The sequence below is a fragment of the Paraburkholderia unamae genome (genome assembly GCF_003096875.1).
Classification (GTDB): Bacteria; Pseudomonadota; Gammaproteobacteria; order Burkholderiales; family Burkholderiaceae; genus Paraburkholderia; species Paraburkholderia unamae.
Map to the genome: position 1 here is coordinate 54,606 of NZ_QEOB01000003.1, position 457,896 is coordinate 512,501.

Sequence of the window (457,896 nt, forward strand, 5' to 3'; positions counted from 1 at the left end):
GCCGAGCGAGAGCGATCTGTACCGATTCCTGGCCGAAGCAAACGGCGCGCTGGAGACAGTGTCATGAGCGAGCTTCGAAGCACCATGCCTGACGCGGCATCGTCCGCACCGCAGTATGCACTGGACGCATCGAGGCGTTCGTGGTGGACGCTGCTGCGGGGGGATCTTCGCTGCGTCCACGAACGTGATCCCGCTGCACGGAGCCATCTCGAAGTATGGACGATCTATCCAGGCATACACGCGATCACGGCGTACCGTATCGGCCACGCGCTGTGGTGTCGCGGCTGGCGCTATGCGCCGCGCTGGCTTTCGTATGTCGCACGGATGTTCACCCATATCGATATCCATCCGGGTGCAGTGATCGGCGAGCGTTTCTTCATCGATCACGGCGCGGGCGTCGTAATCGGTGAAACCGCAGAAATCGGCAACGATGTCACGCTCTATCACGGGGTCACGCTCGGCGGCACGAGCTGGCATCCGGGCAAGCGGCATCCGACGCTCGGTGACCACGTCGTCGTCGGCGCGGGAGCGAAGATTCTTGGTCCCATTGTGGTCGGGCACCACGCCCGCATCGCAGCCAACTCCGTCGTCATCGACCCGGTGCCAGAGGGGGTCACCGTGGTCGGCATACCAGGGCGCATCGTCGCACGGGCCACGAGGCCTGCTCCCTATGGTTTCGACCTGAACCACCATCTGATACCCGACCCGGTCGGCAAGGCTCTCGCCTGTCTGCTTGAGCGCGTGGCGCATCTTGAGCAGACCGCGCATACCGGCCCGTGCGCCGCAGCCAGCAAGTGCGGATGCTGCGACGAGTCCTGTGCGCAGGCCACGCGCTTTCCGTCATCGTCCGCTTCGTACATTGGGGAGTAGCCAACATGCAAGGATTCATCGAGCAGTTGGAGAGCCTCTCGTCCGCCGAGGATTTTCTCCAGTTTTTCCGCATTAGCTTCGACCAGAAAGTGGTGAACGTGAGCCGTCTGCATATTCTCAAGCGCTTCTTCCAGTACATCCGTCAACAGGATGCGCTGCCGCAGGACAACGAGGCGGCAATGTTTGCGCTCTATCACGGCCTGCTATTGAAGGCGTACAACGATTTCGTTATCTCCACGCCCGCCGAGGAAAAAGTGTTCAAGGTCTTTCAGGACGTGGACGGAAGGCAGCACGTCTCCCTCGACAACCTGCGCGCGTCGTTACCGGCCCGCGACGCCGCCTGATCTGGAGCCGCCATGCACATCGTCGTCTGCATCAAGCAGGTTCCGGATTCAGCGCAAATCCGGGTTCATCCTGTCACCAACACCATCATGCGCCAGGGCGTGCCGGCGATCGTCAACCCGTACGACCTGTTCTCGCTGGAGGAAGCGCTGCGGCTGAAGGACTGCTTCGGCGGCAAGGTCACCATGCTCTGCATGGGACCGCCACAGGCCGAAGATGCGCTGCGCAAGTGCATCAGTTACGGCGCTGACGACGCGGTGCTCGTCACCGACCGCGCGTTCGCTGGCGCCGACACACTCGCAACCTCCTACGCGCTTGCTGCCGCGATCCGGCAGATCGCAAAAGAGCAGGCCGTGGACATCGTGTTCACCGGCAAGCAGACCATCGACGGCGACACTGCGCAGGTCGGTCCCGGCATCGCGAAACGCATGGGGCTGCAACTGCTCACCTACGTGTCGCGGATCGTCGAACCTGATTTTGATGCGCGCACGATCGTCGTCGAGCGCCGCGCTGAAGGCGGCGTGCAGGTGCTGAAAACCGCACTGCCGTGCCTTGTAACGATGCTCGAGAACACCAACGAGTTGCGTTTCGCATCACTGCCCTCAATGATCCATGCAGCGGGTTATCCGGTGCGCAAATGGAACCGCGAACAGGCCGGCATCGAAGACATCAGCAAGATCGGGCTGAAAGGCTCGCCGACCGTGGTCAGCAAGGTGTTCGGCCCCACGCCCCGCAGCGAGAAAGCGGAAATGCTCGAACTCGATACCTCAAGCCTGCGCGACGTGTCGCTGAATCTGCTGCAAAAGATCTTTACCCGCCATCCGACGCTGGAAGCAGATCTGTTGATGAAGGAAACTCCATGAACTCGCCCGCCGTCCCCAACAACAAACAACCGGCTGCACCCGCAAAGCGCGCCGGCGGTCGCAACCTCGAACTGCCCGAACACCTGAAATCCTACAAAGGTGTCTGGGTCTTTCTGGAGCACGATCGCGGCCACGTGCACAGCGTATCGTGGGAACTGCTCGGTGAGGCGCGCAAGCTCGCCGACAAGCTTGGCGGCAACGTAGCGGTCGCCGTGCTGGGCGGCCCCGACGAGCCGCTTGAACGGTTCGCTGCCGAGGCGTTTGGCTTCGGTGCTGACAAGGCCTACGTGATGCACGACCCGGCACTGCTTGGCTATCGCAACGAGCCGTTCACGAAGGGGCTCACCGATCTCGTCAACAGGTATCAGCCAGAGATCCTGCTGCTCGGCGCGACCTCGATGGGGCGCGATCTCGCGGGCTCGGTCGCCACGACGCTCGCCACCGGTCTCACCGCAGACTGCACAGAGCTGAACATCGACCCGGCGTCGCGCGCGCTCGCAGCCACGCGGCCGACCTTCGGCGGTTCGCTGCTGTGCACGATCATGACGCTCGCCTATCGACCGCAGATGGCCACGGTACGTCCGCGTGTGATGGCGATGCCGAACGCGCAGGCCGATCGCAGCGGCGAGATCGTGCAGGAAACACTCGGCATGATCGAAACTGAGATCGTCACGAAGCTGCTCGACTTCATCGCGGACGCTAACAGCAACCGGATCAACCTGCCCTATGCCGACGTGATCGTCAGCGGCGGCAAAGGTTTGAAGAATCCGGAGAACTTTCGTCTAGTGTTCGAGCTAGCTCGCGTGCTGGGCGGCGAAGTCGGCGCTACGCGTCCATGCGTGCAGGCGGGCTGGGTAGACGCCGAGCGCCAGGTCGGCCAGACCGGCAAGACCGTGCGGCCGAAGCTCTACATCGCGGCCGGCATATCCGGCGCAATCCAGCACCGCGTCGGCATGGAAAGCTCGGACGTGATCGTCGCGATCAACACTGATCCGAACGCGCCGATCTTCGATTTTGCGCACTACGGTATCGTCGGCAATGCGCTACAGGTGCTGCCGGCGCTCACGCAGGCGTTCGCGGATCACCTGGCGCTGCGCGGCAAACAGGCCGCGTGAGGAGAACATGATGAAGAAACCCTCGCAGTTCGATGCAATTATCGTCGGCGCCGGGCCGTCCGGTAACGCCGCAGCTTACGTGATGGCCAGGGCCGGCCTGAAAGTGCTCCAGATTGAACGCGGCGAGTATCCAGGCAGCAAGAACGTGCAAGGTGCGATCCTTTACGCGAAAGCGCTTGAAGAAATCATTCCCGACTTTCGGGACGATGCTCCGCTCGAGCGCCACATCATCGAGCAGCGCATGTGGATGCTCGATGACACGTCGTTCGTGGGCACACACATGCGTAGCGATGACTACAACAAGCCACCGTACAACCGCTACACGATCATCCGTGCCCAGTTCGACAAGTGGTTCTCGGCCAAGGTGCGTGAAGCCGGCGCACTACTGATCTGCGAGACGACGGTCAACCATCTCATCATGGACGGCGACCAGGTGGTTGGCGTGCAATGCGATCGCGAGCAGGGCGACGTCTACGCAGACGTGGTGATCCTCGCAGACGGCGTGAACTCCACGCTTGCACGCAAGGCCGGATTCCACGGTGAAATCCAGGCCCACAACGTCGCGCTGGCCGTGAAGGAGATTCTCTTCATGCCAGAAGAGACGATTCGCCAGCGTTTCAACATTGGCGAAGAAGAAGGCGTCGTGATCGAAATGGTCGGCCGGATCACCGACGGGATGATGGGAACGGGATTCCTCTACACGAACAAGGAGTCGCTGACCATCGGCGTCGGCTGCATGCTGAGCGACTTCAAGAGGAATCCGAACCGGACGAGTCCCTACGTACTGCTCGAACAGATGAAACGCCACCCTTCCATCGCGCCGCTGATTGCCGGCGGGGAAATGAAAGAGTATTGCGCGCATTTGATACCCGAGGGCGGCTTCCACGCCATCCCGCAGGTATACGGCAACGGCTGGATGATCGTGGGCGACTCGGGCGGCTTCGTCAACGCCGCACATCGCGAGGGCTCCAATCTCGCGATGACGACCGGGCGACTCGCCGCCGAAACGGTGATCGACGCGAAAGCGGCCGGACGAGGCTACCGTGCAAATGCACTTTCGCCGTACAAGGCCGCGCTGGATGGCAGCTTCGTGATGAAGGATCTGCACAAATACCGCGACATGCCGGGGATTCTGCACCGCAATCCGCAGTTCTTCACGACCTACCCGGACCTCGTTGCGAACGCCGCCCGGACAATGATCACCGTCGACGGCGTCGACAAAACGACCAAGAAGCAGGAGGTCATCGCGAGCTTTCGCAAAGGTCGCTCGCTCACCGGCCTCATGGGCGACGCATACAAACTTTGGAGGGCATTTCGATGAACACCGTCGCTGTCAACGTCGAGGAAAAACTGTTCCAGAACCGCTACCGTGTGGACGCGGGGCGGCCGCATATCCGCATCAGGAACGCGGATGTCTGTACCAGCGAGTGCGGCGCGAAAAGCTGCACCTTTGTGTGCCCGGCATCGTGCTACAAGGCTGAAGGCAACGGCTCTGTCACGCTGATCACGGATGGGTGTCTCGAATGCGGCAGTTGCCGCATCCTGTGCGCCGAGCACAACAACATCGAATGGGAATACCCGCGCGGCGGGCACGGCATCCTGTTCAAATTTGGCTAAGGAAACGGCAATGAGCAAACCGCAACGACATGTCTTCGTTTGCACCCAGAACCGGCCTGCGCAGCATCCACGCGGCTCTTGTGGAGGTGGCAAGGGCTCGGTCGCCCTTGTTCAGGCTTTCTGGGCCGAGCAGCAAAAGCGCAACGCGTACGAAACTGTCGCGATCACATATTCCGGTTGCCTCGGCCCCTGCGACCAGGGGGCCAACGTGATCGTCTATCCGGAAGCGGTGCTCTATCGCAGCGTGACACCCGACGACGTGGCGGAGATCTTCACCTCGCATCTCGAAGGCGGCACGCCGGTCGCACGTCTCATCGCACCGGAGGCTGTGTGGTGAACCTGTTCACTGGCGTCGAGTCCACTGAACTGTTCGGTGGTGAAGTCCCGCCTGCCGTGAAGCGTCTCGTTGACGAGGCGCGCGGCATGGGGCCCGAGCGGGCGGGCGCCGCGCTATGGACGGCAGTGCTCACGTTTCCAAATTGCCTGCCTCCGTACTATCTGCTCTACAAGTTCCACGCGAGCCGAGGCGAACTGGAGCCGGCGAACGAGGTCGCCCGAAAGGGCCTCGCCGTCGCTGCGGCACAGGCGTCAATCGATCGTGACTGGCGCGCGGTTCAGCCCACAGACGCCGATTTCTCCATGCCTGGGCCCGCCCGCTTCTGGCTCTTTACGCTCAAGGCGCTGGCGTTCATCAGTGTGCGGCGCGGCGAGCGCGTGGTGGCTCGCCAACTTGTCGAGAAGCTCCGAGTACTCGATCCGGCCGACCGACTCGGTTTCGGCGTCGTGGAGGGATTGCTAACACAATCCAGGTCCCAGTAACCACGTAGCCGTCCGCTCGTCGTGCCCCAACGCCACCCGACCACCATGCCGACCATCAGCCATCCGCCACCGTCCGGAGTCGCTGCTGTCGATCGGGCGCTATGTGTGCTGTCCGCACTGGCAAACGGTAACGGCAGCCTGTCGCTCAAAGAGATCGCGAACAACACGGGCCTCCATAAGAGCACGATACTGCGTCTGATCGCCTCGCTCATCCACGCGCACGCCGTTGCGCAGCAACCCGATGGGCGTTACGTCCTGGGGCCTGCGGTTGCAAGGTTCCATGCAGCTTACATGCGGTCCTTTTCTCTTTCGCACTGGACCGTCGCTGCGCTGCACGAACTGGTCAGAACGACCGGTGAGAGCGCCGCGTTTTACGTCTGCCAGGGTGAATTCCGGCTATGTCTTCATCGAATCGCCTCGCCGCACGCGGTCAGGGACAGCATTGAAACGGGAGATCTGCTCCCCCTGGGCAGGGGCGCGGCAGGCCGGGTATTGCAGGCTTACATGCACACCGGCGACCCCGCGCTCGGGGAGCAGATCCGCAATGAACAGGTGCTATTGCTCGCCGGGGACCGCTCACCCGAACTCGCGGGCATCGCAGCGCCGGTATTTGGTCCCCTTGAAGACGTGCTGGGCGCAATTACCCTGATCGTTCCGTTACAGCGGGTACAACGCTCATGGATAGCGTCTGTCCGTGAAAGCGCCCAGGCGCTAAGCCAGCAATTGGGCGGACAGTTCCCACTGCCGGGGTCGCCGAACAACGACGAAAGCACAGCGATTTCCACTCTCTCCGATCGCCCCGCACCGCATACCAAGAGAATGTGCAGATGAATGGCGACAATATAGTCGACTGAGCCAAGCGCGAGTCCCGTATCAGGGTCAACGTGCGGCTTGTTGGCCTCCAACGTGCTCAGTGCGGCATCCGGCGCGGCAGGCAGTTCCTGAAGACTGCCTGTCGACACTCGTTGAGATTCCAGATGTGCTGACCGATCCAACCACTCGGGGCAATCCAGAAGCGACTGGTCGTGAACCTGTCGCTGAATGAACAGCCGCTCGACCAACTGCGTATCACTCAATTTCGCAAGACTCCCGCTCCGGCATGTAACCAACGGCTGCATATTGATGTTGGCGCACGGAGAGCCCCCAGCAGTGCAAAAAACCATGCGTGGCTGCCAGCAGAAAATTGATCCAGAGAAAGTGATGCAACTTGCTGGCGCCGCCAAACTGGAAGAGATATCCGGGCGCATGGGCTGGCAGGTCCGTTCGCTCTTCAAACTCGCGCCCGGCAGCTTCCGGTGGGGATTTCGCCCGCAAGATCGTGACGCTGGGTGGCCCAACTCGAGCACCCTCGGGCTAACAGAAGCATCGGGTTGTGCTGCCAGCATGGCGCGCTCTTGCAACGCTTGGGTGCTTTCATAGAACTGCTATATTTGTAGCAAGGCCTCACGTGAACCGGCAGCCACAGCGCGGGAGGGGCGATCAATCATGAGAAACCGCTCGTCGCTGGAGATCTGCGCACCGCTTGTCATTTCCTGGTCGCTGGCTCGTTCTGCCTGGCGACATTCATCATTGCAATCGCATGGATGACGATAGGCGTCTGTACGCTGGCCTACCGCTCCCTTGAGGACTTTCCGACCGACCGCATTCCGCGCAGCTGGTTGCGCGGTCGGCGACGCTCGCTTGTGCTTTTTTACCACCTCGCATGGTGGCCGTGGTACATGCGAGCGGAACTCCGGGATTTCGCGAGCCATGTCCGAAGCCATCTCGGCCGTCCATGGCCCTCCCGCAGTGGTCCAGAGTCGCCTGATCTGAGAGCCGAAGACACGGCTCAACGAAATAAAGGGCAATCGTAATGAACGCCCCGACGAGCAACCAGCAGCCGAGTAAAGTTTGCGATGCTGCGGTCGGTATTGCGATCATCGCCCTCGGTATTTATTGCCTCGCCGTGTGGCATCAGTGGCTGCCAGCTCTTCGCGGAGCCGGCACTGTCATTACAGCCTATTGCGGCGTCGTGGCTGTATGGCGTTTCTACGACACCGTAATCCGGATACAGCAGGGCTGGTCGTCGGCGTTGTGTCCGCTCGCCCTGGTGGTTGGAGGACTGGGCGCGTTTATCATGGCTTACCAGCATTGAATGAGGGCGCGATTCAAACAGCGAGTACACCTGTCGCTGCGGCACCAGACATTGCTACGGGATCGATCAGGGCTTGCGGCATAGCGCAAATCAGCACGGGCGTCACTACCCGCTCCTCCCGTGTCGCGGGCCCGGCGCAGTTCGATGCGTGCGGCCCAACGCCGGACATCCACCAGACGTGTCAACAGTTCATTCCCGACGACTGTTGCGCGCGGATATCATCGTCGTGCGCGGCTGATTTCCCGTCCGGCATAGACAGCCAGAAAAACCCCAACAAGCATCGCAGCCATTGCGAGCGATTCATCCAGTGAGTCGCCAGGTTGCGATGACTTCGCATAGATCCAGATGACGATTCCGATCGCCACGAGGAACATCCCCATAACCAGCCCCCAAACCGGTCCGGCGGAATGGGACTGCAATCTGTGAGACATCTTCATTGTCGTACTCCACAACACGCGCGTATTCACTACGTACACTTCACGAACCTCAACTCCCAACCAGCTGACGGCCACCTCGCCTACGACCATTGAGATTTCATGTCGCTGCCATGCCGCGCTCAATCGTCCAGGGCCTCGCGCTCAAGTCGATCACGCGAAAGGTGACGGACGTCCTTGCCCTTGACAACATAGATGACAAGCTCCGCCAGGTTTTTTGCATGGTCGCCAATCCGTTCGATGGCCGACGCAATGGACACATAGTCGAGCGCGGAAGAAATAACGCGAGGATTCCCGGCCATGTATGCCGGCAGCCTGCGCACGAATGCCCGGTACTGCTCATCGATTGCCTCATCGTCGCGCATGATCCTGGCAGCCTCGACCGTATCGAGTCGGGCAAATGCCGCGAGCGCGTCGTGGAAGATGGTTCCTGCCATCTGGCCAGATGTCCGGATTTCGGCGATATCCAGATTCCTACCCGCAGGATCATTCGAAATCTTCCTCGTCCGTTTTGCGATCTTGCGCGCTTCATCGCCTGCGCGCTCAAGATTGGTAATGCCTTTGGAGAAGGCCATAAGCCTCCGCAGGTCGGATGCGATGGGTTGGCGCCGCGCGATGATATTGTTGCACTCCGCATCGATCTCGATTTCCATCGAGTTGAGTCGATGCTCCTCATCAATCACCTTCTCGACCAGTCGCATGTCGAAGCGGCTGAGGGCGTTCATTGCATCGGTCAACTGTGACTCAACCAGTCCCCCCATCGCGAAAAACCTGGACGACAGGTGTTCAAGGTCAGCATCAAACTGGCTGGAAATATGCTTGTCTGGCATGAAAAACTCCCGCATTCCAGAAAGACGATAAACTGTTTGTACGGTTTGTCAAACGCGAAAAAAACCATGAAGCCAAAAGCTACCAGGAACGCAAACGCCAGACGGGCACATGCATCCCCTGACGGCGGTGGCCGCGAGGCCGCGGGCGGCGGGAAGTCAGTCGAGCCTGCGAGGACCGGGGGTGTGGCGTCCAGGCCACAGACCCGAACGGCAACGCCTGTTCAGGCGACGCCTGCGCGCGCTGTCCGGCACCACAAGGAGCATGTGAAACCGGAAAAGGTCGTACGCGACACCTTCACAATGCCAAGGGAGGATTACGAGCAGCTCGCGGTGCTCAAGCAGCGGTGCCTCGGCGCGGGCGTTGCCGTAAAAAAGAGCGAGCTTGTGCGTGCAGGACTGCTTCTGCTGGCATCTGTGCCAACGAAACACCTTCTTGCGGCCGTCAAGGCAGTCGAGCCGGTCAAGACGGGCCGGCCACCGAAAACCAAATGAGCCGTGTTCGACTCCCGACCATCGCACCGAGTCATTGCAACGATCAGGAACTGGCACGCGGACGTAGCAACCGGCTTGCCCGGGGCTGCGGAGAAAAAGCAGGAATGCTAACGGGCCCCGCTCCTGTGTGGGTACGCGCGCAACGCGCGACACGGATCGTGCCGTCGTTCCAGGTTGCAGTGGCATCGCCGTCGCTGATGCGGCTCGCGCACTCATGCGATCTTTCTGAGACGATAACCCACGCCGCGCACCGTCACGATCCTTTGCGCACCGATCTTCTGCCGCAGACGATGCACATGAACTTCGATCGCATTGCTGTCGATTTCGTCGTCCAGGCCGTACACCTTCCTCAGAAGGTCATGATGGGTAAAAACCCGCTCCGGTTCTTCGATAAGCGGCCCGAGCAGAGTGAACTCACGCGGTAGAAGGTCGAGCGCCGCTCCATGCAGGGTCGCCTCGTGGGAAACGTGGTTCAGCAAAAGACCATCGTGTGCGTACACTCCCGCCGCCTGCCCCGTACGACGACGCATCAGCACGCTGATACGTGCCGTGAGTTCATCGAGGTCAAAAGGCTTGATCAGGTAATCGTCCACGCCTGCGTTGAGCGCCCCAATACGGCTTTCTACTGCATCCAGGGCTGTCAGGATGATCACCGGGGCGCGCCCGCCGAGCCTGCGGTAATGGTTCAGCAGGTCGAGCCCTTCATCTCCTGGCAGACCCAGGCCCAGCATGATCAGGTCATACGTTGTTCCGTCGCAAAGGGACGACTCCGCTTCGCGCCGGTCGCGTGCCCAGTTGATCATATGGCCCGCGCACCGCATCGTTTCCACCACCGGCGCGGCAAGCATCCCGTCGTGTTCAACCAGCAGCAGGCGCGTGGTGCAGCCCTCCTGACACGCTATCATTGTCGGCGCGCATCGCATAACGCATGCTTAAGTTTCCCTTAAGCTCCTGCTACCGACAATCCGCCGGAATACTGAGCCCGGCCATCCATTCGAGCCACCATTGTGGTTCCTCGCGGAGAATGCCAGGAATGTGGGGGGCTCAAACTTCACGCGCAGGAGACCTGGACATGTCCAGCAGGAACAAACCCCGCTCCCTTCGTCAGCCCACCTCAAGGGCGCTCTCGAAAGCACTGCTCCTTCCGATGTCCCGTAGCAAAGCACCCAGTCTTGCGCTGCGCACGCGAATCGCGCACGAGCGGCGGCGCAACGGCGAGGCCGGCCGCGCACTGATCAGTCACATGTCCCAGATCGTCTTCATCACTGGCTACATCACCCGCACAGGATTCGGCAGGCTCGATGTCGACGATATTGATCGCATCGAGCGAACTCTCGACGAGGTACTTCTCAAGGCTGGCCGGACAGGCGAATGGAGACTACCGGATTCGTTGATCCGCGAACTGACGACGGTGGTGAACGAGTACGATCGGCAGCTCGCCACCACCCGCGTCGAGATCGTTGCGCGGGCGAGCGAGCACCTCGAAAGGCGCATGGTGCAGGCCGCGCGGCAGCCCGGTGGTGCGATGGATGGCGGCCCTGCCCATGCGGGGGCCGCGTGATGCCTGCCCGTTGAACATTCGCCGCCACTGCGCCGAGGTTCAGGCTGACGACAGGACACGGCCATACCGTTACCCGGCAAATGGTCCAATCCTCAATGGTTACGCGATGTCCGGCGCAGGTCGCGCCGTGTCCAGCCGCGGCGTGACGAACGCGCCAGCCGTGTGCCGGCTGAGTCACGCGATTGCGAGAGGTCATGCTTGCCTGCAACGTCAGGTTCGTCGCCGGTTTCGGGCAGCACGCCGACGCACGGGTCGTGCTCCAGAGGAAGAAATACAGTCTTTCGCCCAGCTAGCTCGAAAACGCCAGCCAGTTCAACCATGCTACGTCGTAGCACGTGCTGTGACCCGGACGACCACCGAACCGGACGCCGTTGTCCAGGAGAAATATCGAACCGGTCTGGGGCAGCGCCTCTGGCTGCCACGAGCCAGCATCGATGCTGGCTTCACCGGAATGAGGGAGGAGCCTGTGGCGCGTGGCTCGACCACGCTGATTGCCACTGGAGAACTCCCCGCTGGTCAGATTCTCTCCGGGACAAAATTCGATGACAAGGCATCGCGCCAGATAAGCCGCAAAGCCGACACGTCAGATTGCACCGGCTCCCGGCAGGGGCTAGCCAGCCGCCCCGGCGCCGTGCGGATTGCTGTCGTCATCCTTTTCAAGGTCGCGGACATCGAGTGCAAGCACACGGCCGACTTCGCGCGCGAACTCCTCCATGACCGCAAGACATTCCGGGCTTTCTGGGGAAAAGTCTTCAGGATTCCTCTTTCCCTGTGCCCGTCTGATTGCACGGATACTGGTCTCAAGCGCCCGTGCCTCCGCCCAGACGGGATTGTTTTCGGGAGAGTCTGGTTGCTCATGCGCCATGCATGTATTTTCGGCCGCCGGGGCACAAACTTTAACGGGCTGGTCCGTGACATTCAGGGCAATATCACGAACGGTCGAAAGCTCCTTACGCCCCTGATCCAGTCTGATTAGGCGCAGTCGAGCCAGCTGGAACGCGCGCTACCGGGTGGCAATCGCCCGCGTTTCGCCCGGCCCACGGCCCGACCCTACCGGAAGCGCGACCCGGGGGCGCTGGCTACGCGGAAACGAGCCCGGACGCCGCCACTTCATGACTGAACAGCAGCTTGATGATCTCGCGCGTCGGCACGCTGGTGATGAGCGTGGCCACCTTCCCGGGGCGAAACCACCGGCATCGCTGGATTTCATTGCCCGGCACAGGCCTCGCCGCATCGGGCAACAGCGTGAAAAAGACGTGATGGCGTTTGCTCAGGCCTCCGAACTGGAACAGATAGCCCAGTTCGCAGCCCTCGATTGTTGTCTCTTCACTGAGTTCCCGAATTGCCGCATCCACCGCAGACTCGCCCGGCCGGATCGTGCCGCCGGGCAGCGCCCATCTTGCCCTTCCGCGTTCGACGAGAAGGACTCTTCCGCGTTGCCAGCACACGACGGTGGCTCGTTCTTTCATGATTCCGGTTTTCACTGCAGGTGCAATATTTCTTAGACGAATCGAAACGTTACCGGGGAACGCCGGCGGAGTCACGCCCTCGCAGATAACGCCGGCAGAAAGCTGAGATATCGAGCATCCTATGCTGCCGGGAAGATAAGACCATGAGAACCCGCTCGCCGTTCGAAATCTGTGCGCCATTCGGCATTTTCGTCATTGCCTGCGCACTTTCCATTCCGACGCTCGTCATCGCGATGGCCTGGATGACGCTCGGCGTCTGCTGTCTGGGCTACCGGACACTTGCGGACTTCCCGACTGACGGCGTGCCGCACCGGTGGCGCCACGGGATGCGCGGCGGCTGCCTCCTTTTCTATCATCTTGCAGGGTGGCCGTGGTACATGCGTCATGACCTGCGTGCGTTCGCCAGGCACAGCCAGAGGTTCACTTCTGGCAAACGCTCGCGTAATCGCGGCGCGCGCGCTGATCACGATGCCAACGGGAAGCACCACTGAACATCGCAGGCCTGAAGTCCTGCGAAGGCCCTGCGCAGTCAGTCCGCTTCCTGCGGCCTGGGCCGGTAGCCGCGGTGGTGCTCCTGAAGCCAGCACTCGCACGTCACAACGTGAGACGCAAAGTCGGCGCCGCGCGCCTGCAGCAGCTTGACCCAGCAAAGCACGTGGGGCACGGGGACCGGATTGACGGGCTCGCGACAAAGCGTGCAGAGCAGGAACCGGGCCGCATCCTTGAGCGAACCCGTCACAAGGACGGGTGGCGCGATCTCATGCTGTGGCACGTATGGCATGTCCTGCATCTCCCGCGTCGCACAGTGCAATCAGAATGGAGCGCGGGCGTCACCGGAGCGATCGCAACGGCACGCGTCGTCCAGACGGTCCAGGAGACCAAGGACGTCCCTCGCCTGCTTTTCGACGTGCATGGGCAGCGTGGGCGTGGCCAGAATGGTCGTTACCCTGGCGCGCCAGTAGTTTAGACTGGCTACCGATCCGGGTTCTATGTCACGCGCCCTGTCTACCGCGTGTTCAAAATGGCTGACGACGCTTCTGATGTGCACCAGATCCTGCTCGGCAAAATCGTAGCTCATGGTGGATTCCCCTGATTTTAATTAGTAGTATTAATCATTATTCCCGCTTTTTCTGCCCCCCTGCAGATCGCGCAGCGAGACGGTCCGCCCGGGGGCGTCCTAGTGTCGCGACCGGGTCCGTTGCCACCATTCATGGTGATCAAGATTGCGCAGCAGATCGGCCCGGCGCCGTTCACGCCGACAGTGAGCCGCGACACCGGCTGCCGCGATGACGAGCGCGATTGCGCCCACACCCATACCCATACCCAGCCAAGATTGGTCCATGCCAGCCTCCCCGGTTAAGCCCTGCTCGCCGCTTCCCGGTGCGCAGAGCACGGTGCATCTATATCGTCCCGACGACAGTGCAACGATAGCCTGTCGCGCCTTAGCACGCTCTGGCAATCGCACGCAGGAAGGCATAGCCCCGCGGAGTGACGCGAGGCATGGGTATGCCCGTTTCGGGTGGCTCGATCGCGATCAGCTGCAGCTCGCGAAGCGCGCCCAGCTCTTCGCGGTTCGCTTCCATCCGCTCCGGCGCATCCTTCACCAGCATCAACGTGGCAAGTTCGTGGGGACTCAGCATGGCATTGCCTTGAGGTGGGGAAATGAAAGCGACATCCGGCGGCAAAAGCCCCCGGAAACGACGGGTCAGGTAGCGCAGTCCCGGCCGATGAGGCCTGTCAGGACGACGCGCGGCTGCGGGGAGAAGGACTTCGTCGTCGCCTGCTGACTGGCAGCACGTCTGCCGGAGCAGAGTCCACCACCTCGCGCGCGATATTCCGCGCGACAGTGGGCGCTTCTACAGCTACGGAAGAAGAACGCTCAGGAACCTCGCTTGCCGCGGTTGTCATGGCATCCGCGATCCACGCGCCACTGCCGATTGCCGTGATCGCAACCGACGCCTGCCGGGCCATCTCGACGCAGCCCGCAAAGGCGAGCCGGTTCAGCGTTGCCGAAGTCTGCAGCGCCATGTCGATCAGGGCGACGGCGTACGCGCCCAGCGGAACAGCAAGCGACGGCAGCGCCGCCGCCTGGTGCCAGGCAAACGGGTCCGCCGCCCTCGACGAGGCGATGTTTTCCCCGGTCTCCGGCGCCCCGGCAAGGACCACTCCATACATCGAGAGGTTCAACCGGGCGAGGTCACCGAAGGCGGTAGCCAGATGCATTGCCGGGAACGGGAATGCAGCCGTGCAGGCGGTAGTTGTGGCGAATGAATTCTGTTCAGAATGATTCACGAATTGGCTCCAGGTGCTCACCAACAGGCGTTGCCGCTGCCACTGCGGCGGTTCGACGGAATGCCCGGCTCCCGCAAACCCTCACCGGGAGCACGCCGCCGAACAATCTAGAGCATTTATTCTAACTTTGTTAAATCTGGATCATAAATCGATGTTGTTCAGGATTTTCCCCAATATGTGGGATTTAGCGTGCATGGTGAGGGGGTCGTTCCGGCTCGACGGACGGGCTGCAAGGGACGCCGACGCGTTCCAGCTGGGCTCAATGCCGGTCGTGGCAAAACAGGTCGTCGACGATCTTGCGTGCCGCACTGTATCCGCCCATGAGCGCGTCGGCCTCGTTCGCGAATGGACGACCGCCCGCTTCGCCGAAGCGCAGCGGAGAAAATACGGCAAGCGTGCTGGTTGCCTGAAAGATCCTTACGATGGCGACGTAACCCGGCCGTGCTGGCTCAAGTCTCTTCGGTCCGATACTGATATCGGACTCAACGGAGATCTCAAGCGTAAAGCCTTCGTAGTCGTAGCTTCGCGTCATGACTGTCTCCCCACCTTATTTGTCGCGTCGACACTCGCGGACACCCGACATGGCTTCGAGCCGTGAGCAGATCGCCGAGAATTCACTGGTACTCATCCGCGACAATGCGATCTGGACGTCATCGAGATCGGCGTCATCCTCGGACTGCTGCACGATGAACTGCTTGACTCGCACGCTACCCGAGCCAAGGGCCCGATGGACGGAGTCGAGCGTGACGCTACCATGTTCGACCAGCAGCTGTATGTTGCGCTGCTGACGCACGGAGATAAAGCGCCGCTCCAGCGGTTTCACGCCGACGAGAATGATCAGGATAATGAGCGTGGCGCCGATTGCGGCGGTGTACATGCCGCCACCCACTGCCAGCCCGATACCCGCGACCGACCAGAGGCTCGCAGCCGTCGTCAGACCGCGCACGACTTCGCCACGAAGCAGGATGGATCCGGCGCCCAGAAAGCCGATCCCGGAGACAACCTGGGCAGCAACCCGGGATGGGTCGAGCACGACGTTCTTTTCGCCAAGCACGTCAGCGAAGCCGAACGCCGAAACCAGCATCATCAGCGCGGCGCCAACGCAGACCAGCATGTGCGTACGCAGGCCAGCCGCCCAGTTCAGACGCTCACGCTCAAAACCGATCACGCTGCCGAGGAGGGCTGCCATGAGCAGGCGCGATAGCAGTTCAAGGTCGCTGATCAAGATCAAACTCCGTGATTATCGCCGGACAAGGTCCGCAGGCGTCGCATTGTGACATTTTTGTGCCATCTATTTCGCCGCAAGCAGCGCCAGGTGGATTAACGACTCGATGAGCGTTCCAGCGACAAGGCTTGCGGTCCTGTCGCAGTTAAGCCAAAGCTTCTCGAGTCAAACCAGGGGCCAGCCGCGCACCCTCGCCTGCGTACTCCTTTGGCCAGGCCCACCTCGAAAGCTGCGTCCGACGCTCATCTCGCTTCTATCGAAGCAGGATTTTCACCTGCAACCGAAAGTGCAACGGGCGCCATAATTTATGGTTAGGAATGCGATATATCTGGCCGTGTGGGTTCAGGAAACATATGATTTGCGGACAATTGGCCACTCCGAGGCATTCGCGGAGTGCCCTCCTGGACTCCCAGCGGCGCGACAATCATGGCGGCCGCCGAATTTTTTCGCGGTCTCGTGTCTACGGCCGTCGTCCAGGCAGGCGCCTTGACGCTGAATTTCGAGCTGCTAGACTGTCCGCAGGAGATGGCATTCTCCTTTAACCGCTCATTGTGAGCCGATGATGCCTACAACCCGCCAGACGAATGGCATGTATTCGCGTTCGTCGAGGTCAAAGCAAAACGGGGGCATCGAATATGTTTCAATCGGTTCTCGCAGTCGCCATCGGTGGAGCACTCGGCTCGTTGTTTCGCTGGTTCCTTGGAGTCCGTCTGAACGGATTGTATCCAGATCTCCCGTTAGGCACGCTCGCGGCAAACGTCATTGCCGGTTACATCATCGGCGTAGCCATCGCTTTTTTTGCGCGCTTACCCCAGATTCCGCCAGAATGGCGCCTGTTTGTCACGACTGGATTAATGGGCGGCCTGTCGACCTTTTCAACGTTTTCTGCGGAAGTCGCAACCGATCTTCAGCAAGGTCGGTTTGGCTGGGCGGCCGGCGAAATTGTCATTCATCTTTCGGCTTCTCTCGTCATGACCATACTGGGTTTCGCTACCGTCGGCGCAGTCTCCCGCCTCGCGATTGCTTGATCGTCGGCCTACTACGCGGGGGACACTTTCCGATCATGCGCTCAACATCGGAGTTCGGCCAACGGTACCCTCGTCACCCATCGGGCCATGGCACATGGACGTTGACGAGCCCAGCAATCAGCTTGAGGGTCTTCTCCGCAGCCTCTGACTCTTCGGCGTTGGCGAGTTGCCTGCGGATCGCATCGTGCTTGGTCGCATAGCGCCTGAGATCGTCTGCAAGCCTCGACAGTATCGCGGCTTCGCGCGCGAGAACGCCGCGCATCAGTCCGGTGTCGCCCAGACCGGCGACCAGGGCTGGAAGGTGAAGCATGCAGATCCCCGACAACGCATCCACTGCGTGTGCCGGATCCTGCGCGAGGCGCCCGGCAATCTCTGCAATCGTGGTATGCAAGGTATCCATACACAATCTGCACAACTCGCACTCGTGCGTATCGGGCAGCACGTCCTTTTGATCAAGGACATCCTGACTACCGCCCTGAGCCGCGCGTGCCGCGCGCTCGAGCGTGGCGGAAAGTGTCCCGAGAAGTGCAGGATAGCCAATCGCGACGCCCCGTGGTGACGCGAGCGCCGCGAGTTGCCTTGTGTGACTGACACACAGCCCTCTTGCCTGGGCATGACGGTCCTGCGACTGCGTGCTGACGCTCAATTCGTACTGGTAATGGCACAAAAAGTCGAAACTCACGGTCTGAATACGCTCGCAGATTTCGCATGGCTGAAGCTCCTGCAGCGAGCCTAGCTCGACGTAGATCGAAGGGGCGGCGCGGGACGCGCTCACTATCACGTGATCGGCTTCGAGGCGATTCCGGAAGTTCTGGATATCGAGAGCCACCGCGGCAAGTTTCGCGTCCGTTGGCACCTGCCTCGCAACGTCCAGGACACGCTCGCAAAAGCTGGCCAGAAATGCACGCCGCTTGCCTTCCAGAAGGAAGGCGACGAGGGCTTCTTCGAGGCCAGCCACGCCGCTATTGCACAGTGCGTCCCGATCACCTCGAGACTTTGCGGCAAGACCATCCTGCGCAGAAACCGAGAACGGTGGCGACGCGCGAGGTCCAAGCACACGTTGCAGTTGCTCATTCACATAGGCGAGCCCTTCCTCCCGTTGTGCCTGCGTCACTGTATCCTGCTTGTTCAACACCATGAACACGCGGCGATCGTATCTGGCAGCCAGACGTAATACGGCAAACTCCTCCTCAGACATCGGGCTGTCGTAGCTCGTCACCACGAGCATTGCATCGGCTTCAGGAAGGAACGATTCTGTCGTTCGCGTGTTCTCCGCAATGGCTGAGCCCAGTCCCGGTGTATCAACGAAATGGAAACCTCGACGCAACAGCTCGGCCGGCAGTTGCACCTCCGCGGTCTTCACGCCTCGGACGTTACCCGGGTTGGCCCGTTGCGTAATGAAATGTGGAAGCTCTTCGAGCGCAATTTCCGTTGAAAGGCGCCGTCCTTCGTAGTGGATGATGACCTTTTCGGTGCTGCCATAGACAACGGCTGTAATCACTGCCGTCAGCGGCAAAATCCCCGTGGGCAGCCGCTCAACGCCGATCAGAGCATTCATCAGTGAACTCTTCCCACGCCCGAAGCGCCCTACCACCGCGAGGTTGAACCGGTCCTCGGCGAGACGAACGAACAGATCCCGAATCTGCGCCTCGACCGGCTCACCCATCTCCCTTGTCGCATCCGACAAGGTACGCAGCATTCCCGCGAGCTCAAACTTTGCGTTTTCGTACTCACGAAGATCCATCGGACACCTCCGCTCGCCCATCTCAACAACAAAACTAATCCCTCAAAGCTGGCGCAATGCCTGCACGATCCTGTCAACATCGGGCTGCGAGCCCGCAGCAATGTACGCGACAAACTCGCGACCGACCGTCGAGGCCGTGAAGCCGAGGAGATTGATGCCGAGTCCCGCAATCATGCCTGGCAAGCCCGTAGCGAGTCCCGCGCGGTTGTCCCCGCAGACGCGGATCGCGTGGATATGCTCGGGCATATGGAAACCTGCGCGCGCTGCCGCCGCGACCTGATGATCTCCGCGAAGCGGCGTAATGAGCACTTGCCCGCGTCCTGAGCCAGTCGGACCGCGCCGCGCGACGACGAACTGTATATCGACGCCGGCGTCATCCAGCGCATCAAGCGCGTGCGCCAGTCCGCCTGGCTGATCGGCAATGTTGGCTTCCCAGATTTCGATGCGCTGAATGTCGAGTTCCATAGGCCTTGCCTCGCACGGTTTTGCGCGACCATCGCAAGTAAACAACTGGAAACGGGACCAACAGGCGTCTGCGTGTGTCCAGGGCGAGCACGATCGCTCTCGCCCCAGGCGAGCGTCGGTGTGTCGACGTGCCACGGGCACAAACAGGATGAAGGGAACTGGTGGTCGTGCCAGTGCTGCCTTCAATCAGGCCAGCAGGCATCATCAGCCCAGGGCGGGCGGTCAGGGAGAATGCCATCTCCACCAGTACGCCTCAATCTTATCGCCGGTTCCCACACGTCGCAACGTGTTTGCGGCTCCCTGCAAGCGTCAAACTTCCCCAGTTTGTTGCGTTGCCGAAGCGATTCGATATGCGATAGACTGAGTTCGCGGAGATGGCATTCTCCCTCAACCGTCGCGCTTCCCCTGTGCGGCTAATGATGCCTACGGACCCCTGCGGGGGGCGCCGTGGGCCGTCTACCGGAGCCACCCCCAGGTCACGTGAGCGAAACCAGAGCGTGACTGCCATGCCCTCTTCACAAGCCCCCCTGTCCGGAGACACCAACCATTTCGCCACACATCTCTTCGCTGCAGGCAAGCGCCCGTCAGAATCACCGGTCCATGCCGTTTCGGCTGCGGGGCCAGAATGCGTTGTCTGTGCGCAGCTTGCGGGAGCGGACGCGAGATACTTCGGACGTCTGATGCGCGATGCACGCGCACGAACGTTACTTGCGCAGACCGTGGCGACGAGCATGGGTTTCTGCACGGACCATGCGGCCGTCCTGGCATCCGCTCGCAAAACAGCACGCGCGCTTGACGCCCCCATTTGCGAGGCAGCCCGTCATCTCGGCTCATTGCTTGAGCGCGCGGCCCTGCAGGACGAGTTGCTTCAGGACATCCTGTTCAATGCCCGGGGGCGCTGTCCCGCGTGCGCGTATTTTCACCGTAGCGAAGGACGTGCATTGGCCCGCGTCTTAAAAGGGCTGGAAAATACCGGCAGGCATGCTCGCGTGCCGCCGCTGTGCTTTATCCACATCCAGCTTCTTGTCCAACGCACGGAACCACCCCTGCGAGGGCGTTTCATTCGCCAGTTACGCAACATGGCACGAACGGCAATCGAAGTACTCGACGCACCGTTGATCGCCAGTTCCACTGAATGCGTCATCGCCGTACGACATATTCTTTACCCACTGGCTCGCGACGCAACGCCCCGGTGGCAGACGCCTTGCGAGTGTCCGGTCTGCGAGGCGATTCACGCAGGGCGCACCCAATGGCTGACGTCTGCCGCGGAGAACGTGCGTCTTGAACAACCTGGCTGGATCACGCTCCCGACCTGCCGAAATCATCTGTTCCTCTGCCTCGCCCAGCCAGACAGGGAACTGCAACGCGCGGCGCTTCAGCGCTATCTCGAGACCGCGCTACCCGCTCGCCCAGTCACCCCCGCGTCGGGCTCCAGCTACGCTCCGAAACGGCGTCCGCGTAGCCGGCTCCGTTGGTTCAATGCGGCCGGCAGCGCAGCCCGCGCGAGTGCTACGTCGCACGCGCCTGAAGTCGTTCCGCGCGAATCGTGCCCTGGCTGTGACACCGAAGAGATTGCGGCGCGTAGAGCCATTGCCCGGTTGATCCGGGAAGTGTCCCGAGCGCAGGATGACGATCATGCTGCACGGCTCACTTCCGGGGTCTGCATCAAGCACTTCGCGGAGGCGCTTATCTACGCATCGGATCCGTTGATCGAACACCGGCTCAACACCGCCCTATGCCACACCCTGAGACGGGATCAGCATGCCCTGCCCCCACCTGGATTCCCGGGAAGCGCTGATATCCAAACAAAAGCACTACTCTCCGGCGACGCCTGAATGCCGTCTCGGAGTATTGCGACGACTGATCCACACGAATGCCGGAAGTGCCAGCAGCTGCGAAATGACGCAGAAGAAGACTGCGCCTGTAATCGACCTGTCGTAGATCCACCCAATCAATGCGCTACCGGCAAACCAGCAGACCCCATAGGCGGCTGTGAACACCCCGAACGGCGACGCTCGCCGCGACCGACTTACCATCGGTGCTACGGCTGCGGGAATGATGGACTCGTGAACCCCCATGCCCATGCCCCAAAGCGCGGCGCCAAGAACGACGTATTCCATGCGACCGGCAAGGAACACAAGTGGTGCGAAAGCCGCCGCAACGATGGTCAAAACGATCAGGACGCGAAACCCGTACCGGTCAAAGAGCCGCCCGAGAAGAAGCGACGCTCCCCCGCTGACCGCCATGGCGACCGCGTATAGCAGCGGAACCCAGTCCGCCGGAATCACGCGATGGATTGACCAGTGATACGCGATCAGCGGGTAGTCCGCAAAGCCGGCGGCTACGAGGCCCGCCCCGGCGAGGTACACCCAGTAGTCCACGGGATAGCGGTCAACGATCGCTTCTTCTGCCTCTCGTTGCTCCAGATCCTGCGGACGCGGAAAGGCGATACGTGCGAGCGCGACGAAGCATAGATTGATGGAGGCCGGGATCGCCAGGACGGCAAACGCAAAACGATAGTTTCCGTGTGCGGCCACAACGAGCGGCCCCACCATGGCACCAAACTGGTCGAATGCCTCATGAATCCCGAAGGCCCAACCATAGCCACCGATGCGCTTTGCTGCGCTGGCGAGCATCACGTCTCGCGGCGGATTGCGTATCGCTTTGCCCGTGCGCTCCAGCACGATCAGGATCGCGGCGAGTTGCCAGCTGTGAACAAGGGCAAGGAGCGGAACCGCGCTCATCTGTACAACGTAGCCCGTGATGGTTATCGGCCAGAACTGGCGTGACGCGTCAGCCAGTCTCCCCGACACCACCCGCAGCCCGTAACCCAGCAGTTCGCCAAACCCGACCACAACTCCGATGACCGTTGCGGACGCGCCCATTGTGGCAAGCCAGGGACCCAGTACGCTTCGCGCTCCCTCGTACGTGCAATCCGCGAAAAGACTGAGGACGCCCACGAGGAGGACAAACCTCATGGCGCGTCGTGCGGCGAAGGTTCCACCGGTGCCGTTCATGACAGTCTCCGCTAGCGACGGAAATCGCGCTGACTACCGTTCGTGGAAACGCAACTCGGGATGCATCTGGATATGTAGCAGAACGAGCCATCGACTCGGGCAGTTCTCTGCAATCGACGCGACGCGTGGAGGGATGCCGTCAAAGCCCAGAAACCGCTCGTGCGCTGCGGTTTCATAGGCCCTTTTCGCGTCCCGGCTGATCCATGTCATTGCCCCAGGCATGGTCACTGCTCCAAGAGCCATGAACCACCATCGCTGCATTCCGGGATAAATCGCGATCGCGAGAAACGAGAAAGCCCAAGCCAGCACTTCATTCGCAAGCAATGCATAGGTCACGAGCATCAGCTGCCCCTTTAACCGCTCCTGTTTTGCATCCCACGTCATGGCGTCTCCCTGAGGCCCGTAACGGATTTAACTCTCGACAACGGCCCCTTCGCAGGGAAGGAAGACAGCGCGCACGTTATGAAGGCCTTTGCCGTGAGCGCCCCAGAACGCTCTCACCTTGCTTTCAAGGTCGATCAGCTCGATGCAATGCGGGAATCGATGATGCGCGGCCTCAACGTGTTCATGGTGGACACGATCCCCGTTCAGATAACCGGCGTGCACCCGGTGAAGGACCGCCTGTTCGATACCTGCACGCCGTGCATGCTCCAGCAGGTGGCGTGCAAGACTCGGTCGCGTGAAGCGCTGCCAGAAGCGCTTTGGTTCGTGTGCGTGGGCACGTTCAGAGTGGTGGAAATACAGGCGAAGCGAAATCAGTTTGGACATGGTTTTCAGGGATGATCGAGTCACGACTGGGTTGACGATGCAGCGGCGGCCGCAGCACGGCGCGCGCGCCGAAGCGCCGGGATGTCAGAAAGACGCATTCCCGCAGGCAGAAGGGGGTGTTTGGCATGGCCAACGCGCTGGGCGCGATAGATGCCCGTATGTCCGGAAAAGAGATAGGCCACAACGCACGCGAGCGCTGCATAGACGGCGATGTCCGAACCGAACAGCTCGATGGCCATGATGGTCGATGCGATCGGCGTATTCGCCGCACCGGCAAACACGGCGACGAAGCCGAGGCCGGCAAGGACAGGGATCGGCAACGCCAGTACATGACCCAATGCGTTGCCAAGCGTCGCGCCGATGTAGAACAGGGGCGTAACCTCACCCCCCTTGAAACCGGACGCCAGTGTGACGGCGGTGAAGGCAAACTTTCCGGCGAAGTCGTAGACCGGCAGTGGCCCATTGAATGCCTGGACGATCGTAGGAATGCCGAGCCCCAGATATTGCGGAACGTTCAGGACCACGCCGGCCAGCGCGACGATCGCACCGCCCAGCAGAGGTCTCGCCGGAGCGTAGGCAATCTTGCGCTTGATCAGCGCGGACAGCGCGTGAGTCGAGTCGGCGAACAGCATGCCCACCACGCCAAAGGCAATACCCGCGACGATCACTGAAGCCGCGCCAAGTACCGTGACCGGCGGCACCACCGGAACGCTGTACACGGTGTGATGGATGCCCCAAACGCGGCAGACCTGATCCGCCACGACCGAAGAGGCGATACAGGCAAGCAGCGCGTCGTAACGAAGGCGGCCGATCGCGAGCACTTCCAGGCCAAACACCGCGCCGGCCAACGGCGTGCCGAAGACGGACGAAAAGCCCGCGGCAATGCCCCCCATGAGGAGAATCCGGCGCTCCTCCTTTTCGAGGCCGAAGAGCGCCGTCACCTGATCGGCCAACGCACCGCCCATCTGGACAGCTGTGCCTTCACGGCCCGCCGAGCCGCCAAAGAGATGGGTCACGACGGTCGCGATCAACACGAGGGGCGCCATGCGCTTGGGCACGATCTTTTTCGGGTCGTGCACCTCGTCGATCAGGAGGTTGTTGCCGCCTTCGACGGACTGCCCCACGCGATGATAGACCCAGCCCATGGCGAAGCCCGCCAATGGCAGAAGCCACAGCAGCCACGGATTGTCGAGGCGGATATCGGTTGCGCGATCAAGCGCGTAGAGGAAGACAGCGGATGCAGTGCCGGCAAGGGTGCCGAGAATGGAGGACAGGAGCAGCCAGCGCGCCATGTAAGGCACCATGGCCACCTGCTCGAGAGACTTCAGGTTTTTCATGTTTTCCAGGTTTGAAGCTTCATCAAACCCGGGCGACGGGGGCCCCGCACGGACGACCTACGACCTCCTTCACCCAGGAACTCGTAGGCATCATCAGCCGCTGACGCGGCGGTTACGGGAGGTATGCCATCTCCGAAAGCCGTGCGATTTTAAGGGACGACGTTTCCCGCTGCAACTGGGTTGTCGCAAAAAGGACGCACCACCCCACTACCGGCCGAGTCACCAGGCAGGCGGCGAACCCGGCCCCGTCAGGGCTTGGCGTGGCTGGCAGGACGAGCGCTACAGGAGCGTGAGGAAAAGGATCGCGATCAGCAACCCTCCGATCAAGGCAAGATAAAAATTCAGGTTGCCCGACTGCAGCGCGCGCAACTTCTCCGCGCACCGGTTCACAATCCGGACCGCAGGATCGAACAGGTGTCGCTCGAACAGGTCGGTCACACCTGCCGAAAACACCAGGCGCTTGATGAAGTACTCGCGCTGTTCGTGCTCGCGCGTAGTACTGATCGTGGGCTGGTACACAAAGCTGTAGAACGTGCGCATCGCGTTCGAGAATGTCAGTGCCGTGGTCATCGCGTCCCGATCATTCGTTGTCATGCCGCCAAACCAGACCGGAACGCGCCTGACTGCGCGACGCTTCGTAAGCCACAACAGCGCGAGCGGCAGGATTGCCAGCAGCGGCATCACAATAATCAGCTTCGACGGCGAGATAAAGGCGAACTTGTTGGTCAGGGGAACGAGCACCCAGCCAACGACCATGGCCTGCGGACTGTTGGCGTTGAAAAGCGCCTGCGCGTCTGCGGCCAGCGCGTTCAGCCAGAGGGGTGCGCCGACTGCCACTGCAAGGACGCAAAGGCCAAGGATGCCCACTGCCACGGCATTTGTGCGAGGCACGAGCGGCGTTACGTCGACGTCCGGCAACCCGAGCAACCCCAGACCGAAGACCTTGACGAACGTCGCCAGCGCGACAGCCGCTGCAAGTGCAAGTCCCGCGCCGGCAAGCACCAGCGCAAGCCGCCCGACAAACGACGAAAGGTGGAAGCCCTGGAAAACGGACTGGAATACATACCACTCGCTGACGAAGCCCGCCTGCGGCGGGACCGACGCGAGGCTCATCACGGCAAACACCGCCCCGAGCCCGAGCAGAAAGCCGCTGCGCTTCAGCCAGCCGCGCGGGATGATGTCGTAACTTCCGGAGGCCAGATAAATGCCGTCCGCGGTCAGAAAGAGCGCGCCTTTCGCCAGCGCGTGACCGGCGAGATGCAGCATCGCCACCGTCCAGGCCAGCCCGGCGAGGTCCGCAAGATGGTCGGCCCGAAAGAGCTGCGTCACGCCAAGCATGACCACGGCGATCGACGCATTCTCCGCAGACGAATAGCTCAACAGTGCGCGCCAGTCGTCCTGCTGGAACGCAAAGAGCACGGCGAGGATCGCGCTCACGACGCCGACCGCGATGGCGATCACGCCCAGGCCGAACGCCGTATCAGGCCCGACAGCCACGTTGAGCCACGTGTTCCACCCGCGGCTCAAGGCGAAATACGCGGCATTGAGCACGACACCCGAAAAGAGTGCGCCCGTCGCCCCGCTGCCACTTGAATACGCCCGCGGAAACCATTCATAGAAGGGTAACAAGCCAAGCTTCGCGCCGAACCCGACGAGAAGCGCGATGCCCGCAAACCATGACACGACATTGCTGGACGTCGTCGCATTCGCAACGAAATTCCCGAATCCGATGCCACCCGTGCCGTGGTCGAGCACAATGATCGCAAAAACGAGGGCGACCGCGCCCACCTCCAGAAGGGAAAGCATCAGCAACACCGGCTTTGCTTCATTTTCCTCAGCACGTTCCCCCGCAAGCATCAGCGCGCCTCCGAGGCTCATCACCTCCCACGCCACCAGCAGGGAGATCCCGTCCTGCAGGCCAATTACGCCGAGCGCACCGAGCAGGCTGAATGCCGCGCCCGCGTACCAGCGGCCCGAGCGCCCCGCAAGCGGAGACCCGAGCCAGCAGGCGAAGATGGCCGGCACAAGCCCGAAACCCAGCAACCACAGACCCGACGGTTCGACCGCGAATGAAACGGGCTGGGACGCCAGGGAGACGCCCAGCGCCGCTGGCGACGTGCCCAGTGGCAACGCTGCGAGACAGGCGAGCATCCCGAGCGCACAGCCTGCGCCAAGCAGCGCGCGGATCGCGCGATGCATGACCCGCAGTGGGGACAGGATGGCGGCCAGCACCCAGGCCGCAGCGGCAATGCCCAGCAACTGGTTAGCGTTCAATCCGGCCTCCCCTCATTCGCTGCTCCGCCCGCCCGACGATCATCAACAGCGCGTGAATCAACGCTGCGGGGTTGGGCGGGCAGCCTGGCAGATAGATATCGACGGGCACGACACCGTCAAGCCCGGTGCCCGATGCGTAGTTGCCGCCCGTCACGCCGCCCGAGACCGCGCAGGTGCCGGTTGCAATCACCCATCGTGGCGCGGGCATCGCTTCCCAGGTTTCGAGAAGCGGTCCGTGCATTGCCTTCGTGACGGGCCCTGTGACCAGCAGCACGTCGGCGAAGCGAGGCGATGGCGTGAAGAAAATCCCCAGCCTGTGCAGGTTATAGAAGGGATTGTTCAACGCCTGCAGCTCGGACTCGCAGCCGTTGCACGACCCCGCGTCGACGTGCCGGATATGCAGGCTGCGTCCAAACGCGCGACACCCATGTTCTACGACGTCACGAGAGATGCGCTCGCCAAATGCCGTGTCCCATTTGAGGTCGAGTCGCTCGCTGACACCCAGTGCCCAGTCCGTTGACGGAGTAAAGGCGGCAGCCGGGCAGACTTCCGTACAGCGCTGGCACACGATGCAGCGTCCCCAGTCAACCTCCGGTGTCACTGCCTCCTCCTGCGACCTGAAGCTGATCGCGTGAGTCACACAGGCCTGTGCACACTCGTCGCAGTTTGGCCTGCATTTTGACGGGTCGTAGCACGGCATGCCGAGCACGCCCTGCTGTCCGTCCTCGCCGCCCTTCAACGGCCAGTCGGTGCTCGCGCTACCTTCCTTGAGTCCAAACCAGGTCCAGAGTGACATGGCGTGCGTTCCTCAAAACGTCTGCATACGCTACCGGGCGCAGCCCGAGATCGTCAGCCCGAAGCTTGCCTCATTGATCGCGTAGTCCATCATGTTGCTGTCGTGCACGGTCGACGGAAACACACGCCAGTTTGCGAACGACGGCGACTTGATCTTCACGCGTAGCAGCCGCCCGTCGGTGCCAATATGCACGGCATACAGGACCGTCCCGCGCGGGGACTCCGCCCATCCGAGCCCCTCGGTGCCCGCCGGCGGTACGCATCCCGCAGATATTGGGCCTTGCGGCAAACCATCGGCGATGGCCTTGTCGACGAGTGCGATACTCGCGCGCAGTTCCGCGATGCGAACCCGCATCCGCGCCGCGGCATCCCCCTCCTGTGCCACGGCAACCTCCGGTTGCAGCGTGCGATAAGCTGCATACGGATGGTCGCGTCTCAGATCGCGATCCACACCGGAGGCCCGCTCAATCGGACCGGTCGCGCCCTGGTCGAAGGCGAGCTGCTGGCTCAAGGGTGCCGTGGAAATCAAACGGTCGAGATGACTGGTCGTTCTTTCAATCAGCCCGATGTATTCGTCAATCTGCGGTTTCAATACCCTCAGCCCTTCGCTGATGGGCTGGAGATCCAGCTCACGCCGCACGCCGCCGGGCCACACAAGGCTGCGCAGAAAGCGGCTGCCGCTGGCTCGGCCGTTGATCTGCTTGGCCCGCTCCTCAAGCAGCTTTCCCTGCGCTTCGCCGACCTTCAGGGTCGTTGTGTGGCACAGGTGCCCAAGGTAATGAAGATGGTTGTAGATGCGCTCAAGCTCGGCAGCAACAAGCCGGAACCATTGGGCCCTTGCGGGTACTTCGCAGTCCGCCGCATCCTCGATGGCTTCAACGAAGGCGATCGCGTGCGCCACGCTGTCAATGCCCACCACCCGTTCGGCGAGCAACGTGGCAGAGCCAGCATCCATGCCCTCGAACTGCTTCTCCATCCCGCGATGCTTGAGAAACAGGTTTGGGTGATAGTGCAGGATGCCTTCGCCAAGGTAGTAGAAGATGAACTGGGCGGACTCTACTACGTCCGCCCGCACCGGTCCGAAGGGAAGCAGCTGCACGTGCTTGCCCGATACCGCTGGCAGTAGCGGTGCTGGCAGCTTTCCGGCCATGCCGCCGTGTGCATTGCCGGGCTCCAGGGGACCGCTTTCGGTGCGCGGCAGGAACGCCGTCACCAGTCTCTCGGGTTCCGGGTGTCCCGAGAACGCGACACCGCTCATTTCCATGACTTCTCGCTCGTGCCAGCCAAGAAGTGGACTGATCGCAGCGAGGCTAGGCACGGCGTGCCCGCTCACCGGAACGCGCCAGCCAGCGAACGTTTCCTGACCCGGCAAGGTGGCGACGTATCGCAGTTCTGCGTCCAATGCGGGTGGGAACCACGCATACACGCCCTGAAAGCGGCCACCTGCGGCGACCAGCGCCTGCGCACGCCCCACAAGCTCGTCTATCGACAGCGTCACGTACTCGCAGTTCGTCATCGCGCGCCTCCCCCCAGATCTGCCGCGACGATACCGAAATAGCGCCACAGCTCCTGCGGCCACCAGATCCCGAGCACGAATACGGGTACAAGCGCCATCCACATTGGCAGCGTCATCCATAGGCTGACCTCGACGCCGTTGGCGACAGATGCGACGGCGGCATCCGGAGTCCGGTTGTCGAAATACATGGACCGAAAGTGATTCAGGAATCCGATGAAAATGACGATCAGGAGCAGCAGGAGCACGATAACTGCCCACGCATTAGGGGTTGCGAACCCCGCGCGCATCAACGCCAGCTCGCTCAGAAAAAGACCGAAGGGCGGCGCCCCCGTGATCGCGACCGCCCCTGCGATCCACAATGCGCCGCTCACCGGAAAGCGTGACCAAACGCCCCGTATGGCATCCATGTCCTTCGTCCCGTAGACACGCATCACGTTCCCTGCGCCGAAGAACATCAGCGACTTGTTCAGCGAATGGTTGAGCATGTGATACAGCACCGCGGCAATGGCAAGTGAGCCGCCGAACCCAAAGCCAAGTGCCAGCACACCCATATGCTCGACGCTCGAATACGCCATGAGCCGCTTTATGCCCTGCTGCCGCACGATGAAGAGCGCAGCGACGAACAGCGAGAAAGCGCCGAAGGCGACGAGAACAGTCCGCGGGAGCATCGATCCGCTCGCCGCATCCGTAATGGTCAGAAAGCGCGCGACGCCGAGCATCGCCGTGTTCAGCAGCGCCCCTGACAGCATGGCCGATACGGGCGCCGGCCCCTCGCTATGGGCGTCAGGCAACCACGTGTGCATGGGCGCGAGCCCCGCTTTTGTCCCGTAACCGACAAGCACCAGAAGAAAGCCCATCTGCGTAAGCGCCGGACTCATGCGCGGCGCGGCCCGACGCAAGGTATCCCACGTCATGTCATAGGTCGGGCCGAGGACAAGACTGCCCGCCCAGTAAAACAGCACTGTCCCGAGCAGCGCGAGGCTGATGCCAGCGGACACGACGATGATGTATTTCCACGCCGCCTCGATGGCTTCCTGCCCGCGCTCGAAGCCCACCAGAAACGTGCTCACCAGCGTCGTCAGTTCGATGGCGATCCAGTAGACGCCGATGTTGTTCATCAACGGGCCGCAGATCATCGTCGCGGCAAACAACGCGAACAATGCGTAGAAGCTGGGCAAGCGCCCCTCCTCCTCCTTGAGAAGACGCATGTAGCCGACAGCGTAGACGGAGGCCAGGAAATAGACGACGCAGGTACAAACGAGTGTCCACGCGCCGAGGCCGTCGAAGAGAACGTAACCATTGATGAACGTCCTCGATCCGTCAACATGGACGACCAGCCAAAACGACGCAATGAGACAAAGGACTGCGGCCGCGAGGTTGGCATACTCGGCCATTCTCACGTGCTGGCTGACGCCAGCCAGCAGGGCGGCCAGCACCGGTGCGAGGACGACGATCGCCAGCCATGCTTCGATCATGATCACCCCACCAGACGCCTGAGTTCATGGCTGCTCGTGCTGCCCACGTGCGCGACCAGGTAGCGCACAAGCACACCAAAGCTCACCACGATGACGAGAAGATCGAACAGGAGGACAAGTTCGATGAGAAGCGGCATACCCGGGACCAGAATCTGTGAGCCGAGAAAGATTCCGTTTTCGAGAACCAGCAGCCCAAGCACCTGGCTGATCGCTTCCTGCCGCACGGCAAGCATCAGAAAACCGATGAGTTTCATCGACAGCATCACCGTCAATGCAAGCACGACCACCGTGCCGCCCAGCCCCAGCGAGTTGCCCAGATGATTCGAGACGACGAAGGCAAAGAGCACGAGTAACGCACCGAGCACGAGACTCGAACTCGGCTGCAACGTGACGTGCAGCTCGCGTTCGACAGACAGGCGCGCAATAATCCTCCAGATCAGGTATGGCAGCACGAGACCTCTGAAGAGTGCCGTGAGCACGGCCACCAGATAGAGTTCGTGGTAGTTACCGAAATAGCCGACAGCGCCCGACAGGATCGCGATCAACCATGACTCCGCCATGAAGGCGAGCAGGTAGTCCTTGAGCCAGCGCGAGCCGAGCATGACGAACGCCAGCAGGAGGCTACCGATCGCCAGCAGGCTGAACAGGGACGCCGCCAGAGGATTCAGGTGGGCAAGTAGCATGGCGTCACCGCAACTGGTTTGCAGCGATCGCGAGTACGGCGAGCATGAAAGACGCCGCAAGCGGCTCCTGATAGCGGAAAAAGCGCAGTCGGGACTGGGCCGTTTCAACGAGGACGATCACGAGCGCCACGACGAGCATCCGAGCAAATAGCACTGCCGCCGCACCGATCGCACCGATCGCGGTACCGCGCTGCGAAAGCCCCCATGGCAGGGTGAGCACGTTGCAGAAGATCGTGAAAAGGATGAACTGCTTCATCATCGATGCCCACTTCAGGAGTGCCAGGAGTGGGCCGGAATATTCGAGGATACGTGCCTCCTCGATCATGTATACCTCGATATGCGTGCTCGAATGAATCGGCAGCCGGTCCGTTTCCACGAGCAGCAGCACGAAGAAAGCGAAGACGAGAAAGAGATGCGCCGGGCTCCAGTACACAGCGGGCTGCTGAACGAGCAGGTGATTCACCACGAACGGCAACATCGCCTTGGCGAGCAACGTAATACCTACGAGCACGAGAATCAACGTTGGCTCAGCCAGTATGCCGAGCATGACGGAACGACTCGAGCCGATGCCGCCATAGGCGCTGCCCGAGTCGAGGCCCGCCAGGACAATGGCGAAGGAACCCAGGGTGAGAATGAGGCCGCCACCCAGTATGTCGCCCATGTCGGAGAGTGGCAGCGGAAAATCGGTGAGAACCGGGATCAGGATCGGCACCGTCATCATGCATGTGAACGCCACGACCGGCGCGCACCAGAAGATCCACGACGCCGTCTCGGGCACAACAATCTGCTTGCGGAAAAGCTTGCGCAGGTCGCGATAGGGTTGGAAGATGCCCGGCCCCCGCCCACGCTGGATGCGCTCCTCCCACTGCAGGATCACGCCCTGCAGCAGCGGCGAGAGGGCGAGCACGGTCACCACCTGGGCGATCTGAAGCAGGATGTCGCGTGCGCTCATGGCCGTGCTCCTGCCCATGCGGGCGAGCAAAGGTCAACGCAGCAGGGGATTTGCCATGAACGCTCGCCGGTGCATCCCATGTTCTTCACTTTTTTCTGGCATCAATATGCCCGGGATGCTCGTGAATGCGAGCCGGCCAAAAATACCTACCGGCCCCGGCTACCGGGGACTGGTAGGCATCATTAGCCACATGGAGACGACGCGGCGGTTAAGGGAGGATGCCATCTCCGCAAACAACAGTATCGAGTATAGGAGACGCCTCGATACATGCAAGCCTGCAACCTTCTTCTAGTGCGGCCGCCGGTGGAAGAGAGAGAAATGCTTCCCGGCGCTTTCGTGTTCGTCATCGCCGACCAATCCAAATTCGACAGGCGAGCGGGTATAAAACACGTGCACGTGTTCGGTTTTCACCACATCCATCATCCGGTCGGCCTCGTCTTCCGTAACGGCAAGGATGACCTGGACAGGTTGATCGGTGAGGCTGAGCACGTGTGCGGCATGGTGCGCCCCCGCATGCCCCGTTCCCTCTGCGCAATTGATGACCGTCGCACCATGAATACCAAGTTGCTTCGCTTCATGAAGCAGCCAGTCCGCGACGGTTTGGTGGCCGTGGCGGCGATTCTTTTCGGTATAGAAAGTGAGCTGGTAGCCGTTCATGTCTGCCTCCTTCAACGACACCAGGATGCCGTCACGAAGTCGGCAGCCCCAGGGCGCAAGGCCCCACAACGAATTCTAGTGCATGACTAAGGGCGTCACGCATGCTGCGACGCCGCGAACGCGCGGCCGCCGACCCGGTGCGCGAGATCCGGTCAGGCACTCTCTCCAAGCGCCCTCATGAAGCGGATTGATACGCTCTGCACATCAGTGATTTCATCCAGCTGGTCGCGGGAAACGCGCATCTCCACCCATTGCAGCATGACGGAGCGCCCATAGGGCTGAAAATAAAATGCACTTCCACGATAGACCAGGCGCTGCGCGAAACCTGCGGGCAACCTGATACCGATTCCGCTGCCGTACACGTAGCACGCGACGCGATCGTCGATAAAAATTGCCGGATAGCCAAAGACGGCGCCTTCGCGAATCGCATCATCGAGTGTCCGTACGTGTGTCAACAATGCTTCAAATAGCTCCCGGTCATGAAGTAGCCTCGGCACGCCATCCACGATCTCCTCCCTCCCGGCTCACGGTGCACCAGCGATCAACGCCTGCGCTGGAACGCCGCGCGCCCAGCATACTGTGCGCGTTCGCCAAGCCTCGCCTCGATGGTCAAAAGCCTGTTGTACTTCGCGACGCGCTCCCCTCTCGCCGGCGCCCCGGCCTTGATCTGGCCGCAATTCAGCGCCACTGCCAGATCAGCAATGCTTGTGTCTTCTGTTTCCCCTGAACGATGGGCGACCATGCACGAATATCCTGCAGCGAGTGCCATACGCGCAGTGTTCAGGGTCTCGGTGACCGTTCCAACCTGATTGGGCTTGATGACGACGCAGTTGCAGCAACCCTGAGCGATTCCCTTTACGAGAAACGGACGGTTGCTCACGAACAGATCATCGCCCGCTATCTGCATCCGGTCGCCGAGCTCGCGCGTCAACTGGGCATAGCCGCCCCAGTCATTGTCCCTGAGTGGGTCCTCGACAGACACCAGCGGGTATTGCTCGCCCCATTCCCGGCATAGTCCCACCATCTCGTCTGCCGAATAGTCACGCCCCTCACGCGACAGCCGGTATCGACCGTCACGCCAAAGGCCGGTCGCGGCGAAGTCAATGGCCAGCGAGATGTCTTCCCCTGGCCTGTATCCAGCGCGCTCGATTGCCTGCATCACCAGGTCGAGCGCCGCACGATTGGACGAAAGCGCCGGCACAAATCCCCCCTCGTCGCCGACGTTCGTCGAGGTGTGACGTTCGACCAGCAGATCACGCAATGCGTGGTACGTTTCCACCCCAAACCGGAGTGCCTCCCTGAACGTCGGTGCGCCGACGGGCACCAGCATGAATTCCTGAAGGTCGGGCCCGTCGTTCCCATGGATGCCACCGTCCATCACCGTGAGCATTGGCGTGGGCAGAACCCGCGCCTCGTCCCCACCGAGATACCGGAAAAGCGGCAGGCGGCAGGCCTGCGCGGCAGCGCGCGCGCATGCGAGGGACGCGCCCAGTGTTGCATTGGCGCCAAGACGGGACTTGAAATCGGTCCCGTCGAGTTCGATCAACACGGCGTCGATACGCCACTGGTCATCGGCGAGCAGGCCCATCAGCGCGGGGCCAATCAGTTCGTTGACGTGCCTGACTGCGTTCAGGACGCCCTTGCCTCCATACCGCTGACGGTCGCCATCACGCAACTCGATGGCTTCCGATTCTCCGGTCGACGCGCCCGATGGCACCGTTGCGTGCGCGAGAGAATCGTCGTCGAGCACGACGGTAACCTGCACGGTCGGATTGCCCCGGGAATCCAGGACTTCTTCTCCGATGACGCGAGCGATCGACGCGGACGTTGCCATCTGCACTTTCTCCAGGTGCCAGCGACTGCCGTTGCCGGCCTAGCTATGACGGGATTGCCGGAACGCGGAGCGCCCTGCAAACCGCGCGTCGTCACCGAGCATTCTCTCGATGGCGAGCAGACGGTTGTACTTCGCCACCCTTTCTCCGCGCGCCGGGGCGCCGGACTTGATCTGGCCACAACCCAGCGCGACCGCGAGATCGGCAATACTCGTATCTTCCGTTTCACCGGACCGGTGCGAGACAAGGCAGGTATATCCAGCGGAGAATGCGAGCTGCGCGGTATCCAGCGTTTCCGTCACGGTGCCGATCTGGTTGAGCTTGATGAGGATGCTGTTGCAGCAGTGCTCATCGATGCCTCGCTGCAGGAACTTCCGGTTCGTCACGAACAGGTCATCGCCCACGATCTGGACGCGGCTACCCAGCTCACGCGTCAATGCGGCGAACCCTTCCCAGTCACTGTCCGCAAGGGGATCCTCAAGCGATATCAGCGGATAGCGGCCCACCCAGTCCGCCCAGTACGCGATCATTTCCGCGGACGTCAAGACCCTGTCATCCCGGTTTAGGTGATAGCGTCCATCCTCGTAGAACGAGCTTGCCGCCGGATCGATACCAATCGCGATATCCTCTCCGGCCCGGTACCCTGCGCGCTCTATCGCCCGCAGGATGAGTTCCACGGCAACCGCGTTCGAGGGCAACTGGGGAACATAGCCGCCTTCGTCACCCACATTCGTGGACGCGCCTCCCTCGGCCAGCACGGCGCCGAGCGCGTGGTACGTTTCCGCGCCATACCGCAGGGCCTCGCGAAACGTCGGCGCACCCAGCGGCACCAGCTTGTACTCCTGGACATCCGGGCCACGGTGCGCGTGTTTGCCGCCGTTCAGTACATTGAACATCGGGACAGGCAGCACGTGGGCGTTTGTTCCCCCTAGATACCGGAACAGCGGCAAGCCGCTCTCCACTGCCCCGACTTTCGCGCAGGCAAGTGAAGCGCCCAAAATCGCATTCGCACCGAGCACCGCTTTCGTCTCGGAGCCGTCCACCTCGATGAGCTTCTCGTCAATCAGTCGCTGATCGTCCGCTCTCATGCCCGTCAGCGCCCACGCGATCTCTTCGTTCACGTGTTTGACCGCGCGCAGTACGCCCTTGCCCCCATATCGCCCGGGATCCCTGTCACGAAGTTCGACCGCTTCAAACTCGCCCGTCGATGCCCCGGAAGGCACTGCCGCGCTGGCGCTGATTCCATTGCCCAGCGTGACGGTCACCTCGACCGTTGGATTGCCGCGCGAATCGAGGATTTCGTCGGCCTCTATCCTGTCAATCACTGCGTGGTTGCTCATCGCGGCTCCTGTCGACTCGGCACCTAAATACGGTAGCCGGGCTTACGCGTGGCCACCTCGCAATCAGAGGAAGACGGATTCAGGGATGCGCGTCGTGAAACGCCGCCACCGCGCCGCGGATTGCCTGATACGCCGCGTCGATATCCGCCCACCCCTCGAACTGCACCCACTTGCCCGGCTCGAGCTTCTTGTAGTTTTCAAAGAAAAACTGGATCTGGTTCAACGTGTACTCGCCAACGCCACCCAGGTCCGTGATGTTGCGGGTCGCCGGGCAGACACCGTCCGTCGGCACCGCGATCACCTTCTCGTCAGGGCCGGCCTGATCGGTCATGTTCAGTAGTCCCACCGGCCGACAGGGAATGAGCGACAGCCGCTCGAGCGGAAATGGCGCGATTACGATGATGTCCAGCGGATCGCCGTCCCGGGCAAGTGTCTGCGGAATGAAGCCATAATTGCCGGGGTAGCGCATACCGGCGCTCATGATCCGGTCAACCCTCAGGAGTCCGAGGTGTTTATCTGCCTCGTATTTCACCGGTTCGCTCTGGGCGGGAATCTCGATGATGGCATTGACTTCCAGCGGAACGTTATCGCCGGGTGGAATAGTGTTGAAATCCATCACTGGCCTCCCACCGTTCCCAGGGTCTCGTACTCGATCGGTGTGCGGGTATAGAAAAGGCGAATGCCGCCGGCCCGCAGTCGAGCCAGCATTCCATCTATCCTTTCGTCCTCGCCAATCAACGTCACAGCGACCGGTTGATCCGTGAGTTCGAAGAAACGCGCCGCGTGGTATCGGCCCTTCGCGTCCACGCCCTCTGCCACCTCGACGACCGTCGCGCCGACGATACCGGCCTCTTTGGCTTCATGGAGCAACCATTCAACCACGGTCATGTGTTTCACACGGTGGCTCTGGTTCGCAGCGTAGATAGTCAGCTGACTCCCCTTCATGGGCGCCTCCAAACGGACAAGCTGGCTGCCACATTGAGAGAAAACGAACGCGTGTGTGCACCACGCCTCGCAAGGCACGGAAAAGGAACAGATCGCATGAAATACCAGATTCGTAGATTGAACAAATCCGGGTAGCAGGACGCTTTGGCAATGCCCACGACCTCCTGACCCAGGGACCGTAGGCATCATTAGCCGGGCCAAGCCGGCGGTTTGAGGAGGAATGCCATCTCCTTTCGAACCAGTGTAACACGCATGTTTTGCACTCGCCACTGTCAGGCCCGTAGCACTTCCAAAGGCATGTTGTTCCCGAAACCAGGCTAAAGCACCATCTGCGCCAGTCAAAAACCGGATTGCGCAGCTTCCCGGCATTGTCTAGAGTTGAATCATGAATCTTACGGAGATGGCATTCTCCACCAACCGCCGGCTTGGCCCGGCTAATGATGCCTGCAGCCGTCCGGACGTCGGGCCGCGCTGTTGCGCATGTCTGTCTCCCCAAGCTCCAGGATGGCGCGGGCGAATCGCCTGGTCGCGCCACGGCAGGGGCCCGGTGTCCCGCAAGGCGAGCAAGGAGAGACGGATGATCGTCATCGACATCCCGGGGTTTCGTACCCTCAACCTCGAGCATCTTGTGCTTGACTTCAACGGCACGCTTGCCGCCGATGGGCGTTTGCTCGATGGCGTCGAGTCACGTCTGGCGGCGCTCGCCAATGAGCTCGATCTTCACGTGGTCACGGGCAATACCTACGGCGACGCGCGCGAGCATCTACGCAATTGTCCGGTGGAAATCGTCTGCCTGCCCGCTGCGGGACAGGCGCTCGCCAAAAGCGACTATGTTCGTCGCCTTGGCCCGGATCGCGTCGTGGCAATCGGTAATGGGCGCAACGACGCACTCATGCTCAAGCAGTCGGCGCTTGCGATCGCCGTGCTCGGCACCGAGGGACTCGCCATTGATGCAATGGACGTTGCCGATGTCGTGGTTCGTCACGCGGTCGACGGTCTGGGACTGCTGCTGCGCACGAAGCGGCTTGTGGCAACGCTGCGTAGCTAAGGGGGGACCGTTATGGACTACTACGGCATCGGCGGATCGTATATCGGTCTACCGTAGGTCAAGCGAACGCTGCACGGCGTCAAGATGCGCGCGAAGTCTCTCGATAAACGCGGCGTAATCTGTCTCGAACACCGGATCCAGCGCCCCGAAGCCGGACAGGCGCGCCGGCGACATCTCATCGATCGCAATCCCGACGAACTGCAACGTGACAGACAGCGCGTGCCTCGCATCAATCGGCTCCCCCTCGATGTCGATCCCCCACTGAAACGCCGCCCGGTCGACCTCTTTGTCGAAGTCTTCGAGGAAGCGCTGGACATGGTCGAGCTCGTCGCCAGCGGGACGACGCACATAGCTGATGTGAGCGCTGCTGCTCGCCTGGGCGCCACTCGTCTCCCGCACCTTTTCGAGGAGGTCCAGCAAACGCCAAAGATGCCCCCGCAGTGCACGTCTCGTGTTCCCGGATAGTGCCGCCATTTTCGAGCCTCCCTGCCCCCTTAGCGACAGTGTAGGACAACGCTCATGCCCGCAGGGGTGATCCGTTGCCAATTCGAGGCGGCGTCACTAGAATGAAGTTGCGGGAGATGGCATACCTCCTCAAACCGCCGGTTTTCGCCCGGCTGATGATGCCTACGGTTCCTGGTCGGGAGCTGTCGGGTCATCTCAATGCCCCTGTCCAGGTTTTGTTTTCCGTTTGGCTTACCGGACAGCGCCTCATGCCTGCCCCTTCCCATTGCGCTTCGCACTCGTCGCTGCCGTTGGCGTTGTCTGACGGCGAGATCGACTTTCTCTGGTGGTTTATCCAGGGCAGCATCATGGATGCGGCCGTGAGAGCGCGCCTCTATGCCCATTGGGGAATGTGCGCGCGGCATGCCCTTTCCTTTTTCTGCGTCGAGGCGGCCTTTCGCCCGCATCTGATCCACGGCAGCACAATTCTGTACAACGAACTGATGCGGCGTGCCGCGCACCTGCTTGCCGGGCATGGCGTGTACAGTCTGGCGCCGCCGGGCGTGACGCGGCATCGACTGCGTCCTTCTGGGCCATGTCATATGTGCACGCTGGGCTACGGCCCCGAATCTGCGGGGAACGCTCCGCAGGAACGCCTTGCTCAGGGTCGGGATCTCACCAATGCGCGCGCATTCGCAGTCGAGAATCGCGAAGGATGGCTGCCCTACGTCTGCGGTCAATGCGCCGGAGCCGGTGGCGACGACGTTCTTTGCCGCGCTCATCTGATTGAAGCAATGGAGCACGATGGTTCGACTGTGCTGCAGCACCACGGTGTGGCGGTATCCCACATTGCAGAGCATCTCGCGCGCTTCGAGCATTCCTTTCGTTGGGACAGCCGCGGAACAGATACCGCGGTGGATCGGGGTGCACTGATCGCTGCCATCGGGTGGTGCGCCGGCTGGAGCGAGATCCTGCAGACACTGGCGGCCACCTGAACAGAGAGACCACCATGCAGCGAAGCGACAGGACACACACATTCCCCGCGGCGTATGCCCGGCGCGTCGGAGATGTCTTCGTTCGCATCGATGCGTGTCTCACTGATGCGCTGCACTATCTCGATCCGGTCATGCAACGCTCGCCCTTTTCCTCCCGCGTCGCTGACGCCGTTCCGGTCCAGCACCAGGTGATGCTCAGTGAACTCGAGTTGATCCGCAAGGCCATGCAGACGATCACCGCTCGCCATGAGTTTTCCCTGCCCGCGCCGCACAGAAGCTCCATCGAATCCTGCAGGCTCCGTGTCAGTGAAGCGATGCTCGCGCTCGCCGAACTTGATCCACGCGCTGCGAATGGAGCCGAGGTCAGGGAAGGCTGTGTGTTGACCGAGGCGCAAGAGGAAGACGCCTGCCGACTCGTCGGTCATTTGATGACCTTGCTCGACGGGCTGGAAAATGCACTCGCGCAGGACTTCGATATGACGACACGGACGGGAGAGACGCTCGACGGTCCCGGGTCGCCCGGCCCACAACCCGTCCCGGTCAGTCGGCCCGCTCAACCGCTCGCAGGCGAGCTGGAAAGGATTACCGCGTCGCACGGGCTCGGTGACCTTCACCGCCGTTGCATCGACTTCGCACGACATCTGACGTCGCCGGACGTCGTCGTCGGGTTCTTCGGTGCCGTGAGTGCCGGAAAGTCGTCGTTGCTTAACAGCCTGATAGGCAACGCCCTGTTACCCGTCGCAGCGCTGCCAACCACTGCCGTACCGGTCGAGATCCGTTACGGGAAAGTGGAGCGCGGGATCGTTGAGTTTGCCGTGTCGAAGGCTGAGCTGATTGACCGCGCCCGCATAGCCGAATTTGTCGACGAGCATTCGAATGTCCGGAACTTCCGCGGCGTGACGCGGATCACGTTTGAAACGCCCGCGGCGCTGCTCTCCGGTGGCACTACCGTCATCGACACCCCTGGCATCTCCTGGGACAACGGGAAGGATTGGGACATTGCACAGCCAGGCGCAACTACCGCGCCATGGTGCGACATCGCAGTCGTACTCATCTCGGCCGCGGCCCCCCTCACCCTTCACGAGGCCGCCCTCGTTCGACAGCTTGCCGGCCATGGCGCACGGGTTGTTGTACTCGTTACGAAGGTCGACCTTGTCGGTGCTGAGGACCGTTGGCGCATCTACGAACACGTCGTTCGCGGGCTCTGGCAAAGCACACAGCTGGAAATTCCCGTCTATCTGGTCAGCACACGGGAAGAAGACCCACCATGGCGCCGTGCGTGGATCGATGGCCCGTTTGCCGAAGCACTGGCACAGTGTCGGTTGCAGCGAGCGGAAATACGTCGGCGTCAACTCGCGACACTACGGCGCGACGTGCTTGACGCTCTACAGACCCGGCTCAGGTTGCACGCGCCTACCGCCAGTACGAGAGCGCAGTTTGATGACGCATTGCGAACCCTTGCCGCGCGCCGCGATGCCGTTCACGCTGCAATCGGCTACGAGGCAGACCCCGCAAAAGCGATCGACCGGACAATCAACCGGCTCATCGACGAGGTTGCCCACAACGCCTCCTCGCTGTGGTCCGAAACTCACGAGCTGTCGTTCGACGCAACGCGGCTACTCGAACTCGCAACGAACGCGCGCGCCCTGTCGTTTGCCAGCGCGGCGATGCGAGCCGTCGAGATCCACCATGCGAGCGCTCGTATCGCGCTCCGCGGACTCGATGACGTGTCTGGGCTAACCGGCGCGGTCCCCGCGCTTCCGGTCTCTTTCGTTGCTCCGGCTTTCGCTCTTCAGGACGATTTGCCGACGACGTTGCTGGCGAGGTCATGGGGCCGAGTCTTCGGGCGGTGGGGCTTCTACCTCGGTGCGCGCGTTGCACTGCGCTCCAGTCCGTCGGTGCAAGTCGTGAGCCGGGCACTCGACACCTACCTCCACCTGCTCGAGACGTCGAAACAACGAAGCCTGACCTCGCTGGCTCAGGCGCTCGCGGACCACATCGAGCGGTTCGACCATGTCCGCGACCATGGTGGCGAAGGGGGGCGGCAGAACGTACAGCGCTTGAAGGATGATCTGACGATCCTTCGCGCTACCGAGCACGATGATCTTTCCGGCAAATAAAGCCGCCGTCGTCGAGACGCACCGGCTTTGCATGGGTAACTGCCCCGACGCCGGACAGCCTCGATCGGCGCGAGGATCGCCAGCGTGTCAAGACTCGTCGACCCCAGACAAGGTACCCTCGGACTTGGCGCTGTCGTCCGGCGCGGCCTGACCTGTGCCGAATATCTCCTGATAAAGATCCTGGCCGAAGCTTGTCTGCAGCGGCTCGTCCTCCACGAGCCTGAAAGTGCGGACGCCGTCGTCCCGGCGTTCGGCCCGCAGAAACGTCCCCGGATACGGATCGTCATCGTAGAGGCCCTTCGCCAGGGTAAACAGATGCGTCACGAGAACAACCTTTACGTGATGGGACAGCAGCGCATCCACGATCTGCCGACCAATCTCCGAGCCTTCCCGCTCGTTGGTCGACGCGAACGACTCGTTCGAAAGGAACAGGTCGTTTTCCACCAGATGATCGACCACCTCGCTCATGCGTTTCAGTTCCTCGTCGAATTTGCCGCCGTGCATCGTGGCGTCCTCTTCGCGCTTGTAGTGCGTGAAGATCGCCTGCGCCACATTCGCCTCAAATTCCGCGGCACCCACAAACATGCCAGCCTGTAACAGCATCTGGGCGATGCCAATACTGCGCAGAAACGTCGACTTGCCACCCTGGTTTGCGCCGGTCACCACGATGAGGTCTTTACCTGTTGCATCGACGTCGTTCGCAACGGGTGGCTGCTGCATACGCAATGCGAGACTGACGTCATACAGCTTCTGGAAACGGTGGTGACGCTCACCTGGTGGGTGCACCGCGGGAAAGCAGACCGGCATCCCGCGGCTTGAAAGCTCGTGACGCAGGTTGAGGCAGCCAAGATAAAAGCCAAGCTCGGCCCGGAGCATGAAGAAGAAACTCTTGATGTGATCGGCCGATTGCGCCAGCGCGTTCGCCACGTAATTGAGGCCTCTTGCCTCGAGCTCCGAGACAGCCCGCGCGCCGTTTTCATCCCGCTCCGCGATATGAAAAGTCCGGGATGGCGGCCCTTTTGCGAGCAGTCGCTTGAAAAGATTCAGGTCCTTTTCGTGAGGCTTGCGGAGCACGTAGTCTTCGCCCTTGTTCCCACGCCCGGGACGCGCGCTGATGAGGACGCCACTGCTGAACTTCAGCTCCTTCAGGCACCGCGTGATGCTGACGAAATAGTCGTCCGTCAACTCTTCCCTCACCATCGCATAAAAGCGCCGGAAGCCGGCCGACACGAACTTCCCGACGTTGTCGTCAGCGACCCGGCGAAGCTTGCCCAACACACCGAGCATCGCCTGAATCAGATCTCGCGCACTGTGCAGCACACTGCTGGGCGACGCTGACAAGGCCCAATAGAACGTCTTGCGTTCAACCTCAAGCGCTTCGACCGCCATGGCGTAAAGCTGTCTGACTGTCTCTTCGTGTTCGACACAGTCCCTGAGGACAGCCTGCCGGTAAAGGATGGCATCGAGATCACTGAGGCTCAGGGGAAGAACCTTTCTGACCGTGTCATATAGATAGTCGTCGTTTGCGGACATGGCCCTGTAAAGCGTGTTCAGCTCCAGGTCCTGGTTGAGGGTACGTTCGTTCCAGAAATCGTCGCGCCCCCATGGGAAGTCATTCGCTTCATGGAGCAGATAGGCTTTCATGATGCCAGGCGCTCCCTGATACGTTCATAGGTGAGACCATATTGCTCGGCGATGGACAGCGCGTATGCGCGGCCATCGGCCGGACGCCTGCGGACACGAAACGTACGGACCGAGGGTCGGTCGGGGTTGATCTCGCTTACCATGCTCACGGTCTGTGGGCCCAGTCGCGCGAGTTCTTCGATGAACGTCACACAGACGCAGAGCGCGTCTCGCTCCATGATCTCGCCGATGATTTGCCGGCAGAGAAACAGCGCGTCCGCGAGCGTCGTCGAGCTGAAAATCTCGTTCATGAGGATGATGCTGCTGGCAGTGGACGCTTTGAGGATGCCATGCATTCGCATGAGGTCATCCTGAAGCTTGCCGCGCATGTCCAGGGTGTTTTCCTCGCGTTCGAAGTGTGCAAAGAGCCGATCGTAGAGAAAGAGATGCGAGTCGCGCCCCGGGACAGGCAGGCCCAGCCTCGCCAGAAAGTGCAGCTGCCCGAAGGTTCGAGCGAATGTCGTTTTTCCTCCGTTGTTCGGCCCGGAGACCACAAATATCCGCTCGGGGCCGTCAAGACAGAAATCGTTGCAGACGACATACACCTTATCGGTGCAGAGCTTGTGGGCCAGCACGAGATCGAAAGTACCGTTGCAGCGAACGGCCTTTGATTCAGCCGATACGATCGGATAGCTGAACGTCAGTCCCGCATCGCGACACAACTGGATATAGCTGCGATACGCGATGTAGAACTGGATCTCCCGGTCGAAGGCGGCAATGGTTGGGTCGAGAAAATCTGCATGGTTGCCGCAGAACGCTTCGAGCAAAAGAAACGGTTGAGGATTGAGTTCGGCCACACAGTCCAGGATCTGGGCCTCTACGTGGTTCATCTCGGGCCAGTCTTTCTGCGCCACGCGATGGTCCCTGGCTTCACCTTGCTTGAAGCGCTCGAAGAGATGAAGAACGTACGTGCTGTAGTCCCCCTCCTCGTTGTAGTTCAGGACCGTGACAGCACTTCCGTGGAGATGAATGCTGTAGCGCACCCCGGCCAGCGCCGACCGTGTTTCGTCGATATCACGCGACAGGCTAATAAATGCTTCGGAATCCACATATTCCTTGAGCCAGACGCTAAACGCTTTCAATCCTCTGGACGGTGGCCGTGCATCTGTCAGCTGGCTGGAGAACGCTAACATTCCCTGACAGTAACGCGAAGCCGCTTCAAGGAACCACCATTGCTTCTGCGGCTTGTAGTAGAACTTCTGGACGTCTCCAAGACAGGCGCGCACTTTTCGCATGACGAGTGCGAACGCCTGCACGGGAAGCAGTACATCAGGATTGTCGAGGTCTCGCATGACCTCGTGCCGGTACCTGACTGCGCTCTCCCCGTTCAGTTCGGTGCGAAAAAACGGAGTGAGGTTGTATTCGTCGAGCCCGCGCGTCACATCGGTCACGAACTGGTCGAGATTGAGGTCGCCGAAGAAGTCCGGTTCGTCAACATCGCCGGACGGCGGGCCGTCTTTTGGCCTTTCAAAGAGAATGCTATGGAATCCCATCGATACCCCCACCGCTCGCGGGCTTCATCAGCGCGCACGGAATCCTTCGGCTCGATCGGCTAGCCGAAAAGGATGATCACGATCTGGGATCTGCCGCAGCGGCAGTCAGGCACGGAGGGCCTCGCGCGGTTCCCGCGCACGCCTGCAGCACCTGTTCCCAGGCCTGTAGGCATCATTAGCCCCGTTGGGGGCGGTTCTAGGGGAGGAATGCCATCTCCTATCGGCAGCTTACGCCGACGTCACCAGGCTTACAAGTGCGCCCTGCTCGACCGTCAAGCCGACAATGGACAGCGCAATTGCGTTGCGCAAGTTCTGCGCCCGAGACGCCTCCACGAACCGCGCAATGGGATCAACACCGAGGACTTCCCGCAACCCAAGAGCAATGCAGCCTCGAGATGAACTGCATCAACGAGAGGCTTAGGTGGCTCAAGTGAGCCTTTCCGGGAGAGCGGTTAGCCGCCGCCACACTGGAGTTCGGTATCCCGCTCCTTCGACCGCCTGTCGCTGGTCGCCGTGATGGGTAATCAGCAGTGCTTTGATTAGAAAGTGAATTTATACGGGGTCACTAGGCTGAGCCTTGAGCGGCTTAGGTGCACCTAACCGGAAAAATGCACGAAAATCAAAGGCACCCCAATTGGCGAGCACCGGCTCACTGGCCATCGCCTCGTCGTAATGCGAGGATGTGCGACGCCTCCCCCACGCCCCGAGCGCTCGGCCGGAGCGGATGCGGGCCTAACCGTCCCGGCTTAACCGCGCCGATTACGATCCGCAGACTCATCGCCGATGATCAACTTCGAAACTTCGAGTGCAATCGAGAATGGCAACTCAAGAGCAAGGCCGTTGCGCTCGATGACGTAAGCGACACGGTTTGACCACCAGACTAACCGATGGAGGGGGCCGAACAAGGTAAACACTTAGACTCTGCAGAGCATAAACGCTCACCTTGCCGCTACCCCCAGTTCGCGTTCGATCTGGCCGATTTGTTCGCCCAGATATTTGAAGAGGTATTGGGCGTGACAGCAGAAGCCGCTTGAAGGGCTCGCAACGATAGCGACGCGCCGCCCGCTCATGCTGGCGGACGGCACGTCTTTCACCCGTTATGCGACGGGATCGTTCTCGCCCACATATCGCCCGCCATCGACGATAAATTCGCACCCGGTGCTAAAGCGCGATTCGTCGCTCGCAAGGAACGCAACGAGGTTCGACACGTCCTGCGGCTGACCCGGCTCGCGAATCAGCTGGTTCGGACGGATCGGGCTGTTCAGCCCCGCCGTCAACTCGGTCACGATACGTCCGGGGTGAATCGAGTTCACGCGAATCTTGTGCGGCCCGAGTTCCAGCGCCGACGCCTTCGTCAAACCGCGCACCGCCCATTTCGCGGCCACATAGCCGACCGTGTTCGGCAGGCCGATCATCCCCGCAATCGACGAGACGTTGATGATGCTGCCACCGCCCGCAGCGATCAGCGACGGCGCGATCGTCTTCGTGCCGAGAAACGTGCCGTGCAGATTCACCTTCACCACGGCGTCGAAGTCCTCGAGGCTCGAATCGAGCGTGCTACCGAGCTTCTGGATACCCGCATTGTTGACAAGGATCGAAAGCGGCCCGAAGGCCGCTTCCGCCGCCTCGCGCGCCACCTGCCACGAGGCTTCGTCGATCACGTCCAGATGCACGTAGCGCGCGGCCTCGCCCAGTTCGGCGACCAGCGCCTCACCTTCGCGATCCAGCAGATCGCCGATCACGACGCGCCCGCCTTCGGCAACGAAGCGCCGCGCGTGCGATGCACCCAAGCCGCGGGCGCCGCCCGAAACGAATGCCACCTTTCCTTCAAACCGTCTGCTCATTGCGATTTACCCCGCCTCATGTTGATCGTCGATCGTTGATTCATTCATCCCCAGGCGCTCGCGCAGCGTCTGCGATTGCCCGATGCCCGCCGATGGGTCGCGCAGAATACCGGCGCGCGCCAGTAACGGCACCACTTCGTCCACGAAGGTTTCGAGGTCTTCGGTCAGCACATGCGGCATCAGCATGAAGCCGTCGGCCGCCTCGCCGCGAAACCACGCTTCGATATGCGCGGCGATATCGGCCGGTGTGCCCGAGACCGCCACATGTCCACGGCTGCCTGCGAGCAGTGCCAGCAGTTCGCGCACGGTCTGCGGACGGGCGCGTTCGATCACCCCGGCGATCACGCTGAAGCGGCTGCGAATACCCTCGAATTTCTCGATGTCGCCGAGTTCCGCAGGTAATGGCGCATCGAGCGCCACGCCCGACAGATCGATACCGAAGCCCGCCAGCCACGCGAGCGAAGCCTCGGGTGCGATCAACGCATCGAGTTCGCGTTTGCGGCGCAACGCCTCGTCCGCGGTTGTGCCGATCGACGGACTGAAGCCCGGAATCACTTTGATGCTGTCCGGATCGCGGCCATTCGAGCGCGCGCGCTCGCGAATGTCGGTGCGAAATTCACGCGCGGCTTCCAGCGTGTTCTGCGCGGTAAACACCACGTCGGCGTAGCGCGCAGCGAAGTCGCGTCCGTCCGGCGAGGAGCCGGCCTGAACCAGCAGTGGCCGCCCCTGAACCGGCGCTGGAATGCGTGCATTGCCGTGCTCGCCCGCGCGCCATAACGCATGGACTTCCTCGACGGTCTGCGCACCGCGTGCGTAACGCTGCGCGTGCGGTACCGGTTTGGTCTGCCCGTAGTTCGCGCTCGCGGCCGGTTCGCCGGTCGTGACGATATTCCAGGCCGCGCGTCCATTGCTTACGTGATCAAGCGTCGAGAACGTTCGCGCGATTTCTTCCGGACTGGAGAAGGTTACCGAACCGGTCGCGATGAGGCCGAGATGCGAGGTCGTCGCGGCCACGCCCGCCATCAGCGTGACGGCATCGAGTTCCCAGCGCGGACTGTGCTGCACGCCCGGATAGAACACGAAGAAATCAGCGACGAACATGGCGTCAAATTGACCACGCTCGGCGATCTGCGCAATTTCCTGGTAGTAGGCAATGTCGCGCAACCGGCCGGGCTGTGCACCCGGCAGTCGCCAGGCCGCCTCGTGATGCCCGGTGACTAGCGCATTGACGAACAGGATCAACTTGCGGTCGATACTCAAAGCGCCTCCTTCGTGCGAGCCAATCCCGGCGAGTCGAGTTGCAGGCGCGCACGCAGCGTCATGCGTTCCGGCGATATGCCACGTGCATGTCGCGCCAGCGCGGCGACAAAATCCGGCCACATGGCGGCATCCGCTGGCAGATGGACGAGCGCATCGCGTCCCGGAGTCGATGCGTCGTCTGGTACTGCGTGCCGGTAACTTAGCGGCGTGACGGCAACGGTGAATGGCCCGAACGTGACACGCTCGCTTGCGAGTGGCTGCACGTCGGCGTGCGGTTCATCGCCCGCTACTTCGTCCATCGCATAAAGCGGCAGGTGACCCTGCTGCGGACGCGGAATGTCGAGCGGCCCCGCCACCTGGTAGTGCGCGCCCTCGTGCTGCACGGCCTGCACGCGGGACGCATCGACGTACACCCCCGAGTCCTTGTCGCAGTGATGCACATCTGGCGCCCAACTGTCCCACAACGCATGCACCACCTGCAGGTACTCACGTCGTTGCGCTTCGTCGACCGTGCGGGCGAGATGCCAGCCTGCACGTCCATTGCTCGCGTGATCGAGTGCGGCGAGACGACGCGCCGCGGTGTACGGCGGCACCACCCGCGGATCGATTCCGGCGACCAGCCCGATGCGCGAAGTAATACCCGCCAGCGCACACAGCAACGTAAGCGGCTCGAACCCACCCTCTTCGGTTCCGACCACGAAGGCCGTCGCGCCCGCCGTTTCCGCCGCCAGCACGAGATCGCGAAGCGCGCCGAAGCGCGTCCCGCACGCATTGCGCGCGTACAGATGCCAGTCGCCCAGCGATGCTGCTCCGACGAGATCAGTTGGCAAGGAAACCTCCATCGCAAGGGATGATGGCGCCGTTCACGTAGTCCGATGCGGCCGACGCGAGAAACACCGCCAGCCCGGCGAGGTCATCGGGCGTGCCCCAGCGTCGTGCCGGAATGCGCTCGAGCGTTCTCTCGACGGCCGCTGCATCGCCTGCTAGTGCATCAGTGAGCGCGGTGCGCATGAAACCCGGCGCAATTGCGTTGACCTGCACGCCGAATGGCGCCCAGTCGCACGCGAGCGAACGCGTGAGCTGCGCGACGCCGCCCTTGCTGACGCCGTACGCCAGCGCGCCCGTCGATCCCGCAAAACTGCGGATCGACGCGAGGTTGATGATCTTGCCCGCGCGCCGTTCGATCATCGTGCGGCCGATGATCTGGCTCATCAGGAACGCCGCGGTCACGTTGAGCGCGAGCGTGGCATCCCAGTCTTCGATCGAATGCGTGTGCCCCGGTGCGCGAAACTGGTGCCCCGCATTGTTGACGAGAATGTCGATGCGGCCATCGAAGCGTTGCAGCACGTCGTGCGTGGCGCTGTGCAGCGCGTCGCGATCCGCAAGGTCGGCCTGCCGCGCAAAAACGGGCTGTCCTTCGGCGGACCACTTGGCGAGCACCGCATCGGGCACCGGCGCGATATCGATGACGCCGACCCGCGCACCCGCGCGAGCCAGCGCCCGCGCGATGCCCGCGCCGAGTCCGTCCGCGCCGCCTGTCACCAGCGCATGACGTCCGGTGAGATCAAACAGCGATGCGTGGCTCATCGTCAGTGCGCCGCCGGAATGTCGATGAACGTATCCACGTCCACCGCGTTACGCGTCAGGCGGTTGTCCTGGAGGAACGTCACCGATCGCTTGAGTTCGGCACGTGCGCTGGCATCGACGGGCGGCACGAATTCCGAGCGCGAGAACGCGACGAGCGTCTGTTGCGGGGTCAGACCGAACACCGGCGCGAGCTGCGTCGCGGCGGCCTGCGGATGCTGGCGCAGTTCGTCCGCACCGCGCTGGATGGCGCGCAGATAGGCCGTCACATACTTCGGGTGCTGCTTGAGCACGTCCGCCGACGCGATGATCGGATTCAGATTGCTCTTCAGGCCCGCTCCGGTGCGCAGCACGCGAATCTGATGGGTCGTATCGAGCCGGACGAAAACCGGATCCCAGACGAGCGCCGCGTCGATATCGCCTTTCAGAAGCGCCGTGCCCATGTCGTCCAGACCGAGGTTCACGAACTCGACGTCCGACAGCTTGAGCCCTGCACTTTGCAGGATCAGCACCAGCAGTTCGTGCACATTGCCGCCGCGCAGGGTCGCGACTTTCTTGCCCTTGAGTTCGTCGATCGACTTGATGGGCGAGTCGCTACGCACCACCAGCGCCTGCGCCGCGCCGCCCTTGTACGACAGCCCGATCATGCGATCGTCGATACCCGACGCACGGCCGACCAGTGCTGGCGTATCGCCGAGCGCAGCGATGTCGATATTGTGCGACGCCATCGCCTCGTTGACGGGTGGGCCGCCTGCGAACTGAACCCATTTCACCGATACGTCGCCGAGCCCTTCCTTCTTCAGTTCTTCCTCGACCCAGCCGTTCTGTTTGGCGACGAGGCTGGCCGAATACGGCACGAAGGGCATGAAGCCGAGTTTCAGCGTGTCGGCAGCGTGCGCGGCGTGGGCACCGATGCCGAGCAAGACGGCAACGGTTGCGGCGGCCAGGTTGAAGTAGCGTTTCATTGGTTCTCCGTTTCTGCGATTAGCGTCGTGTGGTTTTGAAGAGGTACGAATGAAGCGTTCGCGCGTGCGCTCAGGCAAGCGTTGCCGCATCCTGCGAGTGCGCGAAGAACTGCTCGTAGAGCGCGATCCGCTGCTGGCCGAACGCCGGATCGGCGCGGTTGCGCGGACGCGTAAGATCGACCCGCGCGATATGCCGCACACGCCCGGGTCGCGCGGAGAGCACGACGATGCGATCGCCGAGATACACCGCTTCTTCGATGTCGTGTGTGACGAGAATCGTGGTGATGCCCTCGCTCGCCTGCAGGCTCAGAAACTCGTCCTGCAACTGCATGCGAGTGATCGCGTCAAGCGCGCCAAACGGCTCGTCCATCAGCAGCACGCGCGGGCGTTGCGCGAGCGTGCGGGCAATCGCCACGCGCTGCGCCATGCCGCCCGATAGCTGCCCCGGCCAGGCGTCGCGAAACGCACTCAGCCCGACCAGCGCCAGCTTTTCTTCGGCGATCCGCCGGCGCTCCGCTTCCGGATGCCGATGCAACGCGAGTTCGACGTTCTGCTGCACGCTCATCCACGGCACGAGCCGGTGATCCTGAAACACGAAACCGCGATCGAGACCCGCCGCTTCGACCACCGCCGATCCGACCACCACGCGCCCTGCGTCGGCGCGCTCGAGCCCCGCGACGATGCGCAGCAGCGTGCTCTTGCCGCAACCGCTCGCGCCGAGTACGCACAACACCTCGCCGGCCGCGACCGTCAGGTCGATGCCCGCGAGCACCGGCACCGCGTCGCCGTCGGGGCGCGTAAATGTCTTGCTGACGTTCTCGATCGCAACCGGCACGCTGGCCGCCGCGCCTTCGCGTCTGACCCTTGCGGCCGGCGCGCGGAGCGCCTGTGCTTCTGCCTCTGCTCCTGCGTATGCGTTGCTCATGCTCACAATCCTGCGAAATGGGCGCGCCAGCGCACCAGACGTTTTTCGACGAGACGCAGCAGGTCGTCGGTCAGCTTGCCGAGCACACCGAGCACCAGCATCCCGCCGATGACGAGATCGGCCTGCGACATCGCGCGTCCATCCATGATGAGAAAGCCGATGCCGCTCGACGCCGCGATCAGTTCCGCCGCGACCACGCACATCCACGCCATCGCGAGACCCAGGCGCAGCCCACTGATGATCTGCGGCAGCGCGCCGGGAATCATCAGCCGGAAGATGAACAGGCGGCGCGGCAGTTCGAGCACTTTCGCGAGTTCGACATAACGCGCGTCGGTCTGGCGGATCGCATCGACGGTGCTGGTCAGGATCGGAAAGAACGCGCCGAGCACTATGATGAAAATCTTCGCGCCCTCGTCGATACCGAACCAGAGGATCGACAGCGGGATCCACGCGATGGGCGGCACTGGCTTGAGCACCTGCATCAGCGAATCGACCACGCGGTTGAACGGGCGGTACAGCCCCATCCCAACGCCGAGCGCGATGGCCACGACCGCCGCGAGCAGATAGCCCTCGAGCACGCGGATGCCGCTTGCACGCACGTCGCGCCACAGGTCGCCGTTGGTGGCGAGGTACTGGAGCGTACCCAGCACGTAGAGCGGCGACGGCAGCAGGGTCGCGGGAATGACGCCAAGCGACGAGCCCAGTTGCCACAGCAGCACGATGGCGAGCGGCAGCAGCCAGGCGGTCGCCTTGTGGCGCAAGGCGGGCAGACGCCACGCATGAGCGGATTTCAAGATACGGCTCCACGATGTTGCGCTTCGTGCGCGAGCCGGGCCTGCATGGCCGACACGAAACGGCAGAGATAACGCCGGGTATCCCGCGGATCGATGATGTCTTCCACGCCGAACGCCTGCGCGGTCGCCCACGGCGAGGCCAGTTCGCGCAGTTGCGCTTCCAGTTCCGTGCGGCGCTGCGCCGGATCGTCGGCGGCGGCGATCTCGCGCCGGAAGGCGACATCCACGCCGCCTTCGATCGGCAGCGAACCCCACTCCGCCGACGGCCACGCGAGCTTCAGACCGAGCCCGTTCTTCTCGGTGGTCGCCATGCCGCCCATGCCATAGCACTTGCGCACGACGACGGTGAGCTTCGGCACGCGTGCACGCACGGCGGCAGCGACCGCGTCCATTCCCGCGCGCAGCACGCCGTCGCGTTCGGCCTGCACACCCACCATGAAGCCAGGAATATCGACGAAGAAGACCAGCGGGATATGGAACGTGTCGCACAGCCCGATAAAGCGCGTCTGCTTGCGCGCGGCATGCACGTCGAGCGCCCCGCCGCCGCTTTGCGGGTTGTTGGCGATCACGCCGACCACATGCCCGCCGAGGCGTGCGAATGCGCAGATCACCGACGCGCCATGCGTCGGCTGAAGCTCGAAGAACGAATCGTCGTCGACCACCATCGACACGAGCAGCCGCATGTCGTACGGGCGGCGCCGGTCGGAGGGCACGATATCGAGCAGGAATTCCTCACGGCGTCCGGGTGGATCGTTGGGCGGCAGCACCGGCGGCGTTTGCCCCGCATGCTGCGGCAGATAGCTCAGAAAGCGCCGGATGAGTTCGAAGGCTTCTTCTTCGGTGTCGACGGCCTGATCGATGGTGCCGGCCGTATCCACTGCGACACGGCTGCCGCCCAGCGCCTCGCGCTCGGGCGTCTTGCCCAGCGAGCGTCCGACGACGGCCGGTCCGGTGCAGAACACCTGACTCTGGCCGCGCACCATCACCGAGAAATGCGACAGCACCGCGCGCCCTGCGGGACCGCCCGCGGCTGCGCCGAGCACGGCGCTCACCACCGGCACGCGATCCATCAGCGCCACCGAACGCTCGAAACCATGCACGCCCGGAAAGACCGTGTGACCGCGCTTAAGCGCGCCGGTCACCGAGCCGCCGCTGCCGTCGATCAGGTTGACGAGGGGAATCCGGTATTCATATGCGAGGTCTTCGACAAACCCGCCCTGACCGCCTTTGCGCCGGTCGCCCGCCCAGCTCACGCCGCCACGCACGGTGAAGTCTTCGCCGCCGATCGCGACGTTGCGTCCATCGATCTGCGCGAGCCCCATCACGTAAGGGGCAGGCATGACCTTGCGGCCGTCCGCATCGGCCTCGATCGATTGGCCCGTCAGTTTGCCGACCTCCTGGAACGAGTGCTCGTCCACCACGTGCGCGATGCGCTCGCGGATGGTCAGGCGCCCTGCCGCATGATGGCGCGCCACCGACGTCACCCCGCCCATCTGCTCGGCCCACGCATGGCGCCGTTGCAGTTCTTCCACTTCGCGATCGAGTCCGGCGTTCATGCCGTGCTCCGCGACGCGCGCACGATGCCCGCTTCGACCAGCCGCGCGTACTCTTCGGATGATTTTCCGAGCACGTCCTTGAGGATGCGTTCGCTGTCGCGCCCGGGCGCGCCGCCCGCATGACGGATCGCCCCTGGCGTGCCGGACAGTTGCGGCAAGGGCGCCGTCACCGTGACATCGCCGAGTGCGTCGTGCGGCACGCGTCGCAACATGCCGCGCACCTGGAAGTGCGGATCCGCGAAGATGTCGGCCATCGTGAAGACGCGCGACGCAGGCACTTCGTGTTCATGCAGCCGCGTTTCGAGTGCCGCAACCGGGAGAGACGCGCACCAGCGCGCGATTTCGTCGTCCAGCGCCGCCTGATTGCGGATGCGGGCGGCCGCGTTCGCGTAACGCGCGTCGGTAGCGAGATCGGCGCGGTCCATCGCATGGGCAAGCCGGCGGTAGACCGCATCCGCCATCGCCGCAATCGCGATGAAGCTGCCGTCGGCGCTTTCATAGAGGCTGTTGGGCACGCTGCCCGCCAGACGCGAGCCGCTGCGCGCCGGCACCGTGCCGTGTTGCGCGAACGCCGGCACGAACGGCTCCATCATGCTGAAGGCGCTTTCATACAGCGCGGCATCGACGCACTGCCCGCGCCCGGTCTGCTGCCGCGACAGCACGGCAAGCGTCGCACCGAACGCGGCATACAGCCCCGTCAGGTAGTCGGTCATCGACACGGCAACACGTGCGGGCGGGCGATCCGGATCGCCCGTCATGTGGCGGATGCCACTCATCGCTTCGCTGATCACGCCGTAACCCGCGCGCTCGCGATACGGACCGGTCTGTCCGTATCCGCTGATGCGCACCATGATGAGCCGCGGGTCGATCGCGCTTAGCTCGTCGTAGCCAAGGCCCCATTTCTCCAGACTGCCCGGCTTGAAGTTCTCCACGACGATGTCGCTTTTCAGCGCCAGTTCACGGGCGAGCGCGCGGCCTTCTGGCTGACGCAGATCGATCGTCACGAGCGACTTGTTGCGGAGGATGCTCGCGGCGTACAGCGAGGTTCCGTTGCAGTGTTCGCCCATCGTGCGCAGCGGGTCGCCCTCGGGCGGCTCGACCTTGATGACATGCGCGCCGAAATCGGCGAGCAGCCGGCCGCAGAATGGGCCGGCCACCGTCGAGCCGAGTTCCAGCACCTGCAGGCCGGCGAGCGGCAGGGGCATAGCGTGCGCCGCGTCGTGCGGCATCCGGTCGGTAGGGTCGCTCATCCGGGTCTCACAGTACGAAGTTGCGATAGCGCACGAACCATTCGAGTCCGCTACGCATGTTTTCCTTGCGCAGCGCTTCGGCCGCGTCTCCATCGCCGCGATGCAGCGCATCGAGCACCGCGCGATGCTCCTTGAGCGCCTGTTCGCCGCGCCCCGGCAAAATGATGATGCGGCGCGTGAGTACGCTGATCTTGTCGCCGATGCTGTCGAGCATGTCGCGCAAGGTGCGATGGCTGGCCGCTTCGATGATCTGCAGCCGGAAGCGCTGATAGGTTTCGGTGAAGGATTCGAAATCGCCTTCCTTCAGATAGCGCGGCATGGCTTCGTCGAACAGCTCGACGAGCGGCGCCCACGCGTCGGGTGTCGAGTTCTGCGCAGCGAGGCGCGCACACATGCCTTCCAGCGGCTCGCGCACGGTGAAGATCTCGACGATCTGGTCGAAGTCGAGCCGGCTCACCACCGCCCCCTTGTTCGGAATGCGGTCGATCAGCCCACGCAACGCAAGACCGACGAACGCTTCGCGCACCTGGGCGCGTGACACGCCGAATTCGTCGGCGATGTCCACCTCACGCAACAGCGCGCCCGGCGGCACGATCTGCCGGGCAATGCGTCTGCGCAGTTCGGTTTCGAGATCGGCCGGCCGTGCGGCACGGCGAGGCGCGCCAGCCTCGTCCGGCACCGTCGCGCGGGCCGTATCGCCGCCTGACGTGTCGAGCAGCGCGGCTGCCTTACTCATAGCGTTGCACCACGGTTTTGATGACCGACATTTCGTCCAGCGCGGCGAGGCCCTTTTCGCGGCCGTATCCGCTCTTGCCGACACCGCCGAACGGCAGTTCAACCCCGCCGCCCGCGCCATAGCAGTTGATGAAGACCTGACCGCTGCGCACCTGCCGCGCGACACGCGACTGACGCGAGCCGTCACGCGTCCAGACACCCGTAACGAGCCCATACGACGTCGCATTGGCGAGCGCGACGGCATCGTCTTCATCGTCAAAGGGCAGCGCGCACAGCACTGGCCCGAAGACTTCCTCGATCGCGATGGGGTGCGTGCGCGGCACGTTGCCAAGCAGCGTCGGCGCGTAGAAATAGCCCGCCTGCGGCGCGTCGCTCGCGATGCTGCTGGTAGCGATGCGCTCGACGCCTTCGCCAATTGCGGCGTCGACCAGCCCCGCCACGCGCTGCCATTGCCGGCGATTGATGAGCGGTCCGCACGCGTGATTGCCTTCGGGCACGCCGACCTTCAGTTCGCGAAAGGTCGCGGCGAGTCGCGCCAGCCATTCGTCATAGCGCGAGCGTGCGATCAGCACCCGGCTGCCGGCCGAACACGTCTGCCCGGCGTTCTGAACGATCGCGTTGACGATCGCCGGCAACGCAGCGTCGAAATCAGCGTCATCGAAGACAATTTGGGGCGACTTGCCGCCCAGTTCGAGCACGCAAGGCGTGTGATGCAACGCTGCCGCCTGCTGCACGAGCGTGCCGGCCTGCGGCGAACCCGTGAAGGTAATGAAGTCGATATCCGGATGGGCGCTCAATGCCGCCCCGGCTTCGCTGCCAAGCCCCGTCACGATGTTCAGCACGCCCGGCGGCAGTCCGGCGTCGATCAGCAGTTGCGCGATGCGCAGCACCGTCAGGCAGGCGTCTTCGGCTGGTTTGAGCACGGCCGCGTTGCCCGCAGCGAGCGCCGGCGCGATCGAGCGGCCGAACATCACCGCCGGGTAGTTCCACGGAATGATGTGCGCGGTCACGCCATGCGGTTCGCGCACAGCGATCGCCTGATGCCCCTGAAGAAACGGGATGACGTGGCCGGCGACCTTGTCGGCTGCGCCGCCATAGAACTCAAAGTAACGCACGGTGACGTCGATCTCCGCTCGCGCCTGACGCAACGGCTTGCCGGTATCGCGCGCCTCGATGGCCGCCAGTTCGTCGGCGTGTTCGAGGATGAGCGAAGCGGCACGCGCGAGCAGACGTCCACGCTCGAGCGCGCTGGTGTTCCGCCACACGCCAAGCGATGCGCGACGTGCCGCCGCAACGGCGCGATCGACGTCGGCGGCACTACCTCGTCCGATCGTCGAAAAGGTCTTGTCGTGGCTGGGATCGATTACGTCGATCGCCGTTTCGCTGTCCGGTGTACACCAGAGCCCATCTATCAGCAGGGTTTGCATGGTTTGCGCGCAGTGCAATGCACTGCCCATTGAAGTCTCAATGGCCGTAACAGTACGTTCCGGCATGCGTCGAACAAACCAATATCTACAGATAAGAAAACAACTTAAGCGAATAAGTTAAAGCAGGATCGCAGACAATCCTGTCTGCAATGACTTTCGATTCACTTGACGGCGACGTGACGGTGCGCGCAGCGGCGTCGGCATAAACAAACCTCTTTTCGTTCGTTGTGCGCGGCGAGCATGCACTCAATAATCGACCGCACTCTTCCGCCTCTTTCCTCTCGCGCAGCGTCGCCGGACTGGACGCCTGCGTCTGACAAAACTCCGCCTTGCATCGAGCATCCATATGTCGACCAGCACCGTGCAACACACGCAAGAAGAGTCTTTTGGGCCCGACGTGAAACGGCATGATGTGCCCGTACTGGACTCGCACCTCCACACCGTCGAACACGGCACGGGCGACCCGGTCGTGTTTCTGCATGGCAATCCGACGAGTTCCTATCTCTGGCGGAACATCTTTCGCGATCTGACCGGACGCGGACGTCTGCTTGCGCCCGACCTCATTGGCTACGGACGCTCCGGCAAACCCGACATCGACTACACACTCGACAACCAGCAGCGCTACGTCGACGCGTGGTTCGACGCGCTGGATCTGCGCAACGTCACGCTCGTGCTGCAGGACTACGGCGCGGCCTTCGGATTGAACTGGGCGAGCCGTCATCCGGATCGCGTGAAGGCGGTAGCCTTCTTCGAACCTGTCATCCGCAGTGTGGATTCGGCCGCGCTGCCCGCCGAGTTCATCGCCACGCGTGCGCGGTTGCGTCAGGTAGGCGTTGGCGAACGTTTCGTTCTGGAAGAGAACCGGTTCATGACGGAGCTGTTTCCGTGGTTCTTTCTGAAGCCGCTGGGAGCGGATGCACTCAAGGAATATCAGTCGGCCTTTCCGGCGCCCGATTCACGCAAGGCGGTGCTCGCGGGGCCGCGCAATCTTCCTGTCGACGGTGAGCCCGCAACCAGCGTTGTGTTTCTCGAACTCGCGATGGAATGGCTCGGCAGCAGCCCGACGCCGAAGCTACTGCTCACCTTCAACCCCGGCTTCCTGATGACCGATGCGCTCGTGCGCTGGAGCCGCGAGACGATCCGCAATCTCGAGATCGTGGAGGCAGGCGAAGGCATTCACTTCGTACAGGAAGAACGGCCTGAAGCGATTGCGCGGCTGGTGGGGGATTGGCTCGACCGGGTTTGGGCCGTAGAGGGCCTCTAACCAAGATTCAGTCTTATGCCCTGCAGAGGATAAGGCTGGATCTTGGTCAGATCCCATGGAGGTTTACTCCAAGCATTTCGACTTTCCGCAGTGCATCCGCGTCCGGGCTCCAGCTCGCGGGCTGCCGATCTTCGAATGCGATAAACGACAGGTTGCCAATCGATACTGCTCGCATTTACCGGCGACCTCCCCTTCGTTCTGTTAAATGCACTATTGCCCGTTAGCTGCCAGTGAGCCCGTGGGCAAAACAGGCCAGCAAACACAGCTAATGTCCGTTTTCAACCAAATCGGCTTACTTCGTCGTCGCCGTATTGGCCCACGTGCCCTGAAACCCTGAAATCAGCAAGACGGCCGACTCTAGTCGGCTATCCACAGGACGATCCGAATACCGGAATTTTGGGAGAGCGAAACGAAGTGCAGAAACTGTTTTTTTCGGACACCGAGGGGGGCGCTTTGTTTAACAGCGCAAGCGACCTAATCTCACCGCTTCTTGATGGCCCTGGAGAGCCAAGCTCTGGCAACACGGGAAAGCCTCGGCAGGTGCTCTCTATCCTCGCCTCGACGCTCCGTGATGATCCCGGTACACATATCGACGCATTCGTCACATATCGCCGCATCAGAGATCCCCCGAATGAGCAGGTTCGCAACATGCTGACTGTTGCCGCAAAAGTCGCAGAGCAATACGTCGTTGGCGCTTTTCATTGTGTACCCTTCACCACTTCATCGACCAATTCGGCCCCAAGCAACGTGACCGACAGCAGCGTGACCGCCTCGCCGGGACGCCACTCTGCCGTCCATCTATCCGATTGTGAACTGCCACCTTCGCTAACGCTCACGGAGCAGTCCAAAGTGTCTGTTCCATCGCCGCGCTCGATGCGCCGCTCGACGTGCACCGAACCTACTGCGATCCTTACGCGGTACTTTTTGCTTATACGCATCGCGGCGTTCTGGAACGCGTCGGAGCACTGAGAGCGAGCGGATTTCACTTGATCTCCGCCTGTGCGCGATCGCTGGATCTCGTATAACGCGCAAGCCACCGCGGCGACCATCGCGATCACCAGGCAGGCGCAGCGCGCTCTCGCCACAATTGGGCATCCAGTGTCCGTCACGTTCCCCGTCGTCCATTGAATTTGGCTAGCCGGCGCGGCTATGGCGCTACATCGGACACCGACATTGTCGTTTGATTTCGTGACCTCGCTGCGATCTCCGGAAGCTCGCAGCTGCGCGACTTTGGATCTGTTCCGATCGGCGGTCGCCGCGATAACTGCTTCGACATACTGATCGACTGTTCACGGGATGATTTTCGCGCAGAATTGGCGCAAGACCCAATCTCAATGACCTCGAACCAGCTCGACCCGCCCGAGGATACTGCTTTCAAGATTACTGGCCCACGGCAAGATAGCGCTGGCGATGAGCACGTCTTTTCCTATTCGTAGTCGGCAATCTGGTGTCTTCGCGACTCGCCAGCCCGAAGCTGTGGAGGGTTGAGAACGATGCCCCACGCCTGTAGCAAGCCATCAAAGCACGGCTCCGCGCCGCGCAGGCGCACGGCGGGCAGCGCGATGCCCGTTGTCCGATATTGCACGCGGTCCTTTACACTGGCGCCGCGGCGGACATCGCGCGCAAGCGCACCACATCGAACAGCGTACTGCACCGCGTCTGATGCAGATCGCGAACTCATAAGGCCCGACGCGACAATGTCGTTTACGGTCGCGCTGGGGCGTTCACGCAGCCACGCAACGATCGTTTCCGCCATTTTGTGCGTGCTCATTTTCGTGTTTCCATCGCTCGGCCTTCGATGAGAAACTGCTCCCGGTCTTGCCCTTTAATCCAGGTCGGCTCACGTCCCAAACCGCTCCATGTCGCACCGGACACAGGGTCGCGATACTTCGCACGTTTGCCCCCTGACTTGGGCCTGTGCTTGTCTTTCGATTGCACAAACACCTGCTCTGGGGTCAACGCGTATTCCCTGACTATTGCACGGACCTTCTCAATCGCATCGGCGACCTCCAGCCCTCTTGCCGCATCGATTTCCTGTTGCAGCGCTTCACGTTGCTTCAGCAGTTCACGGTAGCTTGCCACTCTGTTCTCCAATTCCTTGTCGTTCAACGCGGTCGCGCCATCACCGTTGCCCCATACCGCCACCGCAGTAGCGGATCGGGTGCCAGCGCAGGTACTTCTTCAGTGCATTGACTTCGACGCACGATTTTTATCGTTCGCCGCCGCGGCACTCGCCACGAGTGCGTGGACTTGCTTCCCGAACATCGCTTCCAATCGCTTTCTGGCGAGCGCCACGCAGTCCGCCTCGACGCCCTCGCCTGCCGCCATTCCAGCCTGAACAGATGCCCTTTCGGCTATACCGAGCACAGCGACAGCTTCATCCCGTGGCAGGCCGGCAGAGATCGCCTGATCGATGAACCGTTCGGCCCCTTCTCCGAACTTCGCGCGTAGGGTGTCCATGAGTTTCTCCGTCGTCAATTCACGCGACGCCAGGCGTCGGCTATCTCGCCGTATATGATCGGCACGAATTCGCTACCCTCGAAGGAGACTGGATGGTCGTTTTTCGGATAGTTCAGCCCCTCGGGGGCACGAAGCATGTCGAGAATACGCGAGCTGTGTTTTCCCGATACGGCCACCTCAGCGAGAACTTCCGATTCGATCTTGTGCAAAAGCGACCACGTCAAGATTCCAGCGGCGCGATGGCGCATCACAACAACAGGCACAACGTCCTTGACGGCCGCGTGCGCGGCAAACAGCACATCCATCATTTCTCCGACCGTTTCCGTGATGACTCGCTCCGGGGACCTCTTGCTGGGTGGCAAACAGACCAAGGCGCTCCGCCACATCCCAACCATGCGCTCTGCGCACACATCGGCATATCGGCCACGTACGCGTAATCTGTAGCCGCTATGGCCCGCGACCGGCGACGCGCCGCCTGCGCGACGCAGCCGCCCGCTCAGCGCGCGAGACGCCGGCCCGATTCGGCAACCCGGGCCGCCGGAGGGTGCACGAACCGACGGCCAAAGCGGGTCCGGACCGCCCAGCCCACCGACGTGTCGACACGCCGCCTCGTTCGCGAGTGTCCCCTGTGCGCCTTTGCCCCGCACGCGATGGACCCGCCCGCCTACTGAGGCGGACCGTCTTTGACCGCAATCTCCAGTATGCACACGTCGGGCGGATCACACCAGGGTTTACCCAAATCTGACAACAATCCCCTCCACGCTGGGCACTTAATCTTAAGCATTCGCTTACCTAGACTGTCCTCATGGTTACGAACAAGGTGTTCGGACCAGCACAAGACAAAATCTGGAGGTAAGTATCATGAAGAACCTTATTCAAGCCGTTGTTGTCGCCGCTGCCCTTGCTGCTCCGGTTGCTGTGTTCGCGCAGTCGAACCAGCCCGTCACTCGCGCGCAGGTGCGTGCCGAGCTCGTTCAACTCGAGAAGGTTGGCTACCACGTCGGGGACGGCGACCAGGCGCACTATCCTGACGCAATCCAGGCCGCCGAAGTCAAGGTTGCGCTCCAGAACAATGCAGTCGGCGGCGTTGCCGGTGGTTCTTCCGCGTCGGGTGCGGCTGTTGCCCTTCGCCCTGCCGACGACGGCATGAAGCCCGTCTACTTCGGTCAGTAACCCCGCCAACCCGGCGAGTAGCCGGGGGCTGCTATCGGGCGCGCGGTGAATCTGCGCGCTCCACCCACATTCAGGAAACGCGCCCGCTCGCACCGTTGCGAGCGGGTCCGTTCCACTTCGGGTACCTCCGCGGTCGTGAGCGCACTTGTGCCCGACGGCTTCGCCGGGATCCTGTCCAAGGTCCCGGCGCTTTCACCAGCGGCATGCAGCGCGTGAACGTGCGACCTGCTCAACCGCGTCCTTCATCAGCGAATTCGCCGGTGCCGAAGCTGTCGCTACGAGACCACCCGATCGCTCACCACGCGATGCTCACGTCGAACGACAAAAGCGCACCGCCTGACACCATCGGGTTACCACAAGCTTGCTGATCGCCCGTTTCGCGCGGTGTCGGAAGCGAACCGATCGTTGCTGCAACTCAAGCAATCGCAGCCAAACCCGTTGCCCTTCCCATGGCCATGATATCCTGGTCCCTGCAATACGAAGGAGCATTGGATGAACCCGATTTTCATGTCGCGTGCGGATGCGATTCGCACCGTGCTGCGCGCCCAGGATGCAGCGTCCGGGAAGAAGAGCGGGCGCGGTCGTATTCAAATCGGTCAGCGAGATAGCAACAAAGCTTGATCACCTGGACCGGCTACTTCTCGATGTCCGCGCCGGCCGCATCGACGAGTTCCGCATCGACACTGACCGCAGCCAACGGATTCTCATCAAGGATTGAGGTCGGCACAGCGCGTGACGTGCTCGAAGTACGCACAACAGAGCAGCTTGTCGATTGCCGTTTCCTCTAGCTCGATACCGAAGAGATCGCGAAGGATCTCGATGGTATAAACGGTCGACTCTACGACGGCAGTGGCGGTTGAAGTCATGTGGTCCATGCAACAGATTAACGGCCGCGGATCGCCAATCTTCATCCCTCCTTGTCGCGAAGCTTAAACGCCGCGCCTCTGCCGACACGAGATTTTCGCGCGGTATACTTACCTCCCCACACACGTCTTTCCACCGCAATGAAGCGCGTCTCTGTCCGCCAGTCTCCGATCCACGGCAAAGGAGTCTTCGCCTTGCGCGCGCTCGATGCGGGGGAGCGAATTTTCGAATACAAGGGGCTGGTGACAACGTGGCGCGAAGCTACTCGCCATTGCGCCCGACGCGAGCACGAAGGCCACACATTCCTCTTCGGCCTGTCAGACGGCCGCGTGATTGATGGCGCCCGCGGCGGTAACAGCGCACGTTGGCTGAACCACGCATGTGCCGCAAACTGCGAGGCAATTGAAGCGTCTGGCCGCGTCTTCATCCAGGCTCGACGCAGCATCAAGGCCGGCGAGGAGCTGTTTATCGACTACGCGCTTGAGGTTCCACCGGGCATGAGCGCTAAGAGCCTTCGCGAGTATCTGTGCCGCTGTGGGGCAAGGCGATGCCGAGGCACGATGTTGAACCCGCATATCTGACCGGCCGTACGATTGTGCAATGCGCGCAGTGCGATCATCGGTCAGCGCCCCACCTCCATCCCATCGACTTCTTACGGGCGGGGCAATAGCGCGAGGGAGGCAGGACCGAAGTCAGCCAGAAGCGGTCATCAAGCACTTTCGCGGAGCGGTCGCAGATCGTTGGCATAGAGGGGGCCCTTGATTTTCGTGCAGGTCTCCGGTTAGGCGCACCTATGCCCGGCGCGGGTCTGGCTTGTGGCCCTGTATAAATTTCGTTTTAAATCAAATCCCTGCCGACTACCCCTGCGGTTTCCCAATTGCGTGGATGGCGGTAACAGTCCAGCGGTTTGATTCGCACGCCGTGACGAAAGACCGAAACTGCAGACGCTGGCTGCATCAGCGACTCAGTGTTTTGGCCTTCAGCTCAGGCTCGGCGACTTGCGGTCGAAGCGTGCAGATCACTGTCGAGACTCGGAAGGATTCGGTGCGCATACCGAGCCACCGGAAAATTGAACGTCCCGCGCAGGTTGATTCCCTCCAGGCGTGTCGGCGCGATTCTTCTCAACTGTTCAGGCGCCAGTGGCTCGCCTGTGGCGGCCTGTATTTCTTCAAGAACGCGTTGCCTATGGTTGGTGTTCCACGCCATCAGGATATTTGAGAGTAGTGTCAGTGCGGACGAAACCGCTGAGAGTGATTCGTGACGGCGTACCAGTTCGACAGGTAGGCCTGATCGCCACCACGCGACCGATCCATCCCGCTGTTGCTAATATCCAACCGCGCTAGCACCGCGGCTACGATGCGATCACAGCCTTTTCCGCCAAATTCAAATAGTCCGGCGCCCGACTGCTCCAGGTCTTCCGCCAGTGACGCCCGCAACAGGACTCTCGCCCGAAAATGGCGGCTGCGCACGGTTGCTTCTGCAATGCCGAGCATCTGCGCAGTTTCCTCAATGCTCATTTCTTCCACAGTTCTGAGCACAAACACCGTTCGGAAGGCTATGGGAAGACTGTCCAGCTTGCGTTCGAGCAATCTGCGGAACTCAGCACGGCTGGCCTCCTGATCGGGTGCGCAGCACGAGTGAAAACAGGTCGCGTCCATATCTGCAAACATCAGATCTTCATCCAGGCAAACTGATAGTATCGGCATCCTGCCTTGCCGTCGCGCATCGCGGCGCAACCTGCCAAGACACTCATTGAGTACGAGGCGTGCGAGCCACGTGCCGAGCGCGGCATCGCCGCGAAACTGGCCCAACGTTCTGAAGGCCTGCAAATAGGCCTCCTGCAACGCGTCCTCCGCATCCGCATCGTTGCGCAGTGTGGCGCGCGCCAACCGGTAGAGTCGACGGTTGTGGTGTCGCATCAGCTCTTCGAAAGCGCGAAGATCTCCCGCTACGACGCGTCGCACAATTTGCAGGTCGATATCACGCGTCGTGCTGTTCTTCACATCAGACATTTCCATTCTCCGCATCGCCCATTCATTTCGGTTCCACGATCACTATCCCCCGCATCGCGGGATGAAACCTGCACGTGTAATAGTAGTGACCCGGTCTTGTGGCCGTGTATCGCCATGAGCCAGCCGGCGCAATGCTGCCAGAATCGAATCCTTTCGCTTTCTCGCTCACGTTGTGGGTGACCAGATCCCGGTTCACCCACATCACGGTATCACCGACATGGATCGTCACGCTCGGCGGCGCGAACTGCATCTGCTCAATCGTGATGACAGCGGGATCGGCAACGGCAAGTCCGGCAACGGCAATACACGCTGTCGCGGCCGCACCCCGCGCAGCCAGGGCTAACCGATTCATTGCGCAGCACCCAGCGCAGCCTGCACGCTCTTTGCGTGATCAAGATGCGCCACGAAAGCTGGCCGCACTTTCACCAGCAATGCCTTAAGCTCGGCGTTTTTCGCACCCGGGATCAATGTCTTGTCGAGGGCGTCGATAACCTGTTCGTGGTACACCACCTCATGGTCGATATAGGCGCGATCGAACTGCGCTCCCTGCAAGGTCTTGAGATGATCGACGTTCGTCTCTCCGCCCTGCTTCAGGCTTTCGCTGACCGGATTGTCCTGCGGTACAACACCGAGCTTATGGACGAGCGCAACGGCGGCCGCATTGACGCTCGTATGGTCCGACACCATGCGCTGGGCGAAGGTCCTGACGTCTTTCTTCTGCGCTTTCGATTCGGCAAGTCTGCCCGCATCAATATCCGCCTGATTCGCACTAACGACGATAGCGGCAATCTGGGAGTCGCTGGGTAACGTGTCCTGCGCGGGAGCGGCGCCACCCGCGCATGCAAGCAGGACGAACACGGCGAGCCTTGACGTCCGTGGCACATAGGTGAGTTTCATCTGACTCTCCTCAAGGGGCGGCCGCGTTCGCCCTGCGTCGGGCAACGGCCAGTTTGACAGCCTTCGCGACAATAGATGTCACGAGTGAGCACGCTGTTCCCGCCGCTCACCTGATCGGCCTCGTTTCTGCGCATAGGGTTAGTACGGGCGCCGATCTGGAATATGGCTCCCACGTTGATCGTTTAGCCGATATGGCGGCACCGATCGGCCCTGCTGTGGCATGTCTCAGGCATCGCGCCAGTCCGCCAGATCAAGCAGCCATGCGATGGCTGCCATCACTTCCTTGAAGGACTGAAATCGTGAACCGAGCCTTGTTATGCCTTGTTGCTTGCGCCCTGCCTTTCGCGGCGCTCGCGGAGACGCCAAAGATTTCGCATGGAATGGTCGTCGACGACGACGGGATGACGCTATATGCCTTCGACAAGGACACCGCACCTGGAAAAAGCGCCTGTGTCGGTGCCTGCACTTCGATGTGGCCCGCCGCGGTCGCGGATCCGTACGACAAGGCGAACGGCGATTGGGGCTTTATTGCGACCTCTGATGGAAAACATCAGTGGACCTACAAGGGCCGTCCGCTATATCGCTTCGCACAGGACAAACAGGCCGGTCAGGTGAATGGAGACGGATTCAAGGGTATGTGGCATACCGTGAAACCCTGAAGTAGCTCAGCGCGCGTTCGAGTCAGTGCAGCAGTACGATGCCAGCAGCAGTTTCGCGTTTCTCAATGACCGATATGTGCTGAATGCCGGGATGTTCGATGTCTCGCGCGACAACGTCGCGGCGCTCACCACGGTCAATGACGTCGAAAGCATGGTCTTCGACAGCCCAAGGACAACGTGAGCCGCGATATCGCTCGATGCGACGATCACGCGACAGTGGAATTTGATCACCAAATTTACCGCTTCGGATGCGAAGATCAACGACAACCCTCAAGGCGCGGCAGCGCGGCGATGGCGCCCTGGCGGCCGAAGTTGGCACGCGCTAAAGCCAGAGACGCGGTAGCCCCAATGAAGATGAATGCTGTAATCCTCGAATCCGAATTGACCTGCCCTCTGTGCGGCTTTGCCTGGAAAGAGGCCATGCCAACGGACGCTTGCAAGTTCTACCGGGAGTGCCCGTCCTGCCGTGCCCTCTTGCGCCCCAAGCCAGGTGACTGTTGCGTGTTCTGCTCCTACGGCTCTGTGGCCTGTCCGCCGATCCAGCTACAGCGATGCTGCTGCACTCCGCAAACCGACCGATGATGTTGACACGCGAGAAGCTCGACTCCGAGCGAATGGTATCGACGGGTGCGGAGGTGCGTATCCTCGCAAGCTCTCCCGGCTGAGAAAGCTCATCACGACGCGGTCAACGTATCACCGTCGACGTGGACGGGCTCGCCAGCGGCCAGCTCTGGCTGGGACGAATAGCTGAAGTTCCGGTAGCTGCCGTCGGCCATTCGCAACTGAACCTGATAGTTGGTGGTCTTGCGCACCTCATGTTCGATACCGTTACCCGAGAGGCCTCCACCAATGGCCGCCGCGATTGTGGCGAGCGTGCGGCCACGCCCCTGCCCGATCTGATTCCCGAGCATCCCTCCCGCGACGGCCCCGCCCACAGCACCGAGCCCGGTTGAAGGCTCAGGCGCCTGAACCGCATTGATTGCGACGATTGCGCCCGAGTCCGGATCGAGGGCCGGCTGCGTCGGCAGCGTGGACTCGGACGCACGTCGATAGACCGCGGCATTCGTATACCGGGGCACTGGCGCATCATGCTCATGACGGACGGGTTCGGGTCGTATCGACGTTCTGACGACAGGGGAGCAGCGACAAGCCCCGCATTAGGCACACGTGCGTGCCCGCGTGAGCATCGGCAGCGACTGCCTGCACGATCCGACGCCCATACCCGCCTTTATCGGACGCGCGAGGGTAGACTACCTCCCGGCAGTCGTACACTCGAATCGGCTCGCTCAACCCCTGCGAATTATGAGTAGCCAGTAGCCTGTGCCTTGAGCGCCTGACGACTGCGCGGGTCGTTTCCTGCGGGGTGACCGGAGCGCGCGCGGCAGCTGCGTGACCTGCCTGCCGCCGATCCAACCAATGCCTCCGGCCTCGCCCCCGGGACTATCGTAACCTGCGGTTGCTCGCATAGGCACTCGCTGAATACCCCGGACGGAATACGGCCCTGTCACACGATCGTTGCGCCACCGTCAGTAATCAGAGTCTGACCAGTCGCATAGGACTGCTGCATGAAATATAGGTAGCCTTGAGCAATTTCTTCCGCGTCGGCTACGTGTCCGACCGGCAGCCTGTCCGCCTCATGTTCGTACAGTTTCTCTCGCTGGCCATCTGGCATGTTTTGCCAGAGAGTCGTTTTCACGAGACCGGGCACGACTACGTTCACACGAATCGGCGCCAGTTCCACGGAAAGCGCGCGGGTGAGTCCTTCCATAGCCGCAAGCGCGCTAGCTACCACCGACCAGCCCGGGCCCGGCCGGTGACTCGCAGTTCCCGATGTGAATACGATTGAACCGCCAGGCCTGATGCCGGGGCTGCCGAATTTCGCAGCTGCGAATGCCCCCCAATATCGGACATCGAAGAAACGCCGAGCTTCCGCAAGCTCCAATTCCGCCAAATTTTTCAGTAAAAGCGGTTCGCCCGCGGTATAAACCAGGTGATCGTAACCGCCCAAGTCGTCAAAGAATTCCCGAATTGAGTCTGCGCTGGTCAGATCCATTGTCAGACCCACAGTGCCCGTCGGCAGCTTGGCTAGCGCACTTTTGACCCGTTCTGGCTGGCTCGATCCGATTACGACGTCGGCGCCCTCGCGAGCCGCGGCGTTGGCTACGGCGAATCCGATTCCCGAAGTTCCACCCAATACAACAACGCGCTTACCGTCCATCTTTTTCATCGACTTTCCTGAGTATATATATTGTTCGACGTCCAACTAGCCAAGTTTCCAGGGAACTCAATCATGGTGCCAACAAAAGCTACGATCGAAAAATTGATTGTGGTTATGTGGCATATCTCCCAAGGAGATAGTGTCGACGCATGCTGAATGGAATCGCCTCGGCCGATGGCGAATGTTCAGATCGAGGAACGCCGAAGTGTTCCAATTGACCTTACTGGCTGGCGAGATTCAAAAGCAGGCCCGTCATTGACCGCCCCAGCGGCTCAGCGGGTTTTTCCTGTGTGGGGCGTCGGATGAAAGAGGAGTAGCACGACGGTTGCGATCCCGAAGGCTGCCCCTGCATAGAACGTCGTGGCTGCGCCCTGGCGCTCCCACAACTGCCCGGCCACAACGCTCGAAACCAGCGTCACGATACCGCTAAGTAGATTGAAGAAACCAAACGCGGTACCGCGCAGATGAGCGGGCGCCGTGTCTGCGACCATCGTGGCAAGCAGACCTTGTGTCATCCCCATGTGCAAGCCCCAAAGCGCGACGCCCACGACGACCACGCTCCAGTTGGTGCCGTGTGCGAGCACGAGGTCGGCGCCAATCAGGACTATGAGACCACCTGCCAGCAGCCGCGTATGGCTCATCGTGTCCGCGAGTTTCCCACTGGGATATGCGGACAGTGCGTAGACGAAATTCATTGCCACCATGACCAGCGGAACGAGCGCAATCGGTACGCCGCTACCCATGGCGCGAAGAACCAGAAACGCCTCGCTGAAACGCGCGAGCGCGAAAATTGCGCCGATTGCGACGACCGACCAGTAGTCCGACCCAAGGCCCCTGAGATTTTCCCATCGCACAGGGTTAGTTCTTTTAGCACTTGCCTCGTGTTTGGGCTCCCTGATACCAAACGTCAACAGCGCAACCGCGAGCACGCCGGGAATGACTGCAAGCCAGAAGGCGAGCCGAAAGTTATCGGCCCACACCAGCATGATGAGAACGGCCAGCAGCGGTCCGAGGAACGCACCGACCGTATCGAGTGACTGACGCAGGCCGAAGGCGGCGCCGCGCAGGTGCTGCGGCGTGACATCCGCGACGAGCGCATCGCGAGGCGCGCCGCGGATACCCTTGCCGACACGGTCAATGACGCGTGCCGCCACCACGACTTCAACTTTCGGTGCGAGGGCAAAAAGCGGCTTGCTCAGTGCACCAAGCGAATACCCGGCTACAGCCAGCCATTTCCGGTTGCCGAGGTAATCACTCAACGTCCCAGAAAATACCTTGACGATGGGAGCCGTGGCCTCCGCGATGCCTTCAATGAATCCAATCGTGCCCGCGCCGGCGCCGAGGGTAGCCAGCAGAAACATGGGCAGCAGGCTGTGAATGATTTCGGATGAGATGTCCATGAAAAGACTCACACATCCGAGAACCCACACGCTGCGCGGAATCTGCCTGACGACACTGACTTGCGGTTCGCCTTGCATTCGATAGGGACGGCATCAAATAGCACGTTCGAGGAGCGCGGCCGCATACGCGGGCCAGGAAAAAGCCTAGGGTACGCCGCCGGCAAGGAGCGCAACCAGAAACACCAGTGACGAGAGCGCGAACAGGCTCACGCCGAAAATTACCAGGAAGTTATTCATTCCACCGCTGCTGACTATCGAACGCCGGGATCGTATCCGGGTGTAGCTTAGGGCTGGCTTAAAGCGTGCCAGCTTCGATCCCGGGCTCTCCGCTGCAACTCCGGCGACTCCGCTGCCCGGACACGCTCCTCCCTCGCAGGCCCCGGCCTCCCGCCGAATCGTCCCGGGAAATTCCTGACATGCTCCGAGGTAAAACCTATACCTCAGTACCCTATCCAGGGTAATATACCCCCCTACCGTATTTAGGGGCCCGCTGTGAGCCACACCATTCGCGACAAACAGAAACTGCTTAACCGGGTGCGCCGCATCAAGGGACAGGTCGAGGCCATCGAGCGCGCGCTTGAGGATGAACGCGGCTGCATGGATGTGCTGCAACTCATCACGAGCAGCCGCGGCGCGATGAACGGCCTGCTCGCCGTGGTGCTCGAGGACCATATCCGCACCCATCTCGTCGACGCGGAAGCCGACCACGATCATGGCAGCGGGAAAGAGCAGCTGATCGAAGTTGTCCACAGCTACTTCAAGTGAGAGAAACATGAGCAGGTTTGAGGACGCCGCTTTCGGGGCGGGACACGACCATATCTTTCTGGGCGCGGCCCATGAGGACAACGAGCGCAGGACGTGGATGGTGATTGCGCTGTGCAGCGCGATGATGGTGGCCGAGATCGTTGGCGGCAGCCTTTTTGGCTCACTGGCACTTGTCGCCGATGGCCTGCACATGTCGACGCACGCTGGCGCGATGCTCATTGCCGCGCTCGCGTACACGTACGCACGCAAGCATGCGAGCGACAGCCGTTTCGTATTCGGCACGGGCAAACTGGGGGATCTTGCAGGCTTTAGCAGCGCCATCGTGCTCGCCATGATCGCGCTGCTCATTGCGTACGAAGCCGTTTCACGCTTCCTTTCGCCGGTACCGATTCACTTCGGTGAAGCCATCCCAATTGCCGTGCTTGGCCTGCTCGTCAATCTTGCGAGCGTCTGGCTGCTGAGCGGCAATCACCACGGCCATAGCCATGGACATAGCCACGGTCATGGACATAGCCACGGCCATGATGACGAACACGGTCACGAGGACGAGGTGCATCACATCTTCGCTGGCGCTGGCGCATTTGCCTTGTCGGTCTTCGAAGACGGTGTACCGCCTGTCTTCCGCATCACGCCCGAAACGGCTTCCTCGAAACTGAGCGCCGATGCCGTTTCCGTCACGACGATCCGCCCGGACGGCACTCGGCAGACCTTCGCGTTCGCGGACCGCGGTGGCTACCTGGAATCGAAGGATGACATTCCCGAGCCGCACGCATTCCAGGCTGTTGTCCACCTGCCCGATGGCGAGCAGCAGTTTGCGTTCGAAGAGCATGACCACGACCACAACGACGCATCGGCAGCTGCGCACCGCGACCACAACATTCGATCGGCCTACGTTCACGTCATTGCGGACGCCGCCGTTTCCGTGCTGGCCATCATTGGCCTGCTGCTGGCCCGCGAGTTTGGCTGGGTCTGGATGGACCCGCTTGCGGGCATTATCGGTGCCCTCGTTATCGCAAACTGGTCGTGGGGTCTCATGCGCGACACGGGGGGCATTCTGCTCGACATGAACCCGGACCGCCGCATGGCCGAGAACGTGCGCCATCTCATTGAAGACAACGGGGACACTGTTCTTGACCTCCATGTGTGGCGTGTAGGCCCCGGGCACATGAGCGCGATCGTGTCGGTGGTCACCCGTGAGGCACTGCGCAGCCCCGGCTACTACCATGCCGCACTCAAGCGCTTCAAGGGACTGTCACACGTGACGGTTGAGGTAAACGCCCCCCGCGCCGCGGCCTGAGCCATGGCCGTCAAATCACCCTGCATCGATCTTTGCGCGTTCGATGGCAAGACCGGATTCTGTACCGGTTGCTACCGGACGCGCGAGGAAGCACGGGGCTGGAGGAAGATGACCGACCACCGGCGCCACCAGATCCTCAATGAAAGGTCCCGGCGACAGGCGAAGCTGGGACACGAAACGACGCAGGCGTCGAAACAGGACTGACGGGGCGAATACCTTATCGCGGCGCCATGATCCGCAGCACAGGATGCCCGTCGACGCCTTTCAACGGGAAGAACGACCGGTGCGTCGCCGCATCGACATCGACAACGTGCGCGTTCGGTCCCACATGTCCGTCGCCAATCTTCGACACGCGGAAGGCGTCGACACTGAACATCGAGACGACGCCGGCCTCGCCTGCCACAAAAGCCACGCGCAACGCGGGATCGTACGTAAGCACGTCAGGATCGCCGCCGACGTCGAACGCCGAGACAACCTTCATCGTGCGCATGTCGAGCACCAAGAGGCGATCGTTGTCCTCACACGCGATCAACGCAAGGCGTGACTCCGGGACAATCAGCAGGCCGTGATTGCCTTTCGCACCCGGCAGATCGATACGGGAAACAATCGTATTGCTGCCCGGATCGATCTCCACCAGCTGGCGTCGCGTCTGCACGTTGACGAAGATGTGGCGCGAAACCGGGTCGTATTGCGAATTGCCAACTTCTCCGTCGAGCGCAATCGTGGCAATCACGCGATTGCCCGGGACATCTATCACCGTCTCGGTCTCTCCCGTCTCATCTGAAACGTAGAGCCTGCGTAAGTCGGGCACGTACGCCATGCCGTCCGGATAGATGCCGCCAGGCGCCCGGGAGATGATTTTCAGCGTGCGCTCGTCTATCGCGACGACCTCATTCGTGCCGGTTGCCGACGCGTACACACGGGACAGTTCGGGCACGACCAGCACGCCATGCACTGACGCGACGCCGGGTATGCGCGCGACGACGCGGGACGCAACGGTATCGAACACCACCACTTCGCTGTCGCCCAGGTGCGCGATGAAGAGCAGGTGCCTGGCAGGGTCGTAGCTTTCATAGTCGAACCGCGTTGCTCGTCCGGGTAGCGGGACATCCTCCACGTGCTTCAGTGGCAAATTGCCGGTTTCCGCGTCGTCCGCACCATGTGCGCCGCAACCGGCACCGGTCCCGGCTGCAACCGCGATCGCGAAAAGCACGCCGATGAGTGCCGAGGCGAAGCGATGGCCTGCGCGTGCGCTCTTCACGATGGTCCCCCGTCCGCCTTGATATGACGGAAAGAGGCAAGCACCGCGAGATCGTAGGCGATCTTGAGTGCGCCACATGCGATCAGCGGCGCCCCAAGCCATCCCGCTCCAAGCAGGCCGCCGGCAATCGTTGGCGCGACGGCCGCCGCCAGGCTACGCGGCACCGCCGTAAAGCTGGCAGCGGCCGGCCGTTCAGGTGGCGTCACGACGGCCATCACGTAAGCACTGCGCGTCGGCACATCAAGCTGAGAGAGCGCGCTGCGCACAAGCAATAACACCAGGGTCAGCGACAGCGTTGGCGTGAAGGCGGCAGCAATCAGGCACACGCTCGACGGAATGTGAGTGAACACCATGGTGTTGAGCAGGCCGATCCTTCGCGCGATCGGGACCGCGGCCAGTTGCGACCCCGCGCTGAGCAGGCCTGACCAGAAAAAGAACTGGCCAGCAGCCGCGAGCGAGAGGCCAAAGCGCTGGATCAGCCACAGCGTGAGCAGCGAGTTCACGAGCAGCCCTCCCGCAAACGCATCTACGCTGAAGAGCATTGCGAGACGTGTGACAATTCCGCGAGACGGGCCGAGCGGTGTGCGGGCGGCCGTCGTGTGTGCCTCGCGTTTCGGCAACCTGAGGTACAGCAGGAAGACCATGAGGCCCGTTACCGCGTAGACGATAAACATTGCGCGCATGGCGAAGAGCGCGGACACGCCCGCATGCGCCGCAATCCAGTCCGGTAGTCCGGCCAGCAAAGCGCCCAGTGCAGCCGAGAATCCACCCACCAGGCTATAGCGGGCGAAGAGCGCGGTTCGGGCGTCGCCCTTCGCCGATTCTGCGAGGCGTGCGTGCTCAAGTGGCAGAAACAGGCTGACATCACCCGAACCCGGATTGAGCGTGCCGACAAACGCCACCACGAGCAGCGGCCAGAGTGATGACAGGAATCCAAACGCAACACCCGTTGCCGCCATCAGCGCCGCAGCGAAGAGCAGCAGCGCACGCTGCGGGTAATGGCTACCCAGCAGGCCGACGGCAATCGTCGCAACAGCCGATCCCAGCAGCGTGACAGTGCCGATCAGGCCAACCGTAAGCTTGCCGAAACCGAGCGAGAGCAGATACGCCGGCAGCAGCACGGCGACGAATCCGTCGCAGAGTCCGCGCAGGCTCCGTGCGGCGAGCAGCAGCCATACGCTATGGTCCACGTCCGCAGACGGAGGCAGGCTAGATACTGGCGCCCTGGCAGGAGTCATTGCAGCACCTGTGCTTTCGTGTCGGAGGCACGCCACGCACGTACAGACTCCGCGCAGGGATCAGGCCGACGAGCGTGACGGCATAGCCGCCTGAAGTCTCATCGCAGCGTTGTCCCAGTTGATGATGCTGAACAGCTGGCTGACATACTCATTGCGGCGGTTCTGATACTTCAGGTAGTAGGCATGCTCAAAGACGTCGATGACCAGGATCGGCTGGATGCCCCATGCCGTGAGCTTCTGGTGGTTCTCGCACTGGAGGATCATGAGCTTTCCGGACGCCGGGAGATAGCCGACGACACCCCAGCCTGAGGCTTCAGTCGCAACGGTCGCTGCAACGAGTTGCGCCTTGAACTTCTCGTAGGAGCCGAAGTGGCTGTCGATCACCTTTGCGAGCTCGCCCTTTGGCTCACCACCCTTGCCCGAAATGCTCGTCCAGTAAATAGTGTGCAGGATGTGGCTGGACAACTGGTAGGCAAGCTCCTTCTCGTGAAACTTCACCAGCGCGAAGTCGCCGGTCTCGCGTGCCCTGGCGAGCCCTTCCTCCGCCTTGTTCGCGGCGGCGGCGGCCGGCTTGTGATGGAAGTTGTAATGGAGCTCCACCGTTCGGGCATCAACGACTGGTTCGAGCGCATCGTAGGCAAACGGCAGTGGCGCCGCCGCATACTTGCCGTCCGCGCTGACAAGCCTGTCGACATCGCCAGGCGTACTGGAAGCGTGAACCATCTGCGCCTGGGCAAGCATGACTCCTGCGCCGACTGCGGCGGTGTCGTGCAGAAAGTTGCGACGCGTTTTCATTTGCATTCCTCACAGGTTTCCCGCACGCGGTTTATGTGGCGTGCAGGTGGAGAAGCGGATAGAGCGTGAGCCCGATCAGGGCGGCTGCGACGACGATCACAGGCTCCGGAAGCTTCCTGAAGCGCCACAGCAGCACCACGGTTGCGAGCGCGATCAGCGCGGTAGGCCAGTCGATGACCGAACGCCTCGCAATCACGATGACCGAACCGGCAATCGCACCAACGGCCGCGGCGGTAATGCCGTCGACAAACGCCTTGACGGCCGGAAGCCGCCCGTATTTCTTGAAGTACGGTGCGGGTAGCACGGTGAACAGATAGCACGGCAGAAACGTGCCGAGCGCGGCGACGCAGGCACCAGCCAGGCCTGCAACCAGATAGCCGATAAAGCCGACCGTGATGACGACCGGCCCCGGTGTGATCATCGCGACTGCCACGGCATCGACGAACTGTTTGTCGTTGAGCCAGTGGTGTTCGGTCACGACGCCGCCGTAGAGGAACGGCACGATCGCAAGGCCAGAGCCGAACACGAAGGCACCCGCCTTCGTGAAGAAAAGGCCAATCTGGCCAAGCAGTGGGAGATCCAGGCCGCTGAACACGCCTGCAAGTGTGGGCGCCTGGGTCACAGCCAGTGCGTTGAGACCGCCTTTACCGAGCCAGCGGGGCGGCGAGCGGCGCAGCCAGTTGACGACGCCACCCGCGATGAAAAGCCACGCAATTTCGGATTCCGTGGCGACCGTCACCGCCGCGAGAATCAGGTAGACGACCCAGAGCAGCTGGTCCGCGCCTAGCGTCTTCGTCGTCAGCTTGCAGGCGCTCATCGCGATGATGCCGACTACCGCCGCACCAACGCCGTAGAAAACCGCCTGCATCCACGAGAGTCCACCAAAATGCGTATAGGCCCAGCCCAGCGCGACGACCATCAGGAATGACGGCAGTACGAAAGCGAGGCCCGCGACCGTTGCGCCCAGAAGTCGGTAGTGCACGAAGCCGAGATAGATGCCAAGCTGCGCGGCGAGTGGACCGGGCATCATTTGCGCCAGTGCGAGCCCTTCGCGATAGTCCGCCTCGGCGATCCAGCCGCGCTGCTCAACCAGATCGCGACGCATGTAGCCAACGAGCGCAACCGGTCCGCCAAAACCGACCGTGCCGAGCTTCAGCATGTAGAGCGCGCCATCTGGCCGAGCGTATAGCCGGGCACATGCGCGGCCGTCGTGCTCATGAGCGCCTTCCCTTGTCGCTGCCTTTTTCGCTTGCCGCGAAGTGGGCATACATCGAGTCGAGCACCGGGCTCATGCCGTCGAGCACCTGGTCGTCGTCTGCCGCTCGCTCGCGGGTGCCGGCCATGACCGCTTCGAAACCGATGGCTTCTGGCACATTCGCACCGCCCACATCGAGCGCGTGAACCAGTGCGCCGAGCCGCAGTAGCGCCGGATCCGTGTCCAGCCCGAAACTCGCCAGCAGTACCTCGAACGTGACGCGTTCGCCGACATGGGTAAAGGCGGCGCCGTCGAAATCGAAGCCGAGCGCGTCCGGCGGGCAGGCGTCCGGCGAAGTCAACCAGATGAAGCGAGCGTCCCGGTCGATGAACCGGCGGATCAGCCATGCACTCGCCACACGGTCGACCCACATTCGCCGGCGGGTCGCCCACGTCCGCCCCTGATAGTCCCCGGCAGAGAGCGAACGGATTGCGCGGTCTGCCGGGTGTGGCTCGCCAGGGGAGAGAACCGTATCGACGTGCGCCACAAAATCCTGCCAGGCCGCCTCGGCACGCGTTGCCGCCTCGCCCGGAAAGAAGTCGATCGCAGCAATGGCTTCGTAGTCCTTGCGCAGGCGCCGCAACACCTTCGTCAGTTCGGCGGCCGACTGGCCTGAAACCGCCTTCCGGGCATCGGCGAGCGTGCGGATGAGGCCGTCGTACTCGTCGGCGCGGTCAAACAGCGCGCGGAATTCGCCTTCTTGCGACTCGTCCAGGCTGGGCGCGCGCAGCAGATGGGCTGTGCCACCGCTTTCACCAATGGCGCTCGAAAGCTCACGCAGCACGCCCTCGCCCGCTTCCGTGTACGGCAAGAGGTAGATGCCGTCGCGCAGGACGGCGCAGCCCCGCGCCTTGAGTGCGCGCCAGAAACGCATGCGGGCCGTCGCGTTCTCGGTGGGCAGGGTCAGTACAAGGACCGACCAGGTCGATAGTGATTTCATGTAGGATATGCTACGTTGATGTAGCACTCTCTACAAGTTAACTTTTTATCGACCAGAATCCCGTTTGAACCGGCGCATGCCTGGCCGGACGCCGCGCTGTTCTGCGCAATGTCGGTCCAGCGCCGAAGACCAGGAAAGGCGGTCACCATAAAACCGCCTGCGCGTGGACGGCCCGACGCGATTCCTGGCATCCCGTCCACGATCGCTGTGTTGCTGGCAGGTTCCCTGACCGGATCCAATGCGCGAGCCGGTTTGACCACATATGCGTCTTCAGCTACATCACATAGCGAACAAGATCAGCACTGTGGTGGAGTGATATGTGAACCACAGCAGTCGTCAGCAATGTGACGAGCGCGACCACCAACAGCACGGGCGAACCTCGTGTATCGCGGTCCCTGAGATGATGGGCTACGGAAAGAAACACGATCCATGCCGTGCCGAGGCTTAGACCGGCCAGAATGTCGGATAACCAGTGAACACCGAGGTACAGGCGGGAGATGGATATCAGTGCTATTACCGAACCACTTATCACGGCAATCCTGAACTGCGCGCGCTTTTGATGGCCGCGACAGACGAGGTACGTGAGGAAGCCATAGATGACAATGCTCAGTGTCGCGTGGCCGCTTGGAAAGGAAAAGCTTTCAATACCTTCGTAGATAGACACCGGTCGTGACCGTTGCACAGCAAATTTGATTAATTTCACTGATGCTTCAGCCATCGCGATTGCGACGATCCAGTACCCGGCCGTCCGCCATTCGCGCCGAACCAGGAGCACAGACAGCACGGCCAGAAAGACGGGAATCGTGACCGCAGCATCGCCAAGCTCCGAAGCTGCCACCATCACGTGGTCGACGAGCGGAGTGCGAAGCCCATGCAGCCCCTTGTGGAGCATCCGGTCGACGGCGACCAGGGGGTCCCCGCTGAGGATGTCTTCGAGAATCCCGAGAAACAGCCAGATGCCGCCAAGTACCAGCATGACGGCCACCGCCAACTTCGCAAAACCCGTACGGCGAAGCACAAATCGCCACCCCTCTTCGCCGCCAACCACAGCTCCAGGCTCCATATCGGAAAACCGTCGCAACAACTTGCAGAAAAACGCGCTCAGCGGCTTCATCGGGAACCTCCGGTGACCCGTGCTGGACACAACCTGCGGCACGCGTCGGTCGCCATGCCCCCCGCCTGCCCGCGTTGTGAGAAGGTCAGGCCCAAGTGTCCGCTGGATCGGGCGCTCGGGACGCCCCGACGCGATATCGGCAACTTTACCTGTAATCTGGACGCAACCTTACGTGCATAAGCACCGACGACGCGAGATCGAGAGGCAACCGGATTTTCGCAACCGCAGCACAAGACACAGTCTGCGGTAGCATCACCACTCTTCCAGCTGGCACGTGTTAATCGGATGTCCATGAAGGTACTCATTGTCGAAGACGACTCCGCGATCGCCGCGAACCTCTACGACTATCTCGAGGCCGGCGGCTATGAGGTCGACGTAGCGGCCAATGGCAACGCGGGGTTGCAGATGGCGCTCGCCGACTCCTGGGACGCCATCCTTCTCGATCTGTCACTGCCGGGCATGGACGGCCTCACGCTCTGTCGCAGGCTGCGGGAAGAGGCGGCCCGCGACACCCCCGTGCTGATGCTGACCGCGCGCGACGCGCTTGACGACAAGCTCGCGGGTTTCGTGCACGGCGCCGATGATTACCTGGTCAAGCCGTTCTCGTTGAAAGAAGTGGGCGCACGGCTGGGCGCCATGATCAAGCGCTATCGTGGCCAGGTCGCCACCATGGATCTTCGCTTCGCGGACGTGCGCCTCGACCTGTCGACGATGACGGTCGAACGCGCCGGACGCCCCGTCAAGCTTCCGCCCAAATGCCTTCACTTGCTGCGCGTCCTGATGCAGTCGCCCCACCGCACCTTCACCCGCGCCGAGCTCGAGGCCGAAGTCTGGGGGGAGGAACTGCCGGACAGCGACACGCTGCGCACACACGTCTATACCCTGCGCCGGGCGCTGTCCCGGCCCGCCGAAACGGACGTGATCGAAACGCTGCATGGCGTCGGGTACCGGCTCGCGACGAGTGGCGGCGATGCGAAATAGCCTGCGCTTCAAGGTCGCCCTGTTCTTTTCGGTGCTGACCATCGCGCTGCTGCTCGCCCAAGCGCTGGGCGTGCGGGCGCTGGCCGAAGCGCAGGAAGAGCGCCTGATCGCGGCGCTTATCCGCGACGACATGACAAACGTGCTCAAGGGCTACCAGGCCAATCCGGCATTGCTGCCGCCATTCGACGTACGAATGAACGGCTACGTTTCCGGCGCGGATCGCGAGTCCGTCGCGCTGCCCGCGACGGTCAGGAACCTGCCATTCGGCACGCACGAAATCATCATCGACGAACGGGAGATCCACGTCGCCATCGCGCCCATGGGAACAGCAGGCACGGCACGCCTGTACCGGGTCTACGACTTCAACATCTACGAAAAGCATTTCAAGGAAGTCATCAATGCGTTGATGGGCGGAACGGGCATATTTGCACTCCTTACGATATGGCTGTCCTTTGGCCTGTCCGGCCTGCTGGTGCGACAGGTTGCGGGGCTCGCCAGGCAGGTGAAGACGCTGCGGCTCGGAGAATCGGCGCCGATCCAGCCGGGCAAATACGATGAAACCGAACTCGCAGGGCTTGTGGAGGCCTTCAACGACTACCACCAGCGCATGGCCGGCATGATCGCGCGCGAGAAGGCGTTCACGGGGAACGTCAGCCATGAACTGCGCACGCCGCTCACGACCATCAAGACAAGCTGCGAGCTGCTCGAGCAGGATGCGGCAATCCGCGGCAAATCGCGCGCGCGTTTACAGCAGATCGAGCGAGCGGCAGACAACATGCGCGAACTCGCCAACGCGCTGCTCATGCTCGCGCGGGAAGACTCCGCGTGCGAAGTGGAGCCGGTGGCGATGGCGAAGATGATCGAAACCGCGCTGACACCGTTTGCCGACCGGCTCGCCCAAAAGGGGCTTCAGACGACCATCGACATAGACGGCGACCTTCATGTCATGGCGAACCGGCCGGCGCTTGCGATCGTGCTCTCCAACCTCGTCGACAATGCCGTGCGCCATACCGACCGCGGCGGCCTGCACTTTCGCTACGCCGAAGGCTGGCTGTCTATCGAGGACACGGGGCCGGGTATTCCGGCGCATGCGATCCCGCATGTCTTTGACCGGTTCTACCAGGCGGGATCGCCGGACGCCTCGCCCGCTGGTGTCGGGATCGGCCTGTCCATCGTCAGGAAGCTGTGCGAGCGCTACGGGTGGCCGATCGAGATCGGCAGCGAGCCCGGCCAGGGCACGCGCGTCTCGCTGCGTCTTCCGGCTGCGAGCCGGACCTGAGCGAGGCGCCACGGGAACCCAACGGGTTCTTGACGAAAACTTCACAAGCCGTGGCGTAGTCTTCGTCCCGAAAGCCGCCCACATGGGCGGCACAACGTCCAACGGGATGCCTGAATGCGCCGCGCGCTATGGATTGTCTTCATCGCCTTGACGGGGGTGGGCGGCTGTACGACCTATCATCCCCAGCCAATCGCCCCTGACCAGATTGCCCGGGAGTTCGGGCAGCGCTCGCTCGCAAACGACGAACTGCACGCATGGATCGTGCGCGAAACCGGCCACGAGATCACACCGTGGCCCCCCGCGCGCTGGAACCGCGAACTGCTCACCCTGGCGGCGTTCCACTACAGCCCCGCGCTCGACCTGGCCCGCGCCCAATGGGGCACCGCCAACGCCGGCATCGACGTCGCCAACGCGCTGCCCAACCCGGTCCTTCAGCTACCGTTCCAGTTCAACACACCCAATCCGGGGCCCGGAGCGCCCTTCACGTGGGGCCCTTCGCTCGATATCCCGATCGAGACCGCGCACAAGCGCGGCTATCGCGTCGATCAGGCGACGCACCTGGCGGAAGCGGCGCGGCTGAACATCGTCACCACGGCGTGGTCGGTCAGCGCGCAGGTCCGGGACGCCATGCTCGCCCTGTACGCCGCGAGTGCGCGCATCGTGATCCTCTCCGCGAAGGCGCAAGCCCAACGGCAAATCACGGTCATGAGCCGCCACCGCCTCGCAGCGGGCCAGTTCTCGCAGCCCGACGTCGACGCCGCCGTGCTTGCCGACACCCAGGCCCAGAGCGATCTGGCCGCCGCGCGAAGCGCCGAAGCGGACGCGCGCGCGCAACTGGCGGCCGCCATCGGCGTGCCGGTCGGCGCGCTCGACAGCGTGACGCTCGATCTGAGCGCTTTCGGCGCGGCAGCACCCACGCCGCCGGCGGCGGACGCACAGCGCACGGCGATCTTCCATCGCGCCGACCTGCGCGCCTCCCTTGCCGATTACGCCGCAGCCGAATCGGCGCTTCAACTCGAAGTCGCGAAACAGTACCCCGACATCCACCTCGGCCCCGGCTACACGTACGACACCGGCACCAACAAGATCGCCTTCGGCCTGGCCGGCATCACGTTGCCGATCTTCGACCAGAACCAGGGGGGCATCAAACAGGCCGAGGCCAAACGCAAGGAAGCGGCCGTGCGCACCGGCGCGCTCCAGGACCGGATCATAGGCGACCTGGCGCACGCCCTGACGCGCTACCGGTCGAGCACCGAAGCATTGCAGATCGCCGACGCCCACCTCGCGGCGGCCCGGCGGCAACGCGACAGCCAGGCGGCGGCGTTCTCCACCGGCAACGAAGACCGGCTGAGCTTCACACAGGCGAAAGCCGACTATCAGACGAGTGAAAACGCCCGGCTGGACGCCGAAGTCGCCGTCCAGCAGGCTGCCGGCGCACTCGAAGATGCGATGCAGTCGCCGCTCGACCACGACGCAGCGAGCCGCACCCTCAGTGAAAGCACGACACGATGAAACTCCGGCTGATCTTCTTTTGCGCCCTTTCACTGGCCCTCTGCGCAGGCACGGGCTGGTACATCATCAACCAGGCGTTTGACGACTCCGGGGCGTCGGCCGCCGCGGCGGCACAGCCCGCACCGCCGCCCGCCGTGCAGACGGTCAACGGCGAAACGGTCGTGGTCGTGAGCCCCGATGCGCAGCGCGCGGGGCACATCGAAGTCGCACCGCTTGCCGCCGTCAGGACCCAGCCCGGCATACACGCCGACGCCACGGTCGTCGATCTACAGCCGCTTTTCGATCTGCGCAACCGGCTCGCAAGCGCACGCGCGGACGTCGACACGTTCAGCGCTCAGGCGGCCGCCTCACGGGCACAGTACGACAGCAGCCGCACGCTCTTCGCCGACGACCGCAATATCTCGCAGAAAAGTCTCCAGGCCGCGCAGTCGGCAATGCAAGGCGACGCGGCAAAACTGCGGTCTGCGCGAATCGCGCTGGAGGGTCTTTCCGGCACGTTGCGCCAGCAGTTCGGCGCTCCACTCGCCAGCGCCGCGACGGCGCCCGCCTCGACGCTGTTCCAGCGTCTCCAGGCGGGCCAGTCGGTCGTGCTCCGTATCACGCTGCCTTCCAGCTTCGCCGCGCCGCCGCCCGTGCAAATCGCAATCGACGCACGCGACGGCCATACCGTGCCCGCTCAAAGGCTCTCCGCTTCGCCGCTCGCCGATCCCGCCGTACAGGGAACGCCGTGGCTCTATGTCGCCGATACCGCACTGCCCGCGAACCTGCGCACGAGTGCGCGCGTGCCGACATCGAGCGAGGCGGTATCCGGGCTGCTGATTCCCGGGCAGGCGGTGGTGTGGTACGGCGGTCAAACGTGGGCTTACGTGCGCACGGCGCCGGACCGCTTCACGCGGCGCTACGTGCCGGCGGGCAACGAGGGCGATCGCGGCTTCATGGTGACAGCCGGCGTGACAGCCGGCTTTCACGCCGGCGACCAGATCGTCACGCAGGGCGCACAACTGCTGCTCTCCGAAGAGACCAGGCCGCAGAGCATCGGCACCGCCTGCAAGGACCCGCCGGAGTGCGATGACTGATCCCGCGACCCGGCTGTGCAGACCGCGCCCAGAACAACCCCACGCAACGTCCCATGCTTGACGCGATCATCCGCTTTTCGCTGCGCTTTCGCGGCGTCATTTTCTCGCTGGCCATCATGACGGCCGGCTACGGCCTCTTCTCGATCACACGCGCGAAGCTCGATGTCTTTCCCGAATTCGCGCCGCCGATGAGCATCGTGCAGACGGCCGCGCCAGGCATGACCAGCGAGCAGGTAGAGACCCTCGTCACACAGCCGGTCGAAAACGCCCTCGGCGGCATGACCGGCCTGCGCTCGATCCGCTCGCGGTCCATGCAGGGCCTCTCCTCGGTCACGCTCGTTTTCGACGACCATGCCAACGTGATGCAGACACGGCAGCTCGTCACCGAGCGCATCAGCGCTCTCGCGGGTGCGCTTCCGGCAGGCGTTCCGGCTCCCCAGCTCCTGCCGCTCACCACGACGACGAGCGTCGTGCGCACCATCGGCCTGACGTCGAAGACGCGCTCGCTCGCGGACCTTTACGACATCGCGCAGTGGACCGTCAAACCGCAGTTGCTGAGTGCGCGCGGCGTGGCCGACGTGATCGTGTTCGGCGGCGATACGCGCCAGATGCAGATTCAGATCGACCCCGCGAAGCTGACCCGCCACGGCCTGTCGATCCAGGGTGTCGTGGCCGCGGCGCGCCAGGCCACGGGCGTGCGCGGCGCCGGATTCATCGAGACCCGCAATCAGCGCATTGCCGTCAACGCCGATGGCCAGATCGCCACACCGCAAAAACTCGCCGGAGTCGTGCTGCGTGCGAGCAACGGCGCGGCGGTTCGCCTTGGCGACGTCGCCAGCGTGACCTGGGGCGACGCACCCGCTGCGGGCGCGGCATCGATCATGGGCAGGCCCGGCGTGATGGTCGTGATGGAGAGCCAGTACGGGACCAACACGATGGCCGTGACGCGCGACATCGAAAGGACGCTTGCCGGGCTCGGGCCCGAACTTACCCGCCAGGGCGTGGACGTGAATCCAGACGTCTTCCGGCCAGCCAACTTCATCGAGGCTTCCGTCGGCCACCTGCGTATGGTGCTCATCGCCGGGGCCTTGCTGGTCATCGCCGTGCTGTTCCTGTTTCTGCTCAACGTGCGCACCGCCGTGATCTCCGCCGTTGCGATTCCCATGTCGCTGCTCGTCGCGATCATCGTGCTCACCGCGTTGGGCGTCAGTCTGAACACGATGACGCTGGGCGGGCTCGCCATTGCGCTGGGCGAAGTGGTCGACGACGCCATCATCGACGTCGAGAATATCTATCGCCGCCTGCGCGAAAACCGCACATTGGATGAGCCGCTGCCGGCGTTTCACGTCGTGCTGCGTGCCTCGCTCGAAGTCCGCAGCGCCGTGGTATTCGCCACCTTCATCGTGATGCTGATCTTTTTGCCCGTGCTCACGCTCACGGGTATCGGTGGACGCCTCTTCGCCCCGCTGGGCGTCGCCTATATCCTCGCTGTGCTCGCGTCGCTTGGCGTCGCCCTCACGCTTACGCCCGCGATGGCGCTCGCACTGCTGGCGAAGGGGCCCTTGCCGGAGCGGGAACCTCGCCTGATCGGCCGCCTCAAGATCCGCTACATCGCACTGCTCACGAAAGTCGAACAGCATGTGACGGCGATCATGACGATCATCGCGGTGATGTGCGCCGCCGCGCTCGCGTCGCTTCCCTTCATGAGCGGAAGCTTCATTCCGCAACTGCGCGAAGGGCACTACACCGTTCACATGGGGCTCGCGCCGGGCACCTCGCTCGCGGAATCGATGCGGGTCGGCACGCAGGTCTCGCAAGCGCTGATGCAGGTGCCGGGCGTGCGGCTCGTCGCGCAACGGGCGGGCCGCGCGAACGGCGTGGTCGACCCGACCGGCGTGCAGCTCTCCGAGTTCGAGGTCGACCTCAAGCCGATGGGGGCATCGGCCCAGCACTGGGCGCTATACCGGATCCGACAGGCGCTGGCGCGCTTTCCGGGCCTCTCCACCTCGGTCAACACGTTTCTCGAAGAGCGGATCGACGAAACCATTTCGGGTACGACAGCGCCCGTGGTTGTGAATGTCTTCGGCAGCAATCTCGACGTCATCGATCGAACGGCGCAGCAGATTGCCCAGTTGATCGGTACGATCCACGGCGTCGCCAGCGTGCGGGTGGATTCGCCACCTGGCATTCCCGAACTGGACGTGAAGCTCAATCCGGACGCACTGAGCCGCTGGAGCTTTCGCCCGGTCGAAGTGCTCGACGCGATCCAGGCTGCGTATGCCGGTGTAACCGTCACGCAAATCTACGAGGGCGGGCGCGCCTATGACGTCGCCGTCGTGCTCGACCCGGCACAGCGCAGATCGGTCAGCGACGTGGGCAAACTCATGCTAAGCAATGCAGATGGATTTTCCGTGCCGCTTTCCACGCTCGCGACGATCTGGCAGGTCGCCGGCCGCTACCAGATCACGCACGGCGGCGGCCAGCGCGTGCAGACGGTGTCGGTGAATCTCGGCAGCCGGGCGGTCAGTGACTTCGTGAAGGAAGCGCAGGCGCGTGTGAATCGCGAGATCAGGATGCCGACGGGTACGTACGCCGTTTTCAGCGGCGAGAGCGAAGAGCGCGCGCAGTCGCAGCGCGACCTGCTCGCGTACGGCGGGATGGCGCTGGTGGGCATCGCGTTGCTGCTATTCCTCGCGATGAAAAACCGGCGCGCCGTGTTGCTGGTTCTGATCAACCTGCCCTTCGCACTCGTGGGTGGCGTGCTGGGCGTGGTGCTCACCGGCGGGAACCTGTCGCTTGGCAGCATGGTGGGTTTCGTCACGCTGCTCGGCATCTCGCTGCGCAATTCGATCATGCTGATTAGCCATTACGAGCATCTGGTGCACATCGAAGGGTTGGCATGGACTACCGACACCGCTGTGCGCGGCGCGTCGGAACGGCTCGTGCCGATCCTCATGACCGCGTTGGTCACCGCGCTCGCGCTCGCGCCGCTCGCCGTGACGAGCGGCGCGCCAGGCAACGAAATCGAAGGGCCGATGGCCATTGTCATCCTTGGCGGCCTGCTCACATCGACCGCGCTGAACCTGATCGTCCTGCCAACGCTGGCCTTGCGCTACGGCCGCTTCGCGCGCGACGAAGCCGCAGAACCGGGGACCACGAATGCATGAGACGGACAAAAGGAGGTCACCGGGCGAGAAGAACCTGCACCTGCTGTTCGAATTGACTTTGGGCTTCAAGGCAGTCTTCGCGATTGCCGAAATTGCCGCTGGTGTCGCGACCTGGCTGGTCCCGCAACGGTACTTTCTGGCGCTTGTGCTGTGGGTCACCCGTGATGAGTTTGCCGAGGATCCACACGATCTCGTGGCAAACCTTCTCCTTCACACCGTGCAGCACCTGTCTGTCGATGCCCAGCGATTCGCCGCGCTCTATCTGCTTGGACACGGGGTGATAAGGCTCTGGCTAGTGGCCGGCCTGCTGCGCGAAAAACTCTGGTACTTCCCTTTCTCGATCGTTATCTTCGCGCTGTTCATCGCCTACCAGACCTACCGCTTCACGAACACCCATTCGGTCTGGCTACTGCTGGTGACGGCACTGGATGTCGTCGTCATCGTCCTCACGTGGCACGAGTCCCGGTATCTTCAAAACAGCCGCGAGATCGCTGTCCCGGGTTCGTGAGTCGGCGGGACCTGGAATATGCCTGCTATCGTCCACGTTTACTTCACGTACTGCGCGGTGCAGAAAGCGCTCATGCCGTCCAACCGGCAGAGGCGTTTGCGCGCCCAAAAAGCTGCGCGCGGTAATCGATCGACGCGTGGCATACGCGATACGTCGATGCAAAGGAGGCGACCATATATGCGACATACAGATTCACTATCCTCGCCGGCGTGATCACACTCGGGATGACATCACATGCAAGCTGGGCGGAACAAACCGTCAACGCGACACTGCTATCGAACTCGATCCAGCTTGGGACGCACAACGTGAAGACAGATCTCTCGGACGATGCTCTCCCCGTCAGTAAGGGAAAGGTGCTTGAGCGCAGGCTCAACAAGATTGGTGAAATCGAAGATATCGGTTTTGTCACGATAACGATTACAAGTTGACCAAAGCCTGATATCGATAGGACTGCTTATGCTGCCAACGAATAGAACAGCTCGGCAACAGTTTGTCGGGCGCCGTCACCTTTCATCTGCCCCTTGGCAATCATATGAGCCCTCGATACCACCGAGCAGGATGCGGGCGGACCGGAAACTCTTGAACCCGAGCATGGGGCGGATACGCCGCTTGATCGCTCGGTGGTCCTGTTCGATGATATTGTTCAGGTACCTCGCCTGCCGGATCTTGATGGGTGTTTCGCGTTCGGCGTTGATGGCTTCCAGCGCTGCCAGATTGGCGCCACTTTTGTAAATCGTGACCGTCTCGGGTTCGCCATTCTGGGCGATCGATTCTTCGAAATACCGCCGCGCCGCAGTCTTATCCCGATGGGCCCGCAACAGAAAGTCGATAGTGTTGCCGGCCTTGTCGACTGCGCGATACAGATATTTCCATTGGCCGTTCACCTTGATGTAGGTCTCGTCGACGCGCCAGCTCTTGCCGACGGGGCGCTTGTGGCGGCGAAACGCCTTTTCCAGCACCGGCAGCAGCTTGAGGGCCCAGCGATGCACGGTTGAATGATCTACCGAAACGCCTCGCTCCGCCATCATTTGCTCCAGGTTGCGCAGGCTCAGCGGGTAAGTCACATACCACCGAACGCAGGTCAGGATCACGTCAAGCGGGTAGTGCAGGCGTTTGAGCACGCGTGCCACGGCCGGATTCAGCGTCTTCATCGAGCTTTCAGTAGTTCATCTTATGCCAACATCATAGCCGACCGGCTTATTGCAACAGAACCGATTCAACTTCCTGTGTTCGATGCGACGGTGTAGCTTCTACATCGACAATTATTCCTGCGTGTAAGTCGATTAAATAATTCGTCGAATACGCAAAGAACGCTGGCCCACCGGGCGCAGCCGTGTAACGAGCGGCGGGATCAGTCAGCGAGATTCGCTTCGCTGTTGCGATGAATTCGTCGTCGTCCGAGATCGTCGGGTTATTCTGCTCCAGCGCCGTTAAGTACTCCTGTACCGCCCTGCTCGGGCCGTTGCCATGGCGCCAATCAATCACCTCCGTGCCCGGCACCCCGCTTGCGCGATTTGCATCCGCCTTGACTACACTTGCGTCAACAGCGAAGCCTTCACCCTGAACAAGGCCTTCGTCCATGCAGCGACGCAAGACCGATTCGAAGACATGCCGTAGGGCTGCGCTGACACGGAATCGGCCATGTCGATTCTTTGAGAACGTCGAGTGATCGGGTACAGCATCTTCCAGACCCAGACCGCAGAACCAACGAAAGGCGCGGTTAAGATGAACCTCTTCGCACAGACGGCGCTCGGAGCGAATGCCGAAGCAGTAGCCCACAATCAGCATGCGGATCATGAGCTCCGGGTCAATCGAAGGCCGTCCGGTATGGCTGTAGTGCGGAGCGAGATGTTCGCGAAGTCCGCTGAGGTCGAAGTACCGATCAATGCCACCCAAGAGGTGCGTGCGTGGTACGTGATCAGCAAGGTTGAACGAATAGAAGAGCTGGTTCTGCACGCCACCTTGATGACCCATCATGACGTATCCCCCGTCGATCGATGTCTTCCAGGATAGCGAACAATCCCAGCGGCGGGCGAGTTTTTCAACAGAATCGGTCGAAATGCGCCTCTCGCCTTATCCGCGACCGCTCATGAAATGACTTTCGGCCTTACCGCCCCGAACTACTCCTGCGCCCCCCAGATCAAGGGCCGGGCACGACGTTGCAGCGCACTCGCCAGCGCCACGGGTATGGCTGTTCGAGATGGGGATTCAGCAGGTCTCTGATTAGAAAGAAAATTTATAGAGCGCCGAAAGACGAAGCCTCTCCAGGCCTAGCGAGGACTAACCGGAAAATTGCTCGAAAATCAAAGCGCCCCCTACCGCATGACATTGAGTTAGCTAGCTCGACGCCAGATAGCGTTGCGGCGATTCGCCCGTGACCTGCCGGAACATGACGATGAACGCGCTCGCGCTGCGATAGCCGAGATCTTTCGCCACCTGCGCCACCGAATGCCCGAGCGTGAGACGCGTGATCGCTTCCGCCACGCGCATCTGCTGACGCCAGGCCACGAAGGTCAGCCCGGTCTCCGCGTGCAGGCGGCGAGCGAGCGTGCGCCCGCTCGCGCCGAACTGCTCGCCCCAGAAGTCGAGCGAGAGATCGCTGCCGGGTTCGTTCATCATGTGCTCGCAGAGCTTGAGCAGGCGCTCGTCGCGCGGCAGGGGCACGCCGGGCTCCGCGAGGCAGGGCGTTTCCGCCAGCACCTTCAGCAGCAAGGGCGCGGCGAGCCCCGCGCGGCTCGTGGCGGTATAGCTGTCCGCGCCCTCCACCAGCGTGAGCGCGAGCTCGCGCAACAAGGCCGACACGCCGATCACGGCCGGGTCGTCCCACGGCCACGGAAACACATCGGGTTCCAGATAGACGCTGCAGAGCGCCGTGTCGCCGACCGCGTGCAGTTCGTGATCGACATCCGACGGCAGCCACACCGCGCGCGACTGCGGCACGGTCCACGTCCGCGCGGGCGTGAGCACGCGAATCACGCCTTTGACCGCGAACACCAGTTGACCATGACGATGCTGATGCCACGTCACGCGTTCGCCGTGACGGTAGTTCACGAGCGTCGCGGCGACCTCGCGCGGCAGCGGCGCGCGGGCCATCGGGTAGCGCTTGAGCAAAAACGACTTCATCGGACGAGCGCACGGGCGCGGAAGAAAGTGGCCCATGATAGTGGGATTTGACCAAAAATTGTCAAAAATTCGATATCACCTGTCCGCCTTTAATTCGCATAAGCCGGTAATCTCCTTACCCATCAAGGCTTCGGGCGGAACCCCGTTCGAAATCAATAATGCTTCTCATTCGTTCGATTGACCGCGTGCCTGACTGCGTCATCGACTAAACGGTCGACTCCGCAGTCAACACCCGCACGGACGATTTTTCCGCCACTTATGCCCCTGATTGCTTCATTGATCCGCAGTTCGCGCTGGCTTCTGCCGCTCGCCCTGCTCGTGAGTCTCGTGAGCGGCTTCGCCAACGCGGCGCTCGTCGCGCTCATCAACCAGGCGCTGCAGGCGTCGGGGCCGCAACTTCTGCAACTGGGCGTGCGCTTCGCCCTGCTCGCGGCGCTGGTGCTCGCCACGCGCGTCGGTTCCCAGACGCTGTTCATGTATCTCGGCCAGCGCGTAAAAGCGCGCCTGCGCATGCAGACGATCGGCCGCATCGCCGCCGCATCGTTCCGCGATCTGGAGCGCTGCGGCGCGGCGCGCGCGCTGGGCGCGCTGACCCAGGACCTCGACACCATCGTCGTGTTCTTCGTAAGCCTGCCGTCCATTGCGATGCAGGGCGCGGTGATCGCCGGCTGCCTCGCGTATCTGGGTATGCTGTCGCTGCCGATTCTCGGCGTCGCGCTCGTGGTGCTCGGCGTGGGCACGTTCGGCACGCATCTCGTCGGCTCGCGCGCGCTGCGCCATCTGCGCGCCTCGCGCGAACGCGAGGACGAACTGTTGCGCCAGTTTCGCGCGCTGTTCGACGGCGCCAAGGAACTGAAGCTGCATCGCGCGCGCGCCGATGCGTTCGTCGGCGGCCATCTCGCACCGCATGTGGAAGCGGTGCGCGCGCAACGCACGCGCGGCTACGTGCTGCATGCGCTCGCGGCAAGCTGGGGCAATCTGCTGCTGTTCGGCTTCGTCGGCCTGACGATCTTCGTGCTCGCCCGTCTGTTCGACGCCGACGCACATGTGATGTCGGGTTACGCGCTCGTCTTTCTTTATCTGATCATGCCCGTGGAAGGGCTGCTGGCGGCGTTGCCCGCGATCAGCTCGGCGCGCGTGGCGTTCGAGCGCATCGGCAAGCTCGAAGCCGCGCTGCCGCCCGAGCAAGTCCGGCTTGCCGATGTCGATCGGCCCGCGCCCGCCACGCAGCCCGCGTTCTCACGCATCGTGCTCGAAGGCGTCGAGCATCGTTACGCGCACGAAAACGAAGACGGTTTCTTCACGCTCGGCCCGATCGATCTGACCTTTCGTACGGGCGAACTCGTGTTCCTCGTCGGCGGCAACGGCAGCGGCAAGACCACGCTCGCGAAACTGCTCGTCGGTCTGTATGCGCCCGAACGCGGCCGCCTGCTCGTCGACGGCGTGGCCGTGGACGACGCGACGCGCGCCGCCTATCGACAGCATTTTTCGGTGGTGTTCAGCGACTTCCATCTGTTCGATTCGCTGCTCGGTTTGAGCGCCGGGCGCGAAAGCGCGGCGCGCGCGCTGCTCGTCGCGCTGCAACTCGACCACAAGGTGCGGATCGAAGACGGCGCGTTTTCCACGCTCGCGCTTTCGCAGGGGCAGCGCAAACGCCTCGCGCTGCTGGTCGCGTTTCTGGAAGACCGACCGTTCTACGTGTTCGACGAATGGGCCGCCGATCAGGACCCGGCCTTCAAGGACGTGTTCTATCGCACGCTGCTGCCGGAGCTCAAAGCGAAGGGCAAAACCGTGCTCGTCATCACGCACGACGACCGGTATTTCGATCTCGCCGATCGCCTCATCAAGCTCGACAGCGGGCTGATCGGCGCGATGCGTTCCGGCCTCGCGGACGATCACGACAGCGACAAAAACAGCGGCAATGACATGGCGAGCGCCGCATGAACGCGATCCTGCAAGAAGACGCACACAAGGAAGCAGACAAAAAGGCGGCCTTCACCCTCGAAGGCGTCGCGTACGCCGCCGGTGGCCGCACGTTGCTGCATCCGCTCGACCTGGCGATCGAGCACGCACGCGTGACCGGACTCGTGGGCCACAACGGCTCGGGCAAATCGACGCTAGTCAAACTGCTGGCCCGCCAGCTCGATCCCGCGGCGGGCGCGATCCGTTACGCGGGCCGCCCACTCGCGCACTGGAGCGCGCGCGAGTTCGCGCGTCAGGTCACATATCTGCCGCAGCAGACGCCGCTCACCGACGGCATGACCGTACGCGAACTCGTCGCGCTCGGGCGCTATCCGTGGCACGGCGCGCTGGGCCGTTTCGGCGACGACGACCACGCGCGGGTCGACCATGCCATGCGCGCCGCCGACGTGCTCGCGTACGCCGATCGCCCCGTCGATGTGCTCTCGGGCGGCGAGCGCCAGCGCGCGTGGCTCGCGATGCTGGTCGCGCAGGACTGCCGCTGCATGCTGCTCGACGAACCGACTGCCGCGCTCGACGTGGGCCATCAGCTCGCGGTGCTCGACCTCGTCCGCACGCTCTGCGCCTCGGGCGCGATGAGCGCGGTCGTCGTGCTGCACGACGTGAACATGGCCGCGCGCTTTTGCCACCGCATCGTCGCGCTGCGCGAGGGGCGTCTGCTGATGTGCGAGCGCGCCACCGACATCATCGATCCGCAGCGGCTCGAATCGATCTACGGCGTGCCGATGAGCGTGAGCGTCGATCCGGCGAGCGGACGCCGCCTGGGGTTTCCGGCATGAGCGCGACGACCGCGAATCCGCATCGTCGCCGCGTGCTGACCGCGCTCGCCGCGCTGGCGTCCCCGTCAGGCTTCGCCGCGACGCTGCCCCGATCACCGAGCCCGCAACGCTCGCCGCAGCGCATCGTGGTCCTCAACTGGGAGCTGACGGAAACGCTGCTCGCGCTCGGCCGCGCGCCGGTGGGCATTCCGCTGCCGGACTGGTACACGAGCGGGATCGTCGCGCCGCCGCTGCCGCCGGGCGTCGCCGACGTCGGTCTGCTCTATCAGCCGAATTTCGACGTGCTGCTCGCGCTCGCGCCCGACCTGCTGATCGTCACGCCCGCCCACGCCGCGTTGATGACGCCGCTGCAACGCATCGCGCCGACGCTCACGCTGGGCGCGTACATGAGCGCCGCGCGACCGTTCGAGGCGCTCTGCACCGAAACGTCGACGATGGCGCGCGTGCTCGACGCGCCGGCGCGCGCCACGGCGTTGATCGCCGCCACGCAGCACACATTCTCCGCAGCCGCCGACGCGATCCAGGACACGCCGCGCCATGCCGCACGTGCGGTGATCGTCGCCGAAGCGCTCGACGAGCGGCACTTTCGCGTCTACGGCGCGGGCAGTCTGTTCGACGCGGTGCTCGCGCGTATCGGCTTGCGTAATGCCGCGAATCCACGCGACGCGGCGGGGCGCACGCATAGCGCGCCGTGGCAGACCAACGTGACGGGATCGGTCACCGTTGCGCTGCAACGCCTGTTCGACGCGCCGCACGCGGACATCCTGCTGGTCGGTCCGCTGCACGCCGACCTGCGCGCCGCGCTGAACGCGAGCCCGCTGTGGCACGCGCTGCCCGCCGTCCGCGAACGCCGCGTGACCGTGCTGCCGGTGATCGCCGCGTTCGGCGGTCTCGTCTCGATGCAGCGCTTCGCCGCCGCCATGCCCGTGGCGCGGGCCACGCTCGACAACGGCGGAGGCGGCCTTGCGTAACCTCGCGCGTCCGCCCCTGCTTCAGCGCGCCGCGCCGCCGCGCGACTGGCGTCTGCCGCTGGTCGGCGCGCTGTTCGCGCTCGCCGCGTGCCTCGCCGTCGCCGACCTGCATCGCGCGCTCGCGGGCGCGCCGTTCTGGAGCGCGCTCACGATGCCCGCGTCGGTCGGTGCGCAGGACGTGGGCGCGGTGCTGGTCCATTACAGCCTGCTGCCGCGTATCGCGATGACCCTGCTCTGTGGCGCGGCGCTCGGCCTCGCGGGCACGCTGATGCAGCAGGTGCTGCGCAATCCGCTTGCCGAACCGATGACGCTCGGTGTGTTCCCCGGCGCCTATCTCGCGCTCTCGATCGCGACGATCTGGATGCCCGGCTGGCTCGTGCTGGGCCGCGACACGCTGGCGCTCGCGGGCGGCGCGGTCGCGATGCTCGCCGTGTTCGCGCTGGCGAGGGCGCAAGGCATGTCGCCGCTCGGGGTGATCCTCGGCGGCATGGTGGTGAACCTGTACTGCGGCGCGATCAGTCTCGCGATCTCCGTGGTGCATTTCGACCGGCTCGCCGGTTTGCAGATCTGGGGCGGCGGCGCGCTCGACCAGAGCGGCTGGCAAGCGGCGCTGCATCTGGCCGTGCGGCTCGGGTTCTGCCTGCTCGGGGCGGCGCTGCTCTACCGTCCGCTGAGTCTCTTCGATGCGGGCGACGCGACGGTGCGCAATCTCGGCGTGGCGGTCGGTTGGATGCGCGGCGCGGCCCTGTTCTTCGCCGTGGCGCTGACCGCGTTCGTCGTCGCCGAAGTCGGCGTGATCGGCTTTATCGGGCTGGCCGCGCCGCTGCTGGCGCGTCTGGCGGGCGCACGGCGTTTGCGCGACCGGATCGTCTGGGCGCCGCTCACCGGCGCGGCCCTGCTCTGGCTCACCGATGAAATCGTGCGCTTCGCCGCGCAAGCGGAGTGGTTTTCGGCCCATCTGATCGCGACCGGCAGCGTGACCGCAATCGTCGGTGTGCCTTTGCTCATCGCGCTGCTGCCGCGTCTGCGCACGCGGCCCGATTCCACTGCGACGCCCGACGCGCGCCACGATCCGCGTGCGCCGCGATCTCTGCCGCTGCTCTGGGCCGTACTGCTGCCGCTCGTCTGCGTGCTCTCGCTGATGGTCTCGCGCGGCGCCGATGGCTGGGGTCTCGCGACCCGCGCGCATATCGACTCCCTGCTGTTCTGGCGCGTGCCCCATCTCGTCGCGGCGCTGGCGACGGGCAGCCTGCTCGCAACCGCGGGCACGCTGCTGCAACGCATGACCGCGAATCCGATGGCGAGCCCCGACCTGCTCGGCGTGGGATCGGGCGGCATGTTCGGCATGGTCGCCGTGCTGTTCCTGAGCCAGCGCCTCGTGCCCGCCGCGCTGTTCGCGGGCTGCGTGGCCGGTGCGTTCGCGACGCTGATGCTGCTGCTCTGGTTCGGCCGGCGCGCGCGCTTCGCGCCCGAGCGTCTGTTGCTGGTCGGCATTTCGATCAGCGCGCTGTTTCAGGCGGTGGTCGGCGCGCTTATGTCGAGCGGCGATCCGCGCGCGGGCGTGCTCGTAGATCTGCTGATCGGCTCCACGTATTACGTCGCGCCCGGCATCGCCTGGAGCATGGCCGCGCTGGCGCTGCTCGCGCTCGCCGTCGCGCCGCTCACCGCGCGCTGGCTCGGCACGCTCGCGCTGGGCGCGGACGCCGCCGCGAGCCTCGGCGTGCCGGTGGCCCGAGCGCGCTTCGCGTTGCTGCTGCTCGCCGCGCTCGCGACGGCGGCCGCCACCGTGGTCGTCGGGCCGCTGTCGTTCGTCGGGCTGATCGCGCCGCATATCGCGCGCTTTTCCGGCGCGCGGCGGCCCATGCCGCAGCTCTATCTGGCGGCGACGCTCGGCGCGCTGCTGATGGTCACGGCCGACTGGCTCGGCAGGCAAATCGCGTTTCCGCAGGAGGTGGCGGCGGGCCTCGTCGCCACGCTGCTCGGCGGACCGTGGCTCGTGGCGCGGGTGTTATTGCGCGGCGCACGTCGTTGATCGCGCGGTTTCAGGTAGCGAAGCAAATAGCACATCAAGCAGCACAGCAAGGGCAAACGGGGCCCTCACAACCCCGTCCATAACGATCGTCCCTCGCATTTTTTTACAGCCCGCCTTGCGCGGGAGGAAGCCGTTCGGCCTTTTTCAACAGTGGGATGATTGACGATGACAACGAGAATAGACCACCGTGGCGCGCGTCGCGCGCCGGCTTCGGGATGGTGGAGGCTGGCGCCGCACCGCGTCACGCGCGCCGCGCCGCGCTTTGCGCTCACCATGACGCCACTCGCCTTCGCGGCGCTGAGCCTCGCCTCGCCGTGGGCGCGCGCGCAAACCGCGCCTGCCGCGAACGGTGAGGTACTGCCCGCTGTGACGGTATCGGGCGCGAACGACGCCGACGCGACCACCGAAGGCAGCGGCAGCTACGCCGCGAAGAAGGTCACGATCGGCGGCAAGGTCGCGCAGTCGATCAAGGAAACGCCGAACTCGGTTTCGGTGCTCACGCGCCAGCAGATGGACGACCAGAACGTGACGACCATCCAGGATGCGCTGCGCTACGTCACCGGCGTGAGTTCGATCGATTACGGCGACGGCACCGCGTATTTCCGCGCGCGCGGCTCGCAGCTCGGCATTGAATTCGACGGCGTGCCGACCTTGAGCGGCCTGCAATATCAGCTTCAATTCGATCTGGCGATGTACGACCGCGTGGAGATCTTGCGCGGCCCGGGCGGTTCGATCGACGGCATGGGCGAGCCGGGCGGCGTGGTCAATCTCGTGCGCAAGCGCCCGCAGGATCAGTTCCATCTGGCCACGGAAACGCAGGTCGATTCGTTCGGCAGCGTGCGCCAGATGATCGACGTGACCGGCCCGCTGAACAAGGACGGCACGGTGCGCGCTCGCGCGGTGCTGGTGGGCGGCGACGGCACGCAGTCCATCGACCGCACGCGCAGCAAGGAAGTGATGGCCTACGGCGCGCTCGACTGGGACCTCACGCCGCGCACGACGCTCTCGCTCTCGGGCGGCTATCAGGTCTCGCCGATTTCGGGCATCGACTACGGCGCGGGCGGCGTGCTCAACAGCACGCGCACCGCCCTCACCGGCCGCGTGCCGAGTTCGTTCACGCAGAACTTCAGCCCGAGCTGGAACTACGCGTACACCTCGCTGCAGGAAGGCAACGCAAACCTCGTGCATCGCTTCGAAAACGACTGGCAATCATCTACGACGCTGTTTTATCGCCACGAACTCTCGAAGGCGTATTACGCGTACTCCGGTCCCGGCGCGACCGCAGACGGACTCGCGCGTTTCGGCGATCAGCGCCAGCGCACCAGCTACGACTGGTTCGGCGCGGACAGCAACGTATCGGGCCCGATCCGCCTGTTCGGGCAGACGCACACGCTGACCATCGGCGCCAATTACTCGGTGATGACGTCGAGCGCGCAGTCGGGTTATCTGGCGCTCACCGGTCCGTATGGCGGCGCGTTCAGTCTTTACGATCCGAACGCCGTGCCCGCCGTGGACGTGCCCTACACCTTCGGCACCAACCATCGCACCGTGCAGTACGGCGTCTATGCGCAGGCGCGCATCAAGCTCGCCGACCCGCTCACGCTCGTGCTCGGCGGCCGCGAAGCCTTCCTGCAGGACCGCACGCAATCGACGCTGCCGAGCGTCACCGACTGGACCACGAACGCGCAGATCAATCACCGCTTCCTGCCGTCCGCGGGGCTGCTGTGGGATATCGTGCCGTCGCTCACGGCCTATGCGAATTACGCGCGCTTTCTCGACGCACAAACGGAGAGCACGTATTCGGGTGCGGGCCTGCCGCCGCGTTCGGGCGAGCAGTATGAAGTGGGCGTGAAAGGCAGCTTCCTGAATGGCCGCCTGAATGCGAACGCCGCACTGTTCCGTATCGACGACAACAACCGCGCGGTCGCCGATCCGGCGCACCAGTATTACTACGTCTCGGCGGGCAAGGCGCGCGATCAGGGCGTCGAACTCGAAGTCACGGGCCAGCCGATGCCGGACTGGAACGTCTACGCGGGCTACACGTATCTGAACGCGCACTACGAGAACGATTCGCCCGATCTAACCGATGGCACCGATCCGAAGCATCTGTTCAAGCTGTGGACGAAATACACGTTCTCGCGCGGCGCGTTGCGCGGTTTTTCCGTGGGTGGCGGCATGCTCGCGCAGACGCGTATTTCACGCGGCGTCGAACAAGGCGGCTATGCGATTTTCAATGCGCAGATCGGCTATCGGTTCAACAAGCACGTAGAAGCGTCGTTGCAGTTGAATAACGTGTTCAACCGCGAATATTATATTCGCCCGCCCAGCACGTATTACAGCGTGTTCGGCGATACGCGTAATGTCATGTTGACAGTTAGATCGGACTTCTGATTTGTTGAGTGGCCGCACGAATTGCTCTCGTGCGGCGTACACTCAGCCAAGTGCCGCCAAGCAGTGTGCAACTGCCACATTCGACACACCCCCCAGTCACTATGGGGCTGATTACACCGCAGCGAGTTGCGTTTGCATGTCGTGACGTTCACCGCGTGCAGTTCGTATTGAAGACCGAGTTCTTCGAGCACAATCGGTACGTTGACGGAAATCGACGTGGAGAATTCGTAGACCTTTTTATGGCAATGCTGCTGATGTGCCATGAAATGAGTGGCGGCTATTGAAACATCCCCTTTAAGGATAAACCGGTAATCGAGAACACGCCGGCCGAGCAACTGCTTCATACAAGCCGATACACGTCCGAAATCACCCGAAAATCTCTGCGGGAGCAACCGATTCACACCCTGAGTCGTTCATTCAAGCTTTCGGAGGGGGGAGCCCGCCCCTTTCGAACGCCGTCGAAACGCGTCGCGTTGCGCGGCGACGCTAACCATGATCGCAAGAGATCCTAACGTATCGAGCAAAGCGCACAGCATGACTTTCTCCCATTAATGCCTGAGCATCGGTCCATATGTCTTTACAAAAAACGCCAGCGTGATGCCAGTCGTGGCGATCACGCGTAATGGCGCGGACTATGTCCGGTCGCGCCCGCCGCCCGACCAGCGCACCTCCGTATCCGCCAGCGATTGCGCCTGCCAGCATGACCGATGTTTCCGGCCAGCGAACCACGCCGGCAACGACAAAAGCCATCACCGCCACCACATTCGCCGCGCTGACCAGCAGCGTTCGCGGCGCGTTCAGATGTTTCAAATCACACATGTCCAGAAGTCACCACATCGCGATCATCATGATCCCGACTGCACCGCCAAAATAGAGGGTTGACCGGGGAAAGCGAAAAATCCGGCTCTGTCGCAATAACGCGGGGAAGGTAAAATTCCACGCTGAGGAAAACGCTTTGGTCGCACGATGAAGAAGACACTGACGCCACGAACTACGCTTGCTCCGGGCATCGCCAGGGTTCTGAAGCGGCTGCACTATCCGCTTGAAGTGATGCTGCTGTGCGTGCGGTGGTACGTGGCATACTCGCTGAGCCTTCGCAATCTTGAGGAAATGCTGGCTGAGCGCGACATTGGTGTCGATCATTCGACGGTACATCGCTGGGTCGTCAAGCTGGTGCCGCTGTTTGAAAAGACGTTTCGCAAGCACAAGCGTCCGGTCGGCAAGAACTGGCGGGTTGATGAAACCTATATCAAGGTCAAGGGCTCGTGGAAGTATCTTTACCACGCAGTGGATAAGGCGGGTAACACCATTGACTTTCTGTTCAGAGCCAGGCGGGACAAGGCTGCTGCGCTGCGCTTCTTCGAAAAGGCGATCGGTCAGAACGGTTCGCCCGAGACGGTGACCATCGACAAAAGCGGCTCCAATGAGGCCGCGCTTAACGCGGTGAATGCCGAGCGCGAGATGCCCATCAAGGTTCGTCAGATCAAGTATTTGAACAACATCGTGGAGCAGGATCATCGCGCCATCAAACGCCGAACCCGACCGATGCTCGGGTTCAAGGATTTCAACTGCGCGCGCGTCATTCTGAGTGGCATCGAATTGATGCACATGATCAAGAAAGACCAACTCCAACGTTCTGGCAGCACCTCGCTGTCTGCCGCCCAGCAATTTTACTCATTGGTTTCATAAGCTATCCTTCGCATGTCGCCTTTGCTTGTCCTGCTTGCCTTACTGCGACAGAACCCTCGCGCCTACCTGGCCCAGAACCGCCGCGAGCCGAACGGTTCGGACTCGAAGCCGGTCGATGGGAAGTCAGTCAAGTTACCCGCAGGCGGGTCTGGACGACCTTTAACGTTATCCTTGAACGCTTTGACTTCGCACGATCAAAATCAAGACTGCGGGAGAAATCGGTTGAGAAGATCCGCCATCGACGCGTAGCAGGTGTTGCCGCTGTTTTCGCACAGCAATAACTTGAAACGTGCGGGTGGTCCATCTATTGCCCTATACGCAAAGTCTAGCGCGCGACGCGCTTGCTCGAGTTCTGAATACTCGCCTGTGACGGTCGTTGGGAAGCTCCAATCCGGCGGTCCTTCGTGAACGACGAAGATCTCCAGGGGCGCTTGCAGCGGGCCGCCGGACAAGGTGAAGGAGTCGGACGTGCCGCTTTCCGAGGCCACACTTCTACGTAGTGCGAAAACCAGTGTGCCATAGCACGCATCGATACCCTGAGGCACGGGCGATACCGTGAACCCAGCCGTTTTGAAATGCGTGGAGAAGTCTGTTCCAATCGTTTCACTGAAAGCTTCCGAAGCCTTGCTCACCCTTGAAAGCCGTTGAGACCGATATTCATCGGCTTTGCGCTTCAGGTCTTCAATTTGCTTAAGCGTTGCTAGATCCATTTACGACCCATTTCGCCCGAAGTCATCAGAACATCGAGGTTTATCAAGCGTGCATCTCAATCGATTCGTCCAGCACGAGAATCTGGTCGAACTTCCGTGTCGCGTCGGTCAGCTTGTGCGTAATGAGCACGACGCTGCGCCCCGCCATCAGCCTGACGATGGCGCTCATCAAGGCCTGCGCGGTCACCGTGTCCAGCCCCTCGGTCGGTTCGTCCAGCACCAGGATGGGCGCGTCGAGCAGAAGTGCGCGAGCAATGGCAAGCCGCCGCGCCTGCCCTCCCGACAGCGTTGTCCCCGCTTCGCCAACCTGTGTGTCGTAGCCACGCGGCAGGCCGCAGACGAACTCATGCAGCTGTGCATCGCGGCACACTGCCTCGAGGCTTGCCTGGTCTGCGTCCGGCCGCGCGATCAGCAGATTGGCCCGGATCGTGTCGTTGAAGAGATACGTATCCTGCGAAACGACGGCGATGCGGGCGCGCACGTCGTCGGCGGCGCAATCGCGCAGATCCACGCCGCCCAGCTCAATGCGTCCGTTCGAATACGCCAGAAAGCGCAGCAACAGCTGCACGAGCGTACTCTTGCCTGCACCGCTTGCTCCGACTATCGCAAGCCGGCCGCCAGCCGGAAGATCGAAAGAAAGATCGCGTAGCACCCACGGCGACGTTTCGTCGTACCGGAACCCCAGATGACTCACGACCAGATCGTTTCGCGCTGCGAGCGCAACCGGCTCGGTGGGATCCTGAACCGGGAGCGTGGCATCGGCCAGCTCGAAGATGCGGCGCGCGGCGGCAAGGCTCTCGCCGACAAGCTGGAGCGCCGCAGGGATTGGCATGACCGCCTCGAAACTTGCAAGCACCAGAAACGCCAACATGGCCACCTCGGCGGGCGACAGCGAAGGAGATGCCAGTCGTGGGATGGCGAGCAGCAACGCACACCACATCGCGCCCGATGCACAGGCGGCGAGAGCGCCCTGGGACATTCCCATGGCATGACTAATCGTTTTTTGCTGGCCGATCAACCGCGCCGATAACTGGTCGACCTTTTGAGCGTATGCGGGCGCCGCCCCATAGACCTGAAGCTCGCCCAGCCCTTGCAGACTGTCCACCACGGTTTCGTGCAATTCGGCACGCAAGGCAATACAGGCACGGGCCGGTTCGCGCGTCGACGCAAAGCCGAAACAAGGCAGCACGGCCCCCGCCAGCAACAAGAACACGAACGTGATCGCCGCGACAGGAGCGCTGTACGCGGACACGATCGCGACAATGACCAGCGTTCCGACACCACCCGCAACCACGGGCACGAGCGCGCGAAGATAGAGATTGCTGAGACTGTCGATGTCGGACTGAATGCGCGTGGCGAGGTCCGCGCCGCGTACCCTTCCAAGCCCGGCGGGAGCAAGCGGTTCGATGCGGACATAGAACCATACGCGCAACCGCGCGAGCAGCCGCAACGTCGCTTCGTGCGTAACGAGCCGCTCGAGATACCGGCCGCCTGTGCGTACGATCGCGCAGGCGCGGATCAGCGCGGCAGGCGTGAAATAGTCGAATGCGAGATGCGTGACGCCCACCAGCGCCATCGACGCAATGAACCAGCCCGCAATGGCCATCAGCGCAACGTTGGCAAGCATGGTCGCCAGCGACAACGCCGCTCCCGCCGCCATCCATAACCAGTAAGGGCGAAACAATGCGATGAGCCGCCGCAGGTCGGCACAAGCGACGGCGGCGTCGTCCATTGCCGGCTGCGCGATGCGAGGAGTCGCTTTCATGTGCGGGCCTCCGCATCGGCTTGAGCATCAATGAGTTGACGATAAAGTCCCTGCACGGCCGCAAGTTGCCCGTGCGTGCCCGACTGCACGACCCTGCCCTGCTCCATGACGACGATCGTATCGGCCAGAGCTGCGGTGGCGAGCCGGTGCGCGATCAACAGCACAGTCCGCCCGCGCGCGAGGCGCCGCAGCGAATCGTGGATCGTCGCCTCGGTATCGGCGTCGAGGCTCGCAGTCGGTTCGTCGAGCAGCAGCACCGGGGCGTCTTTCAGGAACGCGCGGGCCAGCGCGAGCCGCTGGATCTGGCCGCCCGAGAGCCCGGCGCCACGCTCGCCGAGCGGGGTGTCGTATCCATGCGGCAGCGACTGAATAAACGCGTCGGCGCCCGCGCTTGCCGCAGCCGCGCGCACGGCGGCACGGTCGGCATCGGGCCGGGCGATCCGCAGATTGTCCAGTACCGTGCCGGCAAAAACGTGGGGGCGCTGCGGGACCCATGCGACTCGCGAACGCCAGTCGTCGAGGTCGGTCTCGTTCAGCGGCTGGCCGTTGATGGAAATCGTTCCGGCCGTCGGTCGTGCAAACCCCAGCAACAGGTTGAGCACCGTGCTCTTGCCTGCGCCACTCGGCCCGACCAGCGCCGTGATACGCCCGGCTTGCGCGACGCAATGCAGTCCGTCGAGCGCGGCCTGCCCGGTCGGCCAGACATGACGCACATCGTCGAAGCGGATGGTGTAATCGCTCGCGGCCGGCAACGGCAGCCGCGCACCGGTTTCGGCCGGCGTGGGGAGATCGAGTATTTCCATGATGCGTTCGGCTGCGGCGATCGCGTCGAGCCGCTCGTGATAATGGCTTCCCATCGTGCGCAGCGGGATATAGAACTCAGGCACGAGTAACAGGACGAACAGCCCGCGCAGCAGTGGGATTTTCCCGTAAAACAAGTGAAAACCCACCAATACGGCGACCACCGCGATACCCAGCGTGGCGAGAAATTCCAGTACGACCGACGACAGGAAGGCGACCCTCAGCACCTTCATGGTGCTGCTGCGATACGCCTCCGACAACCGTGCGACGACGGCCGCCTCGCGCCGACCCGCATTGAAGAGCCTCAGCGTCGTGATGCCCTGCAAGGAGTCGAGAAACCGCGCGCCCAGTTGCGCGAGCAGCGTCCACTGACGCTGGCTCGCCTCGGCTGCGGCCTTGCCCAGCAAGATCATGAACAGCGGAATCAACGGCGCCGTAATCAGCAGTACGAGCCCTGAAGTCCAGTCCACCGGAAATATGACGATCAGGATGGCGAACGGCAGCAGGACCGTCAGCGCACGCCCCGGCAGCCATCGCGCGTAGTAGCCCTCGATCGCCTCGACACCCTGGACGAGATGAGTCGCAAGCGCCCCGGTCGCTTCACCACGGAGCCACACCGGACCGAGCGCCTGCAACTTGCGCAACAGTTCGCCGCGCAGTGTCTGCCGCATGGAGGCGGCACTCGTGAAGGCCGTGCGCTCCGCCAGCCGGATCAGCACGAAGCGCAGGGCGAAGATCGGCAACATTGCCACCAGCGCTGGCCACACCCGGGCAAGCCCGGCTCCGTCCATCACCACGGCGCTCAGGGTCCACGCAAGCAACGCTGCCTGCCCCATCAAGAGCAAACCCGACGCCATGCCGAGCGTGACTACGCTTGCGATGCCGACGCGAACGGACGCGGCGCGTCCGGCGAGCCAGCGATCGATAGTTTTACCTGCCTGTGCCTGTGATGAGGACATATGCGAATACCTGGTGAGCGCAGCGGCTCCTATAATCCTTCGTTGCCGATGCCGTCATGCACGGCGTTACGCCGCCGGATGGGCCATGGAGACACAATGAAAACCGCTTCGCAGTTCATGCTGTACCTCACGCTCGCCGTCTGCGCCATCGTGCTTGGCGTCATCATCGGCAACTACGGCCTCTGGTACTTCTCGTGGCTGGTCGGTACGGCGTTGATCGTCTTGTTCGCGACCGCCGGCGGCGTGCTTTTCGACACGCAACAGGAGCAACACGAAATCACCTGACGCGAGCATAGATTCGCTGGAAGATGGACCGTTGCCAGGGGTGAAGCGCGCCGGGCACGCGTACACGACTACGCTCGGGAGACGCCGCATATTCCGCATAGGCGGCCCGCGCGTCGATGTCGCCCCGCACCCACTCGCACAGCGCCTGTGACAACCCGATGTCCCCCGTATCGCGCGGCGTCACGCGCAAAACCCCCACGCCCGCGCGCCGAAGCTCATCCAGATCGGATGCCCAGTCGGGCGCGGTCTCGTCTGGCGATGCAGCGAGATCGCAACCCGGCATCGCGTGCAGCGGCCATCCTTCATAATTGCAAGCCTCGACGCGACACCGCCAACGCGCAAATCGGCGCGGCGACAATACCGGCAGCTCCATCTCGCAGCGAGATTCGACCGCGCAGGCGAGCGCCTGCGCGACCTCCCCCTTGCATACCGCGGTCATCACCCGGCGCCGCGCCCCCAGTTCGACCAGCCGCCTGAGTTCGACAGCGCTTGCGCACGGCATGCCCGCTCCCATCACCAATGGCACCTTCCCGGCCAGCAACCGGAATGTCCTCGCGTCGCCGACTTCAACCGGGAGTTCGCAATCCTCGATCCATGCATGCGCGTCTTCGCTCCCAGGAAGGTCCGCGCCTGCACGCACCGAAAGCACGACCTCCTTGCCACCCGACGAGAGTTCGCGTGCAACCGCAAGACAGTCCCTCTGTTGCAAACCGCCCTGGACCCCGCGAACGGCGATACCGACGTAGACGACATCGACTGACGAAAGCGCGACGGCATCGTAGAACGCAAAGGAATCGGAGCGGTTCCATCGCGCTGCAAGTGCACCAAGCGAAATCTTCATGGAGGGCTCCTTGCGCGGCGACATCAGGGTCGCTCTTTCTCCTGTGTATCGAACAGAACGCCGCCGGCCACAGCAAACAGCACGATCGTGGCCGTCCCGATGAGCCAGGAGAAGTACCAGGCTCCATAGTCGCCGACCACCACGCCAAACACGATGGCCAGCATCGCAACGACCATGAACAACAGAAAATGACGCAGGATTTTCATGACGGACTCCTCAATAGGCGTGCGGATTCGACTCGACGTGCTCGGCCTTCACCTTGCCGCGCATGATGTAGAACGCCCAGCTCGTGTACGCGATGATTGCGGGCATGAACACCGCCGTCCATCCGGTCATCCACATGAGCGTGTTACGGCTCGATACCGCGTTCCATACCGTCAGGCTTTGTGACGGATCGCTGGACGACGGCATGAGGAACGGGAACAGGCTCACACCTGCCGTGCCGATCACGCCAATCCAGGCAAGCGCGCCAAACCACCAGGCGAGCGTGGAGCGGCCGGCGCGGATCGCTGGCAAACCTAGCAGCATGCCGATATATCCGAGGGCCGGCACGGCCCACAACACGGGATGGCTTCGGAAATTGTCGAGCCATGCGCCTTCGGCAACCACGACGCTCTGTTGCAGCGGCGTCTGCGCCACGCCCGGCAGCGGCGCGTGTGCGATGCGGTAGCCATGCAGATGGCTCACCCAGATCCCGCCGATCGTGAACAGCACGATCGCGACCATGCCGCCCACCGTCGCCGCACGCCTGGCCCTCGTCCAGAGCGGCCCGCGCTCGGTGCGGCCCATGAGCATCGCGCCGCCCATCCAGGCCGACAGCGACAGCGACAGCACCCCGCACATGACGGCAAACGGATTGAGCAGGCTGAGGAAGCTGCCCGTGTAGAAAGAGGTCAAATCCCAGCCGAAATGGAAGGGCACGCCCAGCAGCATGTTCCCCATGCCGGCGCCGTACACGATCATCGGCACGGCGCCGCTCACGACGAGCGCCCAGTCCCACGCATTGCGCCATGCGGCCGTCGGCAGCTTGCTTCGATACTCGAATCCCAGCGGCCGCACGATCATTGTCCACAGCAGCAGCAGCATGACGATGTAGAGCCCCGAAAACGCGGTTGCGTAGATCAGGGGAAAGGCGGCAAAGATCGCGCCGCCGCCCAGAATGAACCAGACCTGATTGCCGTCCCAATGCGGCGCGATCGTATTGAGCGCGATGCGCCGCTCGGTGTCGGTCCGTCCGACGTAGCGCAGCAGCGCACCCACGCCCATGTCCATGCCGACCATGATCGCCAGCCCCATCAGCAGCACGCCGAGGAGTAGCCACCAGAGCACCTTGAAGAAAAGATAGAGTTCCATTAATGCTCCTTGACCGTCGAGATGCCCAGCGCAGCCAGTTCGCCGCCCGCGGCGATGCTGTCTGCGTGTCCGTCAGCATCGTGACTTTCCGGCCCCTTGCGAATCGCCCTGACCATCAGAAAGATTTCGACAGCGGCGAACACCGTATAGATGAGCACGAAGCCCGCCAGCGAGAAAATCATGTAGCCCACGCTGTGGCTCGACGCGGACATCCAGGTGGGAAGCACGCCGAACACCGTCCAGGGCTGCCGGCCGACCTCCGCCGTGACCCAGCCCATTTCGCAGGCGATGAAGGGAACGGGGATCATCCACGGCGCCAGCTTGAGGAACCAGCGATGCCGCATCAGATCGCCGCGCAGCGAAAGGATCACCGAAATCACGAAATACGCGAGCATCAGCAGTCCGCAGGCCACCATGGCGCGGAACACCCAGAAGATCGTGAACACGTTCGGGATGGCGTCGCGGGATGCGCGGGCGATATTCTCGTCAGTTGCGTTCGCAACGTCCTGATTTTGCGCGTAGCGCTTCACGAGAAAGCCGTAGCCGAGGTCTTCGCGGTGCGCATTGAACTGCGCCAGCGCCGGGGCGTTGGCCGGATCGGAACTCAGCACCTTGAGCGCCTCGACGGCGGGAATACCGTTCTTGATGCGCCGGGCAGCATCGGTCTCGATACGGTCGATACCCGGAACGGTCGTATCGAACGTATGGGTGAGGAGCGGCGTGAGCACATAGGGAATCTGGATGCTCCACGCGTTGCGCTGTTCGCCCTGAACCGGCCAGGTCGCAATGTTGAACGGCGCAGGCGCCTTCTCCGTCTGCCACATCGCCTCCATGGCGGCCAGCTTCGAGGGTTGTGCATGGCCGCCCACGAAGCCCAGTGCGTCGCCGAGCGTAATCACGCCCGCCACCGAAAGCACGCCGAACAGGCTCGCCATGCGAAACGAACGCTTCGCGATCTCGACGTGCCGACCCCGCAGCAGGTAGTACGCGCTGATGCCCGTCACGAAAATGGCGGCCGTGACGTACCCCGCGATACTCGTGTGCACGAACTTCGTCTGGGCGTCCTCGCTAAAGATGAGCGTGCCGAGGCTCGTGAGTTCCATGCGCATCGTGACCGGATTGAAGGCCGCGCCCTGGGGGTTCTGCATGAAGCCGTTGGCCACGAGAATCCACAGCGCCGAGAAGTTGGAACCCAGCGCGACGAGATAGGTGACGGTCAGATGCTGCGCTTTCGAGAGGCGATCCCAGCCGAACGCCATCAGGCCGATGAAAGTGGACTCCATGAAAAAGGCCATCAGCCCCTCGATCGCGAGGGGCGCTCCGAAGATGTCGCCAACGAAGCCCGAATAGAATGACCAGTTCGTGCCGAACTCGAACTCCATCGTAAGCCCGGTCGCCACGCCGAGCGCGAAATTAATGAGGAACAGGCCGCTCCAGAACTGCGTGATCTCCCGGTAGATCTTCTTGCCGGTGATGACGTACACGGTCTCCATCACCGCGAGAAGAAAAGTGAGTCCCAAGGTCAACGGGACGAAGAGGAAGTGATAGAGCGCGGTGGCGGCGAACTGAAGCCGCGACAGCTCAACCACGGTGTCGTTGATCATGAAATGCTCCGCTAAAAGCTTGACGAGCCGAATCCCGGATTCCGGTCCTGCGGCGGATAGTCGGCCACGCACCGGCGCTCAACGATTGGCGCTTCGATTCACTGCATCGGTGAAACCACGGAGGCGACATATGTCCCCGCCTCTGATAGTTTCATATTTTATGTAATCGAGTAACTTTTAGTAGCAGATCAAGCGTGGCCAACTGCCGCAGCGGCTTATGCGGCGTGCCGCGTGCTCCGGTTCGACTCTCGCGAAGCAAACGTTTTATTTTCACAGGTTAAGAAATAATAAGTCTCGTTACACGGCCCTCCGCTGCCCCGATATACTTGCGACGAACACAATGCACACCATGAACGATCCCCTCACGGTCACCCGCGCGATTCGAATCGGCGATCCCGCACCGGAATTTCGCGCCCGAACCACTTGCGGCGAACGCTCGCTCGCGGACTACCGCGGCAGTTGGCTGCTCTTTTTCGCCCACCCAGCCGACTTCACGCCGGTATGCACCAGCGAGTTCGTCAGTCTCGTGAAGGCCCAGGACAAATTTGACGCGATTGGCTGCAAGCTTCTCGGGCTGTCCATCGACAGCCTCTATGCGCATCTGGCGTGGTTGCGGGACATCCACGAGCACTTCGGCGTCACGGTGACGTTTCCTATCATCGAGGATCCATCGATGGCCGTCGCCACGGCCTACGGCATGCTCGACCCGCTTGCGCCCGATGCGGCGGCAATCCGGGCGAGCTATGTGATCGATCCAGAAGGGATAATCCGGGCGATCACCTGGTATCCGTTGAATGTGGGCCGCTCGGTCGACGAGCAACTGCGTCTCGTGCGCGCCCTGCAAGCCGCGGACAACGCCAGCGCGTCCACGCCCGAAGGCTGGCAGCCCGGCATGCCGATGCTGGAACTGGCGCCGGTCTCGCTCGATGGCGCCTTGCAAAGCGGGCAAGGCAGCGCGCCGTGGTACTACAGGGAGCGGCCATCGCCATGAGAACCACGCCGGAGGACTTCGAGGCGCTACAGGAGCACGCGAGCGAAGCCGCAGAACTTATGCGATTGCTTGGCAATGCTAACCGGCTTCAATTGCTTTGCCAGATCGCGCAAGGCGAACAGTCCGTGGGACAGATCGAGGAGCAGCTGGACATCAAGCAGCCCGCGCTTTCGCAGCAACTTGCAGAGCTGCGCAAAGCGGGCCTGGTTCAGACGCGCAGGGAATCCCGATCGGTTCTATATTCGCTGGGCGACGGAAATGTCCGCCGTCTTCTCGAATTGCTGCTCGTGGCATTCAGGGTAAGGACGCTGCCACAGATTGAAACACCCGCCGAGAGGGCTCCTGTCGCCGCGCCCGCGAGCCACGCTGGAGACAGCGCGCGATTTGCCCGGGTGGAACGGTGAGTTTTTGGTTCTGTCGCGCTAGTTTAAGAGGTGTTAGCAGAATGACTTTTGCAGGCGTTGCCAGCATATGATGCAGCAGGCGATTCTGAGGAATGCCTCGTGGATGAAAGCCAGCTGTTCGAAACGGATGCGCAGTCGGCGGAAGTTGTGAAGCCACGAGATGGTCCGCTCCACGACCCAGCGTGTTTTGCCCAGCCCACTACCATGAGGCTGACCACGTCGAGCGATTTCGGTTGCAATGCCGGCGGCGTGTAGTGGACGTCGATATTTGTCGTGGTCGTAACCGCTGTCGCCCTGAACGAGCCGAGCCTTTGATAATGGTTTGCCACGCTTGCTGCGGATTGGCGGAATTGCCTCGACCAGCGCTTGAAGTTGAGTGACATCGTTGCGGTTGGCGCCGGTCAGGATCACCGCGAGCGGGATGCCCTGCGCTTCGGTGATGAGATGGTGCTTTGAACCGGGTCGCGGTGCCCTCAAGAAACGGATTTTTTCGTATGCCAAGACGGCCCTGTCGATTTTCTGACGTGCAGGGGCGGGAATCGCCCCTTGGCGACGCGTTTGTTGGCGTGCCACACATAGTCGCCAGTGAGGTTAATGTGATTCCAGCCAAGCGGAGCGACGTGCGAGATCAGGCCGTCGTCGATTTCGCGCTGCTGCCGTAGGGCGGCAATGGAACGCTCCAGATACACCGTGTTCCACAGCGTAATCGCGGCCACCACCAGGTTCAGGCCGCGGGCCCGGTAGCGCTGTTTTCATACGAACGGTCCCGTATCTCGCCCAACCGATAGAAGAACAGAGCCCGCGCGAGTGAATTGCGAGCTTCCCCTTTGTTCAGCCCGGCGGATACGCGGCGCCGCAAGGCCGGCTGGTCAGTTTCTACTGCAAATCAACACACGCTCGTCTCCGTCGCGGTCGCGGTACTTATCGGGGGCATCGAAACACTTGGGCTGCTCGCGGAGCAGTTCAGCCTCAAAGGCCCATTCTGGGACCTGATTGGACGCCTTAACAACAACTTCAACAACCTCGGCTTCGTCATCATCGGTCTGTTCATCTTTGCCTGGGTCGCCTCTTTCGTGATCTACCGCCTGAAAGGCTACGACGACCTGCCTGCGTCCCAGACCGGCAGATCACAGTAACGCAAAGGGGTGCTGATCGTCGCCTCTCTTTGCACGAGCGTCCATCGGTCAGCGCTCCATCATGCTGCGGGTGAAAATCATGGTCAGACCAGGCGGCAAAATACACAAACCGTTTGCGGCATATGGCCGCATCCAGACGCACAACGGCGATGATCGACTATCCCTCTGCATATTCGCTAACGCAATTTAGCCCAGGTGAGCTACCATGCGCGCATGACTGCCTTTACACGCGCCAGCAAGCAATCCGGCACGTGGCTAGCGCTGCTGGCCATGTGCCTGTTCGTTTTTGCGCCGCTCATCAGTCAAATGAATGCCGCTGCGCGTGGAATTGAGCCCAACGCAGCCATCTGCTCGGCCAGCCCCTTCGGCCATGCGCCCCGTCTCGCCCATACCGGGAGCCTTTCGGCCTGCGACTATTGCGACCTGCTTGCAACGCCAGCAGCGCCGCCGCCCATCGCCGTACCCACGCCAGGCTGGCTACCGCTGCTCACCGCGGTTGTCGTCATGCCCGCGTGGCCCGTTGACCTCCCCGTCATTGCGTACTTCGCGGGCTATCCGCGAGCCCCGCCCTCCGGCTCCTGAAGCGTCGTCGCACGCTTCGCATCCTGCATTCTCATGATCCGCATGCCTGGCGTTTGCCCGGCACGCGCTCGCTCACGTGCGCCTCTTCGATACGCACCGCACCGGTACGCATCATGCAAAGACCGCTTGAATTCACGGCACGCCGACGATGGCACCGCACGGTTTCCACCATCGTTACCGTTCTCACTCTTTCGGGGACATTTGCACTGGCTGGCTGTGACCAGAAACCTTCACTGTCCTTCCAGAATCTGGATATCACCGGAAACAGACAGTTCGCCAGCAACTTCTCGCTGCCGGACACAAACGGAAACACGCGCACACTCGCTGACTATCGCGGCAAGATTGTCATCATGGTGTTCGACTACACGCATTGCCCCGATGTTTGCCCAACAACGCTTGCCGAGCTATCGCAGGCCATGCAGCAGCTTGGTCCGGAAAAAGCGCAGCATATCCAGGTGCTCTTCGTCTCGCTCGACCCAGAGCGCGACACGGCGCCGATCCTCGCGCAATACGCAGCGGCGTTTGACCCGTCATTCCGTGCATTGCGACCGGCAGATGCCGACCAGCTCAGGAAGATCGCTACTGACTTCCACCTGGTGTACGAAAAGGTTCCAGGGACAAACGCTGACAACTACACCATGAATCACACGGCTGCCAGTCTCGTATTCGATACGCACGGCAAACTGCGCCTGTATGTGCGCGATGCACAGGGCAGCGCTCCCTGGGTTCACGACCTGGGCGAGCTGCTCGATGCCGGCTAATTGACGTTGCCCCTACTCTCTCTTAAATCCTGAACAGGACATAAGCCATGCATAGCATTCTTCGCTCGATTTCGATTGCCCTTCCTCTCTCGGTGATGTCGCTCGCCGCCGCTGCCGCATCCAATTCGGTGATGGTCTCGGATTGCTGGATCCGCTCGATGCCCGGTGACACGCCCTCCGGCGGCTACTTCAAACTCGCGAACGTGAGCGACAGGAACATCGATCTTGTCGGCGTCAGCACGGACGCATTTGGCATGTCGATGCTGCACCAGACCCAAAGCAACGGCAGCACGTCGAAGATGGTCATGGTCGACAAGGCAAGCATTCCCGCGAAGGGCACGCTCGTCTTCGCGCCCGGTGGCTATCACGTGATGTTCGAGAAAGCGAAGCAGCCGCTCGCAGTCGGTTCGAGCATTCCTGTGACCTTCAAGTTCGGAGACGGCGAAAATGTCCAAGCACAATGTGCCGTGAAGAATGCGGCAGGTCAATAAAGCGCAACAGGTGAAGTTTGTGACCGTTTTTTAGGCGGGCACAGTCGCCTGCCTGTCGACTCATTCGCAAAGCTGCGTCATGAATATCCAGCTGCCAAACCGCGATACCGTATCACACGCCTTGATGTTCCTTTATCCCGCGCAGCCCAGGAAAGCATCGTTCATGCATTGCCAGATAACTGCGGACACTACCACCCGCTGACATGTCTCCATCCGCCCGCACCCGCACGACTGCCTGGCTTGGCTTGATCGCAATGTGGCTCATCGTGCTCGTGCCGCTGATCAGTCAACTGGTCCTGGCAGAGCGTGCGCATCAACCTGTCGCGCCACTCTGCTCCGACACACAGACTGCGGGCATCCAGGCTCACCACGCGCTCGATAGCGAGCTGTCCGGCTGCGGTTATTGCGACCTGCTGACCACGCACGCAGCCATGCCGCCGTTGTCCGCCATCGCGCTGGCAGTTGTTGCACTCGTCTTCGTCACCATCGTCCCTGCGCTCATCTCGCGCTTCACGCCGCTTGGCGCGTTCCCCTCGGGACGGCCGAGGGCGCCTCCAGCCGCTCGCTGATTCCCCTTTTCGTCTGTTGTGCACTGTGCGACCGCGAGGCGCGCGGTGGATCGCGCACGCCGTCGCGATCTGCACGCGATACGCCACCGTCCGGACCGCATTGCACAACACATAGGTGGCTTCCGCAGTTTGCCGCGCGCCGCCGTTGCCATGCTGCCGGAAATCCGGAGCCCGTATGGCTGAACGTCACGGCGTGTGTCTCCGCCATCGCGCGGGCAGGTTGAGCATGGTCCGTCGTGTACGACGCTGACCGGGTCCGCCGGCGCGCCAATGCGAGTGCTGATCCCCGGCGCCTGGCCGTACCCGCATACCGACGGCGGCAAGCGACCTCCATACGCATTTGACGCAATCGCACCGCATCCTACATTAGCTGGAGAAACATGACATGAACGATCAATGGTTGAACGAGCGCATCGGGGTGATACGTGAGCTCAAGACGCCTACCGAGCACCAGCGAGCGTTGCTAGCGCTCTTTGACAATCCGGTTCGCCGCGCGGACGAAGAGCGCAAGCTCGCCGCGCTTGTCAAAGCCGAAAAGGCTGCCGTACGCGCACAGAAAGCGCGCGCAAACGCAACCCGCGTGCTCAAGGAGGACCGGCTGTTGCAGCGCCGGGCGCGCGATCAACTCGCCATTGTGCGCAGCGCTTGAGAATCGCGCCCCCGGCGAACTGCTGGGCGCGCTGCTCCGCTTCATCGACCAAGGCACACCCTGCGATCGTCAGGCCTGGAAACAGGCTGGCGATGCGCTGATTGCCAGACAGATTGCAAGCGGTGTTCCGGCAGCACGAACACGATCTGCCGAACGCAGCGATTCGCGAGCCGGATCTCCCCAAAACAAACGCTAAAACGTGCAGCCGGTGAGCCTTCGCCACCTACTAGCCGCCTGTACGAGATACACGACTCCATCCGGGAAACAGCAACCATGTGCAGGCTGACCATTGTCGCCACCGCTTCGCTCGCGACCCTCGCTTCACCCCTGCATGCGCAGGAGACCCATACCGATACTCCAGAGCTGCCCCAACGAGGCGGCCAAAGTGCATGGCGCGGCAATGGCCTCGACCGCCGCCTCTTCCGCGACAACAGAAGTGGCTGCACCGGCAGACTCTGGCGCAGATGCGCCGAGCTTGCCCGCAATCAGGATCACGGCCAACAGGTACCGCTTTTCAGCATCGGACACTGCGCTCGATGTCCGCTCCGCAACACGTACCGACACGCCCTTGCTCGAAGTGCCGCAATCGGTACAGGTGCTCCCCCGTACGCTGATTGAGGAGCAGGACGCCCGCACGCAGGCCGATGCACTCGTGAACGTGTCAGGCGTAGTCCCCAGCCAGCCGGAAGAAAATCTCTTTGTCGCGTCCATCGTGCGAGGATTTCCCGCCGAAGCCTATATGGACGGGTTGCCCATGTACGGCATGAGTGCGGCCAACAGCCCAGCCAGCCTCGTCGGTGTCGAGCAGATCGTGGTGCTCAAGGGACCAGCCTCGACCTTGTATGGCGGGGGCCTCGGCTCCCCGCTGGGCGGCCTGATCAATATCGAGTCCGAATGGCCGGCAAGCGAGGCGGGCGGCTACGTTGCGATGCGCACCGGCAGCTATGGAACCGTCAATCCCTATTTCGACCTGACCGGGCCGCTGACATCTTCGATCAACGCGCGCATTGCGGGCGAATACCACAGCAATGGGAGCTGGATCGACCAGGTCAAGGGCGAACGGTGGTCGGTAAAGCCGAGCGTCTCGTTTCAGCTCGACCCCAAGACTGTCCTGCTTGTGCAGGGACAGTTCAACCATAGCAGCCAGCTGGAGTACTCGGGTCTGCCGGCCGCCCAGGCACTGGCAGGCGAGCTTGACCGCCACGCCTTTCCCGGTGCGCCTATCGGTCAGCCACGCACCACGATCGACGACGAACATCACCGGATTCTTCCACTGGATATCCGGTCGCAACGCGACGATCGACTGCTTTAGCACCTGGCGCACGAGTTCGCGATCGAACAACTGGTCGCGCCGCTTGTGCGGAGGCTGCGGGCCGCGCGACACCGGGTGCATCGTTTTGGGTACGGCAGGCGTCGAGTTCATGATTTGCAGTCCTCTATAATTCGACAGAGGCACTCCGTTTATGTCACTGCTGCGTCATCCGCCGAATGGAATTGGCCCGAGATGGTTCGCCAGCGGCCCGAGTGCCGCCACCGGCAGGAACAGCAGCGCGCCGACAATCAGGATCGTTCCCAGCAGCAGAAAACCGAACGTCGCGGTGTTGTCGCGCATCGTGCCAAGTGTGGCAGGTGCCGACTTCTTGCGGACAAGGAATGCGGCCATGGCGATAGGCGCCACAATGGGCTTGAGCGTGCAAGCAGCACCCGGACGATTCTCATGTGGCTGGCGAGTTACCCACAGTCAGAGGGCTTTCTATGAGGTTATGCACAGAATCGGTGGACAAACCTGTGCTCAGTTTCGCGCTCAGGCGCGCGAATCCCTACGTTGGCGAGGGTCGCGTCGGGTTGCGTTGCCGATGAGTGCCGTCGGGGTGTGACTGCGACCGGGCCTTTTTTTCGAGCGGCGCGCTAAACTATTTCCGCTGACGCGGGACACAGCTATGAGCTTGGCTCCCGAGCAGCGCGCACGCTCAAAGGGCGGATCAAATCCAAACAGGGGGCCGAAGCATATGCGAGAGTTCGTCGGCTACGAGAAGGACCGGCGCGGGATGGTGAAGCACGGTGGCAAACGGGTGCAGGCCTGGCACTACAGGATCATGAAGAGTCAGCCCATGATCCAGTGGACGAAGGCGCGTCACGGTACGCTGAACGGCACCGCCTACGAATTCGCGGTGACGCAGAATGGCCGTACGCACCGCGCTTACGCCTACTTCTGGTGGGGTAATGAGCTGCTTTTTTTCCAGACTGGCACGACGCTGATGAACGAGAGCGAGGCGATTACCTACACGGGCGCCACGAAAGTGGCCGCGTGAAGCTCATCCGCACGGTCCGGCAAACCGGGCATGCTGCAGGTTCGTCGCCTAGCCAATAATCAGACGTCACGCATAGCCCCGACGGTGCGAAAGACGGACTCGCTGGACGGTGCCGGTACCGTTCTTCCGCAAGGGCATGGTGCGCTGCTGACGCACGAAATAAACTGTCGCTTGGCGGCTTCACGCCGACCAGGATGATCAAGATGATGACGGCGGCACCGACCACGGCCGAGAACGTGCCGTCCCAACTATCAACCCTATACACGTGACCAACCAGAAGCTCGCCGCCGTCGTCAGACCTCGCACCACGTCGCCACGGAGAAGTATTGGCCGTGCGCCAGGAAAGCCAATAACGGAAACCACTGGGGCGGCGCACAGTCACACTTTCATTCAATCGGCTCTTTCATCTTGAAAACGGACATCGATCAACCTCAAGGTCGAGTCGCCGAGTTGGGTCGCCTGCGGCCGGCCGCGTCGGGCGGCGTCCGGCCATGAAGGGTCGTCCGCCCGCACCTTCACTCGGCCATTCAGGCGTCAGTTCCACCTCTGGAATCGGCCATTCCCAGGAATGTTAGCTCTCACTGCGAGTCGGATGCTCTCTCTCCATCCGTTGGTGCCGGTAGTACCGTCAGCGGTTCAAAGTCCGGCAATAGAGTGAAGCAGTCGCCGCGTACGATTACCTAGCGGCGGATTTGGACTGACTCGCATCCGGGTTCGTTGCTCGCTAAGGCTTGCGCGCGCATTTGCAGCCGATGGCAATATGGCTAACACGAACTTTACGCCATCCAAACAACGATGAAAGAAATTCGTTAGAAAAACAACCCTACCAAGGGTTAAGTTATATCAATCATTGCCGTTATTAATGTTGACTTTTCAAGCACATGCAGATCCCAGCACTTTCCCGCTCGCTGTCGCAAGAAACAACCAAATGAATCTGTCGCGATCGCGCCAGATCTATTGAAGTGGCGTCTCCAGACACAGAAGGATGCTCTCGCGGAATCAGGCTCCGAACATAAAATATAGCAACGTGTAGACCTCATGCGGAATAACCAGCCCGTTACCCAGCGGGAGTACATACTCTCCGGCAACAAGACACTCGTATCTGTGACCGACCTCAAGGGGCGCATCACATACTGCAATCAGGCATTCATTGAGGCAAGCGGCTTTGAGCGCGAAGCGTTGCTTGGCCAGCCCCACAACATCATCCGTCACCCGGATATGCCTCCCGAAGCCTACCGTGACCTGTGGGCAACGTTGCAGCAAGGGTTGCCGTGGAGCGGATTTGTCAAGAACAGGCGCAAAAACGGTGACCACTACTGGGTGCAGGCCAACGCAACGCCAATGACCGATGGGCCGCACATCACTGGCTACCTTTCCGTGCGCACTGTCGCCTCGCGGGCATCGATCGAGGCGGCCGAGCGTCTATACGCGGTGATGCGCGAGGAAGCTCGTAGCGGAAACCTGATCCACGTTCTCCACGGGGGGGAAGTTGTGCGCCGGAACTGGCTCGGACGCATCGGACGCGCGTTGAAGATGGGTACTGGGGGCAAGGTGCTATTTGCCCAGATCGCGGCGGGGAGCACGCTCTTCGGGACGGTTGCGGCTGGGTTGCCGTTGTGGACGACTGCTATTGCGACCATCTTGTCGATCCTGGCAATCTCCCATCTGGTTCACACGCTGGCGATAAGCCCTTTGGATGGACTTGTCGACGATGCGAACCGTCTGGCCGCTGGCGATTTGTCCCACGTGGTAACGACAGCGGGGAAAGATGCGGTCGGCCGTGCGCAGCAGGCGCTGCTGCAGATGTCTCTCAACCTGCGTACGGTTGTCCGTGATGTGCGCGACGAGGTTGATCAGCTCGGTGTGGCAATCAAGGAAATTGCAGCGGGAAACTCGGACCTTTCGGCCCGGACCGAGTCTCAGGCTAGCAACCTGGAGCAGACCGCTGCCTCTATGGACCAGATCAGCGGCACGGTGCAACAGAGTGCCGAGGCTGCGGAGCGTGGAGCGTCACTCGCACGTGACACGTCGCGAGTGACGCTTCAGGGTAATGAGGCCGTTGAGGCGGTTGCGGAAACCATGGAAGGCATCGCTGGCTCGTCGAGGCAGGTCAGTGAGATCGCACAAATGATCGAGGGCATAGCCTTTCAGACCAATATTCTTGCGTTGAATGCGGCTGTTGAGGCGGCCAGGGCTGGCGAAGCAGGCAAAGGGTTTGCAGTCGTAGCATCCGAGGTGCGGGCACTCGCGCAGCGAACTTCGGAAGCTACGAAGGAAATCAAGAGCGTACTGGCGGATTCGGTGAACCGTATCATGCTTGGACGAGATCGGACCGGGGACGCACGCGAACGGATGAAGGATGTTCTCGGTGCGGTGGAAAAAGTCAGCACGGCACTTGATGAAATCAGTGTGGCGTCGACGGAGCAGCGTACCGGTGTTTCGCAGATTGGTGCGGCTGTCACACAGATGGATGCGTTGACGCAGCAGAACGCGGCGATGGTGGAAGAATTGGCAGCGGCGGCTGAAACGTTGCAGGAACGGGCTGCTGAGGTAAGCAGTTCAATGCGCCTTTTCCGTCTCGAACGCGGCGAATTTTCGCTTTCGCAGATTGACGCTGTTACTCAGCGCCGGGAAGCAAAGCGTATCGTGTCAGACTGATCGAATCAGCCCAGCGGCTTGAAAACAAGCGATCGATGTAGTCCCGAAAGCGGCCGCTGGTGTCGCATCCGCACTAGTGGCAGCAGTGGGTCCAGGTCGTGTAAAAACGCGAGGCGGACGCAATGACGATTTCATGCGATCAGCCGCAGGCGTCAACGGGCCCGATTTGGTCCGTGTGACGGTTATGGGCGCTTGAACTCTTTGTGAGAGGAAGGGGTACCCAGGCGCCGTAATGCGCGCTGGTTCGACCGCCATGCTGCAAGCCTATCCTCAGGCTCGCATCTTTTGCATCATCGCCTGCGTACCGAGGATCGCCATGACGCGCCTGAGGTTGTATGCAAGGACATGAAGGCTCATCTCGGTGCTGACATGCTCGCGTGTTTTCATAAGGAAGTGCGCCGCGCCCATCCAGAATTTCAGCGTGCCAAACGGGTGCTCGACGGTCTGACGGCGTACACGCATCATTTCCGGCTTCAGTTCGAGCCGTCGCTGCATCGCCTCGACGACGGCCTCATGTTCCCAGCGCTTGATCCGGCGAGCCTGCTTGCCTGAAGTGCATTGTTTCCTGATGGCGCAGGTAGAACAGGCCGAGCTCGAATAGCAATGCAGCGTCATGCCATGCTCGATGTTTGTGAAACGCCAGTTGAGCCGCCGCTGGGCCGGGCAAAGATACTCATCATCTTTGGCAATGTAGATAAAATCCTGCCTGCCGAAATAGCCGTCAGCGTTCTTGCCCGAAGTCAATGGTTTGGGAACGAAGGTCGTAACGCCCGCCTCATGGCATTGCAGGACTTCCTCGCTCTTGAAGTAGCCCCTGTCGGCAACAACAGTCAGATCCTTGATGCCGGTAGCCGCCCGTGCCTGGCCGGCCATGTTCGACAGCTGGCTGCGATCGTTGCCAACGTTGGTGACCTCGTGTGCGACGATCAGATGATGCGTGTCATCAACGGCGGTCTGAACGTTATAGCCAACCATTCCTGTTCCCCGACCGCTGGTAGCCATTGAGCGCGCGTCTGGATCGGTCAGGGAGACCTGTCCATCTGGCGACTCGCGCAATCTCTGCTCCATCGCCTTGAGGTCCTGCATCTGCTGCCTGAGCTTGCTGATCTTGTCGCTGATCCGACTCGCCTTCGCCTCGGCAACATCGGATTGAGTCCGGTCTGCCGTCTCCATCGCGCAAAGATATCGCGCGATGCTCTCATCGATCTGCTGCAGGCGCGCCTTGACCTTCGCGCTCGTAAAATTGCGATCGCGATTGTTGACGGCCTTGAACTTGCTGCCGTCGATGGCCACCATCGACTTTGAGAAGAGGTCCAGGTTACGGCATAGCACGATGAACTGGCTGCAGACATTGCGGATCGCCTTGCCGTTGTCGCGGCGGAAGTCGGCGATGGTCTTGAAGTCCGGCGAAAGACGGCCCGTTAGCCACATAAGCTCAATATTGCGTTGAGTCTCGCGCTCCAGACGCCGACTGGACTGAATGCGATTCAGATAGCCGTAGATATAAATCTTGAGCAGTACAGATGGATGATACGAGGGCCGGCCCGTTGCTGCGGGAGCGGTTCCGTCGAAGCCCAGCTCATGGAGATCAAGCTCATCGACAAAGACGTCGACTACACGCACCGGATTGTCCTCGGAGACATAGTCTTCGAGATACTCGGGCAGCAGGACAGCCTGCTTACGGTCTTCGCCTTCAACGAATCGCTTCATGTTGCCGCCCGATCTGAACGCGTTGCTTCAGTTTAGGCGATCAGCATGCGTTTTCACACAAGCTGGGCCAGAAGCGGTCGCTCGGCATTGCATCTATGATCGTCAATCGCCTGAACTCGACCTTAGTCCGGGCACCGTGCACTCGCACGTGGAAGGCGTATTTCGCAAGCTCGAGTGCTCGATGCGTACCGCTGCGACGTTGAAGGTGTCGGCGCTGGGGCTACTGTAAAAGGGGGCGAGCGCATTCACCATCGCTTCGAATGGCGCGATCGGATTGGCTATCGGGAAGCTTTTTTCCGTACACTCGGAGCATGAATCTCGACCTCATTCATGTGCGGCCCGCCGTTCTGTCACGCCTCGTGCGCCTTGGGGCAAATGTCGACCAAGCCATGGCTATCGCACGTGTGCCCACGTCGGGTCGGGTAGACACGGCCCGGTACTTCGCATTCTGGGAGGCACTGGGCGCCTCTTCGCCCCCGGACATCGGGCTTCGGCTTGCGGGCGTGACAACGGTGCACGAGTACGACCTGTCGTTGCTTGCGGCGCTGCATTCGCCAGACGTGCGAACTGTGTTCGAAAAACTCGCGCGCTACAAACGCCTCTGCGGACCACAGGACTTGCACCTGGAGCTTTCTCCGAAGGAAGTCGCCGTCTCGACGGCGTGGTTGAGCGCCTCGACGCCGCCGCCGTCGCGCCTTGTCGATGTCATGTTCGCAACGCTGCTCTTGCTGCTCCATCGGGGCTCTGGCAAGGCACTTGCCCCGAAGCGCCTCGAACTTACACGGGCGCGCTCAGATGAACCCATGCTGATGCAGTTCTTCGGTTGCCCGCTCAAGTTTCGCGCGAAGCGCGACGCACTGATCTTCGACGACCGCGTTCTGGAGACGCCTTTCGTCACGCACAACGCCGATCTGCTCCACGCGCTGCTCCCCATTCTTGACGAGCAGGTAGCGAAGAAGCGTGGCAATGGTTTCCTCGACGAAGTTCGCAAGGCCCTTGCCAAACGAATGTCAGGCGAGCGACCGAGCGCCGATAAGGTCGCTCATGAGCTTGCGACCAGCGCGCGCACGCTTCAGCGTCGCCTCGGGGCGCTAGGCACGAGCTACCAGCAGGTGCTCGACGAAGTTCGCCGTGACACGGCGCGGCGCCTTCTCTGCACGACGAGCATCGAGATCGCCGAAATTGCCTTCCTGCTTGGGTTTGAGGAACTGAACTCCTTCACGCGTGCTTTCCGAAACTGGGAGGGCAAGACGCCGAAACAGTGGCGCGAGTTTCGTGGCGCGATTGGATGAGTGATCGGCGCGATCTGGTTTGAGCGCAGGCATCCCTATCGATATCTTGTCGACATGGACCCCACCGGACGACGCAACCTGGACTAGAACCTATGTCGACGAAACCTGAAGTGAAGCTTGGCGCAACCGGCCCTACCGTGTTCCCTATCGCACTGGGCTGCATGGGCATGGGCGCGACCAGTTGGTACGGCAAGAGCGATGAATCCGAGAACGTCGCCACGATTCATAAGGCGCTTGAGCACGGTGTGAATGTGCTCGACACTGGCGACTTCTACGGCATGGGACGTAACGAACTCCTTCTTGGGAAGGCACTTCAGGGGCGACGCGATAAGGCACTGCTTAGCGTCAAGTTCGGTGCGCAGCGTGGACCGGACGGGGCGATCGTTGGTCGGGACGCGCGTCCGCAAGCGGTGAAGAACGCGTTGGCCCACAGCCTGTCACGGTTGGGTGTCGATTACATCGACATCTATCGAACGGGATTGGACCCGAACGTACCCATCGAGGACACGGTGGGGGCGATGAGTGAAATGGTGAAGGCAGGGTACGTCCGCTACATCGCTTTGTCCGAAGTCAGCGCCGACACGGTTCGTCGCGCAGCCAAGGTACATCCCATTTGCGACGTCCAACTCGAGTACAGCCTCATAAGCCGTAACATTGAATCAAAGATCGTCCCGACACTCGCGGAGCTGGGCGTCGCCATCACGGCCTATGGCGTGCTCTCGCGCGGCCTGCTAACGGCCGCGAGGCCGAAGGATGAAGGAGACGCGCGCGCACAACTCCCGCGCTTCGAGTTTGCAAAAGAGAACGAACCGCTCGTTAATGCTCTCGCTCATGTGGCCGCCGGGAAGAACGTAACGCCGGCGCAACTGGCCATTGCCTGGGTTCGTGCCCGTGGCGCGGCCCTGGGCGTGACGATTGTCCCGACGCTGGGTGCGCGCACCCGCGCACAACTCGCCGACGTGATCGCGAGCCTCGACGTATCTCTTGATGCCGCCGAAGTCGCGGCGCTGGAGCAAGCTGTGCCTGCAAGTGCAGTCGTGGGAACGCGCTATCCTGAGGCTTGGTTGCACACGATCGACAGCGAGAAATAGCCGCCGTCGATTCCACATTGCCTCAACGACAGGGATTATGTTTATGCGCAAATGGCTTCTTCCCTCCAAAGAGAGTTGAGTTACGCGACGGTCAAACGCACACGACGAACATTGCGAATGGCCGTTATCGAAACTCCCGAGAGTCTCTTGTGGGTCGATATGACCCGTTCGCTTTCGCGCCGCGCCGAAGCGCTCCTGGCCGAGCGGTCGCTGATAACCGACGCAGGAGACCTGGCACTCAGCGTCGAGCCCTTCGACGGCGATCTGTTACCCGCAGTTCCTGCGCGACGAAGCCCGTTGCATGCGCGTGCAGGCTGCTGCAGAGCAGAAGATCATCGCCCGAGATACCCCCAGGCGGGCGACGCGTGTTGCCTGCGAGGCGAAGCGCCGACGTTCGCCAAGGACTTCAGCAATCGCTCGGACAAGCGCGCCAACGCAAGGTATCGGCAATCTGAATCGTCCACCGGACGGCCCACTCTGACATTCGAATGTCGGTGGCAGCCCAAAGCGGAACCCAATTGACATCTCAAGTTGCACTCTCTGGCTGCGGTTGGGAACGGCACAGAGTATCGTGTCGGTCGCATTGCACGCGATCAGCCCTTCGTCATCGAACTGCGGGGGTCAACCCCGCGCGAATCGCATGCTGATGACTATCGACAGGCCCATCAAGGCCATCACGACAACATATTGAGCGTGAGCCGGCCCATGCTCGGCGGGTTTGCGAGCTTGAGTGGGTCGGGATGATCATGTTATGGCACCAAAAACTGTGCCTTCTTGCCGAAAACGAGCAAACATTGTATAAATATTGAACAAACATTGCTCTGTTTTGGGGGTGCCATGAATATCAACTTTGCGCCAGTCGACGAAAGCTTCATCAAGCGAAGCGTGGAATGCGGCCTGTATAGCAACGCAAATGAACTGGTCCGCGACGCCGTTCGCCGCTTGCGCGAAAGCGAGGAGCGCCATGTCGAACTGTTGGCCGCCCTCCAGCTGGGTGAAGACGACATTGCGCAGGGCCGCACCAAAACCTATTCCAAGGGCCTAATGCAAGCCGTTCGAGAGCGGGCCGCAGGCCGCGCAGCCTCTGGTGAGAAGCCGAAGTCTGATGCCACTCCCTGAGTATCGGCTGGAGCTCGCCGCCCAGGCCGAGCATGACATCGAGGACATCCTTGTCTATACGCTCCTGACCTGGGGCGAGCGGCAGATGCACGATTACAGCGATCTGTTGGACAACTGCCTCGCAACCATTCAGGCCAATCCGAACATCGGACACACCCATGATCTTGACTTCTACAAATGCTTCCGGGCGGGGAGCCATTTGATCTTCTACAGGATCGAAGAAAACACGGTCTTCGTCGTCCGTGTCCTGCATTGCCGGATGGATGTGCCGCGTCATCTGGAATGATCCGCGTTTTTCCCGGAAAAATGCCGGATCCGACGGCCCGCGACGCTGCAGGTATGTAGAACAGCCCGAGACAAACAGCCGCTCATGACCCTGCTGACTGGTTCATTCGCTAAAAACCGGCGCCTCTGGGATACAGGAGGCGCGGACAGTTAGTTGCAAGATGAAGCTACGCGCTCGATTGACGGCGCAACAACTAGCCATCTTCTCCACGTTCTTCTTCCGCGAGGCAAGGCGCCAGAAAAGGTCCATCTACTTCTGGTCCATCGCCAGATCGAAACTGCCGGCCCAAGGCTCTGGCGCTACACGTCCGACAAGCCATGCCTTGAAGCTCTCGAACGGCGTAAGCGGCTTGCCCCGAGCATTCATCTTGATGTACAGGTCGTCGGTCAGGCCGAAGCGCTCCAAGTCGAGAAAGTGGAAAGTGATTCGGGGTCGCTGGTCATCAATGAGGCGCGCATCCATGCCTTTGGTGAGATTCTGTCGCGCTAACGCGGTGCGCTAGAATTCGCATTCCCTTACGAATCGTGAACGAGACGGGCAAAACGAAGAATTCATCGCGTGCGACGTTTCCTGCGGGGATCGGAAAGGTTCTAAAGCGCCGGCCCTATCCGCTGGATGTGATTCTGCTGTGTGTTCGCTGGTACGTGGCGTACTCGCTGAGCCTGCGCAACCTCGAAGAGATGATGGCCGAGCGAGGAATTGAGGTCGATCACTCAAGTGTGCACCGATGGGTGATCAAACTCGTGCCCTTGTTCGAAAAGGCATTCCGGCGAATCAAGCGCCCAGCCGGCAAGAGCTGGCGCATGGACGAGACCTACGTCAAGGTCAAGGGACAATGGAAATATCTGTACCGGGCCGTCGACAAGGAGGGCAACACGATCGATTTCCTGCTGCGTGCGCATCGCGACAAGGCTGCTGCGCGCCGGTATTTCGACAAGGCGATTGCCCAGAATGTTGAGCCCGAGACTATCACCGTGGACAAGAGCGGCGTCTCAATCTGGCCGCGCTCGAAGCGCTCAACGCCGCACGGAAAAAGCCAATCAAGATCCGGCAGAACAAGTATCTGAACAACGTCATCGAGCAGCATCACCGCGCCATTAAACGCGTCATCAAGCCGATGATAGGCTTCAAGAGTTTCCGGTGTGCGCGCATCATTCTGTCCGGCATCGAGGTGATGCACATGATTCGCAAAGGGCAGATGCAGCACGATGGCGACACCAGAACCGCCGCCGAGCAATTCTATTCGCTGGTCATATAAGCAGTTCTCTTCATATCAAATCCGCTCGCACGACTCCTTTATCGCGACAAAGCCAATCGTCGCATCTCCGTCAACGGACGGTAAACCAGTACCCGTTCACGCTATATTGAGGAAAACTGATGCCCTGTCTGGCATCTTGACGGCGACGGCTGCGAGCGCGATTCAGGTCATGGGACACGGTCCGGGAGGATGAATGGGCAACGGGGAATTGGAGCACCGCGAGCTACGCGAACCGTCCGCCCAGGCAGCATTTTCGGATATCGCGTCGCCAATTGTCGACGAAGCAATCGAGCAGGCGAAGGGAGTTGCCAGCAATCCTTCCGCGGAAGGCCTCCACCAGTTGCGCATCAGCATGCGGCGCCTGCGATCGTTGTGGTGGTCCTACCGACCTTTACTTGACGCGGGGGAAAATACCCGACAGGGCGACCTCTTCAGGTCACTTTCCGATTCGGCCGGCAAAGCGCGCGATTATGACATCCTGATCGAGTTGCTCAAGCAGCAACAGCGTGGGGGCAAAGCGCTTCCGTCTGAAATATCGGACGCTCGCCAGAAAGCACTCGATACCGGCAGAACTGTGCTCTCGAATCCTGAAATGAAGACGATACTGCTTGATGCACTCTCGCAGGCGACTAGAGAGTTAGCTGCGAGAAAGGACCGGACGCCACTTCAGACGTTCTCAGATGGCCGTGTCATAGCATCGGAAAAGCAGTTGCGCAGACGAATGAGGCGCGCGGCGACGGTCAAAAACTCGAACGTGGCTGCTTTTCATGATGTCAGAAAGGCTGGCAAGAAGACCCGGTATCTGCTGGAACTGTTCGGTCCGGTACTCTCCGGCGGCCACGGAAAAGCGCTGAACCGCCTCAAGAAAATCCAGAAGCGATTCGGTGCTTTGAATGACGTTGTTGTAAGTGAAAACCTTTTGCGGAACAACGCCTCGCTGCTTGCCGGAATCGCGGACCCTGAGAAAACGCTGAAATGGTTCAGAAAAGAACGTGAACGTCGATTGCGTGCGGCGGCTGCCTTGCTGCGCAAGTATCGGAAATAGGCCTGCCAGCAACGGGCAGCCTACTGTGAAGCCGATCGGTTATACATGCAGCACAGACTACTCTGTGAACGCTTCAATCGACAGGGATCGTGCTCCTGCGCCGTTTCCACAACGCTTTGTCGAAATGTTGCTCGCCAATCAATGCACCCCAGGCAGTGACCCAGCGCGTGGCCTGCTCCGCGTTCGCCTCGTCGCACGCAGCAAGGCGCGCCATTGCGCAGCGCAAGTGCTCATGCATGAATCGTCTGCGATCTTTGGTGCCAGACGGCAAGGCCGAAACCTTAAGCACTCCACGATGCGTTGTCACGCAAATGTGCCGCTGCAAGGAACGTTGAAAGGGTGGAGTGCGACTTCGGCGTCGCGGGCGGTCGCGCGGGCCAAGCGTCATGTGATCGGCTGCCGCCCGCGCCAGAGGCGGCGCCCCAGCCGATCCGAGCTACGACGCACGCGACATCTCGATGTTATCGACGAATGCGTGGAGCGCCGACACTTCGAATCGACTACAGGGTAATGTCGATGGCTTCACGCGATCGAACCGTCAATTTTCTGCGCTCTCGTGTTGTCGGAAGTGGCTCGATTGTGTGCGTCGGCGGCCAAAATTTACGCCGACAGCTTCCGCGGCACCGCATAGCGCGCGAAGTGGCCATGCAGACACGACAAGTCATGTGCAATCGTTTTGCGCTTCGAATCCCCCATCCTGATTTCACGCACCGTCACTCCGAAGCGTTGACGTACTGCATGCATAAAGCGATCTTTACTCGAAAAACCGTGGCGAAGCGCGATTTCCTTGATCGACTGCCCGCTCGACCGGGGATCGACGAGTGCCCGGTACGCGAGATCGAGACGATGGTCGCGGATGAAACGCGCGACACCGCCGTTCGCCTCGAACACCCGGTATAGATGGGCGCGGGATATGCGGAAATGCGCGATCAGCGATTCGGGGCCGAGATCGTGATCCGTCAAATGATGGGTAATGTACTGCACGACCCGCCTTCGCAGTGCGTCGCTCTGCGTCGAGATGCGCTCGCCGCCCGCGTGCGGCGCGCCCAGCAGTCCAGCAGCAAGCAGCATTACCAATGCGTCCTGCACCACGATAGCCTGCGGCGCCGACACGTGCGCGGCCACCCGGTGCATGCCCACGAGATAGTCGGCAAGCAGGTGCGTGATTCCCTTGTTCGCGCTCAGTACCTCGCCGTGCAGGTTTCGTCCGCCGGTCGCACGCTCAAGCTCGGCGCGCGGCACCACGACCGCAAACGACGCACCCTCGTCCACCCGGCTGCTCAGCGACTGACCGAGGTCGACCACTACGATGTCGCCCGCGTGCGCCTGCGCATCGATTCCGGCAAAGTTGCCGACCAGCGAGCCTGCTTGCACAAACTGGACGATGTACTGATCGAGACTACTTTGTTCGATCATACGGCGATCTCGCCGATACTCTTGCGCGTTGAATGATGCGCGCAACAGCAGCATCTCACCGAACATTCGCGACACCAGCGTGCCGGCCAGTCGTGCCCCGCCGCGCCTCGCAACCGCCGTCGTATCGGCGATGGGCTGCGTGACGTCGCGCCAGTACTGGTCCCGCAACGCGGGCTCGATCTGCTCGGTCGAAAGAAAGACTTCCTCGGAAGCCATGTTGTCCTCGTTTTTTGCGAGTTTCGTTGTTGTCGAGCGAGAGGGACGATACGGCACAGTCGCCCGAGCGGCAATCCCCGATCCAGGTGCCGCTGTTTCCGGCCGGGAAACGCGATGACAGCGATCGCGGACGCATCCCGTTCGCCCCTGCCACGTTCACCGGGGGGTGGACCGCAAAGGCAGAGGGATGCATGGGAGACGACCTGCGGCAGGAGGTCACGCCGACCCGGTGCAGTCCATTGATGGAACTGGCAGGATTGCTACGTGCCCGGAAAGGCACTTAGCACCGACAACCCACGCACTCGCTAGGAGTGCGCGGTGACGACAACGCCTGTGTCAGAACTGATAACCCGCACCGACAACCGCGCCGAAGTCCGAACGGGTGTTGCCCGTGACGGATGCCTTGACGACCCACTTTTCGTTTTCCGTCACGTACGAGTAACCAGCCGCAAAGCCTTGCTGGCCGTGGTAATTCGACGCTGCTGCCGACACCATCGAACGCCCCGGCGCGGTCGGTTGCGGAAGGCCCGCAACCGCCATCGCCGACGCTACGCCGCCGAACATGTCCCTCTTGACGGTGTTCAGGTCGTTGTACACCTGGCCGACGCGTTGATCCGTGTAGCCCCGCGAAGCCGCAGACGCTTCCGCAACATTGTCATTCAGTTGCTGCACGTTGACCGCATCGGTCGGAGCCGTACCGGCCGCAACGTTCGTCACTTGGCGCTCGGCACCCGTCGCGCCCACCGAGAACGAATTATCGCGGTCAGCAACCGAACCTGCGCCGACTGCAACCGAATTCTTGCCGGTCGCCGTGGCCGTGGTCCCGATCGAGCCAGCATCAGCGCGATTGATCCACGTGGTGTTGCTGTTGGTCTGGTTCTGGATATTCGTCACGTTGCCCGACACATTCGAAATCGCAGTATCCAATTGACCCTTGTTGACCGCATCGTTTGCGTTCACACCGTTCGCCACGCCCGTGAGCGTACGATCTCCTGACGTGCCGGAGAAATTCACCGACGTACCGCCCGTTCCCGCGCCAACCGTGATTTGACCATTCGGGTCTTGCTGCTGTACCACGCCAGCCTTCCCGTTCTGGATGTTCGTCACATTCTGTTGCAGGTTGTTGATGTCGGTCGTGTTCTGCGTCACTTGCGTCTGAATGCCGTTCACTTGCTGCTGAACGCCATACAGTTGCGAGCCGTTCACCGCTTGCATGCTGTTCGCAGTGACCGCGCCCGGCGCGACGTTGTTGATCACGACACCGCCCGACTGACCGCCAATCAGCGTGATCGAGTTCGCGCGGGAACCGTCCGTATTTGTATCGTATTGGACAGCGTTCTTCGTGCCGTCACTCACCGCGCTCGTCACCTTGTCATTCAACTGCTTGACGTTCACCACATCCGTGTCTGCAACACCGGTCGCAACGTTCTTGATGCTGTTGCCGCCGTTATCCAGACCGCTTGCCGTCACCGTCACACGGTTGGCCGAGTTCGAATTCACGATCAGGCCGTCTTGCGTCAGGTCGGTGCGGTTGCCGTTCGCGTCATAAACGTAGACATCACTGCCGGACACGACAGCTGTGCGGCCGTCTGCCGTTTGCGTGGCGATGCCTTGCGCGCTGATGGTCGAGTAGCTGCCGTCAACCGCTTGCGTGGTCAGCGAATCGGCATTCAGGTTTTTCGACAGCGCGAATTTCACATTCGTACCTTGCTGCGAAACCTGCACGTTCGAATCGCCGCTGAAATCGACCGTCGCACCCGGCGCGACGTTCGATGCTGCACCGCCGTTCGTGCTCACGTTCCAGCCCTTGTTCGCCGTCTCGCTCACACCGCCGATCGCCTTGTCGAGTTGGCCGACGTTGACCGCATCGGTCGAATCGACACCCGCCGCGACGTTTTTCAGCGTGACAGGCGCTGCGCCCGAACCGCCGAACGTCACCGAGCTTTTCGCGCTTGAATCGTATTTCACCGACAGCGCGTCGGAGGCTTGCAGGTTCGCGATGTCGCTGGCGTTCGTCGTCACGCGCTGATCGATATTCGAAATATCGGTCGTGTTCTTCGTGATTTGATCACCCTGCGACGCAACCGTTTGATTGGTTGCGTACAGTTGCGAACCGTTCACCGCGTCCGTGCTGTCGACCGTCAGCGTACCGGCGCCCACGTTCGTGATCGTCGTGCCGCCCTTGCCGTCGAGCACGATGCCCGCGTGCGTGTCGTCGGAGTACATCACCGCGTTTTTCAGCTTCTCGCCGGTCGCGTTCGACACGTTCGTGATTTGCTGTTCGAGGTTTGATTGCACGCCCGACAGTTGCCCGCCGTTCACTGCGTCCTTGCTACCCGGTGCGACGCTGCCATCGGCGACGTTGACGATCTTCGTGGCGACGCCATCACGCGATGCGTTGTAGGCTCCGGTGTTCGGATCGAATTGGAGAGCGTTTTGTTGCAGGCCAGAAATCGCCGTCGTGTTGTTGCTGATGTTCGTCGTGTTCGTGTTGACCTGATCACTGATCGTCGCGACGTTATTGTTCGTCGTGTTGATTTGCGATTGCAGGCCGTCCGTCGCCTTGCCGAGTTGACCGACGTTCACGGCATCCTGCGCGCTCACACCGTCAGCCACATTACTGATCGTGACCGGCTTGGTCGTGTCGCCGCCCGCCAGCGTCACGGAGTTGGCGCGCGAGCCGTCAGCGTTCATATCGTACTGAACCGCGTTCTTCGTGGCTTGGCCAACGTTGCTGTTGATTTGGTCCTGCACGCTCTTCAACTGCGCGCCGTTGATCGCGTCCGTGCTCGATGCCGAAACATCACCTGCTGCCACGTTTGTGATTTTCTGCGGTGCGCCCGAGCCGTGCGACGCGTCGTATGCACCGAGCGTTCCCGACCATTGCAGCGCGTCCTTTTGCAGGCCGCTGATGTTCGTTTCGTTCGTGGTCACGCGACCATCGAGGTTCGAGATCGACGTGCTGAGCGTGTTGCTCACGTTCGTTACGCGTTGATCGACGTTGCTGATCGACGTGGACAGGTCGCCGGTTGCCTTCGTCAGTTGGCTAACGTTCACCGCGTCATGCGTGTCCGTGCCGTCCGCGACGTTCTTCACCTGCGTGCCGTTCGTGCCGGCGAGCGTGACGGAATCGAAACCGTCCGCGCCGTCGTACTTCACGTTACGTGTGTCAGCTTGTTGCAGCGCCGTGATGTTCGTCGTGTTCGTCGTCACTTGCGCGCCGATGTTCGAAACAGACGTGCTCAGGTTCGACACGTTCGTATTCGTGGTGCTGATCGACGCTTGCAGGCCCGATTGCACGCCGGACAGTTGGCCGAAATTCACGGCGTCGTTGTTCGCAGCACCGTCGGCAACGTTGTGCAGGCCGACCGGTGCGCCTGCGTTCGCACCGCCGAGTGTAACCGACGTGTGATCGTCACTGTCGTATTGCACCGCGTTTTTCGTAGCCGCGCCGATTTGGTTCGTCACGGACGTGGACAGGTTCGAAACCGACGTACTGATAGTCTGGTTGACGTTGTTTGTCACGTCCGTCAGGCCGGACTTGAGTTGACCAACATTCACAGCATCGTGATCGGCCACACCATCGGTGACGTTCGAAATCGTCGTGCCGTTGCTGCCCTTGAGCGTCACCGTGTCGAAACCGCTTGCGCCGTCGTACTTGACGTTGCGCGTATCGGCTTGTTGCAAGTTGGTGATGTTGGTCGTTGCAGTGCTCAGCGACGAACTGATATTCGCGACGCTGCTTTGCAGGTTCGTAATGTTGCCGGTTGCGGTGGAAAGCGACGATTGCAGCGGCTTGATTTGCCCGACGTTCACGGCATCCGTATCGGCCGTCCCAGCTGCGACGTTGTGCAGGCCGACCGGCGACGTAGCATCGGCTCCACCGAGCGTTACGCTGCTGTGCGCAGCGCTGTCGTACTGCACAGCGTCCTTGGTCGCGTTCGTGATCGACTGGTTGACGGTCGTGCTCAGTGACGACAGCTGACCGACGTTTGCCGCATCGGTTGCCGCGACACCGGTCGCGACGTTCGTGATCGTCGTGCCGCCGTTCTTTCCGTCCAGCGAAATCGTGTTGTGCGTGCTGTCCGTGTACTTAACGGAAAGCGCGTCCGACGCTTGCAGATTCGTGATTTGCCCGCCGATCGTCGTGCTCAGGTTCGAGACCGTTTGATTGGTCGTGTTGATCGACGTGTTCAGCGTCGTGTTGACATTCGAAAGCTGATTTACGTTCACAGCGTCCGTGCCGTCGGCGCCTGCCGCAACGTTCTTCAGTTGACGTTGAACAGTGGCCGATCCAAACGAAACCGCCCCGCCCACCGGGGCGGTCTGGCCAAAAACCGGCGTTGCCGCGACGATGTTATCTGCGCCAACGGCGTTCGACCCAAGCGCGACCTGATCGTTGCCATTCGTGCGCGCGCCCGCGCCGATCGCGACAGTGCGGTCGCCGACAGCTTGTGTGTTCGTCGTCGCATCGAAGCTTGCGCCGCCCGACACGCCATCGTTACCGCCACCAACTGCCGAACCGATTGCGATCGACTGCGAACCCATCGCCTGGGCAGAGTGTCCCATTGCAATGCTGCGACCGCCTTCCGCGTCCGCAACGTTGCCCATCGCCATAGAGAAATCACCGCTGGCGGCAGACTGGCGGCCCATCGCGATCGCCGTGTTGCCGGTCGCGACCGCGACCGTGCCGAACGCCATTGCCGAATTGCTCAGCGCTTGGGCACCAACGCCGATCGCAGTTGCGCCGCCGTTGCCGCCGGTGGTGTCCTTGCCATTCGCGTTTGCTCGGTCGCCGATCGCAATGCCGCCGGCACCCGCGATCGCACCCGTGCCTTGCGTGACTTTCGCGCTGCTTACTGCGACGTTTGTGCCGCTCGTCGTGTTGATGCAGTTTACATTCGTACCGTTGATGCAGTTGACCGATGCCGCGTTCGGATTGCCACGGTTTACGAAATTGACGCTACCGGTCGTTTGCGCGTAAGCCATGCCCGAAGTTCCTGCCAGCATCGCCGTCACGATCATAGAAATCTGAGTATTCTTCATACTTTAATCCTCTTTTGATTCTCTGGACTTTAGTTAGCACTACTAGATTCAATGAGTTCACCGAGTCGCACCGACGACTGTCAACGATACGACATTAAGAAACTTATCTAGACATCAGGGCGCAGGCGCAGCAAAGCATCCGCGTCGACGCGGACAATTGTCCGATCGCAGATCGATTGCCTCGTTATCGCTGCCGCTTTCGCGGCTGCCTGACGGATTTACATTGATTGAGTATACCGAGCCGACAACTGATTGCTGGCGACATCAGTAGCGAATAACGCTATTTCCCGAAGTCATCGGGCCTTGCCGAACGAATCGTTCAACCAATTGATTTCAATTCCGGAATGACGGCACCGGTATCGATGGCTGAAAATCGAGCGCCGAAGGCAGAGAAGATATCCCGTAGCATTTTGATACTCTTCCGTAACTAATTGGTTTCTATACTCGCAGGCATGGCCTACATGACATATTGCGGTCGGAAATGATCTCAATCGGCAATGGCGCCGCCCGGATGCCCGAGACGCACCCGCCCCTTATCGTCGCGCTTGCTTCTCACAACTCATGGCCCTCAACATTTCGATGGCATGTCCTCTTACGCAGCAACTGGAATTAAATCGACCTCTTTCTATCAAATCCATGAACAGATTATATCCACCAATTTTTCTACCGGAAACCGATTAACTCGATATTTCAACCAAGTTTTTGCAAATCATTGTCAAAAACTATCTGAAATTTATTAAAAAAATTGGAAGAATTTTTTCCGTTAATATTCATAATAAATCAATTCACAGCCCCATCATTTAATCTCATTTAAATTGAGAATATGTCTCATTTTTTGAGTCGTCGACACAGAGGTGACCATGCAAAATCGGACAGAATCGCCATCCGTTGAGCAGATATCTCCCCAATCCCCGCACACGCCGGGACCTCACATCTCAGTACATAGTTACAGCTCGAAGATATTGCCACGCTCGTTCACAAATACCGACATGCCGAACCAAGGGCTATGGATTACCGATATGCCATCGAGTATCGCGTCGTCGCTCTCGGTTCCTTCAAAAAATTCGCTCAAGTGAGCCGGATGCAGCACGAACGCGGCCGGCTTGCCTCCGTGCTCTTTTACATACTGTTCGACTCCGTAATCGATCAACTTCCAAACTCCGCAGGAGAGCTTTAAATATTTCATGCGATCAACCCCGATACGTCTCAACTCGTCTTATGTTTCGCTGGCGTCTGCTCACATCGTGGACTAAAAATAGGTGCCGGCAGGAAAGTTGAAGCGGCACGAGTCTGCGCCGCTAATCCAGTGCGACTACACGAAGGCGGGGCCACTTGTCCCGTCAACACGACGAGCCTCCCCCTCTAGCCGCTCTCTCTGAAGTGACCGGCTCCCAGTCTCGCGCCCGCCAAACCACCGCACCGTACGTGCACTGTGCTGTGCTGTGCATCAAAACGAGCGCCAATTACAGAACGCTGGAAAGCAGCCACCGCGCTTACACAGTGCATCAAGACACAACGTGACCCACTTTTTGGGAAGCAGTCGGCAGATATCAACAGCATCCGTCGGCCGGAAACCCGCTGCTCCGTCAAGGATGTCGCCAAGGCAATAGCGCATCCGCCAACGTCGGTGCAGGCCTGGCGATATAGAACCCCTGCACATACACTTCATCTCTACGTGATAGCCAGTTCAGCTGTGCCTCGTTTTCGACACCTTCGACTACTACAGTCATCCCGGCGATCTTCAACACATCCAGAATTCCAGCGACAAAATCACAGCTCCGTGATAGCTCGGGAATCTGCTTCATGAAGTCACGTGCCAGCTTAACCGTGTCGATGCGCATAGAACAGAGCGCCGAAAGTGACGAAAATCCCGTTCCGAAATCGTCAAGCGACAGGCGAATTCCGAGTTCTCTTATCGGCGCTGTCAGATGTCGTGTCGCGAGCAGAGTTGCTGCATCCTCGGTTTCCACGAGTTCAAGCTCCAAGAACGACGGGCTAATGTCGTGGCGTGTAGCAATTTCAGCTATCGCCGCACCAAGAGAATCGTCAGTAAGCAGGGACGGTTGAATATTGATTGCTATCCGTTGAAGCTTCCTGCCAGAGCACCGAAGCTTTTCGAATTGACAGCAAGCCGACGCAAGGACAAAGAAAAAAATTTCGCGCCCCACTTCTGGATCACGCAAGGCGTCAGCGAATGCACCAGGCAACAGGGTCCCGTAGTCCGGGTGTTTCCAGCGCAGCAGACATTCAACGCTCCACAAGGCGCCTGTTTTAGCATGGACAATCGGTTGGAACGCGACTGTAAACTCACGGTTGCGCAGGCCAGAAAAGACACCTTCAACCAGCTGCGTATTAGAGTCGTCGCCGCGTACGGGGGCAAGGTCTCGATCCCTTAGTGGTCTAGACAGGGCCAATCTTCGCTCCATGAATCGCTCTGGCATGTAAACTCAAACTGGTTTCGGGTTGCAGGATCGAGTTGCCGCCTTACACAACATCAAGATTGTGACTCTGGGAACATAATCTCGCATATCTTGAATCAAGATAATTTAAAGGCGCCGCGAAAATTCGTATTGACGGTAGAAACGGCGTCGGTGTCAGTCTGAAATATGCTGTATCGAGATACTCATAATATAAATCTCTGCGGCTCTTAGGTAGATTCATTCAGCGAATCGACAATGCAGTCTGGCGGGCGCTAAACGTCGCTGCGCGTAAGACCCTTCGGCATACTTTCAGCATATTCGCCAAGATCATCTCGAATTCTATATTGTTCACGGTCATCGCCTAACATCCAGCGGGGCGGCCGTCCGGTTCCGCTCCACGTTTGTCCAGTTTCTGGATTTCGATACTTCGGCTTGCGCCTGTGCTTCCGACGCATCGTCCTTTCCCCGACCGACGCTGGCATGCCATGACGCACCACGTCGATATCAAGACCAAACTCTTCAATGACGGCGCGCAAGCGTTCGACCACCATGTTTACGAGTCGCTCCCCTTCTAACACTCGCTCACGATCGATCTCACGCTTCAACAGTTCGTATTTCGCCAGCAATGTTCGATAGCGGAGGCTGCCTGCCCCCTCCGCGTTAGGCCAACCGTGCCATGCGAATTCGCTCGCGTGTGACGCAATAGCAGCACCATTGGCGAATCGCTCAGACGCGCTTCCATGTCCATGAGAATCCCCAACGACAGGATCGCTCTCAGCCGGGCAACGCTGCCCAATCACGGTCTTAGTCATTCTGAATCTCGACTTCCACGCGACGGCTCTTGGCGCGACCGCCCGCGGTGGCATGGGTCTGTGCACAGCGACAGAGCGTCGTGTGGTTCGACATGGGCAAGGCATCGAAAGCCAGCTCGCGCAAGCTTTGAGCGAAGCCTTGCAATGCACGCAGCGGCAGGTGGAACACAGTCTTGAGGCCCAGCAGCGCCTGGACCAGCGCGTCCCTGTACAGGCGCGGGCGGTCACGCGCCGGCTCGGCGTTGAGTATGCACGCAAGTGCGGCTTCATCAATCCACATCGAAACGTTGCCCCGATTTATCAGGCCGGCGTTATAGGCCAACCAACTCTTGACGCGGTAGCGAGTCTTCGGCTCGCTCGTCTTTCTCTTGTCCTCGCGCATCGTCTCGTCGGCAAAAATCGAGAACGTACGCAGGAACCCGAATTGTTAGCAGAGGTACCACCCCGGCCGTTGCACGTAAACATCAGCCAGCCGCAAAACGGCCGGATTCATGCCACAACGCCGTGTCAGATCGTATCGATGTGACTGCACGACATTGAGACATCACTCCAGCTAAAGACCGTGGATCACGCCCAATCAGGAGACAACCTCAGGTCTGCACGGAATTCACGGAACTTAGCGGCGTGACGCACGGTAGGCTGACGGAGACTCACCGGCATGTTCACGAAACGCAGTGGCGAAGTTTGCTGCGCTAGAAAAGCCCAGTTCTTCCGCAATACTCGCAACACTGGAAGATGTGTTCGCCAGAAGATCCCCCGCCTTCTCCATGCGCGCCTGGCGGATATAGGTAAAAACAGTCATGCCTAGATGGCGGCTGAAGGCTGCGGTGAGGCGCCGCTCGTTCGACCCCACGACTCGCGCCAGCACGTCCAGCTTTGGGGGCGCCGCGAGCCGCTCCGACAGATAATTACGCGCCGCCACGACAAGCACTTCGTCCGCACTCGCAGATGCAGGATCAACATCCCGCGCATCACCCTCAACTTCACGGATACTTTGGCGTACAGCCAGCTTTAGGTGTATGCGGACCCTCAGCAGCACCTCCTCAGCTACAAATGGACGATTGACGCAGTCGACGGCCCCCTCTCGCAACCCGGCAAGGCGCTCGTCAAGCGCATCCAATGCAGACAGGAGAATTACCGGTATGCCTTCGGTGCTGGGATTAGCCTTGAGGAGGCGCAAGATGGCAAGCCCTCCCGGAGCCGACGCTTGCAGATCAAGCAAAATTACATCCGGGCGAGCGACCATAGCCCGATCGTATCCACCTGACCCACCTAAAACCATGGTTAGCCGATAACCCGCGCTTTGGATTGAACCCGCCAAAAGACGAAGATCACTTGGATTTCCATCGATTAGCAAGACATGAGGTGAGGGGTTGCGAATTGCGTCCACGCTGGTCACGCCGTTTAATTATCTGCCTTTTACCTGAATACTTTAGAATCGAAAAAACGCTAAATCTCTGAGAGCAATGGCCCATCTACTTGAACAGCACCAGTGCCAATCGGAATAAAAAATTTATGCTGCATTCGCGAATTATGGCAGCCCCGTCGCCAATTCCTGTTAAGTAGTTCCATAGTTAGTGTACGAGGGCAAGAACGCAACGGCATTTGATTTAAGCGCAAAATACTTTGCGATTCAACTGAAATCCGAAAAAGTCGAATACCTCTATCGAGGCTTCTGCCCGCGATTCCACATTTCTGTCGTGATAAGCTTCACGTTCTAGACTCCAGTCGGCTCATCCGCGATAGCTCTAGATACCTGAAAAATCAAATGATTCGGAATCGTTGACGGCCTTCCGCATTGAAAATAGCGCGACTTTTTCTAGGCAAACAGATACTCTGTTCAACAGAGGCGGCAACCGCCCTCTCCCTTTCTGCCAAAACTCTCGAAGATTACCGCACGCCCAACTTCACATGAAGCAATGATATGAAAGCATGCACCTCGCATCTCACTCTTACTGACAGTACGGGCACTCGCTCTCCCCAGGGGAGAGCACGTATGGGTTGCCGTGGAGTATGCCTGGCGCTCCCAAATAGCGGCTTAGCCCGTTGATTCGTAGGCCGTCGGTAACGGCGATACCGAGACTTACCACCGTGGTCGTTGGCCAACTCAGTGAATCTGCATAAACCTCGATGCAGGATTCCAACGACACGTTGCGGTCAATGACTTCATCGGTGTCGCAGTGGGTAAAGGCCACGCCCTCCACGCACCGGAACGGATATCCGCTCCAGAGAATCCGGACTCTGCAATTTTCGAAGAGAAGCTATTCAACAGCCGAGACAGCATGTCCAGTCGTCAATGACGTACCACCCTAAAACGACTCAATTAAGTGCCAAGGAACCACCACATACAATAGCTTATAAGTTTATTTTAAGAGCAAAATCCTTTGTTAAATATTGTCAAATATCCGAATGAGAATCGGTACCAGTTTGCACGTCACGTGCAAGGTGATAATCTCACCCCAAATTCTGCTGCCAAGCGATGCTGATCGACAAAAAGGCTGTTCACAGAGCCCATGCCACCTCGTAGCACGGAAGGGGTAAATGGCTTGTCGCTAGACTTCGGAAAGTTCAGTTCCTATCGGGAGAGATTTTTCATACGAATTCCTACGTGCGAAAAATCAACGACGTATAAGTTTCACTCATGTAGATATTGAAGAAATTCGGCACCGTGAATCCCTGATGGAGCGGCGTGAAGATATAGATACCACTCGAAAATGTTGAATCCCTTCAGCGCTTGCCGGATACCAACTATATATGATAATTGCAATCCTAGAATCCGAAATCGATACCCTTGATCGAATGCTCGAAGCACTTTCTTCCTCGGGGCATATATGTTTCGGCGTTGAGAGCGACGAGAGGTTGTGGCAGATGCTCAATGATATTTCTGTCGAACTGTTTCTCATCGATTGGACGCATCCGGATGCCGTGCGCTATGATACGCTCGCTCGCCTAGTGCAGCACGCCACAGGCGCACCGGTCGTCTTGTGTATTACGCCGCACACCTCTCATTCCGTGATCGATTCCGGTATGAGATGTGGCGCAAGTTTGGCCGTCGAGAAGCCATCAAGCGGTGCCGACTCGTTCCATATCTCGCTTTCGTCGCTCCACTGAAACTTGTCAGGTGTCGATATCTTGCGCATCATTTGCTTCAATGAACTGAGCGCATACGGACAAGGGATGCACCGCTCGCGAAAACCAGCTGAGAGGACATCGCGCCGCTGAGTGCATGCGTTGCGTTCTCTTCATCGTTTCCTCCGTTGCTTTGCCTACACCACCGCTGGCTCGGGCCTCTGCCGTTCCACTTATTCCGCAGTCCGAGTTTGCGCGGCTACCTCTGTTTGACGCGACGTGCCCTCAAGTTCGCGGAGGCAGGCACGAAATACGGGGTCACCGACAAGCCCGCTTTTCTTCAGGGCGAAAAGTCTGTCACGGCGTACTTTCGGTGCATGCCAGACCTCCCCTACTGCAAAAATGCCACCAGACCTTCGGAAGCGTCCGCGAAACGCTGCCCAAGAAAGTCGAGCAGCGCGCGCACGCGTGGCGCCATATAGGGCGTGCGTTGAAATAGCGCACTGACTGGTATGTCCGGAGTGCGCCATTCGGGCAAGAGCAGCTTGAGCCTGCGGGCCTTTAGATCCTCGCCGATATCCCAGATCGATTTCATGACTGCGCCGCGGGCTTTGTCAACTTGGTGAGCCAGCGTCACATTCCCCGCCGAACATAGTTATCCTCACTAGATGAAGTTAGGGGCCGCAGTCTCGCTGCTCCAGCTATGCCTGGTGGCGAGGCGTTCTTTGAGTGCGGCGCGATGAACGGCTGCGCTCATCTGATGCCTAGGCAGTGCGTAGTGCTGCTGGATCGGGCCAAAGCATGAGAGAAATGCCTGTGTACGATGCACATCGCGAAAGCCGCACATGTGTCGTTCACGCCTGCCGGTCGGCTGATGGCTGTTCTCGGCACGATTGCTCACTCGTGCCGCCACTTTGACGAACACGTGCTTTACGTGAGCAAGCTCGCGGATCTCAGCCTTCGCCGCCGCATAGCTGCGCAGATGATCGGTGACGATCTTGCGGGGAGCCGGATTCGAACTCAGCATCCGCCTGAAGAACCGCTTCGCCGCGACCTTGTCGCGCCGCTTTTGCACCAGCACATCAAGTTCGGTGCCATGTTCGTCGACCGCACACCACAACAAATACGGTTCGCCGCGCAGCGTCACGAACATCTCGTCCAGATGCCAGGTGGTGCCCGGTTTGCGCCGCACGGCTTTGGCGCACTGGGCGAATCCTGCTCCAAATTTGTCGCACCTGCAACGGATTGTTTCGTATGTGACCACGACGCCGCGTTCAAGTAACAATTCTTCGACGTCGAGCAGGCTCAGGCCGAACCGAAAATACCACCGAACTGCACAACTGATCACGACAACAGGGAACCGGTGTCCGTGATACAACGATCTCGTCTTCTTCATCGCTGCATTCTACCGCCGCCTTTCCGCTAACCTGACAGCGCCAGAATTCTTTGTCGGGTAACCCAGCTATCTGATGGTCGCCCCGAGGCGCTTCCCCAACTTTAGATAAAGCCGAACCGCTCGAAGACGCTCTTCACACGAGTACATGAACTACCTCCAGATAGTCCAAGTTTTCGCCCGCACCCCCATCAACCGCGCACGCCGCACCTGGCCAACGGCCATCGTACGGCTGCGCAGCATCGACATCAGCTCTTCGCGCGCGGTTTCACTCAGATTCATTTTGCCCATGCACTGTTAGATCAGTGCAATTTCATTGGCTCAATGGACTAGGGCGGGCGAAAAGTTTCAATTTTTTTGGAAGAAAAACCGCAAATTTTCTTTGCTACTAGAGATTACACTTCTGCCATTATGGAAGACCAGTTCTCGTGATGCAAAGCGGATGGATACTGGAATTTGCCCGAAGCCGACAGTTGCGGGGCCAAAACCGTATCAGATATGTATCGATACAATGAAATTGTATAAGCAGGGTTGCGTATGATTTCAATTGTTAAATGTGGCGTAGCCGCCCGCAGTGTGGCGCACCCATACACGGATGTGTTAGATCGTTCGCCCACTTCAGTGGCTGTCGCAGCCAAACCCTAACTGCTGGTTCGAAACGGTCAACGAGATGCAGAAGTCCTGGTACTGTACGGAGTGCAGGCCGGAGCGGCAGACTTCACGATCCCGGAAACTTCTCGGAAAGCCGGATCCCCTTCGTAAGTCAAATCCGGCATCTCTCCTTTAAAGAAAGAGGACTGCATGCGAAAAGGCATATGTCGAAAAATGGAACGGATGCGCACTATGGCGATGTGCGTCATAGCCGGACTGGTCATGGGTGGGTGCGGTGACGACGGCGATGGCACGTCCTCAGCATCGGCAGAACGGACAGTGTTGATCTATGCGGTGGGCTCTGATCTCAGCACCAATGCAGAGCGGGATGTCAATGACATCCTGAAGAACAGCACGTCCAATCAGGTCAATATTGTTGTTGCAGCCGGAGGTGGAGTTCCGATCGAGCACGATAGCAGTGATAGCGTCCAGCTCGACTGGACGCAGTTGACCCATCTCGCCAAAGGCAGGGACGGAGCACTGTACCGTAGCGTGCTCGGAAAGGAGAATATGGGTGACGGCGCAACGTTCACCAGTTTCGTCAAATGGGCAGTGAAGACCTATCCTGCGAAAAATTATTCGATCATCTTTGATGACCATGGCGGTGGCCCGATTGGCGGGTTTGGCTCGGATAGCGTATTTCGAACGGACGCGGATCAGGCCAGCCTCTCCATAGCCACAATCGCCGAATCGATGAAGACTATTCAGGCTGATACCGGGGTAACGTTCGATATGGTCGGTTTTGACGCGTGCTTGATGGCCAGCGCCGAGATTGCAAATGCGATCAGTCCATATGCGAGGTACCTTGTAGCATCGGAGGACCTAGAGTTCGGAAGTTGGGATTACGACAACATACTCAAGGCAGTATCCAAAAACCCGGCGATAGACGGGAGAGAGTTTGGCGAAGTTGTGATTGACGCGGCGCGGCAGAATAACAATGGAACCAGCGGAGAAAATAACCCGGCTCTCACGTTGTCAATGATCGATCTGACAAAAATGGGCGCAGTCGTCGACGCAATAGACAACCTCGGCGGCGAATTGACGGCGAGTCTGGCGCGAGACCCCTCTCCGCCTGCTACTCCGCCCGCGGATGTCGCGACGGGCAACCTGTGTACGACCAACTGGTCCTGCATCGCGCAGGCTCGCCATGGCGCCGAGCAGTTTGACAACGATTTCAGAAGCGTGGCGCCCGATACCGTAGACCTCGTCAGCTTTGCTCAGAGCCTCGTCACTTTCAATCCTGGGCATACCGGCCCGGTCCCGGCTACGCCCGAAGCGATTCAACGTGTTAAGGCTGCTGTTGCCGACGCGGTTATCGACCAGGCGACGGGATCGGAACGAACGGAAAGCAGCGGGCTTACAATATACGTTCCTGCGTCAACGATCTATTCCACCACTGCGGGGCCGGCTTATTCCTCCCTCTCTTTCAGCGCGAGTTACAAGGCATTCGTGGCCGGTTATACTGCTATGGCGCCCGGCGTCATGTCCGACGCGTCTGCGTTTTCCAAGGGACAGCCATTGAATTCGGGCGGCGTCCTGACTATCGCTCAGCCGCTCTCTTCTGCATTATGGCTGGACGCGATGCCGCTCGCTGCAATTGTCGATCCTACCGGGAATGCAGCAGCCATCGCGCCGGCAACAACCGTCAACAACGCGACGCAGATCAGTGCCGACAGGACGTTGCGGCGGTTCGTCATGAACGGAAATCCGGTTTCCGTGGTGCCAGCTGAAGCCCCCAGCGCTGGCAGCACATACATTGTTCCTGTCTGCTACAAGCCAGTGCGCAATGCCACGGTTTCGGGCGGCTACCTTGTGGCGACTGTCACGGGTGATAGCGTCAGTCTGACATCTGGTCGGCCGATTCTGACCTACGATACATCGGCAGCAGGACTGTACCAGGCCCAGCCAAGCGATCAGATTGCGTCACGGCCGTATAGCTATTCTTCTACAGACAAGAGATGGGATTGGGCGGACTGCTCGACGCTGGATTCAGCGCGATACACGAACTGGGGAAGTACTGGGCCGACGTTTTCAGCGAGCACCATCGCCAATGGGACGTCTGTGATGCTGGGGTTCATGGACATCTCCGACTTCTTTTACTTCTCCGCAGGCACCCCGCTAACCTGGCAGTAGATCTGGCTCCCGTGCAAATAGCCAGTCGGAACGCAGACGGGATACCTTATTGAGTGGAAAGGACGGCGGTCCAGGCAGTGGGGGCCGCCCCATCTTTGAGTCGCAAGCAGGCAACGCCAATTTCCCTTTGCGAATCCGGTGCATCAACTCGATGCCCGCGAGCGTGATCGCTGCGTTCCTGAAACGTTTGGAGCCGAGCATGGTTTTCGTCCGGGACTTTATGTCGCGATGGGCCCGTTCGATCAGGTTATGCACGTGCTTTGAGGATCGAGTCGCGGTACCCTCCAGCAGCAGCCCGTCGGCCTTCATTTCGCGCGCCACGCGGTGCAACGCCGCATAACCATCGAGCTTGACGATCTTCGGCGGTTGGCCCTGATGTTTGATGGCCTTGCTGAAGCAGGCTTTGTTCCCCTTCACGTCTCGCTTCACGCACAGCAGGAAGTCTACCGCCTGCCCAGCACGTTCAACCGCTCTGTAGAGATACACCCACTTGCCGCGAATCGTCAGGTTGGTCTCATCGACGCGCCACGATCGTCCTACGAGTATGCCAAAGTGATTCCTGCGCTTGACGAACTCTGGCGCATAGCGCCGCACCCAGCGCAGGATCGTCGTACGTGCGAGCGACAAACCCCGCCATCATCTCGACAAGATCCCGCAGACTGACTCTGAAGCGCGGGTACCAACGCACACACAGAATGATGATCTCGCGATCAAAGTCTCGATCAGCGAACAACACGTCAAGACTCTTCAGCTTACTCACCAGTCGGCCATCAGCACGTTCAGTCCCACACGTTAGCCGATCTCACGTCGCCATTTGCACCAGAACCGTTAATGCTGGGCACAACCGCAGTTGATAACATGCGATCATGGCAGGCAGGCGCACGTGCGGGATGACCGGCGGCCGGAAATGAATTATGCAGTTTTCCTAGAACTTAGGAGTCCTTTCTCCAGGAATATCGATATGAAAAGCTTCAAGCGATTGGTACTGATTTTTGCGGCAATGTCGCTGGGCACTGTAATGGTAGAGGGTTGCTCCGCCCCCGATCCGCGGATGCAGGCAGCAGTGAACGATCAACCTTTCCATACATGGTTTCTTGGCCTTACCGATCAGATCAAGGCCGACTCACGTTACCGGAGGATTCCGCTGGATACGCCGGACGAGACCGGCGAATTCATGCAATGGCTGCATGACACCTACCGGCACAGGATCACAAAGACCCAATTCGCAGACCTGGTTAAGACCGGTTACCCGGGCCATCAATACGAAACCGACTTCATTGTCAGACGGCTACCTGACTAGCTTTATTACAATGCATAGCCGACCACGAACCCATATATGTATCGCATACTTGTTTCCAATTTACGGTTTTCTGCCATGCGTGCCGACCAACTGCATCACCGGTACGGTAACCGGCCTTTGGTTGCCTTTTGACCAATTCTCAGTATTTCAGAGCGTTCTGGAAAAGATCATTGCCTCACAACGGCGCGGTGTAGGCGTCAAATCCTGAGCGCGCTGCTGTGCCATTAGCGGCGACGCACCGGGTCCTTTTGGTATTTACCACCTACAAGATGTCGTAACGGCCCCTTTTTCGCAACTCCGTGTTCTTATCAAACCGGGGCAACCGCCCGCTATCACGGTAGCCAGCTACCCGCCAAGACACAAGCAAATGGATCTTTACTCTCATGTTCGCATCATCGTCGGCGTCGTAATCAGCCTCGGGCTTACGCACCTGCTACGGGGCTTTGCCAACATCATCCAGCGTCCACGCAAGAAAATGCTTTACGGTGCCCACATGGCGTGGGCATTTTTCATGCTCATTTACGTGCTGCACTACTGGTGGTGGGAATTTCAGCTCCGTGAACTCAGGGAGTGGAACTTCGCCATCTACCTGTTCACCATCGCCTATGCAGTTTTGATATACATGACCTGCTCCATGATGTTCCCCGATTCAATGGAGGAATACAGTGGATACGAAAACTACTTCTTTTCCCGAAAATCATGGTTCTTTGGTTTGCTCGTCGCGCTTTTTGCGCTTGATCTCATTGATACCCTGTTGAAAGGACGACAATATTATTTGCATCTCGGGTCGGCATATGCGGCGAGGGCGATCGTTTTTATAGTGGCTTGCAGCATTGCGATCAGGACGAACAACCGACGCTATCACCGAGTGTTTCCCATCATAGCCATCGCCTACCAGCTTGTTTATATTTTCACCCTGTACAGCCGTGAATTCTAGGCCCCTACGAACTCGGGGCATGCGGGCATGTGTGATCCTTACTGGTCGCGAACCGATACACCCGGGCCCCCACCAATTCTATAGTCCGCAAAGCACCGGTAGAACCCCTGTTTTTCGGCTCGCATCTATCAGTAATGCATAACAATCACACGGCACCCTCACGCCCCGAACGCGCGATGAGCTCGTTGAAAGGCCAGGCACTGCGTCGCGACACGGCAGATTCACGCCATGGATCACATCGATTTGCCGCACGTATTCGTACGCGTCGTTGACCGCATGAAGTTCACTCGCGCTGCCGAGACGATGGGCATGCCTCACCCATTCGTTTCCGCGACTGTCCTCGAAACGGGCAAAGCGGTCGGCACGGGGCCGCTGAACCGGCCAACGCGTAGAGCCACGATGACACGCTGTTGGGCGGTGTCTGGGCCTGATCGCAGGCATGGACGAGACAGAGAACCTCTTCCGCGATTCCGGACCCGCCCCCGGCGGCACGTTGCGCATCGACGTGCCGGGACGCCTCGGATCGCGTGACTCACGCCCCGACGCTACCTGAATTCCTGAAGCACTATCCGCAGATCGACGTTGAGCTGGGGATGACCGACCGCACAGCCAACCTGACAGAGGAGTGGGTAGACTACCCGCATCGTCAGCATCTGTCGCGGCGCATTCTCTTCTTTGTCGACTGGCTCGAACATCTTCCGGCGCCCCACGTGCAGCCAGAGGAGCGCGCGCGACGCCTGGGCAGAACTCCCCGGCACTACGCGCTATCGATGAGTCTGATCGCCTTGCTTCTGCCGATTTCCGCCATCTCCTCGCGGCTGCCGCGAGCCATCAGCACTGCGCTCGACAACGGTACACTACCCGACCAAACTGCATCATCTTTCGCGATCGCCCATCGCGCACCGAATGCACCGCCCTCTGCGTCAAACGGCGTGAAATCGATGATATAGCCCTTGTAACGAATGACGTAGTTCTCCATCAGCTTCGGCCCTGAATGTGAAATCACTCTATCATCCGCATCGACGGAAATGTGTCAAAGAATGTCAGGCGAGCAATGGGCGGCACTGTGCGGATCGTCAACGCAGCGCCTCAGCGTCCTGCTCGCGCCATGCCCGTTGCTGGCGAAACAGTCGTGTGATCGCCATGCGACTCGCCTTCCACCACGCAAACGGTCGAGGATCGGCGAGCATACTCAGCGCTCGCGCATAGTCGAGCGTCAGACCGGGCGTCCACGCCATCGTGACTGCACGCTTGCGTATCTGTGCCGCGACCCAGAGTTCCGGCGTAACCAGGACACGCAGGAAACCGCCCCAGCCAGCACGCTCGCCCCACAGCCTGCCGACTGCGCCATCGAGCGCCGCTTCGAGTGCATTCGAAACGCTGCTGGAGCAGTTGCGATGCGTCAGGTTGTAGTGCGTGTTGCGGCGGTACCGCTCCCAGAACGCCCGAAGTTTTACGGGATCGTAGTTGCGGATGCGCACGCGAACCGTCGACGGACACCATGCCTTCGCTTCGGTCGCATAGTCAGGCTGAAAAATTCCGGGCACATCATTGTCAGGTGTCGCGCGCAGGATCCGGCCGAATTCCCCGGGCGAACGGTCGATCTCCACGCCTGGATAAAGACTGATGTAGATGCCCTCTGGCGACTCCAGGGCCGCGTGACCGGTCGAGATCACACCGTTGACATCAACAGCAGCAATGTAGCGATCGATGATCGGATGACGTTGTGCGGGAGCCCTGGACGATCCGGATGGCGTCCACACATGAACGGTCAAGGCGCGCTCGTCGTCCGCAGGCGGACCGTCCCATTCGGTACGATCGAACATTCGAGATTCGCGAGGCACATCGACTTCGGGCAGCAACGCTGAGCGCCGCGAGCGGCGCAGTGCAGGATTGCTGTCGAGACGGCGCACGCGCGCGGCAAGCGCGATCATGTTGAGGCCGCCGAACATGAGGAAGAGAGCCAGGCAGTAAGGCAAGGTCCCGACATAGTGGGTCGGATAGGGCTGGTAGAAGAACACGGCTATAAGGATCTCGGCAGTGCCCCAGGTGAAGGCGATCCGCCAGCGTCGATAGCGGACAATCCAGGCAGACACGCACTGAAGCAGTCCGTCTGCGAGAAAGAGCGTGCCGAAGATCATCGAGAGGATGAAGTTACCGTGGTGGTGTCCCGCGAATATCAACAAGGCCGCGCCCACAACGGCACAGCCCTTGATGTAACGCAATACGCGCTGCCCGCCTACCCCTGTCCACGCTACCGCAAGCGTCGCGATACCTTCCGCGAGAAACAGCCATGCGAAAAGCGTTAGCGGAAAGTGGCGCGCCCCGCCCGTTGCATCGACGAAAACAGTGAGACCCGCAGCAATCCAGATTACGCCGATCGACAAAATCGCACGGGCGCGTTTGCGCAGATAGTCAACGCCCAGCAAAAGCATTACCAGTCTTACCATGGTGATTCCCTGGACCCTCATTCGCGCCCTGCGCCACGGCTCCGGTCGTCGTGCGCGTCGACCCGACAACACTCACGGCCTGCGGCGCTCAGCCAACCGCCGCGCCGCCGCTGTGCAGCCGCGCACGAACCGCTTCAGAAAAGCCCGCGTCAATCTCCGCATCCGCAGCTCTTGCGACAAGGCTTTTAGCCTTGAGCGATTCGAATGCCAAGGAACGATCGAGCAGTCCGAGTTCATACCCGTACTGGTCGGCATATCCGCTGAGCAGCACTTTCCAGTTGAAGCGGATTTCGGGCGCGACGGCTTTTATGTGACGCAGGATGTTGGTCGTACAGTTGTTAAATAGTGTGTTGTAAAACTCGGATTGTCCGCCGAGTTCCTGAATCCGGCGCAGGTAGTCGGCAAACAAGGCCTGCGCCGTCGCCTGTGAAATATCCGCGCGAAACAGATGCACGCGTTCGCGCCTCACGTCGGTACGCACACCGAGAAGATCGCGTTCGTCAGCCACAACATAAACCAGGTCGTAGATCGGCAGGAAACCGGCATAAGGCGAATATCGTTGCCCTCGCCGCCTGCGGGTCTCGATCGAAATCGCCAGATAGCGCCCATCCAGAAAACCGAAGCTCAAAAACACATGAGCAATTGCCTCCGCGGTCCAGCGCGAGACAATGAGGTCGACTGACTGGACGGCGTCAATTTCATACAGGGCATCGTAGTACCCTGGCGTGCAATCGTCGCGCGTTCGGTATGTGAAATTGCGCACGTCGCGAATCATCGCAAGCGAACCCTGACGCTCGACCCGCGCCATCCGCGCATATTCCGGAACCCACACACATGGTCCACGCGCGCGCCGGATCATCGACGTGAGCCAGTTCGCGCGCCGTGCCGCCGCATCCCGCACCAGTTTCGGGTGCCTATTCTGTCCCGCGATCCAGCGTCCGCCCCGATACTGTCCCAACGCACTGTTGCGCCGCATTCGGCCGAATTCATCGCCCCTCCCTTTTCCCACCTCCCCCAACCGGAATCGTCACGAAGCGTGACCACGGCAAAGTCGAGCATCGACCACAACTCATGATCACTGGTTTCGCTCCGGTCGTCGCATTCTAGACTGGTCAGGGCTGCGCCGTTTTCAGAATATTTGATTCAAAAATTGCAATGCCGGCCTGTGACGCAAGTGGCCCGTCCCGGGACAAGACGTGTCGCCCAGCCATTGCCGCCTTTTACCCAATCTGCATCATCAGGGCTTTTTTTCTCCGTCCTATGGCCGTATGATCGAAGAGACGGATCACCAAGCAACCAGAAAGCGGACACGACTTGAACGCGCATCAGGACCGGCGCATGTCTAAACACGTCTATCAGCGAGCTCCAACATGGACGACCCACTAGTCGAGACTCATCATTTTCACAGTGATGATCCAGACGAGGTGTCTGACTTTATCGGACGCATCTATGCCGATAACCGGTTTGTGGCACAGCAAGCGACGAGGCAGAACGTCGATATGGCCGGCCAGGAGTGGAATGGCATTGGCATCTATGACGTCGACTATCACATGCCGTTCTGCTTCCGCTCGGAAGAAGCCCGTCCGAACTATCTGTTTCTTTCCTGCAACCGCGGCGGTTCAACCTATTCGAGCGGCGATTCCAAAACTGTATGCATGCCCGGCGACGTCATGCCCATCTCCTCGACGGGCAATTCCAACTGTGTCACTGGTCCGGAGGGATTCGGCCATCTTTCCGTGATTATCGACGCACAAAGAATCAACGACTTTGTCGGTCAGTGGATCGGTCGAGAGTTGCTGGAGCCGGTCAGCTTCGGCCTCGAACCGATCTCACAAGACATCGCGACACAGTGGGACATCGCGAGCGGCTCCCTGCGCCAGATGATGCAAATGGCTCCCGTACCTGCTGTGGCGGCGAATTCGCTGCTTGAGCATATGTTGAAGCTTCTGGTTACAGGACACCCCAACAACTACAGCAACATGCTGGATAGTGGGCACTATGCCCGGGAACATCAAGCACGCAGCGCAATCGCGATGATCGAATCGGACCCGATTCGCTGGAAGACACTGGGTAGCGTCGCACACGCCATGGGATATGCGACCAGCGCGCTCGAAAATGGCATACGACGGTTCGCGGGCAAGGGGTCCGCCGAGATCCTCTATGAGGCACGGCTCAACGGCGTGCATCGTGCTCTCGCCAAGGAAAGCGGGCGCAGTTTCACGACGACACTGCGCGCCTACGGATTCGCAAACTCTGGGCGCTTCGCACGCGACTATATTCGCCGGTTCGCGGAGCCACCCGCTGCAACCTATCAGAAGAATCCGAATGCAGAGCAAGGGCCAGGCCCTTCGCTCGCAGAGTGTAATGCGCTGTGTGAAACGGCGATCAACCAGTTTATCGACGCCTCACTGGACAAGCCCATCAGCCTAGCCGACCTCGCGAGACTCGTGGGCAAGGGCGAACATGCGACGATCGCCGCATTCAGGGAGCAATTCTCGCGAACGCCGATGCAGTACATCATCGAAAGACGTCTGGAGCGTGCGCGATGGCTCCTCCACCACTCTTCCGCCAGCATTCTGTCAATTGCAATCGAATGTGGATTCGGCTCGCAAAGCTATCTCACGAGTGCGACAAAAAAGTATTTCGGTGCAACACCTCGACAGATCAGACAATCGCGCCAGTTCGACTAGCAGGTTGCTGAAGTGCCGCTGAAACACGTCATCGTGCCGAGTTCGTGAAGCGTTGATAGATGGACTACCACTTGCCACATCAAGATTATGCGCGGAGCCGACACGTTCACTGGGAGTCTGTTTTCCATGCGCAAGCTCGACGAGTTCGTTCCGAAGTCGTAGTCTTCAATTCGAGTCCTCCTAACCCTGGTGGTCGTTCTCAACACCACCAGTTTGGCACTTTGCTGCCGTCAGCTATAGCGAGGGCTCCGCCGTATCTGCGGCCTCGCCTCACCGACGCGGCCGGGCGGCGTCCATACCATCTTTGTACGCAAGAACGGTGACGATCAGGACAACGACGGTGGCGGCGCGGGCGACTTTAAGGGCGAGAAGCGCAGCAGCGAGACACATCAGTCAACGACCGCCCCCAATGCGCAGCTCTATCGCAAAGGCAAAACGGCCGATTTTGGCGCACTAACGCGGTGAGCTAAAATTCAAGCTCTTCCATACAAGCCGAACGAGATGGGCAAGACGAAGAAAGCAGCGCGCGCAAGGTTGCCTGCGGGTATCGGCAAGGTTCTCAAGCGGCTGCACCATCCGCTGGACGTGATCCTGCTGTGTGTTCGGTGGCATGTGGCATACTCGTTGAGCCTTCGTAATCTCGAGGAAATGATGAGCGAGCGTGGATTCGAGGTCGATCACTCACGCGTGCATCGCCGGGTGATAAAGCTCGTTCCCTTGTTCGAAAAGGCTTTTCGCAAATACAAACGCCCGGTAGGCAAGAGTTGGAGGATGGACGAGACCTACATCAAGGTCAAAGTCCACTGGAAATACTTGTACCGGGCCGTCGACAAGGAGGGCAACACCGTCGATTTCATGTTGCGCGCCTATCGTGACAAGGCTGCTGCGCGCCGGTATTTCGAGAAAGCGATCGGCCAGCACGGAGAGCCCGAGACTGTCACGGTGGACAAGAGCGGCGCCAATCTGGCCGCGCTGGAAGCGTTCAACGCAGGCCGACCGACGCCGATCTGGATCCGGCAAAACAAGTACCTGAATAACATCATCGAGCAGGACCATCGTGCCGTCAAACGTATCGTCAAGCCGATGATGGGTTTCAAGAGTTTCCGGTGCGCACGCATCATCCTGTCCGGCGTCGAAGTGATGCACATGATTCGGAAAGGGCAGATGCAGGGCGACGACGGCACCAAAACCGCAGCCGATAAATTCTATTCGCCAATTATATACGTAGTCCTATTCATTTCGGAATTCACACGCCTCACGTCCCTTATCGCGACACAACCTCGAATTTTACTTCCCCCCGCGTTAATGCGACAGAGCCGGTAACCTCGCAGCAAAGGCGATTTGCTAACCCTGCCTGCCGCCGCAGAACGCGGGGAGCTCATGCGTGCATGCCATGACATTGGATATCCAACTTAGGAAAAATGGAGCGGTATTCCTGCGTGATGGCTGCTGCAAGTACCCGAAAACTATCGTCACTGAAACTATTTCAGCGTGAACGTATCGGCACTGCACGCGCCTAAAGCGTCCGGCGTGTATTTGCGCCAGTCACCGATGCTGAGCATTCCGATGCGAACAGCCCCACCACCGAATTGATTGCCCATGTCCATGACGGTAAGCCATCGCACCGGCTCGTCGCAAAAGCCGTTCCTGCCCTTGTTTTGAGAGAAGAACGCGTCAGCGTTGAGGACCTTGTATACGCTTCCGCCGAAATCCGTATCGTTTCCGTTGTTCCAAACGTCGGAATACTGGAGCTTCATTTCCCCTTTAAGCTTAGAGAAACTCACCGACGTGCGACTGAGCTTCATTGTCGCCCCCAAGGTGGAAGATGTGCCATTGGACAGGGCCGTATAAGAGCGCGCAGTATCGGTCGGCATGGGGTCGACTTTTGATTTCGCTACGGCACCGAAGGCCAACAGCAACGCCACGGGAGCTGCGACGAGTATGTCGATCAGAGTTCTGTTTCTGGATTTTGTCATGGATTTTCCCCTCTCTATCACTATCCCTGAAAGCCGCCTGCTTCGAGAAACCCTTCTTCCTGCGGAGTTGTGGCGCGGCCCAGCATTGGATTGCGGTGCGAGAAGCGTCCGAAGTGCCGGATGATGTCGCGGTGGTTTTGTGCATGGTCGAGCCAGAGCTGCCCGAGTCGTCCGTTCAGGCTGACGGAGACGTCCTGATCAGCTAAGTCTTCCGAATGGGCGAAAGGCAGGCAGAAGAACAACCTCATCTTCGGATCAACGCGCTCCATATACCCTGCATCCAGCGCCTGACGGGGAAAAAACCGGGCTAGCGAATCGGTCGCGTACATGTGGCCGGCGCCTCGAAAGGCATTGCGCGGAAACTGGTCGGTCAGGATCAGGAGAGCGAGTGCGCCATCGGGGGCCGCCATCCAGTTGTCGCGCTTCCGCGCTGCCGTTTCCATATGCAGGTTGAGAAAGCGCTCGCGGAACGCACGATCGAAACCGGCATCCTGGTCGATCCGGTGCGCCGACGAAACCGCCCAGAAAGCGACGACGGCGCGCGCATCGGCCGGCGTTTCCGGCATCGGTTGCGGGGTTGCCGCAGTCGTGCGGACAGGCAGGGCGCTCCCCATCTCAATGCCCCGCCTGTCGCATCGGCTTGCCCGTGCGGCGCTTGCGCAGCAGGCGCCCCTCCCAGAAGCTTGCCGTCAGCATGACGATTGTCGTCAGCCAACCCATGGTGAGCAGGTCCACGTAGGATGCGAAAGGAATCAGTAGCGCGAACAGAATGACGCCAACGATGTGGGATGTGGGTACGACGCCATAGACCACCTTCTTGTAGATGGCGCTGCCGAGCAGGTAGATCGCCGGTCCCGCGGAAAGGGTCAGCGCATAGGCTGTCTTCACCGCGTTGTGCGGATGCGCGAGCACGAGGTCGTTGCCGACGGCGGTGGCGATGATGCCGGCGACCAGAATGGCGTGGAGATAGGCGCCGATGCGGCCCGGATCGCCAGACCGCGTGATAGTTTTGGTCGCATCCTCGCTCGAGGTGCCGAAATACAGCCACCACATGGCGAGCGTGCCGAGGAAGGTGGCGAGCACCGCGGAAAGAATGGCGGAATCCCAGATGTCCACCTGGGCGAGCGTCGCGCCGGTGGCGAGTACGGTCTCCCCAAGCGCGACGATCACGAAGAGCTGGCAGCGCTCGGCGAGATGGCCACCCTCAATCGTCCAGTCGCTGGTCCTGGAGAGGCCGAGGCCGGGAAGCGCGAAGCCGAACATCGGCGACACATATTCGCACAGGACCGCGATCGCCCATAGCGCCGCGCGGGGCCAGCCCTCGGCAAAGGCGCCGGCGATCCAGAACACCGCCGCGATCACGACCCATCCCAGCATGCGGCGGTAATTGGCGGCGAGCGCATGATTCTTGCCGAGTTCGAAAACGATATAGGCTGTCCGCCCCACCTGGATTGCGACATAGGCGAACGCGAAAATCAGGCCGCGTTTGCCGAAGGCCCCCGGAATGGCCGCTGCCATGACGAGACCCGCCAGCATCACCGCGAAGAGCAGCGAGCGGATGCGCGGCGTCTCGGGATCGAACCAGTTGGTGACCCAGCAGGTATATTGCCAACCGAGCCAGACCGCGAACCACAGGATCAGCGTCTCGACCACGCCGGTCAGCGTCAGGCTGATCAGAAGTTCGTGGCTGAGTTGGGTGACCGCGAACACATAGACGAGGTCGAAGAACAGCTCGGTGAAGCTGACCCGGGCATGATGGCCGTCGCGGCTGCGCAGCAGTGGATGATAAATGGAAACGCGATCGGACATGGCGCGCTCCTCACCGCGCCAGACGCCAGGCGGCGAAACCGGCGATCACCGCCGGCACGAGGAAGACGATGAACAGGATGGGCAGCTCATCACGCACCGAATAACCGGCCTTCGTCACGCCCACCCACATGTTGACGAGTGAGACGGCGAGCCAGGCCAGGATGAAGAGCTTGGCCGCCATGGCGAGATCGGGATCGCCGCCACCCCAGAGCCTGCCGAATAAAAGAAACAGGCCGAGCAAAACGAGACCGCCGCCGATTACCATCGCCATGTGCATAATCCAACCTTTTTTCAGGAAAACACGCTGAGGATCTTCGCGATGTCCTTGCCCGCATACGGCGGAAAAACATCGAGTACCTTGTCGGGATTGCCGATCAGCATCGCCTTGGTGTTGGACAGCGCATCGAATCCCGCCTTGCCATAGTACTTGCCCATGCCGCTCAGGCCGACGCCGCCGAACGGCAGACTGTCGATCCAGCAATGCAGGTTCGTCTGGTTGACGCAGCCGCCGCCGAACGACACGCTGCCGAGAAAGCGGTCGACCGCCGCCTGATCCCTACTGAAGATGTACGCCGCGAGCGAGCGGGGTTTGCGCTTGATAGTCTCGATGACCTCGCCCAGATCGTCGTAGGGCAGCACCGGCAGTACGGGACCGAAGATCTCTTGCTGCATGGCCGGGTCGTCCCAGGTGCTGGGATACAGTACGGTCGGTTCGACGTAGCGGCCGGGAATGTCGAAACGGCCGCCGTGTACCACCTTCTCCGGCACGATGTAAGAGGCCACGCGCCGCGTGTCGTGTTCGCTGATCATGCGCGCGAAATCGGGGCTGGCGCTCGGGTCTTCGCCATACATGGCGGTGAGCGAACGCTTGAGCCGGGCGATGAAGTCGTCGGCGATCGAACGATGCACGTAGACGTAGCCCGGCGCGATGCACCACTGGCCCGAGATGGCGTTATGGCCCCAGGCGATGCGGTCGACCGCGATGTCCAGGTTGGCCGTGGCGTCTACCACTGTCGGGTTCTGGCCGCCCAGTTCGAGGATTACGGGCGTGAGGTGTTCGGCCGCAGCGCGCATCACTACTTTGCCCACGGTCGCGCTACCGGTGAAGAAGATGAAATCAAACGGCAATTCCAGCAGGGCCGAGATCTCCTCACGCCCGCCGGTGACGATCGACACGGCCTCGGGCGCGAAGTATTGCGGGATCAGCGTCTGGAACAGAGCCGCCACGGTGGGCGTCATGTTGGCCGGTTTCAGCACCACCGGGTTGCCCGCCGCCAACGCAGCGATAGCCGGGTCCAGCAACAGCAGTACCGGTGCGTTGAACGGGCCGATCACCAGCGTGGGGCCGTAAGGCTCCATGTGGATTTCGCCGCGGTAGCCCTCGGCCGCGAGACCGGGCGGAACGGGCGCCGGCTGCGGCGCCATCAGTTCGGCGAGATGCCTGCGGTAATAATCGATCACGCCTAGCGGCACGGTGATCTCGAACAACTGCTCGAAAGGCGGTTTGCGGAAATCCTGGTATAACGCATCGCAGAAGGCCTGCTGGTTATCGCACAGCAGGCGCTCCATGCGCTCGAGCTGGTCCAGCCGCCAAGGCTCGGATTTGGTCGCGTCGGTGAGGAAGAACTCGCGTTGCCGATCCAGCAACGATTGGTACTTGTTCATGGTTGTTGAGGGTTGTTGGTCCTGTTGCAGAAGCAAAGGCCCGTCGCAATCAGGGAGAGCCGGCCGGTGGCGGCCCGCGATTGCCGTCGGCCGAGTGTGCTCAATTGACCGGTGAGACGATGCCGCCATTGATGAAGCTGGTCGTACCCGTCATCCAGCGCGCTTCGGGCGACACCAGGAACAGAGCCAGTCCTGTGATGTCCTGGATGTTGCCGATGCCGCCGTCGATCGACATTGCACGCAGCCACGCGATGTTTTCGTCTGTCTCCGCCGGGTAGAAGAAGGACGTATCGAGCGGGCCCGGTGCGATGCAGTTGACAGTAATCCCTCGCGGCCCCAGCTCCTTGGCCAGCGATTTGCTGAAATGCTCCAGTGGCGCCTTGCTGCCCGCATAACCAGCGTAGGTAGGCGCGAACGCGCCGACCATGGTGGTCACGAAGCTCAGAATGCGCCCTTCGTCGGCCATCTTCAGCGACGCCTCCTTGAGCAGGAAGAAGGCCGCCTTCGCGTTCACATCGAACAGCGCATCGAAATCCGCCTCGCTGAACTCGGCGACTGGCTTGCGGATGATCTTGCCCACGGTATTGATCAGGATGTCGACCTTTCCGAACCGGGCAAGCGCGCCATCGAACAGCTCCGTGGCCTGCGCTGGGCGGGTCAAGTCCGCCTGCACCACCAGCGCTTCGCGTCCGAGCTCGCGTACCAGCGCGGCGGTCTGCTCTGCTTCCGCTGCCTTGTTCTCAGAGTTGTAGTGAACCACGACGTCCGCTCCCTCTTGCGCCAGCAATTGAGTCAGCGCCCGACCGACATTCGCGGAGGCGCCAGCGACAATAGCGGTCTTCCCGACGAAGCGGCGTGCTCCCGTGCTAGTCGCCGAGGGGAATGTCTTGGTGATCTGCTGATGCGAGATCGCAACCATGGTGTTCTCCTTTGCCGTCCTCCGGTTACTTGGTCGTGTAGCCGCCGTTGATCAGGATTGTCTGGCCAGTGATCCACCAGCCGTCGCTGACCAGATGGCGGATGAAGGGCACCACGTCCTCGATGTCGGTCAGGCCAGTTTTGGAAAACGACGACAAGGCGGCGGCGGTCTTGTGGTATGCGACCGCGTCGGCGCCTTCGGCCGGGTAGAAGAACGGCGTATCCATCGGACCGGGCCCCACGGCCGTCACCGAGATGCCGCGCATGCCGAATTCCTTGGCCGCCGCACGGGTGAAGTGTTCCACCGGTGCCTTGGTGCCGGCGTAGGCGGCATAGAACGGCGTAAAGGCGCCGAGCAGCGACGTCACGACCGTGACGATCTTGCCGTTGTCGTTGACGTGCTTACCGGCTTCCTTGAGGAAGAAGAACGCCGACTTGCTATTGACCGCAGTCATCTCGTCGTACTCAGCTTCGCTGATCTCGACAAAGGATTTTTTGAGCACCTTACCCACAGTGTTGATGGCGATGTCGGGCCGGCCGACAGCTGCGATGGCATCGACGAAGAGTTTCTCCACCGCGCCAGCTCTCGTCAGGTCGGCCTGCAACGCAATCGCCTTGGCACCGGCCTGCTCGATGGCGGCCACGGTCACTTCAGCATCGGCCTTTGAGCTGGCGCTGTTGTAGTGGACGGCGACAGCCTTGGCGCCTTGCGCGGCCAGGTCACGGGCGATCAGACCGCCCAGATTCTTGGCGCCGCCCGCGATGAGCACGACCTTGCCCTGAATGCTGTGTGTGGACATCGGAGACTCCTGGTTGGGGTGAAAGATTCCATACTGTATAGGGCGATAGTTTTCCGATAAATCGGCGATTCTTGTCTAGACTATCTACAATTCACTACCAATTGCAGACTCATGGACCGTATCGATCAGCTCCGAATCTTCCTGCGCGTCGCACACTGCGGCGGTTTCGGCCTGGCGGCTGACCAGCTCGGCGTGCCCCGTCCCACGGTGTCCCTGGCAATCCAGCAACTGGAAGCCCGAATGGGCACGCGCCTGTTCAACCGCACGACCCGGCGTGTCAGCCTGACGCGGGATGGCGACGCCATGCTCGAACGCGCCACTGCGCTGGTGGCCGACAGCGACGAACTGGAGCAGCAGTTCCGGCCGCACCCGAGCGTGCTGCAGGGACGCCTGCGCGTGGATATGCCCAGCCGGATAGCCCGGCGGCAGGTGGCGCCGGCGCTGCCGGATTTCTTCGAGCGTCACCCTGGCATCGAACTGGATCTTGGGTCGAGCGATCGCACAATTGACCTGATACATGAGGGGATCGACTGTGCCCTGCGAGTGGGCGAACTCTCGGCCAGCAGCCTAGTGGCCCGCCCGCTGGGGGGGCTGCGGCTTGTCAATTGCGCCAGTCCGACCTATTTGGAGCGCCACGGCGTGCCACATAGTCCGGCCGACCTGCCGCTGCATCTTGCCGTCAACTATGCGCAGCCCGCCAGCGGCCGGGTGGCGCCGTGGGAATGGAGCGATGGGGGGCAGTTGCGGACGCTTGCGATGCGCGCCCAGGTATCGGCCAACAATGCAGAGACCTATATTGCGTGTTGTCTGGCGGGTTCGGGCCTGATCCAGATTCCGGCCTTCGACGTGCGCGCGCATCTGAAACGCGGCGAACTGGTCGAGGTACTGCAGAACTGGCCAGCGCCAGCGATGCCGGTACAGATCGTGTACCCGCACCGGCGCCATTTATCGCGGCGCGTGCGGGCGTTCAGCAACTGGCTCGCCGAGATTCTGGCGCCTTGCTTCGAACGGGAGAGGGATGCTGCGAGTTGATGCTGCGTGTCGCAAGGGCGCATCAAGTTGCTGATCCTGCGCCAGCTCCGGTTATTTCTCGCCATGCTCCACCGGCGCGCGTTCGTTGCGGATCAGGTCGATCGCATCGTAGGACACCCTGAGGTCGGTCGGAATCAGTGGAAGCCAACGCGTTAAGCAGCGGTACGATCCAGATAGAATCGCTGCGTAAATGCAGCAGGCGACAGGTGGTTCAGACGTGCCTGCGTGCGCTGCCGGTTGTAGAATATTTCGATGTACTCGCCGATGGCGAGCCTGGCCTGCTCGCGCGTTGCGAAGCGCTGATGATAGATCAGTTCGTTCTTGAGTGAGCCCCAGAATGATTCGATCGGCGCGTTATCGTAGCAATTTCCGCGGCGACTCATCGACGCGCGCATGCCGAACTGCCTGAGGAGCTTCTGGTATGCTTGTGCGCAATATTGCGAGCCGCGGTCGGTGTGCGGAATCAGGCCCGGGGTCGGGCGCCGGATCGAGACGGCGCGAAACAGCGCCTGCATGACCAGATTTTTCGTCATGCGCTCGCTCATCGCATAGCCGACGATTTCGCCGCTGTACAGATCCTTCAGGCCAGCGAGATACAACCAGCCCTCGTCGGTCGCGGTGTACGTGATGTCGCCGCACCAGGCCTGATCGGGCGCTGCAACCGAGAAGTCCTGGCCCAGCAGGTTCGGCGCGACGGGCAAATCATGCTTCGAATTGGTGGTTGCCTTGAACTTGCGCTTCTGCCTGCACCGCAGGCCCAGTTTCCTGCGCAACCGTTTTATCCGGTGTACGCACACACAAACACCGTGCTGCTCAAGATGCTTCTGCAGGCGCTCGGGACCGAAGCTTTCGCGCGTGCGCTGATGGGCAGCGAGAACCTCCGTTTCCAGTCGTGCTTCCTGCCGTGCCCGTTTCGAGGGCGTGCGTTTGCGCCATGCGTAATAACCGCTGACCGAAACACCCAGCAACCGGCACATCGGTGGCACCGGATAATCCTGTCGCATCTGTTCAATCACGCCGTACTTCACCGCGACTCCCTCGCAAAGTACGTCGCGAACTTTTTTAACAGAGCGCGCTCCATTTTCACTTCCGCCAGTTCTCGCTGTACGCGCGCCAGCTCGGCCTCCAGTTCGGTCAGCGGCTTCTGGTCCCTGCCGACCTTCTGCAGTTTGCCTGCCTTGGCTGAACGCAACCAGTTCGCCAGTGTCTTGAGCGGAACCGAGAGCCGGCGTGCCGCTTCCGAAACACCGACACCTTCAGTCAACGCCAGCTTGACCGCCTCCTCACGAAACTCTCTCGTGTAGACCGCTTTGGGAATTCGATTCATTCATGCCTCCGTTTCACGATTTTACGAAACGTTGGCTTCCACTTTTTTCAGCCGACCTCACTGCCGGGCTGGGGTCAGTTCGAGTTCCGGCGCAGTCTCAACTCACGATACGCTCGCGCGTTTGCGATGGCGATTCGCCGAAGCGAATCCGGTATTGACGATTGAACTCCCCAACGTGGCCAAAGCCCCAATGCAGGGCGATATCGGCAATCGTCACGTGTGTTTCAGTGCCGTGGCAAAGGGCCGAGTGAATGCGCTGGAGCCGTAACTCCTGCAGAAAGCGCATGGGAGAAACGTCGCCAGCGAGCTGGAACGCACGGGTCAGGGAGCGAATGCTGCAACCTGCCGCACGCGCAATATCAGCCAGTGTCAGCGACTCGCACAGATGATCTTCGACGAACGAGCGTGCGCGTCTGTATTCGCGGGTCGTGGTGGCCGCATGAAGCACCCGGTCGCTGTAGTTGTGCGTCACGTTGGCGAGAAGGTGCAGGATCAGCAATTCTTCGATGCGCTCGCTCAGCAATGTTTGCGTTTCGGGCGGCGCGTCCAGGTTGCGAATCAGGTAGTCGAGCAGCAATAGCCAGGGCCGGCTCGCGCCCGATTCAACTTTCGGCAGACAAAAACGCACCGGTGAAGTGCCGCGTCTCCCCATCCACTGCCAGCATAGCGCGTCAATCTTCTGTTGAGGCAAGCTGACCTTCAGGACTTCGGCACTGGCGGAGTAGTGAAACGTGGGACGGTTATCGTTACTGGTGAGAAAGATTTGTCCGGCTGTGCCGCCAGCATATCGACCGTCACGCCATGTTTGCGACACTTCTCCCGCCAGTACGGTGGTCACCAGCAGGCCGCAGCCGACGTGGTCCGGCCGGATGTCGACTTCATGTCCGTAGGCCAGCGTTGCCACGTTCAGCGAGCCGGATCGAACAGCGTGAACCGATACCGGATGAGAACCGCGCCGTCGGTTCCGCGACAACGACCAGTCGAAAGGCGCATAGAGTCCGGCGACGACCGCGTGCGCTTCGGCAATGTCCATGGTTCGCAGCAGTAGAAATCGCTGCGGCAAAACCGGGCGGTCTTCAAGAAGAGACGGCGGGTACATCTGCACTCCGTGGTAGTCAGGCTACCGGGCAACAATTTTAGCCTCAGTTCGCAAGCAGCGCGCCCGCGCCGGGCACGACTGGCTCCAAGCCCAGGTGGTCCAACATGCGGCGTACCGTGCAGATGGCCGTGGAAACCGTTGCAATCCCCGTTGTGTCCTGAATGCGCTGGATGGCCGGCAGCGACGGCATCTGCACGCATGCCGACGCGACGATCACGTCGGCATCACGCGTATCCAGACGCTTCACGTCTTCCAGCAGTTGAAGCGGATCGCGCCGTCCGACTTCCAGATTGTCGGGAATCTCGAAGCAGATCGCATCGACGACTTCGATTCCTTCATGCTCGATGTACTGGACGACCAGATCGGTCAGGGGCTTCATGTACGGGGCCATCAGCGCGATGCGGCGCGCGCCCAGCGTTTTCAGCCCGTCGACCAGTGCGCCGGCCGACGTCATCACCGGCGCGAGGCAGGCGTTTGCCCGCGCGACGTCCGTCAATTCCTGCTCCGTCTGACGGTGGTATCCGAGGCCCATCGCCATGATCGCGACGAGGCATGCGGTACTCATCACGTCCACGCGCGCGTCGGCCAGTTCGGCGGCACAGCGCAAACCCTCCTTGTTCATCGCGGCCAGTTCTTCCTTCGTTACCTTGTGCATACGCATGCGGCTGGAATGGAAGGTGAAACGCTCATCGGGGCGAATTGCCTCGCGTGCGCGGAGCATGGCGGGAATCTCGGTCTCCATCGTCGTATTGGAACTGGGCACGATCTGCCCGATGCGGTAGAGCCTGGTCACGGTGTGTCCTCTGCTTGTGGGGTGTTAGGGCGGCGGCTCGCTGTCTTGTCAGGTGGCGGCTTGCAGCGCGTCGTAGGCAGCGGTGAAGCCCGGGTCGCGCTGCTTGAGATCGTCGTGGCTAACCTGTCCGGTGCGGCGCATATAGTCGTAGGCGAAGCGCACCGGGTCGAGGTGCAGTTTGCCGGCGACATTCTCGTACCAGTCGAGGCTCTTTGCCGCCGCGCTCTGGAAGCTCGACGACGCGGGCCTGCGCTCGGTCTCGAAAGCAGCGAACGCTGCGGGCAGGTCGCCCGGATGCCCGGCGACGGCGCGATGCAGCGCGATGGCGTCCTGCATCGCCATACGCGTGCCCGAGCCGAGCGAGAAGTGCACGGTGCGAAGCGCGTCGCCGAGCAGCACGATGTTGCCGTGCGTCCAGCGCTCGTTGCTGACGATATTGGCTTCGAACCAGAGCGAGCGATTGGTCAGCAGCTCGTTGCTGCCGAGCTCGGCCTGGAACACTTCGGTGCAGAAACGCCGACTCTCATCCTCCGTGGCCTTGTCGAGCCCGGCACGCTGCCAGGTCTCGGGATCCACCTCGACGAGAAAGGTCGAAAGCCCGGCGCTGTATTGGTAGCTGTGTGCGATGAATACCCCGTACGGGGTTTCGCGAAAGATCAGCGAAACAGGATGGAAGCGCTGGCGCGTGCCGTACCACGCGAACTTGTTGCGTCGCCGAACGAATTGCGGGCGGAAATGGTCTGCCAGTTGCGTGCGTACGACGCTGTTTCCGCCGTCCGCCGCCACAAGCAGATCGCAGCCCGCGGCCAGCGCACGCGCGTCCTCTATGCGCCGCCCATATTCGATATGGATTCCTTCACGTTTGCACGCTTGTTGCAAAACCCTCAGCATGTCGATGCGCGACGTGCGGGAAAAATGGTTGCCGTGTACCTGAACATGCGTGCCGCAGTGGACGATTTCCATGTAGTCGCAGCGCTCGTGATGCGCGATGAACTCCTCGAAGAACGCCGGATCGGCCTCTTTGAGGAAGGACAGCCCGACATCGGAGAACACGACGCCCCAGCCGTAGGTTGCCCCTTCCGGGTTTTGCTCGTAGATCCGGATCCGGTGGGATGGATTGTATTTTTTTGTCAGCAATGCGAAATACATTCCGGCCGGTCCGGCGCCAACGATGTCAATCTTCATGGTGTTTCGTCCTGGGCTATGGGGTTGCGGGTCTGCCACCGCAATCGCGCTGGTAGTCGAGCAGCGTCTGGCGGAAGACGGGAGGAATGTCGATAGAGCGGCGTTCGGGGCGTGCGACGCACACGGGCGTCAAAAGCGCGCTGAAAACGGGCTCGCCGTTGGCGTGGTGGCCGCAATGTCCAGCACGTAAGTGCGGCTGCGTACGTCGGCGACGCGCACCGTCATGTCGAACGCCTCGTCCGGCCGCAGCGAGCGCACAAAGTCAAAGGACAGCGCCCGGCTGGGCGTGCCAAAGCCCAGTTCTTCCTTGGCCTGCTGCGGCGAGGTGCCGAACAACGCTTCGTACAAGAGCTCTGCGGCCGAGATCACGTAATCGGCGAAGGTTGCGGTGTAGACCACGCCGGCCGGATCGCATTCGCCCCACTTCACCCGGCGGCGCACCGTGAGGGGCCGCTCTCCGAGCAGGTACTCGATCGGTGTCGATGCGCTCACGGCTTGCCCTCCTGCTCCAGGACATCGGCGATATGCCGCTTCATAGCGGGCTTGTCGACCTTGCCGACACGCGTCAGCGGAAACGCTTCAACCTCCACGACCCGCTCGGGACACTTGAACCGGGCAAGGCCGCGTTCGACGAGAAATCGTCCGAGCGCCTGCACGTCCGGCGCCTGCATGCCGGGGCGGGGAATGATGAAGATGCAGCCCTTCTCGCCGTAAAACGGATCGGGCATGGCAACGAGCTTTGCGTCCGCCACCGCGGGATGCTGACTGACGTGGCTTTCCACTTCCTCGCAGCCGATCTTCTCGCCGCCGCGGTTGACGTTGTCGCGCAGGCGCCCTTCGAACGCGTAATGCAGCGCATCGCCGACACGGCGTGCCGTGACCAGGTCGCCCGTTCTGTAGAAGCCATCGCTGGTAAAGGACTGGGCGTTGGCCTCGGGGTTCGAGAAATAGCCGGTCAGGCTGGACGGCCCGCGGAAACACAATTCGCCGATCTGCCCTTCCGGCACCGGCCGCTCCGAGCCCGGCTCCAGCAGACGAATCTCGTCGTCGTCGCAGCCGGAGCGGCCTTGGGTGCGGTGCCGCGCGTCGGCCGGTGCATCGGCCGGCGATCCGAGTAACAAGCCTTCGGTGATGCCATACAGGTTCGAACAGGGCACGCCCAGATGCGCTTCCAGCGTGTCGGCGCGGCTCATGGTCGAGAACAGTCTCAGCGACGACAGATCATGCCGCGCGATGTCCGGGTAGGCCATCAGTTGCGGTGCAATCGGCCCGATCGACAGTGCGTGCGTCACCTGGTGCTGACCGATCAAATCGAGCATGCGAGGGATGTCCACCTTTGACATCAGGACCACGGACGTGCCCGTCAGCACGGTCGGAATCAACGCATACAGCTGGCCTGCGTTGTGCATCAACGGCAGCGACCAGATGAGCCGGCTGTCCGCATCGATGCGATAGCGCCGCATCCAGCCTGAGGAGTGGCCGAGATACTCGGCATGGAACCTCGGTATGATCTTCGGCACGCCGGTCGTGCCACCGGAAAGCTGGAAACTGAGTACGTCGGACAGACCGGGCCGCACCTGACTGAGCCGTTCCCGGGCCTCATCCAGCGGCATGCCGTCGATCAGCGTTTGCAGGCTGCTCGCGCCCGCGCGCTCGCCACGCACGATCACGAGGTGCTCGAGCGACGGATGGCGAGCCATCATCGATTCGGCGAAGACCGGCAGGTCGAAGCTCGAACCAAAGTCCGCCTGCACGAAGTAGCCGCGTGCGCCGGATTGCTGCGTGAGCTGACCGATCTCGACTTCACGGTGCTGAGGCAGCGAGCAGACCGGGACGATACCGGCTTTGAAGCAGGCCACGAGAGCAGTGGCGGTTTCGACCGTGGTGCCTAGCTGGAAGATGGCCCGGTCGCCAGGAGCCAGCCCCAGTGCCAGCAGCCCGGCGCCGAGACGTTCAGTGGCTTCGTCGAATCCGGCCAGATCCAAGCTGCGATCTTCACCGATAAATACGAGGCGCTGCGGATGGCGTCGGGCCGTTGCGCGCAACGCGTCGCCGACCGTGGCGGCGATCCACGCACCGCTCGCAAGCGCCGCTTCCGCGCGCGCCCGGCTCGGGTAGACAACGCCGGGGATCGGGTAATTGACGGAGGTCTCCATCGTGATGATCTCCATGGCTCGCTCAGGCTTGCAACGGCGCGACGCGCAGGACATCGCGGTCGAATCGCTCGATGCGGCCGTGCACGCCGCCGGTGAGCATGCCGTACCACAAGGCGGGCTTGAACCCGAGTACCTTGCGCTCGAATTCGACGGGGCCTTCGGCCTCGATCAGATCGTACTCCCTCCCCTCGCGAACCCGGCAACCCGGGTGCCGTTGCGCGGCACGCACCAGCGGCGTGAACTCTTCCACGCGGGGGACCGAGATGCGAACTGGCGCATCGGAAACAACACCGTGCTCGCCCAGCAGCGCCGCCTTCCGATTCCAGACCGCATCGACGGTATCCAGCCGCTGGCCGCCCGCGCGCGCCGCGTCCTCCAGTCCCATCGCTGCCTGCAGCGTCAACCAGGCATCGACCGCGTCCAGCGAGGTCAGCGGCCGCAATTTGTGCGTGAACTCCACGAAGTAGCCGTTGGGATCGCGCACATAGATGGATTCGATAACCTCATGCCGGGTTTCCACCGACACGTCCAGCCCTTGCGCTTCGAGGTGCAGCTTCCACGCGCGCAGTTCCTCGGGGCCGTCCACCAGCCAGGCAGTATGCGTGGCGTCGGCGATGTGGTCGTCCGGCAGCGGACGGGCGGCGGCACGTGCGGGCCTATCCGCGGGTTCTTCGCTGCCGAGGTAGTAGAAAAAAGCAATTGTGCTGCCGTTGCCGCTGTCAAAGAAAAAATGCAGAAAATCCGGATGCGTTTCCGGTCCCCAGCCGCGCGCCGAGATGACATGGATGAGCGGCAGGCCGAGCTTATCGCGGTAGAACTCGACGGTTTCGCGCAGCCGCCAAGTGGGACGGGCCGTGTGGTCGACGCCTCGCAGCGCGAGGGACGGAAGTTTTCGTTCGGACATGAGGTGTCCTCCGTGAAGAAGCAGGATGGCGATGGACGAGCGCCGCCGGCGCCCATCGGAAAGAGTGGGCCCGTATCAGAGCGGAAACTGGGAGCACAGCCACTGCGCGAGCAGGCGGCCGGCTTCGAGCCGACCGGGCTCTCCGTCCGGCGTCAGAGCGCGGCCGTGATGGTCGCCGCGCACGCGCACGTGACGCTTGCCGGTTGACGCGATGGCGTCGACGATGCGCTGCACGTCGCCCGGAAAGCAGGCCTGGTCGCCCGTGTATTCGACGACCAGCACCGGCTGGGTGATGGACGATGCCGTGCGGGCCAGCGATGCATTGGACGAGAGTGCCGACCACGTGGACAGCCAGCTTTCCGGCGTGCACTGGCGCGCGAAGCCGACCGCGCCATAGTTGGACGCATAGGGATCGGCGCCCCAGAGCGAGCCGAATTTGCGGTCCGAGGGATCGAGCGTGAGGTCGAAGCAGCGCAGGTCGGCATCCGTGCGCCAGACGTTGATGATCGGCGTATGGCCCGCGAGGCGCCGGTCCTCCGGCGTTGCGGCGAGCCCGTTCGCGGCGGCCTCCTTGATACGCAGACGGGCAGCCTGCCGGCGCGCGATCAGTGCCCGGGCATGGGCGTCGATGCGCTCCACCCGCGCGCGCTGCGCCGCGCGGTAGCGCTCGACGAACTCGCTGCCGTAGCGCGTCCCCTCCTTGCCGGCGTAGCCGTTGGCGGGCGAGAAGGGATCGAGCGACGGATCGACGGAGAGCGGATCGCTTTCGTCCATCACGGCAGGATCGATGCAGTTCATCAACAGCGCGCCCTGACCGGGGTGCGGGCCAACCAGCACGAAGCCGTCAACCACCGGCATATCGAGTTCGGCCAGCTGCGTGGGCCGCCCACCGGGCGTGCGGCCGATGCGCTCCGTGCCCCGCAGTGCGGACTGCTGTACGTACAACGCGTACAGCCCTGCGCCGCCGGAATTGCCGAGCAGCACGATGCGCCTGAAGCCCACTGCCCGGAGATACTGCAGGCCGGCGGCCACGTCGTGCAGCGCGAACTCGTGCTCCAGCCGCAGATCGTTGCCGACCGAGCGCGGGGATTGCGACCACGCGGCATAGCCCGCGCCCACGATGTCCGGAATCAGATAGTGACAGGCCATGAACTCTCGCGGGTGCATGACGCACACCACCGTATCGGTCGGCGTCGACGGTCGGTACAGCGACCCGCTGGTGGCCGCCTGGTCCGCGGTGCGCAGCACCACGTTGGTCGTGACCGTGCCGGCCGGGACGTCGCGCGGATTCCAGTCGGTGTTGAGGAACCCGGCGGTCGCCTGGGCAGCGGGAAGAGAGGAAGAATTCTGCTTCATGGTGAGCAATGAGTGAGAGTCTGCATGGACATGAAGTCATATTAGGATCAACTAACACCAACGTCAAATATTTGAGCTTATCGTTAACACCTGGACGACAACGATTCCGGGGCCGATCGACACCCGTTCAGATCAACTTGGCAACGAACATGCCAGCCGCACCGGTACGTAACGAGCGTATCGGCTCTCCAGCCTCGCGAGGCTGGATGGTAGCCGCCAATGGCTGACTGAACCGATCTATTCCAGGGTTGCGGCGCCGACGCTACAGGTCAGCGCGAATGCGAGCTGCTGAAGCTGAAAAGCGCCGCCGAGCCGGTGAAAATCGATGCTATGACCTGCGCCTTTGAAAACCTGGGCATCGACCCGCGGCGAATTGACGAAGCGGGAAGCAAAATCCCGCACTTCCGCTTCGTTCACGACCCAAAGATTGTCGAACTCCGGCTGCCTGTAGTGCGCCGGAACATCGATACGCGGAGCCGCTTCCCGAAGGAGCCGCGGTCACTCGAAGGCGATATCCAGCAACTCTTGTCTCGGCATCGGATGGTCCGCCCGGTGAGCGGCGCGCTGCGCTTCCGGAAGGTACGCGCCCGCAGGACCGTACATGAGCTGGTCTTTCGGTTCCGGCGGTATCACGATCAATTCGTCCGGCGGCAACGCTCGCCATTGCTCAATGGATTGCATCGGGTTCGCGTACGCCGACGCCCGAAATCGAAATGCCCAGCAGTGGCCACCGTTTTTCGAGCGCGGCCACCTGAATGGCAATCGCGCCGCCTATGGAATGCCCGACCAGAAAGATGCCCCGCGCGTTGCCCCGCCGGCTCGCCCACAACTCTGATAGCGCATCGTTCAGAAGTTCGGCGTTTGACTCGATCGAGCAATCCCGCTTCTCTTTTTATACTGTCCGCGTAGCCGGGGCGGTTCACCGTGAAAACGGGAATGCCCTGGGCAACCGCCCGTGCCGCCAGAGAATAGCTTTCGATATGAAAACAGTCGCCCGCATAGGTTCCGCCGTGAATCGCCCCGATGATCGGGTAATCCTTGGTGATGGGAACCGCTGACACAGAGTGAAAGTTACCGGTGACGAAATTCACTCCGTCTTTACAGCGCGCGGCTAGATTTCTCATTGCCTCTCCTTCATGGTGATGAATAGTTAGCGTCGCTAACAGCCGGCGAGCTGCAATCCATGCCCTGACGGCTCGCCAAAGGAAAGCCGCTCATTCCGGTCAGCGCCTCAGAAGCTGTGCCGGATGCCGACGCTCGTGCCGATCGTCGTGCCTTGCACGCCATAAAGCGCGTTGTTGAGCGACAAGCCCGTATCCATTGCACCGTGGTTATCCACGACGCCCACCTGGGCGTAAAGCGCCGTGCGCGGCGACACGGAATAGGTGGCCCCCAGCGCACCCATTATCGAGTGGTTAGTGGTGTGGTTCCGATCGCTCGTGAAATAGACGCCGCCATTCAGGTCGAGCTGGGGCGTCACGTAACAGTCGAGGCCACCGCTATAAATATTGGAGTCGAACGACTGCGCCACCTTGTAGTTCACGAACTGCAGTTTTGCGGTGACGATGCCGAACTTGTAAGTCGTGCCGAGCGTGCGTCCCCAGAAGGCAATCGTCGTGGGAATCGGCGTATTGACCGTACCGCCGCTGTTGCCCGAATAGATCGCGGCATTGATCAGCAGGCTGCCGTTTTCGTACTGGAGGCTCGCGGAATATTGCCGGCCCGCCTGGAAATTGCCAGCCGTGCCGCCGAACGCAAGCATCGCGCTACCCCGAAAACCATAGATGTCCGGACTTGTGTAAGAAACGCCGTTCGCATTGAATGCGCCTGTGCCCAGAACGTTGTCGACATAGAGTTCGAGGCCGCTGCCGAACTGCGAGAAGCCGCGCGGATCCGTGCCATAGAGTGCGAGGAAAAGCGGCGAGAATTGCAAGCCGGCCGTAGCGGTGCCATAGGGGCTATCCAATGCCACGTAAGCTTGGCGCCCGAACAGGTTTCCGTTGGAATTATTGAATCCCCCGGTCATGACGCTTATTCCGCTTTCCAGTTTGAATCGGGCTTTCAAGCCGCCGCCAAGATCCTCCGTGCCTGTCAAGCCAAACTGCGACGGCGCCATGCCGCCGTCGGTCGCCGAAAACTGATGACCGGCGTTCTGGCCCGTCGCGGCGTTCAATGTTTTACTGGTGTACAGCAGCCCGCCATCGAGAAGACCGTATAGCGTCACGCTGCTCTGTGCATGGGCGGCGCCCGCGGCCAACGTCCAGCCCATGGCACATACGATTCGTTTGAGGACGAGTTTTCTCTTTTTCGGCACGACCTGTCTCCTTCAATCTTCTGTGAACTGGATTTTTATTTATTGATTAGGCATACGAAATAAATGCACTGTGGGCGTGAGCAATCACTCAGAGGAATCCGGTATGCCGCACGCCCTTGACGATCGCCGCAGCATCCCGGCGTGGGTCACTTGATGTGCTTCAATGCTATGATTCTTAGACGAATATGTAAAATAAATTGACGATATCGTTAATTCGGGGCTGCACCTCGCGCTCTACTCGTCGAAAATGGGGAGTGCGGCCCATCGGGGAATCCCGTGGGAGGCGCCGGCGAGGTTTCCATTCGGCGCCCCGCACGGCCACCGCACTCGTCGGGATGACGCGTCAGGCCGAAGTTGGGCGTGCGGCAGCGAAGAGACCTAACGGGCCCTCCTGCATGTTGATGACGACGCTCTTGGTCAGTGTGTAGTGCTGCAGTACTTCGTGAGCGAATTCGCGTCCAAAGCCGCTTTGTTTGTAACCGCCGATTGGCATCCCGCCGACGAAGTTGTAATAGCGGTTGATCCACACCGTGCCGGTCTCCAATGCACAGGCCATCCGGTGTGCGCGGCTCAGGTCGCGGGTCCAAAGGCCGCCGCCGAGTCCGTAGATGGAGTCATTGGACATGCGAACCACCTCCTCCTCGTCTTTCCATGTCAACACGCTGGTCACTGGCCCGAAAATCTCCTCCTGTGCGATTTTCATGTCGTTCTTCACGTCGACAAACAACGTGGGCTGGACGAACAAACCCTGTGGCAACCCCGGAACTCGTGCGCGCTCCCCGCCGCACAAGATCCTGGCGCCCTCCTTCGGACCAGCGTCGAGATAACCCAGCACCTTCTCCATCTGCATCGAAGAGGCCTGCGCGCCAAGTTGGGTATCGGGCGACAAGGGATCGCCGATGCGTATGGCCGCCAGAATACGGGTCAGCTTGTCGAGGAATTCGTCGCGAACCCTCTCGTGCACGAACAAGCGCGAGCCCGCGAGACACACTTCCCCTTTGTTCAGCACGGTGGACATCGCGGCTCCTTCGGCGGCCGCGTCGAGGTCCGCGTCTTCGCAGACGATGTTGGCGGACTTTCCGCCCAGTTCCATGGTTTGCGGGATGATGTTGGTCGCCGCGAGGCGCATCAGTGTCCGTGCGGTCGGGCGCGAGCCCGTAAAACCCACCTTGCGCACGCGCGAGTCGGTCACGAGCGCTTCGCCCAGGTCCGGACCATAACCGGTAACAACGTTGAGCACACCCGGCGGCAACAGATCCGCCATTTCGCGCGCGAACTCCAGCACCGAGAGGCAGACAATCTCCGAAGGTTTGAGCACGATGGTGTTGCCCGCGGCCAGCGCCGGCGCGATCTTGCTCGCCAGCATGATCATCGGCACATTCCAGGGAATGATCTGCACGACCACGCCCAGCGGTTCGCGATGCACGATGCCGATCGACCCCGGCGAATGCAGCGATTCGCCGTGCAACTGCCACGGCGCGCCGGAGAAGATCGCGAACTGTTCAATCGCCATCGGCATATCGAAGTTGAGCGCTTCGCTGATGGGCTTGCCGTTGTTCAGCGTATCCATCAGCGCATAGTGACCGATGCGCGCTTTCAGGCGCCGGACGATCTCATAGATAATATCCTGGCGTTGCGCGGGCGCGCTTGCCGCCCACGCCGGAAATGCGCGCGCGGCGGCATCGACCGCGCGCTTCGCGTCGCTGGCGTTGCCCGCGCTGATACGGCTCAGGACCTCTCCTGTCGCCGGGTTCTTCAGATCGATGGTCTTGCCGCTGCCGCCTTCGACCCATTGGCCGCCAATGAACTGGCCATATTGAGGGAGATAATCGGGTGTCGCCGACATGACGTTGCTCCTTTGCTTTATGCAGTCGTACAGGGGAAGAGATCCGGCGTGGCCGCCGTTCGATGCCACGTGCATTTAATCAGGCATCCTTAATAAATAGTTGTGCCAGGCGTTCGCCGATCACCATGCATGGCGCCATCGGCGCACCGGTGGTGATGCGTGGCATGACCGAAGAATCGGCGATGCGCAGGCCCTGCACGCCACGCACGCGCAACTGCGCATCGGTGACAGACGCGTCGTCCTGCCCCATCCGGCAGGTGCCGCTGGGATGGAAAAAGGTGGTGGCGGCGTCACGGACGAATTTCTCCAATGCCGATCCAGACAACGGTCCCGGCAGCACCTCGCGCTTGACGAAGTCCTTCATCGCGGCCGAGTTGCCGATCTCGCGCGATAGCTCGACGCCGCGCACCAGCGCACGCACGTCGTCGGCTTCGGCCAGATGGTTTGCCTCGACGATGGGGCGGTCCTGCACGTTCGCCGAGCGCAGCTTCACCTGGCCGCGACTTTTCGGTCTGACCAGGCCCGGCGCGATCGACCAGCACGCTTCAGGCGGCGCATAACGCTTGCCGATGACCGGGCTGACATAGGGGAGCTGGATATGCACGGGGTACAGGTCGGGCGTATCGATTTCCGGGCGGCTCTTCACAAAGAACGCCGAATCGGCCCCGCTGTTCGTCAGCGGCAACGGCTCGCGATATTCCCACACACAACCGCCCAGCAACACGTGATCCTGCAGATTGCGGCCGACTTCAGGCGCATGGCGAACGACAGGAATGCCGAGCGCACGCAGATCGCCCTCGTTGCCGATGCCGGAAAGCATCATCAGTTGCGGCGTTCGCAGCCCGCCCGCGGAAAGCACGACTTCGTGCCGCGCGCCGATGCGATGTACCTTGCCTTGCCAGCGGAACTGCACGCCGACCGCCCGGCCGTGTTGAATCTCGACCCGATCAATCAGGGCGCCGGTCAGCACCGTGAGGTTCGGGCGGTCCATGACCGGATAAAGGAAACTGGCCGGCATGTTGCGACGGCGACCGTCCTCGATGATCTGGTCGAGAAGCGCCGTGCCGCCCGGCCCTTCCATCATCTCGCCATTGATGTCGGCGAAACGCGGGATACCGGTGGCCTCCGCAGCATCGACCATGGCCGTGGCACAGGGATTGGGGCGAACCGCCGGTTGAACCCAAACCGGTCCGCCACGCCCGCGGCGCACAGGATCCGGCGTCGTGCCTTGCCAGTTCTCCATCCTGCGATAAACGGCAAGTGTGCTTTCGTAATTCCACGCATCGTCGCCCGTGGCGGCGGCCCAAAATTCGAAATCGTTACGATGACCGCGCGAGTAGTTGCAGGCGTTGATGCTCGACCCGCCACCCAGCACGCGGCCCGTATCCATGGGCATTGCGCGGCCGTTCAGGTAGGGCGAGGGCTCGGCGACGTCCTGCCAGTCCAAAGTGGTGCCAAGATTGGCAAACCAGATACCCGGCGTAAAGACACCGGGTACCTGGTCGCTTCCTCCCGCTTCGAGCAGCAGGACCCGCGCCTGGGTCAGCTCGGCCAGGCGGCCCGCCAGCGTGCTGCCAGCGGTGCCTGAGCCGCAGACGATGTAATCGTAGGCAGGAAGCAATTGACGCGACCGCAAGCGCTGGTTGTCGCGCACCCGCGCGGCATGATCCAGGTCGGCGCGGGCGTTCTGCACGCCGAAGCCGAACGCGACGGCGAGAGCGAGAAACTGACGCCGGTCCAGGTGGCCGGCAATGAATGCATGCCGTGCGTGGTCGAGCGGATCCGGGCCGGTGTGGCGCGCGATGATGGGTAGTCGCATGATTGTGTCTCCGTTTATTTTTCTGTTCCCGTAGAGAACAGGGGCTTTAGCATGAGACGGAGGTTAGATTCAGCACGACCGGTCCGGCTATCGGATTTCGGCCAACTTATACGGCATCTGGCCAGATTGTGATTCATGCCATTGTTGGCGTCGGCGCTGGCTCAATCAGCTCCGTTGAAAATTTGACAATCAGGTAAAATCGGCCGGATTGGGCTCATCACGCCATGGCTTCATGGCGCGGAGTGCTGGCGCGAACGAGGGAGCTTCGACGGCAATCGGGGCAACGGTCATCGGGTGAAGCGAAGCACCGACCGCAGTACGTCTACAGGAGTATTTTCGTGGCAAAGGTACACGCAGAGGTGCAAAAGGAACAGATTCTCAACGCTGCGGCGCGGCTCTTCATCGAGAAGGGATTCGGCGGCGCTTCCATGCAGGAGATTGCGGAAGCGTTGGGCATGACACGCACGGCGGTCTACTACTACTTCAAGAACAAGGACGAGATCCTGACGGCACTAGTGGAAGAAGTCACCCTGAGGGCGCGGCGCCTTTCGAGCCGCGTCGCTTCCGACGCGGATACCGACCCGAAGGAATGGTTGCGTACGCTGGTCCATCAGCACACGATGCTGATTCTGAGCCACCATAACGAATTCCGGGTTATCGACCGGACCGAGCAGCAGTTACCTGACCGTGCCTATCGCGCGAACGAAGAAGCCAAGCGGGCCGTCCTCAGCAATTTCACGGCTGCCATCGAAGCAGGCGTGAAGGTCGGCGTATTCCGCGTTGTCGATCCGAAGGTCACTGCGTTCACGATGATCGGCATGTGCAGTTGGCCCGCGTTCTGGTACAGGCCCGATGGCTCGAAAAGCGCGGAAGAAATTGCGGATACGATCGCGGAACTCGCGGTGCAATCGGTAGTCCGGCCGGCCAGGCGCCAATTGAAGAGCGCGGGCAACGTGTCTGAAGCGTTGGCCTTGCTGCGCGAAGATCTGGATCATCTTTCGCTGATGATCGAGAAAACGCCGAAAGTGGGCTGAGATTTTTTGCTTGATTACGAATCAGGGAACGCCTTAAACACGGCGTTCAAACGTATTACTGGCTGCTCGCCCCGCCGATATGCCCAGCTACAGACGGGGGGGCAGGCTGAACCGGCCGCCGTCACAGGCCCACCCCACCCTTAGGCGAGTCGCGCACACGGCACAGGCCTCACCTTGTCTAGTGCTCGTATGCCATACCCAGGGTCTACGCTTTTGATCCGCATCCTGCCAGGCACCGATTTCTCGTTGAGAGTGGACCAAACCGTGGATGGCAATTTCCGTCGAATTGACCAAAGTCATGGACGGCGTAGGAGGATCTGAACTGTTTCTAGCGAATGCCCTTGCGCAACAAGGCGGCTGACCTTCTTCGGGACGGCAATGTCAACTTGAAGGCCGCGCTGCGTAGAATGGAGGGATAAAGAAGAACCGCTCGCCGTATCACGGCTTCCGTTTTCCAGCCGCAGTTATCAGTTGCGCGGTACGCTGGTACCACCGTTTCAACTTGAGCCTGCGCGACATCGAGGAACTGCTGCTCGAGCGCGGCGTCGTGGTCAGCTACGAGTCTGTGCGCAACTGGTGCGACCGATTCGGCGCGATGTTTGCCTGCCAGGTGAAAGCGGTCCGGTCGCGGCCGGGCACGACGTGGCATCTCGATGAGCTCTTCGTGAAACTGCGCGGTAAGCCGTACGTGCTGTGGCGTGCAGTGGATGAGCACGGCGTCGAACTGGACGTGCTGCTCCAAAAGCGCCGTGACAAGACAGCGGCAAGGCGCTTCTTCAGAAAGATGCTGCGGTCCTATCCGGTGCCCCGGAAGATTGTCACCGACCAGCTGCGCAGCTATCCCGCGGCAAGATCCGAGGTGCCGCAGCTAGCCGGTGTGAAGCACATCTTCGTGAAGGCCTCGGCCCGGGTCAATAACCGCGCAGAGAACAACCACCAGCCGACGCGCCGGCGTGAGCGTCAGATGCAGGGTTTCCGTGACCCGCAGCGCTTTCTGTCGAACTTCGGCCCGATTCGCCAGCACTTCGCGCTGCCCCGGCACAGGATGAGCGCAGGTGACCATCGCGCACAACTGCGAGCGCGCCTGGCCAGCTGGTTCCGGTGGACCGTCGCTGAGCCGACTGGTGTCGCTCGATAATCAACAGGAATCCTACTCATATCGCGTTGGTACGCGCCCACGTCGCCAACTTGACAATGCCTTGCGAACGGATCTTCGCTGTCACTGGCTGTATCGCGCGCCGTCACTAGCGAGCATGAGCATGCTGCGACCGCATCTGGGCTCGTCGGGTTCTTCAGATCAGCAGTTCCGCATTGATGGCCTCGGTGATCAGTGCAGCATTCGGTACGGAGTCAGTGGTGCTGGCATCTGCGATTTTGCTTTTCGCGCTGCTCGCGATGGCGGCGTGCATCCCGTAGCGCGTGGAGCGCGAATGTATCAAGTGAAGTGCAGGCGAAGCCGGTTGCATGCCTCCCTGGGCACAGTAAGCGGACACGCGGCCTGGTTCGACTATGGATCGCTTCGGGTCAAGTTCTGCCGGGCGCGGACCGATCAAGGGCGACCTACTCCGCAAGGTCGACGTCGGACAGGGATCGGCCATGAGGCGTCATTAGCCAGCCTCGTGAGTCGGTCGTTCAGACGTCGGTTCCACATCAAATGCGGTCGTTCGCTTACGGCGCGGCATTGCACATCTCCCACGCGCCAGCTTTGCATGGGCCGCTGGTCAGGAAATCGGGTTTTACTGCAAGCGGCTCGTTAGCTGGGCGAGAAAGTTATCGCATGCATCAAGCTGCGCCAATGCAACGTATTCATCCGGCTTGTGCGCGACGTCGATATCGCCAGGGCCGCACACGACGCTCGGCACGGACAGACGCGTCGAGAACAGTCCGCCTTCCGTGCCGAAAGCAACTTTGCGCTTCTGCGTATTCGGCGGTAGCAGCGTTTCGAGAAACCTTACGGCATTGCTCGCGACATGGGTGTCGAGACCGGGATAAGCGTTGACTTCCTCGACATCGGGCAGATGTGCTTTCCCTTGAAAAGCCGTGGCGCTTACGATCGAGGCCCGCGAGCGAATGTCTCCGAGTATTGCGTCGGCGTTGTCGCTCGCGAGCGTGCGGATTTCGAATTCGAGCGTGCATTCGTTCGGCACGATGTTGAGCGCCTTGCCGCCGTGGATCGTCCCGACGTGAATCGTCGAATACGGCACGTCGTAACCGTCGTCGTGCGCGCCGCGTTCGGCGAGATGCTGCTGCGCCGCGCGAATGCCCGCGATCCAGTCAGCGGCAACATGGATTGCATTCAGATACTTCGGCGCGAGCGCCGAATGGCCTTCCTCTGCGCAACAGACCGCGCGATACGCAGCCTTGCCTTTGTGACCGGTTGCGATCTGCATCATCGTCGGTTCGCCGATGATGCACAGTTCCGGCCGCAGCGGGGCCGCCTCCAGCACATCGATCAGCCGACGCACGCCGACGCAGCCGATCTCCTCGTCATACGACAGCGCCAGCTGCAAGGGCTTCTTCAATGTCCGCGCCGACGCATCGACTATTGCCATGACCGCGCAGGCGACGAAGCCCTTCATGTCAGCAGCACCGCGTCCGTAAAGCCGCCCGTCGCGTAGCGTGGCCTCGAAGGGCGGCATCGTCCACGGCTGTCCTTCGACAGGCACGACGTCCGTGTGTCCCGATAGCATCACACCGGGTACGTCCGCCGGCCCCGTGCTCGCGAACAGGTTCGCGCAGGTGCCGGCGTCGTTACCGACGATCGTACTCCTGATGCCCGCCGCGCCCAGCAAACCGGCGACATGCTCGATCAGCGCGAGATTCGGCGTGCGCGAAATGGTTGGGAACGCGATCAGCGTTTTCAGCAGTTCGGCACTTCGGCTGAGCGCCATGATTACGCGTCCGGTTTGACGGCGATGACGTCGATTTCGACCACCCATTCTGGGCGCGCCAACGCCTGCACGACGAGACCGGTCGACACCGGGAACACGCCCTTGAGCCAGCGGCCCATCACGTTATAGACAGCCTCGCGATAGCGCGGGTCGATGATGTAGACGGTTACCTTGCAGATGTCCTCGAGCTTGCTTCCGCATTCGTCAAGCAACATCTTGATGTTCGACATCGCCTTTTCGGTTTGCGCGGCGACGTCGCCGATGCCGACCGATTCGCGTGTGTCGAGATCCTGGCCGATCTGGCCGCGCAGATACACCGTGTTGCCGGCTATCACCGCCTGGCACAGGTCGTTGTCCAGGCTCTGTTCCGGATACGTTTCGCGAGTGTTGAATTTGCGGATACGCGTATGAGTGGTCATGTCGTGACGATTCGAAAGTTCAGTGATGAAGGATTCTGGAAAGAAAGCGTTTCGCGGCGGCGCTGGCGGCGTCCTGGAAAAACGCGTCGGTCGGGCTGTCCTCGATGATCGCGCCGTCTTCCATGAAAACCACGCGATGCGCGACCCGCTTTGCGAAGCCCATTTCGTGCGTGACCACCATCATGGTCATGCCTTCGCGGGCGAGTTCAACCATCACGTCGAGCACTTCGTTGACCATCTCCGGGTCGAGCGCCGAGGTCGGTTCGTCGAACAGCATCACCATCGGATCCATCGACAACGCGCGCGCAATCGCAACGCGCTGCTGCTGGCCACCCGACAGCTGCGCCGGATACTTGTGCGCGTGCGCCGAGAGCCCGACGTGGTCGAGAAGTTCGCGCGCTTTCGTGCGCGCCCGGCCTTCGTCGCGATCGAGCACGATGCGCTGCGCGAGCGTGAGATTGCGCGTCAGGTCTAGATGCGGAAACAGTTCGAAGTGCTGGAACACCATGCCGACGCGGCTGCGCAACTTCGACAGATTGGTCGACTTCGCGCTGAGCGACGTGCCATCGACGACAATGTCGCCTTTCTGGAATGGCTCCAGCGCGTTGACGGTCTTGATCAGCGTCGATTTGCCCGACCCCGACGGACCGCACACGACGACGATTTCACCCTTGTTTACGTGCGTAGAGCATTGCTTGAGCACGTGATGGCTGCCGTACCACTTGTGAACGCCCCGAATATCGATGACGGCTTGATCCGGGCTCATTTGTCGAAATATCCCGCGCGGATCGACGCACCAATCAGGTTGAGAATCAGGCGCCCGGCGGTTATGCAGGAGATCAGATTCGCATCGTCCTTTTCCGGCTGGATTTCCACAATGTCCATGCCGACCACGCGGCCTTTTTTCACCAACCCGTGGATCAGCTTGCGTGCTTGCAGGAAGGTCACGCCGCCTGGCGCCGGTCCCGCGACGGCTGGCATCACCGAAGGATCGAGGCCGTCGGCGTCGATCGTCAGATAATAATTGCCGCCGTCGGGAATACGCGCGAGCACAGCGTCCATACCGATGTCGTGCAGTTCGTACGCCGTGACGAGTTCCGAGCCATACGCGCGCGCGGCGACGAGTTCCTCGGGGCGCCCGCTGCCTTGCGCACGCAAACCGATCTGGATGATGCGATCGACGTGCGCCATTTCCGACGCGCGGCGGATCGGGCTCGACAGGCCTTCGCGAACGCCATTGACTTCGTCGCGCCAGTCGAGATGTGCATCGATGTGCACGAGCGTGACCGGACCTTTTGCGTCGAGGCCGCGCAGAATCGGCGTCGTGATGCCGTGATCGCCGCCCAGTACGATCGGCATCGCGCCCCCGGCGACGATCCGGCGCACGGCCGCTTCGGCGCGCGCATAGTGCTCGCCAGGCCTCGTCAGATCGGGAATGATGTCGCCGCAATCGACGAAGCGCACATCGGTGCGACCTTGCAGCAGCGGGCCATCGATATCGAAGTCGTAATGCCCCGGTTTGCGCACGACGCGGTCGGTCGCCTGACGGATCGCCGACGGCGCGTTGGTCTGGTCATTGCTGAAATCGGACGGTGCGTACGGCGCGCCATACGGCATGCCGAGCACGGCGATATCGGCCTTCAGGTTGTCGATGTCGAGATCGAGTTCCGAGTAGAGCAGCGTCGGATGGCCGATGCGCGGCGCGACGGTGTATTGAGTCATGCGAGTGTCTCCTGGAGGGAATGATGGGATCTGCGTCAGACGTGGCGCGCGCGTCGTCCGATCGCCGTTTCCAGACGGCGGCCGACGCCGGCCAGCAAAACGCTGCAGATCCAGTAGATCAATGCCGTCGTGCCGAGCACTTCGACATACGCAAAGGTATTGGCGGTGAGCAGATTGCTCTGGTATGTCATCTCCGGCAGACTCATCACCGAGAAAATTGCCGAGTCCTTGAACATCATGATCACGAGGCTCGTGGTCGGCGGTGTGACGTACCCGAACAACTGCGGCGCGATCACGTGGCGCTGTGTCTGCCAGAACGTCATGCCGAGTGAAAACGACGCCTGCGTCTGGCCACGCGGTACGCTGCGCAGCGCCGCGCGCAGGATTTCGCTGAAGTAGCCGCCCGTGTAAAAGACGGTGCAGCCAATCGCCACCGTCATTGCCGAAGCGCCTATGCCGAGCTTCGGCAGACCGAAGAACGACAGGTAGACGAGAATCAGATACGGAATGTTGCGCACCAGTTCGACGTAGGCGAGCGCGACCGGCTTGAGGAACGTGCGCGATTGCGCCGCGTACGCCGCGACGATTCCCGCCACGACACCGAGCGGAATGCCGATCGCGCTGACCAGTGCTGTGACGCGAAGGCCGTCGAGCAACACCGGCACCGCTTCGCGGACGATCGAAAAGTCAATGGCCATGGGGCAGCATCCTCGAGACGCGGCGCTCGCACACTCGCGAAACGGCCGAGATGCAGAACAGGATCAGGAAGTAGACCGCGGCGGTGATCGTGAAGACCTGCAGCGGCAAATCGGTTTGCAGCGTGGCGTTGCGACCGACAGTCGCGAGTTCCGGCACCGCGATGATCGACATCAGCGAAGAGGCTTTCAGCAACAGCGTGAACTCGCTGGTGAGCGGCGGAATCGCACGATAGATCATCTGCGGCAGCAGCACGTGACGCCACACCTGTGCGGTACGCATACCCAATGCGTAACCTGCCGCGCGCTGTCCCCACGAGATCGTGCCGAGCGATCCGCGCAGGATTTCGACGATGTACGCACTGGTATTGCACGCGAGCGCGGCGATACCCGCGGTGACAGGCGAGATCGAAATGTTGAGCAGAGCCGGTACCATGTAGTACGCGATCAACATGTGAATCAGCGCCGGGGTGCCGCGAATCAGGCTCACCCACAGTACCACCAGCGCACGCAACGGACCGAACGGCGACATGCGTGCAGGCAGCAGAACGACGCCAAGCGCGAGTCCGATGACGAACGCACAGGCCGAAGCGCCCAGCGTCAGCGCTGTCCCCGACACGACCCCGTCGAGAAACGGCGCGATTACGCCGCCCTTGCCGAACCAGTTGAGCATGGCGGCGCGTCAGATGGCGCCGGCCGGCAGATAGTTCGCTCGCGGCGTGTCCATCGGCGTGCCGAACCACTTCGTCTGCAACGCGGCAAGCTTGCCGTTCGCGCGGAATTCTTCGAGCGAATCATTGATGAACTTGCGAATTTCGAGGTCGTTCGGATTTGCGACCCACGCGAGCAGCTTTGGCTGACCGATGGTGCCGGCAATGCGGAATGCGTTCGGCTGTCGCTTCATCTGCACGGCAGCGATGTTCGACGGCATCAACGCGACGTCGACGGTCCGGTTCGCCAGCGCGTTTGAAACGTCTGGATATGCCTGGAACAGCTTGGTGCCTGCGTAGCCCTTACCGGTCTTTTCCTTCAATTCCTTTTCGAACTCGTCGGCGACGGGTTGCGACGACGAACCCATCTGCGTGCCGATCGTCTTGCCGCCGATGTCGAGGTCGCGGTTGATCGATTTGTCGTCCGCGCGTACCAGCAGCACCGAGCGCACCACACCGACCGGCTCGCTGAACGCAAATCGCTTCGCGCGCTCCGGCGTGATGCCGACGCTGGTCGCGACGAAGTCGAACTTGTGCGTCATCAGGCCTGGAAGCAGGCCCTGAAACGGCAGATTCATCTGCTCGAGCTTCACGCCGAGCTTCGCCGCCATCAATTCCAGCACATCGTGACCGTACCCGACAATCTGGCCGTTTTCGACGAATTCGAACGGCTCGTACGCGGCTTCCGTGCCGACCACCAGCTTGCCGCGCTGTTTGATGTCCGCAAGCGTGCCGCCTTCGGCCAGTGCGAGCTTCGGTAGTGCCAGTGCCACGCCCGAAGCGAGTGTGGTTTTCAGGAAGGATCGTCTGGTCAGTTGTTTCATTGCGCTCTCCGCGTGGTGGTCGTGTGGTCGTGTGGGGTGACTGACCGGCACATTGCGGACTTCGCGATTTCGCGATTTCGCGCAATTGGCCAGACGATTGAATGTATGCCGCCATAAAGAGAGTGAAAAATGATTTTTTTAGCGGTATGGTTCCAGAAAATGAAACCTTTCGGATGGGCCTGTTTGCCCATCTTCTCGACTTGGGAGTGGCTTGAGTGGCTAGATCCGATTTCACGGAGCGCGATTTGCGTTCGCTGCGCATTTTCTGCGCCGTCGCCCAGGCCAATGGCTTCGCCGCTGCGGAAAAGCAGTTGAATATGTCGAAGGCATCGATTAGCCGGCACATCCGCGAAGTCGAGGAGACGCTCGGCGCCCGACTGTGCGAGCGCGGCCCATCCGGATTCGTGCTCACGCAGGCGGGAAAGGTCGCCCTCGATCTCGCGCGCGACGCGATCCGCTCGCTGGAACGGATTCAGCCCGAAATCGACGCGGTGCGCGGGGTATTGTCCGGCACGCTGTCGATCGGGATGGTCGAGCACATCGCCAGCGATGAAGGCTGTCATTTGCCAGAGGTGCTCGCCGCGCTGAAGGAACAGGCGCCCGACGTGAGCGTCGAGTTGCGCGTAATGACCTTCAACGAACTCGACCTGGCGTTGCGGGAGCGCCGCGTGCAGGTTGCGATTCGGGGCATGTACCGGCGCGAGGCGGGCTTCCACTACCTGCCGCTCTTCATCGAGCGGCAGACACTCTACGTAGCACGTCGCAAGTTGCCCGATGCATCGATGCTACCGCTCGTCTATCGCGAGCAGCCGTTCGTGCACGAGGCGCTCAATACGCTGCGGATGCGGCGTGGACCGTCGGCGTTTGGCCTCGAGGCGGTGGCGATGCTCGTGCTGTCCGGGCACTATGTTGGCCTGCTGCCGCAGTCCTATGCTGCGTCGTTCGCGAAACGGCACGCGCTCGCGGAGGTGCCATCCGGTCCAGTCTATGAAAACACGATTAGCGCGATTATCGAAATTTCTCGACCAATAACGCGCGCGCTTGAGTTATTCCTGGATCTTGTCCGGCAACTCCATCGTGTTGAATGACGGTACGGTTGCACGAATTCCAACGACGGATGCCGGAAGTCCACTCTGGAGCTGGAACCGGTCATTCGTGGCGGCCTGGTTGACTGTCTGTTGCGGGTCGAACTGGGACCGATAAACAATGGCCGAGCTGATGGGCCCGCGTCCGGGCGAATCACCTTGTCTGAACCCGCAGTCCGTCAAGCGCCCTCATCTGCCTGCGCCTCGTCACATGCGCCGTCTGCCTTGCAAACCGCGCGCCAACTTGCCTGCTTCACGCCAGCGCGATAGTCAGGACGTCTTCAGGTACGTGGCGCAACGTGCGTGAATGCGTTGCACGATCGGTGAACGATAGTCGAGAAACCAACCGGTGCGCAGGTTGAAGAGCCGGTGCAATCCGCATCGCCCTCCGGAAAGGGGACACCGCTCTCCTCCGCAGCAATCGTGCAGGACGCCGCTACCAGCCTGGCGCGCTCCAGCCAGTCGCACTCAGCGCCGTTCGAGGCCAGCCAGATCTGCGCCGATTCGATCAGATGATCGGTGCGCAGCCACACGCCCTCGCGGGCGAATGCAAAAAGCTGTCCGACCACGAGAAAACACAGCAACTCAGCGCTGGCTTCGTCGTCAAGTTTTCTCTCCACTTCCGCTCCATTGCGTGGGTTGCGCGCGCGGCGGCTACCGGGCTGGCTCCCGCCTGGCGCCCCTTGGCACTGCTCGAACAATTTACCGCGTCGGACGACAGAGCGCCGAGGCAGTTCGACCAGCAGTGGAATGGCCGATTATCCGCTGATCCATGCGCTGGTGGGACTTTGCTGGATGAACCGTCGTCGATTCGCTCCGACAAGCGCAACACGGCAGCCGACTAGTGAAATTTGTGCGCCTGCCGACGGCGCGCAGTCGCAAGCAGCGCATTGTCGCCGGTGTTCTCGTCTGGCGCCGCACCCGAACTGTCTGCCACGACCACATGGACATCCTGCGCAAACGCTTCCTGAAACCGCTCCCGTGCGTGCGCTACGCACTCCGCCTCAGTCCCTTCGCCAGCCGCGGCTGCGGCCTGAGCCGAAGCCTTTGCCGCGAGACCGAATACCGCGACGGCTTCGTCCCACGTCAGGCCGCTCGAAATTGCTTCTTCGATGAACCGTTCGACGAGTTCGCCTGCTTTCACCCTCAACATACCCATGAATTCTTCCTCGCCGATACTAGAGCAACGTCAATTGCGCGCGACTGCCATCATCCTGGCTGCGAGCTTCACGCACCGCCCCCGCAGCGACGCGCGAAGATGCAGGCCCGACCTGTTCCTGTCGCGATATCGCTTCCGTACCCTGACACTCTCGCCCCCAGTTAGGGCTCAGGACGACCGAAGAGAACACCACATTGGCCCCGATCTGTATGAAACTGTTCATGGCACCTTCGCCCCGGTTAGCGCCAGGTCGGCGTCGCCGATCACGGCAAAGACTGCTGACGACGTCCGCTCATTCAATCCTGCTACCCACCCGCCGTGAGGATAATCGAGCGCGACGGGCGCACGCAACATCGCCCGAAAGCTCGTCAGATGCCCATCCCCGCTTCGACGTCGCGTGAAGTGAACTGGACGCTCTTCACTTTCAAGCACTGACGCGCAGGTGAATATCCACGACATTCGCATCACTTGTGACGTTAAGCGTCGGGATCAGGCACCGGTAGCGTCGACCAAGCGTAACATGCCCTCTGCAGTCTCCGGGTTGGCACTGCGAAACCGGTTCGGGCCCGCTTGCACGTCATCGTTCGCCCGTCGCTGTGTGTGAAGGGCAGGAGCGCACCAGAATGGTGACGCAGACCTGCCTTTCGAGTGTGACGAGGGAGGAATCTGTAATGCGTCGAAGTTTCGGCGACTCTTCTCAGGTGCCTTTCCTGTTCCGTTTCAGAATCAGTCTTCGCGGCGCAGCCATCCTATGCCGTCACCACGGATCAGAACGACAAATGTCTGCAACGTGCCTGGGTCCCTGAAAGCCGGACCTGTGTTGTTCGTGGACCTGCTGATTGGCAGGTGTCATCCCGGCGTGGTAAAAAGTCGTCCCTTGCGGGTGATCGCCCTTATGCGATGCCGTACTCTCGCGTTTTTCAGGTTTCAACATCGACAGGATTCAGAAAGTGGCAACTGGCACAGTGAAATGGTTCAACGATGCGAAAGGCTTTGGCTTCATTACCCCGGATGACGGCGGCGAAGACCTGTTCGCCCACTTTTCCGAGATCAAGACGGAAGGCTTCAAGTCGCTGCAGGAAAACCAGAAAGTTAGCTTCGATGTGAAGATGGGGCCGAAGGGCAAGCAGGCCGCAAATATCAAGCCCGCCTGACCGGGGCGCATCGCATCCCGATGTGTGGCCCGCTCTGCGGGCCGTTTTTTACCCTCTAACCATGCCAGACTGCCCACCGATGTCGCGGCCCACAGCACCTCGGGACGCATCCGTGGCGAGCCGCCGCGGTCCCGCGCAAGATGCCGGTGACCGGGACTCCGTTTGCCATGTAGATTGTTCAAATCAGGCGAGGCAAGTACCGGAAATTGGCGGCGCTATCCTCGGCAGGCGACCGTCGATGCCACCCCCCAGTCGATCGACGCCGGGAGCCGTGCTTTCAGGGGAATCTCGAATGTATCGTTCATTCTCGAGCGCGGCTTCGCTGGTGGCCGGTTGACGGCGGCCAGCGTCATGAGCGGGCTGTGCAAGCCCTCGCTCCATTCGTCGATCCGACGATTCAAGGTGGCAAGCAGAGTACTGCGCCCTCCTCGAACAAAATATCGGCTTGCCGTCGGCACCGTCGTCCCCCGAGCTATTCGCCACGTCAACTGGCTCAAACGCCCTTGACGCCTCAAGCGGGGCCACGAATGGTTGCCTGTATTATTACGGTACTTAATTCGCCATCCTATTTATTTCATATGCTCCACGGAGAACCCGTACTTCATGAAGCCCGTCATCCTCGCCCGGGCGTACATTTACGCATCCTTGTGCGAATGAAGCATCAAATATCAACTGCGCGGCGTTTATAATGATCGTCTTCAGGATGTCACCGCTCGCATGGAGCCCTACTATATGAGTCAAGCCCGCGGGCGATATGCGGGATCCCGCGACAGCGGCCAACGCCAACCTCGCCACGAAAAGAAGCCTCAGCCCAACCGGCAGAGACAGCCGTATGTGAAGGCGGCTGTCCAGGACTCCACACAGACGGCCTCCGTTTTCAAGACACGGTCGTTCCAGTTTCTCGTCAACGCAGTGGGCGCGGAAAATATCGCCATTGCGCTTGAGTCCACGATGACGCGCGTGGCCGAACTCATGAAGGGCGAGAGATTCACACCCGAGACCGCCTTTCATATGGAAACTACGCTCGGGTTGCCGCACGGTTTTTTTGACCAGCCCAATCCCGGGCTCACAGCCGAGACGATCTCCCGGCTGAAGTCGCCACTCGACTTCATTCAAACAGACGACGGACAGGATGGAGAGTCCGAAGCATCCAATCCGGCGTCTGCCCTGACCGTCGATCAGCAACCATCTCTTGAAGACAGTTTGTCCGAGGAAGCGCAAATGCCCAGGAAACCAACCGGCGGCACGACCAAGGCCGTCAAGACCAGTCCTGGCGCTGCGGCCGGACAGCCCGGAGCCCAGACGCCGAAAAAAGCTTCGCGTGCAAAAGACAGAACGTCCCCTGAAACGACCAAGCAGCAATCGCTGGCACTCACCGATGACGCCGACGTAGAGAACATCCGACGTGCGAACCTCCACGTTCTCACGAGTCACAACGGATCGAAAGCAAAGCTTGGTGTGGTCATGGACCTGAGTGGGTCCAACATGGCCCACCGGCTGCATGGCAAGAAACGCCTGGACACGGTTGAAGCAAACCGGTTCACGGAGCGCCTTGGTTTGCCAGCGGGCTGGCTGGACACCCCGCGCTCCGAAGACGATATTCCGGTGTCGGTGTCGCGTATGCTTGCGCCTGCGCCGCGCGGACGTGCATCCGCTCAACAGCCCGAATCGGTTGCGCCTGCAATGAACGATGTGCCAGCGAAGACCGCCGTCACGAAGGCGCGTGGACGGCGCACGCGGGCGGGCGATGCAGAACGGCCGTCAGCTGTTTCTGCGGATGTCGCAGGTGAGAAAGAGGCGATCGTGACCAGCGAGCAAGATCCTGTAAATGGCTTTCCCGATGACTTTGCCGCTCGCCTGCCTGAACAAATAACGACGTTGCCCGGGCAGGCACACCAGCAACCCCTGAGTCGTTCGCCGCGTCCGCCGTACCGCAGCGAAACCCGGCAACCCGCCCCTTCGCTTCCGTGACGAGCCTGGACAATCTTCACGGTATTGAGCCGATAGCAGAAGCCTTGATCAAGACGCTGGCAGGCAAGGCACGCACGGGTCGCCTGGACGAACTGAAAGCCCTGGAACTGCTGCAGCAGGCAATCCTGTTATGAGCCTGTAGTTGCGGACCAGGCTCCTCGCGCCATGATGTACAAGGCGCATCAGGGGGCCCGGTTCCGGTATGCACAAAAGTTGCGCCCTGTCAGGTCGACTTGCCATCGACCTGCCTGGCCGGGCTAAAGCAACGTAGACATCCTGTTTTCCATCGTCAGAACCTGATCGTATCGAACGGGACATCGATCCCGTGATGCTGAAGCACAGCGTCCCGAAATACCCGCCATTCACCTTCCCCAGCCGGCTCATGTGTGCAGTGCAGGCATTGGTCCGCACCGGCCAGCTGTTCGGTCACGGTTCGATGCACGTCGATTCCGAAGCGTTTGCTGAATCGCCCCACGCACGAGCCGTCGTGCGCGGTCACCCACACGGTATCGCCCAGCGAGGACACGTCAATGGCGTAAGGTTGCGTCACGTTCATTTCCTGTTAATCCGGCGGCAATCGTGTGTCAGGTCAGCGTTGCCCTGCTTCTGGCAGGCACGTCACCGTCAGTCCCAGCGAGCGGGCGAGCGCCACCGCCTCGTCAGGCGTGTCACAACAGTCGACCCAGAAGTCTGTTCCGGCAACGGCGATTGCGTAGGGAGGAACGTCATCGCCACATTCGTTCTGGCGGTAGATCACAACTTCCGGGCTGCACGAGAGGTAATGTGCCATCTCGCCCCTGCATTCCGGATACACCTTCGCAACATGTGCGCATTGCGCAGCTGACATCGTTTTCATCTTCTCTCTCCAATGCCGCGTCGCCATCATCACTCGAGGCATGACTCGCCTTCGAACGTAACGGGTGCTGCATGACGAATTTTACAGCGCACGGGCGGGCAGAAAAGCCCAGGCTTCACGCACGCCTTTTCTGCGAGCGCGCCACGCCAGCAACGTCGCTGACTACGTGTACGCAATATGCAGGGCTTTTCGGACCTTCGCGAACGCTGCGCTACGCGCCAACGCCGTCGATGGTGTGCGCTGGGTCAGTGCGATACTCCCTCCTCTGTCGAACAGCACGACGGCCAGCTCTGGAGCCATCATTCTCGACACGTAGAGTACTCCGTCCACATGAGCCGGATGCGTGTAGATCGCCCGTGACCAGCGCATCGGAATTCCGTAATTCGCCGTGCCAAACAGCCCGGCGTGTGCGCCAAGTACGTTCATGCCCTGGCCGGTCAGATCTGCAAGCGTCAGGTCCATCCCCTCGAACGTATGGATAAAGCGCCGCTTCACTTCATCGGCCGCGACCTGATATCGGGTCCCAACCGGCTCGAGATCATGCAGCAGGGACTCTGCGACCGCCGTGGCCAGATTCAGGCCAAAGTAACTGGTCCCGTATTCCCTTTTCGGATCGTCAAAGCGGTGGCTCGCGGTGCGTCCAAAATGCGGTTCGTTTGAGTCATAACTTGAGATCCTGACCAGACGTTTGGCCTTCACTTTGACGACCGGCAACGCAAACGTGCTGAAATTCTTCGCGGGGTTCCTGAGAGCACGGGCAACCAAATGTTATTCCTCCGCGTAGCCCGCTGCGGCCCGCAGGACCATCGACAGGTTGACCTTCCCTACCTGATCAATGCTGTTGCGACCGCCCTGCCTGCGCCCGGGCTGCTTGCCACCGATTACCTCCAGCGGGGTGAGGCCGCCGAGTGAGCGCCGCGGGTTCGTGAAAAACGCCCATTTACTGGCACCTGGCAACTCTTTGAGCTCCCTGGAGACGCGGGCAACCGTGCGGCGGTCGAGGCTCTCGTCCACAAAAAAAGCCGGGTAATAGCTCACCCCGTTGGGACCATCGACCGTGAAGAGGGAACCGGTCTTCAGCCGCTGGTTGATTGCCTGCCGCGTGACACCTGCGCGGCCCATGAACTCCGCAGGCTCAAGCAGTTTGCCTTCCCTTGCGAGTTTCGCTCGGGCGGCCATTGCTTCTGCAAACATTTCCGCTTCGGCGGAGGACGCGCCGGCACGCCGCCCTGCCCTGGGGTCCACTGCGGTGCGGGCGCGCTGTGCGGGAGCACGGCGGCTGTGGCCCGCGCCTGGCGTCCTCGACGGCGCGACTTCAACCGCAGCGTCGGCTACGGCTGTCAGCGCATCATCGAATCCCTGTGCGAACAGCGCGATCGACTGCGCGAATCGCTGCTGCTTTTTAGCGGGAAGCTGACCGATATCGGCCTGCATTGAAGTCGCCACGACCTTGCGGATCGCTTCCGGGGTGCGCGCGCCGGTACGATCCAGCACCTTCGCAGCACGCATAAGCAGCCGCGAAAACTCTGACGCCTGAATGGTTGCCGTAGACATGAGCCTTCTCCAAGGGACCGGTTAAGCCTATCCCGGATATGGAGACATCGTCAAGCTTGTCAAGGAAGTAAAGGAAGTGAATCTCACCTGCCAATCCACTGGCCAGCTGTCGTGGTGGCGCAAACGGCTCCGCCCCTTATTAAATGCCGCCTTGCTGCACGCCATTGTTTTGCCGCCGGCAGGCGTTTGCGGTCAGGAGGAGCGCTTGACGGTTAGTTGCGTCTCGCACCGATGACTTGCGAACCTGTCTGTCCGGCCATCATCTGATCGGGGGACGTCGGCGCGCGGTACACGGTCTTCCGCGGACGCCCCGCGTGTCAGTACGCCCTCGGCGCAGCGACCTGTGAGGAGATGGGAAAGATGGAGGACCGCAGTAAACGGTACACAGGAAGGTCTCATGCACGGACCCACCACCGGGCTCGCAACCCCGATCGTGCAAACCTAAATCTGGCGCTCCCACTTGATTCCGGGCTGACGATCTCAATATCGCACGCAAGATCCTGATCAACCGGCAACCGGACATGCCCAACAAGAAGAACTCCCGATCGACGCGTCGGCCAGCTGCCGGAGCGCACGCAGAGTCGAACTACCGGCGCACCTCAACGACGTTGAGGCCGAGGGAGTGGGCCAGCACTGTTGCATCCTCCGGTGTCTCGCAGCAATCAATCCAGAAGGCGGTACCGGCAACGGCGATTGCATAGGGCGGGACATCGCTGCCGCGTTTGTTCTGCTTGTAGATCACCACTTCAGCACCAGCCTCGAGGAAGTCGGTCATCTCAGTACGACACTCCGGAAAGACCTTTGCAACGTGGTTAGCTTGGGCAACTGTAAGACGCATGGTGAAATAACTCAGTGGAAACGGACGATCCGAGAGACGAACTCGGTGGCACCGATACGCGATCTCATCGCGTCAGCCCGGCAAGCTGAGAGGGTGCCACGAAATTCTCGCCGTCTAGATGTGTTCCCCGGGCGCTTACACACCTTTTGCTTCGCTGGGTGCATCTCGAAGCAGAACTTCCTCGACAAGGCTGTCGACCTGGGCCAGCGTCGCGTGCACCAACAGACGCTGACCAATTTCAACCAGTTGCCTCATCGGTGGCAGCGGCAGCTTGCGCAACTCAGTGGCATTGATTTGCGTACTCCCGGCGAGCGCACGGAAGTGTGCGTCCACCAGTTCGCTGCTTAGAAAAGCGGCGATCCCCTTAGCCTCGTCGACCGTCATCGTTCCGCCTTGGCGCACGATGTAGTTCAGATGGTTCTCGAGGCCAATTGTGGCGCCGGGTAATGCCCCGGAATACGGAGCCGCAGTGATCCGGCGTTCTGCCTCCTTGGGGCTGAACCGTCGGAGGACGACCATGGGTTGATTGGGCACGAGCATCCAGGCCGACGCTTCGACGGCGGCAATGTGTTCGCGTTTCTTCTGGATCGGCCACTGCATGCGCATGGGGCGAACGTGCTGCATCCACAGAAGGGGGACAGTCTTTTTGCCTACGTGACTTTGGATAAAGTCAGTCGCTCTGAACGCCACTACCGGCCCTGTTGACACCCTCAGGCCATGAGTTGCGAGGGTGTCGCTCCAGCGGTGAAACGCATCCTCTTGTTCGCCGTGCAGGGCAATCATCCGCTCGTTGTCCGCTCCGACCAGCCGAGCGAACGCCACGGCCGTGACCGTTGCCGCGCCGAGGTCCGCCACACCCTGACTACGACTGACAAGGATATCCAGATTCGGCTCCCGCTCCGCGCGCGCTGTGGCCCAAAGGATAACTGCCTCCTGCAAAATCTGATCGTCGGAGAAGTGCGCTTTCCGGCTTTCGAACACATGCAATGCGTCGAACCGCAGCCAATGCAACATCTGTCTGCGAACCGCTGCGAAATACGAGCCACTGAGCCATGACCGTGGCGTGATAAAACGGTACCGGCCAGTGGCGTCGACGAGTCGTGCACACGCGGCAAGGAACAGGCCATAGATATTTGGCTGGCCGTACACGGCGTAAGCATGGGCCGAAGCACGCTCGTCCGACTTGTTAAGCTTCAGGTAAGGCGGGTTCGCGATGATGATGTCTGCCAGCGCTCGACCATTGATTGCCTCGTCCGACAAGAGAAAATCAGTGGGTCGAATAGAGCACGTGAGCCGTACAGAACGTGCCCTGGCGGCCTTGCGCATACGATCTGCGAGTCGTCTAAGCGACGGCAACAGTCGGTCGTCCACCTCAAAAAGTGAGGGCAATGACCTTTGGCGGCCTAGCCCGATCCAGAAGTTCCGACACCGCGGCTGCGGCAAGAATGCCAGCACCTGCGGCGGGCTCAAGTACTCTGACGGTCGCACCCTCGACTCCAGCAACGGCGCGGCGCGCCATGCACGCGGCGATTGCGGGAGGCGTCATGAACTGGCCAAGCGATTTTTGCTCATCGCGTTCGAGTTCAGCGATGAACGCGCGGCCACACCTATGTGCATATTCGACTAAAGACATGCTGCGTATTGTCCTATGACGCACGGCCACTGTCAGCATCAGAAACGCATCTCCTTCATAGTGGAATACGCGTCACGCCTTGCGAAGATACCGAGCTGCTCGACGCGTTGAACGCAGAAGTCGCCGGCTACAGCGGTCTAGCGGCACGAGTTTCCGTGTGCACCGCGCTCGAAAACTTTCAATGCCGAATTATCCTGCATTCCGGCGGCAGATTTTCTGCAACCCTTACGCTATCAACAACCATATATTCTCGAATAATCTTTGAACTCAAAAAATTTAAACAGGAATTATTTTTATTCAATTTTTACGCAGATGAGAGGGACTGCCTTCGCGTGGCAGTCACCGATGACTGTTCGAATATGCGCGCTGCGAGGTGCGTGTCTGTGCGCCGTTGCGAACAGCCGCAATGGAAGGCCCCTCACACCGGATCTTCGCAACTCATGGTCGCCCCTGAAAGACGACCGGGCAAAACAACAGCCAGGTCATTGACATCGGTACCGCAAGCAGACCAGAGTCAGCCCCACGGCAAAACGATCTATTCGCGAATCAGAAACCGGTCGCGATTCTTCGCGTCCTTGATCCAGTTGGGTACGCGCCCTCTGCCGGACCACGTAGCCCCGGTCGCGGGGTCGCGATATTTCGCGGGTGACACACTATGCGAAAGCCTCGGCCTGCCGCGACGACTCCCGAAAATCTCCCGCTCCGTGTATCCGAACTCGATGACTTTTTCCCGGATATCCGCGAGAACCGCGTCGTACTCCTGCTGACGGAGGGCGGTCGCCTGACTCTCGAGTTCGGCGAGTTGTGCTTTCAGTTCCCTGTACGTTGCCATGAATTATCTCCCCATGTAGAAACCATGCACTCATGGTAGTGATTTTCCCTCGACGCTGACTGGAACTGGGCCGGCTCATCGGCCGGTAAGACGATGGTCTGAGAACCGATAATTCATCAGCGGCGTCAACCCTCTACTTACGGATCTACGGCGAACGCCCGCACTTTTTTACCAGAACGGCCCGTCACAACGCCAGACCCGTTTGCTAGCCGCGAGTCGATCTATGGATAATGCCAGCTTTGAAGCGTGGCCTCAGAAAACTGCAAATATCACGCGCACCTGCACCAGACACGTAAATGATCGACTGGGCAAAGCAACCGCATTACTCATTGACCGGTATAGTCTTTGCGCGCCCCCTGGCTGTGAGTCTTTATGCCTGACTTACTCAGTGGAGGTTCTGAAATCCATGGAATGCTTACCGATCCTGCGATGACGTCATCAATTTCCAGAAATGATGGATCATGACGTTGTTGCGAATGGGTAATATCGGACTCCTATTTTTCTGGACTGGAAAAAATCCAGTTAAGAAATCGAAGGTTAATCCATCCGTAGCCTGAACACCGCAAATTCGAAGCACCTGCCTACCCGCGTGCATTGGATCAACGGCGTAGTCCAACGCCACTGGAGTTCGTGAAAGCCGGATCTTATTGGACGAAGGCAGCCTGGGGGCGAAGAGAGGATTGGAGGGGCCGTCTGCATCGGCCTGGATGAGAGGGACGTCGTGTCAAGTGCCGCCGGGGCGCCCGACTGCGCACAAATCTTGACGACCACAGCCTTCGCCCTTTAAAAACGCGTTCCGGATCAATGGAGTTTCGACGTCTGGCGACGGCGAGCCGTCGCCAGAAGCGGATTCTCGTCGGAATCAGCGTCGCGCCTCTGCGCACTGCCGTCCGCAATGACGACATGGACCTCCTGCGCAAATGCATCCTCGAAACAACGGCGCGCGAGCGCGAGGCATTCAGATGCCGGGGCATGACCTGCACTCGCCGCAGCCTGTGCGGTCTCTTTCGCAGCCAGCCCCAGCGCAGCGACTGCCTCATCCCACGTCAGTCCGGTCAACATCACTTCCTGAACGAGCTTGCCAGCGATAGCGCCGATCCTTGCCTTCCGTTCATCATCCATTGCTTTGCTCCTGCGGTGCAGCATGCCGCTCACGTGTGGCATCCCTCGTCCATTCATTTTTGCATTTCAGGGGAGCGCGGCGCGCCTCGCCGCATCCTGCCAGGCTATCTCCATCGCGCAGTCACCGGTTGTAGCCGTCAGCACCTTTCCGGTCTCGCCGTCATACATGACTGCGTCATCCTCGCAGTATGCGGACATAGCATCGAGAAAGCGTGAGCGGACGATCCCTTGCGCTTCATTTTCGGCGGCGCGACCGGGCCGGTAGCGTTGTTCTCTCCCTATAGCCTCTGAAGCCCGAAATTCGCGGCAGCATACCGTGCGTTGCAGTTCCATATCTCCTCGCCGTCGCGGCGGAAAGTCGCCCAGCCGTGACTCACCGTAACCTTCGCCTTTGGGAATACGCCACTGTGTCCATTAGCGGCGGCAGACAGAAGGTTCCTTTCCCGGCAGATCGCCCAATATTCGCCGTCCTCGGGTACGTCAGCTTCGGGTCTTGCCATGTCTTCTCATCTCCGTGGACCTACTGCATCTCTCGAAATATCGCTGGGCCAACGATGAGGCCAACGACGTCTGTCATGCTCCGGCCGCAGTCCCGAGGTGTATGCCGGACCTCATGCACGCGCAAACACCCGGGCATATTCGCGAGACGCGCAACTGCGCGCAGGAACGACGAAAAACGGCTGTCGAGATCGCCAGCCAGTGCACCGCGATCGACCCAGATGCCTTTGCAAAAGCCAGTCGAGGCCGCCTCAACGTGCGTCGAAATACCAGTCGAACTCACGGAAACCACGCCCCTCACCCCCTGTGATTTCCGGATCGAGACGATATTGGGACTGCATGCTCTAGTTTTCTACGCCTTGGAACGCAGCATTCGGGCGGCGTCTCGCATCCGCTTCGCAGCGGCACGCGGCGTATCGGATACGACCGCCCAGTCGTGATGCCACCATGCGATCACGTTAGCCGCCTCGATCACAGTGCGCGCAGCGATCACGTCGCGCACTTCGGCAGCGACCTCATCCCACCATGTAGCACCTTCGCCATCGCTTGCGCGCGAATCGACCGCCTCGCGATAGATCGCTTTCGCGGTGTCGAGGGTGATATGCATCACGAACTCCTAGATATTTGAGCGAATCTCGACGCAGCCTTCACGCGACTCAACGGTCTCTGTACTGATGTGCAAAGCTGCGCCACTCGCTGGTTCGACCATTTGCGCGTCGTTCCGGCTGCGCTTGAACAGGCATTCAAGCACTCCCGCACAGATGTTCGACGAAGCATGGCTTGCGCAAGTTAGCTACCCGATTTCACGGAAGATCGCTGGACCGTTGATCAATCCGACGGCGATTGTCGTGCTCCGGCCGTAATTGCGAGGCTCATGTCTAACCTCGTACCCGTCTTCGTCGCGCGCTACTCGGGCAATATGCTCTTCGACCGTCGAGTCCTGATCACGCACCGCTGCCAGATCCCGCATCACCAGGTCACCCGGCAAAGAGCGGAGGCATTCCAACAAACTCGACATTTTTCTTCCCTTGTTAATCAGTGGCCGGCCCGGGCATCGCTTTCCGGTCAATCGAAGGCTCTGGTCAACGGAAATCCACGCCGCTCACGAAGGACATCTTCTGCCCGCACCAGTGAGGCGAGCCGGTATCGCGCCGACGAGCAGTCCGGCGGCTCCAGCGCCCACACGTGCGGTTCGTGCGCCCTGGCCATGTCTTCAATCTCGGCTCTCGTCGGCTCCCGGTGCAGGGGCTCGTCGGTCGCCGAATTCCGCGTCGTCATATTGGTTCTCCGATTCACCGCGGCCTGGACAACACGGCTGCGCGATAACGGGAGCGCAACATCAGGTCGGGTATCGGCGCAAGCAGCTCCGACATGAATTGAAGCTCGACGCACGAATCGACGCCATGCTTCGGGGCTGCGCGATCGTACGCCGCACGTGCAGCATCAAGCTGGGTCTTGTCTTGTGCCGCCACGGCGCGGATCGCGGCACGCTCGGCATCGGTTAGGATCTCGCTCATATGTTCCAGCGTGTAATGGTTAGTCGAACATTACCGGAAAGCCGACACGTGTTTCGAGCCAGTGCGTAGGGTTGTATCCGAGGCGAACCGCGGCATTGCGAGCGCCAGGGAGCGTAACCTCACCGGTCAGTCGCACCGCCCGGATCTGCTCATCGTTCACTTGAACGCGGAGATAAAATGCCTCGTTCGCATGACGTTCCGCAACTTTGCTGTCCAAGACAATCACTTCTCTGGGAAAGTCCTTCAGCGGCGTCGCATCGATAGGTCGCATGTCTGTAGTCCTCCTTGTTCAAAAACGGATTGTGTCGACCGGAACGTCGATCCCATGATGCCTCAGGACAGCTTCACGGAAAACGTGCCATTCGCTTTCGCCAGCCGCCTCGTGCGTGCAATGCAGGCATTGGTCCGCGCCGGCCATCTGATCGGTTACGGTCCGATGTACGTCGATGCCAAAGCGCTTGCTGAATCGCCCTACACATGAACCATCGTGCCCCGTCACCCACACAGTGTCGCCGGCCCGCGATACGTCGATGCTGTAAAGTTCTTCCATCTTTTCCCCGTTTTCCACTTCAGCAGTTCAAACCTGCATCGCGCAGAAGCGCACGGCATTCATCGGTATCGACACCAACCGGCTCTTCGCAATAGTCACGACCTTCGACGGTCAACTGGACCAAATCGCCGGGCATGACTTCAACGATAACGACGTCCAATTCACTCACCTCGTCTTCGTCGACAACATGCTAATGGAAATACTGCATATCGCGCGCCGCGATCCTCTTGGCATAGAAAGTTCCTTCCTGGCCTTCATAGATCGTCGGGACGAACCCATTTGCGGTCAGTGCAGCTATGTCCATGCTTTTCCCTTCTCGTTGTCTTCACTACTCAATAATCGTTTGAAGCCGGGCCAGTGCGTCCTCGACCACTTCAACGGGCGCGCATTCGATCTTGCGCGCGCCGCGCCCTTCCAGGTCGAGCATGCGCACCATGTTCACAAGCGCCACGCCCTGCGTTTCCGTTTCCGAACCTGAGAGTGGCACCGCGAAGCCTGCAAAGCGGGCGAATGCGCTGCCTTGGGTGATCGGTGCGACAAGCGCCACACCCAAGGCATTAAACGCGGCGGGAGAGAGCACAAGTGCAGAACGAAAAGCGCCTTGCTGCTCACGGCCGACAGCCGGATTCAAGCTCACGCGTACGATATCGCCTCGCTCGAACTTGACACGCTTTACCATGCTTCACGCCCCACTGGCTTGACCTCACCCCAAGTATCCAGGTCGGCCGGAATGGGGGCTTTCGGGTCGCATTGGGCAACGAGATCGTCCAGTGTGTATTTACGACGGGCCGGGGTCAACAGTAAGCCGTCCGGGCGCACGTCCGCGTTCAGCGAACCGCCGACCGATGCGTTGATCTGCTCGAGGAGCACAGTAGGCAGACGAACCGCCGCGCTATTACCCCACTTCTGAATTTTAAGTTCCATATTAACCCCTGATGTGTATCCATTGTAGAAACATCGCGAATTGAGTGCAAGCAGTATGTATCTACAATGAGGATACATTGAGCAGCAACATTCCAAGGGCGACCGAACTGGACATGGACAATTACCGACTGCATTCAAGGCTAACGCGAGTGGAGCACCTCCAGGCGTCAACGGGATGCACCAGCGCAACGCCACCGGCATCCTTCGCATCACTAGCGCGCCCGTGGCATCACGACCGTTTGATGCGAGTCGGGCAATTCGGGTGGCGGGGAGTGCAGCGTTGACACTTCATACCGTCCACCCGACTCCAGACGCGCTTCAGGGCAACCGTTCACGAATGGCGAGGAGGAGATCGAGATGCCTTTCGACAAGCAGCGGAATGGCAGATTTTCCGCTGATCCATCGACTGATGGTTCGGCGGTCATAGCCCGAGTATTCGGCGAACGTCACCTGAGTCCAACCGAGGCGCGCCAAAGCAAAAGAGAGGTCCGCAGGCTTCATTGCGATTTTGATAAAATGTCCCGGTGAATCGGTATTTAGAGCGACATTTTGTCACGACTGGTGATAGTGTCAACCTCCAGATTTGCATTGGATGCCCCGCACCAGGCAATCTGGTCGCGAACTCACAGCCCCTGATTCGTGCTGCGCATCGTCGACAGGCCACTGTGACGGGCGCCGGCGTTTTGCTGCGCGACTGCGCTCGGCGGCCTGCATCTGCCGGAGGAACACGTATCGTTGCTCGAACCGAAGGGGGTTGAATGTGCAGGAGATGCATGCACCGCCGCGTCTTAGCTCAGATGGCACACCTGCTTTCCGGCTCAACGATGTTTGCTCCGGCCGGCAGCCCGCGCGGATTCATCCATGCCTGGGCCCAGCGCTCAGCATGCCTCCCCGCATTCGTCCGGCGCTGTCGTACTGGGGCGACTATTGCCTGTCCCGCCTGACACGTCGAACTGGGAAACCGCTGGCCAGACGTTTCGGCCGGTGCTATCGGCAGGCGCAGAGCTAAACCCGTTGCGGCGACAAAGCTCAACGTCATGTGAAAGCCACCGTGTCTCTGGACGCCCTTCTACAGCGCCTCCCGCCGGCGCATCGTCTCTTCTGCCGCCGGAACGGCGCGGGCAGTGTGCGGCAGCGGATGACAGTTAGTTGCGCGCAGATTGCGATACTCCTGGATCGCGGCACGTGAATACTCACTCGGTCGCCCCACGCTGCGTCGTTACATATCGCACCTGCGGATGTCCGTTACCGATACGGTGGAACGACTGGGAGACGAAGCCAGTTCAAAGATAAATTTGCCATTCGCTCTTGAGCCTGGCGCGAAGGGCCCCATATCCGCTACGAAATTCATCGACCGGCAACCAGACATGCCCAACAAGAAGCGCTATCGACCATCGCGTAAGCCACCGGCAGGTACGCATGCAAAGTCACTGTTTTTGCCGATGGCCCGGAAAGAATCCACAGATCTCGCGCTGCGCGCGCGGATAGCGGTTGAGCGTCTGCGCAACGGCGAAGCAGACCGCCCCCTCCTGAATCTCGTCTCCCAGATCATCATCATCGCGAGTTTCATCACCCGCGCGGGACACGGAGAGCTTGATATCGGGGAGATTGAACGCGTTGAACGTGACCTCGACGAGGTACTCAACGATGCCGATCGCATAGGCGTGTGGACTGTGCCCCAATCGTTGATCGAGGGCCTCACCGCCGTGGTGAACGAGTACGACCGCCAGCTCTGCGTGACCCGGATGGAGATCGTCGTCCGGGCGAGTGACCACCTCGGAAAGCTCGTCGATCTGGCCGCGCGTGGGACCCGCACCAATGACAGCCACCTTCAAGTTGCACGATAGCGCCGTCGCGCATTACGTACCCGGAACAGACATCCGTCAGTGAGCGTGCACTGAAGTCCGGCGATGAATGAAGACGCGTAGACGGGCGGGGGTCTCACGCAACATCATACGGATATTCCTGACACAGGCTGGCAACGCCCCGTAGACGGAGTTCAAACCACCGTATGCGCGTTGCAAGTAGATGAAATCGGCGGCGGCGGCGTAGCCTACGCAGGCCGGCAAAAGTGCGCAAGCACTCACAACAGGCCATTCAGCGACGCCCAACGGAACGAAGCAAGGGGTATCCCGCGCTACACTGCGTCCAGCACGCTCAGCCCCGCGCACAAAGAACTCCCTGCCAGCAGCCACATCCCAGAACGAAAACAACATGGAAATTCGCGTCGCTTACGAACATAGCCTCGCCTCGGCGCCGGAAGAATTCATCGTTCAGGTGCCTTCGCAACTCGTGACCGATATTCCTGCAAACGTGCCGCGCGCCCTGTTGCCTGAGTTCATCACGAACCTGATCGTCGAACGCTCACCGTCGATTGGAAAAATTCGCAATCTCCGGATTCTCTAGCCGGATGCTTTCTGCGCAGCGAAACCAGGTCTGATCACAGCGCTAACTGCGAACTCGGAAAACTCAGAAAAGGCTTTGCTGCCTGACATCGCGTGCTGGAGGCACTGAGGGCTTCTGGCGTCGTGCGCCTGGGCGGCGGCGAACGATACGACGGACATGAGCGATCAGTTCGAAACTCCCATCGGCAAAGCTGAGCCCAAGCCTGAACCGCGTGAGCCCATCCAGTCCGATACCGGGCTGCACCCGCAGCGTTGCACGCATGTCGAATCGACGGGCACGGTCCACGAGCTGCGCGCGGCTCATGCCCGACCATGCGGCCGAGATCAGTTGGCCGACTGCCGAAGGAACGGACTCCGGAAGACAGTCAACTGGCAACGCCAGCGAAACGAGCTCGAAGCGGTCTGTCATGGGGTTGAAGGCGCGCGGCTCTCCGTCCGCGCTTCCTCGTGTATATACGTAGCGTCGCCCAGATGTGAGGAGACGCGCGAATGACCTGAGTGATCACTCCTGGCAGGCCGACAATGCAGTATGCAGCACCCCGCTCCGCCGGCTACGACTCGATCGCCCGTGACCTCGTTACGCTGCGGCGACTTCGGGCGTTGCAGCAGCCTCAACTACAGCCGGTGCCTTCCTGGCTGCAACCTTGCGCGGTGCCGAAGCCTTTTTGGCGGGTGCAGCAGACTTACGTGCACGCACGCCCTTTGCCGGAGCCGCCACAGTTCTGCCAGTCTTTTTCGGCGCCCCCGACGTCTTCGCCGCCTTTTTATTCACGACTCGCTTCGCAGCAGCCTTCTTCACTGAAGCAGCCTTCTTCACTGAAGCGGCCTTCGCGCCAGCAGTCTTCGACGTAGCACCGGCTTCAATCAGGAATTTCGAGCGATCCTTGACATCGCGAATCCAGAGCGGTGCCAGTCCACGGCCCGACCATGTCGCGCCTGTTTTCGGATCTGCATATTTCGGTGCAACGTGGTGAACTGCCGCACCCGGGGCTTTTGCTGCCGCCTTCGCCAGCGTCGTCCCAGGTTTACGACCGCGTCGTTTCGCAACAAAGCCTTCGATGTCAGCGACAGTCAGGCCGTGCTTTTGCATCAAGTCACGGATTTTCGTCAGGCCCACCGACGACTGCTTTTCGGCAATCGTCGCCGCCTGCTTCTGGAGTTTGGCAATTTTCGAGTTGATTGCGTCCAGGGTAACCATTTCTATTCCTCGCTGTGGGGTTTACCGTTCATGCGATCCTGGAACTTCCCTGGTTTTTGTTTCCCAGGCACTTCGAAGTTCGGTCTGCCCGTCAGAATTGACGCGATCGTCGCGGTTGTGATTATGACTTTATCAGTACGCTCGTGCAAATTGAAAGCGCGGCGCTCAACGGCCTAAATGTCACTGGAGATCAGGAATAGCCGCACGCCAGATCTTTCCTACCCATTCCGGAACCCTGTCTTTTTTGTTTGAATGCTATTCCGCCGCACAAAAACCAACTCTCTATTATTCAGACATGTACCTGGCATCGTTGGTCGGGGAGGTAGGGTCTCGAGTCAGCGATGCGCCTGTTCGTATCGCACGATGAATCGCGAGCGCATAAAATAAGACTCGACGTGCGCAAGCAAACCTGGTGTCGCATACGGGTTGATTTATACTGCTCTCATACCGGTCGCCTCCCGTGCGCCGCTCCCAGCAAAATATCGTTTAAACATGCTCAGCCTCCTCGCTGCCGCGGCATGCGCAACGTTGGGTCGCGTGGCATCCTGGCGGCACGCGATTTGCAATCACCTGCCCAACGACAGATTGTTGCGCGGAGAATACACCAAATGGATGAGAGAAAACGCGAAAGCATCGTCGCCTACCTGAGGCGACGGATGGTGGAATTCGGAATCAACCCGGAAGACGTCGCCACCTCAATTGCGGCAGACCAGGAGCGTCTGCGAGCGGTACGTTTCCGGGACGCGTCCGGCAACACATGGGATGGCAAAGGCGCCCCGCCACAATGGGTGGTTCAGGCGACCAGCGCCGGGCAGTCTCTTGAGCATTTTGCAATTGACGGCGCATCGAATCGCGACGCAGGCAAACGCACCGGTGCCGACTGGCGCAATGACCCGTTTGCAGGTACCAGACTGGCAACAGCCAGGACGGAGGGCGTTTGAGCTGCCTTCGAGCAGAACGTGAGAATGCAGGCATTATCCCCTTGAATATAGCTTTCAGGTCGTCACGCCGCTCCAGGCATTCAGATGACGCACAAAGGCCGTGGGGGGTCAACCCGTCTCTCAGGCAGACTTGCCAGATTGTGGGGGGCATCCGCGTACGACGGGTCAAGCTCAAGGCAACGCTATAGCTTTCAGCGCCGTCAAGCCGCCCCGGCTGCTTAAGGGCAACGACCCGCTCTCCAGGGTTGAGATGCTCCAGAGATATCAGGCCGGTCGCAATTGCGCCCACTGTTAGAATGGTTGCCTTTTTTCAGGAGACGCAAATGTCCTGGTTCATCTATGAAGTGCCCGAATACAACGAAGACGGGGCGCGCATCGAACCCTTCAGCGACCTGCGTAGTCGCGTCGTGAAACTAAGTGGGCAGGCGATGGCTGACGAACTGGAAAGCGTCCGGGAGAACGCCGCAACGACGGCGGACACGCCCACGCGCCCGCTACGCGCGGCGGAAAACCCTCACGTATTTCCGATCCCCTATGCCGACTCCATGATCCTGGTCGGGTTTATCTTCGAACTGAAGCGCGAGTTCCGGCAGCTGGTGGTGTCACCCGTGGAAATGCCCTGGCTCAAGGACGCGTAGAAAGCAAGACGATCGAAGCAATCCCAGACCTGAGAGGCGAACTACACGGCGGCGGCACCATGTCTCGAAGCCGCTCCACGGACTACAGACGGTTGATTCCGGTTCTTCAATTCTGCAACCGCATCCGCGATGCAGATCGTTGACGATCCGTACGGTAGTAACGAACGGCCGAATATGGTCAATTGATTCAGCCAGCCAATTGAACTCGTCCGTGCTTCGCTCGTAGACTGGTCGGCGCTCAAACGCCCATACGGGTGGAAGGTCCCCGACATGCCATGGACCCAAACGAGCGAAGCAGGCCATCGTACCGCCGCAATGGCTCGATCAAGCGCTCAGACTTGTCAGCGCAGCCTTCAAGCCGGGAAGCGTTACTTTGCCTCGGGAACCGGGCGCCCAAATATCGAAAGGGCGCTTAATTCTGGATATTTTCCTCGCAATCCTTCCAGTACCGCAACGGATCCAGATGTTGCGGGTAGTGTGAGTTGAGCCACACTGTCAGCCTGCCCCAATCCGGATGACTGGTACCCGATTTAGCAGACCAGATTGATGATCTCTCGAGAATCTGGCTGTTTGCGCGATCACGGACGACCAGGCTACCCAGACCAGTTGAACTGTTCGCCTGCGACTCAACCAGATACCGCGGCAGAATCCTGAGTTCAGCGTCCTCGGCCCACCCGTACAAGGCACGGACCACGCCTGACGAATCTCGCAACGCTATGGGCCCACTTTCCGGGCGAACGGCTGTCCATCCTTCAGGAAATTCGGCGACAACCTCGTTTTCCTCCTCTCGCACCCACTTCACGCGCCATGCCCGCGCCATCGCCTCGCGCATGCCGGATACTGACTCGTAGCCAGCAGGCAACTCGATCGCTACCGGGAGAGTGATGAGATTGTCTTTCCAGAGTTTGGCTTCGTCGTCGACGCGCTCGACCGCAGCGAACGCCCCTGGTTCGAATGGATTCTCGGGCCGGCTCGACACCCTCACGTTCCCGCTGGGTAATCCGTCGAAAAGTCGTTCAGCATCATGACGCGTAAGTTTCGCCTTTCCTTTCTTCATTTGTCCCTCTTCAGCATGATTGTCTTGCCAATGCACCGCCCTGAAATACCAACTCAGGAGCGTTTGAACGGGCCCGTGATCTCATTTTGCGCTATTCGCTCGATCGCATTACCCTGAGGTACTGGAGCGGCTTGTGTCGCCATCCCTGCCCCCGGATATCGGATGAATCAATCCAAAAAGCCCTGGACGACGCCGGGCAACTCTATCTCGTGGATGACCTTGGTGAATTGACGATAGCTGGCTGTTGCTGCCCGCGCGCGGTCTATTGAACCTCTCGGCCGCCGCCCACTGAAGAAATTAGCCCCCGGCCCGCTTCGCACTATGGCCGGACTTTTTGAGTTCTTCGATGACGCGGTCGCAGTGGTCGCCCTGCACTTCAATCACGCCATCCTTGACCGTTCCACCTGAGCCACAGGCCGCGCGTAACTGCTTACCCAGCAAAGCCAGGTCAGCGGGGTCAAGCACCAACCCCTTAACGATCGTCACGCTCTTCCCGCCCCGACCTTTGGTCTCGCGAACCACCCGTGCAACGCCGTCGCCGGCCTGTCGTGTACTGGCGATCGCCCTGCAAATACATTGCGCGAGCACCCGCCTGCAATCGGGACACATCCGCCCGCCGTCGGTGGAATAAACGAGGCCACCCTTCGCACTGCTCTTCATGATTGGCTTACTCAAATACATCCAGATCGATAATTGCCGAGTCTAGCAGGTGCTGTCTACCCATTCCCGCCGTGCCCAATCTCTTTCCGGGTTTCCAGGGCCGTCTCGTTCCCGACATTCGGCAGGGCGTTAGTCCGGCTGGGCCCGATGAACGTTCACTCGTGTACTCACTGCGGCATTATCCTCATCCAGGCACGACAATTCCTTATGCACCTCAGCAAACTCGCCCACAGCTGCTGCTGGCATCCAGTCGATGTAATCACATTGATCGTCGCGCCGATGCGTTGTTCACTTACTGCTGCAGATGGAGTCGGGATGTGACGCCGTGACTTTAATAATGTCGTGCTTTGGCGCATCTTCCATAAAGCCCATCGTCTTCAGTGTGTTTATCCCGATTCGCCCCGCTGTGCCGGGTGGACTTCCTGATCGCTGAAAACTTCGGCCATATGCAGGCAACGACGCAACCGCCAAGCGAAGAAGCCGCACTGAGCGTGAGCGCCGTCCGTCCCTGTCGCAATGCATCCCGCACCGGGTGCAGGAACCAGGATTCCCGCGCGAGATGAGCAAGCTCACGTATTGCCCAGGATAGTGCGGATCCCCGGATCGTATGGCACTCTCAGCGCCTCCGCGATAATCGCGGAGATTGCACCGGGGTGAGCAGGGTTGAAAAGATAGTTATACGAATGAGGAAGGATGGCGCTCGGAACCTTGAGGAGCAGTTCCTGACCTGCCGCCAGCCATTCGCTGCCGGCTGCCTGCGTCCAGTCCGAATTCCCGCGCCAGTCATCGGGAATGACGTTCGCAGTGAGTTCCGCAATCGCAACGTCCCCGGCGATCTCCACGCGAAGCAATTGATAGTCATCAGGCAACGCCAGCGGCGACCCAAACTCGTGGTGCACCATCGTCTCAAGCAGTGCAAGCGCCGGGTTTTCCGCCAGATAGACGACCGGTTGTCCCCGGTAATGCCACCGGCCAGGCGCCCTCAAGCCGCCGATTCCCCGAAGGTCCGCATAGTTACTGATCCTCCAGAGGTCCATCAGGCGAAGTATCCCTCGTCGATCTGAACCAGCGCGTCCTCGACAAGCCGTGCACCATGCTCCGTTGCCGCCATCTCGAGCGGCGTCTTCCCGGAAAATCGCTCCTTCCTGCCGCGAAGCCAGTTCATGGCCTTTTCAGGGTTTCCAAACACCGTCTCAGCCTGTGCAACTATCCGTGCGAGGCGGATGGCCTTGTCTGACTCGTCGGTCGAGAGCCGCTCGCCATTCTGGCGGCGGTGTGAAAGCGTCCGGCGAGGAATGATGAAGAGCAGCTCGTCGGCTTTGAGTCCGTGTTCGCCGAGACGGTCGATCACGTCGACCCCGACTCGCTCGGTCGCCAGCGCGGCAAGATCATTCCCCGACCGGATGTGGGCCTGAAGCAGGTCTCCCAGCAGCGAGAATTCACTATGGCGCGGGTTGGCGCGTCCAGTGGGACGGTATTCAACAGTGGCCATGGCCTCTCCGAGCAAAATGCCCAATCAATGAAGGCATTTTGCCACACATCGGGCATCTTTGCTGAACAGCAGGTTAAGACAGGTCTCGTGCCCGCTCCTGGAGTTGATGATCGCGCCCCAATCGATAATCGACAATCCATGCGGGGCGTTCGGAACCCGTCGCGTTCGCCGCTCTGTTGCGCACGTCCCACGCCGCCTGATAAACGCATCAGATCTGGTTCGGCCGCCCTGCTGGTGCTTTGTGAGGGGCTCCATATCTCCACAAGCGAAGCAACACATCATTCGCGCGAGATCCATTACCCAGGTGAGCGCGGCAATCGGCGCGAGACCACTTCCGATCGCGCCTGACGCAGATCCAATCTCCGGTGCATCAAGATTGCCCCTTGAAGCATCATCGCTAGGCGCAGACACGTAGTCGCAGCGCTGTCCAAGCGAAGCTTTGCCGCCTGAATAAGAGGCCACGGTCGACCGATAAATGTCGATCCCGTGGCCAACCAGTGAGAGGTGAGCCTACGGCTAGGACGTGAATACCTTTGCCGCAATCTACACGTTCATGCTCTTAAAAAAACGCCGATCCCTACCAGCAAGGCGGACTGGCTTCAACGCAATCGTTACGGCCTCGGCAACGAGTGGTCCGTCGCCTGATCCGCGCCAACTTCTCGCAGGATCATCGCTTCCGCCCATCCGTTCGACAGCAGGTACTGCACCTGTGATTCAGTACCGCCGTTGTTGATTACAGTCGCATATGCAGAACACTCATCGTGCACCACGCTGTCCAGCACCGGTCCTGTGCTTTCGGTCAACAAGCCAGCGATACGTCGTGCTGCGGATGTTGCATGGAGTACCGCAGACCGCGCCGCGCGCATGCGTTCGCGCAACGAAAAGAAGATCTCGCTGCGTCCCGGCAAATCCTCGTGACCGTTTTCGATGAACCACCACAAGGCTTCCTGAAGCGACAATGCGTTGACGTAATCCAGGTACGACGTCCGTTCCACTGCTTTTGCAGATTCCGACATGATATTGCTCTCCGTGAATGCAGGAGCCGTCCCCTGCGGGGAATGGTTCCCGCAGGGGTTGGAAAAAGTCAGGCGGCAAGCGCTTCGACATCAATGACCGCATCGGCCTCGAGAACGAGGTCAGGCGTCTGTGAAATGAAGAATTCACGCGTGTAGCCCCCTTGCAGGAGCACCTCGCGCTTCATCTTCATGAACTGGACCTTGCGCTTCGGGTCCAGCGGGCCGTCCGACTCATCGCTGAAAAGCGTGTCGTACGGCTCGCCCGCGTTACAGGCGAGATACAGGGCAATCCCGCGTGTGAGGCACTCGTTGACCCAGACCTTCTGGCCACCCGACATCACCGCCACTGCCTTGGTGCTGTCGTTGTCGGCGTCGTGCACGAGGATTTCGAAGCCCTCACGCAGTTCGCCGCTGGCCAGCGCGCGCTGGGTGCGGATCTCGACGGTAAAGCGCGGGCCGTAGCACGCCATCAGCAGGTCGTTGACCGTCTGCGTGAGTGCGGGACCTGCATCGTCGATGGTCAGGGCAACGACACCGTCGTTACCCAGGCCCTTCGCGAGAAGCTTCCAGTGCGCGATCTCGTCGGACAGCCGCTCTGCCTGCAAGCGCGTTGCGTCAAAGCCGGCGAGTTCCGTCTTCATGGCATCGCGCAGTGTCTCGTGCGTGGCCTGCTGCCGGATGAGTGCTTCGATGCGCGCATCGAGTGCCGCTCTGGCCTCACGGTTTGTGACGAGCCTGCGATCCAGATCAGCGATCGCAGCCGTGACATCGTGCGCCGCGAGCCGGGAGGCCTCGGCGTCGATATCACGCAGGGCCCCTTGCAGGCGCGCCGTCTCCGACTTGCGATGCTCGCCAACCGTCGCCACTTGCGCGTCAGTGCTGGCCAGTTCCGACCGCGCGTCGGCCAGGCCGTTCGCGGCCGCATCGAGAAGCGGCTTGCGTGCGGCGAGCGTCGTGGCCAGTTGCAGATCGGCGCGTGCCTTCGTGAGTGCCTCATTCGAGGCGCCCAGCGCGGTGCGCTTTGCTGTGAGCGATTCGACCGCAGGCGTCAGTTGCTCCACCAGGGCCTTGCGATCCCGATAGGTTGCGCGGAGCCGGTCGATCGAAACACGCTGCTCGACCGCCTTGACCGAAGCCTCGCGCGCCTGGGCAAGCAGTGGACAGGCCGTGTGCATGGCGTGGCCCGTGCACGGCACCTGCCCGATTACCGCGGCCTGCTTCTCCAACGTCGCGAGCAGCGCCGCCTGCGATTGCCCCTGCTCCTGCACACCGCTTAGTTGTGCCTTGGCCTGGGTCAATGCTGATTGCTTCGGCTCAAGCCCGGCGATCTCGGCCTGAAGCGCCTTGATGCGCGCTTCTTCCCGACCGAGGATGAGTTGCACCTGATCGCACTGCGCCTGCGCACCTTCGATGCGCGCTCGCTGCGACAACGTCGCTTCGTGGGAAGCGATGCTTTTAGCGAGTGCCGCGCGACGGTCATTGAATCGTCGCACCAGCTCATCGGCCTGCGCAGCGACGCGCGACAGCGAAGCGTTGACCTCGCCGCGCTGCTTCCCGAGTTCGCGCCGGCGCGCCTCCGCAGTCGCCGATTCGGCCTGCTTCGCCGCGAGCGTCGCGCGCTGTTGCGTGAGCGTCTGCGCGTCGGCCTGATGGCCTTCACGCTCGCGCCGTGCAACCTCGATCGCCCTGACGTCAGCCACAATCGCCTGGTCCGTCTGCGTCAGTGCTTCGCGCTTGTGGCCCAGCGCCGAAAGCTCGCGCTGGATGCCGTCGAGCCGGCCACCGAGCAGTTTCGCCACGTCCGCGGCTTTCGCCGAGAGCGTACGCAGATGGTCGATGTGCAGCAGCTCCGCGAGCAGCGGCTTGATCTCTCCGGCGTTGTAGGACGACAGCGGCCGGCGGTTCTGCGCAGAAAACACGCTCGTGAAGAACGATTCGAGCGATCCGCACACCGACTCGACGCAGCGGTCATACGTGTCGGCCTTGCCATCGGAGCGCGTGCCGTCGGGCGCGGTGAACGGCTGCCATGTGCCCGCGCCGTCGCGCCAGGCGAGGAAGTACTCCGCCTTGCCTGTCTTGCCCGGCTTTCGAAAGGCAAAAGTCGAGCGATAGCGCACGTTGGCGTGCTCCCATTCCAGGCTCTTTTGCGCCTGCGAACCCGCAACGTGGTCCCAGTACGAAAAGGCATCGACCGAGAGCTTCACGGCGTGCGAAGGCATGATCCGGTAGCGTCCCGCGAAGTAAAGTAGTTCCATCGTACCCCAAAGAAAGCGCCATGCTTTGGCAAGCCAACCGTTCTCCGTCTCCATCTTTACTTTCCGGGAATGCGAACTAAACTCGGATCTTGTTGACGAAGCGAAGTAAATCTGGAACTTTGCGGAGAGGTGGTGGTGGCTGACGCTCGTCCGGTCGATCCTGCGCTGCAGTTTGACTTTCATCCGATCGCAATTCAGCGCTCGAAATGGACGCATCAGTTCCATGTCTGGAGCCCCAAGCTTTCCCGACGACTCATGCTTTATTCGCATGCGGCTGTCGATTTCTGGGCGATGATGGAGTCGTATTCGTCGGTTTTGACGTTCTGCGAGTATCCGGGACTTATTCTTGTTGACCAGAAGCCCCGTATTGCGGACTTCGTGCTTTGCCGGAACGCTTTAACCGAGTTCGTAGCCTTGGAGGCCACGCCCCTCACGGCGATTGACGCCGAGTCGCTTGATATCCTCGATCCATTGCCTGTTACGACCGTGAACGCCGACGCACTGAAACCGCATCGACAGTGGATCGACAACTGGCTGCGTATGTTGCCGTATATCACAAGCAACGGCTCGTTTCTCTCAAATGCATTTCTCGAACGGGTCGAAAAGGGTCTGGCTTCACCGAAGCCTCTGTACACCATTGAATACGAGGCGTTGCCAACCGATCCAGTCCTGACACGCACCGCCGTCTTCGATCTGACCCGACGCGGTCGGCTTGCAAGTCCGGATCTGCGCGTCGGTGAGCTCAACAGGCATACGCGTTTCAGGCAGGCTATGGCGACTGCGGACCCGTCGTGAGATCGCCAGACTGCCTTACGCGTCGGGCACTCGCCCCGGAGCTGCGTGATCTGCATAGCTGGCCAACGGTCGATCCGTCTGCACTGCCGGAATCGCGCCGGACGATATTTCTGCGCCGTGAACAGGCGATTCGCCAGTACCTGCAAGACCGGAGCCTGACGCTGATTGAGAGTGCGACCGGAATCCGGCGCGCCCAGTTGTACCGCTTGCTCGCCCGCTGCGTCACGCCGCATGCCGACGGGCGTATCCAGGGCTTCCGCGCGCTGGTTCCTCATGTGCGCACGCGGGGCTATGTGCGGACCCGGCCCACGCAACCGGCCATCCCCGGCAAGCGGGGCGGCGCGGCGGGAGCGATGGCACAGCTGCTCGCGCGGCATGAGGTATTGGCCGAGTTCCTGCAAAGGCAGATCCAGCTACGCAAGGTCTACTTCGGCGCGCGAGGCGAACTGCGCGGCCTTCGCGCGACGCACCGGGAATTTCTCAACCGTTGTCGCGAGCTGAATCTGACGGGCAAACATTACCCCTTCAATCAGGATCTTCAGGGCATCCGCAGCCTGGCTGCAGCCATCCGCCGCCTGGTCGCAAGCCAGACATTTGCGCAGGCAGCGCGGGCTGCAGGCGCGCAGCGCGTCCAGCCACTTCGCCCTCCGCCGGATCAGATGTCGCGTCCACCGGTCACACGACCGTTCGAAGCGGTTGAGTTCGACGGACACAAACTGGATATCCGCCTGCGCATCCAGGTGACGGATCCCATCGGACTCAAGAGGGATGTCGAGCTCGAGCGCGTGTGGCTGCTTGTTGTCCTTGATGTCTGTACGCGGGCGGTGCTGGGCTGGCACCTCGCGCTGGCCACCGAGTACAACCGGCACGACGTCATCAGGACCGTACAGAACGCCCTGCAACCCCGCCGTAAGCGGACGACCTTCTCGATTGCCGGTTTGCGTTACGAAGCGCGCGCCGGGTTCATCAGCGAGGCGGTTCGCGAGGCAGAATACGCGACGTGGGACTGGTTACGCTACGACAATGCACGCAGTCACCTTGCCGGCGAGACACTCGCCATGGTATGCGACATGATCGGCAGCCACGTCGATGCCGGCCCCTATGCAGAGCCTAACGAGCGGCCGTATATCGAACGGTTCTTCGGCACGGTTGGCAGCACGCTGTCGCATCGGCTTCCCGGTACAACAGGCTCCAGCGCCCAGGATGTGCGGCGGGCGCTGTGCGATCCGGACGGCAAACGCAGCCTTTTGGTGAGCAGCGAAGAACTTGCCGAATTGCTCGACGTGAGCTTCGCGAACTACAACGGAACACCGCATGACGGCTTGGGCGGGCATTCCCCCATCGAGATGATGCAGCATTTCGCACAGAAACCTGGCGGGCTATGGCGAACACTTGCCGAACGCTACCGGCAAAACCTGATGCTGCTGCAGCCCGTTCATGAGGCCATTGTTCGCGGCAACCTGAGTCGCGGCGTGCGTCCGTATGTCAACCTTTACGGGGTCCGGTATTCCAGCGGCGTGCTCGGAGAGGCGACCGGCCGGATCGGCAAACCTTTGCGAATCTATTTCGATCCCGAGGACATGCGTGTCGTGGCGGCGTTTCTCGCGAGCGGCGAGGAAATCGGCCCGCTCAGGGCGGCCAGGCCTTGGGACCAGACAGCACACTCGCTGCGGCTTCGTCAGGAAATCCTGAGGCTGAAACGTCTCAAGGAAATCGACTACGGCGACCTCTCCGATCCCGTAGAAGCCTACCTCAAGTATCAACGACGCAAGTCCCGCGCGAAACAGCGGCGAATTCCCCATCGCATCGCCGAAGCTGCACGTGCCGTTGAGCACCGGGACAGGCGTGACGCAATCCCGGCGGCACCAGAATCAACGGAGCCGGGCAACATCCCTGCCGTGAGCTTGCCCGAGCTCGGCAAGGGGCAGATTTTTCGTTGACCATGGCGACCGACTCATTGCGGCCAGCGCCGATCGATGAACATCCGGTTGTGCTGCGCAGATACCGCATCCCGACACCATCGATCGCGCAATTCTATGCGTTGCTGGTGCGCTGCCTGTCGTTGCGTACCGGAGCGATGGTCTACGCCCGCTCCCGGGTTGGTAAGACCTATGCGATCCTCTTTCTGGAATCACTGCTCGCTTCACAGCGACCGGCCTTGCCGATCCTACGCATGCGTTGCCAGCACAAGCGCATTGCGACCGAGACGGCTTTCTTCAGCGCCCTGCTGACCATGGCCCGGCACAAGGCGAGTTCCGGACGCGATCCGACACAGCTGCGGCACCGGCTCACGCAACGCCTGCTCGAAATCGCCGATCAGTCGCACAGCAGCGATATTCTCGTTTTCCTCGACGAAGCCCAGCATCTGGGCAGTTCGGAATTCGAGTGGCTGCGCGACATTCACGACGAACTCGAGCTCGAAGGCGTGTGCCTTGTGACCATGCTCGTCGGCCAGCCCTCGCTGCGGGCCAGGAAGAGCATTTTCCAGCGCGACGGAGAAGAACAGATTGTCGCCCGCTTCATGACCGAAGAATTGCCGTTTCACGGCGTGCGTTCCGCGCACGAGTGTTCAGCCTGTCTGCAGGGATACGATCAGGGCGAATTTCCCGAGAACTCCGGCTGGACTCATACGCGCTTCTTTTTCCCGCGCGCCTGGGAAGCCGGCATGCGTCTGGCCGCCGAAGGCGGTACCCTCTGGGAAGCGTTCGACGACGCGCACAAACGGGCCCAGCTCGTGGGGGAGCTGGAAATACCAATGGAATTCTTCACGCGCGCCGTTCAGCATATCCTTTACCAGTATGCACCGCGCGACTCCACCAGTTTCGCCTTTTCCAGGGCAATATGGGACGAAGGCGTCGACGTCTCCGGCTATGTGCGCGCCAGGAAATGATGACGCCCGGCTGGTGGAAGGGGCGTTGCCCTGGCAGGAGCACAGCCGGGTCTCCAACGCTCACCGGTCAACGTATACAACGCGTGCCGCATGGACCTGCGAGGTCGAGTCTGCGTGGTCGCGGTTCGCAAAATTTCAGCTGCTCAACCGCCTGAACTGGACACAACTGACCGAGGCCCTGGCGATCCTGCCAGCAATCAATACGGGCGAGGGTATTGACCTCCGGACGGCCGATGCCTTCCGGCTCACCGGCCTGGCCGATACCTTGCGCATCCGCCTGCACGATCTTGAAAATTCGTTTTGCACTACGAATCGCTTCGATGCATTGCTCGATGCGGCGAGCCGGTCGCTGCGCTTCTGCCTGATCTGCGCTTCGGCGGGTTTTCATGCAACGCTTTTTCAGTTCACCGCGTTCCGGCGCTGCCCCATTCACGGATGCGTCCTGTGCGAGGCCTGTACGGGTTGCGGGCAGCCGCTCGCATACCGCCTCCACACAGGGCTCGTACGCCATCCGTATGCCTGCCCGGCCTGCGGCCGCTCCCTGCTCGCTGCGGCCTCGCTTCGCCACCTGCGCGCGAAGACCGGTATCGACGCTGCGGGGCTGGATCGCCTGCGCGCATGGCACGACTACTTCTTCCGGTATGTGCAGCTGCTCGGCCTAGGCAGGCGGCGTATGCGCGATGCGGCCGGGCAGTACCTTCCCGGCGACGAAATCCAGGCGTGCTCGGATATTCCCCGTCGTCTCAAATTTATCGGCGAGCTGGAGCGATACCTTTGCCGTCCGCCAGAGCTGCCCCGCGTCGATCCCGTACCCGGTGCCAGTGCACGAAGCAGGGGCGGCTCTCATCCGTTGGTGTGGCCGCCGGTCGGCTTCGCCTGGGCGGCCGACTGGCCACACGTCGACAACACATGCATCATGCTGAGCGCCGTTTACAGGAAGATCCGGAAAAATCTTGTGCGCCGTCTGGCGCGCTCAATCCGGCCCGTACAGCCGGACGCCAACTCCGTTCGCCATTCGCCGGAATTCGGCTTGTTGCTTTGCGACGGCAATACCTCTGCCCAGTCGATTGCCCTGCTGGGATGGCGCCTGTCCTGGGAGCGGCGCTTCAGTATTCAGACACTCACGCGCTGCCAGGGAAATTATCCGCCTTTTGGATTGCTCGAATGGCTGGCCTTCATGCCTGCCCATTTGCCGCCCACAGTCGACCCGCGGGACTGGCTGCATCGCCATTTCGTTCACGCACTTGACCAGACCTGGAACGCATGGCGCACAATCGCATCCGGTATGCAGGAAAGCGGCTGCTACGTCGTCTCACCACTGATCTTCCCCACGCGTATGCTCTGGATGGATTACCCGGACGACGGGGATGCTCTGGGCATTGCGCGTTCGCGCACTCATGTCGTCACGCTCCGCGAGGCGGCCGATCGCACCTGATCTGATCGCAGCTCGCGCCACCCGCCGTCCGTCCTGGAACGGTTATGGGCGCTTTCCACTGTCGATCGCTCACTGAGATTGCCCCGGTTCGGCGGACGGATTTGGAGTCAGCGATTTGAATGGCGCATGGTGACGTCCAAAACCTGCTTCCCCTTGCCTTTACCAGACCGGAAAAACGACGTCTGGTTGCGGCGTAAATTGAATGCCCGAGTCGGGGCAGGTTACGCGTCCCCTGACGGCAACCCGCTGGTTCAGGTACGGCAGCAGGAGTGTGGGGGCTGACTCGCCTCCCTCGCCAAGAAGGATGTCGGATACCACCTTGTCGTTGCAGGGCGAGGTGGAGGAGCGATCCAGCATGATTGTCGTATAGTCACCCGGCGCATACTCTCCGTTGCCACGCTGGACAGTCCCGGTGATCCAGATGTCGTGTTGCAGGGGCAACGTCGGCAGCGGCGGCTTGGCTGACGTGGCGTTCTCTGAACATACCCCAGCGATCACAATTGCCGGGACCAGGACACACAATCGTCTGTTCATGGCACAAACCTCTTGACGTCCAGTGACGCTCGCCGGCGTGTCACGGTTTTCTTTTCACTTCCCTGAAGTCGGCATCGATCACGTCCTCGTCCTGTGCCACGCCTCTGGAATCCTGTGGGCCGGTCGCGGCATCGGGGCTACTCCCCTGTGATTGCACGTCTGCGTAGACTTTTTCCCCGAGTTGCTGCGAGGCTGTCGCCAGTGCGCGCACCCTCGCATCGATCTCTTCCCTGCCGGATCCTTTGAGCGCGGCCTCGAGTTCGCTGATTGCGGCTTCAATTTTCGCTTTTCCGGCGGCGTCCAGTTTCCCGCCGTATTCGGAGAGCGCCTTGCGCGTGCGGTGGATCAGGGCGTCACCCTGATTGCGAGCCTCGGCCAGTTCTCGTAGTCGGTGGTCCTCCGCGGCATGCGATTCGGCGTCTCTCACCATCTGTTCAACCTCTCTTTCAGACAGACCCGAGTTAGCCTTGATGGTGATCCGGTTTTCCTTGCCGGTCGCCTTGTCTTTGGCCGACACATGCAGGATTCCATTCGCATCGATGTCGAACATCACCCCGATCTGCGGCATGCCGCGCGGCGCGGGAGGAATGCCCTCCAGTTTGAACTCGCCGAGCAGCTTGTTGCCGGTTGCCATCTCGCGCTCTCCCTGATAAATCTTGATGGTGACCGCCGGCTGATTGTCATCGGCGGTCGAGAAAACCTCCGAAAACCGTGTAGGAATGGTCGTGTTCTTGTCGATCATCTTCGTCATCACACCGCCGAGCGTCTCGATGCCAAGCGACAGTGGGGTCACGTCCAGCAACAGCACGTCCTTTCGGTCGCCGGACAGCACCGCCCCCTGGATCGCCGCGCCCACGGCGACCGCTTCGTCCGGGTTGACGTCCTTCCTCGGTTCACGCCCGAAGAACGCCCTGACCTTGTCCTGCACCTTTGGCATGCGCGTCATGCCGCCCACGAGGATCACGTCGTCGATCCTGTCGGCGGATAACCCCGCATCCTTGATCGCGATGCGGCAAGGTTCCATCGTGCGCTCAATGAGATCTTCGACGAGTGCTTCGAGCCTGGCCCGGGTGAGCTTCAGACTCAGGTGCTTCGGTCCCGATGCGTCTGCCGTGATGTAGGGCAAATTGATCTCGGTCTGCTGGCTCGATGACAGCTCGATCTTCGCCTTTTCGGCCGCTTCCTTCAGGCGCTGCAGCGCGAGCACGTCCTTCGACAGGTCGACGCCTTGCTCCTTCCTGAACTCGCTGACAAGGTAGTCGATGATGCGCTGGTCGAAATCTTCGCCGCCGAGGAAGGTGTCCCCGTTCGTCGACAGCACTTCGAACTGTCTGTCGCCGTGGACGTCGGCGATTTCGATGATCGAGATGTCGAACGTGCCGCCGCCCAGGTCGAACACGGCGATCTTGCGGTCACCCTTTTCGGCCTTGTCGAGACCGAACGCGAGCGCGGCTGCGGTCGGCTCGTTGATGATCCGCTTGACCTCCAGACCCGCGATGCGGCCGGCGTCCTTCGTTGCCTGACGCTGGCTGTCGTTGAAGTACGCGGGCACCGTGATCACCGCTTCGGTGACCGGCTCGCCGAGGTAGTCCTCAGCGGTCTTCTTCATCTTGCGCAGGACTTCGGCCGAAACCTGCGACGGTGCGAGGTTCTGACCGTGCGCCTGAACCCACGCGTCGCCGTTATCGTGCTTGACGATCCGGTACGGCATCAGGCCGATATCCTTCTGCGCTTCCTTCTCATCGAAGCGGCGGCCGATCAGGCGCTTCACCGCGAACAGCGTATTGCCGGGATTGGTGACAGCCTGACGCCTGGCCGGCGCACCGACGAGTATCTGATCCTCGTCAAGGTACGCGACGACTGACGGCGTCGTACGGGCACCTTCCGAGTTTTCAATCACCTTGACCTGCTTGCCTTCCATCAGCGCTACGCACGAATTCGTGGTGCCGAGGTCGATGCCGATGATCTTGCCCATGATGTCATTCCAGGTGCCCAAGGGTTTCAGTGCGTCGCCAGCGCATCCAGACACGCCCTGCCGTCGTGCATACGTGCTTCAGTAGTCCATCGCCGGCGGCGACACGGATGCCCGGGTCTCGTCCTCTGGCGATTCGGCGACCACGGCGTCAGTGGTGAGGATCAGCCCGGCCACCGAGGCGGCATTCTGCAGTGCTGTGCGCACGACTTTGGTCGGGTCGACCACCCCCATTTCCATCAGATCGCCGTAGGTATCCGAAGTCGCGTTCCACCCAAAGCTGCCTGTCTGCCCGAGGACCTTGTTGACCACGACCGAAGATTCTTCCCCGGCGTTGGTGGCGATCTGGCGCAGCGGTTCTTCAAGCGCCCGCAACACAATCCGGATGCCGGCGTCCTGGTCGGGATTACCGGCCCGCAGGTCGCCCAGGGCAGCCCGCGCTCGCAGCAGCGCTACGCCGCCGCCTGGCACGATGCCTTCTTCGACCGCTGCGCGGGTCGCGTGCAGCGCATCCTCGACCCGCGCCTTGCGCTCCTTCATCTCGACTTCGGTGGCAGCACCCACCCTGATGACCGCAACGCCCCCCGAGAGCTTCGCGACGCGCTCCTGCAACTTCTCGCGCTCAAAGTCGCTCGTCGTCTCTTCGATCTGGCGCCGGATCGCCTGGATGCGGCCGTCGATCGCCTTGCGGTCGCCGGCGCCGCCGATGATCGTGGTCGCCTCTTTTTCGATTTCCACGCGCTTCGCCCGTCCGAGATCTTCGAGCTTGACGTTCTCGAGCTTTCTGCCCGTTTCCTCCGCAATGACCAGCGCGCCGCTCAGCGTCGCGATGTCCTCCAGCATCGCCTTGCGGCGGTCGCCGAAGCACGGAGCCTTCACGGCCGCCGCTTTCAGGGTGCCGCGCAGGGAATTCACCACCAACGTGCTCAGGGCTTCGCCCTCGACGTCCTCGGCGATGATGAGAAGCGGCTTGCTCTCCCTTGCCACGGCCTCGAGCACGGGCAGTAAATCACGGATCGATGCGATCTTCCTGTCGTGCACGAGGATGTACGGTTCCTCGAGAACAGCAGACTGCTTCTCGGGGTTGGTGATGAAATACGCGGACAGCCACCCGCGGTCGAACTGCATGCCCTCGACGACATCGAGTTCACTTTGCAACGATTTCCCCTCTTCGAGGGTAACGGCGCCGTCCTTGCCGACCTTGTCCATCGCGTCCGCAATGATCCTGCCGATCTCCTCGTCGGCATTGGCGGAGATGGTGCCGACCTGCGTGATCTCGCGGCTGGTCGTGACCGCACGGGAAAGCGTCCTGAGTTCCTCGATGATCGCGGCCGTCGCCTGGTCGATACCGCGCTTGAGGTCCATCGGGTTCAGGCCCGAGGCGACATACTTCATGCCTTCCCGCACGATGGCCTGCGCGAGCACGGTGGCGGTGGTCGTGCCGTCACCGGCGACGTCCGAGGTTTTGGCGGCAACCTGTCTGACCATCTGCGCACCCATGTTCTCGAGCCTGTTGCGCAACTCGATCTCTCTGGCGACCGACACGCCGTCTTTCGTGACCGTCGGTGCCCCATACGATCGCTCGAGCACCACATTTCGCCCCCTGGGGCCGAGCGTGACCTTCACCGCATCGGCCAGGATGTTGACACCCGTGAGGATATGCTGGCGCGCGAGCTCATGAAACCTGACATCTTTGGCGGACATTTTCCGGTACCTCCTGACCAGTCAGACGTAGTGCAACCCGCTGCCTGGCCTACGGCGCGGCGCCCGCTGTGATCACGCCGAGCAGGTCGTCTTCGCGCATCACCAGCAGTTCCTCGCCTTCCACCTTGACCGTGGTGCCAGCGTATTTGCCGAACAGCACGCGGTCACCGACTTTCACATCCGGGACGCCACGCTGGCCGTCCTCGAGCCGTTTGCCGGGGCCGACAGCGAGGACTTCGCCCTGATCGGATTTCTCGCCGGCGGTATCCGGGATGACGATGCCTGCCGCAGTCGTGCGCTCCTGTTCAATGCGCTTGACCACGACCCGGTCATGCAAGGGTGTGAGTTGCATGATCCTGCTCCCTCTGATCAGATTGGGCTCAAGAATGGCGCGGACGGCAGGTGCCGCCTACACGCTGGTGGACTTAGCCCGACTTAGCCCGACCCCGCACGCGCACCGGGATGCCCATTCCTGGATCGTCTGCGTACCGGTCCTGACGGTGCGGCAAGCGTCTTCGCCGCATGGCTGGCCTGTCCAGCGCTGCGCAGTGGCTTAGCAGGCCGGATCGAAGGCGACCACGCGCAGGCGACGGGATCACTCGCGGGAAACGTCTCCTGGAGCGCCGCGTCGAGCATGGTGTCGATGTCATCGGCGCGACCTCGCGTCGATCTCGTGGTGGGGTTCATCGTGGGCCTCCGTCGTCACGCGGGAAATTGCAGTCTTCCCGCGATCAATCATGAACTGGCCGCGCCTGCGCTGTTTTTGGGACATCGCGTCGTGTCGCCTCGTCAAGATCCCTGGAAAGCCCGGACGCCAGCGGCAGCGTCCCCGGCATGATGTAACCCGCGGGATCGACCGACGGCTCCGGTGTCAGTCCGAGGTCAGCGAGTCTGGCCCTGAGGAATGCGTCGGCATGCGCAAGCCGGTCTTCAAGTTCCGGCTCCGTAATGCCCAGAACCTGTGCTGCGGCATCCGCAGGCTGCGCTTCGAGGCGGCAGAGCGTGACAGCTCGTCGCCAGGGTTCCGGCAGCTCCGCGAGCAGCGTTGCCACCAGCTCGCGAAGCTCCCGGGTCATGACCGCATCCTCCGGCGAGCCGTCCGTTGCCGGCACCACGTCCTCGAGGCGCAGGACTTCGTCGGGCTGCCAGTACTCGAACAGAAGCTCGTCGTCGTCTTCGTGTGGCTCGTGCAGCTGGACGAGTAGCCTGCCTTCGAGTGAAATGCACTGGCCTTCCTCGCTCTGTCGATGCGCCACTTCGTCGGCAAGCCGTTCGAGCGCGATCTGGTAAAGCCATTGCAACGGTTCGAGCCGGCGTGGGCGCTCTGCCTGTCGCTCACAGGCACGGGCCAGGGCCTCGTCGACGATGTCGTCGACCGTCGGGTCGCCTGCGGCGAGATCGCCCCGTGCCTGGAGATACGCGATTTCCCGCTGTACAAAGCGCTGGAGCGGTGCGAGCAGCGGACGCACGAACTCGCCGAACAACGCGGATCCGGCGTCCGTCTGCTCTGCCAATGCGGCCTTGAGCTGCCGTAAGCCGACGCGCCGTTCCTTGCGGCGCCAGGCATCTTCGTGACGCAGATGTGCGACGTGTCTTTCCAGCTGCCGCTCCAGTTCGATCATGGAGAGCTCGATCGCCGCCCCTGGCTCCAGCGAATCGTTCCCGCAGGCGAGTGTTCCCCCTGGCAGCACCAACTGGAGCCGGACGCGGCAGACACTGCGATGCCGGCTTCTTTCCACTGTCGCATGCAGCCGGACCAGCCCGGTCGGAAAATGCGACAGATGCGGCTTCAGGCGCCGTTCCGTGAGCCGGCCAATGAGGTCTTCCAGCTCCGTGCGGGAGAGCTTCGCAACGTTGCGGTAACTGATCGACGTTTTCATCTCAAACCTGCGCATGTCCGCGCGGGCCTCCCTGGCGAGCCGGGCCTGTCGTGCAAGCCGGCATACCTGCTGCCTCGCCATTCGTGCCAGCGTATCTTCAGCTATACATAAGGCATCCTGCTTAAAATCACCCACACTGGCCGGGTACTACCATCGAACCTGACGAGTCGGGCACGCCGGCAGCGAAGCCGCGCATTGCCGGCCGTCTCTCGCGGCGCAACGCCGTGCCGGACGATGCGCCGCATGACCGTCTCATTCACTCGTGTCCCCCGTGCCACTGGTGTCCGGTTCCTTTCTCTCCAGGCGCAGGTAGGTGTCGGCCGCTACCAACCCGAACACGACGTGATTGAGGAAACTCACCCAGCCCCGGGCGTCCACAAACCACGGGAACCATTGCGTCATGCCATAAAAGTTGACTACGTACAGCAGCACGCCGAATACGGCACCTACCAGCGAGGCCATCCCGACACTGGAATCCAGGCTGAACGGCGCCATGATCACCGCCAGAATGACCGCGAAGAGGATTGACACCACGAAGTGCGTGACCAGCGCCACCAGCATGACGCCCGCAGCAAACGTAGCGGGTTGTGCGAGCACGTCGCGGCCCATGAGGATAGCCGCGACCATGCGCGGCGATGCCCAGACGCTTTGTCCCATCACCCGCATGGCAAAGAGTTCGATCACCAGGAAAACGGCGCCCGCCACGCAGCCGCCGATGACTGCTGCGGGCCACTCAGGCATGCGGCGAACGAAATGATGCGAATGCATGTGAAGTTCCATCATGACCTCCTCGGGATCCGCAAGGCTTTCCTCACCGGCGCCAGACTGCCGCCGTGACATCTGGCGGCGGTCCGCGAAACGGACGACAGTCCACAAGCCGCACGGCGTACTCCAGTGCTTCCGATTCCGCCTCCTCGCGACCCGGCCAGCGCCGGCAGAGCCCTGGCAGGTGCCAGTTCACCAAAACCTCGCCATGCCTCACGACCTGAACAAATACAAGATATCCTTTCACCGCGGTTCGCTCCGGGCATGCCGCCGTGCGTACGTGCCTCACGACCAGGGTGTGCATACGGATCTCCAATCCGTTGCGCATCTCGATTCTCACCTGTTCCATAGGATCATTCTCCTTCCCCCGTGCACCGGTATCGCACCGTCGGTGTGCTCCTGCGAAAACTGCTCCGAACGAGGCGGCTCATCGCTTCACGGAACCGCAGCCGGCGTACGCCACGGTCGACGGCACACCGTCGTCGCGAGCGGTGGCCGCAGGGCAACCGCGCGGCTAACGGCGCCGCAGGTGCGACGTGAGCTGGCGAAACGCATGCCGCATGGCGCCGATGCGGTCCGGCAGCGTGCGCCGGGCACGCTGCGCGACCGGCCGGAAAACGCGGGAAAGGACGACGATCGTACGGTGGATGCGCTCGAACAAAGTAGTCGAAGCCGAGCGGAGATGAAGGAAGCTCATCGTCTTCTCCTTCGACGCAGCAAGGAAGAGAACGGGCTTGCGCGCTCCAGTCCGCCTGCCATGCTGCGGGGCAAACAAATCGAAACACGCAGCATGCAACCGATCCATCACCGGGCACACTGCCTGAGCTGGATATAAGTTAGTTTCACTGATGAAAATTTTCAAGGTGGGGCGAAGGATCCCGCCAACCTGGCCTGGCGAGCCCACACCCCGTTACCCAGGGACGGAAAACCGGCGTTGCCCGTGCGGACCGGATCGCGTCAGGATAGCCGGCCGTGCTTCACGGCGGACACCACCTTTTCGCGGTGGCGAGCAGCAGTGCCGCCGGGACTGGCTTGATGAGGCAGTCGTCCCACTGCACCGGCTCCGGCGGCGACGGCGGCATCGCCGTCAGAACAAGGATCGGGATATGGGCCAGCGCTGGATGCGCCCGGATCTGGCGGCACAGTTCGCCGCCCCCCATCAGCGGCATCATCCAGTCCGTTATGATCAGATCGGGCGGCTGGCGCAGGGCCTGCTCGAGCGCCTCCACGCCGTTGTGTGAGCCGCACACGCCATACCCTTCGGCGGTGAACATGAGGCAGTACGCATCGAGCAGCTCTGGCTGGTCGTCGACGAGCAGGATAGAAGGCATTTTGCTGGTCGGTAGACTTGTTTTTCGCCACCGAGCAAATAGCGTTCCCGATCGCCGCCTTGATCAATACTGGCCCGCGGGCGGTGCGAGGGAACGATAATGTATCCTCGCATGCGCGTCTTTCACAAGGACGTCAAAAACTGGGTAGGATCATGACCGATTCTCAACCGGGAACCCTGCACGCCCTCGCCGGATTTCTCCGACGGGAACAGGCGCGCCTGACGGAAAGATGGATGCTGGCCGTTGCTGCCGATGCCGACCTCATCGGGGCGGACCGGCTGACGTGGGAGCAACTGGCCGATCATTTGCCCGCCATCCTGAGCGGCATCTGCACTGCGCTCGAAGAGCAGGATCTCCAACCGGTCGAGCGTGCCATTGAACGCAATGCGAGGCAACACGGGAACGTGCGCTGGCAGCAGGGTTACCGTATTGATGAACTCGTGCGTGAACTGGAGCTGTTCCGGCAGGAACTGGACGACGCCGTGCGGGACTTCGCGGAGTCCGACGGCTCGTTCACCCGCGACCAGGAATCCCGTGCCCGGCGCCTGATTGACGAGGCGCTCAGTTTTGTCACCCTGACCTCGATCCGCGAGGTCATCGGCGAGCGTGACCGGACCATCGCGGAATACACAAGCCAGCTGGAGCGCGCCAACCAGGAACTGCGGGAGCAGCAACGCGAGGTCAGTGAGCTGCACCGGTCGCGCATGCAGATCACGCGCAGCCTCGTGCACGACCTGCGCAACTTTCTGAACGCCTTTTCGATTGACCTCCAACTGATTGCGCGTGTTCCAGCAAGGGCCGAGGCCGGACTTGCACTCGCGACCCGGCAGGCGGAAGACATGAAGCAGCTGGTCGACGAAATGGTGGAATACTCGGTTGTCGTCGGCGAGAGCAGCCCGATCTGCATCGAGCCGGTTGATCTGCCCATGCTGTTTGACGAACTGGTCACGGCCGCCCGGCCAGCACTCGAAGCGAAGGGCCTGCGCCTGTCGGCCTCCCTTGATGCCGGACTGGTCCGCGTGCAGTCGAGCCGCATCCGGCTCAAGCAGGTTGCGCTCAACCTGCTGTCGAATGCGACGAAATACACCCGGGAGGGGGAAGTCGAACTGGTCATCGCGAGATGCGGTGACAGCCGTTGGTCCATGCGTGTCGCCGATACCGGTGTCGGTATTGCGCCGTCAGACACGGAGCGCGTGTTCAGGGAGTTCGAGCGGGTCGGCGGCGACGACATCCCGGGCGCCGGCCTCGGTCTGGCGATTGTCAGGGAGCTGTGCCGCGCACTCGAGGGCGAGATCCACTTTGAGTCCCGCGAGGGGCAAGGCACGACCTTCGAAATCCGCTTTCCCGTCGACCTGAAGCCACAAGGCTGACGTGGCGCCCAGGGCAGGCGTCGGCCAGATCACCGGGTCCTGTCAGCCGCTGTGTGTGCAACGCACACGCTGGCCACCTGTCGGGCGGTCGTGTCCGGAACGAAGTGTGCCTGAGACCTTTGCACGCGACTTCGACTTCGCCCGCAAATTGCCGGACGCCGCAGGTAGTCGGCGTCGTTGACGCTGTTCAGTCCGCGTGGGGGTAGCGCATTTCCGTCTGTTCCCGTCACGCTCGAGGCACACTCCGGCAGCCGGCCCGACCATCCCGCCGCCGTCCGGATCACTGGATCGGCGGCGCCACGCCCAGTTTCTCGGCGAGCATCCGCTCGTACACACCAAAGTGCAGGTCCACTTCGGACTGATCCACCGTGGTGACGATCAGATCGATGTGGTCCGGCGGCAGGCCGAGCACGCCCGCGATAAATGTTTCGAGTTGCGGCGCACAAACCTTGTCCTTGGCGACGGTCGTCCCGATCGTGACTTCATAGTTTTTTTCGTGCCGGCAGACCACTTCCACGATGCGAGCGCGGGCGCTCATGTTGTTGTCGACCGCAATCCGGATGACGTCCACCGCCTTGCGCATCGCTTCTGTCGGAAAACCCCTGGTTGAGCGCAGACGCACGCGGTGTGGGCCCAGGGTCAGCCAGTCGGTATCGAATTCCATCGTGTCCTCCACCCGGTGCATGGTTCCGCAGCGGATGATAGGAAGCGGTCCATAATTTTCAAGGGCAAGTCGCGGTTTTCTGCCCTTGAAATTTTCGTGGCAGTTCCTATCTTGAATTTCGCTCAGGCAGACGCGCGGGTCCCGACGTCCCGTGCGCTGCGTGTTTCGACTTGTTTTGCCAGATAGCAGGCGAACTGGAGCGCGTAGGCCCGTTCGCCTCCATGCATCCCTTGAGGAGAACAGCATCATGAGCGATCTCTACTTTGGAACTGACCTCTTCAGCGAGTTCGACCGGCTGCAGCGGCAGATGGCGAACCTCTTCGGTACTTTCCCCTCCAGTCTTCGGGCGAGCCGCCTCGGCGCGTTTCCGCCCGTCAACATTGGCGCTACCGACGACTCGATTCAGATCGTCGCGTTTGCACCCGGCGTCAATGCGGCGGAACTCGACGTATCGATCGACAAGGGGCTGCTGACCATCAGCGGTGAGCGCAAGCCGGCCCAACCGGATACCAGTGAGGACTCGCGAGTTTATGCGCAGGAGCGCTTCATTGGGGCGTTCCGGCGGGTTATCGAGCTGCCGGAGAACGCAGACCCCGACAAGGTTCAGGCGCACTACGAGAACGGTTGCCTGTCGATCGCTATCGGCAAGCGCGAATCCTCGAAGCCTCGAGCAATCACCGTCCAGTAATGCAGGGAGCTGAAAATGAGCGATGCCACCGAACTGAGCAAGCGCGACCCGTCGGCGCTCACGCGCGGCGAAAGCGGGCCCGCCGCGCGGCGGATGACGATTACTCCCGCCGTCGATATCTACGAGGACACCCAGGGCGTCACGTTGTGGGCCGACCTGCCTGGAGTCACCCGCGACAAGCTCGATGTGCGGGTCCATGACAGCAGTCTCGTCATCGAGGCGGAGGCGGTTGTGCCGACACCCGCAAATCTGCGGCTGCAGCATGCCGAGGTCCGTGAGCCGCGCTTTGCGCGCACGTTCACGCTCTCCCCGGACTTCGATACGTCGAAGATTGAGGCAAGTCTGCAGGACGGCGTACTGAAGCTCACGATCCCGCGCCGCGACGAGGCGCGCCCGCGGCGCATCGAAGTGCGTACAGGCTGAAGTCGGCGCGCGGGCAGCCACGGCAGGAAGCGTCCGGGTGGCGGCTGCCTGGCTGCCACCCTCCGACAGCGGAGGCCCGGGTAAGCCAGCCGTTCCCGCAGCGCGACGCGCTGTCTCGCGCCATCAGGCGGCCTGGAAAGGGGACATTCCGCTGCGGAGCAAGGTGGCCGCGGCAACCGCCCGGGACCCAGTCCGAAAACGGCGGCAGCGGAAAAAACGGCGGCGCGGGCGCCATGAGCGGAATACGGTTCTCCTGCCAGATACCAGAGGAGGAAACGATGAACCCCGATCCGAAAAAGTGGAATCCCTTCAAGTTCCTTCGCGGGGCTGGGCGCAAGTCCGATGCGGACGGCCCGGAGAGCCCGCCGCAGAGCGAAAACGAACAATGGCGCGCCTCCCTGCCTGACATTGCGCGACTGTTCTCACGCGAACAATGGCGCGCCGCGGAGGAGTTTTTTCACGACCCGTTTGCAGGCCGTGGCGTGCTCGAACGATGGTTCGGCGACTTCAGTTCGTCGCGCTTCCAGCCGCGCATCGACGTCGTCGATGAGGGGCCGGTGCTGCGCGTAACCGCAGAACTGCCCGGGATGGAGCGCGAAGACGTGAAGGTGAGCGTCGAGGACGGCGCGATCGTGCTACGCGGTGAGAAAAGGCAGGATGTGCGCAGTGAGGAAAACGGCTGCTACCGGCTGGAGCGTGCCCACGGACGCTTCGTGCGCACGATCCCGATGCCTGAATACGCCGATCCCGGTCGCGCGCTGGCAAAGTTCGATAACGGCGTACTCACGTTGACCGTGCCGAAAATGGAGCCAGCGCCGTCCGCGAGTCGCACGATCGATATCGGTTAGGGTGAGCATGCAAAGCGCCATGACGGCGGGCGAAAAATAGTACCGGGCCGTTAGCTCAGCTGGTAGAGCAGCGGACTTTTAATCCGTTGGTCACTGGTTCGAATCCAGTACGGCCCACATGAAACCGGGGGCATCCGACGCCACCCGGCAAACGTGGCTTCGACGCCGTTTGACGGCTGCCATCGGCCAGGCGCAGGCTGCAAAACGACCCCTCTGCAATCGGCACATTAAAAGCGCCTGTCGCGGGGCAAGGACGGCGCCAGTCCAGGCAGGCCATGGACAGCGGTTAGCCAGCGCGCGCGGAAGGATCACGATGGAAACGCATAAGGCTGGGGTCTCCCGATGCATATCGCCCGGCGTGGTCCTTCGGACCGGGTTGAATCTCACACCAGAATTCCTGGTGGCGGGCACCAAGACGCCGGGCCGCCTCATAGCGGTGAAAGTGACTGGCAAGCCAGAACTGGCAGCCATCAAAGAAGACCTTCATTGCCGGCTGCGCCGCGCGCATTGAACCGCTACGGACGGCTGCCATAGCGTCCTGCAGCGCGGCATCGTCGAACTCACAGGCAAGCCCATCATCAACCGAGAGCTGCAGAAACTTGAGATAGTCCAGACCGAGCACGCCAGCAGGTAGTCTGGCCGACGAGCGGGCAGGCAAATGCGGATAGCCGGACATCGATATGTCAGATTATAAGGATGACGATGCAAATGGATAGCGTGGTCGTGCCGTGCTTCCCGACCGGGACTGACCAGCGCGGTTCACTCATCAGCCATGAGATGGCGAATCACGAGTGCCGGGTCAGCGATATCCAGAATGAGCCTGCGAAGTACACGCCGACGCATGTGCTCTTCGTCGAGAATCCACGGCTCGCCCTTCTCGCTGAGATAGCGCGCAAGGGCCGCACGGTGGTCTTCACTGTCGGGCAGATTCAGGCGAACGGCCAGCAGTCCCGCGACGACATCGTCGATTTCAATGGTCAGCGGCTTTGAGTCAATGCAAAGTTCGAGTTTCATGTTTGTTTCCAGTAAAAAGCGGCGCCGCAGGACGGAGACAGCGTGCGGCGCCGAACGGGTTGCACCGGCCGCGACTGTTGGCCGGCGCATGCGGAAACGTTCCCGGATCAGTAGTCAAATTCCGGTGCGGGGGTCTGCGCCGGCTTCCCGTCCTTCGGCGCCTCGGCGACCGTTGCGTCCGTCGTCAGGATCAGCCCGGCAATCGATGCGGCGTTCTGTAGTGCCGTGCGCGCAACCTTGGTGGGGTCAACCACACCCGCCTCGACGAGATCGCCGTACTCGCCGGTGGCGGCGTTGTAGCCGAAGTTGCCCCTGCCTTCGAGTACTTTCGCGATCACCACGGAAGGCTCATCACCCGCGTTGGCGGCAATCACGCGCAGCGGCGCCTCGAGCGCGCGCAGCACGATCTGCACGCCCGCGTCCTGATCACTGTTGGCGCCTTTCAGGCTCGCCACCACCGAACGCGCGCGCAGAAGCGCCACACCCCCACCCGGCACGATGCCTTCCTCGACCGCCGCGCGTGTGGCGTGCAGCGCGTCGTCCACGCGGTCCTTCTTCTCCTTCATCTCCACCTCGGTTGCCGCCCCGACCTTGATGACGGCCACACCACCTGCGAGCTTCGCGACGCGCTCCTGGAGCTTTTCGCGGTCGTAGTCGCTCGTCGCTTCCTCAACCTGCGTGCGGATGGACTTCACGCGCGCCTCGATGCGCGCCTCGTCGCCCGCGCCATCGATGATGATCGTGTCGTCCTTTCGCACCTCGACGCGCTTCGCACGTCCGAGATCCTCCAGCGTTGCCTTCTGCAGCTGCTTGCCGGTTTCTTCCGAGATGACGGTCGCGCCCGTGAGGATGGCGAGGTCCTCAAGCATGGCCTTGCGGCGATCGCCGAAGCCGGGCGCCTTGACGGCCGCCACTTTCAGGATGCCGCGCATCGCGTTGACGACGAGCGTGGCCAGTGCCTCTCCGTCGATATCTTCCGCGACGATCAGCAGCGGCTTGCCGGCCTTGGACGTTGCCTCGAGCACCGGCAGCAGGTCGCGGATGTTCGAGATTTTTTTGTCATGCAGCAGGATCAGCGCATCGTCAAGCCAGGCCGCCTGCCTGTCGGGATCGTTGATGAAGTAGGGGCTCACGTAGCCGCGGTCGAACTGCATGCCCTCGACCACGTCGAGTTCGTTCTCGAGCGACTTGCCGTCTTCGACCGTGATCACGCCTTCCTTGCCCACCTTCTCCATGGCGTCGGCGATGATCCTGCCGATCGCTTCGTCGGAGTTCGCCGAGATCGAACCGACCTGTGCGATCTCCCTGTTCGTGGAAATCGGCTTCGACAGCGTGCGCAGCTCGTCGAGCACGGCGGACACGGCCCTGTCGATGCCGCGCTTCAGATCCATCGGATTCATGCCCGCGGCGACGTGCTTCATGCCTTCCTGCACGATGGCCTGCGCCAGCACGGTGGCCGTGGTGGTGCCGTCCCCGGCCACATCGGCGGTCTTCGAGGCGACCTGCTTGACCACCTGCGCACCCATGTTCTCGAAGCGGTCCTTCAGCTCGATTTCCTTTGCCACCGACACGCCGTCCTTCGTGATGGTCGGCGCGCCGAAGCTGCGCTCGATCAGCACGTTGCGGCCTTTCGGTCCGAGTGTGACCTTCACGGCATCGGCGAGGACGTTCACGCCCTTGACGATACGGGCGCGTGCGCTGTCATGGAATTTGACGTCTTTTGCACTCATGTTGTTGCTCCGGATAAAGTCGTTGACTCAACGCGTCGCGAACGACCGGCCGGGTATCCGCGACCGTAACGGGATGTCAGGCGGCCTTGCGGGCGGCGCCCGCGTCGGCCTCGAGGACGCCCATGACGTCTTCCTCGCGCATGACGAGCAGCTCCTCGCCATCGACCTTGACGGTCTGGCCGGCATATTTGCCAAAGAGCACCTGGTCACCGACTTTCAGCTGGAGCGCGCGCAGCGTTCCATCCTGCAGCAGCCGGCCACTGCCGACTGCGACGACTTCGCCCTGTTCAGGCTTTTCTGCCGCTGAATCGGGAATCACGATGCCCGAGGCCGTCGTCCGCTGCGTTTCGGTTCGCTTGACGATAACCCGGTCGTAGAGGGGACGAATCTGCATTTCCATCTCCTGAGCGATTAAAGGATCACCAATAAGGGAATGCGGCTGGGGGTACCGGGGCGCGTGGGGCGCCTCCGTGCAGCCGAGCCAATGTCTGGCGGAAAGCGAAATAGAGGCGCCCACCGCGCCCTTCAAGGGGCGCGAAAATGGCTCGTTGTAACAAATTGTTTCAGCGCGGCAGGAGGATGCGATGGACAGTGCCGAGGCGATAAACTGTGCGGCCGCGTCGATCCTGGCGGCGGGGCTCAGGCCGCACGGGACAGGGTGGCTGGCGTCCGCCATCGGCGTCAAGGCTGTCGTCGGGTTCGTCGAGCGTGCGCCAAAGGCCGCCCTTGACGGGCCGGAACAGCCAGCGCACGTAGCCCCTGCGCGCGGCGAGTTGCATCAGCTCCCTGCGCTCGGTCTCGTCATCGAGAAGCGGCTGGCCTGGCGCCCCGTCCTCTCCGTAGTCGCCAAACGCCTGACGGCAGGCGAGCGCCTCGGCAGCGCTGGCGCCGATCACGTTGCAGCCGCGCTGCTCCACGCGCTCGACATCCCATGCACCGGATTGCCAGGCCGCGTCCAGCAGCATGGCGTCCACGGTCTCGAAGCGGTGCCACGGTGCATCGAGCTGGACGGTCGATCCCGGAACCGGTCGTGGCGGGATCTCAATGCCGGGCAGGACAAGTGGCGTCGCGCGCCGGAATCCGTGCCAGTGGAGTATTGCGATGAGCGGTGTATTCACCTGCGCCGCCGCCGTGACGGTGACGGCAAAGAGCGGCAGGCGCACGGTGTCTATCTGCTCCTGAAGCCTGTCGAAAAGGTCCATGAAGCCTCCCGGGTTGACATGTTGCAGGGCCTCTTGAAATTTCCGTTCCTTGCGCTATTTTATTCATCGCTCAGGCAGTCGCGATCAAGCGCTGCGTGTTTCGATTTGTTTGTCAGAGGGGTCTCCCACCGGCAGGCGAACTGGGGCGCGTGGTCCGGTTCGTTCTTCGTGAGAGGCCCCGGTTTCAGGGAGCCAGTCATGAGCGATCTTTTCTTCAGCACCGGTCTGCTGGGCGAATTCGACCGCCTGCAACGGCAGATGGCCAGCGTCTTCGCGGGCTTTCCCGCGAGCCTGCGCGCCACGCGCAGCGAAACCTTTCCTCCCGTCAACATCGGCAGCACCGACGACAGCGTCGAGATCGTCGCGTTCGCGCCAGGACTCGATCCGTCCTTAATCGACGTCTCGATCGACAAGGGGTTGCTGACGATCAGCGGCGAGCGCAAGCGGCCCGGACCTGAAGCGGACGATGAGACCCGCGTCTACGCCAGGGAACGCTTCATGGGCGCATTCCGGCGCGTGATCGAGCTGCCGCAGCACGCGGATCCCGACAAGGTCAGTGCGTGCTACGCGAACGGTTGTCTGACGGTGAGCGTCGGACGTTCCGAGGCGTCGAAGCCACGCGCCATCGCCGTCCAGTGAGCCCGGCGCAAATGAAATACGAGACAGCACGGAGTACATCATGAACGACAGCACTGAACGGGCTACCCGTGAGTCGCACACCGACGTGGCTTCGCGCGAGGGTGCGCAACCTGCGAAGCCGCTCATCCGGACCGCACCTGCGGTGGACGTCTTCGAGGACAGCCACGGCATCACGCTTTACGCGGACCTGCCAGGTGTGCCGCGCGAAAAGCTCGACGTGCGGGTGCAGGACGGCAGCCTGAACATCGAGGCAGAGGCGGTTATCCCGACCCCACCCGGGCTGCGCCCGCAGCATGACGAGGTACGCCACCCGCACTTCTGGCGCGCCTTCACGCTCAGCCCCGATTTCGACGTCTCGCGCATCGACGCACAGCTGCGCGATGGCGTGCTCAAGCTCACCATTCCTCGTCGTGAGGGGGCAAAGCCGCGACGCATTGAGGTGCGCGTTGGTCAGACGTATGCACAGGGGTAAGTCCGGTCATGCGGAGTGGTCCGCACGGTCCGCTCCGTGTGACCCGCCATGCGGAGGAAGGTATGGACAACGTACGCAGCCAAAGCTGGAAGGGCTTCATGATCGAGACCAGCGCGTTTCCTGTTCGGCACTGCGCGCTGCCTCCTGCTTGCCGGGATACGTACGTGGCCGTCGTGCGCATCCGGCGCGCAGAGCAGACGGTTGCGGACTGGCACCTGCCGCGCTACGCCCAGCACTGTGCAAGCGTGGACGAGGCGCACCGGGAGACGGTCGAGTACGCGATACGTGCCATCAACGCGGGCTGTCTCAGCGAAACGGGTTCGCCGGCGCGCTTCCTCGCGTGACAGCGCCGCTTTGCATGGTAGTGCGGCCCCTTGTCTGGCTTGCACGATGTGTCGTTTTTCTGCAGGGGGCCTCTGGATTCGGGACCCTGTTTTACGGGAGAAGAAGATGCTCAGCCCACACGAATTTGCGACCCTGATGCTGGTGCGTCAGGCGCCGGACCAGCTCGACATGAACCGCGCCGAACTCGACGCGCTGCTCGAGCGCCAGCTGGTCATGCTGGAACATTGCGCCGGGGGCGCACGCCGCGCCTACCTGACCGGGAAGGGCAGAACGTTCCTCGACGCGCTCCACCCGGGCGACGCACCACGTCGAAGGCGGAACACCACCGGCAACGACGGCGGGACAAGGCCGGAAACGCCCTCCGTGCCGGGTGGCCACACGACGGATATTGTGGTGCCGGGACGCGCAGGCTGAATGGCTGTGTGAGCGCACCGCCAGGCTTGCCTTCCTCGCCATGAGGCGCGGTCGCGAGGTTGCCGGGGGCCTCCCGGGCCACCTCGGCGCGACACGAGTCGTCGTGGTCGCGCCCGGTCGCACCGACGGTAACCCACGGGTGCGGTGCGATGTGGAAGGCCATGTGCTGCATGAACTGATAGCGAAACTTCGTCGCCGCGGGCGGTCTGGGTGCGGCGCCCTGTTTGGAGGTGTGAGATGAACACGGACTCAGTCATCGAGTATCACGGCTGCGAGCTCCGGCCGGTGGTCACCGCCACCGGGAGCGGCCGTTACACGGCCGCAGCCATTGTCACCGACCGGGCGGGCGAAACGCGCACGCTCGGCGTGGAAGGGGAGTTCGCCAGCCCCCAGGAGGCACGCGATGAAGCGCTGGAGCTTGCTGTCGCATGGATCCAGCAACGCTCAGTCGTTTCGGACCGGTATGTTCGACGAACCTAGCTCCCAGTCCGCGATCGCCGAACGGACGCGAGGTGAACACCTGCGATTTGATGGTCGATCCGATTCCGGTTCGCTGTGCCTCCGAAAATTTGGGCTCAAGCCACTTCGAGGAAAAGAGAATGACAGACATCGCAGTCATCAATCCCGACAAGGACGCGCTTTATGAACGCATCCGGCTCCTGCTCTTCAGCGCTGATCTGCCGGTGCAGCGTCTGAAAGCCGACATCGACGATATCGGACGTTTCACCGCGCCGGATGTGCGCTCACCGCACCTGCGCCTGGTCGAGGCCATGCCGAGCCTCACGCCCGCTGCCGAAGCGATCGTGCGCGCCATGATCCGCGCATACGGCATGGATCTGTTCGGGCGCGGCAGCGCGAATTCTGGACTGCGTGCCTTGATAAAGGCTGGACCAGTCAAGTTTGGACAAACGGCCTTGATGCTGGGGCCTGACGCGCCCGTGCCGGAGCGTGCCCGTCCTCTCGTCGAGGAGTTCAACCGGATTTTCGAGCGCTATCCGGAGAGCGGTTTCGCCCAGGCGCGATGCCTTCTCTCGGGGATTGGCCTGCCGGTCGGTCGCGACGTGCCTCGCCAGCCCACCCGCTCACTCCAACGCGACTAGCAGATTTGTCATGCCGGCAAACATCCCGCGTCGGGAATGTCGCCTGACGTCGTAGCGGTCAGTTTTCGCGAGCCAGGCTCGGTCGCATCGAGCGAACCCGCTCCACATAAAATGCTGCTGGAGCGGCATTGTGCCGCCGCGCATCCGCGAGGCTACTGAGGAAAGCGTTATGCGCAGCTTAAGCACTTTCCTTGTCTGCCCCCTTTGGCGCGGCGCGGATTTCCTCCCCTGCAAGCTAGCGGAACAGATGTCAGAGAAACGGCACACTTGGCTTCAAATGATGATGGACCGATAACTATTATTATCGGTCCAGCGTCAAATCTCGACTAAACTGGCGGTCATGAGAACGCGTGAGACTGAACCCGTCCGGTTCCCCGACGACGCCGAACTCGCTGCACTGCGCGCGTGGTATGCCGGACTCGACGCCCGCTCGGCTGTCGCCCGATATCTGGGCGAGCGCAAGACGCCAGGGATGTCTGCCCGCGGCATGCTCGGACGCATCCGGCGCGCACTGGTAGTATTCGCGACGAGTCGTCACCGGGCCGACCTGGCAGAAACATTCGACGAGCGATCGGCAGCGTCGGCAGATACCGTTGCGCACACGATCGAGACATTGCGCAACTTGCCGGCACCGGAACCGCACATCGCCGACGACATCGACCAGTGGTTGCCACCTCGGGTGGTTGCCGCTTTGCAGGCGCACGGGATCCGGACGCTCGCAGACCTGACTGTACGGATTCCGCGCCGGCGGTGCTGGTGGACAGCGATCGCCGGACTCGGCACGGCAGGGGCACGCCATGTCGAAGCATTTTTTGCGGTCCATCCGGCTCTGACTGAACGTGCCCATGCGCTGGTTGCGGCAGCACCTTCCGGACCGGTCGTGCCATGGGAACAGCTGCGTCTGCCGCACGAGGTCGACGGCTCGCAAGGACAGTTTCGCGCACCACGGCACGTCTGTTTGCTCAAGGCGTCGAACGACTACGAAGCTGTCCAGTCCTGGCTGTCCCTGCACGAGTCGACCGCGACCCGGCGCGCCTACCGGAAAGAGGCGGAACGCCTGATCCTGTGGGCAATCGTCGAGCGGGGCTGCGCGTTGTCGTCGCTGACCACGGACGACGCGATCGCCTACCGGGCGTTCCTGCGACGGCCGACGCCACGCGAACGCTGGATCGGGCCGTCGCGGTCGCGACAAAGCGTGGAATGGCGACCGTTCAGCGGACCACTATCGACGCGCTCCGCCGCGTACGCACTCACCGTACTTGCGGCCCTGTTCCGCTGGCTGGTCGAGCAGCGCTACGTCCTCGCGAACCCGTTCGCGGGCGTCAAGGTGCGAGGAAGCACGAAGGCGGGCCTCGATGTCACCCGCGGTTTTACCGAAGGCGAATGGCTGTTGCTCCGCGCGATCGCCGACGGTCTTGAATGGTCTTACGGCTGGAATGAGGCGGCCGCCCAGCGTCTTCGCTTCCTGCTGGATTTCGGGTATGCGACCGGCCTGCGAGCCAGTGAACTGATAGGCGCCACTCTCGGCGACATCCGCATCGATGAACACGGTAATCATTGGCTGCACCTTGTCGGCAAGGGTGGCAAGACAGGCAAGGTTGCGCTCCCGACGCTGGCGCGTATGGCACTCGACCAGTACCTGGTGCAACGCCGGTTGCCGGTCACGCGCGAACGATGGGATCCCGCAACGGTGATCGTGGCCAGCCTCGCAGAAGATGGCACCGGGATCGAAACCACGCGACTCGGTCGCGTGCTGCGCCGTTTCTTCGCAGTGGTCGCTAACACGATCAAGGATGAGCGGCCTGCGATGGCGGAGAAGCTCCGGCGCGCGAGCCCCCATTGGCTGCGACACACGCACGCTTCACTCGCGCTCGCCCGCGGCACCGAACTGATCATGGTGCGCGACAATCTGAGGCATTCGTCGATCTCAACGACGTCAATTTATCTGCACGGCGACGAGGTCAAACGGGCAAGGCAGTTCGATCAGGCGTTTGGTGTGCCAGAGCGCTAGCTCCCCGCGGTTACATGGCCATCAATCCGGACCACGAAAAGGCTTCATCTTTACTTCGCGAATCTCGCAACCGATTGATTTTTAACGAAAGCAATTCTTCGGAATCGCGCAAATTCACCCGAACTCGGCAAAGGTCCAACTTTACTTCGCAAAACGGAACATCTTTACTTCGGCGGACGGGTAGGGATGCAGGTTGTCCATCAGCGTGGACTTGCCCGCTCCGTTCGGCCCGGTCAGGGCGATGAGCCCCGGCGGCAGCGATTCCAGATCCAGCGTGATGGCGTCACGTTTCATGCCGTCGCGCACGCCGATGAAACCCTCCAGTGTGAGGATCAGTGGCCGCATGACATGCCCTCCGCGAATGGCGTCTCGTGGAGATAGTCGGACGGCAACCACGGGGCATCATCGTCGTCGGGAAACGACACGCTGAGCACGGGATCTATCGCGGGCGCCGCAGGTGCGACCGGCTTCGCGCCGAGTGTTCCGGCCACGGCAAGCGCGAGATCATCGCCCGCGCGACTGAACCAGTTTCCAGCGGCCTTCAGGAGTGACTCCCAGCCGTCGCAGCCGGTCAGGGCGTGCAGTTCGCGTGCTGACCACTGGTTGGCGTACCCGCTGCTCTGCGACCAGAGCAAGTTGGTCAACTCGACGTCGGGGGCGACGACAAGTTCGGCGTGACTGGCTTCGAGGTCGTCGGTCATGACGACAAAGCCGTTGCGCTGGGCAATGACGGCCCCGCGCTGCGCGCCAAAGGGTTGATGGAAAAGCCCGGCAACGAATCCGGCATGCTTCACGAGAAGCTGCTGGATTTCACGGGCCGGTACGGTTGCGGTGAAATGCCGGACCCAGGCGGGACCGGAGGGATAAAGACCAAACATGGGCGTGGCTCCAGAAATTGAACAGAGCACGCCCCCAGCGGGGATCGCGCCCCGTCAGGGTTGAACAAAAAATGGATGCGGGCGGAACCGCGATCGATGCGTCGTTGACGCGGGTGAACCTTGTTGCGGCAGGGCGCGCGTTGGAACGCCCTCCCGCAACACGGCAGTGTGCGCGTGCGAGCGGGCCATACTGGCCCCGCTCGCACCCTGGCGGCTCACGCCGCTGCAAACAGATCGCCATCGAGCCAGTCGCCGGTGCCCGGACTGGCTTCGCAACGAACAGGCGATGACGGCATAGGCGGCGGACCCTGGATGTCAGGTGCACAGCCGTCGATGAGCGATAACGACGGCAAGGCTGGCGCACTGTCGAGGCGGTTGAAGATAGCGTCCGCGATGGCTTCCGCCTCCCCGGTGTCGAGCATCTGCAAACGCTCAACGACCGTAGCCGCGTCGACGCCCGCCAGCTCGCACCACCGCGCGAGCTTGGCGTCGACGGAAGTCTCCAGGCTGATGCCCTGCGCCCGGCTGCGCACGACCGGCAGGATGCGTGGCTCAAGCTTGAGGCCCGGGGCGTTCGCAAACAGCGCCTTGATCGCGGCACGGTCAACGGACTGACGATGCTCCTCGTCGATCTGCCAGCGCACACGCACGAATGTGTCGCCGCACTCCCCGGCAACCCGCGCGAGCCGCTCCATGTCCGGCACGCCGTCAAAATCGACGCAGACCGTCCGGCGCGACGGCGTGGGCACGAGTTGCATGGCCGCGGTATAGGTATCCACCTCCCATAAGAGGTAACCCTTGTCGCCCTCCTCGCCGTAGTGAAAGCGGCCGATCGAACCGGCGTAGCCGACACGATGGCCTCCGCGCTCCCAAGACTGCGACTTGTGAATATGGCCCAGCATGAAAGCGGAGCACTGCGCATCGAAGAGCGCAGACAGCGAGAACTCGTGATCGAATCCTGCCATCGTGACCCCGTGCTCGGTCTCGCAGCCATTGACCGTCCCGTGCGAGATGCCCGCCGTCGGGACGCCCGCATCGCGCAGCTTCGCGTTGACCTGGCCGGCCGCCGCGAGATAGGTCCCGAGTACGTCGCCGAGACCCGTCGCCGCAGCGAGCGCACCAACGCTGGCAGCAAACTGCCCCTTGTTGATCGTCGGCACGCAGGTGAACACGACCTCGGGTCGCATTGCGATGATGCCCGGGAGCTCCTCCTCGCTGAACACGGCGCCCGCGGAAGGCACGAATGTCCCGCCGACGAACGCCACCTGCTGGATGCGGCTCGCGACGAAAACGCTGTGCTGCGAACCCATGAGCGCGAAGATATCCAGTGTGCCGGGCGGCTCGTGCGAGAACGTACCTTGCAGCATGACGACCGGCATGGCCGCCGAGAGACGATGGATCTGGCGCGCAAGCGCGCCGAGCGCCGGAGAATGCGCGTCGAGCCGGTGATCCGTCGAGTCGCCGGAGACGACTGCCACGTGCGCCGCGCGAGCGATCGCATCATCCACCGCGAAGCCAAAGCAGCGATCGGCCTCGTCGAGCCTGTCGGGCGAGTAATGCAGGTCAGAAAAATGGGCGATCTTCAAGATGCACCTCCGCACACGAAAAATGGCCGCCCGAGGGCAGCCTTGATGGGTTGGAATACCGCGCGAGCGGGGTCAGAAAAGTGACTAAAGGTTGAACGGCCAATCCTGAAGGGGCGACCGCGTTTCAGCCAAACATGGCTTGCTGAACGGCGCTTTCGATCTCGCGATCAAGCGTTGCGGGATCATCGAGCGCGGCTTCAAGGCGAGTGTTCATGGCGTCGAGCTGCTCAGGCTTTTGCGTCCAGCCCCGGCCACACTGCGCGTGGGCGAAGGTGCGGAAATCCTGCTGGCGCGCCTGCGTGCTCAATCCCAGACGCTTGAGCAGATCCGACATCCGGTCGCGCTTGTCATCGAGCGACTCGACCTCGTGCAATTCACAGCTGGCTCCAACACCCTGCGTGAGCGGGTCGGCTGTGTTTGGACTGGCAGCTGCCTCAGCTGCGGACACCGGAAGCACATGGACGTTTCCGCCTTCGAGCAACTGCGCGGCTTCGGATGCCGCCTCAAGCGCCGGCACATGCTCGTCGGCGCCATCGAGCAGCGCGCTCATGTCGATCTCCGCGTCGAGCACGGTGAGCATCTGCGGCTGGCGCACGGCTTCGCCCTCCTCGTTGATGCGCGTGATGTCGAACTCCCGCTTCGAGAGCCAGAAGCGGGTGCCGGTCAGGCGGCCGCGCGCAAACAGCACGGTCTGCATGGCCGAATACGCTTTCTGGAGCACGTAGATCGAGTTGGTGGGCAACTCGATCAAGCCCAGGCCCTTGATCTCAGGGATCGCGAAGATGAAGCGTGCCGAGAGGTTGCACTGCCGCGACTGATACTGCGGGCAGCCCTGCGGGTTGCAGACACCGTCGGGAATCGACTCGTCGTTGCGGAGGATCGTCGGTCGTGGACCAAAGTTGCGCGTGGCGCGCTGCGCACGGGTGTCGCGTTCGGGCTTCGCGTGCATTTTGCAGAAGCGTGTGCCGTCCGCACCGTACTCGGAGAAGAAGCGCCGCCCGCTCGTCGTCCAGGCAGCCATCTCGTTGGGCAGGTTGCCCATCCAGTCGTTGAATGCGAACGTGGCCGGAAACCGGTAGAGCTTCACCCCGTCGCCGCGATCTTCGCCATAACGACGGAGGATCTCATCGGCCACATCGGGATTGGTGAAATCCGAGCGGCGGCACGTGAAATACGGCACATTGCGCGGCGCGAGCGCATTCTTCAACCCGAGGCGGCGCTGGATTTCGTCGCCAATGTGCTCGAACGACTCGCCGGCGGCGAGCAGCTGGTCGTACAGCCTCACGACCTGGTCGTTTTTCCGCGCGGCGGAGGTCAGTACCTTGATGCCGGGTCGAATCCGGCCGATGGTGGGCGGCCGAAGCGCGCGTTCCTCGACGATGCTGCGAACCGGCGTGGCCGGCAGGCTGATGACAGCGTTCATGACAGTTTCCTTGAAAGAATGAAGATCGCCGAGGTGCGCATCTCGCTGGCCGACTGCGCCAGGTTCGATGCGGCTGCCTCTCCGCGACGGGTGGCAATATGGGACAGGACAACGCGGCGCTCGCTGTCGGCGAGCATCGCAATCCGGGCGACCTCACAACGCGCGCGCCATGCGCCGGTCGTGGTGTCAGTGGTCGCGCGCTCGCTGTCGATCGTCTGGCTGATCGTGTCGGCGATACGCACGTCAATGCGGTTGGGAAGCATGGAACCTCCGGGGCAGGGAATGGAAAAGCACGGACGAAAAAAAACGCGCTCCCCGGCAAGAGGAACGCGTTCTTGATTCAGTGTGAGATAACCCACACGCCACGTCCCTTCCGGGGACGTGGCGTGCAGGGAGCCGCAAGGCTCATAGCAGGGAACGGAAAGTCGTTCCCGGCGCGACATGATCACGTCACGCAGACAGCCCTTTTCCGAAAACATGAGTTTTCGCCGCAGGATCACGGGTCAGTCCACTTCGATCGTTCTATCCGGACGGGGCCTGGAGAGAGAACACCCGAAAGCCCGGGCTCGAACGATGTCGCGGCGCAAATGAATGCGGCCGGCGACGAGTATTACGACTGACGGGAGGGGAGCAGGTGGCGAGCCGCTCAGCACGAGAGATATTCCACACCAGTTGCCGGCTGGTCGGAGCATGCCCTGAAGGCACGGCTTGGGACAGAAGATGGACTCCGGGCTACGGAGTCGAGGTCGATGCGTCAGGTGACGCGAGCAATGAAGCCAGTATTACCTGGCTGGACTGGCGTGGCCGACCTGAATGGTGGCCAATTTCGCGCAGCTTTTGAACGTATTGTGCAGACGAATCGCACAGACAATGGAAAGCGAGAGAGACCACATCCGAAAACCATCATGGCCGCCGTACTCGACGACGCGCCGCGCCCGGACCAGACCACCGGCGACGCGACGCCGGACGCGACGCCTGTCGCGCCCACCAACCTTACCCCCGTGCCCTCCGGGCCGGGGCTCAAGCCCATCGAGCGTCTGACCAGCGACACCCGGTACGCGAAGATCATTCCCGAATCGGACCAGCTGACCGTGCTGAAGTACAGCTCGAGTTTCGCGCGCAACTACATCCGCTCGGACTACAACTTCTGCGCGAGCAAGATTGCCGTCGCCCGCGGCGGCAAGCTGCGGGCACTGGACATCGCCATGCGCGAAACCAGCGAATGGTTCACGAAGGCCATTGCCTGGGTGGAGCAACTCGGCGCACGCAACCTGCCCTTCCCGAGTGAGCAGATTGAGCTCGAGATAAAGCGGCCGCTTGCAGGGCAACTGGTTCGATGCCTGACGCAGTACGACCGGCTGTTCGTGCGTGCACGCTCTGCCGTCGCGTCGCGGATGCTTTCAGAGGAGCGCTACGCCGGCATGCTGGCGAACGCCGAGAAGAAGCTCACGCACATCCGGCAGTTGTGCATCCCTGACAACGACCAGTACGACTTCGACGGCACCCGCCGCGAAGGCTGATCCCGTTCCGGCATTGCTGTGCGTCCTGTCGCCAGCTTGACTTTCGCGCTGGCCGGATACGCTCGACCGTACCTGTGAGGAGAACAACCCAATGGAAATCGATCTTCGAGAGATACAGGCGCTCCATGCGCGCTATGCGGCCGAACCGGTCGTCATCGATCTGGAGGCGCAGGTGCGGGCATTGCCCGCGCCGGTGATGCTGATAGAACACGCGTCCCCTGCGTATTGGCCCTCGCTGCGCGGCTTCTGGGATGCGCGCGGGCGCATCGGTCGCGGCGCGCTCATGGCCGTTGGCGGCACGGTCCTGTGCGCGGCGATGGGCATGGGCGTCGCGCGTGGCTGGGAGCGGCTCCATAGCGGGCCCGGGCGCGCAGCTTCGGCAGTCGCTGCCCCGACTCCTGCGGCCACGGCTTCCCTAGCCTCCACGACGCCGGTGCAAGGGGCAGACAGATCCGCGAGCGCAGCCCAACCTCCTTCAACTGCATCACGGGTCGCGGGCATGGCGAGCCTGGACATCGCCATACTGACGCGGGAGCCGTCGGCACGATCAGGGCAGCCGCAGGTCGCGCCGACACCTCCGCTCTCACCGGCGGCCGCCGACGCACAACGCGCACTGGCGTCACCCATCCGGCAACGTGCCGCCGCGTCGCTGCCCTCTTCCGCCGTACAGGTTGCGATGCCGGGTCCGGAGGCAACTGCTGTTGCCACGGTTCAGATTGCGGCTAGTTCCTCCGCCGAGCACACGCTTATTGACGCGCGGGCTGAAGCTCAGCACAAGGCTCATGTCGCGGCCGGGCGATCGGAGGCTGAGATTCATCGCGCCGCGCCGCGCCATCTGGCCGCACAACACAAGACGGCTTCCGCATCCGACACCGCAAAACCCGCTGCCGCCCCGGCGCAACGCGCGGGCGACGTCCAACTCTTCTGAGGAGCCGAATCATGAAAGGTCAACCTACCCGCAATGTGACACTGCTGTCCCCGGGCGCGGCAATCGAAGGCAACATCATTCTCGACCACGGCGTCAGCCTCTTCGGGATCGTCGGCGGCAACATGATCGCGCAGACGGGCCTGCTGCACGTTGGCCCAGGCGGCCTGGTACAGGGCCACGTCGATGGCGACCACGTCCGCATCGACGGCACCGTTGAAGGCGACGTCTACGCTCGCGCGTCGCTGGAGATCAACGGACGGGTCAAGGGGAACATCCGCTATTGCGGGACGATCCGTCTGGGCCCCTCCGCATCGCTGGAAGGGCAACTGAAGCGCGTGGCGCGTGAGCTCACGATCGAGACTGAATCATCCGCAATGCCTGAGGCCTCCAACGTGCAACAGATCAGCCGGGCCGCCGGAGGATAACGGCTGGTGCGTCTGGTCAGGTCAGACTGCCACGGTTCACACCTAACGGAAAACGGAAAGTTGGCGGCGGCGTGTTTGCCTTGGGCCGTCTCAAGACCGCGGTCATGTCCAACGATTCGCCGATCAACCTGGGGCCCGCGGCGGCAGCACTTCGTCGGTGATCCTTGCCCTGCCTTGGGTCCGAATGGTAGTTCAGTGGAGGCTGTTCACATCGCATAGACCACCGTCTGGTGGCCCAGGTCAAAGCGGCGTGAGACTCAGTTCGGCCAAGAAGCGCCACTCGTCTCTACCGCCGTTTGGACATTCGTGCGACCGCTGATGATTTGCGTAGCGTCATTGGCCATTGCGGCTATCCGATGCCGGAGAAGTGCGTGAGATTGAAGGTCGACGCTGGCGATTGAGACTTCTCGCAACGCGAGGTGGCTTAGGTCATCGAGCGTGCGGCCGCGACCAACGGCTAGACGAGACGTCATGACCCGTTTGGGTTCGGCGGCTCGGTACAGGCGATTGCGCTCGTTCGGCCACAGCAACACGCAGAGCATGTCACGCTCAGTACTGCCGGACGGCCTGGGACTTTGCTTTCAGGCCACTCATGATTAGCGATATGACCATCTCGAGCCCCGCCATTTGAACAGCCGGAGAACCGCCACGCGCCACCATATCCGGATGATGAAACCGAGTCGTGGCATCGAGAATCGTCCGCGCCATTGCATCAGGGTTGCCGACACCAGGGAGCGTTTTGTCTTTCATCCCATCGGCGAGAATCGCTGCCAACTGACCGCCCAGAAGCGCTGCGTGATCCTCAAGGATTTCCGGCGATTCCTGCACGACCTTTACGGCAGCGGCAAGCAGTTCCGCATCTTCGGTCACTTTGCGTTGCTTGATGACAGCAAGCGTTCTAAGCCATTCGACCAGACGCTCATCCGCTGGAGCATGCTTCGAGGCAACCGTATTGGTTTCGTCGGAGACACGATCGAGCCAACGATGAATGACGGCAGTACGCAGCGCTGCCTTACTCGGAACATGTCGATAGACGTTGCCATGGCTCATGTTCATGGCACGGGCTATATCGATAACATTCAGCTTTTCGAGTCCGTGGCGTCGCAGAAGTGATTCGGCGGTATCGAGGATACGCGCGCGCATCTCGTCTGCATCAGGGCCACCTGGGCTCATACCCGCTCCTCCAAAAAAACGATGGCCGCAAAGCGTACCATCAATGGCGCACCATGAACCGGTCACCTTGGACCGCGTCGGCCGGTACGGCTGCTTCAATAGCTGCCAACGAGTCCTCCGACAGATGCATCGGGGACGCGAGTGCCTCGGCAAGCCGCTGCTCAGTCCGCGCCCCAATCAGCGGAATGATGTCCTTTCCCTGGCTCAGCACCCAACTTATCGCCGCCTGGGCAGCAGTGATGCCTTCGCTTCGAGCAACCTTGGCCAGGGCCTCAACAAGACGCTGGTTATTGGTCAGATTGTCGCCTTGAAAACGAGCGTACAGGGTGCTTCGAAAATCGCCGTCCCCGCTTCCTTTACTGCCAGTCAGAAGTCCTCGGCCCAGCACACCGTAGGCCGTGATGCCTATTCCAAGTTCGCGACACACGGGCAACACCGAGTCCTCCATGTCGCGTGACATGAGCCCGTATTCAAACTGGACCGCGGTAATCGGATGCACTGCGTGAGCCCGTCGAATCGTGTCGGCATCGGTGTTGGTGAGCCCGACGTAGCGAACATAACCTTGGCGGACAAGCTCGCCCAGGGCACCCACGGTGTCTTCGATTGGCACTGCGGTGTCGAGCCCCGTCATGTAGAGGTCGACGTGGTCCGTCGCCAGACGCTTCAGCGAGTAGGACAGCGAGTTCCTGGCCGCCGCAGGACGTGCGTCCATGCCAATGAATGCGCCGTCTGGCCCCCGCATTGCGCCGAACTTAACCTGAATGAATGCGTTGTCCCGCTTGCCTCGCAACGCTTCCGACAGGAGCAACTCGTTGGTACCCATCCCGTAGAAGTCACCGGTGTCGAACAGGTTGACGCCGGCTTCCAGAGCGGCCGCAATCGTCCTCAACGAAGCATTGCGGTCGGTATGTCCGTAGAACTCGGACATACCCATGCACCCCAAACCTATCGCCGACACAGCAGGCCCGCTACAGCCAAGTACACGCGCGGGAAACCCCATGACCATCCTCCGTCCTTTCAATAGGAGGATTGAGCTTAGTACGAAAAGTAACAAATTGCAAATGACATATTTCGTTATTTGTCATTCTTCGTCTTAGACAGCGGGGAATGACCATTGCCGGCCAGGAACGGTCGCTCAACGCTACGTTCAAGATCGCGGGCCAAGCAGGATTTCACCGCCTCGACGAATGCGAACGTTGGTTCGAGCACCATCAACTGACCACGGTTGCTCGATGATTCCTATGCCGTGTGCCCCAGCTCGACGCGCGGGTCAGGCGAGGAGCAGAGCCCGGCCGGAGGGAACCTGAATAGCCTTGTCAGGCCAGCGATTGCAGGAGTCTGAAACCTTCCGCCCAATCGCCCATATTGCTATCTGAATTGAGATGTCCTTGCGCTCCAACTTCGACAAGCCGGCCGCCCCACACATTGGCGCAGCGACGCGCGTGGTCCACGCTGCCATAGGGATCGTTGGAACTGGAGACAACGACAGTTGGAAAAGAGAGCTTTACTGACGGCACAGGAGCAAAGCCGGTAGCGGCCGCCGCGGGAAATGCAGCCGCGAAGGGGTCCGGCACGGCAACGAGTAGCGCGCCACGGATCCGGGGCGAATGACGGGCGGCCCAATGCGCGACCGCTAGGCAACCCAGGCTGTGCGCCACGATGAGGGTGTTGTCGCCGATTTCCGCTACCTGTCGTTCGAGTGCGGATACCCAATCGCCGCATGCAACCTGCTCCCAGTCTTCGACAACGAATCGCCGCCAGTCCGGATGCGCCGCCTCCCATACGCTTTGCCAGTGCAATGGACCGGAATTGCCGATACCGGGAACAACAAAAACGGGGTAGTCCATCGGGTCGCTCTCCATCGTTGAATGAGCATCCAGTGTAGAAGCACGCAAATTCTGGCAACATCCCAGATCAAATGAAATAATGGCCGCAACCCGTCAAATTGACGGCAATTGGCGGATCGCGCAAATGAAACCTAAGCAGATAACGTTGGACCGGCTAGACTGGCGAATATTGGAGGCTCTTCAGAGCAATGCGCGCATCAGCAACACCGAACTGGGCAAGCAGATCGGACTTTCGCAGCCAGCCGTCACTACCCGTATCAAACGACTTGAGGAACAAGGCGTCATCGAAGGTTACGCGGCGCGGATCAATCCCGGCCTTGTGGGCCGTGGCATTGCCGCCCTCGTTCGGATCCGGACTACACACGCGCAGATCAAGCATTGCCTGAGTGCCTTCGAAGCCATGCCTGAAATCGTCGAGTCGCATCGGATAACGGGCGAAGATTGCTTCATGGTGCGGATTGTGGTCGAAGACATGACGCAACTGGAGGCGGCGATCGACTCTTTGGCGAAATTCGGGCCGGTGACCACCGCTGTCGTGCTGGCGACCTACCCGCCGAAGACGATTCGCGGATCATCGCTTTGACCGGCCGCTACCTGGAAATGTAATTGTCGGCTTGGGGTCGGCAGCTGCCGATTCCACCGAAACACCGCGAAACGTGATCCTGGGCCGCAAGCGATCGTAAGCGGCGGCCTTCAGGCCTCGGGCACCTGCGCCTCGCGGATGAAACGCGTTGGCGGGTTCTTGCGGATCGAGGCGATCGTGAGCGTCTCGCGCGCCCGCGTCATGGCGACGTAGAAGAGACGCCGCTCCTCGGACTCCGGACTTTTCTGGTCGGGCACAACGTTCTCCTCCGAGCGCGTGATCCAAACATGGTCCCATTCGAGCCCTTTCGAGCTATGCATCGTGGTGAGCACCAGCGCATCGGCCGAAGGTTCGTTGTTGGCGCGCTTCAGGAATTCAATGCGCTCGCTGAACGTGCCACTCAGTCGCGCAATCACGTCATACGTCGCGACAATCGCGCGCTCGGCCGCTTCCTTGCGCACGTAAAGCATCATCCACTCGCGCACCCCTTCGAGCGCCAGCGAATAGAACTGCCGCTCGGCAAGCGACTGCCATTCGGCGAGGCGCTTCATGAATCCGCGATACGCCGTCGCTGTCTCGTCGGTCAGACCAAGCGCGACCAGATCTTTCTTCTGCTTCGGCACGAGCGTGGCGCCCATCGCGTTGTGCAGCGCCGTGAGGTCGCGCGTGCTCATGCCTGCGTAACCCAGCACCGCGTCGAGACCGGTGAGCTTCACACGCTGCACGATCTGAAGCAGGTTGCACATGAGCGCACCCTCCGGCTGGTCCAGCACCGAGCGGCCCGAGGCGCGGTAGTACTTCACGCCATGTGAGCGGCACACTGACTCGATCGGGTCCAGCACCCGGTTCGTGCGCGCGAGGATCGCGCACGACTGCCTTGCAGCGAGGCGCGCCTGGAACGCCTCCACTGCCGCCGTGGCGTCTTCGTACTCGTCGTTAAAGCGCCGCGCGAGAGCGGTCCCGCCCGCGCCCTTCTCAGCATGCAGCATCTTCTCGATGCGGTCGCTGTTGTGCCGGATCAGCCGGTCGGCAGCCGACAGGATCTCAGAGCGGCACCGGTAGTTGCTGCCCAGCACGACACGCTGCGCCTCGAATTTGGTGGCGAATCCTTCCATGCCCCGAAAGCCCATCGCCGCGCGAAACCCGTAAATGCTCTGGTCATCGTCACCCACGACCGTCACGCACGCCCCCGCATCCGCATGGAGTTCCACCCAGCGATACTGGAGTGGATCGGTATCCTGAAACTCGTCAACGAGCAGATGCGTGAACGCGTAGGGTTCGATGTCGCCCGATTCCATGCCCGCGATGGACAGGCGCAGCATGTCCTGGAAGTCGATCTTGCCGTTGCGCGCGAGCGCGTCCTCATAGGCGGCGTAAAGTACCGCTTCGGGCGAGCCTTCGATCGCGTGCGTGATGCCCGTCTTCAACTGTTCGATGAGGGGCACCACCTCCTCAACTTTCCAGTTCAGACCCGTCTCGGCCAGCACGCGCATCAGCAACCCCGTGCGGTCGCCATCCGAGGCAATATCGCGGCGATTGCCCGGCCTCTGGATCTGCCGGAAACCCAGAGAATGGAACGTGCCCGCAACCAGCCGAGCTTTCGCGCCCGGGCCGGCGAGCTCCAGGATGCGATCGCGAAGCTCGAGCGCCGCATCCTTGCTGAACGTCACCGCGCCGACGAGCGCGCCCGGCTCGCCGAGCAGCGCCGCCGCCTTCGAAGCAATCGTCTTGGTCTTGCCCGCGCCCGGACACGCGACGGCAAGGCAGTGCCGACGCGAGCGCGCGACCTCGAGCTGCTGCGGATTCAGGCCTTCGAGCATGGGCTCCCCCTTATAGACCGCGCACAGCTGTCATCAGGCGCAGGTGGGTCATGTAGCCCCGCACGCCCACCGGGTGGAACTTGCGCAGGAAGCGCGAGGTTTCCTCGTCGACGTCGGCCTGGTCGCGCACGCCGTTCCACACGAGGAAATCGAAGTGGTCCATCACGCGGTCGAAGCGGATGATGAGTGAGAGCAAACGCATCGAAAAGCGCGAATACGCCTCGACCTGAAGATCGAGGGACGGCTTCGTCACGGTAGGCTGGAACACGATATCGCCGCGCTCGCGCATCTCGCGCTCGGTGCGCTCGCGAAATCCTTGAGCAACGTTGAACTGCTCGTCGACGTAGGCTTCGAGCGAGTCGAGCTGCTTGTCGAACCATGCGGTCACGGCGCCCTTGTCCTGCTCACCGAAGGTCGCACGGCCGAAGCGCTGCATGTTGATGCTCATGCGGTTCAGGTACGGCCACCACTGCTCGAAGAGCGGGCGCAGGCGGGTATGGTTCAGGCGCACGGCCGCCGGCACGATGGCCGCGCCCGACAACTGCCGGTCAAGGAGCTGACGCCCTATGTCGCGGCGGCGACGCACGATGGCGGCGCGCTCCTCAGGCGGCAGGTCGCGAAACAGGCGGCGCGTGCGCGCAACCTGTTCACGCTTTTCGGCCGCTTCGCTTTCGCTGATCATGCCCTCGCGGTGCAGCGTCGCGGCCGCGCTTTCCATCTCCTGGAGTTCGACCTCCAGGTCCGCATCGTCCGCTCCGTCGGTGATGCGCGCGGCTGCGGGCGCCTGCGGGCCGTCAGCCACCACGGGAACCAGGGCGTGCGCGTGGGTTTCGTGGGCGCTATCCGTACTGCCGGTTGCTGCCGCGTCGATCGAGGTCACATCGTCGTTGATGGTGCTCATGAGTTTGATCCCTGTTGAAAGTTGCACGCGCACCAGCGCGCGGCATCTGGTTATTGTTGCGAGCCGCGCGCGGCGCGGGCGGCCAAAACGCGACGAATTGCAGGGGCTTTTACTAAAGTGGCGTGCCTCACGCGCGAAGTGGATGTCGGTTGCCGCGGACATCCGCGCCGGTTCGCACGGAAAGCTCACAAATTTGTGCAGCTTTCCGCACGGGCATGCCGGTCTGAGGTTAGCTGGACGAATTCGCAACCCACAGCAGCAGCGGCAGGATCACCGCGACGGCGGTCCAGCACTGCGCGACGAGCGGCACGGGAAGCATCAGCACGGAGAATGCCGCGCCAAGCACCATGAGTACGCCATGCATCGCGAGGTGAAACGAGAGCGGACTCGCGTAGCCCGCGGCGGCCGCGCGCATCTTGCGCCGCATCGTGCCATCCACGCAGGCGGCCACACACAGCACGATGGTGCCGGCCAGCCAAGTCTTCATGACCACGGCGCGGTACATCGCGCGGTAGACCAGCATCCAGAACTGGTGCGCCCAGTTGTGCGCGAACGTCTCGCTGCCCTCCGCGTCGAGATCGCTGTTGCCGCGATCCTTCAGCGTCGCCTGCACGGCGCCCGATTCGACGAAGAGGCGGCGGAAGAGCGCATTGGCGCGGTCGGTGGCCTCTCCCGCCTTCGCCGCCCCCAACGCATCCACCGTCGCCTGCGATTCCGCGTCGCTGATTGAAAAAAGCGCCCGGTCGGGAACGAACGGAAGCACGAAGCTGCTCACGACCGGAAGGATCACGAACCACCATTTCACGTGCCTGACAAAGCGGCTGCTAGCCATTCAAGGACGCTCCCAAACGGACGAGAAGGTAGACAGGGAACGCGACCAGACCGATGAGACCCACCCAGAACTTCAGCGGATTGCGCACGATCACGACGGCAAGTCCATACGCGCGGGCGGCGCGCCCACGGGCGAATTCGCTCGGCGCGGGCGCCGCCAGATCGTCCTGGGCTTCGACGGTCGAGACCACGCGCGCCGCATCGCTCGGGTCAAGCCCCGTGAGCTTCGCTATCAGCGTAACTGTGAGCGACATCGTAGTCCTCGAAGTAAAGGCGGAATCCCTCGCCCGTGAGCGCGCGCGCGGCGAGCTGGAATGCCGCGCTCTTCTGCGTGATGCGTTCCGGGCAGGCCTCGTCGATCATGCAGGTCGCGTCCTCGGGGAACCGCGATTCGAACGTCGTCACCGGCTCGAACATGGGTGACCAGACGTGTTCGCGCTCGCCCACGCGCACAACGTAGCGGCGCGCGTAGAGCAGATGGGAGCGCTGGAAAAGTCCCTGCATAAACGCCACGTGGGGCTCGCCCGTCTTGCGCACGCGCTTGAACGCGGCCAGGCCGTCTTCGAGCATCTCCCGCATGAGCGGCCCGCGCTCACCCGAGAAGCGCTCGCCGATGAAATCGGCCAGGCGGGAGCACGCCAGTTCGAGCTCAGGGGCGATCGTGAATACCGGCACGAGGCGCGACGAAAGCTTGTGGTCGCGGATGATTTTCTTGAACACGGTTGAAGTCATGCCTTTGTTTTTAGCCTTGCAGGATGGGAATGCGGCCCTGATACACAGCACCACCGGAGATGCGCATGAAGTACTGGAGGTTCGGCAGCCGCTGAATAAGCGCCGTCGGAATGAGCGGCGCCTTCTCCAGTTGCAGCGACCGGGTGATGCCACCATTGAATTCACCAATGTGGCTTTCACTACCGCGACTCGTGGACCCTGAAATCTGGATGTTGCGGATGGCCGTCTCCCCGACCTTGTCCGAGAACCACTGCGCGGTGTCGCTGTCTTCCAAGCGTAAGATGATCTGGTTGTTCAGGTTGCCCAAAACCTGAAGCATCTTGGCGGCATTTCCGAGTCTGGCTTCCAGATCGGCCCGTGCCTGGAATGCGACGAAGGCCTTGAAGCCCGCGCCGCGCCCCTTGTTGAGGATCTGGATCACCTGTTCGTTGATCGCCTCGGCGATCTCGTCGATGATGAGCACGACCTCCGGCTTCGTTGTGTAGAAGTTGTAGATCGATCCGCACACGGCCGCGACGTCGGCCAGCACCATCGAGGCGATCGCCTTCTGCACGATATTGTTCGACAGCGAATCGAGCCCCATGTAGAGCACGGCCTTCTGCTTGATGATCTTGTCGATGTCCCAGATCTCGCGCTCGTCCTCGAAGTCATCGACCTTAGGCGCGAGCATGAGGCCCGTCTCGCCGGTGGCGAGCATCTGGAGCAACGGCAGCGCCGACGCGATGATGCGCATGTAGTGCTCGCGGTCGTGGACGTGCGTTGCAATCAGCCCGTCGATGGCTTCGTTGCCCCTGTCCTCGCGCGCAAAGCGCTCGTTGTAGAGCATCACCATCGCGTCGACCGGCGCCGTGCTGCCCTGCCGCCCCCCGATCTGCGTGATCGTCGTGGCGACCAGTTCCTCCCAGTTGGTCAGGCCGGCCTGCTGGAAGAAGCGTTCGAGACCGCGTTCGAGCAGCTGTGTGATGCCGGACTGCGCGTATTTCAGGATCGAGCGCAGCGTCGGCTTGTCGCCGACGTAGAGTTCACCCTTGACCGCACGATCGATAAAGAGGAATGCGAAATCCCGGAACGGCCCCTCCTCCATCAACTGGGCGATACGGCTCGGGATTTCAGACGGCTGGGACCAGTTCTCGATCGGATTGAGCCGGATTGACTGCGAAGGTTTGGCCTGGTTGAAGTACAGGAACTTGCGGCCCGCGCGCGCGCACTCGCGCTCGACACGCAGCTTCCACTCCTCGTCATTTTTCGGGTCGACGATGATCAGGACATCGCCGAGGTGAACGACCTGGGTGGAGACCACCTCATAGGTGCGGGTCTTGCCCGCGCCCGTGGTGCCGCCCACCAGCGTATGACCGCCCATCGCCTTGTAGTGAAACGGCACGAACCCCTTGTCGGGCTCCATGCCGTGAATCCACGACGCCCCCTGCGGCATGCGGTCCCGGATGCTGTCCTCGGGCGCGAAGAGCTGCTCGATCGCTTCCTCGATCTGACGGCCGCGGCGCGTCTTGCCCAGCCATTTCGGCAGACCGGGAATATCGGTGGTGGGCATGCGCAGGATGTCGTGCGCAATCTGGCAATGCTTCTGCGTCCACTCGAAACCCTCGCCGAGGAACATCGAGTTGTTCTCCTCGCGCATGCGTTTCTGGACCGTGAGCAGGCGCGGCACCGGGATCGTCGTGAGCCACTTCGTCGAGATGGCCATGCGAAAGCGCAGCGCTTTCCAGACCTGGCTGCCTCGCACGAGCAGCGCGGCCAGCGCCGCGAGCGCAAACGCCCAGCCATACGGCATGCCCGAGAATGGCAGGAAGCCCACGGCCACGAGCCACACAACGGCTGCGCGGAATTCATAGACCGGACGGAAGTGGTTGATGTAGCTTGATGCTGCGTTCATTCTGGGGGACGCTCCAGGATCAGCTCGCCCGCGCGCGGGGCGAGCACGATTTCGGCCTGCACGTTAGCCACGAGCAGGCCGCGGCGGCGCAGATGCTCGACGAGCGTGTCGCTCGCCACGCCGTAGCTGCCCACCAGGCGCTTGGGCAGCGCGAGGCCTTTCTCGCCCCAGGCGACCTTCGCCTTGCCGGCCGCGACATCCTCTTTCAGCGCGCGGAAGAACTCGCGGATCATGTTGGGCTGCCCCTCGAGCACCTGATCGATCGCCCCGTGCGGCTCGGGGCGCGGCACACGGGGCCTCACGGCCGCCGGATCGATCGCCACGGGCGCGGGCGGCTCGCCCGCGAACGGCAGACCGAGTTGCGGTTCGGGCGACGGGCGTGCAGCCGCCGGCGGCTGGGACTGGGACTGGGACTGCGCAGATGATCCGTTCGCGGCAGCTGTCGGCGCGGCACCCGCAGCGGGTGGCTCCTGCCGTGCCATCTCGTCGGCCACGACCTCGGCGAGCGAGGCGGGCGCATTGCCATCCGTCGGACCCGGCAACACTGGCGCGGCGCTATCGATCGGGCCAGACGCGCTCCCGGCAGGTGCCGGTACTGCCGCACTTTCGGGCGTTGCGGCCTGCGTCGATGCAGCTGGCTGCGGCGCAGCGCCCGAGGGTTCGGGAGCCGATGCCGGCGCGGGCGGCCGCACGATAACCGGCTCGACGGCCGCCGCGACATGCACCGCACTCGGCACCGGATACTGCACGGCCTCGTAGACGCCCTGCTGCGCCTTGCGATCGAAGTCGGCCGCCACGGCCACGGCCTGCCGCACCACCTTGTGCACGAGCGACTCGTTCGCCTGGGGCTGCTGAAGCGGATTGATCGCGCCAAAGAGCTGCGCGAGCACCTCGGCCTCGTAACCCGCGAGCAGGTCCTGCCCGATGAGCTGCTGCGCCAGCAGCGCCGTGCGCATGCGCTCGACCGGCAGTGGCGCCGCGCGGCGTTGCAGGGCATACGCGCCGCCCGCAAGCCACGCTCCGAGCGCACCGTGCGCCGCGGGGCTCCATTCGGTGCGATCGGCCTGCCGCAGCACGACGAAGTGCCGGTAGGGCTCATCAAGTGCAGAGCACACTGCCGCGAGAAATACCGCGTGGTTGTACTGCGGCTCGATCCCCCGGCGTTTCTCCGATGGCAGGTTCGTGCCGAACTTCTGCCCGCCCGACAGGCGCATGGCATAGAACGCTGTCTCCACCGTGCAGCGGAAGGCACCGCCGGGCTCGCGGTAGAGTGCGGGCGAGAACGGCAGGCTTGAGAACCACGCAGCGCAGCGCGCGAGTACATCGCCCCAACGATGGCGGTAGTCCACTTCGCGCGCCTCGTTGGCCGCCTGCCGGATCAGTGCGACTCGGCGCTCGTGCAGGCTGACCAGCGCGGCGGGGTCCATCGGCATATGCAGTGCATTGCCGCTCACAGCACGCCTCCGCTCGCCACCCTCGCGACCTTGCCGAACAACGCACCGGAGGCATTCGCCCCGCCGCCGAACATCCCCGCCATCTTCGGAATCTCGAAGGAGAGCAGGAAGATGAAGAGCGAGAGGTCGAGCACATAGGTCGCGCCCTGCGCGGTCGAGAGTCCGCTCGCGGTGGCCGCCGTGATCGCACTGGTTAGCGACCCGGTCACAAGCCGCGAGAGGATCGCGCTGATGACGCAGTACATGCCGGCGCTTACCATGTAGTCGAGCCACGTCTTGAAATACCCGCGTGTGTACGACGAGAAACCCAGCGCGATCGCAATCTGGCCCATCACGATGCCCACGGCGGCCTGGATCAGTCCGAGATTGTTCATGAAGGCAAACACAACGCTCGTGAGCACCAGCACGATGTACGCGAGCAGCAGCGGGACCAGCGCAACGGTCAGCGCGATGTACTCGTACCAGTGGGTGCCCTTGTAGGCGGTCATGACCGCCTCAAGGGCCGCGCCGCCCGCGGCCCCCATCGATGCCACCACGCCCTTTCCCGCACCGGACTGGATCATGTCCGCAAGTTTCTGGAACCAGTTGTAAAAGCCCGGCGCGAAGCTCTGGTAGCCGACATAGAGTGACGCGAAGATGCCGAGCATCGCCAGCTCCTCGAACACACTCACCCACGCGGAAACCGGATCGCGGGTCGCGCTGTACCGCACGAATGCCAGCACGAGCGTGATCACGCCCAGACCCGCCGCAAACTTGTCCGATTCGCCCTTGAGACTTTGACTCGCGGTCACCGCCGCCGAAATGACCGCCGAGAAGAGATCGGTGAACTTCGCCGCCGCCGCGCTGCTGCCGCTCGCGATCTCTCCGCTGTTGACCGTGGCGCCGAAGGTGTCGTCCCCTTTCGACGGAACGGTAATCGTCGATCCCGCCGTGGTCGGGGTCGGGGGGGTATCGTCCGCGCGCACCGCGCCGGCCACGATCCCGCCCAATACCATCAGCACCATCAGGCACACACGCACAAGTCGCGCTCGCATCAGTCGCATCACTGGCATCACGCCCCTCACTCCCTGGGCAGCGCGTCGAGCGCGGCGCGCTCGGCGTCCTGCTTCGCCGTGAAGCTCTGCGCCGCCGATGCGCGATCTTCCGCCGAGATGTTGTCTGCCGCCTGCTTCTGCGCGTCGGCCTGGGTCTTCGAGGCCATCATGTTGAGCAGGTCCGCGTTCTGGCTCGTCACGATATCGAGGTAATGTGTGGTCAGCTCGGCGGTGGCCTGCTGCGTGGGCGACAGCGAAAGCTGGCTCTGGAGATCCGCCCGACGCTGCGCAAGGTCCTGCGTGTGCTGCATGACGTCGTTGCCCATCTGGAAGAGATTCTTCGCCGTGCTGTCGTTCTGCTTGAGCAGCGCGTTCATGTCGGAGAGCCACTGCGTGGGCGACTTGCCCGAGGTCGAGATGAGGTTCTGCACGTGCGTGATGTACTCGCTGCCCTGCTTGAGGCTGCCGTAAAGGCTCGTGAGCGTCGTGGTGAGCGACCTGGCCTTGCTGATGTCGCCCGTAATCTCGTCGTAGGCGGCCTTCATCGCCACCGGATTCAGGTTTGTCGCCTGTAGCAGCTGGTTGGCCATCATCTGGTACTGGTAGACGATATTCGTGTCCTGGTAGATCTCGCCCTTGACGGCCTCCGCGGCCGTGATGGTGTTCTTGACGAAGTTCGTCGGGTCGAACACCGTGAAGGCAAGGGCGGACTGGCATGCGCCAATCGCGAGACCGGCAGCGAGCGCCGCGCGCAGCAGATGCTTTCTCATGAGGATGGCTCCTGGAAAAAAATCAGTCGGGCAGCGCGATCATTTCGCGCATGTAGTTGTCGCGCCAGTTCGCGTCGCCGGACTCGAAGTGCTTGTCGAGGATGTTCTGGGCACGGCCGTCTGCACGCAGCGCCGCGAGCGTTTCCTTGTCAAAGCTCACCTGGAGCATCCGCGTGTGCGTGGGCGTCACCCACAGGTAGTCGCGGTTGGGCACCGCGTCGGAAATCATCTGCACCTGCCCCTGCGTGAGGCCGAACACATCGCAGTAAAGCTTCGGATTCTTGTTGGCGTCCGGATTGGCGAGGTACACGATGTTGGGTATCTGTTCCTTGAGGATCTCGAAGTTCGGCACGCGCTCAAGCTGCTTGAGCGTCTGCGTGGCCATCGCGAGCGTCGCGTTCAGGCGCCGGATGGTGACGGCCCAGATTTCGAGGCGCGCATAGAAGCGCGGGTACAGGAAGAAGAAGCCGCATTCCTCGACCTCGATCACGGTGTAGCGCCGGCCGTCGAGCCATTGCGTGATGCGGTAGAACGCGTAGTCCATGAAGAGCGCGGCCGCTTCCGGGTGGTGCTGGAAGAGGTCGCCGCACTCGATCGACACGTCGTCGGACAACGAGAAGGCGTCCTCCACGTGATCGAAGAATTTCCCGTTCTTCTCGCCCTTCGTCCAGATACGCAAGCGCTCGCGCAGTTCGGCCGAAAGCAGCGTGGTCAGATACGACAGCGTCCAGAACTCCGGCCCGTACCCGGTCGCCAGCATCTGGACCTTCGTGAAAATCTCTCGCGCCTGCGTTGGCGAGCACTGGAAGCTGTCGTCCTCGATCGCCATCTGCACCCATGTTGAGACGTACTCGTAGTGGCGCGGATCGGCGAGCAGCGACAACGGGTTGACCGGGGTGGCGGCCTGGTAGCGCCCGGTCACGTCGATGAAATGGCCGCCGCCGAGCACCGTCGGCACGCGCGTCGAGCGCTCCTTGTCGAAACGCACGCGCCGCGCGCCGTGCCGCCCCGTCTGCGACAGCAGGAAGTTCAGCAGGATCGTCTTGCCGGAGCCGGTCGGGCCCACCACGAGCAGGTGGGAGCGCCCGCCCGGATGGTGCAGGCTCACACGCTGGAGCGTCTTGTGGCGCGTGGGCAGGATCGTGAGCGGGCCGGTCTCCTTGCCCGACTGCTGGGTGAGCCAGTCGTTCACGGTCGGCCCCTCCTCGACGCTGCGCAGCGGCGCGATATCGGACACGGCTGGCGTCTCCACGAACTGGAGACGCTTTTGCTGATCCCAGCGCCCCGGCAGCGTGCTCGCCCACGCGGCCGGCAGGTTGTCCTTTTCGAGCACGAGACCAAACCCGGCATTGCTCAGGCGGCCGACCACGTCCGTGGTCGCCTGGTCGCACTCTTCCATGGTGTCGCCGTACACGAGCACCGAGATGTTGGCGAAACCGTACTGCTGGCCGTCGGCGGTCAGGCGCGAAAGCGCATGGTCCGCCTCGTCGGCCAGCTTCTCGCGGCCCTTGTCGTTGCCTTGCTGCTCCTTCGTGAGATATTGCTTGATCAGCGCCCACGGATTGAAAGCGGCCGCCTTGTAGAACTTGCGGATCGACTTGATGTACTGCTCCGCGCGGCTCGTGCTGAGGAAGCGGAACATCACGCACACGTCAAGCTCCGCATCGACCGCGCACAGGACGTCGAGCGCGGCTTCCTGGAACCCGAGCCACTCCTTGACCGCGATCACCTTGGCAAAGCGCTTGCCGTGCGCCGACTCGAACATCAGGTGTTCGGCCCCGTACGTCACAAACGATTCGGTCAGATGCGTGTCGAGCATCGTGACCGGATAACGCACGCGCCGCGGCGGAACAGATGGATTGGCGCTCTGGTGCAGATGCGCAAGCGCGTCCTGTAGCTCCAGACGCTTCATGCGCAGACGCGAGACGCCGCCGCGAAACGCGTCGAGCACGCCCTCGAAGCGCCGGATGTCGGCCGTCAACTGGTCGATGTCGAAGGCGAACGCATTGCGCGTGAAGATCTGGTCGCGCACGGCCTCAAGGAGCGCGAGCGGCACCGGCTTGCCGCCCACCTTCGTGTGGTATGCGACCTTGTCGAAGAACCGGTTGATGCCGGTCTCGGGTGTGAAGGCGAGCGAGAGCGAATGCGAGTTGCGGAAGAACCGACCGCTCGACACCTGCGCGCGATTGATCGCATCCACCCGTTCGTCCAGTGGCGAGGCAAACTCGCCGCCGATGTCGGCCTTGATGCGCCGGTGCGAGAGCCGCCACCATGCACTCACCCGGTGGTCGAAATTCTTGCACGCGTTGTCGAGGTTGCTGCGCGCGGCCGAAATGTCGCCCGAATTCGGCGTGTCGGCGTCGATGCCCTCGAACGTGAAGCTCGTGAGCAGCGAGCCGTCCTTGTCGAGCACGAGCTGGGGCGTCACCATCGTCGCCCACGGCGCGATCTCGTGGACGGGCCGGCGCGCGAGCTTGTTCAGCCTGGGTTTCAGCATGACAGATCCTGATCGAATCCATAGGGCCGCTGAAATCGCGCCGACACCCGGTGCGCGGGCGTGGGTTCATGCACGTCCGGATACCGGTTGTAGACGAGCATCACGAGCCGCCACCACGGATCGCGCGAACTCATCCAGCGGAGAAAGAAGTGAATGGCCGCACCGAGCGCGATGAAGCAGGCGCAACTGACCGGGTCCATGCTGCACGCGTAGCACAGCAAGACGGTAACGAACCCGTTGCCCATCGCGAGCAGCCTGTCCGCCCCTCCGATCTGGCGCGGCAGCGACAGCGATCGGCTGACCTTGCTGCGCTCACGTGCAGACATAGCTGATCTTGAAGTGGTTCTTGAGCAGCGGTATCGCACAGGCGGCCAGACCGATGCCCATGAACACGCCCGAGAGGCACTTCACAAGCGTGCCCTCGGAGCTGGCCACGGCGATAAAGCCCAGGATCGCGACGATGAGGCCGATGCAGAAGAGCCACGGACCACTCACGTAGTTCGAGATCAGGCAGATGGCGTCAGTCGCCGGCCCGAGGTCGGAGAGGTCCGTCGAGGTCGCGGACGCCATGGGTGCGATCGCGCTGAGCGCAGCCGCGATCAGCGTCGTGCGCAACTCGCGACGGCCAAAGAGCTTCGAGCACGTCTGGCGTGCATGGCATGCGGCACGCCGGAAAAGGGAAGAAAGGTACTTCGTCATGAATGGTCCACTCCAGTGGTTTAGAAAACGCGTTTGAGCAGGTAATCCCCGTTGTCGGCACCCCGCACCTCGAGGATTTCGGAGACGTGGCGCAGCTCCCCCGTGCGCCGCATGTGCACCACGTAGTTGATGCAGCCCGCGATGTTTTCGCGCAGGTCAGCGATGTCCCAGCGCGTGCCCGAGGGCACGCCCAGCATCGCGAGACTCTCGACCCGACGCAGGCCACCGCGCGCCGTGCTGGAGTGCACGGAGCCCAACCCGCCGTCGTGGCCCGTGTTCAGTGCCTGGATGAAGTCGTAGGCCTCGCCGCCGCGCACCTCACCGACGATGATCCGGTCGGGCCGGAAACGCAGGCACAGCGCGACGAGCATCTGCGTGGTCACGCCCGTGTCGGCATTCGAGAGCAGGCGCAGACGGTTGGGCACCGAAAGCTTGAGCTCCATCGTGTCCTCGATGGTGATGACCCGGTCCGTATCCGGGATCTCGCCGCTGATGGCGTTGAGCAGCGTGGTCTTGCCCGACGAGGTGCCGCCCGCAACGAGGATGTTCTTGCGTGCGCGAACGATTTCTCGCAGCGCCAGGCGCAGTTCGTCGTCCTGGACGCCCGGCGGGAAAAAGCTGTGCTCGTCGTCCTGGCGGGCGTGCATGCTGGAGAAGGCGCCCATTCGCACGTAGTCGGCAAGATCCAAATTCTTGTCGCGGTGCTTGCGGATGCTCAACGCATCGCCGTCAATGGCGGTGGGCCGCATGACGGCTGCGATACGCAGGTTGCCGTGCCCCGCGTTCAGGATGCCTTGCGAGGTGCCTGCCGTTGCGGACTTCTCGACCGATGCGGCAAGCGAATAGATCGCGCCCGACAGCATCGACGGATTGAGTTCCAGTTCGACGCGCGCGAGTGCGCCGCGCCGCTCGATCCACACCTCGCGCGGGTTGTTCACCATGACTTCGGCGACGTCGGGGGCGTCGAGATACGCCTTCAACGGCGTGAGCGACGCGAAGAACATCTTCACCGCACTCTCTTCGAGACGGTTGAAGCGGAGAATGGGGTTGTCGGCGGGATCGGACATGCCTGTATTGTTCCGGTCACGCCACAGGCCCGGCGCAGCAAAAGCGCAGCGATATCCGGGGGCTTTCCGAGCGTGCGGCGGTCGCTGCGCGGCGCAGATGTGCCGCGCACAATTTCGCGGATGTCCGCGCGGGAAAATCCGGAAAGCTGCACTTTTTCATGAGCTTTCCGAAACCGCGCCGCCGCGCGCGGGCAAAAAAAAGCCCGGCTCAAATGAGCCGGGCGGGTGTCATGAAACGGGCGATCAGACAATCACCTCGACGGTTTCGCCAAACGGCGCCTGTCGTGCGCGGCGAAGCGGCGTCGTTGATGCCCAGAGGACCGGGTACGGCGGCGCGATGTCGGGGAAGCGTCCTTCCATATCGGTCAGGTAGACGAGGAATGCCGGGTGGATACCCTCTTCTTCGAGCCGGCGGAACGGATCGGAAAACGCCGTACCGCCACCGCCTTTCACCGGTGCAAGCTCAATCGGGTCTCCCCGCTCGAACACCTGCATCTGCGTCACGCGCGTATCGCAGTCCATCACGATCAGGCGTGCCGGGCGCACGGCTTCGGCCACGTTGATGACCTCGGCCGCAAACTGCGCCTGCGTCTCATCGAAAACCGAACCGCTGCTGTCGCGGACAAACACCGCGTCACCGACCGCCGGCGAATGAAGCGACGGCAGGTAGAACCCGAGATGGAGGTAGCGCCGGTTGGGCATCGCGAAGCTGTAGTCGTCGTGGGTGACCTGCTGCGCAAAGCGCAGCAGGACCGCCCGCCAGTCCACAGAAGGCCCGGCCGTGGTTTCCACCATCGACTCCATGGCGCCGGGAAGCCTGCCGCGCATCTTCGCCGCTTTCGCGGCCTGAAGCGTGGCGACCTTCCATTCCACTTCCTTCACGGATTTGTCCGGCCCCGGATAGGGGCGGACCTCGCCGCAGGATGGCGGCGCATCGGGTTGCGGAGCCGCTGACGGTGTGTTCGCGCCGTTCGCGGGTGCCTGCTGGCCACCCGGAGCTTGCGCGCCCGGTTTGCCGCCAGACTTCTCCTTTTCCTTCTGCTTCGCCTCCTGCGTGAGGACCGCGTAAATCTCCTCGGCCGACTTGCCATGAAAGCGCGCGTCGTCGAGGGAGCCCTTGGGCAGAACCATGCCCGCCTGCTTCACGATCGGGTTGATGGCGTAGTCGCAGGCCTCGTTCCATCGGTCAGTGTCGCGCGGGCCCTGCCGGAAGCAGTGACCGTTGGCGACGTGCAGGATCTCGTGCGCAAGCACACCGCGGCACTCCAGATCGCTCAGGGTGTCGAGATAGGCCGGGTTGTAACCCAGCGTCTGCCCGTCCACCCAGAACGTCCTGCATGCCGGATCCTCAAGGACATTCAGACGCAGCGCCAGCGCACCAAAGAACGGCTGGTCCAGCACGAGCGCCGAACGCTGTTTCGAGATACGGGGATCCATGCTCACCTCACGCCGCGATACGCAGTTGCAGCGCCTGGCCGGACCTGGGCGTCGCGCTCTGCGGCTTGCCGCCCATGAAGGCTTCCATCAGCTCCTCGATCTCGGTCGCCTTGGCAGCCACCTGGGAACGAAGCACTTCGGATTCCTTCAGGTCAACGCCGTTGTGCACGGCGAGGTGACGCCTGGCCTGTTCGAGGATGTGGTTAAGCTGCGGATCGTTGCTGAAATTCAGCTTCGGCAACAGCCTGCACAGCTCGCGCACATTGTCGGCCACGTCGATGCGCACGCCGCCCGCCGCGTACAGCCGGTTGGCCATCGCGGAGACGGCATCGTAGAGACGGCGAACGATGTCCTGGTTTGCGTGCTCGATCGAGCGCAGCACGTGCTGGTCGATCTCCGAGCGAAGGCTCGTGAGCACGTCGTCGGGCAGATCCACGCCGAACTGGCTGGCGTCCGGGAATGGCAACACCCCCATGCGCACGCCAAACTTCTCGCCAAGCTGCGCGAGCGTCGGATAGTCCGCCTCATTAAACAGGCCGTTCATCTCCTGACGGGCCTGTTCCTTGAGGTCCAGGTAGTCGGTGAGGAAGACCTGAACGGCGAGATCGAACTCGTCCTTCATTTTGCGCATCTGCGCCGAGAACTCCATGTAGATGTCGGTCGGCAGCAGACGCACGGAGAGCTGGTTGTACTCCAGCGTATGGTCGTAGAAGTAGCGCCGAATGCGGCCGCCGAGCGACACGACCTCCTTGAAGCTGAAGGCGTTCTCGGGCAGCAGACGCTTGTTGAAACGACCAATGCCCTTGGTGTCGTGGCGGCTCTCGACCTCCTCGGTGACCTTGAGATCGAAGCGCCGTGCGACCCACGACGAAATGGTGACCGAGCAAAGCATGACGCGCGATTGAATATCGGTGATGTTCATGGAGAGACTCCAGAAAAAGTATGAAATGGGATCAAGCGGGAAAGGAACAGCGACGCGCTCGCGTGCAGAACGCGGCCCGGAACAGCGGAGAATGGTGGTGAAGCGAGGTGCAGAAGCAGCCTTTAGACGTCGTGGTGACGCCGCACTAGCCGTCGTGCTTCCGCGAAAGGCCGCCCCTGGGTGACATCCAGCGGGGCAAGACGATGCAGATGGCGCAGCGCCGCTGCGCGATACCGGACCGAAAAGGCATCCTTCGCGCGGACGACGGCAAGCAATTGAGATTCGCTCAACTCATACGTCACGTACACGAGATGATGGAACTGGGCGCGACGCTCGTTGTAGAACACGGCGGTCTCCTGAGCGTGTACGGTTAGCCGTGAATCAGCTTGCCGATCCGGCTGTCGCTGCCCGTGCATTCGCGAATGAAGTCGTGGGTGCTGGCTAGCGCTGGCGTCTTGCGCACCGCATCAGTCACAAGGAGCGCGGCAAACTCGCCGAGACCGGCATCGATCAACCGGTTGGTGTAGGTCAGCACGCGAGCGAAATTGCTTTCCTTCGCGTACATCGCAAGCGCCGCGCTGATCGCATAGAGTGCCGCCGGTGCATCGGGAATTGGCGCAGCGTCGGGCGCGGCAAGAATCAGGTCAGGTGAAGGCAACTGGCGATAGATCTGGATAAACCCCATCAACTCGCCCGCAGCCCCCTCACCGACCGATCCCGCGTACGAGATCAGTTCCAGATCCTTCGGTACGACTCCCATCGTTTTGGCGACGAAGCCCCAGCTGCGCGGGCTTGGCGTTGCCTCGATGTCGCGCGACGTTTTCTGGACGGACAGCAATCCCGGGCGAAAGCGCAGGAAGGCGATGAGTTCCGGCGCGACGTCGTTGGCGACGGCCCATGCAGTCCACTCCTCGATCGTCGCCGCAAGCTCCACCACGGTGGCAAAGCGCGAGATCAACGGATCGAGAATGCCGCTCACGCCCGCGTTGTCGTTGCGGCGGTTCGTGGCCGCGAGGAACGTGACGTTATCGGGTAGCCTGTGCTCACCGATGCGGCGAGCGAGCAGCAGCTGCATCTTGGCGGCCTGGACGGCCGGCGAAGCCTGCCCGAGATCGTCCAGGAACCAGATGAGCGGGCGCTTGCGCGGCTGCAATGCACGCTCTAGATCGCCAAAAGGCAGGAAGCGTGCGGACTGGCCGTCGGCCGCCGCGAAAGGCAGCCCCTTTGAATCGGTCGGGTCTTCGACGACGGGATGACTGATCATCAGATCGTGCTCAAGCGCGTCTGAGACCTGCTCCACGATGTCGCTCTTGCCGATGCCCGGGCGCCCCGTGATCAGCACCGGAAGGCGCTTCGGTACGTAGGCGGTGAGCAGTGCCTTGAGCTGGGATGCGTTGACTTGCATATGAGTTTCCTTGAAAGAAGAAAACCCTGTGCGAACAACGTCCCCGGCCGGGAGCGTAGTCCCGACAGGGTAGATTGACAATGCCGCGCGAGCGGCAGTTCGATGCGTCTGCGACGCGGATGATGGAAGCCAGTTTAGGCGCGTGCGGCCCGTTTCCGCACGCGTAATGCTGGCCAATTCGCGGTAGCTTTCGCCCGCGACTGCGCAGTGCGCGCAAAAACGGCGCATGCGGATTCTGCGTTTGATATTCGCCTTGTGTGCTGCGTTGCAAAAAACCGGTGCCGTGGAAATCCATCGGACATCTGGCCCAGTCCGACCCGTTGCGGCCCTTGATCTCAAGAGGTAAGTAAAGTCCGAAAATCAAACAGAAGCGGACATTCCGGCGGCGCAGTTCAGCGACAGATTCCGGCTTGCAGTGGCGCGATGATGGGTGAGACGAAATGTGCCCAGAGAGTTGTGACCGATAGCCGGATGCGTAGCCAACACGCTTATTGTGGGCGTTCACCCGATGGACATCGCGTGAGACAGCGCACGCCAGCCAACGCGACGTCGCTGGTGCTTGCAAACGTGGCTGGCCATTCCACGAAGGAATAAGTTCTATCACCGCCGCCTGCCTTCTGGCCGCGCGGCACCTGCCCGATCATGTGTTCACCGTCAACCCACAGAGGAATCAACGATGAACACCTTCAACGCCTACACGATCGACACAGCACCGGCCGACTCGAAGCCTCTACTCGAAGGCACGAAAGCCGCTTTCGGCTTCGTCCCCAATCTCCAGTCTTTCATGGCGGAATCGCCCGAACTGCTGGCCGGCTACTCGGCGCTCTGGGACCTGTTTTCCAAAAGCACGCTGACGCCGCACGAACAGCAGGTCGTCTATCTGACCTCGAACTTCGAGAACGACTGCCACTACTGCATGGCTGGTCACAGCACGCTCGCGAAGATGATCAAGATGGACCCGGCGGTGATCGACGCCCTGCGCGCTGGAACCGAACTTCCCGACGCGAAGCTCGAAGCCCTGCATCGCTTCGCGACCGTTGTGGTGCGTGAGCGCGGCTTCGCCACCGATGCCGACATCGACGCGTTTCTCGCCGCCGGTTACACGCGCCGCAACGTGTTCGAAGTGATCCTCGGCGTGGCGACGAAGGTGATGAGCAACTACACGAATCACATCGTGCATACGCCTTACGACGCCTTCATGAAGGGCAACGAGTGGGTCAAGCCGCAGACGAGCGTCGCGGCCAGCGCCTGAGCGCAGGTTCTCGCTCGATCATCCGACACAGGAGAAGGACATGTCACTGCAAGACAAACTCGACGCGTTCAAGGCGGACTTCAAGGGCGGCAAGCCGCCGTACTACGCACCGCCCGAGATTCACCCGATCATGGAGCGCGCCACCGCCGAACTGATCGCAAGCGGACAGGCGGTACGCGCAATCAAGGCGGGCGAGCGCGCGCCCAGCTTCACGCTCAAGGATCAGGACGGCAACGACGTGTCGTCGGCGGAGCTGCTGCGTCGCGGCCCGCTCGTCATCACGTTCTATCGTGGCGTGTGGTGCCCGTACTGCAACATCGAGCTTCAGGCGATCAACGACGTGCTCCCGCAGATTGAAGGATACGGCGCGAGCGTCGTGGCCATCTCGCCGCAGACGCCCGTGAACAGCCGCAAGTCGGTGCGCGATAACAAGCTCGGCTTTCCGGTGTTGAGCGACGCGAATGGCGAGGTCGGTGCCGCGTTCGGCCTGCGCTTCGCGCTGCCCGATTATCTGGTCGATCTCTACAAGGCCCTGAAAAACGATCTACCCGCGTTCAACGCCGATCCTTCATGGACGTTGCCGATGCCAGCGCGCTACGTGATCGGTCAGGATGGCATCGTGCTGTATTCGGAGGTGAATCCCGATTACACGCATCGTCCCGATCCGGTCGATATGTTCCCGGTCCTGGAGCGCGCGAACGCAAAGGTGTAAGCGAACGCGCAGGTCATCGCCGCCTTCGGGCGGTTTTTCTTTTCGCTAACTTTATTTCACCCAACTGACCATCATGACAAAGCGCACTTTTCTGGTGACGGGCGCCACCAAAGGCATCGGCCTTGCACTCAGCGAACGGCTCGTCGCGGCAGGGCATCAAGTCATCGGCATCGCGCGTTCGCACGCGGCGTTTCCTGGCGAGCTCGTCACGCTGGACCTCGGTGATCGCGCTGCCACCAACGCTGCACTACACGAGTTGGCGCAACGCCATCGCGTCGACGGCATCATCAACAATGTTGGCCTGGTCCGGCCGCAACGTGTCGAATCCGTGGATCTCGACGTACTCGACGAAGTTTTCTCGGTGAATCTTCATCCGGCCATTCAGAGCGTGCAGGCGTTTTTGCCTGGCATGCGCGAGCGTGGCTGGGGGCGCATCGTCAATATCTCCAGCCTCACCATTCTGGGCATCACGCAACGCACGGCCTACGCTGCTGCAAAAGCCGCGCTCGTGAGCTTTGCCCGTACCTGGGCGCTGGAGCTCGCAACGACAGGCGTCACGGTGAATTCGGTGGCACCGGGTCCCACCGAAACGGAGTTGTTCCGCGCCAACAATCCACCAGGAAGCGAAGGCGAGCAGCGCTATCTGTCGGGCGTGCCGATGGGGCGCTTCGGCAAGCCGGAAGAGATCGCTGCAGCCATCGCGTTCCTGCTTTCCGATGACGCGGGTTTCATCACCGGGCAGACGCTTTTCGTTGACGGTGGCGCCTCAATCGGCAAGGCCGGAATCTGAAGGCAAGTTGTCGGGCCGTCCGGCAATCAGGCTTTCGACGAAGGTGACGAAGGCGCGCGCCTTCGTCGTTGCCATCCGGCCGGAAGGGAAGACCGCCCACACGTCGACGCCCGGCAGCGTCCAGTCCGTGAGCACCGCCTGCACGGAGCCGTCCGCGAGTTCCGGCGCGAACATCCATTCCGAGGCCACGGCCAGTCCCAGATCGGCGAGGACGGCGGCGCGCATCCCTTCGGCTGCGCTGACCCGCACGCGGCCCGACACCGTGACGGCCACTTCGGTGCCATCCGCGTGTCCGAACGCCCACGCGTCTCCACCACTGCGCATGGCATGAACGATCGCCCGATGCTGACTAAGTTCCGCGGGCGTTTGCGGCACGCCATGCCGTGCGAAGTACGCTTTCGTGCCGACCACCAGGCGCTTTCCGCTTGCGACGCGACGCGCGGTCATCGCGGAGTCGTCGAGTCGGCCCATGCGCAACGCGACGTCGACGCCTTCCTCGAGCAGATCGATCGGACGATCGTCCATCACGATCTCCACATCGAGTCTCGGGTGCTGCTCGAGGAACGCGCCAAGCGCGGGGATGACGTGCAGCCGCGCGAAGGTCACGGCGGCGCCCACACGCAGCTTTCCGACCAGCCCCTCCGACGATTCACGCACCGAATGTTCCGCGCGATCGGCTTCTTCGATCGCCAGACACGCGTGTTCGTAGAAGCGCTGGCCAGCATCGGTGGGTGTCAGGCCGCGGGTCGAGCGCAACAGGAGGCGCGCGTTCAGATGCTCTTCGAGCTGAGCGATCGACTTCGATACGGCGGGTTGTCCAATCTGAAGCCGACGCGCCGCCGCCGAGAACGAACCCGCCTCTACGACGGCGACGAAGGTTTCCATTGCGGCCAGACGATCCATGCGGGCGGGGTCTCGGGAGTGAGGAAAGAAGGGCGTCGCAGCGTTGCGGGACGCGAGCGATATCGCATTCCACACGGACGACCGCGCAACTATACAGCAGCCGGATGCAGCGAGTGCAGTGCGGAGGCGGCGTGCTTTTCCGCAGTCCGCGATAGCCCCGCTATAACACCGCGCGACCGGCACAAGGCGCGCCCATGCCTGCGCGGAATAACATCTATCGCCGCGACGGTGCTTCCGGGGCAGACGTCAATCGCCGAAAGTTACGTCATCCCATTCACGGTCTCAGGAGTCAATTCCATGTATCAGGTCTACGCGTTTTCCACGCCGAATTCCGTCAAGGTGCCGATTGCGCTCGAAGAACTCGGTCTGCAATACGAGCTGCATTTGGTGAACGTCAGGAAGGGCGAGCAGAAGCACGCCGATTTCGTCGCCTTGAATCCGAATGGAAAGGTGCCGGTGCTTCGCGATGGTGAGCATGGCTTCACGCTGAGCGAGTCGGCGGCGATCCTGGTCTATCTCGCGGAGCGTCACGGTGCACTGCTCGCGCAGGAGCCGGTGACGCGCGCGCGCACCTTCGAGCAGCTGTTTGTGCACGCGTCCGGCCTCAGTCCGGCCTTCGGGCAGGCGGGATATTTTCTGCGCTCCGCGCCGTCCGGTTCATCGGAGCACGCGCTGGACCGCTTCGCGCAGGAAGCGCGTCGTCAACTCGGATTGCTCGACGCGGTGCTTTCCGCGCGCGCCTTCGTCGCCGGCGATGACTTCTCCATCGCTGACATCGCCCATTTCGGCTGGATCTGGCGCCGGACATTTCCGGACCTGACGCTGGACGACATGCCGAACGTGCAACGCTGGTACGACGCTGTATCGAATCGCCCGGCGGTCGGACGGGCAATCGCAAGAATCGAATCGCTCGTCGAAGACAGGCAGGCGGCATGAATAAGACCGCGTCGAAATCCCGGCCGCTGATTGCGTTCGCCATTCTTTCGATCGCAGTGGGAATCGTAATTAACCACCCTTCGTCGATGCAGCGATCCGCGCCGTTATCTGGCGCGGCGGTAAGCGCGGAGCTTGCCCGCGTCATGGGCTTCGGCATGGTCTAGATACGCGCAGTATTTGCGAACTTTGAATCAACATCTACGTGAACAATATGGACAGACTCTTTAGCCCGATCAGTGTCGGACCTTTCGAACTCGATCACCGCGTCGTGCTCGCGCCGCTCACGCGCATGCGTACCGAACCTGCCCACGTCCCGGGCGATCTGATGGTGGATTACTACACGCAGCGCGCGTCGAGCGGCGGTCTGCTGATCAGCGATGCAACCGCCGTCTCGCCGCTCAGTATTGCCTACGTCGACGCACCGGGGATTTTTACTGAGCAACAGATGCGCGGATGGAAACGCATGACCGACGCCGTGCATGCGAAGGGCGCCCGCATATTCCTCCAAATGTGGCATGCAGGGCGTCAGGCACATCCTGCCAACACAGGCGGGCTGACGCCCGTTGCACCGTCGGCGTTGCGGTCGCTCGAACATGCGGCGATCCGCGACGGGAACGGAAACATCGTCGAAGCGGAGCTGGTCGTTCCGCGCGTACTGGAGATCGACGAGATCGCGGCGATCGTCGAGCAATTCCGCCGCGGCGCCGAACTTGCAAAACAGGCTGGTTTCGACGGCGTGGAACTGCACGGTGCGAATGGATACCTGTTCGAGCAGTTCCTGCTGGACGGCACGAACCAGCGCACGGACCGGTACGGCGGCGCGATTGAGAACCGCGCGCGCTTTCTGTTCGATACGCTCGATGCCGTCGTGGCCGTGTGGGGGCCGGGTCGTGTGGCGCTGCGCCTGTCGCCGAGCGGAACGTACGGCACGATGTCGGACAGCGATCCGCACGCCACATTCGGCTATGTGGCGCGCCGTCTCAACGACTATGCGCTTGCGTATCTGCATGTCATCGAACCCCGCATTCGCGGCATCGTCGAGCAGGCCACGCAGGAGGGCGACGTGACGTCGAAGGACATCAGGCGCATCTATCGGGGGACCGTTATCGCGGCCGGCGGTTTCACGGGCGATAGCGCGGAACAGATCATTGCCGATGGCCATGCGGATATGGTCGCCTTCGGCCGGATGTTCATTTCCAATCCGGATCTGCCGCACCGTCTTCGCAACGGGAGGCCGCTCGCGCCGTACGACCGCTCGACGTTCTACGGTGGAGACGCACGAGGGTATACGGATTACGCGGTCGATTCAGCGGCGATGGTGTAACGGACTGAGTTGGGCTTCGGTGGCGCGCGCTTCGGAAATGATAGATAGGACGACCGGCACATCATCGACGCAAAGCGGCCATTTGTGTGTCCGATGTTCGAAGTGGTCGAGCGGCTGCTTCTGGCCGCTCTTTGCCATCGAAATCGATGCTCGCACGATGCAGCGGCTACCGCGTCGCACAACCGGAAATCAACTACACAAGCCGAAGACCAAAAAAAAACCGGCACTTGCGTGCCGGTCGGTTAAAGGTTTCAGACGAGCAGCAGCGCGGCCTGCGAGGTCTCCCGCTCGCGGATACGCGCGAGCATGGCTGCGTCTTGCTCACGCATCCGCCGTGAGCGTTCTTCGCCAACGCCGTTGTGTTTCTCAACGACATAAGTGAGGTACAGCGGTCTGGCAGGCCCACGCCACTGGTTCCACTCAGCGAGGATTGCCGCTCGCATCTCACGCGCACACGCAAAGTACGCACTGCGCGCCTGGCGCCAGAATCGCGCCTGAAGGTCGCGCCATTGCTGGTCGCTTTTCAGCAGCATGCGCTCCCGACGTTTGCGCTCCTCGCCAACTGGCAGCGTCGGACGGGGTCGAAACTGATCGACGAACAACGGATAGTCGCGCGCAATCTTCTCCACCTCACGCGTACCACGACGCAGGTAAAGCGCTTCCTTGCGTGCGGTCCAGCAATACCCCTCGGGTCTCGGCTCACGATCGAAACGCATAGCCGCCTCCTATGCAGCGAGGCCGGCGAGGATCGCGCGGGCATAAGCCAGGGTACCGTCTTTCGCGCTGAGGCGACGCGCGGTGCGTTCGCTCCCACGCACCAGCGCGTACGTCATCGCTGCGCCCCGGCGAAAGCCCTCGATCTTCGAGTAACCGTCACGAATGGCAATATCGACATGCTCGGCACCACTGATTTCGCTCGCGTGGGGCCCGACATACCGCGCACGTGCGGCCGCCGCGCGTGCGTCTGCAAGCTCCCGCCCGGCATCGGCTTCGATCTTCCCCTGCGCCGCCTGGCGTTCCCACTGCGCCTGCTGTGTCGCATCGTAGCCGCACAGCGCAAACACCGCACGGCGCCGTGCCACGCCTCGCAACCCGGTCAGCTTCACGCCCAGCACCTCCTGAAACGCAGCCTTGCTTGCAAGGTTGCGCTCATCGGGTGTGTCCAGTACGTCGAGCAGGACCTGCATGTCGCGCCCGGCCAGCGCACGTGCCAGCCGGTTGCCGTGCTCAAAGGTGTGACGTCCCTCCTCGAGCCGCGCGATGTCGCAGCGGTGACGATGCGTACGACGGCTGATCCGGCCTGCGGCAAGTTCGCTGTCCGCGTGATCGATGGACCGCTTGCGCACGGCCTGTGCGACACGCTCGCGCACGCGCGCGGCGAGCGGTGAGACCGGTTGGCCGACATCGACGGATTGCTGGAAGCAATCAGGCAACGACAGATCGTCGATGAGACCGGCCGCGTGCAGTGCGTCCTCGGCGGCCGAGTATGCCGGATCGAGCTCCAGATGTGCGGCGAGCGCCACGATCGCATCCGCGTTCACGGCGTCGATCGTCTTGCCGTTGTGCCTCATCGCCGATTCGATGGTCCGGAGCTTTCCGTGCGCAATGGCACCACGTAGCGCAGGCACGCGCATCAGTACGTCTCCCCACTCCGCGTACCTGAAGGCCTGCGGATCGCTCCGGTAGTCCTGAAGCACGTCCTCCGGGACCGGCAGGTTCGCGAGGAGCGCATACGCAACATGCAGGCTATGACGGCTGTGCCGCTCCTCGGTGCCAGCGAGCTGGGGACCACAGTAGCCGAAGCCGAACAGTCTCTCGAGCGTTTCGAGACACAGGTCCGAAAGCGAAAATCGCGCGCCGCGCGCACGGGCCTCCTGCACGGCCACGTCGATCTGGTCGGTGCAAAGCAGCGCTTCCGGCTTGCGGCAGGTTTCCACGAAATCGAACAAGACGTTCCAGTCGCGCACCGGGATCTCCCACGGCGCGCGCAGCGAGCCATCGCTGCACCGGAACGCCGCGGAGTTGCGGATTTCGAGCAGCGTCTCGGTCACGATGCTGCGAGCCGTGCCCGGCATGCGCAGCACCAGTCGACCGTTGTAGCGCGTGATACGCTCGCCGGCCGCGGCGCCCGCAAGACGGATATGCGACGTCTCGGTGCTGCGCACCTGGACATCGTTGAAGATCGCGAACAGGCCTGCGACCGTGGTTGAGGAAAAGACAGCGTCGGGAATATGCAGCGTGTACATGGATGAAAGCTCCGGTAAACGGGACCATCACCCATCGGGGCGAAGGCCCCGGGAGGGAAAAAGAAGGCTGACCCGGTAAGACGGTCAGTCGATATCGAGCAGTCGCGACACTACCGCCGCGACCGACCACGCATGCGAGCGCGTGAGCACCTTGATGCGAACGAGCGGCTGGCTGCGCCACGCGCCACGCTCACCGTCTTCAACGAAGAAGACGAAGTCGATCTGCACGTGCCAGCCTTCCGAGTGGCCAGTGGCAACCGACAGACACAGGCGTGCGTGTCGCGCACCGGTATGCGGCCACGCCGCATCTCCGCGCAGACCGAAGCGCGCCTCGTGCGCGTCATCCGCGACATTGGCGACATCGATCCACTCGGGGTCGAGCTCGGATTGCCGCAGGCGGCGTTCAATCTGGGAAACGACCTGACGAACCGTCATGCCGACGGTTTCGAACGGCGCGGCCGCGAGTGCAACGGGTAGATCCAGTTCAGTGTGGTTAGACATGGGAAGTCCAGAAATGCAAAAGGGCCGCACCCGAAGGTGCAGCCCTTGATAACGAATGCCGGCCTTGGCCGGCGTGTCAATGAATTTAGTGCGAGTGCCGCCGACGCTCGCGATCGGCCTTACGACCGTTGCGATCCATGATCATGCCGACGCCGCACAGGCTCAGCGCGACAATCATCGCGACGATTCCGAAACCCATGCTCATTCTCCTTTCATGGAAACCATGCCTTGCCAGAAAGTTACCACAAATGCGATCGCAAGCCCGAGTTCATTGAGGATCGCACCGGGGGTCCACTCGGTCGTGGAATGCCAGAAACCCACAGCGCCGGCGACCGAGGCCGCTGAAAGCGTGTGAAGAAAACGACCGAATTGCTGGCGTTGATCCTTTGTCGGTGAAAGGAATGGAGCGAGAAGCTGCTCGCCCGGTGACAGGCACTACGACGGCAACTCGCCCAGAATCTCGAATAGATCACCGCGACGGCTAACCTCGACGATTCGCCCGGCGATCACGCACGTGATCACCGGCAACGCTTCGGTCTTGTCCATCTCGCGCAATAGCTGCTGTAGTCGCTCCGAGACGTGAAGCCGCTGTGAAGTGTCAATGGAAACTGTGTCCGTAATCGTCATGCCGCTTGCGAACGTGACTTCGATCCTGATGATCTCCATCGTCAAGTCTCCTGCCGACGTTCAGTATCGAGGCCGTTGACCAGCCGCAGGGCACTGAGCAACGATTCGTAGCCCTCGGGCGAACCCAACTGCTCGGGGCTCACGACGTTGTCCACGCCGCCAGACAGGTCCTTGCGACCGCGTCGTGTGCGAAACGCAACCGCGACCGCAGGTTGCGCCGGCGAATCGGTCACTTCGAGGATCAGCCGGTCGGTGTTGAGCGCGACGCGGCAGCCGCGACCGCGACGGGCGGATTCAGCGGTGATGTCGTGCTCGCCCGCGCGCAGACGCAGATCTCCCGCAATGCGGTGGAGCAAGCCGCGCGCACGGCGGGTGAAATCGGCCTCCCGCGCCGCGCCCGCGCTGCTGCGGTCGGCGTGGAATACGCGGTTGATGTGATTCATGAATCCCTCAAAAAGAAAAAAGGCGGGACGCTCCGGAAGGAACGCCCCGCCTGGACAGCGGAAAAGCCGGCTCACGCCGGCACAGAAAAAATGCGTCAGTGGGTGACGCGGATGCCCGAGTTCGTGTCCATCAGGAGCACGTGGTTGCCGGGCGAGAACAACTGGTCGTCGGGTTGCGTGATGACGCGCATCGAACCGTCGCCCTTGCGGACGACGATTTCGAGGCCTGCGGTGCGCGAAAGCGCGTCGCCGACCTTCTGCGCGACAAAGCCGGAAGCGGCACCGGACATCGCAGCGGCGATGTAGCGCCCGCGACCGTCACCAATGACCTCGGAGCCGAGGAAAGCGCCAATGCCCGCGGTCACGAGATTGACGAGGCCCGAGTTGTTGCCGGGCACCTGGATCGTGATGCGACGAACACGCACGACGGTGGCCTGTTCAAGTGTGCCCGCGCGTTGCACGTCGGAGCGCTGATAGACATCCGGTGAACCGAAGTCAGTACTTGCGCAACCGGAGAGAACCGAAAGGACAACGAGGGCGAGGAGAATGCGGATCATGGTGGTTGCCTTTTAAAAAAATGGGCAACCGGCCCGTAGGGGTGGTTGCCCCAACGGGAAAAGAAAAGCGAGCGCCTAGCCGGAAACAGCGACGAGGCAGAGAATCACCAGCAGCACGTAAATGCAGCCGGCAAGGATGGCGACGTTGATGCCCTCATCCTCGCCCATTTGGGCAAGCGAGCGCAGACGGCGTCTGAGATGGTTGAGCACGGACACGCTCCTGGAAAACGGAAGAGAGCTGCGTCCGGACAGGGAGCAGGCTCCCGGTGGGAAAAGCGGATCGGACCGACAGGCGCCGTAGGAGCCCCGGTAGCTCGGGAAGGATTGCCCACAGCAGCATGCTGCTGTGGGTAGGTCGATGCGCATGAAGCGCGAGGATTGACAACAGTATGCAGCGAACACGCTGCTGCGAAGCCCGGAATGCTCGCGGAATCGCTATGTGTTTCGCTTGCCGGTGGCGTTCACGCGTGCACAGTGCTCGCTGCACCGCGCTCCTGTCTGAACGCACTCGCCATGGCAACCCGTGCAGAAATGCCGCTCGCGCGCGCCGGCCGAATCCCAGCCCCAACCGGCGGGCAACGGCGTGCCGAATTCGCGCCCGGCTTCACGCGCCAAGAACACAGCCTCACCGGCGCGGCCGCGCCGCACAATCGCATTGATCTCGTCAGTTCCGAACGCTTCGCGCAGCGCGTCGACGGAGGCGCCCGTCTCTGGCATCGATGTAGCAGGTTTGTTCATGAGCAAAATACCTGTATATTTGTACAGTATATAGGAGCGAAGCATGGAACCGATTTGGGAATACCGCTGGGCGTTTGTGGAGACAGGCCACTGGGGCGGCAGGAAAGAAACGAACTTCTGGATGACCGACATTGAGGCCGGACGATGGTGGGCGTATGGCTTGGCCGGAACCGAACGTCTCGAAGACACGAAGCGCGACCGTAACGTGGCAAACGCCGACAATAGCTACTCAAGCACCGGCAGCACAAAGCCGTGGGATCATCCAAACTACGCGCGCACGACTCGGCGGCGTTGAGATACGGGGCTCACACTCAAACGAACGACGAGTCGATCGCCCCAGGCGCGTGCAGTGCGTCTTCCAGCCTGGCCAGCCTGCCCTTCCCGCTTGAGGTAGACAGGACTGTGGCCACAGCTCCCTCGGCGGCCGGATCGTCATTGCCGGCGCGACCACGTGCACGCTTCGTAGTCATCCTCGCAGCCGATCAATGTGTCACCTGCGGCTTCGGGAGGTACACTCCGACGGAGATCGCAGCCGTGCATCCGCGCCGAGGGCACTTCAACGGTCCTACCTCAATCATCCGTAATACAACCAAGAGCCATGAGCCTCCTCGACGATGAACAACTGGCCATTCGGCGGGGCCACGCCCGTTTCGAAGCCGACGTGGCGCAGACGGTCCGCGTGATCGCCGAGCGCCATCACGCCAGCGGTGCGGCGCTCACCGGCGACGCCGCACGTGCGATCCTGGAGGAAGCGCTGGCCGACGTAGGCCTAGCCTCGCGCTGGCCCCCGGAACAGCTCGGCGCGCTCGCCGCCGGGATCGAATTGCCTTCGGGCAATGCGCCGCTGGCCGCGACCGACACGCGCCCACACCCTCTCCTGCTGCTTCTCGTCAGCACCTTTGCCGCGTCGGGCGCGCGGTAATCGGAACGCAAAAAAAGCGCCGCGCGCACGCGCGGGACGGCGCTGTAGTCAGGAATGTGAGCACGTTACTGATCGCGGATGCAACCTGATGCAGCGGATGACTATATTGCGTTCATCAGTTCACCTTCGTGGACGATCGCCTCACGGATCGCCGAAGCAACCACCGACGCGTTTGCAGGTCTCATCTACCGGGGCGCCCCATAGACTGCCCACCGATGCAAACACAACAATCTCGCGATCAGCGATCTAGAAACAAGATTAATTCTCATTTACACTGCGATTCTCGTCGGTCAGCGCTGAGCGTCGCCATGTCTGATATAGGGTCCGATGCGGTCCATTCAATTTACACGACTCACCATGCGTGGCTGCATGGCTGGCTGAAGCGCAAACTCGGCTGCACGTTTGAGGCAGCGGACCTCGCACACGACACCTACGTGCGCCTGATCGCATCGCGCCGACTTCCGCAGCCGGACGAATCTCGTGCGTATCTCATGCAGATCGCGAAAGGGCTCGTCGTTGATCTCTACCGGCGCCGGGAGGTCGAAGCGGCCTTTCGCGCGTCGCTCGCGCTGATGCCGGAGTCCATGTGGCCGTCCGCAGAGCAGCAAGCGATCGTCATCGAGACGCTGACCGAAATCGACGCCGTGCTCGCGTCACTTCCCCCGAAAGTGCGCGAGACGTTCCTGCTGTCCCGCTTTGACGGGCTGACTTACTCCGAGATTGCGATCCAGCTGAACGTCTCGGTTGCGAGCGTGCGCAAGTACATGCTCAGGGCTGCGCTCGCCTGCTTTTCTTCATTAGCCGAATGAGCCGTCGCCTGGACACGCCGTCCACAACACCGCAACTGGACAACGACGCTGTGCTGCACGAAGCACTGCAGTGGCTCGTGACTCTCTGGTCGGGCGAAGCGAGCCGCGACGAACGGCAGGCTTGCGAGCTTTGGCGCCGCACCAGTCCCGCTCATGAAGCAGCATGGCAGCGCGTGCAGTCACTCGACAACCGGCTCGGCGCCGTGCCCGCGAGCCTTGCCGCCCCAACCTTGCGTGGCGCGCGCCAGCGCGCACGGCGGCGTGCCGTGCTTCGGTCGATCATGTTCGCCGGCGGCACGGGTGCGCTCGCCTGGGCCGCGCGAGATCAAGTGCCATGGCGCAGCTGGACGGCCGACTACCGTACAACGACAGGCGAGCAGCGCCGGCTCGTGCTTGCTGACGGCACGCGTCTCGTCATGAACACCGCAACCGCGCTCGACGTGCGGTTCACCGCAAGCGAGCGTCGCGTGCTGCTTCGCTCCGGTGAAATCTACGTGGCGACGGCACACGAGGCACCCGCCACGTATCGGCCGTTCATCGTCGAAACGGCCCAGGGCTCGGTTCAGGCCCTCGGCACACGCTTTACCGTCAGGCAGGGCGATGACCTTTCGTACGTGGCGGTATATGAGGGTGCCGTCTCCGTGAGGCCCGCGCATTCGTTGATGGCACAACGTATCGAAGTGGGCGAGCGGACCACTTTCGTTACCGATCGTACAAACACACCGTCGCCGGTTGACACCAATGCGACAAGCTGGACACGCGGTGTTCTGGTCGTTGAGCAAATGCGCCTTGACGCCTTCGTGAGCGAACTCGGCCGATACCGCCCTGGCTTGCTGCGCGCCGATCCGTCCGTTGCCGCACTGCGTGTGTCAGGCGTCTTCCCGCTCGGCGACACGGACCGTGCGCTGACATCGCTCGAACGCGCACTTCCAGTGAGCATTCGCTACGCCACACGCTACTGGGTGAGCATCCGGCCGCGCTGAACGTTACTGGCCCAATCAGGAAAAATATTTGTGCTTTGAAGTAGCACTTTTTCTTTCTCGTCCGGGATACCGGGAAAGCACCGTTGATCCACGAGAATGAAAAAGGAAACCTGGGAATGAACCGCCGCTTCACACCGCAGCACACGTTGATGTGCCACCTTGCGCTCGCATCTGTCTTGGCCATGGCGCCAGCCGTCCTGCTTGCCGCACCGCTCTCCGCCGCTGTCCGCCATTACGACATCCCGGCAGGCACACTCGATCAGGTACTCAATCGCTATGCGAGCGAATCGAACGTCCTGCTCACCATCGACAGCAAGCTGACCGCAGGGCGCTCCAGCACCGGCTTGCATGGAGATTATGTGCTCGATGCGGGCTTCTCGACCATTCTCGCGGGCAGCGGGCTCGACGCGATATCCGACGGCACACGCGGCGGCTACGTCCTGCGCACCGCGCACGTAGGCGCGCCTGCCGCAACGGTCGCGGATGCGGTATTGCCTGCGGTGAAGGTGAACGCCCTGGCGGGCGATCCCAACGGACTGCCCGTGCCATACGCAGGCGCTCAGGTTGCGACCGGCAGCCGCGTCGGCATGCTCGGCAACCTCGACGTGATGGACACGCCGTTCAACACCGTTAGCTATACGCGCCAACTGATCCAGGACCAGCAGGCGTATTCAGTATCCGACGTGCTCGCGAACAATCCGTCAGCCCGTATCCTCTATCCGGACAACGACGGCTCGACCGACTTCTTCATTCGCGGAAACAAGGTGTCGCAGCTCGACATCGCATACGACGGCCTGTACGGAATCGGCACGCCGGGGATCGAATCGCTGGAGCGCATCGAAGTCCTCATCGGCGCAAACGCACTGCTCAACGGACTTGGACCGATTGGTGGTGTCGGTGCCTATATCAACCAGGTGCCGAAGAAAGCGCCTGAAGATCCGGTCGCGCAAGTGTCTTTCGGCTACATCGGCGGCCAGTTGGGCGGCAGCGTCGATGTGGGACGACGCTTTGGCGCAGACAAGCAATTCGGCATCCGGTTCAATGGTGCCTACCGCGACGGCGACACGGAAGCCGACAATCAGTCGCGCAAGGTCGGCACGGCAACGCTGTCGATGGACTGGCGCAGTCCTGACAATCATGTACGCCTCTCGACAAATTTCGGCTACCGCGAGAACGACAACGATTCGCCCGCGCGTACGTTGTATATGTACAGCAACACGTTCAAAATACCCGCACCGCCGAGCGATCCGAAATCGAACTGGCAGAACGCGTGGTCTTATGACAACACGCGAACAACGTTCGCAACCGCGCGCGGCGAAGTCGACATTACGCCCAACGTCACTGCCTATGTGGCGATAGGCGGATCGCAGTTTCGCGAAGAGCAGCTGTTCGCCAACTCGTTTCTGATGAACAGCAACGGCGACGTGGGCCAGAACCAGGTTTACTGGCCGCTTTATCGCAACACCATTTCCGGCGAGGCCGGCGTACGCGGCACGTTGCAGACCGGGCCGGTGAAACACAACTGGTCGCTCGCACTCTCGGGGCTGCGCGAGAACAACGGCATCGTCGCCACGACGCTTGAGACGACCTTTACGAATCTGTATCGTCCGGTGTTCATCGCGCAGCCCAGCATCGCCGGTCTCGCCGATTCGAACAACGTGCCACGCACCACGGAAACCGAACTCTATGGCATCGCATTCGCAGACACGATGTCCGTTCTGCACGACCGGGTGCAATTGACCCTGGGCTTGCGCGAACAAGGCGTCAGCGCAAACAACTTCTCGACGACTGGCGTTCAGACATCGACTTACGACAAGAGCGCACTGACGCCCGCAGTCGGACTGAACGTGCGTGCGACGCAAGACGTGTCGCTCTACGCAAACTACATCGAAGGTTTGCAGCAAGGCGGCCAGGCGCCCACTGGCTATAGCAACGCGGGTGAGAGCTTCGCACCTTTCATCTCGAAGCAGTACGAGGTCGGTGCGAAGTACGACTTTGGCAACTTCCTTGCCACGTTGAGCGCATATCAGATCAGCACACCAAATGCTCAGGCCGACGGCCTCGTGTATGGAGTCAACGGAGAACAAAGAACCCGAGGCCTGGAATTAAACACCTTTGGCGAGATCGCGCATGGCGTCCGTTTGCTGGGCGGGGCGGCGCTGATCGACGCGCGCCAGACTCACACCGCCAACGGCACCAACGACGGCAAGCGAGTCACAGGCGCCGCAAACTTTCAGTTGAATCTTGGTGCCGAGTGGGACCCGGTGTTTCTCCCTGGATGGACGGTGAGCGGACGCGCGATCTACACCGGCTCCGAATACATCGACGCAGGCAACAAGCAGTCGATTCCGTCGTGGGTTCGCTATGACGCCGGCGTACGCTACTTGACCGTGATCGCAGGCCATCAAACCGCGTTTCGCTTCAACGTGGAAAACCTGACGAACCGTAGCTACTGGATCGGTGGACAGGGCTTCGTCATGCAAAGTCGGCCGCGCACCTTCCTGGGCTCGGTCAGCGTAGCACTGTGAGCGTCCACGGATCTGACATGGTTCGCTCGACGCGCAAGTGGTTCTGGGTCCACAAATGGAGCAGCCTGATCTGCACGCTGTTTCTGCTGGTCGTCTGTGTGACAGGCTTGCCGCTGATCTTTCTCGACGAGATCAGCGAGCACTGGCGAGGAGATCCGCCCGCGGCCCCGCTATCCATAAGGACACGGCTCGTCAATCTGGACCATCTCGTGGCCTCTGCGACGGGTAAAGACGGCGTTTTTGCTGGTGAAACGGTGCGGTGGCTCAGCATTGAAGAGGATAGCGGCCAGATCTGGATGGGACTCGCACCCTCCTATGACGCGCCGCGCACACTGGACCATGTCGTACGCTTCGATGCGCGCAGCGGGCGAATCATCCGAGCTGCGCGCTCCGGTGAACATACGTCGCCGTTGTGGATCGGGTTGATGTTCAGACTGCATGCGGACTGGTTCGCAGGCCTTGCTGGTGAGCTGTTTCTCGCATCGATGGCATTGCTGTTCCTGATCGCAACAGTGTCGGGCGTAGCGTTGTACGGCCTGTTCATGACAAAGCTGCCCTTCGGCACGGTACGCAAGGACAAATCGCGGCGACTGCGATGGCTCGATCTTCACAATCTGCTGGGCATCGTCAGCGTGGCTTGGGTCATTACGGTGAGCGTGACTGGCATCATCAACCAGCTCTCCACACCGCTCTACGACATCTGGCGCACGACCGAGCTAAGCGGTCTGCTCGCTGCATATCGGAATCAGCCGATGTCTGTGCATCCGGATTCGGTGCAAGCGGCGTACGAAACAGCCTTGCGCGCGCAGCCCAGGAAGACAGTGCGCAGCATCCGGTTTCCTGATGGTGAGCTCGGCAGCCCCTATCACTATCTGATCTGGACCAAGGGCGATACGCCCTTGACGTCGCAGCTCGCCACGCCGGTACTGGTCGATGCGCGTTCCGGACGACTCACGGCAACGCTATCGCTGCCCTGGTATTTGACCGCCTTGCTGACCGCAAGGCCGCTTCATTTCGGCGACTATGGTGGCCTGCCATTCAAGATCGTCTGGGCGTTGCTCGATGCCATGACGATCGTTGTTCTCGGCAGCGGTGTGTATTTGTGGATTGGACGTAGGAATACGCGGAGCACGCGAGTCGAGCGACTCGGGATTGCGCACGAAGCCGCAAATGAAATGATGAAGCGGAAACCCGGAAATGTCGGTGGAGAGAAATAAATGGGAACGCCAACTGACCACGCCGCGGTGCTTCGCCGAGTGTGGTGTGCACCTGTCACTCTGGCCTCCCTAACGATCGTCGGATTGCTGAGCGCACTGGTTGGCAACGGAATCTTGAACGACGTCGCGTGGATCTTTCTGGCGACGCCGGTACTCGTTGCGGGGTGCTTTGGCGTGATACGCGCGGAAAGATGAACTCACGCAATGCACCGAATCTCAGTCGAGATTTACTGCAATCCAGGTGCGACAAGATGGCAGTCCTGTGAAGGCTACACTGACTCGTCGCTCTAGGTCGGGCATGCGACATCCCTTCCACAAAAGTCACCGATAAGCGCCCCAAAAAAAGCGCCGCCCGCTTCTGCGGGACGGCGCTGTGTTCAGGAATGTGGACACGTTACTGATCGCGGATACGACCTGTGCCGCGCGCCGGTTTGCGACTGCATGGCGGCCGCTTCGCAGGCGGCGCCTCGTAGCCGAAACGCGACCACGCATCGGGATCGATCGGAACCGGATTCGTGCGGCCCGTTGCGAGGTTCACGAACACGGCTGAGAACGTCAGCCCACCATTGCGAAACAGCGACCAGAGCAGGTTGAACGCCTGCACTGAAATCGCCTGGTTGATAACGAGCGACTGCTTGCGCAGCGCGTCCGCCATCGAGCATGAGGGCGAGTCGTCGCCCTTGTCATTCTTCGCGTTCAGCATGTCCGGAAACAGGTCGCCAACATGGGGCAGCCTGTCGTGCCGGGGCTTGCCGAACTCGCCGAGAATGACCTGACCGCGGTCCGTCTCGTTGCCGCAATCGAGGTAGTAGAGGCACTTCCCTCGTTTCGCGGCCTGCACGATTGCGTGACGCGCGCGCCGCGAATCGACGCAGCCTATCACCATGTCGGCATGCAGGTTGACCCGCGAGTCGACCCTGCGCGGCTCGGCAACCCAGTTGGTGCCCATCAGCAGGTTTAGCCTGTTGACCAGCAACGTCGCCTTGTACTGGCCGACGTCGTTGGGGTAGAAGCCCTGCCTGCCGACGTTGAACTCGCTCACCGTGTCATCGTCGTACACCGTGCATTCGATCCCACCTGGGTGTCCGAGCTCGACCATGGCGTGATGCAACCGTGCGAGCGACGGCAGCAACGCACTACCCGTGCCGCCAGCGCCGACCACCACAACCTTCCATGATCGGGAGAGCATCTGCGGAGGCAAAAGGTGAAGAGGGTTCCCGGTCATTTGAGGTCTCCTGCAAGCGCGGCAACCCATTTCAGTGGAACCTCGCCAGCAAGTTCGAAGCGCCCTTTCGCACACAGCCGCAGGGCGATCGTCGGCTGTCGATGACAACGCCCGAGAACCAGAGCGAACTTCACATCGTGCTGGTCATCGCGATTGTCCGTCGCCGAAAAGTATGCCTGACCACTCCCGTGCGAATGACAGTCAACCACCAGCCACTCACCTTCACGCAGATCCGGACGCTCGTAATGCAGATGGCCCGGCCCGTGGGACAGCGCTGGAAGCGGCACCAGCCGGAAGCGTTTGGCAAGTTCGTCCCACACAATCCACGCACCCACCTCGTTGGGCAAAGCCAAACGCGCCATGCGCGCAAATTCAACGACGAGTTCGGCTGGCACGGCACCGCACGGCAATTCGGTCAGCTCCATCGCCTCGCCGTACGGCACCGGCGTGCTCCATTCGAACGAAGCCAGCCGACGAACCAGCCGAATCCACGGGCGGTTAATTTCAAGGAACACGCCGTTTGACGCGATAAGCAGGCGCTCGCCAGGGGCCCTCATCAGTTCCACCGGCTCGCGCGTGGGGACCATCACAGACGGGAAGGAACCCCGCAGGACCAGATCGACCGGATTCATGCTGCATCTCCGATTGAGCCTGCGACGAGCCTGCTCGCGGTTGCGCCTTTCATCGGTACGAGCACATCGAGCGGAAACGACTCGAACTTGCCATCGAGCATGTCGCGCCAGAACGCAAAGAAGCCGTCCTGGTAGGCCACGCGTTTGCCACCGTGATTCGGATGCGTGAAGGCCGAGTTGAAGAATCCCTCTTCCCAGCCACCAATCGCGTCCACCTCGATGCGCCTGGGAACCTGCGCAGAACCAATGCAGATCTGCCCCTGGTCCCAGGTGTTGAAGTACGGCGGCTCGAACAGTGGCGTATCGGGCGATGGGCGAGCACTTTCCTTCAACGCATACACCCGGAAGCCAGACACCGAGGCCTGAAATACCAGCCCCGGATGCGGCACGACGCGACTGCGCTTGCCCAGTTCCTTGCAATCGAAAAACACCCGGCGATGCGCCGGCGGGCACCACCACGTCACCGCGGCGGATGACACACCGAGCAGGTTGGCGGGAAGAAACTCGCAATTCGGCGCTGCACTCTTGTCCAGTTGCAAGAGCGTAGAGACGAGCGTGCGGCGATCGAGGGGACGACCCGCCCCGATCACGGGGCGACCCGACACACGGTCGGCGGCGATGGGGTGGGCGGTCGCGTAATACGCGCCGTTTTCACCCGAGTAAAGCAGCAACGCGGACGACAAGGTAGCGTCACGGCCGGTCTGGCCAATTGAGACATCATTCATGGAAAGAACTCCTGATCAAGGGCTCACCACCAGCGCAAGCAGCTGGTCAAGGTGGTGAAGCATCTGGAAGGCAAGGCTCCATCGCGCGTACTGCTCGCGGATGCCCTGTTTTTTGCTGGAAAATTCAATGAAGCAGCTGTACTCGGTCGCTTCTCCGGCCTGGTACTCACCGTTCATGTAGTCATCGAGAATCTCGATGGATCGCTCGTTGTTCGCGAGCATCAAGGTGCATCCCGAGTAGATCGGGCGCGAGTCGTAGCCTGTGTTCAGCAGATCGCGCTTGCCCGCTCGCCTGAGCAGCCGATGAAGCGCGGCAAGCTCAGCACACACCTGCGAAGGCATGCCGGTAGAACGGGACTGGAGATCACGCAGTTCGCGCTCCGAGAGTTCAAGACGTCGGCTTCGGCGTCCATCGGGCCTGCACGGTGAGCGGATTTCATCGGGGTAGATCTCGGGAAGAACGACTGACGGCAGGTAACGCATCACCGTTTCGTCATCCGCGCCGTGGTACTCCTTCAGAAGATCGTGCACTTCTTCGTCTTTCGCGCTCTCGTCGCCCTCCCAGTGCATGCAGGCGAATTCCTGAAGGAACCACCCAGGCGTGCGTACAAGGACGGTTTTGCCGGAAACGCGGTCCACAATCGAAAAGAGCGTGTAAAGGAGAAGCGGATGGCAGTCCCTGAGAGCCCCGGCAAGCGGGCCGATCTCGTGGACCCACTCATCGGTCAGCTTCACGCCAAGATGAAGCGGTCCCTTTGGCTCGAATTCATCGTTGTGCTGGTAGGCAAGACGATCCTCAACAGCGTTGGTGTCGCAAAGCTCCACCTTGACCGAGAGGTACTGCAACGGCCGGCGCAACTGTCGTCCCATCCACGCAAAAAACGCCTGCTGGAAGGCATCCGCGGCGTTGACCGGCGCGTGCACGTCAGTCGCGCGCAACGGTCCGTACCGGAACTGATCGAGCACGACGTCGTTGATGGCGAGATCGGCCCGCCACTTGAGCGTGATGGCCGACGGCACAGTGGCGGCGACATCGGGCAGCGTCAGAACACAAGGGGAAGATCGATGTCCGGTAGCGGCAGGGCGTGGCGGTTGCCAGCTCTCGCCGTTGCCCTCAGCGACCGGTCGATCAGCAAATGAAGGATCGAGCAACATTTGTTCATCTCGTCGTCGTATAAAAAAACCGCCCTTTCGGGCGGTTCCTGTTGGTTGAAGCCGTTGTCCGGATCGGACAGGGCCTTGAGCAGGGCGTCCTTACGCATGGGCGCCTTTGGCACCGGCTGCACGGACAAACTTGTAGCTGGCAACCTCACCTGCGACTTCCGGCCCATCGACCGTGGCGGTCGTGAGTTCCGGGTACTGCGCCGCGTAGAGGTCGCGAACCTGATCGGGCGAGAACGCCGGACCCGGATCCACGAAGTGCATGCCGTTGTAGAGAAACTCGCGAACGAGCGCGGCCACGGTGATTGCCATGGTGTGAGTCCTCACAGAAGTCCAAAGAGATCGGTCTTGCCGTCATCTGCGTCCACCGCCACTGGCGTTGCCGCATCCGTCGACGGCTGTGCCGTGGAAGCATCACCCTCTTCGGGCGATTCGTCGCCGCCTTCGGGCTCCGATGCAGGCGCAGGAAGCGCCGGCTTCGACCCCTTCGACAACGCCTTCTGCGCCTTGCCTGCCTGCGACTTCTCAGCCGCCTCCAGGATTTCGTTCGTCGCGCTCACCTGTTCGGCGAGGGAGCGATGCACGCCATGGAACGAACGCAGCGCTTCCACAAAGCCCTCATCGAGCTCGGCAGCCGACGCGGTGAGCACCAGGGGCTGACGCAGCACCGCCTCTTTCGAGTCGCCGCACGGCATGACCACCACGGCCATCTGGTCGCCGGCCATCTTCATCGTGAGCGTGACCTTGCCGGTCTCGCGCACGAATGCTTCGAGTTGCTGGAACATGGAAAACCTCTAAACAAAAGAACGCCGCGAGAAGCGCGGCGTGAGACAGGGAATGAGCCGGGGTTCCGCCCCGGCAATCGTCAGAACTTGAGGACTTTCAGCACCCTGCCGTCGTAGTTAAAATCCTTGACGCTCAGTAGCGCCTCGATCACCTCGGGCTTCGATTTCGCGAAGACCTTCCTGAAGTCCTCGCCCATCGCCGCACGGATGCCGAGTTCGTCCGCCACGACCTTCATCTCCGATTTGGTGATGAGATCGAGAAACGCCTTGTCGAGCTTCCAGTACTTCGTCAGGTCCAGCTTGTGGTGCCTGCACATCTGGGTGAGGTATGGCACGTCCACGCCCTCGATCGCAGAAGCCAGCATCGCAACGATGAGGTTCTCCTGCGCCAGTGGCGAAGCGGCCTTTGCCCCCTCGGCGGCGCTCGCGAAACTCGACACGGGCGGCTTGTCATCGAGCAGTCGCTCCCACAATGCGCGGAAGGCGGTCTCGTTGATACTGCGCGCCTGCCCCGTCGCGACGATCGCAATCAGATACTGGCGAACCAGTTCGAGATTGGTGCCGATGTCGCGACGCAGCGCCTTGCGCCAGAGTGCCACGCGGTACGCCTTCACCTTTTCGGATTCGGAGACCGCGGTTGCCTCAGGTGCAGCGGCGCCGGGCTTCTCGCCCTTCGCCGCGCTTGACGTCTTCGACGAGCCGGGGGCCGTGGCAGCTGTCGCCGGCTCCGGTGCCTTTTCGCTCCTGATGCGCGCGGCAACCTTCTTCATGTTGCAGACCGTATCGAAGCACTGGCCCTTGTAGACGTTGCCCAGTGAATCAGGCAGACCGCTCACCGCCGCGCCAAAGTTCTGGCAGGCATAGCACGCCTTCGACTGCTCGGCGCCCACGCCCTTCGGACCATCCGCCACGAGCTGGATGCGCGTGTGGTTGTCACCCGGGCGTACGATGCGAACGGTCTGGTACTCGTCGCGCAGGCCTGCGGCCGTGGCTTCGAGCTGCTTTTCCGTTTTCTCGTTGTAGCAGGCGCGGTTCGTGCAGCTGCCGGTGCCGATCGACTCGCCAAACATCTCTGCCTGGGCGGCTGAGTTGTGCTGGCAACCTGCGCAGTCCACCTTGTCGAAGATCGCGGCGGAAAGCGAGCATGCCGCACGCTCCAGCACCTTCTTCAGGTCGGCAACGCCATGCCCTTCTTTCACAACGACCGGCAGCAGCTTGTCCTGCTGCTCCTTCGTGAAAGCCGCGAACAGTTCCGCGTGGCCGAGCTTGATCGTGCGCGTATTGAGCGCATCCAGAACGGACGCGCTGCAATTCATGAGGGCAAGACGTGAGTCGAGCGTCTGGCGACTCCAGCCGAGCTGGCGTGCCGCTTCGTCCCGGTCGCCCTGACACAGGCCAACGATTTCCGCGGCGCCGACAGCCTCTTCAGAAGGGGCCATGTCGTCACGCTGGATGTTTTCGATCAGCGCGAGCGAACGCGCCTCGAACTCATCCATTTCACGGATAACGACAGGCATGGCGTAGTCGTCGCCATGTGCCTCGCGCGCCGCGCGAACACGACGTTCGCCTGCGACGAGTTCATGGCGTCCGTCCTCGAGCGGGCGCACAAGAACGGGCGAGATAATGCCCTGATGGCGCACCGACTCGATCATCTCCGCCATCTTCGCGGGATCGAAGTATTTGCGCGGATTGCGGCCGGGCTGGATGTCGCCGAGGCGAAGGGTAACGGGTTGTTGCATTGCGGGGCTCCTGAGAGGGAACCCGCTCCCAACGGGAAGAGGATTCCCGAAGGGTGAAAGTAAGATTGGCCTGGTGGCCTGTGTCGATGCGCGGTACGCGCGATAGGCAAGCAGAACGATACCGCCGGCAAACGCCGCCGCGATCACGAAATGGTGCCCAAAACAGGGGCGCTTTCGAAAAGACCTCGGTTCAATCCAGGCGTTCGCTTTAAAACAGGACGAGCTGGTCGACTTTCTCGAAGATGTCCGGATTCGGGCGTGCCGCTCCGAGCGCGTCCGCGAACAGATCGATCACGTCGTGCGCGGCTAACCTTGGATGCCTGAACAACGAAACCCACGGGATGGAAGCGCCAATCATTGATGACGAATTGTGGACACTGATTGAGCCTTTACTGCCGCCGCCCAATCCCCGGCACAAAGAGCATCCTGGTCGCCCACGTGTATCGGATCGGGCGGCATTGAATGGCATCCTGTTCGTGTTGAAAACCGATCTGCGTGGAAACCGGTGATCGAGCAAAGACTATGGCAACAGCTTGCTGCGACGATGCGGCGCGGTGGCGCAGCTTGGAAGATTGGGCAGTAGCGCGGTCAACAACTTTAAATGGGCGTTTTCATCCTCAGCTTGTATCGTGGGAAAGAACGATCTGTAGCAGCGCGCGGCAGTGGCTCGTCGTGGGCGATTGGGCCAGAATGTGGGCGATCTGTTGTGTAGTTGATAAGGCGTTAATCATTTTTTTGGCGTCAGCAAACGATCCACGAGCTGTTCTGCAAGGGCTTTGTCTACAGGTAAGCCCACAAGGGCGCGTAGGTATAACGGTGCGAACAGGTGATTGATGACATCATCAATATCAGGCGCTGGCTCGCCTCGTGCTCGCCCGCGCTCAAGCATGGATTTCAGTTGCTCAATACGTGGAGTCAATGCCGCTATTCGCTTCTCGGGCGTAACGTCCGATGTTGCCAAGAGGACACGGAAAAAATTCGCCTCATCGGTGGAAGAATTTAGACCCACCGCAACTCTCTCACTCCAAATCTTAAGGTCCTTTTCAATAGAGCCTTCGTTTGGCAAGGGCCACTTTTGTTCGAGCCGTTCTACGGCCATGTCCAGCAAAAGTGCGCCCAGGTTTCCCCAGCGGCGATAAAGGCTGGTTGGCGCGACGCTAGCGCGCTGGGCAATCTCCGGCATGGTGACGCTTTGCAGACCTTTTTCTGCAACCAGGTCACTTGCTGCCGCGATTACCTTGGCTCTGACGATCGCGCTCCGGCCACCTGAACGTGTACTTGACATCGACGCCCCTAAAAGCAAAAATAATTGCGTTAAGTATAGCGTGTCTTGGCCGCAGACGCCCCTCACCCAGGAACAGGACAGTAAGCAATGGCAAACCAGCAAACCATGTCCAGTAGTCAGGATTATTCGACTCAGCGTTTGAGTCAGCGTTATCGCTTCGCCGATCCGAATATGGACCTCTTTTTTTTGGGAGCCATTGGGTGGGGGCCTGCGGGTGGGCTATCGGTAGGCGAGGCATTCCACATTGCTGCACAGATCGAAGATGGCGACGCAGATTCTTGGTCTCGTGCGTTTGAGCATCAGGGAGAAATTCTGGCCGCACAAGCCGACATTTGGTTAGAACACGGATGTCGCCGCACGGCGGGTGAGTTTCGCTTAAAAGCCTTCGCCTGCTATCGGTCGGCGTGGCAGTTTGTCGTTCCAGGGGAAAGCTTCATAGCGCTGTTCCGTGCTAGTCAGAAGCACTTTGATCGAGCCATGACGGAGCTGAACCTTGCAGCGACGCGTTTTTCCGTACCTTACGGACATGGAGAGTTGCCGGGGCACTTCTATCAGGCGAGCTGCGCATCTGCTCCCACGATACTAGTGATCGGGGGCGCCGATACCTGTCATGAAGACCGGTTCTTGTCACAAGGGCGCTACTACCTTGATCGAGGATATTCAGTCGCGTTAGTCGATTTGCCGGGACAGGGACTCGTGCAAGAACAGGGACTGCATTGGGAGCCAGAGACTGAACGACCGATTGCGGCAGTGGTTGATGAATTGATCGCTCGCTTTGGAGTAGAGCCACGCCGACTGGCCCTTCTCGGCATGAGCCTGGGTGGCTACTTCGCCTGCCGCGCAGCAGCGTTTGAGTCTCGACTAGCGGCAGTCGTTGCCACCCCGGCGCTCTCTCGTCCCAATGAACTGTTTGCGGGGGTCGCAAAACAGGAGGCGGATGGCGGCATAGCATCGGATGTGGCGCGCAAGAATCTTCAGGTTCTTATGTGGAAGGCGGGTGTAGCTGACTTAGCGGAGCTGACGCGTCGATGGAACGGCGTGGCTGTCGATCCTAAGAATGTTCAAGTGCCATTTCTATCTGTGCTCGGCAGACAAGAGGGGGCCGTTTGGCAGAAGCAAACGCAGGAATGGCACAAATCAATTCCTTCTGCAAAAAAGCGCTTGGTAGCACTCGACGCGGCAACAGGAGCCGACGCCCATTGCCAAGGAAATAATCCGCTCCGACTAGTTCAAGAGGTCGATGGGTGGCTACGTGAAATTTTGATCTAACTGAGAGGCGAGTTCAAAAAGGCGACGCCGTACGCCTTAAGATGCTCCAGCAGACGAGGGCGCAGCCGAATTTCAAGAATGCTTCGGGAATGTCAGCTCGACGATCGAAGCGTATGCGAAGACGACGGAAGTTGTAGAGCCACGAGTGAGTCCGTTCAACGACCCAACGGAAGCGGAACAGACGTTTGTCTGACTTGTGCACTGCGGAGCATTTTTGTCCACAGTTTTTGTTGGCAATCCTGTGGAAAACTACCGACGGCGCAACATTGCTCTGCCACCGTCCCGGTTGGGCTCTTGCCCCGCGCGCGAAGTTGCAGGTGCACGGCCGCGCACACCGCAGGCAGGCATGGTCATCACTTCCCCGGCGCGGATGTCCGCGCGACTTAATCCGGAAAGCTTCACTTTTTGTTGAGCTTTCCGGATTTCCAGCGATCTTTCGGAATCAGCGCGGAGAGCACGAGCGTGGTGTACGGCACCTTGCGCGGATGCTCCTCGTGCCGATCGCCCGTGATCGAGAACCCGCCCCACACGCTGGCCTTGCATCATGCCCCCGCGCCGAGCCTCTCCTGGCGGTCGTACATGATGCCGTGGGTCGAATACTCGGGAAACACCACGAGCGCCATGCCCGGCAAACCCTGCTTCGTGCCGAGCACCAGGTCGGCGATACGGCGCGCGTTGCCGAGCACCTCCGCCGTGGTGTGCTAACGCGGCATCTCGTAGTTCACCACTGCGACGCCCACGCAAGTGAAGCCGTTCGAAATACCACCATGTCGTATGCCGCTTCCTCCTTCAAAACGTTGACGACGCGCGCGAATGCCGCTTCCCCTGAGCGCCGGTTCGCGCGCGGCGCACCCTAGTGACTGATCATCCAGGGCCGCCCCGCCGGCCGCTTGAGGCCGTCGGAAGCCGCGCCCGCTAGCTTCGCTGCGCCGCCCGAGCAGCAACTGCAACCGGCTCGATGACGCAGCGGTGGCCCGTCGCCGGACTGGCGCGGCGCGTGCGCGGCACGCTCGTTGGTCGCGTGCGCGGCGCGGCGCGTACCCGCCATCAGTGCCAGCGAGGGCGCGCTGATGACCCGTCCGCCTTCCGTGCCGCACTCGGGACAACGGCACGGTTTCTCGCGGTCCGCGATACGTCGCATGACGGCGAACGGCCCGCAATTCGCACACTCGAAGTCGTAGATGGGCATGACAACCTCCTTTGCCTGCGTGATTTCAGTGTGCCGCTCAAACCTTCGCGAGATCCGGTGAACACGGCAGATCCACGTCGCCCTTGATGTGCTGGATCGGGCCGTCGGCGTTCGGACGAATGTCGAAGTCGAAGATCTGCGTCGGCAGCCACAACGTCGCGCACGCATTCGGAATATCGACCACGCCGCTGATATGTCCCTGCACCGGCGCGCAGCCGAGCAGCGAATACGCCTGCGCGCCGGAATAGCCGAACTTCTTCAGATATTCGATGGCGTTCAGACACGCCTGGCGATACGCGGTGGTCACGTCGAGATAATGCTGGCCGCCCTGCTCGTCGACGGATATGCCTTCGAAAATGAGGTAATCGTTGTAGGTGGGCGTGATCGGGCTGGGCTGGAACACGGGGTTGCGAATGCCGTATTTCGCCATGCCGCCCTTGATCAGATTCACACGCATATGCACCCAGCCCGCCATTTCGATCGCGCCGCAGAACGTGATCTCGCCGTCGCCCTGGCTGAAGTGCAGGTCGCCGACCGAAAGGCCAGCGCCATCCACGTAGACGGGGAAAAACACCTTCGAGCCGCGCGACAGATCCTTGATGTCGCAATTACCGCCATGCTCGCGCGGCGGCACCGTGCGCGCGCCTTGCGCGGCGGCCTTGTCGCGCGCCTCGCCCGCGAGCTTGCCCATGTGCGCGGTGGCCGCGAACGGCGGGTTCGCGAGCGGCGGCACGCGGTCAGGCTCGGTGGCAATCAGGCCGGTCTCGCGCGCGTTCCAGGTTTCGAGCAGTTTCGGATCGGGCAGGCACCCGATCAGGCCCGGGTGAATCAGGCCCGCGAAATTCACACCCGGAATATGGCGCGAGCTCGTGTAGACGCCGTGGAAATCCCAGATCGACTTTTGCGCGCTGGGGAAATGATCGGTGAGAAAGCCGCCGCCGTTCGTCTTCGAGAAGAAACCGTTGAAGCCCCACTGGCTATCGGCTTTCGCGCCGATGTCCAGCAGGTCCACCACGAGCAGGTCGCCGGGCTCCGCGCCGTGCACACCCACCGGGCCGGACAGAAAGTGCACGATCGACAGGTCGATGTCGCGCACGTCGTCAGCGCTGTCGTTGTTCTCGATGAAGCCGCCGGTCCAGTCGTAGGTTTCGAGGATGAAATCATCGCCGGGCTTCACCCAGCAGGCCATCGGAATGTCGGGGTGCCAGCGGTTGTGCACCTGTTCGTTTTCGTAGGCCGACTGGTTCAGATCGACCTTGATGAGAGTATCGGGCATTGCGTTTGCTCCTGGGTTCGCGGTTTGACATGCGGCGCGGCGCGCGAACGCCGCGCCGCGCTCAGACAGAGAGGTATTCGCGGATACGGTCGGTATCGCCCGCATCGCGCGTACTTTGGTGCACGAAACGCCCGCCCTCGATCACGAAGAGCCGGTCGGCCACGTCGAGCGCGAAGCTCAACACCTGCTCCGAGACGACGATGGCGATATTGCGGCTCGCGCGAATCTGGTTGAGCGCCTTGGCGATGTCCTTGATGACGGACGGCTGAATGCCCTCGGTGGGCTCGTCGAGCAGCAGCACCTTCGGGTCGGTCGCGAGCGCGCGCGCAATCGCGAGCTGCTGTTGCTGACCGCCCGAGAGATTGCCGCCCTTGCGCCGCCGCATGTCGAACAGCACCGGAAACAGCGCGTAAAGATCGTCGGGCACGCGCTGGCTCTGCGCGTTTTCGAGGCCCGTCTGAATGTTTTCCTCGACGCTCAGCGAGGCGAAAATCTGCCGTCCTTGCGGCACGTAGCCGATGCCTTTGGCCACGCGCCGGTAGCTCTCGTCCTTCGAGACGTCAGCGCCGCCCACGCGCACCGTACCGCGATTGGCGGGCAGCATGCCGATCAGCGCCTTGAACAGCGTGGTCTTGCCCATGCCGTTACGGCCCATCACCGCCACGCTTTCGCCGTTTGCAACCGAAAAGCCAATGCCGTGCAGCACTTCGCTCTGGCCGTAGCTGACGACGAGATCGTCGACTTCCAACATGATGTGTTCTCCGTGTTGTCGTTCAGTGTCCGACTCAGTGGCCCAGATAGACCTCGATCACGCGCGGATCGGCCTGCACCTGCGCCATCGGCCCTTCCGCGAGAATCTTCCCCTGATGCATGACCGTGACCTTGTGCGCGATGCGCTCCACGAAGGCCATGTCGTGCTCGATCACGATCATCGAGCGGTTGCGGCAGATGCGGTCGAGCAGATCGGCGGTCAGTTCGCGCTCGCGCACACTCATGCCTGCAATCGGTTCGTCGAGCATCAATAATTCGGGATCCTGCATAAGCAGCATGCCGATTTCGAGCCATTGCTTCTGGCCGTGCGAGAGCAGCCCCGCTTCCAGATCAAGCGCGGCGGCCAGGCCGATTTCGTCGGCCACGTCGCGCACGCGGTCGGCCACTTCGGCGTCCTCGCGGTAGGCCAGCGCGCCGAACACGCTGCGTCCGCGCGGAAACGACACTTCGAGGTTCTGCGCGACGCTCAGGTTTTCGTAGATCGACGGCGTCTGGAACTTGCGGCCGATCCCTTTACGCACGCGGCGGAATTCCGCGAGACTCGTGATTTCCTCGTTGCGGAACTTGATACTGCCCGCCGTTTCCTTCGTCTTGCCGCAGATAAGATCGAGCAGCGTGGTCTTGCCCGCGCCGTTCGGGCCGATCACCACGCGCAGCTCGCCGCGTTCGAGATAGAGATTGAGCGAATCGATCGCCTTGAAGCCGTCGAACGACACGGTCAGGTCCTCGATCGCGAGCAGAAAGTCGGTATTGCTCATGCTTCACGCCTCCTTGTTCGCCGCGCCAAGCAGCCGCCGCACGCGCGGGCGCACATGCTCTTCGTAGAGGCCCGCCAGCCCGTTCGGAAACACCATCACCACGCCGATGAACATCGCCGCCATCAAATAGAGCCAGAGGTTCGGAAAGCTCTCCGAGAACCAGCTCTTGCCGAGATTCACGAGAATCGCACCGTACACCGCACCGACGAGAGACATGCGCCCACCCATGGCCGCATAGATCACCATTTCGATCGACGGCACGATTCCCACGAACGAAGGCGACATGAAGCCCACCTGCAACGTGAACATCGCGCCGCCGATTGCCGCCAGCATCGCCGCGAGGCAGAGCGCGAACACCTTGAACATGGCGACGTCGTAGCCCGAGAAGCGCACGCGATCTTCCTTGTCGCGCATCGCGAGCAGCAGCGTGCCGAGCTTGCTGCGCTGGACCCAGCGGCAGGCGAGCAGCGCGCCGATCAGCAGCGCGGCGTTCACGAAGTACAGCACCAGCTTCGCGTGATCGGTGCGGATGTCCCAGCCGAGCAGCGTGCGCAGATCGGTGATGCCGTTCACGCCGCCCGTATAGCCTTGCTGGCCGATGATCAGCACCGAGAGAATCAGCGCGACCGCCTGCGTGATGATCGCGAAGTACACACCGCCCACGCGCCGCTTGAACATCGCGTAGCCGATCACGAAGGCGAGCGCAGTCGGCACCGCGAGCACCGCGAGGATCGAGAACGGCAGCGAGTGAAACGGCTTCCACCACGCGGGCAACGCCGTGAGCTGGTTCCAGTCCATAAAGTCAGGGATGCCGGGCGTGGTCTGCGTGCGCGTGGCGGCCGCATCGGACGCTTCGAGCTTGAGAAACATCGCCATCGCGTAGCCGCCGAGGCCGAAGAACACGCCCTGGCCGAGACTGAGCACGCCGCCGTAGCCCCACGCGATCACGAGGCCGATCGCCACGAACGCGTAGGTCAGGTACTTGCCCATCAGGTTCAGGCGGAACGTGTCGAGCGCAAGCGGGAACACGACCACGATCAGCAGCGCGAGCAGCACGATGCCCGCGTAGCCCGAGGCGTCGAGCCGCGCGAGGCGCGCGCGCCAGCCGGCTGGCGGCGCGCCGTGGCCGGATCGCGGGGAAACGCCGCCCGCCGTGGGTTGGATGGGTTCCATGTCCATCTCTCCATACGAATGAAGCTGTGAATGAGGCATGCGCAACGACGTGCGCCATGTCGCGCGATTACACGCGCCGTACCTTAGAGGCGAACAGGCCCTGCGGACGCAGCATGAGAATCACCACGACGGTCAGCAGCGTGAGCACGCGCGCAATCGAGCCCGAAAGAAAGAATTCGCTGATCGACTGCATCTGCGCGATGCCGAACGCCGAAGCCACGGTGCCGAGCAGACTCGCCGCGCCGCCGAACGTGACCACCAGAAACGAATCGACGATGTAGAGCGAACCGCTCGTCGGTCCCGTCGAGCCGATGGCGGTGAAGGCCGCGCCCGCCACGCCCGCCACGCCACAGCCGATGGCGAAGGTCATGCGGTCGGTGCGTCGCGTGTTGATGCCCGCCGCGTTTGCCATCGGCCGGTTCGCGACCGTGGCGCGCACGCGCAAGCCCCAGCGCGAGCGATAGAGCGCGAGCAGCAGGCCGCCCGTCATCAGCAGCGCGAGGCCCATCACGAACATGCCGCTCACCGGAATATCGAGGCCCGGCGTGGGCTCCCACGAACCCATCAGCCAGTCGGGCAGCGCCGGGCTCACCTCCTTCGGGCCGAAAGTCGAGCGGAACACCTGCTGCATACCGAGGCTCAGGCCCCAGGTGGCGAGCAGCGTGTCGAGCGGCCGCTTATAGAGATGGCGGATCAGCGCCCATTCGGCGAGCCACCCCGCGGCGAAGGCCAGCGCGAACGCCGCGAGTATCGCGAAGAAGAAGTACACGGGCGTGAGCGCGTGCCAGACGTTCTGCGAAAACCACGAAAACATGTAGACCGTATATGCGCCGATCGTCATGAATTCGCCGTGCGCCATGTTGATCACGCCCATCTGGCCGAAGATCACGGCGAGCCCGAGCCCCATCAGGAGCAGGACGCTGAAGAGGCTCAGACCGGCGAAGCCCTGCATCAGCGTGATGTTGAAAATATCGGTAGCGGACATCGAACGCTCCTCGCGCGGCGGCGTCATGCGTCGCCGCGCCGCTGCGGTTGACGGATTACATGTAGCCCTTCGGGAATGGATTCGGCTGGATCGGCTGATCCGACTGCGCGACGACCTTGAACTGGCCATCCGCCTGCCCTTCGCCAATCATCGAGCGGCTCCACAGGTGATGGTTCGCATCGACCTTCGCGTAGCCTTGCGGCGCGTTCGCCACCTCGATGCCCGCCGAGTGAGCCACCACCTTGTCGACGTCGAAGCTGCCCGCACGCTCGCACGCGGCCTTCCAGATCCACGGGCCAAGATAGGCGGCCTGGGTCACGTCGCCGATCACCGATTTCTGGCCGTAGCGCGCCTTGAACGCCGCGACGAACTTCTTGTTGTTCTCGTTATCGAGCGACTGGAAGTACTTCATCGACGAATAGAATCCGGCGAAATTGTCGCCGCCTATGCCGAGCACTTCGTCCTCGGTGACCGAGATCGTCAGGAGGAGCTGCTTCTGCGGCGTGATGCCCGCCGCCTTGAGCTGCTTGTAGAACGCCACGTTCGAGCCGCCCACCACGGAAGCGAAGATACAGTCCGGACGCGCAAGCTTGATCTTGTTCATCAGTGATGCAAATTCGGTCGTCCCGAGGGGGTAATACTCCTCGCCCACGACCTTGGCATGCAAATGCTGCTCGATATGGCGGCGTGCGATCTTGTTCGACGTGCGCGGCCAGATATAGTCGGAGCCGATCAGGAAGAACGTCTTGGCCTTCTTCGTGTTCGAGGCCCAGTCGAGCGCCCAGAGAATCTGCTGGGTCGCTTCCTGCCCGGTATAGAACACGTTCTTCGACTGTTCGAGGCCCTCGTAGAAGGTCGGGTAATAGAGCAGGCCGTTATCCTTCTCGAATACCGGCAGCACAGCCTTGCGCGAGGCCGAGGTCCAGCAGCCGAATACTGCCGCGACGTGATCGCTTTCAAGCAGCTTCTTCGATTTTTCGGCAAAGGTCGGCCAGTCGGACGCACCGTCTTCCTGGATGATCTGGATCTTGCGGCCGAGCACGCCGCCCATCGCGTTGATCTGCTCGATGGCGAGGCGTTCGGCCTGGATCGAGCCGGTTTCAGAAATCGCCATCGTGCCCGTGGCCGAATGCAACTGGCCGACCGTCACCGTGGTGTCCGTGACCGCGAGGCCCGTGGTGTTGACCTTCGCGGTGGGCGGCGTTTGTGCAAACGCGCCGCGCGGCAGGCCCAGCGCCATCAGCGGCGCGGCGGCCAGGCCGCCGAGCATTTTCCGGCGCAGCGGCGAAGGCATCTGGGCATCGTCATCGAATCGATCATCTGCGGACATCACATTCTCCTTATCGGGTGCCCGGCGCTCGGACGCTGCGGGCTGGGTCAGTGGTTGGACGCAATGTAGAAAACCAAATTGACGATCGGAATACGTCGATTGACGTATTCCCGGCGCACGCACTGGAATGTAATTTGCATCGCACGTCGACCCTGCGCGGTTTCGGCGCTTGTACCGCTTTCGCACCAATCCGGATCATCCACATGCCCCAGAGTCCCCCTTCCGTGGGTGCGCCCAGCACGCAACGCATCGTCAAGGTGCGCCGCGACTACAACGCGTGGGTCGGCGACGAGACCCTCGAGGACTACGCGCTGCGCTTCACGCCGCGCTCGTTTCGCCGCTGGTCGGAATTGCGCGTCGCGAATACGGCGATCAGCGCAGTATCGTTTCTGGTGCTGGAGGCGATCGGCGGCAGCCTTGTCGTGAATTACGGCTTCACGAACGCGTTCTGGGCCATCGTTGTCGTCTCCGTTCTCATCTGGCTCACGAGCCTGCCCATCAGCTATTACGCGGCACGTTACGGCGTGGACATGGACCTGCTTACGCGTGGCGCAGGTTTCGGCTATATCGGTTCGACGCTCACGTCGCTGCTCTACGCGGTATTCACGTTCATTTTTTTCGCGCTCGAAGCGGCCATCATGTCGCTCGCGCTTCAGCTCTATTTCCAGATTTCGCTGGCGATCGCGTATGTGGTGAGTTCGCTCGTTGTGATACCGATCGTCATGTTCGGCATTACGCTGATCAACCGTCTGCAAAGCTGGACGCAGCCGCTGTGGCTCGTCCTGTTCGTGCTGCCCTACGTCGCCGTGTTGTGGCATCAGCCCGACCTGCTCGCGCAGTGGACCACGTTTGCGGGTTTCGCCCCGCAGGGCAGTGCATTCAGCCTGATTGCCTTCGGTCAGGCTTCGACGGTCGTGTTCGCGCTAATCGTGCAGGTAGGCGAACAGGTGGACTATCTGCGCTTCCTGCCGCCGCTCACGGCCCAGAACCGCACACGCTGGTGGCTCGCGCTGCTCGGCGCCGGCCCCGGCTGGATCGTGCCGGGCGCGCTCAAGATGCTGGGAGGCGCGCTTCTAGCCTTCGTCGCCATCCAGCACGAAGTCGATGTGGACCATGCCGCGCAGCCCACACAGATGTATCTCGTCGCCTATCATCTGCTGCTCGATCCATTAGGGCTTGCGAGCTGGGCGCTTCCCGCAATGACGCTGTTCGTGATCGTCTCGCAATTGAAGATCAATGTGACGAATGCGTATGCGGGCTCGCTCGCATGGTCGAATTTTTTCGCGCGCCTCACGCATAGCCACCCGGGACGCGTGGTCTGGCTCGTGTTCAACGTGATGATCGCGCTGCTGCTGGTGGAAATGGGCGTGTTCGACGCCATCGGCAAGGTCCTGTCGCTCTACGCGAACATTGCGATTGCGTGGGTGGGCGCGCTGTTCGCCGATCTCGTCATCAACAAGCCGCTCGGTTATAGCCCGCGCCATATCGAGTTCAAGCGCGCCCACCTCTACGATGTGAATCCCGTGGGCGTGGGCGCGATGCTGATCGCGGCCGCCGTCGCGATGCTCGCGCATAGCGGCCTGTTCGGCGTGCTCGCCAAGGCGATGTCGTCGTTCATCGCGTTCGGTGTGGCGTTCGCGTGCGCGCCCGTGCTCGCGGTGCTCACGCGCGGGCGCTACTACATCGCGCGCGACGCGCAACCGACCGGCGACGCAGCGTCGCTACGCTGCGCGATCTGCGAGAACACCTTCGAGCCCGACGACACCGCATACTGTCCCGCCTACGGCGGCACGATCTGCTCGCTGTGCTGCTCGCTCGATTCGCGCTGCCACGACCGCTGCAAACCGCACGCGCGCTTCGCGTCGCAAGCCGAACACGCGCTGCACAGCGTGGTGCCGGGCGCGCGACTCGGGCCCGCCGCGCTGCGCCTGATTCATTACGCGAGCCTCGTGTTCGCGATGCTTGCGGTACTGGGTAGCGTGCTCTATCTGATCTGGTCGCAGAGCACGATGTCGGTTGCCGCCATCGACGCTCCGATCGGCCACGCGATTGCGAGCAGCTTTCTGAAGATCTTTCTCGCGCTCTCGCTGGTCGGCTGCATCGCAGCGTGGTGGTTCGTTCTTGAGCGCGAGAGCCGCCGCGTCACGCAGGAAGAGTCGCAGCGGCAAAACGAATTGTTGATGCTCGAAATCGACGCGCACCAGAAAACGGACGCGGCACTCAAGCGCGCAACCGCCGCCGCTGAATCGGCGAATCAGGCCAAGAGCCGCTACGTGTCTGGCCTGAGCCACGAATTGCGCACGCCGCTCAATAGCATACTCGGCTACGCGCAATTGCTGCTTCAGGCGAAGGAGGAACTCACGCCCACACGCTACAACGCCGTGCGCACGATCCATCGCAGCGGCGAGCATCTGCTCGCGCTCGTCGACGGGCTGCTCGACGTCGCGCGTATCGAGGCAGGCAAGCTCCAACTGAATATCGCCAAGGTGCCGCTGGCCGATTTCGTCGCGCACGTCACGTCGATGCTGCGTCCGCAGGCGCTCGAAAAGGCGCTCGCGTTCGACGTGCAGACGGTCGGCCGCCTGCCCGCCACTGTGCGCACCGACCAGAAATGCGTGGGCCAGATCCTCACCAACCTGATCGGCAACGCGATCCGCTTCACGTCGAGCGGCACGGTCACACTGCGCGTGAGCCACGTACTCGATACACTTAAGTTCGAGGTTGCCGATACTGGCCCTGGCATTCCCCCCGCAGAAATGGAGCGCCTTTTCCTGCCGTTCGAGCGCGGCGAGGCAGCGCACGCGCACGATCACGGCGCAGGCCTCGGCCTCACGATCTGCCGCTTGCTCACGCAGGCGCTTGGCGGCAGTCTCGAAGTGGACAGCGAAGTGGGACGCGGCACGCGTTTCGTGGTGCGCCTGTTCGCGCCCGCAGTGGACAGCGCCGCCGCCTCGCATACCGAGCTTGCGTCGATTCGCGGCTACACGGGCGCACGCCGCGCAATTCTCGTGGTCGATGATCTTGACGATCAGCGCGGCATCGTCGTGCAGTTGCTCACGCCGCTCGGCTTCGATGTCGCGGAGGCGGCCAGCGGTACCGACGCATTGCGCTGGCTCGCTACGCACACGGCGGACGCCATCATCATGGATATTTCAATGCCGTTGATGGACGGCTACGAAACCAGCCGCCTGATATCCGAAAACCAGTTGTCGAACGCGCCCATTGTGCTGCTTTCGGCCAACGCGTTCGCCGACGACCGCGAGCGCGCGGGCGCGACCGGCTGCGCGGGCTATTTGGTAAAACCCTTGCAGGTGAATCTGCTGCTCGACAAACTCGCGCAACTGCTCTCGCTCAACTGGATCGCGTCCGAGACGAGCGTGCTCAGGCTGACTGACGCGGCGCAAGCAGCGGACGCTTCGATGACGTCCGGCGCGCAGACACTCCCGCCCGCTGCGTGGCCGCCCGAACTCATCGGCCATCTGCGTGCGCATCTCGAAGTCGGCTACGTGCAGGGCGTGGCCGAACAGCTCAACGTCGCGCACGCGACCTGGCCTGCACTGCAGGATCAGATCGACGTGCTGCGCACGTTGGCGGAACGCTTTCAGCTAAGGGAACTCGAGCATGAACTCGACCGACTTGCACGCGGCGCAAACGCGTGACGCTCTTGCCACGCCCGCGACCACGTCGATCGTCTCCACCCCAGGCACCGGCGACACCGCCGCCTGGCTGCGCGATCGCCCCGTGGTACTGATCGTCGACGATACACCGGACAACCTCGCCTTTCTCTCCGACACACTGCAGGGGCACGGCTACGCAGTGCTCGTCGCGCTTTCGGGCGAGGACGCGCTCAAACGCCTCGCGCTCGTCACGCCCGATGTGGTACTGCTCGACGCGATGATGCCCAGCATGGACGGCTTCGAAACTTGCCGGCGCATTAAGCAGGACGCGCAGCACGAGCATCTGCCCGTCATCTTCATGACCGCGTTGACGGAGACCGAACATGTGGTGCGCGGTTTTCGCGTCGGTGGCATCGACTATGTGACCAAACCAGTGCGGCCCGAGGAGTTGTGTGCGCGCATCGGCGCGCACGTGCAGCGTTCGCGCGCGCAGCTTTACGCGCAGGCGGCGCTGTCGCTCGACGCCCGCGCGGCACTGATCGTCGGCGCAGACGGTACTATCCGCTGGCAAAGCCAGCAGGCCGCGAATCAGATCGCAGCCTACGACACCGCTCGTGCCGATCCGGTTAATCCGGCCAATACGGCGCAAGCCGCGAATGGGAGCGCCGACGTTCCGCAGCCGAAGCTGCCGGCGCCACTGCACACCTGGTTCATCGACTGGATCGCGCGCGGCGCCCGGAGCGACGCCATGCACGAGTTCACCTCGGGCCATGTGCGCCGCTCGGCCAGCGCGACACCCGCACCGGAACCGGGCGAGTGGATCGTCATCCTCAAGGAGACCGACGACACCGTGCATCGCAATGCGCTCGCCGAACACTTCGCTCTGACCGCGCGCGAAGCGGAAGTGCTGCTCTGGGTCTCGCGCGGCAAGACGAACCGCGACATCGGTGACATCCTCGGCATGGCGGCACGCACGGTGAACAAGCATCTCGAGCATCTGTTTCGCAAGTTGCATGTCGAAACGCGCGCGGCAGCGGCAGCGCTCGCGATCAAGACGCTCAACCGGGCTTGAGGACCAGCCGGACCGGTCCCGCACAGGCCAGCCCTACAGCCCCGATGCCTCGTTGTCAGCAGAATGACATATCGACGCAAACATTTGTATCGACACACACCTTCTCCGCGCCACCGACACTCGTCCTCGCGCAAGCCCCCTTCGCGAGCCGTTCGTTCAAGCGAACAAAAGAGATGTGGCTGATTTCCGCGCAATCTGGAAGACTGTTCAGCAGACACGTACCTGGGAGGTTAGATCGCATCAAGTCGCCGGCTGCAAATCCGTCCGTCATACTGAGTCAGGCTCATCGCGGCCCGGTCTACGGCTTAAGCAAGTACTCGAACGGCTACGGGAGATGTGAGGCTTGCCGGCTTCCCTCACTGGCCTTCAATCGTTCTCCCGGACACATCAGCTAAGCTGATGTAATCCGAAGAGGACGAAATGAGCAGAACAAGAAGGCACTTCACTGACGAATTCAAACGGGAAGCCGTGCGACTGTGCAAAGCACCCCGCGCCCAGTTTGCGCAGTTGCACGGAAGGAAGCGATCTTTAACCTCGGACTCTAACGGCGTTTCATACTAACACCGTGGGCGGGGCAACGGGGGCTATCGTTTAGCCGTTCCCTGTTTGGCTTTCGCGAGACGCTCGCACATCGCCGCAACCCATTCGCGAACAAACTCCCGATCGCCGTGCGACAGATTCCCCATCAGGGCGGTAACGTCACGGGCCGGATCGAGTGAACGCCCTTCCCCCCCGGCAATCAGTGTCTCAGGCGGCACACGGTAGACCTCGGCAAGCTCAAACAAACGAAACAGGGGCGGCGCGGTATGACCGCGCTCGAACCGACTGATCGTTTCCGTGTTCACCCCCAGCGCTTCCGATACCTGCTCCTGCGTCATATCCGCATCGAGGCGCGCGCGGGCTAACGCCTGACCGATCCGCTTTGCGAACGCTTCTTCCTGAGTCGCGGATGCTCTCATACCAACACTCCGTGTCGAAAACCACAAAATTTCGACTTCGATAGTGACTCGACCACCCCGTACGATGTAACATCTTAAAATGTCGATATCTACATATAATGTAGACAATGGTCGCGAAACAGCAATCCGGGGATACCTTGGCGAATCTCTGTTAGCCGGTGCTACAGCCACGGCCAGACTTATGAACGAAAAATCTCTTGCGCACGACGCAGCTTCCCGCCTGCCGACCAACCGATTTAATTCGGGCGATTGGACCGATGCCGATCTGGCGTCGGCCGGATTTGGCAGCATCGGGCAGAGCGTGCGGATTGCCCAAAGCTGCACGATCGTTGGGACGCAGAATATTCATATCGATGACAACGTTCGAATTGACGGGCCAACCGTGCTGTCGGCCGGAAGCGGACACATCCGCATCGGCAGCTACATTCGTATCGGTGACACGTGCTTCCTAGCGGGAGCAGGCGGCATTGATCTGGAAGATTTCTCGGGCCTGTCGCAAGGCGCGCGTATCGATAGCGCGTGCGACGACTACTCCAGCCACGCCCTCACAAACCCGGCCGTACCGCGCGAAGTCCTCAACGTCGAAATCGCGCCCGTGCGGCTCCGGCCTGATGCCGACAGCAACTACGAACTCGCGATCAGCTCACGGCCAAACGACGTCCAAGCGACGCAAAACAACTACGCCACGAAAGGCACATTCAACACCGCAACCAGTGAGGCGGAAAACAACATGCTGTCGAAGACAAAGAATATGATCCGCGTATCTGCGGACGTGTAGAAGCACGTACCCCTGTCAATCGCGGTGCGGCAGGAGAGTCGGATGCCAACTGCTCTGAACGCTTACGCGAAAACACCCATGCTATTCAGGAAGATATCTGGCGCCTTCGTCGCACGCCCAGCGTTGTTTGCCGCGTCGGGAGGTTTCGTTGCGCTGGTTATGGCAGTCATCACGGTGGTTTCCCTGTATGACATGCGAACCGATGCACTGATGCGGGCGCGAGATGCCGCGGATGGACTTTCACTCCTCCTGAGCAGGGACATTGAACGCAATCTCGAAATCTGCGACTTGTCGTTGCAGGCGGTGATTGACGGAATGGCGGATCCGGTTGTACTTGCGCTGCCCATGCCGCTTCGCCAGCGCGTCCTATTTGACGGAGCCACCAAGGCGCGCGACCTCGGCACCGTGCTCGTTGCCGACCACCTCGGCAACATTGTTTTCGATTCTGGAGCGCTCCCTCCACCTCCAAGAAACGCGAACCTGAGTGACCGGGACTATTTCAAGGTGCAGCGTGATCGTCTCAGCGATGCTCTATTTATTAGCAAGCCATTTGTGTCCAGCGTCGACCCACCGCTTTTATCCATCGGACTGAGCAGGCGGCTAACTAATCGGAAAGGAAAATTTTCCGGTGTCGTGCTCGGAACGCTGCAACTCGACTATTTCCAGCACCTCCTCGACGGCATGCCCCTCGGACCTCACGGCTCAATTACGCTTGTGCGCACGGACGGAATCGTTCTCATGCGTCGCCCGTTCAACGTTGGTGAGATCGGCCGAAGCCTTGCAGGTGGAGCATCATTTACGCCCGTTCTGAAGTCCGAAAAAGGGAGCTTTGTTGGCGTCGCCATTCTCGATGGAGAGCAGCGGCTCTACAGCTTCAGGCACATTGGCAAATATCCCATCATCATAGAGGTCGGCTTTTCGACGAACGACATTTATGCGCAATGGCAATGGCGGGCATGCGTTATTGGCGGCGTAATGGGAACGCTGTGCCTCCTGCTGGTCCTAATGTCCATCCTTATTACACGCCAGTTCCGGGAGCGGCTTGAGATCGAACAACGCCTCCGGATTCGCGCGGATACCGACAGTCTCACGGGGCTAAGTACACGACGTGCGCTAGACATAGCGCTCCAGTTTGAGACGCGGCGGGCGAAACGGGACCGGCGGACGCTGTCTGTACTCATGCTCGACATCGACACTTTCAAACTCTTCAATGACAGGTACGGACACGTCGCAGGTGACAAGGCACTACGAACTGTGGCGCTCTGCATCAAGGAGAGCGTCTTGCGACAGGGAGATTTTGCAGGGCGCTACGGCGGAGAAGAGTTCTGCGTGATCTTGCCCGGCACAGCGTTGCACGGTGCGTTGCATGTCGCGCAGGCGATTCGGAAGGCGGTGTATGACGCCGCCATTCCGCACAGCGCAAGTCCGCTTGGAATTGTGACCATCAGCATCGGCGCAGCAACACTCGATGGCGCCTCTGGTGTTGAGATGACATCCAGTCAACTGATCGACTGCGCCGATCGAGAGTTGTACGCGGCAAAAGCTGCGGGAGGCAATACGGTCATGCCGCCCGCGCAACGCGACGAGAAGGATGCAAATGTGGAGTCACCTCTCATAGCGGAGCAAGCACCGCAGTTGTGACCGTGGACGCAACGGCACCGCCACCGCCTCCCGCTCGCATCGGGCCAATCCTTCGACGCTGGTTTGTCTTTTGATACTCGCGATGAGTCTTCTTGTAGGTTGTTGTTAGCCTACAGTCATAGGCAATCCCGTTCGGTATGGCAGCTCCAGCGCGCCGCCGCCGCAATATTCCACGCGTGTGTGAGACAGACAATTCTGGTCAATTCCGGATAAAGTGCCTAGGGCAGGCGTAGTTCCGGGTTTCGATTCCCGCCATACCACGCAATAATGCGTCTAGCCTTTCAACCACCCATATTTCAGTATCCATGTACGAGCAGCTCATCCCGTGCGACCACTGTGGCGGCCGACCGAAGGTCGGGCGCTCACAGCGACTTCTCTCCAAGCTTCCCAACCCGCAATACGATTACACGGAGTGGGGGCGCCTCGCGGGTCCCCCACGAATCGGCGACCGGATGGCGCGGCCGCCTGAAGTCCCCAAGACCGAGCCGCTCGTCTGCATCCACTGCACGGAATGCGGCATGGCCACGCCCTGGGAGGCGGAAGGCCGCGACGAGAAGGCGGCAATGGATCGATGCGGCGCCGTCTGGAACCGCCGGCTCAACCGGCCCGAAGCCGACAAGTCGGATCTCCAGCGCCTCGTCGAGCGCGAACTCGGAGCGCCGGATATACCGCTTGTCATTAATCTCCTCTCGCGCGCCGAGGGTGACTGGAACGAACTTGGGCCACTATTCAGGATGCTCGCGCAGCGCCTCGTTGATGCGACCGTCACCACGATCGACAGCTGGCCGATCGATCCCGTGCTCAATGACGCCGCGCGCTTTCGCAAACTCGCACAGCTGGCGAAGTGGATCGAACTCGAAGGCGAGCGCTACGTGCAGTTCCCAGAGGTGTACTCCCCAGCGGAAGATCAGGACCTGCTTTTCGAGGACCGTATCGCCGCCGCGATCGACCTGCTGCCAGATCGCGATCGCTGGTAGAGGCGAGACCGCGCTACGGGAGTGCGCTAAAAAAAAGACCGGCCAGCGGCCGGTCGAAGATGGTTCCGTTTTTCGGGGATTGGAACCTGAGAGACGAATTCATTATGGCAACTGCCTCGCCTCATGGGCGCCCGTATCGTTGACATTTTCAAGCCCATTCGCCGTCCACTCGCCTCGCGATGACCGCAATGGACGCCGTTCCGCACAGGCGGGTGCACGAACACACGATCACTGGAGAAGGCGGGCCTAACTCGTCTCCAGAAGCCGGTAAAGCGCCTGCCGCGAAATCCCGAGCGCGGCTGCCGCGTGCGTCTTGTTTCCGCCGGCGGATTCGAGTGCCCCCCTCGCGTCGTCGATCGTCGGATTGGGTCTGGCCAGCCGTTCCTGGCGTGCGAATGTCGAGATGTAGGCGTTCGCCTTGGTGACGCGGCTGTGACCGGCAGCCTCGACGACCCGGCGCATGGCTTGCGCGTGCAACTCTGGATCGGGACGCGGCCCCGCCTGTTTGACCGGCGCAGGCACCCCACTCGTCTTCTCGTAGAGCTCTTGCAGATACTGGTGGCGCAGGCCATGGCTGGTCACGCCAAGGCCCGACTTGGTGATGCCGTGACGCTCGAGCAAGTAGTAGTACCAGTTTCGCCACTGTTTGAGCGTGCGGTCCTCGGGTATCGTCGAACCCGTCAACACATTCGCCAGTCGAGCGGCCTCCTCAAGTACCGCGATCTTCACCTCGATCGGCACTTCGCGATCTCGCCCACCCTTCGTACCGCGTGTGACCCCCAGCATCCCGGTATCCTTCACCGCCTCGGTGGGCCGGAGCAGGAAACTTTCCGCCACGCGCAATCCGAAAGCTACCTGGAGCTTCAGCTGGACGGCCACGCGCGGACACGTCATCGCGATCTCCGCAATCTTCGCGTGCGCGCTGACGCCATTCGCGTCCCATGACCGGTCAACCTCGGCCACATACGAGCGCAGCAGGCCGTTCTCCTTTCGGTCCACATAGTCCTCGAGTGTGCCCACCAGATTCGACTTGCCCATCCACTCGCCCAGTGCGCGCAGGTATGTGAGCTTGTTCTCGATCGTGCCACCGGTTTGCTTCGCGCGCACCCAATGTTGTACTAGCCACTCAATATGCTTGCGACGCACGCTCCACGGACTTTCGAGCGCAAACCCGCCTTCGCGCAACTCGACAAGCGCCGCGCAGATCGCTCTCACGCGATATTCCTGCGTCTTGATCGACAGCGCCCTGCCACTGATCCGGGTGCGGCTGTGCACGCTGGACACTTTCTCGTCCAGCAGGCGAATGAGCGCTTCCGACACCGTCGGTGTCAGCCGGTAGCCGCGCACCACGACGCGCACGTTCAGGATTGCTGCCATCTTCTCTCCGTTGTCCAGGGTCGCGCCGCGCGCAACCCGCTACCCGTGATCCGGGTGCGACCGCCCTGCCAGATGTCGCTGTCACCCGTTCCACGAACCTGATTCCTGCGCCGCGCACCACGCGGCTTCGCCGATGCCCCCGGCGCGGGGTTACTGCCTTCCAGCCTTTAGCGATTCCATCCGATCAGCCCGACGCACGGAAGAGATGCGTTCCGACTGTCCACCTTGCTGCGGCACGGGCCGGATTGCGCTTCGCGCAACCCCGCTCCCGCGATGACTGCCTGTGCTGCCTCGCCGCCTGCTGTGGCTACCCGACCGGCCCCGGACGCGCTACCGCGTCTGGACGCAGCGGACGACTCACCGCCGTCTGCTACGCCCGGGCCAACTGCCGGGAAATTCCTGTTGCGCATTTCTGGTGACGGCTGCGCGGACCGTTTTGTCTTCCGTACAGGGAGGCGCGAATCACTGGCGTGGCCAGCGCGCAAGCTCTCCCCCGTTCCGAAGCACGTTCATCTCCGCCGCGGTGTGTCGGGCTTCGTGAACGCACCCAGCTTCGTGTGCTGAAGGAACGTGTCCATTGCGCATGAGTGCGGGCGCGAACTGTCCAACTGTCCGCGTCCACATTTCCTCATTGCGCAACATGATGGCGGACACCCGCCAATCGTATGGATATCGCACTGTCCAGTGGTCCTCAAGATTGACCACTGTGGACTTGATCTGATTGAAAAAAAATCCGCGTCACTGTGGAGCGCGGACATTCTGGCGATTGCCTCATGCCGAGGCGGGAGATGACGGCCAGACTGGCCAGGGAAAGACGTACGAAGTGCCTTGCACTTGCGGGTCGATGCGTCATGCGACGCGGCAGGTACAGCCAAGGATACCGCCTTCACCTCGTCACGACGAACCAAAAGCTGACATCATCGCGCGCGCTTTCGGTGACTTGACTTCCTGAATCGCTCGATAGACTGGACTGAGCAATGTCGGACTTCATCCAGGCGTTTCCAGGCAATCCCAGGAAATGAACGGCACAAGTCCTGGATGAAGTCGGACCTTGACGCCGCGCGCGTGCGAGGTCCGACTTCGTGTCCGACTTCGCTTTTATTCCGCCACCGAAGCCGGACTTCACGTCCGGGTTTGGTGACAAGCCAACCTGAACCACCCTGAGGAACAAACACCATGAAAAGCGCTGTTTTTGCCATCGATGTCGGCTACGGCAACACGAAGTATGCATATCGCGCGGCCAGCGGCACCGTCGCCACCGGCATGTTCCCGTCGCTTGCCCCGCTTGCGGCAAGTCGCTCGCTTTCGGGCTACGGTGAAAGCGTGCTCGCGGCGCGCAAGGTCGCGGTGGTATGTATCGATCGCGTCGAATACGAGGTCGGCCCGGACGTATCGCTGACTGCCGCATACGGCAAGACCGGTCGCGCCCTCGCCGACGACTACGTGCTCACCGACAACTACGCGGCGCTGCTGTTCGGCGCACTGCACTTCGCGGGCGTCACGCATGTCGAGCGGCTCGTGCTCGGGCTGCCCGTGCATAACATGAAGAAGTATGCCGCCGCGCTCAAGGAACGCTTTGCGGGCGAGCTGGATTTCGGGCATGGCCGCATCACGGTCGACAAGGTTGTCGTGATCCCGCAGCCGTTGGGGTCCCTCGTGCTTGCCACCAGCACGCGCAACGGCGGCTTCGGGCGCGACGATGCGCACCTTGTAGTCGACGTCGGCTATTTCACGACCGACTGGGTCTATGCGAACGGCTTCACGATGGACGACAACCGCAGCGGCGGTATGCCCGGCGGCGCCTCCCAGATCTACCAGCGCATCGCGAGCCTCATCGCGCGCGACGAGGGTGAGGAAGTCGAGGACATCGAACGCATCGACAAGGCACTGCGGGAGCAGGCGCCGTTCTTCTTCTACGGCAAGGACATCGACCTCGGCGCATATGTCGAGCAGGCCGATCCGATCATCACTGGCGTGGTCAAGGAAATGCAGAACAATGTGGGACGCCTGCCGAACGTGCGCTCGATCATCCTCTCGGGAGGCGGCGCCGCGCTCTACGCAGCCGCGATCCGTCGCGCGTTTCCGCGCGTGGTCATCGAGCTGATCGACTCGCCGTGCATGGCCAACGCCCGCGGCTTTCTGCTCGTGGGCGAGGCAGGCATCAAGCGTGAGCGTCGTGCCGCATGAGCGGAAAGATCGAGATGACGGTGACGATCAATTCACTCGTGTCACCCCTTCTCTTCGAAAAGCTGAGTGGCTGCGCCACGCCGCGGGAACGCGCCATCCTGCTCAGGGCGCTCGCGGAAGCTGCGATCCGTCGCGACCTCCTCGGCGGAGGATCAACAATCGCGAGCGACCTTGGACACAGGCCCGCCGGGATCGCAGCCCCTACCCAGCAGGCGGGGCTTGCACACAGCCAGCCCACAGCACAGGAAACCTTCGCCAACCGGAGCGCGCTGTCCGTTGAATCCACAACGAACAAGAGTCCCGATGAAGGATTCCAGACGCTTCGGGTCGCCGACTCGGTGGATACCGCACCGGGCTTCGGCGACGACCTTGGCAGCCAGCTGGCAGGCTTTTTCGAATGACGACCGCGCGCTCTTGACTTTGCCCGGGGCGTGCGAAGATGAATCATGTTCCCGGCAAAACGACGCCACCTGGCTGCCGGGGCAATCCACCTTTTCGGAGAACTGATTATGGAATTCCAGCTTCTGAATGCCGTCCTGCATGGCGAGCGCCTGAACGAACCGCTGACCTGGGTCTACATCGCCGCGATCGTTGCCGTGGCCATCGCCGGCTGGAAGTTCGGTGGTCTCGCGCATGATGCCTGCCATGCGAAGGATGATGAGTAATGGAGCGCCTCACGCGGGCATGGGCGCACTTCAGCCGCTGGCACTGGCTTGCCCGCCGCGCGGCGTTCGCACTTGCCTTCTACGGCCTCGCGCTTCTGGGCGTGCTCGCGTATGCCGGTCAACTGCAACAGGCAGGCAAGATGCTCTTCACCGCAGGCAGCATCGGCTTTTGCTGGGCGATCGGCGGATGGTATGTCCTGCGCGGCGGCCTGTGGGTCGCCGCCTGGTGGCTGCGTCTTTTCCGGTAACCCGTGCGCGGCGCACGGACAAAAAAAAACGGCAGACCCCAAGGGTCTGCCGTTTTTCCAGATGCTTTCATTGCAGCGCATGCGCCGCGTCCATTGCCAGCCGGCTCGCGCAGAAGTCGAAAGCCGCCTCGAACTGCTGGTCCCGGGCCACCATCTGCCCGATCGTGCGGTCATAGACATCAAACGCAACCGCTTCCGACTTGCTGGTCAACTGGCGGCCATTCTCCGCGCCGTTCGTTGCCAGGATCGTGAACTTGTTGCCCACCATCACACGAAAAAAGCCCATTTTCCACTCGACGGAAAAGAGCCCGACGGATGCGCCCCGGCGGGGACGTATCCCCACCGGGCTGGTTCAAGAAAACGCCGGACGAGCCGGCCTCAGTCAGATGGCCAACGCGACGCGCGAGGCGTATGCTGGCCGACGCCCCAGGGGGGCGCTTTCATGCGCTGCAATCCAGCGCGACCTCCATTGGTCCGCGAAGTCGGTCCCACGCTGCCTCGGTCGATGCAGCACGACCGTATAGCCTTGTTCGCGCAACCGCTTCGCGAGCACCATGCCGGCGCTCACGCCCGGCGACTGCCGCGTTTTCAGATCGACGTGGTCGAAATCCATGAAGATGTGCACGACCTTGATACCCAGTCCGTCCGGGACGACGAACCTTGAGAGCAGGACCCGGTTCAGGCAATACCAGGCGGGTACGCCGGTCTCCATGAACGCGCCATAGACCGTTTCCAGTCCCTCACCGACACCGATTTCTCCGTCAACAGGAGACATCAGACGCACCGCCCCACCCGCGAGCGGGTTGAGCGTCATGTCGTTCAGCTTCGCGTCGAGGAGTTCCCCATCCGGTGACACGATCGTTGCCTTTGCAGGCTTGACCGGATCGAGGAAGGTTCGATGCAGCGTACCCAGACGCCCTTCGGGCAACTCGAATCGCGCCACGATGCCCGGCCACTCGCCGAGCACCTTTTTTTCGTGGCGATACTCGAGCATGCCAAGACGCAGCGATGGCGATGAACCCGCCGTGAGGCCCGGCACGCGTTCCTGCAAATAGCGCATCGACAGATCGCCCACGGCCTGTGGCCGCGCGTCACTCCACATGCCGTCCAGACGCCTGGCGACAAACGCCGGATCGGCCTTGCGCTTCGGCGCGGGCGCCGGCGTGCTAACCCGCGCTCGCGAAGGTGGCGGTGAGCCGCCATCGAGCTGGCACATCAATCGATACAGCCCCATGCGATTGGCACGGGCAATCAGCTGAAGTCCGTCGCCAGCCATCGGGTAGCCGTCATTGCACTTGCGGCAAATCCAGTCGCCGCGGCCGCTCTTGTTGTCATAGGTAAAGCGGTCATCTCCGCCGCAAACCGGACAGGCGCTTGCGCGGCCAGTCAGGCAGTCGCCGGAAATGCCGTAGCTCATCAAGGTTGAAATCCACGCTTCCGGGGAGAGCGCGAATTCCTTCAGCTTGCGTTGCAGCCACTCGTACTTCTCGGGTGACAGCCCGCGTCCAGACGTACTCATGAATCACTCTCCATTGAGGAAGTGGGTTGGATCGGTGCCTGAGACAGGCGTGAAAACGCTTGCTCAAAAGAGACGCCCGCGCGAAGCGAGCCGCTCTTTTGAACACGTTTCAGGTAGTCGAGAAAATGGGTCCGCGATGTGCGGAGGTAGAAGAAGGAGGTGTTACGCGGCGCACCCGAAGGTGCGCCACGAAACGTCAGGTGAGGATTTTCGGGATCAGAAAATCCGGAAGGTGAGCGCTTCCAGGATCAGATGGCTGCCCATGCCGCTCGCGGATATGCCCCGCGGAACGGAATGTCGTCGTCCATCTCATCGAACCCGCCACCAGAAGGGACGCGGGTTCCCGCCCCACCACCCGCTGATGATTGGGGCGGCCGTGCACGGCCGCTCGCGCCTGATGGTGCCGCGCGTGAGGCTTCACGTGCATTCTGTGGGGCGCGTGCGGTCGGACCCGTTTCGAACCCACCGTCATCGCCCTGGCTGTCGTCACGACGCTGGCCACCGGCATTGCGGCCGCCGAGCATCTGCATCTGGTCTGCGACGATCTCGGTCGAGTAACGATCGGTGCCGTCCTGCGCCTGCCACTTGCGCGTGCGGATACGGCCTTCGATGTAGACCGATGCCCCTTTTTTCAGATATTCCGACACGATCTCCGCCAGACGTCCGAAGAACGTCACGCGGTGCCATTCGGTCGCTTCCTTGAACTCGCCCGACGCCTTGTCCTTGTACCGATCGGTCGTTGCGAGACGGATGCTCGCCACAGCGTCCCCGCTGGGCAGATACCTCACTTCCGGGTCCGCGCCGAGATTGCCGACGAGGATCGCCTTGTTCACTGATGCCATAAAAACTCCTGTTAACGTGTAATCGACCACAGCCACTTGTCCCACATGACTGGCTGGCCGTTCTTCAGAATGGGGCGCCCGCTCTCCGCGAATGCCGGCACCTTGACCTTCTCAAGACGCCGTACGGATACAACGTCGCCGACCTGGCAGTGCGACTGTGCGATGGCATCCTTTAATCCTTCGCCCTGCAGCGTGCGCTCACCGGCAGCCGTTTCGATATGCATCGCGAACGAGGTGTAGAACGGCTTGCCCGTCGGCTTGCGGTTCGGAAACTTCTCCTCACCCCAGCTCAGCACCCGGCCTACCGTCGACGCCAGCATGTCCTCACCACGCGAAGTGCCAGGGCGCGCCGCGCGCGGGCGCGTCTGATCGGCATCCTCCGCAGCACCGGTTGATCCGGAATCCGTATCAATGCGGGACGCGGGCTCGACCTGGCCAACCTGTTCGGACGGCTTGCCGCGCCCCACTGGCTGCACCGGCACGCGGATCGCACTGGCGATCGCGTCCTTGAGGCCGCCGCCGTGCTCCCGTACGGGTGACCAGTGGGGTGCAAGCTCAGGCAGGATCTTCGTGCCGAAAGGCGTCGCGACAGGTGCCTCCTCGAACGCTGGCTGGAACTGCACGATGCAGTCGCCTTCATCGACAAAGAGGTGCGGGACGCCATTGATGCTGACGACGGTTTCGTTCGGGGCACCCACGCCTACAGTGCGCTCGGTAGACGCCTGCGACGGGCGCGCCTGCGGTGAAGGTTCGCGCCGCGCCTCGTGATCCGTTGCGACCTGCCTGGACCAACCGGGAAGCAGTTCCGCAAACGCGCGAAACAGATGATGTGCTGCCATGCAGCCTCCTATAGCAACGAGCCGAAGCAGATCCGGCGGACTTCTTCCAGATCGCGGGCCAGCAAAGGGGTATCGAGAATGACCTGACGCAGGGTGTCCGGGTCGATCCCGTTCACACTGCACACGTGGTCGTAAGGCAGTGCACCGCCCCAATAGCCCATGATCCAGCCGAGCGTCGCCCGGTAGTCGTCGACATCGACGCGTACATTGCGCAGGCGTTCGCTGAGCATCGTTGCGCAGTCCATCAGCGACTCCGGCATGCTGTCACCCCGGCGGCTGTCGCGGCCAAGGGAGATCAGCGCGTCGACCATCGCCTCACGGACCGTGGGGCTCCAGTGCTGCGGATCAGGGAGTGGATCGGGTTTGGGGGGAACGACGAGCACCGGAGTGGCCTCGCCGAAGATATCGAGCTGCCATGCGGCGACTTCTCGTTTCATGGGATCGCTCCGTACAGACCGGGCGATCGCATCCCTGAACCGGGAATCGATTCCCGGCAAGGGTAAGGGGCCACCGCGGGCGAGCCCGCGGTGGTAGTGGACAGATGGCACCCTAGTCCTGGGTGCCAGTCTTCTTGAAGGGGACAACGACGGCCGATTTGGCGTACTGCCGTTTCGGCATCAAGGGGGTCACGACGGCTGCCCCCGATGCGGGCGCAACATCCGTTTCGGCCTGCCTGCTGGCAACGGCCGCCTTGGCCTGCTCGCGCACCTTGTCGGCGTACTCGCGTGCCGCCTCGGCTTCAGCAGCCTCGAGTGCCTTCGCCTTCGCGACCAGCGTCTTGCGCAACCAGCCCAATGCGGCAAACGCAAGGAAGCAGCCAACGAAAAACGAAATCGACGCGAGGTAGACCACGAAGCACATGGCAAGCAGCTTGCCCGGTGAACGCAGGAGGTCTTTGAACAGCAGCTTCAGCATTTTTCTCTCCAGAAAAAACAACGCACAAGAAAATGTCCAGGCTATGCCTGGCGGTTTCGATGCTCCAGTGGAGCAAGGAATGCCGGCGCGAAGCGCGTTCGCCGTGGCCCGTGACAAGGCCACCGCGAACGGACTCGCAAGACGACAAAAGGAAAAGGAGACGAGACGACGCACAGGCGTGCGGTCAGATCGATGCGTGGGGGACGCGGGAATGTGCCAAGCGTACGTCCTTCCACACCCCTGCGGCGCACACAATGATCGTGAATTCGGCGGGGCTTAGGATCGCGAGGGGAATTTCGCGGACATCCGCGCGGCCTTGATCAGAAAGCTCACATTTTTTGTGAGCTTTCTGCATTTTTACGCGCGGACATCCGCGCCAGCTGCGTGCTTGACTTTGCATTTCGCCTGGCACACTGGAGACATTCCCTTCATCCAGAGAGGCAACAATCCATGAGCAGCGGACTGATCGTTCTTGGCGTCCTCGGTTTCATCGGCTACCGGCTCAGCCGTCGTGGCCACAGACGTGCGCGCCACTCCTGGTGGGCATCGGCGAAACGTGACGCCACCGCGCCAGCGTCCGCGCCGCCGCTCACATGGGCGCAGGCACGCGGCGACGCAGGTGAAGTCACCGTGCGCGCCGAGCTGCATCGCGTCCTCGGCTGGCTTTGCGGCGGCAACTACTACCTTCACGACAGCCCGGTGCTGCTGAACATCGCACCGGGTGCGGAGTTTCCGACGGCCGAGGTCGATCACCTGGCGGTTACGCCGTTCGGCATATTCGTGATCGAGACGAAAAACTGGAGCGGCACCCTTACGCCCGGCGAGAGCGCCGAGGCGATCGTGCGCATTGCGTCCGACGGCACCCGCGAAACGCGGCGCTCGCCACTCGCCCAGAACCGCTCGAAGGTCGCCTTTCTCGACGCGAAACTGCCGCGCGTGTGGCCGGTTTTCGGGCTGGGTGTATTTGCGGCCAGCGACAGCGTGATTCATCCCGACCTGCCGTCCACGCTGATCCATGTGAGCGAACTCGCTCACTTCATGAGGTTGCGCCGGCAACAGTTTCTTGCGAGTGGCGCGACCGTCGTCAATATCAAGACCGCGTGGGCCGCAATGATGCTGCATGCATCAATTGACCCTGCCGATCTAGAGCAACATCTCCAACGGATCAGGGTAAACCCTAAAGTTTGCGCCGGACATGCCGATTGAGTGTTTTAAGCGAAAGCTACAGGAAATACGTCGTCTTTTCGCCGATCGCATCGGGAAAGCGCGCTTACGCTAGCCCTGTTATCCGGCCAGCGCAACAGGCGCGCTCCGGGCGCCCTCCTTCTCAACAAGATCAAGAAGAAGCCACTGCATGAACCACACCTCGACCAGCCTGACCCTGCGCAGCAACGGCAGTTCGCAACCGCTGCCCCCCTCCTCCGATGCCTTCGACCCCACCATCCCAGAGGACGGCGTCGAAGTGGCCGACGCCAGTGAACGCAGCCTCAGGGAAAAACTCTCCCAGCATCTCCCCAGCCGTGCGCTGGTAGTCGCCGTCGCGCGCGAATCGTTCTCCGAAATTCTCTCTGAAGAGCTGCTCGATCACCTGATTGACCGCAGCATGGCAATCAACGAATCGGTGGAGCGCATTCTCCACGAACGCCTGAAGCTGGGATTCGAGTGCTACCTGGCAATGCGCACAATCGAGGACGCCTACGTACAGTCGTACGGCAGCAACTCGAAGACGCTCAAACGTGCATCGAAGGATGGCTATGTCTATCTCCAGCGCCTGCATCACATTGGCGAAACAACCGTCAGATCCCACATTCGCGGATACCAGAAGTTTCACGACAATGCCGACGCTGTTGAATTCCTGCGCCTGAGCGACATGCACGCCCTGCTGAGCGACAGCATTGGCGACGACATCATCCAGACGATCATCGAGGCAAGAAAGAACGATCCCAAGATGACGAACCGGGACGTGAAGCGCCTCATTGCCACGCTGACGAGCGCCCATGAGCATATGGAAGTCAAGGATCAGGAATATAAGGCGCTCAACGACAACTATGGCACGCTGATGGCTGACTTCGACGCACTCCAGACGGACGCGCGGACGATGAAAGAAGAGCATGAAAAGCTCAAGGTCCGCCTTTCCGAGGAGGCGGAGGCAACCGGACGTGTGCGTAATGAACTGGCGCTGTCCAGCCAGACGACCACCGCGCTCCATCAGGAACTCTCGACGGTCCAGAAACTGCTCGATGCAACACGCCGCGAACTTACCGAGACGCGCTCCAAGCCCCCTGCGCGGGAAACCTCGGGCGTCAAGGAAGACGTCAAGCAGATGGAAGCCCAGTATGGCGTGCTCCTGAAGCGATCGAACGACCTCGACGAAGAGATTGCCGCGAAGCAGGAACAGGCACGGGCGATGGAAGAGAAGCTGGCACAGGCCAATGCCGAGCTTGAGGCGGCCCGGCGCCTGGACGCGCAGGTTGACGGACTTGTCGCGGACTTCAGCACCTTTGTCCAGCGCTATCACAGCGCGCAACTGATATTCACGGCAGGCGGCAATGCCGCGCAGTACAGGCCGCTCTTTGAAGCGCTCGCGGATCTGGTCGGGAAATTTCATTCGGAGATCGTCGCCGCGACAAAAGCGCCGTAAGCAGCAGTAACGGGGAACGAGGGAAGGCCGCGATCACGCGGCGAGAAATAAAGAGAGTTCGCTTTGGAAAAAAACCAGAAACACAAACGAAACGCAGACGACTACAAGTCAATCGAGCGACTGTACCTACAGCCCTGGCTCGCCGAGCGCATCCGGGTTGCCAACTTCGACCTGGTCGATCACATGAAGCAGGTGCTCATCTCCAATCCCGCCTTCAGTGTGGTCTACGGGGTCGAGATGAGCCAGCTCGCGCACCTGCGCCGCAACGATGCGTCGCTGCGAAGCCTCCTGGGTGTTCCCTTTGTGATGCTGTCACCAGCGTTGCCGACTGTGGAGGACTGGCGGTGCTTCGTCGAGGACAATGTTCCGACCACCCGCGCGGTCGATGAACTGAGGAGGTTGCTGCCCACGGTCCGCGATCCACTCACCACACAGGCGATCCAGCATCACAACCGCCAGTTCCTCGACGTCGTTCAGGCCGTGGCAAACCTGAGCGTGCTCGCCGCTCCCCTGCTCGGCGTCTCGGCCGAGCTGACCCGCTATCTCGGTTCGCTCTCCGCGTACCAGTTGCGACGGGCGCTCGGGCGCATCCGCGACCTGCCACTCTTCCAGTGGCGCTTTCGCAGTCCGGCCTTCTGGTTCGAATTCACGTCCAACGATCTGACGATCGAGCAGGTCGCGCATAACATCATGCGTACGACTCCGTTCCAGGCGGGCAAGATGGATCACACCGCCAACTGGGGCGACCTGCGTCTGGGCCGCGACACGACCGAAACCTATGCCGCTGGGATGATGGCGCACGGGTGCAGGGCGAGTACGGCCGCATCGCTCTTTCGCCTCGCCCCGAGCCGCACGCGCCAGATGTACATGGCGATCCACGACCGCCGCTCGCCCTGCGGCAATCTTCCGAACTCGCAGCAGTGGTTCGTTGCAAAGCCGCAGCATCGTCTGCACTCGACAGTGTTCGTCTGGCTCTATCGTGCGGCGTTGAACATGGGCGCCAACACGCCTCAGGCGCTGATCGCGACGGCGGATCTGTACTCGAAACTGTTTTCCGGTAGCGAACTGCTTACGCTCGACCGCGGCTGCTATCTCACGCGCTGGATGGCCGCCGACAATCGCCTGGCCATCGCGCCCTGCCGCGAGTGCGGCACGCATTACATCGTGAGCAACAACGAGTCGAAGATCGAGATGCGGCAGAACTTTAGCTGCCCTGCCTGCACGCACAGCCTCGCACCCCGGAATCGCAACCGCAACCAGAAGCAGCGACATGCAGAAGACTGATATCCAGGAACTTCCCGCCGGACTCGTCGTATTCACCGCGGACGGTGCCGTGCAGTTCGGCTGGCGCCATCCCGAGACGGGCGACTATCACGCCGAATCCGATGGAAGCTGCATTGCGGGCGCGGTCGTAGCCGTACCGTGGTGCGCAAACGTCGTTCACTAGACGGCTGGAGCGGCGCGATGGACGACTATGGGTGGCTTGTGCGCGAAAGCGCCGCCTCGTGGCTGCGCGGGGGTGGCGACGGACGGTTCCAGACGTACGAGCGCTTCTACCGGAAGGCACGCTTGCAGGATGCGGGCTTCGATCTGGAAGCGGCCAATGAGGACTACGGGCAATGGCTTGAAGAGCGTCCGTCGCGTCTGGTTGGCGCGCTCGCACGGCCGGCCGTCGCGCATGGCCTGATCATGCTCGTGGCGCTCTGGAGTGCTAGCCGGGCCTTGCCGACCCTGGCCTCGGCCGCCCCAAAGACCACCGGCGTCGCGCTCGTCGCCGCGTTCATCGCCCTGCGGGTGATGCGTCAACGACGACGCTAGCGCGGTGTGCCCGCATCGCCACGCGCGACACAAAAAGAGGGGGGCGGCGCAAAGACGCCCCCCTCTTTTTTTGGTTCTTCGCGGATTTCCGGGGAGACCAATTGCGGACAGGCTGTAGCCGGCCATGAGCCGCTATTCACCGTTGCCGCCCCGCGGACATTCAGACGTCTTCTCCGTGGGCACAAAGGGCCATTCGATTCGCGCCAACAAAAACTGCGCACTTGCGCCACATGGGAGCACGCAGAAGCCAACATCATGCAGCGATCCTGTAAATTTTTAATTGTCGATTACCAAACTAAGGCACGCTTAGTTGTGAAGCTGCTATACTCCCCGCTTCTTTCACAGGGAAAGTCATGTCTAAATACCGCGAAGCACTTCTGGAACAGGCCCTCGAAGAAGTCTGGTTGACGGGCAATGCCACGATTCGCAAGGATCAGTTTTACCACTGGACCGGTGTCCAGCGCATGGTCAAGAAGCCTTATCGCACCCTCAACAGTCTTTGGGAAGATCTCTGTCAAGAGTTTGGTCACGAGGAAGCTCTGCCGCTTATGGTCCTTGAGGGCGATCACTTCATTTCGCTGCGCCGTGAACGGTTTGCCAACGAATCTGAGAAGGCGATTGCAGATCTCATCTAAAACTAACGCCAGCGTCCCTCAATAAGAGCTCACGATGAACCGCCAAGCACGCATCGACGGCAAGGTAGCGGAACTGTTCGCCGAATTCGAAGCGCGGTTACGCGCATTGGGTTTTACTACGACGCACCAGCCCGCATCCGATGGCCAAGATGGCTTTCTGTCATATCAAGAGGCTAGAAGCGGCGATCTGTCCTGCGCCACCTGCGAAGAGACCGGAGAGATTACGGAATGGTTCGACAAAGATGACGCTCCTGGACGAAACGGCGAGTACCAGGTCAGGCGCGGAAATGAAGTTTCATTCGTGATCTTTAAGGACGGCGCCTGGGAATGTGGTGAGCCCGATGCGTGGCGGGGGATTGACTGGCGAATTTCGAAACAAGAGCACAATAGGCACCTTACTGTCCTGCGAGACAAGGTGCACGGTAGCAAGCCTGATGCCGCTTTGGCACTGATACGTCATCACATCTGCGCGAATAGCAACGATCGGGTCATGAACACCCTAACGGATGAGTTCGGCATCCGGGCAAAAGTCTGTTGCGGCGTCATCCTGCGAAAGGATCCTGACGGCGCAAGTCAGATCCTCCATCTTGTGAATGATGACGTTCTAGAACCCGTACCCGAGGATGTTCGTCAGCAGATCGAGCATAGAATCGAGACGTTCGATCTGCGTCTAGATTGACCTATCTTGGCCGCATTGACCAACTTGCCGGGTACGTACAATGACGAAAACGCCAAGGAAGGTACTCGACATCGTCCGGTCGGCGATGGCTGAACCGTTACACTTGCCCCTATCCGCAGGAGTTCCGATCTATGAGTACGACGGACGTCCACTGATAGGCGCGCGCGATCGGTGGACTGTCAGCATTGGTACTGCGCCGGGATGGCGGACATCTGAAACGTGTCGCGCCCTCAAAGCGAAGCTTAAGACAGCTTGGAGGGCCGACCAGAAATCGGAATTGGGGTTCTCAGGCCTTGCTGGGAAAACACTTACGAATAGTATGGGCGCGTCGAGCGTGTGCAAGCAGAATTCGCCCGACGAACCATATTCAGCCCCCGCCCTCCGAACCTATTATGTGCTGGTGCTCTCCAATCAAGAGGGACCGGTTGGATTCTGTGCTTTTGCAGTGAATCTCGAATTGATCGACCGAGACGAGTTGGTCGCGTTCGAAATCGAGGTGCTGGAAGTTTTCATCGAACCTACGCACCGCGACAGGTGTCATAGCCACGGTTTCTGCGAGGTCGTCGCGCAGTTCGCGATCAACGCCCTTGAAGAGTTCAACGATCGGCTGTACGCGGGGGGCGCTCGGTTCGCTGAGGGTGTCACTCTCAATATCGTTGGAGATGTAGAGTCACTATCGGGAGAGCGGTTCCTATTGTCAATCAAAAAGGAATTGGAACGCCGGGAGGAGGATTCTCGATTTGATGACGCCTCACCATTCGAACTCAGCGTAGGACTCTGCATTGAGGAAATCGAAGTCAATCCTCGATGGTAGCTCTTGTTTCGGCCGCGGACTTCGCACCACGAACGTCCGCTCCATTTTAAGAAGAGCCGTTACCGTTTCGGCGAGTCGGTAGTCCGCTCAGGGTCGAACAAAGACCTCCCACGGAAAACGGTGAAGAGCCCTTTTTTCGCCATCCGATCCCGGTTTAACGGCCAACGTAGCCGCGGTAGATGCTCTCGACATCACGCCAGTAACGTTCGCGGCGCGCCTGCTGCGCCGAGTTCTCGGCCGTGCCAGCGTTGTAGGCGCCGACGCCCTGCCAGTCGATTCCCCGCCGCCACTCGACACCGTAGTGTGAATAGTTGCTCGACAGCACCCAGGCTCCGACGTTGATGCAAATGCATGGGTCGGCGAGCAGGCGTTCGCGCGTGATGCCCCATTGCGCGAGCTGCGCAAAATGGGTCGAGTTGATCTGCATCATGCAGACGTCTTCCGTCCCGTTCCGGTTCCGGTTGACCGCATCGTTGCGAAGGCGGGACTCCTTCTGCGCGATCGAATAGAGCAGCAGCGGATCGACGCCGTAACGCGCGCCCGCCTGTTCCCAGCAGAGATTGCTGTTCGCGACGCACGGATTGCACACGGCCGCCATGGCAATCAGGGCGGCCAGCCGCCCCCGCCTCACCGCACCGCCTCCAGATGCTTCTCGATGACCGAAGCCTGCTGCGCACCGGGAACCTGCGCGCCGTTGAAAAAGACAAGGCCCGGCGTGCCGTTGACGTGCAGTGTTGCCCCCAGTGCCGCGTTACGTGCAAGGGGCGTGTCGCAGGTGCCAGCGTTCGACGGCAACACGCCATGGTGCATCCATGCGTCCCAGGCGGCCGCATGGTCCGGCGCGCACCACAGCAGCCGCGCCTTGCGCGTCGCGTCCGGATGGAGGCCGTCGAGCGGATAGAGGAACGTGTAAATCGTGACGTTGCTGATTTCCGGCAGGCTCTTTTCTTCCAGCATGTGACAGTACGGACAGTCCGGATCGCTGAAGACAGCGAGCTTTCGCTTTCCGTTACCCTTGACCGTCACGATGGCGTCCTTCAACGGGAGTGACTTCCAGTCCACGCGCGGCAAAGCAGCGATCGCCGCTTTCTCGGTCAGGTTCTCGCGAGTCTGCATGTCGAAGATCTCGCCCTGAATCACGCGCGTGCCGCTCGCGTCGACGTAGAGCGTGTGGCCGTTATCGGAGACAGCGTAGAGTCCCTTCACCGGACTCGGCGTGATGCTGCCGACGCTCTTTTCTCCCGCGCGCAACAGGTTCGCCCTGATGAGATCCTCGGGCGCGGCTGCATTTGCGTGCGCCGCACCGAACGGGGCGAGTGTGATTGCCGCAACGACGGCGGCCGGTTTCCAGATGCTCATTGTGTGTGCCCTTTTGCGTTTAAAGGAACCGCAGTTGCAGGGCGTCGCCCGCGACTGCGCAACCGTCGAGCCTATTAGAGCAGCGATATGCGGGCACACACCGCACAAAAGATGGCAGATGCAGTGCGCTTTTCGTCGGGCAAAAGAAAAAAGGCCCGCCGTTTCGGGGCGGGCCTTCGTCGAAGTTTTGGGTCGCTTACGCGAGCGCGTGGGCTTGCGCGAGGGTCGTGGTCGGCTGTCCAACGATCGTGACGCCGATGCCCGCCAGGTCGTTTGTCACGGAGTCCACGTTCTGGATATCCTGGGTGACCTGATGCGCGATGCCGGCCATCTTCACTGCGTTGGCGCTGCTGCTGTCGACCGAGGCGAGAAACATCCGCGCATTGGCCGCCGCTGCGTCACCCGAATAGTAGCCCGTGGCCAGCGAATCCGAGGCGAGCGCATTGGTGGTCGCGACAGCAACGACCATCTTGTTGTTCACGATCGTCTGATCAGAGCCCGACGCACCGTTAAAGATTGCGAGCGCGGCGGCGGCGGCGGAAGTGGCACCGGTCGAAATCTGGTTCTCCCAGTACGCGAGTCCTGCATCGTCTGGAGTCCGATTGAACTCGTGCTGGTAGATCGAGCTGACGATCTGGCTCACGCTCTGACCGTTATAGAGCGACTGCGATTCAGCCGAGTTGCCGAACGCCCCGATGATCGAATCGAGATTGCCACCGGTGGCCTGAAGCTGCGCGGTCCAGTAATCAAGGCCGCCTGCGTCCGCCGGACGACCGTAGTAGGCGACATAGGCCGCGTGAACTTCCTGCACGGCAGGACTCAGGCCAGCAATATCAGAAGGTCCCGTCGGTGACGGATGCGACGCCTGCGAACTAGACGCCGCCTGCGCAGCCGCTTCGGCGAGCGTTGGCGCGCCGCCGTTCGACGTCACCAGCGGGTCGTTCACAGCATTAGCAAAGGCTTCCGTGACGGTATCTCCGCCTTGGGTTGGCGTGCCCGTGAAAATGTCCTTAACCGTGATGTTGTTGCCCGTTGCCCAAGCCTGAAGCTGGGATTCCGAAATTAGGCCATTTTGCACGGCGAGATTGGCTATGACAGCGACATCCGGAGTGAGGGATGCACCGCTCTGCTGGTTGTTGACCACCCAGCCGGCAACCATAGACTCAAGCGTCGTAACCATCGACGCTGATATATCCGAGAGTATTAGTGATCCATCCGGCCCATATTCGTAGGAGGAGATGCTGCCGTCTGCGTTGAGCGTTACCGTTGATGTCGACATATCTTTGAATTCCATTGAACGAATGGGCACAGGGCGGATGCGTCACCCTACCGCAACATTATTTATTGTGATACAAGAAAAGGTGAAACGCAACTATTTATTGTGATTCATTTATTCAGGACAGACATGGCAACCTCAGCGAATCGTTCGCGCGGACGGCCGCCAATTGATCCGGCGGAAAGATTAGTCCAGCGCTCTATTAGGCTTACCGCAGAGCAATGGGCGAAGGTCGACCAGTACGGAATCAACTGGCTCCGAGATCTCTTAGAGAAGGCGAAGCCACCTCGCGATCCCGGATCAAATGGCACCCGTTGATATGCTGAAGCTTATCGAGATTCTGACCGATTTGATCGCTCCTTCCGTTTTCACGTTCCGTTGCGTGTGCAAGTTAGGCTGCCGATAACGTAGCAGTGTGATGCACCGGTGCCATTTGCATAGTTCCAGCACGATTGCCCATTTGGGCCGTTGGCACTCCCGTCCCACGCAATATCGCACGTGTAACCAGAATTGTTCCAGCATGACCATTGAGCTCCAGCGCGTGCATCGAAATACGTGTAGGTCTGGGTCGAACCCGGTAGCACGGCAGAACACCAGTTCTGAGCGGTACTGTCCGCTGCCGAAAGATAGATGTTCGATGGCTGCTTGTTCAGGTTATGCGCGCCTGCTGTCGAATCCGTGTCGATCACCTGCGGATTGGTAACCTTGTACACGCACGTCGCCGCGCTGATGGTCGTCGACCCGTTGTTGCACGCAATCGTCGCACTGCCAGTGTACGTTCCGCCCATCCCGGACGGATCGATATGGCCGCTTGCATTGCTGTACGCCTGCGTCGCACCCGACGTGAGGTTGACGTTCACCGAGCAGATCCCGCCACCCCACGACACGGTCCCCGTACATCCGGCAGCCGGCGGCGTGCATGTCCCGCTTTGCAGCAGCCAGCTTCCGCTCGAACACATGAAGGATGCGGTGCCCGTGCCATAGGTGGCAGTGACAGATCCCGAGCTGCCGCTTGCACCGGCGGCCACCGTGCCCTTGCAGCCCGAGCCCCACGTGAGCGTTTGCGCGCCGCATGACGGAGCCGGCAACGTACAGGTCCCGCTCTGGTACAGCCAGTTGCCACTCGAGCACACAAACGTCGCACTGCCCGTGCCGTAAGTCGCGCTCGATGAGCCGGTTGTGCCGCTCGCGCCGCTGGATATGGAGCCCGAGCAGCCCGAACCCCATGTCACGCTGCCAGCAGAGCATGAGGGGGCCGGCGGCGTACAGGTGCCGCTCTGGAACAGCCAGCTTCCGTTCGAACAGATGAACGTCGCCGAGCCGGTCCCGTAGGTTGATGACGTCGAGCCGGTACCGCCGCTCACATTACCCGCAACCGTGCCCCTGCATCCCGAGCCCCAGCTGACCGCCTGCGTCGCACACGGTGAAGGTGGTGAGGTCGTGGCGTTGGGCGTGGTCCAGATGCCGTTGATACAGGACGCGATCGAGCCCGCAGCGGTCGCTGCCTGATAGCCGTTCAGACCCGGGCACGCCGCGCCGTTCGAGACGATCGTGCGAAGCCACAGCCGCCCGGTGATCACGTCGCCACTGTTCGTGATGTTGCCGGTATTCGTGATGCCCTGTGTCGTCGTCGTGCCATTGACCGTCAGCGTTCCGCTATCGGTAATGTTGCCGCCGTTGACCAGCGCCCCGGTGTTGGTGATGTTGCCGGTATTCGTGACGCCATGTGTCGTCGAGGTGCCCGCGACGCTCAGCGTGCTGTTCAGTGTCGTTGCGCCACCCACGTTCTCGGTGCCGCCGATCGTCGCAGCGCCCGAGTTGTTCAGAGTCGTGGAGCCGAGCGCATTGATGTTCGAGACGTTGATCGCGTTCATGTTCCACGGGCCGGTCGGCGGGGCCGAGCCGTCACGGCGCGTGAACTGGGAGAAGCCCATCGAGCTGTAGCCGCCCTGCACCGCGAGAATCCCCACGACGCTGCCCACCGGGTTCGTCGTGCTCCAGCCCCCTTCCAGCCCGGAAATCAGCGATGGCGATGCGGCCGTGCTGTACCCCGCATTGCCGCCCACGCTCGCGGCTGCCTGACCGAGCGCCGCCGTGTCCACGCGGCGCGTGAGCGAATTCACGATCGGCGTCGTCATCCACGCAAGCGTGCGCAGGTCGCATGCGGGCGCGACGCATCCAGACGGCGCGAGCGACACCTTCATCGCGTAGCTGCCGCCATAGTGATTGTTTGCCAGAAAGGCCGTGGAGAGATAGCCCAGCGTTTTGAGCTCTGCGATGGTCGGCGCATATTCGCTCGCCACGCCCGTGACCGTCTGGCCGTTCACCAGTGGCGTGAACTGCATCGTCGCATAGGTGTTCAGCGCATTGCTGAGCTCCAGCAGGTTCTGTCCGACGCTGTTGGCGTTATCCATGTCATTGGAGCGCTCCTTGAGCCACAGCACGGTCGCGACCAATGAAATGATGATGAACATCGCCAGCATCGTCTCCAACAGCAGGAAGCCGCGCTGCTTTCGCCTGAGTCCCATCTTCCCCACCCCCGTCTGAACGCGCGCGCCTAGTGCGGAATGTCGTAGGTGACCGAGTTCTGGTCGGCCGAGCAGGCGGTCGCCAGCGTGTTGATGTTCAGCGACTGGCCGTCAGCCTTCACCTGTGTGCCGCCGCCCGCCGTACCCGAGTTCGTGTTGTCGACGTACACGCGACGCAGCGAGCTGGCCACGGTCTGGATGATGTTGTTGCATTCGGTCTGCGGCACGTTGCTGTACACCAGACGCGCGATATCGTTCGTGGTGTTGATCGTGGCCGGCGTGAGCGTCACCGGGCCGCCCCAGCGATCGTTGACGGTAGCCGAACCGCTGGTCGGCACCGTCGTCTCCTGCGCGGGCCAGATATTGCCGCGCGCCACCGTATCGAGCGTGAGGCCCGCATAGTTCGACTGGCTGTTGTAGGTCGCCTGGATGCCGGAAATCACGGTCGGCAACTCGCGCGTTTCGTTCACCGAGTTCATCTTCGAGCGCGCGGCAAGAAAGCCCGCGGCAATCACCACGAGCCCGATAAGCACAATGCCGCCCCACATCATCACGTCGATGAGCGAGAAGCCCGCCTGACGGCGGCGGCGCGCTGCGACCGTCAGCTGGCGCAGCGCCGTGCGCTTTTTCAATCGTTCGTTATACATATCTTTCATTTCTGCCTCTTTCTGGTCTGTATGGCCAACAGGAATGTCGCCCCGTTCAGCGGGGATTCGCGCGGGCGAGCACGTGCGCCGCATGCCCGATCAGGAAGATCGAGCCGCGAGACTCACGGCAAGCGGCGCCGGGACACCGTTTCAGGATGCGGATGCACGCGCGCTTTGTCCGCCCTGCGATCCGCGCTAATACTTCCAATGCATTGCCCTCCGACAGTGAACTCAATGCCTTCCCGATTAGATCGCACGGCCGCACCCACGCAGACGGCGAAAGCTGGCCGATTTCCAGTCCGTTCCGCACGGGGTCCCGACGCGGGGCAGGGACGCGCCCCGCCCGCGCGGATGTCCGCGCGCAAAAACGCAGAAAGCTCACAAAAAATGTGAGCTTTCTGAATTTGCAGCGATGTCTGGAGGTCAGTGACGCAGCGCAGAAGCCGCGGCACTCGCGTGGTCAGCAGCGTAGAAGAGGACCGAACCGGCGCCGGCGAGCAGCAGGACGAGTGTGACGGCCACCGCCATCAGGCTCGCGACGTTGAGCACGCGCGCGATCGCCGTCACCTGCTCGACGAGCTTGTCCACTGTGCCGATACCCACCTTGCTGATCGCGTCCTCGAAGTTCGAGCGCCGCCCGAAACTCTCCACGCGATCGGTGTTCGCCTGTGAGAACACGCCGGTGGCAAAGGCCTTGGCCGGTTCATCCGCCTCCCCGTCGAGGCGGTGAGCAATCTCATCGATGTGCCAGCGCAGCCACGGCATCGCCTCACGACGCAACTCGGCAAGCGACTCGGCCAGACCCACGTCGCTCTGCATGAGCGAGGCGAGTGCCACGAGGAAGATCGATCCACTGTAGCCGCGATAGATCGAGTACACGGGGAAGATGTTGTCGACCCGCGCGCGCGTGCGCCCGCTCCAGCGCGGCATGAGCCACGCGACCAGGAAGAAGATGGCGAGGACCACCGCGCCCACGACGACTCCGTAGTCGCGCAGGGCCACCGACATGTGGTACACGACACGGCCAATGAACGGCCAGTTCGCAGGCGGCGCGATGGACTCGAGCATCGGCTCCATCACGAAGCCGAACACGAGGATGTAGGCGACCAGCATCAGTCCGAGAAACGCCGGCATCGTCAGGGCGCCAACGAGCGCGCCCTTCATTCGCGACGCGATCGCAACCGTCATCGCGAGAAACCGGAGTCCCTTCGTGAGGTTGCCCGCCGCATCGGCCGCGCCCAGGATCATGATGTCCATGCGCGGCACGGTGCCCACGATGGCCTGCGGGAAGCTCTGGTTGTCCAGTCGCGAGAGCCACAGATCGAAGAGTCCCGTTTCAACGTCGCGGCGACGCGCAAGCTGGTCGCGCGTTTCCTCCAGATATTCGGCCAGGTTCGCGTTGTCGCCCAGCGCCTCCGCAAGATCGGCATAGAAGGCCTGGCGACGGCCGCGGAACGAGAACTTCGCCAGCCCCAGCATGACCGGGTTCATGCCGGCACCGCTTCGTCAGGCGCCGGTGCCGGCTCGTCCGATACATCCGCCCCTGCTGTGACAGGAACGGCGAGCGGCATGACCTCGTACAGTTCGAACGTCTCGTCCAGTTCGTTGGCCATCGTGTGGGGGTCGACGATCCCGCTCGCGACCTTGTACAGCCCGTGCTCGAAGATCGTCTTGCCTGTCATGTCCGGATCATCGAACGCCGTGCGGCGCGCGCGGCGGTACATCTCTTCGGCCTGCGAGTCGTGCCCTTCGCGGATCAGCGCGCGCATCTCGTGCGTCATCTGGATGACTTCGGCAAGCACGGTGCGCCCCAGCACGCCCTTGCCCGAACACGCCGGGCAGCCGCCCGGGCGCACCACGCGAACACGTCCGAGATCCAGGCCGTACTTGCCTTCGAGCAGTGACGCCGTTTCGGTATCGAGATTGCCGCGCGCGGGCAGCGCGCAGGAACAGAGCTTCGCGACGAGGTCCTGGAAAATGATGCCCGCGAGGAAGTTGCGGCTGCCGAGCACGTCGCGCGACATGCCGATCTTGCCCGAGGTGAGCTTGCGGATCACGGGGAAGCCGCCGCTCGCGTGCGTCGTCGTCATGCCCTTGTGACCCGAGTCGATCATGTACTCGAAGAGTTCCGCACCGGCGCTGTCGCGGATCTCCCCCGGCACTACCACGTCGGGGTCCATACGCATTGCGGTGCGCATGGCCGCAAGGAACGGGTCACCCGTGCCCGACGCCGTGCGCTGGATGCTAATTTCCGTTGTGCCCTTCTTGCGGTACTCGTTCGGGTCCTCGATGAAGATGATCTTCTTCTTGTCCCGGTCGGGAATCAGCGTCTGCGCCGTGCGGAGCGTGGTCGATTTGCCGCTGCCGGTATCGCCGCCCACGATGAGCGCCCCCTTGCTGCGGATGAGCAGGTTCACAAGCCGGTCCTGCCCTGGCTCGTAGCCCAGCTCGGCCAGCGTCGGCACCTTGCCGTCCACGCCGGTTTCAAGGAAACGCAGGATCACTTCGAACCCGCCCACGCGAGGCTGCGAGGCCCAGCGCAGCGTGAAATGCCGCCCGTCGATCACAATGGGGATGTTGCACGACTGCGACAGACGCTTGTTGAAGGACGGCTCACTGCGCGAGGTCTTCTCCGCGAGCTTCGTGTAGGCGTACATCACGGCGTCAGTCGCGCGTGAGGACGGCTGGATGGTGTCGAGCGTTGCGAGTTCACCGTCGATGCGATATCGCAGTTCCGCGCGGTTGTCCTCTTCCGAGATTTCAACGTGCAGGTCCGATGCCTTTTCACGCACGCCACGCTCGGCCATGTCGAGAAACGTCGTGCTCGACTGCGACTGCTCGCCTTCGACACGCTGCCACGCGGCAACCGTCTCGTCCGCATCGGCGGCCTGGTCATAGAGCGCGAGCAGCACGCTGTGGCCGACGATCTCGGTCTGCACCCTCGCATAGCGCCCGCGAAGGCGCTCGACCAGCGACAGGTACTCGTTGCTGAAGCGCGCGCGGCGCGTGACGAGCACGATCACGCGGATCGAGTCGATCCGCACGGCCGCGAGCATGGCGCGCTGGCCTTCGCTGAGCGACAGGTCGCCCTTGCCGGCCGTAAGCAGCACCTCGAACGCGGGCAGGCCATTGACGTCGGCGATCTCACCCGAGCCCACCTCCTCCACCCATTCGGCAGGCTCGACCGGCCCGCCCGCCACCGGAAGGTCCCGGCGGGCTGCGCGCAGGCGCCCGCGCAGCAGGCGGCCAAGCATTCCCGGCACCTTCATCGCGCGCCTCCCGCCGGCTTGTCCGTGCCACCGTCCTTCGGGAGGTCCGCGGCCGCCGCTGCGGCCACGCCGAGATCCACCACGCTGCTTTCGCCGCCACGCGAGAACGTCGCGCCGTGGCTGGTGAGGCCAGTGAGCCTCCAGCCGGAAACCGGTTCGTGATCGCCGAGACACCGCGTATAGAGGACATCCTGATACATCACGTCGAGGCACACGCGCGCGCCGAAACGGTAGTAGCCGTATGGCGAGAAGTCATGCGAGGGCACAGCGGGCCGCTCCTTCGTGACCGCCGCGGTCTGCCCCTGCGCATCCGCCACGCGGATGCGGGCCTGGCTGTCCGCGATATCGGCCTTCATGCGCGCCTGGGCGAGCGCGCCCTGATCATCCTGCATCTCGCCCAGCGAATACGCCTGCGCGGTACCCGCAAGCAGGCAGGCGAGCGCGCCGGGCAGCGCGCGCCTGAGGAGTTCAGTTCGCCACATAGTAATTGCCCTCAATCACAATAACCGCCTCTTCCGGGTTGTTCTGCGGAATGTTGATGTGCACGTGATCCACCGTGAAACCCGGCGGAAACCGTTCGGGAAAGCGCACCATCCATGCACTGCCCTGCATCTGCCACGTGCCGGAGCGCACCGGCGTGCGGATCTGCTCCTCGCGCACCCCGGCCGGCAGGCCGACCACGGTTGGCGCCCCAACCGTGAGCGTGACCCGCGTGAGCGCGTTCTTGTCCGTCGTGCCCCGGTTCAGCAACTGCTGGAATGTGCCGATGCGCTGCATGAACGCCTGGCGCGTCAGCAGCCCGGGCAGTGTCAGGCCCGTCGCCTGCGCCGGAATCGTGACGGGAAACATCGCCGTCACGGACTTGAAGTCCTGGCCGAACTGCACGGCCTGCGCCCCACTGACGGGGGTCGCCGCAAAGCTGTCGTAGGTGCCGCCGTTGATGCTCCAGCCCGCACGGCACGAACCGCTATCGCAGTCGACGCTCGTGAGCCACCAGCCCGCCGTGGAAACGGGAATCGCGCGTGCGAAGTCCGTCATCGCCGTGACGCGCTCCGCACGCAGGCCGGCGCCACTGAGCAGGCCCGGTAGCACACGCGCGTAGGCGACGTTCGGATCAACGTGTTTCGCGCGCTCGCGTGCCTGCTGCGCGGCCAGATAGTCCGTGTAGGCGCTCCACGCATACGCACCGGCTCCGGCCAGCACAAGGAGTGTGAGGGCCGATACGATGAGACCACGCGGCAGCGACGCTGGCGCAAGCCTCGCCCGGCCCGCGTCGCGACCGCCCAGCAGCTGCTCGGCCGACAGGGTCTCGACACTCTCGATAAACGTGCCGCGTCCCAGCACGCGCACCCGGGTGTGCTCGCCAAGCTGCTCGCGCAGCTCTTGGAGGCGCAGCCGCACCGTCTCGTGCGTGGCGATGAGATCGAATCCAACGACGGGGACGCCGTCGCGCGCGGCAGCCAGCGCCGCGCGCCCGCTGCCAAGATCCCAGAGGAGGACCGCCACGCCCTGCGGGACGTACTGGCCGAGCAGTGCCGCGGCCGCATAGGTGCTGCGTCCACGGGGCACGCCGTAGCCGAAGCCGAAGAGCGGGCGCGAGGTGCCGCCATTGCGCAGCACGATCACGTGCGAGGGGCGGCGCGCCTTCACTTCCATGCGCCGCTCGCGCTTCATGTCGACAACGCCGCGCGGGGACAGCCATTCGATGCCGAAGGCAAGCCGCCGGCGCCGGTCCACGCGCAGCAGGGTTGTGCGCTCAGCCACGATCAACCTCCCGGCAGCAGCTGGGCAGTCACGAGAATCACCACGGTGACCTTCTCGCGCGTGCCGCTGTACGCCCCCCCGAGACCCACCGCGTGGCCCAGGAGAGTCTGCTGGCTGTAGTTCTGCGAGTCGTGCGTGAGGCCCGCGAGCACGAGGGTGGCGCCCGGCTTGAGCGCGACCTGCGGCATCGACGTGAAGCCGTTGACCTCCGGCGTCTCGATGGTCTGCTGCGTCGCGCCCGAGCCGGTCGAGATCTGGCCGAGACTCTTGAGCACGGAGTTATCCAGGTTCAGGTTGAGCAGGATGCTGCCGTCGTCGAGGACGGTCGGCAGCACGTGACCGATGAGACCCGTCGTGACCTGCCCCGGCGTGAGGCCCGGCAGACCGCTGCCGCCACCGACCGAAGACGAGTAGCCGGGCGACGTCTGCGCGAGATAGGTCTTCTGGTCCGTCGACGCGAGCGTGCCCAGGTGCCGGTTCAGCGTCACGGCGGCCGCCGAGTTGACGTCGTTCACCCGGCCGACGCCCTTGAGCGCCTGAAGCAGGAGCGACGAGCCGCTCATCTGCTGGTAGATGTTCTGCGAACCGGCCGTGGCGGGCGCGAGGATGGCGGCACCCAGGCTGCCCGTGCCGGAACTCACGAGCGAGGCGGGGCTCGCCATCGAGAGGGTGAAGTCAGGCAGCGCGTTCGTGAGCTTGGAGAACACGACGTTCCAGTTCACCCCCAGGTTGCTGTCGTCGCTCGTGGTCACGCTGATGAGATCGATATGCACGACGACCTGCTGGGTCATCACCCGGTTCTCGTGCTTGACGATCCGGTCGGCCGCCTCGATCGCATCGCGCGTGTCGCGCATGACGACCGTACCCGTCGCCTGGCTGATCGTGAGCTTGCCGCTCGCGGATTTGACCGTGTTCAGCTCCTCCTCGATGCTCTTCCACACCGAGAACTTGCCCGTCACGGTGACCTGGCCCGCCGACGTGAAGCTGCTGCCGCCACTGGACGAACCCGATCCGCCCGAGCCGCTTCCGCCACCGCCGCCGGACTGCGAAGTCGAGCCCGAACTCTTGCCCAGCACCTCGTTGAATTCGGTGTCGCCCGAGTTCGTATTGATCTGCCACATGCGCGTGACGTACCGGTAGAACTGGATCGCGCCATCGCGATACTCCCAGTTGACCCCGAAGTGCATTGCCACGCGGTTCAGGAAGTCGCCAAGCGAGCCGTTGTAGTTCAGCTCCATCGTCTCGGTCCGCAACGGGATGGCCGCGCCGCCCGTTCCCATGCCGGGGCGCGAGGGCGGCGGCGGCAGGTTGCCGCCGGTCGTCGCGTGGCCGGTATCGGGCGCACCCGCACCCGCGTCCGCAGTCGTCTCGTTCACATCGGGATTCAGGCGAACGGGAATGCCAGTGATCTTCGAGATGCGTTCGGCGACGGTCGGCAGATCCGAGCGCTCGAGATAGCCGAGCTGGAACGGCCAGCTTCGCGCGTTGCTGAATTGCGGTGGAAGGGTGGAATCCTCACCCAGGCTCACGATCTTCGGCGCGAGCCAGTTGCCGCGCACGCGGCTGACCACCGTTGCCTTCCCGGGCATGGTGGACGCCATATGGCGCTCGACGTGCGCACCCAGGTCGCGCCCGCTGGCATCGATCTGTTCCTTCTGGGCGACCGTGCACGCGGCAAGCGCGACGCTCAGCGCCACGCATCCCGGCTTGAGCAGGCGCTTCGTTCGTTTTGCAACCGGCTTCATCAGTTCGCTCCCCGTCGGCATTCGCTTACGTCACCCACGATGCGGATCGCGGGGTTGTCGTAGACACACATGGCGAGGGACATCTCGCCGCCCTGCAGGTCGTTGAGGACCTGGGTCACGATGTCGACCACGCTGCCCCGGTAGGTGGGCGCACCGGCGATATCGACATCCCTCGGCCGGTCCCATGCGAACTGCCAGCCAACGGAGACGAGCCACTGCTGGAGCTGGCTGCGCAGGTTCGGCCCCGACGGCACGAGATGCAGCGTGTACTGCGCGTCGGTCGCGCCCGCTGTGCCGCCTGCGCCACCCGTCCCGTCGCCCGCCGCGGGGTCCGACGCGCCGGTCGCGGCGGTGGCTGCGCCGGAGCCCGCCACGCTGGAGCCGGCCACTGGCGCGGCCGCCTTGATTGCCGCCACTGGCCCTCCCACCACGACATCCGGTGTCGCCAGCAGCGGTGGCACGGTCGCCCCCGACGCAGCCGTCGCCGTCGAAGCGGCCGCTGTCGGCGCATTTGCCGGCGCGCTGGCCGCAAGCACCTGCCAGCCATCGTCGGCCGTGCCGGAGGCGTCATGTGCGGGCTCGATGCTCGCCAGCGCCAGCGGCGCCGAACCCAGGATCGCGAGCGCGAACATCGTCTGGGCAATCCTCCGGGTGTACGGCCCGGCTCCGGTCGTGGAAGGTCTTCTCATCTTCGTCGTGGCCCTGATCCTGGGGGCGTCGTTGGTTCGGATTTGGTTGGGCGGCACAGTCGCGCCCTGCTGCGGGTCGGTATCGGCGGACGCGCTCACGACGCGCCTGCCGGTGTCTCTTCGTAGCGCACGTCATGTCTGCGCGTGACGCGCACGCTCTGGCCATCGGCGCTCACGTTGAACGTCGCCGAGGTGCCGTTAAAGCGGTAGTAGCGGCCCTTCTGCTCGCCGGAGCCGAGGTGCCGGTCGTCCACCACGGACACGTTGATGACCGTGGGCGCGAACTTGAAATAGGTCGAGCCGTCCTGGTCGAACACCGCTTCGAGGTGCGCGGGGTTCGTTGCCGCGAAGTCATAGACCGTGGCCGCCGTGCGCGCGACCTCGACGCGGTGCGTGCCATCCGATACCGTGAAGCGCGGCGCGCGGTCGATCGTCATCACGCTGGTCGCCGCATCCCAGTGCGGGTGCAGCGATCCGCCCTCCGGTGTCGTGAAGGCCAGGTCCCGTGCGGGCTTGCCGTTGAATCGCAACTGCGTGTGGGCATCGTCGGCGTCGCGGATCGCGTTCGCGCCGAAGTCGCGTGCAAGCTGTGAGTCGATGTGGGCAGGAGCCGCCATCGTTGCGCTCACATCGGGATGCCCGTCATCGTGTGCGGGGCCTGCGTAGGCCAGCGCGCCCGATTTGCCCACGTCTCGATGCAGCCGCACGCGGCGCGCATCGAAATCGATATCGGCATACAGGTCCGCCTGCACCATGAGACGATCGAGCGCCTGCATCCAGTTCTCGCCCGGGTGTGTGGCAAACCGGCTGGCTGCGCTCAGGTCCACATCCTTTTGCGCCGCGCCGCTCCAGCCCTGCGGGACAAGCGACTTCACGAGCTGGGCAATGGGGAGGTTCGCATCGAGCGTGCGCACCGGTTCGAGCGCCCCGTGCGCGCCGATGAGCGACAGGTGTCCGCTGAAACCGGCGAATGCCGCTGGCTGGTCGTCGCCCGTACCGGGCAGCGCGCCATGTCCGCCGATGAAGGCGTTGGCGCGCTTCCAGGTCGTAGTCGCCCCCTGCCCGCCGACGGTGTAGTGCACGGACGCGGGTGTGCCGTCGACCACGACATACGGGCCTTCGCGATGGCCGCCATCGGCGGTGAGGTCCTGTCCGGGGCGTGGCTGGATATAGGTCTTTGAGCCGTCGTTGAAGACGAGGGCAGGCCGCTGCGCGATGCCGCCAAGCACGTCATAGTCGAAATCGAACGGGTCGGTATCGGAGGCGCGCGCGTGCTGGAACACCAGCGCGAGTGCGAGCGCTACGGCAAGGGTCGTGGTGGGCTTCATGGCGCGGCGTGGATCTGGTTGAGGTGGCGCGCGAAGCGCGCGAGATAGGCGCCGCCGGGCACGGGGTTCGCGCTGTGATACCAGGCGATCGCCTTCGCGGCCGAATGCGTGCGCTGGTAGTTCTCGTTGAGGATGGCTTCGGCAACCCGGATGTTCGTTGCGGGCGCAAGCGCATCCCAGGGTGAGGCGAAGCGCTGCCGGTGGTAATGCCAGTTCACCTGCATGATGCCGACGTCGAAATCGTCGCGACCTGCGGCGAGCAGCTCGCGGATCGCGCCATACGCGTCCTCGCGCGAACGGAAGAAGTAGCCGCGTCCCGCAACGTTCAGGGTCCACGGCCACGCCCGGCCATTCACGCCGGACTCGTTCAGCGCGATGCCTGCGAGCACGCGCGGATCGACGCTCGTGTGCATGAGCGCAAACGGCACCACGGCGTTAGCGCACGCCCAGCCGCCGCGCCCCTCGGTGATGGCGGCCTGCGCCACGTCGTCGAGCACGGCGGGCCGAAGCCACCCACGCTCAACGAACAAACGATCGAGCGGCACCTCGCGTGAGCCCAGCGAAACGGTCATGCCGTCGGCCGCGCCACCTTGCACCGGCTGCCCGACGAGTGGCGCGGCCCATGCGTTGAATGCGGGCAGGCCGCAATAGAGCACGGGCGCACCCTCGATCGACGCAACGGCGCGCGCGGAGGCTGACGTGAGGACTATCGCCGTGGGACTGATCACGCCGGCAATGGTCGCGGCGTGCGCCGCCCCGATGGCAAGCGACGCCGAAATGAACACGGCAACCACGCGACTAGCCACGGTACGGCTCCAAGTGGATGTCGCGGTTCACCTTGATCATGAAGCGCTTGCCCGGCTTGATCGTGATCGTGGGCGGGATGTTCTGGTAACGGCTCAGAATGGATTGCGAGGTCTGCGCAGCGACCTGCCCCGCCGTGCTGCCGACCTGCGTGACGCCATACGGACTGCTCGTGGTCGAGGTCGTGTCGCTGCCATCGAAGTGGTTCAGAAGGATGGCCGTCAGGAACGATGCGCCGAAGATCTTCCAGAAGTGGTTGTTCACGTCGCCGGAAAAGCCGGCGTAGCCGTTCTGGTCCGCCCCTTCCGCACCATAAAGCGCGACGTGCTTGCCGTTGGGCAACGTCATCATCGTGCTGGCGACGAGGATGCTTTCCTGTCCCACCTTGATGTCGCTCTGGTACGGGGCGGTGATCATCGTGCCCTTCGGGATCATCAGGCAGGTTCCCGTCACGCTGTCGTAGACGTCCTGCTCGACCATGAGGGAGGCGGTGCCCGGACGGTCCGAGTTCTCGCCCTCCGTGACGAGCACGCCGATGTGATGCGGGGGCGAAAGCGTGCAGGAACCGGCCTGCCCCACGAATCCCGCACTCAGGAAGCCCTCGCCGGACGCGGACTGCGCCTTCGCCGCGTTCAGGAACTGGGCATCGCGTTCGCCAGACGATGGACCGGCGCTGTTGCCCTGCCCCATCGTGGCGGCGATCGCCTTCGCCTGCGCTTCGGCGGTGCCTGCGGCGGCCGCTTGGGCGGAGGCCTGCTGCATCGCCATCTGTTGCGGCGTGAGCACGCCGTTGGCCGCGGGCGCAGCCTGCTGCGCCTGGCCCCTCATCCCCCCGCCGGCGATGAAGATCGGCGAGGCTGCGGCCGAGTCGTCCTTTGCGTCCGACGCGAGCGCGTTCGTCGCATGCGAATCGCGCTCGTACTGGTCCAGCGAGATGCCGGGTTTCGATGCCGGCGCGGGTGCGGAGGCGGCCGCCTCACGGGCCGCCTGCTCGTCGCGTCGCGCCTTGGCCTGCTGGTCGGCGATGATGCGGTCGATATCGTTGTCGGGCTTGTGGTCCACGGCGGCCGCGGCTTTCTCGGCCTTCTCCGCTCTCGCCTGCTGGTCGGCCTCGTCGCCCGCCTTCGACTGGTAGTAGTAGCCCATCGCGCCGATGATGACGGCAAAGACTCCGCCAACGGCATAGAGCGCGTTGCGCGGCGACTTGCCCTTGACGACACGGTCCTGGTCAGGAAGCGGTGGCTGGTTCGGGGTCGACATGCGCTCAGAACCCGAAGATGCCGCGACGGTGGCGGGAGATGGTCACCTCGTCGTCCGCCGCGCGCAGGACAATCCGGTCGGCGAGCTGCTGCACGACGAGATACTGGCCACGGCGGATGAAGTTCGGACTCACGTCATCGCCGTGATCCTTGACGATAGGCACGGCGAACGGTGCATCGACAGGCAGGCGCAGCCAGACGAACTTGCCGTCGTCGAAAACCGTCTCGGGCCTGAAAGGCGCCGAGCCGTCCACCTTGTAGTCGAAGTTGAGCTTGTCGGGCGACACGCCAAGCGGACCGGAATCGCCCGCGTCGTTCCCGCCTGCCGCTGCACCACCACTGTCATTCGCATCGACGCCCTGTTTCGCGCGCATCCTCGCCATGAGCGAGCCTGCATAGTGAAAGCGCACGCTCTGGTAGAACAGCCCCCCAACGGGCGACGAGACAAGCGTCAGGTCGTACTCGCGCATGTTGGTCGTGAGGTGCAGCGTGTTCACGAGCCCCTGCTTCACGGGCTTGATGAATACGTGATTGGCGCCATCGGTATCGATGAGCCACTGCACCGAGTCCCCCATCGCCGGATCGGTCGTGAGCTTCTCGCCCGGCGCCAGTTCGATCGTCGTGAGCTTCAGCGGTGCGGTGAGGACCCGAAAGATCTGGTCGCGGCTGTACTCGAACACGACGATGCGCGCGTCGTTGGGCATCGCCACCGGATCGGTGCCCGAGTTGTACGGGTTCACCGGACTCATCGGATCGCCAACGATTGCGCCCATGTCGAGCGATGGTGCGGGCAACGAAGGCTTCCTCGCGGCGAGCGACGACTGGGAAAACGCGAGCGCGCAGACGAGCGCGGCAAGCGGCATGAGGGAACGGGTTGCCGGGATCGTCATACGGTCTTTTGCAGCGTGAAGAACGGGAAGAAGATCCCGAAGGGGTTCGTTCCCACCGCGTCATCCGAACTGGCAGGCACGATCTGGTAGCGCAGCGTGAGCGCGTAGCGCTGTTCCACTGGCTTGTCGGCGGGAAACTGCGTCGTGGTGGTTGTGAACTCAACCACCACCGTCGAATCATCAAGCACGGAGACGTTGTTGATACGCACTTCGCGCACGAGTTTGGGATCGGCCGTGATGGCCTGAAACGGCGCATCCCTCTTGAGCCAGTCCGCGAACTGGTTCTTCGCGTTGTCGAGCATCTGCGCCTTCACCGCGTTGATGTTGCGGGCAAGGCGCGAGGTCTCGATGGTCTGCGTGAGGACCGGCTCGATGGTGAACCAGCGTTCGACCGAATCCTTGATCGAGGAGCGCAGTGCCTGGTCGTCGGGCTTGTAGGCGGCAAGCTGCTTGATGAGTGGTCGCCCACCCGCATCGGAAGCGATGCCGTAGGACTTCACGACGGAGGGCGGTGGCTGGCGCGTCCAGACCGCGCCGCCCGCGACGACGGCGAGCACGAAGCAGAGGATCTTCCAGTGGTTCGCCTCGACACGCAGCCGGGTGCCGCGGTCAAAAATGACCTTCTCGGGATCTTCTTCGGAGTAGCCCCCCGGTGCTGTCGAGAGGGCAATCTGTTTCTTGGACCGACGGAACAGGGGCATGACGCGCGTACACAAGTTGGTTCGCGTCAATTGAATCAGCGGCCGGGGTTGCTCCAGCACGCAAAAGGCCAGCCATTTTTTATACGATTCCGGCATCGGCTCGCCACGCACGGTTCACGCGGATGTCCGCGCCGTCTAAACCGGAATCGTGATGAAAATCGGTAGCTTTTTGATGGGCCACATCAAACGGACAAGAGGGATGCTGTCCCACGAGTCCCACGTCAACAAAGCACTCTCTTTCATACACATTACCCACATAAATCAAATGGATAACATATTTTTGCCCAATTTCAGGGCAAAAACGGCGCGGATGTCCGCGCCGTTCTGATCAGGGACGCGCCAGATATCGACTCGAATGGCGGGGAGGAACGGGGCGACGGCGTGGCCGTCCTTGACTTCAGCCAACGTCCGATATTCTGTGCGTACTCAACGATCTCGTGCCTTTGAAAAATGCGCCGGTGTTACGGAAGGAGCGCGACGTACGGGTAGGCAAAGCACTGCTGGCCAAACTTTCCGAGGTACTCACGATGTGGCGCAATGGTAAGGACACCAATGCCCACTCTCGCGAGCAAACAGTGTGTAGCAATTTGTGCCCTTAGGGGCGGGAAATACGATGAACGATAGATCGACGATCCGCGCGGCTCACGCAGCGTTATTAGCGAACAACGGGGCGATATACGAGCAGGGGAAATTGTACTTGGCGGCATTGTTGAGCGGCTTGTGGGATACACAGGCAAGCCTGGCACAAGAGTTCGCCGAATCGAAGTCGCACATATCGAGGAAGATCGCGCTCGCAGCGATTCCACCAGCGGTCATCGAAGCGTTTGGTGACCCTCACGTCGTCAGCTTTCGCCTCGGCGATACTCTGCTCTCCGCGATAAAGGAGCTGGGGGAGGACAGGGTCGTCTTGAATGCGTATCGAGCGAGGGAACTGAGGCTGCGAAGCCCTGAGAACGTCCTGCAAGTGATCCTTACCGGGAGGCTCGCCGCAGCTCAGCAGACGGTCATCCGACTGACGTTCGCACAAGACGAAAGATCGATGCGAATCGAATCTCCCCAAATCGCCAGATTGCGCCCGTACCACGAGCAATTGAAGAGCTACCTGGAGCGTGCACTGCTTGATTTCGAGCGGACTATGCGTTTTGCCGACGTGTTAAGGGCACGTGACGCAGCAGTCCGACGGCAGAACAGCCCATCCACACCAAAGCGTCAGGTCAAATACGCGAGGCTGCCCGATGTCGAGGCGAAGACGAAAGGTCCCGCGGGCAAGCCTGGAACATGACGTCGGCATCGTGGCGTGTTTGACTTGAATTTTGGCCCGTGCTTCCCGCTGTCACCTTAGCATCCCTCGCACTATGATCGGGACTCCGTCGGATCTTGGTTCGGCGAACTGATCGCGTTCGCCCTCCACTAGCACGGTGTCGCGGGACATCGCAATCGAGCCCGAGTGGACGGCTCAATTGATACGGTGACGCAATTCAACAAGCCGTCAATCGCAACGAGGGAATCGGTCATATGGGTGTTGGCTTCATCATTATTCGCTGTTTCGCCATTGACACCATCCTGTGCGAGTAGAATCCAGCGCCTACCGAAACGCCAGAGCCGGAATTGCGAAGCTCTAACACCGATACTCGCTGCGCGGAGCAGCGGCGCACCTCGCACTCGCTCTACTGGCTTTTGGTCGTGCCTGACTTGGTTTTGTTGAAAACATAGCCCGAAAATCCGTCCATCAAATCAGGGTACTTCTGCACTGTCGCCTCAGCGAGATCGCTTATCAGATCGATTCCTAACCGACGCAAGGTGAGTTTGCCCGCCGGAGAGGCTTTATAGCTTCTTCGCCAATCTTCTTGTTGCTTCAACGTCGCAGTTGCGTACGCATCCCATCCACGCCGGACTTCCTCGACACGGCGGTCCTGCGCGTGCATATCCTGAGCGGCAGTTCGCAGCGCCATACGAGTGTGGGTCTGCTCTTTGAGGTCGGCCTCACGTCGTTCAGCCTGCGAGAGGTTTTCTTGAATCTCGACCATCGCGCGCTCCGCGTCGGAGATAATCCATCCCTCTTTCAACGCCTTCATGAAGAACCCGGCTGGGCTCTTCGATACCTTGCCCATTTTCAGGCTGAAACGTGTGCGCTCAATTGCCTGATCAAGACGCTCGTCGGTATAGGTATCTCGCTCCGCCGCAATCTGGTTGAGCTGCGCGCTGGACAGGCCGAACTCCTGCTTCAAGGTTTGGTAAATCGCTTGCGCTTGTTCGTGCGTATGCAACATTCGCTCGGCCATCTCTTTGCGCTCAATGCGAAACCGCAAGCGCCCAATTTTGCGAGACCCCGGTTCATTGCGCGTCTCATACGAGAGCGTGAGGTCGGAGACCGCATTGATTTGCTCCACAGCAGGCGCGAGCCAGTCACGCTTGAAATACTTGAATTCCTGTGCTTTGGCACCCATCGCGCCTTGCCACGAACGCAGGTCTTCGAGCATAAGCCAATCCGTTATGCCTTCGTCTGCGTAGGGGAGCAAGTGGTCGTACATCACACGCGCATAGCTGAGCGTGAAGAGTGAGGTGATCCGCAGACTCAACCAATGCGACTTACCTGGGCCACGTATTATTCCGATGAGGTCGGGGGGTACTCGAAACTGGAAGCGCCCACCTGCGTAGGAGATGCGACCTATGAGTTGCACAGAACCAAAGGGCTTCTCGCCATCGGCATCCGGCGCAGCGGTCGCCTGAATCAGTGCCCTTTGCGCCTCGGTAATGACCTGTTCGAGGTGTGTGTTGTTGCGGCTCGAATAGCGCATGAGCCACTTGAAGTAGTCCAACTCAACGTCATACAGGTCGCGAACGCTCTCTTCCTGTGCGACGATGAAATACGCCGCGTCGATCAGCCGTCGGGCCGCTACCCCCAGATCAATGATGCGAATCAGGACGTTCTTTCGCGCGAATCCAATATCGGAGCGAGCCGTATCGACGGGCAGATCCTCGGCGTTCGCGTCGTCAAATAACGCCAGCGCCAGTTGTCTGGATGTAGCCGCCTGCCCCGCTATCGCCATTCGGCCTCCGAGCCACTCTTAAAGGGTGATATGGGGCGCTACGGTACCCACGCTAAGGTGCCCTGTCAACACAGATTACCTCACCTTGGGAAACGGTTAGCACATTTCACCTCACCTTAGCCCGCCTCCCCTACACATTTCACCTCACCATCAGCGCCCAAACGTCTCACCTTCGCGAAGAATTCGTTTCACCTTGCCGTGGTAAATACCTCACTTCATCACTCAATTAACAGCACCTCTGACACAGAACACCTCACCTTATTCGTCTAAGTATCTGAATCTATTGAGTTGAGTGGTCGCTGTTAGTTGTTTGTGGGTTTGATTTTTAAGTAGACACAAACCAACCACGCGGCACGGAACAGCCAAAACAAGAAATTGGCGTGGAAAGAGCGCCTCTGGAAGAGCAGCGATGAACAAATTGAGACTTGAAGCATCTGCGGGCCTTTTGATGTCATATCGGACATCACCAACGGCCCCAAAGCATCACTGCAAAGGTGAGGAAAATTGTGTTTCGTTTAAAAAGCTCTACCAGCGCGTCCCCCTTTTTGCCGTCTAAGGTGAGGTGTTCTGTGTTACGCCTGAGGTGTCCCCGTGCGCTAACCCATGGATCTTTCTGCACATTGCTCGAAATCTCTCGCCTCTGATATTTTCTAACCATTTGAATTAAATGGATTTTTGCCGGTTTGGCATCGAACACTCATTTCCTTTGAGATTCCGATAGCCATTATGCGGTCTGACGAGTATTCTACGGTTCGGTGTCCATCTAGCTTAAAACCGTAGAAACTGATGGTGAGCGTGCAGAAATCACCTCACCGTCGATAGAAAGAGGAACTGTTCCAATGAATTTGAGCGAGTTGCCAGGTATTGATCGACGCGTGAAGCTCTCCAATCTTGGGGAATTCGCCGAACGCCTATCGGTCATGGCGAACGAACTACGCGATCAAATCCTCGCGCCTCGACCGCGTAAGAAGCCTCCACTCTTTACGATCGGTGAGCTTTCGGAACTGTGCGGTATCGACCGCCAGAAGATCAACTATCTGGCGACCAAGGATGCCGGGGATTTGCCCCCGGGTGAAGCGCACGGTACTGGCAGAGCGCGGATCTTTTCCTTGAAGGATGCTCGCACATGGGTGCAGCAAGTGTCTGATATCTATCAGACACCGCTCGTCACCGGGACACGAGAGCACCGAGGCCGCGTTTTGATCACCGCGAACTTCAAGGGAGGATCCTGTAAGACTACGACAACGATGTGTATTGGGCAGGGCTTGAGCCTGCGTGGTCGCAGAGTACTTGTGATCGACCTCGATCCACAAGCGTCACTTTCGGAGCTCTGTGGCCTCTACGCTGAAAAGGACGTAACCTGGGAAGACACAGTGCTTCCGTTCATCTATGACCCGAGCATGGAAGGTGGACTTGCGTCGAAAGTTCAGACCACCTATTGGGACGGGCTCGATGTCATTCCAGCCCACAACTATCTTCACGACGCGGAGTTCCATCTTCCGACAGCGCAGCAGAGTAGTCCTGGCTTCGAGTTTTGGTCCGTGCTTCGAAAGGGGATCGAACCGCTTCGAGCGCAATACGATTACATCATTCTTGACACGGCGCCGTCGCTCTCCTACATGACTCTCAACGGTCTCATGGCCGCAGATTCAATGGTGATGCCGTTGGTTCCGGAGAGCTTGGACTTTATCTCTTCCGTTTCATTTTGGTCGCTGTTCGCAGAGGTCGCGCATGGCTTCGTCGAGCACGAACTCGATAAGACCTACGATTTCATCTCTGTTCTTCTGTCGAGAGTCGACTACGGCAACACGTCATCAGCGCCTGTCGTGCGCTCATGGTCGCAGCGAGCCTACGGAGATTGGCTTCATGCGACAGAAATTCCTGCGAGTTCGGTGATGAGCAATGGTGCTCTTGCCTTTTCAACGGTGTTTGACTTGTCACGCTCTGACACCGTAGCAAAGACATTGGCGCGGGTTAAACAGCCGCTGATGGATTACTGCAAGTGGATCGACGATCAGTATGTTGCTCAATGGAGGGCCGGACAATGAGCAGTCTTCGTGACCGCATGATGAGTAAGACCGCGGAGGTTCGCGCGGCGAAGGACATCAAGATCGATCCCCAGCAAGATAAGGCAACAAGTCCGCGTACCGCGCCGGGCATGGCTGGCGCGTTGGCGATGGCGCAGCAGCGCATAATTGAACTGGAGAAAACGGGGGCATCGTTCGAGGTGCCGGTTGCGAGCATCGTCCCCAATCCGTGGCAACCGCGGCAGTTGTTCAATGAAGCGAAGCTAACGCAGCTTGCAGAATCCATTCGCGAAGCGGGCCTGGTTCAACCGATTGTCGTCCGCCGAGCGACGTCAGGCTATCAGATAGTGGCCGGCGAGCGTCGTTGGCGGGCGCATAAGATGATCGGGAAGGAGACGATCAAGGTCATCATCATTGACATTTCAGATGAGGAAATGGCGATGCTTGCGCTTGTCGAGAACGTTGCGCGAGATGACTTGTCCGACTACGAGGTTTCACGCTCGGTGCGCAGAACGGAAAAAGAGTTTCCTAACCGGAAGCGCATGGCGGAAGCATTGGGTATCAGCCGGTCCGAACTCTACCGCTACCTTTCCTTCGGCGATCTGCCAGAATTCGTGATCCAAGACTTGGATATCCAGCCTAGGTTGCTCGGCGCACACGCTGCACAAGATATTGTCGCTGCACTCCGCGAACAGGATGCGCGCGCGTTTGAACTCGCACGAGATCTTTGGGCGAAGGTTGTAACCGGGGATCTGGATCAAACAAAGCTCGCGAGAGCCATCACGCAGGCTGTGGAAAGCGACGGAAAGCCGGCTGGAAATCTAACCGACCGTAGTATTGAGAAAATTTTCGCAGGGAAGATTCAAGCAGGCTCGATCACCAAGGACGCAATTGGATTCACCGTGAAGATCAAGGCTGGAGCGCTCACAGCAGAGAGGGAGAGGCAGATTAGAACGCTCATCGCTCAACTATTCTCTGACGACGCTTCATCAGACTGATTATGACCGCCCGACTAGCTCGGGCTTTTTTGTGTCTCCAATGGAGACACTTCTGCGCCAACAGCGGCATGCTGTCGATTGATAATTCTCGGCACGGCCCGCGTTAGCGGGAAAAGGGGAATCAACTTGGCGTCTGATGGTGTTTCTTGCCACGAACGCTTGCCGTCCCGCTTGGTCCGGAGCACCTGTGTTTGCATTTGAGACAATTCTCACCGCATATCGATATGCCTGCCGATCGAGGCATCGCGGTGTTGCTCATTTCTGCGCAAGGACGATGTACGTTGCGCCTCTGGCTACGCTTCTTCGTGGCATTTCGACTCTCAAGCCAGCCCTCGCTGGTCGCTGTGTCTCCATTTGAAACGCTTTGGCTAGGATCGGCGTGGTTGGCTCCACGGACGTGCAGCGGCGGGATACGGATCCACGAAACAGTGCCGTTCACATAACGTCCGATGAAGCTTCTGGTGACGTATGCAGCCATGTCCGGCCACTTTGGACCATATGTGTCTCCATTGGAGACTAGTATGGTCCAAAGTGGATGTGCTTGCCGTTGGACGGCTAGGCGGTGACGCTTTCGCATACACGAAAGGATGAGACCGTCAGCGCCTCGACTCTGACGACGCATGCTTGTCCGAGTGAGGCAAGCAGTCCATTGTGTCTCCAATGGAGACACACTGGGCATTGACTCCGTTTGGACAGATGGATTCATCGGAGACGCGCAGACGATTGCTAGGGCTTCCGAGTCGTGTTTCTTACATGGTCTCGTCTATTGTGATGGGCACTGGTCGCTCATAGCCTCTGTCTCTCTTACATCAGAGGCATCCTGCCGGTCCTGCCCCAGCCAACTGTAGTTCGATGTGACGTCTTTCGAGGCACATCGAGTGCCGTCCGTTTTGTGTCTCCATTGGAGACATTTTTCGCTGACAGCGCAGTACCGACCGACGGACGTGCTTCAAGTTAGGAGCATTTGCTTGCAACAAACCGGCGGCATCCATATCGCACTTCGGCCGCCGTGTTCTTCGTGACTTAGTGACTGCTCGACGACCTCATGCACTTTGTAAATCAGCTTGAGACTCTCCGTGTCATCACCGATACGTCAGGCCACGAGATTGCTGCGGCCGCGTGTGCTGGCGTAAAAGAGCGCTGTCCACGTCGCCTCCTAACGACACTTCGTTCGGAGCAATTCTGTTGACTAACCTGAGTGACGCACCAAGCACTTCTAGTTTCTCCGCTGAAGGCATTTCTCCCCAACACCAATGCGCCTCTTCGTAGGAGTGCACTAGCCGGACACGCATTGGCTGAGAGCGCGGTGACCTAGTGAGTGCCCTGACGATGCTCTTCCTGATTTAATCTGAACGGGCGAACATGTCGTGCCCTTCACGTCCGCAGTAGAGACACGTAGCGAGTCGCATTCGTTTGATGTTGTGTCCCTACGAGGCATTTTCAGTTGCGGCAACTTGGATCCCACAACAGATGTCGCGGAGGAGTTGCTCGTCGGCACAAAAGGCTTGCGTCCGTGTGACGCGCCCGGCCACGAACTATCTTGGTCCTCTTTCAAGCAAGCTCAGAAAAATCAAAGGCCATCAAGAACCCGGAGATCAAGTCGGAGTTGTCCGGCGTGATTACCGAATTCTCCGATTTCATGTCGGACTTCATCCAGTAGGAGCGGTAGGGAGGCCCGAGACGGACGACTGTCAGGACATGATGTCGCTGGGGAAAGCCAAATGGCGGACTTCAGTTTGCCACTCGAATTTGATCGCATATGCAACTAACAATCCATAATCGAGATTTATGGAAACTATCGAATGCGCGAGGTTGCGCTAGTCGCAGATCAGTGTACCAGGCGAACGAGTCATTGCACGCTCTGACGAAGCTGACGTCACGAAAGACCAGAAGGGCCGCGATGGCGCACGACATCAACGTCGTTCCGATTACCTGTTCGTGTCAGGTGACACCGCGAATGCTTCCATCCCACGCAAAAGGTTGGCGCCGCGAAACCGTAACCGACTGGCGGAAAATGAAGCGAATATGGAGATTCTCGACGGATGTGACTCGTGAAACATTAGGGGGGCAGATTGAATATAGCTTAAATCCTTGCAGGACGGGCAGTTTGGGCAATTCGAGCAGAAATGTTTCACGCCAACAGTACCCTCGCGTAGCGAGAACCGCACTTAAGTGGAGAACCGATGTATGTGAGTGGAGGGGCGATATATTTCGTACTATCCGTTACGTAATTTGTAGCGTTCTATGGGGCGTCTTCGTAGATCCGAAATCGTAGGTGTTTCGATGGGGCAGTAAACCATTCGCATGCCGATCGCGGCAAAGTTCGCGCAAGTCTTCGGGTACCGTCGGCGGTTCGTAGCCATCGATGATTCCGCATTCGGTTCGCGCCCCGTCGCACGGCGGAGGCATCGCGGCACAGGGAATCGTTTCAGCACATGAATGTGTTCGCTGCCCCAATAGCTCAAGTGTGCGAGCCGATCCTGCTGTCATCGGGCGTGAAAGGCGAGGTAGAACTGCACTATGCGATCAAGGCCGACCAGAGGTCGGTGTATTTCGCCAGCTCCTGCGCCGTAGAGAAAAAATGGCCTGACTCGTGAACCGGCAAGCGAGACGATTGCCGTCACCGTCGAGCAGCCGCACTAGCTGCTCGACGGCATCAACCTCGCCGATATCCAGAAGCGTCCACGACGTTTTTGCGAACAGACCGGCTGAGCGCCCGGTGCGCCAAGATGGCCGAACCGGCCATGCCGAACGAAATCATCACACTGAGCGCCGAAGAGTATCAGGCACTGCTCGTCGAGCGCGGCGCATTGCGTGGCGAACTTCCTTTCGCGAAGGCCGAGCGTGATCTTGCGAAAGAACGGCTGAGTGCCTAGAGGCACGAGCTGTTCGGCGCATCGAGCGAGGCGCGTGAGACAGATCAGCTCGGCCTGTTTAACGAAGCCGAAGCGCTCGGTGTCGGCGCCACTTGCACGTTAGGACGAACTGGGCATGCAGATCTCGGGCCATACGCGTGCTAGGCTTGGTCGCCATCCGCTAGATTCGAATCTGCCGCGCGAGATCGTGCCGCATGAATTGCCGGAAGGGGAACGCTTCTGCCATACACGACAACCATGCGCCGGTTGAGTTCGACGTCGAGACAAGCGAGCAGCTGGATGTGATTTCCGAACAGGTAGCCACTCGCGTCATGCTCGGCTCAAGCATTCAACATTATTGGGCCGAATGTGATGCCATCGTTGGGTGTCACACTCAGCGTCGCCCAACATTATGTGCAACTAACGGTCTGATGCGACTCTCTTCAGAGACGAGCAGAGTCTACACAAACCTGTTTTCAGACAAAGGGGTACAGCGCTCGCACAGGACTTCAGGAAGCTATGCGAGTGCTTGCGGGTCTTCGAACATGACGCGGCTGTACCGGCCCAGCTCCCAAACGGGATTTCGTCTTGTTAGCAGCGTTTCGGACACGCTAAGGGATCCTCAGAAGGCTTGAGTCCAGCCGGGCGGCCTTATCGTGTGCAGATAAATGCAAGTCGGACAATGCCGGGTTATCAGGCTGGATGACGTTCGCCAACCAGCGAAGTCGCGGCCTTTGACCCTGGGGCGCAAGTGGCAACCGGCTGACACGAGGACAGGGTGGAGCAGTGCAAGGCGCCGCCGGCAGGCTCATCCCAGTCGCCGTCCGCGCCATTGCGGCGCCGCCGGATTTACGCCAGGCTCGGAGAGCCCTGACTTCCCCTGCCGCCCATGGCCGACCGCTCGAACTTGTTGCCCTCGCGCTGCCGTCCGGCTGCGCCCCCGAATCCCTGCCGCCGGCGGTCGTGCAGTTCATCGCCGCGTGCTGGCCGGGGATGAGCCGCGCTCAGCTGCTCGACCGGGCCCGGCGCCTCGCGCGACGCGTGTCGCTGCGCGTGCGACCGGAGCCGGGACCCGACGGCGTGCGCCTGTATGTGCTGGTGCTTGTTGCCGGGGCGGCGAAGGCGGAACTGGTCGCCCACGTGCGGCGGCTCGCGCGCCGCCGCGGCACCCGGCGCGCCCGGGCCTCGCTGCCGCGGGCGCGGGACGCGAGGCAGGCGGGGCTTTTCTAGAGTAAGGCTCGCCATTTGCATCGAATCCGAGCAGGGATAGTCCGACAAAACAATGACGAACAGGCGGTCGATTAAGTAAAATAATCAGTTCAAACACGTGCCGATGCTGGACGCGTGACAAATAGGGACGGACCAAAGCATTTCAGGTAAGGCCGCACTATTATTTCTCTCACAGAGTCAGCGATCCCGCGACCGGCGAAACCTTACTGAAGGAGGCGAACATGTCGGCGAAACAAGTTCTTGCGCTCCTGAATTCGCATGTCGACGGAGACGAGGATCAGTTGCTTTCCATCGTGCTGCAGATTGCTGCTCAGGAGGCACGCCAAGGACGGCAGGACGACGCCGACAAACTGAAGCGGCTTGTCCAGAAGGCGCGCGATCAGCGCAGGTCCGGGCGACCTGCGCGCGGCCAAACACCCATTCCGTTAGCGCGGCCACGCGGTGAACTGCAGGAAATCGTCGAAAGCAGCTACCCGAAGGTTGCTCTGTCTGACATGGTGCTGTCGGATGACATCGCCAAACGCCTCACGCGCGTCGTTCGTCAGCAACAGGAGCGAGTGACGCTGCGCGAGCACGGCCAGACTCCGGCTACGCACATGCTGCTCGTTGGTCCGCCCGGTACGGGAAAGACCATGACGGCGTCCGCATTGGCGGGGGAACTGCGATTGCCGCTCTTCACGGTTCGGCTCGAGTCCCTCTTTAGTCGGTATTTCGGGGAGACTGCGAGCAAGCTTCGGTTGCTTTTCGACCAGATCGCTCAGACTCGAGGTGTCTACCTGCTTGATGAATTCGACGCGATTGGCGCGCGACGGGGCGACCCGAATGACGTGGGCGAGATTCGACGTGTATTGAACTCCGTGCTCGCCTTTATGGAGGAGCCAAATTCGACCGATAGCATCGTGCTCGCGGCGACGAATCACGTCGAAATTCTTGACGAAGCATTGGCACGCCGGTTTGATGAAGTCGTCGAGTACACGCTGCCCGACGCGGTAGCCGCTCGCGGAATCATCGAGCGTCGCCTCGGGAAATTCAGGTTTGCACCCAGGCTGTGGAGTTCCTTGTCATCCTCGCTCGACGGTCTGAGCCAAGGTGAATTGGTGCGGGCTGCCGATTCTGTTGTCAAGGACGCGATCCTTGAAGGCGTTCAAAAGGTGTCGCCCGCGGCACTGGGTGACGCACTGGACAATCGCCGGTTGCTGAAAGGGAAATTTCACCGGCGAACCATCGTGCCCGGGCAGTAAAACGAACGAATCGCACAAAAGAACAAGTAGGGAATTACATCGGTGCCCGACACTTTCGATAGCAGAAACCGTCCGCATCTTTCGATCGACCTCTTTCGCGAGACCTCGGCCTACAAGTTTCCTCCGCGCAACCTTGGGCGCAAGCCGCGTCGAAACGATCATGCGGCACACGCCGCCACGCTGCTCCAGCAGCTTGATAGCTCGCTGGGCAATCTGCCGTCGCCAGGAACTGATCTGCGACTTTCGATTCAGGGGCTGAAGCCAGGTACGGTCGTCGAGGTCACCACGGCAACTCCGCCGGAGAATTCCCGCGTAAAGGCTGTGAGAGTCCCCGCGACGCTGGAATTTCCCACGCAGGATGTCGTGGTATTGCGTTCCCAACGCAACGAGAACCGCACGGAAAGCGCGCTGCTTTTCATCCCTGACGAAGCTCGCACGTTTCTGAAGCGGCGAATCTCGGCGTACGGCGAAGATCACGGTGACGACCGCCCTGATGTCGAGCGCTTCGAGGTCATTGAGGCAATCCGGAAGATTGCCGTCGAGACCCTGTTCACGGGTGGGGTCGACCTGAACGTTCCCGATCAGTTCTGGTGGGAGCTATGGATTCGGGAGCCGGGTGTATCGGCCCGTCAGCTCGCGGATGCAGCACGCAGCGCGAATATTGAAGTGCATGCTGACCGTCTGATTTTCCCCGAAACAACCGTGTTGTTTTTTCACGCGTCTGCTGCCGTGCTTGCAGCTTTTGCAGAGACCGTACCTGGCGCCGTGACCGAAATCCGGCGGGCAACAGGCACGATCGAACCATTTCTCGAGCGTGGCGCGACCGGCATCGGACAGCATGATTGGGTCGAGGAACTGGCCGGGCGTGTGACTGGCCCGGTGGAGGGAGCACCGGTCGTGTGCGTGCTCGATACAGGGGTTGCCGCAGCTCATCCATTGCTTGCGCCCGGGCTCCACGGCGCGTGGGCCTATGACGCGGCATGGGGAGTGGATGACCATTACGCGAACGGGGGCCACGGGACGCCGATCGCCGGTCTGGTCTTGTACGGCGATCTCGACCCCTTGATGAATGACGCTCGGGATGTTCGATTGACCCATGGCGCGGAGTCGATGAAGCTCCTGCCTCCGCGCGGCTTCCCACCGACACAACCTCCCAGTTACGGAGTGGTGACGCAGGGTGCGGTAGGTGCCGTCGAGGCAGAGCGTCCGGATGCACTGCGCAGTTTTTGTCTCGCTTCCTCTACGACTGATTTTTCGCCGTCGCGCCCTTCGACGTGGAGTGGCGCGCTGGATCAGATCGCTTCAGGATCAATGCCTGGCGATGAGAGCGGCATACCTGCGGCGCAGCGTCCGAAGCGCCTTATCGTTGTATCGACCGGCAATGTGGCGGGTGGGATGCAGGAGGATGTCCTTCCGTCGCAGCCGATCGAGGATCCATCGCAAAGCTGGAATGCACTGACTATTGGTGGATTCACACGCAAGGAACAGGCGCCGACACCACCACCCGTCATGCATCCAGCCGTACCGGCTAACCACCGCAGTCCTTATAGTCGAGGAACCTGCCTCTTGCCAGAGGACCTGACGCCCATCAAGCCGGAAGTACTGTTTGAGGCCGGCAACATGGTGGCCGACGCGGCGGGTTTTTGCGGATGGGACCCCGCCGTGTCGCTTCTTTCGACGGGGGCGGACGTCGTGACGGAACCGCTCGTGCCGTTCTGGGCGACCAGTGCCGCGACAGCCATGGCTGGTAATTTCGCTGGCCGTTTGCAGGCGGCGCACCCTGATCTCTGGCCCGAAACGCATCGAGCATTGACGGTCGATTCCGCACGCTGGCCGGAGCCGATCCGGAAGAAGTTCATCGGTACCGGCGCTCACTGGAAAACCGGAACCAAGACTGAAAAGCAGCAGAAACTTCGTGAATTCGGGTACGGCGTGCCGGATATCGAACGCGCCATGCTTTCGGCGCAAAATGACGCCACGTTAGTAGCGCAGGCTGAAATACAGCCGTACACCACTGGGAACGATGGCCGGGGCGGTGTGTTCAACGAGATGCACTTCTACGACTTGCCGTGGCCGCGGGCGGCGCTCGAAGCGCTTGAAAATGAAGTCGTATCGATGAAGATTACGCTGTCCTATTTCATCGAGCCCAACCTGACCGGAAAAGCGGCCACGCGGCCCGAAACGTATCGCTCATTTGGCCTGCGGTTTGCCATGAAGAAGCGTAACGAATCGGATGCGCGATTCAGAAGCCGGATTACTGCCAGCCAGGCCAACCCGGGATCAGAGGTGGACGAAGAAGCGAGTTACTGGCTTCTTGGCCCCAAGGCGATTCAAGCGGGCTCGTTGCACTGCGATCTCTGGCGTGGGCTAGCCATTGAGCTTGCCGGTCACGACTCGATCGCTGTGTACCCGGTCGGAGGCTGGTGGAAGTCGCACGTGGGTCAGAGGCGTATCACCGACAAGGCCAGGTACGCGCTGGTCATCTCACTGTCTGCACCGGGACACAACGTCGACCTGTACTCGGAAATCGAAACGCTCGTTGACGCCAAGGAAGCGGAGGTCGCCCTGACAGTGACCGGTGGGGCGGGGCTGCGAGGGGGCTAGGTTCTCCGCTGCTCGCAAACTGCCTTTACGGCGGCGTCGCCTGCCAACGAATAAGCCGATAAGGGTACGTAGCAGATCATGTCGCGGCAGAGGCCGCGCTCTTTGCTGACGGGACATAGGGGGCGGCATGCAGGAACAATTCACCTACGCAAAATTCTGGCGCTGCGCGCTACAGGTTAATCCTGTTCGCTACAACAGCTCGTATAGGGGAACAGACCACGGTTTGAGTGAAGCTGAGTATAACCAAGCTTTACTCAAAAAGTGCCTTGAGTTGAAGATCACCGTAGTCGGGATAGCGGATCACGGCAGCGTGGCCAGTATCGATGCCTTGCGTGATGTACTGCGACCGCGCGGTATCGTGGTGTTTCCAGGTTTCGAGATCGCCTCGAACGACAAAACCCACTATGTTTGCCTGTTTTCGGAGGAGACTACGGGACAACAGCTCGAACGTTATCTCGGCAATCTTGAACTGCTTGATCCGGCAGATGGTGTTCGCCCGTCTCGATTGAGTTCCGAGCAGTTGATCGAGAAAGTCGATCAGCTCGGTGGGTTCATCTACGCAGCACACTGCACGTCAGATAACGGACTCCTAAAGAACCGGCTCAACCATGTGTGGAAGCTCCCCAAACTTCGCGCCGCACAGATTCCCGGGCCGATAGATGATCTAGCAGGGGTAGAGAGCGACTTCTACCGCAGGGTACTGCTGAATAAAGACGATGCGTATCGGCGCGAGCGGCCCGTCGCCGTCATCAACTCCAAAGATGTCGCGAAGCCGGAGGATCTAGCGCAGCCAGGTGCGACCTGTCTCGTCAAGATGACGCGGCCCAATTTCGCAGCGTTCAAGGTGGCCTTCCTTGATCCAGGATCACGTGTTCGTTTGAACTCGCAGCAAGCAGAGAGTCCGATCGGCAAAGTACTCAGCATGACTGTCACCGGAGGCTACCTCGATGGTGTACGCGCGGACTTCTCCGATCACCTGAATACCGTTATTGGCGGACGGGGTACTGGTAAATCGACCTTGCTCGAATGTCTGCGCTACGCCTTGGACCTTCCGCCGAAAGGTAAACAGGCATCGAAGCTTCATCAAGCGATCATCAAAGAGAATCTTGGCCGCGCAGCGGGTCGCCTAGAGCTGCTGGTGGTGTCGTCAGCTCAAAACGGTAAGCAATATACAGTCTCGCGCCGTTACGGCGAACCGCCAATAGTGCGTGACTTGGACGGCAACGTATCGACGCTTCTCCCACGTGACTTGTTGCCCGGCATTGACGTCTATGGGCAGAACGAGATTTACGAGCTGGCTCAGGATGAAACCAGCCGGGTCCAATTGCTTGATCGCTTCCTTCCACAGGGTGAAGATTACGAGGCGAAGAGTGCCGAGGTTCACCGGCGCTTGGTCGAGAACCAGCGCAAGCTCGCGAAATCCTTGTCCGACCTTGACGACGTGAAGGCGCAGGTGGATCGGCTGCCGAAGCTGGAAGAGCAGCTCCGTGGGTTTGAAGAGCTAGGCATCAAGGAGAAGCTGGCTAAGACTCCCCTTCTCGCCAGAGAGCGAGAGATTGCCAAGAGTGTCACGGAGAGTGCTCAGTCTCTGCGGGACGCCCTTGTCGATTTTCGCGACAGCGTGCCTGACCTGGCCTTCATCAACGATGAAGCCCTCGAAGGGCTACCCGATATATCCCAGCTGGTCGCAGTGCGGACGACGCTGGAGGGGCTCAGTCAAGGGTTCAACGAACACCTTGCAGCTATGACAGCCATGTTGGATGAGGCGTCGGCTCAACTCGCGGTACAGCAGGAGGCTTGGCAGGAGGCTATCCGAGGACACGAGGCCGAACTAGAAAAATCGCTTCGGACGCTTCCCTCGGCTGCGGGTAAGAGTGGACAGGAAGTCGGTGCCGCCTATCAACGGCTCATGGGTGACATCGAACGCATCAAGCCAATGAACGCTAAGCTGTCAACGTACGAGATCCAAGGCGACACCTTGAAGCAAGAGCGGCGCAACCTGTTGGCCGAGCTGTCCGACCTGCGAGGACAGCGGATTCAGGCTCTACAGAAAGCTGCAAAGCGCCTGAACAGGCGACTTGAGGGCAAGCTCAAGGTCGAAATCGTGCCGGAGGCCAATCGTACGCCGCTGCTGAGCTTCCTGCTGGGGTGCAAGCTGGAAGGCGTAGGGGAAAAGCGATTGTCGTGGATAGACGAGGCGGAAACGATCAGCCCCATGTCGTTAGCGCAATCGATCCAGACTGGGTCGGCCAACGTTCAACTGGACTGGGGTGTCACCCAAATGGTGGCCGAGGCGCTGACCAAGCTCCAGCCATCGCAATTGATGGAGCTGGAGGCGCTTGAGCTGGAGCACCGGGTAGACATTTCGCTGAACGTTGCCCACGGTCAGGCTGATCCGTCGTTTCGCCAATTGAGCAAGCTATCGACTGGGCAGCAATGCACGGCCATATTGCACATGCTGCTGCTGGAGAACGCCGATCCTCTGCTCATGGATCAGCCTGAGGACAACCTGGATAACGCCTTCATCGCAGAGCGAATCGTTACCGAGCTGAGGGATGCCAAAACTCGTCGGCAATTCCTGTTTGCGACGCACAACGCAAACATCCCAGTGTTTGGCGATGCCGAGTGGATAGGCGTCTTTACCGCGGCTGAGAGTCAAGGCTGTCTTGGACTAGAGGCACAAGGGTCGATTGACGTGCCGGTAATTCGTGATCAAGTTGCCAGCATTCTGGAAGGAGGGCGCGAAGCCTTCATCCAGCGCAAGGACAAATATGAATTCTGAGACACTGCGTCGGCTGCTTGGTCGCGCCAGATGGCCGATCAGAGCAAAGAACGGCGCTCGGCCCTTAGCCATCAAATGCTGGGCGTACAAATGACGCAATCAGCTTGGACCCGTGACGGTCGGCCGGTGGATGCGGCCGCTATCCCCCGCGCCGAGTGGGAGGCTTTGAAGCAGTTCGCGCAACTCGGCGACTTTATGATGCCTTGCTGCAAGGCACCGGCGGTGCTCAAAACCAGCATCAACGGCCTGCCGTTCTTCGCTCATCTGTCGGACGAGTGTCCACTGGAGTTCGGCAGCGACTTCAACGGCCTGGTGTGCGCGACGGCGGATCTCGACTACCCGAACCCGGCCGCAGATCCCGAACTCGCGCGCTATGCGGAAGACCTTGCCGATTCGCAGAATGTGGAGGCTGTCGGCTCGACCGCACTCGAAGTGCGCAAGGCAATCTACCTGCTGCTGCCACTAGGGCAAGCTAGCGTCGAGCAGGTTGCCGCACATCTGCACATGAGCGTTCGCACCATGCAGCGACAACTCGACCTTGCCAATACCAGCTTTTCGCGCGTGACGGAGGGAGTGCGGTACGAACTCGCTGTACGTTTCATGAGCAACTCACGGTTTCCGATCGGGCAAGTTTCGGGGCTTGTTGGATATTCGCACCGGGGGAGGTTTACGAACTGGTTCGTCGGACGTTTCGGCATGACGCCGCGCGACTGGCGCTTTAGCCGCACGAGGCCGCTATGCAACTGATCGCACATAGGGAGCTTGAGCGCCGGCTCGACGCATATCCATGTTCGCGCAACGATTTCACTGTGGTTTTGGGCTGAGCAATCGGACAAAGGTCCGATTGCGCCGTCGGGCCCCGGCACATATTCTGGAAGCCCGCCCATTCGGTTGAGGTTGCGATGCTTCCAGTGTCTACCTGTTCCGCAAGCCGGGGCGCCGCAATAACGGTGTTCATTTCATTTTCGCTTTTGCGCATCAGGATGGCTGCAGGTGCGCTGCGCGGCCCTGTCCCGCGACACACGGCGCGGATGCCCGGCTGGGACAGCCGTGCGTGTGCTCGCGGAGAACGGCAATGAGAACAGGGGAGAACTCCGGCGAACCGCCGGTGGACGCACCGCACGGATCTTTGCGCGTAACCCCCATGACCCGGGAGACCGGAACACGGCCAGCGGCGCAGCATCGGGCTGGCCGAGGATCGCGTCGTTCTCCACGCCATGGGCGCGCTTGCCCGTCAGAGTGATTTATCCTGGCCCTGAGAGGAGCGCAGGGTAGGTACAAGCCGGATGGCCGGCAGGCGACCCGCAAGGCTGATTGTGGGCCGACGTACACAGTGGCGGTCAAAATTGACGTTCCCAACCCCGCCAGGTGGCAATCTGGAAATCCGCGATATCAGGCAGGAGTGCCTTTTCTGAGATTCCTCGGGCTGTGCAGAAGCTGTGGCCATTAGGCAGGCGTAGTCGGGAACGCGCTCCGCTAGAGAATCCTGAGATGCGAATCTTTCAAATTCTCGGCGAGCGTTCGACGATCAGGTTCGCGATGAGCCCCGGCAACAGGGCTTTCGGGCCGTTGGCGGGCATATAGCTCCCGAGCAGCAGGGCACCTGAACAGAAAATACCACCAGCGCTGCCGCCCGCGAAAATTGCCCGGCGCGTGTGGCGAATGCAAAGGGCGTAGCCAGAGCCACTGTTGACCCTGAGCGTACACACTCTCAGAGGCAGCAAACTGGCTAAATGTGGTTACTGACGATTACTCCCAGGCGGCTATCTAGCGCCCACGCGGACGCTAAGACAACGCAGGCGACCAACTCGCGCCATCTATAATATCGAAGTGGGCGTTCATGTGCCGCGTATGGGGTTGTCGCACGTGAGGGAGCTGGCTTCGGCATTTGAGAGCCTTCAAACAATCAATAAGGTGAGGGTTCGAAATGAACGCGTTGGACAAAGCGTTGCCTTAGCTGTCTATGCTCGTCGAGTAATCGGGCCGTCGCTTACGTCTTACCAGTGACCGTCGTTTTCGGCGTAAGCGCGTGCTATCAAGGATGCATGCCGGCACCGCCGGCTGAGAGTCGTAGGGAAGAGGGGTACCGTGGATACATACCAAGACATCATTTCCCGGCTGGGAGCCTATCTGGCGGACATTGAAGCCGACGTTCACAAGCCACTAGCCGATGCCGCAAACAAGTACCGACTTACAGCTGAAGTCATCTGCAAGGCAATCATTGTCGGCCATAAGGGGGAGCCGCAAGGACTTCTCGAAAAGTTGATTGCAGATGCCCTGAAGTGGATCGAAGCCGAAGAGACAAGTCGCGACGCAGGATTGTTCAAGTCTGAAATTAAGTATTTGCAAAATGTCGGAAACGCATATTCGCATGATGGCGCGGCTAGCGCACTCGCGAGAAACGAAGACCAATCCGCAGCGTTTGATGCGTTAGTAAAGACAATCCGGGTCGCGTTTTTTGGCCAAGGTGACCTAGATGCGCCAGTTCTTCCAAAATTAATAGAAGGCCGCATACCGGCCAGGACGCTCGGCCGCGGTACGTTCGAGAACCCGAGGGCAGAGGAGGTTGTGCGTCTCTGTTATCCAAAGCACAAGATCGAAAATAAGCTGAGTCGGTCCGATCGAGTAAATCGCCTCGTGTACGACTATGTCGTCGTCGACCTTGGGGGGTTGACGAAGGGGATGCTATTCATCCGCTCGAAAACAGCAATCGAAAAAACCCTCGTCGACTTTAATGCAGCCATCGGTCTAGATTTCCCGGATGCTCTGGAAATCATCACGCCACGGGCCTATCGACCTGACGGCGGCGAGATTGATCGGCGGAAATCAATAACTGATATTATCAAAGACCTGTCATTCGATTCGAGAGGGCGCAAGGTCAGCGTAAAATACTTCGACGATTTTGTGTGGGAGTCATGCCTCCCACAGAAATTTAGAGATGACAAAGCTCCAATAAAGAGGGCCTCTAATTTCATTGAGCAAACTCTCGAACCAATCAACGAGTCCGGAATCTCGTCGGGCACATATTCAAGTACATCTCAATATATCGAGAAGATATTAAGAAACACGCACGACTATAACCCAGTTCATATTGTCATTGGACCTGCTGGTATTGGTAAAACGACGTTCAGCGACGACATCTCATCTTACATAAATGCCCAGGATCGAAAGCGCGTCATTCTTTTTTCGGCCACCGACTTCAGAGATCTGTCGAATTCTGCGTCCGTCAATTCTGTCAGTGATTTATATCAGGTAGCCGCAGAGAACGAGTTAATGGACGAGGATAGTTTGATCGAAAGTCACAATTTTGAGATCAATCTAGCCTGTGGAAATTTTATTCTAATAATAGACGGATTTGATGAAATTGAATCGCATTTGGGTTCGTCACTTAATTTTGATGAATTTATGCGGTCACTTTCAGATCTGGAAGCATGTTTTCGGAAGGTCCTGGTGATTTTGACAGTCAGAGACTACGATATCGAGCGTTTCAGGCGATTCCGCCAGACGTCTATTTGCAGGCTGCGAGGTTTTACGGGGGATGACACCGATAGGTACCTTTCGGGACGCCTTCCCCATGGGAGCATTCCTGAGGCGAACGTCCTACTACGCGCCTTCAACGAAGCGGGGAACGTTGAGAAGCCCACTACTATTCCGCTGTATGCATCACTTATATGCGACTATCTCCTCGAATCCGCGGCGACATCTGATTCTTCGTCGGTTGTTACATCCGAAAGCGCAAAGTTCTTCGAAAATGGGAAGCCGTTAGATACTCTGGTGAGAAAAATCGTTGATCGGGAAATCGCAAAGCAGTCGCTAGGGCGTATTGGGCCGGACGATTTCTTCGAAATTCTAATTGAGATAATCCGAGCACCTCAACACACGCTTACAAGAGCGGCGCTGGTTGACTACGTGAGTGCTTGTGATGGCGACTCCCAGTCTATTGATCCCGCAAACTTTTTGCGCAACATTTTTTTGCGATGGGAAAAGGATACGATTTCATTCAAGTATGATTCGCTCACTTATTTTTTCAAATCTCGCTTACTCTCACGGAAAGTAAAGGAGGGGCAATTTTCCCCATCACCGTCGATAGAGTTCATGGCTGAATTCTATCGAGGGGAAGGGCCTCTATACGACGAACTGAAGGCAATTTTTCCCGCGGCAAATTTCCGTACCAGCGCTGGTACCCTTAAGTGGTTTGAAAGCCTGATGCAGTATGGGAGAAGGGAGCCTGAGTCGAAATTGCCGTGGAGGAAGGCGATGAGTGCTTTTTTGTATTGGGCGCTCGACAACAGTGTTGACAAGTTTGATCGATCCTCGAATTTAAAGACATATTTCGGGGGGGATGTTTTAAACGGATTCTCTATTTATGATCGATTTTATCCGCTCGATCTTACTGGTGTGAGCGTGTACGACGGTCATATTGAAAATTTCTCTAACCTGAATAATTGCGACTACTTGCCAGGTAAGGCGGTTTTTCACTCAAGTCAAATCAACTTCGATGATAGATTTTTGCCGGAAAAACTGGACCGGTCCTTGTTCGCGGAAGATTGTGTGTTCAGTCCGAATCTAGCGACCTCCTTTCAGGCGAAGGATTTGGCCGACGAGACTAGTCACGAAATTATCCGAGATAACGTCTATAAGATATTGAAAGTGGGATTCAGGGGAAATCGCTTTTATTGGAAAAGCAGGGATGTTTACAAGAATGTTATGGTCGTCGGCAAGCACTCTTTGGATGCCTATTTGGCCTTTCTGGCCGAGCAGGGCGTGCTAATGCTCGAACACAGTCGGACGGGAGGAGAGCCTGGGTATGTGGTTTCCGACGGATGGTACACCGACGCGCGAAAGCTCGTCGAAGAAAGAAACCTTACGAGCCGGATGTACGCGTTGGTCTCTAATTTACCGAAGTCTATCCAATGAACGGCTGCGACGTCAGCCGACGCTGACCCGCGGGTGATCTCAATCGCTTCTGGCAAGGTGAAGTTGCTGCTCTACTGGTCATTTGGTGCGCATTGACTAACCGGTCCTCAACAAGGGGTGTGTGAGAGGGCACAATTGTTGAGGCCGCAGTCTTCGGAGTGATCCATTTTGCCCGCGTTTTCAAATTGCTTCGCCCGGTTACTGCCGGACGCGTTGGTTGTGGCCGAGCCGTCACCATGCGTGGCGCGCGGCGCGTGCGTGCATGGCAGCGCCGCCCGTGCTGGCAGTCGAGACATGCTTCGGCAGCGCGCCTCATGTGCGATCAAGCGCATCGTTCACCGATTACAAAGCGTGGGTGCGGAACATGGCGCCGCGTTGACGAACGTGCACGAAATCATCGGCGGCATGTTCGCCGCGTCGACAAGGTTGGGACCTTAGATGGCGCGCCTGCGTAGAAGCACGTGCCCGCCGGGGCGCCCGTGAGCGAATGCTCGGGCGCCGCACAAGCGGGATTGCGCGGCGCTGCAGAGTCAAGCATTGCAAGCAATCCCAGTCGGTGTTCCCACACTCAGCGTGCGCGCTTTGCGCGATGGATGCATGCCGACCACTTTGGGACTGGCCCGGTACTTTTATTCGGTTCGAGTTAGCGCTTTTCGTGCTTCTCCCTGTAGGCGCTCAAGTTCTTGGTTGCTCAATGTAATTTATACGGAGCCCAAAAACTCCATCGTCACGACGAATTTCTCTCCCAGCTTTTCTACTGCCGATTCTTGTTCATTGGGTGTCGCTAAGAAAGACCGAATTTCTTCCGATTTTACAAATCCGGCGACCCCAAAAAGAACGACATGGTGATAAGGCACGCCTGAGCCGTTGGTAACGCGGCCTATATATATCGCGCGATGAGTGGGGGTCTCGATCTGAGTGGCGCCTGATTGTTCAGATATATCCGACTGTTTCGCATCTTCTGCGAGTAGCTGCACGATTTTTCTGGTCTCGACGGGAAAAAATATCTCTTAGTGATCTCCTGAGTGCCGTTAGACCCGAAACTTTGCCGTGGACCAGCGCGGAAATGCATGTACTTGTGTGTCCGGTAAAAAATAATTTTCAGTTTCGGTACGCGCTCAGAACGTATCGCTAATGTTAATCAAGTCGATGATAAGAGCTTCCAGCATCGGAGTCAGCCATGAAATCTCCGCCTCCTCAGCACTTCCACGCAGGAACGCGAAGCCTGAGTCGGTCCGCTCTGCATGGGCAATCTTATTTCTAACGAAGTACATGTACTTGATACAGAGAGTTGTAACGACATCGCTGTGATTAACCTGTGGGGTTGCTAGCATTGCACCGATGTGTGTACTAGCTGCGTTGTAACCTCCTTCGGCTTTCAGGAGGGTCTCTCGGATAGACAACGTATCGCGATAGATCTCAATAATTCTACTATCTGCGGTGCGAACGATAGCATCTCGCAAATTCTTTGTTCTTTTAGGCGTCGGGTAGTTGTTCTGCAGCATCAGATTCCATCTTGTATGCTTTCGAATCTCATCTTTTGTCAATGGAGTAACTTTGGCAACGGAAAGCGGATATCGAATCGGATTTGCGCGGATATCGTTAGCCAAATCGATATGGCAATCTGTATCCTTAGTTTTACCGGAAAATGCCTTATACAGTGCATTAAACGCACGCCAGAGACGATCAAATCGTTCGAACGGACCGTCGCTATCCAAAGCCTTAATTAGATGCGTGATCGCGTAAAGAACGGCTCGGCCTCGGTCTGTCTCTTCCATGAGAAGTTCGGCCTTGGCTTGAACGATTTGCGTCAACAAAGACAGGTCAGTTTTTCTGCCGACGATCTGAACGATTTCTGATTTCTCAACAGGGAACTCAGTCGTCGCCCCCGAAGCGGCGATCTTGCGCCAACATATGGTTCGAATCCGCGCAGGTTTTCGCGCCAATGTGTAGTAAAGCGCTAGGCTTTTGATAATTAGCTTAAAGAACGTACTGTTATGAGCCGCCAGTGGTGCCGACTGCACCGAGGATCTCTGCAAATTAGCGGTAATTTTTCGGTTTGTTATCTGGACCTGATCTGTCTGATTCGTAGACGATCTCGTCTGCACGGCTCCATCGAAAAGGAGTTTCGTGGGTCCACTAGAAGTGAGCTTAACCTCGATTTGTATATCGGCCATGATGTTTTTTTGGCGTGCTTTTTGGCTAATTGTCAGGCAATAAGAAGGTCGTAGCGTATCAGATCGAACGTAAGGATGTTGTGATTCGGGTTTCCGTCTGTTGGAGCTTAATCTATGCTTGCGCACGGGTACACGCTTGAGGTAGCTGGACGTGGGATGGCTGCCCGTATCCATTCCTCGCCGATAAGCACGACCTATACCGGCTCGAAGATCGTTGGGCAATGCCGCTCAATGCTCTTTGCATCCCCAAAGGTCATCACCGACGATACATTCACATTCAGGGCATGCGCAGCGGCGGCTCATGACTTGACCTCCATCACCGAAGGATTGACGGGAGGCGCGCCGACGAGCCCCGAGCGCGCGATACGGGCAATGGTCGGCAATAACTTCGGGTCAGCGCTTGACTTCGCGATATCGGCAATGACCGAAAGCGCTTCGCGCATGCGGTCGTTGTCGTGCTGCACGTGCAAATGCGTATGCAGGCGCAATGAAAGCGCGTGGCGTGTGAGGTGTTGATGCGTGGTCATGCGAATACCTCGAAGGGATCTGTATTGAGATCGAGCAGCGGAGCGTTGAACAAATCGAATGCCCCCAAAGGCCACACCCAGCGTGGACCATGGCCTTTGACGCGTTCCAGTGCCTGATGCGCTTAGGCATCCGCGCCTTGAGGTATTGGCTCCCGCAGTCGCCGCGTACTTCGTTGACGGGATCCGTCTGCAAGGCGAACCCAGATCGGAGCAAGCATGGTCCCGCGGCCACGCCTGGCGCCACAGGGACAGGCGTACTCGCTGCCTGAATCGCGCGCTTTCGCCGAAACTTCAAGCGCGTAGTCGATGAACAGTTCCTCGCCGGGCTGGATCTCCCTGAGCGCGTTGATATAAACCCGGCCTGATTCCTCTATCGCCTCGCAGTTCGCCTTGCACGCATGGTTGAGCCACCTTGCGCCGTTACCGCCGCGGCCGCCATCAATGACGCGCCTGTCCGACAACCCGAATAGGAAAGTGTGCGCGGCGTTGGCGCGCTGCGTGTAGGTGCGGGTCGCTTCCTGCCAGGTGGTGACGAGCCCCTTGTACTCAAAGATGCGCTCGCCAGCGGAAAGTGCCAGCAAGGCAAATACACCCTTTCCGCGGACGGGGGACTGCCGAACGGAGACGCGCTTCATGTCGGGAAAGTGTGAGAAAGCGAGGTCTGGAGTATAGCCGCAGCAACGGCCCCAAATGTGTCGCACCGGATCGTTACGGGAGTCATGGTCATGAGCCGGCGCATATGGGCCGCCGCAAACCGCCATTGATTGCTTGGGTAATGCAATGTGGCTTGCCGCGCTTGTCGCACTCGATGTCCATGAGGGTCGTCTCGTGTTTCCGTTCGCTGGCCTCGCCTCGCCGGCATGGCGCTACTGCAGCTATGTCCGCAAAGCACGGCTCGAAGATCACGCTATCAATATCTTTTCTGGCGTGGCTGCCCGATCTCGGGCAGCGCTTTTCACAGGGGACGTAGCGCGAGATCTGGCAGTCATCGGAGGGGCGGGTGCGACCTGCAACGGCTAACCGCCTTCCATCCGTGACCGGGTGTATTCTGCGGCCGTATGCCCGCCCATTCGGCGCTGTCCGCTGTCACTGTCTGGAGACGCGATGAATACTAGTAACCGGAAGCTTGTTTCCTCTACCTGCACAGCTTGTGCAAGCTGGGCGGGAGTTCAAAGGCAAACAAGGGCTCACCTATGCTGTCGGTATCTCTGCGGAAACCGTGGGATCCAAGCATGTGCATCTTCAGTTTGCAACCATTCCGCCAGGTGGCCGCGCGAAGGCGCATCTCCACGGAGAGCATGAGACCGCTATTTACCAGCTGAGCGGTGTATCGGGGTGCTGGTATGGCGAACGCCTGGAACAACATGCGGTGGTTCGAGCCGGAGACTTCTTTTACATTCCGGCAGGGGTGCCTCACGCTCCGTATAACGCGAGCCCGGATGATCCTTGCGTTGCGGTGATCGCCCGAACGGATCCCAAAGAACAGGAAAGCGTCACGATGCGGCCGGACCTTGACTCGTTAGTCCCCGGGTCTGGCGTTACGCCCTGATATCCGCATTGATCTGGATTGGCGCTTGCTGCTTCCAGCGAGTTTGCTGCTCGGCAAAGCGCACGACGGTCCTGACGTACCAGGCGGCCCTTCATACCACGGAGCGTTTCGTCAGCATCGGAAAAACCCGCCATCTTTAGCAGAGCGGGGCGGCGATCCGGTTCAGTCGGATTTTCATACGCTGAAGTTTAATGATTAAATGGAGACATTGTGATAATAAAAATTATCTAAATAGACGCGTTTTGTGTCGATTTCTGGAGGAAAACTTCGGCGGACTGACCTCGGGAAATCGTCCTCGCCGCCTCTAACGGCCTTGTCTCGGCCTGCAGTCGTCGTAATCTCTTCCCCCACCATGGAAGTTGGCCAATGCCTCCACCGATTCAAGTACCACCGGATGAACGGCTTGCGGCCCACGCTCATGCTTTCGCTTCAATTTGAGCCGTTCCCTGCGCGAGTCGGTGGTACCTGCGATAAGGCGATATCGCAAACAGCGCATTCGCTCATCGGGACCGAGCACATCTTCCGTGCGACCCACGCCGTGATCGCATGTTCTGGTCCGACTGGTATGCTTTGTTGGAGCGCAAGGCCGCTTGCTCACGGACCGTGCTCAGTTTTCAGTTGACGTTGACACGTCCTTCCACCGGCCGCTGCGCCCGACAATTTGAGTGCCACTGCCGCGCCACATCTTCGCGACCACGCAGGCATTTGATCCGATCCGGCCATGGTGCACTGAACAACCTTGACCGGGCATCATTCATAGGCGGCTTTGATGGCCGAGTGCGCAACGGAGAGCTGAACGGAGGTCTTTCAGCACGTCCTGCGTTGCTGCGACCGCACGGTACGCGACGTGCCCGTCTGGCCGCACGAGCACTGCACCCGTCGACCCGATTCCATACAGGTCGCCGAAGTCGATGGCTTCGGGAACCAGGTCTCCGTCGTCCGCAACACGAAGAGGCAAGATTCGCGGCTCGCCCTCTTTGTTCAATTCTGATGCGGCACGGATCCATGCTTGTCCACTAGCGCCAGTAAGCAACACGAAATCTTGATCGAACAACGATACAGCCGAGACTCGGTGACCTCCGTTTGCCGTGCGCGCCCAGAAGTGGGGAGCACGCCAGCCCGGCTTTGCGTGCGGCGTGTATTCAACTACGGCATTGCCGACAGATGGTGGGCTTACGTTATCCGGCACGTAGGCGCCGGGTCCTTCCGTACCTTCGTAGTGGATACCCAAGTCGAGTCCAAGCCAGTTACCGTACTGCTTTGAGGAGGCAACGATTCGACGGCGCTCTTCGATGGACGACGACTCACGCAAGGCTCGCATCATCTGTTCAATGTAGCCGGCATTGACTTTCGCGAACTCGCAATTGCGGAGCGCGGCCTCTCGCCGCTCATTGTTGTAGGTATCCAGTAGGGCGTCGGGAGCAACGCCGCGCAAAACGGCCCCGAGTTTCCACGCAAGGTTGTGCGCTGTATGGATGCCCGTATTGAGCCCCCAGCCACCGTGGGGAAGCGTCCGGTGTGCAGCATCTCCGGCAAGCAGAAGTCGCCCCTTCCGGAATGTGTCCGCAACAGATACCGTCAGCGTGTACTTGTAGTACTTGACCAACTCGATGTTCAACTCGTCGCCATCGGGAACACCGACCATTCGGCGAATCTTCTGGAGCACGTCGTCCGGTGTCCACTCATCCGGATTTTCTGAGTTCGGATCGTACTGAATTTGAACAGACCAGTTGTCTGCACCATCGAGTGGATGGAATACCCCAGCAGCGCTAGGCGCCAGTGTCCAGATCAGCGCACCCTCTCTTCCGGTCGAGTAAGTACTGAGGCCGCCGTGAAAGCGGGCTGCTACAAATGAACGATACGTCGCGTTGTAGGCGTCGCCAATCTCCGCCGCCGCGCGAAGACCACTCTTCCCACCATCGGCAGCAATCAGATACTGCGCACGGAGTTCGTATGGAGCAGTTTCCTGCGGTGAGCTTCGATCCACTATCGTGACTGTCACCGAAGAACCGTTGTCAACATAGTCCACGACTTCGTGACTAAAGAGGATGGTGCATTCCTCGAAGCTCTCTGCCTTTGCGTACAACATGGGGTCGAGACGGTCTTGGGCTGCTATGCGGTATTCGCAGGCGGAATGGTCCGCCGCCATCCCCGGTCCCATGTTGCCCGGCATGATGCCGATGAGCTCGCCAGCCATCGTTTCGGTGTAAACGAACTGACGTGCCCACGTTGGTGGCAACGAGCCACGCCGCAACTCTTCGCCCAGGTCGAGTTGGGTCAATATTTCGACGCTCCGCACGTTGATTCCACGCGCGCGGGGCATGGTATTTATCTGCTCGCGTTTTTCGAACACAATGTTGCGAATCCCCTGGCGCGACAGGAGAATCGAAAGCATAAGCCCGACCGGGCCCGCTCCAGCAATGACGACCGGATAGTCAAATTCATGTTGATCTGAGGATGCTGCGTCTTTCATAGATGTCCCTGTGTCTCTGATAAGCGTGGAATGTGGTGATTACTGGCCGCCTTCGCCGGGAGAAGAAAAGGGCGACTACCACGCGACGTTGGTTGATGTACTCGATGATGAAGCATCTATGGCAAAACCGGAACAACGTGAGAATGAACACCCCATATCACGATTCTGAATATCGCCTAACGATGGGCTACGCCCGAGAGCCAGGCCCGGCGTCTATCTCGGTGCCCGGCTCGGCGCGATTGGTGTCACTATGCGATCGGAGCTAATGCGGCCTGTGAAGGAGGTCGGCCGTGATGGACCGCTTACGATTCACTGTTCCTGCTCAGCAAAGTGCTCATAAATGAGCTGTCTAAGCCACTGATTGCCGGCATCCCTGTGATTCTGTGCGTGCCAAAGCACGTTAATGCTGATCTCGGGGATGTCGATGGGGCATGGGGCTGTCGCAAGCGTCTCAGTGCCAAAGGCTCGCCTGGCGTATGCCGCCGGGACGATGGCAACCATATCGGTCGACTGCAGGATGTAACCTACGGCTACGAAGTTGGGTACGCACAGTCTCACGTTCCGCTTGACCTTGGCTCGATCAAGCATGGCTTCAATCGCGGCGTACCCAGTGCCCTCAGCGAGGACATTGACGTGTTCAGCTTCCTCGAAACGCTCTCTTGTGCAGCCGAGCGTCTCGAACGGATGGCCGCGTCGAAAGAGGCACACATACTGCTGAGAAAGAAGCTTGCGTTGAAAGAAGCCGAAGTCGAGATCGGGTAGTAAGCCGATGGCAAGGTCAATCCTTCCACCCTCCATTTCGTCACGCAGGTTCACGGCGGTGTTGCGCACGGAATTGATCGTTATCCCAGCGCCTGCCGTAGCCAACAATTTCATCAAGGCGGGAAGAAAGTAAATCTCCCCTACATCGGTAAGCGCAACATTGAAGTTCCTGTTGCTCGTGGCCGGATCAAATATTGATACTTCGTTGACGCTATCAAGAATCACCTGCAACGCGTGGGCGATAGGCTCGTTCAGGTGCTCCGCGAAGCGGGTAGGCGTGAGCCCTTTCGATGTGCGTAGGAAGAGATCGTCGCCGAGCATTTTGCGCAGTCTGTTGAGCGAATTGCTGACGGCTGGTTGGGACATGCCCAGGGTTTCCGCTGCCTTTGAAGCACTACCTTGCGTGAGCAACTCGTGGAGCACAACGAGGAGGTTGAGGTCGAGTTCTCGCAGTTTCATACTTAGGCCATGTACGTGTTTTAAAGGTCGACATGAGGCTTTTGGCGTTGAGCTCCACCGATTCCAAGGACTCGATGAGGTCGTAATAACGGTTCATCCTCGGTAGGGATCGCGCCTGTGTCGTCACTCTCGGTATATCGTGTAGTGGCGTCAGACGAAAGTGCCTTTCGCTACCCCATAGCGGTCGACTTTGCTCAGTCAGCAGTCTGCCGAGCGAGCTTGCGCAAACAGTTTGCCCTGTGCAATTGCGATGTATTGCCGAAAATTCTGATTTTTTAACGATTCGCACGGTTTCGAACCCTGCCTGTTGGCGCCGAGACGCCATATTGCCAGCGGATTTGTCGGTGAAAGGAGTGCGAACGTCAGAGGAATGCAACGTGACCAGGAGAGGTCAGTCGCATCTTTTTTGTGTTGGCGTCGTCGTGTCGCCACAGTCAAAATACCAGGCACGAAGTTGGCGTGCCAGTTGGCGGGCCAGGCAATTCGGAAGGCGTGCGAACGCACCACCGGGAGACAGGCGAGGCTGCGCCTCGCCTGAATGTCAGAACTGAGTCTGGAAGCCGACCCGGGCGATGAACTGACTGGGGCTGCTGGAAGACCCGTTCGGGTTAGTGATCCCGTTGATCAATGCGTTTGCGCCGCTGTTCGTGCGTTGATATACACCGGTAAGGTACACAGTGCTGCGCTTCGAGAGCGTATATGAGAGAGTAGCGGTGCCTTGGTGCGCATGGTTGTCGTTGAGTGCGGCATTGCCGTCCATGTACATGTAGTTCGCGCTGACGGCCCACGCCGCATCCAGCCTGTACAAGGCGCCTACTTGCCCCTGCCAGATTGCGGCATGGTTTGCACTGTTGCGAACAGTCGTGAAGAGCGCAATTGTTCGAAGCTTGCCGAACGTATAGTGTCCGCCCACGCCCCAGTTCTGGATGCTTACCTGATGTCCTGCAACGGGGTACTTGACGTTCGTATATGCAGCGTTGAAACCAGCTGGACCGGCTGAGTAGTTCAAGGCAAAGCTTGACGCATTGTTGGTGCCAATAGAGCCGGCCACGCCGCCGAAGCTGTACAGTGCGCCTGCGGAGAAGCCGGCGAAGGTGGGGGTTAGATATTTGACGGAATTCTGGATTCGCTCCCCGGCCATTCGATCCCAGTCAAACGCGCCCGTTGGGTTACCCGGAATCGCCAACTTGTTGAAGGGGCCGTTTCGGAAGCCGTAGAGACCTACCCCTGGAAATGTTGCTGCGTCGTTGAAACCAAAGGTCAGGGAATCTGTCATAAAGTCATACTGGTTCCCAAGTGTCAGTCTACCCAGAGCGTGATCGTCCAGACCGACGTACGCCGTCCTGCTGAAGAGGCTTTGACCCGGAAGGATGCTGCCAGTACCGATGGAGAATTGATCCATCAATTCAAAGATTGCCGCAGTGCCCCCGCCCAAATCCTCTCTGCCAGAAAATCTCAGAATGTTTGGGAAGGCAATGCCATCATCGAATTTCGTGTTGCTGTGTCCGGCCTCGTTGCTGATGTAGGAGACTCCGGCATCCAAAATTCCGCTCAGTGTCGCGCTGCTTTGCGCGAAAACCGAGCCAGAAATAAGTAACGCCGAAATCGATACTAAGCTCCTCTTCCTCATTGTGTCTCCTCTGGTTTATATGAAAGTCTTTTTCATGGCGAAGCTTGTCCGCTACTCTCGAACCTTCTACGTGCAGACACCTTCGTTCTATGACGGTATTCGGAGTCGGATGGATTGAAAGTGACTCATGAGTTCCTGGCGTGAAACCAGAAAATGAACGAGCGAAGCCGACCCGCGATTAGTCGCGGGGTCTTCTAAAATCTTCCTCGTTTCGAACTAGATACCTACGCTAATGAGCGTAGATACTCACCTTCACGTCAGACGTGCCATAAAGGTGCGCAGTAGTTCAGACCACTTTTTTGCGTCCACGCCAGAAGCAAAGTGGCCGAACCGACTTTCAATCTGGTGATACTCGGCTGCAACGTCCGCGTGCGCCAATGCCTGCATTACTTCGTCAGACAGAGTCGGGGGGAACAGGCGATCAGTCGACGAAAGTGCAAAGAAGACATGTGCCTTGATATTGCCTAGACGAGGGCGTACATCAAAGGCACTTGCAGCCTTCATGAGGATCAACATCGAATTTGCATCGAATTTTTCGGCCCATTTATCCGCTAGACGCACTATTTCCGTGTCGCGCTCTACAGCATCGGGAAACTGCTGTTCGAGGACTGCGTCGATACCAAACACCTTCAGCGTCTCGGAGCGCATTTTTGCGAGGGTGGGCTTCACGCCCAGACCGGCGTAGTAATTGCCACCGTTCCAGTTCGGATCGCTCGAAAGTCGTTTTTCAATTCCTGCAACGTCGGCAGCTGGGCAGAAGGGCGCGCTGGTCAAAGCGGCGATCCCGTCGACAAAGTCGGGATATGAAATTGCCCATTGGAAGGCCTGAAATCCGCCGAAGGATGGACCCACTACGGCGACGAGCTTCTTGACCCCCAAGGCGTCGACCAAGCTGCGTTGCGTCTCGACGATGTCGCCCAGTGTGATATCCGGAAAGGAAGAGCCATATGGGCTTCCCGTCGCAGGATTTATCGAGGCGGCGTTCGTTGAGCCATAGGACGAACCCAGCATATTCGGGCAGACCACAAAGAACTGTTCAGTGTCTATTGGCTTTCCAGGCCCGACGATTTCGCACCACGAGCCTTCGACTGCGTTACTGCCAGGAAGCGCCATGTCGTGGCCGCTTGTGTAGCCATGCGTTAGAAGTACAGCGTTGCTCCCGTCAGGTGCAAGATCGCCCATCGTGGTGTACGCAATGACGACGTCTTGAAGCGTCACTCCGCTGGCTAGCGTCAGAGTGGGGATAGTGTGCAACGAGTTCTTCATTTTATGGACCGGGTGGCTCAATAGTTGGGGCAAACGAGTCTCTAGCCAACACTTGCAGGTTCGATCGAACTACATCCGGCAAGGTTATTCGCCGTGAAATTCTGTCCACGAACACGAGATTTCGAATGTTCGACTCGCATCTCACTCATGGATAGCGTCCACTCGAATACTGCTCAGTCGCTGGCCACCATCGATGACGCGTACAGTGCGCCATATGCGACTCGAGACTTGTGAAGTCTCTGCCAGACACGTCTGTTCGTGCGGACGAGGTTGTCTCCACTGTTCTTATCCCTCTGACTGATATGTCTTGGGGCAAGCTGCGATATAGGCAGACGGACCTATGATGACCAGCCCATTGAAAAAGAGGAATGGGTTAGGTGGTATATGGGGGTATCACGAAGGTGAATAAGGCCGAAGGACGGACAGTACCGGCTGGCACGTTTGCGCTTTTGGTCTTGCAAACTTTTGGCGTCGCAGGTCTAAAGCTAGAGCAAGTCCCGAGACTGTCAGGCTGCGCACTCCGGCGCGAGTGAGTGGAAGCTACGTTCGCGCCGGAGCATTCGTGCGTTCGGCTTAATTAGGTCTCACCGGCCAGACGATGAGATTGTTGACAACCGCATGTACGCCCGGGGCTTCCTGCACCGCCGCACCGATCTTCGAGATTTGCTCAGCATCTGTCACGCGACCCGTGATTAGAACATCACTATTCTTCGCGATAATCGCGACGTCGGCGAGGTCAAGGCCTTTCATATGCGCAATGTGCTTCCACACGGACTTTGCGAAGGCCTTGTCCGCCGGGCTGGAATAACGGAATTGCTTGTAAGGGCTACCCTGAGCAGCCGAAGCTTGCGGTTCCGAGGCGGGCTGCGCTGTTGCGATGTTTTGTACCAAGACGATAGTGACGCTGCCAGCGATAAGTGCGTATGCGAGTAATTTCATGGTTCTCTTCCACGGAAGGTATCTGACGGTCGTTGCTTTTTATATATCCATCTCGCCGCCAGAGAAGAGCCGGTTGGTCGTTACTCTGGGGCTTGCACTATGATGGACAAAGCGACATGCCCGCGATACCCAATCGGGCGAATACGGGGATATAACTAACGTGAATAAAGCGCGTCGCGTTTAGTCGAATGCTATGGACTAGCAGAAAACCCTCGCGCGGATGCGGGATTGAGGCAGGAGTTCCTGCGTAACCCGAAAGTCGCGGCAACTGAGAAAGAATTTACTCAAGGGTTCCACCGACAATGGCCGTCTCATTTCACGCATCGAATGTGGCGCGTGTTCCACGTATTCTGGAGACTTTTCATGACGGCACGCCCGGCTTTCGGCGATTCTTCGGCACTGTCTGACTACAAGCTAACCGACAACCTTACGGCAACGACTGGCCGCATATTCCTGACCGGCACGCAGGCGATCATCCGCCTCGCACTCATGCAGCGCGCACTCGACCGCGCGCACGCGCTGAACACTGCGGGCTTCATCAGCGGCTATCGCGGCTCGCCGCTCGGCATGGTCGACCAGCAGGCGTGGAAGGCGAAGAAACTGCTCGAAGCCGCCGACGTGCGCTTCCTGCCCGCCATCAACGAGGAACTGGGCGGCACGGCCGTGCTCGGCACGCAGCGCGTGGAAGCGGACCCGGAGCGCACCGTCGAGGGCGTGTTCGCGATGTGGTACGGCAAGGGCCCGGGCGTGGATCGCGCGGGCGACGCGCTCAAGCACGGCAACGCCTACGGCTCGTCGCCGCACGGCGGCGTGCTCGTGGTGGCCGGCGACGATCACGGCTGCGTGTCGTCGTCGATGCCGCATCAGAGCGACTTCGCGATGATGTCGTGGCACATGCCCGTGGTGAATCCGTCGAATATCGCCGACATGCTCGAATTCGGCCTGTATGGCTGGGCGCTCTCGCGCTACTCGGGCGCGTGGGTCGGCTACAAGGCGATTTCGGAAACGGTGGAGTCGGGCTCGACCGTCGATCTCGATGCGATCAAGACCGACTGGCAAGCGCCCGAAGGCTTTACTCCGCCGCCTGGCGGCCTGCACAACCGCTGGCCCGATCTGCCGAGCCTTTCGATCGAGCAGCGTCTGGCCGCCAAGCTCGACGCCGTGCGCCACTTCGCGCGCATGAACAGCATCGACAAGTGGGTCGCGCCGAGCCCGCACGCGAATGTGGGCATCATCACCTGCGGCAAGGCCCACCTGGACCTGATGGAAACGCTGCGCCGCCTCGATCTCACCATCGACGATCTGGATAAAGCCGGCGTGCGCATCTACAAGGTGGGCCTGTCGTTCCCGCTGGAGATGTCGCGCATCGACGCGTTCGTCTCGGGCCTCACCGACGTGCTCGTGATCGAAGAGAAGGGCCCCGTGATCGAGCAGCAGATCAAGGACTATCTCTACAACCGCAAGGAAGGCGCGCGCCCGACGGTGATCGGCAAGCACGCCGAAGACGGCACGCTGCTGCTCTCCGAGCTTGGCGAGTTGCGCCCCTCGCGCATCCTGCCCGTGTTCGCGGCGTGGCTCGCGAAGCATCGGCCAACGCTTGACCGCCGCGAGCGCGTGGTGGATCTCGTCGCGCCGCAAATCCTCTCGAACGCCGCCGACGCCGTGCGCCGCACGCCCTACTTCTGCTCGGGCTGCCCGCACAACACATCGACGAAGGTGCCCGAAGGCTCGATCGCGCAGGCCGGCATCGGCTGCCACTTCATGGCTTCGTGGATGGAGCGCGACACGACGGGCCTGATCCAGATGGGCGGCGAAGGCGTGGACTGGGCCGCGCATTCGATGTTCACGAAGATGCCGCACGTGTTCCAGAATCTCGGCGACGGCACCTACTTTCACTCAGGCATCCTCGCGATTCGCCAGGCGGTGGCGGCGAAGACCAACATCACCTACAAGATTCTCTACAACGACGCGGTCGCGATGACGGGCGGCCAGCCCGTGGACGGCAGCATCTCCGTGCCGCAGATCGCGCGCCAGGTGGAAGCCGAGGGCGTCTCGCGCTTCGTGGTGGTGAGCGACGAGCCCGAGAAGTACGACGGCCATCACGGCCTGTTCCCGAAGGGCACGACGTTCCATCACCGCAGCGAACTCGACACGGTTCAGCGCGAACTGCGCGAAACGCCGGGCGTGACCGTGCTGATCTACGATCAAACCTGCGCCGCCGAAAAGCGCCGCCGCCGCAAGAAGGGCGAATTCCCCGACCCGGACAAGCGCCTCTTCATCAACGAGGAAGTGTGCGAAGGCTGCGGCGATTGCGGCGTGCAGTCGAATTGTCTTTCGGTCGAACCCGTGGAAACGGAACTGGGCCGCAAGCGCCGCATCGACCAGTCGTCGTGCAACAAGGACTATTCGTGCGTGAACGGCTTCTGCCCGAGCTTCGTCACCATCGAAGGCGGCAAGCTCAAAAAGGCCGCGGGCGCGGCGTTCGATCCGCAAGCGTTGGCCGCTCGCGTGAATGCGCTGCCGGTTCCCGCTACGCATCTGGATAACGCGCCGTACGACATTCTCGTGACGGGCGTGGGCGGCACCGGTGTCGTGACCGTGGGCGCGCTCATCAGCATGGCCGCGCACCTGGAAGGCAAGAGCGCCTCGGTGCTCGACTTCATGGGCTTCGCGCAAAAGGGCGGTTCGGTGCTTTCGTTCGTGCGCTTCGCCGCGACCGATGCGCTGCTCAACCAGGTGCGCATCGACACGCAGCAGGCCGACCTGCTGCTCGCCTGCGACATGGTGGTGGGCGCAAGCGCCGATGCGCTGCAAACCGTGCGCCACGACCGCACGCGCATCGTCGTGAACACGCATCAGATTCCGAACGCGTCGTTCGTGCAGAACCCCGAGGCGAACCTGCACGCCGATGCGCTGCTCGCGAAGATGCGCCACGCGGCGACCAACGGCGCAACGTCGACGCAAGATCCGCTCTCCGCGTGCGATGCGCAAGCGCTCGCGCAACGCTATCTCGGCGACACGATCGGCGCGAACATCGTGATGCTCGGTTTTGCGTGGCAGCTTGGCCTCGTGCCGGTTTCGCTCGCGGCGCTCACGCGTGCCATCGAGCTGAACAACGTGGCCGTGAAGGCAAACCTGTTCGCGTTCTCGATCGGCCGTATGGCTGCCGCCGATCCTGCGGCACTCGAAGCGCTCGACACGCAACGCGTGAACCAGGCCAATGCCGCTGCGAAAGCCACGGCACGAAAGCTCACGCAAACGCTCGACGAACTGATCGCCGATCGCGAAACGCGTCTGCTCGCGTATGGCGGCGCGAGCTATGTGAAGCGTTATCGCGCGCTGGTCGATGCCGCACGCAGCGCAGACAAAACCACCGAGAACGCGCTTGCACGCGCCGTCGCGACTACGTTCTATCGGCTGCTCGCCGTGAAGGACGAATACGAGGTCGCGCGCCTGCACACCGACCCGGCGTTCCGCGCGGCACTCGAGGCACAATTCGAGGGTAAGGCGGGCAGTGACTTTACGGTCAAGTTCAACATGGCCCCGCCGGTGATCGCCCGTGAGAAGAACGGCCAGCCGCCGCGCAAGATGCAGTTCGGTCAGTGGATGTGGCGCGCCCTCGCGCTGCTCTCGAAGGGGCGCGGCGTACGTGGCACGTGGCTCGATCCGTTCGGCCGCACGCTCGAGCGCCGTATGGAACTCGCGCTCGCCGACGATTACGACGCCACGATGCGAAACGCATTTGGGAAGTTGACTACCGAATATGCCGATGCCGCCGATGACGTTGAGAAGCTTGCGGCGCTGCATCAGCGTGTGCGCGGCTACGGCCACGTGAAGCTCGCGAACCTTGCGGCGGTCAAGCGCAATGAACGCGAACTGGCTGCGCGCCTGAAGCTCGACGTGAAGACGAGCCCGGTTGTTCAGGAAGCCGTTGATTCGTTCAAGGGCGCCGGTGCGTTGCGCGGCATCCCGGTAGTCGTAACGAAGTGACTCTAAGCTTGCGCTAGATGTCTGTGCTTGTAGAGCAGCCGATCTTGGTGTTCCGAGGTCGGCTATCTTGGTTAGATGACAGACCTACCCGAGGGCTGGATGGATCTTGAAGAGCAAGGCGTACATGGAAAAGCTAGATGTCTGTGCTTGTAGAGCAGCCGATCTTGGTGTTCCGAGGTCGGCTATCTTGGTTAGATGACAGACCTACCCGAGGGCTGGATGGATCTTGAAGAGCAAGGCGTACATGGAAAATTTCGTCTTTTGTCGCGGGTATGACCTGGGACTCAGTGAGGTGCAAGAGAGACTATCGCGTTTCCAATCGGATGGGCGGATGTTCAAGGTTGCCTCTGGCGCGGTACAGGTTCTCAGCGACGATGGGCAGTCTGTATTGCTGACGTCCACTAAAGGGGGGGCGGGAGGTAGGCGCCGCCTATAGCTAGTCCGTCAATTTGGCGGCAGACTTGGCTTCTCAACGTTCATGCTTGGTTCGCTTTCTAGCAAGTGTCGGAAAGCGGCACTGGCCGGCCTTGCGCGCCGACTGATCCTATCAATCTGGCAGCGAGTGCATCGCGATGGCCTCACATTGCCCGTGCATTCGTCGCGACTGATCGGTTCCCTTTCGACTTTATCCGGCAGTTCACCAGTCCTTCGGGACATCAGCGTTGTCGTTCGCATTCGAAATGCCGGTGTTTTACGCGATATTCATCGAAATCGATGCGACAACTGCCTAAGTGAATTGCAATATTCGAGCGCTGACATTCTTGCAGGCAGCGAAGTGGCGGTCGGTGTGGATTGGCTTGCGAGGCTACGCGGCACTAAGGGCGCGGGCGATTACTTCGCAGAACCAGTGTTGCGCAGTCGTATCATCAGCTCGAGATTGCCAGTACAGGTTCACATCGAAGTTCGGTATCGGCAATGGGAGCGGTAGGATGCGTACGCGACCATCTTCGGCAACTGCCCGAGCAACTCGCGTTGGCAGCGTAAGAAGAAAGTCCGTCGAGGCGATTACGCCAATCGGATTCGTAAAATGAGGCACCCGGATTGCCGTTCTGCGGGTAAGTCCCATTTCTGTCAAAACGTCCTCAACTAGATGGTGCCCCGAGTGTGGATCTACAACGACATGTTTCTCGGCGACGTATTCGTCTAGGGAAAGTTTCATGCCGATTCTGGGGTGAGACGCACTCAGAATACATGAGTATGTCTCTGAAAAAAGAGTTCGTTTTCGAGCTAGGCCGCCAATAAACTGAAGGTTGCCCACAACGGCATCGACGGTCCCTGTCGAAAGCCAGTCACCGACGCGCGCGCTATCCAGTTGCACAACTTCTAAGTTGATTTCGGGTGCAACCTGCTGGAGTTCTCGCACTAGGAGTGGCAACAGGTAATGCTCGCCGAGATCCGAAAGAGCCAACCGGAAGCAGCGACTGGATTGTTCTGGTATGAAGTCACGAGTCGCGACAATTGCGCGCTCGATGTCGTTTAGTGCGGAACTGAATGCGGTGTACAACTGCGACGCATTGAATGTCGGCGCCATGCCCTCTCGAGTGCGTGTGAAGAGCTCGTCGTTGAGCAGGTCGCGAAGTCGGCCAAGAGAATAGCTGACAGATGGTTGTGTAATGTTCAACCGCCGTGCAGCAGCGCTGACACTCCCGGCTTCATAGATTGCGATGAAAACTCGAACCAGATTCAGGTCGGAGATGGCCATGCGAGTAAATATAGGTGAAATCTATGTCGATAGATATGAAAACGCTCTCCGGCTTATTTTACTTGGAAATTAGGCACTGCAACTGCTCGAAGAGAAATCCTTTCAGGCGAGTGCCTAACTGAACTGGCTGGACGTCGACGATCGCTCCGGCGAGTTCGCATCGCGACGCGGCGCAAATGTGCATGCAGCGGCGGATGGCGTCATCGCCCACAGCGGATAGACATAGCCTGGACGTGCGCTGCGCACGGGCGAGCCCAGTGGTCCTGTACGAGACAGGCGAAACGCCATCGAACTACCTGTCCGGGAAGGCAGGGAATCGGGTGTCGCCGCCTGGTGCAGCGTTCACGCAACTTACAGGCGGCGCCGGAATGCGAAAGGGCCCCGTGGTGATGACGGTCCCGGCCCCCCCGCGCAGCATGAGCGAACGTTTATCTTGCGCGACCATTCTGCGTGAGTAGTTGTCTGCTCCTTCAAACTCGCCGTCGCTGAGTACGATCGGTTTCTCAACTTTGATGGTTAGGCTCGCGCATCTGTGCCGAAGAAGCTGTCGCACAGCTCGCAGTCGACAAGACCATCGTTGTCCCACAATGAGAACACTCTTTGGGTAGAATCAAATGCTGGTCAACGTGAGTTGTTCCGTTGGATTGTGAGGTGAAAGATGGACTTTGATTTTGATCAGAGTGAGCAAATTCGAGGTTGCGCCTCATTGAATAGAGCGCGACTCCTGTTAGGTAGTGCGTCAGGTTTGCTATTAGATGAGTCGAGTTGGCGCCAACCGGCAAGCCCGTCTGTCGTCTCGGGGGAGCATGTTGGTTTTACGATAAGTCGGTTTGCTGATCTAGACGTGAATACCAGGGAGCGGGTTGCGGAACAGGAAGGTGATTATTATTCGCTCTCACTTGGGATTCGATCTACTAATGTCGCCGCCTACTCGAACGGGCGGAAGGTTTTTGACGGGCTAACCCCAGCAGGCGCAATCCACCTGGAGGCTCCGCGGGTGGCTTTGCGCGGGATTTTTCGAGCACCCACCGACGCATTGCACGTGTTTTTCTCGAGTCGGGTGCTTTTCGACTTACAGTACGAAGTTGGTGTCACGGCTCGGCCCTTGACGCTGCGAAGCATCTACTTCAATCGCGATCCGGTGTTGGAAAGTTTGCTGATGGCCTTGGCGCGTGAACAATTGGGCGCCTGTAGTCTGGATCGCGTATTTGCTGAGGCGTTGTGCATTGCAATAGCTTCACATCTCCTTCGCACCCGGGGAGGGATGGAGTCCACCACGCCTGCAACGAGGCACGAAGGGCTCGCCGGCTGGCGCGTGCGTCGCGTAATCGACTATATCGAGGCAAATCTCGCAAGTTCAATATCACTGAACGATCTTGCACGGGTAGCGGGGCTGAGTCGAATGCACTTTGCGGCACAATTTCGCCAAGCTACCGGTCTTCGACCACATGAATGTGTCCTGAAGCGGAGAATTGCTCGCGCTCAGGAAATGATGCTTCATTCCGATCTGGCACTTTTACCTATCGCGACCACCGTAGGATTTCAAAGTCAAGCCCACTTTTCTCGCGTTTTTAGGCAAGTGGTAGGGGCGACGCCATCTGCTTGGCGCGTAGCGCATAAGCGCTAAGGTGAGACGTGCAACTACCCTGCGCTATCCGATAGATAACGACTTCTAGATAGGGAATCTAAATCGCGCACGTATGGCTGAAGCAATCAATACGCGCTTTCGCGGGTCACGGGTCGATACTCGCGTTCCAATATGCGCCGGTTCGCGTGACGCTCATGTCACGCAGCGGATACCATTTTATGAGTCGCAGCGTAGGGAGCAATTAAATATCCGACTGCCGCTCAACGTTGAACTGCCGGTTGACGTGGGCTAGTGAACACGAGGCGGACGTATCGTGAGTCGTCGCGCGAACTCACTTCCATCCAGTTGCGAGTCGCAAGCTCCATCGCTTAATCACGATCGGATCATGCAGTGTGCGACCATAACGCCCTACCGGTTTATCTGCTTCCAGTATCCGGAAAACATGCCGCAGACCAGCATGTTGGCCTTCTACGCACGACTGATTTCTGCCTGTAACCTAACGCTTGACCCAGTCCAGCTGCGTCTGCGGCGGACAGCCGATCATCAACTCGCCCGCCGCTTATCTACGGATGTTCGCTGTGCTGCTTGCGTACCGCACGCCTGGGCTTTCGGAAAGAACTTGGCTACCGTCTTGTGTATGGACTGACTCTCTCAAAAATGCGAGCCTCCGAGACGACCAGTGCGGTTCACTGCGATTTGAGCGATTGGATCCGCTTCGAAGTCAAAAGGCGGTCGTTGAACGAACTCACCTTTGCGCTCTAGCTGAGAGCACTTCCGTACGCCATGCCCGAAGTGTGAGATGCACGCGAACGCAACCGCGAACTAGGTCGGATCACGAGTGAGCCCAGGCTCTTTATTTAACGCACCAACCGACACTCGCTCGGACTGCTCCAGTGAGTGCGATTCGGAGAGCTGTCACATATCCATGTGATGTCGGTGGCTTGAGTCACTTTGGATAATGGGTCCACGAAAATGCCGCGAGCGGCGGCCAACCTCTCATGGACTCATGCAATGAATTTCGGAATTGCTACGGTGCTTACCCCTGCCCCAGTAGGTGCGCTTGAAATCGGCGAGACATACTGGACATTTGACGTCTTGATGCAACACGGTATCGAGTTACCATCCGTTGATGTCAAGGCTCTGTTTTCGGATTGGTCCGCAAGTGTTGACCTGCTGGAAAAGGTTGCGGAAAAGTGCGCGAAGGACCCCGAGTTTGCAGCGCTGGGACGCGGCGCAGACCAGGTAACGCTTGGTGTGCCATTGCTATATCCGAACAAGGTCATCGCGGTCGGCGCAAATTACGCAAGTCATCTGGAAGAAATGGGATTACCCGTGTCCCGTTGGGAGCCGTTGCCGTTCTTCTTTAAGCCCCCGACTACTACCTTGGTGGGCCCGGGCAAGACGGTGAAAATCCAGCCACGTACTCGCCAGCTTGACTGGGAAATCGAACTTGCGGTCGTTGTGGGGGCGCGCCTCAGTGATGCAAGCCTCGAGCAGGCAAAGGCGGCAATCGCAGGCTATTCCATCGGGCTGGATATGAGCGCGCGAGACTGGATCCAGCAGCCCGACTCCCCGCTCAAGGTGGACCTGATGCGCGGGAAATGCCAGGACACTATGTGTCCGCTCGGACCGATCATCCGACCGTCGCGCTTCGTCCCTGATCCGCACCAGCTACGACTGCAGCTCTCTGTAAATGGGGAGCCGAGACAGGACGCATCCACTGCCGAAATGCTGTATCGAATTGAGGAGCAGTTGAGCCTCATCAGCCAGTTCATCACGTTAGAGCCGGGTGACATTGTTCTCACGGGTTCGCCGGCTGGTTCCGGCGTTTCATACGGTTCATTCCTAAAGCATGGGGATCGTATATCGGCCTCGATTGAGGGCATTGGTACGCTAAATGTCGAAGTGGCCGAAGAACTGCGCTAAATCTGTAACGAATGGGGAAGGCCGCAAAGCGGCCGCCATGCTGGGCCAGGCGCTGCCCAATAGCTTGTTGCGCCAAATCACAATAAAACTTGAAACATGGTTTGGAGACAACGTCTATGTATCGCAAACTCTCGGCGATGGCTTTGGCCATCTCGTTGCTTAGCCTCTCGCAGCTCGCCGAAGCCCAAAGCTCAGTAACGTTGTACGGCCTGATTGACACAGGCTTGACGTATGTATCGAACGCAGGCGGAAAGAGTGATTTCCTGGCGAACGACGGCATCATCCAGCCCGGCCGTTTTGGCTTTCGTGGTAGCGAGGACCTTGGCGGCGGATTGAAGGCAATCTTCACTCTGGAGAATGGCTTCTCCTTGAATACTGGGGCTTTCTCTCAGCCCGGGCTGATCTTCGGCCGTCAAGCCTTTGTCGGCCTATCACATCCGAAATTCGGCGCGCTAACGCTCGGCCGACAATATGATTTCGTGTGGGACTACGTCACCCTGTTCTCGATGGGTTCGCGCATTGGCGCTTTTGGGTTCCATCCGGGAGACTATGACCACTTAGCCGGGTCACTTCGTATTAACAATTCTGTGAAGTACGCGGTGGACCCAATCGGCGGCTTGAGCATCGGCGCGTTATATGCGTTTGGGGGGCAGCCGGCAAGCGCAAGTAACGGTCGGGCAGTCGCGGCTGGTGCGCGATATACCGGCGGTGTCTTCAGCGTTGCGTTTGCATATAACAATGTGCGCGACATGCCGCTCAATCCTCCGGCCCAGATCGCAGCGTCACTCGGCCCTTCGTTTCCGCCCGGAGCGTTTGTGGCGGAAAATATGCAGAACATCGAGGCGGCTGCCAGCGTAACGTTCGGTCCGTCATCGACTCGAGCTCTCTTCACCGCGACCACGATTGACGACTCGAAAAGCTCCGTAACCATGCGTTCCTATGAGCTTAGCGAAGTTTTCCAGTTCACGCCTTCTTTGTCGGGTAGCGCGGGATACTCGTATACGCGAATGTCTCCGTCCGCATGGCGTACTATAAGCGCGATCCTTGACTATTCCTTGTCTAAACGCACGGATGTTTATCTGAGTGCCGCATATCAGAACGCCACTGGTGGAGCACGCGCTGCATTTCTTGCCATCCCCGCATCTAGTAATGGAAACGATGTTGCCGTGCGTGTTGGCATCCGTACGTTCTTCTGATAATGTCCGGGTCGATCTGACCGCGAAGGGCGATTCTTAATCGCGACCGTACGCAACCTATTGCGGGCGTCGCCAACGTTGGATTGAACGGGGGAATTGATGATCAAGATCAGATGGAGTGCAACAATCGTGTTCGCAGCGATTGCGTTGGTTTCTCTGAACTCGCAGGCTCAAGGAGAGGACTCAATGTCCTCCGCGACAGCGACAGCGAGTAGTGCGAAAGCTGTGAAAGCTGCGGATCGCGCGCTTCAGCGTAGAGTTCGGAAGGCACTTGCGAAAACCAAAGGCCTGACTATTACCGCGATTGCAGTGAGGGCACGAAGCGGGGCGGTTGTGCTGGAGGGTTCTGTTGTCGACCAATCGCAGAGTGATCTTGCCGCCGAGGTGGCGGCTAGGGTCCCTGGCGTCAATTCTGTCAAGAACGAGTTGACGTTGCGCCCTATCCAGTAGGGATGGCGTAGTGCGAACCGTGCGCGGCTGCTTGACGCGGGCGGCTTCTGCTGGCGCAGGGCTCTCGTCCGTACAGGGACGTACGCGAGCCCCGAAGTAGTAGGAGTCGTTCGAATTTCTGAGTTGGGAATTCTATATGGATGCCGGAAAGCGCTGTCGAACCCGAAAGGCTGGCGGGGATCGCGAGAATTGTGCCGCGATTCTTGCGTTTTGGATACTTCGCTGATTGCGATGCAAACTGCTAACCCATCACCGTCGCAAAACTCGTCGGCCTCGAATCGGCACCTCTTTTACGAAGATGCATTGGCTTTGGTGATAGGTGCGCTCCTCGTATCCACAGGAATCGGTCTCTACGGTTACGTGGGGCTGTTGACTGGGGGAACAGCCGGTATCACATTTCTGATTCATTACCTGACGGGTGCTCCATTCGGACCAGTCTTTTTTCTGGTCAATCTTCCTTTCTGCGCCTTTGCATTTCGTAACATGGACCGCCGTTTCAGACGCAAGTCCCTTGTTGCGTCGTCTTTAGTGTCAGTCTTTACAATGGTTCAACTACAACTTGTCCAGTACAGCAAGCTCAGTCTTCCTTACTCGGCCGCGTTGGGTGGCGTGATGATGGGGACTGGTTTTGTCGTACTTTTTCGACATCAGGCGTGTCTTGGCGGCGTAAATTTCGTCGCCCTTTTTTTTCAAGAAGAGTATGGATTTCGGGCGGGAAAGATCCAGATGGTAGTCGACGTGATGATCCTCATGGCGTCGTGCTTCATCGTTAAGCCGCTGATTCTTGCGGGCTCCGTCATGGGCGCCGTTGTATTGAATCTCGTCATTGCTCTCAACCATCGACCTGGTCGGTACACCGGGGTGTAGCTGGCGGTTCACCGCCTCGAGGGCAATCAAAGCCTGAATCGCAGAAATTCGAGAGAACTTCGTCACAGGATTGTGTGATTGGAGATCGTAGGGGGCCCGAGGATACTGATATTGGGTTCGACTAGGGGCACGTGGCGTAAGAAGCCATTTTGCTGGAAGGCCTTTCTAATCATGCGGGATTCGGCGCGCGTGACTTCCTAAAACTGAATTGTCCGTCGCGAGCAGTCGTAACGACGGCAAATATTCATCGTTTGGCCATGACTACATTCAAGAGTGAACTGCGCGAAGGCTGGCGCGATATCGTCGGCGCTGGCATTGGTCTTGGCTGTGGCATCGGTGCTTATACACCTGTGTCGAGCCTCTTCTTTCGTGCACTCGAACACGAGTTCAACTGGTCCAGGGGTGCTGCGACCGCAGCTCTGATTGCGCTCCCGCTAACTGCTGCAGTCCTCCCAATCTTCGGGGTCGTCGTTGACCGAATCGGCGTGCGGCGCGTCGCTGCGGCTTCGGCTCTCGCTATCACGGCTTGCTATCTCGGCCTGTCATTCATGACAGGCACGCTATTGCAATTCTACGTTCTAATTGTGCTGCTCAATGTCTTGGGCGCCGGCACAGGTCCAATCACCTATACGCGGCAGATTGCGGCCAGATTTCAGGCGGGCCGGGGCGCAGCTCTGGCCTGTGCGCTGGTTGGGATAGCAGCTGCCGGCATGATCTTGCCGGCCGTTCTATACCATACCCTGACGGTCGGAGGCTGGCGAGCGGGATATAGCTTGATGGCCATCCTGACATTGTGTGGCACGGTCATCGCGCTCCTTTGCATCGGGAATCGGAAAGTGGATCCGGCCCGTCGCAGCCTTGAGGAAAGCGGCGTTAGCGCGTCGCAGGCTGCGCGCACCGCTGCTTTCTGGTGTTTGGGGCTCGCAATCTTCTTCGTCAGTGCGGCGACCATCGGGATGGTCTCGCAGTTTCAATCGTTACTAATCGAGAAAGGATTCACGCCTCAACGCGCGGCTGAACTACTTTCGGTGTTGGCAGCCGCCGTAGTGATTAGCCGTGTAGTTGTCGGGCGAACACTCGACCTTGGGCGTCCGAAGCAGGTCGCAGCTGCAGTTTTGATGTTAGCGGCGTTTGGTGCCGCGATGTGGATAGGGCGCCCCGGGACTGTCGGCGCGATTATCGGCGTGCTGCTGTTCGGCTTCGCTATCGGTGCTGAACTCGACCTGCTGTCATTTTTTATTGCTGCCTGCTTTGGCTTGCGTCGGTACGGCGTTATCTACGGATGGCTTGGCGCGTTCTTTTATACGGGCATGGCGGCGGGCGGGCTCGGCTACGCCGTGCTTCATGATAGGACCGGGTCCTATCAGTTTGCCATCTATGGCTCGGTCGCCCTGCTGGTTGTTAGCGCCGGCCTGTTTTTGACCTTGAAAGTACGGGGCACCGAGGAGAACGGCACCAAGAATCAGAGCTTTTCACCCGCAAATACGGCTCTCAATCCAAAGGAATCGCCATGAAGCTGCCCCGAATTGAAGGCATCCATCACATTAAATTCGCTGTCTCTGACCTCGATCGTAGTTTGGCATTTTATGAAAAATCGCTCGGTGCGCGTCGCATAGAAAAATTCGACCATCGTCGCCCGGATGGTGTTCTATTCGCGTACATCCTCGAAATGGATGGTCTTGGGACACATCTCGAGCTTCGACTGTCGCCGCAGCAGGCCGCAAGCGAGGCGCGGCGTGACCATGTGACATTGACAGTGGATACGCACGAGGAGTTGAAGGCATGGGAGGCGCATTTTGAAAGCGTCGGGGTAGCACACTCGCCGGTGCTTACTGGGCTCGTTGGTTGGGTTCTCGCCCTCGAAGATCCAGATCAGCGACGTATTCGTTTCTATACACGAGAAACACATCCGATGGGTGTGGGTGTGTCATCGAATCCTTATTGGCTGGGAAATGACCACGAATCACCGAACGATTCGTGAGGTAAAGCGTTGCCGTGCGCGCTAATGTCGCCGTCGGACAGCTGAGCAACCTGCAGTGGTCGCTTGGATGCCGCCGGGTTGTCGAAAGCGTGAGGGTTCAGCACCAGATTGGCTGGCATGCGGATCAAACACGTTTGGCAATGCTTTAAGTGGGGGCAGAGAATTGGGGGAGTAGAAATTCTCAGAATCGGACAATCGATACGCACTAGAAAATCAATGCTAAACGGGGAGAGGAATGCATAGGTTCTCGTTGTCAATCAGCCAGAAGCTAACACTTGGGTTTGGTGGGAGTGGTGCAATCATGCTCATAGTCGGGGCCGTGGCCAGCGTCTGGTCTTACCGACTGATTGTGCTTGGCATTGCCCCCCATCAGTGGGAACTCGGGGGACTGCTCGCGGTTGCGGCTACGGGGCTAGCAGTCGCAATATACGCTGGGGTTCATCTGCACAAAGTTGTTTGCGGCGCACTTCGGCGGATGAGCGAAATATTTGAACATATCGCGCTAACGCTAGATTTGTCGAAGAGGGCCACTCCGCCGAGAATGGACGAATTTGGTAGGGCGGCAGTTTCCTTCGGCCGGTTCATGCAGCGAGTTGAGGAGACAGTAATTGCTGTCCATGATTCCACTAGTTCAGTGACCGTTGCAACACGAGAGATTGCGATGGGAAACCAGGATCTATCGGTTCGCACGGAAAAACAAGCCGTGTCATTGCAAGGAACATCGTCGACCGTTGCGGAGCTCAGTGCGATGGTGACACAAAATGCTGCGAATGCGCGCCACGCGAACTCGTTGGTATCCGAGGCGTCCGAGAATGCCGTCGCGGGGGAGACCGTCGTTGAAGCTATGGTGACTATCATCAATAGGATCAATAGTAGCTCTTCCAAAATCAGCGAGATTACTGGTGTTATCGAAGGGATTGCGTTTCAAACAAACATACTTGCGCTAAACGCCGCTGTGGAGGCGGCGCGGGCCGGTGAGCAAGGCAGGGGCTTCGCCGTAGTCGCTAGTGAAGTGAGAAGCCTTGCGCAGCGTTCGGCGTCAGCGGCAAAGGAAATTCATGAACTCATTTTGACATCGGTTGCCGACATTCGCGCGAGCTCAGAACAGGCCGCTAGAGTCAGTACTACCATGTCTAGTATCAAGGCGTCAGTCTCGCATGTGGCGGAAATCGTTAACGACATCGCACACGCGTCCGATGAACAGAGCCGTGGGATTAACCACGCAAACGAAGCAATCGAGCAGATAGACCGAACGACGCAGCAAAATGCCGCGCTCGTAGAGCAAGCTGCCGCAGCTGCGCAGTCTCTGGAGGAGCAGGCCGTGAATCTCGGCATGGTCGTCTCAGCGTTTAGTTTGTCTAGCAGCGCCACGTTTTAAGACATAGGTTGATCAAGGTTGTGACTGGGGCGCACCCATCTTCGACTCGTCGCATGTCTGAAACGGCTGTAGAGAGCTTCAGTATTGAGCAGCAGTTAGCTCTGAGCGAGGCGAGCTGAAGAAGATGTACGCGGGTGTGTCATTTCGGGCCAAGTTTTTGGTCCGTTTTTTTTGGGGGGGGGGGAAACAAGCTGCTTCGCTGCAACGTACCGTTGTCGTTCGAAGGTGACGACGGGGAGCTCGAGCTATACCGCAGTTCCCTCCTCCGACTGGGGATCACGTGCCGGAGGCACGGCACCGCCGCCGAGAGGCGGCGGGTTGGCGCAAAGAGTTCTTCCGCTAAAGACATAGCAAACATACTTGATCCGGCCTGGACGTCGACCATCGGTGCAGTGAAATACGCATCGCGACGGGGCTGGAGTGTGCATGCTGCTGCGGCGGGCATCATCGCCCGTCGCGGACAGAGGTTGACTGAACGTCTGCCATGCGCGGGCACGGTTGTCCATGTTCCATTGCGGGGCGGCCATCACGCCCTCGAGCTACCTGTAAGGAAAGGCCGGGATTCGCGTGTGGCTGCTTGGTGTGGCGTTCATGCGGCGTACAGAGGAGTGGTGCGCGAGCATGGGCTAGCCACCCGGCGCGGTTCGCCGCGCCGGAGTGCGAAAGGTACCCGTGGTGGTGGTGCACGCGCCGCCCCCCTCAGCAGCGGTGACCGTTTGCTCTGCGAAGACAATCTGCGTGAGCAGATTTGTGCATCGTCAAACTAACGGCCAGAGGCTGCGGGTTGTCAGCAGCAGGACTTAGCTGCACAAACCTGGCATCGCGCTTAAAAATTGTTGCTATACCCGATATCTTTGGGAAATATCGGATGGACCGCTTGTCAATCGGTGAAGTAGCGGTTCGACCTAGCGTTGCCACGGGGACCTTGCGCCGCTGGCGTCGGCAGAGGTGGACAGAAGTTGACTGAACGTTCGCTGCGCGCAGGCCCGATGACCGGTGTCCCGGTGCGAGAATGTCACTGCGCCCTCGAACTCCCTGCAAGGAGTGGCCGGGATTCGCGTGTGACGGTCTGGCGCAGCGTTCACGCAGCGTACAGCGGTGTGGTGCACGAGCGCTGGCCCGCTACCCGGCGCGGCCAACCGCCACGGAGTTCGAAAGGCACCCACGGTGGCGGCGCTCGCGCTGCTCCCCTCTGTGGGGACGTCCTTCCCTGCGACTACAAACTGCGTGAGCAGATTTTTGTACCTTCAAACTAACGGTTACGGCGATCTAATTTACTGCAGAAACTGAAGTGTACTGCCCGTTTGTGTATAAGAGGGGCGACGATCTCCCAGCATCTTCGCTTCCTAGAATGCGCTCGCAAGTACCGACGACGATATCGTGTGTGCCGAAGGAGAAGGTCGATGCAACCTTGCAGAAGATGTTCACTGGTGAATCTACGAGATACGGAATCCCATCAAGTTCGCAATTCCATCTGCCGGAGGAGAATTTATCCAGCGGATTTTCGACCGTTCGGCTGAACGCTGCGGACACCTCTTGATGTTGGGTCCCAAGTAGATTCACGCAGAATTCCGATGCCTCGGAAATCGCAGCATAAAAATTATTGCCACGATTGATGCACAAGAGCAGGGAAGGAGGGTCGGCGCAAAGGGATGTTATTGCAGTAGCAGTCATGCCGTACCAAGTTCCACGTGCACGACAGGTGATGATGTTAACGGAGGCAGCGTATTGCCTCATAGCACTTCGAAAAGCGCTTTCCAGTTCCTTTTTCATCTTTTCAGTTGACACTTGAGAGAGTTCCAGGGCGTATCCACAGAACTAACTGCTTGCTGTGGGGCTGGGTTGCGGCTATACCATGGCTGACGGGCTTTGCTCTGAAGTAAAGCTGTTCGTTGGTCGCGGCAATCCGAGGCGCTCACGAAGCGTTGTTCCGTCATATGCGCGTCGCGCGACGCCATGATCTCGAAGAATTGGAAGTACGAGCCTGTCGAAATCATTGACCGACTGCGGCATGACACCGGGGATGAGCATGAAACCGTCGGCGGCACCATCGTTACGCCATTCAATGAGGGTGTCCGCAACGTGCTGCGCAGATCCGACCAGCGTTAAGTGTCCGCGTGCGGGAGCAAGACGTTGATAGAGCTCGCGCACGGTCAAGGTCCCATCGGCTCCCATCGCCTGAATCATTTCAAGTCGGCTTTTCGACGTGTTCACATCGGTGAACATGGGCAACGGCTTGTCGACGTCGATATTCGACAACTCTTCCTTGCCAAGCAGTTTTGCAAGAAGTTCGCGGCCGACCTCAGGGTGGATCAGGTCCTGCAATTGTGCGAACTTCTCCTGTGCTTCCGCATCGGTCTCTCCCACAACCGCATACACGCCCGGCATGACGATCAGTGATTCTGGCGTCCTGCCATTTGCCGCGAGGCGGTCCTTGATTGAGCGATAGAAGAGCTGAGCCGCCTGTTTGTCAGTTTGGGCGGTAAATACAATATCTGCAGTAGCGGCTGCAAGGTCTTGCCCGGTATTTGACGATCCTGCCTGGATGATCACGGGGCGTCCTTGCGGCGGCCGTGACACGTTTAATGGTCCTTTGACAGAGTAGTACTCACCCTTGTGGTTGAGCGCGTGCAGCTTGGACGGGTCGATAGCAATGCCTGAATCTTTGTCCCCAACAAGAGCATCTTCTTCCCAGCTGTCCCACAACCGCCGAACGACATCGACGTATTCGGCAGCACGCGCGTACCGATCTGAGTGCAGCAAATGAGCGTCGAGGCCATAGTTCTGCGCCTCAAGATCGGATTGCGAGGTAACAAGGTTCCATCCTGCACGGCCGCCACTTAGATGGTCTAGTGAAGCGAACGCGCGAGCGAGCGTGTAAGGGAACGAATAGGTTGTGGAAACCGTTGCTGCAAGCCCAATGTTTTTTGTTACCACAGACAGTGCCGAAAGGAGGCTAAGTGGTTCCAGTTCGAGGTGAGGGTGACGCGGGTATCGGCGTTCGCCGCCTCGCTCGCCGTGGCTCATAAATAGCGAGTCTGCAATGAACAGTAGATCGTAGTAGGAGCGCTCAGCTGATTCAGCAATCTTTCTGAAATATTCGAAGTTGGCTGCGTCGTGAAGGGGTGCGTCCGGGTGGCGCCACGCTGCGGTGTGAGTGCCTGTCGGTGTTAGCAACAGGGCAAGAGGCATAGGCTTTCGTACGTCCATGGCTATTCCGTGAGAGCGGTGATGAATGAACTTCACGCTTTCGTATCGATGCACTGATCGACCAAGGTAACCAGATACACTCAACAAAAAAACGTATGGGACCTGACGATCAAAGTATAGTCGGGTATTGCTCACCTGCAATGCAGAGGAAACCCGAACTGCTTGTGAGAACTGGAGTACCAGTGTCGATTGTTCGAGAAAAGTGAGGGCAAGAATAATCCATTGCCAAAAAGTTCATGAGGAGGTATTTAATTCGTATGCGAACGTCCTTGCTCGCGGCATGTGTTCGTTCAGCAAGCGCTGGAAGAGGGGACCTCAGGGGGTAGCGCGATTTTGAATGACTGCGTGGGCAGAACTGACGCCGATTTCCAAATTGATACTGGAGCTTCAGACAGTGCCGAATTCCAAAAGAGTATGTTGCGAAGAGAGCGATTAAATCCTTCGCTCTGGCATAGCCTGAGACTCGGCATGAACTAATAAGTGAACGGCGTCGAATCATACGTCTATTTCTTGGCGCTATTCGTAGAAATCCAGGTCGTACATAGTGGCGATACCCACGAGGCGCTGTTGTCCCGAGCCAGCATTCCCGATTACAGCGATGATTTTGCCTTCGTAGTCGACATGTGCAGAAATGCGCGGGCGGATGCCCCACCAAACGAGTGGTGGAGACTACTTTCTCATGCGAGATTTATGTACTGGTCGTGTGCTTGGACTGGCGGAATGCGTGCTGCCCGAAGACGTTAGTGGACTGCCGGGATATGCCGACTTCATCGAAGCGTTCAGCGATTTGACGCACGAAGAATACGACCCCTTTCTCGAGTGGTGGAACGGCAGCTTCGATCCTGCTGCCTTCGAGTTCGCGCTTACACACGCTCAGAGGTTGAGTTTGAACGCCACGATGGCCCCGGGTTGACGTTTACCCTTGGTGAGTTAGGCGTCGACTTGTACGGCTTCCACAAAAGAAGCGTGCCGCGTCGCGCCAGCACACATCGCAAATGCCACGGCTGCTTGGGGAGGCGTGTGTAGACGGATTTCTTCTCGGCTTAAGCAACCGCCCTAGCGAACGTAACCCGTTTAGGCGCGCTGGCACATTCTAGGTGAATCTCGCCTGAGCTCATCCTGTAGGGCGTTCGGTAGGATATAGACCGTGTCTATTTCGGGAACCCAAAAATGATGATTGGATCGGTCACGAGCATGAAGCTAGCATGCGTCGATCGATTGGGACTATGGCTTATGACGACTGTTCACCAAGCATGCTACGAAATTCTGCGCGAGCAAGGATTGACGACCTTCTTCGGGAATCCTGGCTCGAATGAACTACCGTTTCTGAAGGATTTTCCGAAGGACTTTCGCTATATCCTCGGCCTGCACGAGGGTGCCGTTCTTGGCATGGCTGACGGTTTTGCACAAGCAAATGGAAAACCAGCGCTAGTAAATCTTCATTCGGCCGCCGGCACCGGCAACGCCATGGGTGCACTCACCAACGCGTGGAATTCGCACACTCCGCTCGTCGTGACTGCCGGGCAGCAGGTGCGTTCGATGGTGGGCGTTGAGGCACTGTTGGCAAACGTCGACGCGGCCAGTTTGCCGCGACCTCTGGTCAAGTGGAGCTGTGAGCCGACTTGCGCGCACGAGGTCCCACTGGCCCTGAGCCGCGCGATTCATATGGCGGCAACGCCGGCGAAGGGGCCGGTGTACCTTTCTGTGCCTTATGACGATTGGAAGGAGGAGGTCAAGCCGGGTGTTGAGCATCTTGCCAGCCGACGCGTCGAGTTGGCCGGGCTGCCGTCGGCGGACACTCTCCATTCGCTCGCGCGCACGCTTGAGCAAGCATCGAATCCAGTGCTGGTCGTTGGCCCGGATGTGGACGCGTGCGGCGCTAACGCATCAGCGGTCGAACTAGCCGAAAAACTGTCGATGCCAGTCTGGATGGCTCCTTCAGCGCCTCGCTGTTCGTTTCCGACGACACATCCGTCTTTCCGTGGATTGCTTCCAGCGGGCATCGCAAGCATCAGCCGTTTGCTTGATGGGCACGATGTTGTGTTGGTTGTAGGGGCGCCGGTATTCAGATATCACCAGTACGAACCTGGTGACTACTTGCCCAAGGGCACCAGGCTGATTGCAATTACCTGTGACATCAACGAGGCGACGCGTGCGCCGATGGGTGACGCGATTATCGCGGACATCGCTCCGACGCTGTCTGCGTTGTGCGCAGCGACCAGCAAGACATGGCGTCGCGTGCCGGTACCGTTGAGTCGTCCTGAACCGGCTCCGGAGCAGCCCGGGCCGCTCACGCCCGAACGTGTGTTCGACATCCTCGACGAGGTGGCACCGCGCGATGCGATTTACGTGAACGAGTCGACCTCGACGACGAACATCCTTTGGCAACGGCTTCGCATGACAGAGCAAGGAAGCTACTACTTCGCCGCCGCAGGTGGGCTTGGCTTTGCTCTCCCGGCGGCAGTTGGTATCCAGTTGGCGAAGCCAGACAGGCAAGTCATCGGTGTGATTGGTGACGGCTCGGCGAACTATGGAATTCAGGCGCTCTGGACTGCGGCACAGTACAACATCCCGGCCATCTTCGTCATCTTGAAGAACGGTACCTATGGCGCGTTGCGATGGTTCGCAGGTGTACTTCAGGTTGAGGACGTACCCGGTCTTGATGTGCCTGGAATCGACTTCTGCGCACTCGCTCGCGGTTATGGCGTAGAGGCAATGCGCGCCGATTCCGGCGATTCGCTGAGGGAGTCTCTTCAGCGTGCTCTCACAAGCAAGTCGCCTGTACTGATTGAAGTTGATACGCTGGCTTAACGACATTGAGGGCCGCATCATGAGTAAGCCAGTCAATGTCGCCGATTTTCGTGCCCTCGCAAAGAAGCGTCTTCCCAGAATCGTTTTCGATTACCTTGACGGCGGCGCGGAAGATGAGATGGGCCTGCAGCACAACCTCGATGTCTTCCGGGAGGTAAAGCTGCGGCCTCGTCGATTGATTGACATTAGCAAGCGCAACAGTCGGACGTATCTATTTGGTAAGGCGTGGGCAGCGCCACTTGTCATCGCCCCGACTGGCCTGAACAGCATCTTCTGGCCGGATGGCGATATTGCGCTCGCCCGTGCGGCGGGCAAGTTCGGGATTCCGTTCGCGCTTTCGACCGCGTCGACTTCCTCGATCGAAGCCGTAGCGAAGGCAGCGACGGGAGAGATCTGGTTCCAGCTATACGTTGTTCACCGTACGCTCGCGCAATTGCTCGTGAAGCGCGCGCTTGACGCCGGCTACACAACGCTTGTTCTGACTACAGACGTGGGTGTCAACGGCAAGCGCGAACGTGACATAAGGAACGGCTTTAGCATGCCGATGCGGTACAGCATGCGCACTCTCGTCGACGGTATGATGCATCCGCGTTGGACATACAACCTCGTGCGTTATGGGATGCCTCAACTTGCGAACTTCGCGAGCCAGGATGTGCAGGACGTAGAGTTGCAGGCAGCGTTGATGAGTCGGCAGATGGACACGACCTTCGCGTGGGACGACCTCAAATGGTTACGCGATCTCTGGCCTCACACTCTGCTCATCAAGGGTATCAGTCGTGCCGACGACGCTGAACGTTGCATCGCGCTCGGTGCGGATGGGGTGATCTTGTCTAACCACGGCGGCCGGCAGTTGGACAGTGCTATCGCACCGCTCGAAGCCCTGAGCCCAAGTGCAGACCGGATTTCGGCGCCGGTGCTAATCGATAGCGGCATTCGTCGCGGCTCGGACGTCGTCAAAGCCGTCGCTTTAGGGGCGAAAGCCGTACTGTTAGGTCGATCCACGCTATATGGGCTTGCAACAAATGGACAACGTGGGGTTGAGGCCGTGTTGTCGATCATGATGAATGAAATCGACACCACGCTTGCACAGATCGGTTGTCCAGACGTGGAGAAGCTAACGCGTGATTTCGTCTCAATTCCCCAATCGCGCGAATCGGCGACTTTGAGTCGCGCATGTACCTGACACTTCGGTAGAAAAAAATGGACGACATCAAAATTACCGGACTGCGCGTGCGCGCAGTCAATGTTCCGCTTCAGTATCCCGTCAAGACCGCGGTCGGCGTTGTGGCGACGTCTCCTCTGGTCCTTATCGATCTTTTGACTAACGCGGGTATTACTGGGAACTCCTATCTGTTCACGTACACGCCGTTAGCGCTCAAACCGGTGCAACAGATGGTCGAAGAGCTGGCGGCTGTAGTCGAAGGCATGAGCCTCGCGCCACATGAGATCGGGCGGGTGCTGCAATCGCGTTTCAGGCTGCTGGGAAATACTGGCCTCGTGCGCATGGCGACGGCTGGCATCGATATGGCGGCATGGGATGCACTTGCGAAAGCACACACATTGCCCCTCGTTGAGCTTTTGGGTGGAACTGCGCGCCCGCTCCCGGCGTACGACAGCCATAGCATGGACGACGTCGAACTCGCCGTGAAACGAGCACACGACGCCGCGCAACAGGGATTCGCCGCGATCAAAACGAAGATCGGCTACCCGACGTTGGAGCACGATCTGCGTGTCATACGCGCAATCCGCGATGTCGTCGGCGAAAGCGTCCAAATTATGGTTGATTACAACCAGGGGCTGACGGTTCCGGAAGCCATGCGACGAGGCCGTGCAGTGGGTGAGGAAGGGGTCACCTGGATTGAAGAGCCAACTCTGCAGCATGACTTTGTGGGGCATGCTGCCATTCGAAATGCGCTGCGAGCACCGGTCCAAATGGGCGAGAACTGGTTTGGACCGGACGAGATGAGCAAAGCAATCGCGGCAGCCGCGTGTGATTTTTGCATGCCCGATCTGATGAAGATTGGAGGAGTCAGCGGATGGCTGCAGGCGAGTGCGCTGGCGGAACAGCACAGCCTGCCGATGTCGAGCCACATCTTCCAGGAATTCAGTGCGCACTTGCTGGCAGTGACTCCAACCTGCCATTGGCTTGAAAGGATGGACCTTGCAGGTCCCATCCTGGAGCCAGTACTTCAATTTAAGGACGGGAAGGCACATTTCGGCACCGAACCGGGTGCCGGCATCATTTGGCGGGAGGGGGAAATCGAGCGCTACGCGGTGTGATCCTGCGACTCGTCGAGCAAAAGAAGCGCCAAATATAACGATTCGATCGTCGCAATCCGTCATCGGTGGCAGTCGATCAATTGACAAAGATGGAGACACAGATGAACCACAACGTCATCGACGATGTGTTGAAAGACACCCCCTTGAACTCGTTTCACGTCGCGATCATGTTCTGGTGCTCGATGCTCATGCTATTTGATGGGTATGACCTCGTGATCTATGGGTCGGTGCTTCCTCAACTAATGGTCGACTGGAAGCTCTCGCCAGTAGTCGCAGGGGTAATCGGAAGCAGCGCGTTGATGGGAATGATGGTGGGCGCGTTGACGCTTGGCAGCTCGTCGGACAGATTCGGGCGCAAACGTGTCATTCTTGCGTGCTTGGTCGTCTTTGGTGTGGCCGCGTTAGGCAATGGTTTTTGCGGGAACGCGACGCAGTTCGCAGCATGCCGCTTTTTCACGGGCGTTGGCCTCGGTGGCATGGTGCCAAACGTGGTCGCGCTGATGACGGAGATGTCGCCTTCTAGAAAGCGCAACATTCTGTTGACCGTCATGCTGAGCTTCTATTCGGTAGGCGGTGTGGTCGCAGCCCTAACGGGCAAAGTGATTACGCCGGCCTTCGGATGGCGTGCGAACTTCGTCGTTGCAGGCTTTCCCTTGCTGGCTCTCCCGGCCCTGTATCTGTGGCTGCCAGAGTCTATCAGCTACCTTATTGCACGTGGACGTTACACGGAAGCCGATCCCATACTCAAGCGATATGCGCCCGAATTTCGTGGTAGCTCCTCGAGCCTCGCGACTCCGACCGCCGAGGGGGTAGAGATCCAGGCACGTTCGCGCATGGTGGAACTGTTTGCGCGCGGCAAGATTATCGACACGCTTCTCCTGTGGGTTGCCTTCGGGATGTGCATGCTGATGGTCTATGGCTTGAACACTTGGCTGCCAAAGCTCATGGCCGCGAACGGGTACTCGCTGGGTTCCAGCCTGACATTCCTCACGGTTCTCAACGTCGGGGCGCTCTTTGGTGGACTGTTTAGCGGTTGGCTTGCAGACCGTCATGGTGGCAAGCCGACGTTGATTCTGTTTTTTGCGGTCGCAGCCCTCTCTATCTATCTCCTGGGATACAGGCAGAACACGTTCGTACTGAACTTGCTTCTCATGTGTGCTGGGGCGACGACTGTTGGTACCTTGTGCGTAGTCCATGCGTTTGCTGCGCAGCTGTATCCGTCCAACATCCGTTCTACGGGTGTCGGCTGGGCTGCCGCAGCAGGCAGACTTGGTGCAATCGCGGGCCCGGCCTTGGGTGGCTACCTGCTCAGCCAGCAATTCTCAATCGGGTTCAACTTCACGGTGTTCGCCATACCTGGTGTAGTTGCCGCGATTGCCTCTTTCATGATTTCAGGTAACGGAAAGAAGACTCTTAGCGATACTCAGGAATTGGTTGCGCACGTCGATTGAGCAATCTGGCAACAGAAGTCACATATACAATTTTTGGAGAGACAGAATGAGTAATGTTAGTCAGTCGCGCGTTTGGGAAGGTCACGTCTTTTCGAATGGATGGGGACGCCCGAAGGGCGGTACCGCTTCCGTCATTGAGCCTTCCACGGGTGAAACGCTTGCGACGATTGGAATGGGGCTACCTGAGGACGTGGATAGCGCCGCGACGTCGGCTGCAGCGGCTCAGGAGTCCTGGGCCTCGACGCCGTTCGACCAACGTGCCGCGATTCTGCGTGAAGCAGCAAGACTGCTCAAGGAGCGCGCAGCCGAAATTAATGAATGGAACGTTCGCGAATGTGGCTCGACCCCCGCAAAGGCTGAGTGGGAACTGCATGCGACGTACGAGCAACTGCTTATGGCAGCTGCGATGCCGATGCAGCCCGACGGCGCCTTGTATCCGTCTGCGATGCCGGGTCGATTGAATATCTGTCGCCACGTCCCGGTTGGTGTCGTCGGCGTCATCGCGCCATGGAATTTCCCCATCCTGCTTGCGATGAGGTCGGTCGCGCCCGCTCTGGCGGTGGGCAATGCTGTCATCCTTAAACCGGATCCCCAGAGCGCCGTATCGGGTGGTCTCCTGTTGGCCAGTGTGTTCGAAGATGCGGGTTTGCCGAGCGGAGTCTTGCACGTCATTCCTGGCGGCCCAGCAACGGGTGATGCGCTGGTACGCCACCCCAAGGTAGGGATGATTTCATTTACCGGCTCAACGGCCGTCGGTCGCTCGATTGGCCAGATCTGCGGGCAGATGCTCAAGAAAGTCGCACTCGAGTTGGGTGGCAACAACGCGATCGTCGTGCTGGATGACGCGGACGTCGACGCCGCTGCTTCGAACGGCGCGTGGGGTGCATTTCTTCATCAGGGACAGATTTGCATGCAAACGGGCCGTCATCTTGTGCACCGCGCCCTTGCTGACCAATATGCACAGAAGCTGGCTGAGCGCGCGAAAAAGTTGCTGGTAGGCGATCCGCACAAGGAACAAGTCCACTTGGGCCCTTTGATTAATGAAAAGCAGCGAGATCGCATCCACAATATCGTGCAGAAGAGCGTCGCGTCTGGTGCAATGCTGCTGACGGGTGGGCAATACACGAATCTCTTCTATACGCCGACTGTCCTGACAGAAGTGACGAAGGACATGCCGGCCTTCACGGAAGAGATTTTCGGACCGGTAGCGCCGATTACAGTCTTTGACAACGATGATGAGGCTGTGGCGCTTGCGAACACGTCGGACTATGGCTTGGCGGCAGCGGTGCATACGCGGTCCATGTCGCGCGGTTTGGCACTGTCTTCGCGAATTCGAGCCGGTATGGTTCACGTGAACGATCAGACGGTCAACAACGAATTCCACGTTCCGTTCGGCGGCATGGGTTCATCGGGGAACGGCGGGCGATTCGGGGGACCCGCAAACTTCCACGAGTTTACGCAGACTCAGTGGGTCAGTGCTCTGGACAAGCCAATTATCTACCCCTTCTGATTTTCACCGGTGGCGAGTTGTCGGAGCGTCTTTCGGACGGCAACTCGCAAGACAGCGCGCGAGGGGCGTTGCACGCCGGCTGAAGTTGAACCGCCCGCAATTTCGTGACGAGTCCGACCGTGGTTCGGATGTCGCTTAGTGACCGCGCTACGGTCACGAACAGCATGTCGTAAGGATGCCACCGACTTCGGCACAAGTCTGAACTTGTACCTCGATGTGGTCACTGGGAAGTCACGCGGGCCGTAGACGCTCGCCAAGTCGGCGCGGGAGCTTTGGCTCACCGCCGGTTTTCCCCTCGATCACTTGGGGGGTGTAAGCGGCGTCAGTACGTTGGCCGCGCAGAATTCTAATTGTCAGATTGACGCGAAAAAGCGTCGTCATAGTAGGTTCGACCCTCCTCGAGATGGTCTTTGAACGAGAAGCCGCGCGCGAGCATTTCTTCCATATCTGCATGCCTTATTTTCATCACGTAGCTATGTTCGGTAGTGACGAGACGACATGCTCCACGGGTAGCACCGCCGCTGAACCATTTTCCCGGATCAGCATGGCCGGCGGGGTAGCTGCGAACGCCTGCTTCCACTTGCCAGCGACCGTCGAGCAGTATCCATGTGTCTAGATGGTCTGAAGCACTAGCGTCGCAGGTGGAGACCACTGTCCCGGCGTCGGCTTCCCATTCTCGAGAATGATCGATTGTCCAGCGCAACCGATCCTTAGTAAAACCAATGAAGAACGGCTTATGCCGAAGCAAGTGTAAGTAAGTTACGGAGGGCTTCATCATGGGACGCTCATTGGTATTGCCGTTTGTACTATTGACAGGGCTGCACGCGGAAAATAACAAAGACATCGTGCTAGCGATTGCGGCGAATCGAACGTAATGGTGGAGTTTCATGGTCACAGATTCTTGGCAACCGCAGTCGATTGAACGCGGCACGGTGGTCTGCCGTCTGTGCCGCATTGAGAGTTATTTCAATACACGTGGTTTGAGGAGATCCGACAGGCCAACTCGGTGCAGCATTTCTGCCCGCACCCGGTCCAGCACGGTAAAGCCTACGTCCGCGCCATCCTCGGCTGGGTCGATATGTACGCGGAATGGTCGCGTGCCAAACGGCATGCCGATGACCTTTACGATGGCTTCTGCGACTAGGCCGACATCAGCATCGGGCGGTACGATCTCGGCGAACGCTTTTTGCACTTGTTGGCCGAGCCCTGCATAGGGCCCTACTTCATATTCGGTGGCGCGCGCCTGATCGGCAGGCGCGCCCGCATGCGCGAAGTGGTTCATCCGCTTGTGCGGCCGGATCGCGAAGAAGTTCTCAAGCTCGTCTCTGACTTCAACGGTCAACTGAGCCACGCCGGATGGGAGCTCTACGAGGAGGAGCGTATCGCTGGTAGGCCGCGTTTTGCGTACCGCCGAATCACTCATAGTGGCTCTCGTGCTGTGTCACGCGCGCGTACTGTGGTCGAGGCACTGGACGCAGGTTGGATGGCGAAAGAGATCGAGAGACTGGAACTGGCCGTGGACCGAGATCTGGTGCTTGCGATCGGGACTGCAAAGGAACTCATAGAAACCGGCTGCAAGACGATTCTGACGAAGAAAGGTATCGCGTTCACCAAATCCGAAGATCTCGGCGATCTGACTAAAAGGTCGCCCGAGAGCTACAACTCGTGCCGGAAGGAATCACGGACGAAAAGAAAGGCGCAGACAACATAAGGCTGATCTTGCGCAATCTCACGCAGTTCACCAACAATCTGGCTCAGTTGCGCGGACTTTACGGGACTGGTCATGGACGTGACGGCCAGCACCGAGGCTTGCAGCCGCGCCATCCCCGTCTTGCGGTCGCTTCCGCGGTAGCATTCATTGACTTCGTTGCCGAAACATTCCGCCATCGGGAGACGGCCAAGAAAGCAAGATGAGCGCGCCAACATTGCAGCGTCAGTCCCGTAGCCGTCAGCGACATATCCAGAAAAGAATCTTCCTATGCAGCAGCAAGAGCGTGTCCTGACCGCATCGAATATTAGCCAGATTACGCAGGAGTTTCTAGATACTCTTGCGGAGCTTGGCGATTCCATCCACGGTCTGCGCGGGATTCCGTTGCTCACGGCGCTCAAGCGTGAGAAGTTGGTGCGCGGACCATATCCTGGCGTCAGTCTGTTCGAGGCCGCCAATCGAATCATGTCGGACCTTGTCATCTTGCGTGGTGTTGCAGGATTAATCGAGGCCGGGACGTTCGGCATAGAGCGATATCTTGTCGAATTTGGCAATGAAGACCGCAATGGTTTTGACTTGAATGGAGTGGACCACGATGGGCGCACGCTGGTGGACGAGGCGTTTAATGTAGCTCCCTCCTTCTTCGGACCGAAGAAGCAGAAAGCGGTTTCGAAGCTTCGCTCTAACGGAAGTGCAGCCACATATCGTCTTCTGCTGGTCAACGACGACGCGGTTGCTCCCGGCTACACACCACGGCTAGAGGTGGGACTGCACTATGTGTTCGTCAACATCGAGTCAGGTCGGATTCGGATACATAACGCGCATAACGCGCCGTCTTGAAGGGCTCGTTTCTAGCGGTGAGCACCGACGATGACGATTACCAGCGGTTCGCGAGGAGGGTAATTCAGGCGCGTGCGCGGCGGCGTTTGCGCGCATTGTTGCAATTTTGTTCACATCCCATTGCCCTGGATGCCATCGTTGGAAGCAATGTGGCGCACTATACTCCAGCCATTACTAATGCTTTCGCTTGGATTGCCATGAAACGCTTGTCTGGGATCGCCATCGCCCTGCTCCTATGTAGCGGCCCCGTTTTTTCGCAGACCCTGTCTTCCCAAGATGCTGTGCCAGCAGAAGCCCATTACGGCAAAACCCGCGCAGAAGTGAAAGCTGAATTGGTTGCAAGCGAAAAAGCGGGCCTCATGCCCATGAATGACCCTAACTACCCGGCCGCCCTGGTTGCGAGCAGTCAAGGGAGCCGGACTGCGAATCTAACGGCCCCCCAGACACTGGCACGCCAGACACGGTGAGTGCCTATTCCAACCATCATCGGAAATACGCGATAGCGCCGTCGATGATGGTCCGTACCTTTTGCGGAATGTATTGACGGCTAGGGTAGACGAGGGAAACCTCGACGTCGGAGTTCACAACCGTATAGTCCGGCAAGAGTCGAATCAAGTTTCCAGCAAGCAGATCGTCGGAAACGAGGCCTGCCGGCAACATGGCAATTCCCATTCCAGCGAGCGCAGCCTGTTTGAGCATTGTTGCGTTGTTCACCGTAAACGACGGATTGAAAGTGATTTGTTCATGGTCCTGCTTCGCAAACGTCCATGATTGCGATCCTGTTTCTTGTGTTTGACTAAGGATGCGATGTTTGGACAAATCAGCTGGAATGCGTGGAGAACCTGCGTCTGACAGATAACGCGGCGAGGCAACGGGAACTCGCGAAGCCAGAACCAGTCTGCGCGCGATAAGGGATGACGAGGTGATCATCCTGTCCACGACGATCCCGACATCATATCCAGCGTCCAGCAGGTCTACCGGCCGCTCCGTCAGCGTGACTCGTAGGGCGACGCGCGGATATTCGCGCTGGTACGCCGCAAAAAATGGCGCGAGTTGGAACAAGGAAAAGCTGCCGGACGCCACGATCCGTAGATCGCCTGCTATTTCACGTGAGGTTAGTGTGGCGCGAGTCTCAAGCTCGTCGATTTCGTCCAGGACGGAACGACATCCCGCCATGTATTCTCGTCCAGCTTCTGTTAAGGTCGTTTTGCGCGTTGTACGCTGAAACAAGCGAACGCCGAGATGGGATTCGAGGTTAGCGACGTGACGGGTGACTATCGACGTCGACAAGTTAAGTTGCGACGCAGCTTGCACGAAGCTGCCCGTGTCTGCAACGCGGACGAAAACCTGCATCGCGTGTAAAAGATTGATCATTGTTCAGTTGAGTTGCTCGCCAAGGGCTGGAGAGAGCGAGTAAGATGCGACGGATGACTACTCCTTCAAGTCGACGGCTGATCAGCAAATGACAAAAAAAGATCCCCAAATCAAACACGGGCAATACGCGTTGCCGCCCGAATGGACGGAGCGCTATCACCGCATGTACCCGGATTTGCCGCCGGAAATCTTCGATGCAATCTACGCATTGCGGCGGACAGCTCAGCGTGTAGACAATGCGTTCTCAGCATGGCTTTCGAACACTGACCTGACACCCGCAAAAATGGGACTTCTGATGCTTGTGTGGGCAGCAGGCGACGAACCGGTTAGCTTCTCCCAGCTGGGTAATCAGCTGTCTGTGACGCGAGCCACGATTTCTGGTCTAGTCGATGGATTGGTCAAAGATGATTTTGTTATGCGGGTCGAGGATCTCGTTGATCGACGCAATTTGCGAGTGAAGCTTAGTCCACAGGGGCGCAAGCGCCTTAAGCGCGTCATGGACGATCATTGCCGTCGCTTGACGTTTGCATTCGGGAGCATGGACAGTACGGAACTGACGACGATGGCTCAGCTGCTTAATCAACTCGCTGACCGCGCGGAAGCCATCAGCGATTCGACTCCTCTGTGAAGGTGCGCCCGGGGGTAGCAGATCCAGTAGGGATGCTCCTTCAGGCGACAACGCGCGATGATTCATCCAAGACTGAATCACGCTGTGCCGGCAGAGCCCTTTGCTGCAGCAGGTGGCGAAACGTCAGCATAAAAAGCTCGTTTTGAGAGGTAATGCCAAGCTTCTCATAGACTCGCTTGCGGTAGGTGAGGACACTGTTGATGGATATGCCCAGGTTGAGCGCAATTCCTTCGGACGTGTAGCCAGTCAGAATTCCAACGCAAACAGTGCGCTCGCGAGTCGTAAGCGACGCGAATACTTGCGCATCCGCGAGAATCCAATCGTCGGCCAATCCCGGAGAGGCTATCGACGAGTGGCCGTCCTTCGGCGCAGTTCGTTCCACGTTGTTCATCACATCAACTCCTTGCCGCTGTCGCATTTCCAGAAAAGTCAGGCGTGGAGTACCCACCTCGACACCCTAAATTTGTAAGGCGCCTGACGATTTGGGCGTAGACTTGGCGTCCCGTCGGTTAATTTTCGATGGTCCATCTCTTCGGCTGGCCTCGCCGCAGATGCCAGCACAATCACCTGTGTGGTCATGCCAACCCGTCATTCGAGACCACGGCTCGCCTTCCTAGTGTATGATGCCACAAATGGTAAGGCACCTGACGGTTTGAGTATAGAACCTGCCAATTTGAAGCTGCAAGGCATGGAAAACCCTGCACCGCCCGAGTCGATTGACGTCTATTTGTCTGAGCAAGGCGGCGGCTTTGCAGCGCTTTTTATTGGGGCAAGAACACTGGTCTGGCATGCGACGCCCCTTCCTTCGTCCACAAGATGGGGGAAGCCTGTGCACCTGGTGGCTATCGCATCGAATAGGGCCTCCGCCGTATGCGCTGTTACATCGCGAGTCGATTGCTTCCCCGGTCCCACATAGAATCAAGTGAGAACACCTGAAGTAGCTCGACCACAGGCTACCTCAGGTAATCGGGCTGGTAACTCGTTAGGGTCGGGCTGGAGCGTGTTAGTGCGGATGAGTGAGGCACTGGGAATATTCGCTCTGATAGCAGACAAAAACTCAGGAGTATTGAATGTGTGAAGGCTTGCCTAAGTCCAGCTCCGTAGCTGTAATCGGAGCGGGGCAATGGGGGAGGAATTGCCCAAGTTGCAGCGCTTGCGGGGCATCGCGTCGTCCTGTTCGATGTCAATCAGGAGGCTGTGAGCAACGCAATCAGATCCATTGCGACAGCGCTGGGGAAGTCGATAACAAAGGGAAAGATGTGTGAAGCTGAAGCTCAGACAGCTATCACGCGCATCGTAGCTGCGAACGGAATCAGCGAGATAAAAGGTGTGAGCCTGGTCGTCGAGGCTGTCGCAGAGCGGCTTGACGTAAAACAGAAAATATTCGCCGATGTCGAAGAAATTGTAGAAGATGCTTGCATTCTAGCGACGAATACCTCCTCGATTTCCATCCCCGCCATTGGTGCACAAATGAGGCGACCTGAGCGCCTCATCGGGATGCACTTCTTCAATCCCGCGCCGGTCATGGCATTGGTTGAGATAGTAAGCGGTCTCGCAACGTCGAGAGATATTGCCGATTGCGTCTATTCGACTGCCAGAGATTGGGGCAAGGTTCCTGTGCATACGAAAAGCACACCGGGCTTTATCGTGAACCGTGTGGCCCGGCCATACTATGCTGAAGGATTGCGTTCGCTAAACGAAAAAGTCGCAGACGCAGCCTCAATCGATGCCTTGATGCGCGACTCTGGGCAGTTTCGCATGGGGCCGCTCGAACTGATGGATCTGATTGGGCACGACGTGAACTTTGCCGTCACGGAGTCAGTGTTCAGTGCGATGTTTGCGCACCGTCGTTTCACGCCTTCCATCATTCAACGTGAATTGGTAGACGGCGGCTTCTTGGGCCGGAAGACGGGTCGTGGCTTCTTCGACTATTCGGAAGGCGCACAGAGACCCGGACCTACTATTGAACCGTTGGCATCCGCGCCGGCAAATGTGAAGCTTGGGCCGACACTATCTCCAGGAACGAAGTTGCAGGAACGCCTCGTAGAGGCGGGATTGCCTGTGTCACCAGAGCGGACAACGGACACTGATGTCATCGCGGAGGTTGCCGGTGGACAGTCATCCGAGTTTGCAAGCCCGGGCGTTTCCGTGTTTGCGACACAGTAAGCGTGGGAACGTAGAGAAGCGTCAGTTCCACTGACGCCGTCGGCTTAACCCTTATCGCTCGCCAACGGTTGGGTCTCGTTTCATACGAGACGCAACCTCTTTGGCGTAAGCATCCGATGTTGCGGTTGGGCCGCAACCGGAAGGCGTTAGCGGAACGAGAGTGCAAGTTCTACGAATAGGGTAACGCGCGCATTTGCTTCACCGTAGCGGTGGGCCACGGAAAGCGTAGTCGACGTATCTTCATCGTCAAGCGAACGAAACACAACACCGGGAATGACAATGGCACGCAAGGATGCTGGAACAAGCGCAACTCCTAGCCCTGTCGCAATCAACCCGATAAGGGTGGAGGCTTGTTGTGCTTCTTGTACTACCTTTGGCTGGAAGTCGCGCTTTGCGCACAACGACAGCGTTTGCTCGTGGATCACGACGCCAGCCTTCTGGGGATACGCGATAAATGGCTCATCACGCAAATCGGCAATTCGAACTTTCCGCACCTTGGCCAAGCGATTTTGTGATTGCACAGCGAGGAGTAGTGGCTCGGTGTAGAGCGGCGTTATCGCGATGCTAGAGGAAAGTGGGGCCTCGGGGGCCCGCAACAAGCCGACGTCCAACTCGCGTTGGTCGAGCGCCTCAAGCTGACGGGAAGACGAAACCTCGGTCAAGGTGATGTTGACGTTGGGTCGTTGGGTCCGGTAGGCGTGTATGAGCTTCGGAAACATGGGTGAGAGTGACGACGCGTTTGTAAATCCCACCCGCAACCGGCCGACATCCCCGCTAACCGTCTCCCAGACGGACTCTTTGGCGTGCTCGACCCGCGCGAGGATCGCTCGCGCGTCGTCGACGAGGGCCATTCCCGCTTCGGTCAGCGAGACCTCCCGCCTGGTGCGATGAAACAGGCGGGCCCCAAGTTCTGCCTCGAGTGCCTGTATTGCAAGGCTTAAGGGCGCCTGGGTGATGCCGAGGCGCTCGGCGGTGCGTCGGAAGTGAAGCTCCTCCGCGAGGACCGCAAAGTACTCAAGATGCCGCAGATTCATTGATATGTTTTGTAAATCAATAAAATGAAATTAAAGAATAATGCAAAACACAAGCATCGGCCATACTTTCATCACCCGATAGAACGAACGGAGACAACATGGACGGAGCGGAATTGCTCGAGCGCCTGCGTGGGGGACACAACGTCGTCGCGCTGGGAATCCGCGCCTCGCGGACGCCAGAAATCGTGCGCTGGGCGAAAGCAGCCGGTTACGACTCGATCTGGATCGACATGGAACACAGCACGATGCCGGTGGATGCGGTGTCGCAGATGTGCCTTTGTGCCCAGGATCTCGGTCTGATGCCGTGGGTACGCGTACCGGAGCGCGACTATGGGGCGATTAATCGCGTGCTTGACGGTGGTGCACTTGGGATCATCGTGGCACGCATTGAGAGCGCTGAAGAGGCACGGGTGGCCGTCACCGCGACGCGCTTCGCGCCGCTCGGCCAACGCTCACAAATTCTGACGTTGCCGCACGTAGGGTACGCCGCGCTGCCAGTGCGCGAAATGAACGCCAAGGTGAATGCGGCGAGTGCTCTTAAGGTGCTCATCGAAAGTCGCGCGGGTGTTCAGGCTGCATATGAGATCGCAGCGGTGGATGGCGTCGATATCGTGGCGCTCGGCTGCAACGACCTGTCGGCAGACCTCGGTCACGCGGGCGAGCCTACGCACCCGGAGGTTGTCGAGGCGTGCCGTCATGTGCTGGAGGCCGCTCGTCGCCACGGAAAGGTCGCGATCGTCGGCGGAATGCCGGAGAGCGAAACACTTGCCGCACTACGCCGCGACGGCGCCAAGCCGTTCCTCTTCGCCGGCATCGATACGGATCTATTTCTGGCCGCATTGCGGCAAAGGGCTGCCCAAGCCCGTGCAACCAATTAATTTATCGAACTACAGGAAGTCATGGCTAACCCTACCGATACTCCGCTCATCTCTACGCCCATGCGCGATTGCCTTACGCTTGAGCGCCCCGCGTTTGAGATGCCCGATCTTGCGTGCGACGCGCACATGCATGTATTCGGCCCGCTCGACCGTTATCCGTGCGTTGCGCGCCCTCACTACACGCTGCCGGACGGCAAGCTTGCTTCCTATTTACAACTCATGGCGGTCCTGAAGCTCAAGCGCTTCGTGATCGTGCAGCCGAGCTTTTACGGCACCGACAATCGCTGCATGATCGACGCACTCGAAGTGGCTGGATCGATCGCGCGCGGTGTCGCGATGATTGAGGAGGATACCGACGCAGCAACGCTGGACAGCTTCCACAAGGCAGGCGTGCGCGCCGTGCGTCTGGACCTGTTTGCACGTTCTGTTCTGCCGACGGCCGAAATCCAGCAGTACATCACGCGCATGGCGAAGCGTTGTGCCTCGCTTGGTTGGCACCTGCAGTTCTATGCTCCGGGCTGGGTTGTGCGCAACCTGATTCCGTTCCTCGCGGACGTGCAAACCGATTTCGTTATCGACCACATGGGCTACATGCTGGAAGAAGACGGGCTCACGCAGGACGACTTCGCACGTCTGCTCGATTTGCTTCGCGACGGTAACTGTTGGCTCAAACTTAGCGCGCCGTACCGCATTGCCAAGCATCGCGGCTACGAAGCGGTCGCGCCGATGGCGAAGGGCATCATCGCCGCAGCACCGCACAAGGTTATCTGGGGCTCGGATTGGCCGCATATCCCGGACGGATCGCGCGATACGGGTGAACTGCTTAACCTGCTCGCGCAGTGGACTGATGACGCAGCCGTGCATCGAGCGATTCTCACGGACAACCCCGCGCGTTTGTTCGACTTCTGAGGAAGTGGGAGAGGCAATCATGAGTTATCAGCCAGATCCCGCCTTCGCGGGCCTGTTTCGTGCCTTTACGTCTGACCCCGAGAGCATCGGCGCGCATTTGAGCGTGCAAATGGCGGATCTCGCTGCGAGCGATCCGATTATTGTCTCGACAGGCTCGGATATCGTACTGTTCCCGGGCGACGGCGCTGCGCCGAAAATTGAAAGCTTCCGCAAGTCCACGCGTGGTTTCATTGAGTTGACTGCAGTCTCGCACCTACCGCTCGCGCTGGCGTATCTGGCGCGTATGCGCGAGCTGGCAGGTGACGACGGGGCCGAGGCGTTATGGCGCACCGACGCGCAAAGATTGCTCGGCCACGTGGAAAAGACGCGAGAGGCCAATTCACTCGCGCTGTGGCGCGATTACGTGGATGTTGCGAGCTTTGCGGGCTACGAACAGAAGATTGTTGATCTTGTTGACTACACATGTGGTGCCTCGCTCAATATGCTTGAGCGTGCGCTGCGGGACCCGGCACTACTGAGCTTTGACGCACTGAATGCGCAATTCTTCGCGCCGCATCCGGGCGAAGGCGTGAGCGTGCCGATGAACGACGTCATGTTCGCCACGTTCGGGCTCGCCTACCTGGATATTGTCTATCGCATCGGTAACTGGTTGCGCGAGCAGCGGCTCGACTGGAGCCGGACGATGGCGCTGGTAAGCGGGCAGTCGGGGCGGCCAACCGCTGGCGTGACCTGGGCGTCAAACAATATGTGCTACCTGCTGTGGCGCTCTTCGGAGAGCGCGTTGCTGCCCGAGCGCGTGCTTGTTGCTCCGCATGCGCCGTCGTTCTCCGTCGCACAATCGCCCGACGCGGCAGGCCTCGCGAAGCTGGAGCGTGACTACAGGGTGCTGTGGCTCAACACACGCGCAAGCATTGACGTGGCGCGAGAGCTCTTCCCGAATCACGCCGGTTATCACTTTGAACCCCAGACGGCAGGCGGCATGCCACCAATCACGGACCTGCGCGATCGCACAGCGACCACGGCGCGGCTCCGCCGAATCATGGAGGATCCGGCGCAACTACTCTCCAATTGCGTAGCGGACTATATCGTCGATCAGCTGCACGCGAACGGCAACGATCCGACGCTCGTGCCGATCCCCGGTTTCACCGATGTTGAATATCCGCCGCAAGGGAGTGTGTGACACGGCGTCCTTCGGCGCAGTAGGAAACATCTCGATAATGAAAGGGCGACGCTATGATCGTCGCCCGCTGGAGACATAAACATGAATGCCCGTTCCACTGAGCGAGCCGCGCTAATCACGCTGGTTTGTTTCGCTGTGTCGATGATAGACGGCTTTGATACGTTGATGCTGTCGTTCGTCGCCCCGCTAATTTCGCATGCACTTCAGATCGATCATGCAGCGCTTGGTCGTGTTTTCGGCGCGGGCTTCATTGGCACAGTAGTCGGCTCGATAGTGGTGGGGCCGGCCGCCGATCGATTTGGTCGCAAGCCGATGTTGATTGTGGCGCTCGCACTTACGGGCTTGCTTACGCTCGCTTGTGCGTTCGCGACTTCGGCGCCGGAACTCGCTCTGCTGCGTTTCATTGGTGGTCTCGGGATGGGCGGTGCGATTCCTCCGGTCGCTGCGATCACTGCAGAGTGTGCGTCACCGCGACAGCGGTCTTCGCTTGTCATCCTGATGTTCATCGGCTTCCCGCTCGGCGCAGTGGTGGGCGGCGCGATTTCGGCAGCTCTAATGATCCATTACGGCTGGCAGATTGTGTTCTGGATGGGCGGCGCGTTTGCTCTTGCCATGCTCGTTCCTGTGATTTGGCTTATTCCGGCGCAAACAGGTGTGTCAGAAGCACCGACGCGAGGCCATGCGAGGCTCGGCGCAATCCTCGCACAGGGCAGGGCTGCGCCCGCCTTTGCACTCTGGTGCGGTGTGCTTGCGAGCATGATCGTTTCTGGCTTCTTGGTCAGCTTTATTCCGACCATTCTGAACATGAACGGTGTCCCGCCTGCACGCGCTGCCCTAGGCGCGGTCGTTCTCAACGTGGGTGCCATCGTCGGCGCGCTTGGACTGTCATGGATTGTGCGCCGACGCGAGCCTTTCCGCCCGGTAGCAACGTCATTCGTTGGCGGCGCACTATTGACGTGTGCGCTGGGGCTGCTCATCGGCGTAGGTAACGCCCTCTTTGGCATGTTGTTCCTCGTAGGGGCCTTCCTTGTAGGTGGCCAACTGACATTCCCCGCAATCGCCAGTCGCTTGTTCCCGTCTGCGGTGCGAGCGTCTGGCGTGGGATGGACCATGGCAATCGGCCGACTTGGCTCGATCATCGGTCCGGTAATTGGCGGACTGATGTTGGCACATCAGGTCTCGTTCGACAGATTGTTTGTTTTCGCAGGGTTGCTTGCATTGTTCGCTGCTGGCGGGGTTGCACTCGCGAGCTTCTGGGGACGCGGCGAGGGACTGGCGGGAGAAAGCGAGTCCGAGGCTGGCGCTTCTCTCGTTGTGGCGGAAGGGAAGCATTAGGTCGCGCCGGATGTCTGAGCGACAAGAGTAATTTAGGAAAAGGAGAAGAATTCAATGAGCGTACGCATCTTGACGCCGATTCAAGAGCTCGAAACGACTGGTGCGCGAGCGTCGGCGACTTGGAAAATTGACGACATCCGCTACCTTGCCGTGGCGCAGCTTGCGCGCGATCTCCCGGGTGAGCCTCCATACATGAATGGTGGCGACAGCGATATCGAGGCGCCACTTTTTCGGATGGAAGGGGAGCGCTTCGTTGAATGTGGCGCGTTGCCGCTAAAGGGTGGCGAGGACATCGAATACTTCGAAATCGGTTCCCGGAGATTTCTTGCTACTGCGGGCATTCGTAGGGGGCGTGGGCCGTACGAACTCAACACACAGGCCGCGCTCTATGAGTGGCGCGATGGCGCGTGGGAGGCGATGCAATACTTTGCTGTTTTCGCGGCGAAGCAGTGGCGGGCGTTCACGATCGGCGAAAGGCATTTTCTTGCGTTGGCACAAGGCGTAACCGTGGACGGAGTGGATGCGACGCACCCGCGCACTTCGCGAATCTTCGAGTGGACCGGTGAGCGCTTCGAACTCTTTCAGACAGTAGAAGGTCTGTGGGGCTATGACTGGAATCACTTCCAGCACGGTGATATGCACCTTCTCGCGTACTCGGATCATGTGAGTGGCTCGTCGGTGCTGCGCTGGAACGGTGATCAGTTCGTGATGCTGCAACTTTTCGAGGAGAAGGGCGGACGCACGTTCCGATTTTTCGAGGCGGACGGCAAATTATGGATGCTTCACGTCAATCTGCTCGCACACACCACGCTGTATAAATTCGACGGCGACCGCTTTGTCGAAACGCAGCTACTGGGTAAGGCGGGAGGACGCGAGCTCTGCCTCATCGAGAGCGGAAGCGAACTCTATCTCGTGCGCGTGTGCTTCATCACTGGAACTCCCCAGGCGCCTATTGTTGAACGCGAATCACAGGTGTTTCAGTGGGCGGGCGACGCGTTTGTGCTCATCGAGACCTTCGAAACGAGTGCAGCAACGTCGGCTACAAGCTTTGTGGAAGGCGGTACTCGCTACCTGGCCGTCACGAATAGCTTGAGCGCCGAGCAGCGATTTGGCGTGGCCTCAACTTTGTACCGCTTTAACGCCTAACGCGAGTCGTCGCGTTCACCTTATGACCCGGCTGGGGCCGGGTCATCCCCTTATCGCAAATGAGTCCCTCACGCGAGGGAGGGACTCGCATTAACTAAAAAAAGCAAAGGAGACGCGCAATGAAGAAAACCATGACGAAGGCGGCGGTCGCAGCCCTCATAGGAGCCGGCACGGTGGGGACCGCGCATGCGCAGAGCAGTGTAACGCTGTACGGCATTATCGACGCGGGGATTACCTACTTCAGCAATTTGAATGGCCATCATACGTTCGTCGCCAATGACGGATCAATCCAGTCGAATCGCTGGGGTCTGCGCGGCGTGGAAGACCTCGGCGGTGGCACCCGAGCAATCTTTGACCTCGAAAACGGCTTCAATCTGTATACCGGTACGATGGTTCAATCGGGCGTTCTATTTAGCCGTCAGGCATGGGTGGGGCTTGCTAACGACACTGCGGGCACGCTGACGCTTGGCAAGCAGTATGACTTCTTCTGGGACAATCTTACGCAGTTCGCAATGGGCCAACTCGCGGGACAGTATTCGTGGCATCCCGGAGATTTCGACCATCTTGCCGGCACGTTGCACATCAACAATGCCATGAAGTACACATCGCCGAACTATGCCGGGTTCACATTTGGGGGCTTGTATGCATTCCCCTCGCAGTCAGTGAGTGCAGGAACGGGGCGTGTTTATTCTCTTGGCGCGCGCTACACGAATGGCCCGCTTAATCTTGGTCTGGCATATACGAACACCCACGACCTCGGCTTGAACGGACCGACCCAAGCTGGCACAACGTTCTTTCCTGGTCTGCCCGCAGGCCCGGTACTCGCCAACAACGTCGCGTCTCTTGGGGTGGGCGGCAGCTATCGCTTCGGCCGCAGCCTCACGCGCTTGCTCTTCACCGATACGCGCTTCAAGATTGGCAAGGACAGCGGTTCAATGTTGACCTACGAAGCGAACGAAGCATTCTTTCTTACGCCGTCGACGACTTTGATGGCCGGTGCTTGGTACAGTAAGCTCGGCTCGCAGAAGTGGGTAAACGCGACGGCGCTTTGCGACTACTGGCTCTCGAAGAGCGTCGACATTTACACGAGCGCGACGTGGCTTCGCGCGACTGGCGGAGCCGCGCCTGTATTCCTTGGCGGCGGATCGGCACCGGTTTTTGAGAACGGCGTTTATGTAGGAACAGGCGATACTTCCGTCGCAGTGCGAGTGGGTCTGCGTAAGCTGTTCTAAAGCGTTCGATTCATTCCACAAGGGCCTCGTCGTCACGTTTGTCTGGAGCTATTCGACCCTCGCAAGGGCCCCGAATAGCATCCGCGACAGCAGCGCCGTCCTCCAGATGGTGGACTGTGGCTAACGAGTGCGGAAATGCGTCAGCACTGCCTGCGCGACGCGACTCAAGTGCTTTTCGACTGCCCGTTGTGCAGCTGCCGTGTCGCGCAGGCGGATTGCGCGTACGATGGCGGCGTTTTCGCTCACGACGTCAGGCAGCTTCCCGTGGCGCCTCAGCCCTTCGACACGTGCACGCTGGACATGACGCGAGAGCAGGTTATAGGTGTCACGCAAAGCTGCGTTATTCGCGAGATTGATGATACGACGATGAAGAGCTTGGTGCAGCTCGAAGTACCTCTCGGGGGTCTCCGGGTCGTACTCTGCAGCGAACGTCTTGTGCAGCTGCACAAGCTCGGCAATCTCCTCGTCCGTCGCGTCTAGGCAGACTTGCCGGGCGGCGTAGCCTTCCAGGGCGCCGATGATTCCGAGCTTCTCCTCAATCGTCTCAACGGAAATCGCTGCGACGACGGCGCCACGATTGCGGAACAACTGAACAAGCCCCTCAGAAGCCAATACTTTCAACGCCTCGCGCAGCGGTGTGCGGGACACGTTGAACTCCGCGCACAGTTCTCGCTCGGAAATGGGCGTGCCGGGCGGGAGTACCCCATCCACGATCCTGTCCCGGAGGACTTCTGTAATCTGGTGGTGCAGATGCGTGGTTTCGGACATCTCTTTGGCGAAATAGACGATCGCGCCCCATGCGCGGCGACGTCATTATAGGCCATTGACGCCCTCCTCACGGCGGCGGCTGTTTTGTCGACGCGGGCCGCTGGAACCGTCCGTCTCGTGGTGAAAGACAGACGGTTGTTCGCAGTGAAAATTCGTCTGCCGCCAATTCCGGCGACGTGCGCCTGGTGCGAACATTCGCGTGATCCCGAATGCGATTTCAAACAGGCTTTTGGCAGATCACGCCAAACCAGCCCAGCCCGCGATACGCCTCGTAGCCTGGGGTCGCGGCGAAAGAGACGACTGTTCCGTCTGTTGCCCGGTAGAAGCCCGCCGGCCTGCCGTATGTATGTAGGCGGAAGCGTTCGGTCAGGAGCCCCTGCCCGTCCGAGGCCGCAATCACGCGAAACGCCGAATCGACAATCATGCAGCGCGTGCGCACCCATTCGTCCTCGCTTAGGCGTACGCCATTTACAACAGCGCCAGCCTGTGGCGCCCAGTCAAAGAAGATCACGAGGGCACCCAGCACGCGACCGTCTGAGTGACCGTTCTCGCGGATCGCGGTTGAATAAGTTGCCACCTGAGCATGCTGCAATAACGCAAGAGACTCGACGTCGGATGCAACATATTCTGCGCCTGAACGCGTTTTCATCGCGGCCTTGAACCACTCTGTTCCTGCTACGTTCTGCCCACGTACCGCGTACAGGCCATGCCGCCCATTGGCGACAACGAAGCCGCGTCCGTCAGCAACCGATATGTCGCGGTAGACCGTGTAGCTGTCCAAAATCACGGAAAGCCGCTCGCTCGCGTGCTTTGCCGAAGACGGCTCGCTGCGGGTGAGACATTCCACGACGGCCGAATCTGTTGCCCACCACCGCACGTCGCAAGAACGCTCATAGACATTGCGGTCGATGACGTCAATCACGCTGAGCGCAAGATCTGCGCAGCGCTGGCCGTCGTGTGAACGCAGGCGCTCAATCATGCTGTCGCCGAGCTGCGTAAGCGTAGTCAGCGAGCCGGCGAGGTCCTTGTTCAGATCCGTGGTGATTTCAGAGATGCGCCTAGAAACGTGCTTGACCTGATTGGCGAACACCGCGAAGCCTTTTGCCCGCGTTACCCGCCCGAGCCGCTTCGATGAGTGCATTCAACGCGAGAAACGTGGTTTCGCGATGGATGTCGTTGATGTCGCTAATCTTACTGGTTGCGAGGCGCTTCACTTCATGCGTGAGGTCGACGATAGCTTGGGGATTCGACATGTGATGATTCCATCAGGGCGTTAGCTTGCTTGTCGAGTATGCAAGCTTTGGGCCTGTTCGCGCTGGTGCGTTGGATGCCGAATGCAAACGTTTTCTTCACGACAATGGGGCGGCCGGCTTTTGGAACGGCACGGATTTGGCCGGTAACACGCCCACGTTGTGGGCAAGGCAGTTCGACTATTGCGAGTCGCATTTCCCGGCACGTCCAACGTACCGCCTGAGTGCATCCCGGTATCGACTCCGTTGCCGGATCATGTCGCAGAGCCGGAAGCTTGAATTTCGATATCCGCAGCGATTCCGCGTCAGTCGCACTAGCTCGTCGATCTCCGTCCGCTTCCAGCGGGCGAACAACGCGCGGTCCAACTGATCGCGTGCGATCACGTGCTTGTTCGAATCTGTGCAGAACTGCTACGCAGACGGTCTTCAAAAGTACAAACACTCACATTCATGGAGAAAGGCGGCGCAAAGGCCGCCTTCAAAGATGTGCAACGTTAAAGTGCAGTGCGGATGGTCAGCTTGTCGATTACCGATGTCACACCGGGTACCTGTGAAGCGGCGGAGGTCGCGAGACCGATCTCGTTCTGCGTGGGCACCGTGCCCGTCAAAACGATGACCCCGTCGTGGGCCAGGACGGAAACACTTGACGGATTGAGGCCCGCCGTCCTCGCGAGCTTTCGGCGGACAGCCTTGATCAGTTGTTTATCTTCGGGCGAAGGGTGCTTCAGATCACGTATAGAAGGCAGACTAGCGCTTTCCGGCGCTTGCGGTTGTGCGAACGTGGGTGCAGCGACCAAGATCGCCTGCGACGCGAGCAGAGCGAAAAGCAGAGGAAAGTAGCGGTTCTTCATCAAAGCCTCGATGGGTAGACTGCGGTGGATGCACGGCTTGGGAGCGTTGCGCTTACTCGTTCAGAAGTAGTGCATGATCCCACTGAAGAGGCCGAACTGGTTGTGACCCAATGCGGGGTTCATAGGCGAACCCTCGGGCTGTTCCACGGGACTGAAGTTCGTGTTCTTGCCGTTGAAAACATACCCGGCGGCGGCATAAAGGTAAGTTCGTTTCGACAAATTGTACGTCGGAGCGATTTCAACCAGTGTCGCGTTTCCGTGGCCATTGCGCTGGTGTAACCAAGCACCACCTAAGATTACCTTGAGTGGTCCGAGTGCGTTGTATGTCACGCCACCCCATGCGTAGTCTGCGTACCGAGGACTGCTCGCGGGGGCCTGCGGCGCAGCCATGTAGGTATATGCCGCCTGGAACTTGAAAATGCTGCCAGTGAAACCGGCGCCGACGAAGAACTGCTTCTGCGCTGTGAAGAGATCACTGAATTGGCCGTTCGCGTCACGAACCTCTTGGTAGACGGCCCGAGTCGAGAAAGCTCCCAACCGGTATGTCAGTTGCACACCGCTAGTTCTGCCACTGTTGAACTGACCGGGTACGCCGCTCAGGGAGTACTGAAAGCCCACGTCGAAGCCCGCGAAAGAGGGCGAGTAGTAGCTGAAGGTGTTGCTGAAGTTCGGCCAGTTTGCTCCACGAACGAGCGACTCCATGCCGATATGTTGCTGATAGAACGGATCGTAGTCGGCGGTCCCGTCCTTGATGATCCCGTCGTCACGCCCCATGCGGAACGAGCCAAACGGTCCTGACATGCCGACGTAGGCGTTTTGCCAGAACGGATTCGAGCTCATACCGTTCGTCACCAGGATGTAATCCAGCAACTTGAAGTTGATCTTGTAGCCGTTCCCAATGTCTTCTACGCCCGTCATGCCCCAGGCGCTCGCGCCGGCATCGCCACTATCCATACTAAACAGATTCGAGCGCGAGCCGTTCGCTGCCGCAACGCCGGTCAGGTATTGAACCCCCGCGTCAAGACGTCCCCAAAGTGTCACACTGCTTTGTGCGTATGCCCCCCCGGACACAAATATGAGGGCAAGACAAATCCGTCGATTCAATTTAAGTCTCCTAACCAATTTTATTAAGTGATTCCGTAGTTATGATGTTGCTGGGCAAAGTACATCGGTCGCCTAGAAGTGAATTTAGATTGCATTCAATTTAAATTCACTTGGCGGTTTTACCTATGGCGCATGTTTTGCTGTGCGCCGTGCAGAGGTAAGCTGCGGGCTAGTTGATGCAATGCGATGCGTAAGCATCGCGTGATGGCCGTGGTGTGGGAGGGTCGGGCTTCGAAGGTGCTCGGCGCTGGCGCGACGTGCTACCCGACCTGGATCACGGACTCGTTACTGTCTCGGCGCAGCTTGAAGTGTCGAACTGCTGCTGGAAGGCTCACGTACAGATATGGACGAGAGCAGGAAAAGAGCCAATGCCGCTGCGACGGGGGGAACTGCGCAAAAGAGAAACATCTCGGACGGTTGTGCCGTAATGGAAAGCACGAATCCGCCCGCTAGCGGCCCGAGCAGCGAACCGAAGCGGCCAACGCCCTGAGACCAGCCCACGCCCGTACCACGAATCGACGTCGGATAGAAGCCGGTGATATATGCGGTCACTGCTAGTTGTGCTCCGATCATGAAAAAGCCCGCGAAAAAAATGCAGGTCATGACCGGGACAGTGCGGCTACCTGAGAGTCCAATGCCTGCGATGGCCAACGCGCCAAAGACATAGGCGTACCCGAGGCGGCGTAGGGTATGACGCTTCGCGACGCGTACCACGAAGAGGCTCCCGATAATGGCTGCAAAATTGATCATGGCCGTGCCCATAACGGCTAGCTGCAGCGGCATACCAATCTGTTTGAGCAACGACGGGATCCAGTTGATGAGACAGTAGGTGACGCAGAGCGACGAGAACAGAGTGAACCACAGGAGGATTGTATGAATGCCGAAGCCGTTGCGGAACAGCGCCAGGAAGCTACCGCGGCTCGTGCTTACCTCAGCAACGTAGAACGCTTGATCCGCACTATATTTGCGGCTGTCATCAATGCGCGAGAGCATGCGAGCGATCCCGTCTCGATGCCTGTCCGAAAGCGTGGCATAGCGGATCGATTCAGGCAGCAGGAAGATGAGCAGTGGTACGCACAAGAGGGGCAGTACGGCGCCGAGATGGAAAATTGAAGCCCATCCAAAGTGTTCAATCATGCGACCGGCGAACGCGCCGCCTACTACGGCACCAAGAGGGAACCCCCACATGCTGATAGTAACGGCAGTATTTCGCAGTCGTTCCGGTGCATATTCAGCAGCGAGTGCGAGGAAGTTCACGAGCGCACCGCCGAGGCCAATGCCCGCAAGCAAGCGGTAAACGAGAAGTTGGGTGTAGGTGTCTGCGATACTGCAGAACCACGTGAGAATGCCAAACAGCGCGACCGACAGGATAATGGGGCGACGGCGACCGAGGTGGTCGGCTGCCATGCCGAAGAGGACTGCACCCAATACGGTACCGCTCAACCCTGCAGAGAATATCGGGCCGAACGCGGACGGCGCCAGCTTCCACTGCGCACTGATGGCAGGTGCGACGAAGGCGATAGACTGGGTGTCGTAGCCATCGATGACAATGATGAGAAACAGCAGCGCGAAGATGCGCCACTGTAGCGGGCTGAACCTCGCGCCGTTAACTACGGCTGCGACGTCGATGCGTTGGTTTGTCTCCATCTGTATCCTCTGTATTTGCGGTTTTTACTGATCAACGTGAAGCTGTCTCGATGGCATGCGCGAGTTTCTCGGCGATCATGATGGTTGGTATATGAGTGTTGCCGGCTGGTACGCGTGGCATGACGGATGCATCTGCAACGCGTAGGCCAGCTACGCCGTGCACGGCACCGTCTGGACCAGTAACCGCCATACGGTCGTTCGCCCTTCCCATTGCGCATGTGCCGCAGACGTGGCCGGTTCCAGTGACCGAAGTGCGTATGTAGTCGAGTAATGCATCTCCGCTGCCGCGAAGTGAAGCGAGTGGCGCGAGTCTCGCGAAGTGTTGAAGGACACGCATGCCACCTTGCGGGTCAAGGTCCATCCACGCAGCCGCAGCGGCTGCACGCACCGCATTGAACTTTGAAGGCGTGTTGTATCGCATCAGGCGTGCCGCGTCCTGCATGACGAAGGGCGCATGACACAGCTCGGAAACTTCGGGTGCGTCGAAAACCCTGCAGGCGAGCTCGAAACCCTGAACGAGGCGCAGGAGATCGCGTTCATTGGAGGCGAACGCAAACTCTACGCGTGGCGCGCCGTCGAGCGCGTCGGGGTCGAGTCGCACGGTGCCGCGCGAGTCGGGACGCATAAGGACGGGGGCGAGAGAGGCGAGGCGGCGGCCAAGTGCATGCCATGACAGGTAGCTGCGAATATAAAGTCCGAGATCTCCTGGCGGGCCGTCTTCAATTCCTGATGTCCACCGCAGGTATGTGGAGCCTGCCGGACGCCAACCCGGTGCGTCGCGGCCTTCTGGTCGGAGCAGTGCTGTCGTGAAAAGGATAGGGTGATTTTGCAGATTGTGACCGACACCGGGGAGATCTGTGCGGACTTCAATCCCAAGCGCATGCAATTCGTCACCTGGACCGATACCGGAGCGCAAGAGCAAGCTCGGTGAGCGCAACGCGCCCGCCGTCACGATAGTTTCGCGAGCATGCACCGATTCGACGCTGCCATCGTCACGCCTAACAGCTGCGCCAACTACGCGGCCGTTGTCGAACAGCAAATGAGTCGCCTCGGTGCTCGGCAGTAACGAAAGATTAGGGCGCACCCGCGTAGCGTGGTCGAGATAGCAAAGACCAGCGGATGCGCGAGCTGCCTCATAGCGACTGATCGGCAATGTGCAATGACCGTCGCCGAAGTCGGCGTTCATGTCCTCAATATGCCTAAAGCCCGCTTTCGTCGTGGCCTTAAATACCGCGCGCGCAAGCGGTTGCCAGTCGTCAGGTTTTTCTCGTCGGATGGGGACTCGTCCGGTGCTACCGTGTAAAGGACCGTCGAAGTCAATATCGTTTTCGAGTTTGCGAAACCAGGGCAACACGTCATCCCATCCCCAGCCGTCAGCACCAGCTTCCTGCCACTCGTCGTAATCGCGCGGAGTACCGCGAACTGCCCACATACCCATAATCGACGAGCTACCGCCCACGTTGCGGCCTTGCTGGAGCGGAACAGCAGGGGAGTCCTGTGCCGTTCTCCAGTGGACTTTTGAGTCAGACCACATATAGCGCGGATTGAACGCCGAAAGCGGAAACACGTTCTCGATGTCGTGTGGGACACGTTGTGCGACTAGATCCGGTCCCGCCTCGAGCAATGCAACGCGAGCGTTGCCATTTTCGGTTAGCCGGTTGGCGAGCACGGAGCCTGCTGCCCCGGCCCCGATGATCAAGTAGTCGAACGTATCGCTCACCGACTAACTCCTCGTGCGGGGGCGTGACCGCTGGCGCACGACCCCGCAGATATCGGCCGAATCGGAATCACGCCGCTCCTGCCTTGCCGATGCCGATGGAGTCTCGCTTGATAGTCTGCGCTCATGTCTTCCGGGTCCCAGTCGAACTGACTGTCAAGCCGGACCTCGACATTAGCGATGCCGGGCATATCACTAAGAGCCTTGTAAGCCTCCGTCGCAAACGGCGCGCCCATGAGGCATCCATATTCGGTCACAGCAATCACGACTTCGACATGAGTGCCGGCTTCAGTTTCGCGCAGTGATACTTGACGCACGAGTCCCATGTCGTCGAGGCCGGCGGTGCATCCGGCGGCTACACTGCATGGATCGATGACGCAATTCAGGGCTGCTCGAATTTCCTTTTCAGTCTTCATGCCGCACGCTCCCGCTCCTGCACACCTGTCCACGGTTCGGCCAGCGTCTTCTGCCTGCCGAATTCATCGTTTTTGATTTTTGCGCGAAGCGCATCGACGTTCCAGTCGAGGAAGCGCGCGTGATTCAGGCCGAGGACCTTTCGCTTGATGGCTTCCGTCAATTGCGGGTAGCCGTAGTCGCGACTCATGTCCTCGGGAATCTGGAAGTCCCAAAAGAGCTCAACGAATGGCCTCGGATGATGCGCAACACAACCCGTAGACCAAAAGATTCGGTCTTCGCCGCCCCACATGAGCAGGGAGCCAAGCAGTTCGGCAAAGCGCCTCGGCGAGCGCTGGAGCAAATACGCACTGCTGCCTTCAAGGTTGACGGTCACGTTCGGGAAGCGCTGCATTTGCCACGCTGTTTCCTCGAGGAAAGCAATCCCACCGTGCACCACTTCGAACGTCATATCGGGGAACGCAACTGCTGCGCCGGCAACGTCGAATGGTGCGAACGGCTCGCTCGGCACTTGACCCTGCGGGATCGCCTTGTGGGTTGCGATCATCTTGATGCCGCGCTTGCGTGCGTGTTCGAGCAAAGGGAACGCGATCTCGGGATCGTCCAGTCGATAGCTGCGTACTTCGCCGTCCACGAGGTCCATCGGGTAGAACTTGAGACCGACTACCTTGTCTTCCTCGACGAGTTGGTCAATGACATCGATGGCATCCGGTTGCCACGGACTCACGGGTCCGTAAAGGGCCACCCGATCCGGCCAGCGTTCCCGCATTGCTCGGCCTACCGACAAGGGTGAACCGCCGTCTCGGTAAATGCCATAGAGCGGCGTACCGTGATAGACGCATACGTCGGTCTGACTTTCGGCGAAAAGCGCGTGACCCAACAGGTCAGGATCGGCTGCATGTCTAAAGCGCTCGTGCGACAACGCCCACTTCGGATTGCCGTCGGGGATGAGCTTGCTATGGCCGGCAAACAAGGTATCGGAAAGCTGGATTGCGACGCGTTCCTTAAATTTCCCGTCCACATGGTTTTCCGGCAGCGTGTTGTACCCGTGTACGGTGGAGTCGAGAATGAATATGTCATCGAGATGCCAGCGATTGCTAGATTCGGTCATGTCTTTTGCTCCGTCAGTGACAGTATTGGGGATCAGGCGATGTGGAGATGCGCGGGGCGGGATTCGTCGTCAATCACGGAATTCCGGAGGATCCCAATTGATTCGATCTCGGCTTCGACAACATCGCCGTGTTTCAGGAGGCGTTCAGGAAAGCGCTTGCTAAATCCAGCGACACCACTTGTGGTTCCCGTAGTGAGAATGTCACCTGGCTCGAGAGTGAGACGCGACGACCAGTACTCGATGATCTGTCCGCAAGTAAAGATCATGTTCTCGGTGTTGTCGTGCTGTCGTGTCTGGCCGTTCACGCGCAGAGCAATTTCGAGAGAGCCGGGGTCAGCAATCTCGTCCTCGGTAACGACGCACGGTCCCATCGGACACGTAGTGTCGAGGTTCTTGCCCTGAAAGACCACGCCAGTAGGCTTCTCTTGGACGATGAGATCGCGCATGCTGACATCGTTGACGATCGTGAATCCCATTACGACGTCGCGCCAGTTAGCAGCGGGAACATCTCGGCAGCGCTTGCCAATGACCATGGAGAGTTCGATCTCGTAGTCCAGTTCTTCGGTGTGCCGCGAGCGCACGATCATGTCATCAGGGCCGATGACGGCGGAAGGCATCTTCAGGAAGGCCACCGGGTAGGCGGGGAGTTCTCGCAGGACGCCGGCATCCCGCCCTTCGGCGATGTGGCCAGAGTAGTTAGCGCCGATGGCTATGATCTTGCCGGGCCGCGCGATTGGGGCATGCAATTTGGCGACGCTTGAAGGTTGAAGCACGCGTGCAGCAAGCAATCTTCCATAGCCTGCGTCCCCAAGTGCCTGGCTAACATGGGCGAGCGCTTCGCGCGCGGCAGTAATCGAGAGCGGACCACCAGCGATGAGTGCCTTGAGGTCTTGAGGGATGCGGATGGCAGCGATTTGAAGCGCAAACGGATCCGCGACGACGTCTTCCAGGTAGAGTGCGTATGCCCGTTCAAGATCGACGATACATTCCTGCGGCATATCAATCGATTTCAAGAGCGCGCCGACGCGCGGACCGATACCGTCGCTGCCGGTGTACGAAACAAATTTCATTGCTGCACCTCACGTGCTTGGCGAGTGAGCCGTACTGCACGTGCTCGCACGCCGTACGGTTCCAGATCTCGAGCTATCCGCTCTTCTGCTTCACGGGAGACGCCCATACCCGCAACGCGAACTTCGGTCACACCGTCGATTTCCATGAGGGCGGGACGCACTGAACCTTCTGTCGTGACAGGCCGCAATTCGCAACCCAGGCACATACCGGTATAGCGAACGGTTACGACGCCGTTGAGATCGTCGACGCTGACGAGTTCGAGCCCGCCCGCGTGCGCGCGAATCAGGCGTGAGAGGCAAGTAACGGCCTGCTGAACTTGCTCAAAGTTGATGTTCATGCAGCCTCCACCTTTTGCGTGGAGAGCTTTCCGTTGGCTGCTAGTTCGTGCTTCTTCTCCTCGAGGTTGATACCCATTAGCCGCGCAAAGTTCTCGCCGAGGATTTTCTTCTTCGCGTCATACGTGATTTGCGGATAACCATAGTCACGGCGCAGGTCTTCAGGAATTTCGAGCTCCATGAATGCCTTGAGCGTCGGTGCCGGACCTCCCGCGAGCGCTGCCTCAGATGCCCACAACAATTTCTCAGGTCCCACCATTTGCAAAAGACGACCAAGGTGTTCTTGAACGCGGCGCGGAGCGAACCGGTAGAGGCTGATATAGCCGGCCAGTGACAGATAGACATTGGGAAAGCGTGCGGCAATCGATACCATCTGCTCGAAGTAGGGCAACGCGAGATGATGGACGATGAACGAGATCCCAGGGAAATCGCGTGCTGGCGCCTGAATGTCATAGGGCTGGAGATACTCCATGTTCTGGAGGCCCCACGGATTACCCTTGTGAAATTGGAGCACGTTGACGCCTGCCGCAAGTGCACGCTCATACATCGGATAGGCTAGGCGTTCGTCGTCGCAGCGCCAACAGTCGGCAATACGATCGTGGCCGTTGTAAAACTTGAAAGAGCGTGCGCCGAGGTCGTGCATCTGGATGTCCATCTGGTCGAGCGCGTAGTTGAGCCCTCGATGCATTGGATCGACACCTCCGCAGAACAGCACCTGATCGGGATAGGCCGCTGCCATAGCGTGCTGTGTCGCGACTGGCGATTCGCCATTCTTAAAGAGGTCAAACATTGGCACGACCTGCGCCATCGCCATATCAGTTGCTGATTGTTTGAACACCAGGTCGTACATGTCCTCGGCTTCCCAACGGCGTGCCCAGTTGAAACTTGGGTCTTCAAACCGCGGGTTGCCCGGCCATCGCAATGTCTTGACGTATTTCAGGATACTGTCCCGAGTCACTGCGGCGTCGGGTCGGTCCTCCCTCAGATTCTGGGCGGACATGTCGTAGAGGTGAATTGCGTTATCGAAAACGAAGATATCGTCAATCATTGTGAGCTCCGGTTACTCGCTCTTGGCCGCGCTATCGTTTTGCGTGACTGGTTCAATCGAAACTGGTGAAAATTCCGTTGGCCGCAGAATGGAGTTCCGCATACCGAGCATTGGCGCGAGCGCATCGACCTGATTGCGATATTCGGCCCAACGAGGATCCTTTTCGAGTTCGCCTCGGGCTTGCATACGGCGGGCGACGTCAAAGTGTCGCCACAGATGCGTGACTTCGTCAATCTGGCCCAATTCGCTCAGGTACATGCCGAGAAAGTCCCCGCCATGCCGTCGCGTATGTTCGAGCTGAACGGGTAGTGCAGCCCGTTTCCAGAGTTCGAGCCATTGTTTGAGGAGATCAGGGCGAACTCGGTAGAATCTCTGTTCGATTATCATCGCGCGATCCTATTGGTTACGTTGAGCGGTCAAGGAGCCGAATACCTCAAAGAGAGCTGCTGCGTCTTGGTCTGCACGATCCTGCTCCTGTGCGACGCGATAGATGTCAAGGGCAGCCTGGAAGAGTGGTGTAGGAGCACCATGTTGGTCGATGAAGTCGGCGATGATGCGTGTGTCCTTGAACGGGATAGCGAGCTCGGCGGCCTTGGTCGCCGGGTCGTCGTAGATGCCACTGAGCATCAGCGGTACGCGCGCGAGCCAGATGCCGGAGGATGCGGGACTCTTGCCGATGATTTCATTGACGAGCGCGAGGTCGAGACCGGCGCGTTCCGCAAATCGCATTGTTTCTGCGATCAAGACCGTTGTTGTGCAGACGAAGTGATTGACGACGAACTTGAGCCTCGATGCTGTGCCGAAGCTGCCGACGTATCGGTACTGGCGGGCCGTGTCCGCCCACAACGGTTCCGTCTTCGGCCACGCTTCTTCGTCTCCGCTACCGAGGATAGTCAGCATGCCGGTCTTTGCCTGAACGGCACCGCCGATAATTGGACAGTCAAGGAACTTCGCATCGGTGTTGGCCGCGATGCGAGCAGCGGCGCGCTCTTTATCTTCGACGGCGAACGTGCTGGTTTCGGCGATTACATGGTGCGCATTCGTGCATGAGGCGAGGTTGGCAACGACGTCGTCCAGCGCGGCGCTAGAAGGCAGCGAAAGCACGATTAGGTCGGAGAACTGAGCCACTTCTTCGATTTTTTGTGCGACGTGCGCACCCGCTTCAGCGAGCAACGCCGTGCGGGACGGTGAGACGTCATAGCCCATGACCTCCCAGCCGCGGGCTAACCAGTTAATGCTCATGGGGAGCCCCATGAGTCCGGCGCCGATGATGCCAACGCGCTTGGACATAAATCTTCTCCGTTTAATCTTTTATGAATTCAAAGTGAATTCAATTTGAGGCGAACTTGTTCTGGACCGTCACGTGACTTCAGGCGAGTGCGGGTTCGAGAACTCGCTTGAAGAACTCGCAGGCTGGCTCCATCACGAGATCGAAACCAAACTGATAGGTCGGTGTGACGTCAGCGTAGTGGTTCATGAAAGGGATCAAATGCACCTCGGCTTGTTCGTTGCCGTGCCGCCTAAGTGCTTCGTTCATCCAAATCGTTTGTTCTGGCGGAACATGCATGTCGAACTGACCATGAATCCCAAGCACTGGTTGGTGGATTTGTGATGCGTAGCTGATCGGTTGGATCATTTCATAGAATGCACGGTTCTCATCAGGCACGCCGCCTAGCCAATTGCAGAGAAGTTGATAGCGACCCGGTGCGTACGGGGCTACGCCACGCACATGCTGAAGGAGGTCGGTCGGGGAGCCGAAGCTCACAGCTGCGCGGAGTTCGGGGATAAGTGCTGCAGCCCGAAGCGCACTCATGCCGCCTCGAGACATGCCGAAGACAGCGATACGATTGCCGTCAACGCCTTCGCGTTCCGAGAACCATTCGAGTGCGATGCGAATGTCCTGAGGATCATGTTCAGGGGAGCCGGAGCGGTAGGTGATCGAGAGCGCATTAAAGCCCGCACGTGCGAGTCGGCTCGCCGCCCAATCGATGCTGTCAAGCGAACCCGTTGCAATGCCACCCGGCGTGACCATGATGCCTGGTGCGTTGCCGGTCTGGGCAGGACGATGGTGACGGACAGTGAGTGTTACGTGACCATCGTGGAGCTTGTGGTCAGTAGGCGGAAGTGGGATATCGGACATGAGGATTTCCTTGAATGGAATGTAAAGAGGGAGCTGTTGCTGCACGACGGCCGCACAGGGTGGCGCTCAAGTCGGCAGCAGCTTTCTCGGCAATCATGAGGACCGGTAAGTTCGTGTTGGCACTCACGACAGCGGGCATGACTGAAGCGTCGATGACACTTAATCCTTCGACGCCGCGAACATGGCATTGGGTGTCGACAACTGCATAAGGGTCGCTTGCTGAGCCGATACGACAGGTCCCCGCCACATGGCCCGTGGGTACTGCGCGTTCATACGCGAGGTCTGCAATCGCCGCGTCGTCGTGGCTTCGCAGCGAGGCGCAGTCCAGACCAATTGCTGCAAACGCTTTGGTTCGAGCATGAGGGCTTAGGTCGAACGCCGAAGCTGCAGCACGGGCCTTGAGCGCGTTCCAGGTACCAGGACGGCTCAGGTCCCGGATGAGCTTCCCCTTGACCGGCAGAATCGCACCGTCGATTTGTCGTGCAACGTTCGGCTCAGCCAGCAAATCGAGGGCGACGCGCAGACCTGCCCCCAGTCGCGTCCGATCGCGCTCGTCGGCGAGGAGGTTGAAGCGCACGCGGGGAGGTATTTGCGCATCGCGCGATTGCAGTGCAACGTCCCCCTGCGAGAATGGCTTATAGACCGAAACGCCGATGCCACCAATCGATCTACCCAGAGCATGCCAGGACGTCTTGTTCAGCATGACGAGGAACATGTCGCCGCCGGGACACTGCGCATGGTTGGAGGAGTATCGAAGACAGTTCGAGAAGCCGGGCCTCAAGGCATTGGGCTGGCGCGCGCGGGGTTTGAGCCACGCGGCCAAAGAGACGAGGGGATGGTTCTGGAGATTTTTGCCGACTCCCGGCAATGCATGGATGACCGGAATGCCAAGCGCCTGCAATATGCCCGGCTCCCCGATCCCGGAGCGCTGCAATAGTGCCGGTGAGTGGATCGCTCCTGCGGCGGCGACGACATGACGTGCAGCGATGAAGCGCTTTCCTTGAGGTGTGGAAACGGTGACACCTGACACTCTTTTGCCGGTTAGTTCGACGCGCTCAACGAGGGTTGCGGCCAGAATATGAAGGTTCGGTCGCGCGCGCACCGCCGCATCGAGATATGCGACTGCAGCGGAAATACGGCGGTACGGAAGATTGCTCATCGGCACAGCGCCGACCCCGTCTTCAAAGCTGCCATTTAGATCGGCCACACTTTCGTAGCCACGTGCGCGAAGCACGTCCGCCATGGCCGACGAGAAGAGGGGCCACGTCCAAGGCGCGTGTCTGCGAATGGTAACGGGCCCTTTGTCACCGTGCATCGCGTCTTTGAAGTCGAGATCATTCTCTAGCGCGCGGAACCAGGGAAGAACATCGTCCCAGCTCCAACCGACTGCGCCTGCGGCGGCCCAGGCATTGTAGTCCGATGGAAGACCGCGCAGCGCAGCCATGCCCATTACCGAAGAGCCTCCCCCCATCACACGTGCTTGCTCGAAGGGCCTGGGAGTCTCCTTGGGGCGGACTTCTGCGTTCAATGGCGACCAGAACCATTCGGGTTGCCCGTAGGAACGCGGATAGCTGTCACGCATGGTGGCGGGTTCGTCGCCAGGCGCGAAATCGCGCCCCGCCTCAATCAGCAATACGCGAAGCCCAGGTTCGGCCGAGAGGCGATTGGCCAGCACGCAGCCGGCGGACCCTCCACCGACAATCACGACGTCGAACGCACCGAACTCGTCGTTCGATGCGTTCGCACGCTGCTTGCCGGTAGGTTGCATGCTCATAGCAGACCACCGTTCACATGAATCACCTGCCCGTTGAGAGCGCGTGACGTACTCCCAGCCAGGAAATGTACGACGTCCGCGATATCTGCCGTCTGTGCGATCCGTCCAAGCGGTGTTGCGCCAACGACTGTTGCACGGCGTGCTTCCGTAGTTTGCGAGAGCATCGTTTCCGTTGCGGTCATTCCGGGCGATACGACATTTGCGGTAATGCCACGTTCTGCAAGCTCCTGCGCTACCGTTTGAATGTACGCTTCTGTCGCGATCTTTGCCCCAGCGTAGGAGGCGGTACCGGGGTAGGGTTGGGTGGCCGTGCTCGACGAGATAAAGATCAAGCGGCCGCCATGACGGAGCAGGCGCGCGGCAGCCTGAATCGCAACGAACTGGCCGCGCGCATTGAGGCGCATGACTCGATCGAAGTCCTCATCTGACGTTTCGGCGATTGACTTCACAACTGCGTCACCTCCGGCATTCAGCACGACAATGTCGAGCTTGCCGTGGCGCGCTGGAATCTGCTCGAACAGCGCCTGTATCTGTGGAGGATCGCCGACATCTGCTCGCACGGCCTCCGCGATTGAACCGTCCCGCACGATCTCCTGGACGAGCTGGGAGGCCAGTACAGATTGCGATTCGTCTGGATAGTTGACGACCACAGTTGCACCGCTCTTTGCGAGCCGACGCGCTATTTGCGCGCCAATTCCGCGGCTTGCGCCCGTGACGAGAGCGACGCGGCCAGCGAGCGGCATTGAGGGATCGACTCCGTCGGAACTGGAGGAAGGGCCAGGCATACAAGGGGCTCCAATGTTGGTGGATGCGCGTATGCGCATCTGGACGGGAGTGGTTTCATCAGGCGACAGCGGTCTCAGCTGCGACGAGCGTTTGCCCGTTGATCCAGCGTCCTTCCTCGCCCGTGAGAAGGAGGACGAGGCTAACAACATCACAGGACTCGGTTCGTCCGCCCGAAACCACGTTGACGGTGATTCCGCGCGCTCCAATTTCGCGCGTCAATACGCGGGCGAAGGTACGCACAGCCGCGTCTGCCCCCGCATTCGCAACGCCCGCGTTGTGGTTGGCGGTCAGAACAAGAACAATTCGGCCGTGCTCGGATACGTGTTTGGCAGCCTGCTGAAGCAGGAAAAAGGGTGTTTTGACTCGCTCGCGAACGATAAAGTCATACTGTTCAAGAGTCAGGTCAGTGATGCGTTCCGGCTCTTCGATAGACGTAAGCAGATAAACAAAAATGTCGACGGCGCCCATCTGCTGAGTGGCAAAGCCGAAGAGATCTGCTGCTCGGGGCGAAGGCGTGTCCCGACAGGCTCTTGTATCGTTGGTGACTTGAGCCCCCTCGTCGATGAGTCCTTGCGCGACGCTTTTGCGAAGGGTCATAGATCCACCGCTCACGAGTACGCGCTTGCCACTCAGGATGGTTGACTGCATGCGTTGTCTCCTGCTCCATATTGAGGCCTTCGCCGAAACCCATAAGTGTCTCGCGGCGCCTCGAATTGTGAATTCAATTTGAATTCAATTTAAGACGATGCGCTGCCGATGTCAACCGTCAAGTGCCCAGGGTTTCCGATGGCGCGCTGAGTGCTTGCTTCGTACTGTCGTTTGAATCTAGAATGGAATTCAAACTGAATGCAATTTGTATCAACTTCAAACCGGCTGCGCTTTTCGACCTCGCCGCCGGGTCGTCATACGGAGGATCGATGGAACACAGTGGGATTGCTCAAGACGAATGGGGCGCAAGACAAGAGCTTGCGGCCGTCTATCGACTCGTGGAAATTCATGGTTGGGGCGAGAGTATCTACAACCACATCTCGCTGCGCGTGCCGAATGAACCTGGCTCCTTCCTGATCAAGGCCCATGACCGGCTGTACAGCGAGGTGACTGCTTCGAATCTCGTGAAGGTGTCGATTGAAGGCGACCTCGATGAGAAGTCAGGCGTGAATCGACCGGGCTACGTGTTGCACGGTGGGGTGCTTCAATGCAGACCGGACGTTAATTGCGCGCTTCATGTTCATACCGCAGAGGGCATTGCTATATCGGCTTGCGTCGAGCCGTTGCGAATGCTTTCACAATATGCCGTACGATTCTATGGACGTGTGGGCTACCATCCATATGAGGGAATCACTGACGGGCTTGATGAGCGGGCGAGAATCGAGCAGCACCTCGGTCAGAACATTGCGCTCTTCATGCGTAACCACGGGGTATTGACAGTCGCGTCAAGTGCGCGTGCCGCGTTCATCCGTATCAAGGATCTGCTCGAAGCCTGTCGCATCGAGCTCATGTTGCTAGCTTCGGGCCGCGAACTCGTCGAGGTGCCTGCGGAAGTGTGCGAGCGTACTGTGCGTCAGTTTGCGGCCCACGACGATGGGCGCGGCGGCGCCGATTGGCCAGCGTATCTGCGCATGCTTGACAGCATGGATCCCTCCTGGCGGAGTTGATCAGGCAGTGTTGAGCACAGGCTGCCGTCCCAGGCGCCTGTGCGATATCACTCAACGTGCGCGGAAGTGCTTAACGACGGCCTGCGCGACTCGGGTGAGGTGTTCTTCCGCTGCCAGTTGTGCGGCCGCGCTGTCGCGCGCGAGCAATGCCTTGAGGATCGCTGCGTGTTCGTCGATAACTTTGCGCGTGGGAACGTGCTGACGGACACCTTCAATGCGCGGTCGGCGTACATGCTTTGAGAGCATTGCGTGCAGATCGATAAGCACGCCGTTGCCGGACAGCGCCACCAGCCTGCGGTGGAATGACTGGTTCAGGTCGAAATATTCTTCGGCATTCTCAGCGTCGAAGTCTTTTGCAAAGCGACGATGGATTTCAGCCAGATCCGTGAGTTCCTCATTGCTAGCGGTTTCACAGGCGAGCTTCGCTGCGTAGCCTTCGAGCGCGCCAAGGACGGCAAGCTTATCTTCAATCGTTTCCACTGAGATCGGGCTCACGATTGCACCACGGTTTCTGAACAACTGCACGAGCCCCTCGGACGCGAGAATTTTCAGCGCCTCGCGCAGCGGCGTACGCGAGACCCCGAGTTCCTCACATAATTCCCGCTCTGATATTGGCGTCCCGGGGCGCAGCTTACCGTCGACAATCTTGTCACGCAGAATTTCAGTGACTTGATGATGCAGTTGTGTAATTTCGGGCATGTCAGCGGTATGTTGGGAGCGTGCCAAGATGGGACACTAGTATCCATATCCTAGCACATTGCATTCAATCCGAATGCGATGTGTGGGGCCGAGATCGCCACAGTCGAGGGGAATGCCTGGAACGTGACAGCGGGCAACTTCGAAGTTCTCGAAGTGACATGCCTTCGCGAATGCGAATGTGAAAGAGATGAGTGGGAAGAGTTGACCGGCGGGTACCCACGCAGTGAGTAGCAAGTCGGGCGAAATCGTTAGTATGAGCCAGCAGTTGTCCGCAAGAACCGACGATCAGGCATCCGCGCTGGAGCAAACGTCGACCGCGATGGGAGGGTTGATGACCGCAGTTCGGCTGACGAGAATCTGCTGCGCTCGGTCTGAAGACTGTGCGTGCTTTTGTCTAAGGTCCATTTCAGTAAGCGAACGCCGAAGAATTCCAGCCGCGGTGGCAACGAGCTGCGTTCGACAAGAAGACAGTTGCTGGCGTACATTAGCCGTCTCCATCTGCTGCGGTGAAGTTTAAGAATATTGCCAGTGAGAAGCACGAACCGGGTTTCCCCAGACTATTGCCGGTATGCGGATGCTTCACCTGGCGTTCAACTGGGCGGCCTCATCGCCGGTGGATTTGTGCCGCTCGTTGCGATGCGGCACTCTGGCCGCGTGCATCGACGACCATACTGCTCGCCCGCAATTCCCCTGCCAGCGGAGCTCGTTACTCCAGTCGAATGACAGTTGGGCTTGACCGAGTGTCGCTTCTTCGCCACCAACGGTCTCGCCGCGTAACGACTAGTCTGTGCGTGGTTCCGCGTACAGGCCGATCAGCGCCTCAAGGTCTTTGGCCGCAACAGGTTTGATCAGGAAAGCACAAGCGCCGTGCGACAACGCTTTTTGCTGAAGTTCAGGGGTGGGGTAGGCCGTTATGAAGATAGTCGGTATCAACAGATCTTCCCTAACCATGTGGAGAAACATCTCGATCCCCGACATGCCCGGCATCTGGACATCGGAAATGATGCAACTGCACCGGTTGTTCCGGATCCACGCTAGCAGCTGGATACCGGATTCAAAGCCGACAACCTCGTAGTCGAACGACCTCAACAAACTCGACAAGCCGACTCGAACGGACTCATCGTCGTCGACGATGCAAATCACCTGTGCGGGGCACAATTGTTCTTCTCCCAGACCCATGTGGCGGCCAATTGCGGCAAACGCAACGTGTACCCGACGAGAGCCTAACCGAGACCGTTGGCCGACGAAACCCATACGGAGGTTTATATAGGTAGATCTTCGTCCGAAAGTTAAGATGTTATTGATAGGTGTCTGGCGAGCGCAGAAGGATCTCGCGAGAAAATTGCAAAAATATTTCAATATTATTTCATTTGCATAACAGGTGCAGGTGGCCGTGAGGCGCTGCCGGCAGAGACGTCAGCGCGTTTCGGGAACGCTGGCACCGGCGGCTGGAGCGTGCTGCCTTTACTGACCGGTCACCGGCCGGGGAATCAAGTCCCAACCGTCCACGTCCGTAGCGCCGACGGAGAGACAGAAGTAGGGCGGGGTATGTATCGATGCGACGGCGAACGGTGCGAAGTCAGCGGTCCCTCGTCTGTTCGTCAGGAGTTGCGCCCGGTGAGCGGCCCGAGTAAGAGGGCCTCTCTTGCTGAAGAGGCTCAAATCTGGGCGCGACGAAAGTCGTTGCGTTTGGTGCGAAGGGGGCAGTGTGGAAGCCCTTGCAGCATAGTCCGGGTTGATGGCGGTTTACTTCGAGATTGTCACAAAGTGGAAGAGGTTGCCGCTATTCGTTTCACTGGTGCCGCTCGGGCGCTGTCCCGGCGAGAACCTCAGTTTTTGCGCTGTGAAGTCGTCGATACAGGAGCTTAAGACGCCGCATTAAGAATGGAGCCATCACTGTTTGAATTTTCAGCACAAATTGAGCAATATTTTTTAAGCGCTGGGAGAGAAATTCGCATTCTCGATTGAGACGAAGCCTGGATTTAAAGTCCTCGAGAATTCCGGTTTGGAAACCTGGTTCTTGGGAGAGGGTGATTGCCGCAACTTTGAGCAGACCCTGTCGCGCTAACGTTTCGCGGCTGCGAGTGACGAAAAAGTATTGATGATGGTGTCCGGCCAGGATGAGCTATGCTGACTCCCGCCGGGCAGGGGCGGGCATGAATCGGCCTGCTGGGACGAACGCACTGGATTAAGTCGAAATGGAGCAGATGAATTCGATTGTCTACGTCGTGGACGACGATGAAGGTGTTCGCGCAGCCCTCGAGAACTTGCTCGAATCCGCAGGGTTCGAAGTTCAAGTGTTTTCGTCCACTTCCAACTTTCGCGCGCACGAGCGAGCGGAAACCCCGAGTTGCCTGATTCTCGACGTTCGCCTCAAGGGCGAGAGCGGTCTGGCATTTCAGGAGTGGGCGCTAGAGAACCGTATCACGATTCCCATTATCTTCATGACTGGATATGGCGATGTCGAAATGTCTGTCCAGGCCATGAAAGGTGGCGCGGTGAATTTCTTGGCGAAGCCGTTTCGCGAACAGGACATGCTCGAAGCCGTCACGGAAGCCCTGACGATCGACGAGGCGCGACTCAAGACCAGACGCCTATCCGAAGCCTTACGGAAGATGTTCTCGACTCTTACGCCGCGCGAGCGCGATATCGCTCGTCTTGTTGCTGCTGGTCACATCAACCGGGTGACCGCTGAGAAATTGGGTCTCACGGAAATGACGGTGAAAATCTACCGCGGGAGGGTGATGAAGAAGCTTTCCGCGCGCTCGAAGGCCGAACTGGTGAAGAAGGTGCGGGCGTTGTGTCCGGATGAAGAGTCCCAGTGAATGATTGCGCACGCAGATGAACCGGCATTGGCGCGCGAGAGCGCCGGCCCGGGTATGCCCATGGGAAACTCGATGATAAAGATCCTCGGCGTGATAGCGTGAGGCATCCGAATGCAAAAGAACACGATGCAGCCCGCGTCCTCGATGGGGGGGGCGATGGTTTATGTGATTGACGATGACGAGTCGGTTCGCTCCGCATTGTCCAGTCTATTGCGTTCGGAAGGATTTTCAGTGCACACGTTCGAGCGCACTCTGGAGTTTGTCGCATTTGACAAGCCCGACGTCCCGAGCTGCCTCGTGCTGGATGTTCGCTTGCGTGGCGAGAGCGGTCTGACGTTCCAGAAGAGCGCTCGCGAACACCTGGCCGACATGCCAATCATCTTCATGACGGCGCACGGGAACATAGAAATGTCCGTCCAGGCGATGAAGGCGGGGGCGCTGGATTTTCTCGCCAAGCCGGTCCGGGACCAGCGTGTGATCGACGCGGTATCGGCAGCGATTCGCCGTCACGCTGCGAGTCTCGAAAAAGCCAGATCGGCGGCCGCCCTCAGGGAGCGATATGGCCTGCTCACCGCCCGCGAACGGGAAGTCATTTCCTATGTGATCGATGGGCTGCTGAATAAACAGATCGCAGGGAAAATGAATCTGAGCGAAATTACGGTCAAGATTTACCGCAGTTCGGCCATGCGCAAACTCGGTGCGCAGTCAGTCGCCGATCTCGTCCGCAAAATGGAACACGTCAATAGCACGACGTCGTTCACGCCATGAAGCGCCAGGCGCGCAACGCCGTCACGCGGTCGCCCCGTCTGGCGTTCCCCCAATCATTGCTGTTGTCGTGCTTTTAACCCGAATACGTTTGCGCCGCCTCAGGCCCGAACGCGTACCGGCTTGATGGAGGCAAGGATGCCTTTGCTGGAAGATTCATTTGTGGATGCGAACATCCCGGGCTGGGATGCAACGGGGGCTGCTGAAACCCTGGGGCGGCTGGTGAGCGCAAATGTCCTCTATAGCGAGGATGGCATTGCGATGTATCGCGTCGTCACGACCGGTGCGCCGGGTTCGATCCTCGTAAAGTGCCCAACCGGCGAGCCGCCGCCGCGCGAGGCGCTGTGGGCGCTGGAAAAGGAACATGGCCTGCGCGCAATGATTGGCGGGGACTGGGGTATCCAGCCTCGCGATCTGTTCAGTGCGAGAGGCCAATTCCTGCTGGTTCTAACGGACTGCGGAGGCTGGCCGTTGGCGAACGACATCGCGATCGGCCGTCCCCTGAAACAATTTCTGCCGCTTGCCGTATCGCTTGCGACGACCGTCAAGCGTCTTCATGAGCGGGGTCTCGTCCACAATGGCCTGAATCCGGTGAATGCCTTCGTCGGCACCGACAACCGGATCTGGCTCACCGGGCTTCAGAATACTTCCAGCGTGTTTGATGCGTGCACATCTTTCGACGGTGACCATGCCATCGCCACTGGCGCACTGCCGTATCTCGCGCCGGAGCGTATCCGCGGCACAAGTGTCCACGCCGATCCGCGCAGCGACCTCTATGCGCTAGGAATACTGCTCTATCAACTACTGTCCGGCCAGCTTCCCTATGACGCGAGCGAGCGCGAGGAGTGGCTCTACGCCCATCTCGTCAGTTCGCCTCGCACATTGAAAAGCGTGGTTCCCGATCTTCCGCCGCAGATCGATTTCATCATTAACAAACTGCTATCCAAGGCGGTGGATGACCGCTACCAGACCGCGGCGGGTGTGGAGTCGGATCTACAGCTCTGTATGGAAGACATCGGCCAGAGAGCTGACTTTCCGACCGGGTTGCCGGGTCGCGGCGATCGGCGCGACCGCGTGGTTTTTCCCGAGACGTCCTATGGGCGGCGCCGGGAGTTGGCGCAACTCCATTGCGCATTGGAGCAGGTGCAGACGTCCGGGCAAGCGCTCATCGTGGTCGTCGAAGGGGCGCCTGGCGTGGGCAAGACGTTTTTCATCGAGGAGTTCAAGCGCGAGATCGGGGCGGCGGACATTCCAGTCACGCTAGGCAAATTCGATCAGTACAACGACAACCTTCCCTATGGCGCGTTTGTCCAGATGCTTCGGGGACTGGTTCGTCCCCTGCTGGGCAAGTCCGGCCCTGAGATTGCGGAGTGGCGCAGAAAGTTCGAGCAGGCCATCGGGCAAAACGGCCAATTGATCGTCAATCTCGTTCCCGAAATCGAGTCGATCGTCGGGCCGCAGATGCTTTGCGAAACCTTGCCGGCGCAGGAGGCGACGAATCGCTTCGTACTGGTCGTGCGCCGCTTTCTGAATTTGTTCGCCGATCCGCAGCGGGCCCTGGTGCTGTTCCTCGACGATGTGCAATGGCTCGATGCCGGCACGCTCGAGATCATGGACGGCCTGTCCTCCGACGCTGAGCTAGGCCGCATTCTCGTGGTGCTTGCGTACCGCGACCAGGAGCATGGCGCATCGCGTGTCACGAGCGAAAGGCTTGAGCGCTTGCTGTCGGGCCCGCGTGTGTCCGAGCGCATCCGGATATCGCCACTCGCGCCGGGTGATGTGCAGGACCTGATTGCGCACATGCTCGACGAGGAGCCGGATGCCATCGCACCACTCTCGACCGTCATTTTTGAAAAAACGGGCGGGAATCCATTCTTCACGATTGAATTTCTCCGCGAGCTGATTCAGGAGCGGCTGGTCGTGCCGCATCCGCTTCGGTGCGGTTGGAACTGGGACCTGTCGGGCATCGCAGAAACCGACTTCACCGATAACGTCGTCGATCTGCTGACGCTCAAGCTCACACGGTTGCGCGAAAGTACGAAGCAGCTTCTCGCGATGTTTGCCTGCGTCGGCGGAGTCGTTTCGGCAACCGCATTGGCCCGGATGGTCGGCGAGGGCACCGCCGCGGTGGTCGCGACCATGAGCGAGGCGGAATCGGCCGGCCTGGTGTCCCGCAAAGGCGACTCGTACCGGTTCGTTCACGACCGGATCCAGGAGGCGTCGTACGCGTCGTTGAGCGCCACGGACCGGGAGCGCGCGCATGGCAAGATCGGCAAGAACCTTCTGGCCAACCTGCCCGCGACGCCATCGACGGCGGAGGTGTTCGAAACAGTCGGCCATCTCAACCGTGCGCAGGCCAGGCTCACGTATTCCGACCAGGTGCGGCTCGCAGTGCTGAACATAGCGGCCGGGCGTTCGGCCAGGTCGGCGACGGCGTGGGGCGCGGCCCGCGAATACTTCACGCACGTCGAGACGCTCGTCACACGGTATGGCGTGGAAGCGAAGAGCATTGACGTATTCGATCTCCTGCTGGAACTTTCGGAGTGCGAATGTCTGACTGGAGATTTCAAGCGGGCATTCGAGCGCGCGCGTTGTGCCCGCGATCGCGCCCCCGATATTCTCAAGCGCGCGAGCGCACTGCGCATGGAAATCCGGATACACACAGCCGCCGGAGACTGCGGGAGTGCGGTCGCGACATCACTCAGGGCGCTGTCGTTGCTCAATATCGACGTCTGGGACGGCAGCGACAGCACGGACGTTTTGAGCAAGATTCAGGCGTTGCGCCAGGAATGGGCGTTGCAGGGCGTGGAAAGTCTGCTTGAACGCGGGCGGATCGACGATCCGATGCTCGAGATGGTCATTGGCGTGATCGTCGACGCGATACCCGGCGCGTATATCGGCGACCCCGCGTTGTTTCCTTGGCTGGTCCTGAAAGCCACGGAGTTGTGTTTGACGCAAGGCTTCACCCGTCTCGCCGGCTATATTTTCGTTACCTTCGCCGCGTTGCTGGTCGGCTTCGCGCGTGATTTCGAGTTGGGAGTGAAGTTTGCCGAAGTGGCGCTCGTGATCAATGACCGCCACGGCGAGCCGCGATTGCGGGGTACCCTGCTTCATCTGTATGGCAACCACGTTCTGGTTTGGCGTAAGCCGCTGCGCGAGTCCGTTCCCGTGCTGCAACAGGCAAAAGATCTTTGCATGGAAGTGGGTGATTTCATCTACGCGGGATACATCGCCTTCGAGACGGTCTGGCAAGCGTACGAAAGAGGCGAGGACCTGAACGAAGTGCTGCTTCTGTGCAAGGAAAATCAAAAGTTCGCGGCGGAACTGCGAACGCCGATTATCAGTACCGTACTTGAACTCGAGCGGATCTTCCTGACGCAACTTCAGGGCAGGGAACACGTCGATGCCGGAGAAAGTGTGTCCGTGACCGGCCCGACCTATACCGGCCTTGTCGAGAGCCTGCGCGAAGCGCAATTCGGCTGTGGCGTCGCGTTCGCGATCGTCATGCAGATGACCGTCGAATTCCTCGATGGTCGATTCGCAGCGGTGGTCAAACTCGCGCGGGATATGCAGCCGATCACCGGGACGATCATTACCCTTCCCGTAGAGGCGACATTTCATTTCCTCAGGGCGTTCGCCACACTGCGCGTAATCGACGAAGGCGCCGAGGGTGCGAACGGTGAGACACGTGAGGATCTACGCGACTCCCTGAACCGGTTGGAAGCCTGGGCGGAAGGCTCGCCTGACAATTTCGGGAGCCGGCACGCTTTGGCGGCCGCGGAATACGCGCGTGTCCATGGGGACGACGCACGCGCCGAAATGGAGTACGAACGGGCGATCTCGCTTGGGCGGGCGCACGGCCACGCGCACTATGAAGCCATGGCGCTGGAATTTTCTGCGCACTTCTACGCGGCCCGCGGTATTCGCTCCGTTTCGAGGTCGTGCTTGCGCTCGGCGCGTGACGTGTACGGCCGATGGGGCGCCGGGGCGAAGACGCGCCATCTCGAGCAAGCCTTTTCCTTTCTGCGCGAACCGGTGGCGCTCGTGAAAAACGGGCTCGCCAGCGCGACGTCCTTGGGTATGGTGGACGTCGTCGCGATGTTTCAGTTGTCTCAAACCGTGTCCAGCGAAATTGATCTCGACAAGCTGGTGCGTGCATTCGTTCAAATTGCCATACGTCGCAGCGGAGCGGACCGCGCGCTGCTCATGCTAAGGATAGCTGATGAGATCAGGATAGCGGCGGATGCCGGCTTTGACGGACATGATCTGGTCGTCTGCGCGACGGACGCTGATCTCGGCGATGTCGCGCTGCCGTTGTCGGTGGTGAGGCACGTCATGCGAACCCGGGAAGATGTCGTCATCGAAGATAGTGCGGTAGCCAACGACTTTCGGAACGACGACTACGTGGGCGCCGGACACTGCCGATCCCTGCTGTGCATCCCACTGCTGCGCCATGCCGAACTTGTTGGCGTGCTGTACATGGAAAACAGAAAATCGCCCTACGTATTCGATATCGCGCGGGTGAATCTGATGAACATGCTTGCCGCGCAGGCTGCGATATCCATCGAGAATGCCCGCCTTTATACGGAACTCAAGCGGGAAAACGCTGAACGAAGGGAGACGGAAGCGCGGTTGAGACGCAGCGAGGCATTTCTGGAGGAAGGGCAGCGCATTAGCAAGACGGGCACCTGGATCTGGAACGCGACGACGGGTGTGATGCTCTGGTCGAGGCAAAACTACGAACTCTGGGGCGTCGATGCCGACTGCAGGAATCCGACGCTCGAGATGTGCGCGCAACGCGTCCAGTTAGCCGACCAGCTTCGGTTCAAGGAGGAATTTTCGAACGCCATCCGCGCCGACGCAACGCATAGCGCGGAGTTTTCGGTTGCCTGTGGCAATGACGAGACGCGTCGCCTGCATCTGCTATTTCGCCCGTGGCCAAACAGCGGCAATGGCTCGCGCGAATATATCGGGTCGACGATCGACGTGACCGACCGGCGCGCTTCGGAGAATGCGCTTTGCCGTAGCGAGATGTATCTATCGGAAGCGCAGCGTCTCAGCAATATCGGCAGCGTCGGCTGGAATATCGAGTCGCGCGAGATGACTTGCTCTGCGCAAACGTACCGGATACTGGAAGCCGACGAGCCCGCGCATCCGCGCCTCGACTTCATACTGGAGCGCATCCATCCCGATGATGTCGAACATGTCAAGCGTGCGCTCCAGGAGGCCGAGGAAGACGCTGCCATTGTCGAGGTGGAATATCGCGCATTTGCGGCAAGCGGCGTCATCAAGTATCTGAGGATGGTCGCGCGCCCGGTGGAATCCGCAATCCGCGTGGTGGAGTACGTTGGGGCGCTCGCCGACATGACCGAGATTCATCAGGCGCAAAATGCGCTGCTTCGCGCCCAGGCCGAGCTGACCCACGTAACGCGCGTCTCCACCCTTGGGGAACTGACCGCTTCCATTGCTCATGATTTGAAGCAGCCACTGATGGCGATCATTACCCATGGCGAAGCGGGCATTCGCTGGCTGGATCGTGCGGTGCCGTCTTTGGACGAAGCGACGGCGAACCTCGATCGTATCGTGAACGACGCAAATCGCGCGAGCGAGGTGATCAACCGGCTTCGTGCGCTGGCTCGCAAGGAGCGGCCGATCCGTTCGCCGATCGATATGACCCAAGCGGTCGCCGAAGTGGTCGCGCTCGTTCGCCAGGAGCTCGAACGAAACCGGATCCGGCTGCGCGTTTCGGCAAGTGAGAGCCTTCCCAAGGTTGTTGCCGACAAGATCCAGATTCAGCAGGTGGTGATGAATCTCGTCTTCAACGGCCTGCATTCGATTCTGCGTTCCGACAGTGAAAACCGGGTCTTGCAGATTTCCGCGCACCGGACGACGACAACGATGGTTCGTGTTTCGGTGAGCGACTCGGGAACCGGCATATCGGCGGCGATAATCGGACGCCTCTTCGAACCGTTCTTCACGACGAAATCCGATGGCATGGGACTGGGGTTGTCGATATGCCGGTCGATTATCGAAGAGCACCGCGGAACAATTTGGGCATTCAATAATGACGACGCGGGTGCGACGCTTTGTTTCGAGTTGCCGGTTGGCGATAGCGTCTTGCAGTAATCGTTGAAGTATCGAAAGCCGCGACGCACTAAACCAACGTATAGCCCATATACGCGAAGGTTCGGCGCGACGAGACGTTGGTGAAGTAGATGCGTGCGATGTTCCTATTTATGCTTCCTTTACGCGCATGAGCAGAGTCTGTTCATGCTGGCGTGGCCGGTATCACCTGGTATGGGAGGCAAAGATGGATGTCATTGGTCAGCGATCCAGTCCGTGGTTGCACATTTTGGCCATGCTGGAACGCTTTGAAAGCACGCATCAAGCGCTCGATTCGACGCCTCGGCATCGCCTGTCATGCCAACCCAGGACTGGCCGTTCCGAGGGCGTGGCGATCCGGATCATCGAGCGCCCAACACCCTATGTCGCTTCTGTCACGTGGACCGACTCGACTTCATGCCATTACGGCGAACAGTTGTGGACCTGTGCGAAAGCGCGCAGGTCGGGGGTTTGCGTGCTCAGCGGAGAGTCGATCCAGCGTGGCGATGAAGTCTTTCGGCCTCTGAGGCGGCGCCGGCAGATGCCTGCCAACGCGGGATTCATGATGCTGGCGGCTTCGGTGCGGGGGGCGCCCGTCGCCCGGTGACAAGCGTGCCGGGCAGCTCGAACGCGCAGGCGCGCGGATTGCCCCCTAGCCTGATGCCATTGCGCCACGGATGCTCGATCCGTGCACTGGGACTGTCATGGTCCCACTCATTCACTTCGACCGTTCCATCGTTCATTTCACGGCTGTGATTTCGATGGAGCCGGCAATCTCGACCGCTCCCGCAATTTCCCCTTTGCCCGTTGTCCGGATCAGCGCGTCCGGTCGCACCGGGTCGTGCGCCATGATTGCGGCGAAAGCCATTCCGCTCTGGACGATGATCGTGCAGGCGAGCAATCAATCGTGCGAAGCATAAACGAGCCGCAGCGGCAATCGTTCACAGTTCACGCCTGAGACACCGGCAGCCAGCCGGTGCATGAAACGGAGTGAGCCTATGTCCGAACCTCTTACCATCAAGGCGTTAAAAATCCGCGCCGTCGTCGTACCGCTGCGACGCCCCGTTGTGGCCAGCATTGGCCGTTTCGACACCTGGCCGCTCATCCTCCTCGATCTTGAGACGCAAGGGGGTGTCGTCGGCCGCAGCTACGTCTCGCCGTACCGCGCAAGCGCGGTGCCAGCCATCGTCGCCGAACTACGCGACCTCGCCGACACATTCAAGGGCAAAGTGTTCGCTCCGTTCGATGCCTTCCAGTCCGCGGCGCAGTTGCTCAACCCGGTCGGCTTGAGCGGCATCACCACGATCGCAGCGTCCGCACTCGACATGGCGCTTTGGGATGCGCTCGCGAAGCACGCGGGCAAGCCATTGGCGGTTCTGCTCGGAGGCTCGCTCGGCCCCGTACGAGCCTATAACAGCAATGGCTTGTGGCGTCACGAAGTCGGGACGCTCGCGGCGGAGGCGCGGGCGCTTCACGAGGAGGGAGGTTTCCAGGCCATGAAGCTGCGGCTGGGTAACGTTCATTTGGACGCCGATCTTGCGGCAATCGAGGCGGTGCGCGACGGCGTGGGAAGCGACATCGACTTGATGGTCGACTTCAACCAGGCGCTCGGCCTGGGTGACGCGATGCGGCGCTGCCACGAACTGGACGACAAGGGGCTGTACTGGTTCGAGGAACCGATCGCCTACGACAACATCCGTGGTTACGCGCAGCTCGCCGCAAAGGTACGCACTCCTTTGCAGATGGGCGAAAACTACTATGGCGCGCGGGATCTCTATGCGTTCCTCTCCGCGGGCGCCGTGCACTATGCCATGGCAGACCTCATGCGTATCGGCGGCGTCAGCGGCTGGCTGCGTGCGGCACATCTGGCCGCCGCGACTGGCGTGCAATTCTCGAATCACCTCTATCCGGAGATTGCCGCGCATCTCTTGCGCGTCACGCCCACTGCGCACTGGCTGGAGTGGGTCGACTGGGCCAATCCCGTGCTCGCGGAACCACTCGAACCGCGGCGCGGAGAAGTGAGTGCGAAAGACGTACCGGGCGTGGGTATCGAATGGAACGAGAAGAGCGTCGAGCGCTATCTCGTGAGTGCCTGACCCGGCGCCAGATTTTCCTGCTCGCGGTACCGGCGGCTTCCCCTTCGGGACGATCGGCCGCAGCTAATTCACTGGAGACTACCATGGCTTACCAGACCATCAATCCTGCAACAGGCGAGATCCTGAAGACGTTCCAGGGCATCACCGACGACGACGTAGAAACGGTCCTTGCCCGTGCCCAGCATTGCTTCGAGCACGAATGGCGCAACCGCCCCGTGGCGCAGCGAGCAAGCGTTCTCTACCGCGCGGCGAAGCAACTACGCGAGCGCGCCGAGGAGTTCGCGAGCTACGTTACGCTCGAAATGGGCAAACTCATCGGCGATGCCCGTGGCGAAGTCGCGCTTTCCGCCGATATTCTGGAGTACTACGCGGAGCGCGCCGAACATTTTCTTCGACCCGCACCGATCGCAGGCGCGCCGGGCTGCGAGATCGAAACGCGGCCGCTAGGCGTGATCTTCGGCGTCGAGCCGTGGAACTTTCCGTACTATCAGCTCGCGCGCGTGGTAGGGCCACAGCTGATGGTCGGCAACACGGTGATCGTCAAGCACGCGAGCAATGTGCCCCGATCGGCACTTGCGTTCGCGGAACTCTTCGAGGGCGACGGCATCCCTCTGGGCCTCTATAGCAACGTCTTCGCGAACTTCGATCAGGTGGCGCGGTTCATTGACGATTCGCGGGTCCGCGGCGTAACGGTCACGGGTAGCGAACGTGCCGGAGCGAGCGTTGCCGAGCGCGCGGGCCGCGCGCTGAAAAAGTCGGTCATGGAACTGGGCGGGAGCGATCCCTTCATTGTGCTCGAAGATGCCCCGCTCGAACCCACGCTCGACAACGCGCTGTGGGGGCGTATGAACAACACGGGTCAGAGCTGCGTAGCGGCCAAGCGCTTCATCGTCGTTGGCAAGGCGCGTGGCGAGGCCTTCATCGAGGGCCTGGTTGCGCGTATGCGCGCGCTCAAGGTGGGCGATCCCTTCGATGAATCGACGCGCCTCGGACCGGTCTCGTCGGAGGCGGCAATGAAGCATCTGCTCGACCAGATCGCGGCTGCAAAGCGTGGCGGCGCACGCGTGCTGGTTGGTGGAGGGCGGGTGGATCGTCCAGGCTTCTACGTCGAGGCAACCGTGTTGACCGATATCGATCCCCGCAATCCCATTTACACGCAGGAGCTCTTCGGGCCCGTCGCCTCGTGCTACGTCGTTGGTAGCGAAGAGGAGGCGATCGCGGTTGCCAACGCGACGCCGTTCGGTCTCGGCGGCTCGGTGTTTACGGCCGATCTTGCGCGGGGACGACGCGTGCTCGACCGGATCGAAAGCGGTATGGGATTCATCAACCATCCCACCTGGACTGCGCCGAATCTGCCGTTCGGCGGCGTGAAAAATTCCGGATACGGACGCGAACTGGCGGAACTCGGCTTCGGTGAATTCGTGAACCGTCGGCTCGTGAGCATCTCGCCAGCGGGCTCGACGGCGCCTTCGGTCAATCAGGGTGGTTGATTCTGTTACACACAACATCGGAGTGGTGAAATGACAAAGACTGTACAGGAAGCATTCTTCGATATGGCGCGGCATCTGGGATTGACGACGGTGTTCGGCAATCCGGGTTCGACCGAAGAAACGTTCTTGAAGCACTTTCCGGCCGATTTCCACTATGTGCTGGCGCTTCAGGAAGCGCCAGCCGTTGCGATGGCCGATGGCTACGCACAGGCGACGGGCCGGCCAGCACTCGTGAATTTGCATACTGCCGCCGGCATGGGCAATGCCTTGGGCAACATCGAAAGTGCGTGGTACAACCGCGCGCCGCTGATCATCACCGCGGGTCAGCAGACGCGCGAGATGCTGCTGCTCGAGCCGTATTTGACGAACACGCAGCCGCACGCAATCGCGCAGCCTTACGTGAAGTGGTCCTATGAGCCGGCACGGCCCGAGGATGTCCCCGGGGCGCTGATGCGTGCGTATGCAATGGCCGTCCAGGCGCCGGCGGGCCCGGTGTTCCTGTCGCTACCGATGGACGACGCCGACAAGCCGTGTCCGCGCATTCCCGCGGTGCGCTCGATTGGGCGGCACCTCGGCGCAGACACGAAATTTCTTCAGCCAGTGGCGCAAGCGCTGACAAGCGCTCGCTCGCCAGTGCTCGTGCTCGGCGGCGCGGTTGACCAGAGCGGGGGCTGGGACGATGCTGTGCGGCTGGCCGCCAGGTTGCGCTGTCCGGTCTGGGCCGCGCCTGGTGAAGGACGGCCGGGATTTCCCGAAACGCATCCGCAATTCATGGGCTCGTTGCCCGGCGCCATTGGGCCGCTATGCGAGCGACTCGAAGGGCACGATGTGATTCTGGTTATCGGGGCGCCGGTGTTCCGCTACTACCCCTATGTCGCGGGCGAATACATCCCCCAGGGGGCGCGGCTCTTCCATATCACGGACGATCCGTCCGAGGCCGCGCGCGCTCCGGTGGGTGACAGTGTGCTGGCCGACCCGGGACGCGCCTGCGCCGTGCTCGCCGACCTCGTGCGCGAATCGCTGCGCCCCGCGCCCGTACCGCGTCCCGCGCTGCCGGAGCCGGCCGCGGGAGAGCGGATAACAGCGGAGCGGCTGTACTACGAGATCGAGCAGATTCGTCCAGCAGACAGCGTGATCGTGCAGGAGTCGATGTCCACGCTCAAGCAGTTGCGCCAGCGTTTGCCCACGCATCGATCCAACTCTTTCTTTTCGATGAGTGGTGGGGTGCTCGGCTACGGCTTGCCGGCTGCCGTGGGCGTCGCGCTCGCCGAACGCGAAAAGGGCACGAACCGCAAAGTGATCGCGATCGTGGGGGACGGGGCGGCGAACTATGTGATCCAGGCGTTGTGGACCGCCGTGCAGCACAAACTGCCGGTCCTGTTCGTCGTGCCGGCCAACCGGGCCTACAACATTCTCAAGGCATTCGCGAACCAGCTCGATACACCGGGGGTGCCCGGACTCGATTTGCCGGGCCTTGACTTCGTATCGCTGGCGAAAGGCTATGGTTTGCATGCGACGCACGTGAGCGATCCCGCCGCACTCTCAGGTGCGCTACTCGAAGGGATGAGTGAAGACCAGCCGTGGCTCGTCGAAGTCGAAATCGATCCGACAGTGCCGTCGCTGCTGTAGCAGGCATTTCAGTGCGTGTGCGGTGACAGTCGGACCACGGCGCACGCACGGCAGGCGGACTATACGGAAGTATAGGGCCGCCATCCTTTTTAGCAGAAATCTCCAACCGTACGTGATCTGGTTTTCATCTCGCTCAGAACGTAACTTTTACGTGTGGCGCAAGCGCTTGCAGCATGTCGCGGGACACCGTGGCGGCAGCAGTCGATGGCTCGCGAGAGCGCTTCGCGTACACGACCCAACGAGCAAATGCTCGACCCGGCGAGACATTGGCCACGTACCGATCGCCGGCGGACAACACGCGTTTCTGCCGCGGCTGCAGATCGATACACCCCACGGGATGAACGAAACCATGTCAAACCAGCTTGATACTGCGAAGGAAGCGACCGTGGAGGACGCGGGGGGACTGCCGGAGCGCGACGAGGGCGTGGCGGGGCAATGGCGCGCATGGCTCGTCTCGGCGCGGCTCGCACGGCATAGTGCAAACGAAACCATCATGCGCGGCGTGGTCGCCCCGAGCGAACACAGCGCGAGCCAATGCGACCGTGCTGCCGCAGGCGGGAGCCCACTGCGCGGCGGACTCGCGCCATGGCAACTGCGGCGCTCCCAGGTATATATGCTCAAACACATGAACGACAGTGTCTGCGTGGAAAGCGTTGCCTCAGAGTGTGGCATCTCGGTTAACCACTTTGTGCGCGCGTTCAAAGGGTCGGTTGGCACCACGCCGCATCGCTGGCTCATGACCGAACGTCTAAAGGTTGCAATGACGCTGATGTACGACGACAACCAGTCACTCGCACAGATCGCCGTTGCGTGCGGCTTTTCCGATCAGAGTCACCTGACGCGGGTTTTCTCCGCGCGCATCGGCATCCCGCCGGGGCAATGGCGCCGCAACTTAAAGGCGATGCAACCGGCGGTCTCGCCACGTATACGGGCGCTGGTTCACTCGTGGCCGGCGATCGCAAGTCTTCTGGCGTAAGCTGCGACGACCAATCCGGCTCCAGGACACTGTCGGCCTTCGGTTCAGGCCGCCGTGCGATCACGAAAGGATCCGTTCTGATCCGAACCGGATCAACGCGCCGGGCAAGCATCATCAGCGGCGAGTCGGCTGCGAGCAAATTGCGTCGATCAACAGAGACGTCGTCGCGCTGATTCGCTGTCCGTGTCCCTTAATATTTTTTCACCATGGAGTTAACATGAAATCGAAAATCATCAACTTCGCATTCCTAACAGCCTTGTCCAGCACGCTCGTGCTCGGCGCGCACTCAGCCGCTGCTGTGGCGCAAACGCCGGCCACGCTTGCGCCCACTAGTCGAGCCGAGGCCCGCAAGGAAAATCATCAATTGGAACACAACGTCCAGAAGGCGCTGGAAGGAGCGAAAATCGATGTCGCCGATATTCGCGTTGTTGCGAAGCACGGAAATATCGGCCTCGATGGCGAAGTTTCCAACGCGAACGACATCGAAACGGCCGCCGCGGTCGCGCGGAAGGTCGCTGGCGTGACCTCCGTGAAGAACTACCTCAGCGTCTATGAGGAAGGTGCGCAGTAGGCCCTGGTCGAGCAGGCACGTGCCGGCAGTGCTCTCGGCGGCGCAGACAAATCGGGCCGGCACATGCGTTGGAAGCATCGACTGGACTGAGGATTGGGGACAAGCCCATTCCGGGAATTGGAGTTAGGCATGTTTTCGTCACTAGCGGCCGAACAGGAGTTCGAGAGCACGGGGATTGCGGCGTCGCATATCTGCTCCGAGCGGATCTGGCGTAGACCGGAGATGGACGAGCCGGGCGCCGGAAATTCGGACGGGCGAATCACTCTGGCGCGTTGGACGACGGCGGATGGTCCGGTGGTCGATACGGGAACGACGTGTCTGCAGGATTGCTACGTAGTCGGCGTGAGCCTGCGCTCAACGAGGGTGTTGTTCCAGCAGGAAGGAAAGCGCCTATTTGAGGGCCAATTGCGTTCGGGCATGTTCCAGGTGACATGCCCTGGTGTTTCGGCACGTGCGGTATTCAGTGCAGGCTGCGACGTACTGCATTTGCTTACACCGGCTTCGGTCTTGAATGCGGTTTCGATGGAGGCGTTCGACGGGCTGGATGTCGACTTGTCACTGCGACGGCGTCCGGAGATCGCCGGCGACGCCTGCATCGAAAGGCTAGCGAATGCACTTGTCCTCGCCGACGGGTCATTTCGCGCCTATGGCCAGCTATATATGGACAGCGTGAGCATCGCGCTGATCAGCCGCTTGCTGGATCTATCCGTGCGGCCGCATGCGCAAGCCCTGTGGACCCGGCAGGCAGGGCTCCCGAAATGGCGCTTGCAGCGCGTGGTCGATTTCATCGAAGCGAATCTCGCGCGACCCATTGGATTAGAGGATCTGGCCAACGCGGCCGGCCTGACGCGCATGCATTTCGCTTCCCAGTTTCGTCTCGCGACCGGTCTCAGACCCCATGAATACTTGATGAGACGACGTATTGAATTTTCGCAGGCGCTGTTGGCTGCGGGCGACCTCTCGCTCCTCGACGCCGCCCTTCGGGCCGGGTTTCAAACGCAGGCCCATTTCACAACGGTTTTCAAACGGGTCGTAGGCACCACGCCCAAATGCTGGCGCGACGAGGCACGTATTCGCAGCGCGTGAGCCAGCGGAAACTCCGCTGGAGGATTCAATCAATGAGTTGCGTGGTAAGGGCGCAATGCTCGTGATCACCCATGCGCCGCGCAGCATAATCTTCTGTGAACGCAGCGACCATCAATCCAATTCGGCAGCAACTGCTTCTACGCCTCGATTAGCATGGAGCCTTGTCGCTCGCCCCTGGCGCGTTCCCGAAGTCCGGCGATATATATTGCCTGGAGTGTCTCTTGTCTCGATCCAACCAACCGAATCAATGCGCGAAGCCAATTCGTCAGCCGTCCGGGCGAATCACTGCTGGGCTTCGATCTAGCCGAGCGGAAGCGAACTGTTCGCTTTGACTTCCTTGAGCGCGAAACTCGACTGGATGCTCGCGACACCCGGTATTCTCGACAGACGGTCGATCGTGAGCCGTTCCAGCGAAGCCACATCAGGGACCGCCACGCGCAACAGGTAATCGGCTTCGCCGCTCATGAGGTAGCAGTCGAGCACCTCTTCATGGGCCATGATCGCCGCTTCGAACGCGCTCAGGATTTCACGCGACTGCTTTTCCAGCCGCACGCGGATGAAGACGTTGACGTTCAAGCCGACTGACTCCGGATTGAGCACGGCGATATAGCGCGAGATGACCTTGTCGCGCTCCAGCGCCTTGACGCGGGCAAGACATGGCGAAGGCGACAAAGAGATCGCTTCAGCCAATTCGACATTGGTGAGCTTCGCGTTGCGTTGGAGAACCGAAAGAATACGCCTGTCGGTCGCGTCGAGTTTGCGGGTTTCCATATCTTGGGACTTTTCGGACGAACATTTGTGAACTGCGCAAGGGAGCGCAGAAACGGCATACTGGAGCACTTCGCTTTCGTTATGAACATAATGTGACGAATGTGGTGTCGCCGGCAAGATTGAACGCGGTGAAACACCTTCGCGTTCGTTTTGATAGTGACAGTCCACGTCAGGTCCTCGAACCCGCACGTCCGTGCGCCGGGCAATCGCGTTTGTAAACATGGTATATCTATGAGCCGCACGCGCGACAACATCGCCAGGCGCCCTCACAGGACGGCAGCGGAGTCACGTAGTTCTCCATAGGTTACCGAAAGCTTTCGGTCGCGGAATTTTGCGCTGCGCGCTCTCGTCGAAGAAATAAATTCCCTCCGAACAATACGAAGGTTTTCAATGGCAGAAGATTTCGGATACTTGATAGAGCCACTTCGCGAGGGATCAGACTTCACTTTTTACCGCGGCAGGGAAGTCACAAGCCGGATGCCGATCCTAGCGTTAGCCACGACCGCCGATCAGCCATCCCCCTGACCCTGCGCAGGCTCGAACACGAAATGGCGCTTGCGCCGGAATTGAACCCTGAATGGGCTGCACAGCCCCTCGCCCTCACTCGTCATCAAGGGCGTACGGTCCTGCTTATGAGCGACCCTGGTGGCGAGCCTCTGGACGGGTTGATCGAACAAAATAAAGGCCGTCCGCTCGATCTAGTCCGGTTGCTGAAGACGGCGATTGGTTTGGCGTCCGTGCTCAGCCGCGCCCACCGGCAAGGCGTCATCCACAAGGATGTCAAACCGGCAAATGCGCTCGTTGATGACTCGGGTCGCGCCTGGCTTACCGGCTTCGGCATTGCGACACGACTTCACCGGGAGCGCCCGCAGGCCGTCCCGCCGGAGTTCATTGCCGGCACGTTCGCATACATGTCCCCGGAGCAGACGGGCCGCATGAATCGCTCGGTCGATTCCCGCAGTGATCTGTATTCGTTGGGCGTAACGCTTTACGAGCTTTTTACGGGGGAACTGCCCTTTGCAGGCGCAGATCCGATGGAATGGGTGCATTGCCATATTGCCCGGCAGCCACTTCCTCCGGTGAAACGGCGGCCGGATATTCCGCTACTGGTCTCGGCAGTCATCATGAAATTGCTCGCCAAGACCGCAGACGAGCGCTACCAGACAGCCGTGGGCCTTACGCGCGACCTTCAGCGATGTCTGCGCGAATGGAAAACTCATGGCCGCGTCGAAGCGTTTGCGCTTGGGGAGGACGATACGCCTGACCGGCTCCTCATTCCCGAAAAGCTGTACGGGAGAGCCGCCGAGATCGAAATACTGCTCGCGTCCTTCGAGCGGGTCGTAGGCAGCGGCAAGTCGGAACTCGTTCTCGTTTCAGGCCATTCGGGCATCGGGAAATCTTCCGTCGTCAACGAACTCCATAAGGCCCTTGTCCCGCCTCGCGGCCACTTCGCATCAGGCAAGTTCGATCAATACAAGCACGACATTCCATACGCAACGCTTGCGCAAGCGTTCCAAGGTCTCATCCGGCAGATCCTCGCAAAAGACGATCAGGAGTTGAAGGTATGGCGGAATGCAATCATGGACGCACTCGGCTCGAACGCGCAGATCATCATTGATCTTGTGCCCGATCTGAAGCACGCCATTGGCGATCAACAGCCGGTTGCGGAACTGCCCCCGCAGGATGCACAAAATCGCCTGAAACTCGTCTTTCGTCGCTTTGTCAGCGTGTTCACGCGGGACCACCCGCTTGCATTATTTCTCGATGATCTGCAATGGCTCGATACGGCTTCGTTGGATCTGATGGAGGATCTACTCACGCATCCGGACGTGAAACATCTGTTGCTCGTCGGCGCTTACCGCAATAACGAGGTCACGTCCGCTCATGCGTTCTTTCAGAAAATCGAAGCCATTCAGCATGCGGGCACGCTAGTCAGTCACGTCGTGCTTGGTCCGCTAACCCGCAGCGACCTTCAGGAGTTGGTGGAAGATACGCTTCATTGTGTCCCGTCGCGTGCACGGCCTTTGGCGGAACTGCTCGAGGAACGAACCGATGGCAACCCGTTCTTTACCATTCAGTTCCTTTCCGCGCTTGCAGAAGACGCCTTGCTTACATTCGACTATGGTGACGGGCGATGGTCCTGGGACCTAAACCGCATACGCACGAGAGGCTATACCAACAACGTCGTGGATCTCATGGTCCACAAGTTGAACCGATTGTCCAATGGCGCGCAGCAAGCATTGCAACACCTTGCGTGTCTGGGCAACAGCGCCAGCCTCGCCACGTTACGCATGGTGTACCTCGAATCCGACGAACAACTTCACGAACACCTTTGGGAAGCCGCCCAGGCGGGACTCATTTCCCGCTCGCAGGAGACTTACCGCTTCGTCCATGACCGCATTCAGGAGGCGGCCTATTCGTTGATACCTTTGCAGGCGCGCGCGGAGGAACATTTGCGCATTGGTCTGTTGATGGAGACGCGCATCCCCGCCGACGAGCTTGAAGAGGTGATCTTCGAAGTCGCGATTCAACTCAATCATGGCGCTCACCTGGTCACAGGCATGGTAGAGCGAGAGCGGATTGCGCGAGTGAACCTTGCTGCTGGCAGGCGCGCAAAGCTCTCAACCGCGTATGCGTCGGCGCTCGAATACCTTCGCGCCGGACGCGATTGCCTGACCCACGCTGCTTGGGATCAGAACTACGATCTTGTCTTCGCGATTGAATGTCTCCTCGCGGAATGCGAAATGTTGACCGCCAATGCGGTCGCCGTGGAAGAGCGGCTGGGCCTGTTGGCAAACCGCGCATGCAACGCACACGATCTAGCGCTTGTTACTCGCTTGCGCCTGACACTCTATGAACTCATTGGTCAAAGCGAACGCGGGGTCGAGGTATTCATCGAATACCAGAGGGGGCGAGGTTTCGAATGGTCAACGCACCCCGACGATGACGAGGTATTGCAAGAATATGATCGAATCTGGTCGTTGCTGGGAGCCCGGGAGCTTGAAGACCTTGTAGACCTTCCCTTGATCACGGATCGAGACTTGCTCGATGACCTGGCGGTCTTGACCGAAGTCGTGTTGCAGGCGATGTATATCAATTCAGGCCTTCTTGCACTCGTCCTCTGCCGTATGGTGTGCATCAGTATCGAGCACGGCAATAGTGACGCGGCGTGTTTCGCGTACGTGTCTCTGGGTATGCTCGCCGGGCCTCGCTTCTCGAACTATCAGGCCGGATTCCGGCTAGGGAAGCTCGGTCTCGATCTGGTGGAGAAGCGCGGCTTGAGGCGCTATCAGGCGCGCGTGTATTTGCGCTTCGGGAGCCACATCGTACCGTGGGGACAGCATGTCAGGGAGGGCAGGGATCTGCTGCGGCAAGCCTTCGACGCCGCCAATATGGCCGGTGACCTTACTTTCGCCGCGTACAGCTTCAACAATCTCAACACAATTCTTCTTGCCGCCGGCGTTTGCCTGACCGATGTGCAACTTCACGGCGAAGCGGGTCTCCAGTTCGCTGAGCGTTTGCGCTTTGGCCGCGCCATCGCTTCGATAGCGCCACAGCTCGCGCTTGTGCGGTCGCTTCGTGGACTAACGGACAAGTTCGGATCACTGAGTGATGGGAGCTTTGACGAGGTCGGTTTCGAAGAGCAGGTGGCTACCCGCTCGGCGTTGCTAATACCGTGCTGCTTCTATTGGATCCGAAAGTTACAGGCACGCTACCTGGCCTGCGATTACGCCGGTGCACTGGAGGCGTCCGCGAAAGCGAAGCCGCTTCTATGGGCATCGTCGTCCTTTTTTGAAGCGGCAGAGTACCACTTTTACAGCGCCCTTGCGATAGCGGGACACCTTGAATCCGTAAGCGATGAGTCGCGAGGGGAATACCTCAACGCGCTGATCGGCCACCAGGCGCAATTGGCGATCTGGAATGCGAATTGCCCGGAGACATTCGAGGACCGCTTTGTACTTGTCCATGCAGAAGTCGCCCGAGTCGAACTGCGGGACATCGATGCGATGCGCCTGTACGAGCGAGCGATCGCCTGTGCACATGCAAGCGGCTTTATCCACAACGAAGCCATCGTGTGCGAGATTGCAGGAGGCTTCCATTTGTCGCGTGATATCGAAACAGCAGGCTATGCCTACCTCGGCCGGGCGCGCAACTGCTACGACCGCTGGGGTGCGGCCGGCAAGGTCAAGCAACTGGACGAGAGGTATCCGCGCTTGCGAGCGGGGCGGCTATCGCTTCCCTCAGCGGCGAGTGGCGATCCTGTTGCGCAACTGGATGTTGAGACTGTTGTGAAAGCGTCCCAAGCCATTTCGAGCGAAATGTTGCTGCCGTCACTGATCCAGACATTGATGCGGATCGCCATGGAGCACGCGGGCGCAGAACGGGGCGTGTTGATGCAGATCCGTGAGGAAGGGCTAAAGGTGGAGGCCGAAGCGATCACTGGATCAGGCCGGATCGAGATAACGCATCAGCCGGCGATCGTCGGCCCGCTCGATCTTCCGCAATCCATACTGCAAGTCGTCGCTCGAACGCAGGAGCGTGTGCTTCTCGACGATGCCTCGATCGATCTCATCTATTCAAAGGACGAGTACATCCAACACAAGCGGGCGCGGTCTATATTGTGCTTGCCGATCGTCAAGCAGGGAACGCTTTTCGGAGTCCTGTATCTGGAGAACAACCTGGCGTCAGGCGTCTTCACATACGGCAAGGTCGCGGTGCTGCAGTTGCTTGCTTCACAGGCAGCCATTTCGCTAGGGAGCGCCGGCCTCTTCGCGGGATTGCAACGCAGTGAGGCTTTCCTGGCTCAAGGGCAAAGGATCAGCCATACGGGCAGCTTCGGATGGCGCGTCGAGAACGAGCAGTACTACTGGTCGAATGAAACCTACGACATTCTCGAGTATGGCCTGGATGTGCGGGCCTCGATGGATCTGACGTTGCAAAGAACCCATCCTGACGACCACGATCGGGTGAAGCGGGCTTTCGACCAGCCTCTTAGCGAAGAGCGTGAGAGTGACTTCGACATTGAATATCGCTTGATGATGCCCGATGGAAGAATCAAGCACGTTCACGCCACGGGAAGGAGGGCGGATGCCGGCGATCTCGACTTTGTGGGAGCCATACGCGATATCACGGAGCGCAAGCGGGCGGAGGTGAACTTGCGTCAAGCGCTGACCGATCTTGCTCACATTAGCCGCGTAACGACGATGGGAGAACTGACTGCATCGCTCGCTCATGAAATCTCGCAACCGATCGTTGCGGTCATCGCTAACGCGGAAGCCAGCCTGCGATGGCTCGACCGGGATCCGCCCAAGTTCGAAAAAACGCGCGAATCTGCTGAAAGAATCGTGCGAGATGGACACCGTGCCGCTCAAATCATCGATCGAATCCGAGCGCAATTCAAAAAGGAAGTTCTCGAACCCGCGGTCTTCTGTATCAACGAGATTGTTGGCGAGACCGTTGAACTCCTAAGCAGGGAAGCTCAGCGTTTCGACATTTCAGTGCGCGCGGAATTGGAAACGGGGCTCCCATCGGTTGTCGGTGATCGTGTGCAAATTCAACAGGTCATGATGAATCTCATCCTCAACAGTATCGAGGCGACAAAGGCGAGTGATGGACTGCGGGAAATGGTCGTGAAATCTGAACGGGCGGACGATGAATGGATTCTGGTTTCGGTCAGCGACACCGGTGCAGGGGTTCCGCCGCAGCTTGCGCAACAGATATTTGATCCGTTCTTTACTACCAAACCGCATGGCACCGGCATGGGTCTTCGCATCAGCCGTTCTATCGTCGAGGCCCATGGTGGACGACTGTGGGTTTCGGAAGGGCCTCGACGAGGCGCCGTGTTCCAGTTCATGATTCCAGGTGCAGGGGGGAACACGGAGGTTCCTGCCGAATTACGCAGCCGTTGAACGTCGCGCTAGCTGGCCAGACAATACCTTCTCGTTTTCGCTCTCGTTGGGGGTGAATCGGTTCGCCCCCAACGGCGCACTGTTGCTGAAGTAGTCGCGAGTATAACTACTGGGGGTTTTGCCGGTAAACGAGGTGAATGCGAGAGTGAACGCCGCAACGCTGTTGAATCCGACGTCCAGCGCAGTCTGGGTGACAGACAAGCGCCTGAGGGTCAACAGTTCGATGGCGCGGGTCATTCTCAGCTCCTGGAGAAAGCGACGCCAGCTCATTCCGAGCTCGTCCTGGAAATAGCGGCGTAGTGTGCGCACCGAAGTCCCGGCCGCTTCTGCCGCGAGTTCGATCGTGACGCAGTCCAGTCGCGTCCGGCTGAATGCAATCGCCCGCTTTAGCTCCTCGGATTCTCCAAACGGAATCCACATCATCCGCGAGCACTGGAACCATTCCTTGCAAAGAAGGCCCAGCGCATTGAAGTAGGCGTTGGCGACTGAGTCCTCGGCCGCACGATCCCGTCCCCAACGCAGCGCGTAGCCCAGCATTTCCTTTGCGAGACCGTTGATCGGGGCAGCCCAACATCCTTCGTGCTCCCAAACAGTATGTTGCGCGCCGAGGTGCGCAACGGCGACCACCGCGTCGGGGCTCGTATAGACCCGATAGGGGCGACTGTGAGGAATGAAGACCATGTGCGCCGGTAGCAATACCCACTGGCCGTGCGGCCCTTCGAGTTTCACCCTGCCTTGCTCGATGCAGAGGATCTTGTTT

General features: G+C 60.7%; 439 protein-coding genes, 1 tRNA gene, 20 pseudogenes and 9 riboswitches (2 of these 469 running past the window's edge). Of the genes and pseudogenes, 186 read left to right on the plus strand and 274 right to left on the minus strand.

What is annotated here, in order from left to right; all coding sequences use genetic code 11:
* The 12 genes from nifV to C7402_RS07155 form a co-directional block, all read left to right on the plus strand.
* Nucleotides 1–67 carry the final stretch of a homocitrate synthase gene (gene nifV / locus C7402_RS07105; RefSeq protein WP_112174984.1) on the plus strand. 1,070 nt of this gene lie to the left of the window's left edge, so the window shows 67 of its 1,137 coding nt (coding positions 1,071–1,137); its start codon lies beyond the left edge, outside the window; its stop codon occupies nt 65–67.
* 17 nt (nt 68–84) lie between these two features.
* Complete coding sequence (gene cysE / locus C7402_RS07110; protein ID WP_112175075.1) at nt 85–870, plus strand: serine O-acetyltransferase; 786 nt, start codon at nt 85–87, stop codon at nt 868–870.
* A 5-nt stretch (nt 871–875) separates the two neighbouring features.
* Nucleotides 876–1,214 (plus strand): nitrogenase stabilizing/protective protein NifW, encoded by a 339-nt coding sequence (gene nifW / locus C7402_RS07115; protein WP_112174983.1) that lies wholly within the window; start codon nt 876–878, stop codon nt 1,212–1,214.
* A 12-nt stretch (nt 1,215–1,226) separates the two neighbouring features.
* A complete protein-coding gene (locus C7402_RS07120) occupies nt 1,227–2,075 on the plus strand; it encodes an electron transfer flavoprotein subunit beta/FixA family protein (protein WP_112174982.1) in 849 nt (282 codons plus the stop codon).
* Nucleotides 2,072–3,190 (plus strand): electron transfer flavoprotein subunit alpha/FixB family protein, encoded by a 1,119-nt coding sequence (locus tag C7402_RS07125; RefSeq protein WP_112174981.1) that lies wholly within the window; start codon nt 2,072–2,074, stop codon nt 3,188–3,190. Before C7402_RS07120 ends, C7402_RS07125 begins: the two co-directional genes overlap by 4 nt.
* A 10-nt stretch (nt 3,191–3,200) precedes the next feature.
* Nucleotides 3,201–4,511 (plus strand): FAD-dependent monooxygenase, encoded by a 1,311-nt coding sequence (locus C7402_RS07130; RefSeq protein WP_112174980.1) that lies wholly within the window; start codon nt 3,201–3,203, stop codon nt 4,509–4,511.
* Nucleotides 4,508–4,807 (plus strand): ferredoxin family protein, encoded by a 300-nt coding sequence (locus C7402_RS07135; RefSeq protein ID WP_112174979.1) that lies wholly within the window; start codon nt 4,508–4,510, stop codon nt 4,805–4,807. The genes C7402_RS07130 and C7402_RS07135 overlap by 4 nt, the downstream gene beginning before the upstream one ends.
* 10 nt (nt 4,808–4,817) lie before the next feature.
* Nucleotides 4,818–5,144 carry a (2Fe-2S) ferredoxin domain-containing protein gene (locus tag C7402_RS07140; RefSeq protein WP_112174978.1) on the plus strand — a complete coding sequence of 109 codons (327 nt, stop codon included), beginning with the start codon at nt 4,818–4,820 and terminating at the stop codon, nt 5,142–5,144.
* Complete coding sequence (locus C7402_RS07145; protein ID WP_112175074.1) at nt 5,141–5,626, plus strand: hypothetical protein; 486 nt, start codon at nt 5,141–5,143, stop codon at nt 5,624–5,626. Before C7402_RS07140 ends, C7402_RS07145 begins: the two co-directional genes overlap by 4 nt.
* A gap of 45 nt (nt 5,627–5,671) precedes the next feature.
* Complete coding sequence (locus tag C7402_RS07150; RefSeq protein ID WP_116610105.1) at nt 5,672–6,457, plus strand: IclR family transcriptional regulator; 786 nt, start codon at nt 5,672–5,674, stop codon at nt 6,455–6,457.
* A 318-nt stretch (nt 6,458–6,775) separates the two neighbouring features.
* On the plus strand, nt 6,776–7,045 hold the full coding sequence (locus tag C7402_RS47380; protein WP_133254420.1) for a hypothetical protein: 270 nt from the start codon (nt 6,776–6,778) through the stop codon (nt 7,043–7,045).
* 433 nt (nt 7,046–7,478) lie between these two features.
* The gene (locus tag C7402_RS07155; RefSeq protein ID WP_112174976.1) at nt 7,479–7,760 is read left to right on the plus strand and encodes a hypothetical protein; all 282 of its coding nucleotides are present in this window, start codon (nt 7,479–7,481) and stop codon (nt 7,758–7,760) included.
* Nucleotides 7,761–7,978: 218 nt separating this feature from the next.
* On the opposite strand, the gene C7402_RS07160 is transcribed toward C7402_RS07155, so the two are convergent.
* Complete coding sequence (locus C7402_RS07160; protein ID WP_112175073.1) at nt 7,979–8,197, minus strand: hypothetical protein; 219 nt, start codon at nt 8,195–8,197, stop codon at nt 7,979–7,981.
* A gap of 119 nt (nt 8,198–8,316) precedes the next feature.
* Nucleotides 8,317–9,024 carry a phosphate signaling complex protein PhoU gene (phoU, locus tag C7402_RS07165; RefSeq protein ID WP_116610106.1) on the minus strand — a complete coding sequence of 236 codons (708 nt, stop codon included), beginning with the start codon at nt 9,022–9,024 and terminating at the stop codon, nt 8,317–8,319.
* Nucleotides 9,025–9,288: 264 nt separating this feature from the next.
* On the opposite strand from phoU, the gene C7402_RS48160 reads away from it, so the two are divergent.
* Nucleotides 9,289–9,516 carry a hypothetical protein gene (locus C7402_RS48160; protein WP_308012609.1) on the plus strand — a complete coding sequence of 76 codons (228 nt, stop codon included), beginning with the start codon at nt 9,289–9,291 and terminating at the stop codon, nt 9,514–9,516.
* Between the two features lie 212 nt (nt 9,517–9,728).
* On the opposite strand, the gene C7402_RS07175 is transcribed toward C7402_RS48160, so the two are convergent.
* Entirely contained in the window at nt 9,729–10,421 is a 693-nt protein-coding gene (locus C7402_RS07175; RefSeq protein WP_112175072.1) for a winged helix-turn-helix domain-containing protein, read from the minus strand.
* A gap of 167 nt (nt 10,422–10,588) precedes the next feature.
* Here C7402_RS07175 and C7402_RS07180 point away from each other — a divergent pair, with 167 nt between their 5' ends.
* Together C7402_RS07180 and C7402_RS46820 are read left to right on the plus strand one after the other, a co-directional pair.
* Complete coding sequence (locus tag C7402_RS07180) at nt 10,589–11,077, plus strand: hypothetical protein (RefSeq protein WP_116610107.1); 489 nt, start codon at nt 10,589–10,591, stop codon at nt 11,075–11,077.
* Nucleotides 11,078–11,417: 340 nt separating this feature from the next.
* Nucleotides 11,418–12,053, plus strand: a complete 636-nt coding sequence (locus C7402_RS46820; protein ID WP_165841808.1) for a hypothetical protein — start codon at nt 11,418–11,420, stop codon at nt 12,051–12,053.
* Nucleotides 12,054–12,156: 103 nt separating this feature from the next.
* On the opposite strand, the gene C7402_RS07190 is transcribed toward C7402_RS46820, so the two are convergent.
* On the minus strand, nt 12,157–12,546 hold the full coding sequence (locus tag C7402_RS07190; protein WP_112175071.1) for an NUDIX hydrolase: 390 nt from the start codon (nt 12,544–12,546) through the stop codon (nt 12,157–12,159).
* Between the two features lie 143 nt (nt 12,547–12,689).
* On the opposite strand from C7402_RS07190, the gene C7402_RS07195 reads away from it, so the two are divergent.
* Nucleotides 12,690–13,037, plus strand: a complete 348-nt coding sequence (locus C7402_RS07195; protein WP_112174973.1) for a hypothetical protein — start codon at nt 12,690–12,692, stop codon at nt 13,035–13,037.
* Between the two features lie 38 nt (nt 13,038–13,075).
* Here the strand turns inward: C7402_RS07195 and C7402_RS47385 are convergent, their stop codons facing one another.
* From C7402_RS47385 to C7402_RS07225, 6 genes are all read right to left on the minus strand, one after another.
* Entirely contained in the window at nt 13,076–13,327 is a 252-nt protein-coding gene (locus C7402_RS47385) for a hypothetical protein (RefSeq protein WP_133254421.1), read from the minus strand.
* 30 nt (nt 13,328–13,357) lie between these two features.
* On the minus strand, nt 13,358–13,624 hold the full coding sequence (locus C7402_RS07205) for a hypothetical protein (RefSeq protein ID WP_112174971.1): 267 nt from the start codon (nt 13,622–13,624) through the stop codon (nt 13,358–13,360).
* Nucleotides 13,625–13,988: 364 nt separating this feature from the next.
* A complete protein-coding gene (locus tag C7402_RS07210; RefSeq protein ID WP_112174970.1) occupies nt 13,989–14,186 on the minus strand; it encodes a hypothetical protein in 198 nt (65 codons plus the stop codon).
* A gap of 97 nt (nt 14,187–14,283) precedes the next feature.
* Nucleotides 14,284–14,838: a hypothetical protein gene (locus tag C7402_RS07215; protein ID WP_133254422.1), complete on the minus strand. Its 555-nt coding sequence runs from the start codon at nt 14,836–14,838 to the stop codon at nt 14,284–14,286.
* A 259-nt stretch (nt 14,839–15,097) separates the two neighbouring features.
* A complete protein-coding gene (locus C7402_RS07220) occupies nt 15,098–15,370 on the minus strand; it encodes a hypothetical protein (RefSeq protein ID WP_112174968.1) in 273 nt (90 codons plus the stop codon).
* Between the two features lie 15 nt (nt 15,371–15,385).
* The gene (locus tag C7402_RS07225; RefSeq protein WP_112175070.1) at nt 15,386–16,063 is read right to left on the minus strand and encodes an MgtC/SapB family protein; all 678 of its coding nucleotides are present in this window, start codon (nt 16,061–16,063) and stop codon (nt 15,386–15,388) included.
* A 512-nt stretch (nt 16,064–16,575) separates the two neighbouring features.
* Nucleotides 16,576–16,639, plus strand: a riboswitch (Fluoride riboswitch).
* A 59-nt stretch (nt 16,640–16,698) separates the two neighbouring features.
* On the opposite strand from C7402_RS07225, the gene crcB reads away from it, so the two are divergent.
* Nucleotides 16,699–17,091 (plus strand): fluoride efflux transporter CrcB, encoded by a 393-nt coding sequence (gene crcB, locus C7402_RS07230; RefSeq protein WP_116610108.1) that lies wholly within the window; start codon nt 16,699–16,701, stop codon nt 17,089–17,091.
* Nucleotides 17,092–17,164: 73 nt separating this feature from the next.
* Here the strand turns inward: crcB and C7402_RS07235 are convergent, their stop codons facing one another.
* A complete protein-coding gene (locus C7402_RS07235; protein ID WP_165841809.1) occupies nt 17,165–18,835 on the minus strand; it encodes a dynamin family protein in 1,671 nt (556 codons plus the stop codon).
* A 42-nt stretch (nt 18,836–18,877) separates the two neighbouring features.
* Entirely contained in the window at nt 18,878–19,300 is a 423-nt protein-coding gene (locus tag C7402_RS07240) for an ACT domain-containing protein (RefSeq protein ID WP_116610110.1), read from the minus strand.
* Between the two features lie 188 nt (nt 19,301–19,488).
* Nucleotides 19,489–19,551: riboswitch (Fluoride riboswitch) on the minus strand.
* 110 nt (nt 19,552–19,661) lie between these two features.
* Nucleotides 19,662–19,733, plus strand: a riboswitch (Fluoride riboswitch).
* A 298-nt stretch (nt 19,734–20,031) separates the two neighbouring features.
* On the opposite strand from C7402_RS07240, the gene C7402_RS46190 reads away from it, so the two are divergent.
* Nucleotides 20,032–21,135 (plus strand): hypothetical protein, encoded by a 1,104-nt coding sequence (locus C7402_RS46190; protein WP_133254423.1) that lies wholly within the window; start codon nt 20,032–20,034, stop codon nt 21,133–21,135.
* Here the strand turns inward: C7402_RS46190 and C7402_RS07245 are convergent.
* The 16 genes from C7402_RS07245 to C7402_RS07320 all read right to left on the minus strand — a co-directional run bounded on the left by C7402_RS07245 (nt 21,115) and on the right by C7402_RS07320 (nt 36,891).
* Entirely contained in the window at nt 21,115–22,317 is a 1,203-nt protein-coding gene (locus C7402_RS07245; protein ID WP_116610111.1) for an MFS transporter, read from the minus strand. The genes C7402_RS46190 and C7402_RS07245 overlap by 21 nt on opposite strands.
* A 33-nt stretch (nt 22,318–22,350) precedes the next feature.
* A complete protein-coding gene (locus C7402_RS07250; protein ID WP_116610112.1) occupies nt 22,351–22,701 on the minus strand; it encodes a hypothetical protein in 351 nt (116 codons plus the stop codon).
* Between the two features lie 27 nt (nt 22,702–22,728).
* Nucleotides 22,729–23,085, minus strand: coding sequence for a DUF190 domain-containing protein (locus C7402_RS48265; protein ID WP_116610113.1), 357 nt, complete (start codon nt 23,083–23,085; stop codon nt 22,729–22,731).
* A 20-nt stretch (nt 23,086–23,105) separates the two neighbouring features.
* Nucleotides 23,106–24,422 carry a voltage-gated chloride channel family protein gene (locus C7402_RS07260; RefSeq protein WP_116610114.1) on the minus strand — a complete coding sequence of 439 codons (1,317 nt, stop codon included), beginning with the start codon at nt 24,420–24,422 and terminating at the stop codon, nt 23,106–23,108.
* Between the two features lie 77 nt (nt 24,423–24,499).
* Nucleotides 24,500–24,565: riboswitch (Fluoride riboswitch) on the minus strand.
* Nucleotides 24,566–24,701: 136 nt separating this feature from the next.
* Entirely contained in the window at nt 24,702–26,696 is a 1,995-nt protein-coding gene (locus tag C7402_RS07265; RefSeq protein ID WP_244314764.1) for a proton-conducting transporter transmembrane domain-containing protein, read from the minus strand.
* A complete protein-coding gene (locus C7402_RS07270; RefSeq protein ID WP_116610115.1) occupies nt 26,686–27,492 on the minus strand; it encodes an NADH-quinone oxidoreductase subunit B family protein in 807 nt (268 codons plus the stop codon). The genes C7402_RS07265 and C7402_RS07270 overlap by 11 nt, the downstream gene beginning before the upstream one ends.
* A 30-nt stretch (nt 27,493–27,522) precedes the next feature.
* Nucleotides 27,523–29,007 carry a hydrogenase large subunit gene (locus tag C7402_RS07275; protein ID WP_112174962.1) on the minus strand — a complete coding sequence of 495 codons (1,485 nt, stop codon included), beginning with the start codon at nt 29,005–29,007 and terminating at the stop codon, nt 27,523–27,525.
* Entirely contained in the window at nt 29,004–30,482 is a 1,479-nt protein-coding gene (locus tag C7402_RS07280) for a proton-conducting transporter transmembrane domain-containing protein (RefSeq protein ID WP_208948903.1), read from the minus strand. The genes C7402_RS07275 and C7402_RS07280 overlap by 4 nt, the downstream gene beginning before the upstream one ends.
* Before the next feature lie 2 nt (nt 30,483–30,484).
* Nucleotides 30,485–31,165 carry a hydrogenase gene (locus C7402_RS07285; protein ID WP_112174961.1) on the minus strand — a complete coding sequence of 227 codons (681 nt, stop codon included), beginning with the start codon at nt 31,163–31,165 and terminating at the stop codon, nt 30,485–30,487.
* Nucleotides 31,166–31,169: 4 nt separating this feature from the next.
* Entirely contained in the window at nt 31,170–32,117 is a 948-nt protein-coding gene (locus C7402_RS07290; RefSeq protein ID WP_116610116.1) for a respiratory chain complex I subunit 1 family protein, read from the minus strand.
* Between the two features lie 166 nt (nt 32,118–32,283).
* Nucleotides 32,284–32,355, minus strand: a riboswitch (Fluoride riboswitch).
* A 50-nt stretch (nt 32,356–32,405) separates the two neighbouring features.
* Complete coding sequence (locus tag C7402_RS07295) at nt 32,406–32,774, minus strand: DUF190 domain-containing protein (protein WP_112174959.1); 369 nt, start codon at nt 32,772–32,774, stop codon at nt 32,406–32,408.
* Between the two features lie 152 nt (nt 32,775–32,926).
* Nucleotides 32,927–33,280 carry a hypothetical protein gene (locus tag C7402_RS07300; protein ID WP_112174958.1) on the minus strand — a complete coding sequence of 118 codons (354 nt, stop codon included), beginning with the start codon at nt 33,278–33,280 and terminating at the stop codon, nt 32,927–32,929.
* 35 nt (nt 33,281–33,315) lie between these two features.
* A complete protein-coding gene (eno, locus tag C7402_RS07305; RefSeq protein ID WP_112174957.1) occupies nt 33,316–34,608 on the minus strand; it encodes a phosphopyruvate hydratase in 1,293 nt (430 codons plus the stop codon).
* A 39-nt stretch (nt 34,609–34,647) separates the two neighbouring features.
* Nucleotides 34,648–35,946 carry a phosphopyruvate hydratase gene (gene eno / locus C7402_RS07310; protein WP_112174956.1) on the minus strand — a complete coding sequence of 433 codons (1,299 nt, stop codon included), beginning with the start codon at nt 35,944–35,946 and terminating at the stop codon, nt 34,648–34,650.
* A 79-nt stretch (nt 35,947–36,025) separates the two neighbouring features.
* Entirely contained in the window at nt 36,026–36,562 is a 537-nt protein-coding gene (ppa, locus tag C7402_RS07315; RefSeq protein WP_112174955.1) for an inorganic diphosphatase, read from the minus strand.
* Entirely contained in the window at nt 36,562–36,891 is a 330-nt protein-coding gene (locus tag C7402_RS07320) for a DUF190 domain-containing protein (RefSeq protein ID WP_112174954.1), read from the minus strand. The genes ppa and C7402_RS07320 overlap by 1 nt, the downstream gene beginning before the upstream one ends.
* 172 nt (nt 36,892–37,063) lie before the next feature.
* Nucleotides 37,064–37,131, minus strand: a riboswitch (Fluoride riboswitch).
* A gap of 147 nt (nt 37,132–37,278) precedes the next feature.
* Nucleotides 37,279–37,345, plus strand: a riboswitch (Fluoride riboswitch).
* A gap of 123 nt (nt 37,346–37,468) precedes the next feature.
* Between C7402_RS07320 and C7402_RS07325 the strand changes: the two genes are divergently transcribed.
* Nucleotides 37,469–37,939, plus strand: coding sequence for an HAD family hydrolase (locus C7402_RS07325; protein ID WP_112174953.1), 471 nt, complete (start codon nt 37,469–37,471; stop codon nt 37,937–37,939).
* A gap of 48 nt (nt 37,940–37,987) precedes the next feature.
* On the opposite strand, the gene C7402_RS07330 is transcribed toward C7402_RS07325, so the two are convergent.
* Entirely contained in the window at nt 37,988–38,413 is a 426-nt protein-coding gene (locus C7402_RS07330) for a hypothetical protein (protein WP_133254424.1), read from the minus strand.
* 94 nt (nt 38,414–38,507) lie between these two features.
* Nucleotides 38,508–38,576: riboswitch (Fluoride riboswitch) on the plus strand.
* Between the two features lie 76 nt (nt 38,577–38,652).
* Between C7402_RS07330 and C7402_RS07335 the strand changes: the two genes are divergently transcribed.
* Together C7402_RS07335 and C7402_RS07340 are read left to right on the plus strand one after the other, a co-directional pair.
* On the plus strand, nt 38,653–39,378 hold the full coding sequence (locus C7402_RS07335; RefSeq protein ID WP_244314765.1) for a hypothetical protein: 726 nt from the start codon (nt 38,653–38,655) through the stop codon (nt 39,376–39,378).
* Nucleotides 39,379–39,392: 14 nt separating this feature from the next.
* Nucleotides 39,393–41,498, plus strand: a complete 2,106-nt coding sequence (locus tag C7402_RS07340) for a dynamin family protein (RefSeq protein ID WP_116610118.1) — start codon at nt 39,393–39,395, stop codon at nt 41,496–41,498.
* A gap of 87 nt (nt 41,499–41,585) precedes the next feature.
* Here C7402_RS07340 and C7402_RS07345 read toward each other — a convergent pair whose 3' ends face one another.
* The 13 genes from C7402_RS07345 to C7402_RS07405 all read right to left on the minus strand — a co-directional run bounded on the left by C7402_RS07345 (nt 41,586) and on the right by C7402_RS07405 (nt 57,014).
* Nucleotides 41,586–43,142, minus strand: a complete 1,557-nt coding sequence (locus C7402_RS07345) for a MutS-related protein (RefSeq protein WP_116610119.1) — start codon at nt 43,140–43,142, stop codon at nt 41,586–41,588.
* Nucleotides 43,139–44,674 (minus strand): MutS-related protein, encoded by a 1,536-nt coding sequence (locus C7402_RS07350; RefSeq protein ID WP_116610120.1) that lies wholly within the window; start codon nt 44,672–44,674, stop codon nt 43,139–43,141. Before C7402_RS07350 ends, C7402_RS07345 begins: the two co-directional genes overlap by 4 nt.
* A 159-nt stretch (nt 44,675–44,833) precedes the next feature.
* Nucleotides 44,834–44,901: riboswitch (Fluoride riboswitch) on the minus strand.
* An 870-nt stretch (nt 44,902–45,771) separates the two neighbouring features.
* Nucleotides 45,772–46,518, minus strand: coding sequence for an SDR family oxidoreductase (locus tag C7402_RS07355; RefSeq protein WP_112174947.1), 747 nt, complete (start codon nt 46,516–46,518; stop codon nt 45,772–45,774).
* Nucleotides 46,519–46,524: 6 nt separating this feature from the next.
* Entirely contained in the window at nt 46,525–47,778 is a 1,254-nt protein-coding gene (locus tag C7402_RS07360) for an LLM class flavin-dependent oxidoreductase (RefSeq protein ID WP_208948904.1), read from the minus strand.
* Nucleotides 47,775–48,608, minus strand: a complete 834-nt coding sequence (locus C7402_RS07365; RefSeq protein ID WP_208948905.1) for an LLM class flavin-dependent oxidoreductase — start codon at nt 48,606–48,608, stop codon at nt 47,775–47,777. Before C7402_RS07365 ends, C7402_RS07360 begins: the two co-directional genes overlap by 4 nt.
* Entirely contained in the window at nt 48,598–49,365 is a 768-nt protein-coding gene (locus C7402_RS07370; RefSeq protein WP_112174945.1) for an SDR family NAD(P)-dependent oxidoreductase, read from the minus strand. Before C7402_RS07370 ends, C7402_RS07365 begins: the two co-directional genes overlap by 11 nt.
* Before the next feature lie 2 nt (nt 49,366–49,367).
* On the minus strand, nt 49,368–50,327 hold the full coding sequence (locus C7402_RS07375) for an aliphatic sulfonate ABC transporter substrate-binding protein (protein WP_112174944.1): 960 nt from the start codon (nt 50,325–50,327) through the stop codon (nt 49,368–49,370).
* A gap of 70 nt (nt 50,328–50,397) precedes the next feature.
* Nucleotides 50,398–51,252 (minus strand): ABC transporter ATP-binding protein, encoded by an 855-nt coding sequence (locus C7402_RS07380; protein WP_112174943.1) that lies wholly within the window; start codon nt 51,250–51,252, stop codon nt 50,398–50,400.
* Between the two features lie 2 nt (nt 51,253–51,254).
* Entirely contained in the window at nt 51,255–52,046 is a 792-nt protein-coding gene (locus tag C7402_RS07385) for an ABC transporter permease (protein ID WP_165841811.1), read from the minus strand.
* A complete protein-coding gene (locus tag C7402_RS07390) occupies nt 52,043–53,602 on the minus strand; it encodes an acyl-CoA carboxylase subunit beta (RefSeq protein ID WP_112174942.1) in 1,560 nt (519 codons plus the stop codon). The genes C7402_RS07385 and C7402_RS07390 overlap by 4 nt, the downstream gene beginning before the upstream one ends.
* Complete coding sequence (locus C7402_RS07395; RefSeq protein ID WP_224043853.1) at nt 53,599–54,852, minus strand: CaiB/BaiF CoA transferase family protein; 1,254 nt, start codon at nt 54,850–54,852, stop codon at nt 53,599–53,601. The genes C7402_RS07390 and C7402_RS07395 overlap by 4 nt, the downstream gene beginning before the upstream one ends.
* 7 nt (nt 54,853–54,859) lie before the next feature.
* The gene (locus C7402_RS07400) at nt 54,860–55,588 is read right to left on the minus strand and encodes a GntR family transcriptional regulator (protein WP_116610121.1); all 729 of its coding nucleotides are present in this window, start codon (nt 55,586–55,588) and stop codon (nt 54,860–54,862) included.
* Nucleotides 55,581–57,014, minus strand: coding sequence for an aldehyde dehydrogenase family protein (locus C7402_RS07405; RefSeq protein WP_112175064.1), 1,434 nt, complete (start codon nt 57,012–57,014; stop codon nt 55,581–55,583). The genes C7402_RS07400 and C7402_RS07405 overlap by 8 nt, the downstream gene beginning before the upstream one ends.
* A 346-nt stretch (nt 57,015–57,360) precedes the next feature.
* Between C7402_RS07405 and C7402_RS07410 the strand changes: the two genes are divergently transcribed.
* Complete coding sequence (locus C7402_RS07410) at nt 57,361–58,278, plus strand: haloalkane dehalogenase (RefSeq protein WP_112174939.1); 918 nt, start codon at nt 57,361–57,363, stop codon at nt 58,276–58,278.
* A 480-nt stretch (nt 58,279–58,758) separates the two neighbouring features.
* Here the strand turns inward: C7402_RS07410 and C7402_RS48270 are convergent, their stop codons facing one another.
* The 6 genes from C7402_RS48270 to C7402_RS07440 all read right to left on the minus strand — a co-directional run bounded on the left by C7402_RS48270 (nt 58,759) and on the right by C7402_RS07440 (nt 61,043).
* A complete protein-coding gene (locus C7402_RS48270) occupies nt 58,759–58,980 on the minus strand; it encodes a ClpX C4-type zinc finger protein (RefSeq protein ID WP_112174938.1) in 222 nt (73 codons plus the stop codon).
* Entirely contained in the window at nt 58,977–59,264 is a 288-nt protein-coding gene (locus C7402_RS07420; protein ID WP_133254425.1) for a hypothetical protein, read from the minus strand. Before C7402_RS07420 ends, C7402_RS48270 begins: the two co-directional genes overlap by 4 nt.
* Before the next feature lie 440 nt (nt 59,265–59,704).
* Nucleotides 59,705–60,049 (minus strand): hypothetical protein, encoded by a 345-nt coding sequence (locus C7402_RS07425; protein ID WP_112174936.1) that lies wholly within the window; start codon nt 60,047–60,049, stop codon nt 59,705–59,707.
* On the minus strand, nt 60,046–60,360 hold the full coding sequence (locus C7402_RS07430) for an H-NS histone family protein (RefSeq protein WP_116610427.1): 315 nt from the start codon (nt 60,358–60,360) through the stop codon (nt 60,046–60,048). Before C7402_RS07430 ends, C7402_RS07425 begins: the two co-directional genes overlap by 4 nt.
* Nucleotides 60,361–60,459: 99 nt before the next feature.
* Entirely contained in the window at nt 60,460–60,738 is a 279-nt protein-coding gene (locus tag C7402_RS07435) for a hypothetical protein (protein ID WP_112174935.1), read from the minus strand.
* 14 nt (nt 60,739–60,752) lie between these two features.
* Complete coding sequence (locus C7402_RS07440; RefSeq protein ID WP_112175062.1) at nt 60,753–61,043, minus strand: DUF2471 family protein; 291 nt, start codon at nt 61,041–61,043, stop codon at nt 60,753–60,755.
* Nucleotides 61,044–61,599: 556 nt separating this feature from the next.
* On the opposite strand from C7402_RS07440, the gene C7402_RS07445 reads away from it, so the two are divergent.
* From C7402_RS07445 to C7402_RS48165, 3 genes are all read left to right on the plus strand, one after another.
* Nucleotides 61,600–61,911, plus strand: a complete 312-nt coding sequence (locus tag C7402_RS07445) for a DUF4148 domain-containing protein (RefSeq protein ID WP_112174934.1) — start codon at nt 61,600–61,602, stop codon at nt 61,909–61,911.
* Nucleotides 61,912–62,403: 492 nt separating this feature from the next.
* Entirely contained in the window at nt 62,404–62,532 is a 129-nt protein-coding gene (locus C7402_RS47965) for a hypothetical protein (protein WP_258397278.1), read from the plus strand.
* Between the two features lie 4 nt (nt 62,533–62,536).
* Complete coding sequence (locus C7402_RS48165) at nt 62,537–62,629, plus strand: hypothetical protein (RefSeq protein WP_341869235.1); 93 nt, start codon at nt 62,537–62,539, stop codon at nt 62,627–62,629.
* On the opposite strand, the gene C7402_RS46825 is transcribed toward C7402_RS48165, so the two are convergent.
* Nucleotides 62,619–62,777 (minus strand): hypothetical protein, encoded by a 159-nt coding sequence (locus tag C7402_RS46825; RefSeq protein ID WP_208948906.1) that lies wholly within the window; start codon nt 62,775–62,777, stop codon nt 62,619–62,621. The genes C7402_RS48165 and C7402_RS46825 overlap by 11 nt on opposite strands.
* 138 nt (nt 62,778–62,915) lie before the next feature.
* Here C7402_RS46825 and C7402_RS07460 point away from each other — a divergent pair, with 138 nt between their 5' ends.
* Nucleotides 62,916–63,356, plus strand: coding sequence for an SET domain-containing protein (locus C7402_RS07460; RefSeq protein ID WP_112174931.1), 441 nt, complete (start codon nt 62,916–62,918; stop codon nt 63,354–63,356).
* Between the two features lie 403 nt (nt 63,357–63,759).
* On the opposite strand, the pseudogene C7402_RS07465 reads toward C7402_RS07460, so the two are convergent.
* The 4 genes and pseudogenes from C7402_RS07465 to C7402_RS07480 form a co-directional block, all read right to left on the minus strand.
* Nucleotides 63,760–64,059, minus strand: a pseudogene (locus C7402_RS07465) (Tn3 family transposase); the annotation flags it as partial.
* Nucleotides 64,002–64,787, minus strand: coding sequence for an RNA polymerase sigma factor (locus C7402_RS07470; protein ID WP_112175061.1), 786 nt, complete (start codon nt 64,785–64,787; stop codon nt 64,002–64,004). The pseudogene C7402_RS07465 and the gene C7402_RS07470, both read right to left, overlap by 58 nt.
* Before the next feature lie 22 nt (nt 64,788–64,809).
* A complete protein-coding gene (locus C7402_RS07475) occupies nt 64,810–65,139 on the minus strand; it encodes a cupredoxin domain-containing protein (RefSeq protein WP_112174930.1) in 330 nt (109 codons plus the stop codon).
* Nucleotides 65,136–65,684 (minus strand): DUF4142 domain-containing protein, encoded by a 549-nt coding sequence (locus C7402_RS07480; RefSeq protein WP_112174929.1) that lies wholly within the window; start codon nt 65,682–65,684, stop codon nt 65,136–65,138. The genes C7402_RS07475 and C7402_RS07480 overlap by 4 nt, the downstream gene beginning before the upstream one ends.
* A gap of 299 nt (nt 65,685–65,983) precedes the next feature.
* Here C7402_RS07480 and C7402_RS07485 point away from each other — a divergent pair, with 299 nt between their 5' ends.
* The 3 genes from C7402_RS07485 (at nt 65,984) to C7402_RS47615 (ending at nt 66,925) form a co-directional block, all read left to right on the plus strand.
* Nucleotides 65,984–66,343, plus strand: a complete 360-nt coding sequence (locus C7402_RS07485) for a COG4315 family predicted lipoprotein (RefSeq protein WP_372460495.1) — start codon at nt 65,984–65,986, stop codon at nt 66,341–66,343.
* A 25-nt stretch (nt 66,344–66,368) separates the two neighbouring features.
* Nucleotides 66,369–66,524, plus strand: a complete 156-nt coding sequence (locus C7402_RS46830; protein ID WP_165841812.1) for a hypothetical protein — start codon at nt 66,369–66,371, stop codon at nt 66,522–66,524.
* Between the two features lie 173 nt (nt 66,525–66,697).
* Nucleotides 66,698–66,925, plus strand: coding sequence for a GDCCVxC domain-containing (seleno)protein (locus C7402_RS47615; protein WP_112178360.1), 228 nt, complete (start codon nt 66,698–66,700; stop codon nt 66,923–66,925).
* A 92-nt stretch (nt 66,926–67,017) separates the two neighbouring features.
* Here the strand turns inward: C7402_RS47615 and C7402_RS07495 are convergent, their stop codons facing one another.
* The 3 genes from C7402_RS07495 to C7402_RS07505 all read right to left on the minus strand — a co-directional run bounded on the left by C7402_RS07495 (nt 67,018) and on the right by C7402_RS07505 (nt 70,039).
* Nucleotides 67,018–67,422 (minus strand): glycine zipper 2TM domain-containing protein, encoded by a 405-nt coding sequence (locus C7402_RS07495; protein WP_372460496.1) that lies wholly within the window; start codon nt 67,420–67,422, stop codon nt 67,018–67,020.
* A 425-nt stretch (nt 67,423–67,847) separates the two neighbouring features.
* A complete protein-coding gene (locus C7402_RS07500; RefSeq protein ID WP_208948907.1) occupies nt 67,848–68,570 on the minus strand; it encodes an SDR family oxidoreductase in 723 nt (240 codons plus the stop codon).
* Between the two features lie 263 nt (nt 68,571–68,833).
* Nucleotides 68,834–70,039 carry an MFS transporter gene (locus tag C7402_RS07505; protein WP_116610123.1) on the minus strand — a complete coding sequence of 402 codons (1,206 nt, stop codon included), beginning with the start codon at nt 70,037–70,039 and terminating at the stop codon, nt 68,834–68,836.
* 414 nt (nt 70,040–70,453) lie between these two features.
* Here C7402_RS07505 and C7402_RS07510 point away from each other — a divergent pair, with 414 nt between their 5' ends.
* From C7402_RS07510 to C7402_RS07520, 3 genes are read left to right on the plus strand one after another with little or no spacing between them, the layout of a single operon-like run.
* Nucleotides 70,454–70,726 carry a metal/formaldehyde-sensitive transcriptional repressor gene (locus C7402_RS07510; protein ID WP_112174650.1) on the plus strand — a complete coding sequence of 91 codons (273 nt, stop codon included), beginning with the start codon at nt 70,454–70,456 and terminating at the stop codon, nt 70,724–70,726.
* Between the two features lie 7 nt (nt 70,727–70,733).
* Nucleotides 70,734–72,023: a CDF family Co(II)/Ni(II) efflux transporter DmeF gene (dmeF, locus tag C7402_RS07515; RefSeq protein ID WP_112174649.1), complete on the plus strand. Its 1,290-nt coding sequence runs from the start codon at nt 70,734–70,736 to the stop codon at nt 72,021–72,023.
* Nucleotides 72,024–72,026: 3 nt separating this feature from the next.
* Entirely contained in the window at nt 72,027–72,227 is a 201-nt protein-coding gene (locus C7402_RS07520) for a DUF1289 domain-containing protein (RefSeq protein ID WP_112174648.1), read from the plus strand.
* 13 nt (nt 72,228–72,240) lie between these two features.
* Here the strand turns inward: C7402_RS07520 and C7402_RS07525 are convergent, their stop codons facing one another.
* The 6 genes and pseudogenes from C7402_RS07525 to C7402_RS07550 all read right to left on the minus strand — a co-directional run bounded on the left by C7402_RS07525 (nt 72,241) and on the right by C7402_RS07550 (nt 78,626).
* Nucleotides 72,241–73,224: a YncE family protein gene (locus C7402_RS07525; protein ID WP_372460501.1), complete on the minus strand. Its 984-nt coding sequence runs from the start codon at nt 73,222–73,224 to the stop codon at nt 72,241–72,243.
* Nucleotides 73,225–73,280: 56 nt separating this feature from the next.
* Nucleotides 73,281–74,522 (minus strand): MFS transporter, encoded by a 1,242-nt coding sequence (locus C7402_RS07530; protein ID WP_112174646.1) that lies wholly within the window; start codon nt 74,520–74,522, stop codon nt 73,281–73,283.
* A 60-nt stretch (nt 74,523–74,582) separates the two neighbouring features.
* On the minus strand, nt 74,583–75,317 hold the full coding sequence (locus C7402_RS07535) for a superoxide dismutase (protein WP_244314766.1): 735 nt from the start codon (nt 75,315–75,317) through the stop codon (nt 74,583–74,585).
* Nucleotides 75,318–75,348: 31 nt separating this feature from the next.
* A pseudogene (locus C7402_RS07540) lies at nt 75,349–76,535 on the minus strand (chromate transporter).
* Entirely contained in the window at nt 76,532–77,512 is a 981-nt protein-coding gene (locus tag C7402_RS07545; protein ID WP_116610124.1) for a chromate resistance protein ChrB domain-containing protein, read from the minus strand. Before C7402_RS07545 ends, C7402_RS07540 begins: the two are co-directional and overlap by 4 nt.
* A 274-nt stretch (nt 77,513–77,786) precedes the next feature.
* Complete coding sequence (locus C7402_RS07550; protein WP_244314767.1) at nt 77,787–78,626, minus strand: phosphatase PAP2 family protein; 840 nt, start codon at nt 78,624–78,626, stop codon at nt 77,787–77,789.
* 291 nt (nt 78,627–78,917) lie between these two features.
* On the opposite strand from C7402_RS07550, the gene C7402_RS07555 reads away from it, so the two are divergent.
* From C7402_RS07555 to C7402_RS47620, 7 genes and pseudogenes are all read left to right on the plus strand, one after another.
* Nucleotides 78,918–79,607 carry a response regulator transcription factor gene (locus C7402_RS07555; protein ID WP_112174663.1) on the plus strand — a complete coding sequence of 230 codons (690 nt, stop codon included), beginning with the start codon at nt 78,918–78,920 and terminating at the stop codon, nt 79,605–79,607.
* A complete protein-coding gene (locus tag C7402_RS07560) occupies nt 79,597–80,886 on the plus strand; it encodes a sensor histidine kinase (RefSeq protein ID WP_112174664.1) in 1,290 nt (429 codons plus the stop codon). Before C7402_RS07555 ends, C7402_RS07560 begins: the two co-directional genes overlap by 11 nt.
* A gap of 114 nt (nt 80,887–81,000) precedes the next feature.
* The gene (locus C7402_RS07565) at nt 81,001–82,398 is read left to right on the plus strand and encodes a TolC family protein (RefSeq protein WP_112174643.1); all 1,398 of its coding nucleotides are present in this window, start codon (nt 81,001–81,003) and stop codon (nt 82,396–82,398) included.
* On the plus strand, nt 82,395–83,474 hold the full coding sequence (locus C7402_RS07570) for an efflux RND transporter periplasmic adaptor subunit (RefSeq protein WP_112174642.1): 1,080 nt from the start codon (nt 82,395–82,397) through the stop codon (nt 83,472–83,474). The genes C7402_RS07565 and C7402_RS07570 overlap by 4 nt, the downstream gene beginning before the upstream one ends.
* Before the next feature lie 53 nt (nt 83,475–83,527).
* Nucleotides 83,528–86,641: an efflux RND transporter permease subunit gene (locus C7402_RS07575; protein WP_112174641.1), complete on the plus strand. Its 3,114-nt coding sequence runs from the start codon at nt 83,528–83,530 to the stop codon at nt 86,639–86,641.
* A complete protein-coding gene (locus tag C7402_RS07580; RefSeq protein ID WP_116610125.1) occupies nt 86,634–87,149 on the plus strand; it encodes a DUF2127 domain-containing protein in 516 nt (171 codons plus the stop codon). The genes C7402_RS07575 and C7402_RS07580 overlap by 8 nt, the downstream gene beginning before the upstream one ends.
* Before the next feature lie 173 nt (nt 87,150–87,322).
* Nucleotides 87,323–87,547 (plus strand): annotated as a pseudogene (locus tag C7402_RS47620) (hypothetical protein); the annotation flags it as partial.
* Nucleotides 87,548–87,603: 56 nt separating this feature from the next.
* Here the strand turns inward: C7402_RS47620 and C7402_RS07590 are convergent.
* The 3 genes and pseudogenes from C7402_RS07590 to C7402_RS07600 all read right to left on the minus strand — a co-directional run bounded on the left by C7402_RS07590 (nt 87,604) and on the right by C7402_RS07600 (nt 90,272).
* A protein-coding gene (locus C7402_RS07590; protein WP_116610126.1) for an IS6 family transposase occupies nt 87,604–88,300 on the minus strand; the annotation gives its coding sequence in 2 pieces (ribosomal slippage) (nt 87,604–87,688 and nt 87,687–88,300; 699 coding nt in all).
* A gap of 61 nt (nt 88,301–88,361) precedes the next feature.
* Nucleotides 88,362–89,126 (minus strand): annotated as a pseudogene (locus C7402_RS07595) (transposase); the annotation flags it as partial.
* A gap of 360 nt (nt 89,127–89,486) precedes the next feature.
* Nucleotides 89,487–90,272 (minus strand): AraC family transcriptional regulator, encoded by a 786-nt coding sequence (locus C7402_RS07600; RefSeq protein WP_116610430.1) that lies wholly within the window; start codon nt 90,270–90,272, stop codon nt 89,487–89,489.
* A gap of 276 nt (nt 90,273–90,548) precedes the next feature.
* On the opposite strand from C7402_RS07600, the gene C7402_RS07605 reads away from it, so the two are divergent.
* From C7402_RS07605 to C7402_RS07625, 5 genes are all read left to right on the plus strand, one after another.
* Complete coding sequence (locus tag C7402_RS07605) at nt 90,549–92,216, plus strand: cyclic peptide export ABC transporter (RefSeq protein WP_482811987.1); 1,668 nt, start codon at nt 90,549–90,551, stop codon at nt 92,214–92,216.
* Complete coding sequence (locus tag C7402_RS07610) at nt 92,213–93,031, plus strand: ABC transporter ATP-binding protein (RefSeq protein WP_116610128.1); 819 nt, start codon at nt 92,213–92,215, stop codon at nt 93,029–93,031. The genes C7402_RS07605 and C7402_RS07610 overlap by 4 nt, the downstream gene beginning before the upstream one ends.
* On the plus strand, nt 93,028–94,002 hold the full coding sequence (locus tag C7402_RS07615; RefSeq protein WP_116610129.1) for an iron-siderophore ABC transporter substrate-binding protein: 975 nt from the start codon (nt 93,028–93,030) through the stop codon (nt 94,000–94,002). Before C7402_RS07610 ends, C7402_RS07615 begins: the two co-directional genes overlap by 4 nt.
* Complete coding sequence (fhuB, locus tag C7402_RS07620) at nt 93,995–96,034, plus strand: Fe(3+)-hydroxamate ABC transporter permease FhuB (RefSeq protein ID WP_244314768.1); 2,040 nt, start codon at nt 93,995–93,997, stop codon at nt 96,032–96,034. The genes C7402_RS07615 and fhuB overlap by 8 nt, the downstream gene beginning before the upstream one ends.
* Nucleotides 96,035–96,199: 165 nt before the next feature.
* The gene (locus C7402_RS07625; RefSeq protein ID WP_116610130.1) at nt 96,200–98,425 is read left to right on the plus strand and encodes a TonB-dependent siderophore receptor; all 2,226 of its coding nucleotides are present in this window, start codon (nt 96,200–96,202) and stop codon (nt 98,423–98,425) included.
* 486 nt (nt 98,426–98,911) lie between these two features.
* Here C7402_RS07625 and C7402_RS07635 read toward each other — a convergent pair whose 3' ends face one another.
* Nucleotides 98,912–99,235 carry a hypothetical protein gene (locus C7402_RS07635; protein ID WP_425273767.1) on the minus strand — a complete coding sequence of 108 codons (324 nt, stop codon included), beginning with the start codon at nt 99,233–99,235 and terminating at the stop codon, nt 98,912–98,914.
* A 156-nt stretch (nt 99,236–99,391) separates the two neighbouring features.
* Between C7402_RS07635 and C7402_RS07640 the strand changes: the two genes are divergently transcribed.
* Nucleotides 99,392–100,114: an IS6 family transposase gene (locus C7402_RS07640; RefSeq protein WP_116610132.1), complete on the plus strand. Its 723-nt coding sequence runs from the start codon at nt 99,392–99,394 to the stop codon at nt 100,112–100,114.
* Between the two features lie 200 nt (nt 100,115–100,314).
* Here the strand turns inward: C7402_RS07640 and C7402_RS46195 are convergent, their stop codons facing one another.
* Genes C7402_RS46195 through cydD form a run of 3 tightly spaced genes read right to left on the minus strand, consistent with a single transcriptional unit; the run spans nt 100,315 to nt 104,349 of the window.
* A complete protein-coding gene (locus C7402_RS46195; protein ID WP_133254427.1) occupies nt 100,315–100,824 on the minus strand; it encodes a hypothetical protein in 510 nt (169 codons plus the stop codon).
* Between the two features lie 43 nt (nt 100,825–100,867).
* Nucleotides 100,868–102,556: a thiol reductant ABC exporter subunit CydC gene (gene cydC, locus C7402_RS07645; RefSeq protein WP_244314769.1), complete on the minus strand. Its 1,689-nt coding sequence runs from the start codon at nt 102,554–102,556 to the stop codon at nt 100,868–100,870.
* A 29-nt stretch (nt 102,557–102,585) separates the two neighbouring features.
* Nucleotides 102,586–104,349: a thiol reductant ABC exporter subunit CydD gene (gene cydD / locus C7402_RS07650; RefSeq protein ID WP_116610134.1), complete on the minus strand. Its 1,764-nt coding sequence runs from the start codon at nt 104,347–104,349 to the stop codon at nt 102,586–102,588.
* A gap of 96 nt (nt 104,350–104,445) precedes the next feature.
* On the opposite strand from cydD, the gene C7402_RS07655 reads away from it, so the two are divergent.
* Nucleotides 104,446–104,634, plus strand: coding sequence for a hypothetical protein (locus C7402_RS07655; protein WP_112174630.1), 189 nt, complete (start codon nt 104,446–104,448; stop codon nt 104,632–104,634).
* On the opposite strand, the gene C7402_RS07660 is transcribed toward C7402_RS07655, so the two are convergent.
* Genes C7402_RS07660 through C7402_RS07675 form a run of 4 tightly spaced genes read right to left on the minus strand, consistent with a single transcriptional unit; the run spans nt 104,627 to nt 108,432 of the window.
* On the minus strand, nt 104,627–105,475 hold the full coding sequence (locus tag C7402_RS07660; protein WP_133254428.1) for a hypothetical protein: 849 nt from the start codon (nt 105,473–105,475) through the stop codon (nt 104,627–104,629). The two genes, C7402_RS07655 and C7402_RS07660, sit on opposite strands and share 8 nt — an antisense overlap.
* 23 nt (nt 105,476–105,498) lie before the next feature.
* Entirely contained in the window at nt 105,499–105,681 is a 183-nt protein-coding gene (locus tag C7402_RS07665; protein WP_112174628.1) for a hypothetical protein, read from the minus strand.
* A gap of 10 nt (nt 105,682–105,691) precedes the next feature.
* Nucleotides 105,692–106,828: a cytochrome d ubiquinol oxidase subunit II gene (gene cydB / locus C7402_RS07670; protein ID WP_112174627.1), complete on the minus strand. Its 1,137-nt coding sequence runs from the start codon at nt 106,826–106,828 to the stop codon at nt 105,692–105,694.
* Nucleotides 106,828–108,432, minus strand: a complete 1,605-nt coding sequence (locus tag C7402_RS07675) for a cytochrome ubiquinol oxidase subunit I (protein WP_116610135.1) — start codon at nt 108,430–108,432, stop codon at nt 106,828–106,830. Before C7402_RS07675 ends, cydB begins: the two co-directional genes overlap by 1 nt.
* A 340-nt stretch (nt 108,433–108,772) precedes the next feature.
* Here C7402_RS07675 and C7402_RS07680 point away from each other — a divergent pair, with 340 nt between their 5' ends.
* Together C7402_RS07680 and C7402_RS07685 are read left to right on the plus strand one after the other, a co-directional pair.
* A complete protein-coding gene (locus C7402_RS07680; RefSeq protein WP_112174625.1) occupies nt 108,773–109,423 on the plus strand; it encodes a peroxiredoxin in 651 nt (216 codons plus the stop codon).
* Nucleotides 109,420–109,827 carry an ArsR/SmtB family transcription factor gene (locus tag C7402_RS07685; protein WP_116610136.1) on the plus strand — a complete coding sequence of 136 codons (408 nt, stop codon included), beginning with the start codon at nt 109,420–109,422 and terminating at the stop codon, nt 109,825–109,827. Before C7402_RS07680 ends, C7402_RS07685 begins: the two co-directional genes overlap by 4 nt.
* A gap of 33 nt (nt 109,828–109,860) precedes the next feature.
* Here the strand turns inward: C7402_RS07685 and C7402_RS07690 are convergent.
* Both C7402_RS07690 and C7402_RS07695 read right to left on the minus strand, forming a co-directional pair.
* Nucleotides 109,861–110,292 (minus strand): annotated as a pseudogene (locus tag C7402_RS07690) (IS5 family transposase); the annotation flags it as partial.
* Nucleotides 110,293–110,300: 8 nt separating this feature from the next.
* A pseudogene (locus C7402_RS07695) lies at nt 110,301–110,686 on the minus strand (Tn3 family transposase); the annotation flags it as partial.
* On the opposite strand from C7402_RS07695, the gene C7402_RS07700 reads away from it, so the two are divergent.
* From C7402_RS07700 to C7402_RS07730, 7 genes are all read left to right on the plus strand, one after another.
* On the plus strand, nt 110,655–110,963 hold the full coding sequence (locus tag C7402_RS07700) for a HoxN/HupN/NixA family nickel/cobalt transporter (protein ID WP_244314770.1): 309 nt from the start codon (nt 110,655–110,657) through the stop codon (nt 110,961–110,963). The pseudogene C7402_RS07695 and the gene C7402_RS07700 sit on opposite strands and share 32 nt — an antisense overlap.
* 213 nt (nt 110,964–111,176) lie before the next feature.
* Nucleotides 111,177–111,545, plus strand: a complete 369-nt coding sequence (locus C7402_RS07705; protein ID WP_116610138.1) for a DUF2946 domain-containing protein — start codon at nt 111,177–111,179, stop codon at nt 111,543–111,545.
* 113 nt (nt 111,546–111,658) lie between these two features.
* Complete coding sequence (locus tag C7402_RS07710) at nt 111,659–112,306, plus strand: SCO family protein (RefSeq protein WP_116610139.1); 648 nt, start codon at nt 111,659–111,661, stop codon at nt 112,304–112,306.
* A gap of 47 nt (nt 112,307–112,353) precedes the next feature.
* Entirely contained in the window at nt 112,354–112,797 is a 444-nt protein-coding gene (locus C7402_RS07715) for a copper chaperone PCu(A)C (protein WP_116610140.1), read from the plus strand.
* A 203-nt stretch (nt 112,798–113,000) separates the two neighbouring features.
* Nucleotides 113,001–113,366, plus strand: a complete 366-nt coding sequence (locus C7402_RS07720) for a DUF2946 domain-containing protein (protein ID WP_116610141.1) — start codon at nt 113,001–113,003, stop codon at nt 113,364–113,366.
* A gap of 400 nt (nt 113,367–113,766) precedes the next feature.
* Nucleotides 113,767–114,015, plus strand: coding sequence for a hypothetical protein (locus tag C7402_RS07725; protein ID WP_133254429.1), 249 nt, complete (start codon nt 113,767–113,769; stop codon nt 114,013–114,015).
* 400 nt (nt 114,016–114,415) lie between these two features.
* Nucleotides 114,416–115,327, plus strand: coding sequence for a TonB-dependent siderophore receptor (locus C7402_RS07730; RefSeq protein WP_116610143.1), 912 nt, complete (start codon nt 114,416–114,418; stop codon nt 115,325–115,327).
* Nucleotides 115,328–115,492: 165 nt separating this feature from the next.
* On the opposite strand, the gene C7402_RS07735 is transcribed toward C7402_RS07730, so the two are convergent.
* Nucleotides 115,493–115,693, minus strand: coding sequence for a potassium-transporting ATPase subunit KdpA (locus tag C7402_RS07735; RefSeq protein WP_279635539.1), 201 nt, complete (start codon nt 115,691–115,693; stop codon nt 115,493–115,495).
* A gap of 262 nt (nt 115,694–115,955) precedes the next feature.
* Between C7402_RS07735 and C7402_RS07740 the strand changes: the two genes are divergently transcribed.
* The gene (locus C7402_RS07740) at nt 115,956–116,327 is read left to right on the plus strand and encodes a hypothetical protein (protein WP_133254430.1); all 372 of its coding nucleotides are present in this window, start codon (nt 115,956–115,958) and stop codon (nt 116,325–116,327) included.
* Nucleotides 116,328–116,502: 175 nt separating this feature from the next.
* On the opposite strand, the pseudogene C7402_RS47625 reads toward C7402_RS07740, so the two are convergent.
* A pseudogene (locus tag C7402_RS47625) lies at nt 116,503–116,699 on the minus strand (MgtC/SapB family protein); the annotation flags it as partial.
* A gap of 666 nt (nt 116,700–117,365) precedes the next feature.
* On the opposite strand from C7402_RS47625, the gene C7402_RS07750 reads away from it, so the two are divergent.
* Nucleotides 117,366–118,985, plus strand: a complete 1,620-nt coding sequence (locus C7402_RS07750) for a methyl-accepting chemotaxis protein (RefSeq protein ID WP_116610145.1) — start codon at nt 117,366–117,368, stop codon at nt 118,983–118,985.
* 270 nt (nt 118,986–119,255) lie between these two features.
* Here the strand turns inward: C7402_RS07750 and C7402_RS07755 are convergent, their stop codons facing one another.
* Nucleotides 119,256–120,695 (minus strand): IS1182 family transposase, encoded by a 1,440-nt coding sequence (locus C7402_RS07755; RefSeq protein WP_116610146.1) that lies wholly within the window; start codon nt 120,693–120,695, stop codon nt 119,256–119,258.
* Between the two features lie 311 nt (nt 120,696–121,006).
* On the opposite strand from C7402_RS07755, the gene C7402_RS07765 reads away from it, so the two are divergent.
* The 7 genes from C7402_RS07765 (at nt 121,007) to C7402_RS07795 (ending at nt 126,786) form a co-directional block, all read left to right on the plus strand.
* A complete protein-coding gene (locus C7402_RS07765) occupies nt 121,007–121,987 on the plus strand; it encodes an AraC family transcriptional regulator (protein WP_165841814.1) in 981 nt (326 codons plus the stop codon).
* Nucleotides 121,988–122,079: 92 nt separating this feature from the next.
* Nucleotides 122,080–123,078 (plus strand): aldo/keto reductase, encoded by a 999-nt coding sequence (locus C7402_RS07770; protein ID WP_116610148.1) that lies wholly within the window; start codon nt 122,080–122,082, stop codon nt 123,076–123,078.
* 837 nt (nt 123,079–123,915) lie between these two features.
* Nucleotides 123,916–124,197, plus strand: a complete 282-nt coding sequence (locus C7402_RS07775; protein ID WP_116610149.1) for a type II toxin-antitoxin system ParD family antitoxin — start codon at nt 123,916–123,918, stop codon at nt 124,195–124,197.
* On the plus strand, nt 124,184–124,483 hold the full coding sequence (locus C7402_RS07780; protein WP_116610150.1) for a type II toxin-antitoxin system RelE/ParE family toxin: 300 nt from the start codon (nt 124,184–124,186) through the stop codon (nt 124,481–124,483). The genes C7402_RS07775 and C7402_RS07780 overlap by 14 nt, the downstream gene beginning before the upstream one ends.
* 153 nt (nt 124,484–124,636) lie before the next feature.
* The gene (locus C7402_RS46835; protein ID WP_165841815.1) at nt 124,637–124,972 is read left to right on the plus strand and encodes a hypothetical protein; all 336 of its coding nucleotides are present in this window, start codon (nt 124,637–124,639) and stop codon (nt 124,970–124,972) included.
* A gap of 89 nt (nt 124,973–125,061) precedes the next feature.
* Nucleotides 125,062–125,741 (plus strand): IS6 family transposase gene (locus C7402_RS07790; protein ID WP_116610432.1). Its coding sequence is split into 2 segments (ribosomal slippage): nt 125,062–125,475 and nt 125,478–125,741, totalling 678 coding nucleotides; the frame shifts between segments, so codons are not numbered across the junction.
* Between the two features lie 193 nt (nt 125,742–125,934).
* Complete coding sequence (locus C7402_RS07795; RefSeq protein WP_116610152.1) at nt 125,935–126,786, plus strand: CHAD domain-containing protein; 852 nt, start codon at nt 125,935–125,937, stop codon at nt 126,784–126,786.
* Nucleotides 126,787–127,386: 600 nt separating this feature from the next.
* Here C7402_RS07795 and C7402_RS07800 read toward each other — a convergent pair.
* The 7 genes and pseudogenes from C7402_RS07800 to C7402_RS07830 all read right to left on the minus strand — a co-directional run bounded on the left by C7402_RS07800 (nt 127,387) and on the right by C7402_RS07830 (nt 138,095).
* The gene (locus tag C7402_RS07800; protein ID WP_116610153.1) at nt 127,387–128,418 is read right to left on the minus strand and encodes a helix-turn-helix domain-containing protein; all 1,032 of its coding nucleotides are present in this window, start codon (nt 128,416–128,418) and stop codon (nt 127,387–127,389) included.
* A 336-nt stretch (nt 128,419–128,754) separates the two neighbouring features.
* Nucleotides 128,755–133,464 (minus strand): YadA-like family protein, encoded by a 4,710-nt coding sequence (locus C7402_RS07805; protein ID WP_116610154.1) that lies wholly within the window; start codon nt 133,462–133,464, stop codon nt 128,755–128,757.
* Between the two features lie 946 nt (nt 133,465–134,410).
* On the minus strand, nt 134,411–134,650 hold the full coding sequence (locus tag C7402_RS07810; protein WP_116610155.1) for a hypothetical protein: 240 nt from the start codon (nt 134,648–134,650) through the stop codon (nt 134,411–134,413).
* Between the two features lie 400 nt (nt 134,651–135,050).
* The gene (locus tag C7402_RS07815) at nt 135,051–135,890 is read right to left on the minus strand and encodes an EAL domain-containing protein (RefSeq protein ID WP_165841816.1); all 840 of its coding nucleotides are present in this window, start codon (nt 135,888–135,890) and stop codon (nt 135,051–135,053) included.
* Between the two features lie 266 nt (nt 135,891–136,156).
* Complete coding sequence (locus tag C7402_RS07820) at nt 136,157–136,696, minus strand: H-NS histone family protein (protein WP_165841817.1); 540 nt, start codon at nt 136,694–136,696, stop codon at nt 136,157–136,159.
* Between the two features lie 58 nt (nt 136,697–136,754).
* A pseudogene (locus C7402_RS07825) lies at nt 136,755–137,078 on the minus strand (transposase); the annotation flags it as partial.
* A gap of 234 nt (nt 137,079–137,312) precedes the next feature.
* Nucleotides 137,313–138,095 (minus strand): response regulator transcription factor, encoded by a 783-nt coding sequence (locus C7402_RS07830; RefSeq protein WP_341869230.1) that lies wholly within the window; start codon nt 138,093–138,095, stop codon nt 137,313–137,315.
* Between the two features lie 1,355 nt (nt 138,096–139,450).
* On the opposite strand from C7402_RS07830, the gene C7402_RS07835 reads away from it, so the two are divergent.
* On the plus strand, nt 139,451–139,807 hold the full coding sequence (locus C7402_RS07835) for a DNA-binding transcriptional response regulator (RefSeq protein WP_116610158.1): 357 nt from the start codon (nt 139,451–139,453) through the stop codon (nt 139,805–139,807).
* A 349-nt stretch (nt 139,808–140,156) separates the two neighbouring features.
* Here the strand turns inward: C7402_RS07835 and C7402_RS07840 are convergent, their stop codons facing one another.
* On the minus strand, nt 140,157–140,360 hold the full coding sequence (locus C7402_RS07840; protein WP_116610159.1) for a hypothetical protein: 204 nt from the start codon (nt 140,358–140,360) through the stop codon (nt 140,157–140,159).
* A 69-nt stretch (nt 140,361–140,429) separates the two neighbouring features.
* Nucleotides 140,430–141,161: an IS6 family transposase gene (locus tag C7402_RS07845; RefSeq protein WP_116610160.1), complete on the minus strand. Its 732-nt coding sequence runs from the start codon at nt 141,159–141,161 to the stop codon at nt 140,430–140,432.
* Nucleotides 141,162–141,959: 798 nt separating this feature from the next.
* Between C7402_RS07845 and C7402_RS07855 the strand changes: the two genes are divergently transcribed.
* Complete coding sequence (locus C7402_RS07855; protein WP_116610161.1) at nt 141,960–143,942, plus strand: clostripain-related cysteine peptidase; 1,983 nt, start codon at nt 141,960–141,962, stop codon at nt 143,940–143,942.
* A 46-nt stretch (nt 143,943–143,988) separates the two neighbouring features.
* On the opposite strand, the pseudogene C7402_RS07860 reads toward C7402_RS07855, so the two are convergent.
* A pseudogene (locus C7402_RS07860) lies at nt 143,989–144,702 on the minus strand (IS6 family transposase).
* 201 nt (nt 144,703–144,903) lie between these two features.
* On the opposite strand from C7402_RS07860, the gene C7402_RS07865 reads away from it, so the two are divergent.
* From C7402_RS07865 to C7402_RS48275, 3 genes are all read left to right on the plus strand, one after another.
* Nucleotides 144,904–145,242 (plus strand): hypothetical protein, encoded by a 339-nt coding sequence (locus tag C7402_RS07865; RefSeq protein WP_116610162.1) that lies wholly within the window; start codon nt 144,904–144,906, stop codon nt 145,240–145,242.
* Nucleotides 145,243–145,609: 367 nt separating this feature from the next.
* On the plus strand, nt 145,610–146,179 hold the full coding sequence (locus C7402_RS07870) for a hypothetical protein (protein ID WP_116610163.1): 570 nt from the start codon (nt 145,610–145,612) through the stop codon (nt 146,177–146,179).
* A gap of 228 nt (nt 146,180–146,407) precedes the next feature.
* The gene (locus tag C7402_RS48275; RefSeq protein WP_425273768.1) at nt 146,408–146,710 is read left to right on the plus strand and encodes a helix-turn-helix domain-containing protein; all 303 of its coding nucleotides are present in this window, start codon (nt 146,408–146,410) and stop codon (nt 146,708–146,710) included.
* A gap of 226 nt (nt 146,711–146,936) precedes the next feature.
* Here C7402_RS48275 and C7402_RS07880 read toward each other — a convergent pair whose 3' ends face one another.
* From C7402_RS07880 to C7402_RS07890, 3 genes are all read right to left on the minus strand, one after another.
* The gene (locus tag C7402_RS07880; RefSeq protein WP_116610165.1) at nt 146,937–147,158 is read right to left on the minus strand and encodes a hypothetical protein; all 222 of its coding nucleotides are present in this window, start codon (nt 147,156–147,158) and stop codon (nt 146,937–146,939) included.
* A 97-nt stretch (nt 147,159–147,255) separates the two neighbouring features.
* The gene (locus C7402_RS07885; RefSeq protein WP_116610433.1) at nt 147,256–148,629 is read right to left on the minus strand and encodes an HdeD family acid-resistance protein; all 1,374 of its coding nucleotides are present in this window, start codon (nt 148,627–148,629) and stop codon (nt 147,256–147,258) included.
* Nucleotides 148,630–148,717: 88 nt separating this feature from the next.
* The gene (locus C7402_RS07890; RefSeq protein ID WP_116610166.1) at nt 148,718–149,605 is read right to left on the minus strand and encodes an Lnb N-terminal periplasmic domain-containing protein; all 888 of its coding nucleotides are present in this window, start codon (nt 149,603–149,605) and stop codon (nt 148,718–148,720) included.
* 394 nt (nt 149,606–149,999) lie between these two features.
* On the opposite strand from C7402_RS07890, the gene C7402_RS07895 reads away from it, so the two are divergent.
* The 3 genes and pseudogenes from C7402_RS07895 to C7402_RS07905 form a co-directional block, all read left to right on the plus strand.
* Complete coding sequence (locus tag C7402_RS07895) at nt 150,000–151,319, plus strand: helix-turn-helix domain-containing protein (RefSeq protein ID WP_116610167.1); 1,320 nt, start codon at nt 150,000–150,002, stop codon at nt 151,317–151,319.
* 294 nt (nt 151,320–151,613) lie between these two features.
* Nucleotides 151,614–151,760, plus strand: a pseudogene (locus C7402_RS07900) (IS5/IS1182 family transposase); the annotation flags it as partial.
* A 60-nt stretch (nt 151,761–151,820) separates the two neighbouring features.
* A pseudogene (locus C7402_RS07905) lies at nt 151,821–152,531 on the plus strand (IS6 family transposase); the annotation flags it as partial.
* 269 nt (nt 152,532–152,800) lie between these two features.
* Here C7402_RS07905 and C7402_RS07910 read toward each other — a convergent pair.
* The 7 genes from C7402_RS07910 to C7402_RS07940 form a co-directional block, all read right to left on the minus strand.
* Nucleotides 152,801–153,295: a hypothetical protein gene (locus C7402_RS07910; protein WP_116610434.1), complete on the minus strand. Its 495-nt coding sequence runs from the start codon at nt 153,293–153,295 to the stop codon at nt 152,801–152,803.
* Nucleotides 153,296–153,315: 20 nt separating this feature from the next.
* Nucleotides 153,316–153,861 carry a DUF924 family protein gene (locus tag C7402_RS07915; RefSeq protein ID WP_116610435.1) on the minus strand — a complete coding sequence of 182 codons (546 nt, stop codon included), beginning with the start codon at nt 153,859–153,861 and terminating at the stop codon, nt 153,316–153,318.
* A 49-nt stretch (nt 153,862–153,910) separates the two neighbouring features.
* Nucleotides 153,911–155,104 (minus strand): low temperature requirement protein A, encoded by a 1,194-nt coding sequence (locus tag C7402_RS07920; RefSeq protein ID WP_116610168.1) that lies wholly within the window; start codon nt 155,102–155,104, stop codon nt 153,911–153,913.
* A 10-nt stretch (nt 155,105–155,114) separates the two neighbouring features.
* On the minus strand, nt 155,115–155,375 hold the full coding sequence (locus tag C7402_RS07925) for a hypothetical protein (protein WP_244314774.1): 261 nt from the start codon (nt 155,373–155,375) through the stop codon (nt 155,115–155,117).
* A 20-nt stretch (nt 155,376–155,395) separates the two neighbouring features.
* A complete protein-coding gene (locus C7402_RS07930) occupies nt 155,396–156,805 on the minus strand; it encodes an aldehyde dehydrogenase family protein (RefSeq protein WP_244314775.1) in 1,410 nt (469 codons plus the stop codon).
* A 64-nt stretch (nt 156,806–156,869) separates the two neighbouring features.
* Nucleotides 156,870–157,688: an SDR family oxidoreductase gene (locus C7402_RS07935; protein WP_116610171.1), complete on the minus strand. Its 819-nt coding sequence runs from the start codon at nt 157,686–157,688 to the stop codon at nt 156,870–156,872.
* Between the two features lie 25 nt (nt 157,689–157,713).
* On the minus strand, nt 157,714–158,487 hold the full coding sequence (locus tag C7402_RS07940; RefSeq protein ID WP_116610172.1) for an SDR family oxidoreductase: 774 nt from the start codon (nt 158,485–158,487) through the stop codon (nt 157,714–157,716).
* 111 nt (nt 158,488–158,598) lie between these two features.
* Between C7402_RS07940 and C7402_RS07945 the strand changes: the two genes are divergently transcribed.
* Nucleotides 158,599–159,519 carry a LysR family transcriptional regulator gene (locus C7402_RS07945; protein WP_116610173.1) on the plus strand — a complete coding sequence of 307 codons (921 nt, stop codon included), beginning with the start codon at nt 158,599–158,601 and terminating at the stop codon, nt 159,517–159,519.
* Between the two features lie 152 nt (nt 159,520–159,671).
* On the opposite strand, the gene C7402_RS07950 is transcribed toward C7402_RS07945, so the two are convergent.
* From C7402_RS07950 to C7402_RS08005, 13 genes are all read right to left on the minus strand, one after another.
* Nucleotides 159,672–160,846 (minus strand): IS3 family transposase gene (locus tag C7402_RS07950; RefSeq protein WP_116610174.1). Its coding sequence is split into 2 segments (ribosomal slippage): nt 159,672–160,585 and nt 160,585–160,846, totalling 1,176 coding nucleotides; the frame shifts between segments, so codons are not numbered across the junction.
* A 97-nt stretch (nt 160,847–160,943) separates the two neighbouring features.
* Entirely contained in the window at nt 160,944–161,945 is a 1,002-nt protein-coding gene (locus tag C7402_RS07955) for an AraC family transcriptional regulator (protein WP_116610175.1), read from the minus strand.
* Nucleotides 161,946–161,988: 43 nt separating this feature from the next.
* Nucleotides 161,989–162,687 carry a maleate cis-trans isomerase family protein gene (locus C7402_RS07960; protein WP_165841845.1) on the minus strand — a complete coding sequence of 233 codons (699 nt, stop codon included), beginning with the start codon at nt 162,685–162,687 and terminating at the stop codon, nt 161,989–161,991.
* A 99-nt stretch (nt 162,688–162,786) separates the two neighbouring features.
* On the minus strand, nt 162,787–163,923 hold the full coding sequence (locus C7402_RS07965) for an FAD-dependent monooxygenase (protein WP_116610177.1): 1,137 nt from the start codon (nt 163,921–163,923) through the stop codon (nt 162,787–162,789).
* Nucleotides 163,924–164,052: 129 nt separating this feature from the next.
* A complete protein-coding gene (locus C7402_RS07970; protein ID WP_425273769.1) occupies nt 164,053–164,415 on the minus strand; it encodes an acyl-CoA thioesterase in 363 nt (120 codons plus the stop codon).
* The gene (locus C7402_RS07975; protein WP_116610436.1) at nt 164,412–166,079 is read right to left on the minus strand and encodes an AMP-binding protein; all 1,668 of its coding nucleotides are present in this window, start codon (nt 166,077–166,079) and stop codon (nt 164,412–164,414) included. The genes C7402_RS07970 and C7402_RS07975 overlap by 4 nt, the downstream gene beginning before the upstream one ends.
* Nucleotides 166,080–166,101: 22 nt before the next feature.
* Complete coding sequence (locus C7402_RS07980; RefSeq protein ID WP_116610178.1) at nt 166,102–166,983, minus strand: VOC family protein; 882 nt, start codon at nt 166,981–166,983, stop codon at nt 166,102–166,104.
* Nucleotides 166,984–167,058: 75 nt separating this feature from the next.
* Nucleotides 167,059–168,339 carry an alpha/beta fold hydrolase gene (locus tag C7402_RS07985; protein WP_116610179.1) on the minus strand — a complete coding sequence of 427 codons (1,281 nt, stop codon included), beginning with the start codon at nt 168,337–168,339 and terminating at the stop codon, nt 167,059–167,061.
* 237 nt (nt 168,340–168,576) lie between these two features.
* The gene (locus C7402_RS07990) at nt 168,577–168,756 is read right to left on the minus strand and encodes a hypothetical protein (RefSeq protein WP_116610180.1); all 180 of its coding nucleotides are present in this window, start codon (nt 168,754–168,756) and stop codon (nt 168,577–168,579) included.
* Nucleotides 168,757–168,837: 81 nt separating this feature from the next.
* Entirely contained in the window at nt 168,838–169,020 is a 183-nt protein-coding gene (locus tag C7402_RS47390) for a hypothetical protein (RefSeq protein ID WP_133254431.1), read from the minus strand.
* Nucleotides 169,021–169,570: 550 nt separating this feature from the next.
* Nucleotides 169,571–170,608 carry a porin gene (locus C7402_RS07995; protein WP_116610181.1) on the minus strand — a complete coding sequence of 346 codons (1,038 nt, stop codon included), beginning with the start codon at nt 170,606–170,608 and terminating at the stop codon, nt 169,571–169,573.
* Between the two features lie 388 nt (nt 170,609–170,996).
* A complete protein-coding gene (locus C7402_RS08000) occupies nt 170,997–172,499 on the minus strand; it encodes an aldehyde dehydrogenase family protein (protein ID WP_116610182.1) in 1,503 nt (500 codons plus the stop codon).
* Between the two features lie 79 nt (nt 172,500–172,578).
* Nucleotides 172,579–174,318 carry a GMC family oxidoreductase gene (locus C7402_RS08005; protein ID WP_116610183.1) on the minus strand — a complete coding sequence of 580 codons (1,740 nt, stop codon included), beginning with the start codon at nt 174,316–174,318 and terminating at the stop codon, nt 172,579–172,581.
* 338 nt (nt 174,319–174,656) lie between these two features.
* Between C7402_RS08005 and C7402_RS08010 the strand changes: the two genes are divergently transcribed.
* Nucleotides 174,657–175,352 carry a TetR/AcrR family transcriptional regulator gene (locus tag C7402_RS08010; protein WP_244314776.1) on the plus strand — a complete coding sequence of 232 codons (696 nt, stop codon included), beginning with the start codon at nt 174,657–174,659 and terminating at the stop codon, nt 175,350–175,352.
* 415 nt (nt 175,353–175,767) lie between these two features.
* On the plus strand, nt 175,768–176,490 hold the full coding sequence (locus tag C7402_RS08015; protein WP_116610185.1) for an IS6 family transposase: 723 nt from the start codon (nt 175,768–175,770) through the stop codon (nt 176,488–176,490).
* Between the two features lie 598 nt (nt 176,491–177,088).
* Here C7402_RS08015 and argE read toward each other — a convergent pair.
* The 7 genes from argE to C7402_RS08055 are packed head-to-tail and all read right to left on the minus strand — an operon-like array spanning nt 177,089 to nt 182,613.
* Complete coding sequence (gene argE, locus C7402_RS08025; RefSeq protein ID WP_116610186.1) at nt 177,089–178,243, minus strand: acetylornithine deacetylase; 1,155 nt, start codon at nt 178,241–178,243, stop codon at nt 177,089–177,091.
* Nucleotides 178,244–178,245: 2 nt separating this feature from the next.
* Nucleotides 178,246–178,662 carry a RidA family protein gene (locus C7402_RS08030; protein WP_116610187.1) on the minus strand — a complete coding sequence of 139 codons (417 nt, stop codon included), beginning with the start codon at nt 178,660–178,662 and terminating at the stop codon, nt 178,246–178,248.
* Between the two features lie 19 nt (nt 178,663–178,681).
* Nucleotides 178,682–179,428 carry an amino acid ABC transporter ATP-binding protein gene (locus tag C7402_RS08035; RefSeq protein ID WP_116610188.1) on the minus strand — a complete coding sequence of 249 codons (747 nt, stop codon included), beginning with the start codon at nt 179,426–179,428 and terminating at the stop codon, nt 178,682–178,684.
* On the minus strand, nt 179,425–180,384 hold the full coding sequence (locus C7402_RS08040) for an agmatinase (protein ID WP_116610189.1): 960 nt from the start codon (nt 180,382–180,384) through the stop codon (nt 179,425–179,427). The genes C7402_RS08035 and C7402_RS08040 overlap by 4 nt, the downstream gene beginning before the upstream one ends.
* 35 nt (nt 180,385–180,419) lie before the next feature.
* Nucleotides 180,420–181,082 carry an amino acid ABC transporter permease gene (locus tag C7402_RS08045; protein ID WP_116610190.1) on the minus strand — a complete coding sequence of 221 codons (663 nt, stop codon included), beginning with the start codon at nt 181,080–181,082 and terminating at the stop codon, nt 180,420–180,422.
* Nucleotides 181,072–181,752 (minus strand): amino acid ABC transporter permease, encoded by a 681-nt coding sequence (locus tag C7402_RS08050; RefSeq protein ID WP_116610191.1) that lies wholly within the window; start codon nt 181,750–181,752, stop codon nt 181,072–181,074. Before C7402_RS08050 ends, C7402_RS08045 begins: the two co-directional genes overlap by 11 nt.
* A gap of 9 nt (nt 181,753–181,761) precedes the next feature.
* A complete protein-coding gene (locus tag C7402_RS08055) occupies nt 181,762–182,613 on the minus strand; it encodes a transporter substrate-binding domain-containing protein (RefSeq protein ID WP_007177579.1) in 852 nt (283 codons plus the stop codon).
* 215 nt (nt 182,614–182,828) lie between these two features.
* Between C7402_RS08055 and C7402_RS08060 the strand changes: the two genes are divergently transcribed.
* Nucleotides 182,829–183,701 carry a LysR family transcriptional regulator gene (locus C7402_RS08060; protein ID WP_116610192.1) on the plus strand — a complete coding sequence of 291 codons (873 nt, stop codon included), beginning with the start codon at nt 182,829–182,831 and terminating at the stop codon, nt 183,699–183,701.
* A gap of 278 nt (nt 183,702–183,979) precedes the next feature.
* On the opposite strand, the gene C7402_RS46210 is transcribed toward C7402_RS08060, so the two are convergent.
* Both C7402_RS46210 and C7402_RS08070 read right to left on the minus strand, forming a co-directional pair.
* Complete coding sequence (locus C7402_RS46210; protein WP_133254433.1) at nt 183,980–184,318, minus strand: hypothetical protein; 339 nt, start codon at nt 184,316–184,318, stop codon at nt 183,980–183,982.
* A 221-nt stretch (nt 184,319–184,539) separates the two neighbouring features.
* Complete coding sequence (locus C7402_RS08070; protein WP_116610194.1) at nt 184,540–184,857, minus strand: hypothetical protein; 318 nt, start codon at nt 184,855–184,857, stop codon at nt 184,540–184,542.
* 950 nt (nt 184,858–185,807) lie between these two features.
* Here C7402_RS08070 and C7402_RS08075 point away from each other — a divergent pair.
* Together C7402_RS08075 and C7402_RS08080 are read left to right on the plus strand one after the other, a co-directional pair.
* Nucleotides 185,808–186,011, plus strand: a complete 204-nt coding sequence (locus C7402_RS08075) for a cold-shock protein (RefSeq protein WP_042293433.1) — start codon at nt 185,808–185,810, stop codon at nt 186,009–186,011.
* 732 nt (nt 186,012–186,743) lie between these two features.
* Nucleotides 186,744–188,116 (plus strand): annotated as a pseudogene (locus C7402_RS08080) (hypothetical protein).
* Between the two features lie 155 nt (nt 188,117–188,271).
* Here the strand turns inward: C7402_RS08080 and C7402_RS08085 are convergent.
* The 13 genes from C7402_RS08085 to C7402_RS08155 form a co-directional block, all read right to left on the minus strand.
* Nucleotides 188,272–188,538 (minus strand): hypothetical protein, encoded by a 267-nt coding sequence (locus tag C7402_RS08085; protein WP_165841820.1) that lies wholly within the window; start codon nt 188,536–188,538, stop codon nt 188,272–188,274.
* A gap of 33 nt (nt 188,539–188,571) precedes the next feature.
* Nucleotides 188,572–188,838: a hypothetical protein gene (locus C7402_RS08090; protein ID WP_165841821.1), complete on the minus strand. Its 267-nt coding sequence runs from the start codon at nt 188,836–188,838 to the stop codon at nt 188,572–188,574.
* Nucleotides 188,839–189,000: 162 nt separating this feature from the next.
* Complete coding sequence (locus C7402_RS08095; RefSeq protein ID WP_112178185.1) at nt 189,001–189,603, minus strand: RES family NAD+ phosphorylase; 603 nt, start codon at nt 189,601–189,603, stop codon at nt 189,001–189,003.
* Nucleotides 189,604–189,606: 3 nt separating this feature from the next.
* Nucleotides 189,607–190,392: a hypothetical protein gene (locus tag C7402_RS08100; protein ID WP_116610195.1), complete on the minus strand. Its 786-nt coding sequence runs from the start codon at nt 190,390–190,392 to the stop codon at nt 189,607–189,609.
* 586 nt (nt 190,393–190,978) lie between these two features.
* Complete coding sequence (locus tag C7402_RS08105) at nt 190,979–191,167, minus strand: hypothetical protein (RefSeq protein WP_244314777.1); 189 nt, start codon at nt 191,165–191,167, stop codon at nt 190,979–190,981.
* Nucleotides 191,168–191,365: 198 nt separating this feature from the next.
* On the minus strand, nt 191,366–192,556 hold the full coding sequence (locus tag C7402_RS08110; protein WP_116610197.1) for an Eco57I restriction-modification methylase domain-containing protein: 1,191 nt from the start codon (nt 192,554–192,556) through the stop codon (nt 191,366–191,368).
* A gap of 46 nt (nt 192,557–192,602) precedes the next feature.
* A complete protein-coding gene (locus C7402_RS08115; protein WP_133254434.1) occupies nt 192,603–192,863 on the minus strand; it encodes a hypothetical protein in 261 nt (86 codons plus the stop codon).
* 535 nt (nt 192,864–193,398) lie between these two features.
* A complete protein-coding gene (locus C7402_RS08120; RefSeq protein ID WP_116610199.1) occupies nt 193,399–193,695 on the minus strand; it encodes an H-NS histone family protein in 297 nt (98 codons plus the stop codon).
* An 801-nt stretch (nt 193,696–194,496) separates the two neighbouring features.
* Entirely contained in the window at nt 194,497–194,817 is a 321-nt protein-coding gene (locus C7402_RS08125) for a hypothetical protein (RefSeq protein ID WP_133254435.1), read from the minus strand.
* A gap of 66 nt (nt 194,818–194,883) precedes the next feature.
* Nucleotides 194,884–195,150: a hypothetical protein gene (locus tag C7402_RS46845; RefSeq protein WP_165841823.1), complete on the minus strand. Its 267-nt coding sequence runs from the start codon at nt 195,148–195,150 to the stop codon at nt 194,884–194,886.
* A 517-nt stretch (nt 195,151–195,667) separates the two neighbouring features.
* Nucleotides 195,668–195,922, minus strand: coding sequence for a hypothetical protein (locus C7402_RS08135; RefSeq protein ID WP_116610202.1), 255 nt, complete (start codon nt 195,920–195,922; stop codon nt 195,668–195,670).
* Between the two features lie 685 nt (nt 195,923–196,607).
* Nucleotides 196,608–196,832: a hypothetical protein gene (locus tag C7402_RS08150; RefSeq protein ID WP_116610204.1), complete on the minus strand. Its 225-nt coding sequence runs from the start codon at nt 196,830–196,832 to the stop codon at nt 196,608–196,610.
* A gap of 19 nt (nt 196,833–196,851) precedes the next feature.
* Nucleotides 196,852–197,103: a hypothetical protein gene (locus C7402_RS08155; protein ID WP_116610205.1), complete on the minus strand. Its 252-nt coding sequence runs from the start codon at nt 197,101–197,103 to the stop codon at nt 196,852–196,854.
* A gap of 54 nt (nt 197,104–197,157) precedes the next feature.
* Between C7402_RS08155 and C7402_RS46850 the strand changes: the two genes are divergently transcribed.
* Nucleotides 197,158–197,313 (plus strand): hypothetical protein, encoded by a 156-nt coding sequence (locus tag C7402_RS46850; protein WP_165841824.1) that lies wholly within the window; start codon nt 197,158–197,160, stop codon nt 197,311–197,313.
* Between the two features lie 88 nt (nt 197,314–197,401).
* Here the strand turns inward: C7402_RS46850 and C7402_RS46855 are convergent, their stop codons facing one another.
* The 4 genes from C7402_RS46855 to C7402_RS08175 all read right to left on the minus strand — a co-directional run bounded on the left by C7402_RS46855 (nt 197,402) and on the right by C7402_RS08175 (nt 198,807).
* Nucleotides 197,402–197,551, minus strand: coding sequence for a hypothetical protein (locus tag C7402_RS46855; protein ID WP_165841825.1), 150 nt, complete (start codon nt 197,549–197,551; stop codon nt 197,402–197,404).
* Between the two features lie 159 nt (nt 197,552–197,710).
* A complete protein-coding gene (locus C7402_RS08165; protein WP_116610206.1) occupies nt 197,711–198,061 on the minus strand; it encodes a type II toxin-antitoxin system ChpB family toxin in 351 nt (116 codons plus the stop codon).
* Nucleotides 198,055–198,306 carry an AbrB/MazE/SpoVT family DNA-binding domain-containing protein gene (locus C7402_RS08170; protein ID WP_116610207.1) on the minus strand — a complete coding sequence of 84 codons (252 nt, stop codon included), beginning with the start codon at nt 198,304–198,306 and terminating at the stop codon, nt 198,055–198,057. The genes C7402_RS08165 and C7402_RS08170 overlap by 7 nt, the downstream gene beginning before the upstream one ends.
* 318 nt (nt 198,307–198,624) lie before the next feature.
* Nucleotides 198,625–198,807, minus strand: coding sequence for a helix-turn-helix domain-containing protein (locus tag C7402_RS08175; RefSeq protein WP_112178200.1), 183 nt, complete (start codon nt 198,805–198,807; stop codon nt 198,625–198,627).
* Between the two features lie 866 nt (nt 198,808–199,673).
* Between C7402_RS08175 and C7402_RS08180 the strand changes: the two genes are divergently transcribed.
* Together C7402_RS08180 and C7402_RS08185 are read left to right on the plus strand one after the other, a co-directional pair.
* A complete protein-coding gene (locus C7402_RS08180; protein ID WP_244314778.1) occupies nt 199,674–200,153 on the plus strand; it encodes a hypothetical protein in 480 nt (159 codons plus the stop codon).
* A gap of 367 nt (nt 200,154–200,520) precedes the next feature.
* Entirely contained in the window at nt 200,521–200,712 is a 192-nt protein-coding gene (locus C7402_RS08185) for a hypothetical protein (protein WP_112178202.1), read from the plus strand.
* A 576-nt stretch (nt 200,713–201,288) separates the two neighbouring features.
* On the opposite strand, the gene C7402_RS08195 is transcribed toward C7402_RS08185, so the two are convergent.
* Nucleotides 201,289–201,909, minus strand: a complete 621-nt coding sequence (locus tag C7402_RS08195) for an H-NS histone family protein (protein ID WP_116610210.1) — start codon at nt 201,907–201,909, stop codon at nt 201,289–201,291.
* A 608-nt stretch (nt 201,910–202,517) separates the two neighbouring features.
* Between C7402_RS08195 and C7402_RS08200 the strand changes: the two genes are divergently transcribed.
* Complete coding sequence (locus C7402_RS08200) at nt 202,518–202,850, plus strand: H-NS family nucleoid-associated regulatory protein (protein ID WP_244314779.1); 333 nt, start codon at nt 202,518–202,520, stop codon at nt 202,848–202,850.
* Nucleotides 202,851–203,173: 323 nt separating this feature from the next.
* Nucleotides 203,174–203,488: a helicase gene (locus C7402_RS08205; protein WP_112178207.1), complete on the plus strand. Its 315-nt coding sequence runs from the start codon at nt 203,174–203,176 to the stop codon at nt 203,486–203,488.
* A 412-nt stretch (nt 203,489–203,900) separates the two neighbouring features.
* Here the strand turns inward: C7402_RS08205 and C7402_RS08210 are convergent, their stop codons facing one another.
* From C7402_RS08210 to C7402_RS08235, 6 genes are all read right to left on the minus strand, one after another.
* The gene (locus C7402_RS08210; protein ID WP_112178208.1) at nt 203,901–204,545 is read right to left on the minus strand and encodes a hypothetical protein; all 645 of its coding nucleotides are present in this window, start codon (nt 204,543–204,545) and stop codon (nt 203,901–203,903) included.
* 297 nt (nt 204,546–204,842) lie between these two features.
* Nucleotides 204,843–205,205, minus strand: coding sequence for a translation initiation factor Sui1 (locus C7402_RS08215; RefSeq protein WP_116610438.1), 363 nt, complete (start codon nt 205,203–205,205; stop codon nt 204,843–204,845).
* Between the two features lie 569 nt (nt 205,206–205,774).
* Nucleotides 205,775–206,245, minus strand: a complete 471-nt coding sequence (locus C7402_RS08220; RefSeq protein WP_116610212.1) for an RES family NAD+ phosphorylase — start codon at nt 206,243–206,245, stop codon at nt 205,775–205,777.
* Nucleotides 206,242–206,697: a type II RES/Xre toxin-antitoxin system antitoxin gene (gene parS, locus C7402_RS08225; RefSeq protein WP_116610439.1), complete on the minus strand. Its 456-nt coding sequence runs from the start codon at nt 206,695–206,697 to the stop codon at nt 206,242–206,244. Before parS ends, C7402_RS08220 begins: the two co-directional genes overlap by 4 nt.
* A 611-nt stretch (nt 206,698–207,308) precedes the next feature.
* Nucleotides 207,309–207,713 (minus strand): hypothetical protein, encoded by a 405-nt coding sequence (locus tag C7402_RS08230; RefSeq protein ID WP_116610213.1) that lies wholly within the window; start codon nt 207,711–207,713, stop codon nt 207,309–207,311.
* A 68-nt stretch (nt 207,714–207,781) separates the two neighbouring features.
* Nucleotides 207,782–210,193, minus strand: coding sequence for a coiled-coil domain-containing protein (locus C7402_RS08235; protein WP_133254436.1), 2,412 nt, complete (start codon nt 210,191–210,193; stop codon nt 207,782–207,784).
* Nucleotides 210,194–210,223: 30 nt separating this feature from the next.
* Between C7402_RS08235 and C7402_RS08240 the strand changes: the two genes are divergently transcribed.
* From C7402_RS08240 to C7402_RS08255, 4 genes are read left to right on the plus strand one after another with little or no spacing between them, the layout of a single operon-like run.
* On the plus strand, nt 210,224–210,763 hold the full coding sequence (locus tag C7402_RS08240) for a hypothetical protein (RefSeq protein ID WP_244314780.1): 540 nt from the start codon (nt 210,224–210,226) through the stop codon (nt 210,761–210,763).
* Nucleotides 210,760–212,703 carry an integrase gene (locus C7402_RS08245; RefSeq protein WP_116610215.1) on the plus strand — a complete coding sequence of 648 codons (1,944 nt, stop codon included), beginning with the start codon at nt 210,760–210,762 and terminating at the stop codon, nt 212,701–212,703. Before C7402_RS08240 ends, C7402_RS08245 begins: the two co-directional genes overlap by 4 nt.
* 2 nt (nt 212,704–212,705) lie before the next feature.
* Nucleotides 212,706–213,653: an ATP-binding protein gene (locus tag C7402_RS08250; RefSeq protein ID WP_116610216.1), complete on the plus strand. Its 948-nt coding sequence runs from the start codon at nt 212,706–212,708 to the stop codon at nt 213,651–213,653.
* Nucleotides 213,654–213,678: 25 nt separating this feature from the next.
* Nucleotides 213,679–215,088, plus strand: coding sequence for a hypothetical protein (locus C7402_RS08255; protein WP_208948908.1), 1,410 nt, complete (start codon nt 213,679–213,681; stop codon nt 215,086–215,088).
* 159 nt (nt 215,089–215,247) lie between these two features.
* Here C7402_RS08255 and C7402_RS08260 read toward each other — a convergent pair whose 3' ends face one another.
* The 6 genes from C7402_RS08260 to C7402_RS08285 form a co-directional block, all read right to left on the minus strand.
* Nucleotides 215,248–215,622: a hypothetical protein gene (locus C7402_RS08260; RefSeq protein ID WP_116610217.1), complete on the minus strand. Its 375-nt coding sequence runs from the start codon at nt 215,620–215,622 to the stop codon at nt 215,248–215,250.
* A 40-nt stretch (nt 215,623–215,662) separates the two neighbouring features.
* Complete coding sequence (dnaK, locus tag C7402_RS08265) at nt 215,663–217,597, minus strand: molecular chaperone DnaK (protein ID WP_116610218.1); 1,935 nt, start codon at nt 217,595–217,597, stop codon at nt 215,663–215,665.
* A gap of 78 nt (nt 217,598–217,675) precedes the next feature.
* Nucleotides 217,676–219,298, minus strand: coding sequence for a chaperonin GroEL (gene groL, locus C7402_RS08270; RefSeq protein WP_116610219.1), 1,623 nt, complete (start codon nt 219,296–219,298; stop codon nt 217,676–217,678).
* Between the two features lie 49 nt (nt 219,299–219,347).
* Nucleotides 219,348–219,650 carry a co-chaperone GroES gene (locus C7402_RS08275; protein WP_116610220.1) on the minus strand — a complete coding sequence of 101 codons (303 nt, stop codon included), beginning with the start codon at nt 219,648–219,650 and terminating at the stop codon, nt 219,348–219,350.
* Nucleotides 219,651–220,029: 379 nt separating this feature from the next.
* Nucleotides 220,030–221,178, minus strand: a complete 1,149-nt coding sequence (locus C7402_RS08280) for an RNA polymerase subunit sigma-28 (protein WP_116610441.1) — start codon at nt 221,176–221,178, stop codon at nt 220,030–220,032.
* A 252-nt stretch (nt 221,179–221,430) separates the two neighbouring features.
* Nucleotides 221,431–221,958 carry a hypothetical protein gene (locus tag C7402_RS08285; RefSeq protein ID WP_116610442.1) on the minus strand — a complete coding sequence of 176 codons (528 nt, stop codon included), beginning with the start codon at nt 221,956–221,958 and terminating at the stop codon, nt 221,431–221,433.
* A 538-nt stretch (nt 221,959–222,496) separates the two neighbouring features.
* On the opposite strand from C7402_RS08285, the gene C7402_RS08295 reads away from it, so the two are divergent.
* A complete protein-coding gene (locus tag C7402_RS08295; RefSeq protein WP_208948909.1) occupies nt 222,497–222,778 on the plus strand; it encodes a hypothetical protein in 282 nt (93 codons plus the stop codon).
* Between the two features lie 142 nt (nt 222,779–222,920).
* On the opposite strand, the gene C7402_RS08300 is transcribed toward C7402_RS08295, so the two are convergent.
* Nucleotides 222,921–223,274, minus strand: a complete 354-nt coding sequence (locus C7402_RS08300) for a response regulator transcription factor (protein WP_116610222.1) — start codon at nt 223,272–223,274, stop codon at nt 222,921–222,923.
* Nucleotides 223,275–223,426: 152 nt separating this feature from the next.
* Between C7402_RS08300 and C7402_RS08305 the strand changes: the two genes are divergently transcribed.
* The gene (locus C7402_RS08305) at nt 223,427–224,644 is read left to right on the plus strand and encodes a sensor histidine kinase (RefSeq protein ID WP_116610223.1); all 1,218 of its coding nucleotides are present in this window, start codon (nt 223,427–223,429) and stop codon (nt 224,642–224,644) included.
* Between the two features lie 280 nt (nt 224,645–224,924).
* Here C7402_RS08305 and C7402_RS08310 read toward each other — a convergent pair whose 3' ends face one another.
* Nucleotides 224,925–225,308: a hypothetical protein gene (locus C7402_RS08310; RefSeq protein ID WP_116610224.1), complete on the minus strand. Its 384-nt coding sequence runs from the start codon at nt 225,306–225,308 to the stop codon at nt 224,925–224,927.
* A 247-nt stretch (nt 225,309–225,555) separates the two neighbouring features.
* On the opposite strand from C7402_RS08310, the gene C7402_RS08315 reads away from it, so the two are divergent.
* The 4 genes from C7402_RS08315 to C7402_RS08330 all read left to right on the plus strand — a co-directional run bounded on the left by C7402_RS08315 (nt 225,556) and on the right by C7402_RS08330 (nt 227,384).
* The gene (locus C7402_RS08315; RefSeq protein ID WP_116610225.1) at nt 225,556–225,996 is read left to right on the plus strand and encodes an Hsp20/alpha crystallin family protein; all 441 of its coding nucleotides are present in this window, start codon (nt 225,556–225,558) and stop codon (nt 225,994–225,996) included.
* A gap of 15 nt (nt 225,997–226,011) precedes the next feature.
* The gene (locus C7402_RS08320; protein WP_116610226.1) at nt 226,012–226,419 is read left to right on the plus strand and encodes an Hsp20/alpha crystallin family protein; all 408 of its coding nucleotides are present in this window, start codon (nt 226,012–226,014) and stop codon (nt 226,417–226,419) included.
* A 278-nt stretch (nt 226,420–226,697) separates the two neighbouring features.
* Nucleotides 226,698–227,267, plus strand: coding sequence for an Hsp20/alpha crystallin family protein (locus C7402_RS08325; RefSeq protein ID WP_116610227.1), 570 nt, complete (start codon nt 226,698–226,700; stop codon nt 227,265–227,267).
* Nucleotides 227,268–227,311: 44 nt separating this feature from the next.
* A tRNA-Lys gene (locus C7402_RS08330) sits at nt 227,312–227,384 on the plus strand.
* Nucleotides 227,385–227,553: 169 nt separating this feature from the next.
* Here C7402_RS08330 and C7402_RS08335 read toward each other — a convergent pair.
* From C7402_RS08335 to C7402_RS08355, 5 genes are all read right to left on the minus strand, one after another.
* Nucleotides 227,554–227,943: a hypothetical protein gene (locus C7402_RS08335; protein ID WP_116610228.1), complete on the minus strand. Its 390-nt coding sequence runs from the start codon at nt 227,941–227,943 to the stop codon at nt 227,554–227,556.
* Nucleotides 227,944–228,026: 83 nt separating this feature from the next.
* On the minus strand, nt 228,027–228,281 hold the full coding sequence (locus tag C7402_RS08340; RefSeq protein WP_116610229.1) for a hypothetical protein: 255 nt from the start codon (nt 228,279–228,281) through the stop codon (nt 228,027–228,029).
* A gap of 107 nt (nt 228,282–228,388) precedes the next feature.
* Nucleotides 228,389–230,011 carry a chaperonin GroEL gene (groL, locus tag C7402_RS08345; protein WP_116610230.1) on the minus strand — a complete coding sequence of 541 codons (1,623 nt, stop codon included), beginning with the start codon at nt 230,009–230,011 and terminating at the stop codon, nt 228,389–228,391.
* Between the two features lie 76 nt (nt 230,012–230,087).
* Complete coding sequence (locus C7402_RS08350) at nt 230,088–230,405, minus strand: co-chaperone GroES (RefSeq protein WP_116610443.1); 318 nt, start codon at nt 230,403–230,405, stop codon at nt 230,088–230,090.
* Nucleotides 230,406–230,574: 169 nt separating this feature from the next.
* Nucleotides 230,575–231,213: a diguanylate cyclase gene (locus C7402_RS08355; protein ID WP_116610231.1), complete on the minus strand. Its 639-nt coding sequence runs from the start codon at nt 231,211–231,213 to the stop codon at nt 230,575–230,577.
* A 198-nt stretch (nt 231,214–231,411) separates the two neighbouring features.
* Here C7402_RS08355 and C7402_RS08360 point away from each other — a divergent pair, with 198 nt between their 5' ends.
* From C7402_RS08360 to C7402_RS08390, 7 genes are all read left to right on the plus strand, one after another.
* Complete coding sequence (locus C7402_RS08360; protein ID WP_116610232.1) at nt 231,412–231,852, plus strand: Hsp20/alpha crystallin family protein; 441 nt, start codon at nt 231,412–231,414, stop codon at nt 231,850–231,852.
* 40 nt (nt 231,853–231,892) lie between these two features.
* Nucleotides 231,893–232,324 carry an Hsp20/alpha crystallin family protein gene (locus C7402_RS08365; RefSeq protein ID WP_116610233.1) on the plus strand — a complete coding sequence of 144 codons (432 nt, stop codon included), beginning with the start codon at nt 231,893–231,895 and terminating at the stop codon, nt 232,322–232,324.
* A 62-nt stretch (nt 232,325–232,386) separates the two neighbouring features.
* Entirely contained in the window at nt 232,387–232,668 is a 282-nt protein-coding gene (locus C7402_RS08370; RefSeq protein ID WP_116610234.1) for a hypothetical protein, read from the plus strand.
* Between the two features lie 106 nt (nt 232,669–232,774).
* Nucleotides 232,775–233,083, plus strand: a complete 309-nt coding sequence (locus C7402_RS08375) for a hypothetical protein (protein ID WP_244314781.1) — start codon at nt 232,775–232,777, stop codon at nt 233,081–233,083.
* Nucleotides 233,084–233,320: 237 nt separating this feature from the next.
* Entirely contained in the window at nt 233,321–233,563 is a 243-nt protein-coding gene (locus C7402_RS08380) for a hypothetical protein (protein WP_116610235.1), read from the plus strand.
* Nucleotides 233,564–233,682: 119 nt separating this feature from the next.
* Nucleotides 233,683–234,183, plus strand: a complete 501-nt coding sequence (locus C7402_RS08385; RefSeq protein WP_116610236.1) for a hypothetical protein — start codon at nt 233,683–233,685, stop codon at nt 234,181–234,183.
* A gap of 340 nt (nt 234,184–234,523) precedes the next feature.
* On the plus strand, nt 234,524–236,194 hold the full coding sequence (locus C7402_RS08390; protein WP_116610237.1) for a site-specific integrase: 1,671 nt from the start codon (nt 234,524–234,526) through the stop codon (nt 236,192–236,194).
* 177 nt (nt 236,195–236,371) lie between these two features.
* Here C7402_RS08390 and C7402_RS08395 read toward each other — a convergent pair.
* The 5 genes and pseudogenes from C7402_RS08395 to C7402_RS08415 all read right to left on the minus strand — a co-directional run.
* A pseudogene (locus tag C7402_RS08395) lies at nt 236,372–236,539 on the minus strand (AAA family ATPase); the annotation flags it as partial.
* Nucleotides 236,527–237,072 carry a hypothetical protein gene (locus C7402_RS08400; RefSeq protein ID WP_116610239.1) on the minus strand — a complete coding sequence of 182 codons (546 nt, stop codon included), beginning with the start codon at nt 237,070–237,072 and terminating at the stop codon, nt 236,527–236,529. The gene C7402_RS08400 and the pseudogene C7402_RS08395, both read right to left, overlap by 13 nt.
* A 215-nt stretch (nt 237,073–237,287) precedes the next feature.
* Nucleotides 237,288–238,658 carry a metallophosphoesterase family protein gene (locus tag C7402_RS08405; RefSeq protein ID WP_116610240.1) on the minus strand — a complete coding sequence of 457 codons (1,371 nt, stop codon included), beginning with the start codon at nt 238,656–238,658 and terminating at the stop codon, nt 237,288–237,290.
* A gap of 124 nt (nt 238,659–238,782) precedes the next feature.
* Nucleotides 238,783–240,081, minus strand: coding sequence for a recombination directionality factor (locus C7402_RS08410; RefSeq protein WP_116610241.1), 1,299 nt, complete (start codon nt 240,079–240,081; stop codon nt 238,783–238,785).
* The gene (locus C7402_RS08415; protein WP_116610242.1) at nt 240,078–240,344 is read right to left on the minus strand and encodes a DUF7696 family protein; all 267 of its coding nucleotides are present in this window, start codon (nt 240,342–240,344) and stop codon (nt 240,078–240,080) included. Before C7402_RS08415 ends, C7402_RS08410 begins: the two co-directional genes overlap by 4 nt.
* A gap of 642 nt (nt 240,345–240,986) precedes the next feature.
* Between C7402_RS08415 and C7402_RS08420 the strand changes: the two genes are divergently transcribed.
* The 3 genes from C7402_RS08420 to C7402_RS08430 all read left to right on the plus strand — a co-directional run bounded on the left by C7402_RS08420 (nt 240,987) and on the right by C7402_RS08430 (nt 242,954).
* Nucleotides 240,987–241,601, plus strand: coding sequence for an AcaB family transcriptional regulator (locus tag C7402_RS08420; RefSeq protein ID WP_116610243.1), 615 nt, complete (start codon nt 240,987–240,989; stop codon nt 241,599–241,601).
* Between the two features lie 91 nt (nt 241,602–241,692).
* Nucleotides 241,693–242,529: a hypothetical protein gene (locus tag C7402_RS08425; protein ID WP_116610244.1), complete on the plus strand. Its 837-nt coding sequence runs from the start codon at nt 241,693–241,695 to the stop codon at nt 242,527–242,529.
* A gap of 11 nt (nt 242,530–242,540) precedes the next feature.
* On the plus strand, nt 242,541–242,954 hold the full coding sequence (locus C7402_RS08430) for a bactofilin family protein (RefSeq protein ID WP_116610245.1): 414 nt from the start codon (nt 242,541–242,543) through the stop codon (nt 242,952–242,954).
* A 549-nt stretch (nt 242,955–243,503) separates the two neighbouring features.
* Here the strand turns inward: C7402_RS08430 and C7402_RS08435 are convergent.
* The 3 genes from C7402_RS08435 to C7402_RS08445 form a co-directional block, all read right to left on the minus strand.
* Complete coding sequence (locus C7402_RS08435; RefSeq protein WP_116610246.1) at nt 243,504–244,127, minus strand: TetR/AcrR family transcriptional regulator; 624 nt, start codon at nt 244,125–244,127, stop codon at nt 243,504–243,506.
* Between the two features lie 40 nt (nt 244,128–244,167).
* Nucleotides 244,168–245,133 (minus strand): aldo/keto reductase, encoded by a 966-nt coding sequence (locus tag C7402_RS08440; protein ID WP_116610247.1) that lies wholly within the window; start codon nt 245,131–245,133, stop codon nt 244,168–244,170.
* A 310-nt stretch (nt 245,134–245,443) separates the two neighbouring features.
* Nucleotides 245,444–245,974 carry an RBBP9/YdeN family alpha/beta hydrolase gene (locus C7402_RS08445; protein WP_116610444.1) on the minus strand — a complete coding sequence of 177 codons (531 nt, stop codon included), beginning with the start codon at nt 245,972–245,974 and terminating at the stop codon, nt 245,444–245,446.
* Between the two features lie 124 nt (nt 245,975–246,098).
* Between C7402_RS08445 and C7402_RS08450 the strand changes: the two genes are divergently transcribed.
* The gene (locus C7402_RS08450; RefSeq protein WP_116610445.1) at nt 246,099–246,557 is read left to right on the plus strand and encodes an Lrp/AsnC family transcriptional regulator; all 459 of its coding nucleotides are present in this window, start codon (nt 246,099–246,101) and stop codon (nt 246,555–246,557) included.
* A gap of 110 nt (nt 246,558–246,667) precedes the next feature.
* On the opposite strand, the gene C7402_RS08455 is transcribed toward C7402_RS08450, so the two are convergent.
* The 17 genes from C7402_RS08455 to C7402_RS08530 all read right to left on the minus strand — a co-directional run bounded on the left by C7402_RS08455 (nt 246,668) and on the right by C7402_RS08530 (nt 264,017).
* Nucleotides 246,668–248,377, minus strand: coding sequence for an ATP-dependent helicase (locus C7402_RS08455; protein ID WP_116610248.1), 1,710 nt, complete (start codon nt 248,375–248,377; stop codon nt 246,668–246,670).
* 10 nt (nt 248,378–248,387) lie between these two features.
* Complete coding sequence (locus tag C7402_RS08460; protein ID WP_116610249.1) at nt 248,388–249,278, minus strand: ATPase; 891 nt, start codon at nt 249,276–249,278, stop codon at nt 248,388–248,390.
* 229 nt (nt 249,279–249,507) lie between these two features.
* Nucleotides 249,508–250,110 carry an IncC plasmid conjugative DNA transfer DtrJ family protein gene (locus C7402_RS08465; RefSeq protein WP_116610250.1) on the minus strand — a complete coding sequence of 201 codons (603 nt, stop codon included), beginning with the start codon at nt 250,108–250,110 and terminating at the stop codon, nt 249,508–249,510.
* Nucleotides 250,103–250,363 (minus strand): hypothetical protein, encoded by a 261-nt coding sequence (locus C7402_RS08470; RefSeq protein ID WP_116610251.1) that lies wholly within the window; start codon nt 250,361–250,363, stop codon nt 250,103–250,105. Before C7402_RS08470 ends, C7402_RS08465 begins: the two co-directional genes overlap by 8 nt.
* Complete coding sequence (locus C7402_RS08475; protein WP_116610252.1) at nt 250,320–250,841, minus strand: hypothetical protein; 522 nt, start codon at nt 250,839–250,841, stop codon at nt 250,320–250,322. Before C7402_RS08475 ends, C7402_RS08470 begins: the two co-directional genes overlap by 44 nt.
* Nucleotides 250,842–250,851: 10 nt before the next feature.
* Nucleotides 250,852–252,732 carry a conjugative transfer system coupling protein TraD gene (traD, locus tag C7402_RS08480; RefSeq protein WP_116610253.1) on the minus strand — a complete coding sequence of 627 codons (1,881 nt, stop codon included), beginning with the start codon at nt 252,730–252,732 and terminating at the stop codon, nt 250,852–250,854.
* Nucleotides 252,729–254,186 carry a TraI domain-containing protein gene (locus C7402_RS08485; RefSeq protein WP_341869232.1) on the minus strand — a complete coding sequence of 486 codons (1,458 nt, stop codon included), beginning with the start codon at nt 254,184–254,186 and terminating at the stop codon, nt 252,729–252,731. The genes traD and C7402_RS08485 overlap by 4 nt, the downstream gene beginning before the upstream one ends.
* Nucleotides 254,183–255,220 (minus strand): type IV secretion system protein, encoded by a 1,038-nt coding sequence (locus C7402_RS08490; protein WP_165841826.1) that lies wholly within the window; start codon nt 255,218–255,220, stop codon nt 254,183–254,185. The genes C7402_RS08485 and C7402_RS08490 overlap by 4 nt, the downstream gene beginning before the upstream one ends.
* A 26-nt stretch (nt 255,221–255,246) precedes the next feature.
* Complete coding sequence (locus C7402_RS08495) at nt 255,247–255,990, minus strand: type VI secretion protein (protein WP_116610256.1); 744 nt, start codon at nt 255,988–255,990, stop codon at nt 255,247–255,249.
* Nucleotides 255,991–256,012: 22 nt separating this feature from the next.
* Nucleotides 256,013–258,487, minus strand: a complete 2,475-nt coding sequence (locus tag C7402_RS08500) for a VirB4 family type IV secretion system protein (RefSeq protein WP_116610257.1) — start codon at nt 258,485–258,487, stop codon at nt 256,013–256,015.
* Entirely contained in the window at nt 258,481–258,813 is a 333-nt protein-coding gene (locus C7402_RS08505; RefSeq protein ID WP_116610258.1) for a VirB3 family type IV secretion system protein, read from the minus strand. Before C7402_RS08505 ends, C7402_RS08500 begins: the two co-directional genes overlap by 7 nt.
* Nucleotides 258,800–259,186, minus strand: a complete 387-nt coding sequence (locus tag C7402_RS08510) for a conjugal transfer protein TrbC (protein WP_116610259.1) — start codon at nt 259,184–259,186, stop codon at nt 258,800–258,802. The genes C7402_RS08505 and C7402_RS08510 overlap by 14 nt, the downstream gene beginning before the upstream one ends.
* Before the next feature lie 20 nt (nt 259,187–259,206).
* Nucleotides 259,207–260,253: a TadA family conjugal transfer-associated ATPase gene (locus C7402_RS08515; RefSeq protein ID WP_116610260.1), complete on the minus strand. Its 1,047-nt coding sequence runs from the start codon at nt 260,251–260,253 to the stop codon at nt 259,207–259,209.
* Between the two features lie 243 nt (nt 260,254–260,496).
* Nucleotides 260,497–261,690, minus strand: coding sequence for a vWA domain-containing protein (locus tag C7402_RS08520; RefSeq protein WP_116610261.1), 1,194 nt, complete (start codon nt 261,688–261,690; stop codon nt 260,497–260,499).
* Nucleotides 261,691–261,697: 7 nt separating this feature from the next.
* Nucleotides 261,698–262,612, minus strand: coding sequence for a hypothetical protein (locus tag C7402_RS08525; protein ID WP_116610262.1), 915 nt, complete (start codon nt 262,610–262,612; stop codon nt 261,698–261,700).
* Nucleotides 262,613–262,734: 122 nt separating this feature from the next.
* Nucleotides 262,735–262,959 (minus strand): hypothetical protein, encoded by a 225-nt coding sequence (locus tag C7402_RS46215; RefSeq protein ID WP_133254437.1) that lies wholly within the window; start codon nt 262,957–262,959, stop codon nt 262,735–262,737.
* Nucleotides 262,960–262,982: 23 nt separating this feature from the next.
* On the minus strand, nt 262,983–264,017 hold the full coding sequence (locus C7402_RS08530) for an ATP-binding protein (RefSeq protein ID WP_116610263.1): 1,035 nt from the start codon (nt 264,015–264,017) through the stop codon (nt 262,983–262,985).
* Between the two features lie 676 nt (nt 264,018–264,693).
* Between C7402_RS08530 and C7402_RS08535 the strand changes: the two genes are divergently transcribed.
* The 3 genes from C7402_RS08535 (at nt 264,694) to C7402_RS08545 (ending at nt 266,771) form a co-directional block, all read left to right on the plus strand.
* Entirely contained in the window at nt 264,694–265,269 is a 576-nt protein-coding gene (locus tag C7402_RS08535) for a carboxymuconolactone decarboxylase family protein (protein WP_116610264.1), read from the plus strand.
* 40 nt (nt 265,270–265,309) lie between these two features.
* Nucleotides 265,310–265,981 (plus strand): peroxiredoxin-like family protein, encoded by a 672-nt coding sequence (locus C7402_RS08540; protein ID WP_116610265.1) that lies wholly within the window; start codon nt 265,310–265,312, stop codon nt 265,979–265,981.
* 73 nt (nt 265,982–266,054) lie between these two features.
* Entirely contained in the window at nt 266,055–266,771 is a 717-nt protein-coding gene (locus tag C7402_RS08545; protein ID WP_116610266.1) for an SDR family oxidoreductase, read from the plus strand.
* Here the strand turns inward: C7402_RS08545 and C7402_RS08550 are convergent.
* Complete coding sequence (locus C7402_RS08550) at nt 266,748–267,674, minus strand: LysR family transcriptional regulator (protein WP_116610267.1); 927 nt, start codon at nt 267,672–267,674, stop codon at nt 266,748–266,750. The two genes, C7402_RS08545 and C7402_RS08550, sit on opposite strands and share 24 nt — an antisense overlap.
* 297 nt (nt 267,675–267,971) lie before the next feature.
* Here C7402_RS08550 and C7402_RS08555 point away from each other — a divergent pair, with 297 nt between their 5' ends.
* Genes C7402_RS08555 through C7402_RS08560 form a run of 3 tightly spaced genes read left to right on the plus strand, consistent with a single transcriptional unit; the run spans nt 267,972 to nt 269,934 of the window.
* A complete protein-coding gene (locus C7402_RS08555; RefSeq protein ID WP_116610268.1) occupies nt 267,972–268,610 on the plus strand; it encodes a glutathione S-transferase family protein in 639 nt (212 codons plus the stop codon).
* Nucleotides 268,607–268,774, plus strand: a complete 168-nt coding sequence (locus tag C7402_RS46860; protein ID WP_165841827.1) for a hypothetical protein — start codon at nt 268,607–268,609, stop codon at nt 268,772–268,774. The genes C7402_RS08555 and C7402_RS46860 overlap by 4 nt, the downstream gene beginning before the upstream one ends.
* A 47-nt stretch (nt 268,775–268,821) precedes the next feature.
* Nucleotides 268,822–269,934 (plus strand): alkene reductase, encoded by a 1,113-nt coding sequence (locus C7402_RS08560; RefSeq protein WP_116610269.1) that lies wholly within the window; start codon nt 268,822–268,824, stop codon nt 269,932–269,934.
* Nucleotides 269,935–270,185: 251 nt separating this feature from the next.
* Here the strand turns inward: C7402_RS08560 and C7402_RS08565 are convergent, their stop codons facing one another.
* The 8 genes from C7402_RS08565 to C7402_RS08595 form a co-directional block, all read right to left on the minus strand.
* Nucleotides 270,186–270,650, minus strand: a complete 465-nt coding sequence (locus C7402_RS08565; RefSeq protein ID WP_116610270.1) for a hypothetical protein — start codon at nt 270,648–270,650, stop codon at nt 270,186–270,188.
* Between the two features lie 9 nt (nt 270,651–270,659).
* Nucleotides 270,660–272,180: a hypothetical protein gene (locus C7402_RS08570; protein ID WP_116610271.1), complete on the minus strand. Its 1,521-nt coding sequence runs from the start codon at nt 272,178–272,180 to the stop codon at nt 270,660–270,662.
* 84 nt (nt 272,181–272,264) lie between these two features.
* Entirely contained in the window at nt 272,265–272,681 is a 417-nt protein-coding gene (locus tag C7402_RS08575; protein WP_116610272.1) for a hypothetical protein, read from the minus strand.
* 435 nt (nt 272,682–273,116) lie between these two features.
* Complete coding sequence (locus C7402_RS08580) at nt 273,117–273,347, minus strand: hypothetical protein (protein ID WP_116610273.1); 231 nt, start codon at nt 273,345–273,347, stop codon at nt 273,117–273,119.
* Between the two features lie 2 nt (nt 273,348–273,349).
* On the minus strand, nt 273,350–273,751 hold the full coding sequence (locus tag C7402_RS08585) for a hypothetical protein (RefSeq protein WP_116610274.1): 402 nt from the start codon (nt 273,749–273,751) through the stop codon (nt 273,350–273,352).
* A 95-nt stretch (nt 273,752–273,846) separates the two neighbouring features.
* Nucleotides 273,847–274,308 (minus strand): outer membrane lipoprotein, encoded by a 462-nt coding sequence (locus C7402_RS08590; RefSeq protein ID WP_116610275.1) that lies wholly within the window; start codon nt 274,306–274,308, stop codon nt 273,847–273,849.
* Between the two features lie 75 nt (nt 274,309–274,383).
* Complete coding sequence (locus C7402_RS47970; RefSeq protein WP_279635540.1) at nt 274,384–274,518, minus strand: hypothetical protein; 135 nt, start codon at nt 274,516–274,518, stop codon at nt 274,384–274,386.
* A gap of 225 nt (nt 274,519–274,743) precedes the next feature.
* Entirely contained in the window at nt 274,744–275,091 is a 348-nt protein-coding gene (locus tag C7402_RS08595; RefSeq protein WP_244314783.1) for a hypothetical protein, read from the minus strand.
* On the opposite strand from C7402_RS08595, the gene C7402_RS46220 reads away from it, so the two are divergent.
* The 4 genes from C7402_RS46220 (at nt 275,090) to C7402_RS08610 (ending at nt 277,760) form a co-directional block, all read left to right on the plus strand.
* Nucleotides 275,090–275,341, plus strand: a complete 252-nt coding sequence (locus C7402_RS46220) for a hypothetical protein (protein WP_133254438.1) — start codon at nt 275,090–275,092, stop codon at nt 275,339–275,341. The genes C7402_RS08595 and C7402_RS46220 overlap by 2 nt on opposite strands.
* Before the next feature lie 303 nt (nt 275,342–275,644).
* Nucleotides 275,645–275,968, plus strand: a complete 324-nt coding sequence (locus tag C7402_RS08600) for a hypothetical protein (RefSeq protein ID WP_116610276.1) — start codon at nt 275,645–275,647, stop codon at nt 275,966–275,968.
* Between the two features lie 308 nt (nt 275,969–276,276).
* Nucleotides 276,277–276,777, plus strand: a complete 501-nt coding sequence (locus tag C7402_RS08605; protein WP_116610277.1) for a sigma-70 family RNA polymerase sigma factor — start codon at nt 276,277–276,279, stop codon at nt 276,775–276,777.
* On the plus strand, nt 276,774–277,760 hold the full coding sequence (locus tag C7402_RS08610; protein WP_116610278.1) for a FecR domain-containing protein: 987 nt from the start codon (nt 276,774–276,776) through the stop codon (nt 277,758–277,760). The genes C7402_RS08605 and C7402_RS08610 overlap by 4 nt, the downstream gene beginning before the upstream one ends.
* Here the strand turns inward: C7402_RS08610 and C7402_RS46865 are convergent.
* Nucleotides 277,733–278,215: a hypothetical protein gene (locus tag C7402_RS46865; protein ID WP_165841828.1), complete on the minus strand. Its 483-nt coding sequence runs from the start codon at nt 278,213–278,215 to the stop codon at nt 277,733–277,735. The genes C7402_RS08610 and C7402_RS46865 overlap by 28 nt on opposite strands.
* Nucleotides 278,216–278,347: 132 nt before the next feature.
* Between C7402_RS46865 and C7402_RS08615 the strand changes: the two genes are divergently transcribed.
* Together C7402_RS08615 and C7402_RS08620 are read left to right on the plus strand one after the other, a co-directional pair.
* Complete coding sequence (locus C7402_RS08615; protein WP_165841829.1) at nt 278,348–280,288, plus strand: TonB-dependent receptor; 1,941 nt, start codon at nt 278,348–278,350, stop codon at nt 280,286–280,288.
* Between the two features lie 17 nt (nt 280,289–280,305).
* On the plus strand, nt 280,306–281,505 hold the full coding sequence (locus C7402_RS08620; RefSeq protein ID WP_116610280.1) for a PepSY-associated TM helix domain-containing protein: 1,200 nt from the start codon (nt 280,306–280,308) through the stop codon (nt 281,503–281,505).
* Nucleotides 281,506–281,899: 394 nt separating this feature from the next.
* Here the strand turns inward: C7402_RS08620 and C7402_RS08630 are convergent, their stop codons facing one another.
* The 7 genes from C7402_RS08630 to C7402_RS08660 form a co-directional block, all read right to left on the minus strand.
* Entirely contained in the window at nt 281,900–282,730 is an 831-nt protein-coding gene (locus C7402_RS08630; RefSeq protein ID WP_116610282.1) for a PRTRC system ThiF family protein, read from the minus strand.
* Nucleotides 282,727–283,362, minus strand: a complete 636-nt coding sequence (locus C7402_RS08635; protein WP_116610283.1) for a PRTRC system protein A — start codon at nt 283,360–283,362, stop codon at nt 282,727–282,729. Before C7402_RS08635 ends, C7402_RS08630 begins: the two co-directional genes overlap by 4 nt.
* Nucleotides 283,359–284,087, minus strand: coding sequence for a PRTRC system protein B (locus C7402_RS08640; protein ID WP_116610284.1), 729 nt, complete (start codon nt 284,085–284,087; stop codon nt 283,359–283,361). The genes C7402_RS08635 and C7402_RS08640 overlap by 4 nt, the downstream gene beginning before the upstream one ends.
* A gap of 15 nt (nt 284,088–284,102) precedes the next feature.
* Nucleotides 284,103–285,242: a PRTRC system protein F gene (locus C7402_RS08645; RefSeq protein ID WP_116610285.1), complete on the minus strand. Its 1,140-nt coding sequence runs from the start codon at nt 285,240–285,242 to the stop codon at nt 284,103–284,105.
* Between the two features lie 99 nt (nt 285,243–285,341).
* A complete protein-coding gene (locus C7402_RS08650; RefSeq protein WP_116610286.1) occupies nt 285,342–285,560 on the minus strand; it encodes a PRTRC system protein C in 219 nt (72 codons plus the stop codon).
* A gap of 11 nt (nt 285,561–285,571) precedes the next feature.
* Nucleotides 285,572–286,033 carry a PRTRC system protein E gene (locus C7402_RS08655; protein WP_116610287.1) on the minus strand — a complete coding sequence of 154 codons (462 nt, stop codon included), beginning with the start codon at nt 286,031–286,033 and terminating at the stop codon, nt 285,572–285,574.
* A gap of 80 nt (nt 286,034–286,113) precedes the next feature.
* The gene (locus C7402_RS08660) at nt 286,114–287,772 is read right to left on the minus strand and encodes a PRTRC system ParB family protein (protein WP_116610288.1); all 1,659 of its coding nucleotides are present in this window, start codon (nt 287,770–287,772) and stop codon (nt 286,114–286,116) included.
* Between the two features lie 341 nt (nt 287,773–288,113).
* On the opposite strand from C7402_RS08660, the pseudogene C7402_RS08665 reads away from it, so the two are divergent.
* Nucleotides 288,114–288,275 (plus strand): annotated as a pseudogene (locus C7402_RS08665) (transposase); the annotation flags it as partial.
* 224 nt (nt 288,276–288,499) lie between these two features.
* Here the strand turns inward: C7402_RS08665 and C7402_RS08670 are convergent.
* On the minus strand, nt 288,500–289,057 hold the full coding sequence (locus C7402_RS08670; RefSeq protein ID WP_116610289.1) for a TetR/AcrR family transcriptional regulator: 558 nt from the start codon (nt 289,055–289,057) through the stop codon (nt 288,500–288,502).
* 87 nt (nt 289,058–289,144) lie between these two features.
* Between C7402_RS08670 and C7402_RS08675 the strand changes: the two genes are divergently transcribed.
* Nucleotides 289,145–290,326, plus strand: a complete 1,182-nt coding sequence (locus C7402_RS08675) for an alpha/beta hydrolase family protein (RefSeq protein WP_208948911.1) — start codon at nt 289,145–289,147, stop codon at nt 290,324–290,326.
* 13 nt (nt 290,327–290,339) lie between these two features.
* Here C7402_RS08675 and C7402_RS08680 read toward each other — a convergent pair.
* The 9 genes and pseudogenes from C7402_RS08680 to urtA form a co-directional block, all read right to left on the minus strand.
* Nucleotides 290,340–290,507, minus strand: a pseudogene (locus C7402_RS08680) (IS5/IS1182 family transposase); the annotation flags it as partial.
* A 271-nt stretch (nt 290,508–290,778) separates the two neighbouring features.
* Nucleotides 290,779–291,012, minus strand: a pseudogene (amiE, locus tag C7402_RS08685) (aliphatic amidase); the annotation flags it as partial.
* 167 nt (nt 291,013–291,179) lie between these two features.
* Nucleotides 291,180–291,515 (minus strand): FmdB family zinc ribbon protein, encoded by a 336-nt coding sequence (locus C7402_RS08690; RefSeq protein WP_116610290.1) that lies wholly within the window; start codon nt 291,513–291,515, stop codon nt 291,180–291,182.
* 37 nt (nt 291,516–291,552) lie between these two features.
* Nucleotides 291,553–292,791, minus strand: coding sequence for a formamidase (fmdA, locus tag C7402_RS08695; RefSeq protein ID WP_116610291.1), 1,239 nt, complete (start codon nt 292,789–292,791; stop codon nt 291,553–291,555).
* Between the two features lie 61 nt (nt 292,792–292,852).
* The gene (gene urtE, locus C7402_RS08700) at nt 292,853–293,542 is read right to left on the minus strand and encodes an urea ABC transporter ATP-binding subunit UrtE (RefSeq protein WP_116610292.1); all 690 of its coding nucleotides are present in this window, start codon (nt 293,540–293,542) and stop codon (nt 292,853–292,855) included.
* A 34-nt stretch (nt 293,543–293,576) separates the two neighbouring features.
* Nucleotides 293,577–294,320: an urea ABC transporter ATP-binding protein UrtD gene (gene urtD / locus C7402_RS08705; RefSeq protein ID WP_116610293.1), complete on the minus strand. Its 744-nt coding sequence runs from the start codon at nt 294,318–294,320 to the stop codon at nt 293,577–293,579.
* 3 nt (nt 294,321–294,323) lie between these two features.
* Nucleotides 294,324–295,493 carry an urea ABC transporter permease subunit UrtC gene (urtC, locus tag C7402_RS08710; protein WP_116610294.1) on the minus strand — a complete coding sequence of 390 codons (1,170 nt, stop codon included), beginning with the start codon at nt 295,491–295,493 and terminating at the stop codon, nt 294,324–294,326.
* A 67-nt stretch (nt 295,494–295,560) separates the two neighbouring features.
* Nucleotides 295,561–296,478 (minus strand): urea ABC transporter permease subunit UrtB, encoded by a 918-nt coding sequence (gene urtB, locus C7402_RS08715; protein WP_116610448.1) that lies wholly within the window; start codon nt 296,476–296,478, stop codon nt 295,561–295,563.
* 55 nt (nt 296,479–296,533) lie between these two features.
* A complete protein-coding gene (gene urtA / locus C7402_RS08720; RefSeq protein WP_116610295.1) occupies nt 296,534–297,808 on the minus strand; it encodes an urea ABC transporter substrate-binding protein in 1,275 nt (424 codons plus the stop codon).
* 203 nt (nt 297,809–298,011) lie between these two features.
* Between urtA and C7402_RS08725 the strand changes: the two genes are divergently transcribed.
* Nucleotides 298,012–301,467: a hybrid sensor histidine kinase/response regulator gene (locus C7402_RS08725; protein ID WP_116610296.1), complete on the plus strand. Its 3,456-nt coding sequence runs from the start codon at nt 298,012–298,014 to the stop codon at nt 301,465–301,467.
* 82 nt (nt 301,468–301,549) lie between these two features.
* Nucleotides 301,550–302,497, plus strand: a complete 948-nt coding sequence (locus tag C7402_RS08730; protein ID WP_116610449.1) for a response regulator transcription factor — start codon at nt 301,550–301,552, stop codon at nt 302,495–302,497.
* A gap of 584 nt (nt 302,498–303,081) precedes the next feature.
* Here C7402_RS08730 and C7402_RS08735 read toward each other — a convergent pair.
* The gene (locus C7402_RS08735; protein WP_116610297.1) at nt 303,082–303,456 is read right to left on the minus strand and encodes a helix-turn-helix domain-containing protein; all 375 of its coding nucleotides are present in this window, start codon (nt 303,454–303,456) and stop codon (nt 303,082–303,084) included.
* 181 nt (nt 303,457–303,637) lie between these two features.
* On the opposite strand from C7402_RS08735, the gene C7402_RS08740 reads away from it, so the two are divergent.
* The 3 genes from C7402_RS08740 to C7402_RS08750 all read left to right on the plus strand — a co-directional run bounded on the left by C7402_RS08740 (nt 303,638) and on the right by C7402_RS08750 (nt 306,852).
* On the plus strand, nt 303,638–304,234 hold the full coding sequence (locus C7402_RS08740) for a hypothetical protein (protein WP_208948913.1): 597 nt from the start codon (nt 303,638–303,640) through the stop codon (nt 304,232–304,234).
* 42 nt (nt 304,235–304,276) lie between these two features.
* Nucleotides 304,277–305,875 (plus strand): sensor domain-containing diguanylate cyclase, encoded by a 1,599-nt coding sequence (locus C7402_RS08745; RefSeq protein WP_244314784.1) that lies wholly within the window; start codon nt 304,277–304,279, stop codon nt 305,873–305,875.
* A gap of 305 nt (nt 305,876–306,180) precedes the next feature.
* Nucleotides 306,181–306,852, plus strand: a complete 672-nt coding sequence (locus tag C7402_RS08750; RefSeq protein ID WP_116610298.1) for a Lar family restriction alleviation protein — start codon at nt 306,181–306,183, stop codon at nt 306,850–306,852.
* 246 nt (nt 306,853–307,098) lie between these two features.
* On the opposite strand, the gene C7402_RS08755 is transcribed toward C7402_RS08750, so the two are convergent.
* Nucleotides 307,099–308,229 carry an integrase domain-containing protein gene (locus tag C7402_RS08755; protein WP_116610299.1) on the minus strand — a complete coding sequence of 377 codons (1,131 nt, stop codon included), beginning with the start codon at nt 308,227–308,229 and terminating at the stop codon, nt 307,099–307,101.
* A gap of 1,176 nt (nt 308,230–309,405) precedes the next feature.
* Here C7402_RS08755 and C7402_RS08760 point away from each other — a divergent pair.
* From C7402_RS08760 to C7402_RS08770, 4 genes are read left to right on the plus strand one after another with little or no spacing between them, the layout of a single operon-like run.
* Nucleotides 309,406–310,416 carry a PRTRC system protein D gene (locus C7402_RS08760; protein WP_116610300.1) on the plus strand — a complete coding sequence of 337 codons (1,011 nt, stop codon included), beginning with the start codon at nt 309,406–309,408 and terminating at the stop codon, nt 310,414–310,416.
* Nucleotides 310,413–310,817, plus strand: coding sequence for a hypothetical protein (locus C7402_RS08765; RefSeq protein ID WP_116610301.1), 405 nt, complete (start codon nt 310,413–310,415; stop codon nt 310,815–310,817). Before C7402_RS08760 ends, C7402_RS08765 begins: the two co-directional genes overlap by 4 nt.
* 45 nt (nt 310,818–310,862) lie before the next feature.
* Nucleotides 310,863–311,081 (plus strand): hypothetical protein, encoded by a 219-nt coding sequence (locus C7402_RS46225; RefSeq protein WP_133254439.1) that lies wholly within the window; start codon nt 310,863–310,865, stop codon nt 311,079–311,081.
* The gene (locus C7402_RS08770; protein WP_116610302.1) at nt 311,081–311,329 is read left to right on the plus strand and encodes a hypothetical protein; all 249 of its coding nucleotides are present in this window, start codon (nt 311,081–311,083) and stop codon (nt 311,327–311,329) included. Before C7402_RS46225 ends, C7402_RS08770 begins: the two co-directional genes overlap by 1 nt.
* 67 nt (nt 311,330–311,396) lie before the next feature.
* Here C7402_RS08770 and C7402_RS08775 read toward each other — a convergent pair whose 3' ends face one another.
* From C7402_RS08775 to C7402_RS08800, 6 genes are all read right to left on the minus strand, one after another.
* Entirely contained in the window at nt 311,397–311,615 is a 219-nt protein-coding gene (locus tag C7402_RS08775) for a hypothetical protein (RefSeq protein WP_116610303.1), read from the minus strand.
* 96 nt (nt 311,616–311,711) lie between these two features.
* Complete coding sequence (locus C7402_RS08780) at nt 311,712–312,746, minus strand: primase-helicase zinc-binding domain-containing protein (RefSeq protein WP_244314785.1); 1,035 nt, start codon at nt 312,744–312,746, stop codon at nt 311,712–311,714.
* A gap of 350 nt (nt 312,747–313,096) precedes the next feature.
* A complete protein-coding gene (locus tag C7402_RS08785) occupies nt 313,097–313,690 on the minus strand; it encodes a single-stranded DNA-binding protein (protein ID WP_116610305.1) in 594 nt (197 codons plus the stop codon).
* An 11-nt stretch (nt 313,691–313,701) separates the two neighbouring features.
* Nucleotides 313,702–314,529, minus strand: a complete 828-nt coding sequence (locus tag C7402_RS08790) for a hypothetical protein (RefSeq protein WP_244314786.1) — start codon at nt 314,527–314,529, stop codon at nt 313,702–313,704.
* An 8-nt stretch (nt 314,530–314,537) separates the two neighbouring features.
* Complete coding sequence (locus C7402_RS08795; protein ID WP_116610306.1) at nt 314,538–314,966, minus strand: hypothetical protein; 429 nt, start codon at nt 314,964–314,966, stop codon at nt 314,538–314,540.
* 112 nt (nt 314,967–315,078) lie between these two features.
* Nucleotides 315,079–315,444 (minus strand): hypothetical protein, encoded by a 366-nt coding sequence (locus C7402_RS08800; RefSeq protein ID WP_116610307.1) that lies wholly within the window; start codon nt 315,442–315,444, stop codon nt 315,079–315,081.
* Between the two features lie 450 nt (nt 315,445–315,894).
* Between C7402_RS08800 and C7402_RS08805 the strand changes: the two genes are divergently transcribed.
* From C7402_RS08805 to C7402_RS08835, 8 genes are all read left to right on the plus strand, one after another.
* Nucleotides 315,895–316,650 (plus strand): nuclease-related domain-containing protein, encoded by a 756-nt coding sequence (locus tag C7402_RS08805; protein ID WP_116610308.1) that lies wholly within the window; start codon nt 315,895–315,897, stop codon nt 316,648–316,650.
* A 148-nt stretch (nt 316,651–316,798) separates the two neighbouring features.
* Nucleotides 316,799–318,085, plus strand: a complete 1,287-nt coding sequence (locus C7402_RS08810) for a hypothetical protein (protein ID WP_133254440.1) — start codon at nt 316,799–316,801, stop codon at nt 318,083–318,085.
* Between the two features lie 63 nt (nt 318,086–318,148).
* Nucleotides 318,149–319,369: a FlhC family transcriptional regulator gene (locus C7402_RS08815; RefSeq protein ID WP_116610310.1), complete on the plus strand. Its 1,221-nt coding sequence runs from the start codon at nt 318,149–318,151 to the stop codon at nt 319,367–319,369.
* On the plus strand, nt 319,356–319,532 hold the full coding sequence (locus tag C7402_RS46870) for a hypothetical protein (protein ID WP_165841830.1): 177 nt from the start codon (nt 319,356–319,358) through the stop codon (nt 319,530–319,532). The genes C7402_RS08815 and C7402_RS46870 overlap by 14 nt, the downstream gene beginning before the upstream one ends.
* Before the next feature lie 17 nt (nt 319,533–319,549).
* Nucleotides 319,550–319,903, plus strand: a complete 354-nt coding sequence (locus C7402_RS08820) for a hypothetical protein (protein ID WP_116610311.1) — start codon at nt 319,550–319,552, stop codon at nt 319,901–319,903.
* A gap of 353 nt (nt 319,904–320,256) precedes the next feature.
* The gene (locus C7402_RS08825; protein WP_116610312.1) at nt 320,257–320,538 is read left to right on the plus strand and encodes a hypothetical protein; all 282 of its coding nucleotides are present in this window, start codon (nt 320,257–320,259) and stop codon (nt 320,536–320,538) included.
* Nucleotides 320,539–320,572: 34 nt separating this feature from the next.
* Nucleotides 320,573–321,217, plus strand: coding sequence for a hypothetical protein (locus tag C7402_RS08830; RefSeq protein WP_116610313.1), 645 nt, complete (start codon nt 320,573–320,575; stop codon nt 321,215–321,217).
* Nucleotides 321,218–321,536: 319 nt separating this feature from the next.
* Nucleotides 321,537–322,031, plus strand: coding sequence for a hypothetical protein (locus C7402_RS08835; protein WP_133254441.1), 495 nt, complete (start codon nt 321,537–321,539; stop codon nt 322,029–322,031).
* Nucleotides 322,032–322,185: 154 nt separating this feature from the next.
* Here the strand turns inward: C7402_RS08835 and C7402_RS08840 are convergent, their stop codons facing one another.
* The 17 genes from C7402_RS08840 to C7402_RS46875 form a co-directional block, all read right to left on the minus strand.
* On the minus strand, nt 322,186–322,629 hold the full coding sequence (locus C7402_RS08840) for a lytic transglycosylase domain-containing protein (RefSeq protein WP_116610315.1): 444 nt from the start codon (nt 322,627–322,629) through the stop codon (nt 322,186–322,188).
* Between the two features lie 29 nt (nt 322,630–322,658).
* Nucleotides 322,659–323,390, minus strand: a complete 732-nt coding sequence (locus tag C7402_RS08845) for a DsbC family protein (protein WP_116610316.1) — start codon at nt 323,388–323,390, stop codon at nt 322,659–322,661.
* 196 nt (nt 323,391–323,586) lie between these two features.
* Nucleotides 323,587–324,684 carry a DUF4214 domain-containing protein gene (locus C7402_RS08850; protein WP_116610317.1) on the minus strand — a complete coding sequence of 366 codons (1,098 nt, stop codon included), beginning with the start codon at nt 324,682–324,684 and terminating at the stop codon, nt 323,587–323,589.
* A gap of 350 nt (nt 324,685–325,034) precedes the next feature.
* Nucleotides 325,035–327,194 carry a type II secretion system protein gene (locus C7402_RS08855; protein ID WP_116610318.1) on the minus strand — a complete coding sequence of 720 codons (2,160 nt, stop codon included), beginning with the start codon at nt 327,192–327,194 and terminating at the stop codon, nt 325,035–325,037.
* 29 nt (nt 327,195–327,223) lie between these two features.
* Entirely contained in the window at nt 327,224–327,850 is a 627-nt protein-coding gene (locus C7402_RS08860) for a type 4 pilus major pilin (protein WP_165841832.1), read from the minus strand.
* A gap of 414 nt (nt 327,851–328,264) precedes the next feature.
* The gene (locus tag C7402_RS08865) at nt 328,265–329,332 is read right to left on the minus strand and encodes a hypothetical protein (RefSeq protein ID WP_133254442.1); all 1,068 of its coding nucleotides are present in this window, start codon (nt 329,330–329,332) and stop codon (nt 328,265–328,267) included.
* Nucleotides 329,329–331,110 carry a GspE/PulE family protein gene (locus C7402_RS08870; RefSeq protein ID WP_116610321.1) on the minus strand — a complete coding sequence of 594 codons (1,782 nt, stop codon included), beginning with the start codon at nt 331,108–331,110 and terminating at the stop codon, nt 329,329–329,331. Before C7402_RS08870 ends, C7402_RS08865 begins: the two co-directional genes overlap by 4 nt.
* Nucleotides 331,107–331,592, minus strand: a complete 486-nt coding sequence (locus C7402_RS08875) for a hypothetical protein (RefSeq protein WP_116610322.1) — start codon at nt 331,590–331,592, stop codon at nt 331,107–331,109. The genes C7402_RS08870 and C7402_RS08875 overlap by 4 nt, the downstream gene beginning before the upstream one ends.
* On the minus strand, nt 331,579–332,874 hold the full coding sequence (gene pilO2 / locus C7402_RS08880; RefSeq protein WP_116610323.1) for a type 4b pilus protein PilO2: 1,296 nt from the start codon (nt 332,872–332,874) through the stop codon (nt 331,579–331,581). The genes C7402_RS08875 and pilO2 overlap by 14 nt, the downstream gene beginning before the upstream one ends.
* A gap of 2 nt (nt 332,875–332,876) precedes the next feature.
* Complete coding sequence (locus C7402_RS08885; protein WP_165841833.1) at nt 332,877–334,619, minus strand: type II secretion system protein GspD; 1,743 nt, start codon at nt 334,617–334,619, stop codon at nt 332,877–332,879.
* Nucleotides 334,619–335,251, minus strand: coding sequence for a TcpQ domain-containing protein (locus tag C7402_RS08890; RefSeq protein ID WP_116610325.1), 633 nt, complete (start codon nt 335,249–335,251; stop codon nt 334,619–334,621). The genes C7402_RS08885 and C7402_RS08890 overlap by 1 nt, the downstream gene beginning before the upstream one ends.
* Nucleotides 335,252–335,403: 152 nt before the next feature.
* The gene (locus C7402_RS08895; RefSeq protein WP_116610326.1) at nt 335,404–336,636 is read right to left on the minus strand and encodes a TrbG/VirB9 family P-type conjugative transfer protein; all 1,233 of its coding nucleotides are present in this window, start codon (nt 336,634–336,636) and stop codon (nt 335,404–335,406) included.
* Entirely contained in the window at nt 336,633–337,442 is an 810-nt protein-coding gene (locus tag C7402_RS08900) for a transglycosylase SLT domain-containing protein (protein WP_116610327.1), read from the minus strand. The genes C7402_RS08895 and C7402_RS08900 overlap by 4 nt, the downstream gene beginning before the upstream one ends.
* Nucleotides 337,435–338,700, minus strand: coding sequence for a TraB/TrbI/VirB10 family type IV secretion system protein (locus C7402_RS08905; RefSeq protein ID WP_116610328.1), 1,266 nt, complete (start codon nt 338,698–338,700; stop codon nt 337,435–337,437). The genes C7402_RS08900 and C7402_RS08905 overlap by 8 nt, the downstream gene beginning before the upstream one ends.
* 4 nt (nt 338,701–338,704) lie before the next feature.
* Nucleotides 338,705–339,589 carry a TrbG/VirB9 family P-type conjugative transfer protein gene (locus tag C7402_RS08910; protein WP_116610329.1) on the minus strand — a complete coding sequence of 295 codons (885 nt, stop codon included), beginning with the start codon at nt 339,587–339,589 and terminating at the stop codon, nt 338,705–338,707.
* Nucleotides 339,586–340,290 (minus strand): VirB8 family type IV secretion system protein, encoded by a 705-nt coding sequence (locus C7402_RS08915; RefSeq protein ID WP_116610452.1) that lies wholly within the window; start codon nt 340,288–340,290, stop codon nt 339,586–339,588. Before C7402_RS08915 ends, C7402_RS08910 begins: the two co-directional genes overlap by 4 nt.
* 261 nt (nt 340,291–340,551) lie before the next feature.
* Nucleotides 340,552–340,695: a hypothetical protein gene (locus C7402_RS46875; RefSeq protein WP_165841835.1), complete on the minus strand. Its 144-nt coding sequence runs from the start codon at nt 340,693–340,695 to the stop codon at nt 340,552–340,554.
* Nucleotides 340,696–340,903: 208 nt separating this feature from the next.
* Here C7402_RS46875 and C7402_RS08920 point away from each other — a divergent pair, with 208 nt between their 5' ends.
* On the plus strand, nt 340,904–341,572 hold the full coding sequence (locus C7402_RS08920) for a hypothetical protein (protein ID WP_116610330.1): 669 nt from the start codon (nt 340,904–340,906) through the stop codon (nt 341,570–341,572).
* Between the two features lie 385 nt (nt 341,573–341,957).
* Here the strand turns inward: C7402_RS08920 and C7402_RS08925 are convergent, their stop codons facing one another.
* Nucleotides 341,958–343,340 (minus strand): replication initiation protein, encoded by a 1,383-nt coding sequence (locus tag C7402_RS08925; RefSeq protein ID WP_116610331.1) that lies wholly within the window; start codon nt 343,338–343,340, stop codon nt 341,958–341,960.
* An 839-nt stretch (nt 343,341–344,179) separates the two neighbouring features.
* On the opposite strand from C7402_RS08925, the gene C7402_RS08930 reads away from it, so the two are divergent.
* The 9 genes and pseudogenes from C7402_RS08930 (at nt 344,180) to C7402_RS08965 (ending at nt 361,994) form a co-directional block, all read left to right on the plus strand.
* On the plus strand, nt 344,180–345,388 hold the full coding sequence (locus C7402_RS08930; RefSeq protein WP_116610332.1) for a ParA family protein: 1,209 nt from the start codon (nt 344,180–344,182) through the stop codon (nt 345,386–345,388).
* Nucleotides 345,385–346,365, plus strand: coding sequence for a ParB/RepB/Spo0J family partition protein (locus C7402_RS08935; protein WP_116610333.1), 981 nt, complete (start codon nt 345,385–345,387; stop codon nt 346,363–346,365). The genes C7402_RS08930 and C7402_RS08935 overlap by 4 nt, the downstream gene beginning before the upstream one ends.
* 2,729 nt (nt 346,366–349,094) lie before the next feature.
* Entirely contained in the window at nt 349,095–349,241 is a 147-nt protein-coding gene (locus C7402_RS48280) for a hypothetical protein (RefSeq protein ID WP_165841836.1), read from the plus strand.
* 765 nt (nt 349,242–350,006) lie between these two features.
* Complete coding sequence (locus C7402_RS08940) at nt 350,007–350,450, plus strand: hypothetical protein (protein ID WP_244314787.1); 444 nt, start codon at nt 350,007–350,009, stop codon at nt 350,448–350,450.
* A 221-nt stretch (nt 350,451–350,671) separates the two neighbouring features.
* A complete protein-coding gene (locus C7402_RS08945; protein WP_116610334.1) occupies nt 350,672–351,691 on the plus strand; it encodes an AAA family ATPase in 1,020 nt (339 codons plus the stop codon).
* Nucleotides 351,692–351,733: 42 nt separating this feature from the next.
* Nucleotides 351,734–354,295 carry a S8 family peptidase gene (locus C7402_RS08950; protein WP_116610335.1) on the plus strand — a complete coding sequence of 854 codons (2,562 nt, stop codon included), beginning with the start codon at nt 351,734–351,736 and terminating at the stop codon, nt 354,293–354,295.
* Nucleotides 354,296–354,422: 127 nt separating this feature from the next.
* Nucleotides 354,423–357,077, plus strand: a complete 2,655-nt coding sequence (locus C7402_RS08955; protein ID WP_116610336.1) for a TrlF family AAA-like ATPase — start codon at nt 354,423–354,425, stop codon at nt 357,075–357,077.
* Between the two features lie 276 nt (nt 357,078–357,353).
* Nucleotides 357,354–357,824, plus strand: a pseudogene (locus C7402_RS08960) (helix-turn-helix transcriptional regulator); the annotation flags it as partial.
* A 1,341-nt stretch (nt 357,825–359,165) separates the two neighbouring features.
* Complete coding sequence (locus C7402_RS08965; RefSeq protein WP_116610338.1) at nt 359,166–361,994, plus strand: NACHT domain-containing protein; 2,829 nt, start codon at nt 359,166–359,168, stop codon at nt 361,992–361,994.
* A gap of 701 nt (nt 361,995–362,695) precedes the next feature.
* Here C7402_RS08965 and C7402_RS46230 read toward each other — a convergent pair.
* The 4 genes from C7402_RS46230 to C7402_RS08980 all read right to left on the minus strand — a co-directional run bounded on the left by C7402_RS46230 (nt 362,696) and on the right by C7402_RS08980 (nt 365,333).
* The gene (locus tag C7402_RS46230) at nt 362,696–362,971 is read right to left on the minus strand and encodes a hypothetical protein (protein ID WP_133254443.1); all 276 of its coding nucleotides are present in this window, start codon (nt 362,969–362,971) and stop codon (nt 362,696–362,698) included.
* A 141-nt stretch (nt 362,972–363,112) separates the two neighbouring features.
* A complete protein-coding gene (locus tag C7402_RS46235) occupies nt 363,113–364,171 on the minus strand; it encodes a hypothetical protein (protein ID WP_133254444.1) in 1,059 nt (352 codons plus the stop codon).
* 299 nt (nt 364,172–364,470) lie between these two features.
* Nucleotides 364,471–364,698: a hypothetical protein gene (locus C7402_RS08975; RefSeq protein ID WP_116610340.1), complete on the minus strand. Its 228-nt coding sequence runs from the start codon at nt 364,696–364,698 to the stop codon at nt 364,471–364,473.
* Nucleotides 364,699–364,820: 122 nt separating this feature from the next.
* The gene (locus C7402_RS08980; RefSeq protein WP_116610341.1) at nt 364,821–365,333 is read right to left on the minus strand and encodes an SET domain-containing protein; all 513 of its coding nucleotides are present in this window, start codon (nt 365,331–365,333) and stop codon (nt 364,821–364,823) included.
* A gap of 515 nt (nt 365,334–365,848) precedes the next feature.
* Here C7402_RS08980 and C7402_RS08985 point away from each other — a divergent pair.
* Nucleotides 365,849–366,247, plus strand: a complete 399-nt coding sequence (locus C7402_RS08985) for a cupin domain-containing protein (RefSeq protein WP_279635543.1) — start codon at nt 365,849–365,851, stop codon at nt 366,245–366,247.
* A gap of 754 nt (nt 366,248–367,001) precedes the next feature.
* Here C7402_RS08985 and C7402_RS08990 read toward each other — a convergent pair.
* The 5 genes from C7402_RS08990 to C7402_RS09010 all read right to left on the minus strand — a co-directional run bounded on the left by C7402_RS08990 (nt 367,002) and on the right by C7402_RS09010 (nt 373,776).
* Nucleotides 367,002–368,720 carry an FAD-dependent monooxygenase gene (locus tag C7402_RS08990; protein ID WP_116610343.1) on the minus strand — a complete coding sequence of 573 codons (1,719 nt, stop codon included), beginning with the start codon at nt 368,718–368,720 and terminating at the stop codon, nt 367,002–367,004.
* A gap of 309 nt (nt 368,721–369,029) precedes the next feature.
* The gene (locus C7402_RS08995) at nt 369,030–369,941 is read right to left on the minus strand and encodes a LysR family transcriptional regulator (RefSeq protein WP_116610344.1); all 912 of its coding nucleotides are present in this window, start codon (nt 369,939–369,941) and stop codon (nt 369,030–369,032) included.
* Nucleotides 369,942–370,482: 541 nt separating this feature from the next.
* Nucleotides 370,483–371,571, minus strand: coding sequence for a porin (locus C7402_RS09000; protein ID WP_116610345.1), 1,089 nt, complete (start codon nt 371,569–371,571; stop codon nt 370,483–370,485).
* 252 nt (nt 371,572–371,823) lie between these two features.
* Nucleotides 371,824–372,837 (minus strand): homoserine O-acetyltransferase family protein, encoded by a 1,014-nt coding sequence (locus C7402_RS09005; protein ID WP_116610346.1) that lies wholly within the window; start codon nt 372,835–372,837, stop codon nt 371,824–371,826.
* 573 nt (nt 372,838–373,410) lie between these two features.
* Nucleotides 373,411–373,776: a BON domain-containing protein gene (locus C7402_RS09010; RefSeq protein WP_116610347.1), complete on the minus strand. Its 366-nt coding sequence runs from the start codon at nt 373,774–373,776 to the stop codon at nt 373,411–373,413.
* A 363-nt stretch (nt 373,777–374,139) separates the two neighbouring features.
* Here C7402_RS09010 and C7402_RS09015 point away from each other — a divergent pair, with 363 nt between their 5' ends.
* Nucleotides 374,140–377,766 (plus strand): indolepyruvate ferredoxin oxidoreductase family protein, encoded by a 3,627-nt coding sequence (locus tag C7402_RS09015; RefSeq protein ID WP_116610348.1) that lies wholly within the window; start codon nt 374,140–374,142, stop codon nt 377,764–377,766.
* An 805-nt stretch (nt 377,767–378,571) separates the two neighbouring features.
* Here C7402_RS09015 and C7402_RS09020 read toward each other — a convergent pair.
* Nucleotides 378,572–379,468 (minus strand): LysR family transcriptional regulator, encoded by an 897-nt coding sequence (locus C7402_RS09020; protein ID WP_116610349.1) that lies wholly within the window; start codon nt 379,466–379,468, stop codon nt 378,572–378,574.
* Between the two features lie 658 nt (nt 379,469–380,126).
* Here C7402_RS09020 and C7402_RS09025 point away from each other — a divergent pair.
* From C7402_RS09025 to C7402_RS47640, 8 genes are all read left to right on the plus strand, one after another.
* A complete protein-coding gene (locus C7402_RS09025; RefSeq protein WP_116610350.1) occupies nt 380,127–381,095 on the plus strand; it encodes a helix-turn-helix domain-containing protein in 969 nt (322 codons plus the stop codon).
* A 972-nt stretch (nt 381,096–382,067) separates the two neighbouring features.
* Nucleotides 382,068–382,982 (plus strand): fumarylacetoacetate hydrolase family protein, encoded by a 915-nt coding sequence (locus C7402_RS09030; protein ID WP_165841837.1) that lies wholly within the window; start codon nt 382,068–382,070, stop codon nt 382,980–382,982.
* 116 nt (nt 382,983–383,098) lie between these two features.
* Complete coding sequence (locus C7402_RS09035) at nt 383,099–384,178, plus strand: porin (RefSeq protein ID WP_116610352.1); 1,080 nt, start codon at nt 383,099–383,101, stop codon at nt 384,176–384,178.
* A 186-nt stretch (nt 384,179–384,364) separates the two neighbouring features.
* Nucleotides 384,365–384,628, plus strand: coding sequence for a BON domain-containing protein (locus C7402_RS09040; protein WP_425273771.1), 264 nt, complete (start codon nt 384,365–384,367; stop codon nt 384,626–384,628).
* Between the two features lie 210 nt (nt 384,629–384,838).
* Nucleotides 384,839–385,495 carry a YitT family protein gene (locus C7402_RS09045; RefSeq protein WP_244314788.1) on the plus strand — a complete coding sequence of 219 codons (657 nt, stop codon included), beginning with the start codon at nt 384,839–384,841 and terminating at the stop codon, nt 385,493–385,495.
* Between the two features lie 149 nt (nt 385,496–385,644).
* The gene (locus tag C7402_RS09050) at nt 385,645–387,009 is read left to right on the plus strand and encodes an MFS transporter (protein WP_133254446.1); all 1,365 of its coding nucleotides are present in this window, start codon (nt 385,645–385,647) and stop codon (nt 387,007–387,009) included.
* Nucleotides 387,006–387,476 carry a VOC family protein gene (locus C7402_RS09055; RefSeq protein WP_116610356.1) on the plus strand — a complete coding sequence of 157 codons (471 nt, stop codon included), beginning with the start codon at nt 387,006–387,008 and terminating at the stop codon, nt 387,474–387,476. Before C7402_RS09050 ends, C7402_RS09055 begins: the two co-directional genes overlap by 4 nt.
* 661 nt (nt 387,477–388,137) lie before the next feature.
* A complete protein-coding gene (locus C7402_RS47640; protein WP_244314789.1) occupies nt 388,138–388,854 on the plus strand; it encodes a methyl-accepting chemotaxis protein in 717 nt (238 codons plus the stop codon).
* A gap of 1,269 nt (nt 388,855–390,123) precedes the next feature.
* Here C7402_RS47640 and C7402_RS09070 read toward each other — a convergent pair.
* On the minus strand, nt 390,124–390,642 hold the full coding sequence (locus tag C7402_RS09070; RefSeq protein ID WP_133254447.1) for a flavin reductase family protein: 519 nt from the start codon (nt 390,640–390,642) through the stop codon (nt 390,124–390,126).
* A gap of 60 nt (nt 390,643–390,702) precedes the next feature.
* Nucleotides 390,703–392,046 (minus strand): LLM class flavin-dependent oxidoreductase, encoded by a 1,344-nt coding sequence (locus C7402_RS09075; RefSeq protein ID WP_244314790.1) that lies wholly within the window; start codon nt 392,044–392,046, stop codon nt 390,703–390,705.
* Nucleotides 392,047–392,788: 742 nt separating this feature from the next.
* Here C7402_RS09075 and C7402_RS09080 point away from each other — a divergent pair.
* The 6 genes from C7402_RS09080 (at nt 392,789) to C7402_RS09105 (ending at nt 400,116) form a co-directional block, all read left to right on the plus strand.
* Nucleotides 392,789–392,977, plus strand: a complete 189-nt coding sequence (locus C7402_RS09080) for a plasmid pRiA4b ORF-3 family protein (protein WP_244314791.1) — start codon at nt 392,789–392,791, stop codon at nt 392,975–392,977.
* Nucleotides 392,978–393,297: 320 nt separating this feature from the next.
* Nucleotides 393,298–394,875, plus strand: coding sequence for a benzoylformate decarboxylase (gene mdlC, locus C7402_RS09085; RefSeq protein WP_116610361.1), 1,578 nt, complete (start codon nt 393,298–393,300; stop codon nt 394,873–394,875).
* Between the two features lie 19 nt (nt 394,876–394,894).
* Nucleotides 394,895–396,058 carry an alpha-hydroxy-acid oxidizing protein gene (locus C7402_RS09090; protein ID WP_116610362.1) on the plus strand — a complete coding sequence of 388 codons (1,164 nt, stop codon included), beginning with the start codon at nt 394,895–394,897 and terminating at the stop codon, nt 396,056–396,058.
* Between the two features lie 17 nt (nt 396,059–396,075).
* A complete protein-coding gene (locus C7402_RS09095; RefSeq protein WP_116610363.1) occupies nt 396,076–397,155 on the plus strand; it encodes an enolase C-terminal domain-like protein in 1,080 nt (359 codons plus the stop codon).
* Nucleotides 397,156–397,256: 101 nt separating this feature from the next.
* Complete coding sequence (locus C7402_RS09100) at nt 397,257–398,606, plus strand: MFS transporter (RefSeq protein ID WP_116610364.1); 1,350 nt, start codon at nt 397,257–397,259, stop codon at nt 398,604–398,606.
* A 46-nt stretch (nt 398,607–398,652) separates the two neighbouring features.
* Nucleotides 398,653–400,116 (plus strand): benzaldehyde dehydrogenase, encoded by a 1,464-nt coding sequence (locus C7402_RS09105; RefSeq protein ID WP_116610365.1) that lies wholly within the window; start codon nt 398,653–398,655, stop codon nt 400,114–400,116.
* Between the two features lie 346 nt (nt 400,117–400,462).
* Here the strand turns inward: C7402_RS09105 and C7402_RS09110 are convergent, their stop codons facing one another.
* Both C7402_RS09110 and C7402_RS09115 read right to left on the minus strand, forming a co-directional pair.
* The gene (locus tag C7402_RS09110) at nt 400,463–400,894 is read right to left on the minus strand and encodes a hypothetical protein (RefSeq protein ID WP_208948914.1); all 432 of its coding nucleotides are present in this window, start codon (nt 400,892–400,894) and stop codon (nt 400,463–400,465) included.
* A 183-nt stretch (nt 400,895–401,077) separates the two neighbouring features.
* Nucleotides 401,078–401,395, minus strand: a pseudogene (locus C7402_RS09115) (oxidoreductase); the annotation flags it as partial.
* Between C7402_RS09115 and C7402_RS48290 the strand changes: the two are divergent.
* The 5 genes and pseudogenes from C7402_RS48290 to C7402_RS09130 all read left to right on the plus strand — a co-directional run.
* Nucleotides 401,381–401,557 (plus strand): annotated as a pseudogene (locus tag C7402_RS48290) (AbiJ-related protein); the annotation flags it as partial. The pseudogenes C7402_RS09115 and C7402_RS48290 sit on opposite strands and share 15 nt — an antisense overlap.
* 42 nt (nt 401,558–401,599) lie before the next feature.
* Nucleotides 401,600–401,827: a hypothetical protein gene (locus tag C7402_RS47645; RefSeq protein WP_244314792.1), complete on the plus strand. Its 228-nt coding sequence runs from the start codon at nt 401,600–401,602 to the stop codon at nt 401,825–401,827.
* Nucleotides 401,782–402,030 carry an abortive infection family protein gene (locus C7402_RS48295; RefSeq protein ID WP_208948916.1) on the plus strand — a complete coding sequence of 83 codons (249 nt, stop codon included), beginning with the start codon at nt 401,782–401,784 and terminating at the stop codon, nt 402,028–402,030. The genes C7402_RS47645 and C7402_RS48295 overlap by 46 nt, the downstream gene beginning before the upstream one ends.
* A 64-nt stretch (nt 402,031–402,094) precedes the next feature.
* Nucleotides 402,095–402,664, plus strand: a complete 570-nt coding sequence (locus C7402_RS09125) for a hypothetical protein (RefSeq protein ID WP_116610366.1) — start codon at nt 402,095–402,097, stop codon at nt 402,662–402,664.
* Nucleotides 402,665–402,681: 17 nt separating this feature from the next.
* Complete coding sequence (locus C7402_RS09130) at nt 402,682–403,131, plus strand: DUF4148 domain-containing protein (protein WP_133254448.1); 450 nt, start codon at nt 402,682–402,684, stop codon at nt 403,129–403,131.
* A 16-nt stretch (nt 403,132–403,147) separates the two neighbouring features.
* Here the strand turns inward: C7402_RS09130 and C7402_RS09135 are convergent, their stop codons facing one another.
* Nucleotides 403,148–404,038, minus strand: coding sequence for a LysR family transcriptional regulator (locus C7402_RS09135; protein ID WP_116610368.1), 891 nt, complete (start codon nt 404,036–404,038; stop codon nt 403,148–403,150).
* A gap of 88 nt (nt 404,039–404,126) precedes the next feature.
* On the opposite strand from C7402_RS09135, the gene C7402_RS09140 reads away from it, so the two are divergent.
* Complete coding sequence (locus C7402_RS09140; protein ID WP_116610369.1) at nt 404,127–404,666, plus strand: MarR family winged helix-turn-helix transcriptional regulator; 540 nt, start codon at nt 404,127–404,129, stop codon at nt 404,664–404,666.
* 40 nt (nt 404,667–404,706) lie between these two features.
* Here the strand turns inward: C7402_RS09140 and C7402_RS09145 are convergent, their stop codons facing one another.
* The gene (locus C7402_RS09145; RefSeq protein WP_208948917.1) at nt 404,707–405,057 is read right to left on the minus strand and encodes a helix-turn-helix domain-containing protein; all 351 of its coding nucleotides are present in this window, start codon (nt 405,055–405,057) and stop codon (nt 404,707–404,709) included.
* Nucleotides 405,058–405,839: 782 nt separating this feature from the next.
* Here C7402_RS09145 and C7402_RS09150 point away from each other — a divergent pair.
* The gene (locus tag C7402_RS09150; RefSeq protein WP_425273772.1) at nt 405,840–406,832 is read left to right on the plus strand and encodes a 3-hydroxyacyl-CoA dehydrogenase NAD-binding domain-containing protein; all 993 of its coding nucleotides are present in this window, start codon (nt 405,840–405,842) and stop codon (nt 406,830–406,832) included.
* A gap of 146 nt (nt 406,833–406,978) precedes the next feature.
* Here C7402_RS09150 and C7402_RS09155 read toward each other — a convergent pair whose 3' ends face one another.
* On the minus strand, nt 406,979–407,866 hold the full coding sequence (locus C7402_RS09155) for a LysR family transcriptional regulator (RefSeq protein ID WP_116610371.1): 888 nt from the start codon (nt 407,864–407,866) through the stop codon (nt 406,979–406,981).
* 98 nt (nt 407,867–407,964) lie between these two features.
* Here C7402_RS09155 and C7402_RS09160 point away from each other — a divergent pair, with 98 nt between their 5' ends.
* The 6 genes from C7402_RS09160 to C7402_RS09185 all read left to right on the plus strand — a co-directional run bounded on the left by C7402_RS09160 (nt 407,965) and on the right by C7402_RS09185 (nt 414,546).
* The gene (locus tag C7402_RS09160; protein WP_116610372.1) at nt 407,965–408,744 is read left to right on the plus strand and encodes an HpcH/HpaI aldolase family protein; all 780 of its coding nucleotides are present in this window, start codon (nt 407,965–407,967) and stop codon (nt 408,742–408,744) included.
* A 126-nt stretch (nt 408,745–408,870) separates the two neighbouring features.
* Complete coding sequence (locus C7402_RS09165; protein ID WP_244314801.1) at nt 408,871–409,653, plus strand: amidohydrolase family protein; 783 nt, start codon at nt 408,871–408,873, stop codon at nt 409,651–409,653.
* Between the two features lie 19 nt (nt 409,654–409,672).
* Complete coding sequence (locus C7402_RS09170) at nt 409,673–410,833, plus strand: DUF5624 domain-containing protein (RefSeq protein ID WP_116610374.1); 1,161 nt, start codon at nt 409,673–409,675, stop codon at nt 410,831–410,833.
* An 81-nt stretch (nt 410,834–410,914) separates the two neighbouring features.
* Nucleotides 410,915–412,168, plus strand: a complete 1,254-nt coding sequence (locus C7402_RS09175; protein WP_116610375.1) for an MFS transporter — start codon at nt 410,915–410,917, stop codon at nt 412,166–412,168.
* A 54-nt stretch (nt 412,169–412,222) separates the two neighbouring features.
* The gene (locus C7402_RS09180) at nt 412,223–413,314 is read left to right on the plus strand and encodes a hypothetical protein (RefSeq protein WP_116610376.1); all 1,092 of its coding nucleotides are present in this window, start codon (nt 412,223–412,225) and stop codon (nt 413,312–413,314) included.
* A 119-nt stretch (nt 413,315–413,433) separates the two neighbouring features.
* Nucleotides 413,434–414,546: a porin gene (locus C7402_RS09185; protein ID WP_116610377.1), complete on the plus strand. Its 1,113-nt coding sequence runs from the start codon at nt 413,434–413,436 to the stop codon at nt 414,544–414,546.
* Between the two features lie 120 nt (nt 414,547–414,666).
* On the opposite strand, the gene C7402_RS09190 is transcribed toward C7402_RS09185, so the two are convergent.
* The 17 genes and pseudogenes from C7402_RS09190 to C7402_RS09270 all read right to left on the minus strand — a co-directional run bounded on the left by C7402_RS09190 (nt 414,667) and on the right by C7402_RS09270 (nt 431,210).
* Nucleotides 414,667–415,314: a GntR family transcriptional regulator gene (locus C7402_RS09190; RefSeq protein ID WP_116610378.1), complete on the minus strand. Its 648-nt coding sequence runs from the start codon at nt 415,312–415,314 to the stop codon at nt 414,667–414,669.
* Between the two features lie 217 nt (nt 415,315–415,531).
* Nucleotides 415,532–416,567 (minus strand): annotated as a pseudogene (locus C7402_RS09195) (methyl-accepting chemotaxis protein).
* A gap of 491 nt (nt 416,568–417,058) precedes the next feature.
* Nucleotides 417,059–417,415 (minus strand): BON domain-containing protein, encoded by a 357-nt coding sequence (locus C7402_RS09200; protein ID WP_116610379.1) that lies wholly within the window; start codon nt 417,413–417,415, stop codon nt 417,059–417,061.
* 60 nt (nt 417,416–417,475) lie between these two features.
* Entirely contained in the window at nt 417,476–418,519 is a 1,044-nt protein-coding gene (locus C7402_RS09205; protein WP_165841838.1) for a porin, read from the minus strand.
* A gap of 285 nt (nt 418,520–418,804) precedes the next feature.
* Complete coding sequence (locus C7402_RS09210) at nt 418,805–420,166, minus strand: MFS transporter (protein WP_116610381.1); 1,362 nt, start codon at nt 420,164–420,166, stop codon at nt 418,805–418,807.
* A 31-nt stretch (nt 420,167–420,197) separates the two neighbouring features.
* The gene (locus C7402_RS09215) at nt 420,198–421,886 is read right to left on the minus strand and encodes a GMC family oxidoreductase (protein ID WP_116610382.1); all 1,689 of its coding nucleotides are present in this window, start codon (nt 421,884–421,886) and stop codon (nt 420,198–420,200) included.
* Nucleotides 421,883–422,299, minus strand: a complete 417-nt coding sequence (locus tag C7402_RS09220; RefSeq protein WP_116610383.1) for a metal-sulfur cluster assembly factor — start codon at nt 422,297–422,299, stop codon at nt 421,883–421,885. The genes C7402_RS09215 and C7402_RS09220 overlap by 4 nt, the downstream gene beginning before the upstream one ends.
* Nucleotides 422,296–423,408, minus strand: coding sequence for an amidohydrolase family protein (locus tag C7402_RS09225; protein ID WP_116610384.1), 1,113 nt, complete (start codon nt 423,406–423,408; stop codon nt 422,296–422,298). The genes C7402_RS09220 and C7402_RS09225 overlap by 4 nt, the downstream gene beginning before the upstream one ends.
* Before the next feature lie 32 nt (nt 423,409–423,440).
* Nucleotides 423,441–424,478, minus strand: a complete 1,038-nt coding sequence (locus tag C7402_RS09230; RefSeq protein ID WP_116610385.1) for a fumarylacetoacetate hydrolase family protein — start codon at nt 424,476–424,478, stop codon at nt 423,441–423,443.
* The gene (locus C7402_RS09235; RefSeq protein WP_116610386.1) at nt 424,475–424,816 is read right to left on the minus strand and encodes a NifU family protein; all 342 of its coding nucleotides are present in this window, start codon (nt 424,814–424,816) and stop codon (nt 424,475–424,477) included. The genes C7402_RS09230 and C7402_RS09235 overlap by 4 nt, the downstream gene beginning before the upstream one ends.
* Nucleotides 424,813–425,862: an amidohydrolase family protein gene (locus C7402_RS09240; protein WP_116610387.1), complete on the minus strand. Its 1,050-nt coding sequence runs from the start codon at nt 425,860–425,862 to the stop codon at nt 424,813–424,815. Before C7402_RS09240 ends, C7402_RS09235 begins: the two co-directional genes overlap by 4 nt.
* A 12-nt stretch (nt 425,863–425,874) precedes the next feature.
* Entirely contained in the window at nt 425,875–426,249 is a 375-nt protein-coding gene (locus C7402_RS09245; protein WP_116610388.1) for an NIPSNAP family protein, read from the minus strand.
* Nucleotides 426,250–426,258: 9 nt separating this feature from the next.
* Nucleotides 426,259–427,152, minus strand: a complete 894-nt coding sequence (locus C7402_RS09250; protein WP_116610389.1) for an NAD(P)-dependent oxidoreductase — start codon at nt 427,150–427,152, stop codon at nt 426,259–426,261.
* 79 nt (nt 427,153–427,231) lie between these two features.
* Nucleotides 427,232–428,002: an alpha/beta hydrolase family protein gene (locus tag C7402_RS09255; RefSeq protein ID WP_116610390.1), complete on the minus strand. Its 771-nt coding sequence runs from the start codon at nt 428,000–428,002 to the stop codon at nt 427,232–427,234.
* On the minus strand, nt 427,974–429,776 hold the full coding sequence (locus C7402_RS09260) for a GMC family oxidoreductase (RefSeq protein ID WP_279635541.1): 1,803 nt from the start codon (nt 429,774–429,776) through the stop codon (nt 427,974–427,976). Before C7402_RS09260 ends, C7402_RS09255 begins: the two co-directional genes overlap by 29 nt.
* On the minus strand, nt 429,773–430,519 hold the full coding sequence (locus tag C7402_RS09265; RefSeq protein ID WP_165841839.1) for an SDR family NAD(P)-dependent oxidoreductase: 747 nt from the start codon (nt 430,517–430,519) through the stop codon (nt 429,773–429,775). The genes C7402_RS09260 and C7402_RS09265 overlap by 4 nt, the downstream gene beginning before the upstream one ends.
* A 100-nt stretch (nt 430,520–430,619) precedes the next feature.
* Entirely contained in the window at nt 430,620–431,210 is a 591-nt protein-coding gene (locus C7402_RS09270; RefSeq protein WP_116610393.1) for an SDR family oxidoreductase, read from the minus strand.
* 182 nt (nt 431,211–431,392) lie between these two features.
* Here C7402_RS09270 and C7402_RS09275 point away from each other — a divergent pair, with 182 nt between their 5' ends.
* Nucleotides 431,393–432,217, plus strand: a complete 825-nt coding sequence (locus C7402_RS09275; RefSeq protein ID WP_244314793.1) for a class II aldolase/adducin family protein — start codon at nt 431,393–431,395, stop codon at nt 432,215–432,217.
* Between the two features lie 51 nt (nt 432,218–432,268).
* Here the strand turns inward: C7402_RS09275 and C7402_RS09280 are convergent, their stop codons facing one another.
* Nucleotides 432,269–432,916 carry a GntR family transcriptional regulator gene (locus C7402_RS09280; protein WP_116610394.1) on the minus strand — a complete coding sequence of 216 codons (648 nt, stop codon included), beginning with the start codon at nt 432,914–432,916 and terminating at the stop codon, nt 432,269–432,271.
* Nucleotides 432,917–433,696: 780 nt separating this feature from the next.
* Nucleotides 433,697–434,095, minus strand: coding sequence for a response regulator transcription factor (locus tag C7402_RS09285; protein WP_244314794.1), 399 nt, complete (start codon nt 434,093–434,095; stop codon nt 433,697–433,699).
* Nucleotides 434,096–435,114: 1,019 nt separating this feature from the next.
* Here C7402_RS09285 and C7402_RS09290 point away from each other — a divergent pair.
* The 4 genes from C7402_RS09290 (at nt 435,115) to C7402_RS09305 (ending at nt 443,215) form a co-directional block, all read left to right on the plus strand.
* Nucleotides 435,115–435,741 (plus strand): response regulator transcription factor, encoded by a 627-nt coding sequence (locus C7402_RS09290; protein ID WP_116610395.1) that lies wholly within the window; start codon nt 435,115–435,117, stop codon nt 435,739–435,741.
* A gap of 111 nt (nt 435,742–435,852) precedes the next feature.
* Complete coding sequence (locus tag C7402_RS09295; RefSeq protein ID WP_116610396.1) at nt 435,853–436,509, plus strand: response regulator transcription factor; 657 nt, start codon at nt 435,853–435,855, stop codon at nt 436,507–436,509.
* Nucleotides 436,510–436,644: 135 nt separating this feature from the next.
* Nucleotides 436,645–442,632, plus strand: a complete 5,988-nt coding sequence (locus C7402_RS09300; protein WP_165841840.1) for an AAA family ATPase — start codon at nt 436,645–436,647, stop codon at nt 442,630–442,632.
* Between the two features lie 184 nt (nt 442,633–442,816).
* Nucleotides 442,817–443,215, plus strand: coding sequence for a DUF3331 domain-containing protein (locus tag C7402_RS09305; RefSeq protein ID WP_165841841.1), 399 nt, complete (start codon nt 442,817–442,819; stop codon nt 443,213–443,215).
* 132 nt (nt 443,216–443,347) lie between these two features.
* On the opposite strand, the gene C7402_RS47975 is transcribed toward C7402_RS09305, so the two are convergent.
* A complete protein-coding gene (locus C7402_RS47975; RefSeq protein WP_279635542.1) occupies nt 443,348–443,476 on the minus strand; it encodes a hypothetical protein in 129 nt (42 codons plus the stop codon).
* A 112-nt stretch (nt 443,477–443,588) separates the two neighbouring features.
* Between C7402_RS47975 and C7402_RS09315 the strand changes: the two genes are divergently transcribed.
* From C7402_RS09315 to C7402_RS09340, 6 genes are all read left to right on the plus strand, one after another.
* On the plus strand, nt 443,589–444,704 hold the full coding sequence (locus C7402_RS09315; RefSeq protein ID WP_208948918.1) for an enolase C-terminal domain-like protein: 1,116 nt from the start codon (nt 443,589–443,591) through the stop codon (nt 444,702–444,704).
* 83 nt (nt 444,705–444,787) lie between these two features.
* Nucleotides 444,788–446,194, plus strand: coding sequence for an NAD-dependent succinate-semialdehyde dehydrogenase (locus tag C7402_RS09320; RefSeq protein ID WP_116610401.1), 1,407 nt, complete (start codon nt 444,788–444,790; stop codon nt 446,192–446,194).
* A gap of 30 nt (nt 446,195–446,224) precedes the next feature.
* Nucleotides 446,225–447,823 (plus strand): benzoylformate decarboxylase, encoded by a 1,599-nt coding sequence (mdlC, locus tag C7402_RS09325; RefSeq protein ID WP_116610402.1) that lies wholly within the window; start codon nt 446,225–446,227, stop codon nt 447,821–447,823.
* A gap of 337 nt (nt 447,824–448,160) precedes the next feature.
* Nucleotides 448,161–448,799, plus strand: a complete 639-nt coding sequence (locus C7402_RS09330) for a helix-turn-helix domain-containing protein (RefSeq protein ID WP_116610403.1) — start codon at nt 448,161–448,163, stop codon at nt 448,797–448,799.
* A 217-nt stretch (nt 448,800–449,016) separates the two neighbouring features.
* Nucleotides 449,017–449,370, plus strand: a complete 354-nt coding sequence (locus tag C7402_RS09335) for a BON domain-containing protein (RefSeq protein WP_116610404.1) — start codon at nt 449,017–449,019, stop codon at nt 449,368–449,370.
* A gap of 129 nt (nt 449,371–449,499) precedes the next feature.
* A complete protein-coding gene (locus C7402_RS09340; protein ID WP_116610405.1) occupies nt 449,500–450,456 on the plus strand; it encodes a helix-turn-helix domain-containing protein in 957 nt (318 codons plus the stop codon).
* A gap of 300 nt (nt 450,457–450,756) precedes the next feature.
* On the opposite strand, the gene C7402_RS09345 is transcribed toward C7402_RS09340, so the two are convergent.
* The gene (locus C7402_RS09345; protein ID WP_116610406.1) at nt 450,757–451,227 is read right to left on the minus strand and encodes an Lrp/AsnC family transcriptional regulator; all 471 of its coding nucleotides are present in this window, start codon (nt 451,225–451,227) and stop codon (nt 450,757–450,759) included.
* Nucleotides 451,228–451,775: 548 nt separating this feature from the next.
* Here C7402_RS09345 and C7402_RS09350 point away from each other — a divergent pair.
* On the plus strand, nt 451,776–457,136 hold the full coding sequence (locus C7402_RS09350) for a trifunctional serine/threonine-protein kinase/ATP-binding protein/sensor histidine kinase (protein WP_116610407.1): 5,361 nt from the start codon (nt 451,776–451,778) through the stop codon (nt 457,134–457,136).
* On the opposite strand, the gene C7402_RS09355 is transcribed toward C7402_RS09350, so the two are convergent.
* On the minus strand, nt 457,122–457,896 hold the 3' portion of the coding sequence (locus C7402_RS09355; RefSeq protein ID WP_165841842.1) for a helix-turn-helix domain-containing protein. It continues 290 nt past the right edge of the window; 775 of the gene's 1,065 nt are visible here — the last part of the coding sequence; its start codon lies off the right edge, out of view; its stop codon occupies nt 457,122–457,124. The genes C7402_RS09350 and C7402_RS09355 overlap by 15 nt on opposite strands.

Coding starts and splice junctions, on each gene's coding strand:
- C7402_RS08610 (WP_116610278.1), top strand. CDS start 276,774: ATGAGCCGTCGCCTGGACACGCCGTCCACAACACCGCAACTGGACAAC.
- C7402_RS07795 (WP_116610152.1), top strand. CDS start 125,935: ATGGGCAACGGGGAATTGGAGCACCGCGAGCTACGCGAACCGTCCGCC.
- C7402_RS08990 (WP_116610343.1), bottom strand. CDS start 368,720: ATGAAAGACGCAGCATCCTCAGATCAACATGAATTTGACTATCCGGTC.
- C7402_RS08040 (WP_116610189.1), bottom strand. CDS start 180,384: ATGACTCAATACACCGTCGCGCCGCGCATCGGCCATCCGACGCTGCTC.
- C7402_RS08000 (WP_116610182.1), bottom strand. CDS start 172,499: ATGTCGGCGACACCCGATTATCTCCCTCAATATGGCCAGTTCATTGGC.
- C7402_RS08935 (WP_116610333.1), top strand. CDS start 345,385: ATGAGCAGTCTTCGTGACCGCATGATGAGTAAGACCGCGGAGGTTCGC.
- C7402_RS07545 (WP_116610124.1), bottom strand. CDS start 77,512: ATGAAATCACTATCGACCTGGTCGGTCCTTGTACTGACCCTGCCCACC.
- C7402_RS09010 (WP_116610347.1), bottom strand. CDS start 373,776: ATGAAATTACTCGCATACGCACTTATCGCTGGCAGCGTCACTATCGTC.
- C7402_RS07660 (WP_133254428.1), bottom strand. CDS start 105,475: ATGAAGATTTCGCTTGGTGCACTTGCAGCGCGATGGAACCGCTCCGAT.
- C7402_RS08350 (WP_116610443.1), bottom strand. CDS start 230,405: ATGCAGATTCGTCCCCTCTACGACCGGGTTATCGTCAAGCGAACCGAA.
- C7402_RS08215 (WP_116610438.1), bottom strand. CDS start 205,205: ATGAAGAGCAGTGCGAAGGGTGGCCTCGTTTATTCCACCGACGGCGGG.
- C7402_RS08775 (WP_116610303.1), bottom strand. CDS start 311,615: ATGGGCTTTTTTCGTGTGATGGTGGGCAACAAGTTCACGATCCTGGCA.
- C7402_RS07120 (WP_112174982.1), top strand. CDS start 1,227: ATGCACATCGTCGTCTGCATCAAGCAGGTTCCGGATTCAGCGCAAATC.
- C7402_RS09320 (WP_116610401.1), top strand. CDS start 444,788: ATGGCTTACCAGACCATCAATCCTGCAACAGGCGAGATCCTGAAGACG.
- urtA (WP_116610295.1), bottom strand. CDS start 297,808: ATGTCCGCAGATGATCGATTCGATGACGATGCCCAGATGCCTTCGCCG.
- C7402_RS08655 (WP_116610287.1), bottom strand. CDS start 286,033: ATGTTCCAGCAACTCGAAGCATTCGTGCGCGAGACCGGCAAGGTCACG.
- C7402_RS08550 (WP_116610267.1), bottom strand. CDS start 267,674: ATGGATCGTCTGGCCGCAATGGAAACCTTCGTCGCCGTCGTAGAGGCG.
- C7402_RS09220 (WP_116610383.1), bottom strand. CDS start 422,299: ATGAAGACTGAAAAGGAAATTCGAGCAGCCCTGAATTGCGTCATCGAT.
- C7402_RS07445 (WP_112174934.1), top strand. CDS start 61,600: ATGAAGAACCTTATTCAAGCCGTTGTTGTCGCCGCTGCCCTTGCTGCT.
- C7402_RS08585 (WP_116610274.1), bottom strand. CDS start 273,751: ATGAATCACATCAACCGCGTATTCCACGCCGACCGCAGCAGCGCGGGC.
- C7402_RS08460 (WP_116610249.1), bottom strand. CDS start 249,278: ATGAGCACCATCAACGACGATGTGACCTCGATCGACGCGGCAGCAACC.
- C7402_RS07180 (WP_116610107.1), top strand. CDS start 10,589: ATGTCCAGCAGGAACAAACCCCGCTCCCTTCGTCAGCCCACCTCAAGG.
- C7402_RS07580 (WP_116610125.1), top strand. CDS start 86,634: ATGCATGAGACGGACAAAAGGAGGTCACCGGGCGAGAAGAACCTGCAC.
- C7402_RS07505 (WP_116610123.1), bottom strand. CDS start 70,039: ATGCAAGGCGAACCGCAAGTCAGTGTCGTCAGGCAGATTCCGCGCAGC.
- argE (WP_116610186.1), bottom strand. CDS start 178,243: ATGGCGCTCAGCCGAAGTGCCGAACTGCTGAAAACGCTGATCGCGTTC.
- crcB (WP_116610108.1), top strand. CDS start 16,699: ATGTTTCAATCGGTTCTCGCAGTCGCCATCGGTGGAGCACTCGGCTCG.
- C7402_RS07380 (WP_112174943.1), bottom strand. CDS start 51,252: ATGAGCAACGCATACGCAGGAGCAGAGGCAGAAGCACAGGCGCTCCGC.
- C7402_RS08540 (WP_116610265.1), top strand. CDS start 265,310: ATGTCACTGCAAGACAAACTCGACGCGTTCAAGGCGGACTTCAAGGGC.
- C7402_RS08180 (WP_244314778.1), top strand. CDS start 199,674: ATGCCCAACAAGAAGCGCTATCGACCATCGCGTAAGCCACCGGCAGGT.
- C7402_RS08795 (WP_116610306.1), bottom strand. CDS start 314,966: ATGAAACGAGAAGTCGCCGCATGGCAGCTCGATATCTTCGGCGAGGCC.
- cysE (WP_112175075.1), top strand. CDS start 85: ATGCCTGACGCGGCATCGTCCGCACCGCAGTATGCACTGGACGCATCG.
- C7402_RS08090 (WP_165841821.1), bottom strand. CDS start 188,838: ATGAAAACGATGTCAGCTGCGCAATGCGCACATGTTGCGAAGGTGTAT.
- C7402_RS08605 (WP_116610277.1), top strand. CDS start 276,277: ATGTCTGATATAGGGTCCGATGCGGTCCATTCAATTTACACGACTCAC.
- C7402_RS08545 (WP_116610266.1), top strand. CDS start 266,055: ATGACAAAGCGCACTTTTCTGGTGACGGGCGCCACCAAAGGCATCGGC.
- C7402_RS08765 (WP_116610301.1), top strand. CDS start 310,413: ATGAGCGGAAAGATCGAGATGACGGTGACGATCAATTCACTCGTGTCA.
- C7402_RS07140 (WP_112174978.1), top strand. CDS start 4,818: ATGAGCAAACCGCAACGACATGTCTTCGTTTGCACCCAGAACCGGCCT.
- C7402_RS07475 (WP_112174930.1), bottom strand. CDS start 65,139: ATGAATCGGTTAGCCCTGGCTGCGCGGGGTGCGGCCGCGACAGCGTGT.
- C7402_RS07210 (WP_112174970.1), bottom strand. CDS start 14,186: ATGCTGAGTCCCCACGAACTTGCCACGTTGATGCTGGTGAAGGATGCG.
- C7402_RS46220 (WP_133254438.1), top strand. CDS start 275,090: ATGGAACCGATTTGGGAATACCGCTGGGCGTTTGTGGAGACAGGCCAC.
- C7402_RS08070 (WP_116610194.1), bottom strand. CDS start 184,857: ATGGGTATGTTGAGGGTGAAAGCAGGCGAACTCGTCGAACGGTTCATC.
- C7402_RS08895 (WP_116610326.1), bottom strand. CDS start 336,636: ATGAAGCCCACCACGACCCTTGCCGTAGCGCTCGCACTCGCGCTGGTG.
- C7402_RS08650 (WP_116610286.1), bottom strand. CDS start 285,560: ATGGCAATCACCGTGGCCGCGCTCGTTCGCGAGTTTCTCTACAACGGC.
- C7402_RS08850 (WP_116610317.1), bottom strand. CDS start 324,684: ATGGAATTCAAAGATATGTCGACATCAACGGTAACGCTCAACGCAGAC.
- dmeF (WP_112174649.1), top strand. CDS start 70,734: ATGAGCAGGTTTGAGGACGCCGCTTTCGGGGCGGGACACGACCATATC.
- C7402_RS07750 (WP_116610145.1), top strand. CDS start 117,366: ATGCGGAATAACCAGCCCGTTACCCAGCGGGAGTACATACTCTCCGGC.
- C7402_RS08615 (WP_165841829.1), top strand. CDS start 278,348: ATGCTCGGCAACCTCGACGTGATGGACACGCCGTTCAACACCGTTAGC.
- C7402_RS07975 (WP_116610436.1), bottom strand. CDS start 166,079: ATGGAGACCTCCGTCAATTACCCGATCCCCGGCGTTGTCTACCCGAGC.
- C7402_RS08310 (WP_116610224.1), bottom strand. CDS start 225,308: ATGGAATTCGATACCGACTGGCTGACCCTGGGCCCACACCGCGTGCGT.
- nifW (WP_112174983.1), top strand. CDS start 876: ATGCAAGGATTCATCGAGCAGTTGGAGAGCCTCTCGTCCGCCGAGGAT.
- C7402_RS09255 (WP_116610390.1), bottom strand. CDS start 428,002: ATGTCCGATATCCCACTTCCGCCTACTGACCACAAGCTCCACGATGGT.
- C7402_RS08400 (WP_116610239.1), bottom strand. CDS start 237,072: ATGTTTGGTCTTTATCCCTCCGGTCCCGCCTGGGTCCGGCATTTCACC.
- C7402_RS46190 (WP_133254423.1), top strand. CDS start 20,032: ATGGGTTTCTGCACGGACCATGCGGCCGTCCTGGCATCCGCTCGCAAA.
- C7402_RS07710 (WP_116610139.1), top strand. CDS start 111,659: ATGCAAAGACCGCTTGAATTCACGGCACGCCGACGATGGCACCGCACG.
- C7402_RS07480 (WP_112174929.1), bottom strand. CDS start 65,684: ATGAAACTCACCTATGTGCCACGGACGTCAAGGCTCGCCGTGTTCGTC.
- C7402_RS46845 (WP_165841823.1), bottom strand. CDS start 195,150: ATGGAACTGCAACGCACGGTATGCTGCCGCGAATTTCGGGCTTCAGAG.
- C7402_RS08475 (WP_116610252.1), bottom strand. CDS start 250,841: ATGACTTCAACCGTGTTCAAGAAAATCATCCGCGACCACAAGCTTTCG.
- C7402_RS08035 (WP_116610188.1), bottom strand. CDS start 179,428: ATGAGCCCGGATCAAGCCGTCATCGATATTCGGGGCGTTCACAAGTGG.
- C7402_RS07565 (WP_112174643.1), top strand. CDS start 81,001: ATGCGCCGCGCGCTATGGATTGTCTTCATCGCCTTGACGGGGGTGGGC.
- C7402_RS07290 (WP_116610116.1), bottom strand. CDS start 32,117: ATGAGCGCACGCGACATCCTGCTTCAGATCGCCCAGGTGGTGACCGTG.
- C7402_RS09165 (WP_244314801.1), top strand. CDS start 408,871: ATGCATGTATTCGGCCCGCTCGACCGTTATCCGTGCGTTGCGCGCCCT.
- C7402_RS08100 (WP_116610195.1), bottom strand. CDS start 190,392: ATGTCTACGGCAACCATTCAGGCGTCAGAGTTTTCGCGGCTGCTTATG.
- C7402_RS08510 (WP_116610259.1), bottom strand. CDS start 259,186: ATGACGAAGTACCTTTCTTCCCTTTTCCGGCGTGCCGCATGCCATGCA.
- C7402_RS09145 (WP_208948917.1), bottom strand. CDS start 405,057: ATGAACAACGTGGAACGAACTGCGCCGAAGGACGGCCACTCGTCGATA.
- C7402_RS09020 (WP_116610349.1), bottom strand. CDS start 379,468: ATGGCCATCTCCGACCTGAATCTGGTTCGAGTTTTCATCGCAATCTAT.
- C7402_RS08865 (WP_133254442.1), bottom strand. CDS start 329,332: ATGAACCCGGTCATGCTGGGGCTGGCGAAGTTCTCGTTCCGCGGCCGT.
- C7402_RS08280 (WP_116610441.1), bottom strand. CDS start 221,178: ATGAAAACGTCGATCAGTTACCGCAACGTTGCGAAGCTCTCCCGCACG.
- C7402_RS07325 (WP_112174953.1), top strand. CDS start 37,469: ATGATCGTCATCGACATCCCGGGGTTTCGTACCCTCAACCTCGAGCAT.
- C7402_RS07435 (WP_112174935.1), bottom strand. CDS start 60,738: ATGGACACCCTACGCGCGAAGTTCGGAGAAGGGGCCGAACGGTTCATC.
- C7402_RS09110 (WP_208948914.1), bottom strand. CDS start 400,894: ATGATGAAGCCCTCCGTAACTTACTTACACTTGCTTCGGCATAAGCCG.
- C7402_RS08875 (WP_116610322.1), bottom strand. CDS start 331,592: ATGTGGCGAACTGAACTCCTCAGGCGCGCGCTGCCCGGCGCGCTCGCC.
- C7402_RS08335 (WP_116610228.1), bottom strand. CDS start 227,943: ATGTCCGGCTATCCGCATTTGCCTGCCCGCTCGTCGGCCAGACTACCT.
- C7402_RS07150 (WP_116610105.1), top strand. CDS start 5,672: ATGCCGACCATCAGCCATCCGCCACCGTCCGGAGTCGCTGCTGTCGAT.
- C7402_RS08535 (WP_116610264.1), top strand. CDS start 264,694: ATGAACACCTTCAACGCCTACACGATCGACACAGCACCGGCCGACTCG.
- C7402_RS09175 (WP_116610375.1), top strand. CDS start 410,915: ATGAATGCCCGTTCCACTGAGCGAGCCGCGCTAATCACGCTGGTTTGT.
- C7402_RS09340 (WP_116610405.1), top strand. CDS start 449,500: ATGTTTTCGTCACTAGCGGCCGAACAGGAGTTCGAGAGCACGGGGATT.
- C7402_RS08425 (WP_116610244.1), top strand. CDS start 241,693: ATGGAAATCGATCTTCGAGAGATACAGGCGCTCCATGCGCGCTATGCG.
- C7402_RS08170 (WP_116610207.1), bottom strand. CDS start 198,306: ATGGAACTTAAAATTCAGAAGTGGGGTAATAGCGCGGCGGTTCGTCTG.
- C7402_RS08675 (WP_208948911.1), top strand. CDS start 289,145: ATGGCAAACCAGCAAACCATGTCCAGTAGTCAGGATTATTCGACTCAG.
- C7402_RS08825 (WP_116610312.1), top strand. CDS start 320,257: ATGTCTAAATACCGCGAAGCACTTCTGGAACAGGCCCTCGAAGAAGTC.
- C7402_RS07610 (WP_116610128.1), top strand. CDS start 92,213: ATGAACGCGATCCTGCAAGAAGACGCACACAAGGAAGCAGACAAAAAG.
- C7402_RS08785 (WP_116610305.1), bottom strand. CDS start 313,690: ATGGCATCAGTGAACAAGGCGATCCTCGTCGGCAATCTCGGCGCGGAC.
- C7402_RS08495 (WP_116610256.1), bottom strand. CDS start 255,990: ATGAGAAAGCATCTGCTGCGCGCGGCGCTCGCTGCCGGTCTCGCGATT.
- C7402_RS08660 (WP_116610288.1), bottom strand. CDS start 287,772: ATGCAACAACCCGTTACCCTTCGCCTCGGCGACATCCAGCCCGGCCGC.
- C7402_RS07470 (WP_112175061.1), bottom strand. CDS start 64,787: ATGTCTGATGTGAAGAACAGCACGACGCGTGATATCGACCTGCAAATT.
- C7402_RS07375 (WP_112174944.1), bottom strand. CDS start 50,327: ATGAAACGCTACTTCAACCTGGCCGCCGCAACCGTTGCCGTCTTGCTC.
- C7402_RS08770 (WP_116610302.1), top strand. CDS start 311,081: ATGGAGCGCCTCACGCGGGCATGGGCGCACTTCAGCCGCTGGCACTGG.
- C7402_RS08830 (WP_116610313.1), top strand. CDS start 320,573: ATGAACCGCCAAGCACGCATCGACGGCAAGGTAGCGGAACTGTTCGCC.
- C7402_RS09245 (WP_116610388.1), bottom strand. CDS start 426,249: ATGATAATCGAACAGAGATTCTACCGAGTTCGCCCTGATCTCCTCAAA.
- C7402_RS46870 (WP_165841830.1), top strand. CDS start 319,356: ATGCAGAAGACTGATATCCAGGAACTTCCCGCCGGACTCGTCGTATTC.
- C7402_RS07195 (WP_112174973.1), top strand. CDS start 12,690: ATGAGAACCCGCTCGCCGTTCGAAATCTGTGCGCCATTCGGCATTTTC.
- C7402_RS07980 (WP_116610178.1), bottom strand. CDS start 166,983: ATGTCCGAACGAAAACTTCCGTCCCTCGCGCTGCGAGGCGTCGACCAC.
- C7402_RS08905 (WP_116610328.1), bottom strand. CDS start 338,700: ATGTCGACCCCGAACCAGCCACCGCTTCCTGACCAGGACCGTGTCGTC.
- C7402_RS08455 (WP_116610248.1), bottom strand. CDS start 248,377: ATGCTCGAAGGCCTGAATCCGCAGCAGCTCGAGGTCGCGCGCTCGCGT.
- C7402_RS07855 (WP_116610161.1), top strand. CDS start 141,960: ATGCGAAAAGGCATATGTCGAAAAATGGAACGGATGCGCACTATGGCG.
- C7402_RS08860 (WP_165841832.1), bottom strand. CDS start 327,850: ATGAAAGATATGTATAACGAACGATTGAAAAAGCGCACGGCGCTGCGC.
- C7402_RS09055 (WP_116610356.1), top strand. CDS start 387,006: ATGAAGCTGCCCCGAATTGAAGGCATCCATCACATTAAATTCGCTGTC.
- C7402_RS07755 (WP_116610146.1), bottom strand. CDS start 120,695: ATGAAGCGATTCGTTGAAGGCGAAGACCGTAAGCAGGCTGTCCTGCTG.
- C7402_RS08790 (WP_244314786.1), bottom strand. CDS start 314,529: ATGGCAGCACATCATCTGTTTCGCGCGTTTGCGGAACTGCTTCCCGGT.
- C7402_RS09300 (WP_165841840.1), top strand. CDS start 436,645: ATGCCTTTGCTGGAAGATTCATTTGTGGATGCGAACATCCCGGGCTGG.
- C7402_RS07270 (WP_116610115.1), bottom strand. CDS start 27,492: ATGTCACTCTGGACCTGGTTTGGACTCAAGGAAGGTAGCGCGAGCACC.
- C7402_RS08205 (WP_112178207.1), top strand. CDS start 203,174: ATGTCCTGGTTCATCTATGAAGTGCCCGAATACAACGAAGACGGGGCG.
- C7402_RS09185 (WP_116610377.1), top strand. CDS start 413,434: ATGAAGAAAACCATGACGAAGGCGGCGGTCGCAGCCCTCATAGGAGCC.
- C7402_RS08300 (WP_116610222.1), bottom strand. CDS start 223,274: ATGCCTTCTATCCTGCTCGTCGACGACCAGCCAGAGCTGCTCGATGCG.
- C7402_RS07675 (WP_116610135.1), bottom strand. CDS start 108,432: ATGATCAACGACACCGTGGTTGAGCTGTCGCGGCTTCAGTTCGCCGCC.
- C7402_RS07560 (WP_112174664.1), top strand. CDS start 79,597: ATGCGAAATAGCCTGCGCTTCAAGGTCGCCCTGTTCTTTTCGGTGCTG.
- C7402_RS08570 (WP_116610271.1), bottom strand. CDS start 272,180: ATGTACACGCTGCATATTCCCGACGCTGTCTTTTCCTCAACCACGGTC.
- C7402_RS08155 (WP_116610205.1), bottom strand. CDS start 197,103: ATGCGACCTATCGATGCGACGCCGCTGAAGGACTTTCCCAGAGAAGTG.
- C7402_RS48265 (WP_116610113.1), bottom strand. CDS start 23,085: ATGTCCAAACTGATTTCGCTTCGCCTGTATTTCCACCACTCTGAACGT.
- C7402_RS09275 (WP_244314793.1), top strand. CDS start 431,393: ATGGAATTCAAACTGAATGCAATTTGTATCAACTTCAAACCGGCTGCG.
- C7402_RS47640 (WP_244314789.1), top strand. CDS start 388,138: ATGGGAAACCAGGATCTATCGGTTCGCACGGAAAAACAAGCCGTGTCA.
- C7402_RS07250 (WP_116610112.1), bottom strand. CDS start 22,701: ATGACGTGGGATGCAAAACAGGAGCGGTTAAAGGGGCAGCTGATGCTC.
- C7402_RS09170 (WP_116610374.1), top strand. CDS start 409,673: ATGAGTTATCAGCCAGATCCCGCCTTCGCGGGCCTGTTTCGTGCCTTT.
- C7402_RS08635 (WP_116610283.1), bottom strand. CDS start 283,362: ATGAATCCGGTCGATCTGGTCCTGCGGGGTTCCTTCCCGTCTGTGATG.
- C7402_RS47385 (WP_133254421.1), bottom strand. CDS start 13,327: ATGCCATACGTGCCACAGCATGAGATCGCGCCACCCGTCCTTGTGACG.
- C7402_RS08885 (WP_165841833.1), bottom strand. CDS start 334,619: ATGAAGCCGGTTGCAAAACGAACGAAGCGCCTGCTCAAGCCGGGATGC.
- C7402_RS08575 (WP_116610272.1), bottom strand. CDS start 272,681: ATGTCTAACCACACTGAACTGGATCTACCCGTTGCACTCGCGGCCGCG.
- C7402_RS09290 (WP_116610395.1), top strand. CDS start 435,115: ATGGAGCAGATGAATTCGATTGTCTACGTCGTGGACGACGATGAAGGT.
- C7402_RS08165 (WP_116610206.1), bottom strand. CDS start 198,061: ATGGTAAAGCGTGTCAAGTTCGAGCGAGGCGATATCGTACGCGTGAGC.
- C7402_RS09155 (WP_116610371.1), bottom strand. CDS start 407,866: ATGAATCTGCGGCATCTTGAGTACTTTGCGGTCCTCGCGGAGGAGCTT.
- C7402_RS07575 (WP_112174641.1), top strand. CDS start 83,528: ATGCTTGACGCGATCATCCGCTTTTCGCTGCGCTTTCGCGGCGTCATT.
- C7402_RS07730 (WP_116610143.1), top strand. CDS start 114,416: ATGGCCTCGACCGCCGCCTCTTCCGCGACAACAGAAGTGGCTGCACCG.
- C7402_RS07890 (WP_116610166.1), bottom strand. CDS start 149,605: ATGCGGCGCAACAGTGCGTTGGGACAGTATCGGGGCGGACGCTGGATC.
- traD (WP_116610253.1), bottom strand. CDS start 252,732: ATGAACGCAGCATCAAGCTACATCAACCACTTCCGTCCGGTCTATGAA.
- C7402_RS09160 (WP_116610372.1), top strand. CDS start 407,965: ATGGACGGAGCGGAATTGCTCGAGCGCCTGCGTGGGGGACACAACGTC.
- C7402_RS09190 (WP_116610378.1), bottom strand. CDS start 415,314: ATGTCCGAAACCACGCATCTGCACCACCAGATTACAGAAGTCCTCCGG.
- urtC (WP_116610294.1), bottom strand. CDS start 295,493: ATGGAACCCATCCAACCCACGGCGGGCGGCGTTTCCCCGCGATCCGGC.
- C7402_RS09100 (WP_116610364.1), top strand. CDS start 397,257: ATGAACCACAACGTCATCGACGATGTGTTGAAAGACACCCCCTTGAAC.
- C7402_RS07570 (WP_112174642.1), top strand. CDS start 82,395: ATGAAACTCCGGCTGATCTTCTTTTGCGCCCTTTCACTGGCCCTCTGC.
- C7402_RS08440 (WP_116610247.1), bottom strand. CDS start 245,133: ATGGTCATGGGGTTTCCCGCGCGTGTACTTGGCTGTAGCGGGCCTGCT.
- C7402_RS09330 (WP_116610403.1), top strand. CDS start 448,161: ATGAACGAAACCATGTCAAACCAGCTTGATACTGCGAAGGAAGCGACC.
- C7402_RS07655 (WP_112174630.1), top strand. CDS start 104,446: ATGAAAACCGCTTCGCAGTTCATGCTGTACCTCACGCTCGCCGTCTGC.
- C7402_RS09025 (WP_116610350.1), top strand. CDS start 380,127: ATGGACTTTGATTTTGATCAGAGTGAGCAAATTCGAGGTTGCGCCTCA.
- C7402_RS09040 (WP_425273771.1), top strand. CDS start 384,365: ATGTCCTCCGCGACAGCGACAGCGAGTAGTGCGAAAGCTGTGAAAGCT.
- parS (WP_116610439.1), bottom strand. CDS start 206,697: ATGGCCACTGTTGAATACCGTCCCACTGGACGCGCCAACCCGCGCCAT.
- C7402_RS08150 (WP_116610204.1), bottom strand. CDS start 196,832: ATGAGCGAGATCCTAACCGATGCCGAGCGTGCCGCGATCCGCGCCGTG.
- C7402_RS08450 (WP_116610445.1), top strand. CDS start 246,099: ATGAAACCTAAGCAGATAACGTTGGACCGGCTAGACTGGCGAATATTG.
- C7402_RS08810 (WP_133254440.1), top strand. CDS start 316,799: ATGAACCACACCTCGACCAGCCTGACCCTGCGCAGCAACGGCAGTTCG.
- cydC (WP_244314769.1), bottom strand. CDS start 102,556: ATGGACGACGCCGCCGTCGCTTGTGCCGACCTGCGGCGGCTCATCGCA.
- C7402_RS08920 (WP_116610330.1), top strand. CDS start 340,904: ATGAACGATAGATCGACGATCCGCGCGGCTCACGCAGCGTTATTAGCG.
- C7402_RS09105 (WP_116610365.1), top strand. CDS start 398,653: ATGAGTAATGTTAGTCAGTCGCGCGTTTGGGAAGGTCACGTCTTTTCG.
- C7402_RS07190 (WP_112175071.1), bottom strand. CDS start 12,546: ATGAAAGAACGAGCCACCGTCGTGTGCTGGCAACGCGGAAGAGTCCTT.
- C7402_RS08820 (WP_116610311.1), top strand. CDS start 319,550: ATGGACGACTATGGGTGGCTTGTGCGCGAAAGCGCCGCCTCGTGGCTG.
- C7402_RS08590 (WP_116610275.1), bottom strand. CDS start 274,308: ATGATCCGCATTCTCCTCGCCCTCGTTGTCCTTTCGGTTCTCTCCGGT.
- C7402_RS08030 (WP_116610187.1), bottom strand. CDS start 178,662: ATGACCACTCATACGCGTATCCGCAAATTCAACACTCGCGAAACGTAT.
- C7402_RS07765 (WP_165841814.1), top strand. CDS start 121,007: ATGAATCTCGACCTCATTCATGTGCGGCCCGCCGTTCTGTCACGCCTC.
- C7402_RS07335 (WP_244314765.1), top strand. CDS start 38,653: ATGCCTGCCCCTTCCCATTGCGCTTCGCACTCGTCGCTGCCGTTGGCG.
- C7402_RS07235 (WP_165841809.1), bottom strand. CDS start 18,835: ATGGATCTTCGTGAGTACGAAAACGCAAAGTTTGAGCTCGCGGGAATG.
- C7402_RS07910 (WP_116610434.1), bottom strand. CDS start 153,295: ATGACAAAATCCAGAAACAGAACTCTGATCGACATACTCGTCGCAGCT.
- C7402_RS08325 (WP_116610227.1), top strand. CDS start 226,698: ATGAACCCCGATCCGAAAAAGTGGAATCCCTTCAAGTTCCTTCGCGGG.
- C7402_RS07175 (WP_112175072.1), bottom strand. CDS start 10,421: ATGATAGCGTGTCAGGAGGGCTGCACCACGCGCCTGCTGCTGGTTGAA.
- C7402_RS47615 (WP_112178360.1), top strand. CDS start 66,698: ATGAATGCTGTAATCCTCGAATCCGAATTGACCTGCCCTCTGTGCGGC.
- C7402_RS09235 (WP_116610386.1), bottom strand. CDS start 424,816: ATGAACATCAACTTTGAGCAAGTTCAGCAGGCCGTTACTTGCCTCTCA.
- C7402_RS07260 (WP_116610114.1), bottom strand. CDS start 24,422: ATGAAAAACCTGAAGTCTCTCGAGCAGGTGGCCATGGTGCCTTACATG.
- C7402_RS09005 (WP_116610346.1), bottom strand. CDS start 372,837: ATGAAGAACTCGTTGCACACTATCCCCACTCTGACGCTAGCCAGCGGA.
- ppa (WP_112174955.1), bottom strand. CDS start 36,562: ATGGATTTCAACACTATTCCACCCGGCGATAACGTTCCGCTGGAAGTC.
- C7402_RS08915 (WP_116610452.1), bottom strand. CDS start 340,290: ATGCCCCTGTTCCGTCGGTCCAAGAAACAGATTGCCCTCTCGACAGCA.
- C7402_RS07320 (WP_112174954.1), bottom strand. CDS start 36,891: ATGAAGGGGAGTCAGCTGACTATCTACGCTGCGAACCAGAGCCACCGT.
- C7402_RS09265 (WP_165841839.1), bottom strand. CDS start 430,519: ATGCCGCTCGCTGGCCGCGTCGCTCTCGTCACGGGCGCAAGCCGCGGA.
- C7402_RS07530 (WP_112174646.1), bottom strand. CDS start 74,522: ATGACTCCTGCCAGGGCGCCAGTATCTAGCCTGCCTCCGTCTGCGGAC.
- C7402_RS09000 (WP_116610345.1), bottom strand. CDS start 371,571: ATGAGGAAGAGGAGCTTAGTATCGATTTCGGCGTTACTTATTTCTGGC.
- C7402_RS07775 (WP_116610149.1), top strand. CDS start 123,916: ATGAATATCAACTTTGCGCCAGTCGACGAAAGCTTCATCAAGCGAAGC.
- C7402_RS08560 (WP_116610269.1), top strand. CDS start 268,822: ATGGACAGACTCTTTAGCCCGATCAGTGTCGGACCTTTCGAACTCGAT.
- C7402_RS07995 (WP_116610181.1), bottom strand. CDS start 170,608: ATGGGCTGGACGTTGGCCGCGGGCGCCGCCCATGCACAGAGCAGCGTG.
- eno (WP_112174956.1), bottom strand. CDS start 35,946: ATGAGCAACCACGCAGTGATTGACAGGATAGAGGCCGACGAAATCCTC.
- C7402_RS09230 (WP_116610385.1), bottom strand. CDS start 424,478: ATGAAATTTGTTTCGTACACCGGCAGCGACGGTATCGGTCCGCGCGTC.
- C7402_RS07295 (WP_112174959.1), bottom strand. CDS start 32,774: ATGAACGGCTACCAGCTCACTTTCTATACCGAAAAGAATCGCCGCCAC.
- C7402_RS07205 (WP_112174971.1), bottom strand. CDS start 13,624: ATGAGCTACGATTTTGCCGAGCAGGATCTGGTGCACATCAGAAGCGTC.
- C7402_RS07915 (WP_116610435.1), bottom strand. CDS start 153,861: ATGCCGGAAACGCCGGCCGATGCGCGCGCCGTCGTCGCTTTCTGGGCG.
- C7402_RS08520 (WP_116610261.1), bottom strand. CDS start 261,690: ATGGATCCCCGTATCTCGAAACAGCGTTCGGCGCTCGTGCTGGACCAG.
- C7402_RS08055 (WP_007177579.1), bottom strand. CDS start 182,613: ATGAAACAACTGACCAGACGATCCTTCCTGAAAACCACACTCGCTTCG.
- C7402_RS08365 (WP_116610233.1), top strand. CDS start 231,893: ATGAACGACAGCACTGAACGGGCTACCCGTGAGTCGCACACCGACGTG.
- C7402_RS08260 (WP_116610217.1), bottom strand. CDS start 215,622: ATGAACAGACGATTGTGTGTCCTGGTCCCGGCAATTGTGATCGCTGGG.
- C7402_RS08515 (WP_116610260.1), bottom strand. CDS start 260,253: ATGTCCGATCCCGCCGACAACCCCATTCTCCGCTTCAACCGTCTCGAA.
- C7402_RS08930 (WP_116610332.1), top strand. CDS start 344,180: ATGAATTTGAGCGAGTTGCCAGGTATTGATCGACGCGTGAAGCTCTCC.
- C7402_RS07535 (WP_244314766.1), bottom strand. CDS start 75,317: ATGAAAACGCGTCGCAACTTTCTGCACGACACCGCCGCAGTCGGCGCA.
- C7402_RS07940 (WP_116610172.1), bottom strand. CDS start 158,487: ATGTCCACACACAGCATTCAGGGCAAGGTCGTGCTCATCGCGGGCGGC.
- C7402_RS07245 (WP_116610111.1), bottom strand. CDS start 22,317: ATGAACGGCACCGGTGGAACCTTCGCCGCACGACGCGCCATGAGGTTT.
- C7402_RS07125 (WP_112174981.1), top strand. CDS start 2,072: ATGAACTCGCCCGCCGTCCCCAACAACAAACAACCGGCTGCACCCGCA.
- C7402_RS08390 (WP_116610237.1), top strand. CDS start 234,524: ATGAGAACGCGTGAGACTGAACCCGTCCGGTTCCCCGACGACGCCGAA.
- C7402_RS08045 (WP_116610190.1), bottom strand. CDS start 181,082: ATGGCCATTGACTTTTCGATCGTCCGCGAAGCGGTGCCGGTGTTGCTC.
- C7402_RS09305 (WP_165841841.1), top strand. CDS start 442,817: ATGGATGTCATTGGTCAGCGATCCAGTCCGTGGTTGCACATTTTGGCC.
- C7402_RS09030 (WP_165841837.1), top strand. CDS start 382,068: ATGAATTTCGGAATTGCTACGGTGCTTACCCCTGCCCCAGTAGGTGCG.
- C7402_RS08435 (WP_116610246.1), bottom strand. CDS start 244,127: ATGAGCCCAGGTGGCCCTGATGCAGACGAGATGCGCGCGCGTATCCTC.
- C7402_RS47390 (WP_133254431.1), bottom strand. CDS start 169,020: ATGCAATCCATTGAGCAATGGCGAGCGTTGCCGCCGGACGAATTGATC.
- C7402_RS46850 (WP_165841824.1), top strand. CDS start 197,158: ATGATGCCTCAGGACAGCTTCACGGAAAACGTGCCATTCGCTTTCGCC.
- C7402_RS07780 (WP_116610150.1), top strand. CDS start 124,184: ATGCCACTCCCTGAGTATCGGCTGGAGCTCGCCGCCCAGGCCGAGCAT.
- C7402_RS08420 (WP_116610243.1), top strand. CDS start 240,987: ATGGCCGCCGTACTCGACGACGCGCCGCGCCCGGACCAGACCACCGGC.
- C7402_RS07160 (WP_112175073.1), bottom strand. CDS start 8,197: ATGAAGATGTCTCACAGATTGCAGTCCCATTCCGCCGGACCGGTTTGG.
- C7402_RS08445 (WP_116610444.1), bottom strand. CDS start 245,974: ATGGACTACCCCGTTTTTGTTGTTCCCGGTATCGGCAATTCCGGTCCA.
- C7402_RS08725 (WP_116610296.1), top strand. CDS start 298,012: ATGCCCCAGAGTCCCCCTTCCGTGGGTGCGCCCAGCACGCAACGCATC.
- C7402_RS08945 (WP_116610334.1), top strand. CDS start 350,672: ATGTCGGCGAAACAAGTTCTTGCGCTCCTGAATTCGCATGTCGACGGA.
- C7402_RS07345 (WP_116610119.1), bottom strand. CDS start 43,142: ATGAAAGCCTATCTGCTCCATGAAGCGAATGACTTCCCATGGGGGCGC.
- C7402_RS07920 (WP_116610168.1), bottom strand. CDS start 155,104: ATGTCCGATCGCGTTTCCATTTATCATCCACTGCTGCGCAGCCGCGAC.
- C7402_RS09260 (WP_279635541.1), bottom strand. CDS start 429,776: ATGAGCATGCAACCTACCGGCAAGCAGCGTGCGAACGCATCGAACGAC.
- C7402_RS08780 (WP_244314785.1), bottom strand. CDS start 312,746: ATGAGCTACGGCATTTCCGGCGACTGCCTGACTGGCCGCGCAAGCGCC.
- C7402_RS07520 (WP_112174648.1), top strand. CDS start 72,027: ATGGCCGTCAAATCACCCTGCATCGATCTTTGCGCGTTCGATGGCAAG.
- C7402_RS47965 (WP_258397278.1), top strand. CDS start 62,404: ATGAACCCGATTTTCATGTCGCGTGCGGATGCGATTCGCACCGTGCTG.
- C7402_RS09140 (WP_116610369.1), top strand. CDS start 404,127: ATGACAAAAAAAGATCCCCAAATCAAACACGGGCAATACGCGTTGCCG.
- C7402_RS08640 (WP_116610284.1), bottom strand. CDS start 284,087: ATGAATGATGTCTCAATTGGCCAGACCGGCCGTGACGCTACCTTGTCG.
- C7402_RS09095 (WP_116610363.1), top strand. CDS start 396,076: ATGGACGACATCAAAATTACCGGACTGCGCGTGCGCGCAGTCAATGTT.
- C7402_RS08200 (WP_244314779.1), top strand. CDS start 202,518: ATGGATGAGAGAAAACGCGAAAGCATCGTCGCCTACCTGAGGCGACGG.
- C7402_RS08470 (WP_116610251.1), bottom strand. CDS start 250,363: ATGTCGCTCACAGTTACGCTGATAGCGAAGCTCACGGGGCTTGACCCG.
- C7402_RS09200 (WP_116610379.1), bottom strand. CDS start 417,415: ATGAAGAACCGCTACTTTCCTCTGCTTTTCGCTCTGCTCGCGTCGCAG.
- C7402_RS09075 (WP_244314790.1), bottom strand. CDS start 392,046: ATGCCTCTTGCCCTGTTGCTAACACCGACAGGCACTCACACCGCAGCG.
- C7402_RS08385 (WP_116610236.1), top strand. CDS start 233,683: ATGACAGACATCGCAGTCATCAATCCCGACAAGGACGCGCTTTATGAA.
- C7402_RS07390 (WP_112174942.1), bottom strand. CDS start 53,602: ATGAACGCCGGACTCGATCGCGAAGTGGAAGAACTGCAACGGCGCCAT.
- C7402_RS08580 (WP_116610273.1), bottom strand. CDS start 273,347: ATGGAGATCATCAGGATCGAAGTCACGTTCGCAAGCGGCATGACGATT.
- C7402_RS08845 (WP_116610316.1), bottom strand. CDS start 323,390: ATGAGCATCTGGAAACCGGCCGCCGTCGTTGCGGCAATCACACTCGCC.
- C7402_RS07740 (WP_133254430.1), top strand. CDS start 115,956: ATGAGCTTGGCTCCCGAGCAGCGCGCACGCTCAAAGGGCGGATCAAAT.
- C7402_RS07440 (WP_112175062.1), bottom strand. CDS start 61,043: ATGGATGTGCTGTTTGCCGCGCACGCGGCCGTCAAGGACGTTGTGCCT.
- C7402_RS07865 (WP_116610162.1), top strand. CDS start 144,904: ATGAAAAGCTTCAAGCGATTGGTACTGATTTTTGCGGCAATGTCGCTG.
- C7402_RS46235 (WP_133254444.1), bottom strand. CDS start 364,171: ATGGCCGATATACAAATCGAGGTTAAGCTCACTTCTAGTGGACCCACG.
- C7402_RS08315 (WP_116610225.1), top strand. CDS start 225,556: ATGAGCGATCTCTACTTTGGAACTGACCTCTTCAGCGAGTTCGACCGG.
- C7402_RS07720 (WP_116610141.1), top strand. CDS start 113,001: ATGTCTCCATCCGCCCGCACCCGCACGACTGCCTGGCTTGGCTTGATC.
- C7402_RS08210 (WP_112178208.1), bottom strand. CDS start 204,545: ATGAAGAAAGGAAAGGCGAAACTTACGCGTCATGATGCTGAACGACTT.
- C7402_RS08375 (WP_244314781.1), top strand. CDS start 232,775: ATGCTCAGCCCACACGAATTTGCGACCCTGATGCTGGTGCGTCAGGCG.
- C7402_RS08995 (WP_116610344.1), bottom strand. CDS start 369,941: ATGAAACTGCGAGAACTCGACCTCAACCTCCTCGTTGTGCTCCACGAG.
- C7402_RS09035 (WP_116610352.1), top strand. CDS start 383,099: ATGTATCGCAAACTCTCGGCGATGGCTTTGGCCATCTCGTTGCTTAGC.
- C7402_RS08980 (WP_116610341.1), bottom strand. CDS start 365,333: ATGAAGCGCGTCTCCGTTCGGCAGTCCCCCGTCCGCGGAAAGGGTGTA.
- C7402_RS07240 (WP_116610110.1), bottom strand. CDS start 19,300: ATGGAACTCGACATTCAGCGCATCGAAATCTGGGAAGCCAACATTGCC.
- C7402_RS07715 (WP_116610140.1), top strand. CDS start 112,354: ATGCATAGCATTCTTCGCTCGATTTCGATTGCCCTTCCTCTCTCGGTG.
- C7402_RS07840 (WP_116610159.1), bottom strand. CDS start 140,360: ATGAAATCGATCTGGGATATCGGCGAGGATCTAAAGGCCCGCAGGCTC.
- C7402_RS07130 (WP_112174980.1), top strand. CDS start 3,201: ATGAAGAAACCCTCGCAGTTCGATGCAATTATCGTCGGCGCCGGGCCG.
- C7402_RS47645 (WP_244314792.1), top strand. CDS start 401,600: ATGGCGAAAGAGATCGAGAGACTGGAACTGGCCGTGGACCGAGATCTG.
- C7402_RS09350 (WP_116610407.1), top strand. CDS start 451,776: ATGGCGCTTGCGCCGGAATTGAACCCTGAATGGGCTGCACAGCCCCTC.
- C7402_RS07395 (WP_224043853.1), bottom strand. CDS start 54,852: ATGAGCGACCCTACCGACCGGATGCCGCACGACGCGGCGCACGCTATG.
- C7402_RS08755 (WP_116610299.1), bottom strand. CDS start 308,229: ATGGCAGCAATCCTGAACGTGCGCGTCGTGGTGCGCGGCTACCGGCTG.
- C7402_RS09180 (WP_116610376.1), top strand. CDS start 412,223: ATGAGCGTACGCATCTTGACGCCGATTCAAGAGCTCGAAACGACTGGT.
- C7402_RS07555 (WP_112174663.1), top strand. CDS start 78,918: ATGAAGGTACTCATTGTCGAAGACGACTCCGCGATCGCCGCGAACCTC.
- C7402_RS08305 (WP_116610223.1), top strand. CDS start 223,427: ATGACCGATTCTCAACCGGGAACCCTGCACGCCCTCGCCGGATTTCTC.
- C7402_RS08175 (WP_112178200.1), bottom strand. CDS start 198,807: ATGAAGCCTGCGGACCTCTCTTTTGCTTTGGCGCGCCTCGGTTGGACT.
- C7402_RS48275 (WP_425273768.1), top strand. CDS start 146,408: ATGGATCACATCGATTTGCCGCACGTATTCGTACGCGTCGTTGACCGC.
- C7402_RS08645 (WP_116610285.1), bottom strand. CDS start 285,242: ATGTTGCTCGATCCTTCATTTGCTGATCGACCGGTCGCTGAGGGCAAC.
- C7402_RS08105 (WP_244314777.1), bottom strand. CDS start 191,167: ATGACCGACTTCCTCGAGGCTGGTGCTGAAGTGGTGATCTACAAGCAG.
- C7402_RS07680 (WP_112174625.1), top strand. CDS start 108,773: ATGCACACCATGAACGATCCCCTCACGGTCACCCGCGCGATTCGAATC.
- C7402_RS08410 (WP_116610241.1), bottom strand. CDS start 240,081: ATGAACGCTGTCATCAGCCTGCCGGCCACGCCGGTTCGCAGCATCGTC.
- C7402_RS07965 (WP_116610177.1), bottom strand. CDS start 163,923: ATGAAGATTGACATCGTTGGCGCCGGACCGGCCGGAATGTATTTCGCA.
- C7402_RS08565 (WP_116610270.1), bottom strand. CDS start 270,650: ATGCGTTTCGATCGTGAGCCGAGACCCGAGGGGTATTGCTGGACCGCA.
- C7402_RS07925 (WP_244314774.1), bottom strand. CDS start 155,375: ATGGCGATGGTAATCGGCGGCGGTCTCGTTTTGCTCGGCCTGTTTCTT.
- C7402_RS09335 (WP_116610404.1), top strand. CDS start 449,017: ATGAAATCGAAAATCATCAACTTCGCATTCCTAACAGCCTTGTCCAGC.
- C7402_RS08855 (WP_116610318.1), bottom strand. CDS start 327,194: ATGGGACTCAGGCGAAAGCAGCGCGGCTTCCTGCTGTTGGAGACGATG.
- phoU (WP_116610106.1), bottom strand. CDS start 9,024: ATGCCAGACAAGCATATTTCCAGCCAGTTTGATGCTGACCTTGAACAC.
- C7402_RS07945 (WP_116610173.1), top strand. CDS start 158,599: ATGGACCGTATCGATCAGCTCCGAATCTTCCTGCGCGTCGCACACTGC.
- C7402_RS08500 (WP_116610257.1), bottom strand. CDS start 258,487: ATGCTGAAACCCAGGCTGAACAAGCTCGCGCGCCGGCCCGTCCACGAG.
- C7402_RS07280 (WP_208948903.1), bottom strand. CDS start 30,482: ATGATCGAAGCATGGCTGGCGATCGTCGTCCTCGCACCGGTGCTGGCC.
- C7402_RS07665 (WP_112174628.1), bottom strand. CDS start 105,681: ATGAAAATCCTGCGTCATTTTCTGTTGTTCATGGTCGTTGCGATGCTG.
- C7402_RS08050 (WP_116610191.1), bottom strand. CDS start 181,752: ATGCTCAACTGGTTCGGCAAGGGCGGCGTAATCGCGCCGTTTCTCGAC.
- C7402_RS07705 (WP_116610138.1), top strand. CDS start 111,177: ATGACTGCCTTTACACGCGCCAGCAAGCAATCCGGCACGTGGCTAGCG.
- C7402_RS07870 (WP_116610163.1), top strand. CDS start 145,610: ATGGATCTTTACTCTCATGTTCGCATCATCGTCGGCGTCGTAATCAGC.
- C7402_RS08110 (WP_116610197.1), bottom strand. CDS start 192,556: ATGCGCAAGGCCGCCAGGGCACGTTCTGTACGGCTCACGTGCTCTATT.
- C7402_RS08275 (WP_116610220.1), bottom strand. CDS start 219,650: ATGCAACTCACACCCTTGCATGACCGGGTCGTGGTCAAGCGCATTGAA.
- C7402_RS08525 (WP_116610262.1), bottom strand. CDS start 262,612: ATGAACATCACCGATATTCAATCGCGCGTCATGCTTTGCTCGGTCACC.
- C7402_RS09315 (WP_208948918.1), top strand. CDS start 443,589: ATGAAACGGAGTGAGCCTATGTCCGAACCTCTTACCATCAAGGCGTTA.
- C7402_RS08835 (WP_133254441.1), top strand. CDS start 321,537: ATGGGCGCGTCGAGCGTGTGCAAGCAGAATTCGCCCGACGAACCATAT.
- C7402_RS07985 (WP_116610179.1), bottom strand. CDS start 168,339: ATGAAGCAGAATTCTTCCTCTCTTCCCGCTGCCCAGGCGACCGCCGGG.
- C7402_RS08800 (WP_116610307.1), bottom strand. CDS start 315,444: ATGCTGAAGCTGCTGTTCAAAGACCTCCTGCGTTCACCGGGCAAGCTG.
- C7402_RS09090 (WP_116610362.1), top strand. CDS start 394,895: ATGAGTAAGCCAGTCAATGTCGCCGATTTTCGTGCCCTCGCAAAGAAG.
- C7402_RS07355 (WP_112174947.1), bottom strand. CDS start 46,518: ATGAGCAGACGGTTTGAAGGAAAGGTGGCATTCGTTTCGGGCGGCGCC.
- C7402_RS09280 (WP_116610394.1), bottom strand. CDS start 432,916: ATGCCCGAAATTACACAACTGCATCATCAAGTCACTGAAATTCTGCGT.
- C7402_RS48270 (WP_112174938.1), bottom strand. CDS start 58,980: ATGAAAAGCGCCAACGACGTATTGCTCTGCGACTTTTGCGGCAACAGT.
- C7402_RS08135 (WP_116610202.1), bottom strand. CDS start 195,922: ATGCATATCACCCTCGACACCGCGAAAGCGATCTATCGCGAGGCGGTC.
- C7402_RS08760 (WP_116610300.1), top strand. CDS start 309,406: ATGAAAAGCGCTGTTTTTGCCATCGATGTCGGCTACGGCAACACGAAG.
- C7402_RS08320 (WP_116610226.1), top strand. CDS start 226,012: ATGAGCGATGCCACCGAACTGAGCAAGCGCGACCCGTCGGCGCTCACG.
- groL (WP_116610219.1), bottom strand. CDS start 219,298: ATGTCCGCCAAAGATGTCAGGTTTCATGAGCTCGCGCGCCAGCATATC.
- C7402_RS08870 (WP_116610321.1), bottom strand. CDS start 331,110: ATGAAGGTGCCGGGAATGCTTGGCCGCCTGCTGCGCGGGCGCCTGCGC.
- C7402_RS07220 (WP_112174968.1), bottom strand. CDS start 15,370: ATGACGCGAAGCTACGACTACGAAGGCTTTACGCTTGAGATCTCCGTT.
- C7402_RS09250 (WP_116610389.1), bottom strand. CDS start 427,152: ATGTCCAAGCGCGTTGGCATCATCGGCGCCGGACTCATGGGGCTCCCC.
- C7402_RS09270 (WP_116610393.1), bottom strand. CDS start 431,210: ATGCAGTCAACCATCCTGAGTGGCAAGCGCGTACTCGTGAGCGGTGGA.
- C7402_RS07400 (WP_116610121.1), bottom strand. CDS start 55,588: ATGAGTAAGGCAGCCGCGCTGCTCGACACGTCAGGCGGCGATACGGCC.
- C7402_RS07800 (WP_116610153.1), bottom strand. CDS start 128,418: ATGGCTTCCGAGGAAGTCTTTCTTTCGACCGAGCAGATCGAGCCCGCG.
- C7402_RS07550 (WP_244314767.1), bottom strand. CDS start 78,626: ATGAAGCCGCTGAGCGCGTTTTTCTGCAAGTTGTTGCGACGGTTTTCC.
- C7402_RS07330 (WP_133254424.1), bottom strand. CDS start 38,413: ATGGCGGCACTATCCGGGAACACGAGACGTGCACTGCGGGGGCATCTT.
- C7402_RS09345 (WP_116610406.1), bottom strand. CDS start 451,227: ATGGAAACCCGCAAACTCGACGCGACCGACAGGCGTATTCTTTCGGTT.
- C7402_RS07600 (WP_116610430.1), bottom strand. CDS start 90,272: ATGAAGTCGTTTTTGCTCAAGCGCTACCCGATGGCCCGCGCGCCGCTG.
- C7402_RS07885 (WP_116610433.1), bottom strand. CDS start 148,629: ATGGTAAGACTGGTAATGCTTTTGCTGGGCGTTGACTATCTGCGCAAA.
- dnaK (WP_116610218.1), bottom strand. CDS start 217,597: ATGGGCAAGATCATCGGCATCGACCTCGGCACCACGAATTCGTGCGTA.
- C7402_RS08085 (WP_165841820.1), bottom strand. CDS start 188,538: ATGAACGTGACGCAACCTTACGCCATTGACGTGTCCTCGCTGGGCGAT.
- C7402_RS07340 (WP_116610118.1), top strand. CDS start 39,393: ATGCAGCGAAGCGACAGGACACACACATTCCCCGCGGCGTATGCCCGG.
- C7402_RS08505 (WP_116610258.1), bottom strand. CDS start 258,813: ATGTCTGCACGTGAGCGCAGCAAGGTCAGCCGATCGCTGTCGCTGCCG.
- C7402_RS47975 (WP_279635542.1), bottom strand. CDS start 443,476: ATGGCTTTCGCCGCAATCATGGCGCACGACCCGGTGCGACCGGACGCG.
- C7402_RS07460 (WP_112174931.1), top strand. CDS start 62,916: ATGAAGCGCGTCTCTGTCCGCCAGTCTCCGATCCACGGCAAAGGAGTC.
- C7402_RS08185 (WP_112178202.1), top strand. CDS start 200,521: ATGGAAATTCGCGTCGCTTACGAACATAGCCTCGCCTCGGCGCCGGAA.
- C7402_RS07155 (WP_112174976.1), top strand. CDS start 7,479: ATGAACGCCCCGACGAGCAACCAGCAGCCGAGTAAAGTTTGCGATGCT.
- C7402_RS08005 (WP_116610183.1), bottom strand. CDS start 174,318: ATGCGACTACCCATCATCGCGCGCCACACCGGCCCGGATCCGCTCGAC.
- C7402_RS08595 (WP_244314783.1), bottom strand. CDS start 275,091: ATGCTTCGCTCCTATATACTGTACAAATATACAGGTATTTTGCTCATG.
- C7402_RS07820 (WP_165841817.1), bottom strand. CDS start 136,696: ATGACTAAGACCGTGATTGGGCAGCGTTGCCCGGCTGAGAGCGATCCT.
- C7402_RS07770 (WP_116610148.1), top strand. CDS start 122,080: ATGTCGACGAAACCTGAAGTGAAGCTTGGCGCAACCGGCCCTACCGTG.
- C7402_RS08230 (WP_116610213.1), bottom strand. CDS start 207,713: ATGTCGGAATCTGCAAAAGCAGTGGAACGGACGTCGTACCTGGATTAC.
- C7402_RS07805 (WP_116610154.1), bottom strand. CDS start 133,464: ATGAAGAATACTCAGATTTCTATGATCGTGACGGCGATGCTGGCAGGA.
- C7402_RS46825 (WP_208948906.1), bottom strand. CDS start 62,777: ATGACTTCAACCGCCACTGCCGTCGTAGAGTCGACCGTTTATACCATC.
- urtB (WP_116610448.1), bottom strand. CDS start 296,478: ATGTCCGCTACCGATATTTTCAACATCACGCTGATGCAGGGCTTCGCC.
- C7402_RS07835 (WP_116610158.1), top strand. CDS start 139,451: ATGATAATTGCAATCCTAGAATCCGAAATCGATACCCTTGATCGAATG.
- C7402_RS08600 (WP_116610276.1), top strand. CDS start 275,645: ATGAGCCTCCTCGACGATGAACAACTGGCCATTCGGCGGGGCCACGCC.
- C7402_RS07370 (WP_112174945.1), bottom strand. CDS start 49,365: ATGAGCCACGCATCGCTGTTTGATCTCACCGGACGTCATGCGCTGGTG.
- C7402_RS08250 (WP_116610216.1), top strand. CDS start 212,706: ATGGCGACCGACTCATTGCGGCCAGCGCCGATCGATGAACATCCGGTT.
- C7402_RS07500 (WP_208948907.1), bottom strand. CDS start 68,570: ATGAAAAAGATGGACGGTAAGCGCGTTGTTGTATTGGGTGGAACTTCG.
- C7402_RS07815 (WP_165841816.1), bottom strand. CDS start 135,890: ATGGAGCGAAGATTGGCCCTGTCTAGACCACTAAGGGATCGAGACCTT.
- C7402_RS08620 (WP_116610280.1), top strand. CDS start 280,306: ATGGTTCGCTCGACGCGCAAGTGGTTCTGGGTCCACAAATGGAGCAGC.
- C7402_RS08295 (WP_208948909.1), top strand. CDS start 222,497: ATGCCGCATGGCGCCGATGCGGTCCGGCAGCGTGCGCCGGGCACGCTG.
- C7402_RS07960 (WP_165841845.1), bottom strand. CDS start 162,687: ATGGAGACCGAGATTCCCGCCATGCTCCGCGCACGCGAGGCAATTCGC.
- C7402_RS08360 (WP_116610232.1), top strand. CDS start 231,412: ATGAGCGATCTTTTCTTCAGCACCGGTCTGCTGGGCGAATTCGACCGC.
- C7402_RS08115 (WP_133254434.1), bottom strand. CDS start 192,863: ATGTCTTTAGTCGAATATGCACATAGGTGTGGCCGCGCGTTCATCGCT.
- urtE (WP_116610292.1), bottom strand. CDS start 293,542: ATGTTGGAAGTCGACGATCTCGTCGTCAGCTACGGCCAGAGCGAAGTG.
- C7402_RS07935 (WP_116610171.1), bottom strand. CDS start 157,688: ATGGTTGCGATCTCGCATCAGCAGATCACCAAGACATTCCCCTCGGCG.
- C7402_RS07895 (WP_116610167.1), top strand. CDS start 150,000: ATGGACGACCCACTAGTCGAGACTCATCATTTTCACAGTGATGATCCA.
- C7402_RS08840 (WP_116610315.1), bottom strand. CDS start 322,629: ATGGCGGCCGTGTGCAATCCGTGCGTCGCGAACAGCAATCTCTGCTGG.
- C7402_RS07625 (WP_116610130.1), top strand. CDS start 96,200: ATGACAACGAGAATAGACCACCGTGGCGCGCGTCGCGCGCCGGCTTCG.
- C7402_RS08975 (WP_116610340.1), bottom strand. CDS start 364,698: ATGACCACGCATCAACACCTCACACGCCACGCGCTTTCATTGCGCCTG.
- mdlC (WP_116610361.1), top strand. CDS start 393,298: ATGACGACTGTTCACCAAGCATGCTACGAAATTCTGCGCGAGCAAGGA.
- C7402_RS08805 (WP_116610308.1), top strand. CDS start 315,895: ATGAGCAGCGGACTGATCGTTCTTGGCGTCCTCGGTTTCATCGGCTAC.
- C7402_RS08120 (WP_116610199.1), bottom strand. CDS start 193,695: ATGGCAACGTACAGGGAACTGAAAGCACAACTCGCCGAACTCGAGAGT.
- C7402_RS09210 (WP_116610381.1), bottom strand. CDS start 420,166: ATGGAGACAAACCAACGCATCGACGTCGCAGCCGTAGTTAACGGCGCG.
- C7402_RS08670 (WP_116610289.1), bottom strand. CDS start 289,057: ATGTCAAGTACACGTTCAGGTGGCCGGAGCGCGATCGTCAGAGCCAAG.
- C7402_RS08890 (WP_116610325.1), bottom strand. CDS start 335,251: ATGTTCGCGCTCGCGATCCTGGGTTCGGCGCCGCTGGCGCTGGCGAGC.
- fmdA (WP_116610291.1), bottom strand. CDS start 292,791: ATGCCCGATACTCTCATCAAGGTCGATCTGAACCAGTCGGCCTACGAA.
- C7402_RS07845 (WP_116610160.1), bottom strand. CDS start 141,161: ATGAAGAAGACGAGATCGTTGTATCACGGACACCGGTTCCCTGTTGTC.
- C7402_RS08195 (WP_116610210.1), bottom strand. CDS start 201,909: ATGGTTACCCTGGACGCAATCAACTCGAAAATTGCCAAACTCCAGAAG.
- C7402_RS09285 (WP_244314794.1), bottom strand. CDS start 434,095: ATGGGTCTGGGAGAAGAACAATTGTGCCCCGCACAGGTGATTTGCATC.
- C7402_RS08370 (WP_116610234.1), top strand. CDS start 232,387: ATGGACAACGTACGCAGCCAAAGCTGGAAGGGCTTCATGATCGAGACC.
- C7402_RS07425 (WP_112174936.1), bottom strand. CDS start 60,049: ATGAGCACGCACAAAATGGCGGAAACGATCGTTGCGTGGCTGCGTGAA.
- C7402_RS08690 (WP_116610290.1), bottom strand. CDS start 291,515: ATGCCCATCTACGACTTCGAGTGTGCGAATTGCGGGCCGTTCGCCGTC.
- C7402_RS09225 (WP_116610384.1), bottom strand. CDS start 423,408: ATGACCGAATCTAGCAATCGCTGGCATCTCGATGACATATTCATTCTC.
- cydB (WP_112174627.1), bottom strand. CDS start 106,828: ATGGAACTCTATCTTTTCTTCAAGGTGCTCTGGTGGCTACTCCTCGGC.
- C7402_RS07275 (WP_112174962.1), bottom strand. CDS start 29,007: ATGACGAACTGCGAGTACGTGACGCTGTCGATAGACGAGCTTGTGGGG.
- C7402_RS07285 (WP_112174961.1), bottom strand. CDS start 31,165: ATGCTACTTGCCCACCTGAATCCTCTGGCGGCGTCCCTGTTCAGCCTG.
- C7402_RS07405 (WP_112175064.1), bottom strand. CDS start 57,014: ATGCAAACCCTGCTGATAGATGGGCTCTGGTGTACACCGGACAGCGAA.
- C7402_RS07615 (WP_116610129.1), top strand. CDS start 93,028: ATGAGCGCGACGACCGCGAATCCGCATCGTCGCCGCGTGCTGACCGCG.
- C7402_RS08925 (WP_116610331.1), bottom strand. CDS start 343,340: ATGGCGATAGCGGGGCAGGCGGCTACATCCAGACAACTGGCGCTGGCG.
- mdlC (WP_116610402.1), top strand. CDS start 446,225: ATGACAAAGACTGTACAGGAAGCATTCTTCGATATGGCGCGGCATCTG.
- C7402_RS08555 (WP_116610268.1), top strand. CDS start 267,972: ATGTATCAGGTCTACGCGTTTTCCACGCCGAATTCCGTCAAGGTGCCG.
- C7402_RS46225 (WP_133254439.1), top strand. CDS start 310,863: ATGTTCCCGGCAAAACGACGCCACCTGGCTGCCGGGGCAATCCACCTT.
- C7402_RS08355 (WP_116610231.1), bottom strand. CDS start 231,213: ATGGACCTTTTCGACAGGCTTCAGGAGCAGATAGACACCGTGCGCCTG.
- C7402_RS08430 (WP_116610245.1), top strand. CDS start 242,541: ATGAAAGGTCAACCTACCCGCAATGTGACACTGCTGTCCCCGGGCGCG.
- C7402_RS08955 (WP_116610336.1), top strand. CDS start 354,423: ATGCAGGAACAATTCACCTACGCAAAATTCTGGCGCTGCGCGCTACAG.
- C7402_RS08740 (WP_208948913.1), top strand. CDS start 303,638: ATGAACGAAAAATCTCTTGCGCACGACGCAGCTTCCCGCCTGCCGACC.
- C7402_RS07410 (WP_112174939.1), top strand. CDS start 57,361: ATGTCGACCAGCACCGTGCAACACACGCAAGAAGAGTCTTTTGGGCCC.
- C7402_RS08735 (WP_116610297.1), bottom strand. CDS start 303,456: ATGAGAGCATCCGCGACTCAGGAAGAAGCGTTCGCAAAGCGGATCGGT.
- C7402_RS08745 (WP_244314784.1), top strand. CDS start 304,277: ATGCCAACTGCTCTGAACGCTTACGCGAAAACACCCATGCTATTCAGG.
- C7402_RS09125 (WP_116610366.1), top strand. CDS start 402,095: ATGCAGCAGCAAGAGCGTGTCCTGACCGCATCGAATATTAGCCAGATT.
- C7402_RS46195 (WP_133254427.1), bottom strand. CDS start 100,824: ATGGATCTAGCAACGCTTAAGCAAATTGAAGACCTGAAGCGCAAAGCC.
- C7402_RS08340 (WP_116610229.1), bottom strand. CDS start 228,281: ATGAAACTCGAACTTTGCATTGACTCAAAGCCGCTGACCATTGAAATC.
- eno (WP_112174957.1), bottom strand. CDS start 34,608: ATGGCAACGTCCGCGTCGATCGCTCGCGTCATCGGAGAAGAAGTCCTG.
- C7402_RS08240 (WP_244314780.1), top strand. CDS start 210,224: ATGCTTTATTCGCATGCGGCTGTCGATTTCTGGGCGATGATGGAGTCG.
- urtD (WP_116610293.1), bottom strand. CDS start 294,320: ATGAGCAATACCGACTTTCTGCTCGCGATCGAGGACCTGACCGTGTCG.
- C7402_RS08530 (WP_116610263.1), bottom strand. CDS start 264,017: ATGCAAGTCAACGCATCCCAGCTCAAGGCACTGCTCACCGCCTACGTA.
- C7402_RS09295 (WP_116610396.1), top strand. CDS start 435,853: ATGCAAAAGAACACGATGCAGCCCGCGTCCTCGATGGGGGGGGCGATG.
- C7402_RS09135 (WP_116610368.1), bottom strand. CDS start 404,038: ATGATCAATCTTTTACACGCGATGCAGGTTTTCGTCCGCGTTGCAGAC.
- C7402_RS08125 (WP_133254435.1), bottom strand. CDS start 194,817: ATGGATGATGAACGGAAGGCAAGGATCGGCGCTATCGCTGGCAAGCTC.
- C7402_RS08285 (WP_116610442.1), bottom strand. CDS start 221,958: ATGGAACTTCACATGCATTCGCATCATTTCGTTCGCCGCATGCCTGAG.
- C7402_RS08490 (WP_165841826.1), bottom strand. CDS start 255,220: ATGCGAGCGCGACTTGTGCGTGTGTGCCTGATGGTGCTGATGGTATTG.
- C7402_RS08415 (WP_116610242.1), bottom strand. CDS start 240,344: ATGCTTCCCAACCGCATTGACGTGCGTATCGCCGACACGATCAGCCAG.
- C7402_RS08750 (WP_116610298.1), top strand. CDS start 306,181: ATGTACGAGCAGCTCATCCCGTGCGACCACTGTGGCGGCCGACCGAAG.
- cydD (WP_116610134.1), bottom strand. CDS start 104,349: ATGTCCTCATCACAGGCACAGGCAGGTAAAACTATCGATCGCTGGCTC.
- C7402_RS46860 (WP_165841827.1), top strand. CDS start 268,607: ATGAATAAGACCGCGTCGAAATCCCGGCCGCTGATTGCGTTCGCCATT.
- C7402_RS08235 (WP_133254436.1), bottom strand. CDS start 210,193: ATGGAACTGATGCGTCCATTTCGAGCGCTGAATTGCGATCGGATGAAA.
- C7402_RS09015 (WP_116610348.1), top strand. CDS start 374,140: ATGACGGCACGCCCGGCTTTCGGCGATTCTTCGGCACTGTCTGACTAC.
- C7402_RS08630 (WP_116610282.1), bottom strand. CDS start 282,730: ATGACCGGGAACCCTCTTCACCTTTTGCCTCCGCAGATGCTCTCCCGA.
- C7402_RS08380 (WP_116610235.1), top strand. CDS start 233,321: ATGAACACGGACTCAGTCATCGAGTATCACGGCTGCGAGCTCCGGCCG.
- C7402_RS07955 (WP_116610175.1), bottom strand. CDS start 161,945: ATGTACCCGCCGTCTCTTCTTGAAGACCGCCCGGTTTTGCCGCAGCGA.
- C7402_RS48280 (WP_165841836.1), top strand. CDS start 349,095: ATGGCCGAACCGGCCATGCCGAACGAAATCATCACACTGAGCGCCGAA.
- C7402_RS07350 (WP_116610120.1), bottom strand. CDS start 44,674: ATGGGATTCCATAGCATTCTCTTTGAAAGGCCAAAAGACGGCCCGCCG.
- C7402_RS08465 (WP_116610250.1), bottom strand. CDS start 250,110: ATGGCTAGCAGCCGCTTTGTCAGGCACGTGAAATGGTGGTTCGTGATC.
- C7402_RS07135 (WP_112174979.1), top strand. CDS start 4,508: ATGAACACCGTCGCTGTCAACGTCGAGGAAAAACTGTTCCAGAACCGC.
- groL (WP_116610230.1), bottom strand. CDS start 230,011: ATGAGTGCAAAAGACGTCAAATTCCATGACAGCGCACGCGCCCGTATC.
- C7402_RS07640 (WP_116610132.1), top strand. CDS start 99,392: ATGAAGAAGACACTGACGCCACGAACTACGCTTGCTCCGGGCATCGCC.
- C7402_RS07880 (WP_116610165.1), bottom strand. CDS start 147,158: ATGGAGAACTACGTCATTCGTTACAAGGGCTATATCATCGATTTCACG.
- C7402_RS07685 (WP_116610136.1), top strand. CDS start 109,420: ATGAGAACCACGCCGGAGGACTTCGAGGCGCTACAGGAGCACGCGAGC.
- C7402_RS07810 (WP_116610155.1), bottom strand. CDS start 134,650: ATGAAATATTTAAAGCTCTCCTGCGGAGTTTGGAAGTTGATCGATTAC.
- C7402_RS08910 (WP_116610329.1), bottom strand. CDS start 339,589: ATGACGATCCCGGCAACCCGTTCCCTCATGCCGCTTGCCGCGCTCGTC.
- C7402_RS09240 (WP_116610387.1), bottom strand. CDS start 425,862: ATGATTGACGATATCTTCGTTTTCGATAACGCAATTCACCTCTACGAC.